This window comes from Pseudomonas sp. RSB 5.4, assembly GCF_037126175.1.
Lineage (GTDB): Bacteria > Pseudomonadota > Gammaproteobacteria > Pseudomonadales > Pseudomonadaceae > Aquipseudomonas > Aquipseudomonas fluorescens_H.
This window is the reverse complement of sequence record NZ_CP146986.1, coordinates 4770172-5231544: the sequence shown is the minus strand read 5'-3', so window position 1 is coordinate 5231544 and position 461373 is coordinate 4770172. Positions and strand designations below refer to the sequence as shown.

Annotated in this window: 398 protein-coding genes, 5 tRNA genes, 5 pseudogenes and 1 riboswitch (2 of these 409 cut by a window edge); of the genes and pseudogenes, 181 read left to right on the top strand and 227 right to left on the bottom strand. The window is 60.7% G+C overall.

The window, feature by feature from the left end; translation table 11 throughout:
- From V9L13_RS23595 to V9L13_RS23550, 10 genes and pseudogenes are all read right to left on the bottom strand, one after another.
- Window positions 1-191, bottom strand: partial view of a cation diffusion facilitator family transporter gene (locus tag V9L13_RS23595; protein ID WP_338800660.1) — the 5' end (the start) only. It extends 715 nt beyond the left edge of the window; 191 of the gene's 906 nt are visible here — the first part of the coding sequence; the start codon lies at window positions 189-191; the stop codon falls past the left edge of the window.
- Between the two features lie 174 nt (window positions 192-365).
- A complete protein-coding gene (locus V9L13_RS23590) occupies window positions 366-1130 on the bottom strand; it encodes an SDR family oxidoreductase (protein WP_003221168.1) in 765 nt (254 codons plus the stop codon).
- Between the two features lie 838 nt (window positions 1131-1968).
- On the bottom strand, window positions 1969-2685 hold the full coding sequence (locus tag V9L13_RS23585) for an ABC transporter ATP-binding protein (RefSeq protein WP_047600666.1): 717 nt from the start codon (window positions 2683-2685) through the stop codon (window positions 1969-1971).
- Window positions 2682-3554 carry an ATP-binding cassette domain-containing protein gene (locus V9L13_RS23580; protein WP_103485078.1) on the bottom strand — a complete coding sequence of 291 codons (873 nt, stop codon included), beginning with the start codon at window positions 3552-3554 and terminating at the stop codon, window positions 2682-2684. Before V9L13_RS23580 ends, V9L13_RS23585 begins: the two co-directional genes overlap by 4 nt.
- On the bottom strand, window positions 3551-4852 hold the full coding sequence (gene livM, locus V9L13_RS23575) for a high-affinity branched-chain amino acid ABC transporter permease LivM (RefSeq protein WP_103522327.1): 1302 nt from the start codon (window positions 4850-4852) through the stop codon (window positions 3551-3553). Before livM ends, V9L13_RS23580 begins: the two co-directional genes overlap by 4 nt.
- A 3-nt stretch (window positions 4853-4855) precedes the next feature.
- Entirely contained in the window at window positions 4856-5770 is a 915-nt protein-coding gene (locus tag V9L13_RS23570) for a branched-chain amino acid ABC transporter permease (RefSeq protein ID WP_003221160.1), read from the bottom strand.
- Window positions 5771-5882: 112 nt separating this feature from the next.
- A pseudogene (locus tag V9L13_RS23565) lies at window positions 5883-5972 on the bottom strand (metal ABC transporter ATP-binding protein); the annotation flags it as partial.
- A 35-nt stretch (window positions 5973-6007) separates the two neighbouring features.
- Window positions 6008-7141 (bottom strand): branched-chain amino acid ABC transporter substrate-binding protein, encoded by a 1134-nt coding sequence (locus V9L13_RS23560; RefSeq protein WP_003221158.1) that lies wholly within the window; start codon window positions 7139-7141, stop codon window positions 6008-6010.
- A 368-nt stretch (window positions 7142-7509) separates the two neighbouring features.
- Complete coding sequence (locus V9L13_RS23555) at window positions 7510-8793, bottom strand: FAD-binding oxidoreductase (RefSeq protein ID WP_338800659.1); 1284 nt, start codon at window positions 8791-8793, stop codon at window positions 7510-7512.
- A gap of 228 nt (window positions 8794-9021) precedes the next feature.
- A complete protein-coding gene (locus V9L13_RS23550) occupies window positions 9022-10512 on the bottom strand; it encodes an aldehyde dehydrogenase family protein (RefSeq protein WP_123589212.1) in 1491 nt (496 codons plus the stop codon).
- A gap of 165 nt (window positions 10513-10677) precedes the next feature.
- Between V9L13_RS23550 and V9L13_RS23545 the strand changes: the two genes are divergently transcribed.
- The 3 genes from V9L13_RS23545 to nadE all read left to right on the top strand — a co-directional run bounded on the left by V9L13_RS23545 (window position 10678) and on the right by nadE (window position 13859).
- Window positions 10678-11589 carry a LysR family transcriptional regulator gene (locus V9L13_RS23545; protein ID WP_103521211.1) on the top strand — a complete coding sequence of 304 codons (912 nt, stop codon included), beginning with the start codon at window positions 10678-10680 and terminating at the stop codon, window positions 11587-11589.
- 214 nt (window positions 11590-11803) lie between these two features.
- The gene (gene pncB, locus V9L13_RS23540; RefSeq protein WP_003221154.1) at window positions 11804-13027 is read left to right on the top strand and encodes a nicotinate phosphoribosyltransferase; all 1224 of its coding nucleotides are present in this window, start codon (window positions 11804-11806) and stop codon (window positions 13025-13027) included.
- A gap of 4 nt (window positions 13028-13031) precedes the next feature.
- Window positions 13032-13859, top strand: coding sequence for an ammonia-dependent NAD(+) synthetase (gene nadE, locus V9L13_RS23535; protein WP_103485073.1), 828 nt, complete (start codon window positions 13032-13034; stop codon window positions 13857-13859).
- Between the two features lie 198 nt (window positions 13860-14057).
- Here the strand turns inward: nadE and azu are convergent, their stop codons facing one another.
- Entirely contained in the window at window positions 14058-14504 is a 447-nt protein-coding gene (gene azu, locus V9L13_RS23530) for an azurin (protein ID WP_098966950.1), read from the bottom strand.
- 340 nt (window positions 14505-14844) lie between these two features.
- On the opposite strand from azu, the gene V9L13_RS23525 reads away from it, so the two are divergent.
- Entirely contained in the window at window positions 14845-15432 is a 588-nt protein-coding gene (locus tag V9L13_RS23525) for a TIGR00730 family Rossman fold protein (protein WP_003221147.1), read from the top strand.
- Window positions 15433-15500: 68 nt separating this feature from the next.
- Entirely contained in the window at window positions 15501-15689 is a 189-nt protein-coding gene (locus V9L13_RS23520) for a hypothetical protein (protein ID WP_226499909.1), read from the top strand.
- A gap of 155 nt (window positions 15690-15844) precedes the next feature.
- On the opposite strand, the gene V9L13_RS23515 is transcribed toward V9L13_RS23520, so the two are convergent.
- The 11 genes from V9L13_RS23515 to rnr form a co-directional block, all read right to left on the bottom strand.
- Window positions 15845-16735 carry a transglutaminase family protein gene (locus V9L13_RS23515; protein WP_338800658.1) on the bottom strand — a complete coding sequence of 297 codons (891 nt, stop codon included), beginning with the start codon at window positions 16733-16735 and terminating at the stop codon, window positions 15845-15847.
- On the bottom strand, window positions 16735-19221 hold the full coding sequence (locus V9L13_RS23510; protein WP_338800657.1) for a circularly permuted type 2 ATP-grasp protein: 2487 nt from the start codon (window positions 19219-19221) through the stop codon (window positions 16735-16737). Before V9L13_RS23510 ends, V9L13_RS23515 begins: the two co-directional genes overlap by 1 nt.
- Before the next feature lie 88 nt (window positions 19222-19309).
- Window positions 19310-22585: a transglutaminase family protein gene (locus tag V9L13_RS23505; RefSeq protein ID WP_338800656.1), complete on the bottom strand. Its 3276-nt coding sequence runs from the start codon at window positions 22583-22585 to the stop codon at window positions 19310-19312.
- Between the two features lie 338 nt (window positions 22586-22923).
- On the bottom strand, window positions 22924-25227 hold the full coding sequence (locus tag V9L13_RS23500; RefSeq protein WP_027611423.1) for a YgiQ family radical SAM protein: 2304 nt from the start codon (window positions 25225-25227) through the stop codon (window positions 22924-22926).
- Between the two features lie 203 nt (window positions 25228-25430).
- Window positions 25431-26828 carry a replicative DNA helicase gene (gene dnaB, locus V9L13_RS23495; protein WP_003221138.1) on the bottom strand — a complete coding sequence of 466 codons (1398 nt, stop codon included), beginning with the start codon at window positions 26826-26828 and terminating at the stop codon, window positions 25431-25433.
- A 120-nt stretch (window positions 26829-26948) separates the two neighbouring features.
- Window positions 26949-27395 carry a 50S ribosomal protein L9 gene (gene rplI, locus V9L13_RS23490; RefSeq protein WP_003221136.1) on the bottom strand — a complete coding sequence of 149 codons (447 nt, stop codon included), beginning with the start codon at window positions 27393-27395 and terminating at the stop codon, window positions 26949-26951.
- A 19-nt stretch (window positions 27396-27414) separates the two neighbouring features.
- Window positions 27415-28308: a hypothetical protein gene (locus V9L13_RS23485; RefSeq protein WP_003221135.1), complete on the bottom strand. Its 894-nt coding sequence runs from the start codon at window positions 28306-28308 to the stop codon at window positions 27415-27417.
- Between the two features lie 36 nt (window positions 28309-28344).
- Window positions 28345-28575, bottom strand: coding sequence for a 30S ribosomal protein S18 (gene rpsR / locus V9L13_RS23480; RefSeq protein WP_002551829.1), 231 nt, complete (start codon window positions 28573-28575; stop codon window positions 28345-28347).
- Window positions 28576-28603: 28 nt separating this feature from the next.
- Window positions 28604-29026 (bottom strand): 30S ribosomal protein S6, encoded by a 423-nt coding sequence (rpsF, locus tag V9L13_RS23475; protein ID WP_003221133.1) that lies wholly within the window; start codon window positions 29024-29026, stop codon window positions 28604-28606.
- Window positions 29027-29335: 309 nt separating this feature from the next.
- On the bottom strand, window positions 29336-30100 hold the full coding sequence (gene rlmB / locus V9L13_RS23470) for a 23S rRNA (guanosine(2251)-2'-O)-methyltransferase RlmB (protein WP_003221131.1): 765 nt from the start codon (window positions 30098-30100) through the stop codon (window positions 29336-29338).
- Entirely contained in the window at window positions 30097-32730 is a 2634-nt protein-coding gene (rnr, locus tag V9L13_RS23465) for a ribonuclease R (protein ID WP_338800655.1), read from the bottom strand. Before rnr ends, rlmB begins: the two co-directional genes overlap by 4 nt.
- 225 nt (window positions 32731-32955) lie before the next feature.
- Here rnr and V9L13_RS23460 point away from each other — a divergent pair.
- The 4 genes from V9L13_RS23460 to V9L13_RS23445 all read left to right on the top strand — a co-directional run bounded on the left by V9L13_RS23460 (window position 32956) and on the right by V9L13_RS23445 (window position 36101).
- Window positions 32956-33042, top strand: a tRNA-Leu gene (locus V9L13_RS23460).
- A gap of 181 nt (window positions 33043-33223) precedes the next feature.
- Window positions 33224-33310, top strand: a tRNA-Leu gene (locus tag V9L13_RS23455).
- 215 nt (window positions 33311-33525) lie between these two features.
- A complete protein-coding gene (locus tag V9L13_RS23450) occupies window positions 33526-34536 on the top strand; it encodes an extracellular solute-binding protein (RefSeq protein WP_338800654.1) in 1011 nt (336 codons plus the stop codon).
- Window positions 34536-36101, top strand: a complete 1566-nt coding sequence (locus V9L13_RS23445) for an iron ABC transporter permease (protein WP_338800653.1) — start codon at window positions 34536-34538, stop codon at window positions 36099-36101. The genes V9L13_RS23450 and V9L13_RS23445 overlap by 1 nt, the downstream gene beginning before the upstream one ends.
- A 109-nt stretch (window positions 36102-36210) precedes the next feature.
- Here the strand turns inward: V9L13_RS23445 and V9L13_RS23440 are convergent, their stop codons facing one another.
- From V9L13_RS23440 to V9L13_RS23385, 12 genes are all read right to left on the bottom strand, one after another.
- Window positions 36211-38145: a methyl-accepting chemotaxis protein gene (locus V9L13_RS23440; protein WP_003221124.1), complete on the bottom strand. Its 1935-nt coding sequence runs from the start codon at window positions 38143-38145 to the stop codon at window positions 36211-36213.
- A 139-nt stretch (window positions 38146-38284) separates the two neighbouring features.
- Window positions 38285-39574 carry an adenylosuccinate synthase gene (locus V9L13_RS23435; protein ID WP_003221122.1) on the bottom strand — a complete coding sequence of 430 codons (1290 nt, stop codon included), beginning with the start codon at window positions 39572-39574 and terminating at the stop codon, window positions 38285-38287.
- Between the two features lie 54 nt (window positions 39575-39628).
- Window positions 39629-40816 (bottom strand): ATP phosphoribosyltransferase regulatory subunit, encoded by a 1188-nt coding sequence (locus tag V9L13_RS23430; protein ID WP_103522565.1) that lies wholly within the window; start codon window positions 40814-40816, stop codon window positions 39629-39631.
- Window positions 40817-41129: 313 nt separating this feature from the next.
- Window positions 41130-41999 (bottom strand): protease modulator HflC, encoded by an 870-nt coding sequence (gene hflC / locus V9L13_RS23425; protein WP_226499901.1) that lies wholly within the window; start codon window positions 41997-41999, stop codon window positions 41130-41132.
- Window positions 41999-43174 carry an FtsH protease activity modulator HflK gene (gene hflK, locus V9L13_RS23420; protein ID WP_003221116.1) on the bottom strand — a complete coding sequence of 392 codons (1176 nt, stop codon included), beginning with the start codon at window positions 43172-43174 and terminating at the stop codon, window positions 41999-42001. The genes hflC and hflK overlap by 1 nt, the downstream gene beginning before the upstream one ends.
- A gap of 96 nt (window positions 43175-43270) precedes the next feature.
- Window positions 43271-44572, bottom strand: coding sequence for a ribosome rescue GTPase HflX (gene hflX / locus V9L13_RS23415; RefSeq protein ID WP_003221114.1), 1302 nt, complete (start codon window positions 44570-44572; stop codon window positions 43271-43273).
- 12 nt (window positions 44573-44584) lie between these two features.
- Window positions 44585-44845 carry an RNA chaperone Hfq gene (hfq, locus tag V9L13_RS23410; RefSeq protein ID WP_003221112.1) on the bottom strand — a complete coding sequence of 87 codons (261 nt, stop codon included), beginning with the start codon at window positions 44843-44845 and terminating at the stop codon, window positions 44585-44587.
- Between the two features lie 94 nt (window positions 44846-44939).
- A complete protein-coding gene (gene miaA, locus V9L13_RS23405) occupies window positions 44940-45911 on the bottom strand; it encodes a tRNA (adenosine(37)-N6)-dimethylallyltransferase MiaA (protein ID WP_003221110.1) in 972 nt (323 codons plus the stop codon).
- A complete protein-coding gene (gene mutL / locus V9L13_RS23400; protein WP_201137053.1) occupies window positions 45911-47812 on the bottom strand; it encodes a DNA mismatch repair endonuclease MutL in 1902 nt (633 codons plus the stop codon). The genes miaA and mutL overlap by 1 nt, the downstream gene beginning before the upstream one ends.
- Window positions 47813-47817: 5 nt before the next feature.
- Entirely contained in the window at window positions 47818-49245 is a 1428-nt protein-coding gene (locus V9L13_RS23395; protein WP_201137054.1) for an N-acetylmuramoyl-L-alanine amidase, read from the bottom strand.
- Between the two features lie 3 nt (window positions 49246-49248).
- On the bottom strand, window positions 49249-49719 hold the full coding sequence (gene tsaE / locus V9L13_RS23390) for a tRNA (adenosine(37)-N6)-threonylcarbamoyltransferase complex ATPase subunit type 1 TsaE (RefSeq protein ID WP_103485508.1): 471 nt from the start codon (window positions 49717-49719) through the stop codon (window positions 49249-49251).
- On the bottom strand, window positions 49707-51206 hold the full coding sequence (locus V9L13_RS23385; RefSeq protein WP_338800652.1) for an NAD(P)H-hydrate dehydratase: 1500 nt from the start codon (window positions 51204-51206) through the stop codon (window positions 49707-49709). The genes tsaE and V9L13_RS23385 overlap by 13 nt, the downstream gene beginning before the upstream one ends.
- A gap of 63 nt (window positions 51207-51269) precedes the next feature.
- Between V9L13_RS23385 and queG the strand changes: the two genes are divergently transcribed.
- A complete protein-coding gene (gene queG, locus V9L13_RS23380) occupies window positions 51270-52340 on the top strand; it encodes a tRNA epoxyqueuosine(34) reductase QueG (protein WP_338800651.1) in 1071 nt (356 codons plus the stop codon).
- Window positions 52341-52457: 117 nt separating this feature from the next.
- On the opposite strand, the gene V9L13_RS23375 is transcribed toward queG, so the two are convergent.
- The gene (locus V9L13_RS23375; RefSeq protein ID WP_003221099.1) at window positions 52458-53069 is read right to left on the bottom strand and encodes a trimeric intracellular cation channel family protein; all 612 of its coding nucleotides are present in this window, start codon (window positions 53067-53069) and stop codon (window positions 52458-52460) included.
- A gap of 204 nt (window positions 53070-53273) precedes the next feature.
- Window positions 53274-53816 (bottom strand): oligoribonuclease, encoded by a 543-nt coding sequence (orn, locus tag V9L13_RS23370; RefSeq protein ID WP_064585698.1) that lies wholly within the window; start codon window positions 53814-53816, stop codon window positions 53274-53276.
- Window positions 53817-53923: 107 nt separating this feature from the next.
- On the opposite strand from orn, the gene rsgA reads away from it, so the two are divergent.
- From rsgA to V9L13_RS23350, 4 genes are all read left to right on the top strand, one after another.
- Window positions 53924-54955, top strand: coding sequence for a small ribosomal subunit biogenesis GTPase RsgA (rsgA, locus tag V9L13_RS23365; protein ID WP_003221096.1), 1032 nt, complete (start codon window positions 53924-53926; stop codon window positions 54953-54955).
- A gap of 211 nt (window positions 54956-55166) precedes the next feature.
- Window positions 55167-55574 carry a TIR domain-containing protein gene (locus V9L13_RS23360; RefSeq protein ID WP_338800650.1) on the top strand — a complete coding sequence of 136 codons (408 nt, stop codon included), beginning with the start codon at window positions 55167-55169 and terminating at the stop codon, window positions 55572-55574.
- Window positions 55575-55576: 2 nt separating this feature from the next.
- Window positions 55577-56536, top strand: coding sequence for a caspase family protein (locus V9L13_RS23355; protein ID WP_338800649.1), 960 nt, complete (start codon window positions 55577-55579; stop codon window positions 56534-56536).
- A complete protein-coding gene (locus V9L13_RS23350; protein ID WP_003221092.1) occupies window positions 56536-57027 on the top strand; it encodes a toll/interleukin-1 receptor domain-containing protein in 492 nt (163 codons plus the stop codon). The genes V9L13_RS23355 and V9L13_RS23350 overlap by 1 nt, the downstream gene beginning before the upstream one ends.
- A gap of 52 nt (window positions 57028-57079) precedes the next feature.
- On the opposite strand, the gene motB is transcribed toward V9L13_RS23350, so the two are convergent.
- Window positions 57080-58156 (bottom strand): flagellar motor protein MotB, encoded by a 1077-nt coding sequence (motB, locus tag V9L13_RS23345; RefSeq protein WP_338800648.1) that lies wholly within the window; start codon window positions 58154-58156, stop codon window positions 57080-57082.
- Window positions 58157-58159: 3 nt separating this feature from the next.
- The gene (gene motA, locus V9L13_RS23340; RefSeq protein ID WP_007952169.1) at window positions 58160-59011 is read right to left on the bottom strand and encodes a flagellar motor stator protein MotA; all 852 of its coding nucleotides are present in this window, start codon (window positions 59009-59011) and stop codon (window positions 58160-58162) included.
- 166 nt (window positions 59012-59177) lie between these two features.
- Here motA and V9L13_RS23335 point away from each other — a divergent pair, with 166 nt between their 5' ends.
- Genes V9L13_RS23335 through asd form a run of 3 tightly spaced genes read left to right on the top strand, consistent with a single transcriptional unit; the run spans window position 59178 to window position 62451 of the window.
- On the top strand, window positions 59178-60716 hold the full coding sequence (locus V9L13_RS23335) for an HDOD domain-containing protein (RefSeq protein ID WP_103522578.1): 1539 nt from the start codon (window positions 59178-59180) through the stop codon (window positions 60714-60716).
- Between the two features lie 41 nt (window positions 60717-60757).
- The gene (gene rhdA / locus V9L13_RS23330) at window positions 60758-61591 is read left to right on the top strand and encodes a thiosulfate sulfurtransferase (protein ID WP_338800647.1); all 834 of its coding nucleotides are present in this window, start codon (window positions 60758-60760) and stop codon (window positions 61589-61591) included.
- Complete coding sequence (gene asd, locus V9L13_RS23325) at window positions 61591-62451, top strand: archaetidylserine decarboxylase (RefSeq protein WP_003221083.1); 861 nt, start codon at window positions 61591-61593, stop codon at window positions 62449-62451. The genes rhdA and asd overlap by 1 nt, the downstream gene beginning before the upstream one ends.
- Before the next feature lie 60 nt (window positions 62452-62511).
- On the opposite strand, the gene V9L13_RS23320 is transcribed toward asd, so the two are convergent.
- Entirely contained in the window at window positions 62512-62913 is a 402-nt protein-coding gene (locus V9L13_RS23320; RefSeq protein WP_003221082.1) for a hypothetical protein, read from the bottom strand.
- A 220-nt stretch (window positions 62914-63133) separates the two neighbouring features.
- Here V9L13_RS23320 and V9L13_RS23315 point away from each other — a divergent pair, with 220 nt between their 5' ends.
- Window positions 63134-64888 carry a molecular chaperone gene (locus V9L13_RS23315; RefSeq protein WP_338800646.1) on the top strand — a complete coding sequence of 585 codons (1755 nt, stop codon included), beginning with the start codon at window positions 63134-63136 and terminating at the stop codon, window positions 64886-64888.
- A gap of 103 nt (window positions 64889-64991) precedes the next feature.
- Here the strand turns inward: V9L13_RS23315 and serB are convergent, their stop codons facing one another.
- The gene (serB, locus tag V9L13_RS23310) at window positions 64992-66206 is read right to left on the bottom strand and encodes a phosphoserine phosphatase SerB (protein ID WP_003221079.1); all 1215 of its coding nucleotides are present in this window, start codon (window positions 66204-66206) and stop codon (window positions 64992-64994) included.
- A 134-nt stretch (window positions 66207-66340) separates the two neighbouring features.
- On the opposite strand from serB, the gene V9L13_RS23305 reads away from it, so the two are divergent.
- A complete protein-coding gene (locus tag V9L13_RS23305; protein ID WP_003221078.1) occupies window positions 66341-67858 on the top strand; it encodes an AhpA/YtjB family protein in 1518 nt (505 codons plus the stop codon).
- A 251-nt stretch (window positions 67859-68109) separates the two neighbouring features.
- Here V9L13_RS23305 and V9L13_RS23300 read toward each other — a convergent pair whose 3' ends face one another.
- The 9 genes from V9L13_RS23300 to V9L13_RS23260 all read right to left on the bottom strand — a co-directional run bounded on the left by V9L13_RS23300 (window position 68110) and on the right by V9L13_RS23260 (window position 77565).
- Entirely contained in the window at window positions 68110-68820 is a 711-nt protein-coding gene (locus V9L13_RS23300; RefSeq protein WP_003221076.1) for an ABC-type transport auxiliary lipoprotein family protein, read from the bottom strand.
- Window positions 68821-69006: 186 nt separating this feature from the next.
- Complete coding sequence (parC, locus tag V9L13_RS23295; RefSeq protein ID WP_338800645.1) at window positions 69007-71271, bottom strand: DNA topoisomerase IV subunit A; 2265 nt, start codon at window positions 71269-71271, stop codon at window positions 69007-69009.
- 7 nt (window positions 71272-71278) lie between these two features.
- A complete protein-coding gene (locus V9L13_RS23290) occupies window positions 71279-71803 on the bottom strand; it encodes a TIGR02281 family clan AA aspartic protease (protein WP_103485526.1) in 525 nt (174 codons plus the stop codon).
- Window positions 71800-72789, bottom strand: a complete 990-nt coding sequence (locus tag V9L13_RS23285; RefSeq protein WP_338800644.1) for an esterase-like activity of phytase family protein — start codon at window positions 72787-72789, stop codon at window positions 71800-71802. The genes V9L13_RS23290 and V9L13_RS23285 overlap by 4 nt, the downstream gene beginning before the upstream one ends.
- Window positions 72789-74696, bottom strand: coding sequence for a DNA topoisomerase IV subunit B (gene parE / locus V9L13_RS23280; protein ID WP_007967400.1), 1908 nt, complete (start codon window positions 74694-74696; stop codon window positions 72789-72791). Before parE ends, V9L13_RS23285 begins: the two co-directional genes overlap by 1 nt.
- A 43-nt stretch (window positions 74697-74739) precedes the next feature.
- A complete protein-coding gene (locus V9L13_RS23275; protein ID WP_003221066.1) occupies window positions 74740-75348 on the bottom strand; it encodes a YqiA/YcfP family alpha/beta fold hydrolase in 609 nt (202 codons plus the stop codon).
- Window positions 75349-75589: 241 nt separating this feature from the next.
- Window positions 75590-76405 carry a 3',5'-cyclic-AMP phosphodiesterase gene (gene cpdA / locus V9L13_RS23270; protein WP_338800643.1) on the bottom strand — a complete coding sequence of 272 codons (816 nt, stop codon included), beginning with the start codon at window positions 76403-76405 and terminating at the stop codon, window positions 75590-75592.
- Window positions 76406-76504: 99 nt separating this feature from the next.
- On the bottom strand, window positions 76505-76957 hold the full coding sequence (locus V9L13_RS23265) for a DUF1249 domain-containing protein (RefSeq protein WP_003221062.1): 453 nt from the start codon (window positions 76955-76957) through the stop codon (window positions 76505-76507).
- A complete protein-coding gene (locus V9L13_RS23260; protein ID WP_103485530.1) occupies window positions 76948-77565 on the bottom strand; it encodes an NUDIX domain-containing protein in 618 nt (205 codons plus the stop codon). The genes V9L13_RS23265 and V9L13_RS23260 overlap by 10 nt, the downstream gene beginning before the upstream one ends.
- A 228-nt stretch (window positions 77566-77793) precedes the next feature.
- On the opposite strand from V9L13_RS23260, the gene V9L13_RS23255 reads away from it, so the two are divergent.
- Entirely contained in the window at window positions 77794-78540 is a 747-nt protein-coding gene (locus V9L13_RS23255) for an RsiV family protein (RefSeq protein WP_103522583.1), read from the top strand.
- Here the strand turns inward: V9L13_RS23255 and cytX are convergent.
- Together cytX and thiC are read right to left on the bottom strand one after the other, a co-directional pair.
- Entirely contained in the window at window positions 78509-79801 is a 1293-nt protein-coding gene (cytX, locus tag V9L13_RS23250; RefSeq protein WP_103485531.1) for a putative hydroxymethylpyrimidine transporter CytX, read from the bottom strand. The genes V9L13_RS23255 and cytX overlap by 32 nt on opposite strands.
- Window positions 79802-79988: 187 nt before the next feature.
- Entirely contained in the window at window positions 79989-81878 is a 1890-nt protein-coding gene (thiC, locus tag V9L13_RS23245) for a phosphomethylpyrimidine synthase ThiC (protein ID WP_003221055.1), read from the bottom strand.
- 145 nt (window positions 81879-82023) lie between these two features.
- Window positions 82024-82129: riboswitch (TPP riboswitch) on the bottom strand.
- A 206-nt stretch (window positions 82130-82335) separates the two neighbouring features.
- On the opposite strand from thiC, the gene V9L13_RS23240 reads away from it, so the two are divergent.
- Window positions 82336-83769: a TolC family outer membrane protein gene (locus tag V9L13_RS23240; protein WP_003221054.1), complete on the top strand. Its 1434-nt coding sequence runs from the start codon at window positions 82336-82338 to the stop codon at window positions 83767-83769.
- Window positions 83770-83936: 167 nt separating this feature from the next.
- Here V9L13_RS23240 and waaA read toward each other — a convergent pair whose 3' ends face one another.
- Complete coding sequence (gene waaA / locus V9L13_RS23235; protein WP_338800642.1) at window positions 83937-85211, bottom strand: lipid IV(A) 3-deoxy-D-manno-octulosonic acid transferase; 1275 nt, start codon at window positions 85209-85211, stop codon at window positions 83937-83939.
- Between the two features lie 11 nt (window positions 85212-85222).
- The gene (locus V9L13_RS23230; RefSeq protein WP_338800641.1) at window positions 85223-86125 is read right to left on the bottom strand and encodes a LysR family transcriptional regulator; all 903 of its coding nucleotides are present in this window, start codon (window positions 86123-86125) and stop codon (window positions 85223-85225) included.
- Window positions 86126-86227: 102 nt separating this feature from the next.
- Here V9L13_RS23230 and V9L13_RS23225 point away from each other — a divergent pair, with 102 nt between their 5' ends.
- The 4 genes from V9L13_RS23225 (at window position 86228) to V9L13_RS23210 (ending at window position 89749) form a co-directional block, all read left to right on the top strand.
- The gene (locus tag V9L13_RS23225; RefSeq protein ID WP_003221050.1) at window positions 86228-86560 is read left to right on the top strand and encodes a multidrug efflux SMR transporter; all 333 of its coding nucleotides are present in this window, start codon (window positions 86228-86230) and stop codon (window positions 86558-86560) included.
- 204 nt (window positions 86561-86764) lie between these two features.
- Window positions 86765-87940, top strand: coding sequence for an FAD-dependent oxidoreductase (locus V9L13_RS23220; RefSeq protein ID WP_338800640.1), 1176 nt, complete (start codon window positions 86765-86767; stop codon window positions 87938-87940).
- Entirely contained in the window at window positions 87937-88749 is an 813-nt protein-coding gene (locus V9L13_RS23215; RefSeq protein WP_338800639.1) for an aldo/keto reductase, read from the top strand. Before V9L13_RS23220 ends, V9L13_RS23215 begins: the two co-directional genes overlap by 4 nt.
- Before the next feature lie 31 nt (window positions 88750-88780).
- Complete coding sequence (locus tag V9L13_RS23210) at window positions 88781-89749, top strand: hypothetical protein (protein WP_003221044.1); 969 nt, start codon at window positions 88781-88783, stop codon at window positions 89747-89749.
- 90 nt (window positions 89750-89839) lie between these two features.
- Here the strand turns inward: V9L13_RS23210 and hldE are convergent, their stop codons facing one another.
- The 4 genes from hldE to msbA form a co-directional block, all read right to left on the bottom strand.
- Window positions 89840-91261 carry a bifunctional D-glycero-beta-D-manno-heptose-7-phosphate kinase/D-glycero-beta-D-manno-heptose 1-phosphate adenylyltransferase HldE gene (hldE, locus tag V9L13_RS23205; RefSeq protein ID WP_103368225.1) on the bottom strand — a complete coding sequence of 474 codons (1422 nt, stop codon included), beginning with the start codon at window positions 91259-91261 and terminating at the stop codon, window positions 89840-89842.
- A gap of 93 nt (window positions 91262-91354) precedes the next feature.
- On the bottom strand, window positions 91355-91975 hold the full coding sequence (gene cysC / locus V9L13_RS23200) for an adenylyl-sulfate kinase (protein ID WP_003221040.1): 621 nt from the start codon (window positions 91973-91975) through the stop codon (window positions 91355-91357).
- A complete protein-coding gene (locus tag V9L13_RS23195; RefSeq protein WP_003221039.1) occupies window positions 91968-92672 on the bottom strand; it encodes a sulfotransferase family 2 domain-containing protein in 705 nt (234 codons plus the stop codon). Before V9L13_RS23195 ends, cysC begins: the two co-directional genes overlap by 8 nt.
- 167 nt (window positions 92673-92839) lie before the next feature.
- The gene (gene msbA / locus V9L13_RS23190; protein WP_003221037.1) at window positions 92840-94642 is read right to left on the bottom strand and encodes a lipid A export permease/ATP-binding protein MsbA; all 1803 of its coding nucleotides are present in this window, start codon (window positions 94640-94642) and stop codon (window positions 92840-92842) included.
- Between the two features lie 154 nt (window positions 94643-94796).
- Between msbA and V9L13_RS23185 the strand changes: the two genes are divergently transcribed.
- Both V9L13_RS23185 and V9L13_RS23180 read left to right on the top strand, forming a co-directional pair.
- A complete protein-coding gene (locus V9L13_RS23185; protein ID WP_338800638.1) occupies window positions 94797-96659 on the top strand; it encodes an O-antigen ligase family protein in 1863 nt (620 codons plus the stop codon).
- Window positions 96659-97876 carry an acyltransferase gene (locus V9L13_RS23180; protein WP_338800637.1) on the top strand — a complete coding sequence of 406 codons (1218 nt, stop codon included), beginning with the start codon at window positions 96659-96661 and terminating at the stop codon, window positions 97874-97876. Before V9L13_RS23185 ends, V9L13_RS23180 begins: the two co-directional genes overlap by 1 nt.
- A gap of 18 nt (window positions 97877-97894) precedes the next feature.
- Here the strand turns inward: V9L13_RS23180 and V9L13_RS23175 are convergent, their stop codons facing one another.
- From V9L13_RS23175 to V9L13_RS23100, 16 genes are all read right to left on the bottom strand, one after another.
- The gene (locus V9L13_RS23175) at window positions 97895-98779 is read right to left on the bottom strand and encodes a glycosyltransferase (protein ID WP_338802897.1); all 885 of its coding nucleotides are present in this window, start codon (window positions 98777-98779) and stop codon (window positions 97895-97897) included.
- Between the two features lie 32 nt (window positions 98780-98811).
- Window positions 98812-99966: a glycosyltransferase family 4 protein gene (locus V9L13_RS23170; RefSeq protein ID WP_139053520.1), complete on the bottom strand. Its 1155-nt coding sequence runs from the start codon at window positions 99964-99966 to the stop codon at window positions 98812-98814.
- Window positions 99963-101399: a PIG-L family deacetylase gene (locus V9L13_RS23165; RefSeq protein ID WP_338800636.1), complete on the bottom strand. Its 1437-nt coding sequence runs from the start codon at window positions 101397-101399 to the stop codon at window positions 99963-99965. The genes V9L13_RS23170 and V9L13_RS23165 overlap by 4 nt, the downstream gene beginning before the upstream one ends.
- An 8-nt stretch (window positions 101400-101407) precedes the next feature.
- Window positions 101408-102304, bottom strand: coding sequence for an antimicrobial resistance protein Mig-14 (locus tag V9L13_RS23160; protein ID WP_338800635.1), 897 nt, complete (start codon window positions 102302-102304; stop codon window positions 101408-101410).
- Window positions 102304-103434 carry a glycosyltransferase gene (locus tag V9L13_RS23155; protein WP_338800634.1) on the bottom strand — a complete coding sequence of 377 codons (1131 nt, stop codon included), beginning with the start codon at window positions 103432-103434 and terminating at the stop codon, window positions 102304-102306. Before V9L13_RS23155 ends, V9L13_RS23160 begins: the two co-directional genes overlap by 1 nt.
- Complete coding sequence (locus tag V9L13_RS23150; protein WP_007967355.1) at window positions 103418-105175, bottom strand: carbamoyltransferase; 1758 nt, start codon at window positions 105173-105175, stop codon at window positions 103418-103420. The genes V9L13_RS23155 and V9L13_RS23150 overlap by 17 nt, the downstream gene beginning before the upstream one ends.
- Window positions 105176-105346: 171 nt before the next feature.
- Entirely contained in the window at window positions 105347-105682 is a 336-nt protein-coding gene (locus V9L13_RS23145) for a YceK/YidQ family lipoprotein (protein WP_338800633.1), read from the bottom strand.
- A gap of 213 nt (window positions 105683-105895) precedes the next feature.
- Window positions 105896-107347, bottom strand: a complete 1452-nt coding sequence (locus tag V9L13_RS23140; protein WP_338800632.1) for a lipopolysaccharide kinase InaA family protein — start codon at window positions 107345-107347, stop codon at window positions 105896-105898.
- On the bottom strand, window positions 107347-108099 hold the full coding sequence (locus V9L13_RS23135) for a lipopolysaccharide kinase InaA family protein (protein ID WP_338800631.1): 753 nt from the start codon (window positions 108097-108099) through the stop codon (window positions 107347-107349). The genes V9L13_RS23140 and V9L13_RS23135 overlap by 1 nt, the downstream gene beginning before the upstream one ends.
- Entirely contained in the window at window positions 108096-108830 is a 735-nt protein-coding gene (locus V9L13_RS23130) for a lipopolysaccharide kinase InaA family protein (RefSeq protein WP_003221011.1), read from the bottom strand. Before V9L13_RS23130 ends, V9L13_RS23135 begins: the two co-directional genes overlap by 4 nt.
- On the bottom strand, window positions 108830-109636 hold the full coding sequence (gene rfaP / locus V9L13_RS23125) for a lipopolysaccharide core heptose(I) kinase RfaP (RefSeq protein ID WP_338800630.1): 807 nt from the start codon (window positions 109634-109636) through the stop codon (window positions 108830-108832). Before rfaP ends, V9L13_RS23130 begins: the two co-directional genes overlap by 1 nt.
- On the bottom strand, window positions 109637-110758 hold the full coding sequence (locus V9L13_RS23120) for a glycosyltransferase family 4 protein (RefSeq protein ID WP_338800629.1): 1122 nt from the start codon (window positions 110756-110758) through the stop codon (window positions 109637-109639). It abuts the gene before it with no gap.
- Window positions 110758-111819 (bottom strand): lipopolysaccharide heptosyltransferase I, encoded by a 1062-nt coding sequence (waaC, locus tag V9L13_RS23115; protein WP_103485549.1) that lies wholly within the window; start codon window positions 111817-111819, stop codon window positions 110758-110760. The genes V9L13_RS23120 and waaC overlap by 1 nt, the downstream gene beginning before the upstream one ends.
- A gap of 1 nt (window position 111820) precedes the next feature.
- Complete coding sequence (waaF, locus tag V9L13_RS23110; RefSeq protein ID WP_103485550.1) at window positions 111821-112855, bottom strand: lipopolysaccharide heptosyltransferase II; 1035 nt, start codon at window positions 112853-112855, stop codon at window positions 111821-111823.
- A 330-nt stretch (window positions 112856-113185) separates the two neighbouring features.
- Window positions 113186-116125, bottom strand: coding sequence for a bifunctional [glutamate--ammonia ligase]-adenylyl-L-tyrosine phosphorylase/[glutamate--ammonia-ligase] adenylyltransferase (glnE, locus tag V9L13_RS23105; protein ID WP_338800628.1), 2940 nt, complete (start codon window positions 116123-116125; stop codon window positions 113186-113188).
- A complete protein-coding gene (locus V9L13_RS23100; RefSeq protein ID WP_256198919.1) occupies window positions 116122-116247 on the bottom strand; it encodes a hypothetical protein in 126 nt (41 codons plus the stop codon). Before V9L13_RS23100 ends, glnE begins: the two co-directional genes overlap by 4 nt.
- Before the next feature lie 262 nt (window positions 116248-116509).
- Between V9L13_RS23100 and aceE the strand changes: the two genes are divergently transcribed.
- The 5 genes from aceE to msrA all read left to right on the top strand — a co-directional run bounded on the left by aceE (window position 116510) and on the right by msrA (window position 126600).
- Window positions 116510-119155, top strand: coding sequence for a pyruvate dehydrogenase (acetyl-transferring), homodimeric type (gene aceE, locus V9L13_RS23095; protein ID WP_003220999.1), 2646 nt, complete (start codon window positions 116510-116512; stop codon window positions 119153-119155).
- Window positions 119156-119166: 11 nt separating this feature from the next.
- Window positions 119167-121122 carry a dihydrolipoyllysine-residue acetyltransferase gene (gene aceF, locus V9L13_RS23090; RefSeq protein ID WP_338800627.1) on the top strand — a complete coding sequence of 652 codons (1956 nt, stop codon included), beginning with the start codon at window positions 119167-119169 and terminating at the stop codon, window positions 121120-121122.
- Window positions 121123-121395: 273 nt separating this feature from the next.
- Window positions 121396-122793, top strand: a complete 1398-nt coding sequence (locus V9L13_RS23085) for an alkaline phosphatase D family protein (protein ID WP_338800626.1) — start codon at window positions 121396-121398, stop codon at window positions 122791-122793.
- A 239-nt stretch (window positions 122794-123032) separates the two neighbouring features.
- On the top strand, window positions 123033-125729 hold the full coding sequence (locus V9L13_RS23080; RefSeq protein ID WP_003220992.1) for a GGDEF and EAL domain-containing protein: 2697 nt from the start codon (window positions 123033-123035) through the stop codon (window positions 125727-125729).
- 205 nt (window positions 125730-125934) lie between these two features.
- Window positions 125935-126600, top strand: coding sequence for a peptide-methionine (S)-S-oxide reductase MsrA (msrA, locus tag V9L13_RS23075; protein ID WP_003220990.1), 666 nt, complete (start codon window positions 125935-125937; stop codon window positions 126598-126600).
- 126 nt (window positions 126601-126726) lie between these two features.
- Here msrA and rlmJ read toward each other — a convergent pair whose 3' ends face one another.
- Entirely contained in the window at window positions 126727-127566 is an 840-nt protein-coding gene (rlmJ, locus tag V9L13_RS23070) for a 23S rRNA (adenine(2030)-N(6))-methyltransferase RlmJ (protein WP_003220988.1), read from the bottom strand.
- Window positions 127567-127890: 324 nt separating this feature from the next.
- Here rlmJ and V9L13_RS23065 point away from each other — a divergent pair, with 324 nt between their 5' ends.
- The gene (locus V9L13_RS23065; protein WP_338800625.1) at window positions 127891-128304 is read left to right on the top strand and encodes a hypothetical protein; all 414 of its coding nucleotides are present in this window, start codon (window positions 127891-127893) and stop codon (window positions 128302-128304) included.
- Window positions 128305-128401: 97 nt separating this feature from the next.
- On the opposite strand, the gene V9L13_RS23060 is transcribed toward V9L13_RS23065, so the two are convergent.
- The 5 genes and pseudogenes from V9L13_RS23060 to putP all read right to left on the bottom strand — a co-directional run bounded on the left by V9L13_RS23060 (window position 128402) and on the right by putP (window position 135181).
- Window positions 128402-128722, bottom strand: coding sequence for a hypothetical protein (locus V9L13_RS23060; RefSeq protein ID WP_338800624.1), 321 nt, complete (start codon window positions 128720-128722; stop codon window positions 128402-128404).
- 331 nt (window positions 128723-129053) lie between these two features.
- A complete protein-coding gene (locus V9L13_RS23055; protein ID WP_338800623.1) occupies window positions 129054-129776 on the bottom strand; it encodes a DUF4123 domain-containing protein in 723 nt (240 codons plus the stop codon).
- Window positions 129777-129903: 127 nt separating this feature from the next.
- On the bottom strand, window positions 129904-130293 hold the full coding sequence (locus tag V9L13_RS23050) for a hypothetical protein (protein ID WP_338800622.1): 390 nt from the start codon (window positions 130291-130293) through the stop codon (window positions 129904-129906).
- 1049 nt (window positions 130294-131342) lie between these two features.
- Window positions 131343-133343 (bottom strand): annotated as a pseudogene (locus V9L13_RS23045) (type VI secretion system tip protein VgrG); the annotation flags it as partial.
- 353 nt (window positions 133344-133696) lie between these two features.
- On the bottom strand, window positions 133697-135181 hold the full coding sequence (putP, locus tag V9L13_RS23040; protein ID WP_003220979.1) for a sodium/proline symporter PutP: 1485 nt from the start codon (window positions 135179-135181) through the stop codon (window positions 133697-133699).
- 458 nt (window positions 135182-135639) lie between these two features.
- Here putP and putA point away from each other — a divergent pair, with 458 nt between their 5' ends.
- Together putA and V9L13_RS23030 are read left to right on the top strand one after the other, a co-directional pair.
- Window positions 135640-139593 (top strand): trifunctional transcriptional regulator/proline dehydrogenase/L-glutamate gamma-semialdehyde dehydrogenase, encoded by a 3954-nt coding sequence (gene putA / locus V9L13_RS23035; protein WP_338800621.1) that lies wholly within the window; start codon window positions 135640-135642, stop codon window positions 139591-139593.
- A 260-nt stretch (window positions 139594-139853) separates the two neighbouring features.
- Window positions 139854-141656, top strand: coding sequence for an acyl-CoA dehydrogenase (locus tag V9L13_RS23030; protein ID WP_338800620.1), 1803 nt, complete (start codon window positions 139854-139856; stop codon window positions 141654-141656).
- Window positions 141657-141856: 200 nt separating this feature from the next.
- On the opposite strand, the gene V9L13_RS23025 is transcribed toward V9L13_RS23030, so the two are convergent.
- The 3 genes from V9L13_RS23025 to V9L13_RS23015 form a co-directional block, all read right to left on the bottom strand.
- Complete coding sequence (locus tag V9L13_RS23025) at window positions 141857-143794, bottom strand: methyl-accepting chemotaxis protein (protein ID WP_338800619.1); 1938 nt, start codon at window positions 143792-143794, stop codon at window positions 141857-141859.
- Window positions 143795-143893: 99 nt separating this feature from the next.
- Window positions 143894-144196: a cell division protein ZapA gene (locus V9L13_RS23020; RefSeq protein ID WP_003220971.1), complete on the bottom strand. Its 303-nt coding sequence runs from the start codon at window positions 144194-144196 to the stop codon at window positions 143894-143896.
- On the bottom strand, window positions 144193-144423 hold the full coding sequence (locus V9L13_RS23015; protein ID WP_003220969.1) for a hypothetical protein: 231 nt from the start codon (window positions 144421-144423) through the stop codon (window positions 144193-144195). The genes V9L13_RS23020 and V9L13_RS23015 overlap by 4 nt, the downstream gene beginning before the upstream one ends.
- Window positions 144424-144701: 278 nt before the next feature.
- On the opposite strand from V9L13_RS23015, the gene V9L13_RS23010 reads away from it, so the two are divergent.
- From V9L13_RS23010 to V9L13_RS22995, 4 genes are all read left to right on the top strand, one after another.
- On the top strand, window positions 144702-146327 hold the full coding sequence (locus V9L13_RS23010; protein ID WP_338800618.1) for a methyl-accepting chemotaxis protein: 1626 nt from the start codon (window positions 144702-144704) through the stop codon (window positions 146325-146327).
- Window positions 146328-146628: 301 nt separating this feature from the next.
- The gene (locus V9L13_RS23005) at window positions 146629-148371 is read left to right on the top strand and encodes a potassium/proton antiporter (RefSeq protein ID WP_003220963.1); all 1743 of its coding nucleotides are present in this window, start codon (window positions 146629-146631) and stop codon (window positions 148369-148371) included.
- Between the two features lie 34 nt (window positions 148372-148405).
- Window positions 148406-151759 (top strand): mechanosensitive channel MscK, encoded by a 3354-nt coding sequence (gene mscK / locus V9L13_RS23000; protein ID WP_338800617.1) that lies wholly within the window; start codon window positions 148406-148408, stop codon window positions 151757-151759.
- A gap of 48 nt (window positions 151760-151807) precedes the next feature.
- Entirely contained in the window at window positions 151808-153271 is a 1464-nt protein-coding gene (locus V9L13_RS22995; protein ID WP_338800616.1) for a YdiU family protein, read from the top strand.
- A gap of 6 nt (window positions 153272-153277) precedes the next feature.
- Here the strand turns inward: V9L13_RS22995 and V9L13_RS22990 are convergent, their stop codons facing one another.
- Entirely contained in the window at window positions 153278-153625 is a 348-nt protein-coding gene (locus tag V9L13_RS22990; protein ID WP_338802896.1) for a transcriptional regulator, read from the bottom strand.
- 372 nt (window positions 153626-153997) lie between these two features.
- Between V9L13_RS22990 and trxC the strand changes: the two genes are divergently transcribed.
- Window positions 153998-154432: a thioredoxin TrxC gene (gene trxC, locus V9L13_RS22985; RefSeq protein ID WP_338800615.1), complete on the top strand. Its 435-nt coding sequence runs from the start codon at window positions 153998-154000 to the stop codon at window positions 154430-154432.
- Between the two features lie 130 nt (window positions 154433-154562).
- On the opposite strand, the gene V9L13_RS22980 is transcribed toward trxC, so the two are convergent.
- Window positions 154563-155333 carry a ParA family protein gene (locus V9L13_RS22980; protein ID WP_003220955.1) on the bottom strand — a complete coding sequence of 257 codons (771 nt, stop codon included), beginning with the start codon at window positions 155331-155333 and terminating at the stop codon, window positions 154563-154565.
- A 351-nt stretch (window positions 155334-155684) separates the two neighbouring features.
- Here V9L13_RS22980 and V9L13_RS22975 point away from each other — a divergent pair, with 351 nt between their 5' ends.
- The 22 genes from V9L13_RS22975 to V9L13_RS22870 all read left to right on the top strand — a co-directional run bounded on the left by V9L13_RS22975 (window position 155685) and on the right by V9L13_RS22870 (window position 174981).
- Entirely contained in the window at window positions 155685-156413 is a 729-nt protein-coding gene (locus V9L13_RS22975; RefSeq protein ID WP_338800614.1) for a beta-ketoacyl synthase chain length factor, read from the top strand.
- Entirely contained in the window at window positions 156389-157198 is an 810-nt protein-coding gene (locus V9L13_RS22970; RefSeq protein WP_338800613.1) for a lysophospholipid acyltransferase family protein, read from the top strand. Before V9L13_RS22975 ends, V9L13_RS22970 begins: the two co-directional genes overlap by 25 nt.
- Entirely contained in the window at window positions 157179-157439 is a 261-nt protein-coding gene (locus tag V9L13_RS22965; protein WP_007967290.1) for a phosphopantetheine-binding protein, read from the top strand. Before V9L13_RS22970 ends, V9L13_RS22965 begins: the two co-directional genes overlap by 20 nt.
- Before the next feature lie 9 nt (window positions 157440-157448).
- On the top strand, window positions 157449-157703 hold the full coding sequence (locus V9L13_RS22960) for an acyl carrier protein (protein ID WP_003220947.1): 255 nt from the start codon (window positions 157449-157451) through the stop codon (window positions 157701-157703).
- The gene (locus tag V9L13_RS22955; RefSeq protein WP_007967286.1) at window positions 157700-158245 is read left to right on the top strand and encodes a membrane protein; all 546 of its coding nucleotides are present in this window, start codon (window positions 157700-157702) and stop codon (window positions 158243-158245) included. Before V9L13_RS22960 ends, V9L13_RS22955 begins: the two co-directional genes overlap by 4 nt.
- Window positions 158242-159921 (top strand): AMP-binding protein, encoded by a 1680-nt coding sequence (locus V9L13_RS22950; protein WP_338800612.1) that lies wholly within the window; start codon window positions 158242-158244, stop codon window positions 159919-159921. The genes V9L13_RS22955 and V9L13_RS22950 overlap by 4 nt, the downstream gene beginning before the upstream one ends.
- A 128-nt stretch (window positions 159922-160049) precedes the next feature.
- A complete protein-coding gene (locus tag V9L13_RS22945; protein WP_226499861.1) occupies window positions 160050-160784 on the top strand; it encodes a glycosyltransferase family 2 protein in 735 nt (244 codons plus the stop codon).
- Window positions 160781-161728, top strand: coding sequence for a glycosyl transferase (locus V9L13_RS22940; protein ID WP_338800611.1), 948 nt, complete (start codon window positions 160781-160783; stop codon window positions 161726-161728). Before V9L13_RS22945 ends, V9L13_RS22940 begins: the two co-directional genes overlap by 4 nt.
- Window positions 161709-163253 (top strand): aromatic amino acid ammonia-lyase, encoded by a 1545-nt coding sequence (locus V9L13_RS22935; RefSeq protein ID WP_338800610.1) that lies wholly within the window; start codon window positions 161709-161711, stop codon window positions 163251-163253. The genes V9L13_RS22940 and V9L13_RS22935 overlap by 20 nt, the downstream gene beginning before the upstream one ends.
- Complete coding sequence (locus tag V9L13_RS22930; RefSeq protein ID WP_003220936.1) at window positions 163246-163671, top strand: acyl-CoA thioesterase; 426 nt, start codon at window positions 163246-163248, stop codon at window positions 163669-163671. The genes V9L13_RS22935 and V9L13_RS22930 overlap by 8 nt, the downstream gene beginning before the upstream one ends.
- Window positions 163668-164270, top strand: a complete 603-nt coding sequence (locus tag V9L13_RS22925) for an outer membrane lipoprotein carrier protein LolA (RefSeq protein ID WP_338800609.1) — start codon at window positions 163668-163670, stop codon at window positions 164268-164270. Before V9L13_RS22930 ends, V9L13_RS22925 begins: the two co-directional genes overlap by 4 nt.
- Complete coding sequence (locus tag V9L13_RS22920; RefSeq protein ID WP_338800608.1) at window positions 164254-166593, top strand: MMPL family transporter; 2340 nt, start codon at window positions 164254-164256, stop codon at window positions 166591-166593. The genes V9L13_RS22925 and V9L13_RS22920 overlap by 17 nt, the downstream gene beginning before the upstream one ends.
- Window positions 166593-167753: a sodium:proton antiporter gene (locus V9L13_RS22915; RefSeq protein ID WP_338802895.1), complete on the top strand. Its 1161-nt coding sequence runs from the start codon at window positions 166593-166595 to the stop codon at window positions 167751-167753. The genes V9L13_RS22920 and V9L13_RS22915 overlap by 1 nt, the downstream gene beginning before the upstream one ends.
- On the top strand, window positions 167740-168987 hold the full coding sequence (locus V9L13_RS22910; RefSeq protein WP_338800607.1) for an NAD(P)/FAD-dependent oxidoreductase: 1248 nt from the start codon (window positions 167740-167742) through the stop codon (window positions 168985-168987). Before V9L13_RS22915 ends, V9L13_RS22910 begins: the two co-directional genes overlap by 14 nt.
- Complete coding sequence (locus V9L13_RS22905) at window positions 168984-169709, top strand: class I SAM-dependent methyltransferase (RefSeq protein WP_338800606.1); 726 nt, start codon at window positions 168984-168986, stop codon at window positions 169707-169709. The genes V9L13_RS22910 and V9L13_RS22905 overlap by 4 nt, the downstream gene beginning before the upstream one ends.
- Window positions 169710-169834: 125 nt before the next feature.
- A complete protein-coding gene (locus V9L13_RS22900) occupies window positions 169835-170320 on the top strand; it encodes a hypothetical protein (RefSeq protein ID WP_338802894.1) in 486 nt (161 codons plus the stop codon).
- Window positions 170317-171513 (top strand): beta-ketoacyl-[acyl-carrier-protein] synthase family protein, encoded by a 1197-nt coding sequence (locus tag V9L13_RS22895; protein WP_338800605.1) that lies wholly within the window; start codon window positions 170317-170319, stop codon window positions 171511-171513. Before V9L13_RS22900 ends, V9L13_RS22895 begins: the two co-directional genes overlap by 4 nt.
- Window positions 171510-171974 (top strand): hotdog family protein, encoded by a 465-nt coding sequence (locus V9L13_RS22890; RefSeq protein ID WP_338800604.1) that lies wholly within the window; start codon window positions 171510-171512, stop codon window positions 171972-171974. The genes V9L13_RS22895 and V9L13_RS22890 overlap by 4 nt, the downstream gene beginning before the upstream one ends.
- A complete protein-coding gene (gene fabG, locus V9L13_RS22885) occupies window positions 171967-172695 on the top strand; it encodes a 3-oxoacyl-ACP reductase FabG (RefSeq protein ID WP_003220919.1) in 729 nt (242 codons plus the stop codon). The genes V9L13_RS22890 and fabG overlap by 8 nt, the downstream gene beginning before the upstream one ends.
- Window positions 172695-173921 carry a beta-ketoacyl-ACP synthase gene (locus V9L13_RS22880; RefSeq protein WP_103485584.1) on the top strand — a complete coding sequence of 409 codons (1227 nt, stop codon included), beginning with the start codon at window positions 172695-172697 and terminating at the stop codon, window positions 173919-173921. The genes fabG and V9L13_RS22880 overlap by 1 nt, the downstream gene beginning before the upstream one ends.
- Window positions 173922-173950: 29 nt before the next feature.
- The gene (locus V9L13_RS22875) at window positions 173951-174394 is read left to right on the top strand and encodes an excinuclease (protein WP_338800603.1); all 444 of its coding nucleotides are present in this window, start codon (window positions 173951-173953) and stop codon (window positions 174392-174394) included.
- 149 nt (window positions 174395-174543) lie between these two features.
- The gene (locus V9L13_RS22870; protein WP_201135997.1) at window positions 174544-174981 is read left to right on the top strand and encodes an excinuclease; all 438 of its coding nucleotides are present in this window, start codon (window positions 174544-174546) and stop codon (window positions 174979-174981) included.
- Between the two features lie 103 nt (window positions 174982-175084).
- Here V9L13_RS22870 and V9L13_RS22865 read toward each other — a convergent pair whose 3' ends face one another.
- The gene (locus V9L13_RS22865; RefSeq protein WP_103485586.1) at window positions 175085-175987 is read right to left on the bottom strand and encodes a LysR family transcriptional regulator; all 903 of its coding nucleotides are present in this window, start codon (window positions 175985-175987) and stop codon (window positions 175085-175087) included.
- A 118-nt stretch (window positions 175988-176105) separates the two neighbouring features.
- Between V9L13_RS22865 and V9L13_RS22860 the strand changes: the two genes are divergently transcribed.
- Complete coding sequence (locus V9L13_RS22860) at window positions 176106-177380, top strand: MFS transporter (RefSeq protein ID WP_338800602.1); 1275 nt, start codon at window positions 176106-176108, stop codon at window positions 177378-177380.
- A gap of 135 nt (window positions 177381-177515) precedes the next feature.
- Here V9L13_RS22860 and hemE read toward each other — a convergent pair whose 3' ends face one another.
- From hemE to V9L13_RS22805, 11 genes are all read right to left on the bottom strand, one after another.
- Window positions 177516-178583: a uroporphyrinogen decarboxylase gene (hemE, locus tag V9L13_RS22855; RefSeq protein ID WP_103485588.1), complete on the bottom strand. Its 1068-nt coding sequence runs from the start codon at window positions 178581-178583 to the stop codon at window positions 177516-177518.
- A gap of 242 nt (window positions 178584-178825) precedes the next feature.
- The gene (locus V9L13_RS22850) at window positions 178826-180244 is read right to left on the bottom strand and encodes an FAD-dependent oxidoreductase (protein WP_003220910.1); all 1419 of its coding nucleotides are present in this window, start codon (window positions 180242-180244) and stop codon (window positions 178826-178828) included.
- Window positions 180245-180277: 33 nt separating this feature from the next.
- Complete coding sequence (gene gltB, locus V9L13_RS22845) at window positions 180278-184723, bottom strand: glutamate synthase large subunit (RefSeq protein WP_003220908.1); 4446 nt, start codon at window positions 184721-184723, stop codon at window positions 180278-180280.
- Between the two features lie 350 nt (window positions 184724-185073).
- On the bottom strand, window positions 185074-186663 hold the full coding sequence (locus V9L13_RS22840; RefSeq protein ID WP_003220906.1) for an AAA family ATPase: 1590 nt from the start codon (window positions 186661-186663) through the stop codon (window positions 185074-185076).
- Between the two features lie 10 nt (window positions 186664-186673).
- Window positions 186674-187774, bottom strand: coding sequence for a 3-dehydroquinate synthase (gene aroB, locus V9L13_RS22835; protein ID WP_210556778.1), 1101 nt, complete (start codon window positions 187772-187774; stop codon window positions 186674-186676).
- Between the two features lie 151 nt (window positions 187775-187925).
- Window positions 187926-188444: a shikimate kinase AroK gene (aroK, locus tag V9L13_RS22830; RefSeq protein WP_045122260.1), complete on the bottom strand. Its 519-nt coding sequence runs from the start codon at window positions 188442-188444 to the stop codon at window positions 187926-187928.
- A gap of 4 nt (window positions 188445-188448) precedes the next feature.
- Complete coding sequence (gene pilQ, locus V9L13_RS22825; RefSeq protein ID WP_338800601.1) at window positions 188449-190521, bottom strand: type IV pilus secretin PilQ; 2073 nt, start codon at window positions 190519-190521, stop codon at window positions 188449-188451.
- 13 nt (window positions 190522-190534) lie between these two features.
- On the bottom strand, window positions 190535-191062 hold the full coding sequence (locus V9L13_RS22820) for a pilus assembly protein PilP (RefSeq protein WP_338800600.1): 528 nt from the start codon (window positions 191060-191062) through the stop codon (window positions 190535-190537).
- Window positions 191059-191682, bottom strand: a complete 624-nt coding sequence (gene pilO, locus V9L13_RS22815) for a type 4a pilus biogenesis protein PilO (protein WP_003220896.1) — start codon at window positions 191680-191682, stop codon at window positions 191059-191061. Before pilO ends, V9L13_RS22820 begins: the two co-directional genes overlap by 4 nt.
- The gene (locus tag V9L13_RS22810; protein WP_003220894.1) at window positions 191679-192245 is read right to left on the bottom strand and encodes a PilN domain-containing protein; all 567 of its coding nucleotides are present in this window, start codon (window positions 192243-192245) and stop codon (window positions 191679-191681) included. The genes pilO and V9L13_RS22810 overlap by 4 nt, the downstream gene beginning before the upstream one ends.
- Window positions 192245-193309, bottom strand: coding sequence for a pilus assembly protein PilM (locus V9L13_RS22805; protein WP_338800599.1), 1065 nt, complete (start codon window positions 193307-193309; stop codon window positions 192245-192247). Before V9L13_RS22805 ends, V9L13_RS22810 begins: the two co-directional genes overlap by 1 nt.
- Window positions 193310-193525: 216 nt before the next feature.
- Between V9L13_RS22805 and V9L13_RS22800 the strand changes: the two genes are divergently transcribed.
- Window positions 193526-195973 carry a penicillin-binding protein 1A gene (locus tag V9L13_RS22800; protein WP_103485591.1) on the top strand — a complete coding sequence of 816 codons (2448 nt, stop codon included), beginning with the start codon at window positions 193526-193528 and terminating at the stop codon, window positions 195971-195973.
- 263 nt (window positions 195974-196236) lie between these two features.
- Here the strand turns inward: V9L13_RS22800 and V9L13_RS22795 are convergent, their stop codons facing one another.
- The 3 genes from V9L13_RS22795 to rpmE form a co-directional block, all read right to left on the bottom strand.
- Entirely contained in the window at window positions 196237-197505 is a 1269-nt protein-coding gene (locus tag V9L13_RS22795) for a malic enzyme-like NAD(P)-binding protein (RefSeq protein ID WP_338800598.1), read from the bottom strand.
- Between the two features lie 183 nt (window positions 197506-197688).
- Window positions 197689-198471, bottom strand: coding sequence for a thermonuclease family protein (locus V9L13_RS22790; RefSeq protein WP_338802893.1), 783 nt, complete (start codon window positions 198469-198471; stop codon window positions 197689-197691).
- 41 nt (window positions 198472-198512) lie between these two features.
- Complete coding sequence (gene rpmE / locus V9L13_RS22785; RefSeq protein ID WP_007968345.1) at window positions 198513-198728, bottom strand: 50S ribosomal protein L31; 216 nt, start codon at window positions 198726-198728, stop codon at window positions 198513-198515.
- A 285-nt stretch (window positions 198729-199013) separates the two neighbouring features.
- Between rpmE and V9L13_RS22780 the strand changes: the two genes are divergently transcribed.
- The 10 genes from V9L13_RS22780 to V9L13_RS22735 all read left to right on the top strand — a co-directional run bounded on the left by V9L13_RS22780 (window position 199014) and on the right by V9L13_RS22735 (window position 212059).
- Window positions 199014-201233, top strand: coding sequence for a primosomal protein N' (locus V9L13_RS22780; protein WP_338800597.1), 2220 nt, complete (start codon window positions 199014-199016; stop codon window positions 201231-201233).
- Between the two features lie 239 nt (window positions 201234-201472).
- Window positions 201473-203209: an arginine--tRNA ligase gene (gene argS / locus V9L13_RS22775; RefSeq protein WP_338800596.1), complete on the top strand. Its 1737-nt coding sequence runs from the start codon at window positions 201473-201475 to the stop codon at window positions 203207-203209.
- A gap of 1 nt (window position 203210) precedes the next feature.
- Window positions 203211-203918, top strand: coding sequence for an SPOR domain-containing protein (locus V9L13_RS22770; protein ID WP_003220877.1), 708 nt, complete (start codon window positions 203211-203213; stop codon window positions 203916-203918).
- 284 nt (window positions 203919-204202) lie between these two features.
- Window positions 204203-204739, top strand: coding sequence for an ATP-dependent protease subunit HslV (gene hslV, locus V9L13_RS22765; RefSeq protein ID WP_003220875.1), 537 nt, complete (start codon window positions 204203-204205; stop codon window positions 204737-204739).
- A 49-nt stretch (window positions 204740-204788) separates the two neighbouring features.
- Window positions 204789-206123 carry an ATP-dependent protease ATPase subunit HslU gene (gene hslU / locus V9L13_RS22760; protein WP_003220872.1) on the top strand — a complete coding sequence of 445 codons (1335 nt, stop codon included), beginning with the start codon at window positions 204789-204791 and terminating at the stop codon, window positions 206121-206123.
- A gap of 153 nt (window positions 206124-206276) precedes the next feature.
- Entirely contained in the window at window positions 206277-206654 is a 378-nt protein-coding gene (locus V9L13_RS22755) for a DUF971 domain-containing protein (protein WP_338800595.1), read from the top strand.
- Window positions 206655-206911: 257 nt separating this feature from the next.
- The gene (gene phaC / locus V9L13_RS22750; protein WP_003220868.1) at window positions 206912-208591 is read left to right on the top strand and encodes a class II poly(R)-hydroxyalkanoic acid synthase; all 1680 of its coding nucleotides are present in this window, start codon (window positions 206912-206914) and stop codon (window positions 208589-208591) included.
- A 140-nt stretch (window positions 208592-208731) separates the two neighbouring features.
- Window positions 208732-209586 carry a poly(3-hydroxyalkanoate) depolymerase gene (phaZ, locus tag V9L13_RS22745; protein WP_003220867.1) on the top strand — a complete coding sequence of 285 codons (855 nt, stop codon included), beginning with the start codon at window positions 208732-208734 and terminating at the stop codon, window positions 209584-209586.
- Between the two features lie 139 nt (window positions 209587-209725).
- Window positions 209726-211408 carry a class II poly(R)-hydroxyalkanoic acid synthase gene (phaC, locus tag V9L13_RS22740; RefSeq protein WP_103520651.1) on the top strand — a complete coding sequence of 561 codons (1683 nt, stop codon included), beginning with the start codon at window positions 209726-209728 and terminating at the stop codon, window positions 211406-211408.
- 30 nt (window positions 211409-211438) lie between these two features.
- Window positions 211439-212059 carry a TetR/AcrR family transcriptional regulator gene (locus V9L13_RS22735; RefSeq protein ID WP_103520650.1) on the top strand — a complete coding sequence of 207 codons (621 nt, stop codon included), beginning with the start codon at window positions 211439-211441 and terminating at the stop codon, window positions 212057-212059.
- 256 nt (window positions 212060-212315) lie between these two features.
- Here the strand turns inward: V9L13_RS22735 and V9L13_RS22730 are convergent, their stop codons facing one another.
- The 3 genes from V9L13_RS22730 to V9L13_RS22720 all read right to left on the bottom strand — a co-directional run bounded on the left by V9L13_RS22730 (window position 212316) and on the right by V9L13_RS22720 (window position 214189).
- Window positions 212316-213236, bottom strand: coding sequence for a phasin family protein (locus tag V9L13_RS22730; protein WP_338800594.1), 921 nt, complete (start codon window positions 213234-213236; stop codon window positions 212316-212318).
- Between the two features lie 10 nt (window positions 213237-213246).
- Window positions 213247-213669 (bottom strand): phasin family protein, encoded by a 423-nt coding sequence (locus tag V9L13_RS22725; protein WP_338800593.1) that lies wholly within the window; start codon window positions 213667-213669, stop codon window positions 213247-213249.
- Between the two features lie 244 nt (window positions 213670-213913).
- Window positions 213914-214189 (bottom strand): polyhydroxyalkanoic acid system family protein, encoded by a 276-nt coding sequence (locus V9L13_RS22720; protein ID WP_003220859.1) that lies wholly within the window; start codon window positions 214187-214189, stop codon window positions 213914-213916.
- 154 nt (window positions 214190-214343) lie between these two features.
- Between V9L13_RS22720 and ubiE the strand changes: the two genes are divergently transcribed.
- From ubiE to V9L13_RS22670, 10 genes are all read left to right on the top strand, one after another.
- Window positions 214344-215114 carry a bifunctional demethylmenaquinone methyltransferase/2-methoxy-6-polyprenyl-1,4-benzoquinol methylase UbiE gene (ubiE, locus tag V9L13_RS22715; protein ID WP_003220857.1) on the top strand — a complete coding sequence of 257 codons (771 nt, stop codon included), beginning with the start codon at window positions 214344-214346 and terminating at the stop codon, window positions 215112-215114.
- Window positions 215114-215737 carry an SCP2 domain-containing protein gene (locus tag V9L13_RS22710; protein ID WP_003220855.1) on the top strand — a complete coding sequence of 208 codons (624 nt, stop codon included), beginning with the start codon at window positions 215114-215116 and terminating at the stop codon, window positions 215735-215737. The genes ubiE and V9L13_RS22710 overlap by 1 nt, the downstream gene beginning before the upstream one ends.
- Window positions 215734-217338, top strand: coding sequence for a ubiquinone biosynthesis regulatory protein kinase UbiB (gene ubiB, locus V9L13_RS22705; protein WP_027611297.1), 1605 nt, complete (start codon window positions 215734-215736; stop codon window positions 217336-217338). Before V9L13_RS22710 ends, ubiB begins: the two co-directional genes overlap by 4 nt.
- Before the next feature lie 80 nt (window positions 217339-217418).
- Window positions 217419-217820: a phosphoribosyl-AMP cyclohydrolase gene (gene hisI / locus V9L13_RS22700; RefSeq protein WP_003220851.1), complete on the top strand. Its 402-nt coding sequence runs from the start codon at window positions 217419-217421 to the stop codon at window positions 217818-217820.
- Window positions 217813-218145: a phosphoribosyl-ATP diphosphatase gene (locus tag V9L13_RS22695; RefSeq protein ID WP_007909355.1), complete on the top strand. Its 333-nt coding sequence runs from the start codon at window positions 217813-217815 to the stop codon at window positions 218143-218145. The genes hisI and V9L13_RS22695 overlap by 8 nt, the downstream gene beginning before the upstream one ends.
- A 25-nt stretch (window positions 218146-218170) precedes the next feature.
- Window positions 218171-218452: a twin-arginine translocase TatA/TatE family subunit gene (locus tag V9L13_RS22690; RefSeq protein WP_003220847.1), complete on the top strand. Its 282-nt coding sequence runs from the start codon at window positions 218171-218173 to the stop codon at window positions 218450-218452.
- A gap of 9 nt (window positions 218453-218461) precedes the next feature.
- Window positions 218462-218911: a Sec-independent protein translocase protein TatB gene (tatB, locus tag V9L13_RS22685; protein WP_338800592.1), complete on the top strand. Its 450-nt coding sequence runs from the start codon at window positions 218462-218464 to the stop codon at window positions 218909-218911.
- Complete coding sequence (gene tatC, locus V9L13_RS22680) at window positions 218908-219699, top strand: twin-arginine translocase subunit TatC (RefSeq protein ID WP_003220842.1); 792 nt, start codon at window positions 218908-218910, stop codon at window positions 219697-219699. The genes tatB and tatC overlap by 4 nt, the downstream gene beginning before the upstream one ends.
- On the top strand, window positions 219696-220403 hold the full coding sequence (locus tag V9L13_RS22675) for a 16S rRNA (uracil(1498)-N(3))-methyltransferase (protein WP_201136009.1): 708 nt from the start codon (window positions 219696-219698) through the stop codon (window positions 220401-220403). Before tatC ends, V9L13_RS22675 begins: the two co-directional genes overlap by 4 nt.
- A 226-nt stretch (window positions 220404-220629) precedes the next feature.
- Window positions 220630-222546, top strand: coding sequence for a methyl-accepting chemotaxis protein (locus V9L13_RS22670; protein WP_338800591.1), 1917 nt, complete (start codon window positions 220630-220632; stop codon window positions 222544-222546).
- A 147-nt stretch (window positions 222547-222693) separates the two neighbouring features.
- Here the strand turns inward: V9L13_RS22670 and V9L13_RS22665 are convergent, their stop codons facing one another.
- From V9L13_RS22665 to hutC, 18 genes are all read right to left on the bottom strand, one after another.
- Window positions 222694-223428 carry an amino acid ABC transporter ATP-binding protein gene (locus V9L13_RS22665; RefSeq protein ID WP_103520646.1) on the bottom strand — a complete coding sequence of 245 codons (735 nt, stop codon included), beginning with the start codon at window positions 223426-223428 and terminating at the stop codon, window positions 222694-222696.
- The gene (locus tag V9L13_RS22660; protein ID WP_103485248.1) at window positions 223421-224380 is read right to left on the bottom strand and encodes an amino acid ABC transporter permease; all 960 of its coding nucleotides are present in this window, start codon (window positions 224378-224380) and stop codon (window positions 223421-223423) included. The genes V9L13_RS22665 and V9L13_RS22660 overlap by 8 nt, the downstream gene beginning before the upstream one ends.
- Before the next feature lie 132 nt (window positions 224381-224512).
- Window positions 224513-225310, bottom strand: a complete 798-nt coding sequence (locus V9L13_RS22655) for a transporter substrate-binding domain-containing protein (RefSeq protein WP_003220833.1) — start codon at window positions 225308-225310, stop codon at window positions 224513-224515.
- A 173-nt stretch (window positions 225311-225483) separates the two neighbouring features.
- The gene (gene mdoH / locus V9L13_RS22650; RefSeq protein WP_003220831.1) at window positions 225484-228054 is read right to left on the bottom strand and encodes a glucans biosynthesis glucosyltransferase MdoH; all 2571 of its coding nucleotides are present in this window, start codon (window positions 228052-228054) and stop codon (window positions 225484-225486) included.
- Window positions 228047-229831 carry a glucan biosynthesis protein G gene (locus V9L13_RS22645; RefSeq protein WP_262143492.1) on the bottom strand — a complete coding sequence of 595 codons (1785 nt, stop codon included), beginning with the start codon at window positions 229829-229831 and terminating at the stop codon, window positions 228047-228049. The genes mdoH and V9L13_RS22645 overlap by 8 nt, the downstream gene beginning before the upstream one ends.
- A 352-nt stretch (window positions 229832-230183) precedes the next feature.
- Window positions 230184-230621, bottom strand: coding sequence for a D-aminoacyl-tRNA deacylase (gene dtd, locus V9L13_RS22640; protein ID WP_003220826.1), 438 nt, complete (start codon window positions 230619-230621; stop codon window positions 230184-230186).
- Window positions 230618-231589, bottom strand: a complete 972-nt coding sequence (gene pip / locus V9L13_RS22635; protein WP_003220824.1) for a prolyl aminopeptidase — start codon at window positions 231587-231589, stop codon at window positions 230618-230620. The genes dtd and pip overlap by 4 nt, the downstream gene beginning before the upstream one ends.
- Before the next feature lie 227 nt (window positions 231590-231816).
- Complete coding sequence (gene hutG, locus V9L13_RS22630) at window positions 231817-232620, bottom strand: N-formylglutamate deformylase (RefSeq protein WP_338800590.1); 804 nt, start codon at window positions 232618-232620, stop codon at window positions 231817-231819.
- Window positions 232621-232630: 10 nt separating this feature from the next.
- Window positions 232631-233836: an imidazolonepropionase gene (gene hutI, locus V9L13_RS22625; protein WP_338800589.1), complete on the bottom strand. Its 1206-nt coding sequence runs from the start codon at window positions 233834-233836 to the stop codon at window positions 232631-232633.
- A 245-nt stretch (window positions 233837-234081) separates the two neighbouring features.
- The gene (gene hutH / locus V9L13_RS22620; RefSeq protein ID WP_338800588.1) at window positions 234082-235614 is read right to left on the bottom strand and encodes a histidine ammonia-lyase; all 1533 of its coding nucleotides are present in this window, start codon (window positions 235612-235614) and stop codon (window positions 234082-234084) included.
- A gap of 117 nt (window positions 235615-235731) precedes the next feature.
- Complete coding sequence (hutH, locus tag V9L13_RS22615; protein WP_338800587.1) at window positions 235732-237255, bottom strand: histidine ammonia-lyase; 1524 nt, start codon at window positions 237253-237255, stop codon at window positions 235732-235734.
- A gap of 206 nt (window positions 237256-237461) precedes the next feature.
- Entirely contained in the window at window positions 237462-238292 is an 831-nt protein-coding gene (locus V9L13_RS22610; RefSeq protein ID WP_003220814.1) for a glycine betaine/L-proline ABC transporter ATP-binding protein, read from the bottom strand.
- Window positions 238289-239140, bottom strand: coding sequence for a proline/glycine betaine ABC transporter permease (locus tag V9L13_RS22605; protein WP_150750164.1), 852 nt, complete (start codon window positions 239138-239140; stop codon window positions 238289-238291). Before V9L13_RS22605 ends, V9L13_RS22610 begins: the two co-directional genes overlap by 4 nt.
- Before the next feature lie 84 nt (window positions 239141-239224).
- Window positions 239225-240193, bottom strand: a complete 969-nt coding sequence (locus V9L13_RS22600) for an ABC transporter substrate-binding protein (protein WP_338800586.1) — start codon at window positions 240191-240193, stop codon at window positions 239225-239227.
- Between the two features lie 70 nt (window positions 240194-240263).
- Window positions 240264-241736 carry a cytosine permease gene (locus V9L13_RS22595; protein ID WP_338800585.1) on the bottom strand — a complete coding sequence of 491 codons (1473 nt, stop codon included), beginning with the start codon at window positions 241734-241736 and terminating at the stop codon, window positions 240264-240266.
- Window positions 241737-241910: 174 nt separating this feature from the next.
- Window positions 241911-243608 carry a urocanate hydratase gene (gene hutU / locus V9L13_RS22590; RefSeq protein ID WP_338800584.1) on the bottom strand — a complete coding sequence of 566 codons (1698 nt, stop codon included), beginning with the start codon at window positions 243606-243608 and terminating at the stop codon, window positions 241911-241913.
- Between the two features lie 483 nt (window positions 243609-244091).
- Entirely contained in the window at window positions 244092-244661 is a 570-nt protein-coding gene (locus V9L13_RS22585; RefSeq protein WP_338800583.1) for a HutD family protein, read from the bottom strand.
- Window positions 244658-245326 (bottom strand): histidine utilization repressor, encoded by a 669-nt coding sequence (hutC, locus tag V9L13_RS22580; RefSeq protein ID WP_232324077.1) that lies wholly within the window; start codon window positions 245324-245326, stop codon window positions 244658-244660. Before hutC ends, V9L13_RS22585 begins: the two co-directional genes overlap by 4 nt.
- Before the next feature lie 188 nt (window positions 245327-245514).
- Here hutC and V9L13_RS22575 point away from each other — a divergent pair, with 188 nt between their 5' ends.
- Window positions 245515-246879: a formimidoylglutamate deiminase gene (locus V9L13_RS22575; protein ID WP_103485257.1), complete on the top strand. Its 1365-nt coding sequence runs from the start codon at window positions 245515-245517 to the stop codon at window positions 246877-246879.
- A 120-nt stretch (window positions 246880-246999) separates the two neighbouring features.
- Here V9L13_RS22575 and V9L13_RS22570 read toward each other — a convergent pair whose 3' ends face one another.
- The gene (locus V9L13_RS22570; protein ID WP_003220803.1) at window positions 247000-247569 is read right to left on the bottom strand and encodes a lipocalin family protein; all 570 of its coding nucleotides are present in this window, start codon (window positions 247567-247569) and stop codon (window positions 247000-247002) included.
- Window positions 247570-247600: 31 nt separating this feature from the next.
- On the bottom strand, window positions 247601-247855 hold the full coding sequence (locus V9L13_RS22565; RefSeq protein WP_003220802.1) for a hypothetical protein: 255 nt from the start codon (window positions 247853-247855) through the stop codon (window positions 247601-247603).
- 282 nt (window positions 247856-248137) lie between these two features.
- Here V9L13_RS22565 and V9L13_RS22560 point away from each other — a divergent pair, with 282 nt between their 5' ends.
- From V9L13_RS22560 to V9L13_RS22550, 3 genes are all read left to right on the top strand, one after another.
- Window positions 248138-250030 carry a methyl-accepting chemotaxis protein gene (locus V9L13_RS22560; RefSeq protein WP_338800582.1) on the top strand — a complete coding sequence of 631 codons (1893 nt, stop codon included), beginning with the start codon at window positions 248138-248140 and terminating at the stop codon, window positions 250028-250030.
- Between the two features lie 204 nt (window positions 250031-250234).
- Window positions 250235-250507, top strand: a complete 273-nt coding sequence (locus V9L13_RS22555) for a type II toxin-antitoxin system Phd/YefM family antitoxin (protein ID WP_047290864.1) — start codon at window positions 250235-250237, stop codon at window positions 250505-250507.
- Window positions 250504-250836 carry a type II toxin-antitoxin system RelE/ParE family toxin gene (locus V9L13_RS22550; RefSeq protein ID WP_338800581.1) on the top strand — a complete coding sequence of 111 codons (333 nt, stop codon included), beginning with the start codon at window positions 250504-250506 and terminating at the stop codon, window positions 250834-250836. The genes V9L13_RS22555 and V9L13_RS22550 overlap by 4 nt, the downstream gene beginning before the upstream one ends.
- A gap of 10 nt (window positions 250837-250846) precedes the next feature.
- Here the strand turns inward: V9L13_RS22550 and V9L13_RS22545 are convergent, their stop codons facing one another.
- From V9L13_RS22545 to V9L13_RS22525, 5 genes are all read right to left on the bottom strand, one after another.
- Window positions 250847-251449 (bottom strand): DUF924 family protein, encoded by a 603-nt coding sequence (locus V9L13_RS22545; protein WP_338800580.1) that lies wholly within the window; start codon window positions 251447-251449, stop codon window positions 250847-250849.
- 3 nt (window positions 251450-251452) lie between these two features.
- Window positions 251453-252463 (bottom strand): class 1 fructose-bisphosphatase, encoded by a 1011-nt coding sequence (locus V9L13_RS22540; protein ID WP_003220797.1) that lies wholly within the window; start codon window positions 252461-252463, stop codon window positions 251453-251455.
- Window positions 252464-252792: 329 nt separating this feature from the next.
- Window positions 252793-254157 carry a DUF3999 domain-containing protein gene (locus tag V9L13_RS22535; protein ID WP_338800579.1) on the bottom strand — a complete coding sequence of 455 codons (1365 nt, stop codon included), beginning with the start codon at window positions 254155-254157 and terminating at the stop codon, window positions 252793-252795.
- Window positions 254154-257741 (bottom strand): DUF2339 domain-containing protein, encoded by a 3588-nt coding sequence (locus tag V9L13_RS22530; RefSeq protein ID WP_338800578.1) that lies wholly within the window; start codon window positions 257739-257741, stop codon window positions 254154-254156. The genes V9L13_RS22535 and V9L13_RS22530 overlap by 4 nt, the downstream gene beginning before the upstream one ends.
- A gap of 256 nt (window positions 257742-257997) precedes the next feature.
- A complete protein-coding gene (locus V9L13_RS22525) occupies window positions 257998-260448 on the bottom strand; it encodes a glycogen/starch/alpha-glucan phosphorylase (RefSeq protein ID WP_003220794.1) in 2451 nt (816 codons plus the stop codon).
- A 260-nt stretch (window positions 260449-260708) separates the two neighbouring features.
- On the opposite strand from V9L13_RS22525, the gene V9L13_RS22520 reads away from it, so the two are divergent.
- Complete coding sequence (locus V9L13_RS22520) at window positions 260709-261146, top strand: YkgJ family cysteine cluster protein (protein WP_045122258.1); 438 nt, start codon at window positions 260709-260711, stop codon at window positions 261144-261146.
- A 226-nt stretch (window positions 261147-261372) separates the two neighbouring features.
- Here the strand turns inward: V9L13_RS22520 and typA are convergent, their stop codons facing one another.
- Together typA and thiI are read right to left on the bottom strand one after the other, a co-directional pair.
- Window positions 261373-263193 carry a translational GTPase TypA gene (gene typA / locus V9L13_RS22515; protein ID WP_003220792.1) on the bottom strand — a complete coding sequence of 607 codons (1821 nt, stop codon included), beginning with the start codon at window positions 263191-263193 and terminating at the stop codon, window positions 261373-261375.
- A gap of 139 nt (window positions 263194-263332) precedes the next feature.
- On the bottom strand, window positions 263333-264787 hold the full coding sequence (gene thiI / locus V9L13_RS22510) for a tRNA uracil 4-sulfurtransferase ThiI (protein WP_338800577.1): 1455 nt from the start codon (window positions 264785-264787) through the stop codon (window positions 263333-263335).
- 329 nt (window positions 264788-265116) lie between these two features.
- On the opposite strand from thiI, the gene glnA reads away from it, so the two are divergent.
- The 5 genes from glnA (at window position 265117) to ntrC (ending at window position 270686) form a co-directional block, all read left to right on the top strand.
- Complete coding sequence (gene glnA / locus V9L13_RS22505; RefSeq protein ID WP_003220788.1) at window positions 265117-266523, top strand: glutamate--ammonia ligase; 1407 nt, start codon at window positions 265117-265119, stop codon at window positions 266521-266523.
- 286 nt (window positions 266524-266809) lie between these two features.
- The gene (locus tag V9L13_RS22500) at window positions 266810-267322 is read left to right on the top strand and encodes a DUF4124 domain-containing protein (RefSeq protein WP_262143480.1); all 513 of its coding nucleotides are present in this window, start codon (window positions 266810-266812) and stop codon (window positions 267320-267322) included.
- On the top strand, window positions 267319-267936 hold the full coding sequence (locus V9L13_RS22495; RefSeq protein WP_338800576.1) for a DUF4124 domain-containing protein: 618 nt from the start codon (window positions 267319-267321) through the stop codon (window positions 267934-267936). The genes V9L13_RS22500 and V9L13_RS22495 overlap by 4 nt, the downstream gene beginning before the upstream one ends.
- A gap of 231 nt (window positions 267937-268167) precedes the next feature.
- A complete protein-coding gene (gene glnL, locus V9L13_RS22490) occupies window positions 268168-269253 on the top strand; it encodes a nitrogen regulation protein NR(II) (RefSeq protein ID WP_003220783.1) in 1086 nt (361 codons plus the stop codon).
- Window positions 269250-270686, top strand: a complete 1437-nt coding sequence (ntrC, locus tag V9L13_RS22485) for a nitrogen regulation protein NR(I) (protein ID WP_103485265.1) — start codon at window positions 269250-269252, stop codon at window positions 270684-270686. Before glnL ends, ntrC begins: the two co-directional genes overlap by 4 nt.
- Window positions 270687-271206: 520 nt before the next feature.
- On the opposite strand, the gene V9L13_RS22480 is transcribed toward ntrC, so the two are convergent.
- A complete protein-coding gene (locus V9L13_RS22480) occupies window positions 271207-271647 on the bottom strand; it encodes a hypothetical protein (RefSeq protein WP_045122257.1) in 441 nt (146 codons plus the stop codon).
- Here V9L13_RS22480 and V9L13_RS22475 point away from each other — a divergent pair.
- Complete coding sequence (locus V9L13_RS22475) at window positions 271646-272101, top strand: tRNA (cytidine(34)-2'-O)-methyltransferase (protein WP_003220777.1); 456 nt, start codon at window positions 271646-271648, stop codon at window positions 272099-272101. The two genes, V9L13_RS22480 and V9L13_RS22475, sit on opposite strands and share 2 nt — an antisense overlap.
- A 181-nt stretch (window positions 272102-272282) precedes the next feature.
- On the opposite strand, the gene secB is transcribed toward V9L13_RS22475, so the two are convergent.
- From secB to V9L13_RS22460, 3 genes are read right to left on the bottom strand one after another with little or no spacing between them, the layout of a single operon-like run.
- The gene (secB, locus tag V9L13_RS22470) at window positions 272283-272768 is read right to left on the bottom strand and encodes a protein-export chaperone SecB (protein ID WP_003220776.1); all 486 of its coding nucleotides are present in this window, start codon (window positions 272766-272768) and stop codon (window positions 272283-272285) included.
- A 57-nt stretch (window positions 272769-272825) separates the two neighbouring features.
- Window positions 272826-273080 carry a glutaredoxin 3 gene (gene grxC, locus V9L13_RS22465; protein WP_003220774.1) on the bottom strand — a complete coding sequence of 85 codons (255 nt, stop codon included), beginning with the start codon at window positions 273078-273080 and terminating at the stop codon, window positions 272826-272828.
- Window position 273081: 1 nt separating this feature from the next.
- On the bottom strand, window positions 273082-273495 hold the full coding sequence (locus tag V9L13_RS22460) for a rhodanese-like domain-containing protein (RefSeq protein ID WP_003220772.1): 414 nt from the start codon (window positions 273493-273495) through the stop codon (window positions 273082-273084).
- A 154-nt stretch (window positions 273496-273649) separates the two neighbouring features.
- Between V9L13_RS22460 and gpmI the strand changes: the two genes are divergently transcribed.
- The 6 genes from gpmI (at window position 273650) to V9L13_RS22430 (ending at window position 281957) form a co-directional block, all read left to right on the top strand.
- Window positions 273650-275179, top strand: coding sequence for a 2,3-bisphosphoglycerate-independent phosphoglycerate mutase (gene gpmI / locus V9L13_RS22455; RefSeq protein WP_262143477.1), 1530 nt, complete (start codon window positions 273650-273652; stop codon window positions 275177-275179).
- A 240-nt stretch (window positions 275180-275419) separates the two neighbouring features.
- Window positions 275420-276706, top strand: coding sequence for a murein hydrolase activator EnvC (locus tag V9L13_RS22450; RefSeq protein WP_003220768.1), 1287 nt, complete (start codon window positions 275420-275422; stop codon window positions 276704-276706).
- 31 nt (window positions 276707-276737) lie between these two features.
- Window positions 276738-278057, top strand: coding sequence for a S41 family peptidase (locus V9L13_RS22445; RefSeq protein WP_103485269.1), 1320 nt, complete (start codon window positions 276738-276740; stop codon window positions 278055-278057).
- A gap of 2 nt (window positions 278058-278059) precedes the next feature.
- Window positions 278060-278836, top strand: a complete 777-nt coding sequence (locus V9L13_RS22440; RefSeq protein WP_338800575.1) for a divergent polysaccharide deacetylase family protein — start codon at window positions 278060-278062, stop codon at window positions 278834-278836.
- Window positions 278837-278967: 131 nt separating this feature from the next.
- On the top strand, window positions 278968-280446 hold the full coding sequence (locus V9L13_RS22435; protein ID WP_338800574.1) for a serine protease: 1479 nt from the start codon (window positions 278968-278970) through the stop codon (window positions 280444-280446).
- A 206-nt stretch (window positions 280447-280652) separates the two neighbouring features.
- The gene (locus V9L13_RS22430; protein WP_338800573.1) at window positions 280653-281957 is read left to right on the top strand and encodes a Vps62-related protein; all 1305 of its coding nucleotides are present in this window, start codon (window positions 280653-280655) and stop codon (window positions 281955-281957) included.
- Here the strand turns inward: V9L13_RS22430 and V9L13_RS22425 are convergent.
- From V9L13_RS22425 to V9L13_RS22395, 7 genes are all read right to left on the bottom strand, one after another.
- The gene (locus V9L13_RS22425; RefSeq protein ID WP_338800572.1) at window positions 281938-282693 is read right to left on the bottom strand and encodes an ABC transporter substrate-binding protein; all 756 of its coding nucleotides are present in this window, start codon (window positions 282691-282693) and stop codon (window positions 281938-281940) included. The genes V9L13_RS22430 and V9L13_RS22425 overlap by 20 nt on opposite strands.
- Window positions 282694-282766: 73 nt before the next feature.
- Complete coding sequence (gene hisF, locus V9L13_RS22420) at window positions 282767-283537, bottom strand: imidazole glycerol phosphate synthase subunit HisF (protein WP_003220755.1); 771 nt, start codon at window positions 283535-283537, stop codon at window positions 282767-282769.
- 9 nt (window positions 283538-283546) lie between these two features.
- Window positions 283547-284284: a 1-(5-phosphoribosyl)-5-[(5-phosphoribosylamino)methylideneamino]imidazole-4-carboxamide isomerase gene (gene hisA / locus V9L13_RS22415; protein WP_003220753.1), complete on the bottom strand. Its 738-nt coding sequence runs from the start codon at window positions 284282-284284 to the stop codon at window positions 283547-283549.
- 42 nt (window positions 284285-284326) lie between these two features.
- The gene (locus V9L13_RS22410; protein WP_007952545.1) at window positions 284327-284587 is read right to left on the bottom strand and encodes a DUF2164 domain-containing protein; all 261 of its coding nucleotides are present in this window, start codon (window positions 284585-284587) and stop codon (window positions 284327-284329) included.
- Complete coding sequence (gene hisH / locus V9L13_RS22405; protein WP_338800571.1) at window positions 284588-285226, bottom strand: imidazole glycerol phosphate synthase subunit HisH; 639 nt, start codon at window positions 285224-285226, stop codon at window positions 284588-284590.
- Complete coding sequence (gene hisB / locus V9L13_RS22400; RefSeq protein ID WP_007909204.1) at window positions 285226-285819, bottom strand: imidazoleglycerol-phosphate dehydratase HisB; 594 nt, start codon at window positions 285817-285819, stop codon at window positions 285226-285228. Before hisB ends, hisH begins: the two co-directional genes overlap by 1 nt.
- A gap of 270 nt (window positions 285820-286089) precedes the next feature.
- Window positions 286090-287754 (bottom strand): OFA family MFS transporter, encoded by a 1665-nt coding sequence (locus V9L13_RS22395; protein WP_103520112.1) that lies wholly within the window; start codon window positions 287752-287754, stop codon window positions 286090-286092.
- A gap of 223 nt (window positions 287755-287977) precedes the next feature.
- On the opposite strand from V9L13_RS22395, the gene V9L13_RS22390 reads away from it, so the two are divergent.
- The 6 genes from V9L13_RS22390 (at window position 287978) to V9L13_RS22365 (ending at window position 292760) form a co-directional block, all read left to right on the top strand.
- A complete protein-coding gene (locus tag V9L13_RS22390) occupies window positions 287978-288382 on the top strand; it encodes an acetyl-CoA sensor PanZ family protein (protein ID WP_338800570.1) in 405 nt (134 codons plus the stop codon).
- 78 nt (window positions 288383-288460) lie between these two features.
- Complete coding sequence (locus V9L13_RS22385; protein WP_338800569.1) at window positions 288461-290686, top strand: AsmA family protein; 2226 nt, start codon at window positions 288461-288463, stop codon at window positions 290684-290686.
- The gene (gene mutY, locus V9L13_RS22380; protein ID WP_338800568.1) at window positions 290683-291750 is read left to right on the top strand and encodes an A/G-specific adenine glycosylase; all 1068 of its coding nucleotides are present in this window, start codon (window positions 290683-290685) and stop codon (window positions 291748-291750) included. Before V9L13_RS22385 ends, mutY begins: the two co-directional genes overlap by 4 nt.
- The gene (locus V9L13_RS22375; protein ID WP_003220737.1) at window positions 291747-292019 is read left to right on the top strand and encodes an oxidative damage protection protein; all 273 of its coding nucleotides are present in this window, start codon (window positions 291747-291749) and stop codon (window positions 292017-292019) included. The genes mutY and V9L13_RS22375 overlap by 4 nt, the downstream gene beginning before the upstream one ends.
- A gap of 103 nt (window positions 292020-292122) precedes the next feature.
- Window positions 292123-292198: transfer RNA gene (locus tag V9L13_RS22370), tRNA-Phe, on the top strand.
- A gap of 211 nt (window positions 292199-292409) precedes the next feature.
- Entirely contained in the window at window positions 292410-292760 is a 351-nt protein-coding gene (locus V9L13_RS22365) for a hypothetical protein (protein ID WP_338800567.1), read from the top strand.
- 14 nt (window positions 292761-292774) lie between these two features.
- On the opposite strand, the gene V9L13_RS22360 is transcribed toward V9L13_RS22365, so the two are convergent.
- Window positions 292775-293056, bottom strand: a complete 282-nt coding sequence (locus tag V9L13_RS22360; protein WP_045122255.1) for a YceK/YidQ family lipoprotein — start codon at window positions 293054-293056, stop codon at window positions 292775-292777.
- Between the two features lie 76 nt (window positions 293057-293132).
- Window positions 293133-293582, bottom strand: coding sequence for a hypothetical protein (locus V9L13_RS22355; RefSeq protein ID WP_003220731.1), 450 nt, complete (start codon window positions 293580-293582; stop codon window positions 293133-293135).
- A gap of 262 nt (window positions 293583-293844) precedes the next feature.
- On the opposite strand from V9L13_RS22355, the gene V9L13_RS22350 reads away from it, so the two are divergent.
- The 4 genes from V9L13_RS22350 to V9L13_RS22335 all read left to right on the top strand — a co-directional run bounded on the left by V9L13_RS22350 (window position 293845) and on the right by V9L13_RS22335 (window position 296847).
- A complete protein-coding gene (locus tag V9L13_RS22350) occupies window positions 293845-294903 on the top strand; it encodes a PDDEXK nuclease domain-containing protein (protein ID WP_338800566.1) in 1059 nt (352 codons plus the stop codon).
- A gap of 68 nt (window positions 294904-294971) precedes the next feature.
- Window positions 294972-295946, top strand: coding sequence for an alpha/beta fold hydrolase (locus V9L13_RS22345; protein ID WP_045122254.1), 975 nt, complete (start codon window positions 294972-294974; stop codon window positions 295944-295946).
- 28 nt (window positions 295947-295974) lie between these two features.
- Window positions 295975-296388: a hypothetical protein gene (locus V9L13_RS22340; RefSeq protein WP_338800565.1), complete on the top strand. Its 414-nt coding sequence runs from the start codon at window positions 295975-295977 to the stop codon at window positions 296386-296388.
- A gap of 6 nt (window positions 296389-296394) precedes the next feature.
- Entirely contained in the window at window positions 296395-296847 is a 453-nt protein-coding gene (locus V9L13_RS22335) for a hypothetical protein (RefSeq protein ID WP_103485282.1), read from the top strand.
- A gap of 70 nt (window positions 296848-296917) precedes the next feature.
- Here V9L13_RS22335 and gabP read toward each other — a convergent pair whose 3' ends face one another.
- Complete coding sequence (gene gabP, locus V9L13_RS22330; protein WP_201136038.1) at window positions 296918-298309, bottom strand: GABA permease; 1392 nt, start codon at window positions 298307-298309, stop codon at window positions 296918-296920.
- Between the two features lie 552 nt (window positions 298310-298861).
- Here gabP and V9L13_RS22325 point away from each other — a divergent pair.
- The 6 genes from V9L13_RS22325 to V9L13_RS22300 all read left to right on the top strand — a co-directional run bounded on the left by V9L13_RS22325 (window position 298862) and on the right by V9L13_RS22300 (window position 303569).
- Window positions 298862-299635, top strand: coding sequence for an ABC transporter ATP-binding protein (locus tag V9L13_RS22325; RefSeq protein WP_003220720.1), 774 nt, complete (start codon window positions 298862-298864; stop codon window positions 299633-299635).
- A gap of 13 nt (window positions 299636-299648) precedes the next feature.
- On the top strand, window positions 299649-300398 hold the full coding sequence (locus V9L13_RS22320) for an ABC transporter substrate-binding protein (protein WP_003220717.1): 750 nt from the start codon (window positions 299649-299651) through the stop codon (window positions 300396-300398).
- A gap of 77 nt (window positions 300399-300475) precedes the next feature.
- A complete protein-coding gene (locus tag V9L13_RS22315; RefSeq protein WP_003220715.1) occupies window positions 300476-301171 on the top strand; it encodes an ABC transporter permease in 696 nt (231 codons plus the stop codon).
- Window positions 301168-301857 (top strand): ABC transporter permease, encoded by a 690-nt coding sequence (locus tag V9L13_RS22310; protein WP_003220713.1) that lies wholly within the window; start codon window positions 301168-301170, stop codon window positions 301855-301857. The genes V9L13_RS22315 and V9L13_RS22310 overlap by 4 nt, the downstream gene beginning before the upstream one ends.
- Window positions 301838-303073 (top strand): methyltransferase, encoded by a 1236-nt coding sequence (locus V9L13_RS22305; RefSeq protein WP_338800563.1) that lies wholly within the window; start codon window positions 301838-301840, stop codon window positions 303071-303073. The genes V9L13_RS22310 and V9L13_RS22305 overlap by 20 nt, the downstream gene beginning before the upstream one ends.
- A 420-nt stretch (window positions 303074-303493) precedes the next feature.
- Window positions 303494-303569: transfer RNA gene (locus V9L13_RS22300), tRNA-Thr, on the top strand.
- A 131-nt stretch (window positions 303570-303700) separates the two neighbouring features.
- Here the strand turns inward: V9L13_RS22300 and V9L13_RS22295 are convergent.
- The 3 genes from V9L13_RS22295 to dgt form a co-directional block, all read right to left on the bottom strand.
- On the bottom strand, window positions 303701-303985 hold the full coding sequence (locus V9L13_RS22295) for a helix-turn-helix domain-containing protein (RefSeq protein WP_338800562.1): 285 nt from the start codon (window positions 303983-303985) through the stop codon (window positions 303701-303703).
- 176 nt (window positions 303986-304161) lie between these two features.
- Window positions 304162-304749: a hypothetical protein gene (locus tag V9L13_RS22290; protein WP_338800561.1), complete on the bottom strand. Its 588-nt coding sequence runs from the start codon at window positions 304747-304749 to the stop codon at window positions 304162-304164.
- Window positions 304746-306221, bottom strand: a complete 1476-nt coding sequence (dgt, locus tag V9L13_RS22285; protein WP_338800560.1) for a dGTPase — start codon at window positions 306219-306221, stop codon at window positions 304746-304748. Before dgt ends, V9L13_RS22290 begins: the two co-directional genes overlap by 4 nt.
- A gap of 425 nt (window positions 306222-306646) precedes the next feature.
- On the opposite strand from dgt, the gene V9L13_RS22280 reads away from it, so the two are divergent.
- Both V9L13_RS22280 and V9L13_RS22275 read left to right on the top strand, forming a co-directional pair.
- The gene (locus V9L13_RS22280; protein ID WP_338800559.1) at window positions 306647-307423 is read left to right on the top strand and encodes a hypothetical protein; all 777 of its coding nucleotides are present in this window, start codon (window positions 306647-306649) and stop codon (window positions 307421-307423) included.
- 11 nt (window positions 307424-307434) lie between these two features.
- Window positions 307435-308286 carry a hypothetical protein gene (locus V9L13_RS22275; RefSeq protein WP_338800558.1) on the top strand — a complete coding sequence of 284 codons (852 nt, stop codon included), beginning with the start codon at window positions 307435-307437 and terminating at the stop codon, window positions 308284-308286.
- Between the two features lie 366 nt (window positions 308287-308652).
- Here V9L13_RS22275 and V9L13_RS22270 read toward each other — a convergent pair.
- From V9L13_RS22270 to V9L13_RS22260, 3 genes and pseudogenes are all read right to left on the bottom strand, one after another.
- Window positions 308653-309294, bottom strand: a pseudogene (locus tag V9L13_RS22270) (SDR family oxidoreductase).
- Window positions 309295-309674: 380 nt separating this feature from the next.
- Entirely contained in the window at window positions 309675-310100 is a 426-nt protein-coding gene (locus V9L13_RS22265) for a type II toxin-antitoxin system HicB family antitoxin (RefSeq protein ID WP_103485324.1), read from the bottom strand.
- 15 nt (window positions 310101-310115) lie between these two features.
- A pseudogene (locus V9L13_RS22260) lies at window positions 310116-310289 on the bottom strand (type II toxin-antitoxin system HicA family toxin); the annotation flags it as partial.
- Window positions 310290-310756: 467 nt separating this feature from the next.
- Between V9L13_RS22260 and V9L13_RS22255 the strand changes: the two are divergent.
- The gene (locus tag V9L13_RS22255) at window positions 310757-311032 is read left to right on the top strand and encodes a DUF3077 domain-containing protein (RefSeq protein ID WP_338800557.1); all 276 of its coding nucleotides are present in this window, start codon (window positions 310757-310759) and stop codon (window positions 311030-311032) included.
- A gap of 51 nt (window positions 311033-311083) precedes the next feature.
- On the opposite strand, the gene V9L13_RS22250 is transcribed toward V9L13_RS22255, so the two are convergent.
- From V9L13_RS22250 to V9L13_RS22240, 3 genes are all read right to left on the bottom strand, one after another.
- Window positions 311084-311764 carry an RES family NAD+ phosphorylase gene (locus V9L13_RS22250; RefSeq protein WP_338800556.1) on the bottom strand — a complete coding sequence of 227 codons (681 nt, stop codon included), beginning with the start codon at window positions 311762-311764 and terminating at the stop codon, window positions 311084-311086.
- Entirely contained in the window at window positions 311761-312171 is a 411-nt protein-coding gene (locus V9L13_RS22245; RefSeq protein ID WP_338800555.1) for an MbcA/ParS/Xre antitoxin family protein, read from the bottom strand. Before V9L13_RS22245 ends, V9L13_RS22250 begins: the two co-directional genes overlap by 4 nt.
- Before the next feature lie 308 nt (window positions 312172-312479).
- Window positions 312480-312989 carry a PBECR2 nuclease fold domain-containing protein gene (locus V9L13_RS22240; RefSeq protein ID WP_201136045.1) on the bottom strand — a complete coding sequence of 170 codons (510 nt, stop codon included), beginning with the start codon at window positions 312987-312989 and terminating at the stop codon, window positions 312480-312482.
- A gap of 442 nt (window positions 312990-313431) precedes the next feature.
- Between V9L13_RS22240 and V9L13_RS22235 the strand changes: the two genes are divergently transcribed.
- Window positions 313432-314358, top strand: a complete 927-nt coding sequence (locus V9L13_RS22235; RefSeq protein ID WP_007961685.1) for a LysR family transcriptional regulator — start codon at window positions 313432-313434, stop codon at window positions 314356-314358.
- Here the strand turns inward: V9L13_RS22235 and V9L13_RS22230 are convergent.
- The 6 genes from V9L13_RS22230 to V9L13_RS22205 form a co-directional block, all read right to left on the bottom strand.
- Window positions 314275-314592: an AzlD domain-containing protein gene (locus tag V9L13_RS22230; RefSeq protein WP_003220702.1), complete on the bottom strand. Its 318-nt coding sequence runs from the start codon at window positions 314590-314592 to the stop codon at window positions 314275-314277. The genes V9L13_RS22235 and V9L13_RS22230 overlap by 84 nt on opposite strands.
- Complete coding sequence (locus V9L13_RS22225; protein ID WP_003220701.1) at window positions 314571-315287, bottom strand: AzlC family ABC transporter permease; 717 nt, start codon at window positions 315285-315287, stop codon at window positions 314571-314573. Before V9L13_RS22225 ends, V9L13_RS22230 begins: the two co-directional genes overlap by 22 nt.
- The gene (locus V9L13_RS22220; RefSeq protein WP_003220700.1) at window positions 315284-315661 is read right to left on the bottom strand and encodes a GNAT family N-acetyltransferase; all 378 of its coding nucleotides are present in this window, start codon (window positions 315659-315661) and stop codon (window positions 315284-315286) included. Before V9L13_RS22220 ends, V9L13_RS22225 begins: the two co-directional genes overlap by 4 nt.
- A gap of 79 nt (window positions 315662-315740) precedes the next feature.
- Window positions 315741-316487 carry a 2OG-Fe dioxygenase family protein gene (locus tag V9L13_RS22215; protein WP_064585516.1) on the bottom strand — a complete coding sequence of 249 codons (747 nt, stop codon included), beginning with the start codon at window positions 316485-316487 and terminating at the stop codon, window positions 315741-315743.
- Window positions 316488-316719: 232 nt separating this feature from the next.
- Window positions 316720-318024: an OprD family porin gene (locus V9L13_RS22210; protein WP_338800554.1), complete on the bottom strand. Its 1305-nt coding sequence runs from the start codon at window positions 318022-318024 to the stop codon at window positions 316720-316722.
- A gap of 295 nt (window positions 318025-318319) precedes the next feature.
- The gene (locus tag V9L13_RS22205) at window positions 318320-318988 is read right to left on the bottom strand and encodes a DsbA family protein (protein WP_338800553.1); all 669 of its coding nucleotides are present in this window, start codon (window positions 318986-318988) and stop codon (window positions 318320-318322) included.
- 249 nt (window positions 318989-319237) lie between these two features.
- Between V9L13_RS22205 and V9L13_RS22200 the strand changes: the two genes are divergently transcribed.
- Window positions 319238-321331, top strand: a complete 2094-nt coding sequence (locus tag V9L13_RS22200) for a TonB-dependent siderophore receptor (protein ID WP_338800552.1) — start codon at window positions 319238-319240, stop codon at window positions 321329-321331.
- Window positions 321332-321520: 189 nt separating this feature from the next.
- Here V9L13_RS22200 and V9L13_RS22195 read toward each other — a convergent pair whose 3' ends face one another.
- The 3 genes from V9L13_RS22195 to V9L13_RS22185 form a co-directional block, all read right to left on the bottom strand.
- On the bottom strand, window positions 321521-321733 hold the full coding sequence (locus V9L13_RS22195; protein WP_003220694.1) for a hypothetical protein: 213 nt from the start codon (window positions 321731-321733) through the stop codon (window positions 321521-321523).
- A 244-nt stretch (window positions 321734-321977) separates the two neighbouring features.
- Window positions 321978-323084: an agmatine deiminase gene (aguA, locus tag V9L13_RS22190; RefSeq protein WP_338800551.1), complete on the bottom strand. Its 1107-nt coding sequence runs from the start codon at window positions 323082-323084 to the stop codon at window positions 321978-321980.
- 249 nt (window positions 323085-323333) lie between these two features.
- Window positions 323334-326246 carry an aminotransferase gene (locus tag V9L13_RS22185; protein ID WP_338800550.1) on the bottom strand — a complete coding sequence of 971 codons (2913 nt, stop codon included), beginning with the start codon at window positions 326244-326246 and terminating at the stop codon, window positions 323334-323336.
- 244 nt (window positions 326247-326490) lie between these two features.
- Here V9L13_RS22185 and rfbB point away from each other — a divergent pair, with 244 nt between their 5' ends.
- Genes rfbB through V9L13_RS22150 form a run of 7 tightly spaced genes read left to right on the top strand, consistent with a single transcriptional unit; the run spans window position 326491 to window position 333541 of the window.
- On the top strand, window positions 326491-327573 hold the full coding sequence (gene rfbB / locus V9L13_RS22180; protein ID WP_338800549.1) for a dTDP-glucose 4,6-dehydratase: 1083 nt from the start codon (window positions 326491-326493) through the stop codon (window positions 327571-327573).
- A complete protein-coding gene (rfbA, locus tag V9L13_RS22175; protein WP_338800548.1) occupies window positions 327570-328442 on the top strand; it encodes a glucose-1-phosphate thymidylyltransferase RfbA in 873 nt (290 codons plus the stop codon). The genes rfbB and rfbA overlap by 4 nt, the downstream gene beginning before the upstream one ends.
- A complete protein-coding gene (gene rfbC, locus V9L13_RS22170) occupies window positions 328439-328984 on the top strand; it encodes a dTDP-4-dehydrorhamnose 3,5-epimerase (RefSeq protein ID WP_338800547.1) in 546 nt (181 codons plus the stop codon). The genes rfbA and rfbC overlap by 4 nt, the downstream gene beginning before the upstream one ends.
- Window positions 328981-329862: a dTDP-4-dehydrorhamnose reductase gene (gene rfbD / locus V9L13_RS22165; protein WP_338800546.1), complete on the top strand. Its 882-nt coding sequence runs from the start codon at window positions 328981-328983 to the stop codon at window positions 329860-329862. Before rfbC ends, rfbD begins: the two co-directional genes overlap by 4 nt.
- A 36-nt stretch (window positions 329863-329898) precedes the next feature.
- Complete coding sequence (locus tag V9L13_RS22160; RefSeq protein WP_103485296.1) at window positions 329899-331707, top strand: ATP-binding protein; 1809 nt, start codon at window positions 329899-329901, stop codon at window positions 331705-331707.
- On the top strand, window positions 331704-333089 hold the full coding sequence (locus V9L13_RS22155) for a sigma-54 dependent transcriptional regulator (protein WP_338800545.1): 1386 nt from the start codon (window positions 331704-331706) through the stop codon (window positions 333087-333089). Before V9L13_RS22160 ends, V9L13_RS22155 begins: the two co-directional genes overlap by 4 nt.
- Complete coding sequence (locus tag V9L13_RS22150) at window positions 333086-333541, top strand: YiiD C-terminal domain-containing protein (protein WP_338800544.1); 456 nt, start codon at window positions 333086-333088, stop codon at window positions 333539-333541. Before V9L13_RS22155 ends, V9L13_RS22150 begins: the two co-directional genes overlap by 4 nt.
- 207 nt (window positions 333542-333748) lie before the next feature.
- On the opposite strand, the gene cysQ is transcribed toward V9L13_RS22150, so the two are convergent.
- Entirely contained in the window at window positions 333749-334582 is an 834-nt protein-coding gene (gene cysQ, locus V9L13_RS22145) for a 3'(2'),5'-bisphosphate nucleotidase CysQ (RefSeq protein WP_201137059.1), read from the bottom strand.
- Between the two features lie 5 nt (window positions 334583-334587).
- Window positions 334588-335154 (bottom strand): ADP compounds hydrolase NudE, encoded by a 567-nt coding sequence (gene nudE / locus V9L13_RS22140; RefSeq protein ID WP_003220680.1) that lies wholly within the window; start codon window positions 335152-335154, stop codon window positions 334588-334590.
- Between the two features lie 88 nt (window positions 335155-335242).
- On the opposite strand from nudE, the gene yrfG reads away from it, so the two are divergent.
- Window positions 335243-335905 (top strand): GMP/IMP nucleotidase, encoded by a 663-nt coding sequence (yrfG, locus tag V9L13_RS22135; RefSeq protein ID WP_201136052.1) that lies wholly within the window; start codon window positions 335243-335245, stop codon window positions 335903-335905.
- 103 nt (window positions 335906-336008) lie between these two features.
- Here the strand turns inward: yrfG and lysM are convergent, their stop codons facing one another.
- Window positions 336009-336449, bottom strand: coding sequence for a peptidoglycan-binding protein LysM (lysM, locus tag V9L13_RS22130; RefSeq protein WP_338800543.1), 441 nt, complete (start codon window positions 336447-336449; stop codon window positions 336009-336011).
- 188 nt (window positions 336450-336637) lie between these two features.
- On the opposite strand from lysM, the gene fdhD reads away from it, so the two are divergent.
- The 3 genes from fdhD to V9L13_RS22115 all read left to right on the top strand — a co-directional run bounded on the left by fdhD (window position 336638) and on the right by V9L13_RS22115 (window position 340633).
- Complete coding sequence (gene fdhD / locus V9L13_RS22125; protein ID WP_201136053.1) at window positions 336638-337477, top strand: formate dehydrogenase accessory sulfurtransferase FdhD; 840 nt, start codon at window positions 336638-336640, stop codon at window positions 337475-337477.
- Window positions 337474-339822, top strand: a complete 2349-nt coding sequence (locus V9L13_RS22120) for an FdhF/YdeP family oxidoreductase (protein WP_338800542.1) — start codon at window positions 337474-337476, stop codon at window positions 339820-339822. Before fdhD ends, V9L13_RS22120 begins: the two co-directional genes overlap by 4 nt.
- A gap of 328 nt (window positions 339823-340150) precedes the next feature.
- Window positions 340151-340633: a glycine zipper domain-containing protein gene (locus V9L13_RS22115; protein ID WP_003220670.1), complete on the top strand. Its 483-nt coding sequence runs from the start codon at window positions 340151-340153 to the stop codon at window positions 340631-340633.
- A gap of 101 nt (window positions 340634-340734) precedes the next feature.
- Here V9L13_RS22115 and V9L13_RS22110 read toward each other — a convergent pair whose 3' ends face one another.
- The 4 genes from V9L13_RS22110 to V9L13_RS22095 all read right to left on the bottom strand — a co-directional run bounded on the left by V9L13_RS22110 (window position 340735) and on the right by V9L13_RS22095 (window position 345272).
- On the bottom strand, window positions 340735-341169 hold the full coding sequence (locus V9L13_RS22110) for a thioesterase family protein (protein ID WP_338800541.1): 435 nt from the start codon (window positions 341167-341169) through the stop codon (window positions 340735-340737).
- Window positions 341170-341199: 30 nt separating this feature from the next.
- Complete coding sequence (locus tag V9L13_RS22105; RefSeq protein WP_338800540.1) at window positions 341200-342423, bottom strand: 3-hydroxyacyl-CoA dehydrogenase NAD-binding domain-containing protein; 1224 nt, start codon at window positions 342421-342423, stop codon at window positions 341200-341202.
- 227 nt (window positions 342424-342650) lie between these two features.
- Complete coding sequence (locus V9L13_RS22100; RefSeq protein ID WP_338800539.1) at window positions 342651-344585, bottom strand: ATP-dependent DNA helicase RecQ; 1935 nt, start codon at window positions 344583-344585, stop codon at window positions 342651-342653.
- A gap of 183 nt (window positions 344586-344768) precedes the next feature.
- Complete coding sequence (locus V9L13_RS22095) at window positions 344769-345272, bottom strand: polysaccharide deacetylase (protein WP_338800538.1); 504 nt, start codon at window positions 345270-345272, stop codon at window positions 344769-344771.
- A gap of 302 nt (window positions 345273-345574) precedes the next feature.
- Here V9L13_RS22095 and V9L13_RS22090 point away from each other — a divergent pair, with 302 nt between their 5' ends.
- The 6 genes from V9L13_RS22090 to V9L13_RS22065 all read left to right on the top strand — a co-directional run bounded on the left by V9L13_RS22090 (window position 345575) and on the right by V9L13_RS22065 (window position 350009).
- Window positions 345575-345850 (top strand): hypothetical protein, encoded by a 276-nt coding sequence (locus V9L13_RS22090; RefSeq protein WP_338800537.1) that lies wholly within the window; start codon window positions 345575-345577, stop codon window positions 345848-345850.
- A 92-nt stretch (window positions 345851-345942) separates the two neighbouring features.
- Window positions 345943-347085: a hypothetical protein gene (locus V9L13_RS22085; RefSeq protein ID WP_338800536.1), complete on the top strand. Its 1143-nt coding sequence runs from the start codon at window positions 345943-345945 to the stop codon at window positions 347083-347085.
- A gap of 342 nt (window positions 347086-347427) precedes the next feature.
- On the top strand, window positions 347428-347727 hold the full coding sequence (locus tag V9L13_RS22080) for a hypothetical protein (RefSeq protein WP_201136058.1): 300 nt from the start codon (window positions 347428-347430) through the stop codon (window positions 347725-347727).
- A 170-nt stretch (window positions 347728-347897) separates the two neighbouring features.
- On the top strand, window positions 347898-348077 hold the full coding sequence (locus tag V9L13_RS22075) for a YhfG family protein (RefSeq protein WP_338802892.1): 180 nt from the start codon (window positions 347898-347900) through the stop codon (window positions 348075-348077).
- Window positions 348078-348255: 178 nt separating this feature from the next.
- Complete coding sequence (locus V9L13_RS22070; protein WP_338802891.1) at window positions 348256-348747, top strand: helix-turn-helix transcriptional regulator; 492 nt, start codon at window positions 348256-348258, stop codon at window positions 348745-348747.
- Window positions 348744-350009: a HipA domain-containing protein gene (locus V9L13_RS22065; RefSeq protein ID WP_338800535.1), complete on the top strand. Its 1266-nt coding sequence runs from the start codon at window positions 348744-348746 to the stop codon at window positions 350007-350009. The genes V9L13_RS22070 and V9L13_RS22065 overlap by 4 nt, the downstream gene beginning before the upstream one ends.
- A 55-nt stretch (window positions 350010-350064) precedes the next feature.
- Here V9L13_RS22065 and V9L13_RS22060 read toward each other — a convergent pair whose 3' ends face one another.
- Both V9L13_RS22060 and hslO read right to left on the bottom strand, forming a co-directional pair.
- Window positions 350065-351606, bottom strand: coding sequence for a phosphoenolpyruvate carboxykinase (locus V9L13_RS22060; protein WP_262143453.1), 1542 nt, complete (start codon window positions 351604-351606; stop codon window positions 350065-350067).
- Window positions 351607-351787: 181 nt separating this feature from the next.
- On the bottom strand, window positions 351788-352690 hold the full coding sequence (gene hslO / locus V9L13_RS22055; RefSeq protein WP_103485310.1) for an Hsp33 family molecular chaperone HslO: 903 nt from the start codon (window positions 352688-352690) through the stop codon (window positions 351788-351790).
- 105 nt (window positions 352691-352795) lie between these two features.
- Here hslO and V9L13_RS22050 point away from each other — a divergent pair, with 105 nt between their 5' ends.
- On the top strand, window positions 352796-353599 hold the full coding sequence (locus tag V9L13_RS22050; RefSeq protein ID WP_338800534.1) for a phosphatase PAP2 family protein: 804 nt from the start codon (window positions 352796-352798) through the stop codon (window positions 353597-353599).
- A 166-nt stretch (window positions 353600-353765) separates the two neighbouring features.
- Here V9L13_RS22050 and V9L13_RS22045 read toward each other — a convergent pair whose 3' ends face one another.
- A complete protein-coding gene (locus tag V9L13_RS22045; RefSeq protein WP_003220645.1) occupies window positions 353766-354170 on the bottom strand; it encodes an RNA-binding S4 domain-containing protein in 405 nt (134 codons plus the stop codon).
- Window positions 354171-354404: 234 nt separating this feature from the next.
- Here V9L13_RS22045 and V9L13_RS22040 point away from each other — a divergent pair, with 234 nt between their 5' ends.
- The gene (locus V9L13_RS22040; protein ID WP_007964698.1) at window positions 354405-354866 is read left to right on the top strand and encodes an ATP-dependent zinc protease; all 462 of its coding nucleotides are present in this window, start codon (window positions 354405-354407) and stop codon (window positions 354864-354866) included.
- Window positions 354863-355768, top strand: a complete 906-nt coding sequence (gene rimK, locus V9L13_RS22035; RefSeq protein WP_003220641.1) for a 30S ribosomal protein S6--L-glutamate ligase — start codon at window positions 354863-354865, stop codon at window positions 355766-355768. Before V9L13_RS22040 ends, rimK begins: the two co-directional genes overlap by 4 nt.
- Window positions 355769-355898: 130 nt before the next feature.
- Here rimK and V9L13_RS22030 read toward each other — a convergent pair whose 3' ends face one another.
- Window positions 355899-357212, bottom strand: coding sequence for an ATP-binding protein (locus V9L13_RS22030; protein WP_003220639.1), 1314 nt, complete (start codon window positions 357210-357212; stop codon window positions 355899-355901).
- A gap of 112 nt (window positions 357213-357324) precedes the next feature.
- Window positions 357325-358065 (bottom strand): two-component system response regulator OmpR, encoded by a 741-nt coding sequence (ompR, locus tag V9L13_RS22025; protein WP_003220637.1) that lies wholly within the window; start codon window positions 358063-358065, stop codon window positions 357325-357327.
- A 358-nt stretch (window positions 358066-358423) separates the two neighbouring features.
- Here ompR and V9L13_RS22020 point away from each other — a divergent pair, with 358 nt between their 5' ends.
- From V9L13_RS22020 to tauD, 7 genes and pseudogenes are all read left to right on the top strand, one after another.
- Complete coding sequence (locus tag V9L13_RS22020) at window positions 358424-360748, top strand: Tex family protein (protein WP_007964702.1); 2325 nt, start codon at window positions 358424-358426, stop codon at window positions 360746-360748.
- Window positions 360748-361131, top strand: a complete 384-nt coding sequence (locus V9L13_RS22015) for a PaaI family thioesterase (RefSeq protein ID WP_003220635.1) — start codon at window positions 360748-360750, stop codon at window positions 361129-361131. The genes V9L13_RS22020 and V9L13_RS22015 overlap by 1 nt, the downstream gene beginning before the upstream one ends.
- Before the next feature lie 318 nt (window positions 361132-361449).
- Window positions 361450-363033: a glutamate--cysteine ligase gene (gshA, locus tag V9L13_RS22010; RefSeq protein WP_338800533.1), complete on the top strand. Its 1584-nt coding sequence runs from the start codon at window positions 361450-361452 to the stop codon at window positions 363031-363033.
- Window positions 363034-363362: 329 nt separating this feature from the next.
- Window positions 363363-364348 (top strand): annotated as a pseudogene (tauA, locus tag V9L13_RS22005) (taurine ABC transporter substrate-binding protein).
- A gap of 16 nt (window positions 364349-364364) precedes the next feature.
- Window positions 364365-365159: a taurine ABC transporter ATP-binding subunit gene (gene tauB, locus V9L13_RS22000; RefSeq protein WP_338800532.1), complete on the top strand. Its 795-nt coding sequence runs from the start codon at window positions 364365-364367 to the stop codon at window positions 365157-365159.
- On the top strand, window positions 365156-365989 hold the full coding sequence (gene tauC, locus V9L13_RS21995) for a taurine ABC transporter permease TauC (protein ID WP_338800531.1): 834 nt from the start codon (window positions 365156-365158) through the stop codon (window positions 365987-365989). Before tauB ends, tauC begins: the two co-directional genes overlap by 4 nt.
- A gap of 141 nt (window positions 365990-366130) precedes the next feature.
- Window positions 366131-366973 carry a taurine dioxygenase gene (gene tauD / locus V9L13_RS21990; protein WP_338800530.1) on the top strand — a complete coding sequence of 281 codons (843 nt, stop codon included), beginning with the start codon at window positions 366131-366133 and terminating at the stop codon, window positions 366971-366973.
- A gap of 208 nt (window positions 366974-367181) precedes the next feature.
- Here the strand turns inward: tauD and mgrA are convergent, their stop codons facing one another.
- The 3 genes from mgrA to V9L13_RS21975 form a co-directional block, all read right to left on the bottom strand.
- The gene (gene mgrA, locus V9L13_RS21985) at window positions 367182-368219 is read right to left on the bottom strand and encodes an L-glyceraldehyde 3-phosphate reductase (RefSeq protein WP_338800529.1); all 1038 of its coding nucleotides are present in this window, start codon (window positions 368217-368219) and stop codon (window positions 367182-367184) included.
- A gap of 109 nt (window positions 368220-368328) precedes the next feature.
- Entirely contained in the window at window positions 368329-369648 is a 1320-nt protein-coding gene (locus V9L13_RS21980; protein ID WP_338800528.1) for an LLM class flavin-dependent oxidoreductase, read from the bottom strand.
- Window position 369649: 1 nt separating this feature from the next.
- A complete protein-coding gene (locus V9L13_RS21975) occupies window positions 369650-371875 on the bottom strand; it encodes a TonB-dependent receptor (protein ID WP_338800527.1) in 2226 nt (741 codons plus the stop codon).
- 205 nt (window positions 371876-372080) lie between these two features.
- On the opposite strand from V9L13_RS21975, the gene V9L13_RS21970 reads away from it, so the two are divergent.
- The gene (locus V9L13_RS21970; RefSeq protein WP_338800526.1) at window positions 372081-373118 is read left to right on the top strand and encodes a LacI family DNA-binding transcriptional regulator; all 1038 of its coding nucleotides are present in this window, start codon (window positions 372081-372083) and stop codon (window positions 373116-373118) included.
- A 100-nt stretch (window positions 373119-373218) separates the two neighbouring features.
- On the opposite strand, the gene V9L13_RS21965 is transcribed toward V9L13_RS21970, so the two are convergent.
- Entirely contained in the window at window positions 373219-373620 is a 402-nt protein-coding gene (locus tag V9L13_RS21965; RefSeq protein WP_003220616.1) for a type II toxin-antitoxin system HicB family antitoxin, read from the bottom strand.
- Window positions 373621-373961: 341 nt separating this feature from the next.
- Between V9L13_RS21965 and V9L13_RS21960 the strand changes: the two genes are divergently transcribed.
- Complete coding sequence (locus tag V9L13_RS21960; RefSeq protein ID WP_003220613.1) at window positions 373962-374222, top strand: hypothetical protein; 261 nt, start codon at window positions 373962-373964, stop codon at window positions 374220-374222.
- Between the two features lie 24 nt (window positions 374223-374246).
- Here V9L13_RS21960 and betT read toward each other — a convergent pair whose 3' ends face one another.
- The gene (betT, locus tag V9L13_RS21955; protein WP_338802890.1) at window positions 374247-376208 is read right to left on the bottom strand and encodes a choline transporter BetT; all 1962 of its coding nucleotides are present in this window, start codon (window positions 376206-376208) and stop codon (window positions 374247-374249) included.
- A gap of 402 nt (window positions 376209-376610) precedes the next feature.
- On the bottom strand, window positions 376611-377537 hold the full coding sequence (gene epsC, locus V9L13_RS21950) for a serine O-acetyltransferase EpsC (RefSeq protein ID WP_003220610.1): 927 nt from the start codon (window positions 377535-377537) through the stop codon (window positions 376611-376613).
- A gap of 190 nt (window positions 377538-377727) precedes the next feature.
- Between epsC and V9L13_RS21945 the strand changes: the two genes are divergently transcribed.
- From V9L13_RS21945 to V9L13_RS21890, 12 genes are all read left to right on the top strand, one after another.
- Window positions 377728-378726, top strand: coding sequence for a D-cysteine desulfhydrase (locus tag V9L13_RS21945; RefSeq protein ID WP_338800525.1), 999 nt, complete (start codon window positions 377728-377730; stop codon window positions 378724-378726).
- 332 nt (window positions 378727-379058) lie between these two features.
- Window positions 379059-379859, top strand: coding sequence for a cystine ABC transporter substrate-binding protein (tcyJ, locus tag V9L13_RS21940; RefSeq protein WP_003220608.1), 801 nt, complete (start codon window positions 379059-379061; stop codon window positions 379857-379859).
- On the top strand, window positions 379859-380524 hold the full coding sequence (gene tcyL, locus V9L13_RS21935; RefSeq protein WP_003220607.1) for a cystine ABC transporter permease: 666 nt from the start codon (window positions 379859-379861) through the stop codon (window positions 380522-380524). The genes tcyJ and tcyL overlap by 1 nt, the downstream gene beginning before the upstream one ends.
- Before the next feature lie 4 nt (window positions 380525-380528).
- A complete protein-coding gene (gene tcyN, locus V9L13_RS21930; RefSeq protein ID WP_003220606.1) occupies window positions 380529-381278 on the top strand; it encodes an L-cystine ABC transporter ATP-binding protein TcyN in 750 nt (249 codons plus the stop codon).
- 472 nt (window positions 381279-381750) lie between these two features.
- On the top strand, window positions 381751-382515 hold the full coding sequence (locus tag V9L13_RS21925) for a hypothetical protein (RefSeq protein ID WP_338800524.1): 765 nt from the start codon (window positions 381751-381753) through the stop codon (window positions 382513-382515).
- Between the two features lie 395 nt (window positions 382516-382910).
- Window positions 382911-384152: an SfnB family sulfur acquisition oxidoreductase gene (locus V9L13_RS21920; protein WP_112997808.1), complete on the top strand. Its 1242-nt coding sequence runs from the start codon at window positions 382911-382913 to the stop codon at window positions 384150-384152.
- Between the two features lie 26 nt (window positions 384153-384178).
- Window positions 384179-385372: an SfnB family sulfur acquisition oxidoreductase gene (locus V9L13_RS21915; RefSeq protein WP_338800523.1), complete on the top strand. Its 1194-nt coding sequence runs from the start codon at window positions 384179-384181 to the stop codon at window positions 385370-385372.
- Entirely contained in the window at window positions 385372-386730 is a 1359-nt protein-coding gene (locus V9L13_RS21910) for an LLM class flavin-dependent oxidoreductase (protein ID WP_338800522.1), read from the top strand. The genes V9L13_RS21915 and V9L13_RS21910 overlap by 1 nt, the downstream gene beginning before the upstream one ends.
- Window positions 386731-386848: 118 nt before the next feature.
- Window positions 386849-387658: a MetQ/NlpA family ABC transporter substrate-binding protein gene (locus V9L13_RS21905; protein ID WP_338800521.1), complete on the top strand. Its 810-nt coding sequence runs from the start codon at window positions 386849-386851 to the stop codon at window positions 387656-387658.
- A gap of 2 nt (window positions 387659-387660) precedes the next feature.
- Entirely contained in the window at window positions 387661-388782 is a 1122-nt protein-coding gene (locus V9L13_RS21900) for an ATP-binding cassette domain-containing protein (RefSeq protein ID WP_338800520.1), read from the top strand.
- Window positions 388772-389416, top strand: coding sequence for a methionine ABC transporter permease (locus V9L13_RS21895; RefSeq protein ID WP_027611182.1), 645 nt, complete (start codon window positions 388772-388774; stop codon window positions 389414-389416). Before V9L13_RS21900 ends, V9L13_RS21895 begins: the two co-directional genes overlap by 11 nt.
- Window positions 389417-389574: 158 nt before the next feature.
- The gene (locus V9L13_RS21890; protein ID WP_103485219.1) at window positions 389575-390204 is read left to right on the top strand and encodes a class I SAM-dependent methyltransferase; all 630 of its coding nucleotides are present in this window, start codon (window positions 389575-389577) and stop codon (window positions 390202-390204) included.
- Between the two features lie 101 nt (window positions 390205-390305).
- Here the strand turns inward: V9L13_RS21890 and V9L13_RS21885 are convergent, their stop codons facing one another.
- Genes V9L13_RS21885 through V9L13_RS21875 form a run of 3 tightly spaced genes read right to left on the bottom strand, consistent with a single transcriptional unit; the run spans window position 390306 to window position 395520 of the window.
- Window positions 390306-393359 (bottom strand): efflux RND transporter permease subunit, encoded by a 3054-nt coding sequence (locus V9L13_RS21885; RefSeq protein ID WP_338800519.1) that lies wholly within the window; start codon window positions 393357-393359, stop codon window positions 390306-390308.
- Window positions 393356-394420: an efflux RND transporter periplasmic adaptor subunit gene (locus V9L13_RS21880; RefSeq protein WP_338800518.1), complete on the bottom strand. Its 1065-nt coding sequence runs from the start codon at window positions 394418-394420 to the stop codon at window positions 393356-393358. The genes V9L13_RS21885 and V9L13_RS21880 overlap by 4 nt, the downstream gene beginning before the upstream one ends.
- Window positions 394417-395520: an efflux RND transporter periplasmic adaptor subunit gene (locus V9L13_RS21875; RefSeq protein WP_003220588.1), complete on the bottom strand. Its 1104-nt coding sequence runs from the start codon at window positions 395518-395520 to the stop codon at window positions 394417-394419. The genes V9L13_RS21880 and V9L13_RS21875 overlap by 4 nt, the downstream gene beginning before the upstream one ends.
- Before the next feature lie 260 nt (window positions 395521-395780).
- On the opposite strand from V9L13_RS21875, the gene V9L13_RS21870 reads away from it, so the two are divergent.
- Window positions 395781-396941 carry an AAA family ATPase gene (locus V9L13_RS21870; protein ID WP_338800517.1) on the top strand — a complete coding sequence of 387 codons (1161 nt, stop codon included), beginning with the start codon at window positions 395781-395783 and terminating at the stop codon, window positions 396939-396941.
- A gap of 120 nt (window positions 396942-397061) precedes the next feature.
- Here the strand turns inward: V9L13_RS21870 and V9L13_RS21865 are convergent, their stop codons facing one another.
- The 15 genes from V9L13_RS21865 to V9L13_RS21795 form a co-directional block, all read right to left on the bottom strand.
- Window positions 397062-397943, bottom strand: coding sequence for a transporter substrate-binding domain-containing protein (locus V9L13_RS21865; protein WP_338800516.1), 882 nt, complete (start codon window positions 397941-397943; stop codon window positions 397062-397064).
- Entirely contained in the window at window positions 397940-398722 is a 783-nt protein-coding gene (locus V9L13_RS21860) for an amino acid ABC transporter ATP-binding protein (RefSeq protein ID WP_338800515.1), read from the bottom strand. Before V9L13_RS21860 ends, V9L13_RS21865 begins: the two co-directional genes overlap by 4 nt.
- Window positions 398719-399378, bottom strand: a complete 660-nt coding sequence (locus V9L13_RS21855) for an amino acid ABC transporter permease (protein WP_003220580.1) — start codon at window positions 399376-399378, stop codon at window positions 398719-398721. The genes V9L13_RS21860 and V9L13_RS21855 overlap by 4 nt, the downstream gene beginning before the upstream one ends.
- Window positions 399359-400024, bottom strand: a complete 666-nt coding sequence (locus V9L13_RS21850) for an amino acid ABC transporter permease (RefSeq protein WP_003220579.1) — start codon at window positions 400022-400024, stop codon at window positions 399359-399361. The genes V9L13_RS21855 and V9L13_RS21850 overlap by 20 nt, the downstream gene beginning before the upstream one ends.
- A 579-nt stretch (window positions 400025-400603) precedes the next feature.
- The gene (locus V9L13_RS21845; RefSeq protein WP_338800514.1) at window positions 400604-401401 is read right to left on the bottom strand and encodes a MetQ/NlpA family ABC transporter substrate-binding protein; all 798 of its coding nucleotides are present in this window, start codon (window positions 401399-401401) and stop codon (window positions 400604-400606) included.
- A gap of 167 nt (window positions 401402-401568) precedes the next feature.
- Window positions 401569-402501 (bottom strand): sigma 54-interacting transcriptional regulator, encoded by a 933-nt coding sequence (locus tag V9L13_RS21840; RefSeq protein WP_338800513.1) that lies wholly within the window; start codon window positions 402499-402501, stop codon window positions 401569-401571.
- A 56-nt stretch (window positions 402502-402557) separates the two neighbouring features.
- Window positions 402558-403139: an alpha/beta hydrolase gene (locus V9L13_RS21835; protein WP_003220572.1), complete on the bottom strand. Its 582-nt coding sequence runs from the start codon at window positions 403137-403139 to the stop codon at window positions 402558-402560.
- A gap of 279 nt (window positions 403140-403418) precedes the next feature.
- Window positions 403419-403820: a biopolymer transporter ExbD gene (locus V9L13_RS21830; protein ID WP_003220570.1), complete on the bottom strand. Its 402-nt coding sequence runs from the start codon at window positions 403818-403820 to the stop codon at window positions 403419-403421.
- Between the two features lies 1 nt (window position 403821).
- The gene (locus V9L13_RS21825) at window positions 403822-404547 is read right to left on the bottom strand and encodes a MotA/TolQ/ExbB proton channel family protein (RefSeq protein ID WP_338800512.1); all 726 of its coding nucleotides are present in this window, start codon (window positions 404545-404547) and stop codon (window positions 403822-403824) included.
- Between the two features lie 86 nt (window positions 404548-404633).
- Window positions 404634-405449, bottom strand: coding sequence for an energy transducer TonB (locus V9L13_RS21820; protein WP_226499765.1), 816 nt, complete (start codon window positions 405447-405449; stop codon window positions 404634-404636).
- Between the two features lie 274 nt (window positions 405450-405723).
- Entirely contained in the window at window positions 405724-406059 is a 336-nt protein-coding gene (locus tag V9L13_RS21815) for a hypothetical protein (protein WP_338800511.1), read from the bottom strand.
- Between the two features lie 52 nt (window positions 406060-406111).
- Window positions 406112-406435, bottom strand: coding sequence for a hypothetical protein (locus V9L13_RS21810; RefSeq protein ID WP_338800510.1), 324 nt, complete (start codon window positions 406433-406435; stop codon window positions 406112-406114).
- Between the two features lie 162 nt (window positions 406436-406597).
- Window positions 406598-406924 (bottom strand): hypothetical protein, encoded by a 327-nt coding sequence (locus V9L13_RS21805; RefSeq protein WP_007952780.1) that lies wholly within the window; start codon window positions 406922-406924, stop codon window positions 406598-406600.
- 189 nt (window positions 406925-407113) lie between these two features.
- A complete protein-coding gene (locus tag V9L13_RS21800; RefSeq protein ID WP_338800509.1) occupies window positions 407114-408457 on the bottom strand; it encodes an aryl-sulfate sulfotransferase in 1344 nt (447 codons plus the stop codon).
- Window positions 408458-408480: 23 nt separating this feature from the next.
- Window positions 408481-410841 carry a TonB-dependent receptor gene (locus tag V9L13_RS21795; protein ID WP_338800508.1) on the bottom strand — a complete coding sequence of 787 codons (2361 nt, stop codon included), beginning with the start codon at window positions 410839-410841 and terminating at the stop codon, window positions 408481-408483.
- A gap of 165 nt (window positions 410842-411006) precedes the next feature.
- On the opposite strand from V9L13_RS21795, the gene V9L13_RS21790 reads away from it, so the two are divergent.
- Window positions 411007-411951 carry a LysR family transcriptional regulator gene (locus V9L13_RS21790; protein WP_338800507.1) on the top strand — a complete coding sequence of 315 codons (945 nt, stop codon included), beginning with the start codon at window positions 411007-411009 and terminating at the stop codon, window positions 411949-411951.
- A 189-nt stretch (window positions 411952-412140) separates the two neighbouring features.
- On the top strand, window positions 412141-413757 hold the full coding sequence (locus V9L13_RS21785) for an alkaline phosphatase family protein (RefSeq protein ID WP_338800506.1): 1617 nt from the start codon (window positions 412141-412143) through the stop codon (window positions 413755-413757).
- Between the two features lie 107 nt (window positions 413758-413864).
- On the opposite strand, the gene V9L13_RS21780 is transcribed toward V9L13_RS21785, so the two are convergent.
- Window positions 413865-414785 (bottom strand): TauD/TfdA family dioxygenase, encoded by a 921-nt coding sequence (locus V9L13_RS21780; RefSeq protein WP_338800505.1) that lies wholly within the window; start codon window positions 414783-414785, stop codon window positions 413865-413867.
- A 181-nt stretch (window positions 414786-414966) separates the two neighbouring features.
- Here V9L13_RS21780 and V9L13_RS21775 point away from each other — a divergent pair, with 181 nt between their 5' ends.
- Complete coding sequence (locus V9L13_RS21775; protein WP_041071095.1) at window positions 414967-415887, top strand: LysR family transcriptional regulator; 921 nt, start codon at window positions 414967-414969, stop codon at window positions 415885-415887.
- A 122-nt stretch (window positions 415888-416009) separates the two neighbouring features.
- Here the strand turns inward: V9L13_RS21775 and V9L13_RS21770 are convergent, their stop codons facing one another.
- Window positions 416010-417023, bottom strand: coding sequence for an ABC transporter substrate-binding protein (locus V9L13_RS21770; RefSeq protein WP_003220542.1), 1014 nt, complete (start codon window positions 417021-417023; stop codon window positions 416010-416012).
- A gap of 407 nt (window positions 417024-417430) precedes the next feature.
- On the opposite strand from V9L13_RS21770, the gene V9L13_RS21765 reads away from it, so the two are divergent.
- From V9L13_RS21765 to V9L13_RS21755, 3 genes are read left to right on the top strand one after another with little or no spacing between them, the layout of a single operon-like run.
- Window positions 417431-419029: an ABC transporter permease gene (locus V9L13_RS21765; protein WP_338800504.1), complete on the top strand. Its 1599-nt coding sequence runs from the start codon at window positions 417431-417433 to the stop codon at window positions 419027-419029.
- Window positions 419026-419841 carry an ABC transporter ATP-binding protein gene (locus V9L13_RS21760; protein WP_134785163.1) on the top strand — a complete coding sequence of 272 codons (816 nt, stop codon included), beginning with the start codon at window positions 419026-419028 and terminating at the stop codon, window positions 419839-419841. The genes V9L13_RS21765 and V9L13_RS21760 overlap by 4 nt, the downstream gene beginning before the upstream one ends.
- 13 nt (window positions 419842-419854) lie before the next feature.
- Entirely contained in the window at window positions 419855-421465 is a 1611-nt protein-coding gene (locus V9L13_RS21755; RefSeq protein WP_338800503.1) for an arylsulfatase, read from the top strand.
- Between the two features lie 103 nt (window positions 421466-421568).
- Here the strand turns inward: V9L13_RS21755 and V9L13_RS21750 are convergent, their stop codons facing one another.
- The gene (locus V9L13_RS21750) at window positions 421569-422642 is read right to left on the bottom strand and encodes a fatty acid desaturase (RefSeq protein ID WP_338800502.1); all 1074 of its coding nucleotides are present in this window, start codon (window positions 422640-422642) and stop codon (window positions 421569-421571) included.
- A 100-nt stretch (window positions 422643-422742) separates the two neighbouring features.
- Here V9L13_RS21750 and V9L13_RS21745 point away from each other — a divergent pair, with 100 nt between their 5' ends.
- Window positions 422743-423747: an AraC family transcriptional regulator gene (locus V9L13_RS21745; RefSeq protein ID WP_047601016.1), complete on the top strand. Its 1005-nt coding sequence runs from the start codon at window positions 422743-422745 to the stop codon at window positions 423745-423747.
- A 132-nt stretch (window positions 423748-423879) separates the two neighbouring features.
- On the opposite strand, the gene V9L13_RS21740 is transcribed toward V9L13_RS21745, so the two are convergent.
- Together V9L13_RS21740 and V9L13_RS21735 are read right to left on the bottom strand one after the other, a co-directional pair.
- The gene (locus V9L13_RS21740) at window positions 423880-425265 is read right to left on the bottom strand and encodes a heavy metal sensor histidine kinase (RefSeq protein WP_338800501.1); all 1386 of its coding nucleotides are present in this window, start codon (window positions 425263-425265) and stop codon (window positions 423880-423882) included.
- Window positions 425255-425935 (bottom strand): heavy metal response regulator transcription factor, encoded by a 681-nt coding sequence (locus tag V9L13_RS21735; protein WP_003220524.1) that lies wholly within the window; start codon window positions 425933-425935, stop codon window positions 425255-425257. The genes V9L13_RS21740 and V9L13_RS21735 overlap by 11 nt, the downstream gene beginning before the upstream one ends.
- A gap of 136 nt (window positions 425936-426071) precedes the next feature.
- Between V9L13_RS21735 and V9L13_RS21730 the strand changes: the two genes are divergently transcribed.
- Both V9L13_RS21730 and uraH read left to right on the top strand, forming a co-directional pair.
- The gene (locus tag V9L13_RS21730; protein ID WP_338800500.1) at window positions 426072-426557 is read left to right on the top strand and encodes a heme-binding protein; all 486 of its coding nucleotides are present in this window, start codon (window positions 426072-426074) and stop codon (window positions 426555-426557) included.
- 11 nt (window positions 426558-426568) lie between these two features.
- Window positions 426569-426979 carry a hydroxyisourate hydrolase gene (gene uraH / locus V9L13_RS21725; protein WP_097086822.1) on the top strand — a complete coding sequence of 137 codons (411 nt, stop codon included), beginning with the start codon at window positions 426569-426571 and terminating at the stop codon, window positions 426977-426979.
- A gap of 124 nt (window positions 426980-427103) precedes the next feature.
- Here the strand turns inward: uraH and V9L13_RS21720 are convergent, their stop codons facing one another.
- Window positions 427104-427781, bottom strand: coding sequence for a Crp/Fnr family transcriptional regulator (locus V9L13_RS21720; RefSeq protein ID WP_003220518.1), 678 nt, complete (start codon window positions 427779-427781; stop codon window positions 427104-427106).
- A gap of 82 nt (window positions 427782-427863) precedes the next feature.
- Between V9L13_RS21720 and V9L13_RS21715 the strand changes: the two genes are divergently transcribed.
- The gene (locus V9L13_RS21715; protein WP_338800499.1) at window positions 427864-428388 is read left to right on the top strand and encodes an Mpo1-like protein; all 525 of its coding nucleotides are present in this window, start codon (window positions 427864-427866) and stop codon (window positions 428386-428388) included.
- Between the two features lie 81 nt (window positions 428389-428469).
- Here the strand turns inward: V9L13_RS21715 and V9L13_RS21710 are convergent, their stop codons facing one another.
- From V9L13_RS21710 to dibA, 6 genes are all read right to left on the bottom strand, one after another.
- Window positions 428470-429459 (bottom strand): sulfate ABC transporter ATP-binding protein, encoded by a 990-nt coding sequence (locus tag V9L13_RS21710; RefSeq protein WP_103520289.1) that lies wholly within the window; start codon window positions 429457-429459, stop codon window positions 428470-428472.
- A gap of 3 nt (window positions 429460-429462) precedes the next feature.
- Entirely contained in the window at window positions 429463-430335 is an 873-nt protein-coding gene (cysW, locus tag V9L13_RS21705; protein ID WP_003220512.1) for a sulfate ABC transporter permease subunit CysW, read from the bottom strand.
- Between the two features lie 12 nt (window positions 430336-430347).
- Window positions 430348-431166: a sulfate ABC transporter permease subunit CysT gene (cysT, locus tag V9L13_RS21700; protein ID WP_003220511.1), complete on the bottom strand. Its 819-nt coding sequence runs from the start codon at window positions 431164-431166 to the stop codon at window positions 430348-430350.
- A gap of 174 nt (window positions 431167-431340) precedes the next feature.
- A complete protein-coding gene (locus V9L13_RS21695) occupies window positions 431341-432354 on the bottom strand; it encodes a sulfate ABC transporter substrate-binding protein (RefSeq protein ID WP_226499753.1) in 1014 nt (337 codons plus the stop codon).
- A gap of 136 nt (window positions 432355-432490) precedes the next feature.
- Window positions 432491-432673: a sulfur starvation response protein OscA gene (gene oscA / locus V9L13_RS21690; protein WP_003220508.1), complete on the bottom strand. Its 183-nt coding sequence runs from the start codon at window positions 432671-432673 to the stop codon at window positions 432491-432493.
- Window positions 432674-432963: 290 nt separating this feature from the next.
- Entirely contained in the window at window positions 432964-434883 is a 1920-nt protein-coding gene (dibA, locus tag V9L13_RS21685; protein WP_338800498.1) for a phosphodiesterase DibA, read from the bottom strand.
- Between the two features lie 146 nt (window positions 434884-435029).
- Between dibA and desA the strand changes: the two genes are divergently transcribed.
- Window positions 435030-436214: a delta-9 fatty acid desaturase DesA gene (gene desA / locus V9L13_RS21680; protein WP_103485241.1), complete on the top strand. Its 1185-nt coding sequence runs from the start codon at window positions 435030-435032 to the stop codon at window positions 436212-436214.
- Window positions 436215-436461: 247 nt separating this feature from the next.
- The gene (locus V9L13_RS21675) at window positions 436462-437451 is read left to right on the top strand and encodes a sensor domain-containing diguanylate cyclase (RefSeq protein ID WP_338800497.1); all 990 of its coding nucleotides are present in this window, start codon (window positions 436462-436464) and stop codon (window positions 437449-437451) included.
- Window positions 437452-437588: 137 nt separating this feature from the next.
- On the opposite strand, the gene V9L13_RS21670 is transcribed toward V9L13_RS21675, so the two are convergent.
- The 3 genes from V9L13_RS21670 to gabD all read right to left on the bottom strand — a co-directional run bounded on the left by V9L13_RS21670 (window position 437589) and on the right by gabD (window position 441846).
- The gene (locus V9L13_RS21670; RefSeq protein WP_003220504.1) at window positions 437589-438800 is read right to left on the bottom strand and encodes a response regulator; all 1212 of its coding nucleotides are present in this window, start codon (window positions 438798-438800) and stop codon (window positions 437589-437591) included.
- Between the two features lie 140 nt (window positions 438801-438940).
- Entirely contained in the window at window positions 438941-440218 is a 1278-nt protein-coding gene (gabT, locus tag V9L13_RS21665) for a 4-aminobutyrate--2-oxoglutarate transaminase (RefSeq protein WP_003220503.1), read from the bottom strand.
- Between the two features lie 185 nt (window positions 440219-440403).
- Window positions 440404-441846, bottom strand: coding sequence for an NADP-dependent succinate-semialdehyde dehydrogenase (gene gabD / locus V9L13_RS21660; RefSeq protein WP_003220501.1), 1443 nt, complete (start codon window positions 441844-441846; stop codon window positions 440404-440406).
- Window positions 441847-442289: 443 nt separating this feature from the next.
- Here gabD and V9L13_RS21655 point away from each other — a divergent pair.
- Window positions 442290-442366: transfer RNA gene (locus V9L13_RS21655), tRNA-Arg, on the top strand.
- A gap of 77 nt (window positions 442367-442443) precedes the next feature.
- Here the strand turns inward: V9L13_RS21655 and V9L13_RS21650 are convergent.
- Both V9L13_RS21650 and V9L13_RS21645 read right to left on the bottom strand, forming a co-directional pair.
- Entirely contained in the window at window positions 442444-442716 is a 273-nt protein-coding gene (locus tag V9L13_RS21650; RefSeq protein WP_226499749.1) for a hypothetical protein, read from the bottom strand.
- 170 nt (window positions 442717-442886) lie between these two features.
- Complete coding sequence (locus V9L13_RS21645; protein ID WP_338800496.1) at window positions 442887-443447, bottom strand: YbhB/YbcL family Raf kinase inhibitor-like protein; 561 nt, start codon at window positions 443445-443447, stop codon at window positions 442887-442889.
- A gap of 139 nt (window positions 443448-443586) precedes the next feature.
- On the opposite strand from V9L13_RS21645, the gene V9L13_RS21640 reads away from it, so the two are divergent.
- The gene (locus V9L13_RS21640) at window positions 443587-445110 is read left to right on the top strand and encodes an FAD-dependent oxidoreductase (RefSeq protein WP_338800495.1); all 1524 of its coding nucleotides are present in this window, start codon (window positions 443587-443589) and stop codon (window positions 445108-445110) included.
- Window positions 445111-445141: 31 nt separating this feature from the next.
- Here V9L13_RS21640 and pgaD read toward each other — a convergent pair whose 3' ends face one another.
- From pgaD to V9L13_RS21585, 11 genes are all read right to left on the bottom strand, one after another.
- Complete coding sequence (pgaD, locus tag V9L13_RS21635) at window positions 445142-445669, bottom strand: poly-beta-1,6-N-acetyl-D-glucosamine biosynthesis protein PgaD (RefSeq protein ID WP_003220491.1); 528 nt, start codon at window positions 445667-445669, stop codon at window positions 445142-445144.
- Window positions 445666-447021, bottom strand: coding sequence for a poly-beta-1,6-N-acetyl-D-glucosamine synthase (gene pgaC / locus V9L13_RS21630; RefSeq protein ID WP_338800494.1), 1356 nt, complete (start codon window positions 447019-447021; stop codon window positions 445666-445668). Before pgaC ends, pgaD begins: the two co-directional genes overlap by 4 nt.
- Before the next feature lies 1 nt (window position 447022).
- Window positions 447023-449020, bottom strand: coding sequence for a poly-beta-1,6-N-acetyl-D-glucosamine N-deacetylase PgaB (gene pgaB / locus V9L13_RS21625; RefSeq protein ID WP_338800493.1), 1998 nt, complete (start codon window positions 449018-449020; stop codon window positions 447023-447025).
- A 12-nt stretch (window positions 449021-449032) separates the two neighbouring features.
- Window positions 449033-451513, bottom strand: coding sequence for a poly-beta-1,6 N-acetyl-D-glucosamine export porin PgaA (gene pgaA, locus V9L13_RS21620; protein WP_338800492.1), 2481 nt, complete (start codon window positions 451511-451513; stop codon window positions 449033-449035).
- A gap of 246 nt (window positions 451514-451759) precedes the next feature.
- Window positions 451760-453265: a YdgA family protein gene (locus V9L13_RS21615; protein WP_338800491.1), complete on the bottom strand. Its 1506-nt coding sequence runs from the start codon at window positions 453263-453265 to the stop codon at window positions 451760-451762.
- Between the two features lie 292 nt (window positions 453266-453557).
- Complete coding sequence (locus V9L13_RS21610) at window positions 453558-454193, bottom strand: hypothetical protein (protein WP_003220482.1); 636 nt, start codon at window positions 454191-454193, stop codon at window positions 453558-453560.
- Window positions 454194-454286: 93 nt separating this feature from the next.
- Window positions 454287-455729 (bottom strand): efflux transporter outer membrane subunit, encoded by a 1443-nt coding sequence (locus V9L13_RS21605; protein ID WP_003220479.1) that lies wholly within the window; start codon window positions 455727-455729, stop codon window positions 454287-454289.
- Window positions 455726-456628 (bottom strand): HlyD family secretion protein, encoded by a 903-nt coding sequence (locus tag V9L13_RS21600; protein WP_003220477.1) that lies wholly within the window; start codon window positions 456626-456628, stop codon window positions 455726-455728. The genes V9L13_RS21605 and V9L13_RS21600 overlap by 4 nt, the downstream gene beginning before the upstream one ends.
- Window positions 456625-456834, bottom strand: a complete 210-nt coding sequence (locus V9L13_RS21595) for a DUF1656 domain-containing protein (RefSeq protein WP_098966584.1) — start codon at window positions 456832-456834, stop codon at window positions 456625-456627. Before V9L13_RS21595 ends, V9L13_RS21600 begins: the two co-directional genes overlap by 4 nt.
- Window positions 456831-458894: an FUSC family protein gene (locus V9L13_RS21590; RefSeq protein WP_338800490.1), complete on the bottom strand. Its 2064-nt coding sequence runs from the start codon at window positions 458892-458894 to the stop codon at window positions 456831-456833. The genes V9L13_RS21595 and V9L13_RS21590 overlap by 4 nt, the downstream gene beginning before the upstream one ends.
- Entirely contained in the window at window positions 458891-459319 is a 429-nt protein-coding gene (locus V9L13_RS21585; protein ID WP_045122246.1) for a MarR family transcriptional regulator, read from the bottom strand. Before V9L13_RS21585 ends, V9L13_RS21590 begins: the two co-directional genes overlap by 4 nt.
- A 201-nt stretch (window positions 459320-459520) precedes the next feature.
- Between V9L13_RS21585 and V9L13_RS21580 the strand changes: the two genes are divergently transcribed.
- Together V9L13_RS21580 and V9L13_RS21575 are read left to right on the top strand one after the other, a co-directional pair.
- Window positions 459521-459799, top strand: a complete 279-nt coding sequence (locus tag V9L13_RS21580; protein ID WP_338800489.1) for an antitoxin of toxin-antitoxin stability system — start codon at window positions 459521-459523, stop codon at window positions 459797-459799.
- Window positions 459796-460077 carry a type II toxin-antitoxin system RelE/ParE family toxin gene (locus tag V9L13_RS21575; RefSeq protein ID WP_338800488.1) on the top strand — a complete coding sequence of 94 codons (282 nt, stop codon included), beginning with the start codon at window positions 459796-459798 and terminating at the stop codon, window positions 460075-460077. The genes V9L13_RS21580 and V9L13_RS21575 overlap by 4 nt, the downstream gene beginning before the upstream one ends.
- A gap of 3 nt (window positions 460078-460080) precedes the next feature.
- On the opposite strand, the gene V9L13_RS21570 is transcribed toward V9L13_RS21575, so the two are convergent.
- Together V9L13_RS21570 and V9L13_RS21565 are read right to left on the bottom strand one after the other, a co-directional pair.
- Window positions 460081-460326, bottom strand: coding sequence for a DUF2789 domain-containing protein (locus tag V9L13_RS21570; protein WP_135294704.1), 246 nt, complete (start codon window positions 460324-460326; stop codon window positions 460081-460083).
- 127 nt (window positions 460327-460453) lie between these two features.
- Window positions 460454-460915 carry a YbaK/EbsC family protein gene (locus V9L13_RS21565; protein ID WP_338800487.1) on the bottom strand — a complete coding sequence of 154 codons (462 nt, stop codon included), beginning with the start codon at window positions 460913-460915 and terminating at the stop codon, window positions 460454-460456.
- 153 nt (window positions 460916-461068) lie between these two features.
- On the opposite strand from V9L13_RS21565, the gene V9L13_RS21560 reads away from it, so the two are divergent.
- A protein-coding gene (locus V9L13_RS21560; protein WP_338800486.1) for an NfeD family protein crosses the window boundary here: on the top strand, window positions 461069-461373 show its 5' portion. 247 nt of this gene lie beyond the right edge of the window; 305 of the gene's 552 nt are visible here — the first part of the coding sequence; it begins with the start codon at window positions 461069-461071; the stop codon falls past the right edge of the window.

Sequence of the window (461373 nt, the reverse complement as noted above, 5' to 3'; positions counted from 1 at the left end):
CTCTCTTTGGCGATCAGCCGGGCGGTGATCAGCATCAGCACTTTGATGAACGTTGCGATCAGCGAGAAAAAACCATCGAAAAGGATGGATTGGGAACCTGAAACAAAACCGGTAGCGATCCCGGCAATCGACACCGCGAACATCAGGATGGTCGATTGTTTGAGCAGTGACTGCTCACCTCGGTTACTCACTTTAACTCCTCGAAAACCTTGAAAACCGCAGGGTGCGGTGGGGTTGTTGAGGAGAGAGTTTACCTTATCGGTATTTATTGCCTGTGACGGCCCCTTCGCGAGCAAGCTCGCTCCCACATGAGACCGCGATCAAATGTGGGAGCGAGCTTGCTCGCGAATGGCCTCAACGCGGTGTCAGGCCTTGTTACGCTCAATCGCAAAACCGGCCCAGGTCTGGCTCACCGGCATCAGCTCCAGGCTGTTGATGTTGATGTGTGCTGGCGCGTTGAGTACCCAGAAGATGGTCTCGGCGATGTCCTGCGGCTGGATCGGCTCGGCCCCGGCGTAGGTCGCGTTGTAGCGCTCCTGATCACCGGCAAAACGCACCAGCGAGAACTCGCTTTCGCACAGGCCGGGCTCGATGTTGCTGACGCGCACGCCAGTGCCCTGCAGGTCGCAGCGCAAGTTCAGCGAGAATTGCTTGACGAACGCCTTGGTCGCGCCATACACGTGGCTGCCCGGGTACGGGTAGTTACCGGCGATCGAGCCGAGGTTGACGATACCGGCGCCACGGCCGTGGGCGATCAAACGTGGCAACAGCAGACGGGTGCTGTACATCAGGCCTTTGACGTTGGTATCGACCATGGTGTCCCAGTCGTCGAGGTCGCATTTGGGCGCCGGATCGACGCCCAGCGCCAGCCCGGCGTTGTTGATCAGGCCACGCAGCTTGGCGAACGACGGCGGCAGATTGGCAATTGCCTCTTCCATCGCCTTGCGGTCACGCACGTCGAGCACCAGACCATGCACTTCGGTCTGCTTCGACAGTTCTGCGCACAGCGCATTGAGGCGTTCCTCACGACGACCGGTCAGCACCAGTTTCCAGCCTGCCTCGGCAAAACGACGGGCACAGGCTTCACCAAAACCGGACGTCGCGCCGGTAATAAACAGGGTGTTGGACATCGTGTTCTCCTTGCATCGACCGCCGTGCGGTCATTGGAATGGACAATCAGCAGGCAGCATGCCCGGCCCCGCTTTAACCGGCAACCACCGAATCCTGCTCATTAATTGATCAATGGCCGCCACGCCATATGCACCGTGGCCTGTAGCCATGTGCACGCATGTTATCCACAGCCCCTTCCACAGTTTCCGGGGGCAAGTGAAAAAGCGTAAAGCCGCGCCACACAAGGCTTTGCGGGCGAAATAGAAAGTTTTTTGCTTGACCCTGATCTGACAGTTGTGCCGGTGATGGCATTCTGCACGACTGCACGGTCACAGCCGTGTTTGCGCGAGGCCAGTAATCACGGTGCTCCGCGCGGTCTTTCCAGAGTTTAATCACAGACTTATCCACAAGCTTGCGCACATGGAATTGCCGATTCTGCAGCGGCCATAAAAAGGTTGACAAAGGCGTCTATCGTTATCGCAAAAGCACCTGATCAAAAAACAATCACCACGCTGCAAGCCACGGTTCCAATGGCCTGCAGACAGCTACACCCACGTTATTCACAGCCAGCTCCACAGCAAACGGGGACAAGTCGAAACTGTGGAAAAACAGCCATTTGCAGCGTCTATATGTCGCGCTTTGGCAGGTGTGGAAATTTGTTTTCCACAATTCTGAAATCTGGCGTAGATCAACTGTGGGAGCGGGCTTGCTCGCGAAGAGGGTGCGTCATCAAACACGGCGTTATCTGAAACATCCTCTTCGCGAGCAAGCCCGCTCCTACAAGGGACTTGTGCTGGACTTGAGATGTAAAAAGCCCCGGGACTTTCGTCGCGGGGCTTGTGGACAACGCATGAAGAATCAGTGCCCGCCCAGATAAGCGTTGCGCACCTCCTCATTCACCAGCAGCTCTTTACCAGTGCCAGTCAGGCGAATCTCGCCGTTGACCATTACATATGCCCGATCCGACAGCTTCAGCGCATGGTTGGCGTTCTGCTCGACGAGGAAAATGGTCATGCCGGTTTTCGCCAGTTCCCGCAGGGTGGCGAAAATCTGCTTCACTACGATCGGCGCCAGGCCCAGGCTCGGTTCATCGAGCAGCAGCAGTTTCGGCCGGCTCATCAGGGCGCGGGCAATGGCGAGCATTTGCTGCTCGCCGCCGGACATGGTCATCGCCCGCTGGGTACGACGCTCTTCGAGCCGTGGGAACAGCTCGAACATGCGCTGCATGTCCTCCTTGGCGTACTTGTCGCCAATCGGGATGGTGCCCATCAGCAGGTTCTCCTCGACGGTCATGTCGGGGAACACCCGCCGCCCTTCCGGCGACTGCGCGATGCCGTTGGAGGCGATGTAGTGCGAGGACTTATGGGTGATGTCGACGCCTTGATAGAGGATCTGCCCGCCCGCCGCGCGCGGCTGGCCGAAGATCGACATCAGCAGCGTCGATTTACCCGCGCCGTTGGAGCCGATCAGGCTGACGGTCTCGCCTTCGTTGATCTGCAGCGACACGCCTTTGAGGGCCTGGATCGGGCCGTAGAACACGTCCAGGTCTTTCAGTTCGAGGATCGGTTTGCTCATACCAGCTCCTCTTCGTCGGCGCCCAGGTAGGCGGCAATCACTTTTGGATCATGGCGGATCGCGTCAGGCCCGCCTTCGGCGATGACCACGCCGTGATCCAGCACCACGATGTGGTCGGAAATGCTCATGACCATGCCCATGTCGTGTTCGATCAGCACCACGGTCAGATCATGCTCGTCGCGCAGCAGCCGGATCATCGCGCTCAGCGCTTCGGTTTCCTGAGGGTTGAGGCCGGCGGCCGGTTCGTCGAGGCAGATGATCTGCGGCCGCGTGCACATGGCCCGGGCGATCTCCAGACGGCGTTGCTGGCCGTAGGACAGTTCACCGGCCAGACGGTTGGCGCAGTCCACCAGATCGACCACTTCCAGCCAGTAGAACGCGCAGTCCAGCGCATCGCTTTCGGCCTTGCGGTAACCCTTGGTGTTGAGGATGCCGGCGAGCATGTTGCGGTTGACCCACATGTGCTGCGCCACCAACAGGTTTTCCAGCACCGACATTTCCTTGAACAGGCGAATGTTCTGGAACGTCCGGGCCAGGCCGGCGCGGTTCACCAGGTGCGTACCGCCGAACATCTTGTAGTACAGGCGACTGAGGAAGCTTTTCGGCGACACGAAATCAGTCGGCTTGAACGATTCGCCCAGCAGCTGGATCACGTTGGTCTGCTTGCCGCGCACGTTGAGTTCGATCTTGCCGCCGGAGGCCTTGTAGAACCCGGTCAGGCAGTTGAACACCGTGGTCTTGCCGGCGCCGTTGGGGCCGATCAGGGCGAAGATCGAGTTGCGTTTGACCTTGAGGCTGACATCGCTCAAGGCCTTGATGCCACCGAAGTGCATCATCAGTTTTTCCACAGAGAGTACGACTTCACTCATGGCGCAGTCCTCTCATAGTGAATGGCACCTTTGCGTGGAGTGACCCCGGTACGGCTGATGCGGATCAGCCCGCGTGGTCGCCAGATCATCATCAACACCATCAGGATGCCGAACAGCAGCACGCGGTATTCGGCGAAGCCGCGCAGCAGTTCCGGGGCAACCGTCAGCACGAACGCTGCAATCACCACGCCGATGGTCGAGCCCATGCCGCCGAGCACGACGATGGCGAGGATCAGTGCCGATTCGAAGAAGGTGAACGAGGTCGGGTTGACGAAGCCCTGGTAGGTGGCGAAAAACACCCCGGCCAGGCCTGCAGTCGATGCACCGATGGTGAACGCCGAGAGCTTGACCAATACGTGGTTCAGGCCCATCGAGCGGCAGGCGATTTCATCTTCGCGCAGGGCTTCCCAGGCGCGACCCACCGGCATTTTCACCAGACGATGCTTGATGTACAGCACGGCCAGCACCACCAGGAACAACACCGCGTAGATGAAGTAATACTTCACGTCCGGGTTGTAGGCGATGCCGAAAAACTCATGGAACGGCACCCCACCATCCTTGGCCCGTTTGCCGAATTCCAGACCAAAGAACGTCGGCAGTGGCGCCGGCATCCCGTTCGGACCGCCGGTCAGCGACAGCCAGTTGTTGAGGATCAGGCGGATGATTTCACCGAAGCCCAGGGTCACGATCGCCAGATAGTCACCGTGCAGACGCAGCACCGGGAAACCGAGGATGCAGCCGGCCAAGCCCGCGGTGATCGCCGCCAGTGGCAGCACGGTCCAGAAGCCCAGCCCGAGGTATTGATAACCCAGCGCCAGACCGTAGGCACCGATGGCGTAGAACGCCACGTAACCGAGGTCGAGCAGGCCGGCCAGACCGACCACGATGTTCAGCCCCAGCCCCAGCAGCACGTAGATCAACCCGAGGATGACCACGCCCAGCAGGTACGAGTTGGAGACAAACGGCACGATGACCGCGAGCACAATCAGCAGCGGGATGATCCAGCGCAGCGAGGATTTATGATCGGCAGGCAGTACGTGTACACCGGAACCGGTGCTCTCGAATCCGTCGAGAATCTTCAGGCCCCTGGGCGTCTGCAGAAACAGACTCAAGACAAAACGGCCAATCATCACGATGCCGATAAGCCACGCGACGCGGGTCGGCTCAAGATTGAAGCTGTAGCCTTCGAGCACGACGCCGACAATCGGGCCGAACACGATCAGGGCAATGAGGCCGGCCAGAATCGCCTCAACCAGACTTTTTTTGATATCGATGGATTTTTGGGTGGTTGAAGACATCGCTTACACCTTCGACACAAGAGGACGGCCCAACAGACCCTGAGGCCGGAAGACCAGAACAAGTACGAGCAGCGAGAAGCTGAACACGTCTTTGTAGTCGGAGTTGACCAGGCCCGAGAACAGCGACTCGGAGATCCCGAGAATGATCCCGCCGAGCATCGCGCCGGGCAGTGAGCCGATCCCGCCAAGCACGGCGGCGGTGAACGCCTTGATGCCGATGACGAAGCCTGCGTAGAAGTCGAACGTGCCGTAGTTCATGGTGATCAGCACGCCGGCCAGGGCCGCCATCGCTGCACCGATGATGAACACGTAGGAAATCACCCGGTCGGTGTTGATCCCGAGAATCGAAGCCATCTTGCGGTCTTGCTGGGTGGCGCGGCACATGCGGCCGAGCTTGGTGTACTTGATCACGTAGGTCAGCAGGCCCATGCCGACGAACGCGGCGACCAGAATGAACACCTTGGTGTAGGTGAGCTGGACGAAACCTGTGCCGACGTCGATGCGCCAGGCACCGGTGAGCAGCGTCGGAACACCCTGTTGGCGGGCGCCCTGGCTGATCTGGGCATAGTTTTGCAGGATCAGGGAGATGCCGATGGCACTGATCAGTGGTGCCAGTCGGGTGGAGTTGCGCAGAGGTTTGTAGGCGACGCGTTCGATTACCCAGCCATAGACGCCGGTGACGACGATGGTGAAGACCAGCGTGCCGAGCATCAACAGCGGGAAGGATTCGATACCGAAGTAAGCCAGCAGAGCCAGACTGATTGCCGCGAGGTAAGCGGAAATCATGTAAACCTCGCCGTGGGCGAAGTTGATCATGCCGATGATGCCGTAGACCATTGTGTAGCCGATGGCGATCAGGCCATAGACCGACCCGAGGGTCAGGCCGTTGACCAGTTGCTGCAGGAAAATACCATCCATAACGCAATCTCACGCAATGAGAACCTGCCCACAGGAGCGGGCGGTTCTTCTAGGAAAAATACAGATTTACGTCGGAGCAATGCAGACACGTTCCCCCCAACACCATCGCCTCCTGTGGGAGCGGGCTTGCTCGCGAATGCGGTGTATCAGCTACCGTTGATGGCGACTGACACCCCGCATTCGCGAGCAAGCCCGCTCCCACAGGGGTTCATGGTGTTCGGATGATCGCGTCAGCCCTTACTTCTGTTTTTCCAGCTGATGGTATTTGCCGCTCGCGTCCCACTGGTAAACCACGTAGTCGGACACTTTCAGGTCGCCTTTCTTGTCCCAGGACTTCTCGCCCATGACGGTTTTCACCGGGTTGGCCTTCAGCCACTCGGCGGCTTTTTCGCCACTGTTGGACTTGGCGCCATTGAAACCGGCCGCCAGGGCCTGAATCGAAGCGTAGGCGTACAGGGTGTAGCCTTCAGGTTCAGTCCCGGCCTTGCGGAACTGCTCGACCACGGCCTTGCTTTCCGGCAGCAGGCGCGGGTCGGCGCCGAAAGTCATCAGCACGCCGTCGACGTATTGCGGGCCACCGGCGGTGGTCACCAGTTCGTCGGTAACGATGCCGTCGTCAGACATGAACTTCACGTCTTTCAGGCCTTCGGTGCGCAGTTGCTTGACCAGTGGGCCGGCTTCCGGATGCAGACCGCCGAAGTACACGACGTCGGCGCCAGCGGCGCGGATCTTGGTGACCAGGGCGCTGAAGTCTTTCTCGCCACGGGTCAGGCCTTCGTAAATCACCGGGGTCACGCCGCGCTTGATCAACTGAGCCTTGGTCGCATCGGCCAGACCTTGACCGTAGGTGTCCTTGTCGTGGATCACCGCGACTTTCTTGCCCTTGAGCACGTCGACGATGTAGTCGCCAGCGACAATGCCTTGCTGGTCGTCACGCCCGCACATACGGAACATCGCGCTCAGACCGCGCTCGGTCACCTGCGGGTTGGTGGAACCCGGGGTGATCGCGATAACGCCAGCTTCGTCGTAGATTTCCGAGGCTGGAATGGTGGAGGAAGAGCAGAAGTGACCGACCACGCCGGCAACTTTCTGGTTGACCAGGTCCTTGGCAACCGTCACCGCCTGCTTCGGTTCGCAGGCGTCATCGCCCTTGACCAGTACGATTTTCTCGCCGTTGACGCCGCCCGCCGCGTTGACCGCGTCCGCCGCTGCCTGTGCACCCTTCATGTACTGCTCGCCAAATGCCGCGTTGGCGCCAGTCATTGGACCCGCTACACCGATTTTCACATCAGCTTGAGCAAACGCAGAAACACCCAACGCAGTAGCCACTGCGAGGGCCAGAAAGCCTTTCTTGTAAAACGTCTGGGACATGAGGTGGTGCTCCAAGGTTTTTTTTAGTTGGCACTGCGACTTCACTTCACTGAATGCCCTGAGCAAGCGCCGTGCCATCGGTTTTTTATTCTTCAAAAAGTCGCTGCTTTCTTGTTATTTCGACTGTTTCGTTCCCATTTTCATTGGGCGTGCAACCGTCTAAACCGCGGAAGGTGAAACCTTTTTAAATCTGAGGCGCAACCCGCTTGCGCCATCATTGCAACCGCGGCACCAAACGACGTGCAACCAGCCTGTAACAGCTCGCGTCACCGAACTGCACACTGCTGGTGCGGGACTGCTACAACCCGCACCATTACAGGCTAGTCGCTGCATCGAAAAGCGCCGCTTCCGGCAACATATTTCAACACTCAGATGACGATGCGCAGGCACTGGCCCGCGTGATACAGCGAGAACCCGGCTTCGTACAGGCAACTGCGCAGGCCGACACCGGCCAGGGGCTGCATCGGTGCGAAGGGGATCGGCAGGGCTTGAGGATTTCCGTTACACAGGTAGTCGGCGAAGGCTTTGCCGACCACGGTGCCGGTGGTCACGCCACGGCCGTTGTAACCGGTGACGGCCACCAGTCCGGGTGCCGGCTCGAACAGCCGCATCAGATGATCGGGGGTGAAGGCGATACGCCCGGTCCAGGTGCATTCCCATTCCACCGGTTTCAGGTTGGGGAAGTAATGTTGCTGCACGCGGTCGGCCCAGGCTTTGAGGAACCATGTCGGTTTCTGATTGCCGTTGCCCAGGCTGCCGAGCAACAACCGGCCGTCCTTGTCGCGGCGAATGCTGCTCAGCACCTGCCGCGTGTCCCACGAGCCCTGCCCGCCGGGGAGGATGTCATGGGCCGCGTCTTCGGTCAGCGGCACCGAAGCGACCTGATAGTAGTAACCGGGGAAGAAATTGCGCTTGAGTTCGGTCCAGTCGCCTTCGGTGTAGGCGTTGGAGGCGATCACCACTTGCTCGGCGAGCACCGAACCGTGCTCGGTCTGCACCGACCATTGCTGGCCCACGCGCTCAAGACGGGTCACTGGCGAGTGATCGAACATCTGCCCGCCCAGGCCCTTCACCGCGTTGGCCAGGCCGGTGACATAGGCCATCGGGTTGAGCGTACCGGCGCGGCGATCAAGCAGTGCGGCGGCGATCTTCTGGGTGCCGGTGGCTTGCTCGCAGGCCTTGCCGGTGAGCAACTCGACCGGCGCCCCGCGGCGCTTCCATTGTTGCTCGCGACTGCGCAGATCCGCCTCGCCCTTGGCGTTGTGCGCCATGTGCAGGGTGCCTTCGCGGCGCAACTGGCAATCGATGTTGTATTTATCCACAAGGCTGAACACCAGCGCTGGCGCCGTCCCGAGCATGCGGTTGAGCTGGCTGCCGACCGCTTCGCCGAATCCGGCTTCGATCTCGTCCGGCGGGATCCACATGCCGGCGTTGACCAGCCCGACGTTGCGTCCGGAGCCGCCATGCCCGGCGCGATGCGCTTCGAGCACGCAGACGCTTTTGCCCTTCTCCAACAGATGCAGCGCCGCCGACAACCCGGTAAACCCGGCGCCGATCACGCAGACATCGACTTTGACCTCGCCCCGTAGCGCGGTGTTATCCGGGCGTTGCGGCGTGAGTTTTTCCCACAGACATTCTTCGCGTAACGGCATTGCCAGACTCCAACAGAAACCTGCCAAACACACTGCTGATCCTGTGGGATAAAGCCCTGTGGCGAGGGGATTTATCCCCGATCGGTTGCATAGCAACCGTAAAACCAGTGCATGCGGTGTATCTGAAACTCCGCGATTGCATGTTTTGGGGCCGCTGCGCAGCCCATCGGGGATAAATCCCCTCACCACAAAAGCCCGCTCCCACAGGGGATCTGCTTCATTCCAAACTCAGTCGAAGGTGATGCCCTGCGCCAGCGGCAGCTCCAGCGAGTAGTTCACGGTATTGGTCTGGCGGCGCATGTACGCGCGCCAGGCGTCGGAGCCCGACTCACGACCGCCACCGGTCTCCTTCTCGCCACCAAACGCGCCGCCGATTTCCGCGCCGCTCGGGCCGATGTTGACGTTGGCGATGCCACAGTCGCTGCCGACCGCCGACATGAATTGCTCGGCCTCGCGCACGTCGGTGGTGAAGATGCACGACGACAGGCCTTGCGGCACCGCATTGTTCAGGCGCAGCGCTTCCTGGAAGTCGCTGTAGCCGACCACGTAGAGGATCGGCGCAAAGGTTTCGCTGCAGACCACGTCGCTCTGCTCCGGCATTTCGACGATGGCCGGCGACACGTAGTAGGCGTTGGGGAACTGCTCTTCCAACTGACGCTTGCCGCCGAACACCCGGCCACCCTCGCTCAGCGCCTGCTCCAGCGCGTCCTGCATGTTTTCGAAGCTGTGTTTGTCGATCAGCGGGCCGACCAGATTGCCTTCCAGCGGATGGCCGATGCGCACTTTGGCGTACGCGGCTTTGAGGCGGGTGACGATTTCTTCCTTCACCGACTCATGAGCGATCAGGCGACGCAATGTGGTGCAACGCTGCCCGGCGGTGCCGACCGCACTGAACAGAATGGCGCGCACGGCCATGTCCAGATCGGCGCTCGGGCCGAGGATCATCGCGTTGTTGCCGCCCAGTTCGAGGATGCTGCGGGCGAAACGCGCGGCGACTTTCGGCGCCACTTCGCGGCCCATGCGGGTGCTGCCGGTGGCGCTGATCAGCGCCACACGCGGGTCATCCACCAGCGCTTCGCCGGCATCACGGCCACCGATGATCACCTGGCACAGGTGCGCCGGCGCATCGCTGAAATTCTTCACCACACGGTCGAACAGCGCCTGACAGGCCAGTGCGGTCAGCGGGGTTTTCTCCGACGGTTTCCACACCACCGGGTTGCCGCAGACCAGCGCCAGCGTGGTGTTCCACGCCCACACCGCGACCGGGAAGTTGAACGCACTGATCACACCGACCACGCCCAGCGGATGCCAGGTTTCACGCATGTGGTGGCCCGGACGTTCGGAAGCGATGGTCAAGCCGTACAACTGACGGGACAGACCGACGGCGAAATCGCAGATGTCGATCATCTCCTGCACTTCACCAAGGCCTTCCTGAGTAATCTTGCCCGCCTCCCACGACACCAGTTCGCCGAGATCAGCCTTGTACTCGCGCAGCACTTCGCCGAACTGACGCACCAGCTCGCCGCGGCGCGGCGCTGGCACCTTGCGCCATTGCTCGAAAGCATGATCTGCGCGACTGATGTGCTGCTCGACTTCGGCCGGGCCTTCCCAGTTCACGGCGGCGATGCGGCTGCCGTCGATGGGCGAATGCACCGGCACTTTGCCGTTCTGGTACAGGGCCGGGTTCACACCAAGACGATCAAGCAATGCGGCAACCATGGGTCACTCCTCAAGCGAAAAACTGAATGTGTGCGGACGCATTGTCGCGACCGGGCAGGCCTTTAGTTGTAGCGTCAGTACGGCGAGGCAACAAACGACCTTTACGCGAGATATCATTCCGTTTATTCATGCTGCGCATAGAAAGACAAGAAAAAGGGATCACCCATGCTGAACAAACGCCACTTGCCGTCGATCACCGCGTTGCAGTGCTTCGAAGCCGTGACCCGGCACCTGAGCTTCACCCGGGCCGCCGAAGAACTGAACCTGACCCAGAGCGCCGTCAGCAAACAGGTCGCGCAGCTTGAGGAATTGTTGCAGCACTTGTTGTTCCGCCGGGTGCGTCGGCGTTTGCAGATGACCCCGGCCGGAGATTTGTACCTGGTGGAAGTCCGAAAAATCCTCACCCAGGTGGAAATGTCCACGCATTACCTGCGTTCCTACGGCGGCGAGACCGAAGTCCTGCGCGTATCTACGCCTTCGACCTTCGGCGCACGCTGGCTGGTACCGCGCCTGAAAGGCTGGCGTCTGCGCCATCCGTCGATCCATCTCGATCTGTGCAACGAGCAGGAGGCCGACGATTTGCTGCAGGGGCGCAGCGATCTGGCGTTCTATTTCGGTCAGGGCTCACGCCCCGGCACCGAGTGCCTGAAGCTGTTCGGCGAAGAGCTGGTGCCGGTCTGCGCACCCGGCAGCCTGCCCGATACGCCCTTCACCGACCCGACGCAACTGACCGATCTGGTGCTGCTGCAAAACGCCTCGCGCCCACAGGCCTGGCACGACTGGTTCGACAGTCAGGGTTACCACACCGAACACAGTTACCACGGGCCGCGCTTCGAAACCTTTTACATGTGCATCCGCGCCGCTCAGGTCGGCTGCGGTGTGGCGCTGCTGCCACGGTTTCTGGTGGAAGAGGAATTGGCCGACGGCAAACTGGTCATTCCCTGGCAGCATGCAATGCCCAGTTCCGACGCCTACTACCTGGCCTACCCGGAACACGCGGCGGAAGTGCCGAAGGTGCGGGATTTTGTGAAGTGGATGCTGGAGCAGATTGATAGTCCGGACCTGACGCCGATATAGAGTTTTCAACAACCCTGTGGGAGCGGGCTTGCTCGCGAATGCGGTGGGCCAGTCAATTCAAATGTGACTGATGCACCGCATTCGCGAGCAAGCCCGCTCCCACAGGTGATCTCGGCGCTCTTAAAAAATGCTGGCAATCCCCACCGCTGATATGCGCCACTAGCGTCATTGATTGATCCCGCGCAACCGCGCGGTGCACCTGGAGACCCCGTTTATGAGCGAGAGTGTGTTTGCCGATCGCATCGTGCAGAACCTGCTCGACACCGACTTCTACAAACTGACGATGATGCAGGCGGTGCTGCACAACTACCCCAACGTCGAAGTCGAATGGGAGTTCCGTTGCCGTAACAGCGAGGATCTGCGGCCGTATCTGGCCGAGATTCGTTACCAGATCGAGCGCCTGGCCGAACTGAGCCTGAGCGCCGACCAGTTGAGTTTTCTCGAGCGCATCACTTTCCTGAAACCGGATTTCCTGCGCTTTCTCGGCCTGTTCCGCTTCAACCTGCGCTACCTGCACACCGGGATCGAGAACGGCGAGTTGTTCATCCGTCTGCGCGGCCCGTGGCTGCACGTGATTCTCTACGAAGTGCCGCTGCTGGCGATCGTCAGCGAAGTGCGCAACCGCTATCGCTACCGGGAAATCGAACTGGTGCAGGCGCGCGAACAGCTGTATCGCAAATTCGACTGGCTCAGCGCCAACGCCTCGGCCGACGAACTGGCGCAATTGCAGGTCGCCGACTTCGGCACCCGCCGGCGCTTCTCGTACCGCGTGCAGGAAGAAGTGGTCAACGTGCTCAAGCACGATTTCCCCGGGCGCTTTGTCGGCACCAGCAACGTGCACCTGTCCCGCGAGCTGGACATGAAACCGCTGGGCACCATGGCCCATGAATGGATCATGGCCCACCAGCAACTCGGCCCACGCCTGATCGACAGCCAGATCGCCGCCCTCGACTGCTGGGTGCGCGAATACCGTGGCCTGCTGGGGATTGCGCTCACCGATTGCATCACCACCGACGCCTTCCTCGGCGACTTTGACCTGTTCTTCGCCAAGCTCTTCGACGGTCTGCGCCACGATTCCGGGGATCCGGTGCAGTGGGGCGAAAAGTGCATCGCCCACTACCACAAGCTCGGCATCGACCCGATGAGCAAGACCCTGGTGTTCTCCGACAGCCTGACCCTGCCCAAGTCGCTGGAGATCTTCCGCGCGCTGCACGGGCGGATCAACGTCAGCTTTGGCATCGGCACCAACCTGACCTGTGACATTCCGGGTGTCGAACCGATGAGCATCGTGCTTAAAATGACCGCCTGCAACGGCCAGCCGGTGGCGAAGATCTCCGACGAGCCCGGCAAAACCCACTGCAAAGACCCGAATTTCGTCGCCTATTTGCGACATGTGTTCCAGGTTCCTGCCGATTCCAGTCTATCTAGCAAGGAGTGAATTCATGCAAGCCGTACAGCGTGAGATTGCTGAACAGCTCAAGGTGCAACCACCATTCGCCGGGCATCAGGCCCTCGAAGCGGAAGTCGCCCGGCGCATCACCTTTATCCAGGATTGCCTGGTCAATTCCGGCCTCAAGACCCTGGTGCTGGGCATCAGCGGCGGCGTTGACTCGCTGACCGCCGGCCTGCTGGCCCAGCGCGCCATGCGTGAGCTGCGCGAGCGCACCGGCGACGACGCCTACAAGTTCATTGCCGTGCGCCTGCCGTACGAAACCCAGTTCGATGAGCACGACGCCCAGGCGTCGGTGGACTTCATCGCCCCGGACGAACGCCACACCGTGAACATCGGCCCGGCGGTCAAATCGCTGGCCAGTGAAGTCGCGGCGTTCGAAGGCAAACATGCGGTGTCGGTGGATTTCGTGCTCGGCAACACCAAGGCGCGGATGCGCATGGTCGCCCAGTACACCATCGCCGGCGCGGCGCACGGTCTGGTGATCGGCACCGACCATGCGGCGGAAGCGGTGATGGGTTTCTTCACCAAGTTCGGTGACGGCGCCTGCGACCTGGCCCCGCTCAGCGGCCTGGTGAAAAACCAGGTCCGGGCGATTGCCCGCAGCTTCGGCGCACCGGAATCGCTGGTGGAAAAAGTGCCGACCGCGGATCTGGAAGACCTGTCGCCGGGCAAACCGGACGAAGCCTCCCACGGCGTGACCTACGCCGAGATCGACGCCTTCCTGCACGGCGAGCCGGTGCGTCAGGAAGCGTTCGACATCATCGTCAGCACCTACAACAAGACCCATCACAAGCGGGTCATGCCGTTCGCGCCTTGATCGGCGACTGAATGAAAAAGCCCGCTGAGGAGCGATCCTCAGCGGGCTTTTCTTTGGCCAGTTCACCTGTCGATGCTGATGGCCTCTTCGCGGGCAAGCCCGCTCCCACAGTGTCCCGGTTGTTCACAAAATGTGTGACCGACACAAACCCTGTGGGAGCGGGCTTGCTCGCGAAGAACGATAACGCGGTAAGCCTGCTTACTTCACAGCAATGGTGCCTTTCATCATCGAGATGTGGCCCGGGAAGGAGCAGAAGAAGCCGTAGTCAGTACCAGCGGTCAGCTTCGATACATCAATGGTCAGCGTGTCTTTCTCGCCGGCACCGATGATCTTGGTGTGAGCGATAACGCGCTCGTCGCCGTCTTTCAGGTAGTTCTTGTCGATGCCAGCGGCCAGGCCGTCGGTGGCAATCGGCTGCATATCAGCGGTTTTGCTGACCACCAGGTTATGGCCCATGACGTTCTTCGGCAGGCTGCCGGAGTGAGTCAGTTCGACGGTGAAGGTCTTGCAGCTCTTGTCGATCACGATCTCCTTGGTGTTGAAGGACATCTGGTCGGTGGAATCAACGGTGGTTTTGCACTCGGCAGCCATCAATTGGCTGCTGGCCAGCGCCAGCAGGGATACCGCAACAACTTTGGAAAACATGGTGAATCTCCAAGGCAGGGTTAACAAAAACACTAATGGTGGAAAGACTGCCTGAAATCTTCGCAAGTTCCTATGACTTGAGTCAAAAATTGTATACAACTTTCAGGCTATGACACTCATCGAAACAATCTACCGGCCAGAATCCACGGCCGGGCCTATGATCGGCGCATCTACTGAAACGGAGTGCCTATCATGTTCTTTAACGGTCTGTTGTGCAGTTTGCTCGCCGCCTACGCCTGTGGCGCCAGCGGTACCTTTGAATCGCCAGAACGCGAAGCTTAGTCCTTGGATCAAGGCGTGCCAGCCATTACCCTGTGACGGATTGACCCAGGAGGAAGGCATGTCTCTCAAATCCGTTTGTGTATTTTGCGGTGCCAACGCCGGCACTGATCCGGCTTACACCGAAGCCGCCCAAGCCCTTGGCCGGGCACTCGCCGAGCGCCAACTGACGCTGGTTTACGGTGGGGGTGCCGTGGGCCTGATGGGCCTGGTGGCGGACGCCGCACTGGCCGCCGGCGGCGAAGTGATCGGGATCATTCCGCAAAGCCTGATGGACAAGGAGATCGGTCACAAAAGCCTGACGCGTCTCGAAGTGGTCGATGGCATGCACGCGCGCAAGGCCCGCATGGCTGAACTGAGCGATGCGTTCATCGCGTTGCCCGGCGGCCTCGGCACGTTGGAAGAGCTGTTCGAAGTCTGGACCTGGGGCCAGCTCGGTTACCACGGCAAGCCGCTGGGGCTGCTTGAGGTGAACGGTTTTTACAGCAAACTCACTGCTTTTCTTGACCATATCGTCGGCGAAGGCTTCGTTCGCGCCCCACACCGTGACATGCTGCAAGTGAGCGAATCAGCACAAACGCTGCTCGACGCCCTGGATAACTGGAAGCCGACCGTCACGCCCAAGTGGGTCGACCAAAAACCCGGCTAACCGCCGGGCACCGATACAGGGCAGAATACGCGCCGCTCAACCTCACCTTCGACCCCAGAGGATCGCCCATGGCCAAACCCAATTACTCCTTCGCCAAACGTCAACGAGACCTGGAAAAGGAAAAGAAGAAAGAGGAAAAGCTTCAACGCAAGAAACAGCTGGCTGAAGAAGCGGCACAGAACCCTGACGGGGAAGTGGCGACTGACAACGATGATGATGTTGTTGATGCACCGAAAGACCAGGCGCCTGACGCCTGAGCTGATTGCTGATTCGCTCCCTGAGGGAGCGATCTGTGGCGAGGGGATTTATCCCCGATGGGTCGCGAAGCGGCCCCAAATTGTTTTGCGACTGCTTCGCAGCCGATCGGGGATAAATCCCCTCGCCACAAAAAGCTCCCCACACTCGATTGTCTTCATTCCAATGGCATCACCGTGACCCGCACTTCCGGATCATGCGAACCGCCCCCCAGAATCACCCCACGCAGCGGCGAGACATCGGAAAAATCCCGGCCCCACGCCAGGGTGATGTGCTCCAGCGCCGGCTGCACATTGTTGGTTGGATCGAAATCCACCCAGCCCAATACCGGACAGAACACCGAGACCCAGGCATGCGACGCGTCGGCGCCGATCAGCCGTGGCTGCCCCGGTGGCGGCTGGGTCAGCAAATAACCACTGATGTAACGCGCTGCCAGCCCCCGTGAACGCACGCAGGCAAGCATCAGGTGGGCGAAGTCCTGACACACGCCGCGTCGGCGCTCCAGCACCTCGACCAGCGGCGTCGCCACTTGCGTCGCCTCGGCGTCGAAGGTGAATTCGCTGAAAATCTTCTGCATCAACGCCTGAACGCCCAGCAACAAGGGCCTGCCCGGTGGAAAACAGCTTTCGGAAAACTCGACGAAACTGCGTTTCAAATGCACGTAGGGTGACTGAAAGCGATAGCGACAAGCCTCCAGCATTTCAGCAGACAACGGCAGGCTGCTGTAGGTCAGCGCGTTGCGCGTCTGCTCCCACGCCGGGGACAGATTGAAATCCGCCAGCGGCCGCGCCAGCACCTCAACCGTGAGCCGGGCGTTGACCTGCAATTCATCATGCGGCCGCTCAAAGGCCAGCCGGGTCAGTGGATTGCCGAACACATCCAATTCATCCCGCCGCGTGGTCGGCTCCGGGCTGATCAGCAATTGCTGCTCGGTGCAGCGCTGCCATGTGCACTCGCGCGGCCACAGGTGCGCCAATTGCTGTGCCAGGGAAACCGGGCTGTCGTAGTGGTAACAGGTGTCGTGAAAGATCTGGTAATGCGCGCTCATCAGACGGACACCGTGCGCTGGCTGACATCATCGACATGGGCAAAGTGGCGCAGCGCCAGCCGATCGGACACCTGACCGCTGGCCTCGGCAATCTCCTGCAGCAAATCCGCCAGACCATCGAGCGCGGCACGCACGCTGTTCTCCCCGAACAGCGGATTCTCCAGACAGCCCAGATCGAACCGCGCCAGACGCTCGACCAATTGCGGCAACCCCGCCTCGCGAGGCACGCCGAAATCATCATTCAGGCGCTTGAGTGTGCGGGTCACCAGTTTCAACTGGAACAGCACCGCGTGCGGGTTCTGCTCATCCAGCAGCAACAGGTCGAGCACCGGAATCAACTGCGCCACCGCCAGATACCGCGAACGGTAGGTGATGCTGCTGTTGCCCAGTTCCAGCAGCCATTCCAGCCCCGCCTGATCGAACGCCCCGGCGCCGCGCAGAAATGCGGCCAGACTGCGGCTGAGAAACTGCAACCGTTCGATCCGCCGGCCGATCATCAGAAAGCGCCAGCCTTCGTCGCGGGTCATGTCGTCGAGCGCGAAACCCGAGAGCGCCGCCAGCGACATCACCAGCCGGTTGAGGAAATCCAGCAACTCGCCGAAGTCCGGCTCCTCGGTGTCCAGTTCCAGCGCCTCGCGTTGCAACTCGACCAAGGCCTGCCAGTTCTCCCGCGAGAGCTTGCCGCGCACCTGCGAGGCCGCCCACTGCAGGCGCTGCAGGTTGGAGCGCAGACTGAACGACCAGTCCTCGCCGAGCAGCGCCGCCAGCAGCCGCTCCGGCAACTCACCCTCCTCCGGCAGCAACATCAGCCGCTCGCCCAGCTCCACGGCGGCCTGCAAGGCTTGCGGATCATCGCCATCGACATACCGCGCGAGCATGATCCGCAGCAGTCGCGCACTGTCGTCACAACGCTCGCAGTAACGACCGAACCAGAACAGGTTCTCCACCACCCGCGAGGGCAGGTAAGGGTCGCGGCGCACCAGATCGTGTACGCCGACGTTGCGCTGGGTTTTCCATTGTTCGCCACTCGGCGCATGCTCGCCCAGCACCCAAGTGTCCTTGCTCGCTCCGCCACGTTGCATCGACACCACCTCGGCATCGGCCTCGGCGGCGACCCGGGTCAGCCCACCGGGCAATACGCGATAGCCGCTACCACTGGCCACCGCGTACACGCGCATGCCGATCGCTCGCGGTTGCAGTTGGCCGTCTTCGGCCTGCCAGATCGGCGCCTGGGACAGCTGCGCCAGTTCCTGCGCAACATAGGCGTATGGCCGCGCCTGCATGCGCTCGGCGAGTGCCTGGCGCTGTTGTTCACTCAGATCGCGGCCGAATACCGGCGCGAAGCTTTGCGAGGGGAATGCCGGTTTGATCAGCAGCTCGGGAAGCTTTTCCAACGCCTGCGCCAGCACCGGCGCCTCGCCGCACCACCAGGTGGCGATGGACGGCAGCAGCAGTTCTTCGCCGAACAGGTACTGATTGATCTTCGGTAAAAATCCGAGCAACCCCGGCGACTCCAGCACGCCGCTGCCCAAGGCGTTGGCCACCAGCACCCGGCCCTGACGCACCGCTTCCAGCAGACCAGGCACACCAAGTGCCGAATCGGTGCGCAGCTCCAGCGGATCGCAGAAGTCATCGTCGAGCCGGCGCATGATCGCGTGCACCCGGCGCAGACCACTGAGGGTTTTCAGGTACACCGTGGCATCGCGCACGGTGAGGTCGCCGCCCTCCACCAACGGATAACCGAGCTGGCGTGCCAGATAAAGGTGTTCGAAGTAACTTTCGTTGAAGCGCCCGGGCGTCAGCAGAACCACCAGCGGCGCGTCGTCGGCACACGGCGCCTGACGCGCGAGGGTTTCCTGCAGGGTGCGGAAGAATCCGGCCAGGTGCTGCACTTTCAGGTCGCGGTACAACTCGGGAAAGGCCCGCGAAACGATGGTGCGGTTTTCCAGCGCATAACCCGCGCCCGACGGCGCCTGAGTACGATCTGCCGTGACCCACCAGCGTCCGTCCGGCGTGCGCGCCAGGTCCACGGCGTACAGATGCAGAAAGGCCCCTTCAGGCGGAGCAATGCCCTGACAGGGCCAGAGAAAATTGTTGTGGCCGAACACCAGCTCCGCCGGTAACAACCCTTCGCTGATCAGCCGCTGCGGCCCGTACAGATCAGCCAGTACCGCGTTGAGCAGGCGTGCTCGCTGGGCAATCCCCGCCGACAGGTGCTGCCACTCATCAGCAGCAATCACGTGCGGCAGCAGGTCCAGCTCCCACGGGCGGTCGGCGCCCTTGGGATCGGCATAGACGTTGTAGGTCACGCCGTTTTCCTGAATCTGCCGGGCCAGCAGCGCCTGCCGCTGCACCAGTTGCGCCGGGGTGCTGCGCTGCAATTGATCGAACAGCCGCCGCCAGTGCGGGCGCACTTCCCCGCTGTCATTCAGCAGTTCGTGATAAGTGCCCGCGGTCAGCGGGTAGCGGTCTAGCAGGTCAGGCATGGAAAGCTCGGCAGACAGCAGGGAACGGTCAGACTAACGCAGGCACATGACGTGCGGATATACGAAAAATCCGCATGTCGTGCAGGACTTAGAAGCGTCGCAAATCGAGTGTCATCGGCAGCTCGTCGGAGATTGTCAGGTTAGGTATCGGAAGTTTCCCCGGCGTGTGTCCGATGCGGAAAAACCGCGCCATGCGCCGGCTCTCGGCTTCGTTGGCATTGACCGGCAACGTCTCGTAATTACGCCCGCCCGGGTGTGCAACGTGATACTGGCAACCGCCCAGCGAACGCTGCATCCAGGTATCGAGCAAATCGAACACCAGCGGCGCGTGCACCGGAATGGTCGGTTGCAGACAATTGGCCGGTTGCCAGGCCCGAAAGCGCACACCCGCGACGAATTCACCGATGCGCCCGGTCGGTTGCAGCGGCACCGGGATGCCGTTGCAGGTCAGCAGATAACGCTGCGGCGGCAGACCGCTGAGTTTGATCTGCAAACGCTCCAGCGACGAATCGACATAACGCACCGTGCCGCCCGCCGTCCCTTCCTCGCCCAGCACATGCCAAGGCTCCAGCGCCTGACGCAGTTCCATCTCGATGCCACTGACCGCGTAATCGCCGACCTTGGGAAAACGGAACTGCAGATGCGCGGCGAACCACTCGGCGCGCAACGGATAACCGGCGTTGTTCAGTTCGACGATGACGTCGGCAAAATCCTGCTCGATAAAGTGCGGCAGCATAAAGCGGTCGTGCAGCTCGGTGCCCCAACGTGCGAGCTTCGGCGGCGCATACGGCTCGCGCCAGAAGCGTGCCACCAGTGCCCGCAACAGCAACTGCTGGGCCAGGCTCATGCGCGCGTGCGGCGGCATTTCGAAAGCGCGCAGCTCCAGCAGGCCGAGACGCCCGGTGGCGCCGTCCGGCGAATACAGTTTGTCGATGCAGAACTCGGCACGATGGGTGTTGCCGGTGACGTCGATCAGCAAATTGCGCAGCAGTCGATCCACCAGCCACGGCGCGCACGCTTCGCCCGGTTCTGGCATCTGCGCAAAGGCGATTTCCAGTTCGTACAAGGCGTCGTTGCGGGCTTCATCGACCCGTGGCGCCTGCGAGGTCGGGCCGATGAACAAGCCGGAAAACAGGTAGGACAGCGACGGATGGTTGTGCCAGTAGCTGATCAGGCTGCGCAGCAGGTCCGGGCGGCGCAGGAACGGTGAGTCCGCCGGGGTCGCGCCACCGAGGACGAAATGGTTGCCGCCGCCAGTACCGGTGTGGCGCCCGTCGATCATGAACTTCTCGGTGGTCAGTCGCGTCTGTCGCGCCTCTTCATAAAGAAACTCGGTGCGCTCGACCAGTTCGTCCCAGGTCGCGGAAGGCTGCACGTTGACCTCGATCACGCCCGGATCCGGGGTGATGCGGAAATTGCTCAGGCGCGGATCGCTCGGCGGCTCGTAACCTTCCAGCAATACCGGGCAATGCAGCTCTTCGGCGGTGGCTTCGATGGCCGCCACCAGCTCCAGATAGTCCTCGACCCGCTCCAGCGGCGGCATGAACAGATACAGACGCCCTTCGCGCGCCTCGGCGCAGATTGCGGTGCGGGTCAGCCAGTCGGCGGACTCGTCGATTTTCGGCGCACGTTCGGCGGCCGCGGCGGGTTCGGCATGGCTGTTGAGCTGCGCGCTGTCCAGCAGCTCGGGGAAGTCCTGATTCGGATCGCTGGGATGAATGAACGGGTACTCCGCCGCCTTAACCCACGGCTGCGAAGCGAGCGGCAAGCGGTAACCCAGCGGCGAATCCCCCGGCACCAGCCGGCAATGCTCGTCGCGCAGATACCAGCGCCCGCTCTGCCATTGATCACCCTTGGCGGTGCGCGCCAGCGGCAGCACCTGGCCGATCACTTTATCCAGGCCCTGAGCGAAAACTTTGCGCAGTCGCGCACGCTCCAGTGGCTCTTCCAGTCGCGAATCTTCAGCACTGACGTTGCTCGGCAATGCGCCCTCACGCCAGAGGTAATAGAAATGGTCTTCGTAGGCTGGAAACACGAAACGTGCGGGCAGTTTCAGGCGTTCGGCAACACTCGCCAGAAAACGCCCGGCCAGTTCGCCATTGGCGCCGTAGTCCTGCTGCTCATCGGCGATCAGCGCGTTGTTGTGCCAGATCGGCACGCCGTCGCGGCGCCAATAGCAGTTGAGCGACCAGCGCGGCAATGGCTCGCCGGGATACCACTTGCCCTGACCGAAATGCACCAGACCTTTCGGCGCATAGTGCTGGCGCATGCGCTGGAACAGTTCGGCGGAGAGTCGGCGCTTGTCCGGCCCCAACGCGGCGGTGTTCCACTCGGCGCCGTCCGGATCGTCGATGGAGACGAAGGTCGGCTCGCCGCCCATGGTCAGGCGCACATCGCCTTCCAGCAGATCGGCATCGATCTGTCGGCCCAGCGCCTGAATCGCCAGCCACTGCTCATCGGTGTAGGGTTTGGTGACCCGTGGCGCTTCCCAGATCCGCTCCACCGACATCTCGTGACTGAACTGGCATTCGCACGGCTCGACCAGGCCACTGATCGGCGCCGCCGAGGACGGATCGGGGCTGCAGGCCAGCGGGATATGCCCTTCACCGGCGAACAGCCCGGACGTGGCATCCAGACCGATCCAGCCAGCGCCGGGCAAGTACACCTCGCACCACGCGTGCAGGTCGGTGAAATCGACGTCAGTGCCGGACGGGCCGTCGAGGCTTTTCACGTCGGCAGTGAGTTGAATCAGGTAACCGGAAACAAACCGCGCGGCCAGCCCGAGGTTGCGCAGCAACTGCACCAGCAGCCACGCCGAGTCACGGCAGGAACCGGATGCATGTTCGAGGGTGTGTTCCGGGGTTTGCACGCCCGGTTCCATGCGGATCAGGTAGCGGATGTCTTCGCTGAGACGCTGGTTGAGCATCACCAGGAAATCCACGGCGGGCTGCGGCGTGCGGTCGATCCCGTCCAGATAGGCTTTGAAGGCAGGCGTCAGCGGCAGGGTTTCGAGGTACGGCGCCAGCTCCTTGCGCTCATCGGCCGCGTAAGTGAAGGGGATTTTCTCGGCGTAGGGTTCGAGGAAGAAGTCGAACGGGTTGAACACCGCCATCTCGGCCAGCAGGTCGACTTCGATGCGCAACTCGTCGGTTTTCTCGGGGAACACCAGACGCGCGAGGTAGTTGCCCTGCGGGTCTTGCTGCCAGTTGATGAAATGCTGCTCGGGCGAGACCTTCAGCGCATACGAGAGGATCCGCGTGCGGCTGTGGGCGGCCGGGCGCAGGCGAACGATCTGCGGGCCGAGTTCGACAGCGCGGTCGTAGCGGTAATGCGTGACGTGATGCAATGCGACATGAATCGACACGGCGTGCCTCCTGCGAGCCTAAGCGTATTCGAAAGCGCGCAAGACTTATGCCATGCAGAGGCTTGGGCGCTTTCCCGGAATGCTCAGGGCAGTACAGCACCAAAATCGGGCGATGCGGGGAAATGGATTGAGGAAGTTGCGCCTAAATGTGGCGGCAGTGGTAGATGCGGCGCCTGAGATGATGCCTTCGCGAGCAAGCCCGCTCCCACAGGAGACCGCATTCCAACTGTGGGAGCGAGCTTGCTCGCGAAGGGGCCAGTCGATTCAGCGCACTTCCTGAGCCCTGAAATGCAAAACGCCAACCCGAAGGTTGGCGTTCTGTTGAAACAAAAAGCGACTTAGCGCGGAACGACTGGCTTGCGCGCCGGCTTCGGCCCCTTGCCCTTGGCCGCTTCCTTGCGTTCCTTGGCCGCCTGCTGGTTGCGGGCGAACGCCGCAGCCTTGGCTTGTTCACGCTTGTCCCAAGGATTGCCACCGTCGCTGGCACGCGGCGGCAGGCCGTTGTGCTGGGTGAGAATCTTGGTGGTCTTCTCTTTCGCGACCTTGTGGCTGCCGGCCGGCGTCGAGTTCTTGCGACGGGCGCTCTGGTAGCTGTCGGTAGCCGGTTGATGCAGCGGAATCAACTGATCCTTGCCCGGACCGATCAGATCACCACGGCCCATGCGGATCAGCGCTTCACGCAGCATCGGCCAGCCTTTCGGGTCGTGATAACGCAAGAACGCCTTGTGCAGACGACGCTGCTCTTCGCTCTTGACGATGGTCACACCGTCGCTCTTGTAGGTGACCTTGCGCAGCGGATTCTTGCCCGAGTGGTACATCGCGGTGGCGGTGGCCATCGGCGACGGGTAGAACGCCTGCACCTGGTCGGCACGGAAGCCGTTGCCCTTGAGCCACAGCGCCAGGTTCATCATGTCTTCGTCGGTAGTGCCCGGGTGCGCGGCGATGAAGTACGGGATCAGGTACTGCTCTTTGCCTGCTTCCTTGGTGTACTTCTCGAACATGCGCTTGAACTTGTCATAGCTGCCAATGCCCGGTTTCATCATCTGGTTGAGCGGACCTTCCTCGGTGTGTTCCGGGGCGATCTTCAGGTAGCCACCGACGTGGTGGGTCACCAGCTCTTTGACGTACTCCGGCGACTCGACCGCGAGGTCGTAACGCAGGCCGGAGGCGATCAGGATCTTCTTCACACCCGGCAAGGCACGGGCACTGCGGTACAGCTGAATCAGCGACGAGTGGTCGGTGTTCAGGTTCGGGCAGATGCCCGGGAACACGCAGGACGGCTTGCGGCACGCGGACTCGATTTCCGGGCTCTTGCAGGCGATGCGGTACATGTTCGCGGTCGGGCCGCCGAGGTCGGAGATGACGCCGGTGAAGCCCGGGACCTTGTCGCGGATCTCTTCGATTTCGCGAATGATCGACTCTTCGGAACGGTTCTGGATGATCCGGCCTTCGTGCTCGGTGATCGAGCAGAAGGTGCAACCGCCGAAGCAGCCGCGCATGATGTTCACCGAGAAACGGATCATGTCGTAGGCCGGGATCTTCTCCTTGCCGTACGCCGGGTGCGGAACCCGGGCGTAAGGCATGCCGAACACGTAGTCCATTTCTTCAGTGGTCATCGGAATCGGTGGCGGGTTAAACCAGACGTCGACCTCGCCATGCTTCTGCACCAGCGCGCGGGCGTTACCCGGGTTGGTTTCCAGGTGCAGCACGCGGTTGGCGTGGGCGTACAGGACCGGGTCGTTACGCACCTTTTCCATCGACGGCAGGCGGATCACGGTCTTGTCGCGGGTCATGCGCGGGCTGGCCAGAATCTGTACGACCTTGGCTTCTTCGGGATCATCCACCGGCCCCTTCTCTTGCTCGATGGCGCAAGCCTGGGTGTCCTGGGTGTTGACGTACGGGTTGATGATCTTGTCGACCTTGCCCGGACGGTCGATGCGCGTGGAATCGACTTCGTACCAGCCCTGCGGCGTGTCACGACGGATGAATGCGGTGCCGCGCACGTCGGTGATGTCTTCGATCTTGTGCCCGTAGGACAGACGCTGGGCCACTTCGACGATGGCGCGCTCGGCGTTGCCGTACAGCAGAATGTCGGCGCTGGCGTCGATCAGGATCGAGTTGCGCACGCGGTCCTGCCAGTAGTCGTAGTGGGCGATGCGGCGCAGCGAAGCTTCGATGCCGCCGAGGACGATCGGCACATGCTTGTAGGCTTCCTTGCAGCGCTGGCTGTAGACCAGACTCGCGCGATCCGGACGTTTGCCCGCCATGCCACCCGGGGTGTAGGCGTCGTCGGAACGGATTTTCTTGTCCGCGGTGTAGCGGTTGATCATCGAGTCCATGTTGCCGGCCGCGACGCCGAAGAACAGGTTCGGCTCGCCGAGCTTCATGAAGTCGTCTTTGGACTGCCAGTTCGGCTGGGCAATGATCCCGACGCGGAAGCCCTGGGACTCCAGCAGCCGGCCGATGATCGCCATGCCGAACGACGGGTGATCGACGTAGGCATCACCGGTGACGATGATGATGTCGCAGGAATCCCAGCCGAGCTGATCCATCTCCTCCCTGCTCATCGGCAGGAATGGCGCTGGCCCGAAACATTCGGCCCAGTACTTTGGATAGTCAAATAACGGCTTGGCTGCTTGCATGTCGATAACCGGTGTTGGCTTTCATTGAATTTCGCGGGCGCGGAATATAGCACAAATTTTGACCAATTCCGACGGCTGTGGTCGGAAATTGTGCTTTACCTGTGGCGAGGGAGCTTGCTCCCGATCGGCTGCGCAGCAGTCGAATTCTGGGGGCTGCTGCGCAACCCGGCGGGAGCAAGCTCCCTCGCCACAAGTGCTCGACGTTACTCGTCATCGTCGAAGTTGTAACTGCCCGGCGCCAGATTTTCGAAGCGGGTGTACTTACCGATAAAGGCCAGGCGGATAAAGCCGATCGGGCCGTTCCGCTGCTTGCCGATGATGATTTCGGCGATGCCCTTGTGCTCGGTTTCCGGGTGATACACCTCGTCCCGGTACACGAACATGATGACGTCGGCGTCCTGCTCGATCGCTCCGGATTCCCGCAAGTCGGAGTTCACCGGACGCTTGTTGGGACGTTGTTCCAGGGAGCGGTTGAGCTGCGACAGCGCCACCACCGGGCAGTTGAATTCCTTGGCCAGGGCTTTGAGGGATCGCGAGATCTCGGAAATCTCGTTGGTCCGGTTGTCACCGCTGGATCCGGGAATCTGCATCAGCTGCAGGTAGTCGATCATGATCAGGCCGATGTCGCCGTGCTCACGCACCAGACGTCGGGTTCGCGCACGCATTTCCGACGGGCTGATGCCGGCGGTGTCATCGATGAACAGCTTGCGGTCGTTGAGCAGATTGACCGCCGAGGTCAGGCGCGGCCAGTCGTCGTCTTCGAGTTGGCCGGAACGCACCTTGGTCTGGTCGATCCGGCCCAGGGACGAGAGCATACGCATGATCAGCGATTCGCCTGGCATCTCGAGGGAGTACACCAGCACCGCCTTGTCGCTGCGCAGTACGGCGTTTTCCACCAGGTTCATGGCGAAGGTGGTTTTACCCATCGACGGACGGCCGGCGACGATGATCAGGTCGGACGGCTGCAGACCGCTGGTCTTCTCGTCGAGGTCGGTATAGCCGGTGGACAGGCCGGTGATCGCGTCGGCGGTGTTGAACAGGGTGTCGATGCGGTCGATGGCTTTGGTCAACAGTTCGTTGACCCCCACCGGGCCGCCGGTCTTCGGCCGCGCCTCGGCGATCTGGAAGATCTGCCGTTCGGCTTCGTCGAGGATCTCTTCGGCAGTACGGCCTTCAGGGTTGAAGGCGGCGTCGGCAATTTCGGTGCTGATACCGATCAGTTGGCGCAACGTCGCGCGCTGGCGAACGATCTGCGCATAGGCCTTGATGTTGGCGACGGACGGCGTGTTTTTCGCCAGCTCGCCGAGGTAACCGAGGCCGCCGACCTGGGACGTCTGACCTTCCTTGTCCAGTTGCTCGGCAAGGGTCACGACGTCGATCGGCATGTTCTGATCGGCCAGTTTGGCGATCGCACGGAAGATCAGACGGTGGTCATGTCGGTAGAAATCGCCGTCGGAGACTTGATCGAGCACGCGTTCCCAGGCGTTGTTGTCCAGCATCAGACCACCGAGTACGGCCTGTTCGGCCTCGATGGAATGCGGCGGCACTTTCAGCGCGGCGGTTTGCAGATCGTATTGCTCGGGAGCGGTGATTTCGTTCATGGCCACTTGGAGTCAGGTTTGAAAACGGGATTACCAGAAAGACAAAGGGCACGACCTGTAAACAGGATCGTGCCCGATGTTACCGGCAAGCACCCGAGGGTGCCAGCCGACAAGTATTGCTTAAGCTGCTACCACGACAACGCGTACGGTGGCTTCAACTTCGGCGTGCAGGTGCACAGCCACGTCGAATTCACCCACGTTGCGGATGGTGCCGTTCGGCAGACGAACTTCGCTCTTCTGCACTTCAACGCCGGAAGCGGTCAGTGCGTCAGCGATGTCGTGAGTACCGATCGAACCGAACAGCTTGCCTTCGTCGCCAGCGGTGGCAGTGATGGTCACTTCCAGCTCGGCCAGTTGGGCAGCACGGCTTTCAGCCGATGCTTTACGGTCTGCGGCAGCTTTTTCCAGCTCAGCACGACGCTCTTCGAACGCAGCCAGGTTGGCAGCGGTCGCAGCGGTAGCTTTGCCGAAAGGCAGCAGGTAGTTACGGCCGTAACCGGCCTTAACGTTTACTTTGTCGCCCAGGTTGCCCAGGTTGGCGATTTTTTCCAGAAGGATCAGTTGCATGTGGAAATCCTCTTAACTTTTAACCTTCACCGTTCGCGTTATCGGTGTCTTTCGACACGTGACGACCGCGAAAATCAATCAGGCTGTCGACAATGGCCAGAACCACGAGCAACGGATAGAGCAGCTGCATGAACAACAGCAGCGTGACGTACAACCCCACCAGCCAGAAACCGGCCAGTCGCTTCTGCCCGACCAGCCCGTGAATCAGGGCGAGTCCGGCGAACACCAGCGGTACACTGCACAACGGCGTCAACATGGCCATCTGTGCACCGAGATTCGGGCCCAGAAGCATCAACGCCAGCAGCAACATCGCCGGCCCCAGCGGGATCCGGATGGCGCGAAACTCGCGACCAAAACCACCCGGGTTGTACAACAACGCCTGCCAATGACGCCCGACAATCAGGCTCAGCACGCTGACGATCTGCAACAGAGCCGCAATCAGTCCGGTCAGGACTGGTGCAATCAGGGACGCGAAGCGCGCTTGCTCATCGACCGACAATTGCTTGTAGGTTTCACCAAGAAGCGCCGGCATGACCTTTATCAAGGCCTGCGCGAGCATCTCGATCTGGGCCGCAAACGCTGCCCCGAGCACCACTGAAAACACCACTCCAATCACTACGCTGACCAGCAGCGTGCGGACCCAGGATTCGCTTGCGCGCAACACCAACGCAAGCCCCGAAGACCCCAGCAGCACCAGAAGTGCCCGTGGATCATCGGCATACAGCCACCAGATCAATGCCGGCAGCAGCCCCAGGGACAGAACGCCAATGGCGTCCGTCAGTCCGCGCCGCAGAAGCACCAGGCTCCCGGCGGCAGCACCCAACCAATACAACAACGGCAATGTTGCACACCCGGCCACTACGAGAGTGGCCTGCATGCGGCCGCGCATGATGAACTCAGCTATGGCACGCATGCATTCAATCCTTTGCTACTTGTCGACTGCCCGGTCTCAGCGGCCGTGGCTGTCGGTGTAGGCCAGCAGGGCCAGGAAGCGGGCGCGCTTGATAGCGGTGGCCAGCTGACGCTGATAACGAGCTTTGGTACCGGTGATGCGGCTTGGAACGATTTTGCCGGTCTCGGATACGTAGGCTTTCAGAGTGTTGAGATCTTTGTAATCGATCTCTTTCACGTCTTCAGCGGTGAAGCGGCAGAATTTACGACGACGGAAGAAACGTGCCATTTGATAGGCTCCTTAAAAGGTCCGTGGATTACTCGTCAGCGTTATCGCTGTTGTCGCTGTCATCACCCTCAACGCCATCAGCGTCGGAGTGCTCAGGACGGTCGCGACGCTCACGGCGCTCACTGCGGTTTTCTTCAGCCTTGAGCATCTCGGACTGGCCGGTAACGGCTTCGTCGCGACGGATGACCAGGTTACGGATCACTGCATCGTTGTAGCGGAAGTTGTCTTCCAGCTCGGCCAGGGCCTTGCCAGTGCACTCAACGTTCAGCATCACGTAGTGAGCCTTGTGAACATTGTTGATTGCGTAGGCCAGTTGACGACGGCCCCAGTCTTCCAGACGGTGGATTTTGCCGCCGTCTTCTTCGATCAGCTTGGTGTAACGCTCAACCATGCCGCCGACTTGCTCGCTCTGGTCAGGGTGGACCAGAAAGATGATTTCGTAATGACGCATGAATGCTCCTTACGGGTTGTAGCCTGCCGCTCAAAAACGGTCAGACAAGGAGTGAATGACACTTATGGACTTGCTGGCGCGGGGCACATGCGTGCCTGCCGTCACAGCAAGGGGCGCAATTGTAGAGAAGGGACTGCAGAGGTGCAAGGCAATTGGTGATTATTTGAACAATCACCATTTCTTTGCCTTCGCACAAAACACTGTGGGAGCGGGCTTGCTCGCGAATGCGTTTCATCAGGCAACATTATTGTTGTCTGAAACACCGCTTTCGCGAGCAAGCCCCCTCCCACAGTTTGTTTGCGTACAGCCTTATTTCTTGGCTGCAGCCTTGGCCTTGGCACCGCGTTGACGCTGCGCTTCGAACAGGCACACGCCGGTTGCCACGGACACGTTGAGGCTGCTGACGCTACCGGCCATCGGCAGGTTCACCAGATAGTCGCAGTGCTCGCGGGTCAGGCGACGCATGCCTTTGCCTTCGGCGCCCATGATCAGGATGGTCGGACCGGTCAGGTCCTGGTCATAAATGCTGACCTCGGCCTCACCCGCCGTGCCGACCACCCACAGACCACGTTGCTGGAGCTTTTCCAGAGTGCGCGCGAGGTTGGTCACCGCCACTAGCGGAATCACTTCCGCCGCGCCGCAGGCCACTTTACGCACCACCGGCGTCAGGGTTGCCGACTTGTCCTTGGGCACGATCACCGCCAGCGCGCCGGCAGCATCCGCCGAACGCAGGCAGGCGCCGAGGTTGTGTGGGTCGGTCACGCCGTCGAGCACCAGCAACAGCGGTGCGCCTTCGGTGCGGTCGAGCAGCTCATCGAGCATCGCCTCGCCCCAGACCTGACTCGGACTGACGTCCGCCACCACGCCCTGGTGCACGCCTTCAACCCAGGCGTCCATTTCGCGGCGCTCGGCCTGACCGATCTGCACACGATTTTCGTTGGCCAGTTCGATCAGGGTCTGCACGCGCGGATCGTTGCGGCTTTCGGCCAGCCAGATCTGCTTGACGCGTTTCGGGTGGTGACGCAGCAACGCTTCTACCGCGTGAACGCCGTAGATTTTTTCCAACTGACTCATGACTTCGCCTTCGGTTTACGCGACCCGCCACTTTTGGCTGGAGCCGAACCCGCTTTCGGCGGGCCTTTACGGTGTTTGCTCGGTTTGGCTGGCTTGCCGCCGGCAGCCTTGTCAGGCGCCGACCGTCCGGTCTTTCCCCCAGACGCCGCTTTACCACCGCTTTTGGCGTCGGCCAGCAAGGCCTTCTTCATTTCACGGCTTTTGCGCAGCTCGGCGTTTTTCGCCACGGCATCGCTCGGGCGATAGGCCTCGGCAGCCTTTTCCTTGGCTGGACGACGGCTGGCGGTTTTCGCCGGCGCCTTCTCTTCCGCAGCCTTGGTCGCTGCCGGAGCAGTTGTTTCGCTACCGCGCTTCTTGCGACCAATCGGCGCGCTGATGGTTTTTTCGGCCATCTCGAAGTCGATCTTGCGCTCGTCGAGGTCGACGCGCATCACGCGCACTTCAACGGTATCGCCAAGACGGAAGCTGCGACCGGTGCGCTCGCCCGCCAGGCGATGATGCACAGGATCGAAGTGGTAGTAATCGCCCGGCAGCGCGGTGACGTGCACCAGGCCTTCGACGTAGATATCGGTCAGCTCGACGAACAGGCCAAAACCGGTCACCGCAGTGATCACGCCCGGGAACGACTCACCGACGCGATCCTTCATGAACTCGCACTTGAGCCAGTTCACCACGTCGCGGGTGGCTTCGTCGGCACGGCGCTCGCTCATCGAGCACTGCTCGCCGAGTTGTTCCAGCGCCGCTTCGTCATACGGATAGATGCGCGCCTTCGGAATGGTCATCGCCCCGGCACGACGAACGTGCGGAGTGTCCTGTTTCGAATGGATCACGCTGCGGATGGCGCGGTGCGTGAGCAGGTCCGGGTAACGACGGATCGGTGAAGTGAAGTGGGTATAGGCTTCGTAATTCAGGCCGAAGTGACCTTCGTTCTGGGCGCTGTACACCGCCTGACTCAGGGAGCGCAGCATCACGGTCTGAATCAGATGGAAATCCGGACGGTCCTTGATGCTGGCCAACAGGGCCTGATAGTCCTTCGGCGACGGGCCATCCTTGCCTTTGTGCAGAGACAGGCCGAGTTCGCCGAGGAACGCGCGCAGTTTTTCCAGACGCTCCGGTGGCGGGCCGTCGTGGACGCGGTACAGCGCAGGGATTTCGTGTTTCTTGAGGAATTCGGCGGTGGCCACGTTGGCCGCCAGCATGCATTCCTCGATCAGCTTGTGCGCATCGTTACGGGTGGTCGGACGGATTTCGGCAATCTTGCGCTCGGAACCGAAGATGATTCGGGTTTCCTGCGTTTCGAAATCGATCGCGCCACGCACGTGACGGGCAGCCAGCAACACTTTGTACAGCGCATAGAGCTGCTTGAGGTGCGGCACCACGTCGGTGTATTCGCCGCGAAGCTTGCGCGCTTCGGTGGCTTTCGGAGTTTCCAGCATCGCGCTGACCTTGTTGTAGGTCAGGCGGGCGTGGGAGTGAATTACCGCTTCATAGAAGCAGTAGTCGGTCATTTCGCCGGACTTGGAGATGGTCATCTCGCAAACCATGGCCAGACGATCGACGTGCGGGTTCAGCGAGCACAGGCCGTTGGACAGCTGCTCAGGCAGCATCGGCACCACGCGCTCGGGGAAATACACCGAGTTGCCGCGCACCTGGGCTTCGTTGTCCAGCGCCGAACCGATCTTCACGTAGCTGGAAACGTCGGCAATCGCCACGTACAACTTCCAGCCGCCGGAGAACAGGCGCAGCTTGCCGGGCTTGGCTTCGCAGTAGACCGCGTCGTCGAAGTCGCGGGCATCTTCGCCGTCGATGGTGACGAACGGCAGATGGCGCAGGTCGACACGCTTCTCTTTGTCTTTTTCTTCGACTTCCGGCTTGAGCTTGGCGGCTTCTTTCAGCACCGCTTCAGGCCAGACATGCGGAATGTCGTAGGTACGCAGCGCGACATCGATTTCCATGCCCGGCGCCATGTAGTTGCCGACCACTTCGACCACATCGCCTTGCGGCTGGAAGCGCGGCGTCGGCCAGTGGGTGATCTTCACCTCGACGAACTGACCGATCTGCGCGTTGGCGTTGCGGCCCGGGGTGACCAGCACTTCCTGCTGGATCTTCGGGTTGTCGGCAACGACGAAACCGATACCGCCCTCTTCGAAGTAGCGACCGACGATCGTTTCGTGGGCACGGGACACCACCTCGACGATCACGCCTTCACGGCGCCCGCGACGATCAAGACCGGAAACACGGGCCAGCGCGCGATCACCATCGAACACCAGACGCATCTGCGCCGGGCTCATGAACAGGTCATCGCTACCGTCGTCCGGCACCAGGAAACCGAAACCGTCACGGTGACCGCTGATGCGGCCGAGGATCAGGTCGAGCTTATCCACTGGCGCATAGGTGCCACGGCGGGTGTAGATCAATTGAGCGTCGCGCTCCATGGCGCGCAGACGGCGGCGCAGGGCTTCGATCTGGTCTTCGGTGGTCAGACCAAACTCTTCGACCAGTTGCTCACGGGCAGCAGGCGAACCTCGATCAGCAAGGTGCTGAAGGATCAGTTCGCGGCTGGGAATAGGGTTTTCATATTTTTCCGCTTCACGAGCGGCCTCGGGATCGAGGGACTGCCAATCGGCCATTAGAGAGTTTTCACCTTGTCTATATGCGGGTTAGTTTGGCATAGGCGCCATCAAACGGGAAATTTCCGACTCTATAAGGCCCTTCTATAGGCTTGTATCGACGCCTGAAAGCCCTTTTGAACACCGCCGGTAAAAAAATTCATTTTTTTTGCTGACAGGGGTTTACAGTTAAAAAGGCTCTCCGTATAGTGCGCGCCATCGACGACGTACACACGTTGACGAGATGCCCAGGTGGTGAAATTGGTAGACACGCCAGCTTCAGGTGCTGGTGACCTTACGGTCGTGGAAGTTCGAGTCTTCTCCTGGGCACCAATTTCGAGTTTGAGACTAGATCAGTTTCAAGGCTCACACAAAAACCCGCGAAAGCGGGTTTTTTGCATTCTAAGCAACCGATTTGTTAAAACCGATTAACTAAAATTAAATCAGGGGTTTACAGATCAAAAAGCGCTCCGTATAGTGCGCCACATCAACAGCGGCAACGCTCGCGATGAATGCCCAGATGGTGAAATTGGTAGACACGCCAGCTTCAGGTGCTGGTGACCTTACGGTCGTGGAAGTTCGAGTCTTCTTCTGGGCACCAATTCAAACTCAAGGTCACGATCTTGAGTTTCCCAAAAACCCGCGAAAGCGGGTTTTTGCCTTTCTGGCGTTTGAAAACCTGCAGCTCCCTCGCCACACATGATCACCAGATCATGCTCTAGCAAACCTCTGCCCTCCCCGCAAGGCGCACTTGAGAAACAATATCGTTTATCATTGTTGCAAGTTTTTGCAATGCGACAGTGAGGAACCCTGCGAATGATGTTTCGAAATACCCTGCGCCGCGGCTTGACCTTCACCCTGCTCGGCCTGGCACTCGCCACTCCCCTCACCCAGGCAGCCGATGCAGTTTCCCTGACGCTCTACAACGGTCAACACAAGGAAGTCGGCGATGCGATCGCCAAGGCCTTCGAGGCCAAGACCGGTATCCACGTCAATGTACGCAAGGGCAGCAGCAACCAGCTCGCCAGCCAGGTCATCGAAGAAGGCGACCGCTCCCCCGCCGACGTGATCTACACCGAAGAATCCCCGCCACTGAACAACCTCGGCGAGCAAGGTCTGCTGGCCAAGACCGACGACGCCACGCTGGCCGTGCTGCCCAAGCAATACGTCGCCGGCAACGGCACCTGGATCGGCGTCACCGCCCGGGTTCGTGTAGTCGCCTACAACCCGAAACTGGTCGATGAAAAAGACCTGCCGAAGTCGGTGATGGAATTCTCCGATCCGAAGTGGCAAGGCAAAGTCGGCTTCGTCCCGACCAGCGGTGCATTTCAGGAACAGGCCGTGGCGATCATCAAGATGCACGGTCGCGACGCCGCCGAAGAATGGCTGACCGGCCTGCGCGCTTTCGGCAAGACTTACAGCAACAACATGGTCGCCCTCAAAGCCGTGGAAAACGGCGAAGTCGCCACCGTGCTGGTGAACAACTATTACTGGTTCGCCCTGCAACGCGAGAAAGGCAAGCTCGACTCGAAACTGCATTACTTCACCGGCGGCGACGTCGGCGGGCTGATCACTGTATCCAGCGCTGCCGTGCTGAAATCCAGCAAGCATCCAAAAGAAGCCCAACAATTCCTCGCCTACATGGCCAGTGAGGAAGGCCAGCGCGTGATCACTCAGACCACCGCCGAATACCCGATGCACAAAGGCATGGAATCGGATCGCGGCCTCAAGCCGTTCAGCGAGCTGCAAGCGCCAAACGTGACCCCGGCCGACCTGGGCAACGCCGAAGAAGCGCTGGAGCTGGAACGTGAAGTTGGCCTGAACTGATGGCCGCATCGTTATCCGCCCCCGCCGCGCGCGGGGGTTACGTGCCACAACGCAAGCGGCCGTCGATCTGGCTGGTGCTGCCGGTGTTATTGCTGGTGGTCATGAGCCTGTTGCCTCTGGCCTATGTCGGCCTGAAAGCCTGGCAGGCCGGTTGGGCCGAAGCGCTGCACCTGTTGTGGCGCCCTTACGTATTCGGTCTGCTGCGCAACACCCTGGCGTTAATGGTCGGCGTAACGCTGACTTGCGGCGTGATCGGCCTGTCACTGGCGTGGCTGCTGGAGCGCAGCAATCTACCGGGACGACGCTTGTGGGGGGTGATTCTGTGCCTGCCGTTTGCGGTGCCGGCGTTTGTCAGCAGCTTCACCTGGGTGTCGTTGAGCGCGCAGTTCGAAGGTCTTGGCGGGGCGATTCTAGTGATGAGCCTGTCGAAGTATCCGCTGATCTTTCTGCCGGTCGCGGCAACCCTGCGCAACCTCGATCCGTCCCTCGAAGAGTCGGCTCGCACTTTGGGGCAGAATCGCTGGGGCGTGTTCTTCCGCGTCACCCTGCCGCTGCTCTGGCCGTCGCTGCTGGCCGGCTCGCTGCTGATTGCCCTGCACATGCTGGTCGAATTCGGCGCGCTGTCGATCATCGGCCTGCAAACCTTCACCACGGCGATCTATCAGCAATTCGAACTGGAATTCAGCAACGCCAACGCCGCGATGCTTTCGGCGGTGTTGCTCGCGCTGTGCCTGATGCTGTTGTGGCTGGAGCTGCGGGTGCGCGGCAAGGGTCGGCATGTGCGTACAGGCCAAGGCGCGGCGCGTCAGGCCGAACAAGTGCGTCTCGGGCCATGGGCCGTTGTCGGTCAGCTGTATTGTCTGCTGCTGGCGATCGTCGGCAGCGGGATTCCGCTGGGCATGCTCGCGTACTGGCTGGCGGTTGGCTCATCGGCGGCCTTCCCGGTCGCAGCGATCACCGAGGCTCTGCTGTCTTCGCTGGCCTTGTCGCTCGGTGGCGCAGCTTTGTGCTTGCTGCTGGCAGTGCCGGTGGGGCTGCTGGTGGTGCGTTACAAGGGTCGACTGGCGATCTGGGCCGAGCGCTTGCCGTATCTGCTCCACGCCTTGCCAGGCCTGGTGATTGCGCTGACGCTGGTGTATTTCGCCCTGCACTACGTGCCGGCGCTGTACCAGACCTCGGCATTGCTGCTGATCGCCTATGCGCTGCTGTTTCTGCCATTGGCACAGGCGCCGATTCGCACGGCACTGAACAAGGCTGCGCCGCAGCTGGAAGAAGCGGCACGCACGCTGGGTGCTTCGTCGTTCACCGCGTTTTGCCGGGTGACCCTGCCGATCATCTTCCCGGCACTGGGCGCGGCGTTTGCGCTGGTGTTTCTGGATGCGATGAAGGAATTGACGGCGACGCTGCTACTGAGTCCGACCGGGCTTAATACGCTGGCGACGGAAGTGTGGGCGCATACCGCGAATGTCGAGTTTGCGGCGGCAGCGCCTTATGCGGCGTTGTTGATAGTGGTGTCCGGGTTGCCGGTGTATCTGCTGACGACGCGGATGTATCTGAGCCGCTGAAATCGTCTTCGCGAGCAAGCCCGCTCCCACAGTTTGACCGAGTCCCTACCTGGGAATGCGATCGAATGTGGGAGCGGGCTTGCTCGCGAAGAGGCCCGCCCGGACACCTTTAAGCCCTGAACTGCCCCAGACTCGCCTTCAACTGCGCCGCCAAGCCATCCAGCACCTTACCACTGGCCGTGGTCTCCACCACCGCCTGCGCGGCTTTCTCGGCCTGGGCATGAATCGTCTCGACCCGCCCGCGCACCGCCTGCGCGCCCTGCGCCTGATGCGCCGCGGCCTGTGTCGCCAGACCGATCGCCGCATGCACCTGCTCGACCGAGGCCTGCACCGACTGCTGCAGCCGCGCACTGTCGCGTAGCACCAGCAAACCTTCGCTGGCCTGACGCCCGGCCTGTCCGATCGCTTCAACCGCCTCACGCGCGCCCTGCTGCAACGCGACGATGTGCGCCTGAATATCGCCAGTCGAGCTTTGCGTCTTGCTCGCCAAGGCGCGCACTTCATCCGCGACCACGGCAAAACCGCGCCCGGTCTCACCGGCCCGCGCCGCCTCGATCGCCGCGTTCAGGGCCAGCAGGTTGGTCTGTTCGGCGATGCCGTGAATCACCGTCAGCACCACTTCGATCTGTTCGCTCTGCTGCGCCAGTCGCTCGATGACTTTCGCCCCGGTGTCGACCTGCCCGGCCAGCGCCTCGATCAGGCTGCCGACTTTCGCCGAGGTACGAGTGTTTTCATCGGTGGCCTGGCGAATATCCACCACCTGTTTCAACGCCGCCTGCATGGCGTGGCTTTCCGATTGCGCCTCGTCAGCCATTTGCGACAGCGCGCGCAGGCTTTCCGCTACTTCATCACGCTGCATCCCCGCCGCCGCATCGGCACCAGCATTGCGCAGAGTCATGGCGCCGATTTCCACGCCGGTACGCTGGGCCACGTCGCCCGCCTCGCGCACGATCGGCTGCAACTTATCCACAAAGCGATTGACCGCCGACGCCATGTCGCCGATCTCGTCTTTGCTGTTGATCTGCACGCGCTTGGTCAGATCGCCCTCGCCCGCCGCCAGATCATCCATCGCCGCGTTGAGCATCTTCAGGCGATTGACTACCCGATGACCGAGCACCACCGCCAGCAACAGCAATACGCCAAATCCAACCAGCGCCAGGCCCATGCCGATCCGCCAGCGTAGCGTCCCCGCGGCATCCTGCACGGTGCTCGCGGTATTAGCCTTCATCTCGGCAGCCGTGGACTGCGCCGACTGCAGGCGTGCGCGCATGGCCGTGGCGCTGTCAGCAGCCGCCCCCTTCAGGCTGTCGCCAACCAGTTGATCACTGCTGGCGATCAGTGCCGAGAAGCGTTTGTCGAGCGCCGCCAGATCAGTTTCCACCGACGCCGTCGAGACACCCATCAGCACCTTGCCGATTTCCACACCATTGGGGTTGATCGAGGCCTCGAGGTAGTAGACCGACGGATCGTTCTTCGCCGCATCCAGCACTTTATCGAGCGCACGCTCGCCTTGGCCTTTTTCCAGCAAGGCCTTGTTGATCGGGTTTTCGCGATTGAGATAACGCGTCAGGTGCTGACCGGTGGCGTCATCGTAGACCACGAACAGCACGTTGGGATTGCGCTGGGCGCGCCGGGCGAACTCGGAGAGGGTCGGTACGTCGTTATCCCACATGGCACGGGGCGCGACCGAGGCGAGCAACTGGGCCATGTCGTTGGCCGAGTCCTTGAGGTCTTTTTCCAGAGTCGTACGCAGCTGCGCCTGCTCCTCTTCCAGACGCGAAGACAGACCCGCAGTAAGACGCTGACGAGTACTGGCGGACAAGGCGTCGAGGCTCGACGTGACTTCACGCCCGGCCTGCTCCAGCTCACCCGAAAGCTTCTGGCTGTCTGCGCCCAGGCGAGTGCCGAGATCGGCTTCCAGCGCCGTGACGGTGCTTCGTGTCAGGGCGACTGCCACCAGCACCTGCACCAAAAGGGCGATACCAAGGGTAACGAACACGGGCCGCAACAAACGGCTTTGTAACAGTGAGAGAACGGCCGACACTGTGAATCCCTCTACTTCTGACGCCATTAATTTGATGGCACTCTTGTAGGAAGATTTACAGCAAAGGTCATGCCGTCCAACAGGCATAAACGACAAAGGCCCCGATTAAGGGGCCTTTGTTTTTTACATCAACGACTTATCAAGCGAACGGATGACGCAGAACGATGGTTTCGTTGCGGTCCGGACCCGTCGAAATAATGTCGATCGGCGCGCCGATCAGCTCTTCAACGCGTTTGATGTAGGCACGAGCGTTAGCTGGCAGCTCTTCCAGGGTTTTGGCACCCACGGTAGATTCGGTCCAGCCCGGCACTTCTTCGTACACAGGCTGCAGGCCCACGTAGCTGTCAGCGTCGGTCGGCGCCACGGCGTTGCCTTGCGCGTCCTTGTAGCCGGTGCAGATGTTGATGGTTTCCAGGCCATCGAGGACGTCCAGCTTGGTCAGGCAGATGCCCGAGATGCTGTTCACATCGATAGCGCGACGCAGGATGACGGCGTCGAACCAGCCGCAACGACGGGCACGGCCGGTGGTCGCGCCAAACTCGTGACCTTGCTTGGCCAGGTGCGCGCCCACGTCGTCGAACAGCTCAGTCGGGAATGGGCCCGAACCAACGCGAGTGGTGTAAGCCTTGGTGATGCCCAGGATGTAGTCCAGGAACATCGGGCCAACGCCCGAACCGGTGGCCACGCCACCTGCGGTGGTGTTGGAGCTGGTCACGTACGGGTAGGTACCGTGGTCGATGTCGAGCAACGAACCCTGGGCGCCTTCGAACATGATGTCTTTGCCGGCGCGACGCAGGTCGTGCAGCTCGGCAGTCACGTCCAGCATCAGCGGCTTGAGCAGCTCAGCGTATTCCTTGCACTCGGCCAGGGTCTTTTCGAACTCGATGGCCGGCTCTTTGTAGTAACCCACCAGCATGAAGTTGTGGTAATCCACCAGTTCACGCAGCTTGTCTTCGAAGCGCGGCATGTTGAGCAGGTCGCCCACGCGCAGGCCACGCCGTGCAACCTTGTCTTCGTAAGCCGGGCCGATGCCGCGACCGGTGGTACCGATCTTCAGCTCGCCACGGGCTTTTTCACGGGCCTGGTCCAGCGCCACGTGGAAGGACAGGATCAGCGGGCAGGACGGGCTGATACGCAGGCGCTCGCGCACCGGTACGCCTTTCTCTTCCAGCTTGGTGATCTCACGCAGCAGGGCGTCAGGTGCAACCACCACGCCGTTGCCGATCAGGCACTGCACGCCTTCGCGCAGCACGCCCGACGGGATCAGGTGCAAGACGGTTTTCTCGCCGTCGATCACCAGGGTGTGGCCAGCGTTGTGGCCACCTTGGTAGCGCACTACGGCGGCAGCATGTTCGGTCAGCAGATCAACGATCTTGCCTTTGCCCTCATCACCCCATTGGGTGCCCAGGACTACGACATTCTTACCCATAACACTTGTCCTCATTCGCGCAAACTTGGTGCCGGCGATGGCCGGCAGGAAAACTCAAGAAGCCAGTGGCGATACTTGCCAAAGCCCGTTCTGCTGAATCAATTGCCGGTCGCAGTCCGCATCACGGGCGGCGGCCAAAGGTTGTCCAGGCAACGCCTGAACGACACGCTGACCCTCACTGCGCAACTGGCAAACCTGCTGCCAGAGTGCCGCATCCGTACTGTCAGGCATCCAGATACCGCCAGACGGTAGCTCGATCTCAGCACGCCCCAGGGTCACCAGGGTTTTCAAATCGGTAGAGAAGCCGGTCGCCGGACGGGCACGACCGAAGTCGGCGCCGATGTCGTCGTAACGACCGCCCTGAGCGATGGACTGGCCCACGCCCGGGACAAATACTGCGAACACCACACCGGTGTGGTAGTGGTAGCCGCGCAGCTCGCCCAGGTCGAAGTACAGCGGCAGCTCCGGGAAGCGCGCCGCCAGACGATCGGCGATCTCCAGCAAATCTTCCAGCGCGGCCAGCACCGGCGCCGGCGCATTGGCCAGACGCTCACGGGCGGCAGTCAGCACTTCACGACCGCCACACAGATCGACCAGCGCCCGCAACATGCCGGACAGATCGGCCGGCAGGCCTTCGGTCAAGGTAATGACCTCGTCGATGGCCTTGCGTTGCAGCGCATCGAACAACTGCTGCTCGACTTCACCGGACAGACCGGCGGCGCGCGCCAGGCCACGATAGATGCCGACATGACCAAGGTCCATGTGCACATCCGGCACATCGGCCAGTTGCAGCATGGCCAGCATCAGGCTGATCACTTCAACGTCGCTGCTCGGGCTGGCATCGCCATACAGCTCGGCACCCAACTGGATCGGGCTGCGCGAGGACGACAGTGCACGCGGCTGGGCATGCAGCACGCTGCCGGCATAGCACAGACGGCTCGGGCCTTCGCGACGCAGGGTGTGCGCATCGATGCGCGCCACCTGCGGCGTGATGTCGGCACGGAAACCCATCTGCCGGCCCGACTGCGGGTCGATGACCTTGAAGGTACGCAGATCCAGATCCTGGCCCGCACCGGTCAGCAGGGATTCCAGGTACTCGATATGGGGAGTCACGACAAACTCGTAACCCCAGCTCTGGAACAGATCCAACACCTGACGACGCGCGACTTCAATGCGCGCCGCTTCCGGTGGCAGTACTTCTTCGATGCCATCTGGCAGCAGCCAGCGGTCTACCGTTGCCATTACGCCATTCCCCTTTGATCCGGGCGGCCAGCCTGCGGGCGAGCCTTGAGTGAAGCAGAAAATGACCGACTCGTTCAAAACGCACGCGCATGAACGACGCGACGAAAGGCCTGTTACCGGCTTCGCCCATCACCTTCCTCGAAATACTCTCGGGCCATTCAACCCGATGCCTGCAACAAAAAACAGCAATCAAACGTGCAGACGCAAAAAAGCCGGGAATTTCCCGGCTGCCGCATCATACACACGTTTTCCCAAAGGATCACCCCGCCCGAGGTTTTAGCCGCCGGGCGGAGTGATTCAGGTCAACGTCGTATCAAGGCTTGGACTTTTCCAGGTAACGGAAGAAGTCGCTGCTTGGGTCGAGAACCATGACGTCGGATTTGTTCGCGAAGCTTTCACGGTAGGCACGCAGGCTACGGTAGAAACCGTAGAACTCCTGATCCTGACCGTAGGCCTTGGAGTAGATCGCAGCGGCCTGGGCATCGCCGTCACCGCGAATCTCTTCGGATTCACGATAGGCTTCAGCCAGCAGCACGCGGCGTTGACGATCGGCGTCGGCACGGATGCCTTCGGCCAGCTCGTTACCCTTGGCGCGGTGCTCGCGAGCTTCACGCTCACGCTCGGTGCTCATACGTTCGAACACGCTGCGGTTCACTTCCTTCGGCAGATCGATGGCCTTGACCCGGACATCGACCACTTCGATACCCAGCTCTTTTTCTGCCATCGAGTTCAGCGACGCGGTGATGTCAGCCATCAACGCATCACGCTCACCCGACACCACTTCGTGCAGGGTGCGCTTGCCGAACTGGTCACGCAGGCCCGATTCCAGGCGACGGGACAGACGCTCATCGGCGATTTGCTTGAGGCCGGAAGTCGCGGTGTAGAAGCGCTCGGCATCTTTCACGCGCCACTTGGCGTAGGCATCGACCATCACGGCTTTCTTTTCCAGAGTCAGGAAGCGCTGTGTCGGTGCATCCAGCGTCATCAGACGTGCGTCGAATTTACGCACCTGGTTAACGTAAGGCACCTTCACATGCAGACCTGGCTGAACATCGGCCTGAACCACACGACCAAATTGCAGCAACACCGCACGCTCGGTCTGAGCCACGATGTAGAAGCAGTTCCAGCCCACCAGTACCACAACAACGCCAACGATCAGGGCGATCAGCGATTTATTGCTCATCAGCGGGTCTCCCTTGTGCGTGTCTGCGGCAGATCAGTGACATGCGGCGCGACATCCGTGTTGTTGCTGGCAGCGGCCGAACCGGTCACCGGTGCATTGCTGCCCGAACTGTTCTGAATCATTTTGTCCAGCGGCAGATAAAGCAAGTTGCTCTGGCCGTTCTTGTTGCCGGTCACGAGTACCTTGCTGGTGTTGCTGAAGACTTCCTGCATGGTGTCCAGGTACAGACGCTGGCGGGTGACTTCAGGTGCCTTGCGATACTCGGCCACCAGTTTGGTGAAGCGGTCAGCCTCACCCTTGGCGCGCGAGACTGTTTCGTCGCGGTAACCGTTGGCATCCTCGAGGATGCGCTGGGCCTGACCACGGGCTTCCGGCACGACGCCGTTGGCGTAGGTTTCAGCCTGGTTGCGCGAACGCTGCTCGTCTTCACGGGCGCGGATCACGTCGTCGAAGGCTTCCTGCACTTCACGCGGGGCTGCCGCGTTCTGTACGTTGACCTGAGTGACGGTGATACCGGTGCGATAGGTATCGAGGAAGCGTTGCAGACGCTCCTTGATTTCGCTGGCCATCAATTCACGACCTTCGGTGAGCACCTGGTCCATGGCGGTCGAACCCACCACGTGACGCAGGGCGCTGTCGGTCGCATGCTGCAGGCTGATTTCCGGCTGATCGACGTTCAGCACGAAGTCCTGCAGGTTGCTGATCTTGTACTGCACGGTCAGCGGCACTTCGACGATGTTCTCGTCTTCGGTCAGCATCTGGCCCTGCTTGGTGTAGGCACGCTCACGCGTGACGTTCTCCATGTACTTCTTGTCGATCGGCGGGAAGTAGATGTTCAGGCCGGGGCCGACCGTCTCGTAGTACTTGCCGAAGCGCAGCACCACGGCTTGCTCCTGCTCGTCGACCACATAGACCGCGCTGTACAGCCAGACAGCCGCCAGCACGACGAGGCCGATGCCGAGCAGACCGCCGAAGCCGCCACCACTCCTGCCCGAACCACCGCCGTCATCACCACCGCGTTTCTTACCACCACCGAACAACCCGTTCAGGCTTTCCTGCAGCTTTCGGAAGGCCTCGTCGAGATCCGGTGGCCCCTTGCGGTCGCCGTTATTGCGGCGCTTGCCACCCCAAGGATCCTGATTATTCGAGTTGCCACCCGGCTCATTCCAAGCCATAGCGCTCTCCATCTGATAAAGCAAAGACGCACCCACGGCGCGCCGACCAATGCTACAGAATGCCTGCCGTCGCGGCACAACCGCTTTGCCAGGCTTTTATTGCAAAGTGTGTTGCTCGATGAATTCCATCGGCTGCAATCCTTCGCGGCTTACCAGTCGATTCAACTCGACCCGGGGCAAACGAACGGCCAGCAGGCAGATGCCTTCTTCGTCATGCTCTTCTTTCTGTACCGCACCGAGCTCGAAGAACTGCGCACGCAGTCGAGCGAACCGTTGTGGCAAGCGCAATGTCCCCACAAACAAATCACTGCCCAGCAACTCGGCAATGGCCTGTTCAAGCAATTCCAGACCCGTGCCATCACGCGCCGACAGCCAGACCCGCTGCGGTTTGCCATCGGCATCGCGCTGGATCTGTGGCTCAACGCCTTCAAGCAAATCGAGTTTGTTGTATACCTCGAGGATCGGCAAGTCCTGGGCTCCGATCTCGCCCAGCACCACCATCACCTGCTCGATCTGCAACATGCGATCCGGTTCGGCCGCATCGATCACGTGCAACAGCAGGTCGGAGTTGCTCGACTCTTCGAGCGTAGACCGAAATGCCTCGACCAGCTTGTGCGGCAAGTGCCGAATGAACCCTACCGTGTCAGCCAGAACGATCGGCCCCAGGTCGTCCAGTTCCAGACGGCGCAAGGTCGGGTCCAGCGTGGCGAACAACTGGTCGGCCGCGTACACCTCGGATTTGGTCACGTTATTGAACAGCGTGGATTTGCCGGCGTTGGTATAGCCCACCAGAGAAACGGTAGGGATATCCGCACGGGAGCGGCCGCGTCGCGATTGCTCGCGCTGGCTGCGTACTTTTTCCAGACGACCCTTGATCTGCCGCAGACGAACCCGCAGCAGACGCCGGTCGGTTTCGAGCTGGGTTTCACCCGGACCACGCATGCCGATACCACCACCCTGACGCTCAAGGTGAGTCCAGCCGCGAACCAGCCGGGTGCTCATGTGGTCAAGCTGGGCCAGTTCTACCTGGAGCTTGCCTTCATGGGTACGGGCGCGCTGGGCGAAGATATCGAGGATCAGGCCGGTACGGTCGATCACGCGACACTCGAAAACACGTTCGAGGTTACGTTCCTGACTGGGCGTGAGAATGTGATTGAAAATCACCAGATCGGCCTTTTCGGCATGGACCAGGTCGCGTAATTCCTCGACCTTGCCGCTGCCAATCAGGAATTTGGCGGTTGGCCGATGACGCGGTACGTTAAAAAACGCAACGGTCTCGGCGCCCGCCGAATTAGCCAATTCCTGAAACTCCTGCGGATCTTCGCGCGCCTCAGGGTCCTGACCTTCCAAGTGAACGAGAATGACTCGCTCACCACCACCGTGGCGCTCAAAGAACAAAGGAGACTCCTATCAGGCGTTACCTGGCTCAGCGTCACCTGCATCGGATTCGGTTGCGCTAGGCAGACGAATTGGACGTACTGGCACGACTGTCGAGATAGCGTGTTTGTAAACCATCTGGCTGACGGTGTTTTTCAGCAGGATAACGAACTGGTCGAACGACTCGATCGTGCCTTGCAGTTTGATACCGTTGACCAGGTAGATGGAAACCCCAACTTTCTCTTTACGTAAAGTATTCAAGTAAGGGTCTTGTAGCGAATGCCCTTTTGACATGTGCCGCACTCCTTTAAGGATTCAATAATAAAAATAGGTAATTCAGATGGCTTTGGCCGCCACACCCCCAAGGATAGACGGCAATTGCAAGGACTCAGCTCAATATGGAGATGGTCCCAAGGTATTTCAAGGCGCGTGGCAGATTGTCGCAATCAAGACTGTCCAGCCAGTGCAGTTCTTCCCAGCTGCGCAGCCAGGTGAACTGGCGCTTGGCCAATTGACGCGTGGCAATGATGCCGCGTTCCTGCATTTCGGCTAACGACAGCTTGCCATCCAGGTAGTCCCAGACTTGGCGGTAGCCTACCGCACGTATAGACGGCAACCCGGAATGCAGGTCACTTCTTTTACGCAGGGCTACGACCTCGTCGATGAACCCCTGTTCCAGCATATTTGTGAATCTTTGTTTAATGCGCTCGTGCAGTACCTGGCGATTTGCCGGAGCAATGGCCAAGTTCGCGACAGTATAGGGCAATTGTTGCTGTCCCGAAGCGGCTGCTTCAGTACTTTGCGCAGATTGTTGCTGACGCAGGGCGGTCATGCTCTGACCGCTGACCCGATAGACCTCCAGCGCCCGACTCAGGCGCTGCGGATCGTTCGGGTGAATGCGTGCCGCCGACACCGGATCGATGAGCGCCAGTTGCTCGTGCAGGGCTTGCCAGCCAAGGCGTGCAGCCTCTTCTTCGATCTGCGCACGCACCTCGGGATCCGCCGCCGGCATGTCCGCCAGACCTTCGACCAAAGCCTTGTAATAGAGCATGGTGCCGCCGACCAGCAGCGGAATTTTCCCGCGCGCGGTGATTTCAGCCATGGCTTGCAGGGCATCGCGGCGGAAATCCGCAGCCGAATAGGCTTCGGCTGGATCGAGAATATCGATCAGCCGGTGCGGAAATTCGGCCAGCAGTTCTTTCGAGGGCTTGGCGGTGCCGATGTCCATGCCGCGATAGACCAACGCCGAATCGACGCTGATCAGTTCGCACGGCAGCACCTTGGTCAGCTCGATGGCCAGGTCGGTCTTGCCCGCAGCGGTCGGGCCCATCAGGAAAATCGCTGGAGGAAGCTGGCTCATCAACGACCGCGCAGGAACAGTTTGTCCAGATCGTCCAGGCCCAGTTGGGTCCAGGTCGGTCGGCCATGGTTGCATTGACCGCTGCGCTCGGTGTTTTCCATGTCGCGCAGCAGACCGTTCATTTCCGGCAGGGCCAGGCGCCGGTTGGCGCGGATCGCGCCGTGGCAGGCCATGGTGCCGAGCAGTTCGTTCAGGTGTGCCTGAATCCGGTCGCTGGTGCCGTACTCCATCAGGTCCGACAGCACGTCACCCACCAGACGATTGGCCTCGGCCTGCTTGAGCAGGGCCGGAATCTGGCGGATCGCCAATGTTTCCGGGCCCAGGCGCTGCAGTTCGAAGCCCAGTTTCTGGAACCATGCGGCATGTTCTTCGGCGCAGTCGGCTTCACGCTGACTGACCGCCAGCGACTCCGGCACCAGCAATGGCTGGCCGCTCAGGCCTTCACTGGCCATGGCGATTTTCAGGCGTTCGTACATGATCCGCTCGTGCGCGGCATGCATGTCCACCAGCACCAGTCCCTGAGCGTTCTCGGACAGGATGTAGATGCCCTTGAGCTGCGCCAGCGCGTAACCCAGCGGCGGAATATCTTCCTGACCGGCCGGCAGCGCGTTGGCGTTGGCCTCGGGCAGCGGCGCGAAGAACTCGCGGTAAGCAGCTTGCGCCTCGGCGGCCGGCGGCATCGCCGACTGCGGACGTGGCGTGTACTGATACTGGTAAGCGCCGCCAGCGCTTGCAGCGGACGAGGTGTTGAACACCGGTTGCGCCTGCGGCTGCTCCAGCAGCGCGTTGGCCGCCAGACGCATTTCGCCCTGCGGGCCGAATTCGCCCGCCTCGATGCCGGTTGGACGGACGACAGCAGTGGTGACCGAACCGGCCAGTTGATCTTCCGGACGCACATCGCCCAGCGCGCGGTGCAACGTGCCGTAAAGGAAGTCATGCACCATGCGCCCGTCACGGAAACGCACTTCGTGCTTGGTCGGGTGCACGTTGACGTCCACCGCCGCCGGATCGACCTCGAAAAACAGCGCGAAGGTCGGATGACGGCCGTTGAACAACACGTCGCGATAAGCCTGACGCACCGCGTGCGCCACCAGTTTGTCGCGCACCGCCCGGCCGTTCACAAAGAAATACTGCAAGTCCGCCTGGCTGCGGTTGAAGGTCGGCAACCCGACCCAGCCCCACAGATGCAGACCGTTGCGCTCGATCTCGATCGGCAGCGCCTGCTCGAGGAAGCCCGAACCACAAATCGCCGCCACCCGCCGGGCGCGGGCCGCATCATCGTGGGCCTCGTGCAGGCTGAGGATGGTCTTGCCGTTGTGGCGCAGATGGAAGGCTACGTCGAAACGCGCCAGCGCCAGACGCTTGATCACTTCCTGCAGATGATCGAATTCGGTTTTTTCGGTCTTGAGAAACTTGCGCCGCGCCGGCGTGTTGAAGAACAGGTCGCGCACTTCCACCGAAGTGCCGACCGGATGCGCTGCCGGCTGAACGCGAGGCGCCATGTCACGGCCTTCGGTCTCGACCTGCCAGGCCTGATCGGCGTCGCGGGTGCGCGAGGTCAGGGTCAGGCGTGCCACGGAGCTGATCGAGGCCAGCGCTTCACCACGGAAGCCCAGGCTCATCACCTGTTCGAGGTCTTCGAGATTGCGGATCTTGCTGGTGGCGTGACGGGCCAGGGCCAGCGGCAGGTCGTCGGCGGAAATGCCACTGCCGTCGTCACGCACCCGCAGCAGCTTGACGCCGCCCTGCTCGACATCGACGTCGATGCGTCTGGCACCGGAGTCGAGGCTGTTTTCCAGCAGTTCCTTGATCACCGAAGCCGGGCGCTCGACCACCTCACCGGCGGCGATCTGGTTCGCCAGCCGCGGGCTGAGCAGTTCGATGCGTGCGGCGTTCAACACCTGGTTCATTCTTTGGACGCCAGTTCGGTGCCAGGAATGGTCAGGTGCTGACCGACCTTCAGCTCATCGCTGCTGAGATTGTTGGCACTGCGCAGCGTGGCGGGCGACACCTGATAACGCACGGCGATCATCGCCAGGGTCTCACCCGGACTCACGCGGTGATCGCGCGGGCCTTGGGCGATCTTGCCGGAGTCACGCAGCCAGGCAATGTAGGTGCCCGGTGGCGGGTTCTGCTGGAAGAACTGGCGCACGCCGCTGCTGATCGAACGCGCCAGCGCCTGCTGGTGGCTTGATGCAGAGAGCTTGTTCGCTTCGTTGGCGTTGGAGATGAAGCCGGTTTCGACCAGAATCGACGGGATGTCCGGCGATTTCAGCACCATGAACCCGGCCTGCTCCACGCGTTGTTTGTGCAACGGGGTCACGCGACCAATGTTGGTCAGGACTTTCTGGCCGACGTTGAGGCTGGAAGTCAGCGACGCGGTCATCGAAAGGTCGAGCAACACGCCGGCGAGCATGCGGTCCTTGTCGTCGAGGCTGACGTTGCCGGCACCACCGATCAGGTCGGAACGGTTTTCGCTGTCGGCCAGCCAACGGGCGGTTTCCGACGTTGCGCCGCGATCGGACAAGGCAAACACCGAGGCACCGAAAGCGGCCGCAGACGGCGCGGCGTCGGCGTGGATCGAAACGAACAGGTCGGCGCCCTTCTTGCGGGCGATTTCGGTACGGCCGCGCAACGGGATGAAGTAGTCGCCGGTCCGGGTCAGCTCGGCACGGAAACCTTTCATGCCGTTGACCTGACGCTGCAGTTCGCGGGCGATCTGCAGTACCACATCTTTCTCACGCTGACCGCGCGAGCCGGACGCACCCGGGTCTTCGCCGCCGTGGCCGGCGTCGATCACCACAATGATGTCACGTTTGCCGGCCGGGGCCGGTGGCAGTTTGATCGCCGGTTCCGAAGGCGTCACCGGCACTGCCGGCACGGTCGCAACCGAAGGCGTCGGAGCTGGCGGCGGGGCGGCATCGGCGGCGTTGTCGAACAGGTCGACCACCAGACGGTTGCCATATTGCGCGTTCGGCGCCAGCGAGAAACTTTTCGGGGTGACGGCTTTTTTCAGGTCGATGACCACCCGCAGGTCGGTCGGCGTACGCTGGGCCGAGCGCATCGCGGTGATCGGCGTGTTGGCGGTCGACACTTTCAACGGCGCACCCAGAGTGGCGCCATTGATGTCGATCACCAGTCGATCCGGTGCGGTCAGGGTGAAGACACTGTGCTGCACCGGGCCGCTCAGGTCGAAGACCAGTCGCGTATTGTCCGGCGCCCGCCACAGGCGCACGCTGTTGACCTTTGTGTCGGCCACAGCGTTGACGGCCACTGCCATCAACATCAGTCCTGCGGCAGCCACCAACGCGCGAAAGCGCATACCTAACCCCATCATTTAATTGGATTCCAATGCCAAAGCGGCACACCAGGACTCACCACGCGCGCCCTGGGACAAAATTTTCAGCGAACGGCCGCTGTCTTGCGGGGTAATGGTAATGGTCAGGTCAGGCTTTGGCAAAAAGCCTGCACCTTTATCGGGCCACTCGATCAGGCACAGGGCATCGTCTTCGAAATAATCGCGGATACCGAGAAACTCCAGCTCCTCCGGATCGACCAGGCGGTACAGGTCGAAGTGAAAGGCACGGACGTCGCCGATCTCGTAGGGCTCAACCAGAGTGAAGGTCGGACTTTTTACTGCGCCGACATGCCCAAGCCCACGAATGATGCCCCGCGACAGGGTGGTTTTACCCATGCCCAGATTGCCTTCGAGAAAAATCAGGCCATGGCCCTGGGTAACGCGGGCGATCCGTGCGCCAAAGTCGCTCATGGCCTGTTCATCGGCCAGGTACAGGGTTACTTCAGACACGGTGCATGCTCCTCCAACAACTGACGAATGGCTGGAATCAGATCACTGGCCGCCAGCCCACGGCCGAATTTACCTAGTTGCGCGCCGGCATTGGCGTGCAGCCAGACTGCGAGGCAGGCGGCATCGAAGCCGTCCATGCCCTGCGCCAGCAGCGCCCCGGTCAACCCGGCAAGCACATCGCCAAGGCCGGCAGTGGCCATGGCCGGATGGCCCTGATGACACAACGCCAGACGCCCATCGGGATGGGCGATCAGGCTGCCGGCGCCTTTCAGCACGACGACGGCTGAGTATTTTTTGCACAACGCCCGCGCGGCGGCCGGGCGATCTGCCTGCACCTCAGCGGTACTGACGCCCAACAGGCGCGCCGCCTCGCCCGGATGCGGAGTGATCACGCAATTCCCGGGCAGGCTGACAAAACCGCTCGCCAGCAGATTCAACGCGTCGGCGTCCCATACCTGCGGCAGCGGCGCATTGGCGGCAGCGGACAACAGCGCCCGGCCCCAACTCGCCTGTCCGAGACCCGGACCAACCACCAGCACCGAGACCTTTTCCAGCAGCCCCATCAACTGATTGGCCGACGATGTGCCGAGCGCCATGACTTCCGGCATCCGCGTCAGCGCGGCCGGGACATGTTCCGGACGGGTCGCCAGCGACACCATGCCGGCGCCGCTGCGCAAGGCCGCTTCGCTACTGAGCAGAATCGCCCCGCCAAAACCCTGATCGCCGCCGATCAACAGCAAATGCCCGAAGCGCCCTTTGTGCGCAGTGGGCGCACGCGGAGCCAGTCGCGGAAGATTAGCCGTCGTGAGACGCAGGACGCTGACAGGAATGTCACGGTAGATGTCGGCAGCGGCTTGCAGATCGTTAAACACCAGCGCTCCGACCTGATCCGCCGCATCACCGGTGAACAGGCCAAGCTTCAAGCCAATAAAGGTCACGGTAAGGTCGGCGTGAACCGCAACGCCAAGGACATGCCCGGTATCGGCGGACAGCCCCGAAGGAATATCCACCGCCACCACCGGCAGGCCACCGGCATTGATCGCCTTGATCGCAGCGGCATACGGCTCGCGCACATCGCCGGCCAGTCCGGTGCCGAGCAAGGCATCGACGATAATGCCGCGCAGCTCGAATTGCGCAGTCCAGCCCTGCACGGCGACGCCATCGCTCAGTGCCTGCGCATAAGCCTGCGCAGCGTCGCCCTGCAAGCGTTGCGGATCACCGACGGCCAGCACCTGCACCGCCCAACCGGCCCGGTGCGCCAGCGCGGCGATCAGAAAACCATCACCAGCATTGTTGCCATGCCCAGCCAGCACGGTCATTTCGTTCGCCGACGGCCATTGCCGCACCAATGCTCGCCAGGTCGCGTGCGCGGCGCGCTGCATCAATTCGAAGCCCGGGGTGCCCGCAGCGATCAGCCGCGCGTCGAGTGCTCGCACCTGTGCAGCGCCATACAGCGCGTCGGGTAATTCATCTTTCGTGTGCGGCATGCGTCTTCGGGCTCCGATGTCTGGCAGAATTATACGCACCTCAGCTCCGGTTTCTCTCGCCTCATGTCCGCCATCACCACAGATCTTCCCGCCCTCGCCCAATCGATCAAGGATTGGGGCCGCGAGCTGGGCTTCCAGCAAGTCGGCATCAGCGGTCTGGACCTGGCCGAGCATGAGCAGCACCTGGAGCGCTGGCTCGCCGCCGGCTACCACGGCGAAATGGATTACATGGGCGCCCACGGCAGCAAACGCTCGCATCCGGAGGAACTGGTTCCGGGTACATTGCGCGTGGTTTCGCTGCGCATGGACTACCTGCCCGGCGACACGCAAATGGCGCAAATGCTCGCGCAACCGGAAAAGGCCTACGTTTCGCGTTATGCCTTGGGCCGCGATTACCACAAATTGATCCGTAAACGTGTGCAGCAATTGGCCGACAAGATTCAGGCCGAGATCGGCCCGTTCGGTTTCCGTGCCTTCGTCGACAGTGCCCCGGTGCTGGAAAAAGCCATCGCCGAGCAGGCCGGACTGGGCTGGATCGGCAAAAACACCCTGGTGCTGAACCGCAAGGCCGGCAGCTATTTCTTCCTGAGCGAACTGTTCGTCGATCTGCCGCTGCCGGTGGACGAACCGCACAGCACCGAACATTGCGGGCGCTGCACCGCGTGCCTGGACATCTGCCCGACCAACGCCTTTGTCGGCCCGTATGTGCTGGACGCGCGACGGTGCATATCGTACCTGACCATCGAACTGAAAAACGCCATTCCCGAAGACCTGCGCCCGTTGATCGGTAACCGCGTGTTCGGCTGCGACGACTGCCAGATCGTCTGCCCATGGAACCGCTTCGCCCGGCCATCCGGGGAAAGCGACTTCAAGCCGCGGCACAACCTGGACAACGCCGAACTGGCGGAGCTGTTCATGTGGGACGAGGACAAGTTTCTCAGCAGCACCGAAGGTTCGCCGCTGCGCCGCGCCGGTTACGAGCGCTGGCTGCGCAATCTGGCGGTCGGGCTGGGCAACGCGCCTTCGAGCATTCCTGTGCTGGAAGCCTTGAAGGCGCGTCGTGATTACCCGTCCGATCTAGTCCGCGAACACGTCGAGTGGGCGCTGAGACAGCACGCTGAACGCACTACTTAAATGGGGTATTTCAGAACAAAATACCCTCTTTAGACTTTATTTTTTACCCCCATTTAGAAGCGCGGCATCTATTCAACATTCCCGAAAGAATATTTCCACGCGATCGCCAGCGTGACGTCAAGGTGCGTCGTTGTAGACGAACTTGGGCATTTCCCAGTGGAACCGAATCGCCAGCAGCCGCAGCAGAAAGCCGCCGAACAAGGTGATCAGGATCGCCTGCTCGCTCGGCACATTCAGATACAGACAGAGCATGTAGCACCACGCGGCGGCGAACGAGACGCTGGCGTACAGTTCGCGGCGGAAGATCAGCGGGATGTCGTTGCAGAAGATGTCGCGCAGGATGCCGCCGAATACCCCGGTGATCACGCCGCTGACCGAGGCCACCAGCATGCCGTGGCCCATTTCCAGAGCGGTCATGCAGCCGATCAGGGTGAACGCCACCAGACCGACCGCATCGAGCACCAGAAACAGTGAGCGCAGGTGACGCATCCAGCGGGCGGTGAACACGGTGAGCATCGCGGCGGCCGAGGTCAGCACCAGGTATTCCGGGTGTTTGACCCATGTCAGCGGATAGTGCCCGAGCAACACGTCACGTACCGAACCGCCACCCAGCGCCGTGACGCAGGCGATCAGCACCACACCGAACCAGTCCATGCCGCGCCGTCCGGCAGACAACGCGCCAGTCATGGCTTCAGCGGTAATGGCGATCAGATAGAGCATCAGCAACATGGCGGCGGTCCTGGCAGGAAGGCGCGCAGTCTAGCCATTTCAGCGCCGCACCAGAAGGGGGCGCGCTCCGGGATGCATTTCTGACTTGAATCTTACGGGACTCTGACGCTCTCTTCGCGAGCAAGCCCGCTCCCACAGGGGGAACGCATTCCAAATTGTGGGAGCGGGCTTGCTCGCGAAGACGTCAGGGCAGACACCCCTCAATCAGAACTTGATGAAATGCTTGCGGTAGTGCTGCAGCTCGGCGATCGACTCGCGGATGTCGTCCAGTGCCAAGTGAGTGCTGCCCTTCTTGAAGCTGTCGCGCACGTCCGGTGCCCAGCGTGCGGCCAGCTCTTTGAGCGTCGACACGTCGAGGTTGCGGTAGTGGAAGTAGCTTTCCAGCGCCTTCATGTGGGTATAAAGGAAGCGCCGGTCCTGGCAGATACTGTTGCCGCAGATCGGCGACTTGCCCTTCGGTACCCACTGTTCCAGGAACGCGATGGTTTCGGCCTCGGCCTCGGCCATGCTGATACGGCTGTCACGCACACGCTGGGTCAGGCCCGAGTTGCCGTGGGTGCGGGTGTTCCACTCGTCCATGCGGGCGAGCACTTCGTCACTGTGGTGAATGGCGATCACCGGGCCTTCGGCCAAGGTGTTCAGGTCACTGTCGGTGACGATGGTGGCCATTTCGATGATGACGTCGTTTTCCGGATCCAGACCGGTCATTTCCAGGTCGATCCAGATCAGGTTCTGCGGGTTTTGCATATTCGGGCTCCTAGGCAATGCTGCGCAGTTTAGCCTAGGCCGATGCCCGGGCGTGCTAAACTCGCGGCCGTTTTACCTAATCGCTGCATTCTTCAGACGGAACACCCATGGCCAAACGCCAACTCAATCGTCGTCAAAACTGGCGCATCGAAAAGATTCAAGGCGAGCGCGCCGCGCGCGCCGCCAAACGCGAGTCCTCGGCGGTCGAAGCCCTCGAGGGCGGCGATCTGGGCCCTGAGCAACACGGCCTGGTGATCGCCCACTTCGGTGTACAGGTCGAAGTCGAGGCCGTGGACGGCGAACAGGCCGGCCAGGTTTTCCGTTGCCACCTGCGCGCCAACCTGCCGGCACTGGTGACCGGTGATCGGGTGGTCTGGCGCGCCGGCAACCAGGGCATCGGGGTGATCGTCGCGCAACTGCCGCGCAGCACCGAACTCTGCCGCCCGGACAGCCGTGGCCAGCTCAAGCCAGTCGCTGCCAACGTCGACATGATCGTCATCGTCTTCGCACCGCTGCCCGAGCCGCACGCCAACCTGATCGACCGCTACCTGGTCGCCGCCGAACACGCCGGCATCCGCCCGTTGCTGCTGCTGAACAAGTTCGACCTGATCGACGAGCAGAACGCCCCGGCGCTCAACGCGCTGCTGGCGGTGTACCGCACGCTGGGTTATCCGGTGCTGGAAGTCTCGGCCCATCACGGCAACGGCATGGAACAGTTGCAGAAGCAGCTCGACGGGCGCATCAGCGTGTTCGTCGGCCAGTCCGGTGTCGGCAAGTCGTCGCTGGTCAACAGCCTGTTGCCGGAAGTCGAAACCCGCGTCGGCCCGCTGTCGGAGTTGTCCGGTCAGGGCACGCACACCACGACCACCGCGCGCCTGTTCCACTTCCCTGGCGGCGGTGAGCTGATCGACTCCCCGGGTATCCGTGAGTTCGGCCTGGGCCACGTCAGCCGCGCCGACGTCGAAGCCGGCTTCATCGAGTTCAACGACCTGCTCGGCACCTGCCGCTTCCGCGACTGCAAGCACGATCGCGAACCGGGTTGCGCCCTGCTCAAGGCCCTCGAAGATGGCCGCGTGCAGCAGCAACGGATGAACAGCTACCGCTCGATCATCGCCAGCCTGCCGGAAAACGGCTACTAAACATCTGCACCGGCAGCCCTCGTCCGAGGGCTGCCGGATGTCGGACCACGCCTGACACATCCCCCGACCGTTTAAACGTCAGACCTTTCTGACAGGCCTGCTCGCGCCTGCCTGCAGGACATTTCTCTTTCCGCGCGCAGACCTTGCGGGCACTTTAGAGATGCCTAAATTGGGTTGTTCCTTCGCACCTTCGCGACCTTCGAGGAACCCCATGCAGACCTACCATTTGTTCATCAGCCATTCGTGGAACTACGCCCACGCCCACGACAATCTGGTGCGCCTGCTCGGCGCCAAACCGGATTTCACTTTCAAGAATTTTTCCGTGCCGCCGCACAACCCGATCATGGGCGCGCAGACCGACAAGCAGCTCGAGGAAGCCATCGAAAACAAGATCCGTCCGTGCTCGGCGGTGCTGATCATGGCCGGGATGTATTCGACCTACAGCAAGTGGATCAACAAGGAAATCGAGATCGCCAAACGCATGGGCAAAGTGATCATCGCGATCAAGCCGTTCGGCGCCGAGCGTATTTCCACGGTGGTACGTGAGGCGGCACACGCCGAGTGCGCGTGGAACACCAACAGCATCATCGGTGCGATCCGTCAGCACACGGCGGTGTAAACATGCGCAAGGGACTGTTTATCGGCATCAACCACTACGCGCACGTTTCGCCCTTGAGCGGTTGCTGCAACGACGCCATGGCCATGGCGTCCGTGCTGAAAACCGACGCCAACGGTGACCCCAACTTCAAGAATGTGGTGCTGACCTCGGCTGAAGACGACCTCGGCCGAGGCAAGCTCGAAGACCAGATTCGCGAGCTGTTCTCCGGCGACTGCAACGTCGCCCTGCTGTACTTCGCCGGGCACGGCGGCTTCGACAGCGACAACGATGAAGGCATGCTCCTGCCGCAGGACTATCGCAGCGCCAAGGACGGCATCCGCATCAGCGACATTCTCAACTGGGCCGCCAAAGCCACGAAAATCAAAAACAAAGTGATCATCCTCGACTGCTGCCAGAGCGGCGCGGCCGGCGAAGTGCGCGCCTTGCGCAGCGAAAGCAGCGTGGTCGGCGAAGGCATGACCATCCTGACCGCCTGCAAAAAGGAAGAGCCGGCCCTGGAAGGTGCGCAACACGGCGTGTTCACCGGTTTACTGTTGCAGGCCCTGCACGGCGGTGCGGCGAACATCCTCGGCAAGATCACACCGGGCAGCCTGTATTCCTTCGTCGACAACGCACTCGACGCCTGGGAGCAGCGCCCGGTGTTCAAGACCAACGTCTCGCAGTTCATCTCCCTGCGCGAAGTCTCGCCGCTGATCCCCAAGGAGATCCTGCGCAAACTGCCGGAATGGTTTGCCGAAGCCGAATCGACGCTCCGCCTCGCCCCCAGCTACGAACCCACCGAGGCCACATTCGACCCGGAGCACGGCGAGGTCTTCGCCCAACTGCAAAAGTGCAACCGCCACAGCCTGATCGAACCGGTCGACGCCGAACACATGTATTACGCGGCCATTCACTCCACTGGCTGCCGTCTCACGGCGCTCGGCGCCTATTACCGCGAACTCGCCATAAAAGGACACTTCTGATGCCCGTATTCATCAGCTACCGCCACATGGATCGCCCGCAGGCCATGGCGATCAATGCCCAATTGATGCAGGCCAACATCAAGACCTACCTCGACGTGCTCGACCCGGAATCGCAGACCACCGACGACATCACCGGGGTCATCACGCGCAACATCACCGAATGCACGCACCTGCTGGCGGTGGTGTCGGAGAAAACCGCGTTGTCGTGGTGGGTGCCGTTCGAAATCGGCGAAGCGACGATCAGCAACCGGCGGATCTGTTCGTTCCGCACCGGGCCGGCGCAACTGCCGGAATACCTGGACAAGTGGCCGAAGCTGAGCACGCCCACGGATGTCGATTTCTTCATCGAGGCCTATCGCAGCGAAGGCACGATCAAACGCTCGATGACGCTCGACTCGGTGACCGGCAATCAATCGACGCGCAGCGCCAACAAGATCAATGCCGAGATGTTCCATGAGGGGCTGAAGAACCGGATTCGCCGCGGGTTCTGAGGTCAATCGACAGCCACAAAAAAGCCGACATCGCTGTCGGCTTTTTTGTGGGTCACTGCTTCGGCGCGGGCGCCGGTGCGGCGGCTGGTGGAGCCGCCGGCGCGGGCGCCGCAGTCCCCGGCACTGCCGGTTTCGGTGCGGCGTCGTCGAACAGGTTCAAGCGTTCGCGCAACTCGTGCGCCGGCACTGGTTGCTGATCTGCCGGCAGCGCGTTCGGATCGACCGGCGTTGCCGGAGCGGCGCCGTTCTGACCTTCGGCGGCGGGCTTGGCCGGTTCGGCACCTTGCGAGCCTTCGATGGCGGCCTGGGCCTTCTTGGTCAGGACCACGATGTCGATGCGGCGGTTGACCGGGTTGAACGGATCTTCCTTGTCGAACAGCGCCGACGAGGCATAACCCACCACCCGCGCCACTTGCTCGTCCGGATAGCTGCCGGCAACCAGTGCACGCCGCGCGGCGTTGGCACGGTTGGCCGAGAGTTCCCAGTTGCCGAAATCGCCGGTGCCGGTATACGGCTTGGCATCGGTATGGCCGCTGATGCTGATCTTGTTCGGCACCGCTTTGATGGTGTCGGCCATGGCCAGCAGGATGTCTTCGAAGTACGGTTTCAGGCGTGCGGAACCTGAGTCGAACATCGGCCGGTTCTCGGCGTCCATGATCTGGATGCGCAGGCCGTTCGGGGTGATCTCGAACAGGATCTGGTCCTTGAACTTCTGCAGTTGCGGGTTCTCGTTGACCTTGTTCTGCAGTTCTTGCAGCAACAGTTCCAGGCGCTCTTTCTCGACTTGCTCGGCCATGCCTTCGACCTGCTCGGTGTCGACCGTGACCTTGTCCGGTTGCGGCTGCGACTTCACCTCAGGGTTGAGGGTGTTTTCCGGCGCCAGGGTCGGCGTGCCGCCCAGATCGATGATGTACGGCGTACCGCTTTCGGAGAAGCCGACCGGATCCTTGAAGTAACCGGCGATGGCGATCTTCTGCTCAGGCGTTGCAGTGGACAGCAGCCACAACACCAGGAAGAACGCCATCATCGCCGTGGCGAAGTCGGCGAAGGCGATTTTCCACGCCCCGCCGTGGTGCCCACCGGCTATGCGCTTGACGCGCTTGATGATTATCGGCTGATTATTTTCCATGGCTTAACGACCGCGAACGGCTTGTTCCAGCTCGGCAAAGCTTGGACGGTGCGCCGGGTACAGAACCTTGCGCCCGAACTCCACGGCCAGCGATGGCGGCATGCCGGAAGCCGAAGCCACCAGCGAGGCCTTGATGGCTTCGTAGACGTTCAGTTCTTCCTTGGCATCGTGCGCCAGGGAGTGCGCCAACGGCCCGAAGAAACCGTAGGCCGCGAGAATACCGAAGAAGGTACCGACCAGTGCCGCACCCACGTGCAGGCCAATGGATTTTTGATCGCCCTCACCCAGCGAAGCCATGGTCACCACGATACCCAGTACTGCCGCGACGATACCGAAACCGGGCATGGCGTCAGCGATACCGTTCACCGCATGGGAAGGGTGCTCGAGGTCTTCCTTGAGGCTGTAGAGTTCCATGTCGAACAGGCCTTCCAGCTCATGCGGAGCCATGTTGCCGGAGGACATGATGCGCAGGTAATCGCAGATGAACGCAGTCATGCGCTCGTCTTTGAGCACGGCCGGGTACTTGGCGAAGATCGGGCTCGCAGCGGCGTCTTCGATATCGCCTTCGATGGCCATCATGCCTTCGCGGCGGCTCTTGTTGAGGATCTCGTAGATCAGGCCGAGCACTTCCAGATAGAACGTGTGGCTGAAGCGCGAACTGAACATGCTCAGGGATTTCTTGAGCACGTGCATCGTCATGTAACCGGGGTTGGCCTGCAGGAATGCACCGAGGGCCGCACCACCGATGATCATCACCTCGAAAGGCTGGATCAGGGCGGCAATTTTGCCGTGGGAGAGCACGTATCCGCCGAGCACGCTCGCGAATACGACGATGATGCCGATAATTTTAGCCATAGGTAGGAAAGTACTTACTGAGTCGGGTTCAAGGTCATATTCGGAAGTTAAAAAATCTCTTCTTCTACTTATCGGCAAAACTGCGCCAGACTATAGCCAGTTCAGGCGAAAAGCCAATTTAGCCCATGCCGGGCGCGTCTACAGTCAGTGAAGATCTCGTCCAGACATGGCTAATGAAACGAACGTCCCACACGTAAAACCGACCACGCTCGAGGGCTGGGTCAAGCTGCTCGATGGCGTGCGCCTGCCCGTGCCGCAAGAGGCTCACGACAAGGTTTGCCGGGCGATCCGCGACAACCGCAGCTCGCTGCGCGATATCGCCGACCTGATGCAGGACAGTCCCGCGCTGGCCTTGAGCATCATCCGTGAGGCCAATCGTCACACCCTCGGCACGATGACTGCACCGGCGGAAAATCTCGAGGTGGCGATCAACCGTCTGGGCCTTGCGCGTACCGAAGAATTGCTCGCGCGCCTGCCCGTCGAACCGCAGATGCAGATCCCCAAGGCGCTGCGCCAACTGCAGATGATCAGCCAGCACGCCACACAACAGGCCAACGGTTTTTTCGCCAGTCGCCTGGCGCGCCTGTGGCAGGACATTCATTGGGGCAGCCTGTTGTTTCTCTCGCCGCTATGGCCGCTGGCGCTGACGTTTCCAGAATTGCTCGAAGAGTGGGAAGTGCGGGTTATCCACAAGGGCGAATCGGCCCCGGTCGTCGAGAAGCAACTGTTTGGCGTGCGCCTGCTGAAGATCGCCGAGGCGCTGGTACAGGTCTGGCACCTGCCGATCTGGGTGCAGCAAGGCTATAAACTGCTGCTCAGCGAACAGCGCGAACTGGTGAAAGTCCTGCGCATCGCCCGTGACAGCGAGCATCCGCTGCGCCAGCAGAATCGCCTCGACGACGATCCGACCCTGCGCCGCTGGCTCAACCAGCCGGCCAACACCGTGTTGCTGGCCAACGGCCTGGCGCTGTCGGCGCAACAGGCCTGGGACAGTCCGCACAGCGAGCGCTGGCAGTACCTGACCAGCCTTTATCTGCAAATCTCGATGGACGAGGTGCAGCAGCAGTTGCACCAGCAAGCGGCCAACAGTGCGCGCCAGCATGCAATGCCCGATCTGTGGCACCCGGCCGTTTCATTATTATGGCCGTGGGGCACCCATCGGTTGCCGGCCGGGATGCTGCCGGCGGCCGCGCCGAGTGCCGAGGATCTGACTCAATGGCGCCGGCAATGCGCCGAACTGCTGGCCGAGCCAAGCCGCTTCACCAATGCCATGAGCCTGACCGTCGCCGCGCGTGATGCGCTGGTCGCCAGTGGCATGCGCCGGGTGATGATTCTGATGGCCGACCGCACGCAGTCCAATCTGCGGGTGCACCAGACCTTCGGTTTGCCGAAGGAAGCCGCCGCGCTGAATTTTGTCGTCAGCCAGAGCAAAGTTCTGCAACGGTTGCTCGCGCAGCAGGCACAGGTGCGGATCAACCCCGAGAACAACGCGCAATTCTCCGCGCTGCTGCCGCAAGGCCTGCGCACGCTGTTCCGCGGCGAACACCTGTTCCTGCGCTCGCTGGTCAATAACGGCCGGGTGATCATGATCGTGGTCGCCGACCAGGGCGGTGGGCCGTTCGCCGACATCAGCGTGCAGGCTTTCGGCAAAACCGCGCAGTGCATCGAAAAAGCCCTGCACAGCTTTAGCAGCCGTGGCCGATGAGGCTGCGCTACAATCCCCCCTTTGTGCTCTGGAGACCTCACATGTCTGACTTCTCTGGCTTGCCGCTCGTCATCGAACCGAGCGACCTGCTCCCTCGGCTGGATGCCAGCGAACTGATTCTGGTGGACCTGACCAGTGCCGCCCGCTATACCGAGGGCCATCTGCCAGGCGCACGCTTTGTCGATCCGAAGCGCACCCAGCTCGGCCAGCCGCCGGCGCCGGGATTGCTGCCAGCCAAGGCCGATCTGGAAGCCCTGTTCGGTGAACTGGGTCATCGCCAGGACGCGGTCTACGTGATCTATGACGACGAAGGCGGTGGCTGGGCCGGACGCTTCATCTGGTTGCTCGACGTGATCGGTCACGACAAGTACCACTACCTCGACGGCGGTCTGCCGGCGTGGCTGGAAGCGGGTATGCCGATGTCGATCCAGGTTCCGCCTGCGGTGGGCGGCCCGGTGGCGCTGACCCTGCACGACGAGCCGACGGCCACCCGCGAATACCTGCAAAGCCGTCTCGGCGCCGCCGATCTGGCGATCTGGGATGCACGCGGACCGCTGGAGTTTTCGGGCGAGAAGGTGCTGGCCGCCAAGGGCGGACACATTCCCGGCGCGGTCAACTTCGAGTGGACCGCCGGCATGGACAAGGCGCGTCAGTTGCGGATTCGCACGGATATGCCGCAGATCCTCGATGACCTCGGGATCACCAAGGACAAAGAAATCATTACCCACTGCCAGACCCATCACCGGTCGGGCTTTACTTATCTGGTGGCCAAATCCCTCGGTTATCCGCGGGTCAAGGGCTACGCCGGTTCCTGGGGCGAATGGGGCAACCACCCTGATACGCCTGTCGAGATTCAAGGTTCTAAGGACAACTAATGAAAGAGCGTCTGTTTATCCTCAGCCAGTACCTGCTGCCTCACCACTTGCTGTCGCGCCTGGCCGGCTGCGTTGCCGAGTGCCGCGTGCGCTGGTTCAAGAATGCTTTCACCCAGTGGTTCGCCAAGCGTTATCAAGTGGACATGTCGCAAGCACTGGTTGAAGACCTGACCGCCTACGAGCACTTCAACGCGTTCTTCACCCGTGCCCTGAAGGACGGCGCGCGGCCACTGGACCAGACCCCGGGCGCAATCCTCAGCCCGGCCGACGGTGCAGTCAGCCAGCTCGGCCCGATCGAGCACGGTCGCGTGTTCCAGGCGAAGGGCCACAGCTTCAGCGTGCTGGAACTGCTCGGCGGTGACGCCGCCAATGCCGCGCCATTCATGGGCGGCGACTTCGCCACCATTTACCTGTCGCCGAAGGACTACCACCGCGTGCACATGCCGCTGGCCGGCACTCTGCGCGAAATGGTCTACATCCCGGGCCGGATCTTCTCGGTCAACCAGACCACTGCCGAAAACGTCCCGGAACTGTTCGCTCGCAACGAGCGCGTGGCGTGCATTTTCGACACCGAGCGCGGGCCGATGGCCGTGGTACTGGTCGGCGCGATGATCGTCGCGTCGATCGAAACCGTGTGGGCCGGTCTGGTCACCCCACCGAAGCGCGAACTGAAAACCTTCCGCTACGACGAAGCTGCCCGTGCGCCGATTCATCTGGAAAAAGGCGCGGAACTGGGGCGTTTCAAACTGGGTTCGACGGCGATCGTGCTGTTCGGCCCGGATCAAGTGAAGTGGGCTGAAGAACTGGTGGCGGGTTCGCCAGTGCAGATGGGCCAGGCCCTGGCCCTGCCGACTGCCTGAGCCGGCTGATCCGCCCTTTCACACGTCTGTGAAGGGGCGGACACGACCTGGGAGGCGCCGTTACTCTATCTGCCCACGGAAGCCGATCGGCCCTTCGTTGGCGTAGGTATTGGTGCCACTGAGGTTTTTCCCTCCATCGCTGGAAGTGACGCTCAACGCGACCACGTCCTGATTGTCCCGACCACCGATCACCCACTTGCCGCCCGGATGCCATGGGGCATCATTGCCACCCCACTGGTTCTCGACGTTGTATTGATTCTGACCGGTGCGCTGCGCCTTGAAGCCAATCGGGCCTTCGCCGGCGTAAGTCATGGTGCCGGTGAAGCTTTTGCCGCCATCGCCCGACTTGATCTCAATGGCGACGACTTTCTGGTTGTCCCGCCCGCCCAACACCCAGGTTCCACCCGGATGCCACGGTGCCGAACTGCCGCCCCATTGATTTGCCACTGCATATTTAGACATGAACCTCATCTCCTTGAAGTTTCGGGAGACCTGCCCGAGGTTGACGGCAGGCCGTGCAACCGTGCGTTTCCGATCGCACGCCTGAGAGCCTAGTAGGGCTTGTCGAATGGCATCCGGCCAGCAGACCAGCGGTCAAAAAGCCTGACGCCATCCGGCGAAACGGATCACAGCTGCTAGAGTTCTCGGAGTTGCCTATTTCGCCGCCGGAGCCCGTCACGGCATGAGTGAGTCACGCCCCCAACCCTCCCTGCGCGCCCCGATCCCGACGCAAACGCGCCTGTCGTTCTGCGAAGCCACCCCGCGCGACCTCAAGCGCTGGATCGCCGGCCTGCCCAAGGCCAACATCGGCGAAACCGCTCGCCAGTTGTACCAGGGCCTGGGCGAACTCAACCAATTGCTTACCCCCAGCGACAATCGCCTGCACCTCCTGGAGCTGCTGCGCCCCGAGGTGTATTTCGTTTGCCAGCATCTGGAGCGGCACTTCCTGCATCAGGCGATCATGCTCGATGACCGTTCGCGCAAGATCAGCAATCTGTGTCAGGCGCTGCAAAGTCAGCTGGCCATCGGCTACAAGCAGATCGTTTTGCGCATTGCGCCCAAGTACACCAAGGATCGTGCGGCGCTGGTCAGTCAGGCCCTGCAACGGGCAGCGCATGCACTCAAGGGGCAACTGCTGCGGGCGACGCAGCTGTATAGCCCGCCGCCGGAGCATCTGTGGTTCGAGCTGCATCAGCTGTATCGCTGCGCCTGCGCATTGCAGTTGCACCAGCGCCGGGTGCCTGACGATCTGGCGAGTCTGAGCAGCGAACTGAGCCTGGAACAGACCTATATCGCCGCGTTGCTGCTGGGCAGCGCCCGTTGCAATCAATTGCGGCAGAACCAGATCGCCCGACTGGCCGAAGTGCTGGAACCGTGGAGCGCCCTGCTCAAGCTGCATCCCGGCAGGCCGGACGACGGACTGTTCGCCATCAGCGCCGAACTGGACGCCGGTCCGCGTTACCGCAGCATGTTTCGCAAAGAACAACAGGGCGCACTGCAGGGCTTTGATCCGCAACCGCTGGTGAACGTGATCGAAGCGCATTTACTGCAGCAAGAGACGTCGACGCCGCTGCCCGTCCCGGCAGGACTAAGCCTCGATACCCTGCAGCATTTGCACGCGAGTTGGGGACATACCGCCGAGCGCAGCTTTCAGCGCACCATCGGTCAGGGCAGCCTGAGCGTGTGCGTCGGCATGAGCGCCCTGCACTTTTATCTGGGCGGCGAACGCACTTTCAGCGAACTGCTGAAACATCCCGGCGCCCGCGCGGCGAACTTCAGCCGCGCCGTGGTTCACGGCGAAAAGGACAGCTGGAGCCAGGCCTTCGACGCCGCCCCGCTGAGCGCGGCTGAGGAATTGCTGCCGTACGAGGAAATCCAGTACGAGCACTTGGGCGACGATGAAAGCAACGCCAGCAGCACTCCACACTACCCGACTTACACGTTAGCGGTGATCAACCACAGTCCCGGCGGCTATTGCCTGATGTGGCCGAGTGACGTGCCCGCCGAGTTGCAGGCCGGGGAAATGGTCGGTATTCAGGACAGTTCGAATCAGGGCTGGAGCATTGCGGTGATCCGCTGGATTCGTCAGGTACGCGGCAGCGGGCCGCAAATGGGCATCGAGCTGGTGGCGCCGCACGCTGAACCCTGTGGCTTGCAACTGGTGCGTTCGCGGGACGATCACAGCCACTATTTGCGCGGCCTGTTGCTGCCCGAGATCAGCGCCATCGACTTGCCCGCGACCTTGCTCGCCCCGCGCCTGCCGTTTCAGGAAGGCAATAAAGTGCTGATCAACACCCACGGCGAAGAACATCGCGCCGGGCTGGATCGACGGGTGGCGAGTACCCACAGTTTCAATCAGTTTGCCTATCGCTCGCTGGAAGCCGCGCAGAATGGCGGGGGCGAGGAGAATTTCGATTCGTTGTGGAAATCGCTTTAGATCGAGTTGAGCCCTTCGCGAGCAAGCCCGCTCCCACAGGAGACTGAGTTCCAATGTGGGAGCGGGCTTGCTCGCGAAGTGGCCAGCTCAGACAACAGAGATTTCAGAGTTGCCCGTCGCGATCGCGGAAGCCCAGCAGATACAGCACGCCATCCAGCCCAAGGGTGGAAATCGCCTGCTTGGCCGATTGCTTGACCAGCGGCTTGGCGCGGAACGCTACACCCAGGCCGGCAATCGCCAGCATTGGCAGGTCATTCGCGCCATCGCCGACAGCGATGGTCTGCTCCAGACACAAGCCTTCCTTGTGCGCCAGTTCCTTCAGCAGATCTGCTTTACGCTGCGCATCGACAATCGGCTCGATGGCCACGCCGGTGCACTTGCCGTCGACCACTTCCAGTTCGTTGGCGAACACGTAATCGATGCCGAGTTTGGCCTGCAACTGCTTGGCGAAGTAAGTGAAGCCGCCGGACAGGATCGCGGTCTTGTAGCCCAGGCGCTTGAGTTCGGCGAACAGGGTTTCCGCGCCTTCGGTCAGGCGCAGCGAAGCACCGATCGAGTCCAGCACGCTGACATCCAGGCCCTTGAGCAGCGCCAGGCGCTCCTTGAAGCTGGCGCGGAAATCCAGTTCGCCGGCCATCGCGCGCTCGGTGATGGCCGAGACTTGCTCACCCACGCCGGCAGCCTTGGCCAGTTCGTCGATGACTTCGGCTTCGATCAGGGTCGAGTCCATGTCGAACACCGCCAGACGCCGGTTGCGACGGAACAGCGAATCTTCCTGGAAGGCGATGTCGACATTCAGTTCCTGAGCAACGCTGAGAAATTCGGCACGCAGGGCCTGCGGATCAGCCGCTTCGCCACGCACGGAGAACTCGATGCAGCCCTTGCCCTTGTCGGCTGGCGTGTCAAGTGGCATGCGACCCGACAAACGGTCGATATGATCGATATTCAGACCATATTTGGCAGTGATCGAACTGACAGCCTGCAACTGACCGGCGGTCACTTTGCGGGTCAACAGGGTGACGATGTGGCGTTTTTTGCCCTGATTGCCCACCCACTGCTGGTAATCCTCTTCGGACACCGGGGTGAAGCGCACCTGCTGCTCAAGCTCGTAGCCCTTGAACAGAATGTCCTTGAGCACGGCTTTGCCTTGCTCGGAGTCGGGAATTTCAACCAGGATGCCGAACGACAGGGTGTCGTGGATCACCGCCTGACCGATGTCGAGAATGTTCACACCACCCTGGGCCAGAACGCCGGTAATGGCCGCAGTCAGACCCGGACGGTCGACTCCCGTGATGTTAATCAGGACGATTTCGCGCAACGCGCACCCCCGCAACTGGAAAAAAACCGCATTCTACCCACTTTCAGTGACCATCGGGCACCGCGAGCGCTTTGCCGGTCTAGGGCCTGTCGCTATACTGCGCGTCAACTTCACGGACAAAAGAGCCGAGCTCAGTGAACCGGCCCACGCCAGTTAAAACCGATAACTTCTTCCTGCTGATCTTCCGTGCACTGCGCCACCGCCGTGTGCCGATTGCATTGCGCATTGCCAGCCATAACGTGATCCTGGTCGCTCTGGCCCTGGTGATCTATGCCGGGGTGATGGGCTTGCAGTTCAAGCAGGCCATGCACGAGCAGGCCGATGCGCTGGGCGAAAGCCTGACCACGCAGACCGCCACCTCTGCCACTGAACTGTTGGTGTCCAACGACATCCTCAGCCTCAACGTGCTGCTCAACAACCTGACCAAGAACAAGCTGGTGGCACACGCCGCTATCTATAGCGTGGACAACCGCATCCTCGCCGAATCCGGTCAGCGCCCCAAGCACAGCCTGCTGGGCGAAGCCGAGGGCATGTACGAGAGCAAGATCACCTTCCAGGACGTGACTGCCGGGCAACTGCGCATCAGCCTGGACATGGATCAGTTCCAGCAGCCGATGACCATCAGCCTGCAAAGCATGGGTATTCTCAGCGCGATTCTGCTGGCCCTGTCGCTGGCCCTGAGCCTGCGCATGGGTCGCTACCTGTCGACGCCGTTGCTGCAACTGCGCGTCTGGCTGCGCAACATCGACGAATACACCCCGGCCACCGACCGTCAGGACGAGATCGGCGACTTGGCGCGTCAACTGCACGCCAACTTCGCTCCGGAGCCTGCACCAAAACCCGAGCCCGAGCCGGAACCCGAGTTCGAAGAAGAGGATGAGCCAGAGTTCGAAGTGCGCAATCTGCGCGACCCGAGCTTTGACGAAACCCGCCCGATGGCCGCGCAAAAGCCTGCGCCGCGCCACGTGGTCAGCACTGTCGAAGACGATGATGACGACGAAGACCCGTTTGCCGATCTGCGCGACGAGTCGCTGACCGAGGCCGCTCCAGCGGCCCCGCGCCAGGCGACCCCGAGCGTGCCGCAACACAGCGCGGTGCTGGCGATCCAGTTGGGTTCGCAAGAACAACTGCGGCGCCTGCCACGTGCTCGTCTGGAAGAGTTGCTGGAGCGCTATCGCGACTGCCTCGACCAGGCCGCTTCGCTGTATCAGGGCGAGATCGAAACCCTGAACGATGGCAGCACACTGATGCTGTTCCACACCGAAGACAGCGGTGATGACTACCTGACCAACGCCATCTGCTGCGGCGAGTTGCTGCGGGCGCTGGGCCATCAATTGCAGATCGAAGTCGCCGACAGCGGCATCACCCTGCAATTGCAGTTGGGCCTGACCCTGGGCGATGACCTGTTCGGTCTGAGCCAGATCGACCTGCTGTTGACCGATTCGGCCCAGGATGCCCTGGCCCTGTCGCAACACAGCCGCAACCTGCTGCTGGTCGAGCGCAAGATCGGTGATGATGCGCTGATTCGCCAGCGTGCGCGGATCCGCCCGATCGCCAGCCCTGAGGGGGCCTGCTGTGTCGAGCGGCTGATGGAGCCTTATCCGTCGATGCTGGAGCGGCAACTGGCGCGGATGCATGAGCGTCGGGCGTAAGCCTTAGGCCAGATGCACAGAAGCCCGCAGACAAGTGATTGTCTGCGGGCTTTTTTGTTGCCTGTACCGGCCCTTTCGCGAGCAAGCTCGCTCCCACAGTGGACGGTTGCTGCCACAGACCTTGTGAACACCTTCAAGACCTGTGGGAGCGAGCTTGCTCGCGAAGAGGCCCGCACTGACGGCAAAGATTTCCAGCCCCCAGACACAACAAAGCCCGCACAAGGCGGGCTTTGTTGTGACTCGAACCAGACTCAGAAGCGGAACACTTCCATATCGGTGCGAATCGGCGAAGCCATCGGAATCTTCGGTTGCTTATCGGCATCCGCCGCCGGCGCTGCCGGTTTTGGCGCCGCTTTACGCGGAGCTTCGGCCACTGGTGGCTGGTTGGCCAATGGCTTGAGCGCCACCGACAACTGCTCGGCCAGACGCTGCAGCAGAATGCCCTGCGCCTGAACCTGCGAAGCCGTAGTCCCGGCGTGCAGCTCTTGCAGATGAACGATGCGGTTATCGCGCACCTGACCACGACGGTCGATCAGACGCCATTGCGCATCGAGGATCGCCGGTTGTTTCTCACCGGAGTCCAGACGCGTGATGGTCAGCAATACCTGCACATCCGGGGTAAAGCCCAACGTGGCCGGTGCCAGCACCACACGCTGGCTGTCGAGATGACCGGCCACCTGACGCATCAGCAATTGATCGATATCCGACGAAAGGCTGCCCGCCCAGCGACCGTCGGTCGAGGCTTGCAGGCTGCCGTCCGGTTGACGTTGCAGCAGGGTTTCACGTTGCAGGTAGTCGGCCACGACTACCGGACCCAACAAAACCGCCATGCCTGCGCTTTGCGCAGGCTGAACCGGACTTCCACTGTCCAGTTGATACAGCGACACCGGCTGGTGAACGCTGCAGCCCGCCAGGCCCAAAACGCCAGCGAGCAGGAAAATAAGGGGGCGCAGAGCAGTCATCATCCCGTCCAGGTGGCCGCCACAAGGCTGACCACAGTGAAAATACTCAATAAATATGAAGAACGCTCGGCCACGCCGGCGTTTGGAAAGGCCATATCATCCGTGAATATGCGTTCCGACTCCAGCGCCAAAGCGTCGATCTACGCGTTAAATCGCAGATCGAGCTCTCTAGGAGGGCGTTCTCGCCTAATTGAGGTTTTCGACGAGCAGCGCATCTACTCGCTGGAAGCCACGTGGCAGCTTATTGCCACGACGTCCGCGTTCACCCTTGTAGTGTTCGAGGTCGTCGGCCTTCAGCGACAGAGTCCGCTTGCCGGCCTGCAGCACCAAGGTGGCGCCTTCCGGAAGCACGGCGATGTCCGTGACATATTCTTCGCGACTGGCCACGCGCTCACCGGAAATCCCGATGATCTTGTTACCTTTGCCCTTGCCCAGCTGTGGCAGATCGCTGATTTTGAAAATCAGCAGGCGCCCTTCGGTCGTGACCGAGGCCAGCCAGTTCTGTTCACGATCAGCGACCGGACGCGGCGCGATAACTTTGGCGTTGTTCGGCAGGCTCAACAAAGCTTTACCAGCCTTGTTCTTGGCTTGCAGGTCTTCGCCTTTGACCACGAAACCGTAACCGGCGTCGGAGGCGATCACATACAGCGCATCGTCTTCCGGCATCAGCACGCATTCGAAGGTCGCGCCCGGTGGCGGGGTCAGGCGGCCGGTCAACGGCTCGCCCTGGCCCCGGGCCGATGGCAAGGTGTGCGCGGCCACCGAATAACTGCGGCCGGTGGAGTCGATAAACACCGCAAACTGGTTGGAGCGCCCCGCCGCCGAGGTCTTGAAGCCATCGCCGGCCTTGTACGACAGGCCGGTGGCATCGATATCGTGCCCCTTGGCCGAGCGAATCCAGCCTTTTTCCGACAGGACAACGGTGACTTTCTCGTTCGGCAGCAGATCGTGCTCGGTCAGCGCCTTGGCTTCAGCGCGCTCGACGATTGGCGAACGACGATCATCGCCATAGGTTTCCGCGTCTTTCAGCAGCTCGGTGCGCACCAGCTTCTTCAGCTTGGCTTCGCTGCCCAGCAGGGCTTGCAGCTTGGCCTGTTCCTTGAGCAGTTCGTCCTGCTCGTCGCGCAGTTTCATCTCTTCCAGTCGCGCCAACTGCCGCAGACGGGTGTCGAGGATGTAGTCGGCCTGATTCTCGCTGAGGGCGAAACGCTCGATCAGCTTGGCTTTCGGGTGTTCCTCGGTGCGGATGATGTGGATCACTTCATCCAGGTTGAGGTAGGCGATCAACAAACCGTCCAACAGGTGCAGACGACGTTCGACCTTGTCGAGGCGGAATTGCAGGCGGCGACGCACAGTCAGCACGCGGAACTCCAGCCATTCGACCAGCAACGCACGCAGGTTTTTCAGCTGCGGTTTGCCGTCCAGACCGATGATGTTGACGTTGACCCGGTAGGTCGACTCCAGCTCGGTGCTGGCGAACAGGTGCTGCATCAGCGCTTCGTGATCGACACGGCTGTTGACCGGAATGATCACGATACGGCACGGGTTTTCGTGGTCGGATTCGTCACGCAGGTCGGCGATCTGCGGCGCTTTCGACGGTTTGGCCTGCATCAGCGCGGCGATCTGCTCCAGCACTTTGGCCCCGGAGACCTGGTGCGGCAGCGCGGTGACGATGATGTCGCCGTCCTCGACGTGGTACACGGCGCGCATGCGCACCGAGCCCTTGCCGGTTTCGTACATTTTCAGCAGGTCGGCGCGCGGGGTGATGATTTCCGCTTCGGTCGGATAGTCCGGGCCTTGAATGTGCTCGCAGAGCTGTTCGACCGTGGCCTTCGGCTCATCGAGCAGACGCACGCAAGCGGTGGCGACTTCACGCAGGTTGTGCGGCGGTACATCGGTGGCCATACCGACAGCGATGCCGGTGGTGCCGTTGAGCAGGATGTTCGGCAAACGTGCCGGCAACACCAGCGGTTCCTGCAGGGTGCCGTCGAAGTTCGGTCCCCAGTCAGCGGTGCCCTGGCCCAGTTCGCTGAGCAGCACTTCGGAATAACGCGACAGACGGGCTTCGGTGTAACGCATGGCCGCGAAGGACTTCGGATCGTCCGGCGCACCCCAGTTGCCCTGGCCGTCGACCAGCGTGTAGCGATAGCTGAACGGCTGGGCCATCAGCACCATCGCTTCGTAGCACGCCGAATCGCCGTGCGGGTGGAACTTGCCGAGCACGTCACCGACGGTACGCGCCGATTTCTTGTGCTTGGAATCGGCGTCCAGCCCCAGTTCGCTCATGGCGTAGACGATACGCCGCTGTACCGGTTTCAGGCCGTCGCCGATATGCGGCAGAGCACGGTCCATGATCACGTACATGGAGTAGTTGAGGTAGGCATTTTCGGTGAAGTCAGCCAGCGAGCGGCGTTCTACACCGTCCAGGCTGAGATCAAGGGAGTCGCTCATGCGGGCCTCATCGGTTCGTTGTCTGGCGCAGCAGCATGGTGCCACCGCGCTGGGTAAATTCAAGTTTGTTCAGGGCGCTCATGCCGAGCAGCACCTGATCGCCATGCAGCCCCGGCGCGACCAGTGCGCGGACATCCCGCAGCACGATGTCGCCCAGTTGCAGGCGGTCAATCTTTGTCCGGTAGCCCTGGCTCAGGCCGTTGGCCGTGCTCAGGGTCACACCGAAACCTTCTTCCAGTTTCAAACGCTTGGCCAGATCCGCCGGGATCGCCACATCGGTCGCGCCGGTGTCGAGCATGAACTCCACCGGTTCCCCGTTGATCTGGCCGCTGGCGACAAAATGCCCTTGGGCGTTGCCGGCCAGCTGCACTTCGATCACCCCGTCATGCTGCTCGGACGTGACCACGACGTTCGGATTCTGCTGCCGTTCTTCCCACTGGCCGAAAAACCGCGTGGCCAGAAACAGCCCCGCGCACCAGGCCAGAATCATCAACACCCGACCGGCGCGCTTGCCCGGCGGTTGCTGACTCACGGCTTGGCGCTCCAGCCACCTTCAGGCGCGGCGAAACGCCAGACGATCGGGCGTTTTTCGCCGTCGGCACGGGCACCGTCGTTGTTGTCGAGGCCGATCCAGGCGCCGTCGGCGTCCACCACCAGCGCCTCTGCCAGACCGAAGGCCTGTGAATAGCGTCGCTGCGGCTGCAAGGCCTCCTCGGCGAAAGACCAGCAACGTTCGACTTTGGCCGTCACCGCATCGCGGCGGCAGATCTGGTACGCGTTACGTTCCAGCGTGAACAGCTTGCCGTTGAACAGCGACAGGTCGGCGAAGTCACGGGTGACCGCGCGGGCCTTGGGAAACTGCGGCGGCTGCATCTCGACTCCGTCTTCGCTGAACAGCACGCAGCCGCCATCGCAATCCCAGACCGTTTGCTGGCGCTTGATCTTCAGCAGGCCACGGCGCTCGCGCTCGGCGGCCAGCCATATTTCATCGCCGGCCGGATTGACCGTCAGGCCTTCGAACAAGGCGTTGAAGTGCAGCAACATGCCACTGGCTCGCGCTTCACGGACCAGCATTGGCGAGATTTTCAGCCATGACGCCGTGCCTTGGGGCGATACCTGCAATACGGCTGCATGGGCTTCACTGACGATGTAGCGATTACCCGCGTTGTCGCAGGTGATGCCTTCGAAATCCAGATCACCGCCACGCACGAACTGCGCTGCCCACGTCCGCACTCGCAAGCCCCAAGGCAATCCGCTGTCTGGCAATGAGGGCACGTCGAGATGCACCGTTTCGGCCTGCCAGACCTGATCACGGATATCGAGACGGTAGATCTGATCATCGTCACGGTCAGAGACCGTCCACAGATCCTTGCCGCACACCGCCAGCCCCGACAGATTGCCGCCGCGCATGCCGTCAACCGGATGTTCGGACAGTAACTTCAACTCGGGTGCGGGCTCCGCCGACACCGTCATCGCACTCAGTAGCAACGCACTCGCCAATACCCAGCCAAACCGCATCAGGCCAGCACCTCGGCGAGGTTGCCCTTGGATTCGAGCCAGGTCTTGCGGTCACCGGCGCGTTTCTTCGCCAGCAGCATGTCCATCATTTCCGAGGTTTCGGCGAAATCGTCGCCCAGCGTCAACTGCACCAGACGCCGGGTGTTCGGGTCCATGGTGGTTTCACGCAGTTGCGGCGGGTTCATTTCACCCAGACCTTTGAATCGGGTGACCTGCGGTTTGCCGCGTTTCTTCTCGGCCACCAGACGGTCGAGAATCCCGTCGCGCTCGGCTTCGTCGAGGGCGTAGTAGATCTCTTTGCCGAGGTCGATGCGGTACAGCGGCGGCATCGCCACGTAGACGTGACCGGCATCCACCAGCGGGCGGAAGTGCTGGACGAACAACGCGCACAGCAGCGTGGCAATGTGCAGACCGTCGGAGTCGGCGTCGGCGAGGATGCAGATCTTGCCGTAGCGCAGCTGGCTCATGTCCGCCGCGCCCGGATCGACCCCGATCGCTACGGCGATGTTGTGCACTTCCTGGCTGGCGAGCACTTCGCTGCCATCGACTTCCCAGGTGTTGAGGATCTTGCCGCGCAGCGGCAGGATCGCCTGGAACTCCTTGTCCCGCGCCTGCTTGGCGGAACCACCGGCGGAGTCACCCTCGACCAGGAACAGCTCGGAACGCATCGGATCCTGACCCGCGCAGTCAGCCAGTTTGCCCGGCAGCGCAGGGCCTTGGGTCACGCGCTTACGCTCGACCTTTTTACTCGCCTTGAGGCGGCGACCGGCGTTGTTGATCGCCAGTTCGGCCAGCGCCAGACCGGTTTCCGGGTTGGCGTTGAGCCACAGACTGAACGCGTCCTTGACCACACCGGAGACAAACGCCGCCGCTTCACGGGACGACAGGCGCTCTTTGGTCTGGCCGGAGAATTGCGGTTCCTGCATCTTCATCGACAGCACGAAAGCGATGCGCTCCCAGACGTCTTCCGGCGCCAGCTTCACGCCGCGCGGCAGCAGGCTGCGGAATTCGCAGAACTCGCGCATCGCATCGAGCAGGCCCTGACGCAGACCGTTGACGTGGGTACCGCCCTGCGCCGTCGGGATCAGGTTGACGTAGCTTTCCTGCACCGCGTCGCCACCTTCCGGCAGCCACAGCAGCGCCCAATCGACCGCTTCCTTGTTACCGGCGAGGCTGCCGCAGAACGGCTCGTCCGGCAGGCGTTCGAATTCGCTGACCGCGTCCACCAGGTAGGAGCGCAGACCGTCTTCGTAATGCCACTCGACTTTCTCGCCGGTGCCTTTGTCTTCGAAGCTGACCAGCAGCCCCGGGCACAGCACAGCCTTGGCCTTGAGCACGTGCTTGAGGCGGCTGATGGAGAATTTCGGTGAATCGAAGTATTTCGGATCCGGCGCGAAGTACACGCTGGTGCCGGTGTTGCGCTTGCCAACGGTGCCGACGATTTCCAGCTCGGTGGCCTTGAAGCCATCCTTGAAGGTCATCTGGTATTCGTTGCCGTCACGCTTCACGCGTACGCGGACTTCGGTCGACAAGGCGTTGACCACGGAAATACCCACCCCATGCAGACCGCCGGAGAACTGGTAGTTCTTGTTGGAAAACTTGCCGCCCGCATGCAGCTTGGTGAGGATCAGCTCGACCCCCGACACACCCTCTTCCGGGTGGATGTCGACCGGCATGCCGCGACCGTCGTCGCTGACTTCCAGCGAGTGATCGGCGTGCAGAATGACCTGCACCGATTTGGCGTGGCCGGCCAGGGCTTCGTCGACACTGTTGTCGATGACTTCCTGGGCGAGGTGGTTCGGCCGACTGGTGTCGGTGTACATGCCGGGGCGTTTACGCACCGGGTCGAGGCCCGAGAGGACTTCGATGGCGTCGGCGTTATAAGAGCTAGCGCTGGGAGTGGCCATAGGGTCTCGTCGTCAGTGATTCAAATGAAAAAGGGGCAAGACTTCACAGTGCGGTGAAATCGATTGCCTGATACAAATCGGCGCCAATGCCGGCAAAACTCAGCAACGCCGGCAATTGCCCGGCAAACCCCTGGAAACCATGGTCGCCGCCGGCCTGAATGCGCAGAGCACAGGCCCGGTAATACTGCTGGGCGAGGCGATAATCCAGTGTTTCATCGCCGGTCTGCAACCATACCTGATAACGCTGTGCATCCACGGGCGCCGGCACTTCCAGCTCGGCCAGGGCCGTCACATGGTCGCGGGTCAATTCCCAGGTCTCATCGGTATACAGGTTTTTCTGCGTGCCCAGGTATCCGTCGAACATCCGGTGCGGGCTGACCGCCGGGTTGACCAGCAGGGCTTTCAAGCCGTGGCGCTCAGCCAGGTGAGTCGCATAGTAGCCGCCGAGCGAGCTTCCCACCAGCAACGGCCGGCCCAGCTCGGCAATCGCCTGCTGCAACTGACCGATGGCTTCACGCGGGTGGTGATGCAGCGCCGGGACACGCAATTGGTCGCTCAAACCCAGCCGCTCCATTACCTCGACCAGCTGACAGGCCTTTTTCGAAGCCGGGGCGCTGTTGAAACCGTGGATATAGAGGATCGAACCGGACATTTGAGCTCCCTGGGTGTCGGCGAAAGATAGCGGAGTTTACAGGGAGAAAGCCCCTCACCCTAGCCCTCTCCCGGAGGGAGAGGGGACTGAATGGGGGATATTCAAGAGCTACACCGACTTGAGCGAGTTTCAGCGAATCCATAATCGACACATTCTTTCAGGTCGATGGATAACGCCAGACACCTCGGTCAGCTCCCTCTCCCTCCGGGAGAGGGCTGGGGTGAGGGGCTCTTGATCGAAATCAGTAGCCTTCGGAGCCGTAATCGACGGTGAATTCGAAGTCGGTAACGCGCTCGACGCCGGTTTCCAGCCGTCCATCCGGCAACAGCCGCAACCAGCGATATCCCGGCGCCTGCTCGCCCACCTTGAAGTCTTCACTCCCCGGTTCGAACTGAATGCAGGTCGAAGGCGAAGCCATCAGCCGAACGCCGTTGCGCTCGCGGTCGAATTCCTGATGCACATGCCCCCACAGCACTGCGCGGGCCTGCGGAAAACGATCCAGCACCGCGAAAAACGCTTCCGGGTTACGCAAGCCGATCGGCTCCGCCCACGCGCAACCGATCGGCACCGGATGATGGTGGAAACACACCAGATGATGGCGCTGCGGGGCTTCGCTCAGCGAGCGTGCGAGCAGCTGCAACTGATCGTCCTGCAGATAACCCGGCACAGAACCCGGCACCGCCGAATCGAGCAAGGTCACCCGCCAGTTACCGATGTCCACCACCGATTCCAGCAATGCGCTTTGCTCCGCGGCCTCGGCCATGATTCGCGGCTCATCGTGATTGCCGGGAATCCAGCGCGCCGGCGCACTGATCTGCCGCGTCAGGTCACGAAACTGTCGATACGACTCCAGAGTGCCGTCCTGGGAAATATCCCCCGTGGCCAGCAGCAGATCAATCCGTGGCTGCTGACCCAGCGCCAGCTCGATGACTTTTTGCAGGCTTTCGCGGGTATTCATGCCCAGCAGCGTGCCGTCCGCCTCGGCGAACAGATGACTGTCGGATAACTGCACCAGCAACGCCGGATCGGCGGTGGTCAATGTGGATACGCTCGGCAAGGCGTTCTCCCAGGGCAAAAGCACGGAATCGGTTGAGTGGCGCAATTATGCTGGGGGATGACACAAAGAGGAAACCGACGAACCGGACGCAGTTCACAACTAGCGTACGACTTCGTACTCGTGCCCCAGGGCCAGACAATGGCTCAGCCATTCCCCCAGGAACAGATTGAGCTGGGCCTTTTCATCCGGCTGATGCATCGCGGCGTTCGGGTAAGGATAGATGCCGCGAAAGCGTCGTGCATGTTCAGCGCTGATGACCTCGGCCATGCGCGCGTCGTGGTAGACCTGCACTTCCAGCTGCGGCACCGGCAGCCACGGCAGACTGTGTTCCTGACGCACCTGCAAGGTGGTGGTGTAAGGACAGGTCTGCAGCACTTCGAGGGCCAGCACGCCGAGCATCTGCTCGCCCTGGGTCACGGCGATGCGCCGCGCCTCGGGTTCGTTGCGCATGTCCGGCACCAGTCGCATCAGGCGCGCGTAGTTGGCCTCGCAGGCGGCTTGCAGCCCCGCGAGGTCGACTCGATAACGATCGCGCAGCTTGTTTACGACCATAACCCCCTCACTTCGGCGCGGTTCAGCGCCAGCCATTGCAAGGCGATGATGCTCGCCGCGTTGGCAATGCGTCCGTCACGGACGGCCTGCAAGGCATCTTCGAACGCCCAGACCGTGACGCGGATATCTTCTGCTTCTTCCTCCAGCCCATGCAGGCCGCCCACGCCGTCGGTGCTGCAGTGCCCCAGGTACAAATGCACGAATTCATTGCTGCCGCCCGGCGACGGAAAATACTTGGTCATCGGCCACAAGGACTTGATGTCCAGTCCAGCTTCCTCCTGCGCCTCGCGGTGAGCAACTTCTTCCGGCACTTCAGCCTTGTCGATCAGACCGGCGACCAGTTCGACCAGCCACGGGTTGTCGGTCTTGCCCATGGCGCCGACGCGAAACTGCTCGAGCAGCACCACTTCATCGCGCTGCGGATCGTAGGGCAGCAGGCACACGGCATCGTGACGCACGAAGACTTCGCGGTTGATCTCGCGGCTCATGCCGCCGGCGAACAGCTCATGGCGCAGGTGCAAACGGTCGAGCTTGTAGAAGCCCTCGTAGCAGCGCTCGCGCTTTACAACATCGACGGTGGCCGGAGTGGCGTTGGCAAAATCAGTCATGAGCATCCTCTCTACTGCAAATCCGATTCGAGGTTGCTTTGGGTGACCGGCAACCTCGACTTCGCGCCATCCTAACGCGCCCGCGATGATTGATGCAGCCCCTTTACCGTCAGCGGGATGGACGGTGGAGGCGAAACCCACTCTAATTAGCTTAGTGGCGAACTGACTGCCTCGACGAGAGTCGAAGCGGATAACTTTTTGCCTTCCTCTGTTTCACAAAGGACGCCCATGTCGCTCTTCAAAATTGCCTCCGTGGCCGCCATCGCCCTGACTCTTGGCGCATGCTCGAGCCTGTTCCAGCCCAGCTACCGCACGCCGCTGGAAACCACCCGCGATGCGTCGGAAACCCTGAAACCCGGCTGTTCCGGCCCGGACTGCCCACTGGTAAACATCGATACCCTGCGCTTCCCGGCTGAGCCGGCACTGGATGGCATCATTGAAAAGCGTCTGCTGCAAATGACCCGCAGCGAGCCAAATGCGCCGGTGGCACCAACGCTGGCCGCCTATCGTGATCAGTTCCTGCGCACCGCCGACCCACACTACGGCAGCTATTTGCAGGCCAAGGTACGTGAGCAGCATGACGGCTTGGTGATCATCGAGTTGTCGAGCTACCTCGACACCGGTGGCGCTCATGACACACCGGGGCGCGGCTTCATCAACTATTCGCGTCAGCAGCACAAAGTGCTGAGCCTGTCGGACATGTTGCTGCCGGGTCAGGAAGAAATGTTCTGGAAAGCCGCACAGGTAGTGCACAACAGCTGGCTGATCAACACCAGGCTCGATCAGGAACCGGAATTCGTAAAGAATTGGCCATTCGTGAAAACCCCGAACGTGGCCCTGACAACCGGCGGCGTGGTGCTCAAGTACAACGTGAGCACCATCGCGCCTTATGCGCTGGGCCTGATCGAAATGACGATCCCTTACTCGCGCCTGAACGGCATTCTCAAACCCGAGCTGTTTCCGGGCCGTAGCTGAAGGCTCGGCCGAGCACCAACTGTAGCAGCCCTGCCAGCACCAGCGCCGGCAGGGTCGCGCCGACATCCGGATACAGATTCGCCAGCAAGTGGTAGGTGCTGATACCGCCCAGCCACGCCAACAGCGCCGGCCAGCGCAACGCGGCCGCAGCGACCTGGCCCCGGCGCTTGCGCAGGATGAAGTGATCGACCAGCACCACGCCGAACAGCGGCGCGAACACCGAACCGATCAGCAGCAGGAAGTTCTGGTACTGCGCCAGTGGCGCCAGCAGCGCGATCAGGGTGCAGAGCACGCCGATGGCCAAGGCCAGATGCTCGACTTTCAAACGCAACAGAATCCCGCTCGACACCGCCGCCGAGTGAATGTCGGCGAAGGCGTTTTCCGACTCGTCCAACAGAATCAGCAACAGCGGAATCCCCAGGCCAGCACCGGCCAAAGCCAACAGCAACGCGTTGACTTCACCGCTCGGCGCGAACGCCAGGGTGTAGGCCACGCCGAGGCTCATCAACCAGAAATTGCCGATGAAGAATCCGATGGCGGTGCCGCCAAATACGTTCTTCGCGCGCTTGCCGAAACGCGAGTAGTCGGCGATCAGCGGCAGCCACGACAGCGGCATCGCGATGGCAATGTCGAAGCCCACGGCGAAGGGCATCGAACCGTCCCCGGTACGCGCCCAAAGCGCAGCCAGATCGGCCTTGGCAAACAGGTTCCAGGTCAGCCAGATGCAGGCCGCGAGGATCAGCCAGATGCCCCATTTGCGCAGGATCTTGCGCACGAACGTCAGCGGCCCGCTGACGGCGAGCAGGGTCGCCAGCGCACCAAAGCACAAGGTCCAGAGCATCGGGCTGGCCCACAGCGAACCTTCGCTGAACGCACGGGTGCCAAGCAGGCTGGCGGCGTCACGCATGACGATGATTTCGAACGAGCCCCAACCGATCAGTTGCAGCAGGTTGAGCAGCGCCGGCAGGCCCGCGCCTTTGCTGCCGAGGCTGAGTTTCAGCGCGGCCATCGACGACAGGCCGGTGTCGCTGCCGATCACCCCGACTGCTGCCAGCAATAGCACGCCGACCAGGGTGCCGAGAAAAATCGCCAGCAACGAACCCGACAGGCCCAGACCGGGCGCCAGCAAGGCACCGGTCTGCAACACCATCAGGCCGATGCCGAGGGAAAACCACAGGGAAAACAGATCGCGACCGCCGAATACCCGCTTGTCGGCGGGGACGGCGAGGTCGGGGGAATAAGTGCTGGGTTGAATGCTCAAGGGTGTTATCTCGGAGGAGTATTTTTGTCATTGAGATCCTTGGCGCCTGTTCTGACGCCTTCGCGAGCAAGCCCGCTCCCACACTGGATCGCCTGTGAACACAAGTTTCGTGAACAGCTGGATTCAAATGTGGGAGCGGGCTTGCTCGCGAAGAGGCCAGCACAGACACCGCAGACTTCAGGTCAGATCAAACTTTCTTGTACAGCTGACTGCCTTCCTTCTTGAACCGCTCGGCCTGCTCCGCAAGACCCTGGGCGACGTCCACGTCGACCGCGTCGATCCGCTGGTTGGCCGCGTATTCACGGACTTCCTGAGTGATCTTCATCGAGCAGAATTTCGGCCCGCACATCGAGCAGAAGTGCGCGACCTTGGCCGAGTCCTTCGGCAGGGTTTCATCGTGATACGAACGGGCAGTGTCCGGGTCCAGACCGAGGTTGAACTGGTCTTCCCAACGGAATTCGAAACGCGCCTTGCTCAAGGCGTTGTCACGAATCTGCGCGCCCGGGTGGCCCTTGGCAAGGTCGGCGGCATGGGCGGCGATCTTGTAGGTGATGATCCCGGTTTTCACGTCATCCTTGTTCGGCAGGCCGAGGTGTTCCTTCGGCGTCACGTAGCAAAGCATCGCGCAACCGAACCAGCCGATCATCGCCGCACCGATACCCGAGGTGATGTGGTCGTAACCCGGAGCAATGTCGGTGGTCAGCGGGCCGAGGGTGTAGAACGGCGCCTCGTCGCAGCACTCCAGCTGCTTGTCCATGTTCTCTTTGATCAACTGCATCGGCACATGGCCCGGGCCTTCGATCATGCACTGCACGTCGTGTTTCCAGGCGATCTTGGTCAGCTCGCCGAGGGTTTCCAGTTCGCCGAATTGCGCTTCGTCGTTGGCGTCGGCAATCGAGCCCGGACGCAGGCCATCGCCCAGCGAGAAGCTGACGTCGTAGGCCTTCATGATTTCGCAGATTTCGTCGAAGTGGGTGTAGAGGAAGTTCTCTTTGTGGTGCGCCAGGCACCACTTGGCCATGATCGAACCACCACGGGAAACGATGCCGGTCACGCGCTTGGCGGTCAGCGGCACGTAGCGCAACAGCACGCCGGCGTGGATGGTGAAGTAGTCGACGCCCTGCTCGGCCTGTTCGATCAGCGTGTCGCGGAACAGCTCCCAGGTCAGGTCTTCAGCGACGCCGTTGACCTTCTCCAGCGCCTGATAGATCGGCACGGTACCGATCGGCACCGGCGAGTTGCGGATGATCCACTCGCGGGTTTCGTGAATGTGTTTGCCGGTGGACAAGTCCATCACGGTGTCCGAACCCCAGCGAATGCCCCAGGTCAGTTTCGCCACTTCTTCTTCGATGGACGAACCCAGGGCGCTGTTGCCGATGTTGCCGTTGATCTTCACCAGGAAGTTACGGCCGATGATCATCGGTTCCAGCTCGACGTGGTTGATGTTGGCCGGAATGATCGCGCGACCACGGGCGATTTCTTCACGGACGAATTCAGCGGTGATTTCTTTCGGGATGCTCGCACCGAAGCTGTGGCCGGCGTGTTGCTGGGTCAACAGGCCGGCGGCGCGGGCCTCTTGCAGCTTCATGTTTTCGCGGATGGCGACGTATTCCATCTCGGCGGTGATGATGCCTTTGCGCGCGTAGTGCATCTGGCTGACGTTGGCTCCGGCCTTGGCCCGGCGCGGGTTGTTGACGTGAGCGAAACGCAGTTTGGTCAGCTCCGGGTCAGCGAGGCGTTCCTGACCGAAGTTCGAGCTCAAGCCTGGCAGGCGCTCGGTGTCGCCACGGTCGTCGATCCACGCCGAACGCACGTCGCCCAGACCTTTGCGCACATCGATCACCACGTTCGGATCGGTGTACGGGCCCGAGGTGTCATACACGGTGACCGGCGCGTTGATTTCGCCGCCGAAGTCAGTCGGGGTCACATCCAGGGTGATTTCGCGCATAGGCACGCGGATGTCCGGGCGCGAGCCCTGAACGTAGACTTTCTGCGAACGAGTGAAGGGTTGAACGGACTGTTCATCGACCTTGGCCGAGTCACTCAGGTTGATCGCGTTTTTTGATTTTGTCGTCATCACGGGCTCTCCAGACAGCATCCAGCAGTGGATTGTCGGAGCAGAACCTGAAAGGCACGGACGCACCAGGACTGGTGCTGTGCATCGTCGTCGAGCGTTCGATTGTCGAACAATATCCCGGACGAAGCACAAGAGGACTCGCCGGGTGACGAGAAATCTTGTTCCCTACGCAGGCGCTAACCTGATCAGGTTCAACGGGATCCGAAATTATTCGATCTCAGCCTCATAGCAAGGCACCCCGACAAGAACCCGGCCAGTCTAGACACAACCGGCAAAGAACGCCAACACCGCAGCAAACACCTTGATGAATGGCGTAATTAGCGGGACTTGCAGGATTGTTGCCGCACGTTTGCACAACTACACTCGCTGTGCCTTGCGCGCCTTGACGCTGCGGGGGCCGCGCCGTAGCCTTGGCGCGCACATTATTTTCATAATATTTTTTGCTAGGGATCGCCTCATGCTGCGCAAACTTTCACTGGCTCTTGCCGTGTCTTGTGCGTCCAACGCAATGGCCTGGGCAGCAGAAGCGCCCTTGTCGACCAAGACCGATCTGGTCAGCGTCTATCAGGAAGCGGTCGACAACAACGCCGATCTGGCCGCCGCCCGCGCCCAGTACGGTGCACAGAAAGAAGTGGTGCCACAGGCCCGCGCCGGCTTGCTGCCCAACTTGTCTGGTGGCGCCGAAGTGGCGGACGTGCGCACCTCGATCGACCAGCCTTCGGCCATTGCCAATCGCAGCGCGCATTCCTATCAGGCGACCCTGGCCCAGCCATTGTTCCGCGCTGATCGCTGGTTCCAGTACCAGGCCGCCAAGGACGTCAACGAACAGGCCGCCCTGCAACTCTCGGCCACCGAGCAGAACCTGATCCTGCAATCGGCCGAAAGCTACTTCAACGTGCTGCGCAGTCAGGACAACCTGGCTTCGACCAAGGCTGAAGAGGCCGCGTTCAAGCGTCAGCTCGATCAGTCCAACGAGCGTTTCGATGTCGGCCTGTCGGACAAGACCGATGTCCTGCAATCGCAGGCCAGTTACGACACCGCGCGCGCCAACCGCATCGTTGCGCAGCGTCAGGTTGACGATGCGTTCGAAGCGCTGATCACCCTGACCAACCGTCAGTACAACTCGATTCAGGGCATCGTCCACACACTGCCGATCCTGCCGCCGACGCCAAACGACGCCAAGGCCTGGGTCGACACCGCAGGCAAACAGAACCTCAATCTGCTGGCGAGCAACTTTGCGGTCAGCTCCGCCGAACAGACCCTCAAACAGCGCAAGGCCGGTCACCTGCCGACCCTCGATGCCGTGGCCAAATACGAAAAGGGTGACAACGACGCCCTCGGCTTCGCCAACCCGAACGCCTTCGGTACTCCGTACGGTGGCAACGTCGAGCAAAGCACCCTGGCCCTGCAACTGAACATTCCGATCTACAGCGGCGGGCTGACCAGCTCGCAAGTGCGCCAGTCCTATGCGCAGCTGGATCAGAGTGAGCAACAGCGTGAATCCCTGCGCCGGCAAGTGGTGGAAAACACCCGCAACCTGCATCGCGCGGTGAACACCGATGTCGAGCAGGTGCAGGCGCGCCGCCAGTCGATCATCTCCAACCAGAGTGCGGTGGAAGCCACGGAAATCGGTTATCAGGTCGGTACGCGCAACATCGTCGACGTGCTCGATGCGCAGCGTCAGCTGTACACCTCGGTGCGCAACTACAACAACACCCGCTACGACTACATCCTCGACAACCTGCGTTTGAAGCAGGCAGCGGGAACGTTGAATCCGGGTGACTTGCAGGACCTGGCGCGCTATCTGAAGCCCGACTACAACCCGGACAAGGACTTCCTCCCGCCGGATCTGGCCAAGGCAGCCGAAGCACAGCTCAAGGCGCGCCCGTAAACAATCTGGAAATCCCCTGTGGCGAGGGGATTTATCCCCGATGGGGTGCGTAGCAGCCCCAAAACCATTCACCGCGGTGACTCAGTCAGATATGGCAAGCAGGGTTAACGACTGCTGCGCAGCCGATCGGGGATGAATCCCCTCGCCACAATAAATGTTCCAAGCGACTATTTGATCAACCTGCCCAGCCCATCCAGCAACCGCTGCAACGCTCCCTGATTACGGCGCATCACCGCCAGCCCGGCCTCGGCCATGCGTTGCGCATCGCGGGGCAACTCGAACAGGCGCTGCACTGCCACCGCCAGCCCTTCGGCATCATCCACTTCGGCCAACGCCCCGGCTTCGCGCAATTGCGCGGCGATGTCGAGGAAGTTGAACAGGTGCGGGCCACTGATCACCGGTTTGGCCAGTGCAGCCGGCTCCAGCAGATTGTGCCCACCGTTCGGCACCAGGCTGCCGCCAACGAAAGCGCTGTCAGCCAACGCGTAGAGAAACAGCAACTCGCCCATGGTGTCGCCGAGCAGCACTGAAGTGTTCGCCTCGACATTGGCACCACTCGAACGGCGCACCGTGGCAAAGCCTTCACGCTGGCACAGCTCGAACACCGAGTTGAAGCGTTCGGGATGGCGCGGCACCAGAATCAGCAGCGCATTCGGGTAGTTCGCCAGCAGCCGACGATGGGCGTCGAGCACGACCTCGTCTTCGCCTTCGTGGGTGCTGGCGGCGATCCATACCGGGCGCTCCAGCGCTTGCCATTGTCCGCGCAGCTCAGCGGCACGTTGCAGCAGTTGCGGGTCGATGGTCAGATCGAACTTGATCGAACCGGTGACTTCAACCGTCTGCGGGCGCGCGCCCAGATCACGGAAGCGCTGGGCTTCAGCCTCGGTCTGCACCGCAAAAAAACTCATCTCCGCAAGCATCGGCGCGGTCAGCTTGCTGAAACGGCCATAACCCCGGGCCGAGCGCTCGGACAGTCGACCATTGGCCAGCGCCACCGGGATCCCGCGTTTGGCGCACTGATGGATGTGGTTGGGCCACAGTTCGGTTTCCATGATCACCGCGAGTTTCGGTTTGGCGTGATCAAGAAAACGCGCCGCTGCGCACGGCAAGTCATAGGGCAGATAGCAATGCTGGATACGCGGCTCGTTGGCGAACAATGCCTGAATCCGTTCCGATCCGGTCGGGGTCATGCAGGTCACGGTGATCGGCAGCTGCGGATAACGTTGCAGCAAAGCGCGAATCATCGGCGCAGCAGCGATGCTTTCGCCCACCGACACTGCGTGCACCCAGATCCCGCCGGGTTGCAGTGGTGGCATCCCGTAGGAGAAGCGCTCGCCAATCCGTTTGGCATACGCCGGGGCCTTGCGCGAGCGCAGCCACAGCCGAATCGCCACCAATGGCAGCCCCAGGTAAAACAGCGCGGTGTAGAGAGTTCTATTCATGGCGGCGGAGTTTATCGACTTTTGTCGCCAATCGCCCGCAAGTGCACGGCAAAACGTTCGGCCAGCCAGCGCGCCGCAGGCCCCAGGGGTTCATCCCGGCGCCAGACCAGTTCCACCACCAAGGCCGGCGGGGTCCATTCGCTGTCCAGTTCAACCATCAAACCCTGATAGGCCGAGTACTGCACCACATGCCGGGGCAGCCACGCCCAACCGAGATCGCGCACCAGCCATTCGGCCATCACATAGAAACTGTCGGCGCGCCACACTTGCGGGCTGGCCGGTTCGTTGCCGGGGTAGACGCTGGTCTGCGTCGACATCAGCAATTGCCGATGCTGCGCCAGTTGCTGGCAGGTGACGTAGGACTGCGTCGCCAGCGGATGATTGATGCCGCAGACGGTGACCATTTCTACCCGGCCCAATACCCGTCGTTCCAGCGCTTCGGGGATTTCATCGTGATAGAACAGCAGGCCCAGATCGGCACGGCGCTCGACCAGTTTGCGGGCGACTTCACCCTGGGCGGCGCTGGTCAGTTGCACTTCGAGACTGGGAAATTGCTCGGCCAGCGCATCGAAGCTTTCTACCAGTGCCTGATAGGGCATCGCTTCATCCTGAGCCACGCGCAACTGCGCTTCCTGGCCGCACATCATCGCCATCGCCCGACCGTTCAGACGCTCGCATTGACGCAACACTTCGCGCGCCTCTTCGAGAAGTGCTTCCCCCGCTTCGGTGAGCCGGGGCTGGCGACCACTGCTACGCTCGAACAGGCTGACACCCAAATCGTCCTCCAACATGGCGATGGCGCTGCTGATCGCCGACTGCGCCTTGCGCTGCTGGCGCGCCACGGCGGAGAACGAGCGTTGCTCGGCGACGCTGACGAAGGCGCGCAGTTGATCGAGATTCCACTGAGTATTCATGCTGCAGCCCATCTTTAAAACAGATAGGTAATGACTTTACCCCATCTGGCGAGCGACTAGAATGCCGCCTCAGCAAGCAACGTTTTACATGAGGATCTACACATGAACGCCTACGCCTTCCTGGCTATCGCCATCTGCGCCGAAGTGATCGCCACCGTTTCGATGAAAGCGGTCAAAGGCTTGAGCACCCCGCTGCCGCTGATCCTGGTCATCGTCGGCTACGGGATCGCTTTCTGGATGCTGACGCTGGTGGTGCGCACTGTGCCAGTGGGTGTTGCCTACGCCGTGTGGGCCGGTATGGGCATCGTGATGGTCAGCGTCGCGGCGCTGTTCATTTATGGGCAGAAGCTGGATGTGCCGGCGATGCTCGGAATGGCGTTGATCGTGCTCGGCGTGGTGGTCATCCAACTGTTCTCGAAAACTGCCGGTCACTGATTTGCAGTAACGCAAATCCCTGTGGGAGCGGGCTTGCTCGCGAATGCGCTGTATCAGACAACATTTCTGCTAACTGACACAGCGCATTCGCGAGCAAGCCCGCTCCCACATTTGGTTTTGCATCTGCCCTGTTGATCATCGACAAATCCCCCGCTTTCCCGAGTCTGTATACTGCGCCCTCGTCTTGAACACTGAGGTCGCTGCATGCCATCCGTTATTTCCACCGACGTTCTGATTGTCGGCGCTGGTGTCGCCGGCCTCTGGCTGAATGCGCGTCTGCGCCGCCAGGGTTTTTCGACCGTGCTGGTGGAAAGCGCCAGCCTCGGCGGCGGGCAGAGTGTGAAGTCCCAGGGCATCATCCACGGCGGCGCCAAGTATGCGTTGCACGGTGCGCTGACCGGTGCCTCGGAAGCCATCGCCGACATGCCGCGCCGCTGGCGTGAAGCGCTGGCCGGCAATGGCGAGCTGGATCTGTCCGGCGTGCGCCTGCTGTCCGAAGCGCATTACCTGTGGTCGCCCGGCACACTCGCCGGCAACCTCACCAGTTTCTTCGCCAGCAAGGCCGTGCGTGGCCGGGTCGATCAGGTCAAGGGCGATCAACTGCCGCCGGCCCTGCAAGACAAGCGCTTCAAGGGCAAGGTCTATCGCCTCGCGGAACTGGTAGTCGACGTGCCAAGCCTGATTCAGCGCCTGGCCGATCTGGCCGGTGACGGTCTGCTCGCCGGACAAACCATCGAGCCGCTGCTGGAAGCGGGTGTACTGGTCGGCCTGAAGGTTGACGGCCGCGAGATTCGCGCCCAGCGCATCGTCCTCAGTGCCGGTGCCGGTACCGCCCGATTGCTGGAAGACCTGGGCCTGACCCAACCGGCGATGCAACGCCGGCCGCTGCATATGATCATCGCCAAGGGCCCGAGCCTGAAGCCGCTGTACGCCCATTGTCTGGGCGGTGGCACCAAGCCGCGCATCACCGTCACCACTCACCCGGCTGCTGATGGCAACTGGGTCTGGTACCTGGGCGGCGACATTGCCGAAAGCGATGGCGTGGCCCGCGAGCCGGCCGAGCAAATCGCCACCGCGCAGAAAGAACTCGGCCAGTTGCTGCCATGGATCGACCTGAGCCAGGTGCAATGGGCGACCTTGCGCGTGGATCGCGCCGAGCCGCTGCAAACTGGCTTGAGCCGTCCGGACAACGCCTTCCTCGCCGAGCAGGGTCGCCTGCTGGTGGGCTGGCCGACCAAACTGGCACTGGCGCCAGACTTCGCCGACCGCGTTATTGCCTCGCTGCAGCGCGACGGCATCCAGCCGCAACCGACCGAGCCGTTGCCGGCATTGCCAAAACCACCGATGGGCGTACCGGCCTGGGAGCAATTGTTGCCATGAGCATCGCGACCCTGCACGAGCTGCATCGTCCACTGGGCAGCACCGGTCTGATGGTTTCACCGCTGGGCCTGGGCACGGTCAAACTCGGCCGCGACCAAGGGGTGAAATACCCCAACGGCTTCCAGATCCCCGACGATGACGCGGCACGCATGCTGCTCAATCAGGCCAAAGGGCTGGGCATCAACCTGATCGACACCGCCCCGGCCTACGGTCGCAGCGAAGAACGCCTCGGCCCGTTGTTGCGCGGCCAGCGGCAGGATTGGGTAATCGTCAGCAAGGTCGGTGAAGAGTTTGCCGACGGCCTGTCGCGCCATGACTTCAGTGCGGCGCATACGCGGATGTCGGTCGAGCGCAGCCTGCAACGTCTTGAAACCGATTTTATCGACCTGGTGCTGGTGCACTCCGACGGCAACGACCTGGCGATCCTTGAGCACGAAGAGGTCTACGCCACCCTCGCCGCACTCAAGGCCGAGGGCAAGATTCGCGGCTTCGGCTTCTCCGGCAAAACGGTCGAGGGCGGACTCAAGGCACTGGAGCAAGGGGACTGCGCGATGGTCACCTACAATCTGAACGAACAGAACGAGAAGGCAGTCATTGACTATGCTGCTGCCCACGGCAAAGCCATTCTGGTGAAAAAAGCCCTGGCCAGCGGCCATGTGTGCCTGAGTCCGGGCGTGGATCCGGTGCGCGCCAGCTTCGAGTTGTTGTTCCAACAGCCCGGCGTGGCCAGTGCTATTGTCGGCACGATCAATCCGCTGCACCTCGCCCACAACGTTGCGACCGTTGCCCAGGTCCTTCGTGGTCACTGACGCCGCCCCGCGGCCTTAAGCAGGAGCCGACATGCCGCGCACGCTCATCAGAAAGAACCCGAGCAACTTCAAGACACTGCCGCTGTTCGTCGAGGCCACGCCCGAAGGCCTGACGTATCAGAGCGTCGGCATGCCGCTGAATTTCGCCCAGACCCTGCAACGGCGCAAACCGGTGAGCGTGGCGGATGCCGAGCGCTTCGCGGTGGAGCTGGCCAATCTCGGGGTCTCGGTGCGCCTGACCCTGCATTGGCAGAATCGCGATTACTGGGTGCTGGTGCGCCAGCGTCGGCAGGATCGTGGCGATGTGGTGCTCAAGCTGATTTCCGGTTACGTGCCTGCTCAAGAACTGAACATCCCGTTGCACACGGCGATTCAGGAAATCGCCGAAGAGTGTCTGCTGGAAACCCCGGAAGGCTGGCTCGGCGGACGCTTCAACGACACCTGGCTACCCGCGCCCTACTCCTCCGCCCTGCATTACCGCGAGGCCCTGCCGTTTCGCCTGACGCCGCAATCCGGTTCGGCGCGGCCGGTGCGCTGCGCCAATCTGCAATTGCTCGAACGGCCACGGGCCTACGTGCATCTGCCGACCGCATCGCTGCAACTGATCTATGACTTGCGCCTGGAGGTGCCCAAGGAAGTCAAATCCTTGAGCCTGTTTCACGTCGATGAGCGACTGGAAGGCGATCAGCTTGTCGCGCGACTGGACCGCAAGCGCCCCGATCTGTACCTGATGCCGTTGCAGGACGGCGAACCGCTGGCCGAGCTGTATACCTTGAAGAAAGGTCAGTTGTCTCCGGCAGGCACACGCGGTCTGTATCTGGCCGAAAGCTTTGCCAGACAGGATGGCTGGCTGGTGCGTGACGAGCGGATTCGCTGGAAGGACTGGTTACGCCAACAAGGCCTGACCCCGCCGGAGAAACCCACGGGACTGGCGCGGTTGCGCGGCAAGGCCAGGCAATTGCTGAAGAAGATCGTACCGCGCAAGAAAGTCAGTTCCTGAAAAGCAAAAGATCGCCGCCTGCGGCAGCTCCTACAGGGAAACGCATTCCAATGTAGCAGCTGTCGCAGGCGGCGATCTTTTTAGCTTGAATCAGTTACCGCGGATTTTTTCCACGATCGCGGTGGTCGAGCTGTTTTCCACTAGACCCAGCACTTTCACCGTACCGCCGTAAGCCTTGACGATATCGGCGCCGACCACCTGGTCGATACCGTAATCACCGCCCTTGACCAGCACATCCGGCTTGACCTCGCGCAACAGGTTTTCCGGGGTGCCTTCCGGGAAGCTGATCACCCAGTCCACCGCACCGAGGCCGGCGAGTACCGCCATGCGCCGGTCGACACTGTTGATCGGGCGTCCCGGCCCTTTCAGGCGGCTGACCGAGGCGTCATCGTTGATCGCCACGATCAGACGGTCGCCCTGAGCGCGCGCCTGTTCGAGGTAGGTCACGTGACCGGCATGCAGAATGTCGAAGCAGCCGTTGGTGAAGACGATGCGCTCGTTATGCGCACGGGCATCGGCCACTGCCAGCACCAGTTGCTCCAGCCCCAGAACACCACGCTCCGAACCTTCTTCACGCTGAATCGCGCGGCGCAGTTCCGGGGCGCTGATCGCTGCAGTACCGAGCTTGCCGACCACGATGCCGGCCGCCAGGTTGGCCAGCGCCACCGCGTGCGGCAGTTCTTCACCGGCAGCAATCGCCGCCGCCAGGGTCGAAATCACTGTGTCGCCAGCACCGGTCACGTCGAACACTTCACGGGCGCGGGCCGGCAAGTGCAGCGCCGGATGCTCCGGGCGCAGCAGGGTCATGCCGTGTTCACCGCGAGTGACCAGCAGCGCGCCGAGTTCGAGATCGTGCATCAGGGCTGCGCCCTTGCTCACCAGCTCGTGCTCATCGGCGCACCCGCCAACGATGGCTTCGAATTCGCTGAGGTTCGGCGTGATCAGACTGGCGCCACGGTAGATCGAAAAATCCTTGCCCTTGGGATCGGCCAGCACCGGAATGCCTTTGGCACGTGCCGCCTGAATCAAGGCTTGATGATTCTTCAGCGCGCCTTTGCCGTAGTCCGACAGCACCAGCACCTTGATGCCTTCGAGCAGATCATCGACCTGCGAGGCCAAGGCCAGCGCATCGGTGGCAAACGGTTCTTCGAAGTCGATACGCAGCAATTGCTGGTGCCGGCTCATGACCCGCAGCTTGACGATGGTCGGCTGATGCGCAATACGCTGGAACAGGGCACGCACGCCCGCGCCCTTGAGACTGTTGCTCAGGCTGTCGGCGGCTTCGTCGTCACCGGTCACACCGACCAGCGACGCCGGCGCGCCCAGCGCGGCAATGTTCAAGGCAACGTTGGCAGCACCGCCCGGGCGGTCTTCGATTTGCTCGACTTTTACAACCGGAACCGGTGCCTCAGGGGAAATCCGTGAGGTTCCACCATGCCAGTAACGGTCGAGCATGACATCGCCGACCACCAAGACTGGGGCTTGATCGAATCGCGGCATGGACAACTTCATGGAGCAACCCACATACAAAATGAACAGGGGCGCGATATTAACACAGGGTTGGCGCAGGCTTGAGTGCAGCCTGCAACAGGATGAAACAGCTATTTAATTTGCTTGTTTTTTGACCACAAGAGCAGCCAATTGCCGGCAGGCGGCGGATAACTCGATATCTTCGGTGTCGATTCGACACTCGGCGGCATCAGGGGCTTCGTAAGGACTGTCGATCCCCGTGAAGTTCGAGATTCGCCCCTCGCGCGCGGCCCGGTACAGGCCCTTCGGGTCGCGACGGGCACAGACGTCGAACGAAGTACTGACATGCACCTCGATAAAGTCCCCCTCGGCGAACAGCGCACGTGCTGCTTCTCGCTCCGCGCGAAACGGCGAGATCGCCGCCACGATCACGACCAACCCGGCGTCGACCATCAAGCGCGCCACTTCTGCCATGCGGCGGATATTTTCCCGACGGCACGCATCCCCCATCCCCAGATCCCGACACAAGCCGTTGCGCACGTTATCGCCGTCAAGCAAAAAGGTATGCAGCCCGAGCGGGTGCAGGGACAACTCCAGCGCATTGGCCAGCGTAGATTTTCCCGCACCGGACAAACCGGTCAGCCACAGGCAAAGGGGCCTTTGGCCCTTGAGCATGGCGCGAGCCTGGTTGGAGAGCGCCAGGCCATAGGGGCTGATGGCCGAAGCCGATAGCGATGCATGCAATGCTTCATTCATAACCGAGCAACTCATAATCACGCTGATAAGCCCGTCGAACCAGTCGCCGGGTCCGTAGAGAACAGAAGTCCCGGGCAGGCGTCGACTGACGCTGCCGGGAACAGTTGACGCGGGACAGTTGCCCGCCAATCCCCAATCGCTCGCAGACCAGTTGAAAGTCCCGCTCCAGGTGCTCCTGATAACCGACGAAATCCAGTGCCAGACGGCCCAGCGAATCAGTCAGGAAGTCCGTCTGTGCGGCGAAGTGCAATTGTCGGGTGATTGTTTCGGGATGTAGCCAGCGTGCAACAAAATCATCGAAATCCCGGTACTGCCTGACCAGTTGCTGTGCCTGCTGATCACGCCTGCCCAACTCGTTCCCGCGCAAAAAAGCGTAGGCCGAATAGGCGCGCTCCAGCGGGTCTCGAACAAACGCGAATTTGAACGCAGCGGCAAACTGCTCGGGGAATTGCTCTTCGTACCAATACAACGGCAGGTGTCCTGGCCGCCAGCCATCGAACATGGCTTCGCACACGCTGCTGCCAGCACATTTGGGGACATGGATAAACAGGCAGGAACGTTGCTCGAAAGCCTTTGGAAAGGTCAGATTGGCCGACATCGACTTGTTTACCGCTTGCCGATCGACCACCGACAGACGCGCGAGCAGAAAGGACCGTTGCGACTTGGGCAGCAGTTTCCACAAAAAGCGTTGGAGCATGAAAGTACCCGCGCGACGGGGATAGCCCCCTCGATGGAAGTCAAAGTTCGTTGAGGAACCTTAACAAGCGCGGTGCCCGGATTTATTCCGGTTTGGTCAAGAAGAGTAAAGTTCTGGATACATATGACTGAGGGAGCGAATCCGCCCCCTCAGGGCAAGGCCTGGAATCAGGCGATGTCTTCGGCCGGGGCATCGAGGCCCATGGCGTTGAGGCGCGCGTAGTAGCCGTTTTGCGCCAACAACTGCTCATGGGTGCCGCGCTCGACGATGCGGCCCTGATCCATGACCAGAATCAGGTCGGCCTTCTCGATGGTCGACAGACGGTGGGCAATCACCAGTGTGGTACGACCCTTCATGACCTGATCCAGCGCAGCCTGAATGTGCCGTTCGGATTCGGTGTCGAGCGCCGAGGTGGCCTCGTCGAGAATCAGCACCGGTGCGTTCTTGAGCAGCGCACGGGCAATCGCCAGACGCTGACGCTGACCGCCGGAGAGCAGCACGCCGTTCTCGCCGACCTGGGTGTCGAGGCCTTCAGGCAACTGCGAGATGAAGTCCATCGCGTAGGCATCACGCGCAGCCTTCTCGATGTCCTCACGCGGCGCACCGGCCAGATCGCCATAGGCAATGTTGTTGGCCACGGTGTCGCTGAACAGGGTCACGTGCTGGGTCACCTGAGCGATATGCCGCCGCAGATTGAGCAACTTGTACTGCTCGATTTCTACACCATCGATCAGGATTTCGCCCTTGTCGTGGTGATAGAAACGTGGAATCAGGTTGGCCAGCGTCGACTTGCCGCTGCCCGAACGACCGACCAGCGCCACCATCTGCCCTGGCTGGACCGAGAAGCTGATGTCGTCGAGCACCTGACGTTCGGTGCCAGGATAGGTGAAGCTCAGATTGCGCACATCCAGGCGACCAGTGACCGAGTCGCGCTCGACGGTACCGGTATCGACTTCCGGCTCGACATCCAGTTGCTCGAAGATGCTCTCGGCACCGGCCACGCCTTTCTGGATGGTCGAGCTGACTTCGGACAATTGACGAATCGGCTTGGGCAACAGGCCTGCGAGGGTGATGTAGGCAACCATGTCACCGGCCGAAGCATCGCCGCGCAGATACAGCACGAGGAACATCAACACGGCCATCGCGGTGTAGATCACCAGTTGCAGCATCGGCGTGTAGATGGCACCGGTGCGGGTCATGCGCAGTTGCTTGTCGGTGTTGCTCTGGCTGGCCTTGAGGAAGCGTTTTTCCTCGTAGACTTCGCCGCCGAAGCTGCGGACCACACGATAACCCTGGATGGTTTCCGAGGCCACGTGCGTGACGTCACCCATCGCCAGCTGGATTTTCTTGCTCTGCTTGCGGAATTTCTTGCTCGCAGTGCGCACCATCACGGCGATCAGCGGCAGGATCGCCACCATCACCAGGGTCAGTTTCCAGTTCATGAACAGCAGCGAGGCAAACAGGAAGATCACCGTCATGCCTTCACGGATTACGACCTTGATCGCATCTGTTGCCGCCCCCGTGACCATGGTCACGTTGAAGGTAATGCGCGAAATCAGGTGGCCGGAGTTATGCTTGTCGAAATAGCGGTTCGGCAGCACCAGCAGATTGTTGAACAACTGCACGCGCAGATCGTGAACCAGGCCAAGAGAAACCTTGGCCAGAAAATAGTTGCCCAGATAAGATCCCAGACCCTGCCACGCCGCGATCAGAATGATCAGCAGCGGCACGGCCTGCAGCAGTTGCAGGTCACGCAGGTAAGGCACGCTTGGAAACAGTACCGCTTCAGGATTGGACAGACCGTCAACGAAATACTTGAGGATGTAGCCGAGCATCGGCTGGGTCGAAGCGAAAATCAGAAAACCGACGATGCTGATCAGAAACAGACTGATGTACGGCCGGACGTAGCCGAGCAGGCGGAAGTAGATTTTCAAGCTCGAGGGGCTTGCGGCGGGACTGGAGTCGGTCATATCACGCGAAAGTCGATAAAAAGGACGCTGACTTTAGCACAGCTTCTTCAGGGTTCTGGCAATCGGCGAAAGGCTGTTATTGTTAGGCATCTTTTTCCGCATCAAATAGCCATCACTCGAATGGTCGATCAACCTCAGGAATGAATCTCACAGCATGCAACTTCGCGGCTTCAGCAGTACATCCAATCGGATTTTCGATTTCATTAGCCTGTGGATGCTTCCCACCGGTTATTTCCTGCTCCTGTGCGCGCTGTTCTTCTTGCCAGGTCGAAGCCTTCATCACAAGTTGTTCTACGGCCTGTTCAGCATTCCGACACTGATCGCGCTATGCCTGCGCCCGCGCGAACTCAAGGAGCTGCTGCGCGAGCCGATCTTCATTGCCGTCCTGCTGTTTGCTGCGTGGGCCTTGCTCAGCCTCGCGTGGGGGCCCGGTGGCGAGCCTTTCGGCGGAATGCTCAAGCCACCGCTGCACACCCTGCTGCTGTTTGCCGGCTGTTACCTGCTGGTGCGCTATCGCAGCGATATCCTGCAACCCCTGCTGTTCGGCGCGGCGCTGGTCGCGCTGATTGCCACGACCATTTTCCTGTTCATGTTCGCCCGGGTTTATGAACCAGGCATGCGCCTGATCGGTGGTGGTGCCTTCGACAATCCGTTGCTCAGCTCGCACCTGTTCGGCTTCTTCAGTGCCTATTGGCTGAGCGTGACCATGACCTGCAAGCGCCGCCAGATGATGTGGCTCAGCGTGCCGGCGATGGCAATCATGTTCATGGCCGTGATCGGTACGGGTTCCCGGACACCGTTGGTGGCACTGACCATGGCGGCGCTGTGGCTGTGCTTCATCTGCTGGAACAGGCGCTCGGTGGGGTTACTGGTCGCGCTGGTCCTGAGCGGCGTAGCAGTCATTACGCAGTTTTCGCAGATGATCACCGAACGTGGCGACTCCTATCGCCTGGAAATCTGGCAGAAGGTACTGCACATGATTGCCGATCATCCATGGATCGGTCATGGCTACAGCGCCAGCCTTGCCGTAGACCCCGGTAACGGTGTCAGTTTTCAGGAGCCGCACAGTTTTGCCCTGGGTGTGCTGTATTACGTCGGCATCATCGGCTTGCTGCCCTGGTTGTTCTTCCTGCTGTGGGGCCTGCTGAGTAGTTGGCGCCAGCGCGTGCAGCCACTGCTGATCATTGCCTCGACCTGGCTGGTATTCGGTATCGGCGCCGGGCTGACCGAAGGCGGCGGAATAATCTCGCGGCCCAAGGAGCACTGGTTCCTGTTGTGGATCCCGCTGGCACTGATCGCAGCGTTGAGCATCAATCAACGCGCGCGGCGCCTGTTGATCCAGCCGGTGCAAAAGCTTGCGACCGCTGATCTGGAGCACATGAGCAGCACGGCCCGGATCATTGAAGAAGATGGCCTCGGCCCGAAAGTCCTGCGCCTGACCGACGGCAGTTTCCTCAAGCTGTTCCGCCGTCGCCGCTGGTACACCTCCGGCAGCTTCAATCCCTACTCCGAACGTTTCGCGGTCAACAGCGAACAACTGCGCCAGGTGGGCATTCCGACCCCGCAAATATTGAATCTGTACCGACTCGACGATGGCAGCAGTGCCGTGCATTACGCGCCGCTACCGGGGCACACGCTGCGTCAGGTGCTGCAAAGCATTACGGCTCCGGCGGTGCGCCAGGCGCTGGTGGAGCGTTTCGGCAAATTCATGGCGCAATTGCACGAAAAAGGCGTGTATTTCCGCTCTCTGCATCTGGGTAACGTACTGGTGCTGGAAGATGGCGAGTTCGGCTTGATCGACCTGGCCGACCTGCGCATCTACCCTACCCCGCTCAGTCTTTCGATGCGTCAACGCAATTTGCGTCATATGCAACGTTACACTGTCGACAAACGCTGGCTGTTCGAGGATCACCTCGATGCGTTGCTCCAGGGGTACGCCATGACGGCGTCTAAATCCGCGGTTGAAAATCTGCACAGGCAAGTGCTGGCCGGCAACACCCCGGCCCGGGTTCAGTGATGGTCGAAACCAATCCTCTATTTGCACTGGCCGCCTATCTGCTGGCCATCATTACTTCCGCCCTGCTGTTGCGCGCGGTGCCGAAAATCGCTCGGCACCTGCAGCATTCCGGTGAAAGTCGATATGCCAGCATCGACGGCCTGCGTGGCTATCTGGCGTTTGGTGTGTTCGTGCACCACTCGATCATCACCTGGATTTTCCTGCGCACCGGGGTCATCGATTTCCCCCCGAGCAACTTCTATTCGATGCTCGGGCAGGGCAGCGTGGCGCTGTTCTTCATGATCACCGGGTTTCTGTTCTGGAGCCGCTTGCTCGCGCAAGGCCGCAACCACGACTGGCTGGCGTTCGGCGTGTCACGGGTTTTCCGCCTGTATCCGCTGTACCTGCCGTTGATGGTGCTGGTGTTCGTCTCGATCTTCCACTTGCAGGACTGGCAACTGAGAGAACCCGGTCTGGAACTGTTCAAACAGATCCTCGCCTGGCTGACGTTCGACCGCCCGGACATCAACCAGTACCGTCACTCCGGCATGCTGATATCCAACGTCACCTGGACGCTGGCCTATGAGGTGTTTTTCTACATGGCGCTGCCATTGGCCGGGCTGGTGTTCATCTACCGCGGCAGCTGGTTGCAGGTGGTGCTGTGCCTGATCGGCATCTACACGCTGTACCAGGTCATCGGCTGGGAACATTCGCTGAAGAAACACTTTCTGGCGAGCTTCCTCGGTGGCATCGCCGCCGCCTACTGGATTCGCCGACCGGCGCTCGTGGCATGGAGCCAGTCACGCCTGGCAAGCATCATCGCCGTGCTCGCGCTGGTCATTGCGTTCACCGCGTTCAGTCGGGCGTTCAAGACTGCCCCGCTGTTTCTGCTGGGACTGTTTTTCGTGATCGTGGCGTCCGGCAATGATCTGTTTGGCGCGCTGAAACCACGCAGCATTCGCTGGCTCGGCGAGATCAGCTACAGCACCTATCTGTTGCACGGGTTCGTCCTGTGGCTGATGGTGCAAAGGCTGCCGCTGTTGCTGAATATCGATGCGCGGGAAACGGCGGTCTACCTGCCCTTGGTGGCCGTCTGCACGTGCTTGCTGATTCTGATCGCCAGCGTGACGTTCCTTTATATCGAGCAGCCGGGCATGGCTGCCGGCAAGAAGGTTGTGCATTGGCTGCGCCAGCGTCAGAAGGGCGAAAAGCGCCTGCCGGAGAAGGTCGCTCGCTGAGCGCGAGCGACTGTCGGCTCAGTCCTTTTCCAGCGGGGAAAAGAGCAAACGCCCCAGTCCGCGCCAAGTCTTCTTGTTCCAGGCCTTGAACGGGATCTGCGCCAGCAGCTCCCTTGCCAGCTTGCGATTGCGGTTGGCGGTCTTGAGGAACATCGAGTTCAGCGACTTGTAGCGCACTTCGTCGTACAGCGGATGATCACTGAACAACGCGTACGTGCGCAGGATATTCTCGATCATGAAGCGGTGGTTCTTGTACGAGTTGGTGGCGTGCTTGCGGTAGCGCGCCATCACTACGTTCAGGCCGTCGATGAAGTAACCGGCGCGGGTCACCTTCAGCTCGATGTAGAGATCTTCAAGACGAATCGTCGGATCGAACCCGCCCACCTTGTCCAGCGCTTCGCGGCGGATCATCAGGGTCGGTGCCGGTGGATACGGCTTGCGCTCAAGAAACATGTCATCGAAATCGAGACGCCGGAACGGCACGTCGCGGCGCTGACGTTTTTCCGGGTAGAGGCTGCCATCGGCATGCATCAGTTCGATGTTGCCGGCGCAGATGCCGACCTCGGGCTTGCCATCCATGTAGGCGACCTGGGTGGCGATACGTTCCGGGTACATGATGTCGTCGGAGCCGAACGGCACGATCAGGCTGCCCTTCGAACGGGCGATGGCGCCGTTGAGGGTGTTGGTCAGGCCCTGATTCTGCTGCACACGGAAATCGAAGCCGTACTGCGCCTGCAACGCGCTGATGCGCTCGACGCTGTCGTCCTTCGAACCGTCATCGACCACCAATAGCTCGATGTTCTTGTAGCTCTGGTTGAGGACACTGAGGATGCTTTCCTCGATGTACGGACCATGGTTGTACGAGGCGATGATGACGGTGACGAGGGCGTTGGCTTCGCTCAGGGCTTGTTCTGCGCTCACGGCTTTCTCTTCGCTCACGGCTGCTCCTTGCGGGCCTGCTCCAGGCCAGAGTCGATCAGATCCAGGTATTCCTGACGGAACACCTCGATGTCGTGTTGTTCCTGCAGATAACGGTAGGCCTGCTCGCCCTTGGCCTTGAGTTCGTCGTCCGACAGCGCCAGATAGTTATCCAGCGCGGCGACCAGACTCGGCACGTCCTTGGGCGTGATCGCCAAACCACCGGCACCTTCGATCAGCGGCAACATCGCCGGCACGTTCGAGGCAATCACCGGCAGGTGCCCGCTCATGCCTTCAAGCAACGCCAGGCCCAGACCTTCAGCCAGCGACGGCATGGTCCAGATGTCGAACGCACGCACGTATTGCAGAGCGTTTTCCTTGAAACCCAGCAGGTGCGCACGGCCGCTCAGGCCCAGTTGCTCGATCTCGGCCGCCAGCGGCGCTTGCAAGCGTCCGGCACCGATGATTGCCAGTTGAGTGTTCGGGTATTTGTCCTTCAGTGCGGCGAAGGCCTGCAACAGATAGGTGTGACCCTTGACCGACACCAGCCGCCCCAGCGCACCGATCAAACGCACATTCGGGTCGAGGCCCAACAACTCGCGAGCTTTTTCACGGCTGTGCTGCAGGCCTTCGGCCTGCTCGATGTCGATGGCATTGGTAATGGCGTAAGTGTTCTGGTCGGTAAAGCCGCAGTCGCAATCGAGCAGGTACTGTTTGACCGCCGGCGACACACCGACGAAGCGCCAGTGCCGATCGATCAGGCGCTGGGTCTGCCGACGCCGGTAGAAGCGATCGTATTCGCCGAAACCGTGGGAGATGCCAATGCACAGCGGCACCTTCAACCAGCGGTTGAGCGCGAGCATCATGTTCACCGGTTTGAAGCGGTTACAGATCACCACGTCGAACTTTTCCCGGCGACAGAATTTGTACAACTGCCACATCGCCCGCAAGCGCATGCCCTTGAGCGACTTGTCGGAAAACTCGAAGTACACCGAATGGTCGGCCCGGCTTACCGGCTCGCCCGGCCCCGGTTTGCCGCGCAGGAAAGCCGCGGTGATCTCATAGCGCTCGCTCGGCAATGCCTTGACGATCTGCTCGGCGAGGTCGGCAAAGTCATGGGCTTTGACGTTGTAGTCGGGTTGCAGCTGCAACACCTTGAACCGTTGACTCATGACTCTCCCCGCTGGACGCCTGTCTCACCGTGCTTCAGTAGCCAGAACAACTCCTGGCGTCTGACCGCTTTTCGAAAAAATTCGTTTTCGCCGTACACCGACGCGGCCCGCGCGGCGAGCATGCGCTGGATAATCCGGCGCAGGCGACGCTTGAACGGTGCCGGCGGCTGCAGGTCATGCATCATGCCCAGCGCCATGGCCTTGTCGCGTTGCAACTCGATGGACAGCGGCAGGCACAACGGCTGCATCGGCACCGCCGCATCGAAGGCCGGTGGCAAGGTAATGCCCTGCCCGGTGTTGCCCATCGGCCAGCGGTCGTTGTCATGCAAATGGTTGGCGTAGCCGAGCAGCGTCGGCTGCCAGTCGAGACCGTGCAGCGCCTGCAACACCGCTTGCTGGGCGCAGAGGTGATCGGGATGCGGATCGAGGGTCGGATGCGGCAGCACGATCACCTCCGGACGTGCGCGCAGCAGCACTTCACGCAGGTCGGCCAACAGGTTGTTCCAGGTCGGCGCGCCATCGGCATCGCCGGGCAAGGTGAACGGATTCAACTGGCGAAACAGTCGCGTGTCGCTCAAGTCCGCTTCGCGCGAAGCTACCATCTGATTCGGCGCAGCCTGCATCGCTGCCAGTTGCAGGCAGAAATAACCGAGCTGCACGCAGTGTTCCTGCGGTACACCGGCCCAACGCGGTACGGCGAGGCTGTCCCAGGCGCGCAACCGGCCCTTGAGCCGTGCCGCCTCGGCCTTGCTCATGCCCATCTGCTGATAATGTTCGGCTTCGATTTCGCCAGCGGTCAGGGTGACGATCCAGGCTTCGTCGGCCTGGCTGTACAAGCCATAAGCCGCCAGTTCGGCATCGTCGGCGTGCGGGGCAATCACCATCACCCGCTGACGGCGGTAATCCGGCTGCTCCAGCGCCCACAGCACCGGCTCGCCAAAGACCCGGCAAAAGCGCCCGCGCAAGCGCAACTGACCTTGCGCCAAGACTTGCGCCTGACCGCTGAGGTTCAGGTAACGCAGGCCATTGACCCCGCGCTCGAAGGTTTGTGCATCCGGATTCGTGCCGCCGAGGAGTTCGACGCGCGGGTCGAAAAAGCGTCCCAGCCAAGTGCTTTTGATCTTTATCGCGAGGATCAACGTCGCGTCGTCGACCAGCATCACGCCTTCGTCCAGACGCAATTGCTCGCCGCTCAAATGCACCTTCGGCTGCGGTGTGAACGGCGGAAAGCTGTATTGGTAATCGTCTTTCGGCGAGTAGAACAGGTGATCGGCAAACCACGCCTCATGGGCGACCCAGCCAACCACTGCAAGCACCAGCGGCAACCACCATGCCACCAGCACCCCGAGCGCGATCAACACGATCAGGGCGATCAGCAAGGTGATGCGTTTATTGCGACGATGACGCTTGAGCAGTTGCTGTTTACGGCTCATGGGCTGACTCATACGGTGAACACCGGCACAGGATTGCACCAGCGATCCTTGTATTCACGGTCGGCACGACCGAAGGAGAAACGCAGCGGCTTGTCCAGTGCCCGCGCGTGTTCCCAGGCACTTTGCGTATTGAGGAAGCTCAACACGCTGCCGGGGCTGAATTCACGGGTCTCGGGGTCAACGCCGCCGTTGATGTACTCGACGCTGATCCACTCCGGCGCTTCGACGCGGTACACCAGTTGAATGGCGATCGGCGCATCATTGAGGAAAATCACCGAGCCGATCAACAGCTCGCGCAGCAACTCGATGACCTCGGCCATGCGCGCCGCGCCGGTGGCCGGGAAGCCCCAGCGGCGCTGGAACAGATCACAGTAGATCGCCGCTAGTTCGGCGCTGGAAAACTCAGCGACCGGACGTACCACGCCACCCGCCTCTTCCAGCAGGCGCAGTTCGCGGCGCTGGTTGTAGCGAAACTTCTTCGACAGTTCTTCGGGCGTGCGGGCCATGGCCAGTTGCTCGGTCTGCAACTTCATGCCGCTGAAGCGGTTTTCGTTGAGCGCCGACAGATAGCGTGCGCGATGGCGCAACGGTGCCTGGGCATCGACGGCGGCCGGCAGGATCAGCTCGGCATTGCCGAGGTCGAACAGGCCTTTCTTGCCGTTACGCTTGAGCACGTCTTTGGACAGCGCCAGATCGCGGCCCCAGGTCGGGATCGCCGCTTTGACGTCACCGCCCTGCTCCCAGGCCAGATAACGCACCGGGATGCCGGCCAGATCAGCCAGACGTTCGACCACCATAGGATGCGTCGCGACGCTGCCGCCAAAACGCTGCCAGGCGGTGGCATAGGTGGAGGCGTCAACGGGCGACCAGCCACGTTCGCGCCAGCCTTGAAATCGGTTGAGCATCAGCCCCTCGGTGCCAGATCGGTAACTTGCGGCAGACGCCAGAAGGTGTCGCGCACCGCACGGTCGGAGAAACGCTCACGCAGGCGATCGAGCATCAGCTCGGCACACTGCCGGCGCTGCTGATCATCCATACCGGCCAAATGTTGCAGGCCTTGTGCAAGGTGCTCGGCATCGCCCAGCGGGAACAGAATGCCCACACCTTCGACCACTTCCTTCGCCCCGCCACACGCAGTGGCGAGCAACGGCACGCCAGCAGCCATGGCCTCCAGCAGCACCATGCCGAACGGTTCGTGATCGGAGCTCAGCGCAAACACATCGAAGGCACGGAAGTAATTGCGTGCGTCCGGCACCTGACCGAGAAACAGCACGCGATCACCAATACCCAGCTCGCGGGCCAGTTCCTTGAGGTCCTGCTCCAGACGGCCCTTGCCGAGAATCACCAATTGACTGTTGCCCGGCAAACCCGGCGACGCCGCGGCGAAACCGTGCAGCAAGGTGGCCTGATCCTTGTCCGGGTGCAGCCGTCCGACGTTGCCGACAATGAACGCATCCGCCGCCAGACCGAGGGTCTCGCGAGCCACGCGAGCTGACACCTGACTGGCCTGCAAGGCCGGCACATCGATGCGGTTGTACAAGGTCTGGATGCGGGTCGACGGCCATTTCGGCAGGCAACGACGCATGTCGTCACGCACCGCATCGGACACGCCGAGCAGGCTCAGGCGCTTGCGGAAAATGTGCGCGAACAGCTTGCGCGTGCCGCGTTTGTAATCGTCAAACGCGTGGTGCACGCCAATCACTGGCAGCGACGTGCCGAGCAAGGCGATGTAGATCGGCTTGAAGCGATGGGCGATGCAGAAACTGAAATTGCGTGAAGCGGCGATCTTGCGCAGATCGCCGATGGCGCCCAGCTTCAGACCACGAATGGCCTTGGAGCTGTATTCCATGAACAACACTTCATCGGAAGCACACGCTGCGGCCACCTCGCTATCGGCGGCCCCGGTCAGAAAGACCGTGGTCACCCGATAACCGGTGCCCGCGAACAGGCTGGCGTACTGCCGTGCGCAGTCGAGGAACGGCCCGTCATAGCCGTGACAGAACTGCAGCACATGGCGTTCAGCCGAGCGAGTCATAAGCGTTTGCGCCCTCTTTGACCACCAGAATGTCTTCCATGATCAGGTACTGCAGATCGGAGCCGAAGAACATGTTCAGGGCGTCGGTCGGCGAGCAGATCATCGGTTCGCCACGGCGGTTCAGCGAGGTATTCAGCGATACGCCGTTGCCGGTGAGGTTTTCCAGCGCCTTCATCATGTCGTAGTAGCGCGGGTTATATTCGCGCTTCAGCACCTGGGCACGGGAAGTACCGTCTTCGTGAACCACTTCAGGTACGCGGGTCTTCCACTCTTCCGCCACTTCGAAGGTGAAGGTCATGAACGGCGCCGGGTGATCGATCTTGATCATCTGTGGCGCAACGGTGTCGAGCATCGATGGGCAGAAAGGCCTCCAGCGCTCGCGGAACTTGATCTGGTGGTTGATGCGGTCAGCCACACCGGCCACGCTCGGGCAACCGATGATCGAACGACCACCGAGCGCACGCGGGCCGAACTCCATGCGGCCCTGGAACCAGGCCACCGGGTTGCCATCGACCATGATTTTGGCGATCTGCTCCGGCATGTTGTCGAGCTTGCGCCAGGTCGGCTTGTTCTCGTGACGGGCGCACGCGGCGATCACGTCTTCGTTGCTGTACGACGGGCCGAGGTAGACGTGTTCCATCTTCTCGACCGGCACGCCACGGGCGTGAGACACATAGGCCGCTGCGCCCACCGCGGTGCCGGCATCGCCGGACGCCGGTTGCACGAACAGTTCCTTGATGTCATCGCGGGCGATGATTTTCTGGTTCAGCTTGACGTTCAGCGCACAGCCACCGGCGAAAGCCAGTTTGCCGGTTTCCTTGAGCACGTCGCCCAGGTAGTAGTCGATCATCTGCAACGCCAGTTTCTCGAACAGCGCTTGCATGCTCGCGGCGTAGTGGATGTACGGCTCGTCGGCGATGTCGCCTTCGCGCTTCGGACCCAGCCACTCGATCAGCTTCGGCGAGAAGTAGAAGCCCTTGCCCTTCTCCTTGTAGCGACGCAGGCCGATCACGTTAGCGTAGTCGGTGTTGATCACCAGCTCGCCGTTCTCGAACGAGGCCAGGCGCGAGAAGTCGTATTTGCTGGCGTCGCCGTACGGCGCCATGCCCATGACCTTGAACTCGCCGTCGAGCATCTCGAAACCGAGGAACTCGGTGATCGCGCCGTACAGGCCGCCGAGGGAGTCCGGATCGAAGAATTCCTTGATCTTGTGGATCTTGCCGTTTTCGCCGTAACCGAAGAAGGTCGTGGCGTACTCGCCCTTGCCGTCGATGCCGAGGATCGCGGTTTTCTCTTTGAAACCCGAGCAGTGGTAGGCGCTGGAAGCGTGAGCCAGGTGATGCTCGACCGGCTCGATCTTGATCTTCTTCGGATCAAAACCCAGCTGCTCCAGGCACCAGACGATCTTGTTGCGATAGCGCTTGTAGCGACGGTTGCCCATCAGGATCGCATCGAGGGCGCGATCCGGCGCGTACCAGTAGCGCTTGGCGTAGTGCCAGCGGGCCTTGCCGAACAGGCTGATCGGGGCGAACGGAATCGCCACCACGTCAACGTCGGACGGCTTGATACCGGCCTGTTCCAGGCAGAACTTCGCCGATTCGTAGGGCATGCGGTTCTTTGCATGCTTATCGCGGACGAAGCGCTCTTCTTCAGCCGCCGCCACCAGCTTGCCGTCGATGTACAAGGCGGCTGAAGGGTCATGGCTAAGGGCGCCGGACAGGCCAAGAATCGTCAATGCCACAGGGTCTAGCCTCTTTAGTCTGCATTCAGGCGCGATGCGCCTTGAAAATTGATGTGCCCTCGCACCGGGCGAGAGACAGCTAAAGGGCGGGATTATAGCGTAAACGTGGCGGGAATGACCCTGTGCGAATTGCCCCAGGTGAATCGGCCAGGTGAAACCTTGCTTTCACACTCAATAACCGCCCGCGCGCCAATAGATACCGAGACTGCCGTCACTGGCTTGACGGTAAATCGTATACGGCAACACCACCGTATCCAGCACCCCGGACAACGGCAGGTCCAGCAGCACGAACGGCACCAGGACGCCGGAGGGGTCAGGGGGCGCGTGGAGTACGCAGAAGTCGAACGCCAGACCGCTGTAGATTCGCGGAATCGATTGGCAGTAGGTTTTCTGTTTGCGCATGTCGCGGGCGACGTCGGCGTCCATTTGCATTACCGAGGCGGCGGTGCCGCAGCCGGATAAAAGCCATGCGCAGGTGCTCAGTGTTACGGCGTTTTTGATGGTCAAGTCTTGCCCTCCGAAGTGGTCAGAGCAAGCTAGCATCGGGGCTGGAGCGGGCACAGTTCATGGCTTCTGGAGAAGCTGTAGGACAAATCAGTGGAATTTGTCCGTCATTGCTCAAGGGCAGATTTTTGAGGTTTTAAAGCCTTATCACGAGCAGGCTCACTCCTACAGGGGAATGCATTTCCATGTGGGAGTGAGCTTGCTGGCGAAGGCGGCTCAGGCCGCGCTGGAGATATCTTTGGGCAACCGCTGATCAATCACCTGATACAGCGCGCTGCTCTCGGGCCAGTTGCGCATGAACCGTGCCCGATCCCGCGCATAGGCCGGTGCGAAACTTCCGACAGAGCCGTGCTGACACATCGAATCCAGATCGATTAGCGCCCAGCGATCTCCCTGCCAGAACAGGTTGTGGCCCTTGAAGTCGCCATGGCTGATGCGCTCGGCGATCAACCGTGCGAACAGTTGTTCCAGGGCCTGCAACTCGGATTCCGGCGCCGCACCGCTTTCAACATACGGCGCAAAGCGCTCGATGATGTCCGGGCCCGGCAGAAACTCGGTCACCAGATAGGCGCGGCTGCGCAGCCACAAAAAGCGCTTTTCCAGCACCGCCAGCGGCTTCGGCGTAGCGATGCCGAGGAACGCCAGGCGATTGCCTTCGCGCCATGAATGCCAGGCGCGGCTCGGGCGCCAGAAACGCTTGAGCCAGTGCGCAAAGCCCTTGATGTTGTAACGTTTGATCACCAGCGTGCGCCCGGCCACCTCGACCTTGCCGACGCTTGCCGCACCACCGGTCTTGTACAGATGGCCCTGATCAAGCAGCGCATCAGCCTGATCCAGTACCGGCAGCATCGCCGCCTCTTCCTCTCGACGGATCGCCCGCAGGCCAAACGCTCCGCGCTGCACACTGAACAGCGTGCACTCGCGGCCGACCTTGATCAGGTAATCCTTCAGGCGCCAGGCGCGCACCCTGGCGATCTGCTTCTGCAATGCTTCCAGCGGCAGCGCATGCTCGCTGTTGCTCAGCAGGTAATACACCAGCAATTCTTCGGTGAACGGCTCCAGTGACTTGGGCAACTGGGCGAAAAACACCCCGAGGTTTTCCAGCACTTTCTGCCGCGACAACGGCTGGCCAGCGGTCTCGGCGCAGATCCCGGCACCATCGATCAGGTACAACTGACTGCCATGGCGCAGCAGGTTGTCCAGGTGCAGGTCTTCCTGCCACAGGCCTTTGCCATGCAGTTGACCGATCGCACCCAGCGCCTCGGCGAGTACCGCCGATTGCTCGTCCGCCAGCACCGGCAGTGATTCGACTTTCTGCCAGGCATCACCGAGGCTTTCAGCACCTTCGAGGAACTCGAACAGCAGCCAGCCGCCCTCGCCATCCTTCAGGCCATCAGCCAACAACAGCGGCGTGGTCAGACCTTGTTCGGCGAGCAACTTGACGCCCGCCAGTTCGCGCTGAAAATGCCGCGCAGCCTTGCTGCCCACCAGTAATTTGGCCAGCACCGGCCGCCCGCGCCAGACCCCGGCACCGACATAGCGCTGCCCCGGCAGCACCCGCAGCAGGCTCAGCAACTGTAAATCCGCGGAACCGGCGGCATCGGCCAGCGTGATCGTCAGCGGCAGACTCGGCGTGCGCCCGGCATTTTTCAGTTCGGACAACTGCATCAACGGGCCTCCTTGCGACTGCGCCGTGCAGTCAGGCGCGTCACCCAGCTGTCGACCAGCGAACTGTCCAGCGGCTGATCGAGATACGCCGCGAGCAACTCGCGCAGTAGCGCCTCGCTCCATTCAGGTGCACGACGCAGCAGCGGCTCCAGATCCTTGACCCGATCACGCATGCCGAACAGCAGTGGTCGGGTCTTTTCCAGGTCGATCAACTGCGCCCGATAGGCGCCGCCATCAGCCTGCAAAAAAATGTGTTTTGGATAAAAGCAGCCGTGCACCTGACGCACGCCGTGCAGGCGGCGCGCCAGTTGTCCGCAAGCCTTGAGAATCGCTGATTGCTGCACGCTGGTCAGTTCCGACCAGCGTTGCAATAGCGAGTCGAGATCGTCCCAGCCATCGAGGGCACGGGTCAGCAGGATCGCCTGAACATCGCCCTTGACCTTGCGCTCACCGAAAAACGCCGCTTGCAGCGCCGGAATCCCCAGCTTGTTGTAGCGGCTGATATTGCGGAACTCGCGGGCGAAACTCGGCTCGCCGAACGGCGCGTGCAAGGTGCGGGTCAGGTAGTTGCTCTGGCGCTTGAGGTAGTAAGCCTGCCCTTCCAGCTCCAGACGAAACACGCTGCTCCAGCCACCGCCATCGGTGTTGGGTTCGTCCACGGCTTCGAGCTGTTTGGCCCAGAGCGCGTCGAAAGTGCCGAGGCCATGACGCTCAAGCAGCGCCCGGTCTTCAGCGGCCAGGAAATCAGTCATTCACGTCCCTCGAAAAATCTCACCACGTGGCGAATCCGTTTCTTGTCGGCAGCATTGAGCCGATCACGTCCGCGGTATTGCAGGTAGAAACGCAGGCGCTGGGTATTCGACAGGTGATACTTGGCCACCTTGTCGAGACAGGCCAGATCCTTGGTGATCCGGTATTTAAGCCAGAAGCCGCGCCAGAAATCGCCGTTCGGGCAGTCGATCAGAAACACCTGTTCCTGATCGTCGATCAGCAGGTTGCGCCACTTCAGGTCGTTGTGGGTAAAACGGTGATCGTGCATGGTCCGGGTGTAACCGGCCAGTTGCCGGCTGATGCCATCCACCCACAGGCGATCCTTGAGTTTCGGATCGTTGCGCTCGGCCAGCGCCGAGAGGTCTTCGGTGTGCGGCAGCTCGCGGGTGATCATCGCGCCACGGGCATAAGCCGCGCCACGTCGTTCCAGGCCCCAGGCCACCACTTCGGCGGTGGGAATGCCCCACTTGGCGAAACGTTTGAGGTTCTGCCACTCCATCTTCACCCGGGGTTTGCCCAGGTAACGACGCAAGCCTTTACCGGCGCCGACGTAGCGTTTGACGTAGTAATTCACGCCGTTGCGCTGCACGCGAATGACTTCGGACAGCGGATCACGGGTCAGACGTTCGCCCTGCAGGGCAAACACCGCTTCGAGGCTGCCGAAATCTTCAGTCAGTTCGCCGTATTGCGGTTCAAGCGTCCAACCCGCCATCAGAGCGCATCCCCGTAACGCTGTTTGCGCGCATAGAGCTTGTTGGCCTTGCCTTCGAGCCAGCTCAGCAACGGCGCTTCTTCCGCCAGGATCTGCCGCAGCGGTTGCTGGAAGTAGCCTTTGAGGAAGCGCAGCTTGTCACGACGGGTCAGGCCGATGTCCAGTGCCGAAAAATACAGCGCGGCCAAATCCTTGTTGCGCCAGCGCTGAGTAATTCTGGGGCGGGTCTGGGCGCGGTGCAGGTCGATCACCGAGAGTTTGAAAGCGTCCGGGGTGACCGGTTTATCGGTGTGCAACAGAAAGTGGCAGATGTAGCAGTCGCGGTGGTTGACCCCGGCGCGATGCATCATGCCGGTCATGCGCGCGACTTCAGCGATCAGCGCGCGCTTGAGTGTCGGCTGCGGCGGGTTCTTGACCCAATCGATGCTGAAATCTTCGAGGCTGATGGTCGGCGCCAGTTCTTCGGTGACAATGAACGAATGCTGATCCGCCGGGTTGCTGCCCTTCTCGCCGTAAGCCACGGCGGTCATGGTCGGCACGCCGACTTCCTGCAGACGCTGGATCGCCTGCCACTCCTGACCCGCGCCGAGCACCGGCAGCTTGGCGGTCAGCAGGTTCTTGAAGATCTCGCCCCAGCCGATGCCACGGTGGATCTTGACGAAAAATCCGTTGCCGTCGACTTCCGTGCGCAGCGTGCGGCGAGCTTCCAGCTCGCGGTAGACCTCGCCCTGCAAGCCTTCGACTTCGACGAACGGGTCGCGCCCGGCCCAAAGGCTCTTGAACGGTTCAGCCAGCATCAACTTCATTTAAGCGTGCTCCGCCAGAATCACATCGGCCGCGTGCTGCGGCATGCTGTAGAGGTCGGCCGTCTCGGCGAAGGTCAGACCATTGCGGCTCCAGGCCGCGCGTGCAGAGGCGTCGCCCAACATCTCAGTCAGGTATTGCGTCAGTTGCGCCTGATCGAACGGCTCGTCCAGCACTCGCCCGGCATCTGCCTCGGCAATGTAATGGGCGTAACCGCAGACCGCGCTGACCAGCACCGGCAAACCGGCGACCAGCGCTTCGAGCAGCACCGTACCGGTGTTTTCGTTGTACGCCGGGTGGATCAACAGGTCGGCGCCGAGCAGGAACCGCGGAATATCGCTGCGGCCCTTGAGGAACGTCACGTTGTCGCCCAGGCCCAAAGTGGCACTCTGCATCTGGAACAATTTGGGGTCATCCTGGCCGATTACAAACAGCCGGGTGCGCTTCTTCAGCTCGGCGGGCAGTGCGGCCAGCGCCTTGAGGCTGCGATCGACGCCCTTGGTCTTGAACCCGGAGCCGATCTGCACCAGCAGCAATTCGTCGTCCGTGAGGTTGAATTCGGCGCGGAAACCGGCGCGAATCTCGTCGGCATCCGCCGGCCGACGACGATCCTGGGCGATGCCCGGCGGCAGCAGGTGGAAGCGTTCAAGCGGCGTGCCGTAGTGCTTGATGAACAGCGGCTGCTGCACTTCGGAAATCATCAACACTTCGGTTTTCGCATCTTTGGCGAACACCGCGCGCTCGTACTCGGCGAAGTGCCGGTAGCGGCCCCAGCGGCGGTACAGCGAATGGCGCAGATTTTGCGCCTTGTCTTCGAAGCAGCCGTCGGCGGCGTAGTAGACGTCCAGCCCCGGCATCTTGTTGAAGCCGATCAGGCGGTCCACCGGACGCTTGGCCAGATCCGCCTCCATCCACGCGCTGAGCTTCTCGTTGCGCCGATGGTTGAAGAACGCCTTGACCGGCGCCACCAGCACTTCGAAACCGGGCGGCACGTCGCCTTCCCAGATCAGCGTGTAGACACGAATCTGGTGGCCGCGCTTCTGGCATTCGAGGGCGATGCGCATGAAGTCGCGCTGCAAGCCACCGAACGGGAAATATTTGTACAGGACAAAAGCCAATTGCATCAGCGCAGCTCCTCAGCCATTAACAACGTGCTCAGTCGGCTGGCGACACGCTCGGGATTCAGACGCGTGAAGCACAGGGGCTGCTCGCGCTTCAGGTCAAACTGACGGGCATCCTGCGCGGTCGGTTGATACGTACATTTCTTTTGCAGGCAAGGGGCACAGGGGAAATCACTGGCCATGTGAATCTGCACCTTGCCGTAGGCGCCGGTCAGGCCCGGATTGGTCGGGCCGAACAGCGAAATCGTTGGCACGTCCAGCGCGGCCGCCAGATGGCCGAGGCCAGTGTCCACCGCCACGCAGGCCTGGGCGCCGGCCAGCACTTTGCCGACCCCGGCCAGATTCAGCTTCGGCAGCACTTCGGCGTGCTTGAAACCGGCGGCAATCCGTTCGGCACGGGCCTTCTCCAGCGGGTTGCCCCACGGCAGTTTGACCCCGACGCCCAGATAGCCAACGCGTTCGGTCAGCTCGCGCCAGTAGGCTTCCGGCCAGTGCTTGGTGTCCCACGTGGTGCCGTGCAGGAACACCACGAAGGCGCTCTTGCGCGGCAATTCCACCAGTCGCTCGACGTTGAGGCCGTAATCGCCCAGACCTTTGGGCAGGTCATAACCGAGGGCGATAGCGAACAACTGGCGCACCCGCTCAACGGCATGCTGCCCACGGGCCACCGCCAGTTTGCGGTCGTAGAAACGTGCGGCGATCGGCTCGCGCGCCGAGCCTTTGTCGAGGCCGGCCACCGGGGCTTTGACATAGCGCGTCAGCCAGGCACTTTTCAGCAGGCCCTGAGCGTCGATCACCAGATCGTATTTATGGGCGCGCACGCTTTGCTTGAAGCGCTTCCACTCGCCGCTCTTGATCGTCTGCCAGAGATTCTTGCGCCAGCGGCGGATCGCCACCGGAATCACTTTGCCGACGGCCGGGTGCCAGGTCGGGATCTCGGCAAAGCCCTCTTCCACCACCCAGTCGAACTTGATTCCGGGAATGGCCCGGGCCGCGTCGGTCAGCGCCGGCAACGCGTGAATCACGTCGCCCAGCGATGAGGTCTTGATCAGCAATACCCGCAACTTAATGAACCTCGACCACAGTGCCCTGCAATTTCTGCAAGGCATCGTTGACCGCGTCCGGCATCAGCTGGCGCAGGCAGTTGTAATGGCCGAATCGGCAGGTACGGTCGAAACACGGACTGCAATCGAGACCCAGCCGAACGATTTCGACGTGCTCGGCCAGCGGCGGGGTGAAGCCCGGCGAAGTCGAGCCGTAGACCGCCACCAGTGGACGGTTCAGTGCTGCCGCTACGTGCATCAGGCCGGAGTCGTTGGACACCACCGAATCGGCGCAGGACAGCAGGTCGATGGCCTCGGCCAGCGAGGTGCCGCCGCTGAGGTTGACCGACTCTTCACGCAGGCCGGGAATCAACCGTGCGCGGATGTCTTCGCCCACCGCGTGGTCGTTTTTCGAGCCGAACAGCCACACCTGCCAGCCTTCGCGAATCCGCGCTTCGGCGACCTTGGCGTAATGCTCGGAGGGCCAGCGCTTGGATTCGCCGAACTCGGCGCCGGGGCACAGCGCCAACACCGGGCGGTCAAGGGTCAGGCCAAATTTCGCCAGTGCCGCTTCGCGGGTCACCGGATCGATTTGCAGGCTCGGACGCGGATAAGGTTTCGGCAGCTCGGCGTTCGGCTCGTAAGCCAGGGCCATGAAGCGTTCGATCATCAGCGGATAACGTTCTTTATCCAACGTGCGCACGTCATTGAGCAGGCCGTAGCGGAACTCGCCGCGCCAGCCAGTGCGCTGCTTGATGCCGGCGAAAAACGGCACCAGCGCCGACTTCAGCGAGTTCGGCAGCAGGATCGCCTGATCGTACTGACCGGCCAGGGACTTGCCGATCCGCCGACGCGTGGCCAATTCCAGCACGCCATGGCCGAGCGGAAAGCTCAAGGCCTTGCGCACTTCGGGCATGCGTTCAAGGATCGGCCGGCTCCACTCGGGGGCCAGCACGTCGATTTCGCATTGCGGGTGGCGCTGCTTGAGACACTGAAACAGTGTCTGCGCCATCACCATGTCACCGACCCAACTGGGCCCAACGATCAGAATATTCATGTGGTTTCCATAAACGAACCGGGGAGGCATTTACGCCTCCCCGCCTCGAGAATTCTACAAACACTGTAGATCTGCTGTGGGAGCGGGCTTGCTCGCGAAAGGGTCTTCACATCCAACATTATTGTCGTCTGATACTCCGCTATCGCGAGCAGGCTCGCTCCCACAGGGTTTCGCATTCGGCCCTGCATCTGCAATTCAACGCAGATCCACTGTGGGAGCGGGCTTGCTCGCGAAGGGGCCGTCACATCCTGCATCGGTGGTGACTGACACTGCGCTTTCGCGAGCAAGCCCGCTCCCACAGGGGCCATCAGGTGTTTCAAATATCCGGTTTCAGCTTAGCCCCAACTCTTTCCAGATCCGCAATACCTGCCGGCGCTCCTCGACAAACTGGTCGCCTGCAATCACCCCGGCATCCTTCTGCAAGGCCTGTCGGTGGGCGGCGGAGCGGTAGGCTTTATAGGCCTCACGCAGCAGACTGGCATCTTCGGCAGGCATCAGCCCTTCGTGTTCCAGCTCTTCCAGAATGCGGATGTTATCGGTCCAGCGCAGCAGTGGCGGGTGGCTGTGCGACCACGCCAGGGCCGCGTATTGCACCATAAATTCAATATCGACGATACCTCCGGCGTCCTGCTTGAGGTCGAACGGCGCTGTAGCCTCAAAGGCATTTGCCGCCGTGCCGGCCGCCGTGCTCTTGCTGCCGAGGTTATCGCGCATCTTGGCGCGCATCTCGCTGACTTCCTGCTGCAGCTTCGCCAGATCCCGCGCCTTGCCCAAAACCTGCGCGCGGACTTTCTCGAAGGCCTGACCGACATCCTGACTGCCGACCAGCACCCGCGCCCGCACCAGCGCCTGATGTTCCCAGGTCCAGGCTTCATTTTCCTGATAGCGCTCGAAAGCACCGAGCGAACTGACCAACAGCCCCGACGCGCCGGACGGGCGCAAACGCATGTCCACTTCATACAGCTGACCGGAGTTGGTCTGCGCCGTCAGCAAGTGAATGATCCGCTGCCCCAGCCGGGTGAAGAACTGCGCGCCATCGATTGGCTTCGGCCCATCGGTTTCCGCCTGCGGATCGCCGTCATGGATGAACACCAGATCCAGATCCGAACCATGCCCCAGTTCCAGCCCGCCGACTTTCCCGTAACCGACAATGATGAAGCCGGGATCGCACAGGGTGCCATCAGTGCGCAGCGGCGTGCCGTACTTGGCCACCGTCTGACGCCAGGCCAACGCCAGCACTTGCTCGAGAATCGCCTCGGCCAGCCAGGTCAGGTAATCGCTGACTTTCATCAACGGCAGGCTGCCGGCGATTTCCGAGGCAGCGACGCGCAAGCGGTGCGCCAGTTTGAAGTGACGCAGGGCTTCCATCTGCTGTTCGAGGTCGTCTTCGGGAATCCGCGTCAGGCGTTCGCGCAACTCGGCAGCCAGTTCCGGCGCCAGGGGCGGCTTGAACAGCCGGCCTTCGTTGAGCAATTCGTCGAGCAGCAGCGGGAAACGGGTGATCTGCTCGGCAATCCACGGACTGGCCGCACACAGCGTGAGCAAACGCCGCAGGGCGCCGGGATTTTCCGTCAGCAACACTAAATAAGCCGAACGTCGGGCGACCGCTTCGACCAGCGGAAGCACCCGCTCCAGCACCAGATCCGGGTTGTCATGCTCCACCGCCTGGGCCAGCAGGCGCGGGATAAACGCATCAAGACGCTCGCGACCCAGCCGCTGCATCGCGCGCAATTGCGGACTGCCACGCAGGCTCGCCAGCGCTTTCAGGGCCTTGGTCGCATCGGCGAAACCGCCCTCTTCGAGCTGCCGGCAAGCGGCCTCTTCATCCTGCGCCTCTTCCCACAGCGGCAACCACTCACCGCCGACCACCACTTCGCAGTCGGCGCCCTCTTCTTCATCGGGATCGGCGATCACCTGCGCAAAGTGCCAGGCCACGCGACCGCGCCAGAACATCAGTTTTTCGTGGAAAGCTGCCCAATCGGCAAAACCGAGCATGAACGCGATACGCGCCTGATCCTGAGCGCCGTCCGGCAACATCTGGGTCTGGCGGTCGGCAATCGCCTGGATCGCGTGCTCGGTGTAACGCAGGAATTCGTAACCTTCGCGCAGCTCATTGATCACCGCCGGCGGCAGATAGCCCTGCCCTTCCAGCGTGCTCAGCACCTTTAATAGAGGACGCTGTTGCAGGCTCAGGTCGCGCCCGCCGTGGATCAACTGGAAGGCCTGGGCGATGAACTCGACTTCGCGGATACCGCCGGAGCCGAGCTTGATGTTGTCGGCCATGCCCTTGCGCCGCACTTCCTGCTGGATCAGCTGCTTCATGGTGCGCAGCGCTTCGATCGCCGAGAAATCCAGATAACGCCGGTAGACGAACGGGCGCAGCATATCGAGCAACTGCGCGCCGGCCGTCTGATCGCCGGCCACCACTCGCGCCTTGATCATCGCGTAGCGTTCCCAGTCGCGGCCCTGGTCCTGGTAATACTGCTCCAGCGCATTGAAGCTCAGCACCAGCGCGCCGGACGAACCGTACGGGCGCAGGCGCATGTCAACGCGGAACACGAAACCGTCGACGGTCATCGGGTCGAGGGCCTTGATCAGGCGCTGACCGAGACGGATGAAGAATTCCTGATTATCCAGCGCGCGTTTCACGCCGACGGTTTCGCCGCCCTCGGGGTAGGCGAAGATCAGGTCGATGTCCGACGACAGGTTCAGCTCGACCGCGCCAAGCTTGCCCATGCCGAGGATGACCATCTGCTGCGGCAGACCGCTGCGCCGACCGGTCGGCGTACCGAACTGCTGGCAATGGCGGCTGTACAGCCATTGGTAGGCTTGATCGATGGTGGCGTCGGCCATGTCCGACAGGTCGCGGCAGGTCTGTACCAGATCAGCCTGGCGGTTCAGGTCACGCCAGATGATCCGCACTTGATGGCGGGCACGCTGGCGACGCAGGACGCGACCGAGTTCGTCTTCGCTTTGCGCGGCAGCCACCGCTGCGGCAATCTGCGCACACAATTCCCCCGGTGCGAACGGCCGATCGAGTTCGCCGGACTGCACCAGCGACAGCAACATCAAAGGGTCACGAACGCTCTGTTCAATGACGAAATCGCTGGCGGCACTGACGCGGGCGAATTGCGCCCAGCGTTCCGGCGTCCAGTTGGAGAAGCCATGATCGTCTTCCAGCGCGGCGACGGCCGTACGGAACGACTGCTCGGATCGAGTGACCAACGGCAGGAGAATGGCGGGGAGTTCGGCAAGCACGGGCAGGGTCATGGTCTATCCTTGATCGGCGTGTAAATGGCCGCTTGTAGTGTTTGATGAAAACCCGCTACGCGAAGGACTGTCGAACAAAAGTTAGAAATAGCTGAAATTTCTTCTTCTTTGGCATCCAGCATCAAACTTTCACCTTTTTCGGATGGTAATCGACCAACCTTAACGATTATTCTCACAACGCAGTCGGAGGCCACAAGCCTTTCCTCTGTAGTTTTACTACTCGTCTATACAGGCGAAAGGCTGAAATGCTCAAAGATTTGTAGTAAAACTACACGCCGCCGGAACAACCTGTCGGCAATCCAAGAATTTTAAATCGTCTGCCCACAAGGCCAGTCGCAAACTCAGGCAACCGATTCTGGAAGCCTTTCCGCCCTGGAGCAAGCCATGCAAGACCTCGATCCCGTCGAAACCCAGGAATGGCTGGACGCCCTGGAATCGGTTCTCGACAAAGAAGGCGAAGACCGTGCTCACTATCTGATGACCCGTATGGGTGAACTGGCGACCCGCAGCGGTTCGCAGCTCCCTTACGCCATCACCACGCCTTACCGCAACACCATCCCGGTAACCCACGAAGCACGCATGCCTGGCGACCTGTTCATGGAACGCCGCATTCGCTCGCTGGTGCGCTGGAACGCGATGGCCATGGTAATGCGTACGAACCTGAAAGATTCTGACCTGGGTGGTCACATCTCCAGCTTCGCTTCCAGCGCGACCCTGTATGACATCGGCTTCAACTACTTCTTCCAGGCCCCGACCGACGAACACGGCGGCGACCTGATCTACTTCCAGGGCCACACCTCGCCAGGCGTTTACGCCCGTGCGTTCATGGAAGGCCGCATCACCGAAGACCAGATGAACAACTTCCGCCAGGAAGTCGACGGTCAGGGCCTGTCGTCCTATCCGCACCCTTGGCTGATGCCTGACTTCTGGCAGTTCCCGACCGTATCCATGGGTCTGGGCCCGATCCAGGCGATCTACCAGGCACGCTTCATGAAGTACCTGGAACACCGCGGTTTCATCCAGCCGGGCAAACAGAAAGTCTGGTGCTTCCTGGGCGACGGCGAGTGCGACGAGCCGGAATCCCTGGGCGCGATCTCCCTGGCCGGCCGCGAGAAGCTGGACAACCTGATCTTCGTCATCAACTGCAACCTGCAGCGCCTCGACGGCCCGGTTCGCGGCAACGGCAAGATCATCCAGGAACTCGAAGGCGTGTTCCGCGGTGCTCAGTGGAACGTGACCAAAGTCATCTGGGGCCGTTTCTGGGACCCACTGCTGGCCAAGGACGTCGACGGCATCCTGCAACGTCGCATGGACGAAGTCATCGACGGCGAGTACCAGAACTACAAAGCCAAAGACGGCGCGTTCGTTCGCGAGCACTTCTTCAACACGCCTGAACTCAAGGCGATGGTTGCCGATCTGTCCGACGACGAGATCTGGAAACTCAACCGTGGCGGCCACGACCCGTACAAGGTCTATGCGGCGTACCACGAAGCGGTCAACCACAAAGAACAACCAACCGTCATCCTGGCCAAGACCATCAAGGGTTATGGCACCGGTGCCGGCGAAGCGAAAAACACTGCGCACAACACCAAGAAAGTCGACGTCGACAGCCTGAAGTTGTTCCGCGACCGCTTCGACATCCCGGTCAAGGACGAAGAGCTGGAGAACCTGCCGTTCTTCAAGCCAGAGCCAAACAGCGCCGAAGCCCGCTACCTGAGCGAGCGCCGTGCTGCACTGGGCGGTTTCGTACCGCAGCGCCGCGCGCAGAGCTTCAGCGTACCGACCCCGGACCTGGACACCCTGAAAGCCATCCTCGATGGTTCGGGCGACCGTGAAATTTCCACCACCATGGCCTTCGTGCGGATCCTCGCGCAACTGGTCAAGGACAAGGAAATCGGCCCGCGCATCGTGCCGATCATCCCGGACGAAGCCCGTACCTTCGGTATGGAAGGCATGTTCCGTCAGCTGGGCATCTACTCCTCCGTCGGCCAGCTCTACGAGCCAGTCGATAAAGACCAGGTGATGTTCTACAAGGAAGACCAGAAAGGTCAGATCCTTGAAGAAGGCATCAACGAAGCGGGCGCCATGAGTTCCTTCATCGCCGCCGGTACTTCGTACTCCAGCCACAACCAGCCGATGCTGCCGTTCTACATCTTCTACTCGATGTTCGGCTTCCAGCGTATCGGTGACCTGGCCTGGGCCGCCGGCGACAGCCGTACCCGTGGCTTCCTGATCGGCGGCACCGCCGGCCGTACCACCCTGAACGGTGAAGGCCTGCAGCACGAAGACGGTCACAGCCACCTGCTGGCCGCGACCATCCCGAACTGCCGCACCTACGATCCAACCTACGGCTACGAGCTGGCGGTGATCATTCAGGACGGCATGAAGAAGATGACCGAAGAGCAACAGGACATCTTCTACTACATCACCGTGATGAACGAGTCGTACCAGCAGCCAGCCATGCCGGCCGGTGCCGAAGAAGGCATCAAGAAAGGCATGTACCTGCTCGAAGAAGACACCCGCGATGCAGCGCATCACGTACAGCTGATGGGCTCCGGCACCATCCTGCGTGAAGTGCGTGAAGCGGCGAAGATTCTGCGTGAAGAGTTCAACATCGGCGCTGACGTATGGAGCGTCACCAGCTTCAACGAACTGCGTCGCGACGGCCTGGCCGTTGAGCGCAGCAACCGTCTGAAGCCTGGCCAGAAGCCTAAGCAGAGCTACGTTGAAGAGTGCCTGAGCGGCCGTAAAGGTCCGGTCATCGCTTCTACCGACTACATGAAGCTGTTCGCCGAGCAGATCCGTCAGTGGGTACCGTCCAAGGAATTCAAAGTCCTGGGCACCGACGGTTTCGGCCGCAGCGACAGCCGCAAGAAACTGCGTCATTTCTTCGAAGTCGACCGTCATTTCGTGGTGTTGGCAGCCCTGGAAGCACTGGCTGACCGTGGTGATATCGAACCTAAAGTCGTGGCTGAGGCCATCGTCAAGTTCGGCATCGACCCGGAAAAACGCAACCCACTGGACTGCTGAGGAGACATTTTGTGAGCGAACTCATTCGCGTACCTGACATCGGCAGCGGTGAAGGTGAAGTAATTGAACTGTTTGTGAAGGTCGGCGACCGTATCGAAGCCGACCAGAGCATCCTGACCCTGGAATCGGACAAGGCCAGCATGGAAGTGCCGGCCCCGAAAGCCGGCGTCATCAAAAGCCTGAAAGTGAAGCTGGGCGACCGTCTGAAAGAAGGCGACGAACTGCTCGAGCTGGAAGTCGAGGGCGCCGCTGCTGCGGCCCCTGCTCCTGCTGCTCCGGCCAAGAAAGCCGAAGAAAAACCGGCTGCGGCCCCTGCCGCCGCCGCGCCAGCCGCTGCGCCTGCTGCCGCTTCGGTGCAGCAAGTGCACGTGCCGGACATCGGTTCGTCGGGCAAGGCCCAGATCATCGAGATCCAGGTCAAGGTCGGCGACAAGGTCGAGGCTGATCAATCGCTGATCACCCTCGAATCCGACAAGGCGAGCATGGAAATCCCGTCGCCTGCCGCAGGCGTGGTCAAGGCCATCAGCGTCAAGCTCAACGACGAAGTCGGCACCGGCGACCTGATCCTCGATCTGGAAGTGGCGGGTGCTGCGGCCCCTGCTGCGGCCGCTCCGGCTCAGGCTGCTGCGCCAGCCGCTGCCGCTGCGCCTGCTCCTGCAGCAGCCCCGGCTGCTCCAGTTGCCGACAGCGTTCAGGACATCCACGTTCCGGACATCGGTTCGGCCGGCAAGGCCAAGATCATCGAAGTGTTGGTCAAGGCTGGCGACAGCGTTGAAGCCGACCAGTCGCTGATCACCCTCGAATCCGACAAGGCAAGCATGGAAATCCCATCGCCTGCCGCTGGCGTGGTGGAAAGCGTTTCGATCAAGCTGGACGACGAAGTCGGTACCGGCGACCTGATCCTCAAGCTGAAAGTCAAAGGCGCAGCGCCTGCTGCTGCCCCGGCTCCAGCTGCCGCTGCTGCAAATGCTCCGGCACCTGCCGCTGCTGCTCCGGCTGCCGCTGCACCTGCGGCTGCCGCTCCGGCCGCTGCTCCGGCCAAGCCTGGTGCCAAAGTTCACGCCGGCCCGGCCGTGCGTCAACTGGCCCGTGAGTTCGGCGTCGAGCTGAGCGCTGTAGGCGCCAGCGGTCCGCACGGTCGCATCCTCAAGGAAGACGTGCAGGTTTACGTCAAGGCGATGATGCAGAAGGCCAAAGAAGCGCCGGCTGCTGGCGGCGCAACCGGTGGCGCGGGCATCCCGCCGATCCCGGTCGTGGACTTCAGCCGCTTCGGTGAAATCGAAGAAGTGCCGATGACCCGCCTGATGCAGGTCGGCGCTGCCAACCTGCACCGCAGCTGGCTGAACGTGCCGCACGTGACGCAATTCGACTCGGCGGATATCACTGAGCTGGAAGCGTTCCGCGTTGCGCAGAAAGCCGTCGCAGAGAAGGCCGGCGTCAAGCTGACCATCCTGCCGCTGCTGCTCAAGACCTGTGCGCACCTGCTCAAGGAACTGCCGGACTTCAACAGTTCGCTGGCGCCAAGCGGCAAGGCGATCATTCGCAAGAAGTACGTCAACATCGGTTTCGCGGTCGACACTCCTGATGGCCTGCTGGTACCGGTCATCAAGAACGTCGACCAGAAGAGCCTGCTGCAATTGGCTGCAGAAGCTGCTTCGCTGGCTGAAAAAGCCCGCACCAAGAAGCTCTCTTCGGACGAGATGCAAGGCGCCTGCTTCACCATTTCCAGCCTCGGCCACATTGGCGGCACCGGCTTCACGCCGATCGTCAACGCGCCGGAAGTGGCGATCCTCGGTGTTTCCAAGGCAACCATCCAGCCAGTCTGGGACGGCAAAGCCTTCCAGCCGAAACTGATGCTGCCACTGTCGCTGTCCTACGATCACCGTGTGATTAACGGCGCTGCTGCTGCACGCTTCACCCAGCGTCTGGGCAGCCTGTTGGGCGACATCCGCACCATCCTGCTGTAAAGCGTTCGGCCCTCCGGCAACGGAGGGCCGATTGCGTCCCACGTTTTCGAGCGCCACACGCTCGTACCTCAACCCCGTCAGTTTGACGGGGCTTTTTTTGCCTAGAGAAAAGTACAGCGCCTCTTCCTACAAGTTCGGTTTACTTGAACTACGAACGCAGTCCACTTCGCCTCGATATTTTTCGTCGACCGCCAACTAATCTTTGCCTCCCGATCAAATAAGCAACTTCCTGCGTTATTTATCAAAACCAGACTTACTCGAATGGATTCGAATATGTTCAAACCAACTATCGGCCCGATTATCGGCCACACCACAACTAATCATGCCCGCATATTCATGCGCGCAGACAATCAAGGCAACGCACCGGTATTTGCCGCCATTCGCCATCGGACTGCAGGAACACAACAGTGGTCAGCAGGCACTTTCGCTGAGCCCAGCGCACTGCGCGACATGACCGAAGTGTTCACCCTCAACAACTTGAGCAGCGACACCGAATATGAATACCAGACCGGCTGGTTCAGCCCGATGAATCCGGTACATACCGTGGACAGTGTCGCCGAACTGCCGCTGCAGTGGCCCCGGGAAATCTATCGATTGCGCACCCGCTCCAGCAAAGCCCTGCAGCCAAGGGCCTATATCGTCGGCTCCTGCCGTTACTTGCGCATGACCGCCGGCATCCCGTCGCTGCCGCAACTGGGAGATCGGATCTTTGCTTCCATCAACCAGTTGATCGAAGGCGCGCAACCACCGATCAGTGCCACGTTAATGACGGGCGATCAGATTTATGTCGACGACCTCAATCTAATCGCACCTGATCGTGAATATAAGGAAATCCTCAGCAAGTACCGTGCGGCATTCTCTCAACCCAACATTCAGCGTTTGATGTCCGGTACATCGACTTACATGATCCTGGATGATCACGAAATCGAAGACAACTGGCCGGCGAACGCCAGCAAGTCTGATCAAGTGTTATATCGCAATGCCATGGCCGCCTATGAAATCTATCAAGCCAGCCACGGCCCTGCGCACGAGCTTACAACTAACAAAGAGGTGAATCGCGCAAAGCTCGAGCACTACTGGTATCAATTCAGTGACGGTGACATCGAATGGTTTGTGACGGACAGCCGCACTCGACGCAACTTGTCAGCCGATGATCGGCGCATACTGGATGAGGCGCAGGAACAGGCGCTGCTCAAGTGGCTGATCAACAGCCCGGCGCGAGTGAAATTCGTGGTGACCAGCGTAATGTTCTACCCGGATCGCAAACTGCATGGTGACGATGCCTGGAAAGCCTTCCCGGAGCAGCGCTTGCGGCTGCTGGAAACCATCCGCACCCGACGCATCAAGAATGTCGTGTTTGTCTCGGGCGATGTGCATGGCTCGCTGACCTCGCGCCTGACCCACAGCGAAGACCCGGACTTCGAAGTCCACACCATCGTTTCCTCGCCGTTTTGCAACAGCAAGCTGTTGCCCTATGCCAAGGCGTCGACGTTCATCCTTGATCAACCGCTGGCGCGCACGGCAGCAGGCGATTATCAACATGAATTGACCAGCACAGTGGTCAGCGAAGACAACTTCGCCCATGTGGTGGTTGAGGCCGGAAAAATTCAGGTCAATTACCATGATCGCGACGGCAAACGCCTGCAATCGATCGAAATCAACCTGCGCTGAAGCCCTGAACAAAATGCCGTTCCCGCGCGCGAAGCGCTCTGGAACGGCACTCGCGGCGCACATCCGTATTACTTTTTGCCACGCGCTGGAGAAATGCCCTGTGCGGCCGACATATTCTTATAGCACTTGGCCTTCATCTCTCTTGTCAGTCGGTGCCGCAATGATGCAACCTTGCCGCAGGCAACAGTAAAGAGGGCGCGAGCCCGGCGCGTTCAGCATATTTCCAAGCGAGTTCCTTCATGAAGAGCCAACCCGATGCCGCCAGCCGTATGGCGGTCGAGGTAGTGACGCAGCTGCCTGTGCCCTCGCGGCTCGGCATGCTGCGTTTCGAGCGCTTGAATGAAGCGAGCTGGGCGATGCTGTTTCTCGACCCCAACTGTGAACGCCAGTTCGGCCAGCCAGCCGTCGAATTGTGTGCGTTGGTCGGCTCGCCTTACGCCAGCCTGATGGAACCCGAAGCGCGCTATCAACTGCACGACACCATTCAGCAACAACTGCGCGACAGCCCGCATTATCTGGTGCGCTACACCCTGCACACCGCCGCTGGTGCGCTGAGCATCCTTGAGCTGGGCGAGGCCTATAAGCAGCACAATCGGCACTTGCTGCGCGGTTATCTGCTGGCGGTCGATGATGTGTTCGACGGCGCGCCAGCGGTGCCCTGCGTCGACCTCGAAACCCAGAATTCGCGCCTGCAGATCGCTTTGGAACTGAACCAGCGCGCCCAGCAGGAGCAACTGCAGCACCTGGAGCGGGTACGCGCCCAGCAGGATCTGATTCTGTTGCTGGCTCGCCAGCGCTACAGCAGCCACAACTCGCTGCAGGAAGCCGCCGAGCTGATCACCCGCAGCGCCTGTGATATCTATGAGATCGACTGTGCCAGCCTGTGGAACCTCGAAGGCAGCCTGCTGGTGCCGATTTCGGCGTATCACCGCGCGACGCAGGAATACATCCTGCCGGAGGTGATCGACATCAGCGGCTTCCCCGACTACATGGAAGCCCTGCACGGCAGCCGCGCCATCGACGCGCACAATGCGATGCGCGACCCGCGCACCCGCGAGATGGCCGAAGCCCTGCGTCCGCGTGACGTCAACGCGATGCTCGACGCCAGCATCCGCGTCGATGGCCAAGTGGTCGGCGTGCTCTGTCTGGAGCAGACCGGCGTCACCCGCGCCTGGCAGTCCGATGAAATCGCCTTTGCCGGTGAACTGGCCGACCAGTTCGCCCAGGTCATCAACAACCATAACCGGCGTACCGCCACCAGCGCGCTGCACCTGTTCCAGCGCGCCGTCGAACAAAGTGCCAACGCCTTTCTGCTGGTCAATTGCGACGGCGTGGTCGAGTACGTCAACCCGAGCTTCACCGCGATCACCCAGTACTCCACCGAAGAAGTCCACGGCCAGCGCCTGTCGGAGCTGCCGGCGCTGGAAAACCTCAGTGAGCTGCTGTTCGACGCGCCGTCGGCGCTGGCCAAGAGCAACAGCTGGCAGGGCGAATTCAAGAGCCGGCGCAAGAACCTCGAACCGTACTGGGGCCAGTTGTCGATCTCGAAGGTGTATGGCGACAACCGCGAACTGACGCACTACATCGGCATCTACGAAGACATCACCCAGACCAAACTGGCGCAGCAGCGCATCGAACGTCTGGCGTACACCGACAACCTGACCAACCTCGGCAACCGCCCGGCGTTTATCCGCAATCTGGATGAACGCTTCGCCCGCGATAGCGATACCCCGATCAGCCTGCTGCTGGTGGACATCGACAACTTCAAGCGGATCAACGACAGCCTCGGTCACCAGACCGGCGACAAGTTGCTGATCAGCCTCGCCCGCCGCTTGCGCAACAGCCTGAGCCCGAGCGGCAGCCTCGCGCGGTTCGCCAGTAACGAATTTGCGGTGCTGCTCGACGACACCGACCTCGCCACCGGCCAGCAGATCGCCAACCAGTTGCTGGCGACCCTCGACAAGCCGATGTTCGTCGACAACCAGTTGATCAGCGTCACCGGCTCGGTGGGTCTGGCCTGCGCGCCGCTGCATGGCCGCGATCCGCAAACCCTGATGCGCAACGCCGGCCTCGCCCTGCACAAGGCCAAGGCCAATGGCAAACACCAGGTTCAGGTGTTCACCGAAGCGCTGAACGCCGAAGCCAGTTACAAACTGTTCGTCGAGAACAACCTGCGCCGCGCCCTGACCCAGAACGAGCTGGACGTGTTCTACCAACCCAAACTGTGCCTGCGCAGCGGTCGCCTGCTCGGCATGGAAGCGCTGCTGCGCTGGAATCACCCGGAACGCGGCATGATCCGCCCGGACCAGTTCATCAGCGTCGCCGAAGAAACCGGCCTGATCATCCCGATCGGCAAGTGGATCGCCCGCCAGGCCTGCCGTATGAGCAAGGCGCTGACCGCCGCTGGCCTGGGCAATCTGCAAGTGGCGATCAACCTGTCACCGAAGCAGTTCTCCGATCCGGATCTGGTCGCCTCGATCGCCAACATCCTCAAGGAAGAAGCGCTGCCGGCCAATCTGCTCGAACTGGAGCTGACCGAAGGCCTGTTGCTGGAAGCCACCGAAGACACTCACTTGCAGCTCGATCAGCTCAAGCGTCTGGGCCTGACCCTGGCCATGGACGACTTCGGCACCGGTTACTCGTCGCTCAGCTACCTGAAGAAATTCCCGATCGACATCATCAAGATCGATCGCAGCTTCATCCACGAAATCCCCGACAACCAGGACGACATGGAAATCACCTCCGCGGTGATCGCCATGGCCCACAACCTGAAGCTCAAAGTCGTGGCCGAAGGCATCGAGACCGCCGAACAACTGGCGTTCCTGCGTCGCCACCGCTGCGATGTCGGCCAAGGCTACCTGTTCGACCGGCCGATCCCCGGCGGTGAGCTGATTCAGGCGCTCAAGCGCTACCCGCGCGGCCCACTCTGCCTCTAGCCCCCACCGATGTCCCTGTCGATGAACTCCCCTTGTGGGAGCGGGCTTGCTCGCGAATGCGGTTTGTCAGGCAATGTTGATGTCGACTGACACACCGCATTCGCGAGCAAGCCCGCTCCCACATTTGAATAGTGCGAAATCCGGCATCATTCGGCACACTGACGGTCTGACTTTTTACATCCCATCCTGACTGAGAGGAACGATCATGGTTCTGCGCTCGGAAATTCTGGTGAACAAAAACGTGCTACCGACCAAAGAACAAGCGCTGCCCGGCCGCGAAACCGCGATGACCCTGCCTGAAAAGCATTTCGTCTTCGAAGAAACTCCCTTGCTCGGTCCATTCTTTCAGGACGTCGACTTTGCGATCTTCGGTCTGGGTTGCTTCTGGGGGGCGGAGCGCCGCTTCTGGCAGCGCGAAGGCGTGGTCAGCACCGTGGTTGGCTACGCCGGCGGCTACACGCCGAACCCGACCTACGAAGAAGTCTGCTCGGGCCTGACCGGCCACGCCGAAGTGGTACTGGTGGTGTATGACAAGGCCAAAGTCAGCTACGAAGAGCTGCTGGCGATGTTCTGGGAACTGCATAACCCGACGCAGGGCATGCGTCAGGGCAACGACATCGGCACCCAGTACCGCTCGGTGATCTACGCCACCTCGCCAGAGCAACTGGACGCTGCGCTGAAGAGCAAAGCGGTGTATCAGGCTGAACTGTCGAAGGCTGGCCTGGGCGAAATCAGCACCGAGATCGAGCAGGCGCCGACCGTGTACTTTGCTGAGGCTTATCACCAGCAGTATCTGGCGAAGAACCCTGAAGGTTATTGCGGGATTGGCGGCACCGGCGTGTGCATGCCACCGAGCCTGGCGGGTAACTAAACCGCCAAAGCATCGCGGGCAAGCCCGCTCCCCACAGGTTTAGCGCCGACTTCAAAATGGCGCAGTACTTTGTGGGAGCGGGCTTGCCCGCGAAGGCGTCCGTTCAGACACCGCTAAAACAGTTGATCAGCTCTCGGCGATCAACCAATCCATCTGCCACCCACCCTGGGTCTGCCCAAGCTTCTTCGACAACCACGGCAGCAGTTCACGCAATTCTTCCTCCAGCCCCCACGGCGGATTGGCAATCGCCATCCCGGAGCCGTTCAGGCTGTTCGGCGTATCCAGCGGATGCACCAGCAGTTCCACACGCAGCAACTTCGGCGCGCCGGTACCGGCCAGATCCTGATAGAAACGGCGCAACGCACGCTGATCCTTCACCGGATACCAGATCGCCGCCACGGTTTGGCGCATCCGGCCAATCGCTTCTTTCAGCGACGCCGCACACTTTTGCATCTCGTCGAGCTGCTCGAACGGCGGATCAATCAACATCACCGCACGCTTCTCCTGCACCGGCAACATCGCCCGCGCCACATGCCAGCCCTCGCCCAGATGCACCTTGACCCGACGGTCGCCGGCCATGTTCTCTTTGAGCTGCACGCCGTCTTCCGGGTGCTTCTCGTTGAGCATCACCCGATCCTGCGGCCGGGTCAGACGCCGCGCCAGCTCCGGCGAACCCGGGTAGTAGCGCAACTGGCCATCCGGGTTCATCTCGTGCAGCACCTTCATGTAGTCGGCGGTCAGCGCCGGCAGATCCGGCTGATCCCACAAACGCGCGATGCCTTCCAGGTACTCGCCGGTACGGTTGGCCTGATCACCCTGCAGGTCATACAGACCGATGCCGGCGTGCGTATCGAGATAGGCAAACGGCTGCTCCTTGCGCGACATCAGCGCGATGAGGCGGGTCAAGGTCAGGTGTTTGAACACATCGGCGTGATTGCCGGCATGGAAGGCGTGACGATAATTCATGGCTGCTCCTGCGAAGGGCGCAAAGTTTACCTTTTACCGGGCGGCAAGTCAGGGGTTGGCGGCCGAGCGGACAAAAGCCGGCCCTCACCCTCTCCCGGAGGGAGAGGGGACTGACGGTGGTGAACTTGCGAGTTACATCGACCTGAATGATCAGCGTGATCTCAGGCTTGGCCAACTGACGTTCACCACCGAAGGCGCAGGTCGGCGTACATCACCCAGACAACTCGGTCAGTCCCCTCTCCCTCTGGGAGAGGGCTAGGGTGAGGGGCTTTGCTTTTATGGCGTTAAACTGGCGAACCATGAACGACAGGAAGTCAAAAACTCATGCAATATCTGATCATCTGCTTATTCAGCCTGCTTAGCCCATACCTCGCCCTTGCCGACGAAACTGACATTGAACAGGCACGCCAGTCACTAAAAAACTACGGACTGAGCCACTGCATTCTGAAGCCATTCAACGAACGCTCCGCGCTGGAAAAAGACATCGCACTGTCCGCCAATGCCTATTCGTTCATGGGCAAAGGCATGCATACCATTTTGCAAAATGAAGACACGCTCCAGGTGCTGCACGATCCCTACAAAGAAACCCGAAACTACGTGTTGGCGGCTTACGAGCAGAAACCTTCAAACAGTAAATACTCGAATGAAAAAGTAGTGTTTTTTGGGTGCATGAAGGTCTACAACTCCGAGGCGCTCGACCGCTTTATCAAAACTCAGGATGCGTATATCGCTGATTGAGCCAAAGTCCAAAGATCGCAGCCTTCGGCAGCTCCTACACAGGATTGGCGTCCCCCCCTGTAGGAGCTGCCGAAGGCTGCGATCTTTTGCTCTTTTTTCAGGCCGGCATCGCGCTCAAGCGTTTGCCGATGACATCCAGCACATCGCAGCCGTCACGCAGCGGAATGGCGCAGAGCATGGCGAAGTCGCTGAGGATGATCGAGTCGCACTCGACCGAGCCGCGCATGCACATGTTTTCCAGCACTTGAATCACGGCGCGGATGCGGTGGTTGGCGGCGTCCATTAGGATGTCGAGGGGGACTTGGGTGTCGATGAACAGCGTGGGCATGTCGCTGCAGTTGCCAGTCAGGGCCATGAAGCGGTTGTCGGGATGAGGGATGATTTTTTCGTAGGGTGGGTCGGGTTTAAGCATCGTCATATTTGAGCATTCTCGAAGTTCTAAATTGAGACTGCCATCGACCTTCCTACGGGTTTGGGTGGCAGCCATGCGCGGGAGTAGGAACTGAGGAACTTCAAATCAGCCACGTCGAAACGTGTCCCGCACACAGCCGCCATGAAAGGCGTTGTGGACACTGGTTAAGTGTCGCAACCAATCGACGGTACTGATGCACATTTGAAGTTCGGGTTCCTACACCCTGCCACCACTCTCGCAGTGACAACGAAAAGACTATCCCCGCAACCCACCGCCCACCAGTTCATGAAATCCGCCGCAACTCGCGGGAAATTTCCGAAGTCTTCGCCCGGAAATTTCATTCTGCTTCGTCCTGCAAATACGCCAATAACGCCGATTGCGTCAAATCTTCCGACGCTGAAACTCGAAAAAACTGGCTGACCTTGCAGCGCAAAACCGACTCGGGAAATGCCTCGAACAACGCCGGACATTCCTCGCTCAGCCACTGCACAGCGTTACTGACCTGAACATCAGCTCCGTCCGCTGCCAACACCGATTCCGGCACTTTCCACCATGGAAACACCAGCCCGGAAACCTGCGCCTTCCCCCCGATATCAATGGCCTGACCATTAATCAGTCCACGCGAGATCACCGGCAACAGCTGCGCCGCGCTGACCGCCTCGCACTGCAAGATCGGCGACAAAAACCGCCCATCCCAAAAACGGAAAAACACCGCTTTGCCGTCCAGCATCAACACCTGGGTCAAACTGCGAAAATGCTCAACCACCACTTCAAGGCTCGCCGAAGAAACCGCCAGCCAGCCCCAATCAAGAGATTCAGTAGTTGCCACCCAATCGAGAAACTCACTGTCCACAGCGACAATTCCCACGAAGGGCATCACGGCATCCCACTCGGCGTAAATAGTGTCCGCCCAAATCGGACTTGGCGCTTGTGCGGTAGTTGACCCGCTCCAGACCTTGAACGGGTCGCCATCGCTGGTTCTGCTGAGAACTGCAAACAGTTGCTCATCGGCCATTAACGGCTGACGCTGTAACCAATGTTGGGGAATTAGTTTATTCATTCAAGGGCCTATGCAGCGCTCGACAATATCGAGAATGCTGTTATCTACAAAAAACAAATGGCTGAATTACAAACCAGCGTAAAGAGACAACCTGAATGACAAAAACAGATTGATCATCGAAAAGTGGTTAACTCAACCAACCATTAACCTTCCCCAACACCACACCGATTATTGCAATGGCGCTTAACACCAACATCATCCAATTGGGAAATAGAATTATCCGCCGCAAGCCTACAGGCAAGGCTTCGTAATCCTTGGCGTCCAGCTCTCCATTTCGTATGGATTTACGCGAGAAGATCATGAGCGTGCCCACACTACTAATAAATAGAAATCGGCCAATCGGCTCCCATCCCAAGGTGTGTTTTCTAGAAATAACAGCTGGTGAATTGCTCAAACACTTAAAGATATCCCGCGCAAAAAAATAAGCGACAAACAGCAAAATCAATGACGACAGAAAAATAAGGGCAATCAATACCAAACCACTTAACAGGAACAGTATTTCAATATCCGATCTCATTTCTGGATCTCGTAGACAACATCTGCCCCTTGCTCGCCCCAATCCCCGAAAGTATTGCCCAACACAGCGGTACTCAAACCAGTCAACACAAGACCGCAGGCGATTCCGCCAGCCCCCAAAGTGCTAAGCCCGATAGCGGCACACACCGGACTCGCGATTGCCGCCCCTGCGGCTCCGCCCATGACAATTCCACTAAATTTCCCACTTTCGGTGAACCGCACTCTCCTGCAAGCCTCTTCAGTACCCTCTCGACAGGTCTCCTTGACCTTAATTCCCGATGCTGTGGCCTGTAGCCCAACTCCGATCCAGCCCCCCACTTTTATTACCTTGCTCGCTTTACTTACCCCCTCAATATGCGTCGCATACCCCGGAATTCCGGCTGAAGTACCCACCTTGCTCCAGTGATGGACAAGGCTGCGACTGGAAATGCCCAGCGCTTTCCTAAGGTTCGGGTGATCTGGCAAACCGACCGTTTTTCGCATTAAGGGACTGAGGCTGTTATCCAGTTGCGTCATCAACTGTTTTCGCTTTTCAAAGAAATCAGCGCCTTTAAGCTTGCCGTGCTTATCGAAGGTTTCCTTATGCAGTGCCTCCAACTCACTCAACGTGCCTGCGAGATTTTTTAAGTGATTACTGAACATCGCTGCCCCAATCCCGACGCTCGTCGAACCCTGCGATAAAAACGACTCAATCTCTCCATGATGCCGCGCCATAAACTCGGCCTCCGAGTCACTCATCGGCGCCAACGCCGCATCAACTTTCTGCGCCGCCTCCATCAGCAACGCCTCTTCCCGCGTGCATTGCGCATTACGCGGATCGCTGAGGACGATCAGTAGCCCAGGTTTGGCGTATTGGGTGAGTTGCGGATTAAGGCTGCGAAATTTCTCCAGCACGGCCGGATCTGGCTGCGGGAACAGTATCGATTCAAGCGCAGAGCGAGACATTCCCTGCTCAACAATATGAAAGCCCGGCTCAACGCTCGAAGGCGCCGGCCGGGCTGAGGGCTTTGGGGATTGGGTCAACGCGCTCGGGGTCGGGGTCGGGCAAAATCCGTCCTTGCAGCGCTCGCACTCCTCACAAAATGGCGCATCACTTTTCAGGCTCATGATTTGTGCCAGCGTGAGGATCGCCGCGGGCGCGGCCGCCAGTTTTTCCGGCAGACCCGGCACACTCGGGGCCGCGCTCATCGCCGCCATCGGCGCGCCACCGACCTGAATCGGTACGCTACTGAAAATCCCGCCGGGGCCGATGCTGATCCACTGTCCGCCGGCCTGAATCGTCGCGCTCGCGCCGCCGTCGATCACCACTTGCTGGCCGGCGCTGAGGTGGACTTGTCCGCTGGCACTGGTGGCCTGATTGCTCACCCGAATATGCCGATCACCGACCACCGTCAGGTGATCATCCTGTTTCACTTCGGTCTGGCGCTGACCGTGGGTAATGCGCTGCTCGTCAGCCTTGAGTTCATGGCTGGCAAGTCCGGTGACGACGATGCTGCGCTGGTTGTCGACCTGAACCTGTTGGTCGTGCAGTACATGCTGAGTCCAGTTGCGCTGGGCGCGCAGGTAGATTTCTTCGGCGCCCTTTTTGTCCTCGATGCGCAGCTCGTTGTAACCGCCGCCACCGGGACTGCTCTGGCTGCGAAAGATGCTGCGGGTCTGGTCGGCGGGCAGGTCCAACGGCAGCGGAGTTGCCGCGTTTGGTAGGCAACCCATCACCAACGGCTTGTCGGCATCGGCGTCGATGAAACCGACCAGCACTTCCATGCCGACCCTTGGGATCAGCACGCTGCCGTAATGGTCATGCGCCCAACCCGTGGCGACGCGCAGCCAGCAACTGGAATGCTCGTTGAGCTCGCCGTCACGATCCCAGGCCAGTTGCACCTTGACCCGGCCGTACTCGTCGCAGTGGATTTCCGTGTCTTGCGGCCCGGTGACCACGGCCGGTTGATAGCCGGGCATGCGCGGTTTTTCCGGCCCCAACGCCGGGCGAAAGAACACCTCCCACGGCGTGGCAAGAAAGGTATTACGGTAACCCTGGAATTCTTCCCCGTCGCTGGTGACCGATTCCTCCAGCACTTGCGGTTGTCGCCCACGGTGCTCGATGGCGGTGAGCAGCCACAGGTCATTCCAGTCCTGGCGTGGATGCTCGCTCAGTTGCAGGAAATGTCCGCAAACCAGTGCGGATACGTCGCTGATGCCCTCAGCCTGACGGTAGTCGGCGACATGCCTTTCCAGCGTACGTTGCGCCAGTTGCCTGCCGGTTTCTCGATCGTTGAATTGGCCGGGAAAGTGATAGTCCTCGAGCACCGGGCGCTGCTCACTGTCGCTGCGGCTTTGCAGTTGCAGTCGCGGCTTTTCGAAGTTGTAGTCGCGCCGGGTGACCACGCTGGTGCGAGTCTCCACCCGGACATTGAAGCGCTTGATGGCCGGCGCCGTCGACGCCATGCCGCTGCCCGGCAAATACAGCGTCGGCTCGGCCAGGCGCGGGAACACCGTTTGATCGTCGCCGAACACCAACACGTGGCCTTCGGGACTGTGCTGAAAGTGGTAATGAATACCGACCTCGGCACACAGCCGCTGAATGAACGCCAGATCGCTCTCGGCGTACTGCACACAATATTCACGCACCGGGTAATCGCTGCCGAGGCGGAACTCGAAGGCATCGCGCAGGATTGCGTGATCCTTGAGGATCTGCGCGACGATCTGCGGAACCGTCTGATGCTGAAAAATCCGCTGGTTGATGCGGTGACCGAGGTAGGTCAGACGCGGCACCAGGCTCAGGTGATAGCGCGTCAGACGTTTCCCGGAATCGCCCTGCCCGACCCGATAAATCTGACCGTGAATACCACTGCCATCGGCATCGAAGCCAAGAAACGCCGGACAGTGCAGCAGGCTTTCGAGATCCAGATCGGGGCGCTCACTGACCAGTTCCAGCTCGAAACGAAAGGGTTGGCTGATGGCTTCCTTGCCCGTGAACTCAAGGACTTTGAGGTCATGCTGGGCGCCTTCGAGGGTCAACGTAAAACGCGGTTGATTGGCAGGCGCGAACATCCGATGTCTCTCTGCAGAATGAGGGCGGGCGATTCTGCATGAGGGGCAAGGGGTGTTGGTTGGGTGACGGGAAAATCAGATTTGCCCTACTTTTTCTGGCGAAAAAGCCTTCGCAAATCGGTGTATCCGACTACAGACAACCCTCTCAAAATCACCACCGAAAAACTGTGGGAGCGGGCTTGCTCGCGAAAGGGCCGTGTCAGTCGACATTGATTTCATTTGACCCACCGCATTCGCGAGCAAGCCCGCTCCCACAGGGGATCTATGCTGAGTCAGGGATATTGCAGACATAAAAAACGGCCCGCCTCCTTGTAGGACGCGGGCCGTTTTCCTGTGAGCCGCAGCTCAGTGCATCACTTGTTCAGGTGGAAATCTTTTTCCGCTGCCTGGAAGCGTTGCACCATGCCAGCGGTCGGCGCGCCGAGCTTGCTGACGATGTAGATCGCCAGGCTGGCGAAGATGAAGCCCGGGATGATTTCGTACAGCCCCATCACCTCGAAATGCTTCCACACCACCACGGTGATGGCGCCGACCAGAATGCCGGCCAGCGCGCCGTTGCGGGTCATGTCTTTCCAGATCACCGAGATCAGCACCACTGGACCGAACGCGGCACCGAAACCGGCCCAGGCGTAGGACACCAGGCCCAGCACGCGGTTTTCCGGGTTGGCGGCCATGGCGATAGCAATCAGCGCCACCAGCAACACCATCGCGCGGCCGACCCAGACCAGTTCAACCTGGGAGGCGGATTTGCGCAGGAAGGTTTTGTAGAAGTCTTCGGTGAGGGCGCTCGAGCACACCAGCAGCTGGCAGCTCAAGGTGCTCATCACAGCCGCGAGAATCGCCGACAGCAAGACACCGGCAACCCAAGGGTTGAAGAGGATTTTCGCCAGTTCGATGAACACCCGCTCGTGGTTCTCGGTCACGGGACCGGCCACTTCCGGGTGCGCCGAGAAGTAGGCGATGCCGAAGAAGCCCACGGCGACGGTGCCGCCCAGGCACAGGATCATCCAGGTCATGGAGATGCGACGGGCGTTGGCAATCGACTTCACCGAGTCAGCGGCCATGAAACGCGCAAGGATGTGCGGCTGACCGAAGTAACCCAGACCCCAGCCCATCAGCGAGATGATGCCGATGAAGGTGGTGCCCTTGAGCATGTCGAAGTTGCTTGGATCCTGCGCTTCGATGGCCAGGAACGTGGTATCGACGCCGCCGGTGGCCAGCAGCACGATGATCGGCGTCAGCAGCAGCGCGAAAATCATCAACGTGGCTTGTACGGTATCGGTCCAGCTCACCGCGAGGAAACCGCCGACGAAGGTGTAGGCAATCGTCGCCGCCGCACCGGCCCACAGCGCCGTCTCGTAGGACATGCCGAAGGTGCTTTCGAACAGACGGGCGCCGGCCACGATGCCGGATGCGCAATAAATGGTGAAGAACACCAGAATCACGATCGCCGAGATGATGCGCAGCAGGCCGCTCTTGTCTTCAAAACGGCTGGAGAAGTAGTCCGGCAGGGTCAGGGCATCGCCGTTGTGCTCGGTCTGCACGCGCAGACGGCCGGCGACAAACAGCCAGTTCAGGTAGGCGCCGACGATGAGGCCGATGGCGATCCAGCTTTCCGACAGACCGGACATGTAGATGGCACCCGGCAGGCCCATCAGCAACCAGCCGCTCATGTCGGAAGCACCGGCGGACAGAGCCGTCACGACGCTGCCCAGGCTGCGGCCGCCAAGAATGTAGTCAGAGAGGTTGTTGGTGGAGCGATAGGCCATGAAGCCGATCAGCACCATTGCTGCGATGTAGATCACGAAGGTGATCAGTGTTGGATTGCTTACGCTCATTAAGTTACGCCCTGGCTTTGTTTTTATGTTGCAGCGGTGATTGATCGTCCACAAACGACGACGTTTGGCAGACGAAACGGGATCCCGCGCATTTAGGACTGATGTTTCCCCAGGAAAGCCACCAGCCGATGCACCGGGCATTCCCGGTTGCACCTTGGGCGCGAATGCTATGCAACAAAGCAAAAAAGGTGCAACCAGTTTCTGGCAATTAAGTTGCACCTAGTCAAATACAACGATAAATACGCGGTTTTTGCTCCCTTTTAGCGCAGTCCAAGCACTTCGCTTAGAAGCAAAAGCACCAAGCCAGAGCGGCACTTCAGTACCAGAAAATAATTCCTGACGAAGCGTTTATTTTTCCGACAAAAAAAGGGTTGCACCCGGTTGCACCTCACTCAGCGCACGGCTAATCTTGCCGCCAGCTGATGCCACGCAACTGTGGCAACCATGAGGATAAAAATATGGCTACCACCACCCTTGGGGTCAAACTTGATGACCCGACCCGCGAGCGCCTGAAGGCTGCCGCGACCTCGATTGATCGCACCCCGCACTGGCTGATCAAGCAGGCAATTTTCAATTACCTGGAAAAACTCGAGGGTGGTGCAACCCTGACCGAGCTGAACGGTTTGACCACCAAGGACGCCGACGACGCCGGTGAAGTCCAGAACGATCACGCCCACCAGTGCTTCCTCGAATTCGCTGAAAGCATCCTGCCGCAATCGGTACTGCGCGCTTCGATCACCGCCGCTTACCGTCGCCCAGAGCCGGAAGTGGTGCCGATGCTGATCGAGCAGGCGCGCCTGCCGGCACCGATGGCCGAAGCCACCAACAAACTCGCCGCGTCCATTGCGGAAAAACTGCGTAACCAGAAAAGTGCCGGCGGTCGTGCAGGCATTGTTCAGGGCCTGCTGCAGGAGTTTTCCCTGTCGTCCCAAGAAGGCGTGGCCCTGATGTGCCTGGCCGAAGCGCTGCTGCGCATCCCGGACAAGGGCACTCGCGATGCACTGATCCGCGACAAGATCAGCACCGGCAACTGGCAGCCGCACCTGGGCAACAGCCCGTCGTTGTTCGTCAACGCCGCGACCTGGGGTCTGCTGCTGACCGGCAAACTGGTGTCGACCCACAATGAAGCCGGCCTGACTTCGTCGCTGAGCCGGATCATCGGCAAGAGCGGCGAGCCGATGATCCGCAAGGGCGTCGACATGGCCATGCGCCTGATGGGCGAGCAGTTCGTCACCGGCGAAACCATCGCCGAAGCACTGGCCAACGCGAGCAAGTTCGAAGCCAAGGGCTTCCGTTATTCCTACGACATGCTCGGTGAAGCGGCGCTGACCGAACATGACGCGCAGAAGTACCTGGCGTCGTACGAACAAGCCATCCACTCGATCGGCAAAGCCTCCCACGGTCGTGGGATTTATGAAGGCCCGGGCATTTCCATCAAGCTCTCGGCCCTGCACCCGCGTTACAGCCGTGCGCAGTACGAGCGCGTGATGGATGAGCTGTACCCGCGCCTGCTGTCGCTGACCCTGCTGGCCAAGCAATACGACATCGGCCTGAACATCGACGCCGAAGAAGCCGACCGCCTGGAGCTGTCGCTGGATCTGCTCGAGCGCCTGTGCTTCGAGCCGCAACTGACCGGCTGGAACGGCATCGGTTTCGTTATCCAGGCTTATCAGAAGCGTTGCCCGTACGTGATCGACTACGTGATCGATCTGGCCCGCCGCAGCCGTCATCGTCTGATGATCCGTCTGGTGAAAGGCGCGTACTGGGACAGCGAAATCAAGCGCGCCCAGGTCGAAGGCCTGGAAGGCTATCCGGTCTACACCCGCAAGGTGTACACCGACGTTTCCTACATTGCCTGCGCCCGCAAACTGCTGGCGGTGCCGGAAGTCATCTACCCGCAGTTCGCCACGCACAACGCCCACACCCTGTCGGCGATTTATCACATTGCCGGTCAGAACTATTACCCGGGCCAGTACGAATTCCAGTGCCTGCACGGTATGGGCGAACCGCTTTACGAGCAAGTTGTCGGCAAAGTGTCCGAAGGCAAGCTGAACCGTCCGTGCCGCGTGTACGCACCGGTCGGTACTCACGAAACCCTGCTGGCGTACCTGGTACGACGTCTGCTGGAAAACGGCGCTAACACTTCGTTCGTCAACCGCATCGCCGACCAGTCGATTTCGATTCAGGAACTGGTGGCCGATCCGGTGGCCCAGATCGAGCAGATGGCGACCGTGGAGGGTGGTTTCGGCCTGCCGCACCCACGCATTCCGCTGCCGCGTGACCTGTATGGCTCCGAGCGCGCCAACTCCAGCGGCATCGACATGGCCAACGAACATCGTCTGGCCTCGCTGTCCTGCGCCCTGCTCGCCACCGCGCACAACGACTGGAAAGCCGCGCCGATGCTCGGTTGCGCTTCCAGCAACGAAGCGCCGGCACCGGTGCTGAACCCGGCAGATCACCGCGATGTGGTCGGTCACGTGCAGGAAGCCACCGTCGAAGATGTCAACAACGCGATCCAGTGCGCCCTTAACGCCGCACCGATCTGGCAGGCCACCCCGCCGGCCGAGCGCGCGGCGATTCTGGAGCGTGCCGCTGATCTGATGGAAGGCGAGATCCAGCCACTGATGGGCCTGCTGGCCCGTGAAGCCGGCAAGACCTTCGCCAACGCCATCGCCGAAGTCCGCGAAGCGGTCGACTTCCTGCGTTACTACGCAGTGCAGGCGCGCAACGATTTCAGCAATGACGCCCACCGCCCACTGGGCCCGGTGGTGTGCATCAGCCCGTGGAACTTCCCGCTGGCCATCTTCAGTGGTCAGGTCGCTGCCGCACTGGCCGCCGGTAACCCGGTCCTGGCCAAACCGGCAGAGCAGACTCCGCTGGTCGCCGCGCAAGCCGTGCGCCTGCTGCTGGAAGCCGGGATTCCCGAAGGCGTGCTGCAACTGCTGCCGGGTCGCGGTGAAACCGTCGGTGCCGGTCTGGTCGGTGATGAGCGCGTCAAAGGCGTGATGTTCACCGGCTCCACCGAAGTCGCGCGCCTGCTGCAACGCAATATCGCGGGTCGCCTCGACAGCCAGGGCCGTCCGATTCCGCTGATCGCCGAAACCGGCGGGCAGAACGCGATGATCGTCGACTCCTCGGCACTGACCGAACAAGTGGTGATCGACGTGGTGTCCTCGGCTTTCGACAGCGCCGGTCAGCGTTGCTCGGCACTGCGCGTACTGTGCCTGCAGGAAGATTCCGCCGACCGCGTCATCGAAATGCTCAAGGGCGCGATGGCGGAAAGCCGTCTCGGCAACCCTGAGCGTCTGTCCGTGGACATCGGCCCGGTGATCGACGCCGAAGCCAAGGCCGGCATCGACAAGCACATCCAGGCCATGCGCGACAAAGGTCGCAGCGTGTACCAGGTGGCTATCGCCGACAGCGAAGAAGTCAAACGCGGCACCTTCGTCATGCCGACCCTGATCGAGCTGGAAAGCTTCGACGAGTTGCAACGCGAGATCTTCGGCCCGGTGCTGCACGTGGTGCGCTACAAGCGCAAGGACATCGACCAGTTGATCGGCCAGATCAATGCCTCCGGTTATGGCCTGACCCTCGGCGTGCACACCCGCATCGACGAGACCATCGCCAAGGTGATCGACAACGTCAACGCCGGTAACATCTACGTCAACCGCAACATCGTCGGTGCCGTGGTCGGCGTGCAGCCATTCGGCGGCGAAGGCCTGTCGGGGACTGGCCCGAAGGCCGGTGGTCCGCTGTACCTGTACCGCTTGCTGTCGACCCGTCCTACTGACGCGATCGAACAATCCTTCGCGCGCGGTGATGCAGCCGTCGCCCCGGACGTGCGTCTGCGTGATGCCATGAGCAAACCGCTGAACGCCTTCAAGGCCTGGGCCGAGAGCAACCAGTACGCCGACCTGAGCACCCTGTGCGTGCAGTACGCCGCGCAATCGCAAAGCGGCATCACCCGCGTGCTGGCCGGCCCGACCGGCGAGAAGAACAGCTACGCGATCCTGCCGCGTGAACACGTGCTGTGCCTGGCGGACGTCGAAGGCGATCTGCTGACCCAACTGGCGGCGGTATTGGCTGTCGGCGGTTCGGCGGTATGGCCGGAGTCCGACATCAGCAAGGCCTTGTTCGCACGCCTGCCGAAGGAAGTTCAGGCGCGGATCAAACGGGTTGCCGACTGGCACAAGGATGAAGTGGTGTTTGATGCCGTGCTGCATCACGGTCATTCCGACCAGTTGCGTGGTGTCTGCCAGCAGATTGCCAAGCGCGCCGGTGCGATCGTTGGCGTTCAGGGCTTGTCCCAGGGCGAGACCAACATTGCGCTGGAGCGTCTGGTGATCGAACGGGCGTTGAGCGTCAACACCGCAGCGGCGGGGGGTAATGCGAGCTTGATGACCATCGGTTAAACCCGAGTAGTCAGGCAACCGCGATGGTTGCCTGACAATCAAATCCCAATGTGGGAGCGGGCTTGCTCGCGAAGGCATTGCGTCAGTCGACATCTCCAGTGACTGATCCACCGCATTCGCGAGCAAGCCCGCTCCCACAGTTGTTTTGGGGTATTTGTTAAGTCGGTGCTCGGCCCTGACATCACCGTTATCAATCATCGTATTCAGCTTTTATCAGCAAGCCTAGACTCGGCCCAACCCCCATTTTCAGGTAGGCCGCCATGTCCGAGACGCTGCTCAGTTCCCGCAATCTGGCTTTCGAGCTGTACGAAGTCCTCGATGCCGAGGGCCTGACCCGGCGTGAGCGCTTTGCCGAGCACAACCGCGAGACCTTCGACGCGGCCATCGGCACCGCGCGCAGCATCGCCGAGAAATACTTCGCGCCGCACAACCGCAAGGGCGACGAGAACGAGCCGCGCTACGAGAACGGCCAGGCGATTCTGATTCCCGAAGTCAAGCCGGCGGTGGACGCGTTCCTCGAGGCGGGTTTCCTCAATGCCGCACGAAGCTTCGAAGCCGGCGGCATGCAACTGCCGACGCTGCTGTCGCAAGCTTGCTTTGCGCACTTTCAATCAGCGAACGCGGCGACCACTTCCTACCCGTTCCTGACCATGGGCGCGGCCAACCTGATCGAAAGCTTCGGCAGCGACGAGCAGAAACAGCGTTTCCTGCAACCGATGATCGACGGCCGTTTCTTCGGCACCATGGCCCTGACCGAACCGCACGCCGGCTCGTCGCTGTCGGATATTCGTACCCGCGCCGAGCCGGCGCCTGACGGCACGTATCGACTCAAGGGCAACAAGATCTTCATTTCCGGCGGCGATCACCCGCTGTCGGAAAACATCGTGCACATGGTCCTGGCCAAGCTGCCGGACGCACCGCCGGGGGTGAAGGGGATTTCGCTGTTCATCGTGCCGAAGTTTCTGGTCAACGATGACGGCAGCCTCGGCCAGCGCAACGATGTGCTGCTGGCTGGGTTGTTCCACAAGATGGGCTGGCGCGGCACCACCTCAACGGCACTGAATTTCGGCGATAACGGCGAGTGTGTCGGCTATCTGGTAGGCAAGCCGCACCATGGCTTGAGCTACATGTTCCAGATGATGAACGAGGCGCGGATTGGCGTCGGCATGGGTGCGGTGATGCTCGGCTACGCCGGTTACCTGTACTCGCTGGAATACGCCCGCGAACGCCCGCAGGGTCGGGTGCCGGACAGCAAGGATCCGACCACCGCGCCAGTGGCGATCATTCAGCACGCGGACGTCAGACGCATGCTGCTGACGCAAAAATCCTACGTCGAAGGGGCCTTTGACCTCGGTCTGTACGCCGCACGGCTGTTCGATGACACCACCACGCTGGAGAACGAAGCCGAGCGCAAACAGGCGCATGAGCTGCTGGACTTGCTGACGCCGATCGTCAAATCCTGGCCGTCGGAGTTCTGCCTGAAGGCCAACGAACTGGCGATCCAGATTCTCGGCGGCCATGGCTACACCCGCGAATACCCGGTGGAGCAGTATTACCGCGACAACCGTCTGAACCCGATCCACGAAGGCACTCACGGCATTCAGTCGCTGGACTTGCTCGGGCGCAAACTGGCGCAGAATGGCGGCGCCGGATTGAAGCAACTGATCCGTCTGATCGCCAACACCGCCGAGCGCGCGACCGCGTATGAATCTCTGACCGTACTGCGTGAGCCACTGGAGCAACTGGTGGCTCGCTTGCAAACAGTCACCATCGGCCTGCTGACCGATCTGGCGCAGGGCAAGGTCAATAGCAGCCTGGCGAATTCGGCGCTGTACCTGAAAGTGTTCGGGCACACGGTGATTGGCTGGCGCTGGCTGGAACAGGCGATCCGCGCCGAGGAAGGTTTGGTCAAGGGCAATGCGGCGGATGCCGACTTCTATAAGGGTAAGTTGCAGGCGGCGCGGTACTTCCTGACGTGGGAAGTGCCGGGCTGTCACCATGAGCTGGCGTTGCTCGAGGCGCGGGATGATACGTGCCTGGCGATGCAGGATGGGTGGTTCTGAGAGCCAACCCTCACCCCAGCCCTCTCCCGGAGGGAGAGGGGGCCGAACAGGGTATGCTTGAATACTCCATCGACCTGAAAGAGGTCTACCGAATCCATAATCGACTGGCGTTTTCAGGTCGATGTATAGCGAGAGACGGCTCGGTCAGTCCCCTCTCCCTCCGGGAGAGGGCTAGGGTGAGGGGCTTTCAGACTCAGCACTCAGCTCAACTTGAACCCACCCATCTGCCTTGCCAGATCATCCGCCAACCGCTGCAACATCTGACAATCCTCACGACACGCCCGCACCTCGCCCGCCGTGGCCCGGGCCAGATCGGAAATCCCCTGTACGTTGCGGTTAATCTCTTCAGTCACCGCCGACTGTTCTTCCGTCGCGGTCGCAACCTGATGGTTCATGTCGCTGATACGCTCGACCTGCCCGGTAATCGCGGTCAACGACGCCCCGGTACGCTGGCTCGACTCAACCCCGGTGCCGGTCGCCGCCTGCCCGGTGCGCATCGATGACACCGCGTTTTCTGCGCCTTGCTTGAGGCTGCCGATCATCTGCTGAATCTCGTCGGTGGACGCCTGCGTCCTGCGCGCCAAGGTGCGCACTTCATCCGCCACCACGGCAAATCCGCGGCCCATGTCCCCCGCGCGCGCCGCTTCAATCGCCGCGTTGAGTGCCAGCAAGTTGGTCTGCTCGGACACCCCGCGAATCACCGCCAGCACCGAATCGATCGACGCCACCTGATGCGCCAGCTCACCGACCGCGCCCGCCGCCAGGCCGATCTCGTCGGACATGCTTTCGATGTGGCGGATCGAGCCGCCAACCACTTCCCGCGCCTGCAGCGCTTCATCCCGCGCGGTTTGCGAGGCCAGCGCGGCGTTGCCGGCGTTCTGCGCGATTTCCTGCACGGTCAGGCCCATCTCATGCACCGCCGTGGCGACCATGTCGGTCATTTCCTGCTGGCGCCCTGAGCGTTCGGCGGTGTTCTCCACCACTATCGCCACTTGGCCGACCGCGGTGCGCAGGCGCTCGCTGGTGGTCAGCACTTCGCCGATCATCCCGCGCTGGCTGTCGAGAAAGCGGTTGAAGCCGCGCGAGAGATCGCCCAGTTCATCGGCGCGGCTGGAATCTAACCGATGGGTCAAATCTCCACCGCCGCTACCGATTGCTACCAGCGCGGCTGTTACCTGACGAATCGGTCGCACCAACCCTTGGGCCAGCCACACCACCAGCGCCAGGCACACCAGTGCCACCGCCAGACCGATGCCGCCGCTCATCCACATCGCCTTGCGGGCTTCGGCGTAGATCTGCGATTGCGGCACTTCGGCCACCAGCGTCCAGCCCAGATCGCGCAGCGGCAGGCTGAAGGCGAGGAAGTCTTCGCCATCGCGCCGGAAGGAACTGTTAGCGGCGACTTTTTGACCCATGACCGCTTGCGCCGCCGACGCACCGATCTGCTCCGTGAGGGTGCGCTTGCCACTGAACTGCGCCTCGGGATGGACCTGGATCAAACCGTCGGAACGCACGAGATAGACCTTGCCGCGCTCGCCAAAGCTGAAGTTGTGGATCAGCTCCGACAGCTCTTTCATGCTCAGACCCAGCCCCGCGACGCCGACCACTTTGCCGGCCTGCTCGACCTTCAAGTCGATGAACAGCGCCAATTCTCCGGTGGCGCCATCGTTGTCGATGTTCAGGGTGCGCGGCTGGTTGCTGTCGAGAAAGGCATAGAACCAGGCATCGGCCGGTTTGGCCCGGCTGAGGGTGCGATCCAGGCCTTTTTCGGTGATGTAGTGATTGGATTCGGTGCCGATGATCAACGCGGTGAAGGCTTTATGTTCGGCGCGGATGCCTTCCAGATACTGCGCGAAGGCCGCCGTTTTGCTGCTGTCTTCACCCGAGGCCAGCCAGTCGCGCACCATGCTGTTGCTGGCGATGTCTTTGGCGGCGGTCAGGGGCTGGACGAGGATGCGTTCGATGTCGTTGCGCGTCGCTTCGATGCTCGACGGCAGCGCTTGTTCGACCAGATAGCTCTGGGCGAGGCGGTTGACCACCAGGGTATAAATGCCAACCACGATCAGGATGCTGACCAGCAGGGCGGTGCCCATGCTGAGAATCAGCTGCCATTGAATACTGCGTCGCCACAACTGCATGGAGCACCCCCAAAGAATAAGTGGCCGAAACAATGCAACAGCCGTGCCGATTGTATACAACCCAATCGACAATCTATTCTTTGGTTGTGCGCAACCCCATCAGCCCTGATTGATGGTCTTGGCGATGGTTTCGACCGTGGCGCTGACTTGCTCTTGGTAACGGTCGAGTTCTTCCTGGTGCTGCTTCTTCATTTCGATCTGCTGCGAGCACAGGTTCATCGCGGCCAGCACCAGCAAGCGGTCACCGATCAGCGTCGGGTATTTGCGTTTGGTGTCGGCCAGTGCAGCCTTGAGCATCAGTGCGGCATCCAGCAGGGTCTGTTCTTCCCCGGCCGGTGCCTTGATCGAATAGTCCTCCCCGAGAATGGAGATGACTTTTACCCCTGCGGTGCCGTGGTTCATGCGCTGACAGGACCTGCGTTGACGCGATCAACCAAGGCCTGGATACGCGCTGCGGTGGCGCCGTGCTTCTCTTCCTGTTCCATCAGGCTCAGTTGCAGGCTTTCGTTTTCATCCTTGGCCTGGGCCAGTTCCGTGGACAGGGTCTGGTTGGTTTGCGTGAGGGTCTGGTTCTGTTGCACCAGGTCGCTGACGAGCTGTTCCAATTGGCTGAGGGATGCTTCCAACATTTTGATCTTCCAAGCGTTTTTCAAAGGGCGCGTACGATAAAGAAAAGTCACTGCGGATGCCAGGGTTATACCGGCGCAAGGCCTTGATTTTCCTGGTGGCCGACCGTTCTCGCGAGTTTAAAAGACTGTGATCTGCCGATCTGGTTCCTGCACTTCGTCGCTCAGCCCCATATGCGACAAATACGCACAGTGCCTCAAGACTTTAGTCGTATGACCGATAAGTCATCCATACAGCAGTCTCAGCCCGCATGGATGCGGCCCTTTTTGGTATCCGCGCCATGTCCCTTCGCAACATGAATATCGCCCCCCGGGCGTTCACCGGTTTCGCCCTGATCGGCGGCCTGATGCTGATTCTTGGTGTATTCGCCTTGAACCAGATGAGCAAAATCCGCGGCGCCGCCGAGGACATCACCAACAGCAGTGTGCCGAGCATCAAGAACCTCGACGAGTTCACCCAACTGACCTTGCGCCTGAGGGTGCTGTCCTACCGCTTGCTGGTCAACCGTGAGCCGGACGTGCAGCAGAAGACCATGGAACTGCTGGACACCCGCAACCAGCAGATCCGCGCCGCCCAATCGGCCTATGAACCGTTGATCAGCGGCCCGCAGGAACGCGCGGCCTACGATCAATATGTGCAGTTGCTGGGCCAGTACCGCCAGATCGAAGACCGGATGAAAACGCTGTCGCGCAACAATCAGGTGGACGAGTTGCGCAACCTGCTCAACACCGAGTTGCTGAACAACTCCGAAGCGATGAACACCGTGCTCAACCGCCTGATGCAGATCAACGGCGAGCAGATCAGCCAGACCAATCAAGAGGCGGTCGACCAGTATTCCTCGGCGTTCAATCTGGTGGTCACCCTGTTGGTCATCGCCACCGGTCTGACTTTCCTGTTCGCCTGGCTGCTGACCATCAGCATCACCAAGCCGATCTCCAAAGCGCTGGACGCGGCGGAAACCATCGCCGAAGGCAACCTGACCCAGCCGATCCACGTCGACGGCACCGACGAAGCCGGACGTCTGTTGGCCGCCATGGCCAAGATGCAATCGAAGTTGCGCGACACCTTGCAGCGCATCTCCGGCTCGGCCACGCAACTGGCTTCCGCCGCTGAAGAACTGAACAGTGTCACCGACGAAAGCGCCCGTGGCCTGACGCAGCAGAACAACGAAATCGAGCAGGCCGCCACCGCCGTCAACGAGATGACCAGCGCCGTGGAAGAAGTCGCGCGCAATGCGGTGAGCACTTCGGAAGCCTCGAAGAACGCCACCACCTCGGCCGGCGATGGCCGTGACCTGGTACAGGAAACCGTCAGCGCCATCGAACGCATGAGCGCCGATGTGCAGAGCACCGCGACCCTGATCGGCGATCTGGCGAATGAATCCCGCGACATCGGCAAGGTGCTGGATGTGATTCGTGGTCTGGCGGATCAGACCAACCTGCTGGCCCTGAACGCGGCGATTGAAGCGGCGCGTGCCGGTGAAGCCGGGCGTGGTTTTGCCGTGGTGGCGGACGAGGTTCGTGCCCTGGCACATCGCACCCAGCAGTCGACCAGCGAAATCGAACGCATGATCGGCAGCATCCAGAGTGGCACCGAACACGCCGTGGATTCGATGCGCAACAGCACCGAGCGCGCTGAATCGACGCTGAACATTGCCCGTGGTGCCGGGATGTCGCTGGACACCATCAACACCGCGATCGTCGAAATCAACGAGCGCAACCTGGTGATCGCCAGCGCCGCCGAAGAGCAGGCGCAAGTGGCCCGCGAAGTCGATCGCAACCTGGTGAACATCCGCGACCTCTCGGTGCAATCGGCCACCGGCGCGAATCAGACCAGTGCGGCGAGCAACGAGCTGTCGCGCCTGGCGCTGGATCTGAACAATATGGTTGGGCGCTTCAGCCTTTAATCCCCCATGCAGTGGCTGGAGAAACTCCTTTGTGGCGAGGGGATTCATCCCCGATGGGTGGCGAAGCCGCCCCAAACCCGGCTAACAAGGTGGATCAGGTTTGCCCCATCAACCGGTTTACGACTGCTTCGCAGCCGATCGGGGATAAATCCCCTCGCCACAGTTTTCATTCGGTGCACATTCAATGTGATGCCAGCGTAAAAAGCTTTTTGACAGCATCACATTTCAACAGGTTAGAATCGCTGGCACGCAGACTGCATGGTCAGTTTGTGCCCGTCTTTACGCTTCTGGAGTACTGCCTTTGAATGCGACGACCATCAACAGCCTGTTCTTGATCGGCGCGTTGCTGGTAGGTGCAAGCATTCTTGTCAGCTCACTTTCCTCCCGTCTCGGCATCCCCATTCTGGTGATCATCCTCGCGGTCGGCATGACCGCCGGGGTCGATGGCGGCGGGATCATTTTCGATAACTACCCGACGGCTTATCTGGTCGGCAACCTCGCGCTCGCGGTGATCCTCCTCGACGGTGGCTTGCGCACCCGGGTTTCGAGTTTCCGTGTGGCCTTGTGGCCGGCGCTGTCGCTGGCGACGGTCGGGGTGTTGATCACCACCGGGTTGACCGGCATGGCCGCCGCGTGGCTGTTCGACCTGAACCTGATTCAGGGCCTGCTGATCGGCGCCATCGTCGGCTCCACGGACGCCGCCGCGGTGTTCTCGCTGCTCGGCGGCAAGGGCCTCAACGAACGGGTGACCGCCAGCCTGGAAATCGAATCCGGCAGCAACGACCCGATGGCGGTGTTCCTCACCGTGACCCTGATCGACATGCTCGCCAGCGGCCAGACCGGCCTGCACTGGAGCCTGCTCGGGCATCTGGTGCGCGAGTTCGGCATCGGTGGCGTGATCGGTCTGGGTGGTGGCTGGCTGATGCTGCAACTGGTCAACCGGATCAACCTCGCCACCGGCCTGTACCCGATTCTGGTGATCGCCGGTGGTCTGGTGGTGTTCGCCCTGACCAACGCCCTGCACGGCAGCGGCTTCCTCGCGGTGTACCTGTGCGGTCTGGTGATCGGCAACCGCCCGGTGCGCAGCCGTCACGGCATCCTGCACATGCTCGACGGCATGGCATGGCTGGCGCAGATCGGCATGTTCCTCGTGCTGGGCCTGCTGGTCACCCCGCATGACCTGCTGCCGATCGCCCTGCCCGCGCTGGGGCTGGCGCTGTGGATGATTCTGTTCGCCCGCCCGCTGTCGGTGCTGGTCGGCCTGCTGCCGTTCAAGGCGTTCCATGGCCGCGAGAAAGCGTTTATTTCCTGGGTCGGTCTGCGCGGCGCGGTCCCGATCATTCTCGCGGTGTTCCCGTTGATGGCTGGGCTGCCGAATGCGCAGCTGTACTTCAACCTCGCGTTCTTCATCGTTTTGGTGTCGCTGCTGGTGCAGGGCACGAGCCTGCCATGGGTGGCCAAACTGCTCAAGGTGACGGTACCGCCGGAGCCTGCACCGATCTCCCGTTCAGCGCTGGAAGTGCACATCACCAGCGAGTGGGAGCTGTTCGTTTACAAGCTCGGCGCCGAAAAATGGTGCATCGGTTCACCCCTGCGCGAGCTGAAAATGCCCGAAGGTACCCGCATCGCGGCCCTGTTTCGTGGCCAGCAACTGCTCCATCCGTCGGGTAGTACGGTGCTGGAAGTCGATGATTTGCTGTGTGTGATCGGCCATGAACACAACCTTCCGGCCCTCGGCAAACTGTTCAGCCAGGCACCGCAACGTGGTCTGGATCTGCGCTTCTTCGGTGACTTCGTACTCGAAGGAGACGCCCAGCTTAAAGCGGTTGCAGCGCTTTACGGGTTGCCGGCCGAGGGCATCGATCCGGACATGACCCTGGGTGCTTTCATTGCCCAGAAGGTCGGTGGTGCACCGATCGTTGGCGACCAGGTGGAGTGGAACAACACCCACTGGACGGTTGCGGTCATGGACGGGAACAAGATCGGCAAAGTGGGCGTCAGATTCCCCGAAGGAAGTCGCCCGGGTCCCGGTCTCTTCCTCTAAACTGCGTCCACTCTCACTTGCTTGACCGGTCTCTATGCCTACCCTGCGCTCTTTCTTTTTCGCGGCCCTGCTGGGCCTGAGTCTTTCCGTCGGCCCGCTGTATGCCGCCGAACCACCGTCCAGCGAAGCCGTGCAGGCCAGCCTGGACAAACTGGCCGACAGCAAACTGCCGGATGCCGATAAAAAGAGCCTGCAGACGGTCCTGCAAAATACCCTCAATCAGCTCAACAACCGGCGTGACTACGACCAGAAGCTGATCGACCTCAAGCAACAACTGGCCTCCGCCCCTCGGCAGACCATCGAGAACACCCGCGAACTGGCACGCCTCAAGGCCACGGCGGTGGTGCCGATGGCGCAGCGTTTCCCCAGGGAGTCGATCCCGCAGCTGGAGCAGATCCTCACGGATCGCTCGACCCAGCAAAGCGATCTGCAAAAAGCGCTGGCCGATGCCAACAGCCTGATCATCACCGCCCAGACTCGTCCCGAGCGCGCCCAGGCGGAAATCTCCGCCAGCCAGACGCGCATCCAGCAGATCAACACCATCCTCAAGTCCGGCAAGGACAGCGGCAAGACCGTCAGCGCCGAACAACGCGACCAGTTGAACGCCGAACTGGCCGCGCTGAACGCGCTGATCCCGCTGCGCCGTCAGGAACTGGCGGGCAACAGCCAGTTGCAGGATCTGGGCAACAGCCAGCACGATCTGCTCTCGGAGAAATCCGACCGTCTCGACCGCGAGATCCAGGAACTGCAGACCCTGATCAACCAGAAACGTCTGGCGCAGTCGCAGGAAACCGTGACCCAGCAATCGATCGAGGCGCAGAAGGCCGGCGGCAGCAGCCTGCTCGCCAGCGAAAGCGCGGCCAACCTCAAGCTTTCCGACTACTTGCTCAAAAGCACTGACCGCCTCAACGAAGTCACCCAGCAGAACCTGCAAACCAAACAGCAACTCGACAGCCTGACCCAGAGCGACTCGGCCCTCGACGAGCAGATCAACGTGCTCAAGGGCAGCCTGTTGCTGTCGAAGATTCTCTACAAGCAGAAACAGGCGTTGCCACGACTCAAGGTCGACCGCGATCTGGCGGACCAGATCGCCGACATTCGCCTGTATCAGTTCGAAGTCAGCCAGCAGCGCGAACTGCTGAGCAACCCGGCGACCTACGTCGACAATCTGCTCTCCACCCAGCCGCCGGAGCAAGTCACCCCGCAGTTGCGCAGGAGCCTGCTGGATCTGGCCAATACCCGCGCCGATCTGCTGGAACGCCTGAACCGCGAACTGAGCGCGGTACTCAACGAATCGATCACCCTGCAGCTCAATCAGAAACAACTGCTGAGCACCGCGCAAAGCCTGCGCGCGACCCTTGATGAGCAGATGTTCTGGATTCCCAGCAACAAACCGCTGGACGCTGAATGGATACGCGGCGTTCCGGAGCGGCTCAAGCGTCAGGTCGACACCCTGCCGCTGGCGTCGAGCCTGAGCGAACTGACCGACGGCCTGACCCAGCGTCCACTGCTGTTCCTGCCGCTGGCCCTTTTGATTGGCGCGCTGCTGTGGCGGCGCAAACATCTGTATGCGCGGCTGAACAAGGTTCACCAGGACATCGGTCACTTCAAGCGCGACAGCCAGTGGCACACGCCGCAGGCGATCCTGATCAACATTCTGCTGGCGATGCCGGTAGCCCTGGGTCTGGGCCTGTGCGGTCTGGCCCTGCAAATCGACGCCCGCGGGCAAAACGCCAACATGGGCGCGGCGCTGCTGCAAATGGGCCAGGCGTGGCTGGTGTTCTACACCGCCTACCGGATTCTCGCGCCGGGCGGCGTGGCCGAGTTGCACTTTCGCTGGGAAAAACCACAGGTCGAATTCCTTCAAGGCTGGGTACGTCGCCTGGGCCTGGTGGTCATGGCACTGGTGGCGGTCGTGGCTGTCGCCGAGCTGCAACCGGCGGCGCTGGCAGACGATGTACTGGGCATGCCGGTGGTGCTGACCTGCTATGCGCTGATGGCATGGCTGCTCAGCCGCCTGTTGATCAGCAGTCCGGCCCATGAAAACGCTTCGCTGTTCCGCAAGGCCGTCGGCATCATGTTCACCCTGCTGCCGATCGCCCTGTTCGTCGCGGTATGCTTCGGCTACTACTACACCGCGCTGAAACTCAGCGACCGGTTGATCAACACCCTGTACCTGCTGATGTTCTGGCTGGTGATCGAAGCCACCTTCGTCCGTGGTCTGGCGGTTGCCGCACGCCGTCTGGCTTACCAGCGCGCCCTGGCCAAACGCCAGGCCGCGAAAGAGGCCGGCGACGGCGAAGCGGTGATCGAAGAGCCGACCCTGGACATCGAAAAGGTCAACGAACAGTCGCTGCGTCTGATCCGTCTGGCGCTGCTCGGTGGCTTCATCGCCGCGCTGTACTGGGTCTGGGCCGACCTGATCTCGGTGTTCTCGTACCTCGACAACATCACCCTCTACGAATACACCAGCGGCACCGGGGCGAACATGAGCATGGTGCCGATCAGCATCGGCGACATGCTCGGTGCGCTGATCATCATCGGCATCACCTTCGCGCTGGCGCGCAACTTGCCGGGTCTGCTCGAAGTATTAGTGCTGTCGAAACTCAATCTGGCGCAGGGCAGCGCCTATGCGACCACGACGCTGCTGTCTTACGTGATCGCCGGCGTCGGTTTTGTCTCCACGCTGTCGACTCTCGGCGTCAGTTGGGACAAGTTGCAGTGGCTGGTGGCGGCGCTGTCAGTCGGCCTCGGTTTCGGTATGCAGGAGATCTTCGCGAACTTCATCTCCGGCATCATGATCCTGTTCGAACGCCCGGTGCGGATCGGCGACACCATCACCATCGGCAACCTGTCCGGCACGGTGAGCAAGATCCGCATCCGCGCCACGACCATCACCGACTTCGACCGCAAGGACATCATTGTCCCGAACAAGACGTTCATCACAGGGCAACTGATCAACTGGTCGCTGACCGACACCATCACCCGCGTCACCCTGAAACTCGGCGTGGACTACGGCTCCGATCTGGATCTGGTCAAGGAACTGCTGCTCAAGGCCGCCCGGGAAAACCCGCGCGTCCTCAAGGAACCCGAGCCGCACGTGTACTTCCTCAACTTCGGCGAAAGCACCCTCGACCACGAATTGCGCATGCACGTGCGCGACCTCGGTGACCGCAACCCGGTGATCGACGAAGTGAACCGCTTCATTAACCGCGAGTTCAAGAAGCAGCACATCAACATCTCGTTCCGCCAGATGGAGGTGTACCTGAAGAACCTTCACGGCCAGGAATACAAGTTGGTGCCGGTCGAGGACGACAGCAAAACCATCGTGCCGATCAGCGGCGAGCAAAAGCCGCTGCAAGAGCCGCCGCCGGCCAAACTCGACTAACCGGTCTAATCCCAGCAGAATGCTCGGACATTCTGCTGGAGCCGGCCCTTGAAAGCCCTCGACGAACTGACCTTCGACAATCGCTTCGCTCGCCTGGGCGACGCGTTCTCCGCCCACGTGCTGCCCGAACCGATCGACAACCCGCGTCTGGTCGTCGCCAGCCCGGCGGCCCTGGCCTTGCTCGATCTCGAGCCGACGACGGCTGACACTCAGGAATTCGCCGAACTGTTCGGCGGCCACAAGTTATGGGCGGATGCCGAGCCACGGGCGATGGTCTATTCCGGGCACCAGTTCGGTGGCTACACGCCGCAACTGGGCGATGGTCGCGGCTTACTGCTGGGCGAGGTTTACAACAACGCCGGCGAGCACTGGGACCTGCATTTGAAGGGCGCCGGGCAGACGCCGTTTTCGCGCATGGGCGATGGCCGCGCGGTATTGCGTTCGTCGATCCGTGAATTCCTCGCCTCCGAAGCGCTGCACGCGCTGAACATCCCGTCTTCGCGTGCCGCCTGCGTGATCGGCTCCGACACTCCGGTGTGGCGCGAAAAGCAGGAACGCGCCGCGATGGCGCTGCGTCTGGCGCCGAGCCATGTGCGCTTCGGCCACTTCGAATACTTCTACTACACCAAGCGTCCCGAGCAGCAGAAACAGCTCGGTGAGCACGTACTGGCGATGCACTATCCCGAATGCCTGGAGCAGCCGGAGCCGTATCTGGCGATGTTCCGCGAGATCGTCGAGCGCAATGCCGAACTGATCGCCAAGTGGCAGGCCTACGGCTTCTGTCACGGCGTGATGAACACCGACAACATGTCGATCCTCGGCATCACCTTCGACTTCGGCCCGTTCGCCTTCCTCGACGATTTCGACGCCAACTTCATCTGCAACCACTCCGATGATCAGGGCCGCTACTCGTTCAGCAACCAAGTGCCGATCGGCCAGTGGAACCTCAGCGCCCTGGCCCAGGCCCTGACGCCGTTCATCAGCGTCGAAGCCCTGCGCGAAACCCTCGGTTTGTACCTGCCGTTGTTCCAGGCGCACTACCTCGACCTGATGCGTCGTCGCCTCGGTTTCACCAGCGCCGAAGACGACGACCAGAAACTGCTCGAAGACCTGCTGCAACTGATGCAAAACAGCGGCGTCGACTACACGTTGTTTTTCCGCCGCCTCGGCGACCAGTCCGCAGAGCAAGCCGTCGCCCGCCTGCGCGATGACTTCGTCGACATCAAAGGCTTCGATGCCTGGGGCGAGCGCTACGTGGCACGGGTTGCCCGCGATGGCGACAGCGACCAGGAGCAACGCCGTACACGGATGCACGCGGTCAATCCGCTGTACATCCTGCGCAACTATCTGGCACAAAAAGCCATCGACGCCGCCGAACAAGGCGACTACTCCGAGGTTCGCCGGCTGCATGCGGTGCTGAGCAAACCGTTCGACGAACAGCCGGGGATGGAGGGTTATGCCGAGCGGCCGCCGGAGTGGGGCAAGCATCTGGAGATCAGTTGTTCTTCCTGAGACGTCTTAGACAAATACGTCTACAGGAAGCTTGAAAAACTCGGCCAGCCAGCGAACCTGCCGCAAGTTTAACTGCCGCTTGCCGCTAAGGACTTCCGAGACAACTGACTGAGTACCGACCCCGGGCAAATCGCTCTGGGTCAAACCATGTTCACGCATCAAATATCCCAACACTTCATGACCTGGTGGTTTCGGCGTCGGATGATGCGTGCTATCCCACTCCTCAATCCAGTCACTGATGATGTCCAGCAGGCTCGCGAGTGGATGCGAACCATCATCACCGGTTATCTCAAGGATCTCGTCGACGGCCTGAACCAAGGCGTCGTAATCCTCTTCATTTTCTGGCCGACGCAGCGGACGAGGAAAGAAATCCGGATTTTGGTCAGCACCGGAATCTAGCCAAACATTCTCGAAACCAACAAAGTCCCCGGCAAGCGAGTAAATCGCGCGGACATTTAAGTCTTTAACAGACTCAGATCCTTCTAAAAGCTGTGAGAGCGAAAGACGTTTACCCGTTGTGAAGGCCATAGGGATGGAGTCCAAGAGTTATTCCATTCAGGTCGGCACAAGATATCAATTAGATCAAATACGGATAATCAGACTCGGCCCCGACGCGCGTAGGTTCTTTCCTTAAGTGAAGATGGTAATGACCTACAGACCAATTCCTTGATAATCGCGACTTTGCCTCCAGATCAGACTTATAGACTTCCTGCCCGAGAGCCCATCATGTCTGAACCACTCCTAATCCCCTGCCCCGTCTGCAACGGCCTCAACCGCATCCCCGCCGAACGCCTGGGCGATCAGCCGAAGTGCGGGCGCTGCAAATCCGCGGTGCTGTTGAGCAAGCCGTTCGAACTCAAGCAAGGCGACTACGCCAGCCAGATCAAAGGTGATCTGCCGTTGTTGGTGGATGTGTGGGCGGACTGGTGTGGGCCGTGCAAGTCGTTTGCGCCGGTGTTCGAGCAGGCGGCGGCGCAGTTGGCGGGCAAGTGCCGGTTGGCCAAGCTCGACAGCGAGGCCAATCAACAGTTGTCGGCGCAGTTGGGGATTCGTTCGATTCCGAGCCTGATTCTGTTCAAGAACGGTCGGGAAGTGGCGCGTCAGAGCGGGGCATTTCCGTTGCCGCAGTTGATGGCGTGGCTGCGTAGCCAGGGCATCTGACCCTCCAGAGAACCAATGTGGGAGCGAGCCTGCTCGCGAAGGCGTCCGTTCAGTCAACAGAGATGTTGAATGTGCTGGCCTCTTCGCGAGCAGGCTCGCTCTCACAGGACGGTGGGGTGCAATCCGGAAATCAGTGGTCTTCGAGCAGGTTGTGCAGTTCGACGAACTGCTGCGTCAGTTTGTGCCTAGGGTCGAGGTGGATCAGCGGGGTGCTGGCCTGGTGCGACTCGCGCATGCGCACCGAGCTGTTCAGGTACACCGGCAGCACCGGCAAGCCCTCGGCAATCAACTCATCGAGTATCTGCTGCGGCAGGCTGGCCCGGGCCTGGAACTGGTTGACCACGATGCCTTCGACTTCCAGCCCTTCATTGTGGTCTTCCTTCAACTCTTCGATCTCCGCCAGCAGGCCGTACAGCGCCTGACGCGAGAAGCTGTCGCAATCGAAGGGAATCAGCACACGATCAGCGGCAATCAGTGCCGATACCGCGTAAAAGTTCAGCGCGGGAGGGGTGTCGAGATAAATCCGGTCGTATTCGCCATCCAGTTCATCCAGCAACTTACGCAGCTTGTTGATCTTGTGCTTGGCCTCAAGCTTGGGCTGCAGATCGGCCAGTTCAGCGGTGGCGGTGATGATGTGCAGGTTGTCGAACGGGGTTTCGTAGATGTCGGCCTGGTTTTTCTTCGAGAACGGACCGGAAGACAGGGTCTGCTTGAAGAAGTCGGCAATGCCCATCGGTATGTCATTCCCGGTGAGCCCCGTCAGATACTGAGTGGAGTTGGCCTGGGCATCGAGGTCGACCAATAGCGTGCGATAGCCCTCGCTGGCACTCACCGCCGCCAGATTGCAGGCAATGCTGGATTTGCCCACGCCACCTTTCTGATTGAACACCACGCGCCGCATGACAAAACCTCCGTGTATCAAAGAATGACCGAGTGTAGTTGCCTGTGCGTGCGCTTCGCTACCTTCAACGACGCGGACTACAGAGTCAGGCGCAAAAATCAGCGGGAACAGAGGGCAAAAACCTCCCCTGTGCGCTGATTTGCCCGACAGACAAATCGCTCACGATCTGGATAATGGCCAAGTGACAGTTTTTCCGCGAACCACTCAGTACATTTCGTTGAGCAAAACGTAACCAACATTTGCTACACACTCGTCGCACCGGGATAATGCGCGCCACCCGGCGCCAAGCGCCACGTCAGGTCAGCCGCGGCTTTGGCGACTCAAAGCGTCATAAAAGCCCGCAGGGGCGGGATGAACTCCGTGATCAACTTCAACATCGCCCAATGGCGCGCGTGGGCCCCGGGGCTCGACAGCGTGGACGCGTGGCAGGCCTGGAGCCGACAACCGGTCGTGCTCCCGGGCAGCGATGTCGCGCCCGATGTGTCGTTTCTACCGGCCATGCAGCGCCGTCGGCTCAGCCGCCTGGCGCGCATGGCGTTCAGTGTCGGCTGGCCGCTGGCCGACGGACGGGAGAACCTGCCGCTGGTGTTTGTTTCGCGCCACGGCGAAACCCCGCGTACCTTCGAGATCCTCAGTGATCTGGCCAAGGACGAGCCGTTGTCGCCGACCCAGTTCAGCCTGTCGGTGCACAACGCAATCATCGGTCTGTGGTCGATCATGCGCGGCGAAACCAGCGAAATGACTGCACTGGCGGCCGCAGGCGATGGCCTGGAGCACGGCATCGTCGAAGCCGCCGCCCTGCTCGCTGAAGGCGCTCCGGCGGTGCTGCTGATCATCACCGAAGAACAGCCGCCCGAGGCCTATTCGCATTGGGTCGACGATGTGCCGTTCCCTTATGCGCTGGGTCTGCTGCTCACTCCCGGTACCGACTGGCAGCTGACCCTGAACAGCGGCCCGGAGGCACTGTCCAAAGCGCAATGGCCACACGCGCTCAATCTGTTGCGCACCCTGCTCGGCCAGCAATCCCATTGCCAACATGCCTGGAAAAATCGTGTATGGACCTGGCAACGCAACCCGTGACCGAGAAAAACCGCGACGCCTATTACTGGCGCTTGCTGGCCACCGCCGCCAGTTTCGCTCTGTTCGGGCTGGGCGGGCTGTGCCTGCGCCTGCTGGTGTTCCCGTTGCTCGGCTATTTGCCGGGAGACGCGCTCAAGCATCGCCAACGCGCGCGGCAGACCGTCAGTCGGTTGTTCTGGTTTTTCGTGCGGTTCATGGCCCGCACCGGCGTCCTGACCTATGAAATTCAAGGGGCGGAACGCCTCGGCCGGCCGGGGCAGATGATCATCGCCAACCATCCGTCGCTGATCGACGTGGTGTTCCTGATCGGCCTGGTGCGTCAGGCCAATTGCGTGGTGAAGAAAAGCCTGTGGGAAAACCCCTTCACCCGCGGCCCGCTGCGCAGCACCGAATACATTAGCAATGACGGCAGCATGGACATGCTCGATGCCGCGGCCGAATCCCTGCAAAACGGCCAGACCCTGATCATTTTCCCCGAGGGCACGCGCACTCAACCCGGTCAGGCGCCAGCCTTTCATCGGGGGGCGGCGGCGATTGCCCTGCGCGGTGCGAAAATCCTTACGCCAGTGGTCATCAAGGTCAATCCGACCACCCTGACCAAGGCCGAACCCTGGTATCGCATCCCCCACCGCCGCGTGCACTTCAGTTTTCGTATCGGGGCCGATATAGATCCACAGACTTTCGCCACGCAAGGCCCTGCACCGCAGGCCTCGCGCAAGCTCAATGATTATTTGCACTCTTACTACATCAAGGAGCTCGCCGAAGATGAGCGATCTGCACCGTGAAATAAAACTGCTGATCATCGACGCCCTGGGCCTCGAAGACATCAGCGTCGACGACATCGGCGACGAGCAGACGCTGTTCGGCGAAGGCCTGGGCCTGGATTCCGTCGACGCACTGGAACTGGGTCTGGCGATCCAGAAAAAGTACGGCATCAAGATCGACGCCGACGCCAAAGACACCCGTAACCATTTCACCAACGTGGCGAGCCTTGCGGCGTTCGTCACGGCAAAACAGGCAGCTTGAGACCGGACCATGCAAACTCGTGACGACATTTTCAACACCCTGCGCGATGCCTTGGTCGAGCTGTTCGAACTGGATCCGGCGCGGATCAGCCTGGAGTCCAACCTGTATCAGGATCTGGAAATCGACAGCATCGACGCGGTCGACCTGATCGATCACATCAAACGCCAGACCGGCAAGAAAATCGCCGCCGAAGAATTCAAATCGGTGCGCACTGTCGGTGACGTGGTCGAGGCGGTCTACCGTCTGGTTCAACCGGCCGCATGAGCCGATTGATCGGCCTCGGCCTGCTGTTGGCGGGGCTGCTGTACCCCTTTGCGGTGTATTTCGGCATGGAGCACTTCGCCCCGTGGCAGTTCGGACTGCTGCTGGGCGGCCTGTGGCTGGCGCGCGCGCTGACCGGCGAACGCAAGCCCGGCAGCCGCTGGATGGCCTGTGTGGCGATCGTGTTCTGCCTGCTGCTGGCGCTGTTCGACAGTCCGCTGTTGCTGCGCTGGTATCCGGTGTTGATCAGCGGCTTCATGCTGGTGCTGTTCAGCCTGAGCCTGAAATACGGGCCGCCGATGGTCGAGCGCCTGGCGCGACTGCGCGAGCCGCACCTGCCGCCCGAGGCGATCCGCTACACCCGCCAGGTCACCGTGGCCTGGAGCGTGTTTTTCTTCTGCAACGGTTTGTGCGCCGCGCTCCTGACCCTGTGGGCGCCGCTGCATTGGTGGATGTTGTACACCGGCCTGATCTCCTACGGATTGATCGGCCTGATGTTTGCCATTGAATGGCTGATACGACAACGGGTAAGAGGCCGTAAATGAACTGGATAAAACTTGAGCAACTGTTGCTCAAGGCCCTGCCGGAGCGCGCGATCAGCGCCGCCCCGGCGCTCGACCACACGCAACTGCGCGAGCAGGCGCTGAGCGTTGCCGCCGGCCTGCAGGCACGCGGCGTGCAGCGCATGGCGGTACATCTGGAAGATGCCGCCGACCTCGCCATCGCCCTGCTCGGAGCCTGGCGCGCCGGCGTCGCCGTCCTGCTGCCCTCCGACCTGCAAGCGCAGACCCGCCAGCGCTGGTCGAGTGAGGTCGATCTGTGGTTGAGCGATCACCCCGATGATGCTCACTTGAGCGATCTGCTGCAGCCGGCCCTGCCCGGCGCCGAACTCGATCTCGTGCAGTGCCGCCTGAGCCTGTGCACCTCCGGCTCCAGCGGTGAACCCAAGCGCATCGACAAGACCTTGCGCCAACTGGCCAACGAGGTCGAGGCACTGGAGCAACTGTGGGGCGCGGATCTCGGTGAAGCCTGGATCATCGGCAGCGTCGCCACCCAGCACATCTACGGTTTGTTGTTCCGGGTGCTGTGGCCGCTGTGCGCCGGACGTCCGTTCGGGCGCAAGCAACTGGCATTCTCGGAAGACCTGCAGCGCGCCAGCCGCGAACACCCGGCCTTCGCCTGGGTCGCCAGCCCGGCGCTGCTCAAGCGCATGGGCGACAACCTCGACTGGCCGGCTCTGAGTGCCGTGCGCCGGGTGTTTTCCTCCGGCGGTGCGTTACCGGCAGACGCAGCACAGAGTCTGCAGCAACGCCTGCACCAGTGGCCGACGGAAATCCTCGGCAGCTCGGAAACCGGTGGCATCGGCTGGCGTCAGGGCGCCAGCCTGTGGCAGCCCTTCGCCGGGGTTGAACTGAGTCAGGACAGCGACGGCGCCCTGCTGATCGCTTCACCGTACTTGCCCGCCGGGCATGTCGAACACACCGCCGACGCCGCGCGCATCGCTGCCGACGGGCGTTTCGAACTGCTCGGGCGGCTGGACCGCATCGTCAAACTCGAAGAGAAGCGTATCTCCCTGCCGATGCTGGAACAGGCGCTGATCGCCCACGACTGGGTCGCCGAAGCACGCCTGGGCGTGGTTCAGGAAAACCGTGCGGTGCTGGGGGCCTTGCTGGTGCTCAGCGACGCAGGCCTGTTTGCCTTGCGTGAACAGGGCCGTCGCAACCTGACCGAAGCCCTGCGCAAACACCTGAGCCAGCATTGCGAAGCCTTGGCCTTGCCCCGGCGCTGGCGTCTGGTGCGGCAACTGCCGCTGAACAGCCAGGGCAAGCTGCCGCAGGCCGACATCGAAGCGCTGCTGCTGGCGCCACGGCCGAAAGCCCCGGAAGTGCTGGAACAGCTCGAAACCGACGGCGAGTGGAGCCTGCAATTGAGTGTTCCGCCGGACCTGGCCTACTTCAGCGGTCACTTCCCCAAGGCCCCGGTGCTGCCCGGCGTAGTCCAGGTCGAATGGGCACTGAACCTCGGTCAGCAACTGCTGAACCTGCCCGGCAAATTTGCCGGCATGGAAGTGCTGAAATTCCAGCAACTGGTGCGCCCGGGCGATGAAATCCAGCTGCACCTGCGTTTCGATCCCGAACGCGGCAAGCTGTATTTCGCCTACCGCAATGACACCGCGACCTGCTCCAGCGGGCGAATCCTGCTAGGAGCCGCCGATGCATAACCTGTGGCGAGGGAGCTTGCTCCCGCTGGGCTGCGAAGCGGCCCCAAACTCGGATCACGAAAAACTGCGAGCGAGTGCTGCGCACTCGAGCGGGAGCAAGCTCCCTCGCCACAGTGGGGATGTCGTCAATGCATAACCCTTGCGCCGTGATTCCGGTCTACAACCATGAAACCGCGATTGGCACCGTGGTCGACGCGCTGCTCGCCCAAGGCCTGCCGTGCATTCTGGTGGATGACGCCAGCACCCCGTCCTGCGCGCGAGTGCTGGATGCGCTGGCCGAACGCGACCACGTGCATCTGGTGCGCCTGACCCTCAATCAGGGCAAGGGCGGCGCGGTGATGACCGGCCTGCGCGAAGCGGCGCGGCTGGGCTTCACTCATGCCCTGCAAGTGGACGCCGATGGCCAGCACGACCTGCACGACGTCGCCCGTTTCGTCGAGGAATCCCGCGCCCACCCGGACGCGATGATCTGCGGTTATCCGCTGTTTGACGAGAGCGTGCCCAAGGGCCGTTTGTACGCGCGTTATCTGACCCACGTGATGGTCTGGATCAACACGCTGTCGCTGCAGATTCGCGATTCAATGTGCGGCTTTCGCGTCTATCCGCTGGCCCCGACGCTGGCGCTGATCGACTCGGCGCGAGTCGGCAAGCGCATGGATTTCGACTCCGACATCCTCGTGCGCCTGTCGTGGCGCAACCAGCCGATGCGCTGGTTGCAGACCAGCGTGCATTACCCGCTGGACGGCGTCTCGCACTTCCGCCTGTTCCACGACAACGCGCTGATTTCCAGTATGCACACCCGGTTGTTCTTCGGCATGCTGCTGCGCCTGCCCGTCATCCTCTGGCGCCGGTGGCGAGCATGAGCGTCGAGACCGACAAGAAGCACTGGGCCGACCGCGAAGAGCGCGGCAGCTTCCTGCTGATGAAATTCACCGCGTTCGCCGCCAAAGTGCTTGGCCGGCGCCTGCTCAGTCCGCTGCTGTACGGCATCGTCCTGTACTTCTTCCTGTTCGGCCGCACCGCGCGCAACAGTGCCTGGCAATACCAGCAACGGCTGGCTGACTGGAGCAACCGCGCCGAATTGCGCCCGAGTTATTGGCGGGTGTTCCGCCAGTTCATGGCGTTCGCCGATTCGCTGCTCGACAAGCTCGACGTGTGGAACGGCAAGATCCGTATCGAGCAGATCGAAATCATCGACCCGGCACTGCTGCGCAATCAGTTGCGCGGCAGTCGCGGGCAACTGCTGGTCGGCGCGCATCTGGGTAACCTCGAAGTGTGCCGGGCGCTGGCGGAGATCGGCGAAAAGGTCACCATGAACGTGCTGGTGCACACCAAGCACGCCGAGCAGTTCAACCGCTTGCTGGGCGAAGCCGGGGCGACCAATCTGCGCCTGATTCAGGTCAGCGAACTGGACCCGGTGATCATGCTGCAACTGCACGAACGCCTGGAGCGCGGCGAATGGCTGGCGATTGCCGGCGACCGCGTGCCGTTGCACGGCGGGCGCAGCGTCAGCGTGGACTTTCTCGGCCACCCCGCAGCGTTTCCGCAAGGCCCGTGGCTGCTGGCCGGCTTGCTCAAATGCCCGGTCAATCTGCTGATGTGCCTGAAACAAGCGGACGGCCACTATCGCCTGACCCTCGAACCGTTCGCCGACAGCGTGACGTGGACGCGCCGCGAGCGCGAGCAGGTCATTCATCAGTGGGCCACCCGCTACGCGCAGCGCCTGAGTCACTATTGCCTCGAAGCCCCGCACCAATGGTTCAACTTTTACCCTTTCTGGAAGACCGATGACGACGCCAACCCATGAGCCGGTAACCTTCGGCGAACGCCCTTTGCGCATCGAAGACGTGCTGGCCCTGGCCAACCGTCAGGCGCCCGTGCAGTTGCAGAGCGACGCCGCCTACCGCGAGCGCATCGCCAAAGGCGCGCGGTTTCTCGATTCGCTGCTGGACAAGGAAGGCGTGATCTACGGCGTGACCACCGGTTACGGCGACTCCTGCGTGGTCGCGGTGCCGCTGCATCACGTCGAGGCACTGCCGCGTCATCTCTACACCTTCCACGGCTGCGGCCTCGGCAAACTGCTCGACCCGCAAGCCACCCGCGCGGTGCTGGCGGCGCGCTTGCAGTCGCTGTGTCACGGCGTGTCCGGGGTGCGCATCGAACTGCTGGAGCGCCTGCACGCCTTCCTTGAACACGACATCCTGCCGCTGATCCCCGAAGAAGGTTCGGTCGGGGCCAGCGGCGATCTGACGCCGCTGTCCTACGTCGCCGCCACCCTGTCCGGCGAGCGCGAAGTGTTGTTCCGTGGCGAACGCCGGCAAGCGGCCGACGTGCATCGCGAACTGGGCTGGACGCCATTGGTGCTGCGTCCGAAAGAAGCGCTGGCCTTGATGAACGGCACGGCGGTGATGACCGGTCTCGCCTGCCTCGCCTTCGCCCGCGCCGACTATCTGCTGCAACTGGCCACGCGCATCACCGCGCTCAACGTGGTCGCGCTGCAAGGCAATCCGGAACACTTCGACGAGCGTCTGTTCGCCGCCAAACCGCATCCGGGGCAGATGCAAGTCGCCGCATGGCTGCGCAAGGATCTGGCGATCGACGCGCCGACCGCGCCGCTGCATCGCCTGCAGGATCGCTACTCGCTGCGCTGCGCCCCGCACGTGCTCGGGGTGCTGGCCGACAGCCTGAACTGGCTGCGTGCGTTCATCGAGACCGAACTCAACAGCGCCAACGACAACCCGATCATCGACGCCGACGCCGAGCGCGTGCTGCACGGCGGGCACTTCTACGGCGGGCACATCGCGTTCGCCATGGACAGCCTGAAAAATCTGGTGGCCAACGTCGCCGACCTGCTCGACCGGCAACTCGCACTGCTGGTGGACGAGCGCTACAACCACGGTTTGCCGAGCAATCTGTCCGGCGCCCCGGCGGATCGCGCCATGATCAATCACGGTTTCAAGGCCGTGCAGATCGGCACCAGCGCCTGGACCGCCGAAGCGCTGAAAAACACCATGCCGGCCAGCGTGTTCTCACGCTCCACCGAGTGCCATAACCAGGACAAGGTGAGCATGGGCACCATCGCCGCCCGCGACGCGATCCGCGTACTGGAACTGACCGAACAGGTCGCCGCCGCCACGTTGCTCGCGGCCAATCAGGGCGTCTGGTTGCGCGGGCGCGATGAAGGCGCACGCGCGCTGCCACCTTCGCTGGCCGCCATGCACGAAGAGTTGGCCAAGGACTTCCCGCCGGTCATCGAAGACCGCGCGCTGGAAGGCGAACTGCGCCTGTGCCTGCAACGCATCGCCGAACAACACTGGAGGCTGCATGCGTAGCGCCGGAGTGCTGCACGCCGACACGGAAATCCTCGTGCCGTTCTTTGACATCGACACCATGCACGTGGTCTGGCACGGGCATTACGTGAAGTACCTGGAAGTGGCGCGCTGCGCGCTGCTCGACCAGATCGGCCACAACTACACGCAGATGTCCGAGTCCGGCTACGCGTGGCCGATCATCGACCTGCAACTGCGTTATGTACGTGGCGCGGTGTTCGGCCAGCGCTTGAACGTACGCGCCAGTCTGGTGGAGTGGGAGAACCGTTTGAAGATCAATTATCTGATCACCGACCTGCAGACCGGCGAGCGCCTGACCCGTGCCAGCTCGGTGCAGGTGGCGGTCGAGATCAGCAGCCGCGAGATGCAACTGGCCTCACCCAAAGTGTTCACCGATGCGGTGGAAAGGATGCTGCGATGAACCTGTTCTGCAAATGCCTTGGCGCGATGGCGCTGCTCGCCGTGTCGACGCTGGCCAACGCCTTCGACCTGCAACAGCTCAGCGAACAACTGGCGAAACCGGAAGTGATCCACGGCCAGTTCATTCAGGAAAAACATCTGCGCGCCCTGCCTCAACCGTTGATCAGCAAGGGCAACTTCGTCCTGGCGAAAAATCACGGCCTGCTCTGGCTGCTCAAGACCCCGCTGCAACAGGATTACCGCATCACCGCCAACGGCATCGCGCGACGCGATGGCAACGCTTGGCAACTGCTGCCGAACAAGAGCGCCGGGGCCGAGCAGAACCGCTTGTTCCTCGCCGTGCTGCAAGGTGACAGCAGCGGCCTGCAACGGGATTTCGAGCTGGCCCTGAGCGGCGACGCACAGCAGTGGAAACTCACTCTGACCCCGCGTTCGCTGCTGCTCAAGCAAGTGTTCAAGCAGATCAATATCGACGGCGGTGAACTGGTGCAGACCATCGAACTGTTGGAAACCCAGGGCGACAGCACCGTGCTGCGCATGAAAGACAGCAGCGCCGGTCAACCGTTGAGCGACACGGAGCAACATGACTTTGCCGAGTGAACGCAGGCTGCCGTGGCTGTTCCTGATCCTGCTGCTGGCGGTCGTCGCGCTGGCCGGGTGGCAGTGGCGCGGCGATGCGCCGCTGTCGGCCAACCTCATGGAACTGGTGCCCGGCACCAACCCTGATGCCCTCGAACTGCGCGCCGAACAACGTATGCAGGAACCGCTCAATCGGGAAATGCTGGTGCTGGTCGGCCACGCCGATCGCCAGCAAGCGGTGGCCATGGCGCAGACCCTCGGCGAGCAATGGCAGGCCAGCGGTCTGTTCGAAAAGGTCCAGTGGAACCTGCAGGCGGATCTGCCAGCGCTGCGCACACAATTGCTGCAAGGGCGACTGGCGATGCTTTCGGCGGATGATCGGCAACTGCTGACCGAGCATCCCGATGCGTTCATTCAGCAACGGGTGCAGGCACTGTTCGATCCGTTCAACGGTTTTACCCTGGTGCCGAGCCAGGACGACTGGCTGGGTCTCACCGGGCGTATCCAGAACAGCCAGCCGAAGCACGGCGCGGTGCAACTGGACATCGGCAGCGGCGCACTGGTCGCCGATGCCGACGGCAAGAGCTGGGTGCTGCTGCGCGCGCGCACCACCGGCAATGCCTTCGACATGAACCTGCCGCTGAAAGTCGCCGATCTGCTGCAGCACAGTCGCGAGCAGGCGGCGAAATCCGACGTGCAACTGTTGGCCGCCAGTGGTCTGCTGTACGCCGCCAACGGTCAGCAACAAGCCACCCGCGAAATGACCTGGGTCGGCGGCGGCGCCACTCTCGGCATTCTGCTGTTGCTGCTGTTGGTGTTTCGCCGCTGGCGGGTGTTGCTGGCGTTCGTGCCGGTGCTGGTGGGCATGCTGTTCGGCGCGGTGGCTTGCGTGGCGCTGTTCGGCCACATGCACGTGATGACGCTGGTGCTTGGTTCCAGCCTGATCGGCGTGGCGGTGGATTATCCGCTGCACTATCTGTCGAAAAGCTGGAGCCTGAAGCCGTGGCGCAGCTGGCCAGCCCTGCGCCTGACACTCTCCGGGCTGACGCTGAGCCTGATCACCAGCGCCATCGGTTATCTGGCGCTGGCCTGGACGCCCTTCCCGGCGCTGACGCAAATCGCGGTGTTCTCCGCCGCCGGTTTGCTCGGGGCGTATCTGTCGGCGGTGTGCCTGCTGCCGGCCCTACTGAAAAATGTTGAACTGGTCCCGGCGCAATGGCCGCTGCGTCTGGCCGAGCGTCTGGTGCAACTGCGCGAAACTCTGCTCGAACACGTGCGCACCCCGGTGCTGCTGGCGCTGTTGGTCGCGTTCTGCGTTGGCGGTCTGGTGCAGCTGCAAAGCAAGAACGACATCCGCCAGTGGGTCGGTGCGCCACAACGCCTGACCGATGAAGCGCAGACCATCGCACGCATCACCGGCTATCAGCCGACCAGCCAGTTCTTCCTCGTGCGCGCCGCCAATCAGCAGCAACTGCTGGAGCGTCAGGCCGCACTGAGCGAGCGCCTGCAGCAACTGGTCAACCTCGACAAACTGCAAGGCTATCTGGCCCTCGATCAACTGCTCAGTCCGCCGAGCCAGCAACAGCAGGTTCGCGAAGCGCTGAGCAAACTGCCGCAATACTGGCAGCCATTACTGGATCTCGGCGTACCGCTCGCGGCGTTGCAAACCGAACTGCAGCAGTTGCAGAGTCTGCCCGCCGAGGACATCGACGCGGCACTCGCCGGGCCGCTGGGCGAGCCTTACCGCACGCTGTGGCTCGGCCCGACCGCTGACGGCGTGGCGGCGATGACCAGCCTGCAAGGTCTGAACAATCCGTCACTGCTGCGGGTGCAAGCCCTGGACTTGCCGGGCGTGATGCTGGTGGATCGTCTCGGCGAATTGAACAACGTGTTCGCCGCGACTCAGATCAGCGCCGCCGAACTGAAACTCGCCTCCTGTGTGTTGATCGTGCTGGTGCTGATCGTGCCGTTCGGCTTCGGCGGCGCCTTGCGCATCGTCGCCCTGCCGCTGCTGGCAGCGCTGTGCAGCCTTGCCAGCCTCGGTTGGCTCGGTCAGCCGCTGACCCTGTTCAGCCTGTTCGGCCTGCTGCTGGTGACGGCGATCAGCGTCGATTACGCGATCCTCATGCGTGAGCAGGTTGGCGGTGCGGCTGTCAGCTTGCTGGGCACCTTGCTGGCGGCGCTGACGACCTGGTTGTCGTTCGGTCTGCTGGCGGTGTCGAGCACGCCGGCGGTGAGCAACTTCGGCCTGGCGGTGAGCCTGGGGCTGGCGTTCAGTTTCATTCTGGCGCCGTGGGCCGGACGTCACGTCCACAGCGCCAGCGTCGCGGAGCCGACAGCGTGATGGTCGTCGGTTTCTGGCTGCTGGCCCTGGCGCTGTTCGCTGTGGTGACCCGTATCGGCCGGCATTTCGGCCTGATCCCGATCGTCAGCCAGTTGCTGCTGGCCAGCTTCGGGTTGCCGCTGCTGATGTACTTCTGCATCGAACCGGGCTGGCAACTCAGCGGTGCCGAACTGATTGCGCCGGGTTGGCTGAAAGACCTCTACAGCCTGAGTTTCGCGCTGTTGCTCGGGCACATTCTCAGTGATGTGATCGACCTGCGACTGGACCGCCAGAGCGTGAAAATCGCCGTGCCGAGTTTTACCGTGCCGTTCGCCTGCGGTCTGGCCGCCGCCTGCTGGCTGCTGCCGGCGCAACCGTGGCTGAACTCGCTGGCGATCGGTCTGGTATTCGCGATTACCGCGATCCCGGTGCTGTACCTGTACCTGCGCCACATCAATTACCCGCCCGCCGCCACCCGGCGTCTGGTGCAGACCGCAATCCTCATCGATCTGACCTGCTGGACGCTGTTCGGCCTGGCTCAGGGCAGTCTGCATCTGAGCAGCCTGTTGCTGCCGCTGGGTCTGGCCTGCGTGCCGGCGCTGTTGCATCTGTTGCGCGTGCGTCGCCCGCTGACCTACAGCCTCGGCTTCTTTGCGCTGCTGGTGCTGGCCGAGCACTACAAACTCAACGCGCTGATTTTCGGCATCGGTTATCTGCTGTGCATGGCCTTGCTGAAGGTGCCGTTGGTGCTGCCATTGCCGGCGCGGTGGATGAGCCGTTTGCAGACATGGATCGCGATCCCGCTGATCCTCACCTTCGGCATCGTGCAGATCGACGTGCACAGCGCCCTCGCCAGCCTCGGCGCGGTGCAATGGGCGGCGCTGCTGCTGTTGCCGATTGCCAGTAAACTGCTCGGCAACTGGCTCGGCCTGGGCTGGGCCGGTGCGTCGTTCGAAGGCGCCAGCCGCTGGCGCGAAAGCGTGCTGCTGAATATTCGCGGGCTGAGTGAAATCGTCTTTCTCAACCTGCTGCTGCAACAACAGCTCATCAGCCCGGCGCTGTACTTCGCGCTGATGCTGATGGGCCTGATCGCGACGCTGTTGCCGGCCCTGATCGGCCTGCACCGCGCGCCCCTGAAAACCACCGCCACTGCGCTCGGGAGCTCACGTGCCAATCGTTGAAATGGAATCCCGTCAGGTCGTGATCATTGGCGCGGGCCCTTCCGGGGCCATCGCCGCCGCGTTGCTCAAGCGCAAAGGCCACGATGTGCTGGTGATCGAGCGCCAGCATTTCCCGAGGTTTTCCATCGGTGAAAGTCTGCTCAGCCATTGCCTGGATTTCGTCGAAGAGGCCGGCATGCTCGACGCCGTCAACGCCGCCGGGTTCCAGTGTAAGACCGGTGCCGCCTTCGCCTGGGGCGAGCGCTACAGTGCCTTCGATTTCAGCGACACCTTCACCGCAGGCAAGCCAACCACATTCCAGGTGCAGCGCGCCGACTTCGACAAGCTGTTGGCCGATCAGGCTGAATTGCAGGGTGCCGAAATCCGCTACGGCGATGCCATCGTCCGCGTGGATTTCGACCGGGCCAGACCGCAGCTCGATGTGCTGCGCGAGGACGGCAGCGAATACCGCGTCGAAGCGGATTTCGTGCTCGATGCCAGCGGTTACGGGCGGGTGCTGTCGCGTTTGCTCGATCTGGAAGCACCCTCGAATTTCCCGGTGCGCCAAGCGGTGTTCACCCACGTTGAAGATCACATCGACAACCCGGCCTTCGACCGCGAGAAGATCCTCGTCACCACCCACCCCGAGCACCGCGACATCTGGTTCTGGACGATCCCGTTCAGCAACGGGCGCTGCTCGGTGGGCGTGGTCGCTGCCGCCGATCACTTCCAGGGGCGCGACAGCGATCTGGATGCCTGCCTGCGCGGTTTCATCGCCGAAACCCCGAGCCTCGCCGGTGTATTGAACAACGCGGTGTGGGATACCCCGGCGCGCACCCTCGGCGGTTATGCGGCGAATGTGAAAACCCTGCACGGCCCGGGCTTCGCCCTGCTTGGCAATGCCGCAGAATTTCTCGACCCGGTGTTCTCTTCCGGCGTAACCATCGCCATGCGTTCGGCGAGCATGGCCGCGGCGGTCTTGCACCGGCAGTTGCAGGGCGAAACCGTCGACTGGCAGCGCGAGTTCGCCGAACCGCTCAAGCGCGGGGTCGATACCTTCCGCTGCTACGTCGAGGGCTGGTACGCCGGCACCTTTCAGGACGTGATCTTTTACCAAGACAGTCAGGCGGAGATTCGCCGGATGATCTGCTCGATCCTCGCCGGTTACGCCTGGGATGAACGCAACCCGTTCGTCAGCGAAGCGCGCCGCCGGTTGAAGATGATTTCCGAACTCTGTGCAAAGGACGCCCCATGAATTACTTGAGCGACAGCTACGTCGAGGAAACCCGCTTCGGTTTCTGGTTCCTGCGCAGCCACACCTGGCAGCACCACGTGCTGCGCGTGGCGATCAACAATTTGCGCGGATTGTTCAGCGAGTCGCTGCCGGCCCATCCGGTGGTGCTGGATGCCGGCTGCGGTCAGGGCAAATCGTTCCGCCACCTGCGCCAGACCTTCGCCCCACAGCGTCTGATCGGCGTCGATGCCGATCCGCACAGCCTGCAACTGAGCGCCGAAGAAGCGGCGCGGCAGGGCTTCGATGTGGAGCTGATCGGCAGCGATTGCGCGACGCTCAATGTGGCGGACGCCAGTGTCGACCTGCTGTTCTGCCACCAGACCTTTCATCATCTGGTCGAACAGGAAAAAGCCCTCGCCGAGTTCTACCGCGTACTGAAGCCGGGCGGTTATCTGCTGTTCGCCGAGTCCACCGAGGCTTACATTGATACCTGGGTGATTCGCTGGCTGTTCCGCCATCCGATGCATGTGCAGAAGAGCGCGGCGCAATACCTGGAGATGATTCGCCAGCAGGGTTTCGAGTTCGACGAACGCAATGTCTCGTACCCGTATCTGTGGTGGAGCCGATCGCAGGATTTTGGACTGCTGGAGCGGTTTGGGGTGCGCAAGCCGAAGCCGTTTGGCGAGCGTGAGGAAACGTTGGTGAATGTCGTCGCGCGCAAGCCATTGCAAGGTGATATCTGATGCACCGCTATCGACCTGCACACCTGTCCCCCTGTGGGAGCTGGCTTGCCAGCGATAGCGGTGGGTCAGTCGGACTCAATTTTGGATGTGCCAAAGCCATCGCTGGCAAGCCAGCTCCCACAGGGATTCTGGGGTGGCTGATATTGGCGCTCTGCTCTCTGCTGCTGAGTGGTTGCGCCAGCCAGGCGCCGTTGCCCGCGAGCAGCCCGACGCTGCCATTGCCGCTGCAACTGCACATCGAACGCCAACAGGCCGATCAGCGTCAGGACTGGCTGTTGGTGATCCAGCGCGAAGGCCCTGGCATCCGCTGGTCGATGATGGATCCGCTGGGCATTCCCCAGGCCCGTCAGCAACTGATCGATGGGCACTGGCAGGCCGACGGGCTGCTGCCGCCCAACCCGGAAGCCCGGGAGCTGTTTGCCGCGTTGCTGTTCGCCCTGACCCCGTCCGGCGAGCTGGTGCGCAATTACCCCGCCGCGCAGCAGCAGGGCAAGCAACGCACGCTGCCGCCGCGCTGGACGATCCGATATGCACAACCGTTGAGCTTTGAATTGAACCTGCCCCAAGGCCCGCACTATCGGGTTTCTCCCCTCGGTGAACCGACGCCATGACTGCCTACCTCAATGCCCTCGGCGTGATCTGCGCGCTGGGCCGCGACAAGCAACAGGTCGCGCACAACCTGTTTGCCGGTGACTGCTCGGGCATGCGCCGCGAGTCTGGCTGGGTGGCCGGGCGTGAGTTGCCGGTAGCGGCGGTGCACGGTGAGCTGGCGGCGATTCCGGCCGAACTGGCCGAGCAGAGCAGCCGCAACAATCAACTGCTGCTGGAAGCCGCGCTGCAGATTCGCGAGGACATCGACCGGGCGATTCAGACCTACGGTCGTGAGCGTATTGGCGTGGTGCTCGGCACCAGCACCTCGGGCATCGACGAAGCCAGCCGCGGGCTGGCGCACTACCTTCGCGAGCAGCAGTTCCCTGGCGAGTACGACTATCGGCAACAGGAACTCGGCGCCCCGGCGAACTTTCTCGCCGACTGGCTGCAACTCAGCGGCCCGGCCTATGTGATTTCCACCGCCTGCACGTCCAGTGCGCGGGCGTTGATGAGCGCGCAGCGTCTGCTCGATCTGGGCCTGTGCGACGCGGTGCTGTGCGGCGGGGTCGACAGCCTGTGCAAACTGACGCTCAACGGTTTCAGCGCGCTGGAAGCGGTGTCCGACGAGCGCTGCAATCCGTTCTCGGCCAACCGCAACGGTATCAACATCGGCGAAGCGGCGGTGCTGTTCCTGATGAGCAAGCAGCGCAGCGATGGCCCGGCCATTGCCCTGCTCGGCAGCGGCGCCAGCTCCGACGCGCATCATATTTCCGCGCCGGAACCGAGCGGTCGCGGCGCCCTGCAAGCGATGCAGAAAGCCTTGAGCCGCGCACAGCTGCAAGCGACGCAAATCAGCTACCTGAACCTGCATGGCACGGCGACCCAGCACAACGATGCGATGGAAAGTCTGGCCGTCGCCACGCTGTTCCCCGACGGCGTGGCTTGCTCGTCGACCAAGCCGATGACCGGCCACACCCTTGGCGCGGCCGGCGCCCTCGAAGCGGCGTTTTGCTGGCTGAGCCTGAGCGCCGACAACCCGCAGCAAGCCTTGCCGCCACACGTCTGGGATGCCCAGCCCGACCCCGACTTGCCGGTGCTGAAGTGGGTGACCGCGAGCGAGCGCCTGTCGTCCACTGCACCCCGCTACCTGATGAGCAACTCGTTTGCCTTCGGCGGCAACAACGTCAGCCTGATTATCGGAGACGCCCCATGAACGACTGGCCGCTCGCCGAACTGCTGCCCCACGCTGGCGACATGATTCTGATCGACCGCATCCTCAGCTTCGACGAGGAGCAGATCCACACCCGCCTCACGGTCAAGCCCGACGGCTTGTTCAACCTGCCCGACGGCAGCCTGCCGGCGTGGGTCGGCATCGAGTTGATGGCGCAGAGCGTCGCCGCGTTCGCCGGTTGTCATGCTCGCTTGAAGGGCAAACCGGTCGAGCTCGGCTTCCTCCTCGGCAGCCGCAAGTTCGAGTGCAACGTCGAGGCGTTTCCGGCCGGCAGCGAACTGACCATCCACGGCATCCGTTCGCTGGAAGACGACAACGGCATGGGTGTTTTCGAATGCCACATCAACGCCCCCGGCATCGAGGCTAGCGCCCGCCTGAACGTGTTCCGCCCGCCGCAGCCCAGCCAATACCTTGAACAAAACAGAGAGTCGAACGATGACTGAATCCGTACTGGTCACCGGCTCCAGCCGTGGCATCGGCCGCGCCATTGCCTTGCGTCTGGCGCAGGCCGGGCACGACATCGTCCTGCATTGCCGCAGCGGCGTGGCTGAAGCCCAAGCGGTGAAAGCCGAAGTCGAAGCGTTGGGCCGCAACGCGCGCATCCTGCAATTCGACGTCGCCGACCGCGAAACCTGCAAGACCATTCTCGAAGCCGACGTCGAAACCCACGGCGCCTATTACGGCGTGGTGCTCAACGCCGGCCTGACCCGTGATGGCGCCTTTCCGGCGCTGAGCGACGACGATTGGGACGTGGTGCTGCGTACCAACCTCGACGGTTTCTACAACGTCCTGCACCCGGTGATGATGCCGATGATCCGTCGTCGCGCCGCCGGTCGGATCGTCTGCATCACCTCGGTGTCGGGATTAATCGGCAACCGTGGCCAGGTCAACTACAGCGCCTCCAAGGCCGGGGTGATCGGTGCGGCGAAAGCGTTGGCGATCGAACTGGGCAAGCGCAAAATCACCGTTAACTGCGTCGCGCCGGGCCTGATCGACACGGCGATGCTCGACGAAAACGTGCCGGTGGAAGAGCTGATGAAAATGATCCCCGCACAACGCATGGGCACCCCGCAAGAGGTGGCCGCTGCGGTTAATTTCCTGATGTCGGCGGAAGCCTCGTACATCACCCGCCAGGTCCTGGCGGTCAACGGAGGCTTGTGCTGATGAAGCGCGTCGTCGTCACCGGCATGGCCGGCATCACCTCGCTGGGCAGCGACTGGCAGACCATCGCCGGCAACTTCGCGGCCAACCGCAGCGGCATCCGCCGCATGGACGAGTGGGACCGCTTCAGCGAACTCAACACCCGTCTGGCCGGGCCGATCGATGATTTTGTCGTACCGCCGCACTGGACCCGCAAGCAACTGCGCAGCATGGGCCGGGTGTCACGGCTGGCGGTGGGCGCGGCGGAACAGGCGCTGGCCGACGCCGGCCTGCTCGGCGACGAATCGATCAAGGACGGGCGCATGGGCGTGGCCTGCGGTTCGTCCACCGGCAGCACCGACGAGATCAAGGCCTTCGGCAACATGCTGCTGAACTCCGTGGCCGAAGGCCTCAACGCCAACTCCTACGTGCGGATGATGCCGCACACCACCGCGGCCAACATCAGCATCTTCTTCGGCCTCACCGGGCGGCTGATCCCGACGTCCAGCGCCTGCACCAGCGGCAGCCAGGGGATCGGCTACGCCTACGAGGCGATCAAGTTCGGTCGCTTGCCACTGATGCTCGCCGGCGGTGCCGAAGAGCTGTGCCCGACCGAAGCCATGGTCTTCGACGCGCTCTACGCCACCAGCCTGAAAAACGATGCGCCACAGACCAGCCCACGCCCGTATGACAAGGGCCGCGACGGTCTGGTGATCGGCGAAGGTGGCGGCATGCTGGTGCTCGAAGAGCTGGAGCATGCCCTCGCCCGGGGTGCGCGGATCCACGCGGAAATCGTCGGTTTCGGCAGCAACGCCGACGGCCAGCACACCACCCGCCCCGAGCAGATCACCATGCGCCGCGCCATGGAACTGGCGCTGGAAGACGCCGGACTGACGCCGGATGCCATCGGTTACGTCAACGGTCACGGCACTGCTACAGAACAGGGCGACATTGCCGAAACACTGGCGACCAGCAGTCTGTTCGGCGAACACATGCCGATCAGCTCGCAGAAGAGTTTCCTCGGCCACACGCTGGGGGCCTGCGGCGCGCTGGAGTCGTGGTTCAGCATCGAAATGCTCAATCGCGACCTGTACGTGCACACGCTCAACCTCGATGAGGTCGACCCGCACTGCGGCAAGCTCGATTACCTGCGCGGCGAATTCCGCTCGATGCACCACGAATACGTGATGAACAACAACTTCGCTTTTGGTGGCGTCAACACCTCGTTGATTTTCCGTCGCTGGCCTTAACCGAATCAATCCAGGTCAAGGAGACCTCCATGCGTTTCAACAAACTCGCCATCACCACCCTGCTGCTTTGCGCCCTGCCGGCAGTCAGCCAGGCCCGGGATACACAGGTCATGCTGCCGTTCGACAAAGCGGTTGCCGAAGCCACCCGCAGCGGCAAGATCGACGGCAGCGTAAAGTTCTACCTGGCCGGCACCACCCCGCCCGGTAAAGTCACCGTTCTGAGCAGCGGCGCCGTGACCAACAAAAAGACCAACGCCTTCAACAAGACCGATCAGGAAGCCTGCGAATGGGTCGTGCAATCGGCCATCATCAGCCTGCACCAGGCCGCCAAAAGCGCCGGCGCCAACGCCGTGACCAACATCGTCAGCTTCTACAAGAGCAACGAGCACAAAGACGCGAAGAACTACGAATGCCACGCCGGCGCGATCATGGCCGGTGTTGCGTTGAAGGGTGATCTGGCGACGGTTCAGTAATTGCCAGAAACGACAAAGGGCGCCTTTCGGCGCCCTCTTCGTTTTCAGCATCTACACTCGCTCTGGCAGGTTGCCGCGTCATGCCTGCCGGAACGGCGAGCCCATCGTTCGAACACTCGCGGTTCTCTTTCACCGTCAAGGAGATGACCATGCAAGTGAAAGCCCTGATCGCCGTCGCACTCCTCGGGCTATTGCCCAGCGCCAGCCACGCCACCAACCTGATGTACATGCCGTTCGAAACCGTGCTCTCGGATGCGATTCGCGCCGGGCGGCTGGATGGCAGTGTGAAGTTCTATCTGATTGGCAATGGGCCGCAGGGCACGCAGCAGTTGTTGCGCCGGGATGTGGTCAGCGATTTACGCACCAACGGCTTCAACAAGAGCGATCACGATTCCTGCGAGTGGGTGCTGCAGTCAAACCTGATCAAGTTGCAGGCCGATGCCAAGCGGGTCGGGGCGAATGCGGTGGTCAATATCGTCAGTTATTACGACCAGCATGTGCGCAAGGATTTGAATACCTATGAGTGCCGGGCCGGGGTGTTTGTGACGCGGGTGGCGTTGAAGGGGGATTTGGTGCGGTTGCCCTGAGAAATGTGTTGTTTGGGCGGGCGTCTTCGCGAGCAAGCCCGCTCCCACAGGGGAACGTATTCCAGGGTGGGAGCGGGCTTGCTCGCGAAGAGGCCGGCAGGCATCACACTGATGAAGGCTCAACCTTGCGCGTCAGCAGTTCGACAAACGCCTTGGCCATCGGCGATTTCTGATCCTTGCGCTGCACCAGCCACACCGCCGACACCGCCTCCGGATCGAGCAATGGCCGGTAGACCACGCCGTCGATGCGCATCCGCTGATACGACGCCGGCAACACCGAAACCCCCAGCCCCGCTGCAACCAGACCAATGATGGTCATCGCCTCCCCGGCCTCCTGGGCGAAGTGCGGGCTGAACCCGGCATCACGGGCCAGACTGAGCAGTTGCGCATACAGCCCGCTGCCGTAGCTGCGTGGAAAGAACACGAACGGCTCCAGCGCCAGCGCCGAGAGGAACAGCCCTTCCTCGCTGCCCTGCGCCAGCGGATGTTTGGAACCAAGCACCGCCACCAGCGGCTCACGCATCAGCTCCACCACATTCAGCGAATCCGGCAGACCCAGTGGACGCATGATGCCGACCTCGATCGACTCATCCACCAGCCCTTCGGCGACTTGCGTGCTGCTCATCTCCCGCAGGTTCAGGTGCACCGCCGGGAAACGCTGGCGAAAGGCAAAAATTGCCTGGGGAATGGTCGAGTTGAACGGCGCCGACGAGGTGAAGCCAATCTTCAATTCGCCGAGTTCGCCGAGTTGCGCACGCCGAGCCACATCCGCCGCTTTGTCGACCTGCGCCAGCACCAGCCGCGCCTCCTCCAGAAACAATCGGCCGGCCTCGCTCAGCTCGACCCGACGATTGGTGCGTTCGAACAACCGCGCGCCGACCTCTTGCTCCAGCGCCTGAATCTGCTGACTCAGCGGCGGCTGGGAGATCCCCAGCACCTGTGCTGCGCGGCCGAAATGCAGTTCTTCGGCGACAGCGATGAAGTAGCGCAGATGACGCAATTCCATGGAAACCCCATTAGGTCGTTAAAGCTATCAAACAGGTCGAACAATATATTGGATAGAAACATTAGCCAGCTATATGATTTTTTCATTGCCTGCCCGGCCGTGCCCTCCGAGGTCTGAAGTGAAAACAGTTGTCGCCCCCCTGGCCCATGAAGTCCCGCCTGCCGCAGCCGACGATGTGATCGCCGAGTTGCAGGAGATCTACATCGAAAAAGGCACGCCGATGTTCATGCGCACGGTGCTGGCGCTGTTCAGCGGCGGCTTCGCGACCTTCGCCCTGTTGTACTGCGTGCAGCCGATGATGCCGCTGCTGTCCCACGAATATTCGATCAATGCCGCGCAGAGCAGCCTGATTCTGTCGGTGGCGACCGGCATGCTGGCCTTCGGTCTGCTGATCACCGGACCGATTTCCGACCGGATCGGGCGTAAACCGGTGATGGTCGCAGCGCTGTTCGCTGCCGCGCTGTGCACCATCGCCAGCTCGATGATGCCGAGCTGGCACGGCGTGCTGATCATGCGCGCGTTGATCGGGCTGTCACTGAGCGGTCTGGCGGCCGTGGCGATGACTTACCTGAGCGAGGAAATCCACCCGCAGCACATCGGCCTGGCGATGGGCCTGTACATCGGCGGCAACGCGATTGGCGGGATGAGCGGCCGCTTGATCACCGGGGTGCTGATCGACTTCGTCAGCTGGCACACCGCAATGCTGGTGATCGGCGGTCTGGCGCTGATTGCGGCGGCAGTGTTCTGGAAAATCCTTCCCGAGTCGCGCAACTTCCGCTCACGCTCACTGCACCCGCGCAGCCTGCTCGACGGCTTCACCATGCACTTTCGCGATGCCGGTCTGCCGCTGCTGTTTCTTGAAGCCTTCGTGCTGATGGGGGCGTTCGTCACCCTGTTCAACTACATCGGCTATCGCCTGCTCGCCGCGCCGTACAACCTCGATCAGGTGTTCGTCGGCTTGCTGTCGGTGGTGTATCTGTCGGGCATCTACAGTTCGGCGAAGATCGGTTCGTTGGCGGACAAACTGGGGCGGCGCAAAGTGCTGTGGGCGACGATTGCCCTGATGTTCGCCGGCCTCGCGCTGACAATGTTCACCCCGCTGCTGCTGGTGATCGTCGGCATGCTGATCTTCACCTTCGGCTTCTTCGGCGCGCACTCGGTGGCGAGCAGCTGGATCGGGCGCCGGGCGCTGAAGGCCAAGGGGCAGGCGTCGTCGTTGTACCTGTTCAGTTATTACGCAGGCTCCAGCATTGCCGGCACGGCGGGCGGGGTGTTCTGGCATTTGGGCGGCTGGAACGGGATTGGGTTGTTTATTGGTGCGCTGTTGCTGGTGGCACTGCTGGTGGCGTTGAAACTGGCGAAGTTGCCGCCACTTGGTGGTGTGAAAGCTTAAAAGCAAAAGATCGCAGCCTGCGGCAGCTCCTACAGGGAAACGCGAATCCCAATGTAGGAACTGCCGCAGGCTGCGATCTTTTGATCTTGTACAAAAACGCCCGGCATAAGCCGGGCGTTTTCTATTGCGCGTCGATCACTCGTGATACTGCGCCGACAACTCATGCACCGCGCGCAGGAACGCGCCCGCATGCTCCGGATCGACCTCAGGGGTGATGCCGTGGCCAAGGTTGAACACGTGGCCGCTGCCCTTGCCGTAGCTGGCCAGAATGCGCCCGACTTCGGTGCGGATCGCCTCCGGTTTGGCGTAGAGCACGGTCGGGTCCATGTTGCCTTGCAGCGCGACCTTGTCGCCGACGCGGGCGCGGGCGTTGCCGATGTCGCAGGTCCAGTCCAGACCCAATGCGTCGGCGCCGGCCTCGGCGATGCTTTCCAGCCACAGGCCGCCGTTCTTGGTGAAGAGGATCACCGGCACCTTGCGACCGTCGTGCTCGCGGATCAGGCCGCTGACGATTTTCTTCATGTAGGCCAGGGAGAATTCCTGGTACGCCGCCGCCGACAGGTTGCCGCCCCAGGTATCGAAGATCTGCACCGCTTGCGCGCCAGCCATGATCTGGCCGTTGAGATACGACGTCACCGACTGCGCCAGCTTGTCCAGCAGCAGGTGCATGGCTTGCGGGTTGTCGTAGAGCATCGCCTTGGTTTTGCGGAAGTCTTTCGACGAGCCGCCTTCAACCATGTAAGTGGCGAGGGTCCACGGGCTGCCAGAGAAGCCGATCAGCGGCACACGGCCATTCAGCTCGCGGCGGATGGTGCTGACCGCGTCCATCACATAGCCAAGGTCTTTGTGTGGATCAGGGATCGGCAACGCTTCGATGTCCGCCAGGGTGCTGACGACTTTCTTGAAGCGCGGGCCTTCACCGGTCTCGAAGTACAGGCCTTGGCCCATGGCATCGGGGATGGTGAGGATGTCGGAAAACAGGATCGCCGCGTCCAGTTGCGGGTAGCGGTCGAGCGGTTGCAACGTGACTTCGCAAGCGAATTCCGGATTCATGCACAGGCTCATGAAATCACCGGCCTGGGCACGGCTGGCGCGGTATTCAGGCAGGTAGCGGCCGGCCTGGCGCATCATCCACACCGGGGTGACGTCTACAGGTTGCTTGAGCAGGGCGCGGAGGAAACGGTCGTTCTTCAGGGCAGTCATGTCGGCATCCGGAAAAAAAGTGCGGGCATTTTCTCAGAGCGCGACGCAAAAGGCACGGATGCAGGTCAGCCTTTTGTCTATCGGGTCAATTTATTGCGCTGTATTGAGCGCACAGAAACCAATGTGGGAGCGGGCTTGCTCGCGAAAGCGGTGGGTCAGGCAACAAATCTGTCGACTGACACTCCCTCTTCGCGAGCAAGCCCGCTCCCACATTTTTGAGCGCATTTCAGGCTGAAATATAATCAGACGCCCAGGTAATCAAGGATCCCTTCGGCGGCATTGCGGCCTTCGAAGATCGCCGTCACCACCAGGTCGGAACCGCGCACCATGTCGCCACCGGCGAAGATTTTCGGGTTGCTGGTCTGGTGCTTGTACTGACCCTGCTCAGGCGCGACGACGCGGCCCTGGCTGTCGGTCTGGATCTCGAACTGTTCGAACCACGGCGCCGGGCTCGGGCGGAAACCGAAGGCGATGACCACGGCGTCGGCCGGGATGATCTCTTCGGAGCCCGGGATCGGCTCGGGGCTGCGGCGGCCACGGGCGTCCGGTTCGCCGAGACGGGTCTCGACCACCTTCACGCCTTCGACCTTGTCTTCACCGACGATCGCGATTGGCTGGCGGTTGTAGAGGAATTTCACGCCTTCTTCCTTGGCGTTCTTCACCTCTTTGCGCGAGCCGGGCATGTTCGCTTCGTCACGACGATAGGCGCAGGTCACCGACTTGGCGCCCTGACGGATCGAGGTGCGGTTGCAGTCCATCGCCGTGTCGCCACCACCGAGTACCACGACCTTCTTGCCTTTCATGTCGACGAAATCTTCCGGCGACTTTTCAAAGCCCAGGTTGCGGTTGACGTTGGCAATCAGGAAGTCCAGCGCGTCGTAGACGCCCGGCAGGTCCTCACCGGCAAAACCGCCCTTCATGTAGGTGTAGGTGCCCATGCCCATGAACACCGCATCGTATTCGGCGAGCAGTTGCTCCATGGTCACGTCCTTGCCGACCTCGGTGTTGAGGCGGAACTCGATGCCCATGCCGGTGAAGACTTCGCGACGATTGCTCAGCACGCTCTTCTCAAGCTTGAACTCAGGGATACCGAAGGTCAGCAGACCGCCGATTTCCGGGTTCTTGTCGAACACCACCGGGGTCACGCCGCCACGCACCAGCACGTCGGCACAGCCCAGGCCCGCCGGGCCGGCACCGATGATCGCGACACGCTTGCCGGTCGGTTTGACCTTGGACATGTCCGGGCGCCAGCCCATGGCGAACGCGGTGTCGGTGATGTACTTCTCGACCGAACCAATGGTCACCGCGCCAAAACCGTCGTTGAGGGTGCAGGCACCCTCGCACAGCCGATCCTGTGGGCACACGCGGCCGCAGACTTCCGGCAGGGTATTGGTCTGGTGCGACAGCTCGGCGGCCTGGAGGATGTTGCCCTCGGCCACCAGCTTCAGCCAGTTGGGAATGAAGTTGTGCACCGGGCACTTCCATTCGCAATACGGGTTGCCGCAACCCAGGCAGCGGTGGGCCTGGTCGGCCGACTGCTGGGGTTTGAACGGTTCGTAGATCTCGACGAACTCTTTCTTGCGTTGACGCAACAGTTTCTTCTTCGGATCCTTGCGCCCGACATCGATGAACTGGAAGTCGTTATTCAGACGTTCAGCCATTGTTAAAACCTCATCAAACTCTTCAGGCGCATATCACTGCGGGTTGGCACGAGTGCTGGAAAGCAACGATTTCAGGTTGGCAGCCTTAGGCTTCACCAGCCAGAAACGGCGCAGGTAGTCATCAAGGTTTTCGGCGAGTTCACGACCCCACTCGCTCTCGGTTTCCTTGACGTACTCGTTCAGCACGTTCTGCAAGTGGCTGCGGTAGGCTTCCATCGCCTCGCCGCTGATCCGCTGGATTTCCACCAGTTCGTGGTTGACCCGGTCAACGAAGGTGTTGTCCTGGTCGAGCACGTAGGCGAAACCACCGGTCATGCCAGAGCCGAAGTTGTAACCGGTCTTGCCCAGGACGCAGACGAAACCACCGGTCATGTACTCGCAGCAGTGATCGCCAGTGCCTTCCACGACCGTGTGGGCACCGGAGTTACGCACAGCGAAACGCTCGCCCGCGGTGCCGGCGGCGAACAACTTGCCGCCGGTGGCGCCGTACAGGCAGGTGTTGCCGATGATGGCGCTGTTCTGAGTCTGATAGACGCTGCCCTTCGGCGGCACGATGACCAGTTTGCCGCCAGTCATGCCTTTGCCGACGTAGTCGTTGGCGTCGCCTTCCAGGTACATGTGCAGACCGCCAGCGTTCCACACGCCGAAGCTCTGACCGGCCGTGCCTTTGAAGCGGAAGGTGATCGGCGCGTTGGCCATGCCCTGATTGCCGTGCTTGCGCGCGATTTCGCCGGAGATCCGCGCGCCGATCGAACGGTCGCAGTTGCAGATGTCCAGTTCGAACTCGGCACCGCTGAGGTCGTTGATCGCCGAGGTCGCCATGTCGACCATTTTCTCGGCCAGCAGGCCCTGGTCGAACGGCGGGTTGCGCTCAACGCCGCAGAATTGCGGTTTGTCCGCCGGGATGTGATCGCTGCCCAGCAGCGGGGTCAGATCCAGATGATGTTGCTTGGCGGTCTGGCCTTCGAGGATTTCCAGCAGATCGGTACGGCCGATCAGCTCTTCGAGGGAACGCACGCCGAGCTTGGCCAGCCACTCACGGGTTTCTTCGGCGACGTAGGTGAAGAAGTTCACCACCATGTCGACGGTACCGATGTAGTGATCCTTGCGCAGCTTCTCGTTCTGCGTCGCAACGCCGGTGGCGCAGTTGTTCAGGTGGCAGATGCGCAGGTATTTGCAGCCCAGCGCGATCATCGGTGCAGTACCGAAGCCGAAGCTTTCGGCGCCGAGGATCGCTGCCTTGATCACGTCGAGGCCGGTTTTCAGGCCACCGTCGGTCTGCACCCGGACTTTGCCGCGCAGGTCGTTGCCGCGCAGGGTCTGGTGGGTTTCAGCCAGGCCGAGTTCCCACGGCGCGCCCGCGTATTTGATCGAGGTCAGCGGCGAAGCACCCGTGCCACCGTCGTAGCCGGAGATGGTGATCAAGTCCGCATAGGCCTTGGCCACACCGGCAGCGATGGTGCCAACGCCGGCTTCAGCGACCAGTTTCACCGAAACCAGTGCCTTCGGGTTGACCTGTTTCAGGTCGAAGATCAATTGCGACAAGTCTTCGATCGAGTAGATGTCGTGGTGCGGCGGCGGCGAGATCAGGGTCACGCCCGGCACTGCATAACGCAGCTTGGCGATCAGCCCGTTGACCTTACCGCCCGGCAGTTGCCCGCCCTCGCCCGGCTTGGCGCCCTGAGCGACCTTGATCTGCAGCACTTCGGCGTTGACCAGGTATTCCGGGGTTACACCGAAACGGCCGGTCGCGACCTGCTTGATTTTCGAGCTCTTGATCGTGCCGTAACGTGCCGGGTCTTCGCCGCCTTCGCCGGAGTTGGAACGCGCACCGAGGCGGTTCATGGCTTCGGCCAGGGCTTCGTGAGCTTCCGGCGACAGTGCGCCCAGCGAGATACCGGCGGAGTCGAAGCGCTTGAGCACCGATTCCAGCGGCTCGATTTCACTGATGTCCAGCGGCTTGTCGAGGGTCTTGACCTTGAACAGGTCGCGAATCATCGACACCGGACGGTTGTCCACCAGCGAGGTGTATTCCTTGAACTTGGCGTAGTCGCCCTGCTGCACGGCGGCTTGCAAGGTGTTGACCACGTCCGGGTTGTACGCGTGATATTCGCCGCCGTGAACGAACTTCAGCAGACCGCCCTGCTGGATCGGCTTGCGCGGACTCCAGGCTTCGGTGGCCAGAGCTTTCTGCTCGGCTTCGATGTCGACGAAACGCGCACCCTTGATGCGGCTCGGCACGCCACGGAAGCTCAGCTCGCACACTTCTTCGGACAGGCCGATGGCTTCGAACAGCTGCGCACCGCGGTACGATGCGATGGTCGAGATGCCCATCTTCGACAGGATCTTCAGCAGACCTTTGGTGATGCCCTTACGGTAGTTCTTGAACACCTCATAGAGGTCGCCCAGCACTTCACCGGTACGGATCAGGTCACCCAGCACTTCGTAGGCCAGGAACGGATAGACCGCCGAGGCGCCGAAACCGATCAGCACCGCAAAGTGATGCGGATCGCGTGCGGTCGCGGTTTCCACAAGGATGTTGGAATCGCAGCGCAGACCTTTTTCGGTCAGGCGGTGGTGCACCGCGCCGGTCGCCAGCGAAGCGTGGATCGGCAGTTTGCCCGGCGCGATATGACGGTCGCTCAGAACGATCTGGGTACGCCCGGCACGCACGGCTTCTTCAGCCTGATCGGCGACGTTGCGGATCGCCGCTTCGAGGCCGACGCTTTCGTCGTAGTTGAGGTCGATGATCTGCCGCTCGAAACCCGGGCGGTCGAGGTTCATCAACGAGCGCCACTTGGCCGGCGAGATCACTGGCGAGCTGAGGATCACGCGCGAGGCGTGTTCCGGCGATTCCTGGAAGATGTTGCGCTCGGCACCGAGGCAGATTTCCAGCGACATCACGATCGCTTCACGCAGCGGGTCGATCGGCGGGTTGGTGACCTGCGCGAACTGCTGGCGGAAATAGTCGTACGGCGTGCGCACACGCTGCGACAGCACGGCCATCGGCGTGTCATCGCCCATCGAACCGACGGCTTCGTAGCCCTGTTCGCCGAGCGGACGCAGCACCTGATCACGCTCTTCGAACGTGACCTGATACATCTTCATGTATTGCTTGAGCTGATCGACATCGTAGAACGCCGAACCGTGGTCGTTGTCTTCCATGGTCGCCTGGATGCGCAGGGCGTTCTTGCGCAGCCATTGCTTGTACGGATGACGGGATTTCAGACGGTTGTCGATCGCGTCGGTGTCGAGGATCTGCCCGGTTTCGGTGTCCACGGCGAGGATCTGGCCCGGGCCGACACGGCCCTTGGCGATCACGTCTTCTGGCTGGTAGTTCCAGACGCCGATTTCCGAAGCAACGGTGATGAAACCGTTGGTGGTGGTGACCCAGCGCGCCGGACGCAGACCGTTACGGTCGAGCAGGCACACCGCGTAACGACCATCGGTCATCACCACGCCGGCCGGGCCGTCCCACGGTTCCATGTGCATCGAGTTGTACTCGTAGAACGCACGCAGATCCGGGTCCATGGTTTCAACGTTCTGCCACGCAGGCGGAATGATCATCCGCACGCCACGGAACAGGTCGATGCCACCGGTGACCATCAGTTCAAGCATGTTGTCCATGCTCGAGGAGTCGGAACCGACACGGTTGACCAGCGGGCCGAGTTCTTCCAGATCCATCAGATCGTTGGTGAACTTGGTCCGACGGGCCTGCGCCCAGTTACGGTTACCGGTAATGGTGTTGATCTCGCCGTTGTGGGCGAGGAAGCGGAATGGCTGGGCCAGCGGCCATTTCGGCAGGGTGTTGGTGGAAAAGCGCTGGTGGAACACGCAGATCGCGGTTTGCAGGCGCTGGTCACCGAGGTCCGGATAGAACGCGGCCAGGTCGGCCGGCATCATCAGGCCTTTATAGATGATGGTCTTGTGCGAAAAGCTGCAGATGTAGTGGTCGGTGTCGGCGGCGTTGGCCACCGACGAGCGACGACGGGCGCTGAACAGCTTGACCGCCATGTCCTGATCGCTCAGGCCTTCACCGCCAATGTACACCTGCTCAATCTGCGGCAGGCGCTCAAGGGCCAGGCGGCCGAGGACGCTGGTGTCGATCGGCACTTTGCGCCAGCCGATCAGTTGCAGGCCTTCAGCGAGGATCTCGCGGTTCATGTTCTCGCGAGCGGCTTCAGCCTTGGCCGGATCCTGGTTGAAGAAGACCATGCCCACGGCATATTGCTTGGGCAGCTCGACGCTGAAGTTTTCCTGGGCAATCGCCCGCAGGAACGCGTCAGGCTTTTGAATCAGCAGACCGCAACCGTCACCGGTCTTGCCGTCGGCATTAATCCCACCGCGGTGGGTCATGCAGGTCAGGGCCTCGATGGCCGTTTGCAAAAGGGTATGACTGGGCTCGCCCTGCATATGGGCTATCAGGCCGAAACCGCAGTTATCCTTGAATTCATCTGGTTGGTACAGACCTGCTTTCATAGACACTTTCTCACCAGGCTGCCTCTTTTCGAGGCAAATTTCTTTTCAATTCAACCACTTGCTGACCGCGCCGAACGTACGCCGGCTTTGCGGGGGCAAAAGGGTGGTCATTGTACACAGCGACACAGACGCTCACAAATTTGACGACGAAATGTCGCAAATCTATGTCGCATTTGTGAAAGGTTTAAAGCGATCTGCTGTGCTAGTCAAAACTTTTTTAATTCTGACTGCAACGACTCAAAGACTACTGTGACGCAGACACCACAAGGCACGCGGTCTGTAGAGACGGCGCGCACTCGTAGAAATTTTGAGGTGCTTGGAGAGGCGGCCTGGGTAAGGCCGCCGAATCTTCAGCGAGTTGTTGCCAGTTCCTGTTGGACGCTGGCGACAGTGCGAGGCCAAGGTTTACCAGCCTGAACCTTCGCTGGCAAGGCCTTGATGGCAGAAACGGCTGCATCACGATTGGCGAAGTTGCCGTAGGTGATCACGTAGAGAGGCTTGCCGTTGAGGACTTTCTTGAAATAACGGTACTCGCCGCCCTGCTCCTTGACGAAGTTTTGCGCGGTCGCTTCGGAGCTGGTGCCGAGGATCTGCACCACGTAATTGCTGGTCGGCTGACCGGCGTACCAGCTGCCACCGGCAGCCTTGGCCACGGTAACCGGCTTCTCCGCCGGTTTGGCGGCAGCAACAGGCTTGGCCGGAGCCGGAGTCGGTTTGGCCGCTGGCGCTGCCGGAGCAGGCTTGGCGCTGGCGACCTGAGTCGGTGCCGGGGTCGGCTTGGCGGCTGGCACCGGAACCGGGGTTGGCGCCGGGCCGGCCGGAACACCTGCTGGTGGTGCGGAAGTCGTTACGGTCGGCGGCGTCGCGCTGGAACCTTCGACCGGCACGCCGTCGTCGCCTTCGGTGATGCCGCCAGCAGCCTCAGCCAGCGGGCCGCGCATCACCGGTTGCGAGTTGCCGACCAGCGGCAGCGGCATCGGCTGGGTATTGCCGGCGAACTCGACGTTCGGCGCGCCACCCTTGGCGCCTTGGCCCAACGGCAGTTGTGCCTGTTCGTTGGCGGGTGCGCCAGTGGTTGGCGCCTTGTTGCGACCCGGCATCAGCCAGGCGGCGGCGACCGCGACCACAACGACGGCGGAAATCGCCAATACGTGTTTCTTCGGCATGTTGAACCCCATACTTGGACGCTTGACCGCAGAGCGGCTGGCAATCATGACTTCGATCAGTGCATCGCGAGCGACCTGGTTGATGTTGCCAGGCCAACCCTCGGCGCTTTCGTGAATCTCAGAGATCTGATCCGCGGTGAAAAGTTCGACACCCCGGCCCGCACCTTCGAGCCGTTGGTCGAGATATTCGCGGGTCTCTTCTTCGGTGTACGGCTGCAGTTCGATGACGTGGAAGCGCTCTTCCTCGAGGTGCAAGGCCTCCAGTTGCGCGATCAGCGACGATTCACCGAACAGGAACACGTGTGGACGACCTTCCGGCGCACCGGCACCCAGCGCCATCAGCGCCTCGAGCGCAGATTCGTCAAGCTGCTCGGCATCATCCACCAGCAGATAGACTTCCTGCCCGGTCAGTGCCAGCTGCACCACTTGCGCCAGAATCGCGCCGACCTCGGCCTGCGCCACGTCCAGCGCCTGAGCAACCTGACGCAGCACGCCGGCGGCATCGCCGGCCCCACGGGCCGACACCACGACACTTTGCACCGATTGCTTGTTGGTGCTGGCCACCAGCGCCTGGCGCAGCAGGGTCTTGCCGCTGCCTTGCGGGCCGGTGACCACCAGCAGCAACTGGCTGTAACGCGCCAGGTGGTGCAGTTGCCCCAGCACCGGCTTGCGCTGGGCCGGGAAGAATTTGAAGCCCGGCACCCGCGGCGCGAAAGGGTCGTGACTTAACTGGAAATGGCCGAGGAACGCCTCGTCGGCATGCAAACTAGTCATCGGAATCTTATTAACCTTTAAGCTGAGCCAGAGCGCGGTAATCCGCTCCCAGCGTGGCCTGTAGAACCTCTTTCGGATAATCGGCGGTCACCACCGCTTCGCCCATCCGGCGCAGCAGCACCAGGCGCAGACGACCGTCGATCACTTTTTTATCAATTGCCATATGTTCGAGAAAATCGGCTTCGGTCATTTCTTCCGGCGGGATCACCGGCAGACCGGCACGCTGAAACAGCCGAATGCCGCGATCACGTTCCTGCTCGCTGATCCAGCCCAGCCGCGCGGACATTTCCAGCGCCATCACCGTACCTGCGGCGACCGCCTCACCATGCAACCAGACACCATAGCCCATGTGGGTCTCGATGGCGTGGCCGAAGGTGTGGCCGAGATTGAGCGTGGCGCGCACGCCGGTTTCCTTCTCATCGGCACCGACCACTGCCGCCTTGGCCGCGCAGGAACGCTCGATGGCGTAGGTCAGGGCCTTCTGGTCCAGCGCGCGCAGAGCGTCGACGTTGTCTTCGAGCCAGGCCAGGAACGGCTCGTCGCAGATCAGACCGTACTTGATGACTTCGGCCAGACCGGCGGACAGCTCACGCTCTGGCAGGGTTTTCAGGGACGCGGTATCGATCAGCACCACGTTCGGCTGATAGAACGCGCCGACCATGTTCTTGCCCAACGGGTGGTTGATGCCGGTCTTGCCGCCCACCGACGAATCGACCTGGGACAGCAGCGTGGTAGGAATCTGGATGAAGTCGACGCCGCGCTGGTAGCAAGCGGCGGCGAAACCGGCCATGTCACCGATGACACCGCCGCCGAGGGCGATGATCGTGGTGCGGCGGTCATGACGGGCGGTCAGCAGGCCGTCGAAGATCAGTTGCAGGGTTTCCCAGTTCTTGAAGGCTTCGCCGTCCGGCAGCACCACCGAGATCACCGAGAACTGCGCCAGGCTGCGGGTCAGACGTTCGAGATAGAGCGGCGCAACGGTCTCGTTAGAGATGATTGCCACCTGCCGCCCGTGGATATGCGGCGCCAGCAACTCAGGCTGATCCAACAAACCTTCGCCAATATGAATCGGGTAGCTGCGCTCGCCTAGATCGACCTTGAGTGTCTGCATGTGTCCCCACAGTGAAGATGGAAGCAGGCGTCCTGCCCTGAATTATTGGTTGTCTGCAGCCTATAGCGGGTATGACGCCGCTCGCACGCCATCCGCCACAACCTCGGCGGCTCTGACAGGACGCCGAGGATAGCGCATTTCGGGCGATGCTTTAACGGGGTGGAAGCTGCGCCAGACGGTCGAGAATGTCGAGCACCACCATACGCGGTGGCCGCTCGTCGGTTTCCACCACCAGATCGGCGATTTCCCGATAGAGCGGATCACGGATCGCCAGCAGGTCACGCAGGGTTTTCGCCGGATCGGCGGTGCGCAGCAAAGGACGATTGCGGTCGCGCGACGTGCGGCCGACCTGCTGCTCGACGGAGGCGTGCAGATACACCACCCGCCCGCCCTCGTGCAGGGCCTTGCGGTTGGCATCGCGCATCACCGCGCCGCCGCCAGTCGCCAGCACCACGCCGTCGAAAGCGCACAGCTCGGCGATCATCGCCTGCTCACGGTCGCGAAAGCCGGGCTCGCCTTCCTTGTCGAAGATCCACGGGATATTGGCGCCCGTGCGCAGTTCAATTTCCTTGTCGGAATCTTTGAACGGCAGGCGCAGCTCTTTGGCCAGCAACCGGCCGATGGTGCTTTTTCCAGCGCCCATCGGTCCTACAAGAATCAAATTTCGCACAGAATCAACGACTCACAGCAATCGCCTGGTTATTCATAATACGCGGAGTGAGAAATACCAGCAGCTCGGATTTTTTCTCCGAAACCACATCACGCCGGAAAAGGCGGCCAAGATACGGCACATCGCCAAGAAATGGCACCTTATCTACGACCTTGCTTTGAGTATTTGAGAAAACACCGCCAATCACGATGGTCTCGCCGTCGTTCACCAGCACCTTGGCGTTGACCTCGTTCTTCTTGATCGGCGGTACATCCTGCACTTTGTTCAGGTAGTCCGGTTCGTCCTTGGTGACTTTGACCTCCATGATGATGCGGTTGTCAGGGGTGATCTGAGGCGTTACTTCCAGGGACAGCGAAGCTTCCTTGAACGACACCGACGTCGCGCCGCTGGAGCTGGCTTCCTGATACGGAATCTCGGTGCCCTTGAGGATCTTTGCGGTCTCTTTGTCGGAGGTAACCACTTTCGGCTGCGAGACGATTTCACCGTTGCCGGTCTTCTCCATGGCGGTCAGCTCAAGATCGAGCAGCACATTGTCGGTGATGAAGGCGATGCCGATCCCCGAGGTATTACCGATCGTGCCCATGTCGACGAACGGCGAATTGGTGCTGGTGCTGCCCGGTGTGCCAATGGTGGTAGAGGTGCCATTGCTGACCCCGGAGGTGTTCCAGTTGCCCTTGTTCTGGATCGAACCGCCCCAGCGCACACCCAGACTCTTGTCGTAATCGACGTTGGCCTCGACAATCCGCGCCTCGATCATCACCTGACGCACCGGAATATCCAGTTGCGCCACGATCCGCCGCAGTTCATCGAGGCGATCCTGGGTCTGGTAGGCAATGATGTTGTTGGTGCGCTCATCGACGGTGATCGAGCCGCGCTCGTCGATTTTCGCCTCGGCGCTGGTCACCGATTGGAACAGCTTGGCGATGTCCGCCGCCTTGGCGTAGTTCACTTGCAGCAGCTCGCGGCGCAGCGGTGCCAGTTCGGCGATCTGTTTCTGCGACTCCAGCTCCTGGCGCTCGCGGGCAGCGATTTCGTCGGCCGGCGCCACCAGCAACACGTTGCCGATCTTGCGTTTATCCAGCCCTTTGGTTTTCAGCACCAGGTCCAGCGCCTGATCCCATGGCACGTTTTGCAGACGCAGGGTAATACCGCCTTGCACCGTATCGCTGGCCACCAGGTTGAGGTTGGTGAAATCGGCGATCAGTTGCAGCACCGAGCGCACATCGATGTCCTGAAAATTCAGCGAGAGTTTTTCGCCACTGTAGGCCTGGCGCTCGGCATTGCGTTTTTGCAGGTCATCGACCGTCATCGGGCGAATGCTGACGGTCAGTTTGTTATCGGTCTGGTAGGTGGAATAGTCGAACGTGCCGCTGGGTTCGACGGTGATGACCGCACGATCACCGGTGGCGGCGGCGTTGACGAACTGCACAGGCGTGGCGAAGTCCTTGACGTCGAGGCGCACCCGCAGCCTGTCGGGCAACTGGGTGCGGGCAAAACTGAGGATGATCTTGCCGTCATGCTCCTGGATATCCGGGGCGATGGTCGGGTCCGACAGATCAATGACCACGTTGCCCTCGCCCGCGGTGCCACGTTGGAAGTCCACGCCACGAATGGCCTTAGCAACGGGGGCGTAAGCCTTCGCCGGAGCCGCGACCGGTCGTGGCGCAGCAGCGGCTGGGCGCGGCGCAGCAGGCTTGGCGCCCTGCCCGACCACCACGAACAGATTGTTACCCTCAACCCGCGAGGTGTAGGGCGTCAGTTGCGTCAGGTTGATGATCAGGCGCGTGCGGTCGTTGGCCTCGACCACTGTCGCCGTTCGCGCATTGCCGCTGCCCAGATCGCGGGTCTTGCTCGTCAGCTGGCTGGCGACACCCGGCAGATCCAGCGCGATTCGCGCCGGAGATTCGGTGGTGTAGCCCTTGGGCTGCGGTGGTGGGCCGTCGAACGACAGCTTCAACTCGATGCGGTCACCCGGTAACGCCGCGACATCCAGCGCCTTGAGACTGGCCGCCTGAACCATCGGTGACAGCAGCGCTATCCATAGCGAAAAACCGAGGGTGGAAAAAATCCTGTTCATTGTTCGACTTCCACTATGAGTGCTCTTTCAAAGGAATGGTGCGCGGACGTTCCAGCCAGGCGCCTTCGCCGTCGGGCACGATCTCGACCACATCGACCTGCGTGGCGCTGATCGCCACGATGCGCCCGTCGTTGCGCCCCAGATAGTCGCCGACCTTCAGCCGATGCACACCGCCGGCCCCACGCAGCAGGGCAAAGGAGCCGGAGGCATTGGAGATGGTGCCGACCATTTCAAACTGCTCGATGTTGAAACCTTCGAGGTATTGCTTGACCCGGTTGGGGTCGGGTTTGACATTGCGCGAGCCGCGCTGCTGCCCGGCCAGATCGACGCGCACCTGACGCGAGAACGGGCTGCGCAGGTTGGCCGCGCTGTAGGTAAACGTGGGGTAGGAATGGAACGTCGGCGTCGGCTCGATCTTGCCCGCCGGGCGCAGACGCACTTCGTTCATGTAAGCGTCGAGGTCGCTGAATTCGTCACTGCTGCCGCAACCACTGAGGCCAAGCACCAGCATCGACAGGGCGAAATAACGGATCGGGGTCATTTTTCCAGCCCCTTGTCGTTATAGCGGTAGGTCTTGGCGAGGATGCTCATGCGCAGCTTCGTCCCGCCTTCGGGGTTGGCCGGCGCCAGTTCGAAATCGTGCAACGTGACGATCCGTGGCAACCCGGCGACGCCACTGACGAAAGTGGCGAGGTCGTGGTAAGCCCCGGTGACGGTGATCTGGATCGGCAACTCGATGTAGAACGGCTGGGTCACTTCCGGCAGCAGCTTGATCTCTTCGAATTCGAGGCCACTGCCCAACCCGGTGCGGGTGATGTCTTCCAGCAACCCCGGGACTTCAGTGTCGCTGGGCAACTGCCGCAGGAGCACGCCGAAGGAGTTTTCCATCTCCTTCATCTGCTGGGTGTACAGCTCCAGGTTGGCGGCCATGTGCGCCTTGCTGGCGAACTGCTCCTTCAAGGTGTCTTCTTCCTGATGCTTGGCTTCCAGCTGGTTTTCCATGTCGCTGATGAAAAAGTTATAGCCAAGCGCCAACACCAGCACCGCCAGCAACGCTCCCGCGATGGTTTTCACCGCGGCCGGCCAGGAACCGATGTTGCTGGTATCCAGATCGTTGAAGTCGATATTGCGCAGACTCTGCAGCCATTCGGACGGTTTCATTTGTCGCCCTCCGTCACGGCTGGCTGGGTCTGACGAACGGTCAGCTGAAAGACGTTGGCCTGATCCACCTGACCGGCGGTCGTCGCCTTCACCTCGTTGAGGCTGGGCGCGTCAAACCAGTCGGAGGCATCCAGATTGCGCATCAGCTCCGAAACCCGATTATTGGACTCGGCCGCGCCATTGATGGTCAGCGTCTTGCCCACCAGTTTCACGCTGGTGAAATACACGCCATCCGGCAGCGTGCGTGCCAGTTGATCGAAGATCCGTCCACTGATCTGCCGGTTGCCCTGCAAGTCCTGGATGATGCGCATGCGCTCGACCAGTTGCTGGCGCCGGGCCTTGAGTTCGCTGATCTGCTTGATCCGTTCGTCGACCACCGCTATCTGCTTGCCGATGTAGGCATTGCGCGCGGCCTGCCGCTCGATGGCGGCATCGAAGATCTGATCGGCAATGAACACTGCACCCACCGAACCGACGAAGACCCCGATCAGGATCAGCAGGAAGCGCTTGCGCCGCTCTTCGCGGCGCTCCTCGCGCCAGGGGAGAAGGTTGATCCGCGCCATCAGTCGAAACTCCTGAGCGCGAGCCCGCAGGCAATCATCAGGGCCGGCGCGTCACTGGCCAGGGCCCCGGCGTTGACCTTGCTGCTCAAGGCCATGTCGGCAAACGGGTTGGCGACCTGGGTCGGGGTGCCCAGGCGCTGCTCGATCAGGCGATCCAGCCCTGGCACCGACGCCGTGCCACCGGCCAGCAGAATGTGATCGACTGCGTTGTACTGCCCGGAGGCGAAGAAAAACTGCAACGAGCGCGACACCTGCTGTACCAGCGCATCCCGAAACGGCTGCAAAACCTCGCTGATATAGTCATCCGGCAGACCGCCCTGCTTTTTCGCCAGCCCGGCCTGCTCGACGGTCAGGCCGTAGCGGCGCTGAATCTCCTCGGTCAGTTGGCGGCCACCGAACAGTTGCTCGCGGGTATAGATGATGCGGCCATTGTGCAGGACGCTGAGAGTGGTCATGGTCGCGCCGATGTCCACCACGGCCACCGTCAGGCGTTCCTGCGAGGCGGCCAGTTGATTGGCGAGCAGGCCGAACGAGCGCTCCAGCGCATAGGCCTCGACATCGACCACTCGCGCCGTCAGCCCGGCCAGCGCCAGCGCCGCCTCGCGCACTTCGACGTTTTCCTTGCGACAGGCGGCAAGCAGCACGTTGACCCGCTCCGGGTTGCGCGGCGAAACGCCCTGGACTTCGAAGTCGATAGCGACTTCGTCCAGTGGATAGGGAATGTATTGGTCGGCTTCGATCTTGAGCTGGTTTTCCAGCTCGTCATCGGTCAGCCCGGCGTCCATCTCGATGATTTTGGTGATCACCGCAGAGCCGGCCACCGCCACCGCCACGCTCTTGAGCCCGGTGCGCGCCTTGACCAGTACCCGAGACAAGGCATTGCCCACGCCTTCGAGCTCGGCGATGTTCTTTTCGACCACGGCGTTGGGCGGCAGAGGTTCCACCGCGTAGGCCTCGACCCGGTAGCGGTCGCCCTGGCGGCTAAGCTCCAGCAGCTTCACCGAAGTGGAGCTGATGTCGATCCCCAGTAACGTATTGGTCTTTTTATTGAAGAGTCCCAGCACTACCAATTCCCTATGACTTTCCGTGAGTTACGGACTCTGTAATACACATTGCGTTCCTTCTCCGCGCCTTGACAGAAGCGCAAATGACGCCCCCAGCAGAAAAGTGCTTATAATGCCCAGCGTTTTTTTCCGCTTTTTACTGCCGGCGCGGGTTGTTCTGTGTGTTCCCGGAACCCTGTCGCCAAATTCATTCTTTGCCCTGGATGTCCAAAAGCCTTGATTCGTCTGCTGAAATTTTTCGGTTGGTCCATCGTCGCCGTTTTCTGCGGACTGCTTTTAGGTCTCAGCGGCGCGTTTCTTTACCTTAGTCCGGGTTTGCCCTCTGTGGAGGCGCTGCGAAGCATTCAGTTGCAGATTCCATTGCGGGTCTACAGCAGCGATAACAAATTGATCGCAGAATTTGGCGAAATGCGCCGGACTCCGATCCGTTTCGCCGACATTCCCCCCAATTTCATTAATGCGTTACTAAGTGCTGAAGACGACAATTTCGCCAACCACTATGGCGTCGATCCGAGCAGCCTGATGCGTGCCGCGACCCAATTGGTCAAAAGCGGACACATTCAGTCCGGCGGCAGCACCATCACCATGCAGGTGGCGAAGAACTTCTTCCTGACCAGCGAGCGTAGCTTCTCGCGCAAAACCACCGAGATCCTTCTGGCCCTGCAGATCGAGCGGCAGCTGACCAAGGACGAGATCCTTGAGCTGTACGTGAACAAGATTTATCTGGGTAACCGCGCCTATGGCATCGAGGCGGCGGCGCAGGTGTATTACGGCAAGTCGATCCGCGACGTCAGCCTGGCGCAGATGGCGATGATCGCCGGCCTGCCAAAAGCCCCGTCGCGCTTCAACCCGCTGGCCAACCCGGCGCGCAGCAAGGAACGTCGCGACTGGATCCTCGGGCGCATGTACAAGCTCGGGAAGATCTCCGAGGCTGATTACACCGCCGCGATCAACGAGCCACTGAACGCCAGCTATCACGTGCCGACCCCGGAAGTGAACGCACCGTACATCGCTGAAATGGCCCGTGCCGAAATGGTCGGCCGCTATGGCAGCGACGCCTATACCGAAGGCTTCCGCGTCACCACCACGGTGCCGAGCAACCTGCAGGAAATGGCCAACACCGCGCTGCACGAAGGTTTGATGACCTACGACCAGCGTCACGGCTACCGCGGCCCTGAGTCGCGCCTGCCGGGCAAGACCCACGAAGCCTGGGCCACCGAGCTGACCAAGCAGCGCACCATCAGCAGCCTGGAGCCGGCCATCGTCACCCAGGTCGACAAGAATGGCTTGCAGGTGCTGACCCGTAGCGGCGAAGAACATGTCGCCTGGGACACCATGAAATGGGCGCGGCCGTTCCTCAACACCAACAGCATGGGCGCCGCACCGCGTCAGCCGTCGGATGTGGCGCAGGTCGGCGATCTGATTCGCGTGCAGCGTCAGCCGAACAATTCGCTGAAATTCAGCCAGATTCCACAGGCGCAAGGCGCGCTGGTGTCGCTGGATCCGCAGAACGGCGCGATCCGCTCGCTGGTCGGCGGCTTCGCTTTCGAGCAGAGCAACTACAACCGCGCCCTGCAGGCCAAGCGTCAGCCGGGTTCGAGCTTCAAGCCGTTCGTCTACAGCGCTGCGCTGGACAGCGGTTACACCGCCGCGACCCTGGTCAACGACGCGCCGATCGTGTTCGTCGACGAGTACCTGGATAAAGTCTGGCGACCGAAGAACGACACCAACACCTTCCTCGGCCCGATCCGTCTGCGCGAGGCGCTGTACAAGTCGCGTAACCTGGTGTCGATCCGCCTGCTGCAGGCGATGGGCGTCGGCAAGACCATCGACTACATCACCCGCTTCGGCTTCAACAAGCAGGACCTGCCGCCGAACCTGTCGCTGGCGCTGGGTACCGCGACCCTGACGCCGATGGAGATCGCTACCGGCTGGAGCACCTTCGCCAACGGCGGCTACAAGATCACCCCGTACATCATCGACAAGATCGAAAGCCGCAACGGCGACACGCTGTTCGTCGCCAACCCGCCGACCGTGCCACAGGGTGGCTCGGCGACCGATGGCTTTGCCGCCCCGGCGTCTCAGCCGATCACCGTCAACGCAGCACCGGTTCCGGGTGAAGCCCCGGGCGCCGCAGCAGCGCCACAAGCACCGGCAGTAGCCGAGCGGATCGTCGATGGTCGCACCACGTACATCCTCAACAGCATGCTGCAGGACGTGATCAAGCTCGGCACCGGGCGCCGTGCACTGGCCATGGGCCGCAGCGACATCGCGGGCAAGACCGGTACCACCAACGACTCCAAGGATGCATGGTTCTCCGGTTACAACGGCGATTACGTGACCACCGTGTGGACCGGTTTCGACCAGCCAGAAAGCCTCGGGCGCCGTGAGTTCGGCGGCACCGTGGCGCTGCCGATCTGGATGAACTACATGTCGGCTGCGCTGAAGGACAAGCCGCCGCACGTGCAGCCTGAGCCGGAAGGCATCCTCAGCCTGCGGGTAGACCCGGTCAGCGGTCGCGCGGCTACGCCGAGCACGCCGGGTGCCTACTTCGAGCTGTTCAAGTCGGAAGACACGCCGCCATCCGTGAATGAGCTGGGCAATGGCGCGGCGCCAGGCAGTCCGCTACCGGCGGATGAGCAGGCGCCGATCGACCTGTTCTGATCCAGTGTCATTGAAAAGCCCCGCCTTCGAGAGAAGAGCGGGGCTTTTTTATGGCTGCGATTTTATGTTGTCTGGGCCGGCCTCTTCGCGAGCAAGCCCGCTCCCACAGTGCCCGGGTTGTAGCCAGCATTTGCGCACACCACAAAACCTGTGGGAGCGGGCTTGCTCGCGAAGAGGCACTGAAGAACACCACAAATCACACAGGCACAAAAAAAGCCCCGACTCTCACGAGCCGGGGCTTCTGATTGAAGCGCTACAACGACTTAGCCGTTGAACACGTCATCCACGCTTTTCAGCGGGTAGTTCTTCGGATACGGCAGGGTGGCCACACCGGTCTCGATCGCGGCTTTGGCCACAGCGTCGGAGATCAGGGTGATCAGGCGCTTGTCCATTGGCTTCGGAATGATGTACTCACGGCCGAATTCCAGCGGCGCACCACCGTAGGCGTCGCACACGTCCTGAGGAACAGGCAGCTTGGCCAGTTCACGCAGGGCGTTGGCCGCAGCCACTTTCATTTCTTCGTTGATGCGCTTGGCGCGAACGTCCAGGGCACCGCGGAAGATGAACGGGAAGCCCAGTACGTTGTTGACCTGGTTCGGGTAGTCGGAACGACCGGTGGCCATGATCACGTCGCTGCGGGTGGCGTGCGCCAGTTCCGGGGAGATTTCCGGATCCGGGTTCGAGCAGGCGAAGACGATCGGGTTGGCCGCCATCGACAGCAGGCCTTCAGGGCTCAGCAAGTTCGGGCCGGACAGACCGACGAACACATCAGCGCCTTTCAGGGCATCAGCCAGGCTGCGCTTGTCGGTGGCGTGAGCGAATACCGCTTTGTACTGGTTCAGGTCGTCACGGCCGGAGTGGATCACGCCGGTACGGTCAACCATGAAGATGTTTTCGATTTTTGCGCCCATGCTCACCAGCAACTTCATGCAGGAGATGGCCGCAGCGCCGGCGCCGAGGCAGACGATCTTGGCTTCCGGCAGGGTTTTGCCGGCGATTTCCAGGGCGTTGATCATACCCGCAGCGGTCACGATCGCGGTGCCGTGCTGGTCATCGTGGAATACCGGAATGTCGCACTGCTCGATCAGAGCACGTTCGATCTCGAAGCACTCAGGTGCCTTGATGTCTTCCAGGTTGATGCCACCAAAGGTGATGGAAATGCGTTTGACGGTGTCGATGAAGGCTTGCGGGCTTTCGGAGTCGACTTCGATGTCGAACACGTCGATACCGGCGAAGCGCTTGAACAGTACGCCTTTACCTTCCATGACCGGCTTGGAAGCCAGTGGGCCGAGGTTACCCAGACCCAGAATCGCGGTGCCATCGGAAATGACTGCAACCAGGTTGCCCTTGCCGGTGTATTTGTAGGCCAGTTCAGGATCGCGGGCGATCTCACGCACTGGTTCAGCTACGCCGGGGCTGTAGGCCAGCGACAGGTCGCGGGCGGTAGCAGTGGCCTTGGTGAGCTCGACACTCAGCTTCCCTGGACGAGGATTGGCATGATATTCGAGAGCGGCAGTTTTCAGATCAGACATTTTGGCATTCCGCTTTTTACTGTTGGACAGACTGGTCAGCGAGGATACGCGCCTCGCAAAGTCCCCACAAGACTGAGCAGTCACCCCTGTCAAGCGCCCTGTCCTACGACTTTGGGCCAAGAGCCACGGCGCACAAGGGCTGGACTGTTCACAATCGACAGAAAAAATGTCTACAATTTTTCTTCAGCGGGCGCCTTGCAGCATCGATGGATCGGTCAGCGGCAGCAGCCAACGCGGTTGACCCGGTTGTAAGCCGCCACGGCGCGAGCGATCGACGACCCAGCCACGAGCCTCGACCTGCCTGCCTTTCAGCGCCTGCAATCGGGGACTGTCGAATTGGCCAACCAGATTGGGCGCAACGCGCAATACAACCGAGTCCTGCAACTCGATCCAGATTCCGCCGCGATTGCGCTGAACCTTGCTCACACGTCCACTGACCACGGCGAAACCCGAGTGCTGAATCTGCTCCGCTTTCAGTACAGGCGACTGGCGCCAGACGCCGCGCCCAGCGGTGCGCGCGCTCTGCTCAGCGGCTTGCTGACAGGCAACAAGATCGACGTTCGGTGCAACGGCCACCTGAAAACCCAGGCCGTCGGCAAGCATCTGCGCTTCAAGATTGGTACCGCTGGCACTGTAAACATGCGCGAGGATACGGCCGTAATGGTCTTTGGCCTGCTTGCCGGTGAGCAGACCGACCCGACCGCCGCTGTCCGCCACCAGTGTTTCGAGGCGTTTACGCGCCGCCACAGCGAGGGGCTGGTCAGTGCGGCCCTGCTTGCCCAGCTCCGGCGTGTTGAGGCCGATCATGCGCACACTGCGCCCGTCGCTCAGACGCAGAGTGTCGCCATCGACCACACGCTGGACGCTGACGCTGCTCAGTCCGGCAGGCGTGGGGCAAAACGCCTGGGCAGCAGACAGCCAAATCGCAGGCACAAAAAAGGCGCCCACAAGGGACGCCCTTTTCATCAGCCTGGAGAAACCGTCGAAGTTTTCCAGAATGACCAATCTTACTTCTTGGCGCCGAAGGCACCGAAACGGTCGGCGAACTTCTGAACGCGGCCACCGGTGTCCAGAGTCTTCTGCTTACCGGTGTAGAACGGGTGGCACTCGTTGCAAACGTCGATCGCCAGGGCTTTGCCGAAGGTCGAACGGGTTTCGAACTTGTTGCCGCAGCTGCAGGTTACTGCAACTTCTGGGTAATTCGGGTGGATATCAGCTTTCATGATGTCTTCCTCAGCTAGCGTGCCGCCACCCAACACTATTGTTGAATACCGCACGTAATTAGGCCGCGGATTCTACCAGACAATGTCAATCGCGCAAGCTGTCCCTGAGACCGACCGTCTGCTAGGCTCCCGGCCTCGAACACATTCTCCTGTGGGAGCGGGCTTGCTCGCGAAGGCGGCGTGTCAGCCAACATCAAAGTGCCTGACACAGCGCATTCGCGAGCAAGCCCGCTCCCACAATTGATCTGCGCTCGCCCTTCTTTCGTGTTGATAGAGACCCCCCGCGTGCCCGACGCCATTCTGCGCCTCGCCCTGCCTTCGCCCCTGCGCCGCCTGTTCGATTATCGGGCGCCGGCCGGGGTGTCGCGCGCCCAGTTGCAGCCGGGCATGCGCCTGCGGGTGCCGTTCGGGCGCAGAGAGATGATCGGGATTCTGGTCGAGATCACCGACACCAGCGAAGTGCCGGCAGAAAAGCTCAAACCGGCGCTGGCCCTGCTCGATGCCACCCCGCCACTGCCTCCCGCATTGTTCAAGCTGTGCCTGTGGACCTCCCAGTATTACCAGCACAGCCTCGGCGATACCTTGAGCTGGGCGCTGCCGGTCCTGCTGCGTCAGGGCGAACTGGCCGAGGCCCGTCAGGAACGCTTCTGGTCGGTCGCCCCCGGCGCCAGCCTCGATGATCCACGCATCGCCCGCGCCCCGCGCCAGCGTGAAGCCCTGGCAACACTGGCCCAGCACCCGCACGGCGTCGCCCATCAGTTGTTGAGCAAACTGATGCTGAGCAAGGACAGCCTCGACCTGCTGCTGGCCAAGGGCCTGGTGCAAGTGGAGATCCGGCGCCACGCCCCCGGCGTGCGCCATGAACACTGGCTGGCCCAGCCGGAGTTGCCGCTGAACACCGAACAACGCGCCGCTTACGAAGCGATCCGCGCCGGGTTCGACAGTTATCACGCCTTTTTGCTGGCCGGGGTCACCGGCAGCGGCAAGACCGAAGTCTATTTACAACTGATCCGCGAAACCCTCGAAGCGGGCAAGCAGGCACTGGTGCTGATCCCCGAGATCAACCTCGGGCCGCAGACTCTGGCGCGTTTCGAGCAGCGCTTCAACGCACGCATCGCCCTGCTGCACTCGGCGGTCAGCGACCGCGAGCGCCTCGACGCCTGGCTCGCCGCCCGCGACGGCGAGGCCGACATTATTATCGGCACTCGCTCGGCGCTGTTCACCCCGATGAAAAATCCGGGGTTGATCATCATCGACGAAGAGCACGACGGCTCCTATAAACAGCAGGAAGGCCTGCGCTACCACGCCCGGGATCTGGCGCTGGTGCGCGCGCGCCAGGAAAACATCCCGATCGTCCTCGGTTCGGCCACGCCTTCGCTGGAAAGCCTGCACAACGCTTACACCGGTCGCTATGGCCTGCTACGCCTCAACGAGCGGGCCGGCGGCGCCAAACAACCACGTTTCCTGCGGCTGGACGTGAAAAGCCGTCCGCTGGACAGCGGCATTTCCGGGCCGATGCAGCAAGCCATCGGCCAGACCCTTGCCGCCGGCCAACAGGTGCTGGTGTTCCTCAACCGGCGCGGCTTTGCCCCGACGCTGCTGTGCCACGATTGCGGCTGGATGTCCGAGTGTTCGCGCTGCGATGCGCGGATGACCGTGCACCAGCGCTATGGCGAGCTGCGCTGCCACCACTGCGGCTATGTCGAACGCACGCCGCGCCAGTGCCCCAAGTGCAACAAGGTCGATCTGCGGCCGGTGGGCGCCGGCACCGAGCGTGCGGAGGAGCGGTTGGCGATTCTGTTCCCGGACTACCCGGTGCTGCGGGTCGACCGCGACAGCACTTCGCGCAAGGACGCGATGAATAAACTGTTCGCGACGATTCAAAAGGGTCAGCCATGCATTCTGGTCGGCACGCAGATGTTGGCCAAGGGGCACCACTTCCCGCGGGTCACGCTGGTGTCGATTCTGGATGCCGACGGCGGACTGTTCTCCGGCGACTTCCGCGCCAGCGAGCGCATGGCGCAATTGATCGTGCAGGTCGCCGGACGCGCCGGGCGGGCGGAAGAGCCGGGCAAGGTGATCATCCAGACGCACCTGGCCGACCATCCTTTATTGGTGCAACTGACCGAGCAGGGCTACTTCGCCTTTGCCGAGCAAGCCTTGAGCGAGCGCCGCGCCGCCGGACTGCCGCCGTTTGCGCATCTGGCGCTGTTACGCGCCGAAGCGCACAAGCCGGGGCAGGCCGAGGGTTTTCTCGACGAGGCGTGCAGCGCGGCCGAGCGCTTGCTGGTCGAGCAGAATCTGACCGGCATCGAACTGCTGGGCCCGGTGCCGGCGCCGATGGAGCGGCGTGCCGGTCGGTATCGGGCGCAGCTATTGTTGCAGGCTACAGCGCGGGCGCCGCTGCATCGGTTGCTCAGCAGCTGGTTGCTGGAATTAGAGCAGATGCCGAGCGGGCGGGCGGTGCGCTGGTCGCTGGATGTCGATCCCGTGGATCTGTATTGATCTGAAAATCGCCTTCGCGAGCAAGCCCGCTCCCACATTGGATCTGCGGCGTTCACAGATTATGTGTCTGACACCGATCCCCTGTGGGAGCGGGCTTGCTCGCGAATAGGCCCGAATTGTCACCACATATCCATAAGCTGCCTGCTAAGGTTGGCAAGCCCGTCTTCGCAACGGATAATGCCCAGTTTTTCCACCCGCGCATCGATGCGCCGCCGCGCTTGCGGTCGAAAGAGAAGACCATGAAAGACACCATTCGCCAGCTGATCCAACAAGCCCTCACCCAACTCGTCAACGAAGGTGTGTTGCCTGAAGGCCTGTCGCCGGCGATTCAGGTGGAGAACGCCCGTGACAAGACCCACGGCGACTTCGCCAGCAACATCGCCATGATGCTGGCCAAACCTGCGGGCATGAAGCCGCGCGATCTGGCGGAGAAAATCATCGCCGCGCTGCCGGCCGACGAGAACGTCACCAAGGCCGAAATCGCCGGCCCAGGCTTCATCAATTTCTTCCAGAACACCCAGGCCCTCGCCTCGCGCCTCGACGCCGCCCTGGCCGACGCTCACGTTGGCGTGCGCAAGGCCGGCCCGGCGCAACGCACCGTGGTCGACCTGTCGGCACCGAACCTGGCCAAGGAGATGCACGTCGGCCACTTGCGCTCGACCATCATCGGCGACGGCGTGGCCCGTGTTCTCGAGTTCCTTGGCGACGAAGTGATCCGCCAGAACCATGTGGGCGACTGGGGCACCCAGTTCGGCATGCTGATGGCGTATCTGCAGGAAAACCCGATCACCAGCGATGAGCTGTCGGATCTGGAAAACTTCTACCGCGCCGCCAAGCAGCGTTTCGACGAGTCCGAAGAATTCGCCGACCGCGCCCGTGGCCTGGTGGTCAAGCTGCAGGCCGGCGATGCCGAATGCCTGGCGCTGTGGACCAAGTTCAAGGACATCTCGCTGTCGCACTGCCAGAAGATCTACGAACTGCTCAACGTCAAACTGACCATGGCCGACGTGATGGGCGAAAGCGCCTACAACGACGACCTGATCAATGTGGTCAACGATCTGAAAGCCGCTGGCATGCTGGTCGAGAGCAACGGCGCCCAGTGCGTGTTCCTCGACGAGTTCAAAAACGCCGACGGCGACCCGCTGCCGGTGATCATCGTCAAGGCTGACGGCGGTTACCTGTACGCCACCACTGACCTGGCGGCCGTGCGCTATCGCTCTGGCAAACTGAAAGCTGACCGCGCACTGTACTTCGTCGACCAGCGTCAGGCCCTGCACTTCCAGCAAGTGTTTGCCGTGGCGCGCAAGGCCGGTTTCGTGACCCATCCGATGGAAATGGAGCACATGGGCTTCGGCACCATGAACGGCGCCGATGGCCGTCCGTTCAAGACCCGTGACGGCGGCACCGTGAAGCTGATCGACCTGCTGACCGAAGCGCAGGAACGCGCCTACAACCTGGTCAAAGAGAAGAACCCGGAGCTTGCCGAGGACGAACTGCGCAACATCGCCAAGGTTGTCGGCATCGGCGCGGTGAAATACGCCGACCTGTCCAAGCACCGCACCAGCGACTACAGCTTCAACTTCGACCTGATGCTCAACTTCGAAGGCAACACCGCGCCGTACCTGCTGTACGCCTACACCCGTGTGGCCGGTGTGTTCCGCAAACTGGGCAAGGACTTCAGCGAAGTCGAGGGCCAGATCGTCCTCGAAGCGGCGCACGAGCAAGAGCTGGCGGCGAAACTGGCGCAGTTCGGCGAAGTGCTGAACAACGTCGCGGAAAAAGGCACCCCGCACATCCTCTGCACCTACCTGTATGACGTCGCCGGTCTGTTCTCCAGCTTCTACGAGAACTGCCCGATCCTCGCCGCCGAAACGCCGGCCCGGATGCAGAGTCGTCTGCGTCTGGCCGCGCTGACCGGTCGTACTCTCAAGCAAGGCCTGGAACTGTTGGGCCTGGAAACTCTGGAGCGCATGTAAGTTGGCTGCCAAGAAAAAACCTGCACCCAAGCGTGGCGCCAGCCGTTACCAAGCTCCTGCAAAGCAACCGATCCCGGGCTGGCTGTGGATGGCCATCGGCCTGACGGTCGGTGCGTTCATCGTGTTCCTGATGAAACTGGAGCCGGGCAAGGGCAGCGACACGGTCAAGCGCGAGAAGATCGAGCAAGCGCAACAGCAGAAAGCCACGAAAATCGCCGAGGCCAACAAGACCCCGCCGAGCCCGACACAACCGGTGAAGCCGAAGTACGACTTCTACACCCTGCTGCCGGAATCGGAAGTGATCGTGCCGCCGGATGCCGTGCCGGAGAAAACCCTGCCGACGCCACAAGTGCCGACCACGCCGGTCACCCCGGCGGAAGCGGCGAAGATCGATACCGCGCGGGCGCAGGCTGCGCTGTCGGGCATTACCCCGCCGCCAGCGCCACCGGTGGCGAAAGCGGCGCCGGTGACCAAGTTCTTCCTCCAGGCCGGTTCGTTCCGCAAAGAGGCGGACGCGGACAAGGTACGGGCGCAGATCATTCTGCTCGGCCAGGCCGTTTCGGTTGAGTCGGGCACAGTGAAGGATGAAACCTGGTACCGCGTATTGGTTGGCCCGTTCAGCAACCGCGAACAGCTGACGACTGCGCAGAAACAACTGGCGGGCAGCGGCTTCAGCAACCTGTTGTTACAACAACGCCAGAGCCGCTGATTGGCCAGTGGGCACCTCACTCTGAGGTTGCCCACAACCTTGTGGTGAGGGGATTTATCCCCGACCGGCTGCGCAGCAGTCGTAAATCCAGCATTCGCGGTGTGTCAGACCGACTGCAATCGCAGGTTTCAGGGCCGCTTCGCGCCCCATCGGGGATAAATCCCCTCGCCACAGTCATCAAAGACCATTCGTCTCCCATTACCCTCCCCGGTTGAAATCCTCTCCAACACCCCCATATGAATGGGCATAAGGCATTTTCGCCCCGCTGCGTGGAGACTCTTCCCTTGACCACCATCGTTTCAGTCCGCCGCCACGGCAAAGTCGTCATGGGCGGCGACGGCCAGGTTTCTCTCGGCAACACCGTGATGAAAGGCAACGCGAAGAAAGTTCGCCGCCTGTACCACGGCCAGGTCATCGCCGGTTTCGCCGGCGCCACCGCCGACGCCTTCACCCTGTTCGAACGTTTCGAAGGCCAGCTCGAGAAACATCAGGGCCACCTGATCCGCGCCGCTGTCGAACTCGCCAAAGAATGGCGCACCGACCGCTCCCTGAGCCGCCTCGAAGCCATGCTCGCGGTCGCCAACAAGGACGCGTCCCTGATCATCACCGGCAACGGTGACGTGGTCGAACCCGAGAATGGCCTGATCGCCATGGGTTCCGGCGGTGGTTATGCACAGGCTGCAGCCAGCGCACTGTTGAAAAAGACCGACCTGTCGGCCCGTGAAATCGTCGAAACCGCACTGGGCATCGCTGCCGACATCTGCGTATTCACCAACCACACTCAGACCATTGAGGAGCAGGATCTCGCTGAAGAAGCCTGATACGGCCCCTGTGCCACGGCTTTTTTCTGCTTGAGGACCGCCAATTACTATGTCCATGACTCCCCGCGAAATCGTCCACGAACTCAACCGCCATATCATCGGCCAGGACGATGCCAAGCGCGCCGTCGCGATTGCCCTGCGCAACCGCTGGCGCCGCATGCAGCTGCCTGAAGAGCTGCGTGTTGAAGTGACCCCGAAAAACATCCTGATGATCGGCCCTACCGGTGTCGGTAAAACCGAAATCGCCCGTCGTCTGGCGAAACTGGCCAACGCGCCGTTCATCAAGGTCGAAGCGACCAAATTCACCGAGGTCGGCTACGTCGGCCGTGACGTTGAATCGATCATCCGTGATCTGGCCGACGCTGCGATCAAGATGCTCCGCGAGCAGGAAATGACTCGCGTACGCCACCGCGCCGAAGACGCTGCCGAGGACCGCATCCTCGACGCGCTGCTGCCACCGGCACGCATGGGCTTCAGCAACGAAGAGCCGGCTCAGGATTCCAACACCCGCCAACTGTTCCGTAAGCGCCTGCGCGAAGGTCAACTGGACGACAAGGAAATCGAAATCGAAGTCGCCGAAATGGCCGGCATCGAGATCGCCACGCCGCCTGGCATGGAAGAAATGACCAACCAGTTGCAGTCCCTGTTCGCCAACATGGGCAAGGGCAAGAAGAAAGCTCGCAAGCTCAAGGTCAAGGAAGCGCTGAAACTGGTGCGCGACGAAGAGGCCGGGCGTCTGGTCAACGAAGAAGAGTTGAAGGCCAAGGCGCTGGAAGCGGTCGAACAGCACGGCATCGTGTTCATCGACGAAATCGACAAGGTCGCCAAGCGCGGCAATGTCGGCGGCGCCGACGTGTCCCGTGAAGGCGTACAGCGCGACTTGCTGCCGCTGATCGAGGGCTGCACCGTCAACACCAAGCTGGGCATGGTCAAGACCGACCACATCCTGTTCATCGCTTCCGGTGCATTCCACCTGAGCAAGCCGAGCGACCTGGTGCCCGAGCTGCAAGGCCGTCTGCCGATCCGCGTCGAACTCAAGGCCCTGAGCCCGGAAGACTTCGAACGCATCCTCAGCGAGCCGCACGCTTCGCTCACCGAGCAATACTGCGCGCTGCTGAAAACCGAAGGCCTGAACATCCAGTTCCAGCCGGAAGGCATCAAGCGTCTGGCGGAGATCGCCTGGCAGGTCAACGAGAAGACCGAGAACATCGGTGCTCGTCGTCTGCACACGCTGCTCGAGCGTTTGCTGGAGGAGGTGTCGTTCAGCGCCGGCGATCTGGCCAGCGCGCATGACGACAAGCCGATCCTGATCGACGCTGCGTACGTCAACAGCCATCTGGGCGAATTGGCGCAGAACGAAGACCTGTCCCGTTATATCCTGTAAGCCATACTTACAGCGGTAGCGGACCCTGTGGGAGCGGGCTTGCTCGCGAAGAGGCCGTGCCAGTCGACACCCATGTTGGCTGACACACCGCATTCGCGAGCAAGCCCGCTCCCACATTTGAATCAGGGTCGCCCACACAACGGACGCCAGACCATGACCTCAATCCCCACCGACATCAAACTGCACAAAGCCTCGAAAACCCTGACGCTCAAATACGCGTCCGGCGAGGAGTACACCCTGCCCGCCGAATTCCTGCGCGTGCATTCCCCTTCCGCCGAGGTCCAGGGCCACGGCAAACCGATCCTGCAATTCGGCAAGCTCAATGTCGGCCTCAGCGGCCTGGAACCGGCCGGTCAGTACGCACTGAAACTGACCTTCGACGACGGTCACGACAGCGGCTTGTTCACCTGGGAATACCTCTACGAGCTGGGGCGACGTCATGACGTACTCTGGGCCGATTATCTGGCCGAGCTCAAAGCCGCCGGGAAAACCCGCGATCCGGACCAGTCGATCGTCAAGCTGATGCTCTAGTCCGAGGCTCTTGCTGTTTAGAGGGCATTTTCTAAATTCATCTGTTTGAATGCGCTGCTGTGTGGCCGAGGATCGGCCTGCTTGCGAAAAAAATTAAACTCGGGTAACCAATGGAGCTGGCAAGTTCCCTGCAGTGCTCTACGACTGTAAAGCAGCTATGCAGAATTAACGGTCACCCGAGCAGTAGTACCTGGCATTCGCTGTGGAACTGCACAGCAGAAACCGGGTACTCGTCTCAGGACAATGGAGCGTCGTAGATGAGTAACAAGAATAACGATGACCTGAAGTACCAAGCCTCGGAAAACACCCTGGGGCTTAATCCCGTCGTTGGGCTGCGCGGAAAGGATCTGCTGGCCTCTGCTCGAATGGTGCTGACCCAGGCCATCAAACAACCGATCCATAGCGTCAAGCACGTGACCCATTTCGGTCTTGAACTGAAGAACGTGCTGTTCGGCAAATCCGAACTGCAACCGGCCAGCGATGACCGTCGCTTCGCTGATCCGGCGTGGAGTCAGAACCCGCTCTACAAACGTTATCTGCAAACTTACCTGGCGTGGCGCAAGGAGCTCCATTCCTGGATCGACGACAGCAGCCTGTCACCCAAAGACATCGCGCGCGGCCACTTCGTGATCAACCTGATGACCGAAGCCATGGCCCCGACCAACACCGCAGCCAACCCGGCGGCAGTCAAACGCTTCTTCGAGACCGGCGGCAAAAGCCTGCTCGACGGCCTCTCGCATCTGGCCAAGGATCTGGTGCACAACGGCGGCATGCCGAGCCAGGTCAACATGGGCGCGTTCGAGGTCGGCAAGAGCCTCGGCGTGACCGAAGGCGCGGTGGTGTTTCGCAACGACGTGCTGGAGCTGATCCAGTACAAGCCGATCACCGAGCAGGTCCACGAGCGGCCGTTGCTCGTGGTGCCGCCACAGATCAACAAGTTCTACGTTTTCGACCTGAGCCCGGACAAGAGTCTGGCGCGCTTCTGCCTGCGCAATAACGTGCAGACCTTCATCGTCAGCTGGCGCAACCCGACCAAGGCTCAGCGCGAATGGGGCCTGTCGACCTACATCGATGCGCTGAAGGAAGCGGTCGACGTGGTTACGGCGATCACCGGCAGCAAAGACATCAACATGCTCGGCGCCTGCTCCGGCGGCATCACCTGCACTGCCCTGCTCGGCCACTATGCCGCGCTCGGCGAGAAGAAGGTCAACGCCCTGACCCTGCTGGTCAGCGTGCTCGATACCACGCTGGACAGCGACGTCGCCCTGTTCGTCGACGAGCAGACCCTCGAGACCGCCAAGCGTCACTCGTATCAGGCCGGTGTGCTTGAAGGCAAGGACATGGCCAAGGTCTTCGCGTGGATGCGCCCGAACGATCTGATCTGGAACTACTGGGTCAACAATTACCTGCTCGGCAACGAGCCGCCGGTGTTCGACATCCTGTTCTGGAACAACGACACCACCCGGTTGCCGGCGGCGTTCCACGGCGACCTGATCGAGATGTTCAAAAACAACCCACTGATTCGCCCCAATGCACTGGAAGTGTGCGGCACGCCGATCGACCTCAAGCAGGTCACGGCTGACATCTTCTCGCTGGCCGGCACCAACGACCACATCACCCCGTGGAAGTCCTGCTACAAGTCGGCGCAGCTGTTTGGCGGCAAGGTCGAGTTCGTGCTGTCGAGCAGCGGGCACATCCAGAGCATCCTGAATCCGCCGGGCAACCCGAAATCGCGCTACATGACCAGCGAAGGCATGGCCGCCAATGCCGACGAGTGGCAAGAGAACTCGACCAAGCACACCGATTCCTGGTGGCTGTACTGGCAGGCGTGGCAGGCCGAGCGCTCGGGCAATCTGAAAAAGGCGCCACTGAAACTGGGCAACAAGGCGTATCCGGCAGGCGAGGCCTCGCCGGGCACTTATGTACATGAGCGGTAACTGACACCTCGCCCTCCCTGTAGGAGCTGCCGCAGGCTGCGATCTTTTGATCTTGATTCAAAAAAACAAGATCAAAAGATCGCAGCCTGCGGCAGCTCCTACAGGGGAGCGGGGATGAATTAATCCACAGGGCCTGAAGCATGCCGCAACCGTTCATTTTCCGTACCGTCGATCTGGATGGGCAGACCCTCCGCACCGCGGTACGCCCCGGCAAGCCTCATTTGACGCCCTTGCTGATTTTCAACGGCATCGGCGCCAACCTGGAGTTGGTGTTTCCGTTTGTCGCGGCGCTGGATCCGGATCTCGAAGTGATCGCCTTCGACGTGCCCGGTGTCGGCGGCTCGTCGACGCCGAACCGGCCTTATCGCTTTCCCGGGTTGGCGAAGCTGACCTCGCGGATGCTCGACTACCTCGACTACGGCCAGGTCAATGTGATCGGCGTGTCCTGGGGTGGTGCACTGGCGCAGCAATTCGCCCACGACTACCCGGAACGCTGCAAGAAACTGGTGCTGGCGGCGACCGCGGCCGGTGCCTTCATGGTGCCGGGCAAACCGAAAGTGCTGTGGATGATGGCCAGCCCGCGACGCTACATCCAGCCGTCCCACGTGATCCGCATTGCGCCGTTGATCTACGGCGGCTCATTCCGCCGCGACCCGACGCTGGCTGCCAGCCATGCAGCGAAAGTACGTTCGGCGGGCAAGCTCGGTTACTACTGGCAACTGTTCGCCGGCCTCGGCTGGACCAGCATTCATTGGCTGCACAAGATCCATCAGCCGACCCTGGTGCTGGCCGGTGACGACGACCCGCTGATCCCGTTGATCAATATGCGCATGCTCGCCTGGCGGATTCCCAACGCCCAATTGCACATCATCGACGACGGTCATCTGTTCCTGATCACCCGCGCCGAAGCGGTGGCGCCGATCATCATGAAGTTCCTCCAGGAGGAGCGTCAGCGAGCGGTCATGCATCCGCAACCCTCGCCGCTGGGCGGATAAATCACGGCGGCAGGCTTTATGCAGGGTTTTGAACAACGTGCGCGGCAGGACGCCGCGCAGGCAGCAACCCGTAACAGCGACTATGGTGTTCTGGTTCGGTGAGTTTGTTTTTGACCTGAAGACGAAGGAGTGTTGAGTCATGCGCGACAAACCTGCGACGGGCGTAGTGCCCAGTCCCGCCGTGTTCATCAATGCACAGAGTGCAATGACCGGGCTGCGTGGCCGGGACCTGCTCTCGACGCTGCGCAGCGTCGCAGCCCACGGTCTGCGTAACCCGATCCACAGTGCCAGACACGCGCTGAAACTCGGCGGCCAACTCGGTCGCGTGCTGCTCGGTGAAACCCTGCATCCGACCAACCCGCAGGACGCGCGGTTCGCCGACCCGGCGTGGAGCCTCAATCCGTTCTACCGGCGCAGCCTGCAGGCGTATCTGGCCTGGCAGAAACAGGTCAAGAGCTGGATCGATGAAAGCAGCATGAGCGAGGACGACCGCGCCCGCGCGCACTTCGCGTTCACCCTGCTCAACGATGCCGTGGCGCCCTCCAATACCTTGCTCAATCCGCTGGCGGTCAAGGAGCTATTCAATTCCGGCGGCCAGAGTCTGGTGCGCGGTCTGAGTCATCTGTTCGATGATCTGCTGCACAACGATGGCCTGCCGCGCCAGGTCACCAAACAGGCTTTCGAAGTTGGCAAGACCGTCGCGACCACCCCCGGTGCCGTGGTGTTTCGCAACGAGCTGCTGGAGCTGATCCAGTACAAGCCGATGAGCGAAAAACAGTACGCCAAGCCGTTGCTGGTGGTGCCGCCGCAAATCAACAAGTACTACATTTTCGACCTCAGCCCGCAGAACAGCTTTGTCCAGTACGCGCTGAAAAACGGCCTGCAGACCTTCATGATCAGTTGGCGCAACCCGGACGTACGCCACCGGGAATGGGGCCTCTCGACCTACGTCGAAGCGGTGGAAGAAGCGATGAACATCTGCCGGGCGATCACCGGCGCGCGCGAGGTCAACCTGATGGGCGCCTGCGCCGGTGGCCTGACCATTGCCGCGCTGCAGGGGCATCTGCAGGCCAAACGGCAGCTGCGGCGAATCTCCAGTGCGACCTATCTGGTCAGCCTGCTCGACAGCGAGATCGAAACCCCGACCACCCTGTTCGCCGACGAACAGACCATCGAAGCCGCCAAGCGCCGTTCCTATCAGAGAGGCGTGCTCGACGGTCGCGACATGGCCAAGGTGTTCGCCTGGATGCGGCCCAACGATTTGATCTGGAGTTACTTCGTCAATAACTACCTGCTCGGCAAGGAGCCGCCAGCCTTCGACATCCTCTACTGGAACAACGACAACACGCGCCTGCCCGCCGCATTCCACGGCGACCTGCTGGACTTCTTCAAGCACAACCCGCTGACCCACCCGGGCGGCCTGGAAGTCTGCGGCACGCCTATCGACCTGCAGAAAGTCACCGTCGACAGCTTCAGTGTGGCCGGCATGAACGACCACATCACGCCGTGGGACGCGGTGTATCGCTCGACGTTGCTGCTCGGCGGCGAGCGGCGCTTCGTGCTGTCCAACAGCGGCCACGTGCAAAGCATCCTCAACCCGCCCAGCAACCCGAAAGCCAATTACGTCGAGAACGGCAAGCTCAGTAGCGATCCGCGCGCCTGGTATTACGACGCCAAACGCGTTGACGGCAGTTGGTGGCCGCAGTGGCTGGAATGGATTCAGCAGCGCTCCGGCACGCAGCACGAAACCACGTTTACCCTCGGCAACCCGAACTATCCACCGATGGAGGCAGCACCCGGCACCTACGTGCATGTGCGCTGACGCTTAACCGAACTTTTCTAAGAAGACTGGATGAAAACCCGCGACCGGATTCTCGAATGTGCTCTGCAGTTGTTCAATGAGAAAGGCGAACCGAACGTCTCCACCATGGAAGTTGCCAATGAGATGGGGATCAGCCCCGGCAACCTCTACTACCACTTCCACGGCAAGGAGCCGCTGATTCTCGGCCTGTTCGAACGCTTCCAAAATGAACTGGCGCCGCTGCTCGATCCTCCATCGGATGCCGAGTTGGCGCCGGAGGATTACTGGCTGTTCCTGCACTTGATCGTCGAGCGCCTGGCGCAATACCGGTTTCTGTTCCAGGACCTGTCGAACCTCGCCGGGCGCCTGCCAAAACTGGCCAAGGGCATCCGCAATCTGCTCAACGCACTCAAGCGCACGCTGGCGTCATTGCTGGCGCGCCTGAAGGCGTCGGGGCAATTGGTCAGTGATACCCAGGCGTTGGGGCAACTGGTGGAGCAGATCACCATGACCCTGCTGTTCTCGCTGGACTATCAGCGGATTCTCGATCGCGAGGGTGAGGTCAAACTGGTGGTGTACCAGATCATGATGCTGGTGGCACCGCATCTGCTGCCGCCGGTGAAAGTGGCTACTGAACGGATGGCCCTGCAATACCTCGAAGATCACGAATGAAATCAAGAGCCCCTCACCCTAACCCTCTCCCAGAGGGAGAGGGGACTGACCTTATTGTCTTACGCGATACGGCGACCTGAAAAATCCAGTCGATTATGGATTCAATACAACACTTTCAGGTCGGTGTAAGGCTGAAGCATCCCCGAATCGGCCCCCTCTCCCTCGGGGAGAGGGCTGGGGTGAGGGTAAGCTTTTAAAAAGACAAACAAAAACGCCCGGCCTTCACAGGCCGGGCGTTTTGTTTTGCCCTGAAAAATCAGGACTGACTGGTTGGCGTCGACGGGGTCGATGCAGCAGTCGGGGTGGCTACCGGGGTCGGTGCAGCGGCGGAGTTCGACGCGCTGGCCGGGGTTGCCGGGGTAGCAGGCTTGGCTGCCGCAGGTGCTGCCGGTTTCGGCGCAGCGGCTTTCGGCGCGGCCGGTTTTTTCACTGCCGGCTTTTTCGCCGCAGCCGGTTTGGCCGCTGGCTTGGCAGCAGGTTTGGCGGCAGCGGTTTTCGCTGCTGGCTTGGCTGCTGGCTTCGCCGCGGTTTTAGCGGCAGGCTTCGCAGCTGCCTTGGCGGCTGCAACCGGCTTGGCCGCTGTTTTCGCAGCAGGTTTGGCGGCAGCCGTTTTCGCTACGGATTTAACGGCTGCTTTAGCCTTCGCAACTGGTTTGGCAGCCGCTTTGACCAATGGCTTGGCAGCTGTTTTGGCTGCCGGTTTTGCCGCTGCAGTTTTAGCTGCCGGTTTGGCCGCAGCGGTTTTCGCCGCTACCGGACGTGCCTTCTCGCCGGTAAGTTTCTCGATCTGCTTGGTCAGGGTTTCGACCTTGCTGTGCAGCGCCTTGACTTCATTGCGGCTTGGCACACCGAGGCGCGAAATCGCGCTGTTCAGGCGCTTGTCGAAAGCCCCTTCCAGCTCGTCCCACTTGCCCAGTGCGCGATCTTTCACGCCGCTGATGCGCGACTTGGCCGAAGAAGCGGAATCCTTGGCGGCATCGACTTTCTTGCCGACTGCGGACTTGGTGAGCTTCTCGGCTTTCTCGCCGTCTTTGACCAGTGACTCGAAGAGTTTGCTGCCGTCAGTGTCGATCTTCGAGTACACGCCTAAACCAGCCAGCCAGATTTTGCGGGAGTAGTCTTCGACTTTCCCAATCCACGAGCTGCCTTCTTTATCGGTGTTCTTTTTACCAGCCATCCCGTTCTCCTTAAGATTTACGCGCGACGCGTTCGAGCAATGCCGTCAGCTCATCGAGCTTAGCAGAGAGTGTCTCAACGTCATGTTTAGACGGAATGCCGATACGATTCAAGGCACTTGCCACGCGGGAGTCGAACGCCTTCTCGACCTTGTCGAGCTGAACTTCGACGCGACCTTTGAACGAGCTGACCTCATCCTTGGCTTCGTCGATCTCGGCGTTGGCGGCTTCGAGCTTTTCGGTGACGACTTTTTTGCCTTTCTTTTCAACAGTTTGACCAGCCTTGATCAACTCCTGAAAGTAGTCACTGCCCTCTTGGCCGACCTTGGCGTAGGCACCCAGGCCTGCCAGCCAGATCTTGCGGGCATAGGATTTGACGTCGCTCAGAGCAGAAGTCGAAACGTCGATTTTTTTCTTCAGAATTACTTTGGCCATGGTCCACCTCACGCGCAGAAGGTTTGAGGAACTGCCCGCAAAGGTGTCGGGCTCAGGCACAAAGTAGGGAGAAAAATTAGAAACGGCACCCTAACAACTGACATAAACAACAGGGGCACCACAAAACAAATGTGGGAGCGGGCTTGCTCGCGAATGCGGTGTACCAGTCACGAGAAATGTCGACTGTTGCACCGCATTCGCGAGCAAGCCCGCTCCCCACAGGGAATTTCATTTCCGGCAGAAATCAGACCAGCGCTTTGTCCAGCGCCTTCTCGATCTCGGCTTTGATCATGCCGCTCATGGCCGACATCATGATGCCCAGCTCCACGTCGACGCGGATCGAATCGTCAGCCACATGCACCGCGCCTTTCACGCCCGAGCGCTTGAGGTTCAGGGTGTCGCCCGACCACTGCGGCTCCAGGCCATATTGATCGGAGAGTTTCTGCGCCAGCTTGTCGGCCTTCTCGCGGGCGGCTTCCTTGCCCAGGCTGTGGGCACGCTCAACACTGATTTTGGCCATTGAATGACTCCTGCTTGATGAATAGGTGACGGTAAATCTTGACCGCGTCTGCGGCAAATCGTCCCGAAGGTTGCCCATCTTACCTTTAGCCATTCCAAGACAAAGCATTGCTTGGGGATTAGAATGTCGCGCATTCTCTTTTGGTGACAGCGATATGACTGATCAGCGCAAAGGCAGCGATGCCGAACCCACCACTCACTTCGGCTTCAAAAACGTTCCGGAAAGCCAGAAAGCGGAAAAAGTCGCTGAGGTGTTCCACTCCGTAGCCGCGAAATACGACCTGATGAACGACCTTCTGTCGGGCGGCATGCACCGTCTGTGGAAGCGTTTCGCGATCGAACTTTCCGGTGTGCGCAGCGGTAACCGCGTGCTCGACATCGCCGGCGGCACCGGTGACCTGACCAAGAAATTCTCGCACCTGGTTGGCCCTACCGGTCAGGTGGTATTGGCCGACATCAACGAATCCATGCTCAAGGTCGGCCGTGACCGCCTGCTGGATCTGGGTGTGTCGGGCAACGTCGAATTCGTTCAGGCGGACGCGGAAAAGCTGCCGTTCCCGGACAACCATTTCGACTGCGTGACCATCGCCTTCGGCCTGCGCAACGTGACGCACAAGGAAGACGCCCTGCGCTCGATGCTGCGCGTGCTCAAGCCCGGCGGCCGCCTGCTGGTGCTGGAGTTCTCCAAGCCGACCAACGCGCTGATGTCGAAAGCCTACGACGCTTACTCGTTCGCCTTCATGCCGCTGATGGGCAAGCTGATCACCAACGATTCGGAAAGCTATCGCTACCTGGCCGAATCGATCCGCATGCACCCGAATCAGGAAACCCTGAAGTCGATGATGGTCGACGCCGGTTTCGATCGCGTGACCTATCACAACATGACCGCAGGCATCGTCGCCCTGCACCGCGGCATCAAGCCCTGATGTTGCTCACCGGGCTGCTCGCCAGCGTCGAACTCGGCCTCAACCGGGTGCTGCGTCTCGACAGCACGGCGCTGCCGCGGCTGGCGCATCTGACTGGCAAAGTGATTGCCGTCGATTGCCGCAGCCCGGCACTGCAACTGTTCATCCTGCCCAGCGATGAGGGCCTGATGCTCGCCTCGCACTGGGAAACCGGCGTCGACTGTACCCTGCGCGCCCCCGCTTCAAGCCTGGTGAAACTGGCCGTGAGCAAAGACAAGACCGCGGTGCTGCACGCCCCGGAAGTCGAGCTCGATGGTGACAGCGGCGTGCTGCTGGAGCTGGCCGGGGTGCTGCAGGACCTCGAGCTGGACTGGGAGTACGAACTCTCACGCTGGCTCGGCCCGGTCGCCACGCAACTGATTGGCGGTCACCTGCGCAGCCGCGCACGCTGGTATCAACAAGGATTTGCCAGCCTCAACCAGAACCTCGCCGAATACCTCGCCGAAGAATCGCGCACCCTGGTCGGGCAGCGCGAAGCCGAAGCGCGGTTCAGCGAACTGGACCGGATCAAACTTGATCTGGAACGTCTCGAGGCGCGTTTCGAGCGCCTTTCCCGATCCCTCGACCCAAGCGATAACGCATGAAGCTGCTTGCCGTCCGCCGTCTGTTGCGCATTCAGCGCGTCGTGATCCGCTACCGCCTCGATGACCTGCTGTTCGAGCTGCCGCTGCCCTGGTTTCTCCTGGCACTGCGTTACGTGCTGCCGTGGCGCTGGTTGCCGCGCAAGCCGCTGGAGCTGAGCCGTGGCGCGCGTCTGCGTCTGGCGTTGCAGGATCTGGGGCCGATCTTCATCAAGTTCGGGCAGATTCTCTCGACCCGCCGCGACCTGCTGCCGGAAGACATCGCCGATGAGCTGATGCTGCTGCAGGACCGCGTACCGCCGTTCGATTCGCAGCTGTCGATCAAGCTGATCGAAGAACAGCTGGGCAAGAAAATCAGCGAAGTGTTCAGCCGTTTCGACGTCGAACCGCTGGCCTCGGCCTCGGTGGCGCAAGTGCATGCCGCGCAGCTGAAAACCGGTGAAGAAGTGGTGGTCAAGGTGATCCGCCCGGGCCTGAAACCGGTGATCGCCCAAGATCTGGCGTGGCTGTTCATCCTCGCCCGCGCCGCCGAAAAGGTCTCGGCCGACGCCCGCCTGCTGCACCCGGTGGACGTGGTGCAGGACTACGAAAAAACCATCTACGACGAACTCGACCTGCTGCGCGAGGCGGCCAACGCCAGCCAGTTGAAGCGCAACTTCGAAGGCTCGCCGCTGCTCTACGTGCCACAGGTCTATTGGGACTGGTGCCGGCCGAAAGTGCTGGTGATGGAACGCATCTACGGGATTCAGGTGACGGATCTGGCGACCCTCGCCGACCAGCGCACCGACATGAAAATGCTCGCCGAGCGCGGCGTGGAGATCTTCTTCACCCAGGTGTTCCGCGACAGTTTCTTCCACGCCGACATGCACCCGGGCAACATCTTCGTCAGCACCGTCAACCCGTGGAGCCCGCAGTACATCGCGATCGACTGCGGCATCGTCGGCAGCCTGACCCCGGAAGACCAGGACTACCTGGCGCGCAACCTGTTCGCCTTCTTCAAGCGCGACTACCGCCGCGTGGCGCAGTTGCACATCGATTCGGGCTGGGTGCCGGCGGAAACCAAACTCAACGAATTCGAAGCGGCGATCCGCACCGTGTGCGAGCCGATCTTCGAAAAACCGTTAAAAGATATTTCATTTGGCCAAGTGCTGATGCGCCTGTTCCAGACCGCGCGGCGCTTCAACATGGAAGTGCAGCCGCAACTGGTGTTGCTGCAAAAGACCCTGCTGAACATCGAGGGCCTCGGTCGTCAGCTGTACCCGGATCTGGATCTGTGGAACACCGCGCAGCCGTTCCTCGAGCGCTGGATGCGCGAGCGCGTCAGCCCGAAAGCCTTGCTCGGCAACGTGCAGAGCCAGTTCGAACAGCTGCCGCACCTGGCCAACATGGCCCGCGACCTGCTCGAACGCATGTCGCAACCGCACGCCTACGACCCGCCGCCACCGTGGCACAAACGCAAGGACGACTGGTTCCTGCGCCTGCTCGGTTGCGCGCATCTGGCGGGCGGGACGATCCTTGCCGCCGGCGGCCCGTTGCACGAACTGGGGCATTGGCCGGCGGGCATCATGGTGGCAGTCGGCTTGTATCTGGTCGTTCGCCGATAGCCAGTTTGCTGATCGGCTGGCACACTGTTTCAACGCCTGAACCCGACTATCGAAGTGGGGGTTCGCTGTCGGAGTCGAAGATGAAAAACTGGCTGGACGAGATCAAGTGGGACGCGGATGGCCTGGTGCCGGCGATTGCCCAGGATCACAAGACCGGACGCGTGCTGATGATGGCCTGGATGAACCGCGAAGCGCTGGAACTGACCGCTGCGGAAAACCGTGCAATCTACTGGTCACGTTCCCGTGGCAAGCTGTGGCGCAAGGGCGAAGAGTCCGGCCACGTACAGACCCTGCATGAAATGCGCCTGGACTGTGATGCCGACGTGATCATCCTGATGGTCGAACAGATCGGCGACATCGCTTGCCATACCGGCCGTCAAAGCTGCTTTTACCGCGTCTACGAAAACGGTGACTGGAAGACAGTCGACCCGGTTCTGAAAGACCCGCACGCTATCTATTCCGCAGGACATAAACATGAGTGACACCCTGACTCGCCTGGCCGAAGTGCTCGAAGAGCGCAAAGGCGCAGCGGCCGACAGCTCATATGTAGCTAGTCTGTATCACAAGGGCCTGAACAAGATTCTGGAGAAAGTCGGCGAAGAGTCGGTCGAAACCATTATTGCCGCCAAGGACGCCGCCATCAGCGGTGACTGCAGCGATGTGATCTACGAGACTGCCGACCTGTGGTTCCACAGCATGGTCATGCTCGCCCAACTGGGGCAGCATCCGCAGGCCGTGCTGGATGAACTGGATCGTCGCTTCGGTCTGTCCGGACACGTCGAGAAAGCCTCGCGTCCGTCCGCCTGAACAATTTTTAGAGAGGAACAGCAACATGGGCATTTTTGACTGGAAACACTGGATCGTCATTCTGGTAGTCGTGGTGCTGGTGTTCGGCACCAAGAAACTGAAAAACCTCGGCACCGACGTCGGCGAGTCAATCAAGGGCTTCCGTAAAGCCATGAACGATGACGAAAAACCGGCCGCCGATCCGACCGTAACGCCTGCGCAGCCCGTTCCACCGGTGCAGCCGCAGGCCACCGCTCAGGCCAACCCGCCGCACACCATCGACGTGCAGGCGCAGAAAGTCGAAGAGCCGATCCGCAAAGACGTGTGAGACTGACAAATGTTTGGTATCAGCTTCTCTGAACTGCTGCTCGTCGGCCTCGTCGCCCTGCTGGTGCTGGGCCCCGAGCGTCTGCCGGGCGCTGCGCGCACCGCCGGCCTGTGGGTCGGCAGGCTGAAGCGCAGCTTCAACGCGATCAAACAGGAAGTTGAACGTGAGATCGGTGCCGACGAGATCCGTCGGCAACTGCACAACGAGCACATCCTGTCGCTGGAGCAGGAGGCGCGGAAGATTTTCACGCCGGTTCAGCAGGAGCCGACGCCCGTGCAGCCAGTGGCAGAGCAGACGCCTGCGGCTCCCGTTGCGGAGCAGCCGGCGAGCGTCGAACACGTTTCTGCCGCAGCCGCTGAAGCTGCGCCGATCATGAAGCCTGTCGAACCCGTTGCACCTGCGGCTGCGCCTATTGCGTCAGCTCCTCACGACTCCACACTGCCGCCGCGAGCCCCATGAGCGATCTTCCCGAAAACGACCAGCACATGCCGCTGGTATCGCACCTCACCGAGTTGCGCACCCGCCTGCTGCGTTGTGTGGCGGCGGTGTTCATCATCTTCGCCGGGTTGTTCGCGTTCACCCAGCAGATCTACACCTTCGTCTCGACGCCGCTGCGCCAGTACCTGCCGGTCGGCGCGACGATGATCGCCACGGATGTGTCGTCGCCGTTCCTGACGCCGCTGAAGCTGACGATGATGGTCTCGCTGTTCCTCGCGATTCCGGTGATCCTGCATCAGATCTGGGGCTTCATCGCGCCGGGCCTGTACAAGCATGAGAAACGCATCGCGGTGCCGCTGCTGGTGTCCAGCATCCTGCTGTTCTACACCGGCATGGCGTTCGCCTATTACTTCGTGTTCCCGCTGATCTTCAAATTCTTCGCCGCCGCCACCCCGGCCGGCGTGGAAATGATGACCGACATCACCAGTTACCTCGACTTCGTGATGACGCTGTTCTTCGCCTTCGGCGTCGCGTTCGAAATCCCGGTGGCCGTGGTGCTGCTGGTGTGGATCGGCGTGGTCGACGTCAAATACCTGAAGAAGATTCGCCCGTACGTGATCATCGGCTGCTTCGTGGTCGGCATGATCCTTACGCCGCCGGACATCTTCTCGCAGACCCTGCTGGCAGTACCGATGTGGATGCTGTTTGAAATCGGCATTCTGTTCGGCAGCCTGGTCAGCAAGCGCGAACGCCCGGACGAAAATCCGGCCGACGATCACAACGACCAGCCGCCAGCGACCCAGGCATGAACCTGCTGTTGCTCGAAGAGGCCGACTTCATCGCGGCCGACCGCGTCGTGCTGCGTGACCGGCGCCTGACCCACATGCAGGAAGTGCATCGCTCGGAAGTCGGCGACAGCCTGCGGGTCGGGCGCATCAATGGCTTGATGGGCTCGGCCGAACTGCTGCGCCTTGAGGCCGGCGAAGCGGAATTGCGCGTCAGCCTCGATCAGTCACCGCCGGCCAAGTTGCCGCTGACCCTGGTACTGGCCCTGCCGCGTCCGAAGATGCTGCGGCGGGTGTTTCAGACCGTGGCGACCATGGGTGTGTCGAAGGTGATTCTGGTCAACAGCTACCGCGTCGAGAAGAGCTTCTGGCAGACGCCGTTTCTCGAGCCGGAAGCGATTCGCGAGAATCTGATCCTCGGTCTCGAACAGGCCCGCGATACCGTGCTGCCGGAAATCATCATCGAGAAACGCTTCAAGCCGTTCGTCGAAGATCGCCTGCCGGCGATCAGCGAAGGCACCCTCGGTCTGGTCGGCCATCCCGGTAACTTCCCGCCCTGCCCGCGCGCATTGAGCGAACCGGTGACGCTGGCGATCGGCCCCGAGGGTGGCTGGATCCCCTACGAAATCGACCTGCTGGGCAAGTCCGGCCTGCAACCGGTGCAACTGGGCGAGCGCATCCTGCGCGTCGAAACCGCCGTCACCGCCCTGCTCGCCCGCCTGTTCTAAAAGGACTGTGGCGAGGGAGCTTGCTCCCGCTTGGGCGCGAAGCGGCCATTGCTCTTCCTTCAGATGAAAATGTGTTTGCCGGTTTTGCGACGGCTGCGCCGCCGGGCGGGAGCAAGCTCCCTCGCCACAATGCCGCTACGTTCCAGACAAATCGGGTTACAGATTGCCACCCCCCAGCCGATACAGTCCCCATAAGTCCAATTAGTGGTCCGAGGGGAGTCGTCGCATGTACCGTTGGTTAGCCGAGAATCTTGGAAACGTCAGCGTCAAACGCAAGCTGGGGATCAGTTTCGGCCTGGTGCTGTTGCTGACGCTATTGATCACCTTCACCGGCTGGACCGGCATGAACGGCATCATCAGTCGCGGCGACAAGCTCGGGTTTATCTCCAGTCTCAACGAGCTGACCAAGGATCTGCGTCTGGCGCGTCTGGACTACGAAATGCGCCGGGGCGAACAAGGTCCAGGAGCGGTCAACGACTTGCTCGGTAAACTCGAAAGTGGTCTGCAAACTGCGCGTGGCGAGATTGAACAACCGGCTGACGCAGCGAAGGTCGACCAGCAACTGGCCGCCGTCGCCGAATACAAGCGCGCCTTCAACGACTTGATCCAGGCCGGCGCCAACCGCGAAGACGCCCGCAGCAAACTCGGCGCCACCGCCGACAACGCCGTGGCCAAGGTCGCCGAGGTGGAGAAGTCCATGTTGCAGGGCGACAGCGTCGCCCAGTTCAACGCGGTCATCGACCTGAGCAAATTGATCCAGCAGGCGCGCTTCCAGGTGCGCGGCTACACCTACAGCGGCAAGACCGAAGCCGAGCAGCCTGCGCTCGACGCCATCGACAATGCCCTGAAAAACCTCGAAACCCTGCCGGCCAAATTGCCTGAGCAGCACATCGCCAACCTGCAACAGGCCACCGACTCGCTCAAGGCTTACCGCGCAGCCGTCAGCCAGTTCCGCGACTCGCAGGTCGCCAGTGCCAAGGCGCTGGCCCGCATGTCGACGCAGGGTGACCTGCTGTCCGACGTCAGCAAACAACTCACCGACTCTCAGACTATCGTGCGCGACACGGATGCCGCAGCAGCCAAAAACCAGTTGATCATCGCCACCATGCTGGCCGTGGCCTTCGGCCTGCTGGCGGCGTGGGCGATCACTCGGCAGATCATCATTCCGCTGAACCAGACCCTGAAAGTCGCTGAACGCGTGGCTGCCGGCGACCTGACCCATAACCTGGTGTCGCAACGCCGCGACGAACTCGGCCAGTTGCAGCGTTCGATGCAGAGCATGACCCAAGGCCTGCGCGACCTGATCGGCGGCATCAGCGACGGCGTTACGCAGATCGCCAGTGCGGCTGAAGAGCTGTCGGCGGTGACCGAGCAGACCAGCGCCGGGGTCAACAATCAGAAGATCGAGACTGATCAGGTCGCCACCGCCATGAACGAAATGGCTGCCACCGTGCAGGAAGTCGCGCGCAACGCCGAGGAAGCTTCCGAAGCCGCCGTGGCCGCCGATCAACAGGCCCGCGAAGGCGACAAAGTGGTGGGTGAAGCGATCGCGCAGATCGAGCGTTTGGCCGCTGAAGTCGGTCATTCGACCGAAGCCATGGGTGAGCTCAAACGCGAGAGCGACAAGATCGGCAGCGTGCTCGACGTGATCAAATCGGTAGCCCAGCAAACCAACCTGCTGGCGCTCAACGCCGCGATCGAAGCGGCGCGTGCCGGTGAGGCCGGGCGTGGTTTTGCGGTGGTTGCCGATGAAGTGCGCAGCCTCGCCCAGCGCACGCAGAAGTCCACCGAAGAGATCGAAGAACTGATCGTCGGCCTGCAGAACGGCACCCAGCAAGTGGCAACGATCATGGACAACAGCCGCAGCCTGACCGACAGCAGCGTCGAACTGACCCGCCGTGCCGGCGGTTCGCTGGAAAGCATCACCCGCACCGTCTCGGCGATTCAGGCGATGAACCAGCAGATTGCAGCGGCAGCCGAGCAGCAGAGTGCCGTGGCCGAGGAGATCAACCGTAGCGTGCTGAATGTGCGGGATGTGTCGGATCAGACGTCGGCGGCGAGTGAAGAGACCGCGGCGTCGAGTGTTGAGCTGGCGCGGCTGGGGACGCATCTGCAGATGCTGGTGGGGCGGTTCAAGGTTTGAGGTGATGCGAATACCTCGGTTGATTGAAATCCGAGGTGATGCCTTCGCGAGCAAGCCCGCTCCCACATTGGACCGCGTCCGCCTGGACAACTCGGTCAACTGTGGGAGCGGGCTTGCTCGCGAAGGCGCCAGATCAGGCGCTGAAAATTACAGGACCTGGCGCAGAAACGCCTGCGCCCGCGGATCCTTCGGTGCATCGAAGAACTCGGCTGGGGAAGCATCTTCCAGCAGTTTGCCGTGATCGAAGAACAGCACCCGATCCGCCACTTCCCGGGCGAAACCCATTTCGTGGGTCACGCAAACCATGGTCATGCCTTCAACGGCCAGGTTCTTCATCACGTCCAGCACTTCACCGACCATTTCCGGGTCGAGGGCCGAAGTCGGTTCGTCGAACAACATCACTTTCGGGTCCATCGCCAGCGCCCGGGCAATCGCCACGCGCTGTTGCTGACCGCCGGACAGGCGTGACGGGTATTCCCGCGCCTTCTGCGCAATACCGACCTTTTCCAGCAACGCGAGGGCCTTGGCCTCGCTTTCCTTTTGCCCGCGCTTGCGCACGACTTTCTGCGCCAGGCAGAGGTTTTCCAGCACGGTCATGTGCGGGAACAGGTTGAAGTGCTGAAAGACCATGCCGACTTCGCGGCGGTAAGCGTTGACGTCGGTTTTCGGGTCGGCCAGTTGCAGGCCATCGATGCTCACCGAGCCCGAGTCGAATTCTTCCAGGCCGTTGAGACAGCGCAGGAAGGTCGACTTGCCGGAACCGGACGGGCCGATCACCACCAGAACTTCGCCCTTGGCCACCGTGGTGCTGACGTTATCCACAGCCCGTACTACCTGGCCACGGGTATCGAAGACTTTTACCAGATCGCGGACTTCAATCACTTTGCGCGAGCCTCCGCTCAAGCCGGCTGGCGATTTTCGACAGCGGCAGGTTGATCAACAGGTACAGGCCGGCGACGCAGAACAGGATCTCGAACGGCGAAAACGAGGTGGTGATGACTTCGCGACCGCTTTTCAGCAGCTCGGTAATCGCGATCACCGACACCAGCGAGGTGTCTTTCACCAGACTGATGAACTGTCCGGCCAGCGGTGGGAGCACGCGTTTGAACGCTTGCGGCAGTACCACGTGGCGCATCGACTGGCCGGCGCTCAGACCCAGCGAACGCGCCGCTTCGTTCTGGCCACGGGCAATCGACTGCACGCCGGAACGGATGATCTCGGCCACATACGCGCCAGTGAACAGCGACAGCGCGGCGATCCCGGCGAACTCGCGGGACAGGTTCATCACCGTGCCGATGAAGAAGTAGAAAATGAAGATCTGCACCAGCAGTGGCGTGCCGCGCACCAGCTCGACGTAGATGCTCGACAGGTCGCGCAGGGTCGGGTTATTCGACAGGCGGCACAGCCCGGTGACCAGACCGATCAGCAGACCGAGTACTCCAGACACCACCGACAACCACAACGTTGTCCAAAGGCCCCACAGCAGCGGCCCTGCCGCCCAATGTCGGGTCACGCCCACGACGTCACCTTCCGCCACATCGTCGCCCTGAGCGAATTGCAGGCTGTTCTCGTCGACGGTCAGATGCTGCTCGTCACCGGCGTCGTTGCGCAGGGTGACCTGCGCGCTGCCGCCCTTGCGCACCAGTTCGGTGACGGTGGAAATATCGGTGGCACGCTGGGATTCTTCGGCCTGATAGGCGAAGTACTGCGGCACGCGATTCCAGCGCCATTCGTAGGACATCAGCGACGTGGCGTAATACAACGCGCCCGCCAGGCCGACCAGCACCAGCACGGTCAGGACGTGCCAGGGCCATTGGGCTTTTTTCTGTTTCATTGCAGGTTCCGGATTTTGTGTTGCCTGGCAGGCCCTCTTCGCGAGCAAGCCCGCTCCCACATTTGGACTGCATTTCAAATGTGGGAGCGGGCTTGCTCGCGAATGGGGCGACTCGGTCTGACTGACCCAGTGTTATTCCATGTCCTTGAGCCACTCGGTGCTCTTGAACCACTTGTCATGGATGCGATCGTAGGTGCCGTCTTCGTGGATCTGGTGCAGGAAGTTGTTGATGAAGTTGATGCTGTCGTAATCACCCTTCTTCAGGCCGAAGGCCAGCGGCTCGTAGGTGAACGGCTTGTCGAGGAACACCAGTTTGCCGGCGCCGACCTTGTTCACCGCGACCACGTTGTACGGCGCGTCATAGATGAACGCGTCGGCCTTGCCGTTGACCACGTCGAGCACGGCTTCCTGCTCGTTGTCGTAGCCGTGGTACTTGGCCTTGGCGATCAGCTTCTTGGCAACCATCTCACCGGTGGTACCGAGCTTGGAGGTGATGCGGTAGTCGGCGGTGTTCAGGTCTTTATAGGACTTGATGGTGCCTTCCAGCTCCTTGCGGATCAGCAGGGTCTGGCCGACAACGATGAACGGTTCGCTGAAATTCAGGCGCAGGTTGCGTTCCTGGGTCAGGGTCATGCCGCTGCCGATCATGTCGAACTTGTCGGTCATCAGGGCCGGGATGATCCCGTCGTAACCGGTGGACACCAGCTCGAGCTTGACGCCCATGGCCTTGGACATGGCTTTGAGGATGTCGACTTCGAAGCCGATGATCTCGCCGCGCTTGTTGGTCATTTCGAACGGCATGTAAGTCGGATCCATACCGACTTTCAACGTGCCGCGCTTGACCGCGTCATCGATTGCGCCGGCGTGCGCCGCATTGACTGCAACCAGTGCCGTGACGCCGACCAGCAGCATCGACAGATACTTCTTCATCTTCAAGTCCCCAAAACCATTGCATGTGCGGCGCGAAAACCAGCAGTGACGGGCAAAAATGCCCAGGTGCGCCAATTCGGGGACGGATGCTAACGCACTCGTTCTTTTGCACAAGAGTTAATGGACGATTTGTTTAACAATAAAAAAGCCCCGCCGGATGGCGGGGCTTCTTATCAGGCCGGCTGAGCCTGCATGCTCAGCGGTCGCAACGGCAACAGCGGTGCATGCGGATCGGCTTTCACCGAGGCCCGCCAGGCATCCAGCCACTCGTTGTGGCCTTCGGCCCAGACCAGCTCGTGCAGACGCGCCAGCGCCACCGGATCGCTCAGCAATTGCAGGCGATCATGGTTGCTCAGTGCCGCCGGACCCGCCTTCAGGGCATGACGCACACGCTCCTGACGCAGCAACTCGATCGGCTCGGCCTGACCGTGACGGGCCGTCGCCAGCGAGCACGCCAGGGCGTTCTGCTGCGGATCGACCACGGCGCGGACGAAGCCGTCGTTCAGTGCATGCCAACGGTTCTCGTGGGTGTACTGGTCGGTCGCCAGCAGTGCCTGCGGCGGATTGTATTCCTCGGGGATCAGGAACAGGCTCTCGTCACGGGACTTGAGGCCCAGACCGACACGGCTGGAAATCACCGACACCGGGATCGACAGCATCAGCGAACCGACGATCGGCACCAGCCACCACAGGAAGCTCGGGTTCAGCCAGATCACCAGCAGTGCCCAGCAGAAACCCAGCAGGGTCTGCGGGCCGTGGCGCTTGACCGCCTCGCTCCACGGCGTGGAGTCGTCGTCACGTTGCGGCGAGTTCCAGGTCGCGGCCCAGCCGAGGAACGCGGCGAGCACGAAACGGGTGTGGAAAATCATCCGCACTGGCGCCAGCAGCATGGAGAACAGCATCTCCAGCAGCATCGACAGGGTCACCTTGAACTTGCCGCCGAACTCTTTCGCGCCTTTGGCCCAGATCAGGATGATGCTCAGCAGTTTCGGCAGGAACAGCAGCACGATGGTGGTGGAGAACAGCGCGATCGCCTTGTCCGGGTGCCATTGTGGCCACAGCGGATAGAGCTGACGCGGTTCGAGGAAATACTGCGGCTCCATCAGCGTGTTCACCGCCAGCAGCGCAGTCGACAACACCAGGAAGAAGAACCACAACGGCGCCGACAGGTACGACATCACGCCGGTCAGGAACACCGCACGGTGCACCGGGTGCATGCCCTTGACCAGGAACAGGCGGAAGTTCATCAGGTTACCGTGGCACCAGCGACGGTCACGCTTGAGTTCATCGAGCAGGTTTGGCGGCAACTCTTCGTAACTGCCCGGCAGGTCGTAGGCAATCCACACGCCCCAACCGGCACGACGCATCAGCGCGGCTTCGACGAAGTCGTGAGACAGGATCGCCCCGGAGAACGCACCTTTACCCGGCAACGGCGCCAGGGCGCAGTGGTCGATGAACGGCTTCATGCGGATGATCGCGTTGTGACCCCAGTAGTGGGATTCACCCAACTGCCAGAAGTGCAGACCGGCGGTGAACAGCGGACCGTAAACACGGGTGGCGAACTGCTGCATACGCGCATACAGCGTGTCCATGCCCGACGCACGCGGCGCGGTCTGGATGATCCCGGCGTCCGGCGTGGCTTCCATCAGGCGCACCAGACTGGTCAGGCACTCGCCGCTCATCACCGAGTCGGCGTCGAGCACGACCATGTACTTGTAGTCACCGCCCCAGCGACGGCAGAAGTCGTCGAGGTTGCCGCTCTTGCGTTTCACACGACGGCGACGGCGGCGATAGAAGATCTTGCCGAAGCCTTTGGCTTCGCGGCAGACATCCAGCCAGGCCTGTTGCTCGGCAACGCAGATATCGGTGTCGTTACTGTCGCTGAGGACGAAGAAGTCGAAACGATCCAGATCACCGGTGGCCGCGACCGATTCGAACGTGGCGCGCAGACCGGCGAATACCCGCGGCACGTCTTCATTGCAGATCGGCATCACCAGCGCAGTACGGGCGTCTTTCGGAATCGGCTCGTTGCCCGCGCTTTTGCCGGAGATACGGTATTTATCGTGACCGGTGAGCAACTCGAGGAAGCCCATCAGCGCGGTCCAGAAACCGGCCGAGACCCAGCAGAACAGAATTCCGAACAGAATCAGGATGCTGGTTTGCAGTGCGTACGGCAGCACTTGCGTCGCGGTTTGCAGCAGCGGCTGGTGCAGGACTTCGTCCAGATCGACGAACGACCAGCCCTGGTACGGCATGATGCCTTTCATGTACCAGCCGGCAACGATGGTCTGACCGAGCATCAGCAGCAACAGAATGTAGCGACGGATCGAACCGACGGTGCGCCAGCGCGCAGCCGGCAGAACACGCTCGTCTTTCGGCGGCTTCGGCGGATTGGTGCGCCCGGTCAGGCGGCGCCAGCCACGCACCAGAATATTGGTGCGCCACGGCTCCGGCACGACCTTCGTGCGGCGAATCGGCGGCGTGGCTTTCAGGCTGACCCGGCCACTGGCGTCCAGCACCAGCATTTCCGCCTCTTCGAGTTCTTCGGCGGTGCTCAGGGTCAGACGCTTGCCCACCGAAGCCTGGGCGGCTTCGGCAGGGGCGTCGAACGTCGACGACGACAGGCGCTGGTGCAGTTCGCTGAAGGACTGGCAGCCCGCGAGTTCCGCGCGCTGCTCGTCGGTCATCGGCAGATGCGCCAGATACTCGGACAGAGTCTCCGGCTGTACTTGAGAGTTACTCATCGGCAGGCAACTGATAGCTCCAGGTCTCGGTCAGGACTTCTTCAGTCGGTGCCGATTCCGGTGTGGCTGGGGCCGCGTCTGCAGCGGTTGGCTGCTTGGCGTCTTTGTTGGCCTTGTCCTTGGCATCTGCGGTTGGCTTGGCGTCGGCCTGTTTGGCTTCCGCGGCCTTGGCTTCCTTGTCTTCCTTCTCTTGTTGCTTGGCCGCGACCTTGTCAGCCTTGGCCACCGACGAGTTCGACGCCGGTACCGAAGACTTGGCCAGATCAGCGGTCACGACTGGCTGTACCAGTGCGGCGCGCATCTCGGTGGCCTTGCTCGCGTCCTTGATCTTCATCCGCAGAGTCAGGCGCCAGCCCTTGGTTTCCGGGTTGTAGCGCACGCTGTTCTCGACCAGTTCGGCGTTATCGCCAACGCTGACCTGACTGCGCACGTCGGCATCCGGGGCCAGAGCCGCCAGCGATGGACCTTCGAAGTCGACCAGGTAAGCGACGCTGCCGTCCGGCTGACGGATCAGGTTCGACTGTTTGACGTCGCCGGTCGAACGCAAGGTCTGCTTGACCCAGGCGCTGTCGGGGGCGTGAATCGCCGCTTCGTCCATTGTCCAGTGCATGCGGTAGGCGAAATCCAGCGGCTTGCCTGGCTCCGGCATGGTTTCCGGACTCCAGAAGGCAACGATGTTGTCGTTGGTTTCGTCGGCAGTCGGGATTTCTACCAGATCAACGGTGCCCTTGCCCCACTCGCCCTTCGGCTCGATCCAGGCGCTTGGGCGCTTGTCGTAGCGATCGTCGAGGTCTTCGTAGTGGCTGAAGTCACGGCCGCGCTGCAGCAGGCCGAACCCACGCGGGTTCTCGACACTGAAGTTGCTCACGGACAGGTGTTTCGGGTTGTTCAGCGGACGCCAGATCCACTCGCCGTTGCCGGCATGAATCGACAGACCGCTGGAGTCGTGCAGTTCACGACGGTAGTTGAGGACTTTCGACGGCTGGTTGGCGCCGAACAGGAACATGCTGGTCAACGGCGCGATGCCCAGTTTGCCGACCTTGTCACGCAGGAACATCTGCGCTTTGACGTCGACAATGGTGTCGCTGCCCGGGCGCACGATCAGGCGGTAGGCACCGGTGGCACGCGGCGAATCAAGCAGGGCAAAGATCACCAGGTGCTTGTCGCCCGGCTTCGGCTGTTGAATCCAGAACTCGCGGAAACGCGGGAATTCTTCGCCCGACGGCAGCGCGGTATCGATCGCCAGGCCACGGGCCGACAGACCGTAGGTGTGACCTTTGCCGACGACGCGGAAGTAGCTCGCGCCGAGCATGGTCATGATTTCGTCTTGCTTGTCGGCCTTGTTGATCGGGTACAGCACACGGAAACCGGCGTAGCCCAGTTGCTCAGTGGCCTTCGGATCGAACTTGAGGTCGCCGAAATCGAAGCGGGTCGGATCGTATTTGATCTCTTCGACGGTGTTCGCCGTGATTTCGTTGATTTTCACCGGTGTATCGAAGTGCATGCCCTGGTGGTAGAAGGACAGCTTGAATGGAGTCTTCTGATCGGCCCACTCCGCCTTTTCGGTGAGGAAGCGGATTTTCTGGTAATCCGCGAACTTCATGTCACGGAATTCGTTCGGCAGGTTGCTGCGCGGGGCTTCGAACTTCTGCCCGGCCAGCTCTTTAGCCTTGGCCGATACATCGTCAAGATTGAACGCCCAAAGCTGGCCGGCGCTGAGCAGGCACAGGAGCGCCGAACCCGCTACCAGGGCACTTCGCATGCGTTTGGCAGACATTTTTGCTGCATTACAGGGACTAACAATCACGAGCAACCCTCGCCGAAAACAGATCAAAAAACCAACGGCCAGATTAAGTGCCTGTGGGATTCTCGACTTTGAAAAGCCGACCTCCCAGCGCACCCTTGCCAAGTTGGCGAGCATTGTTCCGACTCCGCTAGGGCAAAATGATTCCCCAATCGGATCCAGACAAGTCTCTACCTAAGTCAAAAATGGAACAGCGAACGCTGATCCCCATAGCGCGCGATTATCTAGTAGCCCGCGTGACAACGCATCAGGGGTAACAAAGTATTTATCGCGAAAAACGCCTGTTTTCAGTCGAAAAGCCCTTGAAAAGATGTTTCAAGCGCTTTCATGTCTGTAACAGGAAGGTTACCGGGCCATCGTTGACCAGGTGCACCTGCATATCCGCGCCGAATCTACCTGATGCCACAGTGCCATGCATCTGTTTCGCTTTGCTTAATAGATAGTCGAACAATTCCTCGCCCAATGCCGGAGGGGCCGCGGTCGAGAAACTCGGGCGCAACCCGCTCTTGGTGTCGGCAGCCAGGGTGAACTGAGAGACCAGCAGCAACCCGCCACCTACATCCGCCAGGGACAGATTCATCTTGCCCTCGGCGTCACTGAATACCCGATAGTTAAGCAGCTTATGCAGAAGTTTGTCGGCGCTGGTACGGGTATCGTCGGGTTCGACCGCCACCAATACCAGCAAACCCTGATCCACCGCACCGACTATCTCTCCCGCGACTTCGACTCGCGCACCGCGCACGCGCTGTAAAAGCCCCTTCATGCTTCTTCGGGCGGCAGGTCGAGCAAGCGACGGGCCATGTTGCTCGCGGCACGCACCAGCGCATCGGTGATGCCCGGTTCGGACGCGGCGTGACCGGCGTCGCGAATCACCTGCAGCTCGCTGTTCGGCCACGCCTGATGCAGCTCCCAGGCGTTGTCCAGCGGACAGATCACGTCGTAACGACCGTGAATGATCACCCCCGGCAGATGGGCGATCTTGCCCATGTCGCGGATCAGTTGATTCGGCTCGAGGAACGCATTGTTGGTGAAGTAGTGACACTCGATCCGCGCGATCGACAGGGCGCGCTGCGGTTCGGAGAAGCGGTCGACCACCAGCGGGTTCGGCCGCAGGGTCGCGGTGCGCCCTTCCCACGTCGACCAGGCCTTGGCCGCGTGCATCTGGGCGATCTGATCGTTACCGACCAGACGCTTGTGGAAGGCGCTGAGCAGATCGTCGCGCTCGTCCAGCGGGATCGGCGCGATGTAGTCCTGCCAGTAATCGGGAAACAGACGGCTGGCACCGGCCTGATAGAACCACTCGATTTCCTGCGGGCGGCAGAGGAAGATCCCTCGCAGGATCAGGCCGTGTACGCGCTCCGGATGGGTTTGCGCGTAGGCCAACGCCAGGGTCGAACCCCACGAACCGCCGAACAACACCCATTTGTCGATGCCCAGGTGCTTGCGGATACGCTCGAGGTCGGCGACCAGATCCCAGGTGGTGTTGTTTTCCAGGCTGGCGTGCGGGGTGGAGCGTCCGCAGCCGCGCTGGTCGAAGGTAACAATGCGATACAGGTTCGGATCGAAATAGCGACGGCTCTGCGCGTCGCAACCGGCACCCGGGCCGCCGTGGATGAACACCACCGGCAAGCCTTCCGGCGAGCCGCTTTCGTCGACGTACAGCGTGTGGGTGTCATCGACAGCCAGATCGTGCCGGGCATGGGGTTTGATCTGCGGAAACAATGTCTGCATTGCGCGCTCCGTAAGGGGTCGAGGTCATCCCTGGGGGGACTTCTATTATTCTGCCGTTGGGCATCATAAACCCGATTTACGTCAATGAGCATGCCCGTACGCAGTCACAATTTTTCTGCTGCATACAAAACCTGTGGGAGCGGGCTTGCTCGCCAAAGCGCTGTGTCATTCAACGCATATGTTGCCTGATGCGCCGCCTTCGCGAGCAAGCCCGCTCCCACAGTGGGTTATGCGGTGTAGTGCGACTTTGCCCAGGCCAGATAGCCCTGCAGCAACTCCTTCAGCACCACCCGCGTCGGCTCCGCCAGATCGGCGCGGTAGCGGAACGGTTCGAACTCTTCCATGTAGGTGCTCTGGCACAGCTCCAGTTGCACGGCGTGGATGTTCTCGGCCGGGTTGCCGTAATGGCGGGTGATGTGGCCGCCCTTGAAGCGCCCGTTGAGCACGTGGCTGTAATTGCCATGCCGGGCGCAGATCGCCTGCAGTTGCTCCGCCAATTGCGGATCACAGCTGGCGCCGTTGAAGGTGCCGAGGTTGAAGTCCGGCAGTTTGCCGTCGAACAGGTGCGGGATGATCGAGCGGATCGAATGCGCGTCGAATAGCAGCGCATAGCCGAACTCGGCTTTCAGCCGCGCCAGTTCCTGTTGCAGAGTGCGGTGGTACGGCGTCCAGACCTGTTCCAGATAAGTTGCGCGTTCTGCTTTGGAGGGTTCCTGACCTTCGCGGAACAACGGGATACCGTCAAACAGCGTCGCGGGGTACAGGCCTGTGGTGGCGCCGGCATACAACGGCTTGTCATCGGACGGACGGTTGAGGTCGATGACGAACCGCGAGTACTCGGCCGCCAGGGTGCTGGCGCCCAGCTCTTCGGCAAAATCGTAGAGCTGCGGAATGTGCCAGTCGGTGTCCGGCAGGCTTTTCGCGTCCGGTATCAGCCCGGCCTCGACCGCAGACGTCAGGCGCACACCGGCATGCGGCATGCTGATCAGCAGGGGCACGCGACCTTGTTTGAAACTCAGAACCTTATCCACAACCGCTCTCCTACAGACTTGATTCGACGCCGTGACGCACGACGCGTTTGTCCAGATCACCCCCGAGCCAATAGGCCAGGTCCGCCGGACGATCGATGTGCCAGGCGACGAAATCCGCGACCTTGCCGACTTCCAGCGAACCGTGGGTGTCAGCCATGCCCAGCGCCTGCGCGGCATGAATGGTCGCGCCGGCCAGGGCTTCTTCCGGGGTCATGCGGAAACAGGTGCAGGCCATGTTCAGCATCAGGCGCAGCGACAGCGCGGGCGAGGTACCCGGGTTGAGGTCGCTGGCGATGGCGATTTTCACCTTGTGCTTGCGCAGGGCGTCCATCGGTGGCAGCTGGGTTTCGCGCAGGAAGTAGAACGCTCCCGGCAACAGCACGGCGACGGTGTCGGCTTTGGCCATGGCGATGGCGTCGTCTTCGTCCATGAACTCCAGGTGATCGGCGGACAACGCCTTATAGCGGGCGGCCAGACTGGAGCCGTGCAGGGATGACAATTGCTCGGCGTGCAACTTCACCGGTAGGCCGAGCTTCTGTGCGGTGATGAACACCCGCTCGACCTGCTCCGGCGAGAACGCCAGGTATTCACAGAACGCGTCCACAGCATCGACCAGCCCTTCGGCAGCCAGTGCGGGAAGCATTTCGCTGCAGATCAGGTCGATGTAGTCGTCGGCGCGATCCTTGTACTCCGGCGGCAGCGCGTGGGCGGCCAGACAGGTGCTGCGCACGCTGATCGGCAGCTCTTTTTCCAGGCGACGGATGACCCGCAGGATCTTGCGCTCGTTGGCCAGATCCAGACCGTAGCCGGACTTCATCTCGACCGTGGTCACGCCGTCGCGCATCAGGCTTTTCAGGCGTTTGGCGGCGCTGGCGAACAGCTCGTCTTCGCTCGCTTCACGAGTAGCGCGCACGGTGCTGGCGATGCCGCCGCCCTGCGCCGCGATCTCGGCGTAGCTGACGCCTTGCAGGCGCTTCTCGAATTCGCCGCTGCGGTTGCCGCCGAACACCGTGTGGGTGTGGCAGTCGATCAGCCCCGGGGTCACCCACGCGCCTTGCAGATCGTTGACCGCCGGGTATTCGCCGGACGGCAGCAGATTGCGCGGACCGATCCACTCGATGTGCGCACCGGACGTCACAATGGCTGCGTCCTCGATGATCGAGTAGACGCCCTGCGCCATGGTTGCGACGTGGCAGTGTTGCCAGAGGGTTTTCACTGTTGGCCTCCGTTGGAATTGGTTTGGTGGGGAGCCTTTAAAAGCCCCTCACCCTAGCCCTCTCCCGGAGGGAGAGGGGACTGACCGGGTTGTTCTGTCGAGATACATCGACCTGAGAATCTTGAGCCGAACTCCGGCTCTGAAAACAATGAAGATTGGCTCCCTTCCCCCTCTCCCCCTTGGGGGAGAGGGCTGGGGTGAGGGGGATCGATTTCAGCAACAACAAAACTCCCCCTGAAAAACACTTACAAACTAGGCAGCAATTTCGCCGGAACCAATTCGCTCAAGCAGCGCGAAGCCAGCAGCTCAGTCGCCGCATTGATGTCCGGCGCAAAGAAGCGGTCCTTCTCATAGAACGGCACTTCCTTGCGCAGAGTCGCCCGCGCCTGCTCCAGCTTGGCCGAGGTCTTCAGACCGTTACGCAAATCCAGCCCCTGCACCGCCGCCAGCCATTCCACCGCGAGAATGCCGCGAGTGTTCTCGGCCATTTCCCACAGGCGCTTGCCGGCGGCCGGAGCCATCGACACGTGGTCTTCCTGGTTGGCCGAGGTCGGCAGGCTGTCGACCGAATGCGGATGGGACAGTGCCTTGTTCTCGCTGGCCAGTGCCGCGGCGGTCACCTGGGCGATCATGAAACCGGAGTTGACGCCGCCATTGGCCACCAGGAACGGCGGCAGCTGCGACATGTGCTTGTCCATCATCAGCGAGATGCGGCGTTCGCTCAGCGAGCCGATTTCGGCGATGGCCAGGGCCATGTTGTCGGCGGCCATGGCCACCGGTTCGGCGTGGAAGTTACCACCGGAAATCACGTCGCCTTCAGCCGCGAATACCAACGGGTTGTCAGAGACGGCGTTGGCTTCGACCACCAGCACTTCAGCGGCCTGACGGAACTGGGTCAGGCAGGCGCCCATGACTTGCGGCTGGCAACGCAGCGAGTACGGGTCCTGGACCTTCTCGCAGTTCTGGTGCGAATCAGAGACTTCGCTGCGCTCACCGAGCAGATCGCGGTAAGCCATGGCGGCGTCGATCTGACCTTTCTGCCCACGGGCCGCGTGGATGCGCGCGTCAAACGGCGAGCGCGAACCGAGCACCGCTTCAACCGTCAGACCGCCGATTGCCAGCGCACCGGCAAACAGGTCTTCACCTTCAAACAGACCGCGCAGGGCAAATGCGCTAGACACTTGAGTGCCGTTGAGCAGTGCCAGACCTTCTTTCGCCGCCAGCGTCAGCGGGGTCAGACCAGCGACTTTCAGCGCTTCGGTGGCTTCCATCCACTCGCCTTTGTAACGCGCCTTGCCCTCGCCCAGCAGCACCAGCGACATGTGCGCCAGCGGCGCGAGGTCACCCGATGCACCGACCGATCCCTTGAGCGGAATGTGCGGATAAACCTCGGCGTTGATCAGCGCGATCAGCGCGTCGATCACCACGCGGCGGATGCCGGAGAAACCACGGCTGAGGCTGTTGACCTTGAGCACCATGATCAAGCGCACCAACTCATCGCTGATCGGCTGGCCGACACCGGCAGCGTGAGACAACACCAGCGAACGCTGCAGGTTTTCCAGGTCTTCGCTGGCGATGCGGGTCGACGCCAGCAGGCCGAAACCGGTGTTGATGCCGTAGGCGGTGCGGTTCTCGGCGAGGATCTGCTCGACGCAGGCCACGCTGGCCTCGATCTGCGCGGAGGCGCTGTGGTCGAGGGTCAGTTTGACCGGGTGCTGATAGACGTCACGCAGTTGGGTCAGGCTCAGTTGGCCGGGAATCAGGTTCAGCGCAGTCATTAAAATGCTCCTTTTGAGAGTTTGTTATTGGCTCGCCAGTCGCTCCGGATAATTCCGTTGTCCGTCGCATTTCGCCTTTTGGACGATCCGCGCCTTGGCACGCTGGCGTTGTAAAAATCAGTGCAGATTCGGTAATACTTTGTGCAGCGAATTCGGGTCTTTCAAAACGTTCGCGGCGGCGGCGATATCCGGCGCCAGCCAGCGATCCTGATCGTAGGCCGGGACTGTTTCACGCAGCAGGCGCCAGGCCTGGTCAGTGCCCGCGCCAAAGCGCTGCTCCTTGAGGAATTCAAAGGCCTGCGCCGCCAGCAGGTACTCGATGGCGAGGATCTGCGTGCAGTTTTCCAAGGCGCGGTGCAGCTTCAGCGCAGCGCTGGTGCCCATGCTCAGATGGTCTTCCTGCAGGCCCGAGGTGACATAGTTGTCGAGCACTGCCGGTTGCGCCAGTTGGCGGTTCTCGGCACACAGCGAAGCGGCGACGTATTGCACGATCATCATCCCGGAGTTCACCCCCGGGTTGGCCACCAGAAACGCCGGCAGACCACTGACGTGCGGGTTGACCAGACGATCGAGGCGGCGCTCGGCAATCGAGCCGATTTCAGCCATGGCAATCGCCAGCAGATCCGCCGCCATCGCCACTGACTGACCGTGCGGGTTGGCCTGCGACATCACCCGGAAATTCTCCGGCGTGCCCAGCAGCAACGGGTTATCGGTGCAACCGTTGAGCTCGGCCTCGACCTGTTTGATCGCGTGCTCCAGTTGGTCGCGCGCCGCACCGTGCACCTGCGGGATCGAACGAATGCTCAGCGCATCCTGAGTACGAATGCCTTGGCTGGCCGCGATCACTTCACTGCCGTCGAGCAAGGCCCGCAGGTTGATCCCGACCTGCTGCATGCCCGGGTGCGGTTTGAGCGCGATGATCTCGGCATCGAACGCGGCAATCTGCCCGCGCTGCGCTTCGAAGCTCATGGCGCCGATCACATCGGCCCACTGCACCAGCCGCGTCGCATCGGCGATCGCCAGGCAACTAAGGCCGGTCATGCACGGGGTGCCGTTGACCAGGCACAAACCGTCCTTCGCACCGAGCTGCACCGGTTGCAGGCCTTCTTCGGCCAGCGCCTGTTGCGCCGAGGTGATCTGTCCGCGATAGCTGACATTGCCCACGCCCAGCAGGGCGATGCCGATGTGCGCCATGTGCGTCAGGTAACCCACCGAGCCTTGCGCCGGCACTTGCGGGGTGATGCCGCGATTGAGCAGTGCCAGCAGTGCTTCGACCACACGGCGATGAATGCCGGATTTGCCGTGGCTGTAGTTGTGGATCGCCGCGCAGAGGATCGCGCGAGTTTGTTCATCAGGCAGTACCGGGCCGACACCACAGGCGTGGCTGAGCAAGGTATTGCGCGACAGCTGGCTGAGCTGTTCATCCTTCAGCGAGACGTTGGACAAACCGCCCAGACCGGTGTTGACGCCGTAAGCGCGTTCGCCGCTTTCGACGATGCGCTGGACGATGCCCTGAGCGTTTTCGATGCGCGCCCAGGTCTCGCTCGACAGCTCAAGTTTTGCGCCGTGACGGGCAACGGCGACCACGTCCTGCCAACGCAGGGGGTTACCGGTGATGATGATTTTTTCAGCCTGGGACATCTGAAACCTCATGCCAATTCTGTTGATACAAAAACCTGTGGTGAGGGGATTTATCCCCGATGGGCTGCGCAGCAGCCCTCAGGATTGCATGCGGTGTACCTGAAGCAGCCAGGCTGGAGATTTTTGGGGCGGCTTCGCCACCCATCGGGGATAAATCCCCTCACCACAAGCTGTCTCCCCACAAAGCTGTCTCACCACAAAATCTGTCAAACCACCGCCGCCCGCCGCTGCACGAACCGGTCGACATACTCATCCGCCGGCGAATGCAGGATCTCTCTCGGGGTGCCGACTTGAATCAGGCGGCCGTCCTTGAGGATCGCGATGCGGTTGCCGATGCGCACGGCCTCGTCGAGGTCGTGGGTGATGAAGACGATGGTCTTGTGCAGGGTCTTTTGCAGCTCGAGCAACTGGTCCTGCATCTCGGCGCGGATCAGCGGGTCCAGCGCACTGAAGGCTTCGTCCATCAGGATGATGTCGGTGTCCGCCGCCAAGGCGCGGGCCAGGCCGACACGCTGACGCATGCCGCCGGAGAGCTGGTGCGGGTATTTGTTTTCGTAGCCTTTGAGGCCCACGGTGTTGATCCAGTGCAAGGCGCGCTCGTTGCACAGCTGTTTGCTTTCGCCGCGCACTTTCAGACCGTAGGCGACGTTCTCGATCACGGTCTTGTGCGGCAGCAGGCCGAAGCTCTGGAACACCATGCTGATCTTGTGCCGGCGAAATTCGCGCAGCGCTTCCATGTCGTATTGCAGGATGTCCACGCCATCGACCAGGATCGCGCCGCTGGTGGGGTCGATCAGGCGGTTGAAGTGGCGCACCAAGGTGGATTTGCCCGAGCCGGACAGGCCCATGATCACGAAGATCTCACCGGTGCCGATGCTCAGCGACAGGTCGTTGACCCCGACCACGCAACCGGTTTCGTTCAGCACCTGATCCTTGGTCTTGCCCTGGCCGACCATCGCCAGTGCGTCCTTGGCGCGGTTGCCGAAAATCTTGAAGACGTTTTTGACTTCGATCTTGCTCACGGTTGCGTTGCTCATTTGCTCACCTCATGCCGTGGCCGACCGTACGCTTGAGTAATGCGGTCGATGACCACTGCGAGAATCACGATCGCCAGACCGGCTTCGAGGCCGCGTCCGACGTTGAGGGTCTGAATCCCCACCAGCACGTCTTCACCCAAACCACGGGCGCCGATCATCGAGGCGATCACCACCATCGACAGGGCCATCATGGTGGTCTGGTTGATCCCGGCCATGATGCTCGGCAGGGCCAGCGGCAGTTGCACGCCGAACAGTTGCTGCCAGCGGTTGGCACCGAAAGCGTTGATCGCTTCCATCACTTCGCCGTCGACCTGGCGGATGCCCAGATCGGTCAGACGGATCAGCGGCGGCGCGGCGTAGATCACCGTGGCGAAAATCGCCGGAACCTTGCCCAGACCGAACAGCATCAGCACCGGAATCAGGTACACGAAGCTGGGCATGGTCTGCATGATGTCGAGCAGCGGCATCAGCACCGAACGCAGGCGATTGCTGCGCGCCGAAAGGATCCCCAGCGGAATGCCGATCAGCACCGAAATGATCGTCGCGACCATCATCAGCGCCAGGGTCTGCATGAGTTTGTCCCACAGGCCGACAGCTCCCACCAGGAACAACAGACCGACGATGACCGCAGTGGTGACGACTTTGCGCGTGGCGTGCCAGGCGACGACGCCGACGATCGCCAGCATCAACCACCACGGCGCCGCACGCAGCAGGCCTTCGAGGTTGACGATGGCCCACAGCAGCGTGTCCGAGATGTGGCGGAATACATCACCGTAGTTGGTGACCAGCGCATCGACCCAACCGTTGACCCAGTCGGCGATGGAAAAGGTAAAGCTTTCGGGAAACATAAGCGGCTCTCAATCAGAAATCTCAATCAAGCGATTTACGGCATATCTCCCGGCCAGCCTCACGGTTGACCGGGAGGTATCGACCTACAGCGCCGCGTCGATTTTTTTGGCTGCGTCGTCACTGACCCACGCATGCCAGACTTCAGGATGTTCCTTGAGGAAGATTTTCGCCAGCTTCGGCGACTCGATACGTTCCTTCGCCATGCGGCCCAGGTTCTGGTTCAGCAGGTCGATCGGCAGATTGACCTTTTCCAGCACGGCCACCAGTTCCGGCGCCTGCTCGTGGAAGGTTTTCGACAGGCCGACCTTGATGCTCACGCTCTTGTCGACGCCCGGTTTTTCTTCCAGCTTGACCGCGTCGATCTGGCCCATCAGCGGGGTTGGCGACCAGTAGTAGAACAGGATCGGCTCGCCACGCTTGTAGCTCGACAGCACCGCCGCATCCAGCGCCGGGCCGGTGCCCGGACGGAAGTTGGTGTAGCTGTTTTCCAGGCCGTAGCTCTTGAGCATTTCGCTGTTGTCCAGCTCGCAGGTCCAGCCGGCCGGGCAGTTGTAGAAACGGCCCTTGGACGGCTCTTCGGCGTCTTTGAAAATGGCTGCGTATTTGCCCAGATCGGCGATGTTTTTCAGGTCCGGCGCTTTCGGCTCAAGCTTGCGCTTGGCGTCGCCTTCGATCACGTAGCGCGGCACGTACCAGCCTTCGACCGCACCAACGATCGGCGCGCCGACACCGACAACCTTGCCGGCCTTCTCGGCTTTGTTCCAGACCTCGCTGCGGCCGACCCACTCTTCGGCGAACACTTGAATGTCGTTGCTGCTCAGGGCGTTCTCCATGGTGATCGAGTTGCCCGGCAAGCTATCGGTCTTGCAGTCGTAGCCTTTCTCCAGAACCACTTGCAGGACGTCGGTCAGCAGCATGCCGCTTTCCCAGTTCAGGCCGGCAAACTTCACCGGTTTGCCCGATTCGCACCAGCCAGTTGCCTGAGTCGCACCGGCACTGGCCAACAGGCCCATGGACAGCAATGTGGTCAGCAGGGTCTTGTTCGATTTCATTGTCGCGACGCTCCTAATCATGAATTGGCTTACGGCAGTTCAAGAGGCATCCAGCCCTGTCCACGTCCAGTCAGGCCTGCGCCGCAGCGCGACTGGCCCCACTTGTTTCAGGTTGTACATCGCTGTTCTGCTCGACCGGCAGAATCAGGTGATCGGGCACCGAGCCGTGCCATTTTTTTGCGCACACGTAATAGAGAGCAGCAGGCAGCACCAGACCGATGATCCAGGAGATATCCACGTCACCGAGGGCAGCCACCAGCGGGCCGGTGTAGAACTTGGTGGAGATGAACGGTAGTTGCACCAGCACGCCGAACACATAGACGCTGATCCCGAGCAGGTTCCAGCGCCCGTAGCGACCGTTCGGATCGGCCAGCGCCGGCACGTCATAGCGCTCGCGGGTGATGCAGTAGTAGTCGACCAGGTTGATCGCGCTCCATGGCGTGAAGAACGCCAGCAGGAACAGGATGAACGACTTGAACGCACCGAGGAACGAGTGCTGACCGAGCAAGGCGATCAGGGTGGCCGCACTGACGATCACCAGCACGAACACCAGACGCTGCAGACGCGAGACCGTCAGGTGGCCACGGAAGCCGCTGATGATGGTCGCGATGCACATGAAGCTGCCATAGGAGTTCAGCGTCGAGATGGTCACCTTGCCGAACGCGATGCTGAAGTACAGCAGCGCGGCGGTGGCCCCGGTGCCGCCCAGCCCGACGATGTAGGCCACTTCGTGACCGGCGAACTGGCCGTTGGCCGAAGCTGCCGCGAACACGCCGAGGACCATCGCCACCTGCGCGCCGATGACCGAACCTGCGCCAGCGGCAAAGAAGGTTTTCACCGAGGAAATCTTGCTCGGCAGGTAACGCGAGTAGTCCGCCACATAAGGGCCGAAAGCGATCTGCCAGGAGGCCGCGAGCGACACTGCCAGCAGGAAGCTGCTCCAGCTGAAGTGGCGAATTTGCAGGAGTGCGCCAACGTCCACCTGGCTCAGCAGGCGGCTGAACAGATACACAAAGGCAATCACGCCAATCACACTGGCGACCCGGCCGATCCAGTGGATCACCCGATAACCGAGCACCGTGACCAGCACGATGACACTGGCGAACAGCAGAATGCCGACGGTGTCGCTGACGCCAAACAACTGGCCCAGCGCCTGACCGGAAAGCACCGTACCGGTGGCGGTGAAACCCAGGTACATCAGGCACACCAGCACGATCGGAATCGCCGCACCGTACACGCCAAATTGCACGCGGCTGGAAATCATCTGCGGCAGGCCCAGCTTCGGCCCTTGCGCCGCATGCAGCGCCATCACGCCGCCGCCCAGCAGTTGACCGATCAACAGACCGATCAACGACCAGAACACATCACCGCCCAGCACCACGGCCAGGGCCCCGGTGACAATCGCAGTGATTTGCAGATTCGCACCCATCCACAGGGTGAACTGGCTAAACAGACGACCGTGTCTTTCCGCTTCCGGGATGTAGTCGATCGAACGCCTTTCGATCAACGGTTTGTTGCTTGCACGATCAGGGGTTACAGCCATGATTCAACCTCTGTGGATTGTTATTCGAGTTCACTGAGCGTCTTGCGCGGGGTGCTTTTGGTGGGAGCGGGCTTGCTCGCGAAGGGGCCGGCACATTCGAAACATGTGCTGATTGATCCAGCGCATTCGTGAGCAAGCCCACTCCCACCAAAAGCATTTCCCACAGAATTGCGTTTATTTACCGGTAATCATCGGCAGGTTCAGCCCCTGCTCCTTGGCGCAGTCGATGGCGATCTGGTAACCGGCATCGGCGTGACGCATGACACCGGTGGCCGGGTCGTTGTGCAGGACGCGAGCAATGCGCTCGGCCGCTTCGTCGGTACCGTCGCAGACGATCACCATGCCCGAGTGCTGGGAGAAGCCCATGCCGACACCGCCACCGTGGTGCAGGGACACCCAGGTCGCGCCGCTCGCGGTGTTGAGCAGAGCGTTAAGCAGCGGCCAGTCGGAGACCGCGTCGGAACCGTCCTGCATCGATTCGGTTTCGCGGTTCGGGCTGGCTACCGAGCCGGAGTCGAGGTGGTCGCGACCGATGACGATCGGCGCCGACAGCTCGCCGCTGCGCACCATTTCGTTGAACGCCAGACCGAGCTTGGCGCGCAGGCCCAGACCGACCCAGCAGATACGTGCCGGCAGACCCTGGAAGCTGATGCGCTCGCGGGCCATGTCCAGCCAGTTGTGCAGGTGCGCGTCGTCCGGGATCAGCTCTTTGACTTTGGCGTCGGTCTTGAAGATGTCCTGCGGATCACCCGACAGCGCCGCCCAACGGAACGGGCCGATGCCACGGCAGAACAGCGGACGGATGTAGGCCGGGACGAAGCCCGGGAAGTCGAACGCGTTTTCCACGCCTTCTTCCTGCGCCATCTGACGGATGTTGTTGCCGTAGTCGAAGGTCGGAATGCCTTGCTTCTGGAAGTCCAGCATGGCTTTGACGTGGACCGCCATCGATTGCTTGGCGGCTTTGATCACGGCGGCCGGCTCGGTCTTGGCACGAGCGCGGTACTCTTCCCAGGTCCAGCCCGCCGGCAGGTAGCCGTTCAGTGGGTCGTGGGCGCTGGTCTGGTCGGTGACCATGTCCGGGCGCACGCCACGCTTGACCAGTTCCGGCAGGATTTCTGCCGCGTTGCCCAGCAGCGCGATGGAAATCGCTTTGCCTTCAGCGGTGTATTTGGCGATGCGCGCCAGGGCGTCGTCGAGGTCTTTGGCCTGCTCATCGACATAGCGGCTTTTCAGGCGGAAATCGATGCTCACCTGTTGGCACTCAATGTTCAGCGAACAGGCACCGGCCAGGGTGGCGGCCAGTGGCTGGGCACCGCCCATGCCGCCGAGACCCGCGGTCAGCACCCACTTGCCCTTGAGGTTGTCGTTGTAGTGCTGGCGCCCGGCTTCGACGAAGGTTTCGTAGGTGCCCTGAACGATGCCCTGGCTGCCGATGTAGATCCAGCTGCCGGCGGTCATCTGGCCGTACATGGCCAGGCCTTTGGCGTCGAGTTCGTTGAAGTGTTCCCAGCTCGCCCAGTGCGGCACCAGGTTGGAGTTGGCGATCAGTACGCGCGGTGCGTTGCTGTGAGTCTTGAACACGCCGACCGGTTTGCCCGACTGCACCAGCAGGGTTTCGTCGTCATTGAGATTGGTCAGGCTCTCGACGATCTTGTCGTAGCACTCCCAGTTGCGCGCAGCGCGACCGATACCACCGTAAACCACCAGCTCTTTCGGGTTCTCGGCCACTTCCGGATCGAGGTTGTTCATCAGCATGCGCAGCGGCGCTTCGGTCAGCCAGCTCTTGGCGGTCAGCTTGTTGCCGCGGGCAGCGCGGATCTCGACGTCACGTCTCTTTGTATAAACGGCAGTTGTAGGCTTATTGTCAGTCACGAAAAAGACTCCTCAGCGATCAATTCAAACCAACCCTGGCAGTGGGCAAGCAGCCTGTGCGCCTCAATGCGCGACAAGCGAATCAGTGGACGCTGCGGACTTATACGCATACGTCTTTACTTGTACATACAAGCATATGCAATCAAGCGGCCAACTTGCCGGCGGGCTGTTCAGGAAAAATTGCGGACAGCGCTGGAGAGCGCCTGACACAAGGGTTGTGGCGTGGATGAATTTTTTTGCAGGGAGGAAATGAGGTGGCGGCGGATCGTTACGAACCCGTGGTTTTGCGCCACGCTGGGGCGTTCGGTAACAAGTTGGTGCGTGAAGGGAAACAGTCTGCGTGAACGCAAATGTGGCGAGGGAGCTTGCTCCCGCTGGAGGCCGAAGGACTCCCAATTCCGGCATCTACCGGTTTTGGGGCCGCTTCGCAGCCCAGCGGGAGCAAGCTCCCTCGCCACAATGTGTTTTATATGAGCAGAAGGATCAGCGCGCTGTCAGCTCGATCACGCAGCACGGAGCATTGACGGCCACTTCAACCAGACCACTGTTACCGTCCAGTTGCAGGCAATCGTGCCGGCCCAGTTGCGCGACGCTGTCAGCGACTTTCGCCTCAAGCAACTCACTGACACTGAACACCAACACCGTCCCCGCCGAGCTGAAAAACCGCTGCTCACCGTCCAGCCACTGCAAGCGCGCACTGTAACGCTGCGGCGCGTAGATCAGGTTGAAGTCGCGGATCGCGCCGCCGAGCAAGGTGCACGAGACCTGGCTTTCGCCACTGAACGCAAACGGGTCCAGCGGTAACAGTGGACGCGTGTCATCACCGTCGACACACAGGGTCATGCCATCGCCCTGCAGCACCGTAATCACTCGCTGGTAACCGGCAAATGTCGAGAAACCACCGGACTCGGCGATATCGGCAATCGACAGGCGCCAGCCGAAACCATCGAGGCCGGCACCCGCATCACGGGTAATCTCTTCGGTGCTGCCGCCGCCGTTTTTCCACGGCATGCGCGGGTAGCCTTCAGCGCGTAAAACCTTTACCTGACTCATTTATGAAAGCGTCCTTCCAGACGATGACGGGAACCTGGGTGGATCAGGCGCGCCGCCGTCACCGGCTGCCGCCCTGACCAGGTGCGGCGACGGATCAGCAGGCACGGCTCGCCTTTTTCGATCTGCAGCAACTTGCACTCGGACGGCTCGGCGAGGATCGCTTCAACCACGTGCTCGCCTTCGGTCAACGGCGCGACCTGATTGAGATAGGCGTAAGGGGTCTGCAGGGTGAAGTCCTGCTTGAGGTAGTCCGGGGCGACCAGTGCGTTGACGAAACGGTCTTCGATTTGCACCGGAATATCGTTTTCGTAATGCACGATCAGCGAGTGGAAGACCTTCTGCCCTTCGCGCATGTCCAGTGCCAGCGCGCGCTCGGAACCGGCGGCCTCTTCTTCGAGGGTGATCACCTGGCAGGTGTGGCGATGGCCACGGGAGGCGATTTCGTCGGCGATGTTGTGCACTTCGAACAGCGCGGACTGGCTCTTCGGTTCGGCGACAAACGTACCGACACCTTGCATGCGCACCAGCAGACCGTCGGCGGTCATCTCGCGCAGGGCGCGGTTGATGGTCATGCGGCTGAAACCGAGCTGGCTGACCAGTTCGCTTTCCGATGGCACGCGGTAGTGCGGTGGCCAGTTACCGCTGTCGATCTGCTGGGTGATCATCTGTTTGACGCGGGCGTACAAGGGCGCCGGACTGTCGCCCAGGTTCGCGGCCAACGGAGAGACTGGAGGCGGAGTCGGCACGGTTGATCCCTGTTTATTGGCTGAAAGTTGCTAGCTTGCCGGAGTTTACCGGGCAGGCAAACGTCTGTATATGTATATACAAATAACACACGATGGGGTGCTGAACCATGTCCGCCTTCTTTGCCGAACGCGCGCTGCTGCCTAACGGATGGGCCAACAATGTACGTCTTGAGGTCAGCGCCGATGGCCTGCTGACCCGAATCCTGGCCGATTCCACCGCAGACGGCGCCGAGCGGCTAAGCGGTCCGCTGCTGCCGGGGATGCCCAATCTGCACTCCCACGCCTTCCAGCGCGCGATGGCCGGGCTGGCCGAAGTGGCCGGTAATCCGAACGACAGTTTCTGGACCTGGCGCGACCTGATGTATCGGCTGGTCGGAAAAATCAGCCCGGAGCAACTCGGCGTCATCGCCCGTCAGCTGTACATCGAAATGCTCAAGGCCGGTTACACCTCGGTCGCCGAATTCCACTACGTGCACCACGACAACAACGGTCAGCCATATGCCGATCCGGCCGAGCTGGCGCTGCGCATCAGTCAGGCCGCAAGCGACAGCGGCATCGGCCTGACCCTGCTGCCGGTGCTCTATAGCCACTCGGGTTTCGGCGGTCAGATGCCGAACGATGGCCAGCGCCGCTTCATCAACAGCAGCGAAAACTATCTGAAGCTGCAAGCACGCCTGCAACCCCTGCTGGCGCAGCAAAAAGCCCAATCGCTGGGTCTGTGCTTCCACTCGTTGCGCGCGGTCACCCCGCAGCAGATCAGCGAAGTATTGGCCGCCAGCGACAAGCAATGCCCGGTGCATATCCACATCGCCGAACAGCAGAAGGAAGTCGATGATTGCCTGAGCTGGAGCGGCCGCCGTCCATTGCAGTGGCTGTACGAAAACACCGAAGTCGATCAGCGCTGGTGTCTGGTCCACGCGACTCACGCCAACCCGGAAGAAGTCACGCTGATGGCCAAGAGTCGCGCCATCGCCGGCCTGTGCCTGACCACCGAAGCCAACCTCGGCGACGGGATTTTCCCGGCGGTGGATTTCCTCGCTCAGGGCGGCCGCATGGGCATCGGCTCCGATAGCCATGTGTCGCTCAGCGTGGTCGAAGAGTTGCGCTGGCTGGAATACGGCCAGCGGCTGCGCGACCAGCGGCGTAACCGTTTGTATGGCGCGGATCAGCCGATGGTCGGGCGCACGCTATATGACGCGGCACTGGATGGCGGCGCCCAGGCATTGGGACAGCCGATCGGTGCGCTGGAAGTCGGCAAGCGTGCGGACTGGATCGTGCTCGACGGCAATGACCCGTATCTGGCCACGGCCAGTGGTGACGGGATCTTGAATCGCTGGTTGTTTGCCGGTGGCGATCGTCAGGTGCGCGACGTGCTGGTCAACGGCCAATGGGTGGTGCGCGACGGACGGCATGCCGGCGAAGAGGAAAGTGCCAGAGCCTTCACCCAGGTTCTGCGCGAACTTTTGGGCTGACACAAAACAAAAATGTGGGACCGGGCTTGCTCGCGAAAGCGGTGTATCAGCAACATTTTCGTTAACTGACACACCCTCTTCGCGAGCAAGCCCGCTCCCACATTTGATCTTCGGTGATGCTTAATTCGAGGTTTTGGCCATCTGTCGATCCGACGCCCGCCAGATCAGGCGCGTGGTGTCGTAACCCTGCTGCCGCGCCTTGCTCAGCAACTCTTCACGCACTTCAGCGTTGACGGTTGGCGTGCGCGACAGCAGCCACATGTACTTGCGACTCGGATCGCCAACGATGGCGGTCTTGTAGTCATCGCTGACGTACAACACCCAGTATTGCCCCTTCGCCACACCCGGAATCAGCCGCGAGAACCAGGTATCGAACTCGACCCACAACTTGTCGGTCTTGCCCGGCACCTGTGGGTAAGCCGTGCCCTTGACCTCTTCCCACTGCCAGTCGGCCGTCAGGCAACGGTTGAGCACATCGACGTTGCCGTTGGTCTCGAGCGTGTAATGGGCCTCGGATTGCGCACAGTTGCGCTGAAAGTACATCGGCATCCGCGCCAGTTCGTACCAGGTACCCTGGTAACGCTTGAGGTTGACCTCGTGGGCCGTCTTGGGCGCCAGCGGATCTTCACCGTGCGTGGCGCAGCCGGCCAGTACCAGGCCGGCAAAAAGGACAAGCAATAACCGCTTCATTGTTTTTCTCCCGTGGGCGCACAGCCCCGGTTTACTTCAGGCCTTGGCCGGAAAACATCAGCACTTTGTCACCGGCGTACTGCACGCTGATAAAGCTGTTCTTGTCGCCCCAGGTGCAACTGGACATGCCGAGCGCGCCCGAGCAGTCGGTAGGTTTGCCGAGCAACGTCTCGACTTCGGCCTTGGCCATGCCGGCCGACAGTTTCGAGTAGTTTTCCTGATTGACCTTGCTGCATGCGGCGAGCAGCACGCAAAAGGTCAGAAGGGCGATAGATCGCAGCGACATGAAGTAACTCCTGGAGCGGAAGGGGGATGGCATGGGGCCAACCAGAAGCTTAGAAGAGAAAACCCTCATCTGGTTCCCTTCAGAAATGGCTATTTATTGCTCCGCTCGTCTGGCTTTTGCCGATAAATCAGACACTTTGCAGGGCTTCTGAGCATTTCGTCGCTTTTCACAAAAGCCCCCTAATCTTTGGCGCGCCGAGGCCGAAATAAGAGCAGCGCAAAGCCCCCGAGTGTGGCAAATTGCCGCCCTTTCTCGACCAGCCCCTTCGCGGTAGTTCATTCGATGACCAGAAACATGAAATTCAGCCACAAGATCTTGCTGGCTGCCGCCCTCGTGGTGGCCGTTGCATTCGCCTGTTTCATTTTGTTCAACGACTATCGACAACGCGAAGCCCTGAGCAGCAGCACCGAAGCCTCGATGCAGGAACTGGGCAGCCTGACCACCAGCAACATCCAGACCTGGCTGGAAAGCCGTATCCAGTTGCTGCAATCGCTGTCGCAACAGGTCGCCGCCGACGGCAGCGCCCCGGCCAGCCTCAAACGCATCATCGACCTGCCCGCCTACACCGGCAATTTCCAGCTCAGCTACTTCGGCGGCGCTGACGGCGTGATGTTCTCGGTACCCGCCGGCAACCGCGCGCCGGACTATGACCCGCGCGCCCGTGGCTGGTACAAGGCGGCCAACAGCGCGCAGCAGACCATCGTCACCGAACCCTACATCGCCGCGTCGTCGGGCAAACTGGTGATCACCGTCGCCACCCCGGTGCAGCGCCAGGGCCAGATAATCGGTGTGGCCGGCGCCGACATCGACCTGACCAGCGTCAGCGCGATCATCAACTCGCTCAACTTTGGTGGCCACGGCCATGCGTTCATCGTCAGCGCCGATGGCAAGATCCTGATTCACCCGGACAGCAAACTGGTTCTGAAAACCCTCGCCGAGGCTTATCCAAACGGCGCACCGAAAGTCAGCCCGGGCCTGAAAGAAGTCGAATTCGACGGCAAGACCCAACTGATCTCGTTCACCCGCGTCAACGGCGTGCCATCGGCTGACTGGTACGTGGCGCTGGTGCTGGACAAAGACACCGCGTTCTCGATGCTCAGCGAATTCCGCACCTCGGCGCTGATCGCCATGGCGATCGCGGTGGTGATCATCATCGCCCTGCTCGGCATGCTGATTCGCGTGCTGATGCAGCCGCTGCTGACCATGGGTCGCGCCATGCATGACATCGCCGAAGGCGAAGGCGACCTGACCAAGCGCCTGGTGATCCACGGCCACGACGAGTTCGGCGCGCTGGGCCTGTCGTTCAACCGCTTCGTCGAGCGTATTCACACCTCGATCCGCGAAGTGTCCTCGGCCACCGGCCAAGTCAACGAAGTCGCCCTGCGCGTGGTCGCCGCGTCGAACTCGTCGATGTACAACTCCGATCAGCAAGCGACCCGCACCAACAGCGTGGCCGCGGCGATCAACCAGCTCGGCGCCGCCGCTCAGGAAATCGCCCAGAACGCCGCCCTCGCCTCGCAGCATTCGAGCGACGCGCGCAGCCTGGCGGTCGACGGCCAGCAGGTTGTGGATAAAACCATTCAGGCCATGCAGCAGCTGTCGGCAAAAATCAGCGACTCCTGCGGCAACATCGAAACCCTCAACAGCAACACGGTGAACATCGGGCAGATTCTGGAAGTGATCACCAGCATCTCGCAACAGACCAACCTGCTGGCGCTCAACGCCGCGATCGAGGCGGCCCGCGCCGGTGAGGCTGGCCGAGGTTTCGCCGTGGTCGCTGACGAGGTGCGCAACCTCGCACACCGCACTCAGGATTCGGCGCAGCAAGTGCAGAAGATGATCGAAGAACTGCAGGTCGGCGCACGCCAGGCAGTCAGCATCATGACCGAGAGCCAGCGCGAGAGCGAAAGCAGCGTCGGCATCGCCAACCAGGCCGGCGAACGTCTGGGCAGCGTGACCCAACGCATCGGCGAGATCGACGGGATGAACCAGTCGGTGGCTACCGCGACCGAAGAGCAGACCGCGGTGGTCGAGTCGATCAACGTCGACATCAACGAGATCAACACGCTGAACCAGGAAGGTGTCGAGAACCTGCAGGCGACCTTGCGGGCTTGCTGGGATCTGGAGCAGCAGGCGGCGCGGTTGAAGCAGCTGGTAGGCAGCTTCAGGATCTAAGGCGCGGCCACTGGCGTCTTCGCGAGCAAGCCCGCTCCCACAGGTTTTTGTGAACGACACAGATCCCCTTTGGGAGGCAGCCTGCTGGCGATGACGGTGTTAGCGACGATTGAATTTTGAGTTGAAATACGCTGGTCAGCTCGCAATGACGCAGGACTGAATTAAGACTAAACTCAGTCCTGTTCAATTTGGCGAGACTCAACCATGAAGCTTTCATCGCAAATCAAACCGATCAGCTACCTCAAAAGTCATACAGCGGAGATCGTCAAGTCGATCACTGAAAGCCGTGAGCCATTGGTCATCACCCAAAATGGTGAAGCCAAGCTTGTAGTTATGGACGTGAAAAGCTTTGAGGAGCAGGAAGACACAATGGCTTTGCTGAAGCTATTGGCAATGGGCAATCGGGAGATTGAGGAAGGCAAGTATCGAGACGCTGAGGATGTTTTCGCGGACTTGGACAGGGCCGACCATCAATGAGTTTAAAGGTCGTTATTCTTCAGTCCGCACAGACAGATCTCAAAGAACTCCGTACCTACCTTATCAAACAGTTCTCGAGTCAGACGTGGCAGAGTATCTACGCTGATCTCAAGACCGCCATTCTTGGTCTCGCAGACCTTCCTTATTCCGGTTCAATCCCCGAGGAAATCGAGAAGCTCAATCTTGGTCAATACCGACAAATCATTTCCGGGATGAACCGAGTCATTTATGAAGTCAGAGAAAAAACCGTCTTCGTTCATATCATTGTCGACTCAAGAAAAAGCCTGCCGTCACTTTTGATGAAGAGGCTGTTGAACGGCAATCCTTGAACTCAACAAATCAGAACCGTGACCCAGGCTGACTGAGAAACGCCAACTCCTCAGCCGTAGACTCCCGCCCCAACACCGCATTGCGATGCGGAAACCTTCCAAACCGCGCAATCACTTTCCGATGCCGCTCGGCATAATCCAGATTGTCGGCAAACACCGCCCGCTCGGCTTCCGGCTGTTCGGCCAGCAGATCGATAAAGCGCGAAACGGCTTCGTTCTGCACCGCGAGGTTTTCGCAGTGTTCGAACACCAGATAAATGAATACCCGCTGGATCGGCTTCAGTTGCCGGTCGAAATCCGCAGCAATGCCCTGCGCGACGAGCTTCTGCGCGCGCAGATCACCGGAAAAGGCTTTAGGAGAGTCGCGAAAAATCATGCGCGGCAGTTGATCGAGCAACAACACCAGCGCCAGCCAACCTTCAGGACGTTGCGTCCACTCGGTCAATTCGCCAGCGAGAGCCTGATCGACAAAGACCCCGAAACGCTCACGCGCTTCGAGGTCTTGGCTGTCTTTCTTGCCGAACCACAACTTGCCCTTGTCAGCCGCAATCTCGTCCGGTGATTCGGCGTGTCCGAACCACCAATCGAGCAACGGCTGCCAGGGCGCGCTCATGGCTTATTCCTTGTGGTAGGCCGTAGCGCGGGCGACTTCTTCTTTCGAACCGAGGAATACCGCTACACGCTGGTGCAGGCCTTCCGGCTGAATGTCGAGGATGCGCTGGTGACCGTCGGTGGACGCGCCGCCGGCCTGTTCCACCAGGAACGACATCGGGTTGGCTTCGTACATCAGACGCAGTTTGCCGGGCTTGGATGGCTCACGGCTGTCGCGTGGGTACATGAACAGACCGCCACGGGTCAGGATGCGGTGTACGTCGGCCACCATCGCGGCGACCCAGCGCATGTTGTAGTTCTTTTTCAGCGGGCCTTCTTCGCCGGCCAGCAGTTCGCTGACGTAGCGTTGCACCGGGGCTTCCCAGTGGCGCTGGTTGGACATGTTGATCGCGAATTCCTGGGTGGTTTCAGGAATGGTGATGTCTTCGTGGGTCAGCACGAAGCTGCCCATTTCGCGGTCCAGGGTGAAGCCTTTGACGCCGTCGCCCAGGGTCAGTACCAGCATGGTCTGCGGGCCGTAGATCGCGTAACCGGCAGCAACCTGCTGGGTGCCTGGCTGCAGGAAGGCTTTTTCGTTCAGCGCTTCGTTCTGGCTCAGGTATTCGTTCGGGCAACGCAGTACCGAGAAGATGGTGCCGACCGGGGCGTTGATGTCGATGTTCGACGAGCCGTCCAGTGGGTCGAATACCAGCAGGTAGGCGCCTTTCGGGTATTTGCCCGGGATCTGGTAGGCATTGTCCATTTCTTCGGACGCCATGCCGGCCAGGTGACCGCCCCATTCGTTGGCTTCGAGCAGGATTTCGTTCGACAGCACGTCGAGTTTCTTCTGCACTTCGCCTTGGACGTTTTCAGTGCCCATGCTGCCCAGAACACCACCCAGGGCGCCTTTGGACACGGCGTGGCTGATCTCTTTGCAGGCACGCGCCACCACTTCGATCAGGAAGCGCAGATCGGCAGGAGTGTTATTGCTGCGGGTCTGCTCAATCAAATAGCGACTCAGGGTAACGCGGGACATGGACGGCTCCGGTGGAATGGGGGGCTAAAAACCCGCGCAGTTTACAGGGAGTCTGAAAACGTAGCGAGCGATGACGCCCGGTAACGTGCATTGGGGCGCAATTGCTTCCATCAGACGTGAACGGGTCGAGAGAGTTCAGGCACCGCATTCAGCGTAGTTCGAAACGGGACGGGTGGTGCATGCGGATCCGCGACCGATCTGAAATTCTTGTTGGCCGATCGGCCGCCTTCGCGAGCAAGCCCGCTCCCACAGTTGACCGAGTAGCCCTGCTGGACGCGATCAATGTGGGGGCGGGCTTGCTCGCGAATGGCGCGCAGCGCCAGCCATGCTCAGGAATTGGTCGGTGGCTTGCGCAACAGACTCGCCGCCATCGCCCCAAGGAACACCACGCTCACCAGCAACACCGCCCACAGGCCGATCTTCTTCCAGTTGGTCTCGGCCACCGCCGTTGTGGTTGCCGGCGCAGCCGGCGTGACAACCACTGCGCCCTGCACCGTTGCCTTGCCCAGCGTCGCGAGTTTTTCCGCTTTGAAATCCGGAATCAGCGTGCTCAGCGGCAGGTTCGCGGTTTTCACCGACGGATTGCCCAGCGCCAGACTGTACGGCCCCTCACCGCGCGCAAGGAAAATCACCTGCGTCGCCCGCACCGCGTATTTCAGGCTCGGTGCCTGCTCGCCCAGACCACCGCCGCGCTCGTCCACGCTCAGTTTCAATTGCTGCACAGTCTGCCCGTACAACTGCAATTCGTTCTGCACCACGTCCTGACCGTTCTGGGTCAGGCGATACAGCAAACCGTTGCTCAACGTCTGCCACGGCAGGCTGCTTTCGCGCCGGCCCGCAAGCGTGACCGGAGCCAGACTGTTCGGTTGCTTCAGCTCGACCTGCACCCGCTCGACATTCAGCCCCATCGGCAGCTGCCAGGTGTACTCGCCGGACTGGGTGCTGCTGCCCGCCAGCGCTTGCGACCAGACCAACGGCAGCGGCACGTTGCGGGGATCGCTGCTTTTCAATTGTGCCGAAGTCAGGATCGGTGCCGACGTCGGCGCCTCCCACAGCAGGCGCAGATAGCGCGCCGATTGCCCCGGCAGCGCGACCTCATGCTGTTCGATGCGCTCGTCGGAAAAGGTCAGCCGTGCCACCTGCCCCTCACCCCACGCCTGCCAATGCTGCAAGTCATCACTGGCCTCGATGCTGAAGCGCTGGAAGCCGTCACGCTCGCTGGTCCAGTCGAGAATCAGCTGCTGCAGCGGCGCCTTGATCGCACTGGCATCGAGCAGCCAGCCACGCAGCACTTCTTCGCCGGCCTCCAGTTGAGTCGACGGCTGCACTTCTACCAATGTGCCAGTGGTGGTCGATTGCACACGCACGTTCGGCGCACGCTCACTGGCATCGGCGGCGTTGTACAGCGGGAACCACTTCACCTCATGCAACTGCCCGTCGTCGCGGGTCTGCGCCGATTCGCGGGCCAGGGCGTAGGCTTGCGGTTCACCGGCAGCGTTGAATATGCGCAGGTCGCTGAGATCGGTCTGGCGTGCCTGCAATTGCGCGCTCAACGGCAGGTCGAGGCGATACCACGGACCGTTGCCACTCACCGCCAGCGGCACCTGCGTGGCGAAGTCCGCCGGTTTTTCCAGGGCGCCGGCAGTCATCACCACACCCAGCGCCAACCACCCCAGATTCAGCATGCGACTCAAGATGAAACTCCTTCGGTGTCCGGGACGGGTTTGTCCGCCGCCGGTTCGGCTTCGGCGCGTTTCGGTGGCAGCGGTGCAAAGTAGCCCACCACCAGCAGCAACACACCGACACCGATAAACGAGACGATCCGGGCGAGGCCGCCACGGTTGCTCAATTCGACAAAAATCAGTTTGGCCACCACCAGCGCAATCAGCGCCGCGCCGATCAGCCACACTTCGCGACGATGGCGCAGATGGCCGCCGATCATCAGACCCAGCGCCATCAGGGTCCAGACGATGGACAACCCGGCCTGCACCAGCATCGATTCGAGCAGCAGATCCAGCTCGAACGGAATCCCCGCCCAATGGTGTGCGGCGCGGGTCACCAGCGCGGTACAGAAGGCGAACAGCGAAACCCCGGCGACCAGTTGCGTGGCGTACTCGGCGTAATCCTTGCGCAGGGCAAACTGCGTCACCGCATGACGCGACCACACGTAAACCCCGAACAAAGCGAACAGCAGGCCCAATTCCAGCGGGTTGAGCAGCGGCACATACGGCAGCGGCTCGGCGTTGCCGTCGCTGACACCGTTGGCCAGCCAGAACCACGCCAGCATCAGCACTGCCAGCGGCGCAGCAGCGTACAAACGATATTCACGAGGGAACGCTGCCACCGGCCACGGCCAGTTGCGCGGAGCCGCCGCCAACAGCAGATACAGGCTCGGCAGGATCGCCCAGCCCAGCCAGCGCCAGGCGTTGTATTGCTCGGACAACAGCAGTAAGCCGTAGCGCAGCTCCAGCGCCAGTACGCCGATCAGCAGCCAGCAACCCAGTACATGCGCAGTGCTCAAGGCTCGTGCCGGCAGCATCGGTGCCAGACGCCGCAGGCTGAAGAAATGCACGGCGAACACCAATACCCACGCCAGCCAACCGAAATTCGCCGCTGGGTGATAACGCGCATGCCACGCCGCCAGCAACACCAGCCCCGCCGCCGGAATCAGCAAGGTGCAAAGCAGGCCCAGCGCCGGCCATTTCAGACGCAGCGACAACAGCGTCCACAGCGCCACACTCAGCGCAGCGACCAGCAGTAACAGCGTCGCCTGCAGATTCAGCGGCGCAAAACGCAGCACCTCACTGACCCACGCCAACACCCACCAACCGGCGCCCCACACCAGCAGCACTTCGGACAGGCGTTGCAAACTCAGCGCATCGAAGGCCGAGGCGTGATTGCCCAATTGCAGGCGCCAGGCACCGACCAGCGCGGCCAACCCCAGCACCAGCGGCGTCCAGAAGCCGCCATGGGCCAACGGCCGCAGACCTTCGCTGGACAGCGGCCCGAGCAACGCGGGGCCGGCCAACAAGAATGCCGCGCCGCCGATCAACTGCAACAACAGCCCAAAGACAAAACTCACGCGCTGTTTGAGGTACAGGCTGAGCCAGATGATCAACAGACCGCTCGCCGCCCACACCGCGCTTGCAGTCTGCCACGGCAGCACGAACAGCACTGCCAGATTGATCAGCACCAACCCCGCCAGCAACACCACCGACAACCCGCGCAGCAGCCGCACATCGCCGCGCACCATCTCGTCGCGCGCCGCCAGCAACATGCCGCCGATCAACGCCAGACCGATCAGCGATGCGCTGAGCAAACCGCTCCAACCGGCACTGAACACGGCCGCCGAATCCTCGCCCGCGCCTTGCAGGCGCAACAGGAACAGCGCGCCGCCGAGCAACTGCACGGCGAACGCGGTGAACAGGAACGTGCGCGATTGCAGGCGCAGGCCGACAAACAAGGTCACCAATCCGGCCAAGGCCCAACTGATCGCTGTCGCCTGAACAAAGAAAAACAGCGGCGCCAGCAGGTACAGGAAGGTCAGGCCCAGCGCCGCCAGCACCGGCAAACCCTGGCGCTCCCATGGAGAAGCCTGTTCCGGCGTGGCTTTGCGCAATTGATAGAAACTGAACAGCAGCGCGATGCCGAGCATCAATGCCCCCAGCGGTGCGCCGTCGAGCAGGCTGCTTTCGCCAACCCGCAACTGACTGAGAAAGGCCAGCGCCGAACCCAGTTGCAGCAGCAGGGCAAACGCCCGGGCGAACGGCCGCTGCTGACGCAGGCCGAGCCAGAATATCCCCGCGCCCTCCACTGCCCACGCCGCCGAAGTCCAGCGCGCATCGAGGCCCAGCGGGATCGCCAGACTGGCGAAAATCACCCCCAGCGCCAGACAGGTTTCACCCAGCAACAAGGCGCGACCACTCATCAGTAACCGGGCCAGACCCATGTAGATCACGCCCAGTGCGAGTGCGCTGAACGCGGCGGCGAACTCCAGGTGCTGCACCAGCGCAAACTGCAAGCCGAAGCCAACGATCGGCGGGCCGAACAGCATCGTGCCGTCGACGTAGTCGCCTTTGCGCGCCGACCAGTGCAGCAGCGCCTCGCGATCACCGTCCGCCGGCGCATCGGGCATGTCGAGCAACTTGCGCCGGGCGAACAGCAGGCCGATGGCCAGATACATCAGGAAGAACAGAATCAGGAACGGCTCGGTGCTCCACAGCAACTCGGGCGCATAGGAACGCAGGCCCCAAGCGAAGCCGATACCGAAGGTGCCGACGAACCCGATCAGGTTGAGCAGGCGCCAGGCCTTGAACCACGCAATGGCGAGAATGCCGGCATTGAGCAGCGCGAAATAGCTGAACAGCGCGACATGGTTGCCCTCCCCGGTCGAGGTCAGGATCGGTGCGGCGAAACCGCCAAGCGCAGCGGCGGCGGCCAGTCCAAGAGCATCCTGAGTGATGGCGAGGATCGCCGAGAACACCGTGACCGCCACCAGCAGACCCAGCGCGGCGGACGGATCGAGCAGCGGATGCAGACGCATCGCCGCAAACACCGTCAGGTACAGCACCGCAATCCCGGTGCCTTGCAGGATCAGCGCATAGCTGTTGTTGCGTGTGCGCAGCCACCAGCCCAGCGCCAGCAGGGCCAACGCCGCCGCCGCGACGCTGGCGTAACGCAATTCGATCGGCACCACCATGCCTTCGGTGGCGTAGCGCAGCAGGAAGGCCAGACCGAAAAACAGCAGCACCACACCGACCCGCAGCACGGTGTTGCCGCCGAACAGCCAGTTGCGCGCAGCGCGGATGCCACGCTCGATCAGGTTCGGGCCACGGGGTTCGGCAGGTTGTGCGAGGGGCGATGGCTCGGCAGTGACGGCGTCCAGATGCCAGACATCGGCCGGCAGCGGCTGACTGGTTTCGCTGGCAACGGCAGAGATCGGTTCGAGCTCGGGTGGCAGTTCCCAGACCAGATCCGGCGCGTCGGCGGGTGCTTGTTCGGCGACGATGGCAGGCTCGCTGACCGGTTCCGCGCTTGCCGCTGGCACCGCGTGAGAGAGAGAGCCTTCCAGCAGATACAGGCGCTGCGCGACGCCTTGCAAGGCCACCTTCGTCTGTTCAAGTTGGCGCTGTTGCTCCGCAGTCTGCCTGCCGAGCTGGGCGATGCGCAGCGTTTGCCCGATCGCCAGTCCGAGCAGCGCACCCAGCAGTGCATCACTGAACGACTCGTCGAGCAGCCAGCCGAGCAATAGCCCGATCAACATGAACATCCATTGCATGGTCGATATCCCTAAGCAGCCCCAAGGCGGGGCAATCCCGACAGTCGCTTCAGTCTAGGCAAAATCCAATGTGGGAGCGGGCTTGCTCGCGAAGGCGTTGTGTCAGTCGATATCCAATTGACTGATACAACGCCTTCGCGAGCAAGCCCGCTCCCACAAGGGGGTCTTGTGCTAACTGACACATTCGGTAACCGGCGCTCAGTATATCGATCCGGCCCAACAAACGCTGGGCCTTGCGCACATTTGTTGCGAAAGATTACTCCAGCGCTTTCCAGATATCGGTGGCGTATTCACGAATCGTCCGGTCTGAGGAGAACCAGCCCATGCGCGCCGTGTTGAGCACTGCCGAACGCCACCAGTTGTTGGAATCGTGCCAGTGCGCATCGACGCGCATCTGCGCTTCCCAGTACGAGTCGAAGTCGGCGCAGACCAGGAAGCGGTCGTAGTCCACCAGCGAATCGATCAGCCCGGTATAGCGCGACGTGTCGTCCGGTGAGAACACACCACTGCGGATCGCCTGCAGCACATCGTTCAGACGATGGGACGCAGCGATGTCCGGTGCGGCGCTGAACTCGTGGTTCTGTTTACGCGCTTCGACCTGCTGCGCGCTGAGGCCGAAGATGAACATGTGCTCGGCGCCGATGCGCTCGCACATTTCCACGTTGGCGCCGTCGAGGGTGCCGATGGTCAGTGCACCGTTGAGGCCGAACTTCATGTTACTGGTGCCCGAAGCCTCGAAACCAGCCGTGGAAATCTGCTCGGACAAGTCCGCCGCCGGAATGATGCTCTCCGCCAGGCTGACGTTGTAGTTGGGCAGGAACACCACTTTCAGCAAGCCGCGTACGGTCGGGTCGTTGTTCACCACCCGGGCGATATCGTTGGTCAGTTTGATGATCAGTTTGGCCTGGTGATAACTGGCCGCCGCTTTACCGGCGAAGATTTTCACCCGTGGCACCCAGTCGGTTTCCGGCTCGGCACGGATCGCCTGATACAGCGCCACGGTGTGCATCAGGTTGAGCAACTGACGCTTGTATTCGTGGATCCGTTTGACCTGCACGTCGAACATCGCCGCCGGATTGACCGCAATCCCCAGCCGCTCGTGAATCAGGTAGGCCAGGGCCTTTTTGCTGTGCAGGCGCTGCTCGGCGAAGGCTTTGCGGAAGGCGGGTTTCTCGGCGAACGGTTCGAGGTCGAGCAAGCGTTCTTCCGGGTTATCCAGCACCTCCGGGCCGAGGGAGTCGACCAGCATCGAGGTCAGCTCGGAGTTGGCCTGGAACAGCCAGCGGCGGAAGGTGATGCCGTTGGTTTTGTTGTTGATCCGCTCCGGGTAGAGCTTGTGCAGTTCAGCGAACACGGTCTTGCGCATCAACTGCGTGTGCAGCCCGGACACGCCGTTGACGCTATGCGAACCGAGGAACGCGAGGTTGCCCATGCGCACACGGCGACCGTTGTCTTCCTCGATCAGGGAAACCGCGCGCAGCACGTCGAAATCGTGAATGCCTTTGGCCCGCAGCGAGTCGATGTGCTGGGCGTTGATCAGATAAATGATCTGCATGTGCCGCGGCAGCATGCGCTCCATCAGGCCCACCGGCCAGGTTTCCAGCGCCTCCGGCAGCAGCGTGTGGTTGGTGTACGACAGGGTGTCGACGGTGACTTGCCACGCCGCATCCCAGGCCACGTCGTAGACGTCGACCAGTTGGCGCATCAATTCGGCGACGGCAATCGAAGGGTGGGTGTCGTTGAGCTGGATCGCCGCGTGATCGCCCAGGGTCAGCACCGAGGTGTGCATGTTGCGATGGCGGCGCAGCAAATCCTGCAGCGAAGCGGCGACGAAGAAATACTCCTGACGCAGACGCAGCTCTTGCCCGGCTTCGGTGCTGTCGGCCGGATAGAGAACCCGGGAAATGCTTTCAGCCCGCGCGACTTCGGCGACGGCGCCCAAGTGGTCACCGGCGTTGAAGCGCTCCAGGTGCAGATCTTCCATGGCCCGGGCACGCCACAGGCGCAGGGTGTTGACGCTCGCCCCGCGCCAGCCGACCACTGGCGTGTCATAGGCAATCGCCCGCACGGTTTCCGCAGGCGACCAGACCTGTTTGGTCTTGCCGCTGGCATCGGTCACGGTTTCGACGCTGCCGCCGAAGCCGATCGAGTACACCACTTCCGGACGTTCGAACTCCCACGGGTTGCCGAAATCCAGCCAGTGCTCGGTCTGTTCCTGCTGCCAGCCATCGACGATGGCCTGACGGAACAGACCGTGTTCGTAGCGAATGCCGTAGCCGTGCCCGGCGATACCGAGGGTCGACATGCTTTCCATGAAGCACGCCGCCAGACGTCCGAGGCCACCGTTGCCGAGTGCCGCGTCGGGTTCCAGCAGGCGAATCCGTTCCAGATCGACACCCAGTTCAGTCAGTGCTTCACGGGCGACGTCGAGCAGGCCGAGGTTGCTCAGGCTGTCGTAGAGCAAACGACCGATGAGAAATTCCAGCGAGAGGTAATACACCCGCTTCTGGCCTTTGCGGTAGATCTGCCGGGTGTGGTCCATCCAGTGCTCGACCATGTGGTCGCGCGCCGCCAGGGCAATGGCTTCGAACCAGTCATGGTCGAAGGCGTGATCCGGGTCTTTGCCCACTGCATAGGTGAGCTTGGTCAGGACGGCATCGCGGAATGCGGCCACCTCTGCTTCGCGAACTAGTGGTTCTTGAGTCATCGATAGGACCTCGAGCGAGCGGGGAATTGTCTGAGCCTAGACGGTCTGACCGACGCTGACGGCTCTGGTTCGGCAGTTTTTCTTGAGAGTGTGAGATCGCCCGGCATAACCTTGGCGAGCACGCGGATCGATGCATGGCCCGTGCCGGGTTAAGCGCCAACTTTGGCGGGCGATGAAAAAATCTGGCGAAAGGTTGTTCAAAAATCCACCAGTCCCGGTATGATCGCGCGCCCTGATGCACACACGCCTGGTAACCCCCGATGATGAAGCCCAACCTGATTGCCGCCGCCGAGATCGATCGTCTCGATACGTGGGCCAAATATTCGGCCCCGATGTGTGGCTCTTGTATCTCCAGCTGCTGCACGCTGCCGGTCGAGGTCAAGATCAAGGATCTGGTGCGCATCGGCGTGGTCGACGAGTTCGAGCTGGGCGATCCGCCGAAGAACATCGCCAAGCGCCTGCAAAAGGAAGGGCTGGTCGAGCGCTTCAACCAGAAGTCGGGGATCTTCACCCTGCAGCGCATGAGCAACAACGATTGCTACTACCTGGATCGTAAATCGCGCTTGTGCACCATTTATGACAAGCGCCCGGACACCTGCCGCAACCACCCGAAAATCGGCCCGCGGCCGGGGTATTGCGCGTACAAGCCCAAAGAAGTGGAGCGAGTGCAGAACTCGCGGTCGATCGAGAAGTTCTGATCGTTCCTGAAATTTTCGGCGCCTGTCAGGCCGCCTTCGCGAGCAAGCCCGCTCCCACAGGGAACTATGGCGTACACAAGATTTGTGTTCACCGAGATCTGCTGTGGGAGCGGGCTTGCTCGCGAAGAAGCCAGCACAAACACCGCACCCGTCTCGGTTAAATCCCGGACAAACAAAAACGCCCCCGGTCTCGCGACCGGGGGCGTTTTTTCAAGCTCGGGCTAAATTACGCCTTGGCTTTCTTGGCAGCGCGGGTACGCTCGCTTTCGTCCAGGATCTTCTTGCGAAGACGGATGGACTTAGGCGTGACTTCGCACAGCTCGTCTTCCTGGATGTATTCCAGAGCCTGTTCCAGAGTGAAGCGAACAGGTGGTACCAGAGCGATGGTTTCGTCTTTACCCGAAGCACGCATGTTGTCGAGCTTCTTGCCTTTGGTTGGGTTCACACCCAGGTCGTTGTCGCGGCTGTTCTGACCAACGATCTGACCGTTGTAGATCTCCTGGCCGTGTTCTACGAACAGCTTGCCACGAGCCTGCAGGGTTTCCAGCGAGTAGGTCAGTGCCTTGCCGGTTTCAACCGAAACCAGAACGCCGTTCTGACGGCCGGACATGTGGCCCGACTTCACTGGCGCGTAACGGTCGAAGATCGAGGTCAGGATGCCAGCACCGTTGGTCAGGGTCAGGAACTGGTTACGGAAACCGATCAGACCGCGAGCAGGGATGTTGTATTCCAGACGAACACGGCCCTTGCCATCCGGCACCATGTTGCTCAGGTCGCCCTTACGCAGACCCATCTCTTCCATGACCTTGCCCTGCGATTCTTCAGGGATGTCGATGGTGACGTTTTCGAACGGTTCCTGCTTCACGCCGTCAACTTCACGGATGATCACTTCAGGACGGCCCAGAGCCAGCTCGAAGCCTTCGCGACGCATGGTTTCGATCAGTACCGAGAGGTGCAGCTCACCACGGCCGGAAACCTTGAACTTGTCAGCCGAGTCGCCTTCTTCAACGCGCAGTGCAACGTTGTACAGCAGCTCTTTGTCCAGACGATCCTTGATGTTACGGGAGGTCACGAACTTGCCTTCTTTACCGCAGAATGGCGAGTCGTTTACCTGGAAGGTCATGGAAACGGTTGGCTCGTCAACGGTCAGCGGCTTCATCGCCTCGACGGTGTTGATATCGCACAGGGTGTCGGAGATGAACAGCTCGTCGAAGCCGCTGATGCAGACGATGTCGCCGGCCGCCGCTTCTTCAACGTCAATGCGGTGCAGACCGTGGTGACCCATCAGCTTCAGGATACGACCGTTGCGGCGCTTGCCGTCGGCGCTGATAGCGACAACCGGGGTGTTCGGCTTGACGCGACCACGAGCGATACGGCCAACACCGATAACACCCAGGAAGCTGTTGTAGTCCAGAGCGGAGATCTGCATCTGGAACGGACCGTCACGGTCAACGGCCGGAGGCGGAACGTGATCGACTACCGCTTGGTACAGCGGGGTCATGTCTTCCGCCATGGCGGTGTGATCCAGACCGGCGATGCCGTTCAGGGCCGAAGCGTAAACAACCTGGAAGTCCAGTTGTTCTTCGGTAGCACCGAGGTTGTCGAACAGGTCGAAGATCTGGTCCAGAACCCAGTCCGGACGCGCGCCTGGACGGTCAACCTTGTTGATGACCACGATTGGACGCAGGCCGGCTTCGAAGGCCTTCTTGGTCACGAAACGGGTTTGCGGCATAGGGCCGTCTTGAGCGTCAACCAGCAGCAGAACGGAGTCGACCATCGACATTACGCGTTCTACTTCGCCGCCGAAGTCGGCGTGGCCCGGGGTGTCCACGATGTTGATGTGGTAGCCGTTCCAGTTGATGGCGGTGTTTTTCGCCAGAATGGTAATACCGCGCTCTTTTTCCTGGTCGTTGGAGTCCATCACGCGCTCGTCGTTGAGCTCGTTGCGCTCCAGGGTGCCGGATTGACGCAGGAGTTTGTCTACCAGGGTGGTCTTACCATGGTCAACGTGGGCAATGATGGCGATGTTACGTAGATTTTCGATCACTTGTGTATCTCGATCAGAGGATTCGGTTTGCTGACAAGTCTTGGCAGCGATTAACAGTAGTGTCCGGCATGGCCGTTACAGCTTGACGGCGGTGTCGGGGGGCCGGTGACGCAGGCCACAGGCAAACAGCCCCGGGCACTTAGCTCGGTCGATAAACGCGCACATTGGCATGCCCCTCACTGAGCAAATGGTGAGCATGCAGGCGACTCATCACGCCTTTGTCGCAATACAGCAGGTACTGGCGAGTCGGATCCAGCTCCTTGAAACGAGCGTTCACTGCGTAGAACGGCATCGTCTGTACTTCTATGCCGGCAAGTTCCAGCGGGTCATCCTCGGCCGCATCCGGGTGACGGATGTCGATGACGATCTGACCGGCCAGCGCCTCGCCGACTTCTTCGATTTGCAAATCCTGGCCCAATTCGTCGATCACCCGATCGATCGACACCAGTTTGGCGTTTTCGAGCGCACGCTCGAGAACCGCCATGTCGAATTCTTTCTCTTCGTGCTCAACACGGTGGCGCTTGGCGGCGGTCTTCGGATTGACCGAGATGACCCCGCAGTACTCCGGCATGTGCCGGGCGAAATCGGCGGTGCCGATCTCGTTGGCCGTGTCGATGATGTCCTGCTTGTGCGCGACGATCAGTGGGCGCAGGACCAGCTTGTCGGTCACACAGTCGATCACCGACAGGTTCGGCAGCGTCTGGCTCGATACCTGGGAAATCGCTTCGCCGGTGACCAGCGCATCGATGTGCAGCCGATCGGCGATGGCCGACGATGCGCGCAACATCATACGCTTCAATACGACGCCCATATGACTGTTATCGACTTTGCCGAGAATTTCGCCCAACACTTCTTCGAACGGAACACTGACAAATAGCACGCGTTGCGAGCTGCCGTACTTCTTCCAGATGAAATGCGCGACTTCCATCACGCCCAATTCGTGGGCACGCCCGCCCAGATTGAAGAAGCAGAAATGCGCCATCAGGCCGCGGCGCATGATCTGGTACGCGGCAACCGTCGAGTCAAAGCCGCCGGACATCAATACCAGCGTCTGCTCCAGGGCGCCGAGCGGATATCCGCCGATGCCGTTGTGCTGGCTGTGAATGACAAACAACCGTTGGTCGCGAACTTCGATGCGAACTTCGATTTGCGGGTCTTTGAGGTCGATTCCGGCCGCACCGCACTCACGACGCAGCTTGCTGCCGACGTATTTTTCAACGTCCATCGAGCTGAACGGATGCTTGCCTGCACGCTTGCAGCGCACCGAGAAAATCTTCCCGGCCAGCACATCGCCGTAGTGCTGTTTGCACTTCTCGGTGATGTCGTCGAAGTCGCCCAGCGGGTACTCGTCGATCTGCAGAAAGTGCGCGACACCCGGAGTGCAAGTCAGGCGCTCGCCCATCTCTTTCAAGGCTTTGGGGTCGGTAACGCGGGTTTCCAGCTCGAGATTGTCCCACACACCGTTCACCACCACGGCCGGGTCCAGATCGCGGAGCACGGCGCGGATGTTCTTGGCCAGCTGGCGGATGAAACGCATCCGGACAGGGCGGCTTTTGATGGTGATCTCGGGGAAGACTTTTACGATTAGTTTCATGAAAACAGCGCGCGCAGGGCCAGCCGAAAAAGGGGGGCGCGGATTATAGCGGAAATTGCTCAAGGTTTAACCAGTTAATATGCAGAAGGTTTCACTTGCACCAAAACGGGTCATTTTTGATTTAGGACGCTACATTAAAGGGCGAGATTTTCGCCTTTATGGCGCTTTCGTCCTGTGAAAGCGTGAATTTGGGGCAAAAAACCCATGCTGGGGCACTGGCATGCAATTTGCTCCCTTGTGAGGCAGGTTGCCTTGGCAGAGTATCTGCGCCGGCATCACCCATATTAAGGGCATCCACTACCAAGCCCTAAGCCACCCCGGAGGACACTATGTCGAAGTCGGTTCAACTCATCAAAGATCATGACGTCAAGTGGATTGATCTGCGCTTCACGGACACCAAAGGCACTCAGCACCACGTGACCATGCCGGCTCGCGATGCGCTGGAAGACGACTTCTTCGAAGTCGGCAAGATGTTCGACGGTTCCTCCATCGCTGGCTGGAAAGGCATCGAAGCCTCCGACATGATCCTGCTGCCGGACGACGACACTGCCGTTCTGGACCCGTTCACCGAAGACGCAACCCTTATCCTGGTTTGCGACATCATCGAACCTTCGACCATGCAAGGTTACGATCGCGACCCGCGCGCCATCGCTCACCGCGCCGAGGAATACCTGAAGACCACCGGTATCGGTGACACCGTCTTCGCCGGTCCAGAGCCAGAATTCTTCATCTTCGACGAAGTGAAGTTCAAGTCGGACATCTCCGGTTCGATGTTCAAGATCTACTCCGAACAAGGCTCGTGGATGTCCGACCAGGACATCGAAGGCGGCAACAAAGGCCACCGTCCTGGTATCAAAGGCGGCTACTTCCCGGTTCCGCCGTTCGACCACGACCACGAAATCCGTACTGCCATGTGCAACGCACTGGAAGAGATGGGCCAGACCGTTGAAGTTCACCACCACGAAGTGGCGACTGCCGGTCAGAACGAAATCGGTGTCAAGTTCAACACCCTGGTGAAGAAAGCTGACGAAGTTCAGACGCTGAAATACGTTGTGCACAACGTTGCCGACGCCTACGGCCGCACCGCGACCTTCATGCCGAAGCCACTGTACGGCGACAACGGCTCGGGCATGCACGTGCACATGTCCATCGCCAAAGACGGCAAGAACACCTTCGCAGGTGAAGGCTATGCCGGCCTGTCCGAAACCGCCCTGTACTTCATCGGCGGTATCATCAAACACGGTAAGGCCCTGAACGGCTTCACCAACCCGGCCACCAACTCCTACAAGCGTCTGGTGCCAGGTTTCGAAGCGCCGGTGATGCTGGCCTACTCGGCTCGCAACCGTTCCGCCTCGATCCGTATTCCTTACGTCAACAGCCCACGCGGCCGTCGTATCGAAGCCCGTTTCCCGGATCCGGCTGCCAACCCGTACCTGGCTTTCGCAGCACTGCTGATGGCCGGCCTGGACGGCATCCAGAACAAGATCCACCCAGGCGACGCCGCTGACAAAAACCTGTACGACCTGCCGCCTGAAGAGGCGAAAGAGATCCCACAAGTTTGCGGCAGCCTGAAAGAAGCCCTGGAAGAGCTGGACAAGGGCCGTGCGTTCCTGACCAAGGGCGGCGTGTTCTCCGACGACTTCATCGACGCTTACATCGCGCTGAAATCCGAAGAAGAAATCAAGGTCCGCACCTTCGTACACCCACTGGAATATGAGCTGTACTACAGCTGCTGATCCGGTAGCGCCGTGCTACGCGGCGTGACAAAAAGAGGCCTCCTTCGGGAGGCCTTTTTTATTGCGCGGATTTCGTTGGCGCCCGCACGACCCTGTGGGAGCGGGCTTGCTCGCGAAGGCGTCGTGTCAGCCACCATCATCTTCAATGACCGACCGCATTCGCGAGCAAGCCCGCTCCCACGGGGGCATTGCAGCGTCTGAATGATTTGCGGATATGTCCAGGGTTGGGCCAACCGCCACACCTGGCCTATGCTCCACCCCATCGTTTTCATTGCCGGTCGATTTCATGGGTCGCACCTTTCTCTACCTCCTGCTACTGATCGCCCTGCCCGCCGCCGCGCAGATCTACAAGTACACCGATGCCAATGGCAACACGGTCTACAGCGATCATGCGCCGGACGGTGTAAAGGCGCTGCCGGTAGCGCTGCCACCACTCAACAGCGTCGAACCGCAGGCACCGAGCCCCCTGGCGCCCGCCAGCACGGACACGCGCCCAGCGGCGCGCAGTGCTTATGAGGTGCTGGAACTGACCGGCCTGCCCAGCGAAGAAGCCCTGCGCGCCAACAACGGCACCTTCACCGTCAACGTGCTGATCAAGCCGCGCCTGCAGCCGCCACACCAGCTAAGGCTGGTATTGGACGACGCGCCCTACGGCCAGCCGAGCAACGTGCCGATCCTGCAACTGGTGAATGTCGATCGCGGCGAGCATCGTCTCGCGGTGCAGGTGATCGACGGTGAAGCGATCATCCAGCAGAGCCCGGCGGTGGTGTTCACCGTGCAGCGGGTGCATAAGCCGTGAGGATTTTCTGGCTGATCCTGTGCCTGTGCGCCCTGCCCGTGCACGCCGAGGTCTTCACCTATGTCGACGCGCACGGCAATCGCGTCTACACAGACCAGCCGCGCGGCAACGCCAAGCGCGTACCTATCGCGACCAGTAATCGCATGTCGGCCAACCCCACGGCTGCAGCACCGATCAGCGCTGCAAAAAAGGTCGCGGAACAACCCTTGTTCCACTACGACATGCTGCGCATCCTGATTCCCGAGCCGGACGCGACCATTCGCAGTAGCGCGGGCGAAGTGATCGTCAGCGTCACCAGCGAACCCGGTTTGCAACAGGGCCATCGCTATCGCCTGCTGCTCGACGGCCAGGCCACTGGCGAGGCGGGCCTGAGTCCGGTATTCCCATTGAGTAACGTCGACCGTGGCAGCCACAACCTGTCGGTGGAAATCCTCGATGTCGAGGGTCGCATCGTCGAGCGCACCGCCAACCAGCCGTTCCACATGCTGCGCATCTCGCTGGCGCAGAAACGCCAGGTCAAACCCTGCGTCAGCGAGGACTACGGCGTGCGCCCGGAATGTCCGCTGAAAGACAAACCCGCCGAAGAAAAAAATCCCTTCCTGCGTTTCTTCTAACGCCGTTCAGCTTTGCGCACTATATTGGTGCATAAGGTTGCACCGTACCCACATCCCAACCCATTTTGGTTCGAAACTTCCCGTTCCGGCGGCAATGGCGCCACGCAAACGAGCGTCAAACGCCTGTTTCACGGGTTGAACGCTTCTTTTCGGAGCCTTGGTTTGGTTTTTGCATTTTCCGTTTAACGACGCCTGCTTCTTGCGCACGCTCCGCCCCCAAAAGAGGCTCCGATGACTATTAGCGACGCAATCCACCGTTTGCTGCTCGACAACCTGACCACCGCCACCATCCTGCTCGACGCCGAATTGCGCCTTGAGTACATGAACCCGGCGGCCGAGATGCTGCTGGCCATCAGCGGCCAGCGCAGTCATGGCCAGTTCATCAGCGAGCTGTTCACCGAGTCCACCGAGGCGCTCAACTCGCTGCGGCAGGCGGTCGAACAGGCACACCCGTTCACCAAACGCGAAGCGATGCTCACCGCCCTCACCGGCCAGACCCTGACCGTGGACTACGCGGTGACGCCAATCCTCAGCAACGGCGCGACCATGCTCCTGCTGGAAGTGCACCCGCGTGATCGCCTGCTGCGGATCACCAAGGAAGAGGCGCAGCTGTCCAAACAGGAAACCAGCAAGATGCTGGTGCGCGGCCTGGCCCACGAGATCAAGAATCCGCTCGGCGGCATCCGTGGTGCGGCGCAGTTGCTGGCCCGTGAGCTGCCGGAAGACAGTCTGCGCGACTACACCAATGTGATCATCGAAGAGGCCGACCGCCTGCGCAATCTGGTCGACCGCATGCTCGGCTCCAACAAGCTGCCGTCACTGGCGCTGTGCAACGTTCACGAAGTGCTGGAGCGCGTCAGCCAACTGGTCGAAGCGGAAAGCCAGGGCTGCATCACCTTGGTGCGCGACTACGACCCGAGTATTCCCGACGTCCTGATCGACCGCGAACAAATGATTCAGGCCGTACTGAACATCGTGCGCAACGCGATGCAGGCGATCAGCAGCCAGAACGAGCTGCGTCTGGGCCGCATCAGCCTGCGCACCCGGACCATGCGCCAGTTCACCATCGGCCACGTCCGTCATCGCCTGGTGACCAAGATCGAGATCATCGACAACGGCCCCGGGATACCGGCCGAACTCCAGGAAACCATTTTCTTTCCCATGGTCAGCGGCCGTCCGGACGGTACCGGGCTGGGCCTGGCCATTACCCAGAACATCATCAGCCAGCACCAGGGCCTGATCGAGTGTGACAGCCACCCCGGCCACACCACGTTCTCGATCTTTCTGCCACTGGAACAAGGAGCCACATCGACATGAGCCGTAGTGAAACCGTGTGGATCGTCGATGACGACCGTTCTATCCGTTGGGTTCTGGAAAAGGCCTTGCAGCAGGAAGGCATGACCACGCAGAGCTTCGACAGCGCCGATGGCGTGATGAGTCGTCTGGCCCGTCAGCAGCCTGATGTGATCATTTCCGACATCCGCATGCCGGGCGCCAGTGGCCTCGACCTGCTGGCGCGCATCCGCGAACAGCATCCACGGTTGCCGGTCATCATCATGACCGCTCACTCCGACCTGGACAGCGCCGTCGCCTCCTATCAGGGCGGCGCGTTCGAATACCTGCCCAAGCCTTTCGACGTGGACGAGGCGGTATCGCTGGTCAAACGTGCGAACCAGCACGCGCAGGAACAGCAAGGCCTGGAAGTGGTGCCGGCGCTGACCCGCACCCCGGAAATCATCGGCGAAGCACCGGCGATGCAGGAAGTGTTTCGCGCCATCGGCCGCTTGAGCCATTCCAACATCACCGTACTGATCAACGGCGAATCCGGCACCGGTAAAGAACTGGTGGCGCACGCCCTGCACCGCCACAGCCCGCGCGCGGCCTCGCCGTTCATCGCGCTGAACATGGCGGCGATCCCGAAAGACCTGATGGAATCCGAGCTGTTCGGCCACGAGAAAGGCGCGTTCACCGGCGCGGCCAACCTGCGGCGCGGGCGCTTCGAACAGGCTGACGGCGGCACGCTGTTCCTCGACGAAATCGGCGACATGCCGGCCGATACCCAGACCCGCTTGCTGCGGGTGCTGGCGGACGGTGAGTTCTATCGCGTCGGCGGCCATGTGCCGGTCAAGGTCGACGTGCGGATCATCGCCGCGACTCACCAGAATCTGGAAACCCTGGTCCACGCCGGGAAATTCCGTGAGGACTTGTTCCACCGCCTCAACGTGATCCGCATCCACATTCCACGCCTGTCGGACCGTCGCGAAGACATCCCGACCCTCGCCAAGCATTTCCTCAGCCGCGCTGCGCAAGAACTGGCGGTGGAGCCGAAGCTGCTGAAGAGCGAGACCGAGGAATACCTGAAAAACCTGCCGTGGGGCGGCAACGTGCGCCAGCTGGAGAACACCTGCCGCTGGATCACCGTGATGGCGTCCGGGCGCGAAGTGCACATCAGTGACCTGCCACCGGAACTGCTGAGCCTGCCGCAGGATTCGGCGCCGGTGACCAACTGGGAACAAGCGCTGCGCCAGTGGGCCGATCAGGCGTTGGCCCGCGGCCAGTCGAGCCTGCTCGACAGCGCAGTGCCGGCGTTCGAGCGGATCATGATCGAGACTGCACTGAAGCACACCGCCGGGCGTCGGCGCGATGCGGCGGTATTGCTTGGCTGGGGGCGCAACACCCTGACGCGCAAGATCAAGGAATTGGGGATGAAAGTGGATGGCGGGGACGAGGATGAGGGGGATGAGGGCTGATCAACCACGCCCTCTGTGAGAGTGGGCTTGCTCACGAAAGCGCTGTTCATGAAACGTATCAGTGACTGACGCGACGCCTTCGCGAGCAAGCCCGCTCCCACAGTGGCCCCGCCGTGCACCAACCTAATGCACTTTGACCCGTGATCGGGCATCGCAGCCGTTGCTAAAAACATCCAGGCAAGACTGAAAAAACCAGCCAGTAAAAACACGAAAGCCCCGATTTACGGGGCTTTCGCGCATCTGAAGCTTTTTTCTGTTTCGAAATACTAAAACTGGCACGCGCCCTGCAATAACCCTTACAGGTGATTCGATTCACCACCCGTTTCGGGGACCTTGGTACAGGCAGGCCGGGGAATCCCCTCTTTACACCGGGCTCACAGCGCCAACGCGATGCGCCCACCCTTTTGGGATCCTTGGTACAGGCAGGCCGGGGGTTCCCTCTTTACACCGGACCGACGCTCGCAGCGAAGTCCACCCCGTTTTGGGAACCCTGGTACAGGCAGGCCGGGGATTCCCGCTTTTATTGCTCCCGGAGATGGATCTCCAGCCGCCAGCGGTCATCGACCTTGCTCCCGGCCCACTCCCCTTGCAGCGGCCGCGCCGCCAGCACCGTCAGCAACAACCCACCGTCACTCAAGCGCGTTCGCCAGTTCACGTCCTTGCCGTTGAGCTTGAGCTGACCCTTCTGCGCCTTGCCTTCTGCCTGAAACAACAGGGCCACGGTGCCGTCGATGATTTCGCCGTGCAGCTTCGGCTCGTTGTTGAACCACACCACCAGGCCGTCAGCGGTCACCTCGACCTGCTGCAGCACAGTCGGATCCGGCGTGGTCAGGCGACCGATCATCAAGCCGACCATCAAGCCGAAAATCGCCAGCGAACCGATCACCCGCGGGAATAGTTTCGAACGCGGGTCGGCTTGCGGCGTAGAATGCGCGTCATCTTTACCTTCGGAGCCGTGCATGTTTCACGTCATCCTTTTTCAACCAGAAATTCCGCCGAACACCGGCAACGTTATCAGGCTGTGCGCCAACAGCGGCTGCCACCTGCATTTGATCGAACCGCTGGGTTTCGAGATGGACGACAAGCGCTTGCGCCGGGCCGGTCTCGACTACCACGAATATGCCACGTTGCAGCGCCACGCCGACCTCGCCAGTTGCCTGGAAAGCCTCGGCAACCCGAGGCTGTTCGCCTTTACCACCAAAGGTTCGCGGCCGTTTCACGATGCCGCGTTCGTCCCGGGCGATGCGTTCATCTTCGGCCCGGAAAGCCGTGGCCTGCCGCCGGAAGTGCTGGACGCCCTGCCCGCCGAACAGCGCCTGCGCCTGCCGATGCGTGAAGGCTGCCGCAGCCTGAACCTGTCCAACACCGTGGCGGTGGCCGTGTACGAAGCGTGGCGGCAGAACGACTTCAAATAACCCGCCGCCCGCAAAAACATCACCCCTGTAGGAGCTGCCGCAGGCTGCGATCTTTTGATCTTGATCTTCAAAAACAAGATCAAAAGATCGCAGCCTGCGGCAGCTCCTACACGAAGGTTTCGTTTGCCCCATGAAAAAAGCGCCTTTAAACGGCGCTTTTTTCATGGGGCAAACGAAGCTTTTATTGTACGGTCGGCGTCTCGCCCGCTGCCTGCATGCGCTGCAGCTCTTGCGCGTACAGGGCGTCGAAGTTCACCGGAGCCAGCATCAGGGCCGGGAACGAGCCACGGGTCACCAGGCTGTCCAGGGTTTCGCGAGCGTACGGGAACAGGATGTTCGGGCAGAACGCACCCAGGGTGTGGCTCATCGAACCCGCGTCCAGGTTCTTGATCAGGAAGATACCGGCCTGTTGCACTTCAGCGATGAAGGCCACTTCGTCACCGTTTTTCACGGTAACCGACAAGGTCAGCACGACTTCGTAGAAATCGCCTTCCAGCTCTTTCTGGCGAGTGTTCAGATCCAGACCGACGGTCGGGTCCCACTGCTGGCGGAAGATCGCCGGGCTTTTCGGGGCTTCGAAGGACAGGTCGCGTACGTAGATGCGCTGCAAGGAGAATTGCGGTGCGGTTTCTTCTTCGCTGGCTGCAGTGTTCTGTTGGTCAGTCATCTCAGATCCTTTCTGATCTTGGGTCTTTTAGGGATTGCTGTACGTGGGTGCAGCCGTTCAGGCCTTGAGCAGCGCGTCGAGCTTGCCGGCGCGCTCCAGGGCATACAAATCATCACAACCGCCGATGTGCTTTTCGCCGATCCAGATCTGCGGCACGGACGTGCGTCCGGCCTTCTGGCTCATGGCAGCACGAATCTGCGGCTTGCCATCGACCTTGATCTCTTCGAAGGCCACACCTTTGTTCGCGAGCAATTGCTTGGCTCGCATGCAGTAAGGGCAGTAATCGCTGGAGTAGACGATGACTTCGCTCATATCACTTCACCAGCGGCAGGTTGTCGCCTTTCCAGCTGGAGATCCCGCCGGACAGCTTGGCGGCGGTGAAGCCGGATTTCATCAGCTCGCGAGCGTGGGTGCCAGCGGTCTGGCCCAGAGCGTCGACCAGAATGATGGTCTTGGCCTTGTGCTTTTCCAGCTCGCCGATGCGCGCAGCCAGTTTGTCTTGAGGAATGTTGATCGCGCCAACGATATGGCCGGCGGCGTAATCTTTCGCCGGACGGATGTCCACCACCACGCCTGCGTCCTTGTTGACCAGTGCGGTCAGTTCGCCGGTGCTCAGGCTTTTACCGCCGCCCTGCATCGTGTGCGCCAGCAGCAAAGCCAGCAATACGACGAAGATACCGACAAGAATGTAGTGGTTAGTGGCAAATTCAATCAGGTGAGCAACCATCGAAGGAGGTTCCAGGGCGTTAAAATGTCGGCCAGTATACACAGCCCCTATGGTGGGCCAAACCCCGTCCGGCGGTGACGTGGTCGGAACTAAGCATTAAACTCGCCACTCCCTTTTTCAACGCCCTCTTCTTTATTAGCCACGAGTGGATTCCATGACTACCACGCCTAAACCTTTGGTCCTGATGATTCTCGACGGCTTCGGTCACAGTGACAGCCACGAATCCAATGCCGTTTATGCGGCGAAGAAGCCTGTGCTCGATCGCCTCTGGGCCACGGTGCCGAACGGCCTGATCTCCGGCAGCGGCATGGACGTCGGCCTGCCGGACGGCCAGATGGGCAACTCCGAAGTCGGTCACATGAATCTCGGCGCCGGGCGCGTGGTGTATCAGGACTTCACTCGCGTGACCAAAGCGATCCGCGACGGCGAGTTCTTCGAGAACCCGACCATCTGCGCCGCTGTGGATAAAGCCGTGGCCGCCGGCAAAGCCGTGCATTTCATGGGCCTGCTGTCCGATGGCGGCGTGCACAGCCATCAGGATCACCTGGTCGCGATGGCCGAGCTGGCCTTCAAGCGCGGCGCCGAAAAAATCTACCTGCACGCCTTCCTCGATGGTCGCGACACGCCGCCGAAAAGCGCCACGTCGTCGATCGAACTGCTCGACGCGACCTTCCAGGCGCTTGGCAAGGGCCGTATCGCCAGCATCGTCGGTCGCTACTTCGCGATGGACCGTGACAACCGCTGGGACCGCGTGTCCCAGGCCTACAACCTGATCGTCGACGGCAACGCCGAGTTCAACGCCGCCACGGCCCAGGAAGGCCTCGAAGCCGCCTACGCCCGTGGCGAGAGCGACGAATTCGTCAAAGCCACCACCATCGGTGAGCCGGTCAAGGTCGAAGACGGCGACGCCGTGGTGTTCATGAACTTCCGCGCCGACCGCGCCCGCGAGCTGACCCGCGTATTCGTCGAGGACGATTTCAAGGAGTTCGAGCGCGCGCGCCAGCCGAAACTGGCCGGTTTCGTCATGCTGACCCAGTACGCCGCCAGCATCCCTGCGCCATCGGCCTTCGCCGCCGGCAGCCTGGAAAACGTGCTTGGCGACTATCTGGCGAAGAACGGCAAGACCCAGCTGCGCATCGCCGAAACCGAAAAATATGCACACGTGACCTTCTTCTTCTCCGGTGGCCGTGAAGAGCCGTTCCCGGGTGAAGAGCGCATCCTGATCCCGTCGCCGAAAGTCGCCACCTACGACCTGCAGCCGGAAATGAGCGCGCCGGAAGTCACCGACCGCATCGTCGATGCCATCGAGCATCAGCGTTACGACGTGATTGTGGTCAACTACGCCAACGGCGACATGGTCGGCCACAGCGGCGTGTTCGATGCCGCGGTGAAAGCCGTGGAATGCCTCGACACTTGCGTCGGGCGCATCGTCGAGGCGCTGGAAAAGGTTGGCGGCGAAGCGCTGATCACCGCCGACCACGGCAACGTCGAAAAAATGGCCGATGAAGAAACCCACCAGGCTCACACCGCGCACACCACCGAGCCAGTGCCGTTCATTTATGTCGGCAAGCGTGACCTCAAGGTCCGTGCAGGTGGCGTACTGGCGGACGTGGCGCCGACCATGCTGATGCTGCTGGGTCTGGAAAAACCGGCGGAAATGACTGGCACGTCGATTCTGGTGTAATTCGCCAGATCAAACACCGCCAAACCCTGTGGGAGCGGGCTTGCTCGCGAATGCGGAGTATCAGCAACGTTGATGTTGACTGACGCCCCGCATTCGCGAGCAAGCCCGCTCCCACATTGGTTTTGCGCTATTTTTATTACCGAATCTGCTCCAGTTATCACACAAGCCCAATTGGGCGTTTTTTTTGCAGCCTCGGGCGGGCATACTAGGCCGTCCATTACCCTGGTGCCGCCCGCCTCTATGCTCCGCGTCCTGATCGCCCTCGCTCTGACATGCCTGCTCCAACCGGCCTTCGCTGACGAGCGCGCGCAAACCCAACAGCAGCTGGATGCCACGCGTCAGGACATTGCCGAGCTGAAAAAGCTGCTGGGCAAGCTGCAGGAAGAAAAATCCGGCGTGCAGAAAGAGCTCAAGGGCACTGAAACCGAGATGGGCAAGCTCGAGAAGCAGGTCGATGCCCTGCAGAAAGAGCTGAAGAAAAGCGAATCCGAGCTGCAGCGGCTCGATGCGGAGAAAAAAAAACTCCAGAGCGCGCGCACTGAACAGCAGCGACTGATCGCCATCCAGGCCCGCGCGGCCTACCAGAACGGCCGTCAGGAATACCTCAAGCTGCTGCTCAACCAGCAGAATCCCGAGAAATTCGCCCGCACCCTCACCTATTACGATTACCTGAGCCAGGCCCGCCTGGAGCAGTTGAAGAACTTCAACGAAACCCTGCGCCAACTGGCCAATGTCGAAAAAGACATCGCCACGCAACAGGCGCAATTGCTGGTACAGAAAAGCAGCCTCGACACCCAGCGCGACGAGCTGGAAAAGGTCCGCAAGGAACGCCAGCAAGTCCTCGCCAAGCTCAACGATGACGTGAAGGCCCGCGACCAGAAACTCGCCGCCCGCGAGCAGGATCAGGCAGACCTGTCTAAAGTCCTTAAAACCATTGAAGAAACCCTGGCCCGCCAGGCTCGTGAGGCAGAAGAAGCGCGGCAGAAAGCGCTGATCGCCCAGCAGGAAGCGGAAAAAAAGCGTTTGCGTGAGGCGCAGGCTGAAAACAGCGACGCCCCACGAAAACCCGCCAGATCAACCCCCGGCGCACTGGTGTCCAGCAGCGGCGAGACCTTTGGCGGCCCTTTTGCCGCAACCCGGGGAAAACTTCCATGGCCGGTTGATGGTCGATTGCTGGCACGCTTCGGCGAAAGCCGTGGCGACGATGCCCGGACCAAGTGGGATGGCGTGATGATCAGCGCCGCTGCCGGCAGCCAGGTGCATGCCGTGCACGGCGGGCGCGTGGTGTTCGCCGACTGGTTGCGTGGCGCCGGGCTGCTGGTGATCCTTGATCACGGCAATGGTTATCTGAGCCTTTACGGTCACAACCAGACACTGCTCAAGTCGGCCGGTGACGTAGTAAAAGCCGGTGAGTCGATTTCCACTGTCGGTAACAGTGGCGGTCAGGACACACCAGCGCTGTATTTCGCAATTCGTCAGCAGGGTCACCCGAGTGATCCGGCGCAATGGTGTCACGCGCAAGGATAAGCGCGTCGCCTAATTCAGGAGTTCGTTCGACATGCTGCATTTGTCCCGCCTTACCTCGCTGGCCCTGACGATCGCTGTGGTGATCGGCGCGCCTCTGGCGTTCGCTGCTCAACCGGCCCCGGCCGTCGCTCCGGCAGGTACTGCCGCGACCGCCAAGGCACCGCTGCCGCTGGAAGAGTTGCGTACCTTTGCCGAGGTCATGGATCGAATCAAAGCCGCCTATGTCGAGCCGGTGGACGACAAGACCCTGCTGGAAAACGCGATCAAGGGCATGCTCAGCAACCTCGATCCGCACTCCGCCTATCTGGGCCCTGAAGACTTCACCGAGCTGCAGGAAAGCACCAGCGGCGAATTCGGCGGCCTCGGTATCGAAGTCGGCTCGGAAGACGGCTTCATAAAAGTCGTGTCGCCAATCGACGACACGCCTGCGTCCAAGGCTGGCATTCAGGCTGGCGACTTCATCGTCAAGATCAACGGCCAGCCAACTCGCGGCCAGACCATGACCGAAGCCGTGGACAAGATGCGCGGCAAGATCGGCCAGAAGATCACCCTGACCCTGGTCCGCGACGGCGGCACGCCGTTCGACGTGACCCTGGCGCGCGCGGTGATTCAAGTGAAGAGCGTCAAGGCGCAGCTGCTGGATTCGGGTTACGGCTACATCCGCATCACCCAGTTCCAGGTCAAGACCGGCGAAGAGGTCTCCAAGGCCCTGGCCAAGCTGCGCAAAGACAACGGCAAAAAGCTCAACGGCATCATCCTCGACCTGCGCAACAACCCGGGCGGTGTGTTGCAGGCGGCAGTGGAAGTGGTCGACCACTTCATCAAGAAAGGTCTGATCGTCTACACCAAAGGCCGAATCGCCAACTCCGAACTGCGCTTCTCCGCCACCGGCAAGGACGAAAGCGAAGCGGTGCCGATGGTGGTGCTGATCAACGGTGGCAGCGCCTCGGCGTCGGAAATCGTTGCCGGTGCCCTGCAGGACCAGAAACGCGCGGTGGTCATGGGCACCACCAGTTTCGGCAAAGGCTCGGTGCAAACCGTGCTGCCGCTGAACAACGACCGCGCGCTGAAGATCACCACGGCGCTGTACTTCACGCCGAACGGCCGCTCGATCCAGGCCCAGGGCATTGTCCCGGACATCGAAGTGCGCAAGGCCAAGATCACCAACGAAGCGGACGGCGACTACTTCAAGGAAGCCGACCTGCAAGGCCACCTGGGCAACGGCAACGGCGGCGCGGACAAGCCGACCGGTTCCGGCGCGAAGGCCAAGGCCATGCCGCAGGATGACGATTACCAACTGGCCCAGGCCCTGAGCCTGCTCAAAGGGCTGAGCATCACGTCCGGCCGTTGAGGATGTCTTTGCGTTTCCTCTTCGTCCTGTTGTGCTGTCTGGCGGGTGCTGCGCACGCAGAACCCGCCAGCACTACCCCGCCAAAAGCCTACCTGACGCTGATCATCGACGACCTGGGACAGAACCTGCCCCGGGATCGCCGCGTGCTGGCCCTGCCCGGCCCGGTGACCACGGCGATCATGCCCGACACGCCGCACGCCACCGAATTTGCCCGCGAAGCCCATCGCGCCGGCAAGATCGTGATCCTGCACATGCCGATGGATCCGGCCACCGGCCCGTACGCCTGGCACCCCGAACTGCCGCTCGAAGAGCTGCAAAAGCGCCTCGACGCCGCGTTCAAAATGGTCCCTTACACCGCGGGCATCAACAACCACATGGGCAGTCGCATGACCGCGCAGCCGGTGGCGATGGCGTGGCTGATGGGCGAGTTGCAGCGTCGGCACAAGTTCTTCGTCGACAGCCGCACCAGCGCCCAGACCGTGGCGGCGCAGCAGGCCCAGAAGATCGACTTGGCGAGTGTTTCGCGGGATGTGTTTCTCGATGACGAGCGCACCGAAGCCGCCATCTTCGCCCAATTGCAGACGGCGATCAGCCTGGCGCGCAAGCAGGGCTCGGCGGTGATGATCGGCCACCCTTACCCGCAGACACTGGCGGTGCTGGAACGTGAATTGCCGAAGCTCAAGGCGCAAGGCATCGAGTGGATCGATATCAAGCAGATGATCAGCGTGCGGAGTAACAAGGCGACAACTGCACACGGGAAAAATGGAATATATCGTTAATTTATCAACTTATTAAATTCTCATAACATTCCCACAACTAAAACAAGTAGCAATAACTTATACAACCAACTTAAAAAAAATTAATTTATTCTGCGCCAGTCTTGTACCCACACATTAGCCAAGGACTGGCCATGAACTTGAAAAATATCCACCCAGGTTTTTTATTACTGACTGCCTTCTCACTTCCTGCTTGTTCCAGCCCCGTCGATTACGGCAAGGGCGCTGAAAACTTCTCACCGGCGCAACACCTGACCAACAAAGATGGCGAGAATAACCACTGGATGGGAATCGGCGAGTACAAAAGCCGCGAGCACGGCTCCTGCACCGCCTTCCTGATTGACACAAACAGCTCTCGCCCCTCCGATTCCGCCTATGCACTGACCAGTGCCCACTGCGTGGGCAAGGAAAACGGGGTCATGCGAACAGATGACCCTATCGAGGCTACCATTACCTTCAACCGCTTCATTGATACAGTTGCTGCCTCCAGGACTGTTCCTCTGAAGAAAGTTGCCTGGAGCAGTATTCAGGGGGTCGACCTGGCTCTGTTGGAGCTTGGAGTGTCACAGGGCGAACTTCTGGCACAGGGCATCACGCCCATGAAACTGGCCCAGCAGGCACCGGCAAAAGATAGCGACATTCTGATAGTGCACAAACCCGTTGGTTCTCCTTTACAAATGTCAGCCTGCACCCACGTGCCATCCCCGGCGATTTTCGAGAAGCCCTGGGTTTGGCGACATACGGTCAGCAACCAGTGCAAAGATGTTGCTGCCGGCAGCTCGGGAAGTCCGGTCATCGTCCGAGCGACCAACGAGGTCTATGGCGTCCTTGGGACCTTGGCTCACCATCTGACGCCACTGCCCGGATATGGCCAGATGCCGAGCGGCAGTTACGGTAGCCCGACCTCGGTTTTCAACAACTGCTTTATCGATGGCAAACTCAATACGGATCCGCAGGTGTGCGAGTTATTTCCGGCAGCCTCTATCAGACTGCCTGCCCAGCTGCCAACGCATGCAAAGATCAGCGTAAATGCTCAGGGCAACTACGTTTATCCAGAGTGGAACTTTGAAATAACCGCCAGCACCCGATTTATCCGGACCAAACGTACATCGGACCCGGTAGACTGCGAAGTTCCGCAAGACTACAGCCAGCCAATAAACACTGGCACTGCGTCCACTCAGTTAAATGTTCCCATGGGACCTGAAACCGGACTTAACAACCTTTGCATCATCGCCACAAATAGCGCCGATGAAATATTACCGGCAGGCACTTATCGAAATGCCGTCACTGTTCCCACTTTTCTGATTGATGCGGGCCCGACGCCTGTTCCGAGCATAGAGACTTCGTTTAACAAAGAAATAAACAGAGCGCAGATTTTCTGGCCGAAACGCAGGAACGAGGGCCTGGATGGATACGAAGTAAAGAACGGCCTTGCTGAAAAAGTCAGCTGCGAAGACCCGCAGGGTTATAGCCGTGTGACCTCCAATTGGCTACGCCCGCAAAGCAACTTCCCCCTCAAGCTCTGCGTTTACGCTGTCGACCCCAATAATCAGCGCTCAGAGTTGAAGGAATACATCCTGGAATGGGAGGAGGTCAAAAACAGCGCCCCCTGAGCTGATCAGTGACGCCGGCCTTGTGCTTCTGCCTCAATAGTCAAAACAGGAGCGCAAGGCTGCCAATGGCATGGAACGGTTTTTTGGCAATAACTGGTCACGACGTCATACATAGTTACCGCCAGAGACCGGGTGCGAATACCGATAGTGAGACCTGCAACGGGTCGCGACTCCCTCGAGTCGCCGTTCAACTATCAGGAGTGACCATGACCATTCATGACCAGACCGCAGCGCCATCCAGACAAATCGAACCGATCAGACACGACAATCTGCTGATCCATTTCACCACGGAATTTCACCGCATCTGGGACAGCACCGGCTCACGGGCTAAACCCGCGGCCTTCTGGCGCCCGACTCCGGCGCCGGATGTATTGCCGGGCTATTTCCCGCTCGGCGACGTGTTCGTCGCCGGGCACGACAACATTAACGGCAGCACCGTGGTAGCCGTTGTTTGCGAGGCGGATGCACGCAGTGCAGATCCGGCCAGGGGCCCGGCATTAAGGCGCCCGGACGATTTCGAACTGATCTGGAAAGATTCTGGCTCAGGCTCGAAGAAAGACGGCGCCGTATGGCGACCGATCGCCCCGCAAGGTTATGTGGCCATGGGCGCGGTCTGCTCCAATGATCACGAAAAACCCTCACTCAACGCGGTTCGCTGTGTACGCGCCGATCTGGTGATCGCCTCGGACGTTGGCGAACTGATCTGGAATGACAGGGGCAGCGGTGCCAGACAGAGTTTCAGCGCCTGGAGTGTCACGCCGACGAATGCGCCGCCGGGAGAGATTCATTTCGCACCAGGGACCTTTGTTGCGGCAAGCAGTTTCAACCGGCCAGAGGGCAATGTCGGCGCCTATTCACTACGGATGCACATCGCGCCACTGATCCTGTCATCGCCACAGCTGCCGACACTCTCCGCAGCGCAAGCCTCAGAAACCAAAAGCGCGGCTACGCTCTCCCAAGTCATCAAGTTGCCATGGTTCGTGGTCAAGGATGACTTGTCGCCAAGTGATCAGTTACGCACCACGCCGTTTTACCGCCTGGAAAGAACCGACCAGTACTATCTAGTTGGAAGCGGACACAACACGGGCGAGGAGGCACGGGCTTTCAAGTGGACTGCGCAACGGCTGCAGAATCCAAAGACGCTGCGTCTGTTCACCCAACTTACCGCGATCAGTTTTGTGAGCCCGTGGGCAACGAAGGCAGACGCCACTGCGTCACTCCCATTCTCGGCGAGACTGGACAGCCAGTTCACTCACAGCGAGACGTCAACCAGTGGTTGGCAGACTCCATTTGTTACCCATGTGATCGCTATGGCCGGCAAAGGCAAATTCGTCGCGGTTTATCAGCTGGAGAGTTTCTATGAGCTGCGTCGTGCTGACGGCTCGCAAGCGGGGATCAATCTGGCTTATACCCAGAACGATAACCTGAGTCTGCTGCAATATCCGCCGCAAGAATGCACCCACGGCGCAACAGACAAGTCGTTGCCGAAAGCTACAGATAGCGCCCCATGATTTCGTCGACGACCCCGTCCTTGCGCATCTGATCCAACGCCGCCTGCAGCCTGGCGACCGTTGCATCCGACACGTCCTTGTTCAGCGCCAGGTACAACTCGGCGCTGTTGAAGCGCAGCACGGTCTTGAGTCCGGTGACCCCATCCTGCCGCGCCAGGTAACGCCCGGCAGGATCCCCCGTAGCCCACAGGTCGATCTGGCCATTGACCAGTTTTTTCGCGTTGTCCTGATCACGCAGCACCACGATCGGCTTCAGGCCCTGCTTGGCCAGCGTCTCGGCAATCGCATCGCCTTTGTAGGCGCCGATCTTGTATTTGCGTGCATCGTTGAGGGTGTCGAGAGTGATCTTGCTGTCGGCCTTGGCCAACATGATCCAGTCGTCCGGACCGATCGGGCCGACCCATTTGAACAGGTTCTCGCGATCCGGCAGGCGGGCCATCACGAAGGCGCCATAACCGGGGTTTTCCAGCGCCAGTTTGTAGACCCGCTCCCACGGGAAGCGCAGCGTCAGGCTGTAGGTGAGCCCGGCGCGCTTGAACATTTCGCGCACGATGTCGGCGGCAATGCCGTTGATATTCTCGCCCTTGGCGAAATTCTTGCCGTCTTTCGCCATGTTGTAGGGCGGGAAGTTTTCGGTGAGGAGCACCAGATCGGTGTCGGGACTGTTTTCGGCCCGCGCCGTGTTGAGCAGCAACACAGAGGCACTGGCGAGAACAAGAAGCAGGCGTTTGATCATGTCGGGCTACCGGAATCCATGGCGTGCCCAAGAGTGCCTTGGGTACGCCATGCTGTCCACTGGCCTGTACGGTTTAGCGCATGACAATTCCGCGTTGCGCCATGTAGGCCTTGGCCTCCTGCACGGTGTATTCACCGAAGTGAAAAATACTCGCCGCCAGTACCGCGCTGGCGTGGCCTTCGAGGATGCCGTCGGCCAGATGCTGCAGGTTGCCGACGCCACCGGAAGCGATCACCGGGATGCCCAGTGCATCGCTGATCGCCCGAGTCACGCCGAGGTCGAAGCCGTTTTTCATGCCGTCCTGATCCATGCTGGTCAACAGGATCTCGCCGGCACCGAGGCCTTCCATTTTTTTCGCCCACTCGACTGCATCGAGACCGGTCGGCTTGCGCCCGCCGTGGGTGAAGATTTCCCAGCGCGGGGTTTCACCCGGGCCGGAGACCTTTTTCGCGTCGATGGCGACGACGATACACTGCGAGCCGAAATGCTGCGCGGCTTCGCCGACGAACTCCGGATTGAACACCGCTGCGGTGTTGATCGAAACCTTGTCCGCACCGGCATTGAGCAGGTTGCGAATGTCCTGCACGGTGCGCACGCCGCCGCCGACGGTCAGCGGGATGAACACCTGGCTGGCCATGCGCTCGACGGTATGCAGTGTGGTGTCGCGACCATCGACGCTGGCGGTGATGTCGAGAAAAGTAATCTCGTCGGCACCCTGCTCGTCATAACGACGGGCGATTTCCACCGGGTCGCCGGCATCGCGGATGTTCTCGAACTTCACACCTTTGACGACCCGGCCGTTGTCCACGTCCAGGCAAGGGATGATGCGTTTGGCCAGCGCCATGGTCAGTCCTCAGCCTTGGTACGAATCGCAGAAAGCTTGCGCTTCAGCGACGTCGAGGGTGCCTTCGTAGATCGCCCGGCCAGTGATTGCACCGATGATGCCCGGCGCCTTGGCGTCGAGCAGCGACTTGATGTCACCCAGATTGTGGATACCGCCGGAAGCAATCACCGGGATCTTCGTCGCTGCCGCCAGCGCAGCGGTGAACGGTACGTTGCAGCCCTGCATCATGCCGTCTTTGGCGATGTCGGTATAAACGATCGAGGACACACCGTCGGCTTCAAACTGCTTGGCCAGATCGATGACTTGCACGGTGCTGATTTCAGCCCAGCCATCGGTGGCGACGAACCCGTCTTTGGCATCCAGACCGACGATGATTTTGCCCGGGAACGCGCGGCAGGCCTCAGCGACGAACGCCGGATCCTTCACCGCTTTGGTACCGATGATCACGTAGCTCACGCCTGCCTTGACGTAGTGCTCGATGGTTTCCAGCGAGCGGATACCGCCGCCGATCTGGATCGGCAGGGTCGGGTAGCGCTTGGCAATCGCAGTAACCACTTCGCCATTGACTGGCTGGCCTTCGAACGCGCCGTTCAGATCGACCAGATGCAGACGGCGGCAACCGCCCTCCACCCACTTGGCAGCCATGCTCACCGGGTCATCGGAGAACACTGTGGAATCCTCCATGCGGCCCTGGCGCAGACGTACGCAGGCACCGTCTTTAAGATCGATAGCGGGAATAATCAGCATCTGGCAAACCTTCAAATTTGAATGTTCAGCTTGGCTCGGAAATCAGTTTTTCTCGAGCGCCCACAGGTCGCTTTCGATGCTTTCAAACCGCTCTTTGAGGTGGGTCTGCACATCGAAAATCGCCCTGTTGTAATAGTGCGGAGCAATTTCGCGGGTAAACAGCTCAAGAATTTCCGCCGCTTCGAACGAACCCAGGTCGAGTTCGAACCGATCCTCCATGAACCGCTGGATCTTGCGGTTGGCCTCACTCTCCTGCTCGGGAGTGAGGGTCAGGATCGGCGGTTTGGACTTCTTGGCGGCCATTTACCAGCGACCGTCCCACGCGGCGAAGTTCTGCAGCAATTGCAGGCCATGGGTATGGCTCTTCTCCGGGTGGAACTGCACGGCGAAACGCGAGCCTTCGGCCAGCGCTGCTGCGAAATCGACCCCGTAATGACCGCTGCCGACTACCTGCCGAGAATTGGCCGCAGCGATGTAGTAGCTGTGCACGAAGTAGAAACGCGCCTTGTCCGGAATGTCGTGCCACAGCGGGTGACTGACCTTCTGCTGCACTTCGTTCCAGCCCATGTGCGGGACTTTCAGGTGCTCGCCGTCTTCATGCAGGTCTTTGCCGAAGAACTTCACCGCGCCCGGGAACAGGCCGATGCAGTCGACGCCGTCGTTCTCTTCGCTGCTGTCGAGCAGGGCTTGCATGCCGACGCAGATGCCGAGGAACGGACGATCCTGGCTGACTTCACGCACCAGCGCGTCGAAACCGAGGCGACGGATCTCCGCCATGCAATCGCGAATCGCACCAACGCCGGGGAACACCACGCGGTCGGCTTCGCGGATCACGTCCGCATCGCTGGTGATCAGCACCTTGCCGGCGCCGACGTGCTCGAGGGCCTTGGCCACCGAGTGCAGGTTGCCCATGCCGTAGTCGATAACTGCAACCGTCTGCATTACAGAACGCCTTTGGTCGATGGCATTTGCCCGGCCATGCGCTCGTCCAGCTCGACGGCCATGCGCAGCGCGCGGCCGAAAGCCTTGAACACGGTTTCGATCTGGTGGTGGGTGTTGGTGCCACGCAGGTTGTCGATGTGCAGGCTGACCAGTGCGTGGTTGACGAAGCCCTGGAAGAATTCCTGGAACAGGTCGACGTCGAAGCCGCCCACGGTGGCGCGGGTGTAGGGCACGTGCATCTGCAGGCCTGGACGGCCGGAGAAGTCGATCACCACGCGCGACAGCGCTTCATCGAGCGGCACGTAGGCGTGGCCGTAGCGACGGATGCCTTTCTTGTCGCCGATGGCTTTGGCGAAGGCCTGGCCGAGGGTGATACCGACGTCTTCCACGGTATGGTGGTCGTCGATATGCAGATCGCCCTTGCATTCAATATCCAGGTCGATCAACCCGTGACGGGCGATCTGATCCAGCATGTGCTCAAGAAAAGGAACACCGATATCGAATCGGGCCTTTCCGGTGCCATCAAGGTTGATCGAGGCTTTGATCTGGGTTTCCAGAGTGTCGCGCTCGACAGACGCCTTACGTTCGGCCATCACCAGCTCCGCAAAATCATTGGGCGAAAAAGGCAGCCATTATAGGCACGCGGGGCCGAAACAGAAACACGAGACGTGATATGGCTGACGGACAGACTCCCGTGTTGTCGGGGATAGACATGTCCATACAAGCCATTTGAAGCAGCACAAAACAAATGTGGGAGCGGGCTTGCTCGCGAAGAGGGAGTGTCAGTCAACATCAATGCTGAATGACATACCGCCTTCGCGAGCAAGCCCGCTCCCACAGGGGTAGTGCGTTTTACCCATTACTTAGTGAAACAGTACCGCCGTCTTCTGCAGGGTCACCCACACACCCCACGCCAACGGAATACCCACCACCAGCCATGCAGCTACAGCCAGCGGCTTGCTGCCCGGTGCGGCTTTCCACTCCAGCACGGTGCTCGCATCAGCCCCCTTGTCGTGGCCCAGCGCCTGTTCGGCAGCCAGTTCGGCGTCGGTCATGAAGTACTTGTCGGCCACCGGACGCACCAGCAGGTTGCACAGGAAACCCAGCACCAGCAGGCCCGCGAGGATGTACAGGGTGATGTCGTAAGCGGCAGCGCGTTCAACGCCGATGCTCAGCTGATACTCGCGCAGGTAGTTCACCAGCACCGGACCGAGCACACCGGCCGCAGCCCAGGCGGTCAGCAGGCGACCGTGGATCGCGCCAACCATTTGCGTGCCGAACAGGTCGGCCAGATAAGCCGGAACGGTCGCAAAACCACCGCCGTACATCGACAGAATGATGCAGAACGCCGCGACGAACAGCGCAACGTTGCCCAGATGGCCCATGTTCGGGATCAGCGCGTACAGGGCAAAACCGAGGGCGAAGAACACGAAGTAAGTGTTTTTGCGACCCAGGTAGTCCGAGAACGAAGCCCAGAAGAAGCGGCCACCGATGTTGAACAGGCTCAGCAGGCCGGTGAAGCCGGCAGCGATCGCGGCAATCGAAGCCAGTTGCCCGGCATCCAGTTGACCGAACGGCACGTCAACGCCCAGCAGCTTGCCGCCGAACACTTCCTGCAGCAGTGGCGAAGCCATGCCGAGAATGCCGATACCGGCCGATACGTTCAGGCACAGCACCAGCCACACCAGACGGAACTGCGGGGTTTTCCACGCCACATTCACGTGCACGTGACGGTGGGTGATCATCGCGTTCGAGGCTTTTTTCGCCGGCGCGGTCCAGCCTTCAGGCTTCCAGCCGGTTGGCGGCACGCGGTAGGCCAGGGCGCCACCGATCATGAACACGAAGTAGATCGCCGCCATGGCCACGAAGCTCTGCCAGACACCGACCCCGGCAGGCGAAGCGAAGTGGCTCATCAGTGCCGTCGCCAACGGTGCACCGACCATCGCGCCACCACCAAAGCCCATGATCGCCATGCCGGTCGCCATGCCGCGCTTGTCCGGGAACCACTTGATCAGGGTCGATACCGGCGAGATATAGCCCAGGCCCAGACCGATACCGCCGATCACGCCGGAGCCGATCCACATCAGCCAGATCTGGTGGGTATAAATCCCCAGTGCCGAGATCAGCAGACCGCCGCACCAGCACAGTGCCGAAACCACACCAGCCTTGCGTGGCCCGGCGTGTTCCAGCCAGCCACCCCAGATCGCTGCCGAGCAGCCGAGGAAGATGAAGAACAGGGTGTAGATCCAGCCGAGCATCGAGATCGGCCAGTCGCATTGCGAAGAGAAGACCTGAGCGATGAAGCTCATGTCCGGCGCGCAAGCCACTGGCGCGGTGACGCCCAGTGCCTTGGACAGCGGCAACCAGAACACCGAGAAACCGTAGGCCATGCCGATGCACAGGTGGATGGCCAGCGCGGCCGGTGGAACCAGCCAGCGGTTGAAACCGGGCTTGGCGATGATGCGCTCCTTGGACAGGAACGCAGGCTGGTCGGCGCGAAGGCCGTCCGCCGTGATACTCGTGCTCATTGTGTATCCCCCAATTATTAGTATGGTTCGCCAGCCACTGTTCACCCTCGGCCTTTATGCACGCAGGCATGACCGTTTTTTCAGGTGAAGCTCCTTGAAGGCGCGACGTTAAGTCGCAGAAGGACGGACGAACCGGCGAAGGTTACCATTTGCACGTGACAGAAAAACCAAACTGATATCACCTTTTTCGTGTCATCTGATCTCGCCCCCTCAGGAAAAAGCCATGCCGATCGTTGTCCAAGCGCTGAACGATGCCAGTTACCAGGATCAACAGGATTTGCAGAAGATCTATCGTGACGCTCCACAGTGGCTGTTCGCGCCGTATTCCGGGGACGCCCAGTTGATCGAAAGCAGCCTGGCGGACGGGTCTTTGATTACAGGACGTTTCAACGACCGACTGCTCGGTGCGGCGCGCCTGACAAGGCACGACAGGATTTGGTACTTGTCGCATTTGTGTGTACGAAAAGTCACCCGGCGCCGTGGGGTGGCTGAGCGATTGGTGAACCAAGCGCAGAAAATGGCGTCGCAAGCGGGAGCCCAACTGCGCCTGCTGGCACCGGCCGGACACCTTGAAACGCAGGCGCTGGCCGCCAAACTGCAAGTGCCGCTGGAAGTCATCGCGACATGACAGCGCCCCGAACCGGGCGGATGCAGCGCTATACTCCCCGGCTAAATTACGAATTCGACTAACTACAAGGACTCGCCCATGAAAGCGTTCGGCAAAATCCTGGGTCTGGTACTTCTCGGGCTGTTGCTGATCATTGTGGCGGCGGGCTTCGCCCTGACCCACCTGTTTGATCCCAACGACTACAAAGACGAGATCCGCCAGATAGCCCGCGACAAGGCCCACATCGAGCTGACGCTCAATGGCGATATCGGCTGGAGCCTGTTCCCGTGGCTCGGCCTGGAACTGCATGAAGCCAGCATCGCCACCCTGATCAACCCGACCGAACCGTATGCCGACCTGCAGATGCTCGGCCTGTCCGTGCGCGTTCTGCCACTGTTGCGCCGTGAAGTGCAGATGAGCGATGTGCGTGTCGAAGGCCTGAACCTGCGCCTCAAACGCGACAAGAACGGCCACGGCAACTGGGAAGATATCGGCAAATTGCCGACAGCCGCCGCGCCCGCCGGCAGCCCGGCGCCTGCCAGCGCACCTGCTGCCGAAGCCCCTGCCCAGCCGGAAAAACCGCCGCAGCCGATCCGCCTCGACATCGACAGCCTGACGGTCAATAACGCCCGCGTTGAATACAACGACGAGCAGACCGGCAAGCAGTACAGCGCCGAAAGCATTCAGTTGAGCACCGGTGCGGTACACGACTCGACCAACATTCCGCTGAAAGCCACGGCGTTCCTCAGCACCAATCAGCCTGTGCTGCGGGTACGCACCGAGCTCAATGGCGAGCTGCGCATCGAACGCGCCCTGCAACGTTACAAGTTCGAAGACATGAAACTGTCCGGCGAACTGACCGGCGACCCACTGCAGGGCAAGGCCATGACCTTCTCCGCCCAAGGCCAGATCTCCCTGGACAAGGCAGCGAATGTCGCCGAATGGACCGGGATCAAGATCTCCGCCAACCAGCTGCGTGCCCTCGGCGAGCTGAAGGCCAACGACCTCGACGAGACCCCGCAGATCACTGGCGGGATCTCGATCGCCCAGTTCGATCTGGCGAAATTCGTCGACAGCATCGGTCAGACGTTGCCCGCCATGGCGCCCGGCAGCCTGAGCAAAGTCGAACTGGTCAGCCGCGTGGCCGCCACGCCAACCAGCGTGGCTTTCGACAACGTCAACCTGAAACTCGACGACAGCAGCTTCAGCGGGCGCATTGCCGTGGAAGACTTCGCCAAGCAGTCGCTGCGCGCGATCCTCAAGGCCGACACCTTTGATGTAGACCGTTACCTGCCGCCGAAATCGGACAAGGCCAAAAACGCCACGCAAGTGCGTCAGGCCGAAGTCGCCAGCACCGAAGCCGATGCCATGGCCGGCGCCGGCAGCACACCGCTGCCGGACAAACCGAGCAAAAGCGCCTGGAGCACCGAGCGTCTGCTGCCGGTCGAGCGTCTGGCCAAACTCGACGTCGATGCCGACCTGACCTTCGGCCAACTGACCCTCGACAAACTGCCGATCCAGAACGCTGCACTCAAGGCCACAGGCCAGAGCGGCCTGCTGACCCTGCAAAACCTGCGCGGCGAGCTATACGGCGGCGACTTCGAAGCCAAAGGCACCCTCGACGTACGCCCGAGCGCCCCCGTGCTCAATCTGCAGACCAAAATCAACCGCGTGCCGGCCGAGAAAATTCTCGAAAGCCAGGGCAAGAATCCGCCGGTCAAAGGCCTGGTCACGCTGACCAGCAACCTCACCGGCAGCGGCAACAGCCAGCAGGCGCTGATCGAAACCCTCAACGGCAACGCCAGTTTCGTGATCAACAACGGCGTGCTGCTCAACGCCAATCTTGAACAGCAACTGTGCAAAGGCATCGCCACCCTCAATCGCAAAACCCTCAGCGGCGAGCCACGAGGCAAGGACACACCGTTCCAGGAACTCAAGGGCAACCTGACCTTGCGCAACGGCGTGGCGAGCAACCCGGATCTGAAAGTGCGCATCCCGGGCATGACCGTCAACGGCAACGGCGACATCGACCTGAAAGTGCTGGGCATGGATTACCGCGTCGGCATCATCGTCGAGGGCGACACCAGCGCCATGCCGGATCCGGCCTGTCAGGTCGGCGAGAAATTCGTCGGCATCGAGTGGCCGCTGCGCTGCCGTGGCCCGCTGGAGCTGGGCGCCAAGGCCTGCCGTGTGGATAACGAACGTCTCGGCCAGGTCGCGACCAAAATCGCCGGTGACAAACTCAGCGAAAAGATCGATGAAAAACTCGGCGACAAGGTCAGCCCGGAATTGAAAAACGCATTGAAGGGGCTGTTCAAGCGATGAGAGCGGAGCAGTTTTCCATGGCGGTGCTGGAATGGTTCGACCGCCACGGCCGCCACGATTTGCCCTGGCAGCAAGACATCAATCCGTATCGGGTATGGGTGTCGGAGATCATGTTGCAGCAGACCCAGGTCAGCACCGTGCTCAATTACTTCGACCGCTTCATGGCCGCGCTGCCAACGGTGCAAGCGCTGGCCGAAGCGCCGGAGGACGAAGTGCTGCACTTGTGGACCGGGCTGGGTTACTACACCCGCGCGCGCAATCTGCAGAAGACCGCGAAGATCGTCGTCAGCCAGTATGGCGGCGAATTTCCGCGGGACGTCGAAAAGCTGACGGATCTGCCGGGGATCGGCCTGTCCACCGCTGGGGCTATCGCCAGCATCAGCATGGGCCTGCGCGCGCCGATCCTCGATGGCAACGTCAAACGCGTTCTGGCGCGTTTTACCGCGCAAGAGGGTTACCCTGGTGAGCCGAAGGTCGCCAAACAGCTGTGGGCCAACGCAGAGCGTTTCACGCCGCACGATCGGGTCAACGCCTACACCCAGGCGATGATGGATCTTGGCGCCACGCTGTGTACGCGCAGCAAACCGAGCTGCCTGCTGTGCCCGCTGGAAAAGGGCTGCGAGGCGCACATGCTCGGGCTGGAGACGCGCTACCCGATTCCCAAACCGCGCAAGGCCATCCCGCAGAAACGCACGCTGATGCCGCTGCTGGCCAACGGCGAAGGCGCGATTCTGCTTTATCGTCGCCCGTCGACAGGCCTGTGGGGCGGTTTATGGAGCCTGCCGGAACTCGATGACCTCGACGACCTGCAGCATCTGGCCGACCAGCACTCGCTGACCATGGGCGAGCAGCAGGCGCTGCCAAGCCTCGTCCACACCTTCAGCCATTTCCAGCTGTCCATCGAACCCTGGCTGGTTCAGGTGCAGGAGGCCGGTCAGCACGTGGCCGAGGCCGACTGGCTCTGGTATAACCTCGCCACCCCGCCGCGCCTGGGCCTTGCCGCCCCGGTCAAAACCTTGCTCGAACGCGCGGCCGCCGTATTGAACGCAGGAGAGTCGTCATGACCCGCACCATCATGTGCCGCAAGTACAAAGAAGAACTGCCCGCGCTGGAACGCGCTCCTTTCCCGGGCGCCAAAGGTCAGGATATTTTTGACCACGTCTCGGCCAAGGCCTGGGCTGACTGGCAGAAACACCAGACCCTGCTGATCAACGAAAAGCGTCTGAACATGATGAACGCCGAAGATCGCAAATATCTTCAGGGCGAAATGGACAAGTACTTCTCCGGCGAGGATTACGCCAAGGCCGAAGGCTACGTTCCGCCTGCAGAGTAAACCCGCAAAATCGGGGGTCGGATCGTAAGCGACGGAATTAATTTAAGAAATTTTAAAAAAGTCGTTGACGTAAATCCGAAAAACCCTTTTAATGCGCCCCGTTGCCCAGATAGCTCAGTCGGTAGAGCAGGGGATTGAAAATCCCCGTGTCGGCGGTTCGATTCCGTCTCTGGGCACCAAATACCGAAAACCCTGAATCGCAAGATTCAGGGTTTTTTTATGCCTGCGATTTGATGGCGGCTCAATCCAGCCCCTTTGCGCAGCCCAGAAAAAACCCGCGAGCCTTTCCCAGGCATCGCGGGTTTTGATTGCGCAAATGCGCGACGGGTTTCGAACAAAGGCGATCCGCGCTACTTTGGCTGCACCTTATGGAAGAGGGTCATCCGTTCGATGAACCAGAAAAGAACCCGCGTACCCCTGCCCCATCCGCCACCCTATCGCCAGAGTCGGGCTGCATTCTGGGTGACGGTGCTGGTCGGCGTACTGATCGCCTTCCTCATCGGCGCGTCGATTTATCTGATCGTCCACAGCTTGATCAGCGGCTCCATCACCACATGGAACCGCTCCGGTCCACGCCACACCTACACCCTTGCACTGCAACCGCGAATGTTCTGGTTCGAGATCGTGTCGCAATGCATCGGCACCGTATTCCTGATAGCCGTCGGCTGGATCGGATTATGGATTTACCGGATGGCGCACGAGCCCAGCGACAAGCAGAAGGGCAAGCGTACGCGGGGGTAAATGACGGTTGGCCCTCAGAGGGTGTTGACGTAGTCGACCGGCAACAAAACCGTGTCGAGCGCAGCGTCTACCGGCAGCGATACCACGGTAATCACCGGGCAAACGATCATCATGTAGCAGATGACCGCGGCGGGCATGCCGTCTCCCCCTCTCACGCCAAGCAAGTGCAGGTTGCCGTCGACGCCTTTGTAGTACGGTTCTGCAGAATCACCGTTCAGGCGCCCCATCATCGTTCCACAACCAGCCAACAGCAAAACCAGGCTCACCGCTGAGCCAATACGCAAAATCCCTTTCAAACCAGCACTTCCTTGCATCACAGAAACATAAGGCGCGGGATTGTACCCGCGCCTCGACTTTCAATTGAACCCAACACTATCCAGCGTCATTCCAGTGGAACACCAGATTGCGGGCGGCGCCGCTGCCAACGTCTGTCTCATCGCGCCGTGTTTCGCCATTGCGCGTGGCGACCACCGTGTACTTACCGGGTGGTAGTTGCACGTAAACCAGCGGACCCGTTTGGGTGAGAGTCAGTACGGTTTGCCCCGGTGACTTTTGAATCATCACATCGACATCAGCGGTGTACTGGTCTTGCGCCCCCACCGCGAACGTCATGTGCAGGTTGTAACCGGTGGATTGTTGAATGGCTTTTGCCTCATCAACGCCAATCCCGCCGGACAAGTAGTTGATGCCGTTTTGCTGCTGTTGTTGAGCCTGTACGCCTGCGCTGTCGACGGGCTCAAGGCTGGCCGCCTGCAGCATCGCCGGAAAAGCCAATACAGCGACCGCAGCGACTGGCAGCATGAATGAAAGAATGCGCTTCATAATCCCTACTCCCGGACTCTTTTAGAGCCCAACCGTGACTCCTTATTTGATCCGGCCAGGGAAGCACGCGTTTTAGATTGATTGGAACTTGGCCTGTGTACGAAATGGACTACAGACCATCACTCACTGAAACACCTTTTGCCGGCAACGTCCTGCAATACCCATCCCCTCTTCCTGCCGCCTATACAGGGCTCGCCCGACATCGCCGAGCGGCGAATCCCGGCATGCTTTTGCGTCTGTTTCCACTGATGCGGAAGACTCGATGAGCCAGGTAAAACCTACTGATGCGCAAGACCCGAAAATCGATTCATTGCTGGGGGAGTTGGGCGAACTGATTCGCCAGTCGCGGCAAAAAGTGCTGCGTGCGGTTGATACGATTCAAGTCCAGACCTGTTGGCAGATCGGCCGGCATATTGTCGAGTTTGAACAGCAAGGGGCGCAGCGGGCAGGGTATGGCAAGCAGTTGCTGGCTTTGTTGGCGAAGGATCTGACGGCGCAGTTCGGGAAGGGGTTTGATGAAACCAATCTTCGCAAGATGCGCCTGTTTTATCAGCTGTTCCCAATTCGAGACGCACTGCGTCTCGAATTGAGCTGGACTCACTATCGCAGGCTGCTGCGGGTCGAAAGCGCAAAAGCGCGTCAATGGTACGTGGAAGAAACCGCGAACCTGAACTGGTCCAGCCGCGCCCTTGATCGCCAGATCAATACGCTCTACTACGAACGACTCCTCATGAGTCGAGACAAGGCCGATGTGATTGAGGAAGCCTCCACCAACATTGAGGCGATGAAAGACAATCCGCGCGAGTTCATTCGCGACCCAGTCTTGCTAGAGTTTCTCGGGCTGCCTGCGCCCTGCAAGATCAGAGAGGATGCTCTTGAACAGGCTCTCATCGAACACCTGCAGAGCTTTCTTCTTGAGCTGGGCAAGGGCTTTTCCTTCGTCGCTCGCCAACAACGCCTCAGTACTCCTGATGTAGATCTGTACATCGATCTGGTGTTCTACAACTATTTGCTCAAATGCTTTGTGATCATTGAGCTCAAAAGCGGAAGGCTCAGTGCCGGCGATGTCGGACAGATGGACATGTATGTACGCATGTACGACGAACTCAAGCGCAACGAGGGCGACAAGCCGACAGTCGGGATCATTCTGTGTGCAGAGAGCAATGATTCGGTCGCGCGTTACTCGATGCTCAAGGGCAATGAGCAACTGTTCGCCAGCAGTTACAAGACGATACTGCCGAGTGAGGAAGAATTACGCGCAGAACTCAATCGGGAACAGGCCTTGATCGAAGAACGCCTGCTCATTCAATCGACTGAATAAACCTTCTGGATTGTTGCCGGGCGGCGCCGAGACTATCGTTGGCAACTTACCCGCAAAGGTGGAAAGCCATGACCTGTCAGGACACGCCCGCGATGCAGGATATGCAGTCAAGGTTGCCAATTTTGACCGCGGCGCAAGGTGAACCCTTCACGGAAGCCGCCGAGGATGACTTTGCCCTTGGCGGCTTCACCTGGCGCCATGCCCTGCCCGACATCCAGCGACCGGTAGTCATCATCAACGCCGCCACCTCGGTACGCTGCCGACACTATTCACGCTTCGCCGATTACCTGTTCGCCAACGGCTTCGACGTGATCACCTACGACTATCGAGGCATCGGCGAATCACGCCCGGCAACCCTGAAAGGCCTTGAGGCTTCATGGACCGACTGGGGCGCGCTGGATTTCGAGGCGATGCTCAAACGCGCGCAACGGGAATTCTCCGGCCAGCCAATCGATGTGGTCGGCCACAGTTTCGGCGGTTGCGCGGCCGGACTCGGCGAGTCCGGGCAGGTCATTCGTCGGCTGGTGACGGTCGGCGCGCAGTTCGCTTACTGGCGCGACTATGCCCCCGAACAGCGCCGGCGCATGTTCGGTAAATGGCACCTGCTGATGCCGCTGTTGACGCGGTTCTGTGGCTATTTCCCGGGCAAGCGCCTCGGCTGGCTGGAGGACACGCCCGCCGGCGTCGTACGCGACTGGAGCACGCCTGCCGCGCGCTACGAGCAGCGTCCGAGCGGTCGCCGACTGCTGAAGGCAAGCGGTCGCCTGCCCTTCGCCAACGTCCGCGCACACACCCTGGCGATTAGCATCAGCGACGACCCCTACGGCACCATTCCAGCCATCGAACGCCTGCTCGACTACTTCAGCCATGCGCACAAAACCCACCTGCGCATCGAGCCGCAGGACATCGGCGAACAACAAGTCGGACATTTCGCCTTTTTTCGCAGCGCATACCAAGCCACACTATGGCCCATCGCTCTGACCTGGCTGCAAACCGGCGAGCTGGCCCCCGACACACCCGGGCGGCCAGTGCCACGCAGCTGAGCCCTTTCAACGCACGACGGAACACACCATGGCCTCCGCCAACAAGCAGCAAAAACGCGCCGCCCGGGCCAAGACCAAGGCCAAGCAAAACCGCACCAAACGCACCGAGACGCCGGTCGAACTGGACCCGAACGATGACCGTATCGACTTCGAGTCGGTGGACCTGACCGAGCTGTTCAAGAAAATGATCGATGCCGAGAAGATCAGCCAGCAAGCCATGTGCACCGCGTTCCTCGAAGACCCGCTGCTAGGACTGGTCTACGAGCAGGAAGGCGAAGAAGGCGCGATGGATTTCATCCTCGCCGCGCTGATCGAGTATCGCCAGTGGTCCCAGGAAACCGACGAAGCCGGCGCCCTGGCGTGGATCGAATCCCCGGCCTTCCAGGCCGACTATGTGGCGGCGTCCGACGCAATCGCCGCACAAACCCAACAGAAGAACTGAGTACCCATGGCATCCCTGAACAAGCAACAGAAACGCGCCAAACGCGCCAAGGCCAAAGCCAAGCACATCCGCATGGTCGGCCGTAAGCCGCTGGACCAGGACGACAATCTCGGGCATCTGGACGAGCCGATCCCGGAATACACCCTCGCAATGTTCAGCAAAATGCGCGACGCCGAAGCCGTCAGCCGCAACGAAATGCTGCTGACCCTGCTGCGCGAACTGGCGTTCATCATCGTTGACCATCCAGAGCTGCTGGACATGGAAAATGCCGAGAACGAAGGCATGGCCGCCACTCACCTGGCCGCCGACATGCTGATCGACTACCGCATGTGGGCCGATGGCATGGACATCGAAACCGCCCAGGCCTGGCTGACCGAGCCACAGTTCATCACCGATTTCGGGATTGCGCTGGATACTTACGGCAAGTCGTTGGATGCCCAGGAAGAAAAGAGCGAATAAACCCCGCGCACAAACAAAAACGGCCGCTCGTCATCACTGACAGCGGCCGTTTTGCATTACGCGTTGCGGATCAGTTCAACACCACCGCACCACGGTTTTCCTGCTTGCGACGACGCGCCACCAGCAGGCCGGCGACGACTACCATGAGGCTCAGCAGGCCGGTCGCGAGGATTTCCACGCGGTGGGCTTCCTGGAACAGCATGATGGTCAGGGCCGCGACGATGAAGATGATCACCGCGTAGGTCAGGCCCGGGAACAGCCACATGCTGAAGACGATTTTCTCGCCGCGGGCCATGCGTTGTTTACGCATGCGCAGTTGCGAGAACGCGATCACCAGGTACACCAGCAGCGCGATGGCGCCGGAACTGGCCAGCAGGAATTCGAACACCGCGGCCGGGGCCACGTAGTTGGCGAAGGTGCAGAGGAACGCCGCACCGGTCGACAACATCACTGCCCAGTAAGGCGTGCCGCTTTTATTGACCCGAGTTGACATGGCCGGTGCGTCACCGCGCTTGCCGAGGGAGAACAGCATGCGCGACGAGGTGTACAGCGCCGAGTTCAGGCAGCTGGTTACCGCGACCAGCACCACGATGTCGACGATCATTTTCGCGTTCGGGATGCCCATGCGCTCAAGCACGGTCTGGTAGGAACCGAGGTTGGCCAGGGTCGGATCGTTCCACGGCACCAGGGCCACAACGATGAAGATCGACACGAGGTAGAACAGGCCGATCCGCCAGATCACCGAGTTGGTGGCCTTGGAGATCTGTTTGCCCGGGTTCTTCGATTCCGCGGCCGCGATGGTCACGATTTCGGTCCCCATGAACGAGAACATGGTGGTCAGGATTGCACCCAGCACCGCGCCCATGCCGTTTGGCAGGAAGCCGCCGGAGTCGAACAGGTGGGAAACACCGCTGACCTGGCTGTTCGGCAGGAAGCCGAAGATCGCCGCAAGGCCAAGGATGATGAAGCCGATGATCGCCAGCACTTTGATCAGGGCGAACCAGAATTCGAACTCACCGTAGTTCTTCACACTGAACAGGTTGGTGACCGTCAGCAGCAGGGTGATGATCAGTGCGAACGCCCAGATGCCGACACTCGGGAACCAGGCATGGAGGATGGTCGCGGCGGCGTTGGCCTCCAGCGGAATCACCAACACCCAGAACCACCAGTACAACCAGCCGATGGTGAAGCCGGCCCAGTGCCCGATGGCACGGTCGGCGTATGTCGAGAACGAACCGGTGTCAGGCGAGGCGACAGCCATCTCACCGAGCATGCGCATCACCAGCACCACCAGGGTACCGGCGGCGGCGTAAGCCAGCAGTACGGCAGGGCCAGCGGCAGCGATCGCGTGGCCGGAGCCAACGAACAGACCGGCGCCGATAACACCGGCGATCGACAACATGGTCACATGACGCGGTTTGAGCCCCTGTTCGAGGCCATTGGAGCTTGGGGTACTGCTCATCGGAACTACCTTTGCGAGGAAAGCGATTGCGTCCGTCCCGTCTGGTTTTCCTTCTCGTAAAAAGAAACCAACGGGGCGTTCCAGATTCTGCACGCAATAAGTGCGCCAAAATGTTTCAAACTCTTCTGGCCCGCGGCTTTTAACGCGACCGGACAGTCATCGCAAGTCCTTAAAATTAATGGCAATTCGCCAGAACGTTACCCTGCGACTCACTTTGCAAACGAACGAGCGCACCAGAAACACACTGAAAAAGTGTGGGATGCACAATAAAAGGGCGATTCAGGAACGTTCGGCCGGATAGCGCTTCCAACACCCCGCCAAAGCTGGCAACATCGCGCCTTTTTTTACGCAACACCCACGGGGCTGCACGTTTAAACACCCGTTCGGTTGTTGATGGGGCGACAGTCTGCTGTGCCGATGCGACAACCTGCCACACGCCATCCGCTTACCGCCCGTAGCGCTGTTGGCTGCCATTGAAACGCTATGCTAGCTTGGCCGCCTCGCCAGGAAGGCCCGCCAACAGCAGGAGCGCAACATATATGAGGAACGCACATGGCTGAGGCCACGCCCGCGCTTGAAATCCGCAACTTGCACAAACGCTACGGACAGCTTGAGGTGCTCAAAGGCATCTCGCTGACCGCCCGCGACGGCGATGTGATCTCGATCCTCGGTTCCTCCGGTTCCGGCAAGTCCACGTTCCTGCGTTGCATCAACCTGCTGGAAAACCCGCACCAGGGCCAGATTCTGGTGGCCGGTGAAGAACTCAAGCTCAAGCCCGCCAAGAATGGCGAACTGGTTGCCGCTGATGGCAAACAGATCAACCGCCTGCGTTCCGAGATTGGTTTTGTATTTCAAAACTTTAATCTGTGGCCGCACATGAGCGTGCTCGACAACATCATCGAAGCCCCGCGCCGCGTGCTCGGCCAGAGCAAGGCCGAGGCGATCGAAGTCGCCGAAGCGCTGCTGGCCAAGGTCGGCATCGCCGACAAGCGCCACGCCTACCCGGCGCAATTGTCCGGTGGTCAGCAACAACGGGCCGCGATCGCCCGCACGCTGGCGATGCAGCCGAAGGTGATTCTGTTCGACGAACCCACCTCCGCCCTTGACCCGGAAATGGTTCAGGAAGTACTTAGTGTCATCCGCGCACTGGCCGAAGAAGGCCGCACCATGCTGTTGGTGACCCACGAGATGGGCTTTGCCCGTCAGGTCTCCAGCGAAGTGGTGTTCCTCCACCAGGGGCTGGTGGAAGAGCAAGGATCGCCTCAGCAGGTGTTCGACAACCCGCTTTCGGCGCGCTGCAAACAATTCATGTCCAGCAACCGCTAACGGAGCAACATGCATGCAGAATTTTAAAAAGGTCTTCCTGGCCGCCGCCGTCACCCTCGCGTTCAGCGCCGGTGCCATGGCCGAGACCCTGAAGATGGGCATCGAAGCGGCTTACCCGCCGTTCAACAACAAAGACGCCAGCGGCAACGTGGTCGGCTTCGACAAAGACATCGGTGACGCCCTGTGCGCCAAGATGAAAGTCGAGTGCACCGTGGTCACCTCCGACTGGGACGGCATCATCCCTGCGTTGAACGCGAAGAAGTTCGACTTCCTGATCTCCTCGCTGTCGATCACCGAAGAGCGCAAGGGCGCGGTGGACTTCACTGACCCGTACTACTCGAACAAGCTGCAGTTCATCGCGCAGAAAGATAAAGAGTTCAAAACCGACAAGGATTCACTCAAAGGCAAGATCATCGGCACGCAGCGCGCCACCCTCGCCGGCACCTGGCTCGAGGACACTTACGGTAGCGATATCGAAGTAAAACTCTACGATACCCAGGAAAACGCCTACCTGGACCTGACCTCCGGTCGTGTCGACGCGATCCTCGCCGACAAGTACGCCAACTACGACTGGCTGAAAACCGACGCCGGCAAGAACTACGAGTTCAAGGGCGACCCTGTCGTGGAAAGCGACAAGATCGGCATCGCCGTGCGTAAAGGCGATCCGCTGCGTGAGAAGCTGAACGCCGCGCTGAAGGAAATCGTCGCTGACGGTACCTACAAGAAGATCAACGACAAGTACTTCCCGTTCAGCATCTATTGATCTGACCTGCGGGACCGGCGCCGTGATCCGACGGCGCCGGCTCCCGGCCTTGCCTGCCGCGATTTGAAAAGAAATCCATGATTATCGACCTCTACGGATTCGGCCCGGCCCTCGCTGCCGGTGCGCTGATGACCGTCAAACTGGCGCTGACGGCCCTGTGCCTGGGACTGGTGCTCGGTTTGCTCGGCGCCTTGGCCAAGACTTCCCCGTACAAGCCGTTGCAATGGCTTGGCGGTACTTATTCGACTTTGGTGCGCGGTGTCCCGGAATTGCTCTGGGTGCTGTTGATCTACTTCGGTACGGTCAACCTGATGCGCAGCCTCGGTGAGTTCTTCGGCAACCCCGACCTGCAACTCAGCGCATTCGCCGCTGGCGTGATTGCGCTGGGCCTGTGCTTCGGCGCCTACGCCACAGAAGTGTTCCGCGGCGCGATCCTCGCCATTCCCAAGGGCCACCGTGAAGCCGGTGTGGCGCTGGGCCTGTCGAAATGGCGGATCTTCACCAAGCTGATCATGCCGCAGATGTGGCGCATCGCCCTGCCCGGCCTGGGCAATCTGTTTATGATTCTGATGAAAGACACCGCGCTGGTGTCGGTGATCGGCCTGGAAGAAATCATGCGTCACGCGCAGATCGGCGTGACCGTGTCGAAACAGCCGTTCACCTTCTATCTGGTGGCCGCGGTGATGTATCTGGGCCTGACAGTGCTGGCGATGAGCGGCATGCACTTCCTGGAAAAACGCGCCGCTCGCGGCTTTGCGAGGAGCGCTTCATGAACTGGGAAGTGATCATCAAGTGGCTGCCGAAACTGGCGCAGGGCGCGACCCTGACCCTGGAACTGGTGGCGATTGCCGTGATTGCCGGCCTGTTGCTGGCCATTCCGCTGGGCATCGCCCGCTCCTCGAAGCTGTGGTACGTGCGCGCTTTGCCCTACGCCTACATCTTCTTTTTCCGTGGCACGCCGCTGCTGGTGCAACTGTTCCTCGTCTACTACGGCCTGGCGCAGTTCGATGCGGTGCGTAGCAGCGCACTGTGGCCGTACCTGCGCGATCCGTTCTGGTGTACCACCGCGACCATGACCCTGCACACCGCGGCGTACATTGCCGAGATCCTGCGCGGCGCGATCCAGGCCATTCCGCCGGGCGAAATCGAAGCGGCGCGGGCACTGGGCATGTCCAAGCCCAAGGCGATGTTCTACATCATGTTGCCGCGTGCGGCGCGCATCGGCCTGCCGGCCTACAGCAACGAAGTGATCCTGATGCTCAAGGCCAGTGCGCTGGCGAGCACCGTGACTCTGCTGGAGCTGACCGGCATGGCCCGCACGATCATTGCCCGCACCTACCTGCCGGTGGAAATCTTCTTCGCCGCTGGCGTGTTCTATCTGCTGATGTCCTACGTGCTGGTGCGCGGCTTCAAGCTGCTGGAGCGCTGGCTGCGCGTCGATGCCTGCCAGGGGCGTTGAAACTTCCCACGTGCTGACGGGCGAGGACCTACTCGCCCGTTTCACTGCGCTGGATGCTTTTTTAATTGAGCATCAGGCGCTGTGGAAACCTCGTCCGTTCACTCATCTTTCGCTTCCATGGGAAACCGCCTACCCCGAATTGGCTTCGTGGCTACGCGGACGATCGCTGGAAGATGCAGAGCTTGTGCATAACCACCCTGCCGATCTCATCGATGCGCCGGAGCCGTTCGCTGCATTGGCGGCGTTGTCGGCTGCGCTGAGCGCAGTCGGAGAGTTGCCGGCACATGCGCTGGAAGCGGCAGGCCATCGATTGAATGTCGATGTGCCGGGGCGCAAGTGGCAGCAAATTGAAGCGTTCGCCAGCCGCTTGTCTTTCGCCTCTGCGCCAACACATTGGCTGGACTGGTGTTCCGGCAAGGGGCATTTGGGCAGGCGCCTGCTGGGCGCCGGGCAACAGCTGACCTGTGTTGAATACGATCCGGCGCTGGTCGCCAGCGGTCAGGCATTAAGTCAGCGCCATCATTTGCACACCCTGCATGTCGAGCAGGATGTGCTGGCAGCAGACGCCACGACTGTTTTGAGCGCTCAACACACCCCGGTCGCCCTGCACGCCTGCGGCGACCTGCATGTGCGCCTGATGCAACTGGCGAGCGCTGCCGGATGTCAGCAGATGGCCATCGCCCCGTGCTGCTACAACCGGATCAATCGCAACGAGTACCAGGCCTTGTCCTGCGCCGGCATGCGATCTGCCCTACAACTCTCACTCGAAGATCTGGCACTGCCCATGAGCGAAACCGTCACCGCTGGCGCACGCGTCCGACGTCAGCGCGACACCTCGATGGCCCGGCGCCTGGCCTTCGACCTGCTGCAACGGCAACTGCGCGGCGTCGACGAATACCTGCCAACCCCGTCCCTGCCCAGCGTCTGGCTGGACAAACCCTTCGCCGATTACTGCCGCGACCTGGCAGCGCTGAAAGAGTTATCCACAATCGGCACGCCAGACTGGCAGGCACTGGAAGCCGCCGGTTGGCAGCGGTTGGCCGAAGTTCGCAACCTGGAACTACTGCGCGGACTGTTCCGACGACCGTTGGAGCTTTGGCTGAACCTTGATCGAGCGATTTTCCTCGGTGAACAGGGGTATGTCGTACGCCTCGGCACCTTTTGCGACACCCCACTGACACCGCGTAATTTCCTGCTGCTGGCTGAACGCGCTTAAAATCTTTACAGCCTGTGGATAACTCTGTTGATGGTTTTCCAGTGGATCCAATATTCACGGCCGTTAGACCGCTTAAACAGCATTGGTCATTTTTTGTTCATATAGATAAAAAACCTGTAAAACAGGGATTTGCACACAAAATGAGAACGTGTCCACAAAATCCCCTGCAACGCAGCCGTAGCGCCCATCCGTTGTGCATAAGCTTCCAATCAAAACGACATAAACGGGTGAAATGGGTGCTTGAACGGTGCGGAAATTCTGCCCTCACGCTCAGTCTGGCTTGATCGCGTAGCACCTCGGTTTTGCGGCTAAAAACCCGGCGTCACCGCTCACGCCAAGCCTGATCCAGCGCCTGCGTAAAAATAGTCTGAATTCAGGGGTTTACAGAACCAACCCAATCGCTATAATCGTCGCCCACACGCCGGTATAGCTCAGTTGGTAGAGCAACTGACTTGTAATCAGTAGGTCCCGGGTTCGACTCCTGGTGCCGGCACCATACAAAACGAAGCCCCTGCAGAAATGCAGGGGCTTTGTTGTTTCTGGAGTGTCCACATTTCGTCCACATCTCCGATCATCAGCAACCGCATTTCCGGTTTCTAATCGGAACAATCTGTAGATGTTTTCACCTCAGGCTGGCTGCAAATCCCGCAATGCTTCCGGATGATGGCTAGCAACACGTAACAGTGTCTGTGCCGCACCTGTCGGCTGCCTGCGACCCTGCTCCCAATCCTGCAACGTCCGCAAACTCACGCCGATCAACTTGGCAAATGCACTCTGCGAAACGCCCACCTTGGCCCGCGCTTCAGCAGCCGCGAAAAGTGGCACCTCTGTCACACGAGCTGCGTTTCCCGCCTTCATTTGGTGAACAGAGTCCAACAAGTCCTGCTGGAATTGCTCCAGTTCATTGACCATCGCTGATTTCATCTTGCAGTTGCTTAAGTAAGGCTACTTTGACGTAAACCTCACGGCGCGATAAATAATTGAAATGTAATTTGGAAATATAAAAATGGCAAAAACAGCCGAAAAATCAGACTTGCCTATAGGTATAAAAAAAGATAAGCACTATCCTCATCAGACTCATATAAAAATTAGAGCTTGTTTTTTCCACCTACTTTATGTGGAAGTCCGACATAATGAGAAGTATTTCTGGTCCATCGCAATGCAGAGTAACCCGCAATTAACCGATGCCCAACCCATCGAGGGTCTACTGTCGGCGGCACACCTATCTTATTCACGAGCAGAAGCTTACCCATTTGCACAGTCCACTCTTCTTGATTCATTAAAAACTTCCCGTATCCGTGATACGAGCGTCCACTTTTATACCAGTCAAAATCAAAAAAAAGCTCATCACCCAGAATAGGTCTGACCTTCTCAAGGTGAGCTGTAGATCCGGTAGACATATCTATCATGGGAAAATGTAAAACATCACCATTTTCCATAGTGACCGTTGAGTGTAGAGCTAACTCTTGCCCATCTGGAGTATCAACAATAACCTTGAACATGAATCTCTCATCAAGAAGTTGACTTCTTGATATTGAGAAAATCTCCCGCTCATCCGTTAAAGACTGAGGAACATATGTGTAATAACTAAAACATAAAGCGACTACACTGCTATTTTTTTCGACGATATCCCTTACGCTCCAATACGGATGGCTATCAAAAAACATCAGAGTCATAGTCTAATCCCATTTAAAATCTGATAAGTTTTAATGGCAAAATCATCAGTCATGCCCGAAATAAAGTCGGTAATCAAATGCGCCCTCAAATTCCACTCCAGATATCTATATCGATCATCTAAAACATCAAGTTTTGACTTATGCTCCTCGTACACCGCCTTATAATTCCGAGGCAAAATACTTAACAGCTTATTTTCGACAATTATTGGGTTTTCTCCACCATCCTTTTTTTCATATCTTAACGCACGAGAAAACCTATCCTCACTTGCGTCCAGTAAACAGCCAAATTGGTCAAGCAATCCATAGATAGCCCGATACCCAGCAAGCTCGACCATCTGAACACTTTCATGGCGGTAAACCTTCTCTTTGCAATAGTCTTTTAGCGTATCTAAAATTTTTCCCGCCGATGACTCTGCCGGAATTAAAGATAAACATTGCCCTTTCAGAATCTCATCATGACATCGTATGTATTGATCAGCAGAAAATACGGCAAGCAACCTATTTAAGCTAGTTCGAAAATCCGTATATGTAAATTCGGAACCGTCTTCTCGCTTCCCTTCGATAGCACGAACAAGCACAGCTTTTATAGCAGACTCTAGTTCATCAGAGGATGCTCCCCTGCTCATCCAAGAGTCATATATATCCTCAAGCGCTTTCTGTTTTGATAGAAGCCCTTTCTCTATAGAGTCCTCAAGATCGCTAATACAATACGCAATATCATCTGCGGCCTCCATGATATAAGCCAAGGGAAAGCGTTGCGGCACATCATAATTCAACGCAGACCATACGCCTTTAACTAAATCGGCCTCAGTCGAAAAATAACCACATTTTTTGGAAAATGGCGCTCCCGGGATATACTTCTCCCCACTCTGCCTCACATATTTTAAATAAGAGGCTATTGTAGTAACAGTCAGATTCAATCCGTATTCATCAGAATTCCTCTGCAGCTTAGTCACTACCCTTATGCCTTGAGGATTCCCATCAAATTCCAAAAAATCAATTAAAGCATTCGAAATTTCGGTTTCTTCAAAAGCCGTCATTCGTTCGTCATCTAGACCAATAGATGTTGATATTGATTCTTTTCCATTCTCCCTAAACCATTGCGATATTGCAGACTCCCCAAAATGCCCAAAGGGGGGATTTCCAATATCATGCATCAGGCATGCAGTCTCTACAAAGGTTGTAAGGGCAGCGCAATCAATACCTGATGCCAAATTTTTTTCAATTAATTGAAGCGAGATTTGGTCAGCGATATATCGCCCCATCTGTGAGACTTCTAAAGAATGGGTTAGTCGACTTCGAACCGCCGCGTTAGACTCAAGAGAGAAAACTTGGGCTTTTTGTTGAAGTCGACGAAAAGCTGGACAAAAAAGTAATCGACCACGATCACTTTCAGCCTGCAATAGGCTACTCCTATCCCCAACAGCCGAAGCGCGAAACCTTTTTATAGAAAGCAGTTCCTTGTAAATCATTACATTTCCTTATGATTGTTTGACTTTATCAGCTTTGGCATTCAGCTGTTTTTATCAAAAAAAATAATTCGATGCCAGCAATTTCTATATTACTGCAGAGATTTTTCAAATAAAAAAGCCCCGCCGCGCGAGGACCCGCCGTTGATTCAGGCGCTAACAGAATTGACTACTTTAGGAAAATCAGTGTAGATTCATCATCCTAAGATAGAAATATAGCCTTAATATTGTGCACTAAATTTTATCGTGAGTTTGTAACTCCTCACGACTAGAGAGTTTGAATGGCACACGTTAGAAGCAATCCTAATATCGATGCTGAATGCAGATCCCTTTTGCAGAAGGCTGTCCGTAGATCAGACGCCAAAGTGGTTAGGTCTGCGACAATCCGACTACTCGAAAACAATGAAACCATATGGCTTAGGAATAGATTGGGTGTTATCGCATTCGAAGAGTGCTGGCATAACACTGAGCGCTTATCATTTAATTTAATCCCCAGCAGCCTTATTCTTCAATACGAATATCTAGCCGAGTCGAAAAAAAATAAAAATGCTGCCGGATTGGGAAGCCTCGCATATGAGCTCTCACTAGGAGCTACCACAACCTTATTGAAAAATGATAAAAACAATCGCCATTTAAAAATCATTTGCGAAGCTATCAGGCGACCAAATGACTTTTGGTCTTGGATAAACGCTCTTGAGAAAACAGAACAACAAAAGAAAATAACCCATCTTGCCGAACATGGATTCAAACTTGCCGGATGGCCCTGGGATAAAGCTTTTGCGGTGTCTACTGCATACCTCTCCGTTACTGAAAGCATTCCAAACTATACTTCAATAAAAGATAAAAACCCTCAGCCATTTCCTTATTGGGTAGCCATTGACAAGCACACCCCCGAAGGAAAGAAGGCGTTGGCACGCTGTGGAAAACAATTAAAAATAGACAAAGAAACATTAGGCTGGATACAGTTTTACTTTGAAAGTGCAAATTGTTATCAGTTGGATGATTGCTACTGGTGGGACAGAGAAAAAACATGGCGATTGGGAAAACTGGGGTTAACCATAGAGGCTGCTGATCAGATTTGGAAAGAAGCTTCAATATTAATCAAGGAACTTTTAGAACCCCAGCAAACACAATTAATGGAGCGCTTAGTTATGTCAGAGCAGCGCTACAGCATGACAATTAACACTCAAGAAAAGCTAATCTAGGGAAGACTCAGATGACAATTTCAAAAAAAGAAGAAATACTCGAGGTAAAAGCTGAACTAATCAAAAGAAAAGCAAAGCTCTACCATGCGTGTCAACTCCAAGATTTTCTATCTTACGTAAAGCTTGGCGGGATACCATCAAGAAATAAACTTTCAAAAAGCGGGTATAATTTCACTTTTTTTGACACGGACCAGATTGATAAAGAACATCAGCTTTGGGACAAAGTCTTCGGAAATTTTTCTGATTTTGGCACAAACTATGCTAGATCTTCTTCAAAATCTTTCCCAAATCCTTACGGCCCAATACAAATCGTGCTTAATCCGTCAGCAACGGACAATATGCTTGATTTGGCAATTAGCTTGCGCTCGGCTGGATCTAAAACGTTTAATCGCGCAACAGAATGTCTCAAGAAAAGTGATGAGTTTAAGCGCATATTTTCCAACACTGAGATAAAAAACGACGCAACCGACAAGTTTATTGCATTCTCTAACGTGCTTAACGAAAGATTTGAGCGGACAGATTGTACTTCACCAGAGTTTAATACATCAATAAAAAATGAGTTAATACCTGTAGCTGACTGGGCTTACATAATAGTCGACAACTGCGCGTACAAAGACGGCTTACTTATTGATGAGTTGAAAAAAACCGCACCGAAGAGCGTCCATAGCAGAGATTATCAAGACGATCGAGCAGAGCTAATTTTTGAACTTTCAAGCTTAACAAAAACTTATGACTGCAACAAACAAAGCCTATTATCAAACAGCAGAGCAAGTGATAACCTCAAAGCACTAGTTGCTGAAATGAATGAATTTCACTATAACCGATTCATCAAATACTTAACCATCGGAACTACACGGATATAAGTAAACAGCCTAAACCATGTGCTTTCAGCGCATGGTTTACCTAACACTAGATTTAAAATCTAAAAACACTAAACCACACCCTATCTGTAACAGTGGTTAATTTATTTAGAATTCCTACTAAAAATAAAAACAACCATATAAAATATTATTCAAACAAAAATTCGCAGTATCCAAAAGTACAATTTCACCTGTCTCTGCTAATCCAGCAGTCGACCTGATAACCATCGTAAGATACAAGCGCACCAGCGCTCCAACGCACGTTTGCCGGCGCTTTTCCATTGTAACTCTATGTGGTGGCGACTGATTTCTGTATCTCCTATTTATCAGCCCTCGCATCGCTGTCATGGCTTTTTGTTGCCGCGTCAATCAGTACCCAGCGCTCTGCTCGCCATCCACATGCAGAATCTCGCCGGTCACAAACTTCGCGTTATCGAGATACACCACAGCCTGCGCAATATCGTCGATTTCACCCACGTGCCCAACCGGGTGCAGCTCCCCCAGCGCCGCGTGGGTTTCCTCGCCATGAATCGGCGTCTTGATGATGCCCGGCGATACCGCGTTCACCCGGATTCCGCGTTTGGCGTACTCGATGGCCAGTGATTTGGTGGCCGCGTTGAGGCCGCCCTTGGTCAGGGAAGCGAGGACCGAGGGCACGCCGTCGAGCGCGTGGTCGGTCAGGCTGGTATTGATGTTGACCACGTGGCCCTTGCCCTGTTTTTCCATCTCGGCGATGGACAGTTGGGTGATGTAGAAGAAGCCGTTGAGGTTGACCGACAGCACCGCGGCGTAGTCTTCCGGGGTGTAGGCGGTGAACGGTTTGGCGACGAAGATGCCGGCGTTGTTGACCAAGGTGTCGATGCGGCCGAAGCGTGCCACGCTTTCGCTGGTCAGGCGTTAAGCGGTGGCCGGGGCGACGATGTTGTAGCCCAGTTCACGGAAGGCCTTGATGCCTTCGCCCAGACCTCGGGAGACGCCAGTGATGACGACGGTTTTTTTCGAATGGCTCATGATGAAATCCTCAATAGATAAGTAAGTGTTGAATCAGGCCGCAGCCAGTTGTTTCAGCATTTGTTCGTAGTATTCGACCGATTGCGAGGAAATAAGGGACAGACCACTTTTTGAGCTGAGACTGTGGTCTGACTCTATTTTTCCCCACCTTATTTTGCTCGTGTCACTACGGAGCTTAGGTTGGCGAAAACGCTTTGAGAAACCCCGGCCTTCCTTTGCTCTTCAGTGGCCGCCGAGAGCGGCAGCAGCGTTACGCGCGAGGCCTTTCCAGCCATCATCTGACGTACAGATTCCATCAAGTCCATCTGAAATCGCTCTAGCTCATTTGCCATGCCTTTTCTTCGCCTTCAGCTATTTTCTCCAACGCTCGCTTGCTGAACTTATGCAGCTTGAACCGAAAGCGAAATCCGCCTTCCAAGTTGCTGCAACGCACGCTCAACATTCTCGATTTTGGAGTGATGCAGGAAATCTACCAGGCGATCGACCTGGGGCCGTTGTACGCCGAGACGACGTGCCAACTCGGCCTTGCTTAAACCTGACTCCAAAAGCGTATTCCACAGAGCAACCTTTGCTGCAGTCAGCGCAGGCAGACGCAATACAACGTCACTTGCCTGTTCTCCTGCCTGCCCGGTCGGAATCAACCGGCGATCATCAACGTATATCGAGAATGCCGTCTCGATTGCATCAATGGCGGTGTCCAACGCTTGCTCGAGGGTGTCGCCAACGGCGTGCATCTCAGGAATTTCTGCGCAGGACAACCAGACACTGTCCGGCTCTTCGTGAACTTCCAACGCATATTCGAACATCACGATTCCTCTCATGAGGCCCAGCTGTTTGATTATCGATTTTCTCAACCCTTCGCCCATTTCCTTGGCTCCATGGTCGGGAAACACAGTTGATTTGCCATTCAAGGAAACCTTGAAGTGACTGCCCTTGCCGGTTTGAAACTCAACGCCTTGGGCTTTCAACCATCGCCGAAACTCGCTGTACTTCATGTGCATCACTCGCCGTTTCGGTAAAGCGAATGTGCAACATATTTGCTGCATTCGCAACATAAGTGTTGCACTACACAGAGATGGCAACGGCCACCACCTGGCCACGATTGCGCGTCCGTCCTCCGCAAGCTACCGTCAAACCCGTCGCTGCCAATTCAGCGACCGGGCCTGAGAACCCGGGTAAGATACAGGCGCACCAGCGCCCCAAACCCATGATTGCCGGCGCTTTTTTGCACCCGTATTCACGTGTAATGGCGGCTGTGCGTGGGAGACCTTCGGGTCTGCCGGATTCCTGTATCTCCGGTTTCTCAGCCTGCGCATAGCTGCCACCCTTTCGCCTGAGAACGAAAATGGCAGCTCTCATTTGATACAGGGAGTTTACAAATGAATGCCATCGATCCATCCGTAATCCGCCGCGCTGCCACATCGGTCAACTCACTCCACGCCTTAGATACAGGTGAAGCGAAATGACCAACTACCTCGATTTGAAAACAGCAGGCCTTACGCACTTTTCCTTCCAGGCCAATCAAGCGCTGTTCCGAACCAATCGTGGTGTTCCGGTAATAACCGCCCTTTCCCACGCCTCCCACTTGCTTCACATCTCACGATTGCTCACTGCGGACACTTCAGTCGCGCGCGATCCGGATCTTCACGCTTATGCCTCCCAGTATCTGCAGGAGTTAAGCAAGGCGCTAATCGACGACGTGGTGAAAGTGCTGGATGCGCCAACGGCAAGCCATTGACGTAAACCGCCAAAAGAAAGCCCTCGCGGTATCGCGAGGGCTTTTTGCGTTTCAAACCTGACTGATCTCAAACACAAACGAAATCCTGCGTTGACTCGCACTCCACACATAACGCAGATGTTTGCCCTGCTTCGGAATCGACACCGCTGGCGGGCGGAACGCGGCGACACATTCGTGGCCCGGCAGGCGAACGCTGTTGTAGAGCATCCCCCACGATTCAGACTCACGCAGTTGTCGGGCAAACACCTGGGATGGGCCATAGGCGTCTGGATCGGGTTGATGCAAATCCGGAAAGTCGTGACGAACATCATGCAGCGGCTTAACCACGCGATTAACGTAAGTACGCATGGTCAACTCAAGGTCCGCTTCGTTGGTGGCCGCAAGAAAACGTTCCTGGTGATAGCAGGTTTCGGCGATGGCCGCGGCCTGGCTGCTGGCGGCGTAGTAGACGCCGAAGGTGCCATCGGTGAAGCGGCTGCTTTTGCCGATGTGGGTAAACGCCGCCATCACCGGGGTTGAACCGGGGCCGGAGAGCCGGTCTTCGGGGCGTACGCGGGCGAGGACGCCGGCCTGTTCGATCAGGCGATCGTTGGTCAGCGCTTCCAGCGCGTAGGCGATTTCCAGGTCTTCGGGGTCGAGCACGTCTTCGAACAGCGCAATCGGCGGGAAGCTGCTGTTGACGATCCGGTAGGCCTTTGGCCATTGCGGCTCAGCCAGCGGCGGGGCCTTCAACCGCGCACCCCGTCGAGGTAGCGGCGCACATCAGCGATGTCGACCACCCTCCCCGCCAGCATGTAATCCAGCGCCGTTCGGCCATTGAATGGCGCCGCCGTGTTCGGGCTGCTGACCCAAGTGTAGGCGCGCTCGCGGCTGTTGCTGAAGATGATGCTCAACGCCTTATGAATGCCCATCAAGTACGAGATGCGCTCCAGCGTGTCATGCGGCAGGCGAATGTTCGGCGGCAAATGTTTGTACTTGTAGAACGTGGTGTTGCCAACGCCGCCCAACAGCGTGCGCTGCTGCTCCGCGTTGCAACCCCAGCGCTCCATGAGGTTGAAGAAAAACTTCAGCGCGACGCGCCCGGCTTCGGGGACGTCGAGTTGTTCACGCGGGGTGAGGGCTGGGGATGAGGTAGCCATGGTCGTCCTTCTTCGCTGTTCCGCAAGCTCAGCGTAGTACACATATGAATTTTTTCAATAACCCTATCCGCATACGAATAAAATCCTCAAAACCTCAGGTTGACACCTCAATGTTCCGTGGCAGAGAATCTGGCTCAAGAGCGCGAAACCGACTGCCTTCAGGTGGCAATAGTCGGCGTTAGGAACCCCGTTGATGACCTGAAAATCAGCGCTCGGGTGAGACCTCTTCTCCCCTGCTTGAGGGAGCACAATATCAAGCGACATTCATGTGAAGGGCAGCCTGAGAAGGCTGCCCTTTCTTGTTTGAGCTACCGGTAACGTCGATACAACAGTTCACCATGCCGATGCTTGTTCAGGCCCTTCTTGTCACAGTTCATGAAATTCCAGAGTAGGTTGCCACGCTCAACATGGATGACCACCAGCATCTGGTATCTCGCGTTGTAGGCGCCGATGAAGGAGAGTCGAAACGAGGCGTCATCGTAGGGGACCCGCCATATTTCTAACGGTTTCGTCAGGGTATCTCGCGCAAATTCGGTGAATCGCTCACGGGCATTCGGGCGCTTTTCCACCGTATGAAGCAAATGCTCATGCTTCACCAAAACCGGTCCATATGGCGTTTCGATCAGAACAGCATCAAGACCGTGAACAAGTCCAAAGCCTCTGGCGACTTGCTCCCACGCTGCATTAAGACTCGAGGCACCCGGAAGCTCTCTGACTGCAGAAATCAGGAGGCCGGGGTCGATATCGCGAATATCCGGTAAGCCCAGATCTTTCCAGGTTTTTTGATCGGGTAACGCCCTGCTCCCCTGCAAACTCATGGCATCGACTCGCTAGCTTCGCGGATGCCGGCATTGCCTGGAAATCCATGGCCTCGGACTAAAAGTCCCGAAAATAACTACCTGATATTTCAGCCACTTGTGCATTGGCGGTAAATCAGCCCGTTCGCTCTTTTCTATAGGAGGCTTCCGACAACGGTGCAAAACAGTGACGTTTCGGTGTGGGAAATACTCAAAAATGCAGTAGTCCCGGGGCATAAAAAAGTGCCCGACTCGTCCGAGCCGGGCACTTTTCTTGACCCCAATCACCCCCACGTCATCAAAAATCCCGATCCTGTGTCAGCTTCCAGCCATCGGCGGGGACATCAATTCGCTACTAAACCCGCGACAACTATGCTCAGGTGCTGGAATATAGCCAGCATATGACGCCGGATCGGCAGTCTCGTAAACAACAATACCCAGCCCACTTCAGAGGGCATTACCCATGGATAGCAGAACCTTACGCAACCTCATGCGCATCGTGCAGACCGGCTCGTTGTCGGCCGCAGCCGAGCATTCGTGCCTGACTGTGCAGGCCTTGGCCGCACAGTTGAACAAGGTCGAAGAGCAGTTCGGTTTCCGCTTGTTTCGACGTTCCAACAAAGGGCTGACGCTGACGCCGCAAGGCACGGAGCTGACGCCCTACATGGACAAAGTGCTGATTGCCACGCGACAGATGGAAGAAAAGGTCGAGGCGCTCAAGGTGCCCGGCCAGCGCACCTTGAAGGTTGCGTTGAACAACACGTTGTCGTCTGACTTCAACCGGCGAATGATCGGACGCCTGATCGAGGTGTTTCCCGATTACCAGATGGAATTCAGCTACGCCGAGTCGATGGAGAACCTGAGCAAGCTGAAGAATGAGGACTTTGACCTCGCGGTGCTGATCGGCCCGCAACGTCCGGGTCTGCCGAGCATTGTTTTGCCGGATGTGCAGGTGCAGGTGGTCGGTGCCCATTGCGGGCAGGAAAACGATCCACTGACGTTGCTGGGCAACAAGTTTCAGGTGCGTCCTGCGGAAGATTGTCCGTATTCCCACAGCTTCCTGCGTTTTCTCGACGCTGGTCTGGGCAATCACGAGAACGGTCAGCGCATGGTCTATTCCTGCAGCGAGACCCTGACGCTGTCGTTGATCACGCAGATGGACGCGGTCGGCATGGTGTCTCGTGAGGCCGCGCAAAAGAACGGCCTGACGATTTTCCCCGGTTTCGAGGATTTCCTCGAAGTGCGTCTGGCGGTGAACAATCCGAACCTGTCGGGCCAGGCCCTGAATGACGTGGTCGATCTGCCGCTACATGAACGAGCCGAGCGCAATGTACGCAGCCGTCCCAACCGCCACACTGAGAAAGAGGTTTTTGCTGAAATACGCACATAACAACGTCGGAATGGCTGCATAAAATTCCGGGCGGTCGAGCTGTAGGTGCTGATCCTTGATCAACAAGGGAGTCAGGCTGATCGCAGCGACGATCGCCACCGGGAGGTATTCCAGCGCCCGCGCAACGAATGGCGGCCAGTGCTCGGTGTTGACTTGCAGTGGCAACGCGCGTGGCAGGAAGGTCACGGCCATCATCAGCGCCACCACCAGGATCAGGAACGTTTGGTCAGGCATACACCCACTCCGCAGCCCACAAACGTGGCGATGAATACGTTGAATGGCGATGTGCCAACCAGGCTCAGCGCACCCATGCAGGCGACGGCAGCCGCTGCGGCGATGAGTTTGTTGCGGGTGTTGCACAGCGACACCAGCACGTAGAGCATCATCGCGGTCAGTGCGTAGTCGAGCTGATATTTGATCAGGTGCGACGCATATTGCGCGCAAACGGCGCCCAGCAATCCGCCCAGCACCCAGGAGGTGTGGCAGAACAGGTTGAAGCCGATCAGGTAACGGATATTGACCGGCGCGCCGGTGCCCAGCTTGACGCTGTGAAACGCAAAAGACTCATCGGTCAGCCCACCCGCGTAAGCCCAGCGCTCCATGCGGCTGAGCCCCAGTGCGCGCAGGGCCTTGGCCATGTACACCGACATCAGCATGTGCCGCGCATTGATCAGGAACGTGGTCAGCACGATGGTGGTCAGCGACGCACCACTGGAGATCAGCGCCAGCGCGGCGAATTGCGAAGCGCCGGCGTAGACGAACAGACACATCGCTACCGGCAGCCACATCGGCAGCCCGGCATTGACCGCCATCAGCCCGAACACGAACGACACCGTGAAGTAACCGGCCACCACCGGGCTGGCTTCGGCAAACGTGCGCGATGGCTGATGAGCAGCCATCAGCGGCGCACTGCCGGACGTTTCATTCATAGATCCCTCTCAAATGTCCGCTCGCCGTGGGGTTCGCAAAAACCCTGGGCAGTCCAGAATCGCTTGCCCGCGAGGTTAGCATCGTCGACGAACAGAAACATCCGTAATACACCGACCCGTTTCATGTCGGATGACGCTGCTTCCACCAACCGCTGGCCGACGCCCTGGCTGCGATAGCGTGGGCTGACCGCCAGGTGGTTGATGGTGCCGCGGCTGCCGAGCATGCCGCCGAGCACCGCACCGACGATTTCACCCTCGACGTCGAAGGCCAGATAGGCCGTGGTGGTCTTCTGGATCAATACACCGCGCAGGCATTTGGCGTCCTGCCACTCACAGAACGACACCTCGTCGAACTGGCGGAAGAAACGCTCCATGCGCTGCGCGTCCTTGGCGGTAGCGCGTCGCAGCACCACCGGCGTCGAGCACTCGACGCCATCGATTGGGGTGATCTGATTAGCGAACAATGTCGAAAGCGGTCCCGGGCCGCGAGAAGGAAATCGCCAGAATCTGCCGGTAAGCCATGGCATGCGTGTGGGTATTGCGCGCCGGGGTTACGTAGTGGCGCATGTCGCGATCGAGGAAGTACGTGGTGTCGAGAATTTCCTGGTAGGTGGTCGACGCCAGTTGATGCTCGTGCACATCGTACAAACGGCTTTCCGCGCCCTCGACATTGTTGCGCCCCCAGAAGTGCACACCGCTGAACGGATAGCCGTCGCAGTGAATCCCTTCCGGAGTGATTTCCAGTTGCTTGCCGGGTTTGATCTCGATACGGATCTGATGGATCTGGCATTGCCAGATTTCATCGTGCAGCTCTTCCGGCAGCACGCTTTTGTACACTTCAAAATCGGTGTCGATCAGGCTGCGCATCACCGGCGAAGTAATCACTTCATCGGAGAAGTCCTGAAAGTGCCGCACAACACCGCCCACATAGGCGTTGTTCTCTTTCGACTGCACGTAAGCGCGATGTTCGAGTTGCTTCAATTCACGTGTTTTCGGGTTGTACTCAAAGTCGCTGTAACGACGGTAACGCATGCCGGCTTCGGCCTGACCGTAGTAACTGTCCGGCTCCATGTTTTCCCAACTTTTGGTCAGTCTGACGAAGTCGGCAAAATGACCGTAGAGATTGAAGTCACCACCCTGGACGTTGACATATTTGTCGCGCCGTAGCGATTCGCCCACTTCTCTGTTCAAAACGATCATTACCAAATTCTCCGCTGCGTTGAGCGGCCTAATCTATTAGGTGGAGAATTTGCGTCCATGAGAAAGAATTTCAGGCATTTAAAGCCCTGTTTGAAACGGTACTTGAAGACGCTTTAAAACAACTTTTACATGACAAAAACACGGGTTTTTTAAGGTTTTTGCAGAAAAGACCCCGAAAAAAAACCCCGAGGTCAGTCGGGGTTTTCTCATGTTTCTTACACCGGATCGCGCATCAGAAGATGTTGATCGGGTAATCCACGAATACACGCAGCTCGTTGCCGCCCACATTGTATTCGCTGGATTTCTGCGATACGCGCAGGATCGAGCTACGCAGTTTCACACTTAGGTCTTTGGCCGGGCCGGATTGCACGACGTATTTGAACTGGTTGAAGATTTCGCGCTCGGTGCCACCAGTGCTGGTGGAAGTGGTGATGTTGTCGCCACGCACGTACGCGAAGTTGTAGCTCAGACCCGGTACGCCGAACGCGCCGAAGTCCAGGCCGTAGCCCAACTGCCAGCTGCGCTCGTCTTCGGCGTTGAAGTCCGACCAGTAGGAGTTGGCCAGATAGATGGTGTTGCCACCGTCGCCAATGCGCTGCTGGTCTTTCTGATAGCCGCCGTAGGCGTAGCCCAGGTTGCTGTCGCCGGTGGAGCGCTGGTGCGCCACGGTGAACGAGTGCGGGCCAGTGGCGAACGTCGCTGCCAGGCTCCAGATCTTGTTGTCCTGACCGGTCACAATGCTCTTGCCCGGAACAGTGTTCTCACGCACGTAAGAGCTGTCCAGCTTGGTGCGATAGCCGTTGAAGTCCAGGGTCAGGGACTGATCCTTGTTGAACGGCAACACGTAGTTGGCGTTCACGTATTGCTTCTTCAGCACGTCTTCAACGTCGGAAGCGTACAGCGCTGCCTTGAACTGTTCGGTGAACTGGTAGCTGCCGCCCAATACGTTGATCGACTTCAGACCACCGCTGTCACGGCCTTCAGCGCTTTTGCGCGATTCGGCAGTGAAGCGACCGGCGTCCAGTTGCAGGCCTTTGATCTCTTTGGAAGTGATCATCGTACCGGTGTAGCTTTCCGGCAGCAGACGCGAGTTGTCGTAGTTCAGCACCGGCAGAGCCGGCATCTGGTCACCGTAAGTCAGCACGGTGTTGGACACGCGGAATTTGACCGCAGCGCCACCCTTGGACAGGTCGTCAGCCGCGTTGCCGCTGTCACCCTGTTTGAAGAAGTCGATACCACCGGCGCCGCTACGGCCTTTGCCGCCATCCAGACGCAGTGCGTACAGACCGAAAGCATCGACACCCACACCAACGGTGCCTTGGGTGAAACCGGAAGAGAACGTACCGATGGCCGCCTGGCCCCACTCGGCTTTATCCGGGTTGCCATCTTTGTAATCACGATTGATGTAGGCATTGCGCAGCAACACTTTGAGGCTGCTGTCTTCTACAAAACCCTTGGACTCGGCCTGGCCGTCAGCCATGGCCTGTGTGGCACTCAACATCCCCAGTGCGATCAGGCTGATACGCTTGTTCAACATTTTGTTTTCCTTATTACGGGTTGAAACGCGCTGTGTCGAACGGCTGAAACGGCGCTAATGCACTCTTTTTTCACCCCGAAACAAAAAGACCCGCCCACGGCAAAACCGTGTCGGGCCCTTTTATTATTTTGAGTCATGGCGGTTGGCCACAGGCGTTGGGCCGAATCGTAGCCGCGCCCTCAATAATGTGTCAATTTCAAGAATCGTCTTTAAATAGGTAAAAATCGTCTAAGAATCGTAAATTTTGCGATAGCGCATTGCTCGGAAATGCGCTTAACCAGTGAATCCAGCGCGATTACACGCAGCCGTCGAGACCGCATTGCGCGGGGGATTGCCCTGGCTCAACAGCGACCACCGCTTGCCCCAACCACTCGGCGAAAGCCTGCGGTTTGCCAAGCCATGGGCTGATGTCGAGCAAGGTGAATTGTCCGTCCTGCTCCAGTGCCAACGTTGGAAATCCCTGGCCGCCCAGTTGCGCCAACAGCGCGCGGCTGGCTTTTACATGCGCTGTCGTATCAACGGATTTAAACGCAGCCGCAAAGGTGTCCTCGGCGTAGCCCAACTCACTGGCGATTTCGAAAAGTATGGATTCATCGGCAATCCGCCGTCCCTCAACGTAATGCGCCGTTTGCAAACGTCCGAGCAGTTGCAGACCACGGCCGTCGATGGACTCTGCCGCCATCACCGCTGCGATCGGCGGCGTCGAATCGAAAACCGCCGATTGATCACGCAGCAGACCTTCGAAATACGCCTCACCAAAAGGTTGCCCGGTGTATTCGGCAATGCGCCGGTCATGGGGCATGACGTAATCGCGCAGTTGCGGCGAAACGCGCTGACGGCTCGCGCCGCTCATCATTCCGCCCGCATGGGCAATGACCGGCAGCACTTGCTGCGCCGCTTGCACCAGCGGTTTGGCGCCGTAGCACCAGCCGCACAATGGATCGCATATGTAGTGAAGGATCATGAGAGTCAACCAATCAGGAAAATTCGATGCCGGCAGACTATTCCCTCGTGTGTTGGCGAAAAACGTCGGAATGCCTTTCAGACTGTTTCGGTAATCGGTCAAATTGTTCAAAGGGTGGGCGTGTATCGAGATCGACACAAATTGAAACAATCCATCAGGGGAACCTCTCAGGAATAAATTACGGGAGCAAATGCAAAGCATTATCATTTGCGCGTTTGAATTTCCCTACCCTTTCGGATGCGCTTTTCCATGCCTGCCCCGTTCCGCCTCACGCCTGTCACCCTTGGATTGTCTGCCTTTCTAACCAGCGGTTTTGCTTACTCCGCCACCGAACTGCCCGCCACCGCGATCAGCGCCGAAGAACAGGCCGAGGACCCGCGCGTCAAAATCAGCAGCACTGCGACCCGCACCTCGACCCCGGTGCGTTATGTGCCGCAAGCCATCGACTCGATCAAGACCGCGAACGTCGCCGACTACGGCACCAACGACATCGGCGACGCCCTGAGCGGCATCCCCAACGTCAGCAGCAGCGCCGACACCCGCTTCGACAGCCTGCGCATCCGCGGCTTCGACGCCAGCAACGACTTCTATCTGGACGGCATCCGCGACGACAGCCAGTACAAGCGCGACCTGCACAACATCGAACGGGTCGAAGTGCTCAAAGGCCCGGCGGCGGTACTTTACGGCCGTGGCAGCCAGGGCGGGATCGTCAACCGCGTGAGCAAGCTGCCCGAATTCGGCCGTCGCTCGACCATCGAAGCGCAGGGCGGCAGCGAAGACCTGCGCAGCCTGTACGCCGACCTCAGCACCGACCCCAGCGAAAACCTCAGCCTGCGCCTGAACATGGGCAACATGGATGAAAACAGCTTCCGCGACGGCGTCAGCGGCAACCGCCAGCTGTTCGCGCCATCGATGAGCTGGCAGTTGACCCCGGACCTCAACTGGCTGGTGCAATACGAATACAGCCGCTACAACCGCACCCCGGATCGCGGCATTCCGGGGGTAAATGGCCGCCCGGCAGACGTTGGTCGCGACACCACCTACGGCAACGATCACGATTTTATCGACGACAAGGCGCAGTCCCTGCGCTCGAAATTCACCTACGAGATCAACGACGCCTGGCAACTGCGCCAGACCCTCGGCGTGTTCAAGCTCGACAGCGATTTCGACAACACCTACCTGACCGGCTTCGACCCGAAAACCAACAAGGTCGCGCGCCAGCACTGGCAGCAGGATCTGACCACCCGCAACGTCTACAACAACCTCGAACTGGAAGGTGGTTTCGATACCTTTGGCCTCGAGCATCGCCTGTTGACCGGCGTCGAGATCGGCAGCCAGCGCCGCGACCCGAAGTTGTACAACGCCGCGACCGGCAAGACCCCGGGCGCACAACCGGTGCCGTCGCTCGACCTGTTCAACCCCAACCGCGAGCTGCGCCACACCGGCAGCATGCAAACGTTCAGCGACAGCCACACCGAAGTCGAAAGCCGCGCGGTCTACGTACAGGACCAATTGCGCCTGAACGATCAATGGCAACTGCTGGCCGGCTTGCGCTACGACACGTTCGATATCGAGTCGACCAACAAACTCAAGAACATCACCGAAGACCGCGACAGCCACAGCACCAGTCCGCGTTTCGGGATTGTCTGGACGCCGCTGCAGAATCATTCGTTCTACGCCTCGTGGTCGAAGACCTTCTCGCCCGTCGGCGGCGGCCTGATCGGCATCACCCCGGGCGCAGCCGGCAATAGCAACGACTTGAGTCCGGAGCTGACCAAACAGAAAGAAATCGGGGTGAAAAGCGACTGGCTGGATGATCGCCTGAGCACCACCCTGGCGGTCTACGACCTGGAACTCTACAACCGCCGCACCAGCGATCCGAACGATCCGACCCTGACCGTCATGACCGGTCTTCAGCGCTCCCGCGGTGTCGAGCTGACCGCCACCGGCAAACTGGTCGGCAACTGGTACATGCGCGGCGGCGTCGGCGTGCAGGACACCACCATCGAGAAGGACAACAACGGCCTGGAAGGCAAGCGCGTCAACAACGTGGCCAAACACAACGGCAGCCTGTTCCTGACCTGGAAACCGGAAATGGGCTGGTACGGCGAAACCGGCCTGACCCTGGTCGGCCAGCGTTATGCCGACAACGCCAACACCACCGTGCTGCCGGGGTATGGCCGCTGGGATGCACTGGTCGGTTACCGCTTCAAGGACTGGGATTTGCGCGCAGCGCTGAACAACATCACTGACCGCGAGTATTACGCCTCGGCCACCAGCCAATATCAGATCCAGCCTGGCGCACCGCGCAGCGTGGTGATGACCGGTACCTACAGCTTCTGATTTCACACAAATCCTGTGGGAGGGGGCTTGCTCCCGAAGGCGTCGGGCCAGGCAACATCATCGTCACTGACTTACCGCATTCGGGAGCAAGCCCCCTCCCACAGGTCCAATGTTCGCAGTGGCTTTTGTGTCGTGCATAAAAAAGCGCCGCCATCCCGGCAGCGCTTTTACCAATCCTTGTTGTTTTTCTTATCCTTGCATCACAGCCCATAACGCTTCCAGTTCGGCCTCGCTGAACAGGCCAGCGGGATAGCGCTCGATCATCATCCGGCGCGGATCAGGTTCCCTGATCTGACGCGTTCCATTGGATTTCAAAAAGTGCGCGACAATCTGGAGCGATTCGCCGTTTACGACCATGGGATGCAAATTCCGCTCGCTGACTACGTTCACTTCGGCGTTCATTTCAGCGCTCTCTCCCCGTTCGTGAGCGGCCAAGTTATCCAAGGTTTATGACAGAACTATTGAAGTCCCCCCTCTCCCTAGTGCGCTTTGTCCGATACAAGAGCTATGCCAAGGTTTCCGATTTGTCGACAAGCGGATACAAAGAAGCCCGCGGTCCAGTAAGGCCGCGGGCTTCTTTGCATGCACAGCGAGCTAATTGTTGCCTGGCTGATTTATTAATCAACTCAAGCTGTTACGTCTCAACTCACTCTTTGTGCGGCGCTGGCTGCTGTTGGGTAAGGCAGTGAATATTGCCACCGCCCAGTAACAGTTCACGACCCGGCACCATCACCACTTCGTGCTGCGGGAACAGCTTCTGCAGGATTTCTCGTGCAGGGGCATCCATCGGATCGTCGAAGCTCGGCGCGATGATGCCGCCGTTGACGATCAGGAAGTTCACGTAGGAACCGGCCAGACGCACAGAAGGATTGCGCTCCTGGGTACCGTCGACCGGATCGACGCCCGCGCACTCTTCTTCGGTGGCATACAGCGGCCCCGGGATCGGCATCTTGTGCACCGTGAACGGGCGGCCCTTGGCGTCGGTGCTGCTTTGCAGCACGTACATTGCGGCCTGGCAGCGCGGGTAGTTCGGATCCTGCGGATCGTCGGTCCACGCCAGCAGCACTTCGCCCGGGCGCACATAGCAGCAGAAGTTATCCACATGGCCGTCGGTTTCGTCGTTGAACAGGCCATCCGGCAGCCAGATGATCTTATCCACAGACAGATTGTCGCGAAGCACCGCTTCGATCTCTTCGCGGCTCAGGTGCGGGTTGCGATTGTGGTTGAGCAGGCACTCTTCGGTGGTGATCAGCGTGCCTTCGCCGTCGACGTGAATCGAGCCGCCTTCCAGCACAAAACCTTCGGTGCGATAACGCGGGCTGCGCTCGATTTCGAGGATCTTGCCGCCGACCTGAGAATCACGATTCCACGGCGAATACAGACCGCCTTCAAAGCCGCCCCAGGCGTTGAAGTCCCAGTTCACACCGCGCACTTCGCCGCTGTTGTTGATGACGAACGTCGGGCCGGTATCACGTACCCAGGCATCATCGCTGGACATCTCGACCACACGGATATTCGGCACGTCGAGGCGCGCACGGGCGTTTTCATACTGACCGGCCGACACGGCAACGGTCACCGGTTCGAATCGGGCGATGGCCTTGGCCACTGCAACATGCGCGGCCTGCGCCGGTTTGCCACCCAGGCGCCAGTTGTCCGGGCGCTCGGGCCAGATCATCCAGGTCTGGGTCTGCGCCGCCCACTCGGCCGGCATGTAGAAGCCATCGTCACGCGGGGTACTTTTCAAAGTGGTCATCGGATCAGGACTCCTGGGAACCGTCGAAGGGTTGCAAAGCAATGGCGACTTTATAACCGATAAATATCGTATTTAAAATGCTTAAAAATGCAGCACGTCTAAAAAACTCAGATAAATACCGATACAAATCGAATTAACGCCAATCCCTGTAGGAGTGAGCCTGCTCGCGATGGCGGCAAGTCAAACGACAAGGGCGACTGCCACACCGCCATCGCGAGCAGGCTCACTCCTACAAAAGCTCGGTGCCAGTTACAGGCCTTCCTCAAGCACCCGATCCAGCATGTCGACAAAGAAGTCCACGCTGCGCCGCGAGGTGACCATCGGCGGTTTGATCTTGAGAATATTCAGGTCATCCCCGGTCGGTTGCATGAAGATCCCCAGCTCGCGCAGGCGATCGCACAACAACGTGGTCTCCTCGGTGGCCGGCTCCAGCGTCTCGCGGTTGCGGATCAGTTCCACCCCCAGATAGAAGCCGGAGCCATGCACCGCCCCCACCAGCGGGTGTTTATCGATCAGCGCTTCCAGCCGCGCCTTGAAGTGACCGCCGACCACCTGGGCATTTTCCCAGAGCTTTTCTTCTTCCATGACATCCAGGACTGTCATGCCGATCTGACAGCTCACCGGGCTGCCACCGGCCGACGAGAAGAAATAGCCTTCGGCTTCCAACGCTTCGGCAATTTCCCGGCGAGTGATCACCGCGCCGAGCGGCTGGCCGTTGCCCATGCCCTTGGCCATGGTGATGATGTCCGGCACCACGCCCTGCTCTTCAAAGCCCCAGAAAAAGTGGCCCATGCGCCCGTAACCGACCTGCACTTCGTCGGCGATGCACACCCCGCCCTGGGCCCGTACCAGCGCATAGACCTGCTTCAGATAACCGGGCGGCAGGGAAATCCCGCCGGCATTGCCGTACACCGGTTCGCAGATGAAACCGGCCAGTTGGCGCTTCTGCGCGGCGATATGCGCCAGTTGCACCTCGACGCTGCGCACATAGTCCGGCGCAGAATCCAGGCCACGGAATTGGCCACGATAAATATTCGGCGCGGTCACCGGGTGCACCCAGTCCGGACGGCTTTCCAGCGCACGCGGGTTGTCGGCGATGGATGTCGATACCGCATCGGCGCCGACCGTCCAGCCGTGATAGGCCTCGAGCACGCTGAGCATGTCGCGCCCGCCGCTGTAGGCCCACGCCAGACGGATCGCCAGGTCGTTGGCCTCGCTGCCACTGTTGACCAGAAACACCCGGTCCATGCCTTCCGGCGCCAGCTTCAGCAAGCGTTCGGAGAACTCCGCCACCGCCGCATAGTTGAAGCGCGAGTTGGTGTTGAGCAGCGACCACTGCCGAGCTGCCACCTGCGCCATGCGCGGATGACCATGGCCGAGCACCGCGACGTTGTTGAGCATGTCGAGGTAGGAGCGGCCCTGCATGTCGATCAGGTGATTGCGCCAGCCGCGCTCGATGCGCGGCGGGTCGACGTAATAGTGTTTTTGCGTGCGGGCGAAACTGGCGTCGCGCCGTTCGAGCAAGGTTTTGCCGTCCAGCTCCGGTTCGGCATCGCAGGCCAGCCCGAGCAGAGTGGCTGGCGAAGGACACAAGGCCTGCCACGCGGCAGCGCGCGAAGGGCTGCAGAACAGCGGCGCATCCAGCGAGGCGATGCGACTCAACTGCACAAGCAGCGGACCATTGACCGCACCCAGCACCTGACCTTTGACCAGCGCCGCGCCGCTGTGCAACGAAGCGTTCACACCCCACAGGCGCACGCTGAGCTGTGGGCCGTCGAGTTGCAGCACACCGTCCGCCGCGTGATGCAGCACGCCGGCAAACGGCGCTTCCACCGTCGAACCCTGCGGCACGCGCAATTCAACGTGCAGTGGAAACGTCTCCGGTTCGACTGCACTGTCGGGCCGCGTCTGCGACAAGCGATATTGCCCGTAACGACTCGCTGCCAGTCCATGCGCGGCCGCGGCTTCAGTGAGCAGTCGTTGATCGATACCCTGCTGCTCCCAGTTGCCCGCCTCGAAATGCGGACTGAGGACGCCAAGATCGATCAGCGCAAATTCGCGCCCGACCAGCTCTGGCAACAGTGGCGCAAAACCCTCGCTGCCGACCGTCGGCAGAGGCTGGCCGACTGACGTGAGGATCGCCGCTTCCATCAGCGCCAGGGGTACAGAAGTGGCCACATGGAAAATTTCCCATTCGTGACCAAGGTTGTCACGGCTGTAAGTGTTGCCCGGATCGATGCTGACCTGCTGCTCGCCACTGAGCACCAGCACCGCCGCCCGCGCCACGATCAACGGCCACAACGCCAATAGCTCTTCATGTTGCAGCGGATTGACCGCGTGATAGGCCTGCACCGCCGGCAGAATCACAAACGGATCACCGCCGGCATGGTGCAGCAGCGCCGCGCATGTCACCGACAGATCGGTGATACGCCAGGTGCGCACCAGATCACCGAAGTCGATCACGCCCTGCAATTGCCAATGACGCTTGGCATCGCGTTGCCAGACAGCGTTATCGTCGGTGATGTCCATGTGGATCGCCTGCACCGGCAGCTTGTCCTGCAACGGCTGCAAGCGCAGCTCAGCCTGTTCGGCGGCTTGCGCGATCAAGCCACGCTGGCGCTCATCCCGAATCACCGGCAGCAGGTGGCTGATCAGCGCACTGGCGTGGCGCGCGTCCCATTGCAGCGTGCGCTGAAGGCCCGGGTGATCGAAGCCGGCCAGTGCCAGATCCATCTCGCCACACAACTGACCGAATCCAGCCACCACGTCATGGCCCAAATGCTCAAGATGAGTCAGCGACTGACCCTCGATGTAGTCCAGCAACCGCACGTGTACCGGCTCGCCGTCGGTTTCCAGCGACAGCAGATCCTCACCATTACTGGCCGGGATCACTCTGGGCACGTGCACCGACGAGTGCTCGGCAAGGTACTTGAGGCCTGCATGCTGAGCCTGCAACTCCACAAGTGCATAGTCGCCGCGGCAGATTTTCAGGACAAAGCGCCCACGCTCACTGTCGACCCGATAATTCAGGTCCTGCTGACTGCCCAGCGCCTGTAGCGTGCCGCTGAGACCGTAATGCTCGGCCAACCACTGCCGGGCCTGCGCCTCGGAGACCTGCGGGCTGGGCAGACTGGCGCGATGGATCAACGTGGCAAGCGGCATGGGACGACCCCTGAAATTTTATTAGGCGCCTATATCGCCATTGCCCCGAGGGATAATCAACCCCCGCCGCGCAGTACTGCCGAGGAAATAAAAGCCGATTCGCCAGAGCGGTCCAGCGTCCAATGCCTCCAATAAATAAGCCCTGAAACCGAAATACCGACGATAACCCTCTTGCACTGCCTACCACCTGCCGACAAGCTATGCTTCATTCGTTTTATCGTCTTACGGAAAAAGGCAAACCTACATGCGTATTCTCATCACCGGCGGCGCCGGTTTCATTGGCTCCGCCCTGGTTCGCCACCTGATCCGAAGCACTGAACATGAAGTGCTGAACCTCGACAAATTGACCTATGCGGGCAATCTTGAGTCGCTCGCCAGTATTGCCGATAACAGTCGTTACGAATTCGTTCGTGCGGACATCGTCGACCAGGCTGCCGTCAGTGCGGTACTGGAGCGCTTCCGGCCCCAAGCGATCATGCACCTCGCAGCCGAGTCCCATGTCGATCGCTCCATTGACGGTCCGTCGGATTTCATTCAGACCAATATCGTCGGCACCTATAGCTTGCTGGAAGCCGCACGCGCCTACTGGCATAAACTGCCGGAGCCGCAGAAGAGCGCTTTTCGCTTCCATCACATTTCCACCGACGAAGTTTACGGCGACCTGCATGGCGTAAACGACCTGTTCACCGAAACCACCCCGTATGCCCCGAGCTCGCCTTATTCCGCGAGCAAAGCCGCTTCCGATCATTTGGTTCGTGCATGGCAACGCACTTATGGGATGCCGGTATTGCTGACCAACTGCTCGAATAATTACGGACCGTTTCACTTTCCGGAAAAGCTGATTCCCCTGGTGATCCTCAATGCACTGGCCGGCAAGCCGTTGCCCGTTTATGGCGATGGTCTGCAAGTGCGTGACTGGCTGTTCGTCGACGACCACGCCCGCGCGCTTCTTAAAGTCGTGACCGAAGGCGTAGTCGGAGAGACTTACAACATCGGCGGGCATAACGAGCAGAAGAATATCGATGTAGTAAGCAGCATCTGTGCGTTGCTTGAAGAGCTGGCTCCGCAAAAACCTGAAGGTGTCGCGAAATTTGCCGATCTGATCACGTTCGTCCAGGATCGCCCAGGCCACGATCTGCGTTATGCGATCGATGCCGGAAAAATCGAGCGTGAACTTGGCTGGGTTCCAGAAGAGACTTTCGAAACAGGCCTGCGCAAGACCGTCCAGTGGTATCTTGAAAATCTTGAATGGTGTCGCCGCGTACAGGATGGCAGCTATCAGGGCGAACGGTTGGGTTCAACAGAAATCAAGGAGCTGGGCGTATGAAAGGAATAGTTTTGGCAGGTGGTTCAGGTACGCGCCTGCACCCAATTACGCTGGGTGTATCCAAACAACTGCTGCCGGTTTACGACAAACCGATGATCTACTACCCGATCTCGGTGCTCATGTTGGCCGGTATCAAGGACATTCTGCTGATCTCGACCCCGCAAGATCTACCTCAGTACCGCAATCTGCTGGGCGACGGAAGTCAGTTCGGGGTGAACTTCAGCTACGCCGAGCAGCCCTCGCCGGACGGCTTGGCACAGGCTTTTCTGATAGGCGAGGAGTTCATCGGGGACAATCCTGTCTGCCTGATCCTGGGAGACAACATTTTCCATGGCCAGTACTTTGGCGAACAGTTGAAGAAAGCGGCAGAACAGCAAACCGGTGCAACCGTGTTCGGCTACTGGGTCAAGGACCCGGAGCGTTTTGGCGTCATCGACTTCGACAGCGATGGCCGAGCATTGTCCATTGAAGAAAAGCCGACCAAACCCAAATCCAGCTACGCCGTTACCGGCCTTTATTTCTATGACAACGACGTGGTGGAAATCGCCAAGGCGGTCAAGCCCTCTCCTCGCGGCGAGCTGGAGATCACCGACGTCAACAATGCCTATCTGCAACGCGGCGACTTGCAGGTCGAGCGTTTTGGTCGCGGATTTGCCTGGCTCGACACGGGGACTCATGACAGCTTGCTCGAAGCCTCGCAGTACGTACAAACCATCGAACACCGCCAAGGTCTGAAAGTCGCCTGTCTGGAAGAAATCGCTTACCAGAATGGCTGGATCAGCCGCGATTACCTGCTTGAGCGAGCCAAATACTTCGGCAAGACAGGCTATGGACAATACCTGTACAAAATCGCCGGGGAAAATCAATGAACGTATACCCCACCAGCCTGCCTGATGTTTTGATAATCGAACCGAAAGTCTATGGTGACGAACGCGGATTTTTCTACGAGAGCTACAACGCCAGGGAATTCGAGCAGGCCACGGGGCTGGTAACGACATTCGTGCAGGATAACCACTCTCGCTCGCTCAAAGGCGTATTGCGTGGTTTGCACTATCAGCTGGAGCATACTCAAGGCAAACTCGTACGCGTTACCGCTGGAGAGGTGCTTGATGTCGCGGTGGATATCCGTCGCAGCTCGCCCTACTTCGGACACTGGACCAGCGTTCGTTTGTCGGCGCATAACAATCGTCAATTGTGGATTCCGGAAGGCTTCGCTCACGGGTTTGTGGTTCTGAGCGACTACGCCGAGTTCTTGTACAAGACCACTGATTACTATGTTCCAAGCGCCGAACGCTGTATTCGTTGGGATGATGACCAGTTGGCGATCAATTGGCAGCTCAAAGAGCCACCTCAACTTTCAAAGAAGGATCAATGCGGCAAGAGCTTGCGTGAGGCGGACCTGTTTCCATGAGCAGAGGGCTGAAAATACTGCTCTGCGGTGAACAGGGTCAGCTTGCGCGTGAACTACAGGAGCGCTTTACCGCCCCGGGCGAACTGATCGTCATGGGACGAGCCAAGCTGGATCTGACGCAGCCGAATCAAATTCGCCAGCAAGTCAGGCACGTCGCGCCCGACCTGATCATCAATGCAGCGGCATACACGGCGGTTGATCAGGCACAAAGCGAGCCTGCGCTGGCGTTCGCCATCAACGCGACCGGCCCCGGCATCCTGGCCGAAGAGGCCGCCCTGCTGGGCGTTCCGCTGATTCATTACTCCACTGACTACGTATTCGACGGCAGCAAGCACGAGCCTTATGTCGAATCCGACGCGACCAATCCGCTCGGGGTCTACGGCATGAGCAAGCTGGCCGGCGAGCAAGCGGTCGCTGACGCTCGTGCGCAGCATTTGATCCTGCGCACCAGTTGGGTTTATTCGACCCATGGCCGCAATTTTCTGTTGACCATGCAGCGTCTGCTTCAGGAAAAACCCGAGTTGCGGGTTGTCGCTGACCAGATCGGTGCGCCGACCTGGGCCGGCAGCATCGCCCGCAGTACCCTCGCGCTGATCAAGCGCTGGCAAGACGGGCAAGCGGGTGCCTGGGGTACCTACCACTTGACCGCGCAAGGTGAAACGTCCTGGTTCGGCTTTGCCCAGGCCATCGCCAACGCGCTGCGTGAACAAGGGAAGCCTTGCGCAACGCTGCTGCCGATTCCCTCGAGCGACTATCCGACGCCTGCCGCCCGGCCATTGAATTCGCGTCTGGATTGCAGCCGCTTGCAGCGGGAATGGGGTGTCAGTCAGCCTGACTGGCAAACTGCGCTGCATGAGTGTCTTGCCCGGCAAGCCTAGGCATAATGCGCCTGTCACCACAGGCGCATCCGGCTCATGAAACCTACCCTTCCCCGCAGACCTCGCTGGCGCAGCCTCGCCCTGCTGGCGCTGTGTCTGGCGCCGCTTCTATGGCCGCTGGAACATCTGGCCGAGCGCTATTACCGCAGTGAACTGGCCGGGCAAAACCGCCAGACCCTCGACCTCTACGTTGCCAACCTGCTCGGTACCCTGCACCGCTATGAAGTGCTGCCGCAGATCCTCGGCGACCTGCCGGCCCTGCGCGCCGTACTCGGCGCACCGGACGACGGCGTCACCCAGGGCAATGCCAACCGCCTGCTGAAAAACATCGCGGCGCAGACCGGCGCCGAAGTCATGTACCTGATGGACACCAGCGGCCAGACCCTGGCAGCGTCGAACTGGGACAAGCACGACAGTTTCGTCGGGCGCAATTTCGCTTTCCGTCCGTATTTCAGCGAGGCCATGGCCGGACGCCTCGGACGTTTCTTCGGCCTCGGTACCACCTCGGCCAAGCGCGGTTATTTCTTCGCGGCGGCAGTGCGCAACGGAGAGAAAATCATCGGGGTGCTGGTGATCAAGGTTGACCTCGACCACACCGAAAGCCTGTGGGGCAAAACCCCGGAACAACTGCTGGTGACCGACCATAACGGCGTGGTGATTCTCACCTCGCGTCCGGAATGGCGCTTCCGCTCGACCCGCCCCCTGAGCGAGCCCGAGCGTTTGGCGATCACCGCCATCCAGCCCTATCCGACGCGTGAGCCGCGCCCGCTGAACCTCAGCCCCAATGCCTGGCTGACGCAAACCGTGAACATCGCTGAAACCGGCTGGAGCGTCAGTATCCTCGCCCCGCGTACGCTGATCGACCGTCCGGTACGCACCGTGGTGGCGATCGGTGGCGCCACACTGTTGGTGGTGATGCTGTTGCTGGGGCTGATGATGCAACGCCGTCGGCATTACCTGGAGCGCATCGCTTTCGAAGCCAAGGCCCGTCGTGAACTGGAAGGCCGGGTGGCTGAACGGACCAGCGATCTCGAAGGCCTCAACCGCCGTCTCAAGCAGGAAGTGCTGGAGCGCGAACAGGCCCAGCAGGAACTGGTGCGCGCCCAGGACGATCTGGTCCAGGCCGGAAAACTATCGGCGCTCGGAACCATGTCGGCGAGCATCAGCCATGAACTCAATCAGCCGCTGGCGGCGATTCGCAGCTACGCCGAAAACGCCGAAGTGCTGCTCGATCATCAGCGCACCGACGATGCTCGCGGCAACCTCAAACTGATCAGCGAACTCACCGGGCGCATGGCCTCGATCATCGCCCACCTGCGGGCCTTTGCCCGCCGCGATCGCCATGCCCCGGAAAGCGTGGCCCTGCAACCGGCGCTGGACGATGCGCTGGCGTTGCTGGCCAAACGGCGCCGCAGCATGGAAGTCGAGCTGATCCGCGACCTGCCGGCCGCCACCCTGTGGGTCGAGGCCGGGGAAACCCGGCTGCGTCAGGTGCTCGGCAACTTGTTGGCCAACGCGCTCGATGCGCTGACCGAAAAAGGCCCGCCGCGCAAACTGTGGCTGAGTGCCGAATCCACCGCCGAGGGCGTCAACCTGTACATTCGCGACAACGGCCCGGGGTTCTGCATGGAAGCCCTCGGTCGCGCCAGCGAGCCCTTCTACACCACCAAGACCCGCACCCAGGGCCTTGGCCTGGGGCTGGCCATCTGTGAAACCCTGATGCGCGCCTTCGGTGGCGAACTGTCGTTCGCCAACCACAAGCAAGGTGGCGCCTTGATCACCCTGCGGCTGCGCGCCGGCGCGCCCGGGGTCAGCCTGCAACCGTCCGAGGATCGAAGTGCATGACCATCGACAATCGCATTCAGGTGGTGTTGATCGACGACGATCCGCACCTGCGTCAGGCCCTCGGCCAGACCCTGGACCTGGCCGGGCTGAAAATCCTCCCGCTGTCCGAAGCCAAAGGTCTGGCCGGGCAACTGGAGCGTGACTGGCCCGGCGTGGTGGTCAGCGACATCCGCATGCCGGGCATGGACGGCCTGGAGCTGTTGAGCGAACTGCACGCGCAGGACCCGGAGCTGCCGGTGCTGCTGATCACCGGCCACGGCGATGTGCCGCTGGCGGTGCAGGCGATGCGTGCCGGCGCCTATGACTTTCTGGAGAAACCGTTCGCCAGTGATGCGCTGCTCGACAGCGTGCGCCGTGCCCTGGCCCTGCGCCGGCTGGTACTGGACAACCGCAGCCTGCGCCTGGCCCTGAGCGATCGCAACGAACTGAGCGCGCGACTGGTCGGCCACTCGGCGCCGATGCTGCGTTTGCGCGAGCAGATTGGCGCGCTGGCCGCGACCAAGGCTGACGTGCTGATTCTCGGTGAAACCGGCGCTGGTAAAGAAGTCGTGGCCCGTGCGCTGCACGACTTGTCGAGCCGGCGCAATGGCCCATTCGTGGCGATCAACGCCGGGGCACTGGCCGAATCGGTGGTCGAAAGCGAACTGTTCGGGCATGAGCCGGGCGCGTTCACCGGCGCGCAGAAACGCCGCATCGGTAAATTCGAATTCGCCAACGGCGGCACGCTGTTCCTCGATGAAATCGAAAGCATGAGCATGGACGTGCAGGTGAAATTGCTGCGCATGCTGCAAGAGCGCGTGGTCGAACGTCTGGGTGGCAATCAGTTGATCCCGCTGGACATCCGGGTCATCGCCGCGACCAAGGAAGACCTGCGTCAGGCCGCCGATCAAGGGCGTTTTCGCGCCGACTTGTACTACCGACTGAACGTCGCCCCCCTACGCATTCCGCCGCTGCGCGAACGCGGCGAGGACGCGCTGGTGCTGTTCCAGCATTACGCCGATGAAGCCAGCGCCCGCCATGGCTTGCCGCCTCATGCACTGCAACCGGCGCAACGCGCCTTGCTGCTGCGCCACACCTGGCCGGGCAACGTGCGCGAACTGCAGAACGCAGCCGAGCGTTTCGCCCTCGGTCTGGAACTGGCGCTGGATAACATTGGAAGCGAAGGCGGCGGCAGCACGGTGGAAGTCATCAGTGGCGGGCTCAGCGAGCAAGTGGAAAACTTCGAAAAATCGTTGATTGCCGCCGAGCTGGCGCGCTCGCACAGTTCGGTACGCAGCCTCGCCGAAGCCCTGGGCATTCCGCGCAAGACCCTGCACGACAAACTGCGCAAGCACGGCTTGAATTTTGCCGACAGTAGCGCCCATGGAGACGAAGCCGAATGAGTCGCGACAGTCGCTATCTGGAATCGGTGCTGCATCACGACATTCCCCTGACCCGGGAAATGGGCCTCAAGGTTCTCGCCTGGCACGAGCAGCAGTTAAGCCTGCACTTGCCGCTGGAGCCGAACGTCAATCACAAGAGCACCATGTTCGGCGGCAGTCTCTACTGCGGCGCGGTGCTGGCGGGTTGGGGCTGGCTGCATCTGCGCCTGAAGGAACAAGGCATCGAAGACGGGCACATCGTGATTCAGGAAGGGCAGATCAACTATCCGCTGCCCGTGACCGGTGATGCCACGGCGATTTGTCCGCCACCGGAAGCGGCGGTCTGGAAGAAATTTCTGGCGATGTATCAGCGTTATGGACGCGCGCGATTGACGCTCAATACGCGGATCGTCAACGCCGGGAGTGAAGAGGATGCGGTGACGTTCAGCGGGCAGTACGTTTTGCACCGCTGAACGTCAACAGCCCCTCACCCTAACCCTCTCCCGAAGGGAGAAGGGACTGACCGAGGCGTCTTGCGTCAGGCATCGACCTGAAAGATCGGCAGCGATTATGGATTCAGTAGAACTGGCTCAAGTCGGTGAACCTCACCAGCATCCCCCAATCGGCCCCCTCTCCCTCCGGGAGAGGGCTGGGGTGAGGGGAATCGAGAATCCACCCACTTACCCCCGAGCCAGTTCCAGCAATCTGGACCGCCAAGCCGCCTTTGCCGGCAGCGCCAGAAAGAATTCATTGAGCAGCGATTCCCGCGCCGGATAACAGAACGCTTCGCCCTGCAGATCCACCACCTCACCGCCCGCACCTTCGAGCACGCCCTGTGCTGCCGCGGTATCCCACTGCGAAGTCGGCGCCAGTCGCGGATAGCAATCCGCTGCCCCTTCGGCCAACAGACAGAATTTCAACGAACTGCCGATATTCGTCAGTTGCAGCTCGCCAAGGCTGGCGCTCAAACCAGCGAGCAGGCGCTCCTGCTCCGGACTGGAATGCCGGCGGCTCGCCACCACGGTGAACGTTTCACCAGCGGCGAGTACGTCACGCACCTGAATCGCCACCGGCGAGCCACCTTTATCCCCACGCCACGCGCCGAGACCCGCACCGCCGACATAGAAACGCCCATTGGTTGGCATCGACACCACGCCAAACACCACCCGACCGTTTTCGATCAGCGCGATGTTGACGGTGAATTCTTCACTGCCACTGATGAACTCTTTCGTGCCATCCAGTGGATCCACCAACCACCAGCGCTGCCACCCGGCACGCACGCTCTGCGGGATGTCGGCATCTTCTTCGGACAGAATCGGAATACTGGAGTCCAGCGCGGTCAGCCCAGCAACGATCACATGGTGCGCAGCGATGTCCGCCGCCGTCACCGGTGAGTCATCGGACTTGGCGGTGACCGCCACATCAGCGCGCCAGAACGGCAGGATCGCCTCGCCGGCCTGCAATGCCAGCTCAACCACTGGCGCCATCAATGGATGGGGAAAACTCATCGACATCTCACTCATGACTGAAAAAACCCGCGCTGCGTCAGCAGATCACGCGCCAGATACAACGCCGCCAAGGCACGGCCTTCGGTAAATTGCGGGTTCTGCGCCAGCGCCGCCAGTTCACTCAGGTTGACCTTGTCGACACGCATCGGCTCGGGTTCGTCGCCCTCCAGACGCTCCTCGTAAAGGTCGGTGGCCAGCACCACCTGAATCTTCTGGCTCATGTAACCGGGCGACAGTGACAACTCGGTCAGATGTTCCAGCTGGCGCGCGCCGTAACCGGCCTCTTCCTTGAGCTCGCGCTCAGCGGCTGCCAGCACATCCTCGCCCGGCTCGATCAGGCCTTTGGGCAGGGACAGTTCGTACTCGTCAGTGCCGCCGCAGTATTCCTCGACCAGCACCGCGTGTTCGCTATCGAGCATTGCCACAATCATCACCGCGCCATAGCCCGCGCCTTTGCCGACCAGACGCTCGTAAGTGCGTTCCACGCCATTGGAAAAACGCAGCTTCAGTTCTTCGACGCAGAACAGGCGACTGGTGGCGACGATCTCGCGGGCGAGTACAGTGGGTTTCTGGCGCATGCAAAGCTCCTTGGCGTGAACGCGCTACTATAACGCGGCTTTCCCGATTGTTTGTGTCGGATATCTTTCTACCGCTCGAGACGTTGCCATGCCTTCTTTACCGTGGTCTGACATCGATACCGTCCTGCTGGACATGGACGGTACGCTGCTGGATCTGCACTTCGACAACCATTTCTGGCTGGAACACCTGCCGCAACGCTACGCCGAATTGCACGGTGTGAGCCGGGCCATGGCCGACATGGAACTGCAGCCGCTGTTCGAGCGCCATGCCGGGCAACTGCAGTGGTACTGCCTGGATTTCTGGAGTGCCGAACTCAAGCTCTCGGTGCGTGAACTGAAACTGGAAACCGCACACCTGATCGCGCTGCGCCCGGATGCCGATACCTTTCTGCACGCGCTAAAACAGGCCGGCAAGCGGGTGATCATGATCACCAACGCCCACCGGGACTCGCTGTCGCTGAAACTGGAACGGATCGAACTGGCGCCGTATTTCGAACGGCTGATCAGCTCCCACGATTACGGTTTCCCCAAGGAGAACCCGCAGTTCTGGGATGCGTTGCAGGCGGATATCGCTTTTGATCCGGCGCGCAGTCTGTTCATCGACGATACGTTGCCGATTCTGCGTAGTGCACGGGAATTTGGTGTGACGCATTTGTTGGCGGTGAAACAGCCGGACAGCCGCAAGGGGCCGAAGGACACCGCCGAGTTTGCGGCGGTTGAAGACTACCGCGACTTGATCCGGGGACTCTGATTTCCTGTAGGAGCTGCCGAAGGCTGCGATCTTTTGACTTTGATTGTTTAAAAAACAAGATCAAAAGATCGCAGCCTTCGGCAGCTCCTACAGGGGTTGTGAGTTACTCAGGGATACGCAGGGTCTGGCCTGGATAGATTTTATTCACATCCTTGAGCATCGGTTTGTTGGCTTCGAAAATCTTGTTGTACTGGTTGGCGTTGCCATACACCGCCAGGGAAATCGCGCTGAGGGTGTCGCCCTTTTTCACCACTACAAAACGCGCGGCGGCCACCACCGGCCCGGTCACGGTGATCTGGTCATCGACACTCCCGACGCCTTCGATATTACCCACCGCCAGCAAGATCTTTTCCTTCTCCTCCTGACTGGCGACTTCACCGGTGACCGTCACCTTGTCGCCGTCCACGGTTGCCTGAACTTTCGGATTGCCCAACCCGACCTTGCTGATATGTTCCTTCAACTGCTCACTCGCATTGGCATTGCCCGGGGTCAGCAGGTCGATCAGCTTTTCACCGGCCTCTTTCACAAAGCTCAACAGACTCATAGCGCACACTCCTTGATTTGGGTTCCAGACGTCAAAGCCTAGACCACACCAGACCAGCCCGGTTCCGGGCCGACCAATGACCCGACAGCCGCTTGATCGACGCCATCTATCAATAGATCGACAGTACCGATTAGACGCGACAAGTTGCCGCGCCTAGTCTTAGCGTTGATCAATCCGTCGGTGATGCCATGAACGCCAAGCGCCCAACTTGCGCGGCGCCTGCACTCGAAACGCCCGCGCCCGCCGCCAGCCAGACCTACAGCTACAGCGATCTGCCCCTTGTGGAATCGGCCAGCACCGCGCTCGCCGAGGAAGTTGCGTTGGCGATCGCCTACAACGGCATCAGTCAGGCGGTGATGCTGGTGACGCCGACGGATCTGGAAGATTTCATCGTCGGATTCAGCCTCGGCAGCGGCATCATCGAAGACGCCAGCGACATTTATGACCTGCAACTGACCGGCGCGGGCTCGGCGCAATACGCGCAGGTGACCATCGCCAACCGCGCGTTCTGGAACCTCAAGCAACAGCGCCGACAACTGGCCGGCACCAGCGGTTGCGGCCTGTGTGGCGTTGAAGCTGTCGAGCAAGCGTTGCCCGATCTGCAAGTTTTGCCCGGCGCACCGCTGCCGCCAGCCGTGTGGCTCGACGGTCTGCGCCAGCGCATCGGGGCGTTCCAGCCCCTCGGCCAGCATTGTGGCGCGGTACACGCGGCGGTGTTCATGAACGCCAGTGGTGAACTGTTGCTGGGCCGTGAAGACATCGGCCGGCACAACGCCCTCGACAAACTGATCGGCGGGCTGATCCGCCAGAAGATTTCCACAGAAGGCGGTCTGGCGATTGTCACCAGCCGTTGCAGTCTCGAATTGATCCAGAAAGTTTTACGCGCCGGCATCCAGACTCTGGTCAGCCTGTCCGCGCCCACGGGCCTTGCCGTGCAATGGGCCCGTCGCCACAACCTCAATCTCATCCACCTGCCGCAGAAGAATGCGCCGCGGGTCTACAGCCCAGCGATGGAGAATCAAGCGTGAGCCAACATCATCAAGCCGACCAGAAACCTGTCCCGCGCTACAAACCTTACAAAGGTGCAGCCGGCGGCTGGGGTGCGCTGATCAGCGTGGCCCAAGCCTGGTTGACCAGCGACAACGCGTTGAAAAACCTGCGCATGATGCTCAAGACCAACCAGAACGGCGGCTTCGACTGCCCGGGTTGCGCCTGGGGCGACTCGCCGGAAAGCGGCATGGTCAAGTTCTGCGAGAACGGCGCCAAAGCGGTGAACTGGGAAGCGACCAAGCGTCGGGTGGACAGCAAGTTCTTCGCCAAACACAGCGTGACCTCGTTGCTGGAGCAAAGCGACTACTGGCTCGAATATCAGGGTCGCCTGACCGAGCCGATGGTCTACGACGCCGAGACCGACCGCTACAAGCCCATCGCCTGGGACGATGCCTTCGCCTTGATCGGCAAACACCTGCAAGCACTGTCGAGCCCCGACCAGGCCGAGTTCTACACCTCGGGCCGTGCCAGCAACGAAGCGGCGTATCTCTATCAGCTGTTCGTGCGCGCCTACGGCACCAACAACTTCCCGGACTGCTCGAACATGTGCCACGAGGCCAGCGGTGTGGCATTGGCCCAGAGTGTTGGCGTCGGCAAAGGCACCGTGACCTTCGACGACTTCGAACATGCCGACGCGATTTTCGTCTGGGGCCAGAACCCCGGCACCAACCACCCACGGATGCTCGAACCGCTGCGTGAAGCGGTGAAGCGCGGCGCGCAAGTGGTGTGCATCAACCCGCTCAAGGAGCGTGGTCTGGAACGCTTCCAGCACCCGCAGCACCCGATCGAAATGCTCACCAACGGCGACAAGCCGACCAACACCGCGTATTTCCGTCCGGCATTGGGCGGCGACATGGCGGTGCTGCGCGGCATGGCCAAGTTCCTCCTGCAATGGGAGCGCGATGCGCAGAAGGCCGGCACGCCGGCAGTGTTCGATCATGACTTCCTCAATGCGCACAGCGCCAACGTGCTGGAGTATCTGGGCGTGGTCGATGACACGCCGTGGGAGCAGATCGTCGCGCAGTCCGGCCTGACTCTGGTGGAGATCGAGCAAGCGGCGCGCATGTACGCCAAAGGCAAGAACGTGATCATGTGCTGGGCGATGGGTATCACTCAGCATCGCCATTCGGTGCCGACCATCCAGGAAATCGCCAACCTGATGTTGCTGCGCGGCAACGTCGGCAAGCCGGGCGCCGGCCTGTGTCCGGTGCGCGGTCACAGTAACGTGCAGGGCGACCGCACCATGGGCATCAACGAGCGTCCGCCGGTGGCGTTCCTCGATTCCCTTGAGCGGCGTTTCCAGTTCAAGGTGCCGCGTGAAAACGGGCACAACGTGGTCGAGGCGATCCATGCGATGGCCGAAGGCCGCGCCAAGGTCTTCATCGGTCTGGGCGGCAACTTTGCCCAGGCCACGCCGGACAGCCCGCGCACCTTCGCGGCGCTGAGCAATTGCGACCTGACCGTGCAGATCAGCACCAAGCTCAACCGCAGCCACCTGGCCCACGGTAAAGATGCGCTGATCCTGCCGTGCCTCGGCCGCACCGACATCGATATCCAGACCGAAGGCCCGCAAGCGGTCACCGTGGAAGACTCGTTCAGCATGGTTCACGCGTCCAACGGCCAGTTGCAGCCGCTGTCGAACCAGATGCGCTCGGAACCGGCGATCATCGCCGGCATCGCCGCCGCCACGCTGGGCAGCAAACCGGTGGACTGGAACTGGCTGGTGGCCGATTACCGGCGCATCCGCGACCTGATCGCCGATACCATTCCGGGCTTCAAGGACTTCAACGAGAAGGTCAAGAACCCGGGCGGCTTCTACCTCGGCAACAGCGCTGGCGCGCGCAAGTGGAACACTCCATCGGGCCGGGCCAATTTCCGCGCGAACATGCTGCCCAAGGATCTGGTGCATGAACGCACCCGCGCCACCGGGCAACTGCCGGACCTGATTCTGCAATCGATGCGCTCCCACGATCAGTACAACACCACGATCTATGGCCTCGACGACCGTTATCGTGGGGTCAAGGGCCAGCGCGATGTGTTGTTCGCCAACGAGGCCGACATCATTCGTCTGGGCTTCCGCCCGGGACAGAAGGCCGACATCGTGTCGATCTGGGACGATGGCCGTGAGCGTCGGGTCAAGGGTTTTACCTTGCTGGCGTTTGATATTCCGGCGGGTCAGGCAGCGGCTTACTACCCGGAAGTGAATCCGCTGGTGCCGCTGGAAAGCACCGGGGATGGCAGCCATACGCCGACATCGAAGTTCATTGCGATTCGCCTTGAAGCGGCGAGTGAGACGGGTTTGATCATGGCCAAATCTGCGTAATGCGGCGCCTGGACTGACCCCTTCGCGAGCAAGCCCGCTCCCACATTGGAATGCCTTTCAAATGTGGGAGCGGGCTTGCTCGCGAAAGCGGTGGCTCATTCAACAAAATCCTTTGTACCCTGCACCTTGCAAACGCCCACAAAAAAGGCCGCTTTTTCACAAAAGCGGCCTGTCCGAAGTAGCTAAAGACCGGCAAAAATCGCTTAAGTTCCGCATAAAAAACAGTAACTTGCAGAATTGTATACAAGTCGTGTTATTCGTCGGAATTCGATTGTCAGCCTTGTTACACCACTTCAGGATCGCGCCGTCATCCCTTTGAGGCTCCTCTATGAAGTTCTCCTCGATTCTCTTGTTGTCCCTTGGCCTGGTCAGTGGTTTTGCATCTGCTGGAGGCACCACCGAAGCAGGTGTGGGCGGCGCATTGGGCGGGGTTCTTGGCTCGGTCGTCGGTCAGTCTTTAGGCGGCAGCACAGGTTCAACCATTGGCGCAGCCCTGGGCGGCGCGGGTGGTAGCGCGGTCGGCGCCAACAAACACAGCCGTGGCGAAGCGGCCATTGGCGGTGCGTTGGGCGCAGCCGGCGGTAACGTGGTTGGCCGCAGCATGGGCGGCACCACCGGCAGCCTGATCGGCGCCGCAGCAGGTGGCGGTGCCGGTGGCGCGCTGGGCAATTACATGGGCAACAAGAGCAATGAAGACGATCGTCGTTACGATCGTGGTCGCGACGACCGTCGCTACTACCGCGACGACCACCGTGGTCGTGGCCATGCCTACGGCCATCGCAAGCATCATCGGTATTACAACCACCGCTGATTGCCAAGCCTTGCGGGCAACGGATCAAAAGATCGCAGCCTGCGGCAGTTCCTACAGTCGAACCCTGTAGGAGCTGCCGCAGGCTGCGATCTTTTTTGCGTTTAGCAAACCAGCAAACGCTCCAGGGCCTGGCGCAACTGGCCGGGAATCGGCACCGGTTGATTGCTCGCCCGATCCACAAACACATGGACGAAACGTCCCGCCGCACACGCCTCGCTTTCGCCAGTCTTGAACACCGCCAGTTCATATTGCACCGAACTGTTGCCCAGCTTGCCGACCCGCAGACCGACCTCGATCTGATCCGGGAACGCGATCGAGGCGAAATAATCGCAAGATGAACTCACGACGAACCCCACTACCTCGCCATCGTGGATATCCAGGCCACCGACCTGAATCAAGTAAGTGTTCACCGCGGTATCGAAAAAGCTGTAGTAGGTAACGTTGTTGATGTGTCCATAAGCATCGTTGTCGTGCCAGCGGGTGGTGATCGGCTGGAAATGCGGGTAATCGGTGCGTTGCGGAATGGTGCTGGACATCGGTGTCGATTCCTTGAGTTTCTGCCCAGTCTAAAGGTAAAAACCTTTCCCTCGCGCCGCCAACTCGCCAATCAGTGGCGCCGGCCGCCATTGATCGCCCTGTCGCGTCTCCAGCGCCAGCAAGCGCTTGTGAATGTCTGCCAGCCCCTGATCGTCCGCCCAGGCCATCGGGCCGCCTCTGTCCGCCGGGAAGCCGTAGCCATTGAGGTACACCAGATCGATGTCATGGGCCGATTCGGCAATGCCTTCCTGCAGAATTTTCGCGCCCTCGTTGACCAGCGCCAGAAGACACCGCTCGAGGATTTCCTCGGACCCAATCTCCCGGCGCTGAAAGCCGAGGCCTTCGCTGACGCTCAATATCAGCGCATCGACCTCGGGATCATGTTCGGCCTGACGACTGCCCGGCTCATAATGGTAATAACCGTTGCCGGATTTCTGCCCGAAGCGGCCCAACTCGCACAAGCGGTTGTCGACCTGAACCTCCGGCGCATCCTGGCCCTTGCCGGCCAATTCGCGCGCACGCCATTCCAGATCAATGCCGACCACGTCGTACATGCGGAACGGCCCCATCGCGAAACCGAAGCCCTGCAACGCCGCATCGACCTGCTGTGGAAAAGCGCCCTCGAGCAGCATCTTGCGCGCCTCCAACACGTACGGATGCAACATGCGATTGCCGATAAAACCGTGGCAATTACCCGATATCACACTGACCTTGCCCATGCGTTTGCCGAGCGCCAGTGCCGCTTCCAGCACGGCCGGAGAAGTCTGCGCCCCACGAACGATTTCCAGCAGCTTCATGATGTGCGCCGGGCTGAAGAAATGCAGGCCGAGTACTTGCGACGGACGCTTTGTTACAGCGGCAATCGCGTCGATATCCAGCGCCGACGTATTGCTCGCCAACAACGCCGCAGGCTTGAGCACGCTGTCCAGTTCACGAAAGATCTTCTGCTTGAGCTCAAGATTTTCGTACACCGCTTCAATCACCAGATCGACATTACGGATCGCCGCATAATCCGCCGCTGCGCGAACTCGGCCGATCCGCGCATCCGCTTCGGCCTGATCAATCCGGCCCTGGCGCACGTTGTGAGCATAAGTGTCGGCCACCGTGCCCAACGCCTGTTCAAGCATCTGTGGATTGTTATCGACCCACTGCACGGCAATGCCGGCATTCGCCAGGCACATGACGATGCCACGGCCCATGGTGCCCGCGCCGATCACGGCAGCTTGCTGAATATCGAACGATGTCTGGCTCATGTTGTTCTCTTGTTGGCGATCCGAAGACAGCCTTCACCATAGTCAGGCACCGGGCATTTTTGAAGTTTATTACCGTGATGAGCGACATTCAGCGCATGGATGAGGCCGTCAGGGAACCGCACTTCCCCTGTGGGAGCGGGCTTGCTCGCGAAAACGGAGTGTCATGCATGGATATTTCAACTGACATGACGCCTTCGCGAGCAAGCCCGCTCCCACAGGGTTTGTACTTACTCGGGCAGATGATTGTCAGCCCAACTGCGGACTTGCGCATACGGATACTCCTCCAGCGCCGCATACCCCGAGATCGTTCGCGCCTTCAACCTGGTAAACAACGGCACACTGATCCCGCACAGAAACCGCGTCAGGCGCTCCGCCGTCGGCACACTGCCGGTGTGCTGTTCGTGCCTGTGGATAAAATCACCGCACAGCGCCGCGAAGTTTTTATCCACAAGCGCTGGCAACTCGGGAGGGGCCGGAAGCCGTGCGACATCACCGTGGCACACCGAACAGTGCCCGCAGCGCTCGGGCGCGTTGTGGTCGCCGAAGTATTCGGCCAGGCGATAACCCAGGCAGCGCTCAGTGCCGAACAGTTCGAGCATGGCGTGAATCCGCGCGATTTCAGTCTGCTCATGCCGGGTGAAACAGGCATGCAACTCAGCGCTCAGTACAGCACTGTCGAAATCACTGTGCAGCACGTTGTAGACCTCGGTCATCTGCTTGCTTTCAAGCTCGACCCAGCCCTTCTCCTGAAAATAATCCAGCGCCTTCACCACCCGATTGCGCTCAGCTGAATACTGCGTGTACATCGCCTCGAAATTCACCGTCGCCCAGGTGCGTGCACGGCTGGAGGTCTGGATGATGGCCGCGACAAAATCCCTGCGCTCTCCTTCGAAACGCTCAAGCAACGCTTCCGGCTCCAGCAGGTATTTGAAACGGTACTCGGCGTAATAGGCATAACGCGGAGCAATCAGGCCGCGCAGCTCCATTTGCACCAACAACGTCTTCAGCGGCAGCGTGCGAATGTTGCTCTGATCCGCCAACGGCCCGAGCAGAAATTCCCACTGCCCTTCAGGTGCAGCAGCCTGCATTTCCTCCAGCACACAACGAATCCCCTCGCGCTCCGGGGTATCGCCGTAGACGAAGTTTTCCAGCACGTTGAGGCTGTCGCGGTTGGCCAGCACCAGACAATCCGATGGCTGCCCGTCCCGCCCGGCGCGACCGATTTCCTGACTGTAGTTCTCGATGGATTTCGGCAGGTCGAAATGCACTACGTTGCGGATGTCGCTCTTGTCGATCCCCATGCCGAACGCAATGGTCGCGACAATGCAATTGGACTGCCCGGCCATGAAGCGCTTCTGAATCGCCTCGCGCTGATCGTTGGGCAACCCGGCGTGATAAGCCTCGGCCTGAATGCCGTTGCGCCCCAGATGTTCAGCGATGTGCTCGGCGGTTTTCTGCAACGTGACGTAGACGATGCTCGGCTGGCCCGGACGCTCGCTCATCCACTCCACCAGACGTCGGCGTTTGTCCTGGCCGCGCACCGGCTCCACCAGCAGATTGAGATTGGGTCGGTAGAAACCGGTGGTCACAACATCCGCTTCGGCGATGGCGAATTTGGTCTGCATGTCGGCGATGACCTTCGGCGTCGCCGTGGCAGTCAGCAGCAGCGTTTGCGGGATGTTGAACTGGCGTTGATAGTCCGGCAGTTTCAGGTAGTCGGGGCGGAAGTTGTGGCCCCATTCCGAGATGCAGTGCGCCTCGTCAATCACCAGCAGCGAGATCGGCACCTGCTGCAAAAAATTGCGAAAACGCTCGTTCTTCAGGCGCTCCACCGAGATCATCAGGATCTTCAATTCACCCGAACGGGCGCGGGCCATCACATCATTGGCGTCATCGCGGCTTTGTGCCGAATCGATGCTGCCGGCACTGATGCCGTGACGCTTGAGGAATGCCAGTTGATCCTGCATCAACGCCAACAGTGGCGAGACCACCAGGGTCAGATGTGGCAGCAACAGAGCCGGCACTTGATAGCACAGCGACTTGCCAGACCCGGTGGGGAAAATCGCTGCCGCCGAGCGCCCGGCCAGTACCGCGCTGATCGCGGCTTCCTGCCCGGGTCGAAACTGTGGATAACCGAAAACCTGTTCCAGGGTGTTGTGCATGCGCTGTCACTCCGTTGACCGCTGTGATGCCAACAGCCTAGCGGGCGATCGCAGCGCGTCGAGAAAAGGCCGGGGGTCAATTCAATACGGGATGATACAGCCAATGGCGCAAACACCTCGGTCCCCTGTGGGAGCGAACCCATTCGCGAAGAGGCCCTGCCGAACAACACCAAAACAAACCATTCAGGGCCGCAAAACCGCCACTCGCAGTTGCTCGTTCAACACCTGCTCATGCACGCCCTGGCTCCTGCTTGCCCACAACGCATGAGCCGGGCTGATGTCACCCGTGAAGGCCGCCGCCAACTGCCGCAGCTCCGCGACACTGCGCACGCGCGGGCAGAACGGCTGTCCGTCACAGTCCTGACTGGCGTTGCGATAGGTACTCAGCAAACGCTCCCACCACCCATCACGCACCTGTCTGATCGACTTGAGCTGCACATGCGGCACACCCAGCCGCTGCTCAAGACCTGCCTCGTCCAGCGCTTCGCTGGCGAGCAGGGCTTTACCGAACATCAACACCTCGGCACGCGAGGCGGTATCGATACTGGTCTGGCTAGAGAGCGCATCGGGCCAACCGGTGCGTTCAAGGTCGGCAAACATCCAGCCGTTACCGACGTCCGACGCCAGGACCGAACGACAACCACTGGCCCACAGCAATAAAATCGAGGCCAAACGTAGCCACTGCATACCTAATTCCCTTTAAGTGCGTATCGGACGCTTGGAAACGCCCTACAGATTCTGGCGCGCACCATACAGACGTTTGCCAAGAAACGCCTGTGAATCCTGTGGGAAATTTCAGCGCTAGGGGTTTCACCTCGAAAAAGCCGCAAAACCTTGTAGGGCATATGCCCGATCCTCGGAAAAACCCCTACGAACTCTGTCCATCGCGGCGCTCTTGTGAGTGCTCGCCACGCACTTCTATAGTGGCCGGCGCGACTGACCACTGAATCAGCCCCGCCCAAGTGCCTTTGTAAAGGACAAGCCTGACCATGATTACCCGCTATCGCCCGTTGAAGACTTGCTACAACGAAAATCCCGTATTGGTCATCGATACTCACTCCAGCCATCGCGATCTGCTTGATGCCGCTGACCAGCGACTGCGTGCCGCCAGCGATCTGCTGGAAACCCTTTACTGTTTATGTTTCAAACAGGCCGACATGAAAGATATACCTAACATCGTCAATGCTCTTTATTTATTAGTGCAGGATGGCTGTGACTTGCTCGAAGTAGCAAAACATAAACCCCAACAACCAGACCCACACTGAAAACAACTAAAATCCAGAAACAACAGAATGCTTTAATAAACAACCAAAATAGAACTAAGTTGTTGACTCTTACTTTCACCGAGAGCAACACAATGACTGTTTTAACTATCTTTTTTTGCGGCACTGGCTCCAATAAATTCGACGTCGCCCACGAAAACTTCTGGAACGGCGAACTGATTTCCACCTTGGCTGCCAATCATACGGGTTACGAGTTTGCCGAGTGGATCGTGGTCGATGGCCCCGGCAGCGGCAACATGCAGGCCGACGATCTATTCACCAAGACCAAGGAATACGGCATGAGCGGCACCTTGTTCGGCAAGGGCTGGGAAGAAAACGTGTTGCACGCGCTCAATATCATCAAGGGCAAGTGCGACTGGCAACGCGAGCAACTGACTGAAGCCGAATACAATCGCCTGAAGGCTGCCGGCATTCCGATTGAAGATGTAAAAGCCGAGGGTTCGTGGTTTTGGCGCAAATATAATTACGGTAATCGCAGCATTACCCAGCAGCAATTACAGGAAGGAATCATCAAAACCCACCGTAAGGATGGTGTTATTCCTACTGAAGTCAATCTCGTCGGTTGGAGCCGGGGCGGTATCAGTTGCCATATGTTGGCCAATGCAATGTTCAAGGACAGTCTGCTGAAAAACATCCCGGTCAATATCTTTGCGCTTGATCCCGTGCCAGGCATTGGTAACTTTCAGGAAGAGCGCGTCAAACTCGCGGGCAATGTCAAAGATTATGTAGCGTTCTATGCTCGTGACGAACGCTCCAAAGGTTTCAGCTGCGTCATCCCACAGACCGCTACCGGCACTAAAACCTACATCTATCCTATGGCTGGCCGCCACGCCACCATGGCCGGCAATGCCACCAGCAGCGGCGGCGTCCCGACCGGCGCCAGTGATCTGAAAGCGCTGTCCGAGCCCGGACGCATCGTGCGCCACCTCGCTGAAACCTGCCTCAAACGCTGGGGCGTACGACTGCAAAAAACGTTGAATCTGACCCAGGCCGATCTGGAAAACCTCACCAACGGCATCGCACGCGATGAAGCCAAATACAAATTGATGCACAAACTTTCCTACACCTACTTCACCGAGCTGGATCAAGGCGAGCGCTACGTTTCGCTGGGCAGCAAAGGTGTACCGTTCACCAGCGTGAAAGGCGAGATCTACAAGCCGGCGACCGGCTTGGCAACCAGCTTGCTGGATATTTCGGCGTATCAGCATTTACGTTGAAAAACGAAGAAAGACCGGTAGGAACGTCCGATGCAATCTTCATCCCGTTCCTACACGCCAAGACTCTTTGTCGCCTATCGCGGCTTGAGGGCACCTATCTATAGTCGTGACTGTCGCTGGCAAATCAGCGGCTCGGGCTTGGTCACCCGGAGGGACACATAAATGCGTCCGTTGTATGCTGCCGGCAGTTCAAATGTCTGCACGCTTAATGGTGGCTGTGTTTGGGACGCCTTTGAGCGTGCCGGACTTGTGTGTTCCTTCGGTTGACCAACCCGAACACAGTTCGCCTCCCATCGCTTGGTCACGGTGGGATGAATCCTCACGACATTTGGAATACACACTATGAAAGCATGGACCCCGCTTCCCCTTGATCGCTACCGCTCACTCGAATCCAGCCTCACCGACACCAAGCCCCTGATCATCGACACAGAGGCCAACCCGCAAGACATCCTCGAATGCGCCGTCCAACGCTTGCGCGCCTCCAGCGACCTGCTGAAAACCCTCTACTGCCTCAGCTTCAAACAAGCCGACGTCGAAGACATTCCCCACATCACCCACGCCCTGTATCTGCTTACGCAGGATGGCTGTGACCTGCTGCAGGTCGCGCAGCAGCAGATGCTCGGCTGGAAAGCACCGGCCTGAGATTGACAATGTTCGGATCGCTCTGCCGCCTCACCTGAGAGCGATCAATAAAAACGTGATCAAACATTGGAGCAACCATGAGCGAGTTTTTTGATGCACTGATGGAAAGCGTTCAGGAAATGGACGAGATCTTGCACGCGCAGCGCTGCAACTCGCCCCTTGCTCCGAAAATATCTGAAAAGAACACGCTGACTTTCCAGCAGAAACAAGCCTATTACGAGAAGGTATGCCGCTCGAATTATCTCGCCAGTTTACGCATTGAAGGCTTTGAAACGGTGCCTGCCGATGCGGCTGAATCATTGCCTGTTCGGCAGCAAATCCTTGATCGATACCGTCACAACACTAGCTGACCCCAGAGACTGATCTGCGGCGCTTAAGTGGCATTATTCTGGCTGTTTACATGAAAAAAATCTTGAATAATGGCAGTTAACAGGAGCCGTTATTGCCGACTCCACGCCAAGAGGCAACCTTCTACTTAAGTGCTATTATTCTGGCAGTTAAGGAAAAAAAATGAAGGAATACTGCCACATGGCCAAAAAAACAGCGCCACTTCTGCCCGCCTCCGCTCGACTGCTGTCGGAATTTGGCGAACGGCTGAAGCTGGCTCGTCTACGCCGCAAGCTGACGGCAAAGCAGGTCGCTGAACGGTCAGGCATGTCGCTGACCACCTTGCGCAATCTGGAGTCAGGCGAATCAGGAGTAACCATCGGCGCTTATCTGTCGGTCATGCAGGTGCTGGGCCTGGAAAAGGATCTGAATCAGCTTGCCGCGACCGATGAAATGGGCCGACAGCTACAGGATGCTCAGTTAATGCCTGCATCAAGATCCCCAATCAAAAAGCCACAGCGAGTACGCGGAGTCAGCGCGTTAAAAAAAGCTGCATCCGATCACAGCGAGACTCCAAGCGTCATCGATGCCGCTACTACAACAAAACTTCCGGACGATTTTCCAATCAACACGCACACTCTCTCCAATCTGTTGAAGAAGAAAAAGCCAGGCTCCACGACAGGTGAAAAATGACGCTGATCGCTGTTTATGCAGATTGGGAATCGTTGAACGGCGCCAGGCGTCTCGGCTTCCTGCATGCCCGTAAGACACGCAACACCAACGTATTCGAGTTTGAATACGATCCCGTAGCGCTGGCCGACCCCGAGTTAAGCTTCACACAGCTGGACCCACGAATCGGACTTTTTCAAGGACGTCAGTTTCCTGGTCAACATCAGACTCGTTTTGGCGTCTTCGCTGACTCAAGCCCTGATCGTTGGGGCCAACTGCTAATGAAGCGGCGCCTGGAGAGGGATATCCGCGACGGTTTGATTCCCAAGGGCAGCAAGCTATTCGAGTCTGACTATCTCCTTGGCGTGCATGACCAGTTCCGCGTCGGCGCCATCCGCTACAAGCTCAACGACGAGGGTAATTTTCTCGACGATCGCGATGGCGTTGCTGCCCCACCCTTTGTTGAATTGCGTGCGCTGGAACAGGCGAGTCTGGCCTTGGAAAACGACACGGACAACACCGCACTCAATGGCCGCGAATGGCTAAGAATGCTCATCGCGCCGGGCGGCTCACTGGGCGGCGCCAGACCAAAAGCCAGTGTGGTCGACGAGCATGGCCAACTGTGGATCGCCAAGTTTCCGAGTACGCGAGACGACTACGATGTAGGTGGCTGGGAAATGCTGGTGAACGCCTTGGCGGTCAACTGCGGGCTACGTGTCGCAACCGGCATGGCACGACGTTACGCGAGCGACCACCACTGTTTTCTGATCAAACGCTTCGACCGAACCGAACGCGGTGGGCGCCACCACTTCGCCTCAGCCATGACCCTGACCAACCGCACCGACGGCGACGACGCTTCAACAGGCGCCAGCTACCTTGAGTTGGCGGAAGTACTCATGGAACACGGTTCGGAGCCCAATGCAGACCTTCGCGAGTTATGGTCGAGAATCGTCTTCAACATCCTGGTATCCAACACCGACGACCACCTGCGTAATCACGGATTTATTCTGGATCCCGGTCGGGGATGGCGCTTGTCGGCAGCGTATGACATGAACCCCGTAGCGCATGCAGATGGGTTGAAGCTGAACATCACTGATGCTGACAACGCGTTGGATCTGGAGCTGGCGAGGGAAGTGGCGGGGTATTTTCGAGTGAGCTCGATACATGCAGAAGAAAAAATTGAGCACTTTAAATCCGAGATCAGCAACTGGCCGGAAGTAGCACGTGTATTGGGACTATCCAAGCGTGAACAGGACCTTATGGCAACAGCGTTTAGTGCCCTTTAATGCCCACAAAAAAGCCGCCCCTGGAGGCGGCTTTTTAGTTCACAACGAACCAATCTTACAACTTAGGACCCGCAGCCTTGATCGCGTCGCTCACTTCGAACTTCTTGAAGTTCTCGATGAACAGACCGGCCAGCGCCTTGGCCGCTTCGTCGTACGCAGCCTTGTCAGCCCAGGTGTTGCGTGGGTTGAGCAGGTTGGTTTCAACGCCCGGTACGGCCAATGGCACGTCGAGGTTGATGGTGTCCAGGTGCTCGGTGGCGGCACCGATCAGCGCGCCGCTCTGGATCGCAGCGATCACCGCACGGGTGGTCGGGATGTTGAAGCGTTTGCCGACGCCGTAGCCGCCGCCGGTCCAGCCGGTGTTGACCAGGTAGACCTTGGAGCCGAAGCCGCGGATGCGCTTGATCAGCAGTTCGGCGTATTCGCCAGCCGGACGCGGGAAGAACGGCGCGCCGAAGCAGGTGGAGAAGGTCGACTTGATGCCGCTGCCCGAACCCATTTCAGTCGAGCCCACCAAAGCGGTGTAGCCGGACAGGAAGTGGTAGGCCGCTTGTTCTTCGTTGAGGATCGACACTGGCGGCAGCACGCCGGTCAGGTCGCAGGTCAGGAAGATCACAGCGTTTGGCTCGCCGCCCAGGTTCTGCTCGGAACGCTTGGCAACGTGCTCCAGCGGGTAGGCCGCGCGGCTGTTCTGGGTCAGGCTGACATCGGTATAGTCGGCGTGTTTGGCGTCGTCGATGACCACGTTTTCCAGCACCGCGCCGTGTTTGATGGCTTTCCAGATGACCGGCTCGTTCTTCTCGGACAAGTCGATGCACTTGGCGTAGCAGCCACCTTCGATATTGAAGACAACGCCTTCGCCCCAGCCGTGTTCGTCGTCACCGATCAGGTAACGGCTTTCGTCAGCCGACAGGGTGGTTTTACCGGTGCCCGACAGACCGAAGAACAGGGTCACGTCGCCTTCTTCGCCGATGTTGGCAGCGCAGTGCATTGGCAGCACGTCAGCGGCCGGCAGCAGGAAGTTCTGCACGGAGAACATGGCTTTCTTCATCTCACCGGCGTAACGCATGCCGGCGATCAGCACTTTTTTCTGCGCGAAGTTGATGATCACGCAACCATCGGAGTTGGTGCCGTCACGCTCTGGTACGCACTCGAAGTTGGCCACGTTGAGCACTTGCCACTCGTCACGACCGGCCGGGTTGTACTGGGCCGGGTTGATGAACAGGCAACGACCGAACAGGTTCTGCCAGGCAGTCTGGGTGGTCATTTTCACGGCCAGGTAGTGATCTTCAGCCGCACCTACATGCACATGGGAAACAAAGTGCTCTTGCGCGTTGTTGAACGCCTCGACACGAGCCCACAGCGCGTCGAACTTGTCGGCCGGGAACTTGCGGTTGATCGGGCCCCAGGCGATAGCGGCCTGGGTGGAAGGCTCTTCAACGATGAAACGATCGACTGGCGAACGACCGGTACGGTGACCGGTGCGAACGACCAGAGCGCCGGTATCGGCAAGCTCGCCCTCACCGCGTTGCAGGGCTTCTTTTACCAGATCATCAACACTCAGATCGGTGTACACGGCGTTATTGGCTTGCGTCATGAGGTTCCCCGTCGGCCAGTGGCCGAGTGTGCTCCAAACGTTTTGTAGTAGAAAGTCGTGCACTACTACCGCGAAAAAAGTGGGCCGGATTATGCCAGAAAAGCCCAAAAAGAGTAGGGTCCTCCCGTCGTAACGGCGAAATTCCGTCGTTAAGCAGTGAATTTACCTGCGCTGAACCGTTTTAGTGCCGGGTATCTGACGGCGTGTCGACGCCTGCGCCAGCGAACAATTGAGCAATATCGGCCGCATCGAACAGGTAACGCTGGTTGCAGAACTGGCAATCGATCTCGATTTCGCCACCGCGTTCGGCCACCAGCGCCTGCGCGTCTTCCAGACCCAGACTGACCAACGCATTGCCCGAGCGTTCCCGCGAGCAGCTGCAACGGAAGCGCAGGTTCTGCACATCGAACAGGCGCACCTGCTCTTCGTGGTAGAGGCGATGCAGCACGGTTTCGTTGTCCAGGCTGAGCAACTCATCGGCGGTCAGGGTGCTGGCCAGCGCGGTGATGTGCTGCCAACTGGCGGCGCGGTCTTCTTCGTCTTTCAGACGGTCGGCCGGCAGTTGCTGCAGCAGCATGCCACGGGCACGACGGCCGTCGGCGAACAGCTTGAAGCGCGTGCCGACCTGTTGCGACATGACGAAATAATTGGTGAAGCATTCCGACAGGGTTTCACCATCGAGGTCGACGATACCCTGGTAACGCTGGCCGATCGTCGGGTCGACGGTCAGGGTCAGGTCACCGCCCGGCATCAGGTCGGCAAGCGTGGCATCCGCCGCGATCTGCTCGGCGTTGTATCGCGCCAGACCACGGATCTCGCGCTCGCTGGAGCATTCGATCATCAGCAGCGGAATCGGGCCTTCGGAACGCGCCTGAAGAATCAGCAAGCCGTCGAACTTCAGGGTGCCCACCAGCAACGAAGCGGCCGCCATCAGTTCGCCCAGCAACTGCGCGACCGGCTCCGGGTACGGGTGCTTGGCGAGGACTTCGGCGTAGCTGCGTTCCAGCGCCACCAGTTCGCCGCGAGTGTCGCTGTCATCGAAGATGAAGCGTTGGGTGTAGTCGGTATCCGGTAGGTCGGTCATAGGTCTGGGTATCTGAATTGATGACAAAAAGGTTACAAAAGATGAAAATCCCGCGCTTTCTTCGCACCTGTTTGGTGCAAAACGTTCAGCCACGGGAGGCATTTTATGAACAATCCGGGTTTGTTCCAATCAAGGTGGAACCTCGGCCGGCTGGTTCTGTGTAACGTAATGCCATTAGCGCTACTGGCTTTCTGGTTATGGCCTACGGGCCAGATGCTGTGTGTGATTTTCGACGAGTGGCTGTTTCGCTCACTCAATGCACCACTGGCCAGCAACCCCATATGGCTCCACATCTGGGCAATTGCAAGTCTGCGCCCGTTCGACATCGTTGTCGGACTGATTCTGCTGACGCTGCTGATCAAGGGCGACTGGGTGTTCAAGGCGATTGATGTGCGTCGCGCCTTCTTCGGTTTTTTCTCCATTCTGCTGTTGATGGTGGTGATCCGCGCGCTGTTTTCCAAATTCGCCGACTACATGGACTGGCAACACAACAGTCCGTCGATGGTGCTGGAAGGCGCGGTGCACCTCAGTGACTACTTCCCGCAACTGGAAAAAGCCTGGGAGCTGAAGGATCGCTCAAGCCAGAGCTTCCCCGGTGACCACGCTTCGGTGTTGCTGATCTGGGCGCTGTTCATGGGCGTGTTCAGCCGTACGGTCGGGCAGTTCCTGACGGTCTGGGGCCTGGCGCTGCTGTTCATGCTGCCGCGTCTGGTGGCCGGCGCACATTGGGGGCAGGACGATTACATCGGCGGCCTGCTGCTGGCGGTGTGGGCGTTGGGCTGGGGTTACTACACGCCGTTTGCCTGTCACGCGGCGAATTTCTGGCTGAAGGTAACAGCGCCGATTTTCGCTTTGCTGGGCAAGCTGCCGGTGGTTTCGCGGATGAGTGTGGTGTCTGCCGCAAACTGACAGTTTGCACAAACCTGTGGCGAGGGAGCTTGCTCCCGCTCGGCTGCGTAGCAGTCGCTTTACTTGTCGATGCAGTTGTATTTTGAAATACGTGCTCGCCTGTACAGGGCGTCCTTCGGCCGCCAGCGGGAGCAAGCTCCCTCGCCACAAGTGTGTTCGTCGCACACTACTCGTTGCTGCTGCCACGAAATTTAAACAGATCCCGCCGCTGTTTCTTGCTCGGCTTGCCATCGGTGCTCACGCCCAACGCCCCGGCCTTGCGCATCGCCGCTGCCGCTTCACGTTTGGCAATACTCGCCTCGGTCTCGGTATACAGTGTCTGCGCCTCGGGTGCGCCGCGACGCACGATCGACAAGGCTTCGACCCTCACCGTGCGCTCTTCAAAGCCGGTACGAATCTCGAATTCATCACCAATGCGTGGCTCTTTGCCAGGCTTGCAGCGGTCACCTCGGCAATGCACCTTGCCACTCTCGATGGCCGCTTTGGCCAGGGCCCGGGTTTTGTAAAAGCGCGCCGCCCACAACCATTTGTCGAGACGGACCTTGTCGTCCTCTTCGCTTTTTTGTGCCATGGAATTTCCTCATTCTGAAATATTGATGAACTGTACTACCGTTTCTGTCGTGCCATGAATTACGCCGTCCCGGATTACAATGCGCACCACCCGACACCCGCTTGAGGGGTCGGCAATCCGGGCCGTAGATATCTGTCGCCTTTTAACCATTATTCTGCGTGAATACCGCGAATTCGGCCGTACGCGGCCCGAGCGGTTTCTGCCGGTTGAGTACCTTTGAAGACATTTGACCATTTGACCGTTGTCGGTCTGCGCGAGTGGGTGGCGCTCCCTGATCTGGGAGTCGCGGGCCTGCGGGCGAAAATCGACACCGGCGCCAGCACCTCCAGCCTGCATGCCACCGACATCGAGCCGTTCGAACGCGACGGCGAGAAGTGGGTGCGCTTCACCGCGCACCTGGGCACGGTGGTGCAGTTGCGTCACCGGCGCTGCGAAGCACCGCTGGTGACGCGCAAAACCATCAAAAGCTCCAACGGCCAGGCCCAGGTGCGCTATGTGATCAGCACCACCCTGGCCCTCGGTGATCGGGTCTGGGCAGTCGAGTTCACCCTCGCCTGCCGTAAGTCCATGCGCTATCGCCTGTTGCTCGGTTCCAAAGCCCTGATCGACGGCCAGCTGGTGGTCAATCCGGGCATCAAGTATGTACAAGACAAGCCGGTGTTCCCGGTATCTACCTCCTCCACAGGTGTTGCATGAAGATCGCTGTGCTGTCGCGGAATCCGCGTCTGTATTCCACCCGTCGTCTGGTCGAAGCCGGCACCGAACGCGGGCATGAAATGGTAGTGGTCGACACCCTGCGCGCCTACATGAACATCGCCAGCCACAAGCCGCAGATCCACTATCGCGGCAAGCCGCTGGAAGGCTTCGACGCGGTGATCCCGCGGATCGGTGCGTCGGTGACGTTCTACGGTTGCGCGGTGTTGCGCCAGTTCGAAATGATGGGCGTGTTTCCGCTCAACGAGTCCGTAGCCATCGCCCGTTCGCGGGACAAACTGCGTTCGCTGCAACTGCTGTCGCGTCGCGGCATCGGCCTGCCGGTAACCGGCTTCGCCCACTCGCCGGATGACATTCCCGACCTGATCGACATGGTCAACGGCGCGCCGCTGGTGATCAAAGTGCTGGAAGGCACCCAGGGTATCGGCGTGGTGCTGTGCGAAACCGCGACCGCGGCCGAATCGGTGATCGAGGCGTTCATGGGCCTGAAGCAGAACATCATGGTCCAGGAATACATCAAGGAGGCCGGCGGTGCCGACATTCGCTGCTTCGTGGTCGGCGACAAGGTGATCGCGGCCATGAAACGTCAGGCCAAGCCGGGCGAGTTCCGCTCCAACCTGCACCGTGGCGGCAGCGCCAGCCTGATCAAGATCACCCCGGAGGAACGCATGACCGCGTTGCGTGCGGCCAAGGTCATGGGCCTGGCGGTGGCGGGCGTGGATATTCTGCGTTCAAATCACGGGCCGCTGGTGATGGAAGTGAACTCGTCGCCGGGCCTGGAAGGGATCGAGACCACCACCGGCAAGAACGTGGCGGGGATCATCATCGAGCACCTTGAGAAGAATGGCGGGCCGAATATGACTCGGACCAAGGGCAAGGGTTAACCCGTCAGAAATGTGGTGGCTGGGCGGCCGCGTTCGCGAGCAAGCCCGCTCCCACATTTTGGAATGCGTTCCGCTGTGGGAGCGGGCTTGCTCGCGAAGGGGCCATCAGCCCCGCTGAATATCTCGGCTGTCAGACGGCATCTCGCGGCAACATCAACCCCAACGGCAATCGCACTCGCGCCTCCAGTCCGCCCCCGGAGCGGTTGCGCAACTCGACATTGCCGCCATGCATCGAAGCAATCCGCTTCACGATCGCCAGGCCCAACCCCGTACCTTTGCCGCCCCGGGCACGATCGCCACGGGTGAACGGGTTGAAGATCGCTTCCAGCTCCGACGGATCGATCCCAGCGCCACGGTCCATCACGCTCAGCACCACGTACGGCGCGCTGGTATCGCCGGACACATAAGCCGCAACCTCGACGCCGCTGCCGGCGTGATTCAAGGCGTTGCCGATCAGATTGTTCAGCAGGCGTTTCATCGACACCCGGCGCAGTGGAAACGGCTGGATCGGCTCCAGACGCAAGCGCACCTTCTCTTCGTTCTGGTTGTACGGTGCGGCCACCTCACGCACCAGATCGCTCAGGTCCACCTCTTCCACCGACTCGTCGCGACCATCGCGAATGAACGCGAGGAACTGGTCGAGAATCGCGTCCATGTCTTCGATGTCGCGCACCATGTCATCGGTCAAATCGTTGCGGTCGCCCATCAGCTCCAGCGACAGCCGCAAGCGGGTCAGCGGCGTGCGCAAGTCATGCGACACCCCCGCCAGCATCAGCTCGCGCTCGCGACCGGCCTGCTCGACGTCTTCGGCCATCTGATTGAAGGCGCGATACACCTCGGTCATCTCGCTGGGTGTGTCGCTGATCGGCAGGCGCACGCTGCGACCCTGACCGAGTTGCCGCGCGGCATATACCAGACGTTTCAACGGCTGGTTGAGTTGGCTGACGAAAATCCATGCCGAGGCGGTGGACAGCAAACCGATGGCGAGGAACCAGCCGAGCACGTTCCAGATTTTCTGCCCGCGCAGCGGATGCGGGTACAGCGGCACTTTCAGCCAACCGTCGCCGAGGCTTGGCGCACGCACCCACAGCGCCGGCGGCGAGTGCATGCGCAAACGCACTTCGGTGTCGGCGCCCAGCTCCGCCTGCATCTGCCGCTGATAGATTTCACTGTACGGCCAGTGCTGCTCGCCCTCCGGCACTCCGGCGCCGACCACCCGGATCAGGGTCGCGGCATCGGCGATCTTCGCGCGGTTTTCTTCATCGGCCGCCCAATAGGCGCGCAGCGTCAGGGCGACGCCGTGGCTGTACTGACGATCCACCAGCACGTCCTCGTTCATCAACAGATAAACCAGGGTCAGTGCCTTGGAAAACAGCACGACGATGAGCACCAGCCAAAGGGTGCGGGAGAAAAAACTTTGGGGGAACCAGACGGGGGTTTTCATCGATAACCGTTAAACACTTGCAGGAGCGAGCAATGCTCGCATATTGCGGATTGCGAGTCTGCGTAGAGGGTCGATCAACCCGATGCGCAGACCCGCTCCTACAAATCGCCGATCACTTGGTGGCGGCGCCGTCCGGTACGAACACGTAGCCCACACCCCAGACAGTCTGGATATAGCGTGGTTTCGACGGATCCGGCTCGATCATCCGGCGCAGACGGGAAATCTGCACGTCGATGGAACGCTCAAGGGCATCCCACTCGCGGCCACGGGCCAGGTTCATCAGTTTGTCGCGGGTCAGCGGCTGACGTGCGTTCATCACCAGTGCCTTGAGTACCGCAAACTCACCGGTGGTGAGCATGTGCACTTCTTCGCCACGTTTCAGTTCGCGGGTCGCCAGCGACAGCACGTAATCACCGAAGGTGACATTTTCGTCTTCGCTGCCCGGCGCGCCCGGCACCGGTGCGGCCTGACGACGCAGAACCGCTTTGACCCGAGCCATCAGCTCGTCCGGGTTGAACGGCTTGGCCAGATAGTCATCGGCGCCCAGTTCCAGGCCCTTGATGCGGCTCATCTCATCGCCTTTGGCGGTGAGCATGATGATCGGAATCTGATTGTTCGCCGCCCGCAGGCGACGGCAGGCGGTCAGGCCGTCTTCGCCCGGCAGCATCAGGTCGAGGACGACCAGATTGAACACTTCACGCGACAGCAGACGATCCATTTGCTCGGTGTTCGGTACGGCACGGGCACGGTAGCCCTTGCTGACGAAGAAACGTTCCAGCAGGCTGCTCAGCCCCGGATCGTCGTCAACAATAAGAATTTTTTCGCCTTCAGCATTGTTTGCAGTGCTGCTCATTGGATGCTCCTTTTAGCTCGGCGCGCATTATGGCGTAGCTGCCGTTATACGCACCGTGTGCATTGTTAGCAGATTTTTCCTTCACTGCCAGAAAACCGGGGTTTATGCCTACAGACTGCTACACCCCCGAATGACAGAACGCTGGTTATAATGCGCGGCGTTTTGTGCCAGGCAACGTCTGAATCGTTACCGCAGGTGGCCGGGCTTTTTTCCCGGTGGCCGCAGTAATTGTTCGATTTCACGGGTCAATGGGCTGCCTCTTGACCCAGGCAGCGGCAATTTTCTAGCCGCTCAACCAGACTCCGGGCCTTTATTTCCGTGCCTGCGAGCCTGCTTTCACAATATGTCAGGTGGTTTTATGGACAGCATCAACAGCCGCATCGCCGAGGAACTCGGCGTACGCCCGCAACAGGTCGAAGCGGCCGTCGCGCTACTCGATGAAGGCTCTACCGTTCCCTTCATCGCCCGTTACCGGAAAGAAGTCACCGGCAGCCTCGATGATACCCAGTTGCGTCATCTGGAAGAGCGTCTGCGCTACCTGCGAGAACTCGACGAACGGCGCATCAGCATCCTCGCCAGCATCCAGGAGCAGGGCAAACTCACCCCGGCCCTTGAGCGCGACATCAAGCTCGCCGACACCAAGACCCGCCTCGAAGACTTGTACCTGCCGTACAAGCAGAAGCGCCGCACCAAGGGCCAGATTGCCCTGGAAGCCGGCCTCGGCGAGCTGGCCGACGGCCTGTTCAACGACCCGAACCTGACGCCGGAAACCGAAGCTGCACGCTTCGTCGACGCCGAAAAAGGCGTGGCCGACGTCAAGGCTGCGCTGGAAGGCGCCAAATACATCCTCATGGAGCGCTTCGCCGAAGACGCCAGCCTGCTGGAAAAGCTGCGTAACTTCCTCAAGCAGGAAGCGACCATCAGCGCCCGCGTGATCGCCGGCAAGGAAGAAGAAGGCGCGAAGTTCCGTGACTACTTCGAACACGACGAGCCGCTGAAAAGCATGCCGTCGCACCGCGCACTCGCCATTTTCCGTGGCCGCAACGAAGGCATCCTCAGCTCCGCGCTGAAAGTCGGCGACGAACTGCCGGGCACCATGCACCCGTGCGAGGGCATGATCGGCCAGCAATTCGGCATCCAGAACCAGAACCGTCCGGCCGACAAATGGCTCGGTGAAGTGGTGCGCTGGACCTGGAAGGTCAAACTCTACACCCACCTCGAAACCGACCTGCTCGGCGAGTTGCGCGACGGTGCCGAAACCGAGGCGATCAACGTCTTCGCCCACAACCTGCACGACCTGCTGCTGGCCGCGCCGGCCGGCCCGCGCGCCACCCTGGGCCTCGACCCGGGCCTGCGTACCGGCTGCAAGGTCGCGGTGGTCGACTCCACCGGCAAACTGCTCGATCACGCCACGGTTTACCCGCACGTGCCGCACAACAAGTGGGATCAGACCATCGCCATTCTGGCCGCCCTGTGCGCCAAGCACTCGGTTGACCTGATCGCCATCGGCAACGGCACCGCCAGCCGTGAAACCGACAAACTGGCGATCGAGCTGATCAAAAAATACCCAGCGATGAAGATGACCAAGGTCATGGTCTCCGAGGCCGGCGCATCGGTGTACTCGGCTTCGGAACTGGCGGCCAAGGAATTCCCGGACCTGGACGTGTCGATCCGTGGTGCGGTGTCGATTGCTCGCCGCTTGCAGGATCCGCTCGCTGAACTGGTGAAGATCGATCCGAAATCCATCGGTGTCGGCCAGTACCAGCACGACGTGTCGCAGCTGAAACTGGCGCGTGGTCTGGATGCGGTGGTCGAGGACTGTGTGAACGCCGTCGGCGTCGATGTGAACACCGCTTCGGTGGCGCTGCTGGCGCGGATCTCCGGCCTCAACGCGACTCTGGCGCAGAACATCGTCGCTCACCGCGACGAACACGGTGCGTTCAAGACCCGCGCAGCGCTGAAGAAAGTCGCGCGTCTGGGCGAGAAAACCTTCGAACAGGCCGCAGGCTTCCTGCGCGTGATGAACGGCGACAACCCGCTGGATTCATCGGCCGTTCACCCGGAAGCCTATCCACTGGTACAGCGGATTGCCGCTGAAACCGATCGCGACATTCGCTCGCTGATCGGCGACGCCGCGTTCCTCAAGCGTCTGGATCCGAAGAAATTCACCGACGAAACCTTCGGTCTGCCAACCGTCACCGACATTCTGCAGGAACTGGAAAAACCGGGTCGCGACCCGCGTCCGGAGTTCAAGACTGCCGAGTTCCAGGAAGGCGTCGAAGACCTGAAAGACCTGCAACTGGGAATGATCCTCGAAGGCGTCGTCACCAACGTGACCGCGTTCGGCGCGTTCGTCGACATCGGTGTGCATCAGGACGGTCTGGTGCACATCTCGGCGCTGTCGGAGAAGTTCATCAAGGACCCACGCGAAGCGGTGAAGGCCGGTGACGTGGTGAAAGTGAAGGTCATGGAAGTCGACATCCCGCGCAAACGCGTCGGCCTGTCGATGCGCATGAGCGACACCCCGGGCGAGAAAATCGACGGTGCCCGTGGTTCGCGTCCGGGCTCGGCACCGCGCCAGTCGTCGAACAACGCGCCACGCAAGGAAACGGCCACAGCCGCTCCGGTGAACAACGCCATGGCCTCGCTGTTCGCCAACGCCAAGCAGTTGAAGAAACGCTGATGGAAGTTCCGGCCGGGCTCGTCGAGAGCGCGTTTTTCAAGCTGTTGGGCTGCCGCCTGCACAGCCTGGAAACCGGGGTGGCGCAAGTCGCCCTGGTGCTGGAACCGCAACTGCGCAATCGCGGCGGCAAGTTGCACGGTGGCGCGCTGTTCAGTCTGGTCGATATCGCCATGGGGCTGGCCTGTTCCAGCACCCACGGCTTCGATCAGCAGAGCGCGACCATCGAGTGCAAGATCAACTACATCCGCGCCGTATCCGACGGTGAGGTGCTGTGCACGGCGCGGGTCATCCACCCGGGCCGCCGCACGCTGGTGGTCGAAGCCGACGTGATGCAGGGCGACAAACTGGTCGCAAAAGCGCAAGGCACGTTCGCTGTCCTGTAGATGTTGTTCATCATTTTGAGTTAATTTCGGCGCTGTGATCGCAGCGTCGAGCTTTTCCGTGGGAGTGGGCTTGCTCGCGAAGGGGGCGTGTCAGTGTGCATGGCAGTGACTGATACACCGCATTCGCGAGCAAGCCCGCTCCCACAGGGACCGCATAATCTTCGCGTGCATCTGCCAGATTCAGGGATTGAAGTCGGCGGTTCGAAAGGGGCTTCGTGAGCCCAAAAAACCAGGCGAAAACGCCAGTTTCAACTTCACCCTTGTAGACCGTCCTGCCCACCCCCATATTGGGGCGACTGACGCGTGAAGGAATCCAAATTGAGCGAACTTCTCAACCGCCGCCTGGCTCTGCTCGGCGAGCGCGCCAACCTCTCTCTGCTCGAACAGTGCCTCCACGGTATCGAACGTGAATGCCTGCGCGTGACCAGTGAAGGTCGTCTGGCGCAAACGCCGCACCCGGAAGCCTTGGGTTCCGCGCTGACCAATGAACAGATCACCACCGACTACTCCGAGTCGCTGCTGGAATTCATCACCCCCGCCCTGCCCGATCCCGCCGATACGCTGGCGAGCCTGGACAAGATTCATCGCTTTGCCTACAGCAAGCTCGGCAACGAGTACCTGTGGAGTCCATCGATGCCGTGCCCGTTGCCGGCCGAGGAAGACATCCCGATCGCCTATTACGGCACGTCCAACATCGGTCAGCTCAAGTACGTCTACCGCAAGGGCCTGGCCCTGCGTTATGGCAAAACCATGCAGTGCATCGCCGGGATTCACTACAACTTTTCCCTGCCGGAAAAGCTCTGGCCGCTGCTGCGCGAGGCCGAGGGTTTTGTCGGCACCGACCGCGACTTCCAGTCATCGTCGTACATCGCGCTGATCCGCAACTTCCGCCGCTACAGCTGGCTGCTGATGTACCTGTTCGGGGCTTCGCCAGCGCTGGATGCCGGTTTCCTGCGCGGCCGTTCGCACCAGTTGGAACAACTGGATCCGGACACCCTGTACCTGCCGTACGCCACCAGCCTGCGCATGAGCGACCTTGGTTACCAAAGCAACGCCCAGGCCGGCCTGACGCCTTGCTACAACGATCTGGCGAGCTACACCGACAGCCTGCGCAAGGCCGTCGCCACGCCGTACGCGCCGTACGTTGAGGTCGGCACGCACAAGGATGGCGAGTGGGTACAGCTCAACACCAACATCCTGCAGATCGAAAACGAGTACTACTCCAACATCCGCCCGAAACGCGTGACCTACACCGGCGAACGGCCGATCCAGGCCCTGATGGCCCGCGGCATTCAGTATGTCGAAGTGCGTTGCCTGGACATCAACCCGTTCCTGCCGATGGGCATCGACCTTACCGAGTCGCGCTTCCTTGACGCGTTCCTGCTGTACTGCGCGCTGAACGACAGTCCGCTGCTGACCAGCAATTCCTGCAGCAACGCCACCTCGAACTTCCTCAGCGTGGTCAAGGAAGGCCGCCGTCCGGGTCTGCAATTGCAGCGTGACGGGGAAGCGGTCGAATTGAAAGAGTGGGCGAGCGAACTGCTGGAAAAAATCGCCCCGCTGGCGGCCCTGCTCGATCAGAGCCATGGCGGCGACGCACACAGCAAGGCGCTGGACGCGCAACTGGCCAAGGTCAAGGATTCGTCCCTGACCCCTTCGGCCCAGGTGCTGGCGGCGATGGCCGAACACAAGGAGAGCTTCGCGCAATTCTCCCTGCGTCAGAGCCAGGCGCATGCCGAGTTCTTCCGCAGCGAGCCATTGGCGGCGGATGAACAGGCGAAGTTTGAGGAGTTGGCGCGTTCGTCGCTGGCGGCGCAGGCTGAGCTGGAGCAGAACGAGGTTGGCGATTTCGATGTGTTTGTCGGGTCGTATCAGGCGAGCATTCTGGCGATCAGTAATTAAAAGCCCCTCACCCTAACCCTCTCCCGGAGGGAGAGGGGACTGATTCAGGTGCTCTTGAGATTGACGCCGACCTGAAATATCCAGCCGAACTCAGGCCTTGAAAAGCATAAAGATCGGCTCCCTTTCCCCCTCGCCCCCTTGGGGGAGAGGGTTGGGGTGAGGGGGCAAAGACCTAACGTCTGACACAAGATCCGAAGTATCCACAATCCCTCACGCCTTAGATTTTTCCGCTCATAAGCTAAGTCTAAAAAGTTATTTATTTTTAGATTCTTAGATCATTTAGTCTCCTTTCACGCCGATCATCGGTCGCCTGACTTGGAGCACTCCCCATGAAACTGAATTTCCCGCTTCGCCTGCTGGCCGTGGCCTCGTTGGCTGCTGCGAGCTTTCTGGCGCAGGCCGCCGACCTCACCGTCGCCTACCAGACCACCGTTGACCCGGCGAAAGTCGCCCAGGCCGATGGTGCCTACGAGAAAGCCACCAAGGCCGACATCAGCTGGCGCAAGTTCGATAACGGTGCCGACATCATCGCCGCCATCGCTTCCGGTGACGTGCAGATCGGCTATCTCGGTTCCAGCCCGCTGACCGCTGCGATCACTCGCAAGGTGCCGGTGGAAACCTTCCTCATTGCCACCCAGATCGGTGCCGCCGAAGCGCTGGTCGCGCGCGACGGTTCCGGGATCAAGAGCCCACAGGATCTGGTCGGCAAGAAAATCGCCGTGCCGTTCGTGTCCACCGGTCACTACAGCCTGCTCGCCGCGCTGAAGCACTGGAACATCGATCCGTCGAAAGTCACCGTGCTCAACCTCGCGCCGCCAGCGATCATCGCCGCGTGGAAACGCGCTGACATCGACGCCACTTACGTCTGGGATCCGGCCCTCGGTGTCGCCAAGGAAAACGGCAAGGTGCTGATCACTTCCGGCGAACTGGCCAAGTTCGGCGCGCCGACGTTCGATGCGTGGATCGTGCGTAAAGACTACGCCGAGAAGCACCCGGAAATCGTCACCGCGTTCGCCAAGGTCACCCTCGACGCTTACGCCGATTACCGCAAGGACCCGAAAGCCTGGCTCGCCGACCAGTCCCACGTCGACAAGCTGGTAAAGCTCTCCGGCGCCAAGGCCAGCGACATTCCTTTGCTGCTGCAAGGCAACGTCTACCCGCTGGCGGCTGATCAGGTGATCAGGTGATCAGCCTCGGCGCGCCGACCACCAAAGCCATCACCGACACCGCCGCGTTCCTCAAGGAGCAAGGCAAGGTCGAAGCCGTACTGCCGGACTACGCGCCGTACGTCAGCGCCAAATACATCACCAACTGATCGGGAGTTAACTGCGATGGCCTTGCTACAGCTGGAGCGCATCAGCGCACAGTACCCGGGCAGCCCGGAACCGGTGCTGGCGGACATTTCCCTGACCCTCGGGCCTCAGCAATTGCTGGTCGCCCTCGGCCCGTCCGGCAGTGGCAAGACTTCGCTGTTGAACCTGATTGCCGGCTTCGTCGAACCCAGCGCCGGGCGCATCACCCTCGACGGCGTGCTGGTCAAAGGCCCGAGCGCCGAACGTGGCGTGGTGTTCCAGGATGACGCCCTGCTGCCGTGGCAGGACGTGCTGGCCAACGTCGCTTTCGGTCTGGAACTGGCCGGCGTTGCCAAAGACAAACGCGAACAGCGCGCCCGCGAGATGCTTGCGCTGGTCGACCTCACAGGTTTTGAACACCGCCGTATCTGGCAGCTTTCTGGCGGCCAGAAACAGCGTGTCGGCCTGGCCCGCGCCCTCGCCGCCGACCCGCGCGTGCTGCTGATGGACGAACCCTTCGGCGCCCTCGACGCGTTCACTCGCGAGCAGATGCAGGAGCTGTTGCTGCAAGTCTGGCAGCGCACCGCCAAACCGGTGTTCCTGATTACCCACGACATCGAAGAAGCAGTGTTTCTCGCCACTGACCTGATTCTGCTGGCGCCGAATCCGGGGCAGATCGTCGAGCGTCTGCATCTGGATTTCGGTCAGCGCTACGCCGCCGGTGAGTCGGCACGGGCGATCAAATCCGATCCGCGTTTTATCGAAACCCGCGAGCACGTGCTGAGCAAAGTGTTCTCGCAACGCAGCGCCGTGCAACGGCAGGAGCGCGCATGAGCAGTTACGACGTTTCCGCCCCCGCAGTGAAAAGCCCTTCAGTGGCAATTCCGGTGCGACGCAGCCTCAGCACCCGCTGGATCAGCCTGCTGACCCTGTTCGCCTTGCTGGTGATCTGGTGGGCGGTGACTGCCAGCGGTTTGATCGAACCGCTGTTCCTGCCGCCACCGTCCGCCGTGCTGCAAAAAGGCTGGTTGCTGGCGACCACCGGTTACATGGATTCCACCTTGTGGCAGCACCTGGGCGCGAGCCTGAGCCGCATCGGTCTGGGCCTCGGCTTCGCGATTCTGACCGCAGTACCGGTGGGCATTGCCATCGGCGCCAACCGTATTGCCCGTGGTGTGCTTGATCCGCTGATCGAGTTCTACAGGCCGATTCCGCCGCTGGCGTATCTGCCGCTGATCGTGATCTGGTGCGGCATCGGCGAGTTGTCGAAAGTGCTGCTGATCTACCTGGCGATTTTTGCGCCGATCGCCATCGCTACCGCGACCGGCGTGCGCACCGTTGACCCGGCTAAATTGCGTGCCGCGCAGTCGCTCGGTGCCACTCGCGCGCAACTGATTCGTCATGTGATTTTGCCCAGCGCGTTGCCGGATATTCTCACTGGTGTGCGCATTGGTCTCGGCGTCGGCTGGTCGACCCTGGTCGCCGCCGAACTGATCGCCGCCACCAGCGGTTTGGGCTTCATGGCGCAGTCTGCTGCGCAGTTCCTGGTCACCGATGTGGTGGTGCTGGGGATCCTGGTGATCGCCCTGATCGCCTTCGCCATGGAAATGGGCCTGCGTGCCCTGCAGCGCAAACTGGTGCCGTGGCACGGCCAGGCGCATTGAATACTTGCCATCCAAAACCTGTGGGAGCGGGCTTGCTCGCGAATGCGGTGTATCAGTCACAGAAATGTCTTCTGACACACCGCATTCGCGAGCAAGCCCGCTCCCACCAAAAGCTCAAAACCCGAATTCCAGAGATCCACCATGAGCAGCCTCACCATCACCCCATTAAGCTCGGCCCTCGGCGCGCAGATCAGCGGCGTCGACGTCAGCCAGCCGTTGAACCTGGAACAGCGCGACGCCATCGAGCAGGCGCTGCTCAAGTATCAAGTGCTGTTTTTTCGCGACCAGCCGATCGAACCGTCGCAACAGGCGCGTTTCGCCGCGTACTTCGGCGACCTGCACATTCACCCGATCTACCCGAACGTGCCGGAGCAGCCCGAAGTGCTGATCCTCGACACCGCCGTCACCGACGTGCGCGACAACGCGATCTGGCACACCGACGTGACCTTCCTGCCGACCCCGGCGATGGGCGCGGTGCTCAGCGCCAAGCTGCTGCCCGAGTTTGGCGGCGACACCCTGTGGGCCAGCGGGATTGCCGCGTATGAAGCACTGTCGGCACCGATGAAAAACCTGCTCGAAGGGCTGACCGCGACTCACGATTTCACCCGCTCTTTCCCGTTGGAACGCTACGGCAATACGCCGCAAGCACTGGCCCAGTGGGAAGAGGCGCGACGCAAGAACCCACCGTTGTCACACCCGGTAATCCGCACCCATCCGGTCAGTGGACGGCGCTCGTTGTTCGTCAACGAAGGCTTCACCTCGAAGATCAACGAGCTGTCGGACACCGAGAGCGAGGCGATTCTGAAGTTCCTGTTCGCACACGCAACGCGGCCGGAGTTCACCATTCGCTGGCGCTGGCAGCAGGACGACATTGCGTTCTGGGATAACCGCGTGACCCAGCATTACGCGGTGGATGATTACCGCCCGGCACGACGGGTGATGCAACGGGCTACGGTGTTGGGGGATGTGCCGTTTTTTCGCTGAGCGTTGAAGGCCAGAGCAGAATCAAAAGCCCCTCACCCTAACCCTCTCCCGGAGGGAGAGGGGACTGATTGGGGGATGCATCAGAAGTATGCCAACCTGATCAATCTGTGCTGAATCCATAATCGACCCGGTTTCTCAGGTCGATTTATGACGCAAGACACCTCGGTCGGCTCCCTCTCCCTCCGGGAGAGGGCTGGGTGAGGGTGACTCACTCCGCCGTCGAAGGCTTCTCCCAAAGATTGATCCCGCCCTCTTGGGCAAACCGGTCGATCTCCGCCAGTTCCTCGGCACTGAAACTCAGGTTTTTCAACGCCCCGACGTTCTCGATGATCTGCTCCGGCCGGCTCGCGCCGATCAGCGCTGAGGTCACGCGTGGATCACGCAGGGTCCAGGCCAGTGCCAGTTGCGCCAGGCTCTGGCCGCGACGCTTGGCGATCTCGTTCAATGCGCGAACATGCGCAATGTTGGCCTCGGACAGGTGCGAAGCCTGCAACGAACCACCGCCCGGACGATTGACCCGCGCATCCGCCGGCACGCCGTTGAGGTATTTGTCGGTCAGCAGACCTTGCGCCAGCGGCGTGAACGCGATCACGCCAGTGCCGAGTTCGTCGGTGGTGTCGAGCAGGTCTTTTTCCACCCAGCGATTGAGCAGGTTGTACGCCGGCTGATGAATCAGCAGCGGCACTTTCCATTCCTTGAGCAGCGCGGCGATCTCGCGGGTTTTCACCCCGGAGTACGACGAGATACCGATGTACAACGCCTTGCCCTGCTGCACGGCGGTGGCGAGGGCGCTGGCGGTTTCTTCCAGCGGGGTGTCCGGGTCGAAGCGGTGCGAATAGAAAATATCCACATAGTCCAGACCGAGGCGCTGCAGGCTCTGGTCGAGACTGGCCAGCACGTATTTGCGCGAACCGCCGCCCTGACCGTAGGGGCCGGGCCACATGTCCCAACCGGCCTTGCTGGAGATGATCAGCTCGTCGCGGTAGTGCTTGAAGTCTTCGCGCAGCAGGCGACCGAAGTTGATCTCGGCGCTGCCGTACGGCGGGCCATAGTTGTTGGCCAGGTCGAAGTGGTTGATCCCCAGGTCGAACGCGGTGCGCAGCAGGGCACGCTGCGTGTCGATCGGCGTGCTGTCGCCGAAGTTGTGCCACAGGCCCAGCGACAGCGCCGGCAGTACCAGACCACTGCGGCCGACACGGCGGTAAGGGATGGAGTCGTAGCGGTTTTCGGCAGCGGTGTAAGTCATCGAATCCTCTCTTGTCTGTCTTGAATGGGTGTCGACTTCTTCGCGAGCAGGCTCGCTCCCACATTTGGAATGCACTCCCCTGTGGGAGCGAGCCTGCTCGCGAAGGGTGTTACACAAATCTGTTGCCGGGTCGGGCAAGGCCCAGGTTTTCGCGCAAGGTCCGGCCCTCATACTCGGTTCTGAACAGCCCACGGCGCTGCAGTTCCGGGACCACGCCATTAGCGAAGTCTTCGAGTCCGCCCGGCAGGTGCGGCACCAACACGTTGAAGCCATCCGCCGCGCCCTGCTCGAACCATTCCTGCAAGCGGTCGGAGATCTGCGCCGGCGTGCCCACCAGGCTGTAATGCCCGCGCCCACCGGCAATCCTGCGGCCCAATTCGGCGAGGGTCAGATGCTCCCGCCCTGCCAGTTCAGTCAGCAATTTCTGCCGGCTCTGCTGGCCGCTGTCGGTCAGCGGCAACGCCGGCAGCGGTCCGTCCAGCGGGTACTTCGACAAGTCGAAGTTGCCCAGCATACGCCCAAGCAACGCCACGCCAACCTCCGGTTCGACCAATTGCTGAAACGTTTCACATTTTTCCTGCGCTTCGGCTTCTGTCTGGCCGACGACGACAAACACCCCCGGCATGATTTTCAGCGAATCGGCACTGCGCCCGTACTTGGCCAAGCGGCCCTTGAGGTCGGCGTAGAACGCCTGCGCGCCGGCCAGCGAAGTCTGCGCGGTGAACACCACCTCAGCGGTCTGTGCCGCCAGTTCACGCCCGGTTTCGGACGAGCCAGCCTGCACGATCACCGGTTGTCCCTGCGGCGAGCGCGCCACGTTCAGCGGGCCTTTCACCCGAAAGTGTTCACCGACGTGATCCAGCACATGCAGCTTCGCTGGGTCGTAATACGCACCGCTGGCCTTGTCGCGGACAAAGGCATCGTCCTCCCAACTGTCCCAAAGCCCGGTGACCACCTGATGAAACTCGCGCGCACGGCTGTAGCGTTCGGCGTGGCCGAGGTGCTCGTCACGACCAAAATTCAGTGCCTCGGCAGCGTTGTCCGAGGTCACCAGATTCCACCCCGCACGCCCGCCCGACAGATGATCAAGTGAGGCGAATTTGCGCGCCACGTGATACGGCTCGTTGTAGCTGGTGGTCGCCGTGGCGATCAGGCCGATGTGCTCGGTGACCGCGCTCAGGGCCGAGAGCAAGGTCAGCGGTTCGAAGTGATCCGAACGCGCCATGCGGCTGGCGATATCCTGGGTCGGCGCGGCCACACTGTCGGCGACGAACAGCGTGTCGAACTTCGCCGCCTCGGCAATCTGCGCCAGACGCTTGTAGTGGGCGAAATCCAGCCCCGCATTCGCCGGCACCTGCGGGTGCCGCCACGCGGCGACGTGGTGCCCGGTGGCCATGAGAAAGGCGCCGAGTTTCAGCTGTCTGCTCATCTCAGAAATCCTTGCGCAGTTGCACGCCGAAGTAGCGCTCGTCATCCCGTGGCACGGCGCGGTAGATGTAGTTGCCGCCGCTGGCCAGCAGCGGCGAGTAGGACTTGTCGGCGAGGTTTTTGCCCAGCAGCGCCACGCGCCAGCCGTTGCTGTAATCGGCCAGCGCCACACTGGCATTCCAGATGCCGTAGGCGCCCTGCTTGGTATCGGCGTTCTGGCTGATGTCGTACTGCACTTCGCTCTGCCAGCTGTAGTCGGTGCCGAGCTCGATATCCAGACCGTTTTCCAGCGGGATGGTGTAGTCGGCACGCACGTAGCTTTTCCAGTCCGGACTGAACGGCAACGGTTTGCCATTGACGTTGCACGAGGCCGCCGCGCCCGCCGGGCAGCTGAATTGGTCGATGCGTGCGCGGGTGTAGGCCAGCGCCCCGGAGAACTTCAGTTGCTGGGTCGCCTGCAAGGCGTAATCGAGTTCGACGCCTTCGGTACTGACGCTGCCGGCGTTGATCAGGCGCGTCACCACTTGCCCGGCGACGGTGTCGAAAAAGTTCGCCTGATAGTTGTCGTAATCGCTATGGAACACGGCGAGGTTAGTGGTCAGCCGGTTGTTCCAACTGGTGGCCTTGATCCCCGCTTCCCAAGTGTTGGAGGTCTCCGGCTTCAGCGCTTCGGTGTCACGCGGCTGCATGTTGAAGAACACGTTGTACGCCGGGCCTTTGTAGCCGCGCGAGTAGGTCAGGTACGTAGTGACCGCAGCGCTCAGGTCGTACTGCACGCCGAGGCGCCCGGACCAGCCGTCCTCGTCCACCGAACCGGAACTGCTGGTGGCCGGCTGGATGCCGCTGACCGTGGTCGCCGAGGTCGAGACACGACGGTGATCGTATTCCAGATCATCGTGGGTGTAGCGCAGGCCGGCGATGCCGCGGAAAGCCGACGTGAAGTTCAGCGTGGTCTCACCGAACGCGGCGTAGCTGTCGCTGGTGGTGCTGTAGTCAGCCACGCCACGGTTGACGCTGGTCGGCGTCGTCAGGGTGCGCTGGTAGGTCTCGTCATCCTTGCCGTGCATGTAGAACAGGCCGCCGACGTATTCAAGGAATTCACCTTTTGGCGAGGCCAGGCGCAGCTCCTGCGAGTACTGATCGAAGGCCAGATCGCCCTTGTCGGCGGTGCCGGGGAACGCTGCAGTGATCGTGCTCAGCCGATCGCCGTCCTGATATTGCGTGTTGTCCCAGCCGCGCCACGCGGTGATCGACGTCAGGGTGTAATCGCCCAGTTGCCAGTCGAGCTGACCGGACAGGCCTTTGTTGGTGTCCTCGACATGAGTGCGGGTATCGGTGTTGATGTCGCGGTTGTGGTTGCTCGCATAGACCGGGCTCAGCGCGTTGGCGAAGGCCGGGGTCAGCGACTTGCTGACGACGCCGTTGGGGCCGTCGTCGTGGGACTGCATGTAGTCGGCGATCAGGGTGAAGGTGACGTCGTCATTCGGGGTGAATTCGAGCTTGCCGCGCACGCCGCGATGGTTGTAGCCGTTGACCTCCTGGCCGTTGTATTTGTTGTCGACGTTGCCGTCGTAGCTGCTGACCAGGGTGCTGATCGAGCCCTTCAACGTATCCGGAATCAGGCTGCCGCCAATGCCGAAGCGGGTGCGGCTTTCGTTGCCGCTGTAGTACGACTGATCGATGTAGCCGTGGGTCTCGTTGGTCGGCGCCTTGCTGGTGATGTTGAGCACACCGGCCGAGGCATTCTTGCCGAACAAGGTGCCCTGCGGGCCACGCAGTACTTCGACGCGCTCCAGATCCAGCAGGTCGAGCGTCGATTGACCGGGGCGGGCATAGACCACGCCGTCGATCACCGTGGCTACCGTTGGCTCGACGCCGGGCGAGGTGGAAATCGTACCGACGCCACGCACGAACAACGAGGTGTCCTTGTTTGACGCACCGGTACGGAAATTCAGCGACGGCACCTGCTGGACGATGCTCGCCACGCCGTTACGGTTATCGCGCTCCAGTTGTTCGCCGTCGATCACCGAAACCGCCACCGGCACCTTCTGCAGCGACTCTTCGCGGCGGGTGGCGGTGACCGTGACGGACTTGAGGGTCGGCTCTTGATCGCTGCTGTCAGCGGCAAAAGCATTGGCCAGCGGCAACGCCGCCAGCCCGGTAAGGATCCAGCCAGCGGCGCGAATCGATTGCGCCAGTGTGTGTGTCGCCCCAGGAATGTTGTGCATGTTTGCCCGCTCGAAATTGGCCCTGAACCGCTGCCGTTCTGCGACGACAGCGCCTGAATCGGTGTCTTGGGCATTCGCTCGAGCGAGTAGCAGACAATGCGCTTTGTTAGCGCTAACATCGCCAGTATCGGCAAGCTCGGCATAGAGCGTCCAATACTGAAAAATTACTTTTATATGCGCTTTGGTTTTTAAGAAGGATCAAGCCTTGAGCCAGGAAAAGCCCCGCAAACGCCGTGGCGCCGGACGCGTGACCCTCAATGCCGTAGCGCGCGAGGCCGGGGTGTCGGCGATTACCGTGTCGCGCTATTTCAATCAGCCGGAAACCGTCTCGCCTGAGCGCCGCGAGCGGATTGCGGCGGTGGTCGCCGAGTTGGGTTACGTGCCGAACCTGGTGGCCGGCGGGCTGGCCTCGGCGCGAGGGAAAATCGTCGGCATGGTGATTCCGAACATCTCCGGGCCGATCTTTGCCAACACCATCCAGGGCTTCAGCGACACCCTCAGCCGCCACGGTTATCAACTGCTGCTGGCGTCGAGTTACTTCAGCACCGAGCAGGAAGAAAACGCCGTGCGCGCATTTCTCGGCTGGTCGCCGGCGGCGCTGGTGTTAACCAGCCACTTCCACAGTTCGGGCACGGAAAAAATGATCGCCGAGGCAGAGATTCCGGTGATCGAGACCTGGGATTACCAGCCGGATCGCGAGCCGATGCAGATCGGCTTCTCGCACTACGAAGTCGGCGTCACGGCTGCACAATATCTCCACGGCAAAGGCTATCGCCGCATCGCCTTCGTGCAAAACAGTGCCCCCGGCGACCTCAGCGCACTGGAACGCCGCGATGGTTACGCCGCCACCGTGCGCGAGTTCGGACTGCAGCCGTGGGTGTTCGCCCCGGACGCCGACCGCGCGCCGTTCGAGGCCGGCAAGCAAGCGATGGAAGCACTGATGAACGCTTCACCCCGCCCCGACGCCATCATCTTCGCCAACGACAACCTCGCCGCCGGCGGCCTGCTCGCCGGGCAACGCGCCGGCCTGAAGATCCCCGAAGACTGCGCCGTGCTCGGCTTCGGCGATTACCCGTTCGCCGAAATGCTCCTGCCGAGCCTGAGCACGATCAAACCACCGGCACTGGAGATCGGCGTGCTGGCGGCAACGCGGGTATTGGAAAGCCTTGGGGTGATGCCGAGCGATGAGGTGCAGCGGCTGAATCTGTTGCAGTGCAATGTGATCGAGCGCGAGAGCACCTGAGACACATGCCTCGGTAGGAGCTGCCGCAGGCTGCGATCCTTTGATTCTGGCTTTTATAAGCCAAAGATCGCAGCCTGCGGCAGCCCCTACAGGTTGTTCGTCATGCCGACAATTCGCGTAAAGCAGCTGCGGCCAGAAATCCGGAGCGGGAACTGTAGCGTTGATCACGCCGGACTGTTTGATCAATACGCTCCAGCAGTTGCTCGGGCAGCGTGGCGTTGAAGCGTACCGACTTGCCGAAATAGGGCGTGATATCAAAGTCGACAACACCCCAGATTCCACCCGCATAATCCGGGTTGTCGAGATGTGCATCAATGTCCTGAACTCGAGGCAACGGTGCACCATCAGCCACCAGTCCCTCATAGTGCAGGGCCAGAGCCTCCTGAGTGTTTTCAAAAGCTTCGGCTACCGTGCTACCTGCGGAGAAGCACCCCGGTACATCCGGGACAATCACTCCGTAGTCCGAGTCGGCATCCTTGTGCAAAACGACCGGGAATTTCATCTGCAATCCTTTCCATACATCAGTTGATGCTGGCCACTATAGGTTCAACCCCCCAGACAAGAAGTCAAAATACACATCTTGAAATTGATCATTACCTGAGGGTGGACTCAGTTTTCGCATCAATGCCACTGCGCGAACCTAAAGCTAATCAACGGAATAAGGCAAATGGAAGGCAGAGTTGTCTATGCTCGAAGTAACACCGAGGTGGCCCCTTCGCGAGCAAGCCCGCTCCCACAGGATTTTGGTTGTACACAGAATCTGTGAATGACCGAGATCACTGTGGGAGCGGGCTTGCCCGCGAAGGCGTCCGATCAAGCACCGCATGACCCGCAGGCACGCCTATGCACACCGCAATCATCATCTTCTTCGGTCTGGTCCTGCTCGCCCTGATGCTCTACATCGGCGAGCGCGTTGGCTTCAGCCGACAAACGCTGGCCTACAGTTTCGCCGCGCTGTGGCTGGCGTTGACGGTGATCAATGGTGCGGTGGGGGTGGTGCATGCCGGGCAGCCGCTGGGGTCGGAAATCGCGGTGGGCAGTGCGGTGTTCGGGGTGCCGATGGCGGCGATGGTGTTGTTCATGGTGCTGAGCGCCGAGTCGTGAAACGTCCCGGCGCTCAGCTGCCGATCAACGCACCAGATGCAGGAACTGCATGTGGCGTTCGTACTGGTCGAGGATGTCGTTGATGATCTGTTCCTTGGTGTAGCCGACCAGATCGTAGTCCTGACTGCCCTCGCTCAAGTGCACTTCAGCGCGGTAATAGCGGCGGTTGTTGAGCTGCTTGGAACCCATGCCACCCCGGGCGAACGACGGCGTGAAGTAGCCGCGCATCTGCACCTGATAGATGAACGGATGCTGCTCACCGTGGCCGATTTCCAGGCTGATGTTGTCGTGCGCCGGATCCGGCTGGGTGACCACGTTCAAGCCCTTCTCGACGAATACCGCCGTCACTTCTTCAATCGCCGGACGCACCGTGGTGTCCATGAAGCGGTACACCTCGTCGCGCGACGGGAAGTGCACCGCCTGACTCAGACGCTGGCGCCAGCCACCCTTGCCACGCCGCGAACCGGAGACCGGTGCCAGCGAATGCAATTGCGCGATCTGCTTCTGCGATTCCAGATAGAACGCCTTGTGCAGCCCCCACATCATCAGCAACAGAATCAGCGAGAACGGCAGCGAGGTCAGCACCACCGCTGACTTCAGCGCATCGATACTGCCGGAGAACAGCAGCGCACTGGTCACCAGCGCAGTCATCGCGCCCCAGAACACCCGCAGCCACTTAGGCCCGTCTTCATCCGGGTTGCCGCCCTTGGCCGACAGCGTCGAGAGCACCACGGTGCCGGAATCGGCAGAAGTGACGAAAAACACGAAGCTGATGAACACCGTCACCGCGATGACGGTCTTGCTCCACGGGTAGGTTTCCAGCAGCAGGTAGAGGGTCATCGACGGGTTGTCGATGGCCGACATACCCAGCGCCGACATGCCGTGATTGAGCACCTGATCGATCGCGCTGTTGCCGAAGATCGACATCCACGCCAGGGTGAAGCCGAGCGGAATCAACAGCACCCCGAAGACGAATTCACGGATGGTCCGACCACGGGAAATCCGCGCGATGAACAGGCCCACGAACGGCGACCATGCGATCCACCAGGCCCAGTAGAACACCGTCCAGCCACCGAGCCAGTCGCTTGGCTTGTCGTAGGCGTAGAGGTCGAAACTCTTCATCGGCAGCGCGCCGAGGTAATCGCCGAGGTTCTGGATCAGGGTGTTGAGCAGGTGCTGGGTAGGGCCGGCGAACAACACGAACAGCAGCAGCGCACAGGCCAGCAGCATGTTGATGTCGGACATCACCCGCACACCTTTATCCACACCCGACACGGCGACGATGATCGCCGCGCCCATCATCAGCGTGATCAGGCCGACCTGAATCCACTGGGTGTGAGCGATGCCGAACAGGTAGTCCAGACCGGAGTTGAGGTGCAGCACACCGAAGCCCATGTCGGCGCCGAGACCGAACACCGTGGCGATGATGCCGAAGCCGTCCACCGCATAACCGATGGGGCCGTTGATGCGTTTGCCGATCAGCGGGTACAGCGCCGAGCGCAACGCCAACGGCAGGTTATGCCGGTAGGCGAAGTACGCCAGCGCCATGCCGACGAAAGCGAACACGCCCCAGCCGTGCAGGCCCCAGTGCAGAAACAGAATCTGCATCGCCTGCCGCGCCGCGTCCGCCGTGCCGGCCTCGCCTTGTGGCGGCTGGAGCATGTGCGTCAGCGGTTCAGAGACACAAAAGAAAAACAGCGTGATGCTGATCCCGGCGGCAAACAGCATGCCGGCCCAGGACAGGTAACTGAACTCGGGTTCGTCGTGGTCGGCACCGAGTTTGATCTTGCCGTAGCCCGATAACGCGGTGACCACCACGAAGACCAGATACAGCGTCATCGCGAGCATGTAGTACCAGCCGACCGTGTTGGCCGCCCAGTTTTGCGCTTGCAGCAGCCAGGCACCGGCCTGCTCCGGCATGGCGATGACAACCAGACCAAACAGCAGAATGACCGTCGCGGCGAAGTAGAACACCGGCGGATTCATGCGTACCAGACCGCTGGCGGGGGTAGACGATGCACTCATGAAACGTGCACCTCGAGGGGTTGAAACGTGGCTGAAATGATCGGACTCAGCAAAGGCAAGCCTCCTGTTGTGAGCGGGCAGCGAACCACCGGTTTAACTTGAATGAACGTTCAAGTTAAACATGGATAGGGCGCTAAGGACTAATCGCAGGGCCAGGCGGTAGTTTTCCTACAGTAGCCCAAGGAGGGGTATGACGCGGGTTTGAGGGGATTCGTTCAATGGAGAATTGGCTGAATGCCATTATCTCGATCTGACCAAAAAAACCATTCGCGAGCAGGCTCGCTCCCACATTTGAAACGCATTCCAGTGTGGGAGCGAGCCTGCTCGCGAAGAGGCCTGACGCGGCAACGCAGATTCAGGAACTTACTTCTGCGTGCCGTCATCATGCTGCAGATTGGCCTGCGTCAGGTTGCTCCCCGCCGGCACGCTGCGCGTCAGCCAGACGTTGCCGCCAATGGTCGAACCCTGGCCGATGGTGATCCGCCCGAGAATCGTCGCCCCGGCATAAATCACCACGTCGTCCTCGACAATCGGGTGCCGTGGATGGCCCTTCTGCAACTGCCCGTCTTCATCCGCCGGGAAGCGCTTGGCCCCGAGGGTCACAGCCTGATAGATCCGCACCCGCTCGCCGATGATCGCGGTCTCGCCGATCACCACACCCGTGCCGTGGTCGATGAAGAAACTGCGGCCGATCTGCGCGCCCGGGTGGATATCGATACCGGTGGCCGAGTGCGCAATCTCCGCGCTGATCCGCGCCAGCAACGGCAGCCCGGCGCGATACAAATGGTGCGCCAGACGATGGTGAATCACCGCCAGAATCCCCGGATAGCAGAGCAACACTTCATCGACACTGCGCGCCGCCGGATCACCGTGATAGGCGGCCAGCACGTCGGTGTCGAGCAGGCTGCGCAGGCCCGGCAAGGCCAAGGCAAAGTCCTGGATGATGCGGATCGCCTGAGCTTCGACGTCAGCGTCACCTTGAGCGCTGTGCCGGGCGACATAACGCAACTCCAGCCGCGCTTGCCCCAGCAACGCATTCAGGGCTGCATCGAGGGTATGCCCGACATAGAAGTCCTCACTCTCCTCACGCAGGTCCACCGGCCCCAGACGCATCGGGAACAACGCGCCACACAGCGCCTCGAGAATCTCTGCCATCGCGGCGCGAGACGGTAACTCACGGCCACCCTGCTCGCCGCTGGCCCGGCCATTCTGGGTACGCCACTGATCCCGCGCGGTACGCAGTTGGCTGACGATGGTCTGCAATTGCCAATGGCTGGAACGCTCGCTCACGGTAAAGACTCCTCACGGGCGGCCGGACGGTCGGGCCGCGTCAACGGCGACTACTTTACGGCATGCCAACGAAGGCGAATTAAGAACCGATAGTGCTGGGCTAAGCACATTTGGCTATAAGCGATTCACGGTTGCCCCGGTAAAACGGCGTGCCTATAGTCCTGTCATCTTTCTCCGCCAGTACGGGCTCATGATCAAACAACAGCTGGATCGCTTTAACCGTCTCGACCTGCTCGGCCAACCCACGCCGCTGGAAAAACTTGAACGCCTGTCCGCCTGGCTGGGCCGCGAGGTGTACATCAAACGCGATGACCTGACGCCGCTGGCCATGGGCGGCAACAAGCTGCGCAAACTCGAATACCTCGCCGCCGATGCCCTCGCCCAGGGCGCCGACACGCTGATCACCGCCGGCGCCCTGCAATCGAATCACGTGCGCCAGACCGCCGCGCTGGCGGCCAAACTCGGCCTGGGTTGCGTGGCGCTGCTGGAAAATCCGCTGGGCACCGACGACAGCAACTACACCGGCAACGGCAACCGCCTGCTGCTGGATCTGTTCGACACCAAGGTCGAGCTGGTGGACAACCTCGATAACGCCGATGAACAACTCGCCGCCCTCGCCGTGCGCCTGCGCAGCAATGGCAAGAAGCCGTATCTGGTGCCGATCGGTGGCTCGAATGCCCTCGGTGCATTGGGTTACGTGCGTGCCGGTCTGGAACTGGCCGAGCAGATCAAGGACACCGGCCTCGATTTCGCCGCCGTGGTGCTGGCCTCGGGCAGCGCCGGGACCCACAGCGGTCTGGCGTTGGCCTTGAGCGAAGCACTGCCGAAATTGCCAGTGATCGGCGTGACCGTTTCGCGCACTGAGGAAGATCAGCGACCAAAAGTGCAGGGCCTGGCCGAACGCACGGCAGACCTGCTGGGCGTGAAATTGCCGGAGAGCTTCAAGGTCGAGTTGTGGGACGAATACTTCGGCCCGCGTTACGGCGAGCCGAATGCCGGGACCCTGGCGGCGGTGAAACTGTTGGCCAGTCAGGACGCGGTGCTGCTCGACCCGGTGTACACCGGCAAGGCCATGGCCGGGTTGCTCGACGGGATCGGCCGCCAGCGTTTCGACGATGGCCCGATCATCTTCCTGCACACCGGTGGGGCGCCGGCGTTGTTTGCCTACAAGGATTCGCTGACAAGCTGATCCTTCCTGCTGCGAGAATTTCTGTGGTGAGGGGATTTATCCCCGTTGGACTGCGCAGCAGTCCCCTGCTCTTCAAGTCATAAGAGAGGGCCGCTTCGCGCCCCATCGGGGATAAATCCCCTCGCCACAATTGATCATATATATTCGAAATTGGAATAACAGAAAGATCATTAAGTATTTTCAAGTCTAAAGCAGACATCTTATAGTCTCGCCGCAGGCGAATTTCGGGCAAGACGCATAAGCTGCTTTAGGGCACGATAACGCAGTCGTTCAAATCCCGAATTCGCCAACTTTCCTTAAGCGTCTTCCATAAGAAAACACAGGGGCTTGTCATGAATTTTTCCGCACTACGTCGCAATCTGCTGGTAGGTTCGCTGGGCCTTGCACTGAGCGCCGGCCTGATCGGCCAGGCAACCGCCGGTGAGCAACTGCAACAGATCAAGGACAAAGGCGTTATCAACGTCGGCCTGGAAGGCACTTACCCACCGTTCAGCTTCGTTGACGCCGACGGCAAGCTGTCCGGTTTCGAAGTCGAGCTTTCCGAAGCCCTGGCGAAAAAGCTGGGCGTCAAAGCCAAGATTCAGCCGACCAAGTGGGACGGCATTCTCGCAGCGCTGGAATCCAAGCGTCTGGACATCGTGGTCAACCAGGTGACTATCTCCGACGAGCGCAAGAAGAAGTATGACTTCTCCGAGCCGTACACCATTTCCGGGATTCAGGCGCTGGTGCTGAAGAGCAAGGAAGCCGCGCTGAACATCAAGACTGCTGCCGACCTGTCCGGCAAGAAAGTAGGTGTCGGCCTGGGCACCAACTACGAACAATGGGTCCGCGCCAATGTGCCGGGCGCTGACGTGCGTACCTACGATGATGATCCGACCAAGTTCGCCGACCTGAACAACGGCCGCACCGACGCCATCCTGATCGACCGTCTGGCTGCGCTTGAATACGCCAAGAAAGCCCCGAAAACCGTGGCTGCCGGTCAAGCGTTCTCCCGTCAGGAATCCGGTATCGCCCTGCGCAAAGGCGAGCCTGAGCTGCTGGCTGCGGTGAACAAGGCTCTCGATGAGCTGCGTGCCGACGGTACCCTGGCGAAGATCTCGGAAAAATACTTCCAAGCTGACGTCACCAAATAATGGAAGAAGCTTTCCAACTCGCACTGGACTCCGCGCCCTTTCTGCTCAAGGGCGCGTACTACACGGTCATCCTCAGTCTGGGCGGCATGTTCTTCGGCTTGCTGCTGGGCTTCGGCCTGGCCTTGATGCGCCTGTCGCGCTTCAAACTGGTGAGCTGGATTGCCCGCATCTACGTGTCGTTCTTTCGCGGCACGCCGTTGCTGGTGCAACTGTTCGTGATCTATTACGGCTTGCCGCAATTGGGTCTGGAACTGGATCCGCTCCCGGCAGCGCTGATCGGCTTCTCGCTGAACATGGCCGCCTACGCCTGTGAAATCCTGCGGGCCGCGATCGGTTCGATCGAGCGTGGTCAGTGGGAAGCCGCTGCGAGCATCGGCATGACCCGTGCGCAGACCTTGCGCCGGGCCATCCTGCCGCAGGCCATGCGCACGGCGCTGCCGCCGCTGGGCAACAGCTTCATTTCGCTGGTCAAGGACACGGCACTGGCCGCCACCATTCAGGTGCCGGAACTGTTCCGCCAGGCGCAACTGATTACCGCCCGGACTTTCGAAGTCTTCACCATGTATCTTGCCGCCGCACTGATCTACTGGATTCTGGCCACGGTGCTGTCGCACCTGCAGAACAAGTTGGAAGAGCGGGCCAATCGGCACGACCAGGAGTCCTGACCCCATGATTGTCGTGGAAAAACTGACAAAGCAGTTCAAGGGTCAAGAGGTGCTCAAAGGCATTGATCTTGAGGTGAAGGAAGGCGAGGTCGTGGCCATCATCGGCCCCAGCGGTTCGGGTAAAACCACGTTCCTGCGCTGCCTGAACTTCCTTGAACAACCCACCAGCGGCCGGATCAAGGTCGGCGATATCGAAATCGATACCAGCCGCCCGCTGAGCCAGCAGCAGAGTCTGGTGCGCAACCTGCGCCAGCACGTGGGTTTCGTGTTCCAGAACTTCAACCTGTTCCCCCACCGCACCGCACTGGAAAACGTCATCGAAGGACCGATCGTGGTCAAGAAGATGCCGCGCGAGCAAGCCGTTGCCCTGGGCATGAAGCTGCTGGCCAAGGTTGGTCTGGCCGGCAAGGAAGATGCGTATCCGCGTCGTCTGTCCGGCGGTCAGCAACAGCGCGTGGCGATTGCCCGGGCGCTGGCGATGGAGCCGGAAGTGATCCTGTTCGACGAGCCGACCTCGGCCCTCGACCCGGAACTGGTGGGCGAAGTGCTGGCGACCATTCGCGGTCTCGCTGAAGAAAAACGCACCATGGTCATCGTCACCCACGAAATGGGTTTCGCCCGCGACGTGGCCAACCGTGTGGTGTTTTTCGACAAGGGCGTGATCGTCGAGCAAGGCGAAGCCAAGGCGTTGTTTGCCAACCCGAAAGAAGAGCGCACCCAACAGTTTCTCAGCAAGTTTCTGAATCACGCCTGAGAACATCATTGTTTTGCATCATTAACTTCCATGGATGGAAGTTATACTTCCCCCGATTTGAAAAAAACATCTAAACCGCTCCAACCTTAAACCTGTCAAAACAATTCATATATGTTCTGCAACAGATACAACTAATCTGAGGCGCGCTTGCGTGCCTGTGAAATTAACTGGATGAGCCCGCACAAAAATCGCAAAAACTCGCGAAAAACCGTAGTTCCATTCGCAATCAACGCTAGGCAGCATGCCTCATCAGCGTAGGAAGCTTCTGATTAATCCGTAATTCATGGATTAACTAAGGCGCTCTATTGACACTCTTTCCCGCACGCTCTTATCTAGTCGCCAACCGGCACCCATTAGTTGAATCAATCCGTACTCAGCCCGAACAAAAGTTCATGGCTGCATTACCGATTCATCACGCCTTTTGTTTTTTCAAGAAACGGACTTCGCCGCAAGACTTCAAGGAGAGAACCCGATGACCCGCACTTCGCCTACCCCCGAACTGGCAGCGCCGAACCTCGCATCCGCGCAGAAAAACGCCATCAACCTGGCCGCTGCCGCGCACTTGCTGATTGATGTCATGCCCTACCCCGGCATGGACGTCGGCGATCTGATCGAACTGTTCTGGAACAACTGTTACGTCGCCTCGCGGGTCCTGACCAGTGAAGACCTTGGCGCAACGGTCAGCCTGCGGGTGCCGGAGAGTTTCATCGCCAGTGGCACCGCGCGGATTCATTATCGGGTGATGCAGATCGGCCAGGGACCGGCGCTGTCGGCGGCAACCCGGGTGCAGGTCAAGCTCGACTGCCCCGGCGGCCAGCCTTCGCCGTTGTGCGGTGATGAAAATCAACAACTCGCGCCAGTCACGTTTCCCGACACCATCCGCCGTCAGGGCGTGAACCCCAATCAGATCAAACGCGGTGTGCCCCTGGCCATCGAACCCTACCTGAACATGGCCGAGGATGACGCAATCACCTTGCGCTGGGGCGACGTGCGAATGGACCTGGCACCGATCACCGCCGCCGATATCGGCCTGCCGATCCAGGTCTGGGTGCCACCGGCGGTGATCGTCGAGGGAGGTGAGGATCTGCGCCTGGACGTGACCTATTGCGTCCTCGACTGGGTGGGCAACAACTCGCGCTGGGCACCGCCTCGAACGCTGAAGATCGGCTGTGTGAACCCTTATCTGAAGGTGCCGCTGCGCCAGGAGCTGAAGGCCGCTGAATCGACCAAGGATTGATGTCGCACTCCTGTCCTCATGGGGCTTTGTAGTGAGGTGATTTAGCAAAACGTCGCACTGCCCCGATGGACTGCGCAGCAGTCCCGTTTTTTATGACTCAGAAAAGGCCGCTGCGCGGCCTGTCGGGGATGAATCCCCTCACCACAGGTTGTATTGCCACGGCTGAGAGTCTGTTAACCAACCCGACCACCACCCCTTCTATACATATTCCTAAAAGTTAGTTTATTTAATATTTATACACGCTTAGGGTATATGAACCGGACCACCGGACATTCTTTCGTTCGCCGCACTTTTGCGGCGTTTTTCATGAGATGTGAGGTAGGTAGTATGGTCCGGAACACAATCACCCCAGTGCAGATCGCCAGGGCATTGCGTGCAGCCAAGGAGCGGCATTGATGTCCAGTCTGGCCGATGCAAACGTCCAGTCTGATCTGGACATCGCCCCACTGTTGTTGCCCGCGCAGGTCTTGCGCAACGACGCCCAAGCCATCAAGGCTGCCCACGAACTGGCGCAGGTTGCCCGTGTGCAGGCCGCCAAGCGCGACCGCCAGCGCAAGCTGCCGTGGTCGGAAATCGAACAGTTCACCCGCAGCGGTCTGGGCAGCATTGCGATCCCGCGCGAATACGGTGGCCCACAAGTTTCATTCGTCACCCTGGCCGAGGTATTCGCGATCATTTCCGCAGCCGACCCGGCGCTGGGACAGATCCCGCAGAACCAGTTCGGCATCATCAACCTGGTACTCGGCAGCGCCACCGAGGCGCAGAAAAAGCAGCTGTTCCAGAGTGTTCTGGAAGGCTGGCGCATCGGCAATGCCGGCCCTGAGCGCGGCACCAAAAATACCCTCGAGTTGAAAGCGCGCATCACCGCCGACGGCGACGATTACGTGATCAACGGCCAGAAGTTCTATTCCACCGGCGCGCTATTCGCGCACTGGGTGGCGGTCAAGGCGCTCAATGACGACGGCAAGCAAGTGCTGGCCTTCGTCCGCCGTGGCACCCCGGGTCTGCGCATCGTTGATGACTGGTCGGGCTTCGGTCAGCGCACCACCGCCAGCGGCACGATTCTGTTGAACAATGTGCGGGTCGAGTCGAGCCTGGTGGTCGACAACTGGAAGATCAACGAGAAGCCGAATACCCAAGGCGCCGTGTCGCAGCTGATTCAGGCGGCCATCGACGCCGGCATCGCCCGTGGCGCCATCGACGACGCCATCGAATTCGTCAAAACCCGCGCGCGGCCATGGATCGACGCCAAGGTCGAACGCGCCAGCGATGACCTCTACGTGATCGCCGACATCGGCAAACTGAAAATCGAACTGCACGCCGCCGAAGCGCTGCTGCGCAAGGCCGGCAAAGTGCTCGACCAAGTCCATGCCGCGCCGCTGACCGCCGAATCCGCCGCCCGCGCCTCGATTGCGGTGGCCGAGGCCAAAGTACTGACCACCGAGATCTCGCTGCAAGCCAGCGAAAAACTCTTCGAGCTGGCCGGCAGCCGCGCCACCCTCGCCGAATTCAACCTCGACCGTCACTGGCGCAACGCCCGGGTGCACACCCTGCACGACCCGGTGCGCTGGAAGTATCACGCGGTCGGCGCCTATCGCCTGAACGGTACTTTGCCGGCCCGTCATTCCTGGATCTGACGACCAGACATCTGGAGAGAAAACCTATGACTTTTTTCCACCCCGTCGCGGTCATCACCAGCGATGAGCAAGCCCTGATCGTCGCCAGCGACCTGGCCGAAGATTTCAAACGCGACAGTGCCGTGCGCGACCGTGAACGCCGCCTGCCACTGCCTGAACTCGACGTGTTTTCCCGCTCCGGCCTCTGGGGCATCAGCGTGCCCAAGGAATACGGCGGCGCCGGTGTGTCCAACGTGACCCTGGCCAAAGTCATCGCCCTGATCGCTCAGGCCGACGGCTCCCTCGGACAGATTCCGCAGAACCATTTCTACGCCCTCGAAGTGCTGCGGGTTAACGGCAGCCACGAGCAGAAACAACGCCTGTACGCCGAGGTGCTGGCCGGCCAGCGCTTCGGCAACGCCCTGGCAGAACTCGGTACCAAAACCGCCCACGACCGCGTCACCAGCCTCAAGCGTGACGGCGACGGCTACCGCATCAACGGGCGCAAGTTTTATGCGACCGGGGCGATCTACGCGCAGCGCATCCCGACTTCCGTCGTCGATGAAAACGGCGTGCAGCAACTGGCCTTCGTCCCGCGTGACAGCCAAGGCCTGACGGTGATCGACGACTGGAGCGGCTTCGGTCAGCGCACCACCGGCAGCGGTTCGGTGGTGTTCGAAGACGTCTATGTCGCTGCCGAAGACGTGATCCCGTTCCAGAGCGCCTTCGAGCGCCCGACCACGGTCGGCCCGCTGGCACAGATCCTTCACGCCGCCATCGACACCGGCATCGCCCGCGCTGCTTATGAAGATGCCCTGCACTTCGTGCGCAGCAAGACTCGGCCGTGGATCGACTCCGGCAACGACAAGGCCACCGAAGACCCGCTGACCCTGAAGAGTTTCGGCCACTTGAGCATTCGTCTGCACGCCACCGAAGCACTGCTTGAGCGCTCTGGCGAGTTCCTCGACAAAGCCCAGGCCGAGACCAACGCCGAAACCGTCGCCGCCGCGTCGATTGCCGTCGCCGAAGCACGGGCGATCAGCACTGAAATCTCGCTCGCCGCCGGCAGCACCCTGTTCGAACTGGCCGGCAGTCAGGCGACCCTGATCGAACACGGCCTCGACCGCCACTGGCGCAACGCCCGGGTGCACACCCTGCACGACCCGGTGCGCTGGAAGTATCACGCGGTGGGCAATTACTACCTCAACGATGAAAACCCTCCGCTGCGAGGGACGATCTGATGAGCACCGCGAAAAAGAAGATCCTGCTCAACGCGTTCAACATGAACTGCATCGGCCACATCAACCACGGGTTGTGGACGCATCCACGCGATACCTCGACGCGCTACAACACGCTCGAATACTGGACCGAACTGGCGCAGTTGCTGGAGCGCGGCTTGTTCGACGGGCTGTTCATCGCCGACATCGTCGGCGTGTACGACGTCTACCAGAACTCGGTGGACGTCACGCTCAAAGAGTCGATCCAGTTGCCGGTCAACGACCCGCTGCTGCTGGTCTCGGCGATGGCCGCCGTGACGAAAAACCTCGGCTTCGGCCTGACCGCCAACCTCACGTATGAACCGCCCTATCTGTTCGCTCGTCGCATGTCGTCGCTCGATCATCTGAGTCGTGGGAGGGTCGGCTGGAACATCGTCACCGGTTACCTCGACAGCGCCGCCAAGGCCATGGGCCTGCGCGAACAGGTCGAGCATGACCGGCGTTACGATCAGGCCGACGAATACCTCGAAGTGCTCTACAAACTCTGGGAAGGCAGTTGGGAAAACGGCGCGGTGCTTAATGACCGTGAGCAGCGCATCTATGCGCAGCCGGAGAAGGTGCACAAGGTCGAGCACCACGGCGAGTTCTATCAGGTCGAGGGTTATCACCTCTGCGAGCCGTCGCCGCAGCGCACACCCGTGCTGTTCCAGGCTGGCAGTTCCGATCGTGGATTGCTGTTCGCCGGGCGTCACGCCGAGTGCGTGTTCATCAGCGGCCAGAACAAGCCATCGACCAAAGTGCAGGTAGACAAGGTCCGCGCCAGCGCCGTCGAAGCCGGACGCAATCCCGAGGACATCAAGGTGTTCATGGGCCTCAACGTGATCGTCGGCGCGACCGAAGAAGCCGCGTGGGCCAAGCACGCCGAGTACCTGAGTTATGCCAGCGCCGAGGCCGGCGTCGCGCATTTCTCAGCCTCCACCGGCATCGACTTTTCCCAATACGAAATCGACGAACCGATCCAGTACGTCAAGAGCAATGCCATCCAGTCCGCGACCAAGAACCTGCAGAACAACGACTGGACCCGGCGCAAATTGCTCGAGCAACACGCCCTCGGTGGCCGCTACATCACCGTGGTCGGCTCGCCTGAGCAAGTGGCGGATGAACTGGAATCGTGGATCGCTGAAACGGGACTCGACGGCTTCAACCTGACGCGCATCGTGACCCCGGAAAGCTATGTCGATTTCATTGAGCTGGTGATTCCGGAGCTGCAACGGCGCGGGTCGTACAAGACCGCGTATGACAACGGCAGCTTGCGCGAGAAGTTGTTCCACGGTGAGGCGCATTTACCTGATCAACACACCGGCTCTTCGTACCGGCATTAACAGCTTCGCGAGCAGGCTCGCTCCCACATTTGAAATGCATTTCCCTGTGGGAGCGAGCCTGCTCGCGAAGGGGCCCAAATAGACACCAAAAACTTATGCACTGACTGGAAACCACACCATGACCCAGAAATTCCTGTCCCACCCAGTCAAAGCACTGGCCCTGGCCTTCGGCCTGTTCAGCTCGGCGGTGTTCGCTGCCGACGCTCCACTGAAAATCGGCACCACCGCCGCCTTCGCCATTCCGCTGGAAGCCGCCGTCGAAGAGGCCTCCAAGCAAGGCCTGAAAGTCGAGCTGGTGGAGTTCACCGACTGGATCGCACCGAACGTCAGCCTCGCCGCCGGCGACATCGACGTGAACTACTTCCAGCACATCCCGTTCCTCGAAAATGCCAAGGCTGCCGCCGGTTTTGACCTGGTGCCGTTCGCCCCGGGGATCATCAACAACGTCGGCCTCTATTCGAAAAAATACAAAAGCTTCGACGAGTTGCCTGAAGGCGCCAGCGTCGCTATCGCCAACGACCCGATCAACAGCGGTCGCGGTCTGCAACTGCTGGCCAAGGCCGGCCTGATTACCCTGAAACCGGGGGTCGGCTATAAGGCCACCGAGGACGACATCGTCGCCAACCCGAAGAAGATCAAGATCCTGCAAGTCGAAGCCGTGCAACTGGTGCGCGCCTACGATGACGCCGATCTGGTCCAGGGCTACCCGGCCTACATCCGTCTGGCGAAGACTTTTGACGCCGGCTCCGCGTTGCTGTTCGACGGTCTCGACCACAAGGAATACGTGATTCAGTTCGTGATCCAGCCCAAGAGCAAGAACGACCCGCGCCTGATCAAATTCGTCGACATCTATCAGCACTCGCCTGCCGTTCGCGCCGCACTGGATAAGGCCCACGGCAAGCTGTATCAGGCCGGTTGGGAAAGCTGAGCATGACCGCCGCGATCCAACGGCGACTGGATATTCCAGAGCCAAAAAATGCTGAAAAAACCGAACTGCATCCCGAGCTGAATCGCGCCCACGTGCGCTTCATCGGCCTGGGTAAAACCTACGAGGGGCGGCAAGGTCCGGTCGCGGCCCTGCAAGGCATCGATCTGGCGATCCAGCGCGGCGAGGTGTTCGGCATCATCGGTCGCAGTGGCGCCGGCAAGTCGTCGCTGATCCGCACGATCAATCGTCTGGAGCAACCGACTTCGGGGCGGGTGCTGATCGATCAGGTCGACATCGGCGAGTTCGACGAAGACCGTCTGGTCGCCCTGCGCCGGCGCATCGGCATGATCTTCCAGCACTTCAACCTGATGTCGGCCAAGACCGTGTGGCAGAACGTCGAGCTGCCGCTGAAAGTCGCGGGCGTGCCGAAGGCGCAACGCGAGCAGAAGGTGCGTGAACTGCTCGAACTGGTCGGCCTGCAAGCCAAGCACAAGGCCTACCCGGCGCAGCTGTCCGGCGGGCAGAAGCAGCGCGTCGGCATCGCCCGCGCATTGGTGCATGACCCGGACATTCTGCTCTGCGACGAAGCCACTTCGGCGCTCGATCCGGAGACCACCCAATCGATCCTCGGCCTGCTGCGCGAGATCAATCAGCGCCTGGGCCTGACGATTGTTTTGATCACGCACGAGATGGCGGTGATCCGCGAAATCTGCGACCGCGTGGTGGTGCTGGAACACGGGCGGATCGTTGAGCAGGGCCCCGTCTGGGAGGTGTTCGGCAATCCGCAGCACGAGGTCAGCCAGACCTTGCTCGCGCCGTTGCAACACGCCTTGCCGGAAGAACTGCAAAGCCGTCTGCATGCCCAACCGCCCTCCCCGGGCGCAGCGGTGGTGCTGCGTTTGCAGTTCACTGGCAGTGCCGGCGACGAGCCGGATCTGGCAGCCCTGTTCACCGCCCTCGGTGGTCGGGTGAAGTTGCTGCAGGGCGGCGTCGAACGGATTCAGGGGCACGCGCTGGGACAACTGTTGTTGGCGGTCAGCGGCTCACCCTTGAGCGCCGAACAATTGCGCGAGCGCGCCGCGCAGTGGGCACAACGGGTGGAGGTATCGGGTTATGTGGTTTGATCGCTTGCTCCAAGGTTTCATCGACACCTTCCTGATGGTCGGCGTGTCGTCGCTGATCGCCTTGCTGGTGGGGATCCCGATGGCGGTGATTCTGGTCACCAGCGACAAGGGCGGGATCTACCAGGCGCCGCTGCTCAACCGGGCGTTGGGCGCGTTCGTCAACCTGTTCCGCTCGATCCCGTTTCTGATTCTGATGGTCGCGCTGATTCCGTTCACCCGGCTGATTGTCGGCACCACGTACGGTGTGTGGGCGGCGGTGGTGCCGCTGACGATTGCCGCGACGCCGTTCTTTGCGCGGATTGCCGAAGTGAGTTTGCGTGAGGTCGATCACGGTTTGATCGAGGCGGCGCAGGCCATGGGCTGCCGACGCTGGCACATCGTCTGGCATGTGCTGTTGCCTGAAGCGCTGCCGGGGATTGTTGGCGGGTTCACGATTACGCTGGTGACGATGATCAACTCGTCGGCCATGGCCGGGGCGATTGGTGCCGGGGGGCTGGGCGACATCGCTTATCGCTACGGCTATCAGCGCTTTGACAGCCAGATCATGTTGACGGTGATTGTGTTGCTGGTGGCGTTGGTGGCGGTGATTCAGTTGGGTGGGGATCGTCTGGCGCGGGGCCTGAACAAGCGTTAAGTCATGCCGCACCTCTGAAACCGCTATCGCGAGCAGGCTCACTCCTACAGGGGAACGCATTTCAAATGTAGGAGTGAGCCTGCTCGCGATGGGCTGCGCAGCGGCCCCGCTGGTTGGCGTATATTCGGCAAATCCCAACTGCCGCGCAGCCCTCGACCATGAAGCAAACCCCCACCGATCTGGAACAGATCACCGCCACCACCCTCGGCCACTACAACTCGGTGGCCGAAGACTTTCGCGAAGGCACCCGCGATCACGATGTCAGCCAGAACATTGACGCCTTGCTTCGCCATATCCAGGGCACGGCGCCGTTCTCCATTCTCGATTTCGGCTGTGGGCCGGGGCGTGACTTGCGCACGTTCACCCGCATGGGCCACGTTGCGGTCGGCCTCGACGGTGCAGAGCAATTCGCGCAAATGGCACGGGCAGACAGTGGCTGTGAAGTGTGGTGTCAGGACTTTCTGAAGCTCGATCTGCCGGCCGAGCGCTTCGACGGAATCTTCGCCAATGCGGTGCTGTTTCATGTGCCGTTGCAGGAGTTGCCGCGAGTGCTCAAGCAGCTGCATGGCACGTTGAAACCGGGCGGGGTGTTGTTCAGTTCCAATCCGCGCGGGGATAACCGCGAGGGCTGGAACGGGCCGCGCTATGGTTCGTACCACGATCTGGAAGCGTGGCGCGGGTTGCTCACGGCAGCGGGGTTTGTCGAGCTTGAGCATTACTACCGGCCCGCGGGGTTGCCGCGCGAGCAGCAGCCTTGGCTGGCCAGTGTCTGGCGTAAATCTGCGTAGGCAGTTCTGACGCCTTCGCGAGCAAGCCCGCTCCCACAGTTGGAATGCGTACCCCCTGTGGGAGCGGGCTTGCTCGCGAATAGAGTGCGCAGCACTCGCTTTTAAGCGGTCTCTTTTTTCGGCTCGCGAATCCGGTACCAGGCCACATACAGCGCCGGCAAAAACAGCAGCGTCAGCAACGTCGCGACCACGATCCCGCCAATCATCGCGTAAGCCATCGGCCCCCAGAACACTTCGCGGGCAATCGGGATCATGCCCATGCTCGCCGCCGCGGCGGTCAGCAGGATCGGCCGGCGGCGGTGCTCGGTCGCTTCCACCACCGCATCCCACGGCGCATAGCCCTTTTTCTCGTACTCATCGATCTGCGTCACCAGAATCACCGAGTTGCGAATGATGATGCCGATCAGCGCCAGAATCCCGAGGATCGCCACGAAGCCCATCGGCGTGCCGGTCGGCACCAGCGCCAGCACCACGCCGATCAGACCCAGCGGCGCGACACTCGCCACCAGGAACATCTTCTGCACGCTGTGCAGCTGGATCATCAGGAAGGTCGCCATCAAAAACAGCATCAACGGCAGCACCTTGGCGATCGGCCCCTGGGCCTTGCCGCTTTCCTCGACCGTACCGCCGGTGGCGACTTTGTAGCCGACCGGCAGCTTTTCAGCGAAGGCATCGATTGACGGCTTGAGCAGTTTCACCAGGTCGGTCGGCTGGATCTCGTCGCGCACCGAGGCCTTGATGGTGATGGTCGGCAGACGGTCGCGACGCCACACCAGCGGCTGCTCCAGCTCATACCGCACGGTAGCGAAGGCCAGCAGCGGAATCGAGGTGCCGTTGGGCGTGACGATCTGCAGGTTCTGCAGGGTTTCCGGGGTGCCGCGCTCGGAATCCACCGCGCGCCCGACGACGTTGATCAGGTAGATATCGTCATCGACCTGGGTCAGTGGCGAACCGCTGACGATGCTGTTCATCAACTTCGCCACGTCTTCCGACGACAGCCCGAGCTGACGCGCCTTGTCCTGGGCGATGTCGATACGCAGGACTTTGCCCGGTTCGTTCCAGTCGTAAATGATCTCGCCGATGTGTTCGTTCTTGTCCAGCTCGGTCGCCAGGTCGATGGCGTGCTTGCGCACCTGATCGATGTCCTTGCCGCTGACCCGGTACTGGATCGGCCGTCCCACCGGCGGGCCCATTTCCAGCGCCTGCACGTAACTGCCGATGCCGACGAAGTCCTTGTGCAGACGCTCACGCAGGCGTTGGCTCAGGGCCTCGCGGGCTTTGAAGTCTTTGCTGACGATCACCAGTTGCGCGTAATACGGGTTCTGCAGTTGCTGGTCGAGCGGCAGGTAGAAACGGATCGCGCCCTGACCGATGTAAGTGCTCCAGCGCACGATGTCCGGGTCGCCCTTGAGCGTGGCTTCGAGCTTGTCCACGGCCTTGCGGGTTTCGTCGATCGAGGCGTTTTGCGGCAGGTTCAGATCGACGAGGATTTCCGGGCGGTCGGAGGACGGGAAGAACTGGTTCTGCACGAAGCGCATGCAGAACACCGCCAGCACGAAGCACAACACGGTGATGCCGATCGCCCACCAGCGGTTGCGCATCGACCACAGCAAACCGTGGTTGAACGCCCGGCCAATGCGCCCCGGCTCACCTTCGTGGGGTTTCACATTGGTGCTGAGGATGTGCACGCCAATCACCGGTGCGAACAGCACCGCGACGATCCACGACACCAGCATCGCCACCGCGATCACCGCAAACAGAGTGAAGGTGTACTCACCGGCGGAGCTGGCGTTGAGGCCGATCGGCACGAAACCGGCGACCGTCACCAGCGTACCGGTGAGCATCGGGAATGCGGTCGAGGTGTAGGCGAATGTGGCCGCCTGCTCCTTGGTCTCGCCCATTTCCAGACGCGTGACCATCATCTCCACGGTGATCATCGCATCGTCCACCAGCAGACCGAGGGCGATGATCAGCGCACCGAGGGAGATCCGCTGCATGGTGATGCCGCTGTATTCCATGAACACGAAGACCATCGCCAGCACCAGCGGAATCGAGCACGCCACCACCAGTCCGGCGCGCACGCCGAGGCTGATGAAGCTGACCACCAGGACGATGATCACCGCTTCGAACAGCGCGCTGGTGAAGCCGCCGACGGCCTCTTCCACCACCACCGCCTGATCGGACACGGTGTGCACGCCGACGCCCACCGGCAGGTCGGCCGTCAGTTGGTCGATGCGCGCGTGCAGCGCTTTACCGAACTCCTGCACGTTGCCGCCCTTCTGCATGGCGATCGCCAGGCCGATGGCCGGTTTGCCGTCGAAGCGGAATTCCGGGGTGGCCGGGTCGACGTAACCACGGCTGATGTCGGCGACATCGGCCAGCCGGTAGAAACGGTCGTTGAGCTTGAGATTGACCTCGGCCAGATCCTTCTCCGAAGCGAACTGCCCCGAAGTGCGCACGGAAATCCGCTCCGGCCCGGCCTCGATCACACCCGCCGGGGTCACCGCGTTCTGCGATTGCAGGCTCTGCACCACCTGGCGCTGATCGATGCCCAGCGCGGCGAGTTTGCGCGTGGAGAAATTCAGGTAGATCACTTCGTCCTGCTGGCCGACCATCTCGATCTTGCCCAGCCCCGGCACGTTGCGGATCTCGGCGCGGGCCTGTTCCACGTAGTCGCGTAACTGGCGCATGGTCAGGCCATCGGCAGTAAAGGCGTAGACCGAGCCGTAGACGTCACCGAACTCATCGTTGAATCCGGGTCCCTGAATCCCTTGGGGAAACTGCCCGCGAATGTCATCGATCTTCTTGCGCACCTGGTACCAGATTTCCGGAATGTCCTTTGCGCTGGTGGTATCGCGCAGGTACACGTAGACCGTCGATTCACCGGGCCGCGTGTAGCTTTTCACGTAATCGAGGGAGTCGAGTTCCTCAAGTTTTTTCTCGATGCGGTCGGTGACCTGCTTGAGGGTTTCTTCCTGGGTCGCGCCCGGCCACTTGGTCTGGATCACCATGGTCTTGATGGTGAACGACGGGTCTTCTTCGCGCCCCAGATTGAAGTAGGAAAACACCCCCATCAGCAGCGCGACGAACATCAGGTACCAGACGAACGACTGATGCTTGAGGGCCCATTCGGAGAGATTGAAAGAGCCTTTCATTGACTGTCCTCGTCGAGTTTCACGGCTTGTCCGGGTTTGAGGCTGTTGACGCCTGCGCTGACCACCTGCTCACCACTCTTGACCCCGCCGGCCAGCACCACGGTGCTGTCAGTGCGGCTGGTCACGCTGACGTCACGGGGGGAGACGGTTTTGCTCTGGGGGTCGATGACCCAGATGCGGGTCTTGCCGTCGACTTCCTGCAACGCCGTCGCGGGCAATTCGATCCGCGACTTGATGGCCGAGCTGAGGGTCACGCTGATCGCCGTGCCGAGACGAAACCCGGGCGGGGTTTCGCTCAGGGTCAGGCGTGCACGACGGGTACGCGTGGCGCTCTGTGCCTGGGGTTCGATTTCGCGAATGATCGCCGTGGTGCTGATGCTCGGGTCGAGCTGCGCGGCCACCAGAAACACCACGTCGGCGGGGATCTGATCGACCAGCGTATCCGGCAGGTCAATCACCGCTTCCTTGATGTCCGGTTGCGCCAGGGTCACCACTTGCTGGCCGGCGGTTACCACTTGGCCGGCCTCGGCATTCCATGCCGTGACCACGGCTTTGTGGTCGGCGCGCAGTTCGGTGTAGCCGAGCTGATCCTTGCTCTGGTTGACCGCCGCCCGCGCCTGATCGAGCGAAGCCTGGGTGGTTTTCAGGTCGGTGGTGGCGATGTCCAGTTGTGCCTGGGCGCCCACGCCGCGATCGAACAGCGCTTGCTGACGCCGGGCATTGGCCTGAGCGTTGATCAGTTGCGCCTGCACCTTGGCCAGATCGCCCCGGGCCGAGCGCAACTGGTTCTGCTGATCAGTCGGGTCGAGGGTGGCAAGCAGCGTGCCCTTATCCACTTCGGCACCGACATCGACGTTGCGACTGGCGATGCGCCCGCCAACGCGAAACCCGGTATTGCTCTCGTAACGCGCCTGAATGCTCCCGGCGAAACGCCCGAGGGTTTCTTCGTTCAGCGCCTGCACCTTGATCGACAGCACCGGCCGCACCGGCTCCGGCGGTGGTTCGCTTTTCGAGCAGGCAGCCAGCAGCACGCCAATGGACAACAGCCCCAAACGCTTCATGGCTGTGCTCCCGGTTGCAGATCCTTGTAGGTGTTTTCGGCGATTTCGACTTTCATGCCCGGGTGCAGCAGTTGTCCACCGGCAACGATGACTTTTTCGCCGCCGTTGAGGCCGCCGCTGATGATGACCTTACCGGTCAGGTAGCGGCCGACGGTGACGTTATGCAATTGCGCTTGCCCCTTGTCGTCAACCATCCACACCGCCGGGTCGCTGATGTTTTTGGTCAGCGCCGACCACGGCAATTCCACCGCCGTTTTGCCAGTGCCCTTGGCGGTGGCACTGACCACCGAGCCGAGCTGCATGCCTTGCGGGAGGCTGTCGAGGGTGACCTTGACCTGCACCGTGCCCGATTGCGCCGACACCGCCGGGGTAATTTCACGTACGGTGCCGGTGGTCTTGATGTTGGGGTTGTCGAGCAGACTGACGACGATCGAGCGATCGGCAGGCCGTTCCGAGAGCAGCGATTCGTAGACGTTGAACACCGCATCGCGGTCGCCATCGCGGGCCAGTTTGAAAATCGGCGCGGTCGCCTGAACCACCTGGCCGACTTCAGCCTGGCGCTCGGTGATGATGCCGGGGGCATCGGCGATCAGCGAGGTGTAGCTCAACTGATCCTTGGCATTGGCCAGTTGCGCCTGGGCCGCGCTCAGAGCGCTCTGGCTGCTGCGCAACGCGGCTTGGGCGGAGTCGAATTCGCTCTGGCTGGTGTAGCCCTTGGGCAACAGTTTTTGCTGCCGCACGAACGCCGCAGCGCTTTGTTTGACCCGCGCCTGCTCGGCGACAACCTGCGCTTGGGCGGAGTCGACGTTGGTCTGCAAATCCTTGGGATCGAGTTTGGCCAGCACCTGTTTGGCGCTCACCCGGTCGCCGACATCGACCATGCGCTGGATGATCTTGCCGCCGACCCGGAACGACAGTTCGGTCTGCACCCGCGCCTGCACGTCACCGGTGAGGGTCACGGCAGCGGCATAGTCAGCCGGTTTCACCACTTGCACAAAGACCCGGGGGAAGTACTCCGCCGGGGCCTCTTTTTTGCCGCAAGCGGTCAGCGCCGTGAGCAGGCTCAGCACGACCACTGTTTTCAATCCGGGACTCGCCATGCAGACTCCTTCCTGTGTACGAACGTGCAAGTGACGATACGACTGTGAGCTTAGAACAGGGTTCAACCTTCGCTCGCGGGAATAACGCATTTTCCACATTGATTTCTGTGGCGAGGGAGCTTGCTCCCGCTCGACTGCGAAGCAGGCGCAAACCTCTCGAATCGGGGGTTGGGACCGCTTCGCAGCCCGGCGGGAGCAAGCTCCCTCGCCACAGGGGCACAGCCACGGCACACTATCGGTTCCGGCAGAAGGAAACGCCCATGCTCAAGACCCTCGCGGTAGCCAATTACCGCTCGATCAATAAATTGGTGATTCCGCTGGGCCGGCTGAACCTGATCACCGGCCCCAACGGCAGTGGCAAGTCCAACCTGTACCGCGCGCTGCGCCTGCTGGCGGAGACCGCGCAGGGTGGCGTGGTCAATGCGCTGGCCCGCGAGGGTGGGCTGGATTCGACGTTCTGGGCCGGGCCGGAAACCATCAGCCGGCGCATGCGCAACGGCGAAGTGGCGATCGAGCCGACCGTGCGTCAGGGCGTCAAACGCCTGCGTCTGGGGTTTGCCGGGGAAGACTTCAGCTACGCGATCGCTCTCGGCTTGCCGGAGCCGAGCCTCTCGTTCTTCTCCCTCGATCCAGAGATCAAGAAGGAATGCATCTGGGCCGGGCCGCTCTATCGTCCGGCGAGCCTGCTGGTGGATCGCCACGGCCCGATGATTCGCGCCCGCGAAGGGCGCGGCTGGGACGTGCTGGCCCAGCACACGCCGAACTTCGACAGCCTGTTCGATCAGGTCGGCAGCCTGCGCAGTTCACCGGAAGTGTTCCAGATGCGCGAGTTCATCCGCCGCTGGCGCTTCTACGATCACTTCCGCAGCGATGCCGACGCCCCGGTGCGCCAGCCGCAACTGGGCACGCGCACGCCAGTGCTGCATCACGACGGCCGGGATCTGGCCGCAGCGTTGCAGACCATTCGCGAAATCGGCGACCCCGAGGCGTTGCAGGCAGCGATCAGCGATGCCTTCCCCGGCGCACGACTGAACATCGCGCCGCTGGCCGGCGGCCGCTTTGCCATCGAGTTCTATCAGGAAGGATTGCTGCGACCGCTGTCGGCGGCGGAGCTGTCGGACGGCACGTTGCGTTATCTGCTACTGATCGCCGCGCTGCTGACGCCACGCCCACCGTCATTGATGGTGCTCAACGAACCGGAAACCAGTCTGCATCCGGATCTGTTGCCGGCGCTGGCACGCTTGATCATTCGCGCTTCGCAGGAGTGTCAGGTGTGGGTGGTGTCCCACGCACGGCGGTTGATTTCGGCGCTGCAGGAAGATCCCGAGTGCAACTGCATCGTGCTGGAGAAGACGCTGGGGCAGACCGGGATTGTCGGCCAGCGGGTGCTGGATGAGCCGGCGTGGAACTGGCCGGATTGAGCGGCGCCTGAACCACCGCTTTCGCGAGCAAGCCCGCTCCCACAGTTGGAATGCGTACCCCTGTGGGAGCGAGCCTGCTCGCGAAGAGGACCTTCAGGTCAGCGCAGATTTAACGGCCAATCAACCCTGCCACTTGCCACCTTCAACAATCACGCTCTCAGGCTTGGTGTCATCGCTCAGCTCTTTACGCACGTATTGGTCATACAGCTTGAGCAGGTATTTCTCTTCACCCAACTTGGCCAGCTCGGTATTCACCCAGTCACGCAGCTCGATATTGCCCTTCTTCACCGCCGGCGCAATCGGCGCTTCAGCCCCGAGCTTTTCGTCCAGCACCCGGTAGCCCGGATTTTGCTTGGCCCAGCTGAACAGCACCAGATTGTCCTGCGCGTAGGCGTCGCCGCGACCATTGGCCAGCGCTTGCAGCGATTCGGAGTTTTTCTCGAACTTCAGCAGTTTCCAGGCCGGGTGATTCTTGGTCAGCCAGATGTCGGCGGTGGTGCCGGTGGTGACGATAGTGGTGCGGGTCGCCAGGTCATCGAGGTTCTTCACGGAACTGCCCTGCGGTACCAGCGCCTGGACTGCGACCTTGAGGTTCGGGTTGGTGAATTCCACCGCTTCCTTGCGCTCCGGGGTCACGGTCATGTTGGCGAGGATCAGGTCGACCTTGTCGCTCTGCAGGAACGGAATGCGGCTCGCCGGCTCCACGGCCACGAACTCGACCTTGTTCTCGTCGCCCAGCAGATCCTTGGCGAAACGCCGACCGATATCGGTGTCGAAGCCGACGTAGCGCCCGGCTTCATCGACGAAACCGAACGGTGGCTTGTCGGTGAATACGCCGACGATCAGTTTGTCGCGGGCCTTGATCTTGTCCAGATAGCTGACCGGCGCGGTGCTTTCGCTGGCGACTTTCGGCTTGGCCGGTTCTTCGGATTTGTTGCAGCCGGCGAGCAGCGCGAGCCCCAGCAGCGGCAGTAAAAACAGGGATGACTTGGCAGTTTTCATAGCGGTTCCAGTTCCTTTGTCGGATTCGTTTCAGGCAGTGTTGCAACGAAGGAGAACTTCTCCAGAAACTGCTGCGCGCGTGCGGTTTGCGGGTTCGTAAAGAAAATCTCGGGCGGGTTCTGTTCAAGGATGCGTCCGGCATCCATGAACACGATACGGTCGGCCACCGCGCGGGCGAAGGCCATTTCATGGGTGACGATCAGCAGGGTCATGCCCTCGCGAGCCAGGCCCTGAATCACTTGCAGCACTTCCTTGACCATCTCCGGGTCGAGGGCGGCGGTGACTTCATCGAAGAGCATGACCCGCGGGTTCATGCACAACGAGCGGACGATGGCGATGCGTTGCTGCTGGCCGCCGGAGAGCTGGCGCGGGAACGCATCGCGCTTGTCCGCCAGGCCCACCCGTTCGAGCAAGGCTTCGGCTTGCTGCTGCGCTTCACGGCGCTGGCGCTTTTGCACCTTGAGCGGGCCGAGCAGCAAATTGTCGAGCACGCTCATGTGCGGGAACAGGTGATAACTCTGGAACACCATGCCGATCTGCTGGCGGATCTCGCGCCAGTCGGTGGCCTTGTCCAGCAGCTCGCGGCCGACAAATTTCAGGCTGCCGCTGTGGGCCTCCTCCAGACCATTGAGGCAACGCAGCAAGGTGCTTTTGCCACAACCGCTGGGGCCGAGGATAACGATCACGTCGCCGCTGCGCACTTGCAGGTCGATGCCCTTGAGCACCTGCTGTTCGCCGTAGAATTTGTTGAAACCGTGAAACTCGATCAATGCGCTCATGCTTGCGTCCAGCGCCGCTCCAGCACGCGCGAGGCGGCCGACAGCGGGTAGCAGATGAAAAAGAAAAACAGAAACAGCGCGCCGTAGATCAGCACCGACTCGTAGGTGCGCTCGATGATCTGCTGGCCGACCTTGATCACGTCGACCACGCCGATCAGCACCGCCAGCGAGCTGGTCTTGATGATCCGCGTGTAGACGTTGATGGTCGGCGGCGTCATGCGTTTCAGTGCCTGCGGCAGCAGCACGTAGCCGTAAAGTTGCGCCGCATTGAGGCCGATCGACAATCCCGCCTCACGCTGCCCGCGGGGCAACGAATGCAGCGCGCCACGGGCCACTTCGCCGACCTCGCTGGCGCCCCACAGCGACAGCACCAGCACCGCGCACCAGAAGCTCGGCAGGCTCAAACCGAAGAAAATCGGCAGGCCGAAAAACAGCAGGTACAGCCAGACCAGCACCGGGATCGCCCGGAACAGTTCCAGATAGACCCGCAGGATCGCGTTCAGCCACGTCACGTTGAGCGTGCGCAATACGCCGTAGAGCACGCCGCCAATGGTGCTGATCGCAATGCTCAGGAACGAGATCGACAAGGTTTGCCCGGCGCCTTTTGCCAGTTGCGGCAACGACACCCAGAGCAGTTCAAGACCCGAACTGGCCATGCTGGAGCCTCCTTTCCAGACGGCTGAGCAGCAGCGACAGCGGCAAGAACAACAGCACGCAAATCAGCGTCAGCACCGCGAGCATTTCGTAGGTTTTGTAGTAGAGCGCGATGTAGCTCTTGGTGGTGTAGAGGATTTCCGGCACGGCCACCGCCGAGACCACGGTGGTTTCCTTGAGCAGGAAAATGAAATTGGCGAACAGCGACGGCAGGCTGAGAATCCCCGCTTGCGGCAGGATCACGTAACGCAGCAACTGGCCGTGGGACAGGCCGATGGAACGCCCCGATTCCAGTTGCGCCTGCGGCACCGCGTCGACACCGGCACGCAGCACCTCAGTGAGGTAAGCACCGCCGAGGAAGGTCATGGTGATGATTGCAGCGGTGAACCCGGAAACCTTGATCCCCAGCGCCGGCAGGGCGAAGTAGACGAAGAACAGTTGAATCAGCAGCGGCGTATTGCGCGCCAGTTCTACATACAGGCCGACGGCGCGCTGCAGGTAAGGCGTGCGAAACACCAGAATCGTCGCGTTGAGCAGCGCCACCAGCAGCGACGTGCCGATGGCGATGAACCCGACCTGCAGCGTCACGCCCACGGCTTTGAGAAAGGCCGGCAGGGTGCTGAGAATGAATGCGTAATCGAAAGTCATGAAACGTCCTGACGCCACTCGGTAAGTGGCGGTGATGCAGTCCATGGACAGCGGGTGACTGTCCGGCAGGCACTGACTTTATAGGTATAAAAACAAGAATTTAAATACCGTTAAAGCATATTGATATCACCCAAAAAACTATCCTGTGGGTTTGCCGGGAAGGAATAAGAAGGCTATTTTCCCTTGCGCTGTAGGAAGGATCTTTTTTGCATGAAAGCCCTCCAAGGACGAACAGCTTTTGGCCAGACTCCTCCGGCCAAACCATTACAAGGAAGACAACATGGACGTAAAAGTGCCGCAGCGACTGGATCCGCAGGACATCGTGAAATTGCTCGTGGCGTTGCGCCGGGCGTTGAAAGCTCAAGTGGCCTGATTCAGCGAAAAAAGCAAAAGATCGCAGCCTTCGGCAGCTCCTACAGGAGATCGCATTCCTCTGTAGGAGCTGCCGAAGGCTGCGATCTTTTGCTTCTGGGTATAGATTTTGTGTCGACCGCACCAATCGAGCACACACAAAAACGCCGATGACCATCACTGGCCATCGGCGTTTTCATACCTTGAAGGGGTGGTTCAAGCGTCGGATCAGAACGCCGGCAGTACCGCGCCGTTGTACTTCTTCTCGATGAACGCTTTGACTTCCGGGCTGGTCAGGGCTTTGGCCAGTTTCTGGATGGCGTCGCTGTTCTTGTTGTCCTCACGGGCCACCAGGAAGTTCACGTACGGCGAGTCAGCGCCTTCGATCACCAGCGCATCCTTGGTCGGGTTCAGCTTGGCTTCCAGCGCGTAGTTGGTGTTGATCATGTCCAGATCAACTTCCTTCAGGACGCGTGGCAGCAGGGCCGATTCCAGTTCCTTGAACTTGAAGTTATGCGGGTTCTTGGCGATGTCTTTCGGGGTCGCCAAGGCGTTTTTCGGATCTTTCAGTTCGATCAGGCCAGCCTTCTGCAGCAGGATCAGCGCACGTCCGCTGTTGCTGCCTTCGTTCGGAATAGCGATGGTCGCGCCGTCCGGCAGTTCAGCCAGAGTCTTGTACTTGCTCGAGTAGCCACCGAACGGTTCAATGTGCACGCCCTTCACGGTCACCAGGTACTTGGCTTTGTCGTCCTTGTACTTACCGGCGTTGAAGCTGTTCAGGTACGGTTCGGTCTGGAAGTAGTTGGCATCCAGACGCTTCTCGCCAACCTGCACGTTCGGCTGTACGTAGTCGGTGAAGACCTTGATTTCCAGATCCACGCCTTCTTTGGCCAGGGTCGGTTTGATCAGCTCGAGAATTTCCGCGTGCGGCACCGGAGTCGCCGCCACCACCAGTTTCTCGCCGGCCTGGGCCAGGGAAGCAGTCAGAGCAGCCGCCAATGCGGTAAACAACAGAACCTTTTTCATGCAGTGTCCTTATCGAGAATCACGGTCGCGAATGGCGACGGCTATTAATACGAGTGCCAGTGAAGTGCTATCTCTGGCGTGAAGCGGACAATACCGGGATTTTTTATTCCCGGACAATAACGTTTATTCACTTTGATATTCCATTTCGTTCATACAGAACCAAACGGCTACAACTGCTGGCTCAAACCAATCAGCAGATCTTTCAAAGCCTTACGTTCGTCAACGCTACCGCCGATATTGATTTGTGCTACCAGTCGTTCGATCTGAAGCTGCGGCCCAGACACCTCGGGCAGGTTCAGGTGCTCCGGGAGGATTTCGTCGCCAGTGCTGACCAGCAGCGCAAAGTGAATGACGTTTTCCAGCTCGCGGGTGTTGCCCGGCCAGCTGTGTCGCTCCAGCAGGTGCTGCGCCGCTTCGCTGATCAATGGCACAGGCAGATCCAGGCGCTGGCTGTAGATGCCGAGGAAATATTCCGCCAGCGACAGGATGTCGCCGATCCGCTCGCGCAGGGCCGGCAATTCCAGCTGTCCTTCGCTGAGGTAGTGGTAGAGCCGTTCGTGGAATTTTCCGGCGTCCACCGCTTGCGCCAGATCGATGCTGGTGGCTGCGACCAACCGCACATCCACCGGGCTCGGCTGATGCGCGCCAATGCGGGTGACTTCATGATTTTCCAGGGCGGCGAGCAGTTTGATCTGGATCGGCAACGGCAGATCGCCGATCTCATCGAGGTACAAGGTGCCGCCGTTGGCCGAACCGAACCAGCCGGCCCGACTGCTCGCCGAACCTGTATAGCTGCCGGCGGCATAGCCGAACAGCTCGGCATCGGCGTAGGTCGGGCTGATCGCGCCGCAATTGACCGAGACGAACAGACCGCTGCGATCACTGGCACGGTGGATATGGCGCGCGAGCAATTCTTTGCCGGTGCCGGTCTCGCCACGGATCAATACCGAGATGGCACGCGGCGCCAGATGCTCAAGTTCTTCGCGCAACTGGCGGGAGCGGGGATCGACGAACACCAGCGCCTTGGCGCGAATGCTCAGGGGACTTTTTTCCGCATCGGGAAAGGTCAGCAACGGCTGACCGAACGTTTCGAAACTCATGGCAGACTCCCGCCCAGAACCGCCGGCAGACGGGGGCGTTCAGAAAAGAAAAAGGTTCAAGCGCGACGCCGGGCGTGGTGTTCCATGCGGTTTTGCAGGCGATACAGATAAGCGAAACCCTGCTCCCAGCGCTGATGCCCGGACTTGACGTTGATGTGCCCCGCCCCGGCAAGAATTCCCGCCTCGGCGCCCCAGTTGCGCGCCAGCTCAAGAGCGCGCGGGGCGCTGACCGCGGCGTCGTTGTCGGAACTGACCACCTGGCTCGGGAACGGCAACAGATCGGTCGGGATCGGCGCAAAATTGCGCAACGCAGGCGCGCAGGCCGGACGCTCGACATCGGCAGGTGCGACCAGCAACGCACCGCGCACCTGACGCAGGTATTGCACAGGCGCGGTAGCCGCCCAATGTGCAACGGTGATGCAACCCAGGCTGTGAGCAATCAGGATCACTGGCGTGCTGTCGGCAGCAATCGCTTCGGCCAGCGCCGCGACCCAGTCTTCACGGCGCGGCGTCAGCCAGTCGGCCTGCTCCACGCGTGCGCTGTTGGGCAGGCTGTTCTGCCAGTGGGTTTGCCAATGATCTTCTGGCGATCCTTGCCAGCCCGGCACAATCAGATAGCGGATTGATTCGTTGCGCATGGGGAGCTCTCCTGCGTCGTGTCTGTTCCTGATCGAGTATAGGGACGGGATTTATATTCGTTAAGGAATAAGAAGCTATTTATTAAGACCTAAAAGAAATATCAGTTGCCTTGTGTAGGAGCTGCCGAAGGCTGCGATCTTTTGATCTTGTTCTTAAAAGCAAAATCAAAAGATCGCAGCCTTCGGCAGCTCCTACAGGGATCGCGAGTGGGTTAAAACCGGGATAAAAAAAGGGCCGCACCCTGCCAAGGAGACGGCCCCGGAAAAACGTAAATCCTGTTACCGCGCAGTGATCACCGACAACTTGGTAATCCCTGCCCGCTCGATCGAGGCCATGGCCCGCGCCACTTCGCCGTAGTTCACCCCGTCGTCAGCCTGCAATTGCACGCGTACTTCCGGGTCCTTGGCCTTGGCCGACTTGAGGTTGAATTCCAGCAAGTCCGGCTGGATTTCATCCTTGTTGATAAACAGTTTGCCGGCGCCGTCGATGCTCACCACCAGCGGATCTTTCTGCTCGACCGGTGCTACTGCTTCGGTCTTCGGTAGGTTGATCGGGATCGCGTTGGTCAGCAGCGGCGCGGTGACGATAAACACCACCAGCAGCACCAGCATCACGTCCACCAGCGGCGTCACGTTGATCTCGCTCAGCACCTCGTCGCTGTCTTGCGTGGAGAAGGCCATATCAGGACGCCTCCTTCACTTTTGTTGCGTTGCCCGGTGCCGCTACCTTGTTTGCAGCCGGGTGGATCAGCACACGGAACGCACTCTTCTGCGCCAGGCTGTAGAAGTCGTGGGCGAAGTCATCCAGATCCGCCGCCGTCAGTTTCAGACGCCGCAAAAAGTAGTTGTAAACCAGCACCGCCGGCACTGCGACCGCGATCCCCACTCCGGTGGCAACCAGTGCCGCACCGATCGGACCGGCAACTGTTTCCAGGCTCGCCGAGCCTGCCGCGCTGATGCCTTTGAGCGCTTCCATGATTCCCCACACCGTGCCGAACAGACCGATGAACGGCGAGGTGCTGCCAATACTCGCGACGACCGCCAGACCGGTTTCCAGCGAACGCCGTTCGCGGACGATCTGCTGACGCAAGGCACGCTCAAGGCGATCCTGATGGTTGATCGCCTGACTCAGGTCATTGGCCTGTGGCGCTTCGCCGACCTGGATCGCCGCATAACCGGCCTGTGCCACCCGAGCGGCAGCGCCGGGTTGGGTTTCGCTCAACTCAGCGGCGGAATCCAGACTCGACGCTGCCCAGAAGCGTTTATGAAACTTGCGATCCTGCGCCTTCAGACGACCGAACTGCACAGCCTTGAGCAGCGCCAGTCCCCAGGTGGCAACGGAAAAAACCACCAGCAGCCAGATCACCGCGCTTTCGATGGATTCCAGTGGAGAGGCCAGTAACGTCATGATGTATTCCCTCGTGTGTGGGAGCCGAGCTTGCTCGCGATGGCGGTTCCAGACACACCGCGAGAATAAAGTCAGCTGATTACCAATTAATGAATCTTGAAATCGATGGGCACGCTGACCCAGCCGTCCTGGGCGACATCACCCTGCTTGGCCGGCACAAAGCTCCACTGCTTGACCGCGCTTAGCGCCGCATCGTCGAGTTGCTGCCGACCGCTGCTTTTCTGAATCTGGATCTCACCGGGCTTGCCGTTGGCCAATACGTGCACCCTCAGCATCACCGTGCCTTCCCAGCCGCGACGCTGGGCCAGCGATGGATATTCCGGCGCCGGGTTCTTCAGGTACGCCGCGTTGGCCGAGGCCGGTGTCACTGGCGCGGGAGCCGGTGGCGCGGGCGGTGCCGGCGCCGCGACCGGAGCGGCCGGTTGTGGCGGCGCCGGAGGTTGCTCGAGCGCTTTGGGTGCCGGTTTCGGCACCGGTTTGGCCACCGGTTTCGGCTTGGGCTTGGGAATCGGTTTGGGTGGCGGCGGCTTCACCGCCAACTCGTCTTCAACCGGCGGCGGTGGCTCAACCACCGGTGCCGGTGGCGGCGGTTCGACCACCGGCGGCGCGGGTGGCGCCGGCCGCGAAAACTCGATGGTCATCGGCGGAATTTCCGGCGGCACGATCGGCAACGCCGGCGTCGGATGCTGGTTGATCCAGTAGATCACCGCGCCGTGCACCAGCAGCGCCAGCACGCCGAGCAGAATGGTTTCACGGCGGCTCAGAATGCCCTTGGGCGCACGCTGCAAACGCAGTTGCCCCAGCGGCACACGATGAGGCCGGCCGAGATCGACCAATTCGCCACTCGGTGCCTGGCGCCACAGCACCTCCTGTGCACTGGCGGCGGTCTGGACATTGCCCATTGATTCACTCCCTGCGGTCTCTTTGCGAAGTACCCGACGGGTCGCCGCAAACATCCCCCGGGCGACCGGTCGTTGGGTGAATCATTGGAGCAATCGCTTATCTCCGAAAGTAACTTTTATCGATGTGTTTAGATTTTTTACGAATATGTATTTCCGTAGATTGTCGCGAAGCCACGGCCCGTAAGGCCTGGCGCCAAAGGCTAAATTTACAATGCTTTTCAAGCATGAAAAATATTCGGCGAAGGCATGCAAAACCCGTTCATTTCGCGCTTTTTCAGCGGTTTTGCCGGATGAATTCCAGGCCATTCAACCCGATGTTGCCCATCATGTCCGCCGCGCTGCCCAGTGCCCGCAAGCGTGTATAGGCCTGATCGGGCGAGAACATCACCCAGGCGTGCGCCGTGCCATCGGCCGTCAGCGTATTGAAAGAGATAGCGACCGGGCCTGTTGAAAAACCATGCCTGAAATGGAAATTGCCAAAGGCGATCGGGTATTCGATGCCGGACAGTGACAGGGTTCCGGTGAAACTGCCGGTGCGGTCATCGCCCTCGGTCAGGGTCAAGGTTGTATCTGAGGGTTCATGACGATAAACGCCGTTGATCGCGGACATGTGCTGCATCCTTGCTTGGTGTTTGAGAGAGAAAACTGGCGCTGGCTGCGCCTCATGCATGGCGAACGAAGTCGCCGGGCAGGCTGCTGACCACGCCGTCATAGGTGACGCGCACGCAGTGCCCCTGCAGTTCATGAGTGCCGCGACTTGGCGAGAACAGGGTCAGGGCGAAATAACCGTGATCCTGGTTATTGGCAATCAGCGTGACCACGGTTGGCGGCTGGTAGCCATTGAGGCTGGCATAACGGCCATTGACGATGCCGTAGTTGATGCCTTGGTGATGCAACGTGCCGGCGAAGACCCCGGTGCGGTCATCGGAATCGACAATGGTCAGATAGGGCCCATCGAGGGTGTTGGAATAAAGCGCGTTTTGCATGTAAGCGTCCTGCTCGAATGATTAAGTTCAACGCAAGCTTAGAATCAGACGCCCGCAAACGCTGTCATCCACAGGAAGCACAACCAACATGAAAATGACTTATTTCATGTAAGAAAAAAGCCGTCAGACTCAATAGCATGACGGCTTTTTTGTGACACACAATTACTGTTTAACAAATTCTCCAGCCAGGCCAACAACATCACCGTCAAAGTTAGTGCGCGAACCCACCGCACGAACTTTCGAATAGTTGTGATCCGGCGAGAACAGCGTCCAGGACTGATAACCCGTGCCGTCATTCAGAGCCGCGAAGGTGATGATCGTAGGCTGCCCGGTGCTGTTCTGGAAATGGTAATGCCCGTAAGCGATGTCGTAGTTCACGCCGTTCTGGCTGAACTTGCCGCTGAAGGTGCCGTTGGAGTCGTTGCCATCGGTAATCGTCAGTTTGGCGCCAGCGTTAGCGTTTACATAATTGCCATTAATGCTCGACATAACGAGATTTCCTTTATCGTTGGATAAGTGTCTTCCGATGAGAGCAAGTTTCCTCCTGGAAACTCACGACACTCAGGATGGTTGGCCATTCACTTATTGTCCACGCGACTTTTCAACGAAATTGCAATAAGCACTATTCATCTCCCACATAACTTATCGCCATTCATTCGAGCATTAATTCCTTTTCAACTAACGACTGGCGCTGACTTGTAGCGCGGACGGTGTCGGGGCGACAACCGCAGTCTCGGAACGCGGAGTTCCGGCCGGCACCCAGTCATAACTCACCGGCAACGCCCGATAGACCCAGTTGCTGATCGCGTCACTACCCGGCGCTTTGCCCAGATACGGGCTGACGTATTCCCAGACGTTTTCGCCGCTGGCCGTGATCTGGAAAAACCGTCCGTTCATACCCTCGTCGATCAGCGTATTACCGTTGGGCAAGCGTCGCGCGCTGCTGATGAACGAACTGTAGAAGGCCCACCCCGGCTGCTTCGAATTCGCCGCGCTGTACTGCCAGACAATTTCATTTTTCAGCGGATCGATTTCCAGTACCCGCGAACCGGAAATCAGCCCGAGGGTGACGTTCGGATACCCCGCCGAGCCCTGATTGTCGAACACCAGCAAGTTGCCCGCGCCGGGCAGCCCGGCCGGGATAATGTGCGCGTCGTGCTGGCCAACGAATTGATCGACCGGACGCGGCAGTTTCTGCGCGGTTTTCGGATTGATCAGCGGCAGGTTCGGACCGAGGCGCCAGACCACTTTGCCGCTGTGCTTGTCGATGATCGCGATGAAGTTGGCGTTGCGCGAATCAAGCAACAGGTTGTCCGGGTCAAAGCGTTTGTCACCGGCATCGAACCACTTGTTCGGCCCGACCACGCTGAGGTTGTTGATATGCAGGTAGTCCGGATTGTCGCTGGCGCGTACCAGCTTCAATTGCTCCGGGGTGAAGCCGAATTCGTTCAGGTGTTCCGAGGCCAGCCACTGCCATTTCACCTGCCCGTCGGGGCTGACTTCGTAGATCGCATCGTCGATCACCTCGGGCACTTTGAAGCCTTTGACCTGGTGCACCTTGTTCGCCAGCACCACGGTGTTGCCGTTGCTCAGGCGCCGCTGGTCATGGTGTTGCTGCGCCGCGCCACCGGGCGCCTTGTCGCCCCATTGCCAGACGACTTTACCGTTCCAGTCCAGCTCGCCGACGCTCTGATTGCCCAAGCCATTACCGGCGGAGCCAAGCTTGCCCGGATCCTTCTCGCTCAGTTGCAGCAGCACATGCCCGCGCTCGCCGCCGACCAGTTGCGGGTCGATGATCGCCGAGGGAAAACCCGCCTGCGGCCAGGTTTTCACCTCGTTGCCGTTCATGTCGATCAGGTGCGTCTGCTTGTCGGCGCCACTGAAGATCACGTACTGGTTGAACGCCTTGTTCGGGTCGTAGCGGGTGACGCCGGTCGGGTACACGCTGGGTGCGGCGAACACCGTGGTACTCAACGCTGCGCCGGATAACAACAGCGCTAAAGCGGTTTTGCCTGGCAACATGATGCAGCTCCTTGAATGACAGATCAGAAGTCGTAGCGACCGGTAACGCCGAGGGTGCGCGGCGTACCGAGCAGGCCTTCATAACCGCCGTTGCCGCCGGTCCACAGGGTCGTGTAGTAGGTCTTGTCGAAGGCGTTTTTCAGCCACAGCGAAACGTCCCACTGACCCTGATTGAAATCGCCGCGCAGACCGGTGGACAGGTTGACCACCGCATAACTCGGGATCTGCCCGTAGTCGGAATCTTCGACCGTGCCCACCGCTTTCGAGCGGAACGCATAGCTGGCGGTGACGTAGGGTTCGAAGCCGTTGGCCAGATTCCATTTGTATTCGCCGTTGGCGTTGCCGATCCATTTGGAAGCGCCGACCACCTGGTGGCCGCTGAGATCGCAGGACGCCGGTGCGCCCGGGGCCTGGCTGATTTCCGGCGGGCATGGCGCATCTTTGTACGAGAGGTAACTGACGTCGTTGTACGAGCCGTTGAAGTTCAGCGTCAGGCCGCGCAACGGGATCACCGTGCTTTCGAATTCGACGCCGCGCGAGCGCACGGAACCGGCGTTGGTCAGGTATTGCACGCGGTTGACGTCGTCGTAGGCGTTGGTCTGGTAAGCGTTGACCTGAGTCCAGAAAACGTTGGCGTTGAGCTGCAGACGCCGATCCCACAGAGTGCTCTTGAAGCCGAGTTCGGCGTTGTTCGCGCGTTCGGTGCCGATCAGTAGCGAGTCGGCGCCAGCGGTTGGCGCCGAACCCACCGCCAGGTTCACCCCACCGGATTTTTCGCCGTGGGACAGCGTGGCGTAACCGAGCAGATCATCGGTGATGCGGTAGCTGAGGTTGAGCAACCCGGACGGACTGGAGCTGTACTGGTTGAGATCGCCGGAATCGTAGGCGCCAGTGCGTCCGCGGCGTGCCGTGGCCGCTGCGCCGGTGACAATGGCGCCACCGACCGGAGCATTGCGAGTGACCCAGGCGTTCTTCTCTTCATAGGTGCCGCGCACCCCAGCGGTGAAATCCAGGCGCTCGGTCAGGTGCCAGGTGCCTTGAGCGAACAGGGCGAAACTGTCGGTCTTGATGTGGCCGTTACCGACACTGCCGACGTTGGCCAGCGCGCCACGTGGTGTGCCATTCCAGATGTCGGCCTGCGGGCCGTAATAGGCGAAGGATTTGTTGTCCAGATCCGAGCCGAAGTAGTACGCGCCCACCACGTAATCGAAGAACTCGCCCTTGGGCGAGGCCAGGCGAAATTCCTGCGAGTACTGTTTGTCTTCGACCGAAACGCCAGCGTTGTAGGTCGCCGCGACGTTGAGGCCATCGTCGTTGGCTGGGGTGAAATTCCAGAAGCGATAGGAGCTGATCGAGGTCAGGGTGAAATCGCTCGGCAGCGTCCAGTTGGCCTCCACCGACGTGCCGCCCTGATGCACGGTGACGTGCTGATCGTTGTCCAGATTGACCTTGCGGTGCGAGCCGTTGACCAACGTCGCACCGGCGGCATCGGCCCGCGACTGGTACAGGTTGACGCCATTGATGGTCGGCCCGGTGCTGTACAGCACGCGGGTGCCGGCGCTGGAGTCCTCTTCGTTGTAGTCGCCGATCCAGCGCAGGTTGAAGTCTTCGTTGGGCTTGAACAGCAACTGCGCGCGGAAGCCATCGCGCGAGCCACCGTTCAAATCATGGCCGTTGTATTCGTTCTTGATGTCGCCGTCGCTGCGGGTGCGATAGGCCGAAAAACGTCCGGCCAGCTCATCGTTGATCGGCCCGGAAATCGTGCCCTTGGTCTGGAAATAACCGTCCTCGCCGAACGAGGTTTCGATGCTGCGCTCAGGGGTGAATGTCGGCGCGCGGGTGCTGATGTTGATCACCCCGGCGGTGGTGTTCTTGCCGAACAGCGTGCCCTGCGGCCCACGCAGAACTTCGAGCTGTTCGATGTCCATCAGGTCGAACACCGCCATCCCCGGACGGCCCAGATACACGTTGTCGATGTACAGACCGACACTGCCCTCCAGACCGTCGCTGGCCGGGTTGTTGCCGAGGCCACGAATCGACACGCTGGACTGGCGCGCATGCATGTAGGCGACGTTGACGCTCGGCACCAGTTGCTGCAAATCCTGAATCCGGTAAACGCGCTGCGTCTCCAGAGTCTGGCCGCTGACCACGCTCATCGGCGTGGGCACATCCTGCGAACTTTCTTCGCGGCGGCGGGTGGTGACGGTCACGGTCTCCAGTTGCGAACTGTTGGCCGCAGGCTTGCCGGCGGGAGCCGGTGGCGGGGTGTCGGCGTCGGCGGCGTAGCTGTGAGTCCAGCTGGCACTCCCCGCCAGCAACAGGGCCAGAGGCAGGCGTTTGAGCCGTCGTGGCGTTAAGGGTGACGCAAGGTTCAACGGACTCATGGCGCGGCTCCTGGTCAAAAAACACACAGTCAACTTTTGCGCTGTATATTCTTTAAAGTTATTTATTTATGTTTTTACAAAGATTTACTGCATAAGAGATTGCCTTTATAAGGAGTCGACCTAATGCATATCCAATGCATTTCCCGGATATTTTTTATGTGAAAAATGCATATCGACTTGCGCCAACTTCGACACTTCATCGCCCTCGCCGAACAACGCAGCTTCGTCGCCGGCGCGCAGGCGGTGAACCTGTCGCAGTCGGCCTTCAGCCGCAGCATTCAGGCGCTGGAACACAGCGTTGGCTGCCAGTTGGTCGACCGTGGACGCAAGGATCTGCCGCCGACCAAGCAGGGTCAGGTGCTGCTCGAACATGCGCGGCGACTGGTCAGCGGCGCGCAGCAGATGGCCAACGAGATCAGTCAGTTCAATGGTCTGGAAGCGGGCGAACTGCGCTTCGGTTGCGGCCCGGCGCCAGCAGCCGGATTGATCCCGCGCGCGATCGGCGCATTTATCGGACGCTACCCGAAAGCGCGGGTGCAATTTCAGGTCGATGACTGGCAGAGCTTGAGCAAACGCCTGCTCAGCGAAGAGTTCGAATTCTTCGTCGCCGACACCCGGCACTTCGAGGCCGATCCGGATTACCTGACCCATCGATTGCGCCCGCGCAAATGGCATTTCTGCTGCCGGGCCGGGCATCCGCTGGCGGCATTCGAGCGGGTCACGGCCGAGCAACTGATGAGTTATCCACTGGCGGTGAGCATTCGCCCGCCGAACCTGCGCAAGGTCATCGTCGACCTCAGCGGCCGCCCGGACTTCACCCCCAATGTCGAATGCGAAAACAGCTCAAGCCTGCTCAGCGTGGTGCTGCGTTCGGATGCGATCGGGATAGTTGGGGCGTATTCCGATGCGCTGCATCAGGCCAAGGGTGAGCTGGTGTGTTTGCGGATCGAGGGTCTGGCGGATGATCTGGAAGAGCTGTACACCCGCTACGGGATTGTCAGTCGGGCGGGGTATCGGTTGTCGCCGCTGGCCGAGGCGATGATTGAGCAGATCAAGGCGATTGATGCGGTGGATGATGAGGTGTGTTCGCTGGAGAATTTTGCCGTCTGAGCCACCCTCTTCGCGAGCAAGCCCGCTCCCACATTTGGAATGCGTACTCCTGTGGGAGCGGGCTTGCTCGCGAAGGCGTCGCCACCACACCGATGCATCCACTGCATAAAACCCATTCCCCAAATGCACTTGCCGAACACCCCTGCCGAAAGCGACAACCCTCGCCTGTCTTTCTGACCGGTGAACCCCATGCCCAACCCGCAAAACCCTGTGCGCAACGTGCTGTACATCATGTGCGATCAACTGCGCCGCGATTACCTGTCCTGCTATGGCCATCCGCATCTGCACACGCCGAACATCGATCGCCTGGCCGCCGCCGGCGTACGCTTCAGCCGTGCCTACACCCAAGGCACGATCTGCGGCCCGTCGCGGATGTCAGCCTATACCGGACGCTACGTCAGCAGCCATCAGGTCGCATGGAACGCCGTGCCGTTGCCGCTGGAAGAGCTGACGATCGGCGACTACCTGCGCCCCCACGGCATTCGCACCGCGCTGGTCGGCAAGACCCACGCCACGGCCAATGTCGATGCCCTGCAGCGACTGGCGATCAACCCGGACAGCGCACAGGCCGAGGTGCTCAACGAGGTCGGTTTCGAACCGTACTTTCGCCACGACGGAATCTTCCCCGACGACCCATTGTTCGACGACAAACGCGAGTCCGCGCCCTACACCCACTACCTGCGCGAGCAGGGTTTCGACGGGCGCAATCCCTGGCACGACTGGGCCAACGCCGCCGAAGGCGAGAACGGCGAAATCCTCAGCGGCTGGCACATGCGTCATGCGCATTTGCCAGCGCGAATTCCCGAGCAGTTCTCAGAGACTGTCTACACTACTAATCGAGCCATCGACTTCATCACCGAGCAAGGTGATAAATCCTGGTGTTTACACCTCTCCTACATCAAACCGCACTGGCCCTATATCGTACCGGCGCCATACCACGCCTTGTACAGTACGAAATCGATTCTCGAAGCGGTCCGCGCGACGCCCTCCGAAGCCAGCAAACACCCCGTATACACGGCGTTTCGTCAACATGAGGAAAGCCTCAACTTCTCCCGTGATTCAGTACGATTGAATGTAATCCCTACCTACATGGGCCTGATCAAGCAGGTGGATGACCAACTCGGGCGGCTGTTCGATTTTCTGCAGAGCAACGGCAGGTGGGATGACACGTTGATCGTGTTCACCAGCGATCACGGCGACTTTCTCGGCGACCACTGGTTGGGCGAGAAGGAGTTTTTGCTCGAGCAAGCGGTGGGCGTGCCATTGATCGTGCGCGACCCGCGCGCGGCGGCGGATATCACCCGGGGTACGGTGGATGAGCGGCTGGCGGAAACCATTGATGCGTTGCCGACGTTTCTCCAGGCCCTGGGCCTGCCGGGGGCCGAGCATCGCCTGGAAGGACGCTCGCTGATCCCGCTGTTGCACGGCGAAAACCCCGACTGGCGTCGCTACGCGATCAGCGAATACGACTACGCCTTCCAGGCCCCGGCGCGCGAGCGACTTGGCCAGCCGATCGACCGTTGCCGCATGACCATGGTGCGCAGCGAGCGCTGGAAATACCTGGCGTACGACGGCTTCCGGCCGCAGTTGTTTGATCTGCTGAATGATCCGCAGGAGTTGCGCGATCTGGGTGAGGACCCGGCACACGCGGCGGTGCGCGAAGAGCATGCGGGGTATCTGTTCGAATGGGTGCGCGGCTTGAAGCGGAGGACTACGATCAGTCATCAGGAGATCGATTTGCGTGGGCAGCGGTTTCGCTATGGCGAGCCTGAGACCGAGAAAGTCGTGCAGATTGGCGTTTGGTGAAAGAGCTTCGCGAGCAAGCCCGCTCCCACAGGGTTCTGTGTCGTTCACATCCACTGTGTTCAACACATTTCCACTGTGGGAGCGGGCTTGCTCGCGAAGAGGCCCGATCAGACGCCGACGAGCTCGGCACCTTTGATGGTTTGACTACGCTGCCCCGAAACCCCAACCGGGACTTCCCCCTTGAGCGTCACCCGCCGCACGATGCGATCCTGGGTGCCGTAATCATCAATCGCATAATGCTGGGTCGAACGGTTATCCCAGATCGCCACGTCACCGGCCTTCCAGCGCCAGCGCACGGTGTTTTCCTGACGAATCACATGGCTCTGCAACAGGCCAAACAAGTGCGCCGAATCGGCCTGCGAATACCCCTTGATGCGTTTGACGAAGTGCCCCAGCAGCAAGCTTTTCTCCCCGCTGATCGGGTGTACGCGCACCACCGGGTGTTCGGTCTCGTAGACGGTCGAGGTGAAGATCTTGCGATAGCGCTCAAGCTTCTCCGGCGACACGTCCGGCTTGGCCCCGGCGTAGTCGTATTCGTTGCTGTGTACGGCGACCAGTTTGTCCGCCAGCTCGCGCAGTTCGCTCGGCAGTTCGTTGTACGCAGTCGCGGTGTTGGCCCACAGGGTGTCGCCACCGAAGGCCGGGGCCACCACCGAGCGCAGGATCGAGGCTTTCGGGTAGGCGTCGACGAAGGTCACGTCGGTGTGCCAGGAGTTGGCGCGCTGGCCTTCGGCCCCGTCCAGCTCCAGCAGATAACGCGTGCCCTCACGCACCGGTACGGTCGGATGCGCCACGGGCTCGCCGAGCAGATGGGCGAAGGCTTCCTGGCGCTGATCGTCGAGCTGGGTCTGCTCGCGGAAGAACACCACCTTGTACTGGATCAGCGCCTGCTGAATGGCTTCGACCGTGGCGGCGTCCAGTTCACCGGACAGGTGCACGCCACGAATCTCGGCGCCGATACGGCCGGCCACCGGATGGATTTCCAGCGCGTGGACAGCGGGTTTTACAGCGAGTGCGGCATTGCTCATGGGTAGACCCTCATCGACTGCTTGCGGTTGGGCGGCAGCGAAACATCGCTCTATCTATATTCCATTTACATCTAATAGATATTCACATGCTTCGTTGACGGAATAAGAGCTTGCATTTAAAACCTCAAGCAACCCTCGTCGCAAATGCCTTCGAGCTATTTTTAGGATGCCGGAAAAGCATATGGATCTTCGCCAGTTGCGCTACTTCATCGCCCTCAACGAACACCGCAGTTTTGTCCGCGCGGCAGACGCGATGGGCATCACTCAACCGGCGTTCAGCCGCAGCATTCAAGGGCTGGAGCAAGAGTTCGGCTGCGTGCTGGTGGATCGCGGCAACAAGGATCTGCGCCCGACGCCCGAAGGTCAGGTAGTGCTGCAACACGCCCTGACCCTGGTGCAAGGCGCGGCGCTGCTCAGCGCGGAAGTGACGCAGATGACCAAGCTCGATGCGGGTGAACTGCACTTCGGCTGCGGCCCGGCCCCGGCGGTGAAACTGGTGCCGGATGCGGTGGCGCAATTCATCAATGCGCACCCGAAAGTGCGCACCTGTTTTCAGGTGGATAACTGGGAAAAACTCAGCCGTGCGCTGAGCCGTGAAGAGATCGAATTCTTCATCGCCGACATCCGCCACTTCGAAGCCGATCCGAACTTCCAGACCCAAGCCCTGACGCCCAAGCGCGGCGTGTTCTTCTGCCGGCCCGGGCACCCGCTGCTGGCCAAGGAAAGCCTGTCGACCAACGACATGTTCGACTACCCGCTGGCGACCACGCTGATTCCGCCGGGGATTCGCAAACTGCTGGCGAACCTCAGCGGCCGGATCGATTTTTCGCCGACCATCGAGACCGAGCATTTCCCGGCGCTGGTGAAGGTTGTGCTGCAATCCAATGCGATTGGCGTGGGCACGGAGGAGGCATTCGTCGAGGACATTGCTCAGGGTTCGCTGGCGCTGCTGCACTGGCGCAACCTGCCGCAGAATCTGGAGAGCATGAATGCGCGCTGCGGGATTGTCAGCCGTACCGGGTTTCGTTTGTCGCCGGCAGCGCGGGCGATGATCGAGACGCTGGTGGCGGTGGACAAGCAGGAAGTCAGCGTCGCGGTTTGAGGACGCCTTCGCGAGCAAGCCCGCTCCCACAGTGGATTGTGGTGAACACAGATTTTGTATTCACGCCGATCCACTGTGGGAGCGGGCTTGCTCGCGAAGAGGCCCGTCCAGACACTGAAGATTCAGAGCTTGGCCGCCGCCAGTTCAGGCGCCACCCAATCGCTGACCTTGAACGGCTTGCGAATCAGCTTCTGCTGCGCCGCCAGATCCACCGAGTCCTGCAATTTGCCGAGGAATACCGGGTCCAGCGTCGACGGGAACACTTCGCTGAGTTTCTGATCCTGCAGGTCCTGGGTCAGGATCACCGGTGGATAACTTGCCAGCCCCGACACCAGTTGCACGTAGGCATCCTTGTTGCTGTCCTGGGTCAGCCAATCCACTGCCTGCTGCTGCGCCTTGAGCAGTTTCGCCACGACCTCCGGGTGCCCGTCGACAAACTTGCCGGCCCCCACCAGCACCGATTGCACGCTACCGGCGCCCCCCAGGTCCTTGGTGTTGAGCGGCAATTCGGCCAGCCCCTTGCTCTGCAAAGCGGCCAGACCTGAGCTGCCCCATGACGCATCAATCTGCTTGGCCGCCAGCGCGGCGGTGGCCCCGCTGAAGTCGAGATTGATCACCTTCAGATCCTTCTCGCTCAAGCCCTGACTGGCCAGCGCCGCATCAAACGACAACTGGGTGGCGGTGCCACGGAAGATCGCCACGCGCTTGCCTTTCAGATCCTGCAGGGTCTTGATCCCCGACCCCGGCACGACGCCCAGATACTGCTTCACCCCGCGCGCACTGGCGCTGAGCAAACGTGTGTCGAGACCGTTGGACTTGCCAATGATCGCCGCCAGGTCGCCCAGATACGCCAGATCGACCTGACCGTTGGCAAACGCCTCGTTGATCACCGGCCCGGCGCCCTTGAAGAAGCTCCATTGAATCTTGATGCCCTGATCGGCGAAGGCTTTTTCGAAGATCTGCCGATCACGCAGCACATCCACCACACCGCCGCCGCTGTGCTGGGTGCCAGCGCTCAGGTCGGGCACGGCGATCCTGATTTCCTTGAGCTCGTCGGCCTGCGCGGTAAACGCCAGCAGGCCCGCCAGTGCCGGGATGGCAAACAGACTGAAGACTCGTTTGAAGGGAAGGTTCATGGGTACGGCTCCTTGATCACGACGGGCGTTGAGGAGCCGAAAGTAGGCCGAAGCATTACCTTCGCTTAAATACTATAAATGCACATTTTTATAGCTTTTGACGCTAAGCAAGCAGGGACGCGGGTTGCAGCGGTGTATGCATTAACAGCATCGAAAATATTCTTCGAATGCATTGGATGCGCGTCGGGCTGCAGGCCTTAAATGGTCTGGCTTATCTCTCAATAGAATTGATTTGAATTTTTATAGATCGAATTTGCATACACCGCTAGCCAAATGTGGGAGCGGGCTTGCTCGCGAAGGGGTCGCGTCATTCGCCATCACCGGCGCCTGACACTGCGCCTTCGTGAGCAAGCCCACTCACACCAAGCCAAGCGGTTCGCCATGCAACCCGACAACGGAGGTCACCCATGGCCCGTGATTCCCTGCTCAGTCTGCCACTGCCGGCGCCGCCACTGAAAAGTCGGCGCGCGTGGCCGAGCCTCAACCAACGTCTGTTGCCATGGCTGCTGCCGATCAGCCTGTTCGCGCTGTGGTGGCTGGCCGCGCGCAATCAATGGATGAGCGAGCAGATCCTGCCGGCGCCATCGCTGGTGTGGAACAGCGCCATCGAGCTGTCCCAGGGCGAGCTGTGGAGTCATTTGTGGATCAGCCTGCAACGCCTGCTCTGGGGCTTGCTGGCAGGGATCTCTGCGGGCGCAGTGCTGGGTGCTGCTCTGGGCTTCAGCCGGCGTCTCCAACGCCTGGTTTTCCCCACGTTCGCCGGTCTGGCACAAGTGCCGACGCTGGCTTGGATTCCGCTGTTCATGGTGTTTTTCGGCATCGGCGAAGTGCTGAAACTGGTGGTGCTGATCAAGGCCATCGTGGTTCCGGTGACCCTGCACACCTTGGTCGGCGTTCGTGATGCGCAACCGAAACTACGCGAAGCCGCGGCCGTATTACGCCTGCCGTCTTACCTGCTGATCCGGCGCCTGGTGCTGCCCGCTGCACTGCCGGCGTTCATGGCCGGCGTGCGTCTGGCCCTGGCTGCTGGCTGGACTTCATTGCTGGCGGTGGAGCTATTGGCATCCAGCGAAGGTATCGGCTACCTGATGGTCTGGGCACGGCAACTGTTCATGCTCGACATCGTGTTCGTGTGCATCGTGGTCATCGGTGTGCTCGGTGTAGCGATGGATCGCGGCATCGGTTTTCTCGACCGCAAACTGGTGCACTGGCCGCACCCGGCGACTGCGGAAATCCGCCGTGGCCCGCGCTATGAAGGCTGGCAGCGGCTGCAACCGTGGCTGTTGCCACTGGGCCTGATTGGCGTCTGGCAAGTGGCGAGCGATCAGCAGTGGGTCGATGCGAACATCCTGGTCAGCCCGCTGGCGGTGCTGGACACGACCAGGAACGGTCTGCTCGACGGCACGCTGATCAGCGGCATGGCCTTGAGCCTCGGTCGTACCCTTGGCGGGTTGCTGCTCGGCGGCGGACTTGGTTTCGCCCTCGGCTTGCTGTTGGGGCTTTCACGTACCAGCGAACGGCTGCTCGGCCCGACCCTCGCCGCCATCCGCCAGATCGCGATTTTTGCCTGGGTGCCGCTGCTCACCGCGTGGTTCGGCTTGGGTGAATTGTCGAAGTGGGTGTTCGTCGCCCTCGCCGCGTTTTTCCCGCTGTTCATCGCCACCCAGCGCAGCGTCGCCAACCTCTCGCCACAACTCAACGAGGCCGCGCAGGTGTTGCGTTTGAGCCTCGGTCAGCGCCTGCGCCGACTGGTGCTGCCGGGTGCGGCGCCGGGGATTTTCGCAGGGCTGCGCCTGAGCCTGATCTACGCCTGGCTCGGCACCATCGGCGCCGAATATTTCATGCCATCCAACGGCGGCATCGGCAGCCAGATGATCGGCGCTCAACAACTGCTGCGCATGGATCTGATCATGGCCGGGATGCTGCTGGTCGGCCTGACCGGCGCCCTGCTCAACCTCATCGGCCAACGCCTGGAAATTCGCGCCACTCGCTGGAGACACGCATGAACGCACCGATTGTCAGCTTCACCCACGTAGGCAAATCCTTCGACGTCGACGGTTTCGAACTGGAGGCGATTCGCGAATTCAACCTCGACATTGCCGAGGGCGAATTCGTCGCCATCGTCGGCTCCAGCGGCTGTGGCAAATCCACCTTGCTGCGCTTGCTGGTGGGTCTGGATACGCAGTTTCGCGGGCAGATCAGCGTCGATGGCAAAGCCGTCAGCGGCATCGGCGGTGAGCGCGGCATCGTGTTTCAGGAGCACCGTTTGTTCCCGTGGCTGACGGTGGCCGACAACATCGGCCTCGGCCTGGTCAACGAACCATTGAGCGCCGCTGAAAAGCAGCAGCGCATCAACGATTTCATCGATCTGGTCGGCCTGCGCGATTTCACCCGCGCCTATCCGCACCAGCTCTCCGGCGGCATGGCCCAGCGCGTGGCGATTGCTCGCGGGCTGGTCGCCAGTCCACGCATTCTGCTGCTCGACGAACCGTTCGGCGCGCTAGATGCACTGACCCGCCAGCAGATGCAGGACGAACTGCTGGCGATCCGCGACCGGGCAAAAATCACCACGATCCTCGTCACCCACGACGTCGAAGAAGCGATTTTTCTCGCCGACCGCGTGGTGGTGATGGAGCCGCGTCCGGGACGGATCAAGCAGGTGGTCGATATTGCCCTGCCGCATCCGCGCCAGCGCAGCAGTTTCGACTTCCATCAGTTGCGTGAGGAGTTGCTGCACGAACTGACCAGTGACGACCATTACCAACCGAGCCTGCCAGTGCAGATCCGCGATCTGCCGCTGTCGTTCATTGCCTGCTGAGAGGAGTTTTTCGATGCCGCAACGCCCCAACTTTCTGGTGATTCTGGCCGACGATCTCGGCTTCTCCGACATCGGCGCGTTCGGCGGCGAAATCGCCACGCCGAACCTCGATGCGCTGGCCGATAACGGCCTGCGCCTGACCGATTTCCACACCGCACCGACCTGCTCGCCAACCCGTTCGATGCTGCTGACCGGCACCGACCACCACATCGCCGGCATCGGCACCATGGCCGAAGCGCTGACCCCGGAGCTGATCGGCAAACCGGGTTACGAGGGCTATCTCAACGACCGCGTCGTCGCCCTGCCCGAACTGCTGCGCGAGGCCGGTTACCAGACGTTGATGAGCGGCAAATGGCACCTCGGCCTGACCGCTGAACTGGCGCCGCAGGCTCGCGGTTTCGAGCGTTCGTTCTCGCTGCTGCCGGGCGCGGCCAACCACTATGGTTTCGAGCCGACCTACGACGAACACACCCCGGGCCTGCTGAAATCGACCCCGGCGCTGTACATCGAAGACGACACCTTTGTCGACGAATTGCCCAAGGATTTCTATTCCTCGGATGCCTTCGGCGACAAGCTGTTGCAGTACCTGAAGGAGCGCGATCAGAGCCGGCCATTCTTCGCTTATCTGCCTTTCTCCGCACCGCATTGGCCGTTGCAGGCACCGGCCGAGGTGGTCGAAAAATACCGTGGCCGCTACGACGCCGGCCCCGAAGTCTTGCGTCTGGAGCGCCTGGAAAAACTCAAGGCGCTGGGGCTGATCGAGCCGGATGTCGAGCCACATCCGCTGATTCAACTGAATGCGCAATGGGACGCGCTGAGTGATGAGCAACGACAGATTTCCGCGCGGGCCATGGAGGTCTACGCGGCCATGGTCGAGCGCATGGACTGGAACATCGGCCGGGTGGTTGATTACCTGCGCCAGCAGGGCCAACTCGATAACACTTTCATCCTGTTCATGTCCGACAACGGTGCCGAGGGCGCACTGCTGGAGGCGTTTCCCAAGTTCGGCCCGGAACTGCTGACCTACCTCAATCAGCATTACGACAACAGCCTCGACAACATTGGCCGCGCCAATTCCTACGTCTGGTACGGGCCGAGCTGGGCGCAAGTGGCGACCGCGCCGTCACGGCTGTTCAAGGCGTTCACCACCGAGGGCGGGATTCGCGTACCGGCGCTGCTGCACTATCCGCAATTGCCGATCAAAGGGCAGATCAGCCATGGCTTCGGCACGGTGATGGACATCACCCCGACCATTCTCGATCTGGCCGGCGTGCGCCATCCGGGCAAGCAATGGCAAGGCAAACCGGTGGCGCCGCTGCGCGGTAAATCGTGGCTGGGCTTTTTGTCCGGCGAGACGGCGCAAGTGCACGACGAGCACACCGTCACCGGTTGGGAATTGTTTGGCCGCCGGGCGATTCGCCAAGGGTCGTGGAAAGCGGTGTGGATCCCCGGGCCGGTGGGGCCGGCGACCTGGCAGCTTTATGATCTGAGCAGCGATTCGGGGGAGATTCATGATCTGGCGGCGAGTCAGCCGGACAAGCTCAACAGCTTGATCGGGCACTGGCAGCAGTATGTGGAGGAGACCGGGGTGATTCTCAGTGCTTCGCCGTTTCAGCCGGATTGAGGTTGCCTGATCCGGTGCCTTCGCGAGCAAGCCCGCTCCCACAGTTGGAATGCGTTCCCCTGTGGGAGCGGGCTTGCTCGCGAAGAGGCCCGCAAATTCACCATCAAGCCTGAGCCGTACGCGCCTCCTCCGCTACCACTTCATCCCGACGAACAAACCGGTTCGCCCGCCCAAACGTGCCGAAATCATTGAACCGAACGCCCATCTCACGCATCACCTTGTGCGCCACCGGCACGGTCATCTGCCGGATGTAAAACGGTTCTTTCACCACAAAATGGTGAATCCCGTGGCTGCTGCCAAAGTTGAAGCAGAACGCCTGCAACGGCCACAACCACCACGGGTTCAACACCTGGCATTGCTGCAGCACATTGCCCGCCTCGATGTCGCCGTAGTAATGCATGTTCGAGCTGATGAAGTGCAGGCAAAAGGTGCGCAGCACGTTGGGGCCGATGATCACCACTGCCGCGATGTCGATCACCTGCATCACCGACAGCGTGGTTGCCGACCATTCAATCGGTGAACCCATCAGGTAGGCGATGCCATTCGCCGCATGAAAACCGAGGAACACGTACCACGCGCCCCAATGCACCAGCGCCAGCGGCGCGTAGACCTTCAGGCTGCGCTTGATGATGCTGAATTTGTGCGCCCAGGTCTTGGCCCGCAGCATGCGGATGAACGCCGACATCACGTTATCGCCGACCATCAGCAAGCGCGCAAAACCCCATGGCTCGCCGTTGGTGATCGCCCGCTCCTCCATGTCGGTTTCGGTGCCGGAGACCTTGTGGTGATTGAGGTGCAGGTGGCGGCGGATCCACGGGTTGATCGTGCTCGGCCGCGCCAGCCACACCAGGCCCATCATCAGGTTGTGCGGCACCCGTTGTTTGCGGAAATACATGCTGTGGATCAGGTCGTGTTCCAGCTCATGGGTCAAGGAGGCGAAAAACGCATTCAGCAGCAGGCACACCCACCACGCCATATGACCGGTGATGTACAGCGCTGCCGAACCGACCATCCCGGCCAGGGCGAAGGCCAGAATGCCGGCGCCGAGGGCGTCCTGATGCTGCAGAATCGGGTAGCGCTCACGCAGTTCGACGCCCTTGGCCAGCACCACTTCGCGAATATGTGCTGATCGCTGGGCGGCATTGTGTCGCTGGGGACTTGCAGAAGTACGGTCCATGCTTCCATCCTCTGTTTATTGATGTTCGCATCCTGCCTTGCGAAAGCTCCATTGATGATAGCCGTGAACGCCAACCTGTTGACCGGAAGCGCCAATCAGCATGAAGGAACCGACTTCTCTCGCCAGCTGGACCCGTGCCTTGCGCAAGCAACTCGATGCGCTGGGGCTGGACAGTCTCGGCCTGTGCCAGCAGGCCGGGCTCGACCCGCAGTTGATGGACGACCCGAACGCGCGTTATCCGTTGTCCGGCACCACGCGCCTGTGGCAACTGGCGGTGCAGTTCAGCGGGGATCCGGCGATCGGCCTGCGAGTGTCGCGCTTCGTCAGCCCGACCACGTTCCACGCGCTCGGTTACGCGCTGGTGGCCAGCGGCAGCCTGCGTGAGGTATTCGAGCGCATCGTGCGTTATCACCCGGTGGTCAGCGATGCGCTGGAACTGGAACTGAGCCGCAGCGATGACCGTTACCTGTTCCGTCTGAAAATTCCGTCAGGCAATCCGGCGCCGGCCTTCGAAGCCATCGACGCGTTTGCCGCGATCTACGTGCGCACCTGCCGCAATCGCCTGGGTCGCGATTACGCGCCGCTGGCGGTGTACCTGCGCCGCCCGGAACCGTCCGATGCACATCAGTGGCACAAGGTGTTCCGCGCCCCGGTGCATTTCTCCTGCGCCGAAGATCGCCTGGAGTTCGCCCTCGCCGACTTCGACAGCCACCTCGACGACGCCAACCCGGAATTGGCCGAACACAACGAAGCGGTGCTCAAGCGCACCCTGGCCCAGCTCAAACCGCTGACCTGGGAGCGTAAGGTGCGCGATGCCATCGAGGAACAACTGCCCGAAGGCGAACCCAGCGCCGAACGCATTGCTCAAGCCTTGCACCTGAGCCTGCGCAGCCTGCAACGGCACTTGGCGGATGAAGGCTGTCGCTTCGACACGCTGCTCAACGAGAGCCGCGAAAACCTCGCGCTGCTGCACCTGCGCGATCCACAGTGTTCGTTGAGTGAAGTCAGCTACCTGCTGGGGTTTGCCGACACCAGCAGCTTCAGCCGCGCGTTCAAGCGCTGGACCGGGATGACGCCGGGGCAGTTTCGCGATCAGCTGCGCTGACTAATCCGGAATTTGCGCTGAACCTAATGGCCTCTTCGCGGGCAAGCCCGCTCCCACAGTGTCCGTGTCGTACCCAAAACTCATGTACACCCGATAAACCGGTGGGAGCGGGCTTGCCCGCGAAGGCGCCAGTCAGATCACCTCAAAACCCAGCTCAAACACAGTCCCAGTGACATCACTGCTCACCCGCACCCGCCCGCCATGCAATTGCATGATCGATTGCACAATCGCCAGCCCCAGCCCACCCGAGTCCCCAGGCTGCGCCCGTGAAGGGTCGACGCGATAGAAGCGGTCGAACAGTTTGCCCAGATGTTCTGGCGCGATCACCGGACCGTGGTTGTGTACCTGCAACCAGCACACGCCCGGCTCATCGCGGCGGCGCAGGCTGATCAGCGTGCCTTCATCGGCGTGACGCACCGCGTTGGCCAGCAGATTACCGAGGGCGCGCTGCAGCAGTTGCTGGTCGGCCAACAGTTCGCCGTGCAGCTGGTTTTCCAGGTGCAACTGGCGATCATCGGCCAGGGCTTCGAAGTAATCGCACAGCTCGCTGCCGACGCTGTGCAGATCCAGCGTTTGCAAGTCGAGCGCGCGCTCTGCCTGTTCGGCGCGAGCAAGGAACATCAGGTTCTCGGCCATGCGCTTGAGGCGTTCGAACTCTTCCATGTTCGAGGCCAGCAGCTCCTGATACTCCGCCGTGCTGCGCGGGTGGTTCAGCGCCTGGCCGTTGCTGGCGAGCAAGGTGTGCAACGGGGTGCGGATCTCGTGGGCCAGATCGGCGGAAAACTGCGACAGCCGCTGCACGCTGTCGTCCAGTCGCGCGAGCATGCCGTTGAGCGCCTGCACCGGTTCGAGCAGTTCGGCGGGGGTGCCGCTGGCGGGCAGACGCTGGTCGAGGCTGCGCAGATCAATGCCGCGCACCGCCGCGCTCAACTGGCGCAACGGTTGCAGACCACGGCGCAGCAGCACCAGGCCCAGCGCGAACGCCAGCAACGCGCCCAGCCCGACGGCCAGATACAAGCGCAAGCGATAACTGGCGAGCATCTGTTCACGTTCAGTGAGCACCTTGCCGGCGATCACCGTCAGCGGTTCGCCGTTCGGCCCTTGGGCGTCACCGGACAACAGCGCCAGCTCGGCGCCGTCCGGCGCTTGCCAGGTCAGCACATCGCGACGCTGCGGCGTTTGCTCGCGCGCGATTGCGCTCAATGGCGGCAGCTCGCGCTGGCGCGGGTTGATCGCGATCACGTTCGAGCCATCGGCCCGCCGCACCAGCAACAGGCTGTCGAGGTTACCGAGCATGTTTTGGTACAGCCGTGGCCGCGCCTGCAAGGCACCGAGGCTGTCGCTGTCGGCGAGCAAGGCGCGCACCTGCTCCAGTCGACCGAGCAACGCGAGGTCGTCGCGGTAGGCGATTTCCGAGGCCAGCGAGCGGTAGAGAAACACGCCAATCACGCTCAACACCAACGCGCAAACAATCGCGAACGCCAGCGCCAGGCGCCAGGCGATCGACTTAGAGCGCATCGTCCGGCGCTTCCAGTTGATAGCCAACGCCGCGCACGGTATGGATCAGTTTCGGCATGTACGGGTCATCGACCTTGGCTCGCAAACGCCGCACCGCCACTTCGACCATGTTGGTGTCGCTGTCGAAATTCAGGTTCCACACCTGCGAGGCGATCAGCGTGCGCGACAGCACTTCGCCCTGACGGCTCGCGAGCAATTGCAGCAAGGCAAATTCCTTGTTGGTCAGGGCAATGCGCTGACCGCCGCGACTGACCCGACGCCGTAGCACGTCGATTTCCAGGTCGGCGATGCTGTAGGACTCGGCCTCGCGCAGCGGCCCGCGCCGCAGCAACGTGCGCACCCGCGCGAGCAGTTCGGCGAAGGCGAAGGGTTTGAGCAGGTAATCATCGGCGCCCAATTCGAGGCCGCGCACGCGGTCTTCGATGGCGTCCTTGGCGGTCAGGAACAACACCGGGGTGGCGCCGCGCTGGCGGATCAGTTGCAGCAGCTGCCAGCCATTGAGGCCCGGCAGCATCACGTCGAGGATGATCAGGTCATATTCCTGCTGCTCGATGAAATAGCGCCCATCGAGACCATTGAGCGCCACGTCCACGGCAAAACCCGACTCGCCCAGGCCCTTGGCCAGGAAATTCGCGGTTTTGGCTTCATCTTCTACGACCAGCAAACGCATGGCACACCTCGATTGATCAGGCGCACAGGCTAGGCGCCTTCGGCTCGATTGCCCATTACAAACTTGTAATCCGACTGACGGAGTCCTGACGAAGAGCGGCGGCTAAGGTGATGTCCTTCGTTTTTGGAGCCTGTCCATGACCGTCAAATACCTTGCAGCGAGCCTCGCCCTCGGCCTCAGCGTCAGTGTTTTCGCCGCCCCTGGACTGCCACGCCACGCTGACCTCGATCTGAAAACCGCACGCCTGCTGGCCGACACCGCGTTGAGCAATTGCACAGCCACGGTATCGGTGCTCGACCGTGGCGGCAACTTGCTGGTGACCCTGCGCGGCGACGGCATCGGCCCGCACAACACCGCTGCCAGCCAGCGCAAGGCCTACACCGCGCTGTCGACGAAAACCCCGACCCGGCTGTTCGCCGAGCGCGCCCGCAGCAATCCGGAGACCGCCAACCTCAACACCCTCGATGAGCTGCTGTTGCTCGGCGGCGGGATCCCGTTATTCGCCGCTGATGAACTGGTCGGCGCCATGGGCGTGGCCGGCTCCGGCGGCGGCGAGCAAGACGAAAGCTGTGCCATCAAGGCCGCCGAAAAGGCCGGCCTTACCCTGACCCGTTCCCAATAAGGAGACTGACCATGACCACCCTGCGCATGACCTTCGCCGCACTCGGCCTGAGTGCCTTCTCCAGCCTGGCGCTGGCCGCCGGCAACCCGCTGAGCGTGCACGTGCTCAACCTGGAAAACGGCCTGCCCTCGCCGGGCGTCAACGTGACCCTGGAAAAACACGTCGGCCAGAACTGGCAGCCACTGGCCCAGGGCACCACCAATGAACAGGGGCGCATCGCCGAACTGTTCCCGGCCAAACAGCCTTTCGAGGCAGGCGAATACCGGGTGGTGTTCAAGACCGGCGAGTATTTCGAGAAGAACAAGCGCGAGACGTTTTTCCCGGAGATTCCGGTGATTTTCCAAGTGAAGCAGACTGACCAGCACTACCACATCCCGCTGCTGCTCAGCCCTTACGGGTTCTCGACCTATCGCGGCTCGTAAGCCACGCACGTTTCCCCTGTAGGAGTGAGCCTGCTCGCGATAACGGTGTATCCGTTCATGATGTGTTGGCTGACACACCGCTATCGCGAGCAGGCTCACTCCTACAAGGGATCGGTACGAGATTTTAGAGTGTGGCCAGCGCCCGCAATCGCTCGGCATCGAGAATCTCGATCTCGCCATACCCCAGCCCGATAATCCCCTGCCCCTGCAGATCCTTGAGGATCTGGTTGGTGGTCTGGCGCGACAGCGACAACATCGACGCCAGCTGTTCCTGCGGCAGTTGCAGGACCCGGCGTGGCGCATCGATTTCACCGTAGCCCTCGGCGATCATCAGCAAGCGATGGGCCAGGCGAGCCGGGGCCGGCAGCAGGCTCAACTGTTCGAGATTGATAAAGGTCAGGCGCAGTTTGTGGCTCATCAGCAACGCCAAGTGCCGCCAATACACCGGCTGTTCATCGAGAATTTTCAGCAGCGTGGCCTGCGGAATATTCAGCAGGGTGCACGGCCCGACCGCGTAAGCATCGTGAGTGCGTGGCTGGCCATCGAACAGGCAGATTTCGCCGAACCAGTGCGGTGCCTCGACCAGGCTCAGCAACGCCTCCTTGCCCTGCTCACTCACCGCCCCGATCCGGATCGCGCCGTCGAGCACCGCGTACAACCCGCAAGGCGGATCACCGCGCTGGAACAAGCGCTGCCCCGCCGTCAGCCGCCGCTCCCGAGCCGCCGCCAGCAGACTATCCTGAAAGGATGCCGGCAGATGACTGAACCATTGCCCGGTCAGCAGCCGTGAACGCTTATCCATGAACACTCCCAATTGTCGCCTGCCTGACAGAGCGAACGCCGAACCCGAGGCATGCTGCACGCACCCTACAGGAGGAACAACAATGAAAAGCCTCGTCGACCATCTCAGTCAATACGCCGCCTACCACCGCGACCCGCGCAACATCGCCAGCCACTTTATCGGCATTCCGCTGATCGTGGTGGCGGTGGCGGTGTTGTTGTCGCGACCAGAGTGGTCGCTGGGCGGCTTGTGGCTATCGCCGGCGGTGCTGCTGGCACTGGCGTCGGCGTGGTTCTACCTGCGCCTGGAAGTGAAACTCGGCGTGTTGATGACGGTGCTGATGGGCCTGTCGGTCTGGGCCGGGCACACGCTGGCGCAGCAGAGCACCATGGTCTGGCTGAGCAGTGGGCTGGCGATGTTTGTGATTGGCTGGGTGATCCAGTTTGTCGGGCACCACTACGAGGGGCGCAAACCGGCGTTTGTCGATGACGTGAGCGGGTTGATCGTCGGGCCGTTGTTTGTAGTGGCGGAAGTGGCTTTCCTGCTCGGCATGCGCCATGAGTTGAAAGAGCAGATCGAGGCGCGGGCGGGGGTGGTGCGGGTCAATCCGAATCGCGCGGCTGTATAGGCCGCTTTCGCGAGCAAGCCCGCTCCCACAATGGAATGCATTCCAAAGGTGGGAGCGAGCCTGCTCGCGAAGCTTTTGATCTTAAAGACTGGCGACTTTCTGCCAGACCTTCGGCTTGAAGAACAGCGTTTCACCCTTGGCCAGACCAATCAGGCTGTCGTGGTCTTTCACCACTTCGGCCTCGATCAGATCGGTCTGCCCTTCCACCTTCAACGTCACTCGCGTGGTCGCACCCAACGGGCGAATATCACGCACTTCAGCGGCGTGGTGATCTTCCAGCTCATGCTTGGACAACGACACTTCGTGCGGACGGAACAGCACATGGTTGTCGTCGCTGAGCAGCAAGCGGTTCGAATCACCGAGGAAGTGATAAACGAAATCGCTGGCCGGGTTTTCGTAGACGTCGCCCGGCGAGCCGATCTGCTCGATCACGCCCTTGTTCATCACCACGATACGGTCGGCGACTTCCATCGCTTCTTCCTGGTCGTGGGTCACGAATACCGAGGTCAGGTTGATGTCTTCGTGCAGGCGTGCGAGCCAGCGGCGCAGCTCTTTACGCACCTTGGCGTCGAGCGCGCCGAACGGTTCGTCGAGCAGCAGCACTTTCGGTTCCACCGCCAAGGCACGGGCCAGGGCGATACGCTGACGCTGACCGCCGGACAGTTGCTCCGGGTAGCGATCCGCCAGCCAGTCCAGTTGCACCATGTTCAGCAGTTCGTGAACCTTGGTCGCGATCTGGCTTTCGCTCGGGCGCTGGTTTTTCGGTTTCATGCGCAGGCCGAACGCGACGTTGTCGAACACCGTCATATGCCGGAACAAGGCGTAGTGCTGGAACACGAAACCGACGTTGCGATCACGTACGTCGTGGCCGGAGACGTCTTCGCCGTGAAACACGATGTTGCCCTGATCCGGGGTTTCCAGGCCGGCGATGATCCGTAACAGCGTGGTCTTGCCGCAGCCGGACGGGCCGAGCAGCGCCACCAGTTCACCGCTGTGGATGTCCAGGCTGATGTTGTCCAGCGCCTTGAACGCATTGAAATTCTTGCTGACGTTACGCACTTCGATCGACATGAATTATTCCTCCGCGGCGCTGGCGCGCAGGCGGTTGATACGGTTTTCGCTCCACTGCTTGAGCAGCAGGATGAAGAGCGCCAGGATCAGCAACAGGCTCGCCACGGCGAACGCGGCCACGTGGTTGTATTCGTTGTAGAGGATCTCGACGTGCAGCGGCAAGGTGTTGGTCACCCCGCGAATGTGCCCGGAGACCACCGACACCGCACCGAATTCACCCATGGCCCGCGCGGTACACAGCACCACGCCATAGATCAGGCCCCACTTGATGTTGGGGACGGTGACATGCCAGAACATCTGCCAGCCATTGGCGCCGAGCAGCCGCGCGGCTTCTTCTTCCTGCGTGCCTTGTTCCTGCATCAGCGGAATCAGCTCACGGGCCACGAACGGCACGGTAACGAAGATCGTCGCCAGCACAATGCCCGGCAGGGCGAAGACGATCTGGATATCGTGATCCTGCAGCCACGGCCCGAACAGGCCCTGAGCGCCGAACATCAACACGTAGACCAGACCGGCGATCACCGGCGACACCGAGAACGGCAGGTCGATCAGCGTCACCAGCATGCTCTTGCCACGGAACGAATACTTGCTCACGCACCACGCGGCGCTGACCCCGAACACCAGGTTCAGCGGCACCGAGATCAGCACGGCGATCACTGTGAGTTTCAGCGCCGACAAGGCGTCCGGTTCAAAGATCGCGGTGAAGAACGCGCCGAGGCCGTTCTTCAAACCCTGCGACACCACGATGAACAGCGGCAACACCAGAAACAGGAAAAAGATCAGCCAGCCGAGACCGATCAGCACGCGCCGTGACGTAGCACTGCCACGGCGTGCAGCGTTGGCCGAGGACGCGGCCGCAATAGACGATTGGGACATTTTCGCGCCTCCTTATGGGGTTTCGATGCGCCGCTGCAGCAGGTTGATCAGCAGCAACAGGACGAAGGAAACCACCAGCATCAGCACGCCGATGGAAGTGGCGCCGGTGTAATCGTACTGGTCGAGTTTGACCATGATCAGCAGCGGCAGGATCTCGGTTTTCATCGGCATGTTGCCGGCAATGAAAATCACCGAACCGTACTCGCCGACACCCCGAGCGAATGCCAGGGCAAAACCGGTCAGCCACGCGGGCAACAGCGCCGGCACCAGAATATGACGGAACACCTGCAACGGTTTGGCACCGAGGCAGGCAGCGGCTTCTTCGACTTCACGGGGAATGTCAGCCAGTACCGGCTGCACCGTGCGCACCACGAACGGCAGGGTGACGAAAGTCAGCGCGAGGGTGATGCCCAGTGGGGTGTAGGCAATTTTGAAACCGAGGTCGGCGGCGAACTGGCCGACCAGACCGGTCGGGGTGTACAGCGCGGTCAGGGCGATACCGGCCACCGCCGTCGGCAAGGCGAACGGCAGGTCGATCATCGCGTCGATCACCTTGCGTCCCGGGAACGTGTAGCGCACCAGCACCCAGGCCAGCAGCGTACCGATGATGCCGTTGATGATCGCGGCACACAGCGCCGTGCCAAAGCTCAGCTTCAAGGCGGCGAGCACGCGCGGCGCGGTGATGATCGTCCAGAACTGATCCCAGGTGAGTTGCGCGGCGTGGACGAACATCGCCGCCAGCGGGATAAGCACAATCAGGCTGAGGTACACCAAGGTGTAGCCCAGCGTCAGCCCGAAGCCGGGTATGACGGGGGAGATACGACGCGACATAAAAGTCCTTGGTTAAAAAGCATTCCGCTGAACGCATCAATGTGGGAGCGGGCTTGCTCGCGAAGAGGGAGTATCAGTCAACTTCAGGTCGTCTGACACTCCGCCTTCGCGAGCAAGCCCGCTCCCACATTTTCCGCGCCTGAGCATCAGGCTCGTAGTGTGGCTAAAGTCAGATTACTGCGCCTGATAGATCTGGTCGAACACGCCACCGTCGTTGAAGAATTTCGGCTGCGCGGATTTCCAGCCGCCGAAGTCCTTGTCGATGGTCACCAGTTCCAGTTTAGGGAACTGTTGGGCGTACTTCGCCGCCACGTCCTTGTCACGCGGACGGTAGAAGTTCTTCGCCGCGATCTCCTGACCGGCCGGGCTGTACAGGTGCTTGAGATAGGCTTCGGCGATCTGCTCGTTGCCCTTCTTCTCGGCGTTCTTGTCGACCACGGCCACCGGTGGCTCGGCAAGGATCGACAGCGACGGCACGACGATGTCGAACTTGTCGGCGCCGCCGTCTTCCTTCAGCGCCAGGAACGCTTCGTTTTCCCAGGCCAGCAACACGTCACCCTGACCGTTGTTGACGAAGGTGATGGTCGAGCCGCGAGCACCGGTGTCCAATACCGGCACATGCTTGAACAGGGTCTGTACATATTCTTTGGCTTTTTCTTCGTTGCCGCCGTTGGCTTTCAGGCCATAGGCCCACGCGGCGAGGAAGTTCCAGCGTGCACCACCGGAGGTTTTCGGGTTCGGGGTAATCACCGAGACGTCGTTCTTGACCAGGTCGCCCCAGTCCTTGATGCCTTTCGGGTTGCCCTTGCGCACCAGGAACACGATGGTCGAGGTGTACGGGGTGCTGGCATCCGGCAGACGCTTCTGCCAGTCGGCCGGCAGGGTCTTGCCGAGCTTGGCGATTTCGTCGATGTCGCCGGCCAGGGCCAGGGTCACGACGTCGGCACGCAGACCGTCAATCACCGCCCGGCCCTGCTTGCCCGAACCACCGTGGGATTGCTGTATTTTCACGGTGTCGCCGGCATGATCCTTCTGCCAGAACTTGATGAATTCGGCGTTGTAGTCCTGATACAGCTCGCGCGTCGGGTCGTACGACACATTGAGCAGTTCGTAATCCTTGGCAACCGCGGAACCGGCAAACACAGCACTGGCCAGCGCGGCCAAAGCGTAACGGCGAATCGACGACATGGTGAAAGCTCCTGGAATTCTTGGTGGTGGCTTTTTCTTATGTGTTGCTGGAATCGGGTGCTCATTCAAAGATCGCCGCCTGCGCCAGCGCTTGCGCACAGCCCCCTGCAAAAGCTGGCGCAGGCTGCGATCTTTTTCAGCTCGGCTTGTTACCCGGCTGCTGCAAACGGAATTTCTCTTTGCGTTCGATCTGCACGACTTGAGCGTTGTGCACAGTGATCTCCACCGCGCCAAATCGCAGATCGCGCAGTGCGCTCTGGATCTCACGCAAAATGGTGGTTTCGTCCTGACCGTCAACGCTGCGAAGGGATGCGCTCATGGTGCTGCTCCTTTGAATGGGAAATGCCTGGCAGTGGGCGGCACTGCGTTCGGCGTGGGAGCAATATAAGAGAGGCGCAGATATTCTTAAAAAGACTATTTAAGAATGTTTATATAACTGGAAAACATTATCTGACGGAGCAAGGGTTTGCGCGGTGTTCCCGCTACGAAAGAACACCGCCCCCCCTGTGGCGAGGGAGCTTGCTCCCGCTCGAGTGCGCAGCGCTCGCCGTTTTTTTGGGCCTGCTACGCAGTCCAGCGGGAGCAAGCTCCCTCGCCACAGAATCGGACTCAACCAATAATCGGTGCCCGCGCCCAATCAATCTCCCCCGCCGGCACCGGCCGCCCAAACCAGTAACCCTGCCCCAGATCACATTCCTGCTCCAGCAGAAACGCCGCCTGCTCGGCCTGCTCGATGCCTTCGGCATGCACCTGCATGCCCATGCTGCGAGCCAGGGCGATGATCACCCGGACGATCGCCGCATCATCCTCGTCCCACGGCAGACCGGCGACGAAACCCTGATCGATCTTCAACTTCTGCACCGGCAGGCGCTTGAGCCGCAGCAGCGACGAGTACCCGGTGCCAAAGTCATCAATCGCCAGGCGAATACCCAACTCACGCAGACGATGCATCTGCTCCAGCGCCACTTCCGGGTCATCCATCACCGCGCTTTCGGTGACTTCCAGTTCCAGATACGCCGGATCCAGCCCGGTCTCGTGCAGCACCTGCGCCACCTGCTGGTACAGCTCACGCCGGGCAAACAGGCGCGACGACACATTCACCGCCACAAACGACAACACCACCCCGGCCTGCTGCCATTGGCACATCTGCGAACACGCCTGGCGCATCACCCAGGCGTCGATTTCGGCAATCAGCCCGGTGCGTTCGGCAATCGGGATGAATTCCGCCGGCGACACCAGACCGCGCTGCGGATGCTCCCAGCGCACCAGCGCTTCGACGCCGATCAGCCGACTGCTGTGCAAATCGTGAACCGGTTGGTAATAGACGCGCAGCTCCTGCTGCTCCAGCGCGCGACGCAGCTCGAAGGCAATCTCGACCCGTTGCTGCGCATGCGCGGTCAACTCTTCGGTATACAGCGCGTAGCCGTTACGCCCGCTGCTCTTGGCCTTGAACAGCGCGGCGTCGGCATTGCGCAGCAACTGATCGGCACTCAATGCATCGCTGGGGAACAGGCTGATACCGATACTGGCGTTGATGAACAGCTCATGCCGATCGATGCAGAACCGCTCCTTGAGCGCATCGAGAATGCGTTGGGCCAGCGCCGCCGCCTGAACCAACTGTGGACAACTCTCCGCCAGCACCGCGAACTCGTCACCGCCAAGCCGCGCCAGGGTAATCCCCGGGCCAAACAGTTCCTGCAGGCGCGCCGACACCGCTTTTAGCAGGCGATCCCCAACGTTGTGCCCGAGGCTGTCATTGATCATCTTGAAGTGATCCAGATCGATCAGCAGCAGGGCGCAGCCACGTTTGTGGATCTGCGCCGACGCCAGCGCCTGCTCGGCGCGGTCGCTGAACAACAGACGATTGGGCAGATCGGTCAGCGGGTCGTGGTGGGCAAGGTGCTTGAGTTCGTGTTCGGAGTCCTTGATCGCACTGATGTCGGAAAACACTGCCACGTAGTGACTGAGGCGGCCCTGATCATCGTGAATCACGCGGATGGTCTGCCACTGTGGATAAATCTCGCCGCTCTTGCGCCGGTTCCAGATCTCACCGCTCCATTCGCCCTCGCTCTCCAGCGTGGCGAACATCGCCTGGTAAAAGCCCGGCGGATGGTGGCCGGACTTGAACAGGCTTGGCTGATGGCCGAGAACTTCGTCGTACTGGTAGCCGGTGATTTCCATGAACGCACGGTTGACGTGCACGATCAGGCCCTGACGGTTGGTGACCAGCACCCCTTCGCGGGTGCAATCGAACACGGCTGCCGCCTGACGCAAGCGTTCACGGTCAGACTGACGCTCGCGTAGCCGCGCACCAATGCCGAGAAATTCGCACAATCTGGCCCGTGCCAGGAAAATCAAGCCAGCGCTGACGGCAGCCCAGACGTAACCGTTGATCAGTTGCCATCGCTGCAGATCGACAGACTCATCAAAGAAACTGTTCAATAAGTAACCAGTTCCCTGCAGCCAGACCACAGCAAGCAACAGGTAGAGCAGCGCTGCACGCAAGGCATCGCGATAAGTGGCAGACATTCGGCTGTCCATGTCCCTACAAAAAGGTTGGAATTATAGGTCAAGAAACATCCAGCGACTCTTATCTGAAAGGGCGACTGGTTTTATCTGTGTGCTTGGTGATAATGCAACGGCTGTTTTTATCTTTATCGAGGGCCCTATAGCCTATGTGGTACGAAGGTTTTCTTGGCTTGTCGGCCTGGTCACTGGTCGCGGTCACCCTGCTGATGACCCATGTGACAATTGTCGCCGTCACGGTCTATCTGCACCGTTACTCGGCCCACCGTTCGCTTGAGCTGAACGCCGGTCTGAAACACTTTTTCCGCTTCTGGCTGTGGCTGACCACGGCGCAGAACACCCGCGAGTGGACCGCCATCCACCGCAAACACCACGCCAAATGCGAAACCGAAGATGACCCGCACAGTCCGGTCATCAAGGGCCTGTCCACCGTGCTGCGCAAAGGCGCCGAGCTGTATCGCGCCGAAGCCGAGAACCCGGAGACCCTGCGCATCTACGGCAAGAACTGCCCCGAAGACTGGATCGAACGCAACGTCTACAGCCGCTATCCGCTGCTCGGCGTCGCCATCATGGGCGTCATCGACCTGCTGCTGTTCGGCACCATCGGCATCACCATCTGGGCGATCCAGATGATGTGGATCCCGGTCTGGGCGGCCGGCGTGGTCAACGGTCTCGGCCATGCCATTGGCTATCGCAACTTCGAATGCCGCGATGCGGCAACCAATCTGGTGCCATGGGGCATCCTGATCGGTGGCGAAGAACTGCACAACAACCATCACACCTACCCCAACTCGGCCAAGCTGTCGGTGAAGAAGTGGGAGTTCGACCTCGGCTGGGCATGGATCAAGGTCTTCAGCTTCTTCGGTCTGGCCAAGGTGCAGCGCGTGGCACCGATTGCCCACCGTGTCGAAGGCAAGGGCAGTCTGGACATGGACACCGCCATGGCGATCCTCAACAACCGGTTTCAGATCATGGCCCAGTACCGCAAATTGGTGATCGGCCCACTGGTCAAGCAGGAGCTGGACAAGGTCGATCATTCGGTACGCCATCAATTCCATCGGGCCAAACGCCTGCTGTCACGGGAAACCAGCCTGCTGGAAGATCGTCATCACTTGCGCATCCAGAACATGCTCGAGCACAGCCAGGCGCTGAAGGTCATTTATGAAAAACGCCTGGCCCTGCAGCAGATCTGGGTCAAGACCAGCGCCAATGGCCACGACATGCTCGCCGCCATCAAGGAATGGGTGCACGAGGCCGAGGCCAGCGGCATCCAGTCCCTGCGTGAATTCGCCGACCAGTTGAAAACCTACTCGTTACGCCCCGCCGCAGTCTGACTGCGGTGAATGAGTCCCCTGTGGTGAGGGTATTCATTCCCGATCGACTGCGCAGCAGTCGTAGATCAGGCGACGCGTTTTGACAGACAAAACGCGTCGTTCCTACCGCCCGGCGGGAGCAAGCTCCCTCGCCACAAAAGCGCGGAACTAAGCCAACAATCCCCTATCTCAAAGACACTTCGCCACCCCGGCGGGCAGTACTGTGGCCGTTGTCGATATTGCGGCACGCCCTTTGAGATAAGTGCCGATGGTCAACAACAATCAAAAAGACTCATCCCTCCCGCAGTGGCCCGAAGCCGCGCAAACCCTGATGGCATTGATGCACGCCCAAGGTGAAGTGGCGCGCCTGAGCGAACGCGAACAGCTGTTCAGCTCGCTGCTGGTGAGCGTCAACGCGGTACTCTGGGCCTTCAATTGGGAAACCCGTCAGGTGCTGTATGTCAGCCCGGCCTACGAGCGGATTTTCGGCCGCTCCGCAGGCCTGTTGCTGGCCGACTACAACCAGTGGCGCGACAGCATCTACCCCGACGATCTGGATTACGCCGAACGCAGCCTTGCCGAAGTGCTGCACAAAGGCGCAGTGGAAGACCGCGAATACCGGATCATCGCCGCCGACGGCCAAGTCCGTTGGCTCAGCGACAAGTGCTTCATCAACCGTCAGGATGAGCCTGGGCAACCGGTGATCATCGTCGGTATCGCCGAGGACATCACTGACAAAAAGCACATGGAAACCGAGCTGCAACGGCTGGCCACCACTGACGTGCTGACCCAGAGCAGCAACCGCCGCCATTTCTTCGAATGCGCCAACCGCGAGTTCGAAGAGGCGCGCCTGCAAGGTGCGCCTCTAGCCTTTCTGCTGCTGGATATCGATGACTTCAAGCTGATCAACGACAGCTACGGCCATCCGGAAGGTGACAATGTGCTGCAGCGCATCGCCGAGTGCGGGCGCGGGTCGTTACGCCGCGGCGATCTGTTCGGACGTATCGGCGGCGAGGAGTTCGCCGCCGTGTTCCCCGCTTGCGCACCGGACATGGCGATGCAGGTGGCCGAGCGGCTGCAGCAGGAGATTCAGCGGTTGGGCTTCAATATCGACGGCCAGACCTTCAGCATCACCGTCAGCCAGGGATTGACCAGCCTGAAGGACGAAGACCAAAGCCTCGACAGCCTGTTCGCCCGGGCGGATGCGGCAATGTATGAGGCCAAGCGTCAGGGCAAGAACCGAATCATCTCTGCCTGATCCAGAATTTCAGCCACCCAGAGATCCAATGTGGGAGCGGGCTTGCTCGCGAAGGCGTTGGGTCATTCAGCATTTGTGGTGCTGATAGACCGCCTTCGCGAGCAAGCCCGCTCCCACAGGCGTTTATGCAAATCCGGTCATTTACGCATCCGCATCAATTCCGGCAGCCCGATCTTCAGCAGCCGCGCCGTACGACTTTTCGCCAGTTCCTCAACCCCCTCATGCTCGGTCAGACGGGCCATTTGCGCTGCCATGTTCATCACCAGCGCCTCACGTGAGTAAACCCCGCCACCGAGCTGGTAGACCGACGCAATCAACTCGCGCAACTCCAGCGGCAAGCGCCAGCGTGTGCGCAACGCCGAACCGTAGGCCGCGCCGAATTCCGCCAGCGCCTCGCCGACTTCCTCCAGTTCATCCAGTGCGCCACCGGCCTGCTGCCACTCCTGCAAACAGCGCAGCAACGCCAGGTCACCGAGACGATGCAACATACCGGCGCAGTAGCAGCGCTCCTGATCCAGATCGAGCAGGCGCGCCAGCGTGCGTGCGTATTCCGCGGTGTGCAGCGACAGCCCCCAGTAGCGCTCGGCGTAGTCCGCCAGGCACGGGTCACTGAGCTTGGCGCTGCGTTTGAGCGCCAGGCCGAGGATCAGGTTCATGCTCTGCCCGGTGCCGAGCCGATGCAGCGCCTGTCCGAGGGTCTGCACCGCTGCGCCATGATGCTGCGCCGCGCTGTTGGCGGCGGCGATCAACACGGCGGTGATCTGCGGATCAGTGCGGATCTCTTCTTCCAGCAGCTTCAGGTCGAGGCCATTGGGATTGAGGCTGCGTTTGACCGCCACCTGCACATCGGTCATCAACGGCGCGCCGTCGGCCTGCTCGCGGCGTCGCTCGAGGAACACCGACAAGGTCATGCCCGGCGCCAGCGTCGGCACTTCGCAGAACACCTCTTCACCCGCGTTCAGCAGCAAACCCTGCAGTCGCTCGGTCAGGCTTTCCATGTTCAACGGTTTGGTCAGGTAGGCCGTCGGGGCCAAGGGTATGGCTTCGCGCACGCTGGCGCTGTCGTTGCGACTGCTCATCAGAATGAACGGCAGCGGCGGATTGCGTTTGCGTTGGCGCACGCTGCGCAGCACGCTCAGACCGTCGATGCCCGGCAACTCCCAATCGACGATGGCCAGGTCATACGGCACTTCGCTAAGCAACGACAGCGCTTGCTGGCCGTCGGCACACAGATCCAGTCGCGCATCGCAGCGCACATTGAGCAGCACTTGTTTGAGCAGGTCACGAGACCATGGGTCAGCCTCGGCAATCAGCACCCGAGGTACGGCGGGTAAATCAACGGCAGTCATGCGCGCTCTCCCTTGCAATGCCTGAACCTTAGCCAATGCTGGCCTTTCGATACAGCGCAAAAGCGCCTGATGTGTTTCAAGGGGCGTAAAAAAACCCGCCGAAGCGGGTTTTTTGTCGAGCCGATCACACAGTGCCGGGCTTAGAGCTCCGAGAAGCACTCTTCGATGATCGCCAGACCTTTGTCCAGTTGCTCGTCCGGCGAGGTCAGCGGTACGAGTACGCGCAGCACGTTGCCGTAGGTGCCGCAGGACAGCAGGATCAGGCCCTTGTCACGCGCCTTGGCCACGACTGCCGCAACGGCGGTCGGGTTTGGCTTGTGGCTGTCGCCGTTTTCGAACAGCTCGACCGCAATCATCGCGCCCAGGGCACGCACTTCGCCGATCACCGGGTACTTGGCCTGAATGGCCTTCAGGCCAGTCACCAGACGCTCGCCGACAGCCTTGCAGCGGTCCAGCAGTTGTTCTTCTTCGAACACTTCCATCACGGCCAGGGCCGCAGCGCAAGCGATCGGGCTACCGGCGTAGGTGCCGCCCAGGCCGCCTGGAGCGATGGCGTCCATGTATTCGGCCTTGCCGCAGACACCGGCCAGCGGGAAGCCGCCAGCGATGGATTTGGCGAAGGTGGTCAGATCGGCAGCAACGCCCATCTGTTCCATGGCGAAGAAGGTGCCGGTACGGCCAGCGCCCGTCTGCACTTCGTCAGCGATCAACAGGATGCCGTGCTGGTCGCACAGGGCACGCAGACGCTTCATGAACTCTTTCGGCGCGACGTAGAAACCACCTTCACCCTGCACAGGCTCGATGATGATCGCGGCGATGTCTTTCGGCTCGGCGTCGTTCTTGAAGATGCGTTCGATGGACGCGATCGAATCGTCGATGCTCACACCGTGCAGTTCGTTCGGGTACAGCGCGCGGAAAATGCCGCCTGGCATCAGGCCCATGCCGGCCGAGTAAGGCACGACTTTACCGGTCAGGCCCAGGGTCATCATGGTGCGACCGTGGTAAGCGCCGGTGAAGGCGATCACACCGGCACGGCCAGTGGCGGCACGGGCGATCTTCACGGCGTTTTCCACGGCTTCGGAACCGGTGGTCACCAACAGGGTTTTCTTGGCGAAATCACCTGGCACCTTGGCGTTGATCTTTTCGCACAGCTCAACGTACGGCTCGTAGGCCAGTACCTGGAAGCAGGTGTGGGTCAGCTTGTTCAGCTGTTCGGTCACGGCCGCGATGATTTTCGGGTGCACGTGGCCGGTGTTCAGCACAGCGATGCCGCCGGCGAAGTCGATGAATTCACGACCTTCAACGTCAGTCACGGTAGCGTTCTTCGCGGACTCGGCGAAAATCGGGTGAATCTGGCCAACACCACGTGGAACAGCTGCGGTACGGCGGGCCATCAGTTCAGCGTTAGTCTTGCTCATTACAGTCCTCATTCACCGCTCATCGGGCGGCGTGGTTCAAGGATTAAGCGGGAGGAATCGGCGGTGGCAGCATGCGATGATCGACTGCCACGGCGTTCCCGGCCGCAGAGAAAATTCCGGTTTGAAACGACGCAAAGGGACAGCGCTCTCGTGCCCTTTGCGTTTGCAGCGATCCCTTTCCCGGCTTAGATGCCCAGGCAGAGGTATTTGATTTCCAGGTAATCCTCGATGCCGTACTTGGAGCCTTCACGGCCCAGGCCCGAAGCCTTGATGCCGCCGAACGGCGCGACTTCGTTGGAGATCAACCCGGTGTTGACGCCGACCATGCCGTATTCCAGGGCTTCAGCCACACGGAACACCCGGCCCAGGTCGCGAGCGTAGAAGTAGGAAGCCAGACCGAACTCGGTGTCGTTGGACATCGCGATCACTTCGGCTTCGTCTTTGAAGCGGAACAGCGGTGCCAGCGGGCCGAAGGTTTCTTCCTTGGCGACAGCGGCATCTTTCGGCACGTTGGTCAGGATGGTCGGCTCGAAGAAGTTGCCTTCCATCGGCTTGCCACCGGCCAGCACGGTGGCGCCTTTGGCCACGGCGTCAGCGATGTGCTCCTGCACCTTGGCCACGGCTTTCTCGTCGATCAGCGGGCCAGTGGTGGTGCCTTCTTCCAGACCGTTGCCGATCTTCAGCTTGGCCACCGCCACTTTGAGTTTCTCGGCGAACGCGTCGTAGACCGAATCCTGAATGTACAGACGGTTGGCGCAGACGCAGGTCTGGCCGTTGTTGCGGTACTTGGAGATGATCGCGCCTTCGACGGCCTTATCCAGGTCTGCGTCGTCGAACACGATGAACGGCGCGTTGCCGCCCAGTTCCAGCGAGACTTTCTTGATGTCCTTGGCGCATTCCGCCATCAGCTGACGACCGATTTCGGTCGAGCCGGTGAAGGACAGCTTGCGCACGATCGGGTTGCTGGTCAGCTCGCTGCCGATGTCGCCGGCGCTGCCGGAGACCACGCTGAACACGCCTTTAGGGATGCCGGCGCGTTGCGCCAGTTCGGCCAGGGCGAAGGCGGAGAATGGGGTTTGCGACGCCGGCTTGAGCACCATGGTGCAACCGGCGGCCAGCGCCGGGCCGGCTTTACGGGTGATCATCGCCGCCGGGAAGTTCCACGGGGTGATCGCGGCGGTCACGCCGATCGGCTGCTTGATCACGATCAGGCGCTTGTCTGGCTGGTGGCCCGGGATCACGTCGCCGTAGATGCGCTTGGCTTCTTCGGCGAACCACTCGATGAACGAAGCGGCGTAAACGATTTCGCCCTTGGCTTCGGCCAGCGGCTTGCCCTGCTCGAGGGTCATCAGGCGCGCGAGGTCGTCCTGGTTCTCGATCATCAGTTCGAACCAGCGACGCAGCTTGCCTGCACGCTCCTTGGCGGTCAGTGCACGCCAGGCCGGCAGCGCTTTGTCAGCGGCTTCGATGGCACGGCGGGTTTCGGCGGCGCCCATTTTCGGCACGGTGCCGAGGATTTCGCCGGTGGCCGGGTTGTTGACCTTGATCGTCTGACCGTTGTCCGCATCGACCCAAGCGCCATCAATGAAGGCTTGCTGGCGGAACAACTGGGTATCTTTAAGCTGCATGTCGGCTTTCCTTAACAGCACCGCGGCCTGCGCGGAGCAAAATTATGATTGTAGAAAGGCGCCTCGCAAGGCTGCCGTCAGGGAAATCATGGACCGGGTGAGGCGCAGTGATCGTGCGTTATTCACAGCACCTGCGCATCAACACCCCGTCAAAGAGCGTTTGAAATCTCAAACGGATCGTAGGATCAAAGGGGGTAAAGGACAATAGGTCGTTCGAAAAAAAGAACAAAAACCCAGCGTTTGCTGGTTTTTTCAGATCAACGAGCAAATAGCCCCGGCCGCAGCCAAACCATAGAACAGCCAGGAAAAAGCGCCAAGCGAGGGTTTTGCAGGACGTTACAGCTTTAAGGAATGCAGCGTTTCACACCGACACGCGCACTGACAAAACCCGCCCAAACCCGGCATGGACGCCCCGAGCCGACCTAGGTATGATGTCGCCCGCTGCACCAGTAGCTCAGCTGGATAGAGTACTGCCCTCCGAAGGCAGGGGTCGTGGGTTCGAATCCCGCCTGGTGCGCCATGAATTGAAACGAGAAAGCCCCGGACTGTGATGGTCCGGGGCTTTTTTGTGGGCGCAACGCAGTCCTCTGGCGGCGGTCACTCCGTCGTCCAGTCAAACTCGTCGTAATCGTCGTCTTCGTCTTCCTGATCTTCCCCAACCTCCTCAAAAACCTCGTCCTCTTCCACGACGTCTTCTTCCGACTGGTTCAGCAGAAACTCCTTGCGGGCCTCGGTAATCGCTCGCCGCATCTCCTCGCCCTTCTGCGGGCAGTTGAGGAGTTGGGCGATGCGGTCGATTTTTGGTGCCACTTTGTTCTCCAGCGCTTCAGCCATGGCCCGATAGTGCGCGTTTTTGCCGGGCAATGCCAAATGGCTGGAGATTCATCCGCTCGCTGGCAGCGGATTTGTTCGCGGCACAGGCGTCGCGGTAAAGGCAGGCAACGAAACATGGGCTGCCCGCCTCAGTGAATGAACGTGATCATTCATCCATTTAGGCAGGCAGCCCCTTCAGATCGGGTTAAACGCCGCTGAAATTAGTTTCAGCGGTGATAACGCCGCACCACGCTGCTGTTACGCAGTACGTGGCCTTTGATTTTATCCATCAGCTCGGCGCGGGTCAGGCCGGCGGGCAAGGCGTCCGGGGCCAGATCGAGGGCATAGATCTGAATGATGTAGTGGTGGGCGCTGTCGCCGACCGGAGGGCAAGGCCCGATGTAGTGGGTGGTGCCTTTGGTGTTGGTACCGCCCACGCCTTCCAGGTTGGATTTTGCGCCGACACCGGCCGGGATCTGCCGGGTGGTGGCCTTGATGCCGTAGTGAATCCAGTGATCGACGCCCAGGCCTTTCTGGCCGTCCGGATCGTGCATGACGATCGCGTAGCTCAGGGTACCGGCAGGGCCCGAGTTCCAGGCCAGCGCCGGCGACTGGTTCTTGCCGCCACAGCCTGCCGCATCGCTCGCTGCGGCCGAGGTGAACAGGCGGTTGTCCGAGACACCGGGGATGTCGAGGGTAAAGCGCTCGGCCGCCTGCGCCGGAAACTGCACGCAAAGGGCGACGGCGACGGCCGCCAGCCAAGGGTTGAGAGAGGTCAATCGGGTCATTCCGGGAGCACCTTGTGCAGTTGGGCCTTCGTCGGCCTGCAAACTATAGCCGTACCGTTCGTGCCGTGGCAGTAGCAATTGGCTGAACCTCGCACTGCGCCGCAAACTCGTAAGAGAAATACCTGCCAGGAGCACGAACATGAGCCTGCACCGTGTCGCCCGTTTCGCCGATGTCCCTGAAGACCGTGGCCTGCCGGTGCAGATCGGCGACTGCAAGCTGGTTTTGTTGCGTGTCGCCGGCCAATTACGTGCATTTCAGGGCGAATGCCCACACGCCGGCGCGCCATTGGCTGACGGAGCGCTGTGCCATGGTCGTCTGATCTGCCCGTGGCACAAAGCCGCGTTCCGCGCCGAGGACGGTGCACTGTGCGAACCGCCGGCGCTGGACAGCCTCAAGCGTTATCCGCTGGAAATGCGTGGTGATGAAGTCTGGGTGGATGATCAGCCGATATTCGATCCGCATGTTCCACCGGCCGATGATGCGCGCACCTTTGTGATCGTCGGTGCCGGAGCAGCAGGCACGGCGTGTGCGGCGGCGCTGCGGGAAAAGGGCTTTGGTGGCCGCGTCGTGATGATCGACCATGAACCCGAGGCCGGCTATGACCGCACGGTGCTGAGCAAATTCGTCCTCGCCGCAGAGATGCAAGTCAGCGAAACCCCGCCGCTGCGTGATGACGATTTTTACCGCGAACAACGCATCGAACGCCTTCAGGACGAAGTCCGTTCAATCGATGTCGACGGCAAAATCCTGCACCTGCGCGAGGGCCAATCCCTGCGTTACGACGCGGCCGTGCTGGCCACCGGTGCTGTGCCCAATTCACTGGAGCTGCCCGGCGCCGATCTGCCGCAAGTCTTTGTCCTGCGCTCGAAGGTGCAAGCCGGGCAGATCATGAGCGCAGCCAAGGCGGAGCAACGCGCGGTAATCATCGGTGACAGCTTTATCGCCCTCGAATGCGCTTCGGCGTTGCGCCAGCACGGCCTCGAAGTGACCGTGCTGGCGCGGCACCAGGTACCGTTCGCCGCGCAGTTCGGCGAAGCCGTGGGCAAAGCGATCCGTGCACTTCACGAAAAAAACGGGGTGAAGTTCATCGCTGAGCATCAAGCGCGGGAAATCGTTGGCGAAGGCAAGGTGGAGGCAGTGCTGCTGGATAACGGCCTGCGGGTGAAGGCGGATCTGGTGCTGGCAGGGATCGGCGTGCATCCGGCCACCGAGGCCTTCGCCTCGCTGCCCAGGGAAAAGGATCAGTCATTGCGGGTCGATGCCGGCATGCGCGTCGCTGAAGGCCTGTGGGCGATTGGCGACATCGCGACCTTTCCCTTGAACGGCCAGCCACAACGCATCGAACACTGGCGCCTGGCCCAGCAACACGCGCGCATCGCCGCCGCCAACATGCTCGGCGCTGACGAACATTATCTGGACGTACCGTTTTTCTGGACCTGGCACTTTGGCAAGAACTACGACCACCTGGGCCACGCCGAACATTGGGATGAAGTGGAGTTCATCGGCGAGCCGGAACAGCCACCGTTCCTTGGCCTTTTCGGCAGAAACGGCGTCGTCGTGGCCGCCGTGGCGTGCGAGAAAGAGCGGGAGATGGCCATGCTCGCCGAACGCATGAAGCAACCGCTGGAGATGGAAGAAGCGTGGGAGCTGATTCGCGGGTGAATACAGCTCCTGCCGAGGTTGCGTGAGCCGTTCAGTGAGCCGTCGGCCCGCGATTGTCATCGTCTTCCGAGTGCAGAAAGATCACCCGTGGATGCTCCAGCGGAGCCAGCGGCGGTGGCAGTTCCGTGGCCTCGACTGGCCTGAAGTTCAGCACGACACGGCTGACATCGCCCTCCTGGTCGTTATGAATGGTGATCACCCCGGGGGTGCGCAGCTGCTGCAAGCGGTCATCGCAGATCTTGAAGCTCTTGCTCAGGCCTTCGTCATCGACAACCGGTGCCGGTAATCGACGCTGCGCGAAGCTTCGGCTTTTGCGCTGCTGATAACGCGCCCAGCCAATCAGAATGACCGCATTGACCAGCGCCACCCACAGGTAAATCTCCAACGTACCCAGGGCCTCGAACGCCGAACTGTCGATGCGCGGCCCGCCGGCGTGCGTCTCGATCAATGGCCACAACCCGCGTATCAGCAGGTACAGCAGGCCAACCCAGGCCAGCACGGTGAGGATCACATCGACCACCACCAGAAATGGCCGCTGGCGGGTCCGGATGATTTTCATTTGATGACCTCCTCTTCGTCGTCTCCGGCCGGTTTGATACCCCGGTCAGGACTGACCCAACGCGCACGCTTCTGATGTTGGCCGAACAGCACTTTGGGAAAACTGACGAGCGTGGTCAGCAGGCTGATGAACCAGAACACCAGCGGATACCACACCACCCAGAACATGGTTCGGCCCAGCCCCGGTTCGTAGCGCCGGTCGATAATGATACTGACCGCGAACTGCACCAGACAGACGAACGCCAGCAACAGTCCGGTGAACGCCGGCGGCATCAGGTGGTGTACGGCGATGGCGTCGGGCATGACCACGAACTTGCCGATCGCCCAGAAAATCACCGACAGCAGGAAGGTGAAGGCCCACCCGGTCGACAGGCAGTATTCGAACAGCAGTGGCCACAGATAACGATGGCGGTACTGCCAGATGCCGCGGATGTTCTTGAACAGCACTTCGGCACCACCCTGCGCCCAGCGCAGGCGCTGCTTCCACAGGCCGCCGAGGGTCTCCGGCATGAGGATCCAGCACAGCGCACGCGGTTCGTAGAAGATGCTCCAGTGATCGAGTTGCAGCTTCCAGCTGATGTCGATGTCTTCGGTGATCATGTCCGGGCTCCAGTAGCCGACCCGGTTCAGCGCCGTACGGCGGAACGCGACGATGACCCCGGACACGGTGAAGATCCGCCCGAACACCCGTTGCGTGCGTTTGATCAGCCCGATGATCGATGAGAACTCGCCAACCTGCACGCGCCCGACCAGCGTCGAACGCGTGCGGATTCGCGGGTTGCCGGTCACCGCGCCGAGGCGCGCGTTGTCGAGCATCGGCGCCACCAGATAGGCCGCGGTGTTCGGCGCCAGCAGTGCGTCACCGTCGATGCACACCAGATATTCGCTGCGCGCGGCGATGGCGCCCATGCGCAGGGCCACGGCCTTGCCCTGGTTTTCCGCCAGATGCAGCACACGCAGGCGTGGGTCTTCCTTGGCCAGCCGGTCGAGCACTTCGGCGGTGTTGTCCTTGGAGCCGTCGTTTATCGCGATGACTTCAATGTTCGGGTAATGCTGGGCCAGCGCCGCGTGAATGGTGTCGGCGGCGTTTTCACCTTCGTTGTAGCAAGGAATCAGGATCGAGATCAGCGGCTCGCCTTCCAGTGGCGGCGGCAGGGTGTCGTCCTGCCACGGCCAGTGGCGTTCCCAGTGCAGCCAGAAATACAGGCCGCCGGCAATCCACAGGCCGGACATGAACAACGGGTAGAAGAACACGAAGTCCATCAGGAACTGCCCGGTGACCAGGAAGATCAACCCCAGCGGCACGCCGAGGACGAGCGCCAGAACAAGCAGGGCTAACAGTCTATCCAGCATGTCATGGGTTCCATTTGTTGGAGAGCGCAGGCCTTACGGTTTTCAGGTCCGGCAGGTTGTCGAGGAAGTTGTCCGGGTAGTAACCGAAACTGGTCGCACCCTGACGCTTGAGCCGGCCCATCCAGTCGGCAAGTTGCGCACCGTCGATGTCGGCCTGATCCTTTTTCGTCCAGTCGCGGGCCTGCAGTTCGAACACCGTGCGATCCAGTGCACCGGGGCGCTGCTTGATCTTTGCCACCAGTTCTTCGAGCCACGGGCCGGATTGCGCCTGGGTCTGTTTTTCCATCAACGGCATGGCCATCGGCGCCGTCCAGTCGTAGGTCACGAGGAAGTCGTCGAGGTTCTGCGCAAACCAGGCTTCGCTCTCAGGATTGAGCACTGGCTCGGCGAAGATGTTGCGTGCGGTCAGCACTTGCGGGCCACGGATCGCACGTACCTTGGCGGTCAGCTCATTGGTGAAGTCGATCAGGTATTTGCTCTTGAACCGCGTCCAGCGCTGCATGGCTGCCGGATCATCGCGAAGCGCAGCAATGGACCCCGGCAAGCCATGCGCGGCATAAGCCTTCAGGGCCTCGGGGCTGGCGTCTTCGAAGTCCGAGAGCACCGCGTCGTCGTGGTAAAGGATGCCGTCGACCGAAGTCAGGCGCGCCACGTCTTCGTAGATTTCACCGATGATCCGCCGTACTTGCGGATCGAATGGCGACAGGCGTTGATACTGGCCCGGATCGACCGAAGTGGTGCCGGTCTTCGGATCCCAGCGCGTGACACGCGGCAGCTTCGCATCGAGGCCGAAACTCAGGACCGGCATCCACGCGAACACTTTCACGTGCGCCCGAGTGCGCAGTTGCCAGGCAACGCGGTCGAAGATGTCGGCACGTACCGGCAGGTGACGGTTGGGGAAGTACAGCGAGTGCACCAGCCCGTCGCCCTTCGGATCGGCGAAGGCCTGCAGGAACACGGTGTTGGCGCCCATGTCGGCCATGCGCTGGATCAGCTTGCCGAGGTTGATTTCCTGCTGCGCCGGATCCGGATCGTAGACGTTATCCAGATCGACATGCACCACGCGCATGGCGAAGTCCGATTGCACGCCGACGATGCTGTTGGCGAAATGCTCGCCGTCAGGATCGGAGGCCACCAGGAAGCGCGGGCTGCTCATCAGGTTGTCGAGGGCATCGAGACCGTCGTCCAGGGTCAGCGCCATCTCGTAACCCTGCTCGCCGACCACGGTCAGCGAAGTGCCGTCCGCCGTGCCGTACGGCCAGACCCAGATGCGCGGCTTCTTGCCGGTGACCTTGCGGATCTTTTCCGAAATGGTCGCAACGTCATTGCGGATTCGGGCGCGGAAATCCTCTTCGGACTCATAGCGTTTGGTGACTGGATCGTAGCGGCGGGTTGCCGCCGCCGGCTGCATGTTGCCTTGCGGGTTGGCGAGGATGCCTTTGTGGCTGGCGTCGGTGTGCGCGGCGATTTCCACCAGACCCGATTGCGAGATTTCCCGCACCTGATCCCAGGTCAGGAAGTCGGAGCGTGCGCGGGGTGCACCGGCAAAATCCACTGGTTGATTGAGTGGGGTGTCGATCCACACGCCGACCGGAGCCAGCAAGGCGTGCCAGTTGTAGGCGCGCAGCACCGGCAGCACGCGAGTATAGAAGCTTGAATAACCATCGTCGAAACTGAGCAGAATCGCCTTCGGCGGCAGCTCCGGCCCACCCTTGCGGGCGGCCATGATCTGGTCGACCGTCACCGGCTTGTAGCCGTTCTCCCGCAGCCAGGCCAACTGTTCGATCATGCGTTCGGTACGTACTGCCACCACCGCCTGATCGGGATCGCGGTCTTCGATGTCGTGATAAGCAATGCCCAGCACGTGATTTTTCGGCCACGGTTTTTCGCTGGCCGCCAGCGGTCGTTCCGACGGCGGCGCGAAGGCCGGGGCTTGCTGGGCACAGGCGCTGACTAGCAGCACTCCCAGCAGAAGGATGAAACGCGAAATCAAAGGCATCTTCAAACTCTTCTAGAAGCGGAAAGTGAGGTCGACGAGCAGACGCAGATCGGTTTCCCGATCGCCGTCGTAGGGCCGGTTGATCACACTGAACAAGCCGCCCACCTCGAACACGTCGTTCCAGGCATAACGTTGGCCATAACCGAGCATCGCCATGCCGCCAGTACCGTAATCACGCTGGCTGTAGGTGCCCGCACCGGCCTGGAATTGCTGGCTCCAGGAGGTTTCGTAGCGGTGGTACAGCACGTGATTGACGTTGACCGTGGGCATCACACTGAAGTCCGCCTTCGGGTTGAAGTACGGCACGTCTTCGGAGTTGGAGTTGTGGCTGGTGCCAACTTCCAGACCGGCGTCGACCTGCACGTGCGGCGTGCTGTAGACGCCCTCGCGCCCGGTGAGCAAGGCTTCGACGCGGTTGTTGCCGTCGCTGAAGTGCGATGGACTGACGGAGAGTTTCCACTCGCGGCTTTCGTTGGCGCGCCAGCGGATGAACGCGTTGCCGCCGTTGGCCTTGATGTCGCTGTTCAACGCACGCAACGGCGTCTCGGCCGACAGATAGGAGAAGCTGCCGCCGTACTGCCAGTTGTCGTTGATGTCGCGGGCAATCGCCACGCGCGCGCCTTGCTTGTCGCCATAGCCGTAGTCGTGGTTGGAGACTTCGGCTTCCAGGGTCATGTCGCGGGTACGCCGCTCCAGACCCACGCGCTGGAAGCGGTCGGTGCCGGTGCCTTCGGCAAAATCACCAGTGGCATAACCGGCACCCACGAACACCCGCCAGTCTTCATCGATCGGCGGGCTGTACAGCGTGCTCTGGATACCGAAATCACGGCTGCCGCTGACCGCACCGGCACCGCTGTTGCCGCCGCCATTGGCCTTGCCGCCGTAGGCTTCGACGCGCAGTTCGGACATGTCATGCACTTCACGCTCACGCTCGGCGCGCTGCACCTGGCGATTGTCAGGGAAACGCTCGACGAGGTCGTCGGTCAGCGCATCCATTTGCCGCCATTCCTGCAGAGTCATGGCGGTGCGCGCCTGAGCGAGTTCCAGGCTCATGTCGCGCGGCACCATGCTCTCGACTTCCTTGAGCTGACTCTCGGCGCGGCGCGGCCAGTCACGGGCCAGATACAGATCCGCCTGGGCCACGCGCAAGCCGACGTTGCCCGGCGCTTGGTCGACCAGGGTTTGCAGACCTTCCTCGCCGTGAGGCAGGTCGGCGCCGTACGTCCCGGCCTGCGCGGCCAGTTGCTGAGCATCCATCCACTCGTCGTTGGGATTGCCGATCGGCAGGCCCTTGAGTTCGACCCGTGGCTTCTCTGACTTGGCCAGGTCATCCGCAACCTTGCGGGCCTCTTCGGGGTGATCACTTTCCAGCAGCGAGTAATACAGGGCGGTGGTGTCTTCCAGACGATCCCCCGGATCGGCGTCAGGTGCCGCCAGCACCTGACGGTACAGATCGGTGGAGATTTCCGGCTGGCGCTGATCCAGATACGACGCCGCGACCCAACGCAAGGCGTAGGTCGGGACCTTCACGCCTTCGGCTTGCAGCTTCTGATATTCAGTGATGACTTCAGCGGTTCGCGTCCGCGCCTTGAGGGCGCCCATGCGGTCGATGCGCCAGCGAACCACGTCGTCGTGGGCACTGGCGTCCGGGGTCCAGGTGGCGAGCAGCTTGTCGTAGTCGGCCAGCGCGCGGTCGGCGATGACATAGCGCTCTTTTTCGCTGCGGGTAGCGAACTCGGCGAGGCGCACACGCTCGGCGGCCAGGTCGCCTTCGAGGCGGCGCAGGGTTACCGGGTCAATCAGGCCCGGACGCTGGTTGGCCAGACGCAGTGCCGGCTCCGGCAGACGCGCCTTTTGCAGGGCCACCACGTACTCACGGGCAACGTCCGGTTTGCTGCCGGCGCGGATGAACGCCTGATCATATTCAAACAGGGCATCGTATTGCTTGCCGGCGCGGGTCAGGGCATAGCCCAGTGCGAGGCGACGAGTCGGATCATCGGGTTTGGCGGCGACCAGCGCTTTGGCGCGGATCACGGCTTCGTCGGGTTTGCCCGAGTCGGCCTGGGTCAGCGCCAGCCCCAGTTGCAGATCAGCGTTGCTCGGCTCCAGCGCCAGGGCTTTGTTGTAGACCTGGATTGCCTGATCCCAACGCTTGAGGTTGCGATAGGCACGGGCCGTGGCGGTCAGTGCCTGCACCGGCAGCGCACAGTCGCGACCCTGGGTCTCATAGACCTGTACCACTTCGGCATCGAGACCGGCCCAACTGGCGATCTGCAGGTGATCGCTGATCTGACCGGTGGTCGATTGCCCGGGCGGCACCTGACGCAGCACATTCAGCGCGGGCGTAGTCTGCCCGGCACGGGCATCACGCACCATCTGATCATAGGGCGTATCGGCATACGCCAGTGCCGGCCAGAGCAACTGGCTGCACAGCGCGACACGAAACAACGGGCGTAAACCACGATGTAGAACAGGCACATCAATACGCGGCATTCGTCAGCATCCTTACATGGCCAGCCGGGTCGCAATGCCCCCCTTGCCCATTAGTAACGGCGGCCGAGTCGAGAGCACTCGGCCAAGCTTAGTCAGGCAGTCTTGCATGCAAGCGTAGACCAATATTCAGAACACAATAATTGTTCAGAATCGTGGCGGCGGATCAGCCGAAAAGCCCAACGCCAGACAGCAAAACGCCCGGCGTCTGGAGATCAGAGGCCGGGCGTTGCTATTTAGCGCGCAGGATTACTGCACTTGCGTGACGCCGGCGAACTTGCTCATCAGGAAGCCGACGAACTGCTCGACGGTCATTTTCTGGCCGTTGAATTCCACCTGATTGGCGGCGTAATGCAGCTTAGTCACCACATTGGTGCCGTCGATGGTTGCCAGTTGCGAACCGACCGCCATGCCGGAGAACATGTCGGCAGCGCCGCTCGCCTCATCGACGATGGCCTTGGCGTCAGTCTGACCGTCGACTTGCGCCTGCACACTGAGCAGATCGACCAGCATCGGCTTGGACACCTGCACATTGAGGTCGAGCAGTGCGATCAACTGTTTGACCAGTTGGTCCGGCGGCATGTCCATCGAGGCCGGTTTGGTCAGGTCGATCACCAGATTGGCGCGGCTTTCACCGTTGGCGGTTTTCAGCGACAGGTTTTCCAGCGCCAGTTGCGGGCCGGCGGCCAGCAGTTTTTGCAGATCGGCTTTGACTTGCGCGTTTTCCGCCTCGGTCAGATTCAGCTCCGGAGCTGGCAGGCCGGCGGCAGCGGCTTCAGCAGCAGCCTTCTCGTAAGGCTGCAGTTTGGTCTGATAGATCTGCATCAACGACAGGGTCGACGGGATGTCGAGGTTCTTCAGGCTCATGGCCAGTTGCGCCGAACCGATCTTTTTGTCGTTCAGCGACACTTCACCGATCTGGTAATCCGCACGGCCGGAGGCGTTGCTGCCGTTCTCTTCGGTGAGGTTCTTCATTTCGAAGTTCTTCACGCCGAGCACCGACTGTTTGGCACCGAAGGTGGTTTTGCTGCTGGTCAGCTCCAGGGTGTTTTCCCCGGTGTAGTAGCCGTAGCTGCTCTTGGTCAGGTTGCTGGCCAGGGTCAGGCCGTTGAGTTCGATCTGCACCGGCGCCTGGTCTTGCGAGACAGTGACCAGTTTCAGGTTGTCCATGTAACCGTCAGCCTTGACCTTCTGCGCCTTGGCACTGGCGGAGATGTTCATGGTCAGGCCAGAGAATTTAAGGCTCGATTGCTCGTCCAGCGCGGTTTCCAGTGGCAGCAACTCAAGGCTGCTGGTAGTGGATTCGTCGTAGCCGATGTTGGTCACGCCCTTGAGCGGCGCGGCGCCTTTGGTAGCGGCAAACCATTTTTCGGTGGCCGGGCTCTTTTCCAGCTCGTAATTGCTGGTGGCCATGACCGGCAGCCACTTCAGCGATACCAGACGCGAGAACGGCAGCGGGCCGTGTTCGATATGGTCGACGAACAGCAGCTCGACCGGCTTGTCACCGAACATCTCGCCCTCGCCCTTGAGGCGGTAGTGCGCGGTGCTGGTGAAGGTGTGACGCTCCAGCGACACCAGCTCCAGCGATGCAGTGCCATTGGAGCCGGCCATCGCGGTCTGCAGCTCTTTATTGGCGTTGGTGACGGCGTTGTTCAGCACGCCTTCGATCTTGGTTCCGGTGTACCAGGCCCCGCCGGCGCTGATGGCACCGATGGCTACAACAATCCCGAGAAGCACGCCTGCTGATTTATTCATGAATGACCTGATCAATGTCCGTGGCTGAAAATGTGGTCGTCTTCCCTGAACCCGTGACCGGGTCGCGGCTCGACTCCGCTGAAATTAGCGGTGGAGATTAGCACTGGCAGCGCGAGGCGGCCCAATGTTTAAAGGTTAAAGAGTGTCTATGGGGAGTGTGGACAGCTGACAGGCAGGGAGAGTTGCAGTGTTTTTGAGGACGCTATCGCGAGCAGGCTCACTCCTACAATTGAAATGCGTTCCCCTGTAGGAGTGAGCCTGCTCGCGATAGGGCCACTGGATTCCCAGAAGATCAGGAATACTGGACCTCGATCTCATCGAGTTGATGATCAAAGCTCTTCAATCGCGCCGTCCACGTATACACCAGCACTTCGAAATCCCGATCGATCACCGCTGCGCCCGGTCCCTCGGCGCGCGGGTCGCAGAAATCCAGCTGATAACGCTCCCGGGCCATGGCCGTGGCGACATCCGACAGTTCGCGGGCATTGTTGAGCCAGTGCCAGCCTTCATCGGCAATCTGCTTGTCGAGTTCCAGACACTGCTTTTTCAGGGCTTCGAGGCTTTTTTCCAGCGGGGTGCCGGTGAGCTCGCCCATGACTTCGGCGAAAGTACGTCCCGGTTGCCAGTAACTGCCCCAGAAGTAGCGATCGAATACGGTTTCGACCCGACGCAGGGCGACTTTGGTATCCCAGATCAGCACCAGGGTCTTGCCTTGTTCAAGCTGTCTTTTCTTGACCCGCTGCACCTGGACCGAGGCCCACGCCACGACGACGATTGCCATCACCGCGATCAACGCCGTGGCGCTGTCGAGGAAGACCATGGCCTTGTCGATCTGATGGGCCAGCATGATGCCGTAGAAATAGGTGGCCGACAGCAGCACCAGCGCTACCAGGGCGCACCAGAAGCCGAGAGCGTAAGGGTTTTTCATTATTGGTTTCCCCTAGACCAGCGCTAGCAATGTGCGCTGAAAGGGCGCCGTGCTCAGGGCACCCTTCCAACACTTCAAAGCATAGCAACGGCTTCAGGGTTTGCTGGCGCTTGAGGCTTGCGTTCGTCCGCTTTCCCAACCGCCGCCCAGCGCGAGGAACAAATCGATCTGGCTCATGGCAACTTGGGTGTTGGCGGCGGCCAGTTGCGCGGTGACGTCGGTGTAGGTGCGGGTCGCTTGCAGGTCGGCGAGGAACGACTCGCGCCCGGCCTGGAAGAAGCGGTGCGTCTGGTCGGCGGCGAGTTTCGCCGACTGTTCCGCATCGGCCAGCGCATCGCGGCGTTGTAGCAGCGCGGTGTACTGCGCCAGGCCGGTCTGGGTTTCGCGGATGGCGTTGAGCACCACGCCATCGAAGTGCGCCAGCGCACCCTGGGTATTGGCTTCCGCCTCGCGAATACGGGCGCGGGCGCCGTTGGTCGGGACCTTCCAGCTCAACGACGGGCCGAAGCCCCAGCGGTTGGTCGACGGATCGCCAAGATCGGAAATAATACCGACAGTGCCGATGGTCGCGCCGATGCTGATGTCCGGGTACAGCTCGCCAGTGGCGATGCCGATCCCGGCGGTCGCGGCGGCGAGGCGACGTTCGGCCTGACGCACATCAGGCCGACGCTTGAGCAGCGCCGCACCGTCGCCGACCGGCACCAGTTGGGCGATTTTCGGCAGTTCGGCGCAGGTGGCGGTGCCGGCCGGCAACTGATCGACCGGTTTGGCCAGCAACATCGACAGGCGGAACAGCCCGGCCTGACGCGCCGCTTCATAGCGCGGCATGTCGGCGCGCAACGACTTGAATTGGGTTTGCGAACGGGTGACCTGGGTTTCATCGCCACGCCCGGCATCGCGCAGGCGCTGGATCAGGGTCGTGCCTTGCGATTGCAGGTCGAGGGAATGCTGGGCGATTTCCCGCTCTTCATTGGCGGCACACACCTGGGTGTAGGCGCGAACCACGTCCGCTACCAGAGTGATGCGCGCGGTGTCGGCGGCGGCCTGGGTCGCATCGGCGTTGGCCTTGGCGGCTTCGATCCCGCGTTGCAGCGTGCCCCACAGATCGAACTGGTAAGAGGCACTGATACCGATATCGCCGACGTTGGCCACCGGCACCTTTTCCGTCAGCAGGTAGGCCTGACCGGACTCCTGCAAGCGCTGCGCGCCCATCTTCACCCCGGCACTCCAGCCGCCCGCCGCTTCAGCCTCATCGACCTGGGCCCGCGCCCGCGACAGGTTCGCCGCCGCCACGCGCAAGTCGGTATTCGACGCCATGGCCTGCTGCACCAGTTGGTCCAGACGCGGGTCCTGATACAGCCGCCACCAGTCGGCGGGCACCGGCGCTGACACCACCGGCTTACCCTCCACCGCCAGTTCGCCCTGAAAATCCTTGCGCTGCACCGCCGCGTCAGCGGGCAGATGATAGTCCGGCCCGACCATCTGACAGGCCGAGAGCATCACGCCCAACCCGGCGATCATCAGGGCCTTGTTCATTGCGCGGGCTCCTGTTTGTGGTCGTCGCGTGGCTGATCGTCGATGATCGACACGGTAGCGGTCCGCCCGGCGATCATGCGGAAATCTTCCGGCACTTCGTCAAAAGCGATGCGCACCGGAATCCGCTGCGCCAGCCGTACCCAGCTGAACGCCGGGTTGACGTTGGGCAGCAGGTTGTTGCCGCTGGTGCGGTCGCGGTCTTCGATACCGGCGACGATGCTTTCGACATGCCCGCGCAGCTTGGCCTTGTCACCGATCACACGGATGTCCACCGACTGCCCGACATGAATGCCGTCGAGTTTGGTTTCCTCGAAATAGCCGTCGATGTGGAACGAGTTACTGTCGACCACCGACAACACCGGACGCCCGGCGGTGACGAACTCCTGCACACGCGGCGCGCGGTCGTTGACGTAGCCGTCCACCGGACTGCGGATCACCGAGCGATCCAGGTTGAGCTGGGCGCTGTCCACCGTCACCAGCGCTTCGGCCAGCGCCGATTGCGCCCGGGCCACTTTCGACAGGCTTTCTTCCAGCTGTTCGGCCGGCACCAGATTGCCCAGCCCGCGGTTACGCTTGGCTTCACGCTGCGCCTGGGCCAGGGTTTCTTCGCGATCGGCAACCGCCGCCTTGGCCTGACGCAGGGCCAGTTTGAAACGGTCCTGATCGATGCTGAACAGCACCTGGCCGCGTTTGATCAACTGGTTGTCCTTGACCTCGACCTGCTGGATCAGCCCGGATACATCCGGGGCGATCTGGATGATGTCGGCGCGGATGTGGCCGTCGCGGGTCCACGGCGCAAACATGTAATACATCACCATGCGCCAGACGAGGACGACGGCAAAAGTCACGATCAGCAGGGTCAGGACCACGCGACCGATAGTCAGAAACGGTTTTTTCATGTCATCAGGTATCGACTGAGTGAGTCCACGCCGTACAGCATCACGGCGTAGAGGGCCACGTTGAACAATGCCCGGTGCCAGACCAGACGGTAAAAGTGCAGGCGCGTGAGCACGCCATGCACCAGCAGAAACAACACATAGGTGATGCCCATCAACACCAGCAGGGTCGGCAGGAAAATCCCGCTGATATCCAGATCACCGATCATAGGGGCGCTCCATCGGGCAGCGGTTCTTCGGCATCGCTCGTGCTGACGAATTCCACGCCGGGCAGCAGCGCCAGGCGCAAACCGCTCAGGGCATGCAACAGGTTTAGTCGGGTTTCTTCCTCGCCGTGGCCTTTGAGGGCGCGGCGCGCACGGTCCATGGTCATCAGTAGCGGGCTCGGCGCCGGCAAGCGTTCACCGGCCTTGAGGCAGGCGCGGAAATATTCGCCGACCTCAGCCACCACTTGTTGCAGCAGGGCATTCGGCGCGCCTTCCACCCGTGGGGTGTAGGCCAGCAGATCGAGCAGGTTGAGGCCGACGCGCACTTCACGCATGGCGATGCCGGTGTCCTGACCGGTCATGGCCAGACGCGGCAGGTGCTGCATCAAACGGTCGAGCAACTGCACGCCCAGTTGCCGGTGCTCGGCGAGGTTCGCCGGCTCGGTCATGCGCACGATGTCCTTCCAGCTGAAACGGGTCAGACGTTTGGCCGCCAGTTCGACACCGAACGGACGGGTGACCAACGTCCAGATGAAAGCGAACAGCAGACCCATCGGGCCGGCCAGGTTGGAGTTCACAAAGGCGAAGAAGTCCGCGTCGTAGGCGCCCTGAATGCTGATGAACGACGAGGTGTTGACCAGCGTCAGGAGCATGCCGAGGTAGAACCGCGGCTGTACCGTCAGGGTGCCGACGCAGATGAACGGAATCGCGAAAGCCAGCACCAGCATTGGAAAATCGTGCAGGTTCGGCAGAATCAGAAACAGATAGAGACTGGCAAACAGCACCGACATCCCGGTCCAGAAAAAGAACCGGTAGATCTGCGGCGCCGGGTCGTCCATCGAGGCGAAGAAACTGCACGCTACCGCCGCCAGAATCACCGCGCTGCCACCGTCCGGCCAGCCGAGCAGAATCCACAGCACCGAAGCGACGATAATCGCCAGAATGGTCGAGGCCACCGAATACAGCATCATCCCGCGGTCGAGAAACGGCGTCAGCCGCCCAAGGCGCCAGTGCCGGTACACCGCACGCCAGCTGTCCTGGCGCTCGCAGAGAATCGCGTCCTGCAGACTGCGGCAGTCCTGCCACAGATCGATGAATTCGCCGAGGCGATAAATCGCGTTGGAGAACAGCAATTGCTTGCGATCTTCCAGCGCCTCGCAGCTCGGCTGCAACGCCTGAAGCTGATCCTTGAGCGCCTGCCAGCGGTCAAGATCGGCATCTTTATGACCGAGCCATTCCTGGGTCGCGGTCAGCAGCGGGGCAAACTTTTCCACCAGCTCCGGCGTACGTCGCTCAAGGGCATACAGCGAGTCTTCCAGAGCGTCGATCACCGGCAACAGGTGGATCATCCGCCCGCGCAGCTCCTTGGTGTTGCGCACGGTTTGCGGCCGGGCGCCTTCGTGGGGTAACTGGCCGATCATTAATTCGAGGCTGTTGAAATTGGCGACCATGGCCATGCGCAGCGCGGTGATCTGTTCAGGCTGCACGTCGCGGCTGAGAAACTTCAGGCTGTAGGTGGTGGCGTCAGCGAACCACTTGCCCACCGCGTCGTTGAATACCGGCGCCAGACGGCGCGGCCAGAACATTGCACCGATCACCGCCGCCACGGCGATGCCGAGAAAGATCTCTTCGGTCCGCGCCTCGGCCACATCCCACACCGCCAACGGGTTATCCACGGTCGGCAAGGCAATCAGCGGCAGGGTGTAACCGGCTAGCATCAATGCGTAGTTATTGGCCGTGCGCAGGTGCAGCGACAGGAACAACAGGATCCCCGTCCACAGCGCGATGACCACCACCAACACGTACGGACTCTGCACGAACATCGGCACGAACAGCACCGCCGCCGCCGCTCCGAGAAAGGTGCCGATGGCGCGGTACAGCGCCTTGGAACTGGTCGGGCCGAGAAACGGACTGGAGACGATATACACCGTGGCCATCGCCCAATACGGACGCGGCATTTGCATGAGCAAGGCGATGTACAGCGCAATCATCGACGCTGCAAAGGTGCGGACCCCGTAGAACCAGTCCCGGGCCGGAGGAATGCCGGAGAAAAAACCGTTCAAGAGTTGATCACCACAGGCGGATGGGCCGCCTCAAAAGCTCGCAGTACCCGAAGCGTAGCCTCCAGATCACTCTGGTCGATGCCTTCGAGCACTTCATGACGCAGACGTACCAGTTCACTTTCCACCGCTTGCACCAGCTCACGGCCGGTGTCGGTCAGGCTCAGGCACTTGGCCCGACGATCCTGCGCATCTTCGGTGCGGCAGACATAGCCGGCGTGGCACAACTGATCGAGCAGGCGCACCAGCGACGGACTCTCCATCCCGGCCGCCTGCGCCACCTGCACCTGACGCACGCCCTCGCCCAACCGCCCGATCATCAGCAACGGCACGGCGCAGGCTTCGGAGATGCCATAGTTGACCAGCGTGGTCTGGCAGATCTTCCGCCAATGCCTGGCGGCCACCACCATGGCACTGCTGATGTTCATCTGAAGAGCGTCGAGGGAATTCGGCACGGGAAAATGCACACTGTTAGTTTGCTAACTATCAATATGGCATTGGCGGGGAATTCCAGTCAAGTTTTGAAACAAATCTGCCCGCTGGTCACCCGGAGCATCACTTGTTTCCTAATCAAAGTAGTACGATGTATATACCTCGTAAGTACATCACCTTTTAAAGGGAACATTGCAATGTCAAAACAGGCGGTTTTCACGATGAAACTCGAGCCCGAGCTGCGAGAGCAGTTCATGGCCGAAGCCGAGGCCTCGCATCGCCCTGCATCACAGATCGTGCGCGAAATGATGCGTCAGTTTGTTCAGACACAAAGGGAAGCCCGTGAGTACGAGATGTTTTTGCAGCGAAAGGTCGAGCTTGCGCGAGCCTCGATAGAAGCCGGCGAAGTTTTTTCCAACGAGGAAGTTGAAGCACAATTAGCCGCCAGGCGCAGGCGGGCAGACAATCAAGGATGAAGATTATCTGGACTAAAAATGCTGTACAGGATCGTGAAAAAATCTGGGATTACCTGCACACCGTAAACCCAAAAGCAGCCCTCGAAATGGATCGCCGCTTCACTGAAGCGGTATCCCGAATCTCCCAACACCCCGAAGTTGGCCCTGTCGGCGTTATCGCTGGCACTCGAGAGATTATTCCGCACCCCAGCTATCGTCTCGTTTACCAACTGGATCGTGATGTGGTGTGGATCATGGCGATTGTTCATACCGCACAGATGTGGCCGTTCCCAAAATAGCGGTCATCCCTCCCGCCCCTTGCGCAACAACACATTCAACTGATCCACCACCTCCGCCCAATCCGCATCATCAAGAATCTCGCCGCGCAAAAAATCCGCCTGGCTCTTGCTCCAGAAAAACGCGTCTGCGAGGTGCAACTCGGGTTTGAGTGGTGAATGGGTGGCGATGAATTGCTCGATGCCGGTCGGGTCGCTGTCCAGTCCAAGTTGCTTGAACAGGGACGGGAGGCTGTGGGTGGGCTGTTCCATGGAGGACTCCTTCAAGAATGCGGTGGATGGGCGATTATTCGCCAGCAAGCCCGCTCCCACAGGGGATTGCGGTCAACCTGTGGGAGCGGGCTTGCTCGCGAAGGCGTCAGTGGCCGCACCAAAAAACCTAATGACTCAACTCCTGCACCTGCGCATGCGGCACCATTTTCAGGAACTCGGGCATGCTCATGTGCAGCAGGTAGTTGTGGTTGCCGGCTTCCAGGTAGATGTCTTTCTGTCGAGTCAGCAGCGGGTCGATGACCATGTCCAGGCCATAGGAATCACCCAGTGGCGGCACCGCGCCGCGTTCGCAGTCATCGAAGATATGCGCCAGATTGCTCTCGCGGGTGATCTGCCATTCACCGCTGCTGCGCACTTTGCTCAAATCCAGATGCCGGCTGGCGGGCAGCACGGCCATCAGGTAATGCCCGTGGTGGTCGTCGAGGATCACCGATTTGGCCACACGTTCGGCGGGCACCCCGGAGACCCGCGCGGTTTCCAGGCTGCTGGCCGAGTGTCGATGGGCCACGACGTCATATTCGCAGTGCGCCCGACTCAGGCTGCTCTGCACTTTTTTTGCCATACGCATGATGCACCTCGGTGTCACGCTGAACGTTGTACCTGTTCTGCTGAGTCTAGTTCGGCAAGCCACTGGCGAAGGGAAATCCGCTCACTGGACACATCTGTTCATTGATCAGAATTCATCCAGCGCCAGGCTCAACTAGACTCAAGGAACCAACCCATGACTCTCCCGGAGGGTCACGTGACCAGTCGATGTTGTACGTTTTTCCTGATGCTGCTGCTCAGCGGCTCAGCCCTCGCGGCTGACGTCCCGCTGACGGCGGTCAATCCGGTCGGCCTGTGGCTGATCACCCTCGGGATTGCCTTTCTGATTGCCGAAGCCGCGCTGCCCAACTACGGGGTAATCGGCCTGGGCGGGATCATCATGTTCGTCATCGGCGCGCTGATTCTGAGCAATGCCGATTTGCCGGTACCCATGATGATCGGGCTGGGCCTGATCAGCGCCCTGCTGTTGATCACGCTGAT

What these genes read in the sequence shown, in the direction of transcription:
- uraH (WP_097086822.1), top strand. Translation starts at nt 426,569, where the DNA reads ATGACCACCCTGCGCATGACCTTCGCCGCACTCGGCCTGAGTGCCTTC.
- V9L13_RS22890 (WP_338800604.1), top strand. Translation starts at nt 171,510, where the DNA reads ATGAACGACTGGCCGCTCGCCGAACTGCTGCCCCACGCTGGCGACATG.
- rfbC (WP_338800547.1), top strand. Translation starts at nt 328,439, where the DNA reads ATGAACGTATACCCCACCAGCCTGCCTGATGTTTTGATAATCGAACCG.
- V9L13_RS23155 (WP_338800634.1), bottom strand. Translation starts at nt 103,434, where the DNA reads ATGACTCGCTCGGCTGAACGCCATGTGCTGCAGTTCTGTCACGGCTAT.
- V9L13_RS22735 (WP_103520650.1), top strand. Translation starts at nt 211,439, where the DNA reads ATGAAAACCCGCGACCGGATTCTCGAATGTGCTCTGCAGTTGTTCAAT.
- V9L13_RS21780 (WP_338800505.1), bottom strand. Translation starts at nt 414,785, where the DNA reads ATGAGCAATGCCGCACTCGCTGTAAAACCCGCTGTCCACGCGCTGGAA.
- V9L13_RS23545 (WP_103521211.1), top strand. Translation starts at nt 10,678, where the DNA reads ATGCTGAACAAACGCCACTTGCCGTCGATCACCGCGTTGCAGTGCTTC.
- parE (WP_007967400.1), bottom strand. Translation starts at nt 74,696, where the DNA reads ATGGCCACTCCCAGCGCTAGCTCTTATAACGCCGACGCCATCGAAGTC.
- grxC (WP_003220774.1), bottom strand. Translation starts at nt 273,080, where the DNA reads ATGAGCGAAGTCATCGTCTACTCCAGCGATTACTGCCCTTACTGCATG.
- V9L13_RS23525 (WP_003221147.1), top strand. Translation starts at nt 14,845, where the DNA reads ATGTCTCTCAAATCCGTTTGTGTATTTTGCGGTGCCAACGCCGGCACT.
- V9L13_RS21925 (WP_338800524.1), top strand. Translation starts at nt 381,751, where the DNA reads ATGACCCGCACTTCGCCTACCCCCGAACTGGCAGCGCCGAACCTCGCA.
- hemE (WP_103485588.1), bottom strand. Translation starts at nt 178,583, where the DNA reads ATGACTGCCCTGAAGAACGACCGTTTCCTCCGCGCCCTGCTCAAGCAA.
- tauC (WP_338800531.1), top strand. Translation starts at nt 365,156, where the DNA reads ATGAGCAGTTACGACGTTTCCGCCCCCGCAGTGAAAAGCCCTTCAGTG.
- V9L13_RS22530 (WP_338800578.1), bottom strand. Translation starts at nt 257,741, where the DNA reads ATGCAATGGATGTTCATGTTGATCGGGCTATTGCTCGGCTGGCTGCTC.
- tauD (WP_338800530.1), top strand. Translation starts at nt 366,131, where the DNA reads ATGAGCAGCCTCACCATCACCCCATTAAGCTCGGCCCTCGGCGCGCAG.
- V9L13_RS22710 (WP_003220855.1), top strand. Translation starts at nt 215,114, where the DNA reads ATGTTGCTCACCGGGCTGCTCGCCAGCGTCGAACTCGGCCTCAACCGG.
- V9L13_RS23590 (WP_003221168.1), bottom strand. Translation starts at nt 1,130, where the DNA reads ATGTCCAACACCCTGTTTATTACCGGCGCGACGTCCGGTTTTGGTGAA.
- V9L13_RS23165 (WP_338800636.1), bottom strand. Translation starts at nt 101,399, where the DNA reads ATGAGCCGTAAACAGCAACTGCTCAAGCGTCATCGTCGCAATAAACGC.
- tatB (WP_338800592.1), top strand. Translation starts at nt 218,462, where the DNA reads ATGTTTGGTATCAGCTTCTCTGAACTGCTGCTCGTCGGCCTCGTCGCC.
- V9L13_RS22310 (WP_003220713.1), top strand. Translation starts at nt 301,168, where the DNA reads ATGAACTGGGAAGTGATCATCAAGTGGCTGCCGAAACTGGCGCAGGGC.
- V9L13_RS22585 (WP_338800583.1), bottom strand. Translation starts at nt 244,661, where the DNA reads ATGAGTCAGGTAAAGGTTTTACGCGCTGAAGGCTACCCGCGCATGCCG.
- V9L13_RS22840 (WP_003220906.1), bottom strand. Translation starts at nt 186,663, where the DNA reads ATGACTAGTTTGCATGCCGACGAGGCGTTCCTCGGCCATTTCCAGTTA.
- V9L13_RS22565 (WP_003220802.1), bottom strand. Translation starts at nt 247,855, where the DNA reads ATGTCGCTGCGATCTATCGCCCTTCTGACCTTTTGCGTGCTGCTCGCC.
- V9L13_RS22675 (WP_201136009.1), top strand. Translation starts at nt 219,696, where the DNA reads ATGAACCTGCTGTTGCTCGAAGAGGCCGACTTCATCGCGGCCGACCGC.
- V9L13_RS23300 (WP_003221076.1), bottom strand. Translation starts at nt 68,820, where the DNA reads ATGACTGCTCTGCGCCCCCTTATTTTCCTGCTCGCTGGCGTTTTGGGC.
- V9L13_RS21720 (WP_003220518.1), bottom strand. Translation starts at nt 427,781, where the DNA reads ATGGATAAGCGTTCACGGCTGCTGACCGGGCAATGGTTCAGTCATCTG.
- tatC (WP_003220842.1), top strand. Translation starts at nt 218,908, where the DNA reads ATGAGCGATCTTCCCGAAAACGACCAGCACATGCCGCTGGTATCGCAC.
- V9L13_RS22975 (WP_338800614.1), top strand. Translation starts at nt 155,685, where the DNA reads ATGAACTCCGTGATCAACTTCAACATCGCCCAATGGCGCGCGTGGGCC.
- V9L13_RS23385 (WP_338800652.1), bottom strand. Translation starts at nt 51,206, where the DNA reads ATGCCGCACACGAAAGATGAATTACCCGACGCGCTGTATGGCGCTGCA.
- secB (WP_003220776.1), bottom strand. Translation starts at nt 272,768, where the DNA reads ATGACTGACCAACAGAACACTGCAGCCAGCGAAGAAGAAACCGCACCG.
- V9L13_RS23285 (WP_338800644.1), bottom strand. Translation starts at nt 72,789, where the DNA reads ATGCGGTTTGGCTGGGTATTGGCGAGTGCGTTGCTACTGAGTGCGATG.
- hslO (WP_103485310.1), bottom strand. Translation starts at nt 352,690, where the DNA reads ATGACCGACCTACCGGATACCGACTACACCCAACGCTTCATCTTCGAT.
- V9L13_RS22790 (WP_338802893.1), bottom strand. Translation starts at nt 198,471, where the DNA reads ATGAAAAGGGCGTCCCTTGTGGGCGCCTTTTTTGTGCCTGCGATTTGG.
- V9L13_RS22925 (WP_338800609.1), top strand. Translation starts at nt 163,668, where the DNA reads ATGAACCTGTTCTGCAAATGCCTTGGCGCGATGGCGCTGCTCGCCGTG.
- V9L13_RS22160 (WP_103485296.1), top strand. Translation starts at nt 329,899, where the DNA reads ATGAAACCTACCCTTCCCCGCAGACCTCGCTGGCGCAGCCTCGCCCTG.
- V9L13_RS23085 (WP_338800626.1), top strand. Translation starts at nt 121,396, where the DNA reads ATGTTCAAACCAACTATCGGCCCGATTATCGGCCACACCACAACTAAT.
- rpsF (WP_003221133.1), bottom strand. Translation starts at nt 29,026, where the DNA reads ATGCGTCATTACGAAATCATCTTTCTGGTCCACCCTGACCAGAGCGAG.
- V9L13_RS23485 (WP_003221135.1), bottom strand. Translation starts at nt 28,308, where the DNA reads ATGCGTGCCATAGCTGAGTTCATCATGCGCGGCCGCATGCAGGCCACT.
- V9L13_RS22730 (WP_338800594.1), bottom strand. Translation starts at nt 213,236, where the DNA reads ATGGCTGGTAAAAAGAACACCGATAAAGAAGGCAGCTCGTGGATTGGG.
- V9L13_RS23220 (WP_338800640.1), top strand. Translation starts at nt 86,765, where the DNA reads ATGCCATCCGTTATTTCCACCGACGTTCTGATTGTCGGCGCTGGTGTC.
- V9L13_RS22385 (WP_338800569.1), top strand. Translation starts at nt 288,461, where the DNA reads ATGAAAGCGTTCGGCAAAATCCTGGGTCTGGTACTTCTCGGGCTGTTG.
- dtd (WP_003220826.1), bottom strand. Translation starts at nt 230,621, where the DNA reads ATGAAGGGGCTTTTACAGCGCGTGCGCGGTGCGCGAGTCGAAGTCGCG.
- putA (WP_338800621.1), top strand. Translation starts at nt 135,640, where the DNA reads ATGGCTACCACCACCCTTGGGGTCAAACTTGATGACCCGACCCGCGAG.
- V9L13_RS22235 (WP_007961685.1), top strand. Translation starts at nt 313,432, where the DNA reads ATGGATAGCAGAACCTTACGCAACCTCATGCGCATCGTGCAGACCGGC.
- V9L13_RS23240 (WP_003221054.1), top strand. Translation starts at nt 82,336, where the DNA reads ATGCTGCGCAAACTTTCACTGGCTCTTGCCGTGTCTTGTGCGTCCAAC.
- V9L13_RS22095 (WP_338800538.1), bottom strand. Translation starts at nt 345,272, where the DNA reads ATGCAGTGGCTACGTTTGGCCTCGATTTTATTGCTGTGGGCCAGTGGT.
- V9L13_RS22980 (WP_003220955.1), bottom strand. Translation starts at nt 155,333, where the DNA reads ATGCGGCGCGTGGTGTTCAATCAGAAAGGTGGCGTGGGCAAATCCAGC.
- V9L13_RS22870 (WP_201135997.1), top strand. Translation starts at nt 174,544, where the DNA reads ATGCAAGTGAAAGCCCTGATCGCCGTCGCACTCCTCGGGCTATTGCCC.
- tcyN (WP_003220606.1), top strand. Translation starts at nt 380,529, where the DNA reads ATGATTGTCGTGGAAAAACTGACAAAGCAGTTCAAGGGTCAAGAGGTG.
- V9L13_RS22275 (WP_338800558.1), top strand. Translation starts at nt 307,435, where the DNA reads ATGACAATTTCAAAAAAAGAAGAAATACTCGAGGTAAAAGCTGAACTA.
- V9L13_RS22820 (WP_338800600.1), bottom strand. Translation starts at nt 191,062, where the DNA reads ATGACCCCGATCCGTTATTTCGCCCTGTCGATGCTGGTGCTTGGCCTC.
- V9L13_RS22440 (WP_338800575.1), top strand. Translation starts at nt 278,060, where the DNA reads ATGTCTTTGCGTTTCCTCTTCGTCCTGTTGTGCTGTCTGGCGGGTGCT.
- tauB (WP_338800532.1), top strand. Translation starts at nt 364,365, where the DNA reads ATGGCCTTGCTACAGCTGGAGCGCATCAGCGCACAGTACCCGGGCAGC.
- pilO (WP_003220896.1), bottom strand. Translation starts at nt 191,682, where the DNA reads ATGAAACCGTCCGAATGGCTGCAGAGTCTGCGCAATATCGACTTCAAC.
- V9L13_RS22065 (WP_338800535.1), top strand. Translation starts at nt 348,744, where the DNA reads ATGACGCTGATCGCTGTTTATGCAGATTGGGAATCGTTGAACGGCGCC.
- mutY (WP_338800568.1), top strand. Translation starts at nt 290,683, where the DNA reads ATGAGAGCGGAGCAGTTTTCCATGGCGGTGCTGGAATGGTTCGACCGC.
- V9L13_RS22245 (WP_338800555.1), bottom strand. Translation starts at nt 312,171, where the DNA reads ATGGCTACCTCATCCCCAGCCCTCACCCCGCGTGAACAACTCGACGTC.
- V9L13_RS22195 (WP_003220694.1), bottom strand. Translation starts at nt 321,733, where the DNA reads ATGAACGCCGAAGTGAACGTAGTCAGCGAGCGGAATTTGCATCCCATG.
- V9L13_RS22810 (WP_003220894.1), bottom strand. Translation starts at nt 192,245, where the DNA reads ATGGCGCGGATCAACCTTCTCCCCTGGCGCGAGGAGCGCCGCGAAGAG.
- msrA (WP_003220990.1), top strand. Translation starts at nt 125,935, where the DNA reads ATGGTTCTGCGCTCGGAAATTCTGGTGAACAAAAACGTGCTACCGACC.
- V9L13_RS22595 (WP_338800585.1), bottom strand. Translation starts at nt 241,736, where the DNA reads ATGGCTGTAACCCCTGATCGTGCAAGCAACAAACCGTTGATCGAAAGG.
- V9L13_RS23585 (WP_047600666.1), bottom strand. Translation starts at nt 2,685, where the DNA reads ATGAGCAAACCGATCCTCGAACTGAAAGACCTGGACGTGTTCTACGGC.
- V9L13_RS21565 (WP_338800487.1), bottom strand. Translation starts at nt 460,915, where the DNA reads ATGCGTATGGCAAAAAAAGTGCAGAGCAGCCTGAGTCGGGCGCACTGC.
- thiI (WP_338800577.1), bottom strand. Translation starts at nt 264,787, where the DNA reads ATGAAACTAATCGTAAAAGTCTTCCCCGAGATCACCATCAAAAGCCGC.
- rlmB (WP_003221131.1), bottom strand. Translation starts at nt 30,100, where the DNA reads ATGAGTCAGTTGGAAAAAATCTACGGCGTTCACGCGGTAGAAGCGTTG.
- V9L13_RS22545 (WP_338800580.1), bottom strand. Translation starts at nt 251,449, where the DNA reads ATGAGCGCGCCCTGGCAGCCGTTGCTCGATTGGTGGTTCGGACACGCC.
- V9L13_RS21865 (WP_338800516.1), bottom strand. Translation starts at nt 397,943, where the DNA reads ATGAAAACTGCCAAGTCATCCCTGTTTTTACTGCCGCTGCTGGGGCTC.
- V9L13_RS22450 (WP_003220768.1), top strand. Translation starts at nt 275,420, where the DNA reads ATGCTCCGCGTCCTGATCGCCCTCGCTCTGACATGCCTGCTCCAACCG.
- betT (WP_338802890.1), bottom strand. Translation starts at nt 376,208, where the DNA reads ATGAATCCGCCGGTGTTCTACTTCGCCGCGACGGTCATTCTGCTGTTT.
- V9L13_RS22930 (WP_003220936.1), top strand. Translation starts at nt 163,246, where the DNA reads ATGCGTAGCGCCGGAGTGCTGCACGCCGACACGGAAATCCTCGTGCCG.
- V9L13_RS22320 (WP_003220717.1), top strand. Translation starts at nt 299,649, where the DNA reads ATGCAGAATTTTAAAAAGGTCTTCCTGGCCGCCGCCGTCACCCTCGCG.
- V9L13_RS23320 (WP_003221082.1), bottom strand. Translation starts at nt 62,913, where the DNA reads ATGTCTAAATATGCAGTGGCAAATCAATGGGGCGGCAGTTCGGCACCG.
- V9L13_RS21695 (WP_226499753.1), bottom strand. Translation starts at nt 432,354, where the DNA reads ATGTCGTCGATTCGCCGTTACGCTTTGGCCGCGCTGGCCAGTGCTGTG.
- V9L13_RS21915 (WP_338800523.1), top strand. Translation starts at nt 384,179, where the DNA reads ATGACTTTTTTCCACCCCGTCGCGGTCATCACCAGCGATGAGCAAGCC.
- V9L13_RS22880 (WP_103485584.1), top strand. Translation starts at nt 172,695, where the DNA reads ATGAAGCGCGTCGTCGTCACCGGCATGGCCGGCATCACCTCGCTGGGC.
- trxC (WP_338800615.1), top strand. Translation starts at nt 153,998, where the DNA reads ATGTCTGAACCACTCCTAATCCCCTGCCCCGTCTGCAACGGCCTCAAC.
- orn (WP_064585698.1), bottom strand. Translation starts at nt 53,816, where the DNA reads ATGCAAAACCCGCAGAACCTGATCTGGATCGACCTGGAAATGACCGGT.
- rfaP (WP_338800630.1), bottom strand. Translation starts at nt 109,636, where the DNA reads ATGAAGTTGATGCTGGCTGAACCGTTCAAGAGCCTTTGGGCCGGGCGC.
- V9L13_RS22850 (WP_003220910.1), bottom strand. Translation starts at nt 180,244, where the DNA reads ATGGCTGAACGTCTGAATAACGACTTCCAGTTCATCGATGTCGGGCGC.
- phaC (WP_003220868.1), top strand. Translation starts at nt 206,912, where the DNA reads ATGAGTAACAAGAATAACGATGACCTGAAGTACCAAGCCTCGGAAAAC.
- V9L13_RS23120 (WP_338800629.1), bottom strand. Translation starts at nt 110,758, where the DNA reads ATGCAATTGGCTTTTGTCCTGTACAAATATTTCCCGTTCGGTGGCTTG.
- aroB (WP_210556778.1), bottom strand. Translation starts at nt 187,774, where the DNA reads ATGCAGACACTCAAGGTCGATCTAGGCGAGCGCAGCTACCCGATTCAT.
- V9L13_RS22875 (WP_338800603.1), top strand. Translation starts at nt 173,951, where the DNA reads ATGCGTTTCAACAAACTCGCCATCACCACCCTGCTGCTTTGCGCCCTG.
- V9L13_RS22015 (WP_003220635.1), top strand. Translation starts at nt 360,748, where the DNA reads ATGGAAGTTCCGGCCGGGCTCGTCGAGAGCGCGTTTTTCAAGCTGTTG.
- V9L13_RS21850 (WP_003220579.1), bottom strand. Translation starts at nt 400,024, where the DNA reads ATGACTTTCGATTACGCATTCATTCTCAGCACCCTGCCGGCCTTTCTC.
- V9L13_RS23265 (WP_003221062.1), bottom strand. Translation starts at nt 76,957, where the DNA reads ATGGTCGTAAACAAGCTGCGCGATCGTTATCGAGTCGACCTCGCGGGG.
- rfbA (WP_338800548.1), top strand. Translation starts at nt 327,570, where the DNA reads ATGAAAGGAATAGTTTTGGCAGGTGGTTCAGGTACGCGCCTGCACCCA.
- V9L13_RS23065 (WP_338800625.1), top strand. Translation starts at nt 127,891, where the DNA reads ATGCAATATCTGATCATCTGCTTATTCAGCCTGCTTAGCCCATACCTC.
- aceE (WP_003220999.1), top strand. Translation starts at nt 116,510, where the DNA reads ATGCAAGACCTCGATCCCGTCGAAACCCAGGAATGGCTGGACGCCCTG.
- oscA (WP_003220508.1), bottom strand. Translation starts at nt 432,673, where the DNA reads ATGAGCGCATCCCTTCGCAGCGTTGACGGTCAGGACGAAACCACCATT.
- waaA (WP_338800642.1), bottom strand. Translation starts at nt 85,211, where the DNA reads ATGAATAGAACTCTCTACACCGCGCTGTTTTACCTGGGGCTGCCATTG.
- V9L13_RS22410 (WP_007952545.1), bottom strand. Translation starts at nt 284,587, where the DNA reads ATGGCCGCCAAGAAGTCCAAACCGCCGATCCTGACCCTCACTCCCGAG.
- V9L13_RS21615 (WP_338800491.1), bottom strand. Translation starts at nt 453,265, where the DNA reads ATGAATAAATCAGCAGGCGTGCTTCTCGGGATTGTTGTAGCCATCGGT.
- V9L13_RS22435 (WP_338800574.1), top strand. Translation starts at nt 278,968, where the DNA reads ATGAACTTGAAAAATATCCACCCAGGTTTTTTATTACTGACTGCCTTC.
- nadE (WP_103485073.1), top strand. Translation starts at nt 13,032, where the DNA reads ATGCAAGCCGTACAGCGTGAGATTGCTGAACAGCTCAAGGTGCAACCA.
- rlmJ (WP_003220988.1), bottom strand. Translation starts at nt 127,566, where the DNA reads ATGAATTATCGTCACGCCTTCCATGCCGGCAATCACGCCGATGTGTTC.
- V9L13_RS22555 (WP_047290864.1), top strand. Translation starts at nt 250,235, where the DNA reads ATGAAGCTTTCATCGCAAATCAAACCGATCAGCTACCTCAAAAGTCAT.
- V9L13_RS21570 (WP_135294704.1), bottom strand. Translation starts at nt 460,326, where the DNA reads ATGGAACAGCCCACCCACAGCCTCCCGTCCCTGTTCAAGCAACTTGGA.
- pncB (WP_003221154.1), top strand. Translation starts at nt 11,804, where the DNA reads ATGAGCGAGAGTGTGTTTGCCGATCGCATCGTGCAGAACCTGCTCGAC.
- V9L13_RS23550 (WP_123589212.1), bottom strand. Translation starts at nt 10,512, where the DNA reads ATGGTTGCCGCATTGCTTGATCGTCTTGGTGTGAACCCGGCCCTGTAC.
- V9L13_RS21815 (WP_338800511.1), bottom strand. Translation starts at nt 406,059, where the DNA reads ATGTCCGCGATCAACGGCGTTTATCGTCATGAACCCTCAGATACAACC.
- tcyL (WP_003220607.1), top strand. Translation starts at nt 379,859, where the DNA reads ATGGAAGAAGCTTTCCAACTCGCACTGGACTCCGCGCCCTTTCTGCTC.
- V9L13_RS22905 (WP_338800606.1), top strand. Translation starts at nt 168,984, where the DNA reads ATGAATTACTTGAGCGACAGCTACGTCGAGGAAACCCGCTTCGGTTTC.
- rfbD (WP_338800546.1), top strand. Translation starts at nt 328,981, where the DNA reads ATGAGCAGAGGGCTGAAAATACTGCTCTGCGGTGAACAGGGTCAGCTT.
- V9L13_RS22350 (WP_338800566.1), top strand. Translation starts at nt 293,845, where the DNA reads ATGAGCCAGGTAAAACCTACTGATGCGCAAGACCCGAAAATCGATTCA.
- rplI (WP_003221136.1), bottom strand. Translation starts at nt 27,395, where the DNA reads ATGCAACTGATCCTTCTGGAAAAAATCGCCAACCTGGGCAACCTGGGC.
- V9L13_RS22105 (WP_338800540.1), bottom strand. Translation starts at nt 342,423, where the DNA reads ATGAGCCAGACATCGTTCGATATTCAGCAAGCTGCCGTGATCGGCGCG.
- glnA (WP_003220788.1), top strand. Translation starts at nt 265,117, where the DNA reads ATGTCGAAGTCGGTTCAACTCATCAAAGATCATGACGTCAAGTGGATT.
- V9L13_RS22550 (WP_338800581.1), top strand. Translation starts at nt 250,504, where the DNA reads ATGAGTTTAAAGGTCGTTATTCTTCAGTCCGCACAGACAGATCTCAAA.
- V9L13_RS22520 (WP_045122258.1), top strand. Translation starts at nt 260,709, where the DNA reads ATGATGAAGCCCAACCTGATTGCCGCCGCCGAGATCGATCGTCTCGAT.
- V9L13_RS21800 (WP_338800509.1), bottom strand. Translation starts at nt 408,457, where the DNA reads ATGTTGCCAGGCAAAACCGCTTTAGCGCTGTTGTTATCCGGCGCAGCG.
- V9L13_RS22670 (WP_338800591.1), top strand. Translation starts at nt 220,630, where the DNA reads ATGTACCGTTGGTTAGCCGAGAATCTTGGAAACGTCAGCGTCAAACGC.
- thiC (WP_003221055.1), bottom strand. Translation starts at nt 81,878, where the DNA reads ATGACGACAAAATCAAAAAACGCGATCAACCTGAGTGACTCGGCCAAG.
- gabD (WP_003220501.1), bottom strand. Translation starts at nt 441,846, where the DNA reads ATGCAGCTTAAAGATACCCAGTTGTTCCGCCAGCAAGCCTTCATTGAT.
- parC (WP_338800645.1), bottom strand. Translation starts at nt 71,271, where the DNA reads ATGAGCGACTCCCTTGATCTCAGCCTGGACGGTGTAGAACGCCGCTCG.
- V9L13_RS22570 (WP_003220803.1), bottom strand. Translation starts at nt 247,569, where the DNA reads ATGAAGCGGTTATTGCTTGTCCTTTTTGCCGGCCTGGTACTGGCCGGC.
- V9L13_RS23445 (WP_338800653.1), top strand. Translation starts at nt 34,536, where the DNA reads ATGGCCGCATCGTTATCCGCCCCCGCCGCGCGCGGGGGTTACGTGCCA.
- rnr (WP_338800655.1), bottom strand. Translation starts at nt 32,730, where the DNA reads ATGGCCGATTGGCAGTCCCTCGATCCCGAGGCCGCTCGTGAAGCGGAA.
- yrfG (WP_201136052.1), top strand. Translation starts at nt 335,243, where the DNA reads ATGCCTTCTTTACCGTGGTCTGACATCGATACCGTCCTGCTGGACATG.
- V9L13_RS23315 (WP_338800646.1), top strand. Translation starts at nt 63,134, where the DNA reads ATGAGTGAGTCACGCCCCCAACCCTCCCTGCGCGCCCCGATCCCGACG.
- phaZ (WP_003220867.1), top strand. Translation starts at nt 208,732, where the DNA reads ATGCCGCAACCGTTCATTTTCCGTACCGTCGATCTGGATGGGCAGACC.
- V9L13_RS23135 (WP_338800631.1), bottom strand. Translation starts at nt 108,099, where the DNA reads ATGACTGATTTCCTGGCCGCTGAAGACCGGGCGCTGCTTGAGCGTCAT.
- ubiB (WP_027611297.1), top strand. Translation starts at nt 215,734, where the DNA reads ATGAAGCTGCTTGCCGTCCGCCGTCTGTTGCGCATTCAGCGCGTCGTG.
- V9L13_RS21905 (WP_338800521.1), top strand. Translation starts at nt 386,849, where the DNA reads ATGACCCAGAAATTCCTGTCCCACCCAGTCAAAGCACTGGCCCTGGCC.
- V9L13_RS21775 (WP_041071095.1), top strand. Translation starts at nt 414,967, where the DNA reads ATGGATCTTCGCCAGTTGCGCTACTTCATCGCCCTCAACGAACACCGC.
- cysC (WP_003221040.1), bottom strand. Translation starts at nt 91,975, where the DNA reads ATGAATGAAGCATTGCATGCATCGCTATCGGCTTCGGCCATCAGCCCC.
- putP (WP_003220979.1), bottom strand. Translation starts at nt 135,181, where the DNA reads ATGAGCGTAAGCAATCCAACACTGATCACCTTCGTGATCTACATCGCA.
- V9L13_RS23050 (WP_338800622.1), bottom strand. Translation starts at nt 130,293, where the DNA reads ATGAGATCGGATATTGAAATACTGTTCCTGTTAAGTGGTTTGGTATTG.
- tcyJ (WP_003220608.1), top strand. Translation starts at nt 379,059, where the DNA reads ATGAATTTTTCCGCACTACGTCGCAATCTGCTGGTAGGTTCGCTGGGC.
- aguA (WP_338800551.1), bottom strand. Translation starts at nt 323,084, where the DNA reads ATGACCACTTTGAAAAGTACCCCGCGTGACGATGGCTTCTACATGCCG.
- V9L13_RS21640 (WP_338800495.1), top strand. Translation starts at nt 443,587, where the DNA reads ATGAGCCTGCACCGTGTCGCCCGTTTCGCCGATGTCCCTGAAGACCGT.
- V9L13_RS22955 (WP_007967286.1), top strand. Translation starts at nt 157,700, where the DNA reads ATGAGCCGATTGATCGGCCTCGGCCTGCTGTTGGCGGGGCTGCTGTAC.
- dgt (WP_338800560.1), bottom strand. Translation starts at nt 306,221, where the DNA reads ATGATTTACAAGGAACTGCTTTCTATAAAAAGGTTTCGCGCTTCGGCT.
- V9L13_RS22155 (WP_338800545.1), top strand. Translation starts at nt 331,704, where the DNA reads ATGACCATCGACAATCGCATTCAGGTGGTGTTGATCGACGACGATCCG.
- asd (WP_003221083.1), top strand. Translation starts at nt 61,591, where the DNA reads ATGAAAGAGCGTCTGTTTATCCTCAGCCAGTACCTGCTGCCTCACCAC.
- V9L13_RS22475 (WP_003220777.1), top strand. Translation starts at nt 271,646, where the DNA reads ATGTTTCACGTCATCCTTTTTCAACCAGAAATTCCGCCGAACACCGGC.
- msbA (WP_003221037.1), bottom strand. Translation starts at nt 94,642, where the DNA reads ATGACCGACTCCAGTCCCGCCGCAAGCCCCTCGAGCTTGAAAATCTAC.
- V9L13_RS21600 (WP_003220477.1), bottom strand. Translation starts at nt 456,628, where the DNA reads ATGAAAAAACCGTTTCTGACTATCGGTCGCGTGGTCCTGACCCTGCTG.
- V9L13_RS21580 (WP_338800489.1), top strand. Translation starts at nt 459,521, where the DNA reads ATGTCAAAACAGGCGGTTTTCACGATGAAACTCGAGCCCGAGCTGCGA.
- V9L13_RS21675 (WP_338800497.1), top strand. Translation starts at nt 436,462, where the DNA reads ATGGTCAACAACAATCAAAAAGACTCATCCCTCCCGCAGTGGCCCGAA.
- pgaA (WP_338800492.1), bottom strand. Translation starts at nt 451,513, where the DNA reads ATGCCGCGTATTGATGTGCCTGTTCTACATCGTGGTTTACGCCCGTTG.
- hisB (WP_007909204.1), bottom strand. Translation starts at nt 285,819, where the DNA reads ATGGCCGAACGTAAGGCGTCTGTCGAGCGCGACACTCTGGAAACCCAG.
- fabG (WP_003220919.1), top strand. Translation starts at nt 171,967, where the DNA reads ATGACTGAATCCGTACTGGTCACCGGCTCCAGCCGTGGCATCGGCCGC.
- cysQ (WP_201137059.1), bottom strand. Translation starts at nt 334,582, where the DNA reads ATGTCGATGAGTTTTCCCCATCCATTGATGGCGCCAGTGGTTGAGCTG.
- V9L13_RS22355 (WP_003220731.1), bottom strand. Translation starts at nt 293,582, where the DNA reads ATGAAGCGCATTCTTTCATTCATGCTGCCAGTCGCTGCGGTCGCTGTA.
- V9L13_RS22070 (WP_338802891.1), top strand. Translation starts at nt 348,256, where the DNA reads ATGGCCAAAAAAACAGCGCCACTTCTGCCCGCCTCCGCTCGACTGCTG.
- V9L13_RS21820 (WP_226499765.1), bottom strand. Translation starts at nt 405,449, where the DNA reads ATGGGCAATGTCCAGACCGCCGCCAGTGCACAGGAGGTGCTGTGGCGC.
- V9L13_RS22085 (WP_338800536.1), top strand. Translation starts at nt 345,943, where the DNA reads ATGACTGTTTTAACTATCTTTTTTTGCGGCACTGGCTCCAATAAATTC.
- pgaB (WP_338800493.1), bottom strand. Translation starts at nt 449,020, where the DNA reads ATGCCTTTGATTTCGCGTTTCATCCTTCTGCTGGGAGTGCTGCTAGTC.
- V9L13_RS22540 (WP_003220797.1), bottom strand. Translation starts at nt 252,463, where the DNA reads ATGTCCCGCGTTACCCTGAGTCGCTATTTGATTGAGCAGACCCGCAGC.
- V9L13_RS21830 (WP_003220570.1), bottom strand. Translation starts at nt 403,820, where the DNA reads ATGGCCTTCTCCACGCAAGACAGCGACGAGGTGCTGAGCGAGATCAAC.
- V9L13_RS23580 (WP_103485078.1), bottom strand. Translation starts at nt 3,554, where the DNA reads ATGAGTGAAGTCGTACTCTCTGTGGAAAAACTGATGATGCACTTCGGT.
- gabP (WP_201136038.1), bottom strand. Translation starts at nt 298,309, where the DNA reads ATGAGCAGTACCCCAAGCTCCAATGGCCTCGAACAGGGGCTCAAACCG.
- V9L13_RS21670 (WP_003220504.1), bottom strand. Translation starts at nt 438,800, where the DNA reads ATGACTGCCGTTGATTTACCCGCCGTACCTCGGGTGCTGATTGCCGAG.
- V9L13_RS23015 (WP_003220969.1), bottom strand. Translation starts at nt 144,423, where the DNA reads ATGTTGGAAGCATCCCTCAGCCAATTGGAACAGCTCGTCAGCGACCTG.
- hisF (WP_003220755.1), bottom strand. Translation starts at nt 283,537, where the DNA reads ATGGCGCTGGCCAAACGCATCATCCCTTGCCTGGACGTGGACAACGGC.
- V9L13_RS22335 (WP_103485282.1), top strand. Translation starts at nt 296,395, where the DNA reads ATGGCATCCCTGAACAAGCAACAGAAACGCGCCAAACGCGCCAAGGCC.
- V9L13_RS21945 (WP_338800525.1), top strand. Translation starts at nt 377,728, where the DNA reads ATGATCAAACAACAGCTGGATCGCTTTAACCGTCTCGACCTGCTCGGC.
- V9L13_RS22480 (WP_045122257.1), bottom strand. Translation starts at nt 271,647, where the DNA reads ATGCACGGCTCCGAAGGTAAAGATGACGCGCATTCTACGCCGCAAGCC.
- hflC (WP_226499901.1), bottom strand. Translation starts at nt 41,999, where the DNA reads ATGAGCAATAAATCGCTGATCGCCCTGATCGTTGGCGTTGTTGTGGTA.
- V9L13_RS23520 (WP_226499909.1), top strand. Translation starts at nt 15,501, where the DNA reads ATGGCCAAACCCAATTACTCCTTCGCCAAACGTCAACGAGACCTGGAA.
- V9L13_RS23140 (WP_338800632.1), bottom strand. Translation starts at nt 107,347, where the DNA reads ATGCAGTTGTCCGAACTGAAAAATGCCGGGCGCACGCCGAGTCTGCCG.
- V9L13_RS22375 (WP_003220737.1), top strand. Translation starts at nt 291,747, where the DNA reads ATGACCCGCACCATCATGTGCCGCAAGTACAAAGAAGAACTGCCCGCG.
- cysW (WP_003220512.1), bottom strand. Translation starts at nt 430,335, where the DNA reads ATGTCCCAATCGTCTATTGCGGCCGCGTCCTCGGCCAACGCTGCACGC.
- V9L13_RS21840 (WP_338800513.1), bottom strand. Translation starts at nt 402,501, where the DNA reads ATGAGTTTCGAAACGTTCGGTCAGCCGTTGCTGACCTTTCCCGATGCG.
- V9L13_RS22970 (WP_338800613.1), top strand. Translation starts at nt 156,389, where the DNA reads ATGGACCTGGCAACGCAACCCGTGACCGAGAAAAACCGCGACGCCTAT.
- V9L13_RS23510 (WP_338800657.1), bottom strand. Translation starts at nt 19,221, where the DNA reads ATGCCTGACCTGCTAGACCGCTACCCGCTGACCGCGGGCACTTATCAC.
- V9L13_RS23275 (WP_003221066.1), bottom strand. Translation starts at nt 75,348, where the DNA reads ATGTCCGGTTCGATCCTCTATATCCACGGTTTCAACAGCGCCCCGGCT.
- pgaC (WP_338800494.1), bottom strand. Translation starts at nt 447,021, where the DNA reads ATGCTGGATAGACTGTTAGCCCTGCTTGTTCTGGCGCTCGTCCTCGGC.
- V9L13_RS21790 (WP_338800507.1), top strand. Translation starts at nt 411,007, where the DNA reads ATGCATATCGACTTGCGCCAACTTCGACACTTCATCGCCCTCGCCGAA.
- V9L13_RS23260 (WP_103485530.1), bottom strand. Translation starts at nt 77,565, where the DNA reads ATGACTGATTTTGCCAACGCCACTCCGGCCACCGTCGATGTTGTAAAG.
- V9L13_RS23435 (WP_003221122.1), bottom strand. Translation starts at nt 39,574, where the DNA reads ATGGGTAAGAATGTCGTAGTCCTGGGCACCCAATGGGGTGATGAGGGC.
- V9L13_RS22605 (WP_150750164.1), bottom strand. Translation starts at nt 239,140, where the DNA reads ATGTTTCCCGAAAGCTTTACCTTTTCCATCGCCGACTGGGTCAACGGT.
- V9L13_RS22865 (WP_103485586.1), bottom strand. Translation starts at nt 175,987, where the DNA reads ATGGAATTGCGTCATCTGCGCTACTTCATCGCTGTCGCCGAAGAACTG.
- V9L13_RS23335 (WP_103522578.1), top strand. Translation starts at nt 59,178, where the DNA reads ATGGCTAATGAAACGAACGTCCCACACGTAAAACCGACCACGCTCGAG.
- V9L13_RS21750 (WP_338800502.1), bottom strand. Translation starts at nt 422,642, where the DNA reads ATGGACCGTACTTCTGCAAGTCCCCAGCGACACAATGCCGCCCAGCGA.
- lysM (WP_338800543.1), bottom strand. Translation starts at nt 336,449, where the DNA reads ATGAGTCTGTTGAGCTTTGTGAAAGAGGCCGGTGAAAAGCTGATCGAC.
- V9L13_RS23255 (WP_103522583.1), top strand. Translation starts at nt 77,794, where the DNA reads ATGTCGCTCTTCAAAATTGCCTCCGTGGCCGCCATCGCCCTGACTCTT.
- hutH (WP_338800587.1), bottom strand. Translation starts at nt 237,255, where the DNA reads ATGTCCCAGGCTGAAAAAATCATCATCACCGGTAACCCCCTGCGTTGG.
- V9L13_RS22290 (WP_338800561.1), bottom strand. Translation starts at nt 304,749, where the DNA reads ATGACTCTGATGTTTTTTGATAGCCATCCGTATTGGAGCGTAAGGGAT.
- V9L13_RS21810 (WP_338800510.1), bottom strand. Translation starts at nt 406,435, where the DNA reads ATGCAAAACGCGCTTTATTCCAACACCCTCGATGGGCCCTATCTGACC.
- V9L13_RS22600 (WP_338800586.1), bottom strand. Translation starts at nt 240,193, where the DNA reads ATGAAATCGAACAAGACCCTGCTGACCACATTGCTGTCCATGGGCCTG.
- V9L13_RS22115 (WP_003220670.1), top strand. Translation starts at nt 340,151, where the DNA reads ATGAAGTTCTCCTCGATTCTCTTGTTGTCCCTTGGCCTGGTCAGTGGT.
- V9L13_RS23570 (WP_003221160.1), bottom strand. Translation starts at nt 5,770, where the DNA reads ATGGATGGTATTTTCCTGCAGCAACTGGTCAACGGCCTGACCCTCGGG.
- V9L13_RS23060 (WP_338800624.1), bottom strand. Translation starts at nt 128,722, where the DNA reads ATGACGATGCTTAAACCCGACCCACCCTACGAAAAAATCATCCCTCAT.
- V9L13_RS22610 (WP_003220814.1), bottom strand. Translation starts at nt 238,292, where the DNA reads ATGAGCAACGCAACCGTGAGCAAGATCGAAGTCAAAAACGTCTTCAAG.
- mscK (WP_338800617.1), top strand. Translation starts at nt 148,406, where the DNA reads ATGCCTACCCTGCGCTCTTTCTTTTTCGCGGCCCTGCTGGGCCTGAGT.
- V9L13_RS21610 (WP_003220482.1), bottom strand. Translation starts at nt 454,193, where the DNA reads ATGAAAAACCCTTACGCTCTCGGCTTCTGGTGCGCCCTGGTAGCGCTG.
- V9L13_RS22965 (WP_007967290.1), top strand. Translation starts at nt 157,179, where the DNA reads ATGAGCGATCTGCACCGTGAAATAAAACTGCTGATCATCGACGCCCTG.
- V9L13_RS22690 (WP_003220847.1), top strand. Translation starts at nt 218,171, where the DNA reads ATGGGCATTTTTGACTGGAAACACTGGATCGTCATTCTGGTAGTCGTG.
- V9L13_RS22960 (WP_003220947.1), top strand. Translation starts at nt 157,449, where the DNA reads ATGCAAACTCGTGACGACATTTTCAACACCCTGCGCGATGCCTTGGTC.
- V9L13_RS21890 (WP_103485219.1), top strand. Translation starts at nt 389,575, where the DNA reads ATGAAGCAAACCCCCACCGATCTGGAACAGATCACCGCCACCACCCTC.
- V9L13_RS22345 (WP_045122254.1), top strand. Translation starts at nt 294,972, where the DNA reads ATGACCTGTCAGGACACGCCCGCGATGCAGGATATGCAGTCAAGGTTG.
- V9L13_RS21860 (WP_338800515.1), bottom strand. Translation starts at nt 398,722, where the DNA reads ATGAGCGCATTGATCGAGTTTCACGGTTTCAACAAATTCTACGGCGAA.
- V9L13_RS22295 (WP_338800562.1), bottom strand. Translation starts at nt 303,985, where the DNA reads ATGGTCAATGAACTGGAGCAATTCCAGCAGGACTTGTTGGACTCTGTT.
- V9L13_RS22340 (WP_338800565.1), top strand. Translation starts at nt 295,975, where the DNA reads ATGGCCTCCGCCAACAAGCAGCAAAAACGCGCCGCCCGGGCCAAGACC.
- V9L13_RS22205 (WP_338800553.1), bottom strand. Translation starts at nt 318,988, where the DNA reads ATGATCCTTCACTACATATGCGATCCATTGTGCGGCTGGTGCTACGGC.
- V9L13_RS22225 (WP_003220701.1), bottom strand. Translation starts at nt 315,287, where the DNA reads ATGAATGAAACGTCCGGCAGTGCGCCGCTGATGGCTGCTCATCAGCCA.
- mdoH (WP_003220831.1), bottom strand. Translation starts at nt 228,054, where the DNA reads ATGAGTAACTCTCAAGTACAGCCGGAGACTCTGTCCGAGTATCTGGCG.
- V9L13_RS22500 (WP_262143480.1), top strand. Translation starts at nt 266,810, where the DNA reads ATGGGTCGCACCTTTCTCTACCTCCTGCTACTGATCGCCCTGCCCGCC.
- dnaB (WP_003221138.1), bottom strand. Translation starts at nt 26,828, where the DNA reads ATGAACGAAATCACCGCTCCCGAGCAATACGATCTGCAAACCGCCGCG.
- hisI (WP_003220851.1), top strand. Translation starts at nt 217,419, where the DNA reads ATGAAAAACTGGCTGGACGAGATCAAGTGGGACGCGGATGGCCTGGTG.
- mgrA (WP_338800529.1), bottom strand. Translation starts at nt 368,219, where the DNA reads ATGACTTACACCGCTGCCGAAAACCGCTACGACTCCATCCCTTACCGC.
- V9L13_RS21855 (WP_003220580.1), bottom strand. Translation starts at nt 399,378, where the DNA reads ATGGCCAGTTCGGGTCTTGAACTGCTCTGGGTGTCGTTGCCGCAACTG.
- V9L13_RS23210 (WP_003221044.1), top strand. Translation starts at nt 88,781, where the DNA reads ATGCCGCGCACGCTCATCAGAAAGAACCCGAGCAACTTCAAGACACTG.
- V9L13_RS22200 (WP_338800552.1), top strand. Translation starts at nt 319,238, where the DNA reads ATGCCTGCCCCGTTCCGCCTCACGCCTGTCACCCTTGGATTGTCTGCC.
- V9L13_RS22915 (WP_338802895.1), top strand. Translation starts at nt 166,593, where the DNA reads ATGGTCGTCGGTTTCTGGCTGCTGGCCCTGGCGCTGTTCGCTGTGGTG.
- V9L13_RS23055 (WP_338800623.1), bottom strand. Translation starts at nt 129,776, where the DNA reads ATGAATAAACTAATTCCCCAACATTGGTTACAGCGTCAGCCGTTAATG.
- V9L13_RS21585 (WP_045122246.1), bottom strand. Translation starts at nt 459,319, where the DNA reads ATGAACATCAGCAGTGCCATGGTGGTGGCCGCCAGGCATTGGCGGAAG.
- hutH (WP_338800588.1), bottom strand. Translation starts at nt 235,614, where the DNA reads ATGACTGCGCTGAACCTGATTCCCGGCCAACTGAGCCTGACCCAACTG.
- ubiE (WP_003220857.1), top strand. Translation starts at nt 214,344, where the DNA reads ATGACTGATCAGCGCAAAGGCAGCGATGCCGAACCCACCACTCACTTC.
- V9L13_RS23010 (WP_338800618.1), top strand. Translation starts at nt 144,702, where the DNA reads ATGTCCCTTCGCAACATGAATATCGCCCCCCGGGCGTTCACCGGTTTC.
- V9L13_RS22050 (WP_338800534.1), top strand. Translation starts at nt 352,796, where the DNA reads ATGAACAATCCGGGTTTGTTCCAATCAAGGTGGAACCTCGGCCGGCTG.
- hisH (WP_338800571.1), bottom strand. Translation starts at nt 285,226, where the DNA reads ATGCAGACGGTTGCAGTTATCGACTACGGCATGGGCAACCTGCACTCG.
- V9L13_RS21960 (WP_003220613.1), top strand. Translation starts at nt 373,962, where the DNA reads ATGCACACCGCAATCATCATCTTCTTCGGTCTGGTCCTGCTCGCCCTG.
- V9L13_RS23195 (WP_003221039.1), bottom strand. Translation starts at nt 92,672, where the DNA reads ATGCTCCAACGCTTTTTGTGGAAACTGCTGCCCAAGTCGCAACGGTCC.
- V9L13_RS22150 (WP_338800544.1), top strand. Translation starts at nt 333,086, where the DNA reads ATGAGTCGCGACAGTCGCTATCTGGAATCGGTGCTGCATCACGACATT.
- V9L13_RS22945 (WP_226499861.1), top strand. Translation starts at nt 160,050, where the DNA reads ATGCATAACCCTTGCGCCGTGATTCCGGTCTACAACCATGAAACCGCG.
- V9L13_RS23500 (WP_027611423.1), bottom strand. Translation starts at nt 25,227, where the DNA reads ATGCAAGCAGCCAAGCCGTTATTTGACTATCCAAAGTACTGGGCCGAA.
- V9L13_RS23160 (WP_338800635.1), bottom strand. Translation starts at nt 102,304, where the DNA reads ATGCTCAACCGATTTCAAGGCTGGCGCGAACGTGGCTGGTCGCCCGTT.
- V9L13_RS22445 (WP_103485269.1), top strand. Translation starts at nt 276,738, where the DNA reads ATGCTGCATTTGTCCCGCCTTACCTCGCTGGCCCTGACGATCGCTGTG.
- hslU (WP_003220872.1), top strand. Translation starts at nt 204,789, where the DNA reads ATGTCCATGACTCCCCGCGAAATCGTCCACGAACTCAACCGCCATATC.
- cysT (WP_003220511.1), bottom strand. Translation starts at nt 431,166, where the DNA reads ATGTCGCGTCGTATCTCCCCCGTCATACCCGGCTTCGGGCTGACGCTG.
- pip (WP_003220824.1), bottom strand. Translation starts at nt 231,589, where the DNA reads ATGCAGACATTGTTTCCGCAGATCAAACCCCATGCCCGGCACGATCTG.
- V9L13_RS23025 (WP_338800619.1), bottom strand. Translation starts at nt 143,794, where the DNA reads ATGCAGTTGTGGCGACGCAGTATTCAATGGCAGCTGATTCTCAGCATG.
- V9L13_RS21785 (WP_338800506.1), top strand. Translation starts at nt 412,141, where the DNA reads ATGCCCAACCCGCAAAACCCTGTGCGCAACGTGCTGTACATCATGTGC.
- V9L13_RS23130 (WP_003221011.1), bottom strand. Translation starts at nt 108,830, where the DNA reads ATGGCGGGTTGGACGCTTGAACCGCAATACGGCGAACTGACTGAAGAT.
- V9L13_RS22430 (WP_338800573.1), top strand. Translation starts at nt 280,653, where the DNA reads ATGACCATTCATGACCAGACCGCAGCGCCATCCAGACAAATCGAACCG.
- V9L13_RS23395 (WP_201137054.1), bottom strand. Translation starts at nt 49,245, where the DNA reads ATGGGGTTAGGTATGCGCTTTCGCGCGTTGGTGGCTGCCGCAGGACTG.
- V9L13_RS22935 (WP_338800610.1), top strand. Translation starts at nt 161,709, where the DNA reads ATGACGACGCCAACCCATGAGCCGGTAACCTTCGGCGAACGCCCTTTG.
- V9L13_RS21975 (WP_338800527.1), bottom strand. Translation starts at nt 371,875, where the DNA reads ATGCACAACATTCCTGGGGCGACACACACACTGGCGCAATCGATTCGC.
- fdhD (WP_201136053.1), top strand. Translation starts at nt 336,638, where the DNA reads ATGAACGCCAAGCGCCCAACTTGCGCGGCGCCTGCACTCGAAACGCCC.
- V9L13_RS22110 (WP_338800541.1), bottom strand. Translation starts at nt 341,169, where the DNA reads ATGTCCAGCACCATTCCGCAACGCACCGATTACCCGCATTTCCAGCCG.
- V9L13_RS21965 (WP_003220616.1), bottom strand. Translation starts at nt 373,620, where the DNA reads ATGAAATTCCCGGTCGTTTTGCACAAGGATGCCGACTCGGACTACGGA.
- V9L13_RS21875 (WP_003220588.1), bottom strand. Translation starts at nt 395,520, where the DNA reads ATGGCGAGTCCCGGATTGAAAACAGTGGTCGTGCTGAGCCTGCTCACG.
- V9L13_RS21645 (WP_338800496.1), bottom strand. Translation starts at nt 443,447, where the DNA reads ATGACCCGATTGACCTCTCTCAACCCTTGGCTGGCGGCCGTCGCCGTC.
- V9L13_RS23375 (WP_003221099.1), bottom strand. Translation starts at nt 53,069, where the DNA reads ATGTTGCTGATGCTCTATCTGATCGCCATTACCGCTGAAGCCATGACT.
- V9L13_RS22090 (WP_338800537.1), top strand. Translation starts at nt 345,575, where the DNA reads ATGATTACCCGCTATCGCCCGTTGAAGACTTGCTACAACGAAAATCCC.
- V9L13_RS21730 (WP_338800500.1), top strand. Translation starts at nt 426,072, where the DNA reads ATGACCGTCAAATACCTTGCAGCGAGCCTCGCCCTCGGCCTCAGCGTC.
- V9L13_RS21920 (WP_112997808.1), top strand. Translation starts at nt 382,911, where the DNA reads ATGTCCAGTCTGGCCGATGCAAACGTCCAGTCTGATCTGGACATCGCC.
- V9L13_RS22060 (WP_262143453.1), bottom strand. Translation starts at nt 351,606, where the DNA reads ATGACGCAAGCCAATAACGCCGTGTACACCGATCTGAGTGTTGATGAT.
- V9L13_RS23515 (WP_338800658.1), bottom strand. Translation starts at nt 16,735, where the DNA reads ATGAGCGCGCATTACCAGATCTTTCACGACACCTGTTACCACTACGAC.
- V9L13_RS21880 (WP_338800518.1), bottom strand. Translation starts at nt 394,420, where the DNA reads ATGAAGCGTTTGGGGCTGTTGTCCATTGGCGTGCTGCTGGCTGCCTGC.
- V9L13_RS23450 (WP_338800654.1), top strand. Translation starts at nt 33,526, where the DNA reads ATGATGTTTCGAAATACCCTGCGCCGCGGCTTGACCTTCACCCTGCTC.
- V9L13_RS21910 (WP_338800522.1), top strand. Translation starts at nt 385,372, where the DNA reads ATGAGCACCGCGAAAAAGAAGATCCTGCTCAACGCGTTCAACATGAAC.
- V9L13_RS23560 (WP_003221158.1), bottom strand. Translation starts at nt 7,141, where the DNA reads ATGTCCCAGACGTTTTACAAGAAAGGCTTTCTGGCCCTCGCAGTGGCT.
- V9L13_RS21595 (WP_098966584.1), bottom strand. Translation starts at nt 456,834, where the DNA reads ATGATCGGTGATCTGGATATCAGCGGGATTTTCCTGCCGACCCTGCTG.
- hisA (WP_003220753.1), bottom strand. Translation starts at nt 284,284, where the DNA reads ATGCTGATTATTCCCGCTATCGATCTTAAAGACGGTGCCTGCGTACGT.
- V9L13_RS22215 (WP_064585516.1), bottom strand. Translation starts at nt 316,487, where the DNA reads ATGATCGTTTTGAACAGAGAAGTGGGCGAATCGCTACGGCGCGACAAA.
- V9L13_RS21740 (WP_338800501.1), bottom strand. Translation starts at nt 425,265, where the DNA reads ATGCGCTCTAAGTCGATCGCCTGGCGCCTGGCGCTGGCGTTCGCGATT.
- nudE (WP_003220680.1), bottom strand. Translation starts at nt 335,154, where the DNA reads ATGCGCCAGAAACCCACTGTACTCGCCCGCGAGATCGTCGCCACCAGT.
- V9L13_RS23555 (WP_338800659.1), bottom strand. Translation starts at nt 8,793, where the DNA reads ATGCCGTTACGCGAAGAATGTCTGTGGGAAAAACTCACGCCGCAACGC.
- V9L13_RS21870 (WP_338800517.1), top strand. Translation starts at nt 395,781, where the DNA reads ATGCTCAAGACCCTCGCGGTAGCCAATTACCGCTCGATCAATAAATTG.
- V9L13_RS22230 (WP_003220702.1), bottom strand. Translation starts at nt 314,592, where the DNA reads ATGCCTGACCAAACGTTCCTGATCCTGGTGGTGGCGCTGATGATGGCC.
- dibA (WP_338800498.1), bottom strand. Translation starts at nt 434,883, where the DNA reads ATGTCTGCCACTTATCGCGATGCCTTGCGTGCAGCGCTGCTCTACCTG.
- V9L13_RS22895 (WP_338800605.1), top strand. Translation starts at nt 170,317, where the DNA reads ATGACTGCCTACCTCAATGCCCTCGGCGTGATCTGCGCGCTGGGCCGC.
- V9L13_RS21575 (WP_338800488.1), top strand. Translation starts at nt 459,796, where the DNA reads ATGAAGATTATCTGGACTAAAAATGCTGTACAGGATCGTGAAAAAATC.
- V9L13_RS22725 (WP_338800593.1), bottom strand. Translation starts at nt 213,669, where the DNA reads ATGGCCAAAGTAATTCTGAAGAAAAAAATCGACGTTTCGACTTCTGCT.
- glnE (WP_338800628.1), bottom strand. Translation starts at nt 116,125, where the DNA reads ATGACCCTGCCCGTGCTTGCCGAACTCCCCGCCATTCTCCTGCCGTTG.
- V9L13_RS21765 (WP_338800504.1), top strand. Translation starts at nt 417,431, where the DNA reads ATGGCCCGTGATTCCCTGCTCAGTCTGCCACTGCCGGCGCCGCCACTG.
- ompR (WP_003220637.1), bottom strand. Translation starts at nt 358,065, where the DNA reads ATGAGCAGCACTGCAAACAATGCTGAAGGCGAAAAAATTCTTATTGTT.
- motA (WP_007952169.1), bottom strand. Translation starts at nt 59,011, where the DNA reads ATGGCTAAAATTATCGGCATCATCGTCGTATTCGCGAGCGTGCTCGGC.
- V9L13_RS23080 (WP_003220992.1), top strand. Translation starts at nt 123,033, where the DNA reads ATGAAGAGCCAACCCGATGCCGCCAGCCGTATGGCGGTCGAGGTAGTG.
- V9L13_RS23360 (WP_338800650.1), top strand. Translation starts at nt 55,167, where the DNA reads ATGCAGACCTACCATTTGTTCATCAGCCATTCGTGGAACTACGCCCAC.
- V9L13_RS23030 (WP_338800620.1), top strand. Translation starts at nt 139,854, where the DNA reads ATGTCCGAGACGCTGCTCAGTTCCCGCAATCTGGCTTTCGAGCTGTAC.
- V9L13_RS21835 (WP_003220572.1), bottom strand. Translation starts at nt 403,139, where the DNA reads ATGCGCAACGAATCAATCCGCTATCTGATTGTGCCGGGCTGGCAAGGA.
- V9L13_RS22560 (WP_338800582.1), top strand. Translation starts at nt 248,138, where the DNA reads ATGACCAGAAACATGAAATTCAGCCACAAGATCTTGCTGGCTGCCGCC.
- V9L13_RS22080 (WP_201136058.1), top strand. Translation starts at nt 347,428, where the DNA reads ATGAAAGCATGGACCCCGCTTCCCCTTGATCGCTACCGCTCACTCGAA.
- V9L13_RS21805 (WP_007952780.1), bottom strand. Translation starts at nt 406,924, where the DNA reads ATGTCGAGCATTAATGGCAATTATGTAAACGCTAACGCTGGCGCCAAA.
- V9L13_RS22255 (WP_338800557.1), top strand. Translation starts at nt 310,757, where the DNA reads ATGACCAACTACCTCGATTTGAAAACAGCAGGCCTTACGCACTTTTCC.
- livM (WP_103522327.1), bottom strand. Translation starts at nt 4,852, where the DNA reads ATGTCTTCAACCACCCAAAAATCCATCGATATCAAAAAAAGTCTGGTT.
- rimK (WP_003220641.1), top strand. Translation starts at nt 354,863, where the DNA reads ATGAAGATCGCTGTGCTGTCGCGGAATCCGCGTCTGTATTCCACCCGT.
- V9L13_RS21980 (WP_338800528.1), bottom strand. Translation starts at nt 369,648, where the DNA reads ATGAGCAGACAGCTGAAACTCGGCGCCTTTCTCATGGCCACCGGGCAC.
- V9L13_RS22325 (WP_003220720.1), top strand. Translation starts at nt 298,862, where the DNA reads ATGGCTGAGGCCACGCCCGCGCTTGAAATCCGCAACTTGCACAAACGC.
- V9L13_RS22315 (WP_003220715.1), top strand. Translation starts at nt 300,476, where the DNA reads ATGATTATCGACCTCTACGGATTCGGCCCGGCCCTCGCTGCCGGTGCG.
- V9L13_RS23350 (WP_003221092.1), top strand. Translation starts at nt 56,536, where the DNA reads ATGCCCGTATTCATCAGCTACCGCCACATGGATCGCCCGCAGGCCATG.
- V9L13_RS21715 (WP_338800499.1), top strand. Translation starts at nt 427,864, where the DNA reads ATGAAAAGCCTCGTCGACCATCTCAGTCAATACGCCGCCTACCACCGC.
- V9L13_RS21745 (WP_047601016.1), top strand. Translation starts at nt 422,743, where the DNA reads ATGAAGGAACCGACTTCTCTCGCCAGCTGGACCCGTGCCTTGCGCAAG.
- V9L13_RS21825 (WP_338800512.1), bottom strand. Translation starts at nt 404,547, where the DNA reads ATGACGTTACTGGCCTCTCCACTGGAATCCATCGAAAGCGCGGTGATC.
- V9L13_RS23225 (WP_003221050.1), top strand. Translation starts at nt 86,228, where the DNA reads ATGAACGCCTACGCCTTCCTGGCTATCGCCATCTGCGCCGAAGTGATC.
- V9L13_RS22220 (WP_003220700.1), bottom strand. Translation starts at nt 315,661, where the DNA reads ATGGAGCGTTTCTTCCGCCAGTTCGACGAGGTGTCGTTCTGTGAGTGG.
- ntrC (WP_103485265.1), top strand. Translation starts at nt 269,250, where the DNA reads ATGAGCCGTAGTGAAACCGTGTGGATCGTCGATGACGACCGTTCTATC.
- argS (WP_338800596.1), top strand. Translation starts at nt 201,473, where the DNA reads ATGAAAGACACCATTCGCCAGCTGATCCAACAAGCCCTCACCCAACTC.
- V9L13_RS22720 (WP_003220859.1), bottom strand. Translation starts at nt 214,189, where the DNA reads ATGGCCAAAATCAGTGTTGAGCGTGCCCACAGCCTGGGCAAGGAAGCC.
- V9L13_RS21605 (WP_003220479.1), bottom strand. Translation starts at nt 455,729, where the DNA reads ATGAACAAGGCCCTGATGATCGCCGGGTTGGGCGTGATGCTCTCGGCC.
- V9L13_RS22240 (WP_201136045.1), bottom strand. Translation starts at nt 312,989, where the DNA reads ATGAGTTTGCAGGGGAGCAGGGCGTTACCCGATCAAAAAACCTGGAAA.
- V9L13_RS22695 (WP_007909355.1), top strand. Translation starts at nt 217,813, where the DNA reads ATGAGTGACACCCTGACTCGCCTGGCCGAAGTGCTCGAAGAGCGCAAA.
- pgaD (WP_003220491.1), bottom strand. Translation starts at nt 445,669, where the DNA reads ATGAAAATCATCCGGACCCGCCAGCGGCCATTTCTGGTGGTGGTCGAT.
- V9L13_RS21710 (WP_103520289.1), bottom strand. Translation starts at nt 429,459, where the DNA reads ATGTCGATCGAAGTGCGTAACGTCAGCAAGAATTTCAATGCGTTCAAG.
- azu (WP_098966950.1), bottom strand. Translation starts at nt 14,504, where the DNA reads ATGTTTTCCAAAGTTGTTGCGGTATCCCTGCTGGCGCTGGCCAGCAGC.
- V9L13_RS22950 (WP_338800612.1), top strand. Translation starts at nt 158,242, where the DNA reads ATGAACTGGATAAAACTTGAGCAACTGTTGCTCAAGGCCCTGCCGGAG.
- V9L13_RS22655 (WP_003220833.1), bottom strand. Translation starts at nt 225,310, where the DNA reads ATGAAGAAGTATCTGTCGATGCTGCTGGTCGGCGTCACGGCACTGGTT.
- gabT (WP_003220503.1), bottom strand. Translation starts at nt 440,218, where the DNA reads ATGAGCAAGACTAACGCTGAACTGATGGCCCGCCGTACCGCAGCTGTT.
- rpsR (WP_002551829.1), bottom strand. Translation starts at nt 28,575, where the DNA reads ATGGCACGTTTCTTCCGTCGTCGTAAATTCTGCCGCTTCACCGCTGAA.
- V9L13_RS22395 (WP_103520112.1), bottom strand. Translation starts at nt 287,754, where the DNA reads ATGAGCACGAGTATCACGGCGGACGGCCTTCGCGCCGACCAGCCTGCG.
- V9L13_RS23430 (WP_103522565.1), bottom strand. Translation starts at nt 40,816, where the DNA reads ATGGCAACGGTAGACCGCTGGCTGCTGCCAGATGGCATCGAAGAAGTA.
- glnL (WP_003220783.1), top strand. Translation starts at nt 268,168, where the DNA reads ATGACTATTAGCGACGCAATCCACCGTTTGCTGCTCGACAACCTGACC.
- V9L13_RS23020 (WP_003220971.1), bottom strand. Translation starts at nt 144,196, where the DNA reads ATGAACCACGGCACCGCAGGGGTAAAAGTCATCTCCATTCTCGGGGAG.
- V9L13_RS23180 (WP_338800637.1), top strand. Translation starts at nt 96,659, where the DNA reads ATGGTCGAAACCAATCCTCTATTTGCACTGGCCGCCTATCTGCTGGCC.
- hflK (WP_003221116.1), bottom strand. Translation starts at nt 43,174, where the DNA reads ATGGCTTGGAATGAGCCGGGTGGCAACTCGAATAATCAGGATCCTTGG.
- V9L13_RS23100 (WP_256198919.1), bottom strand. Translation starts at nt 116,247, where the DNA reads ATGCTGGATGCCAAAGAAGAAGAAATTTCAGCTATTTCTAACTTTTGT.
- V9L13_RS22030 (WP_003220639.1), bottom strand. Translation starts at nt 357,212, where the DNA reads ATGAAAACCCCCGTCTGGTTCCCCCAAAGTTTTTTCTCCCGCACCCTT.
- V9L13_RS22660 (WP_103485248.1), bottom strand. Translation starts at nt 224,380, where the DNA reads ATGAAACAGAAAAAAGCCCAATGGCCCTGGCACGTCCTGACCGTGCTG.
- V9L13_RS22525 (WP_003220794.1), bottom strand. Translation starts at nt 260,448, where the DNA reads ATGACTCAAGAACCACTAGTTCGCGAAGCAGAGGTGGCCGCATTCCGC.
- V9L13_RS22185 (WP_338800550.1), bottom strand. Translation starts at nt 326,246, where the DNA reads ATGCCGCTTGCCACGTTGATCCATCGCGCCAGTCTGCCCAGCCCGCAG.
- V9L13_RS22920 (WP_338800608.1), top strand. Translation starts at nt 164,254, where the DNA reads ATGACTTTGCCGAGTGAACGCAGGCTGCCGTGGCTGTTCCTGATCCTG.
- V9L13_RS21770 (WP_003220542.1), bottom strand. Translation starts at nt 417,023, where the DNA reads ATGAACCTTCCCTTCAAACGAGTCTTCAGTCTGTTTGCCATCCCGGCA.
- V9L13_RS22020 (WP_007964702.1), top strand. Translation starts at nt 358,424, where the DNA reads ATGGACAGCATCAACAGCCGCATCGCCGAGGAACTCGGCGTACGCCCG.
- V9L13_RS22755 (WP_338800595.1), top strand. Translation starts at nt 206,277, where the DNA reads ATGACCTCAATCCCCACCGACATCAAACTGCACAAAGCCTCGAAAACC.
- hutC (WP_232324077.1), bottom strand. Translation starts at nt 245,326, where the DNA reads ATGATCACCCAGCAGATCGACAGCGGTAACTGGCCACCGCACTACCGC.
- V9L13_RS21760 (WP_134785163.1), top strand. Translation starts at nt 419,026, where the DNA reads ATGAACGCACCGATTGTCAGCTTCACCCACGTAGGCAAATCCTTCGAC.
- gltB (WP_003220908.1), bottom strand. Translation starts at nt 184,723, where the DNA reads ATGAAAGCAGGTCTGTACCAACCAGATGAATTCAAGGATAACTGCGGT.
- rfbB (WP_338800549.1), top strand. Translation starts at nt 326,491, where the DNA reads ATGCGTATTCTCATCACCGGCGGCGCCGGTTTCATTGGCTCCGCCCTG.
- motB (WP_338800648.1), bottom strand. Translation starts at nt 58,156, where the DNA reads ATGGAAAATAATCAGCCGATAATCATCAAGCGCGTCAAGCGCATAGCC.
- V9L13_RS23230 (WP_338800641.1), bottom strand. Translation starts at nt 86,125, where the DNA reads ATGAATACTCAGTGGAATCTCGATCAACTGCGCGCCTTCGTCAGCGTC.
- V9L13_RS22100 (WP_338800539.1), bottom strand. Translation starts at nt 344,585, where the DNA reads ATGCACAACACCCTGGAACAGGTTTTCGGTTATCCACAGTTTCGACCC.
- hldE (WP_103368225.1), bottom strand. Translation starts at nt 91,261, where the DNA reads ATGAAGTTGTCCATGCCGCGATTCGATCAAGCCCCAGTCTTGGTGGTC.
- V9L13_RS22575 (WP_103485257.1), top strand. Translation starts at nt 245,515, where the DNA reads ATGTCCGCCTTCTTTGCCGAACGCGCGCTGCTGCCTAACGGATGGGCC.
- V9L13_RS23215 (WP_338800639.1), top strand. Translation starts at nt 87,937, where the DNA reads ATGAGCATCGCGACCCTGCACGAGCTGCATCGTCCACTGGGCAGCACC.
- V9L13_RS21845 (WP_338800514.1), bottom strand. Translation starts at nt 401,401, where the DNA reads ATGAAAAAGGTTCTGTTGTTTACCGCATTGGCGGCTGCTCTGACTGCT.
- V9L13_RS22210 (WP_338800554.1), bottom strand. Translation starts at nt 318,024, where the DNA reads ATGTTGAACAAGCGTATCAGCCTGATCGCACTGGGGATGTTGAGTGCC.
- waaF (WP_103485550.1), bottom strand. Translation starts at nt 112,855, where the DNA reads ATGAATATTCTGATCGTTGGGCCCAGTTGGGTCGGTGACATGGTGATG.
- V9L13_RS23355 (WP_338800649.1), top strand. Translation starts at nt 55,577, where the DNA reads ATGCGCAAGGGACTGTTTATCGGCATCAACCACTACGCGCACGTTTCG.
- V9L13_RS22305 (WP_338800563.1), top strand. Translation starts at nt 301,838, where the DNA reads ATGCCTGCCAGGGGCGTTGAAACTTCCCACGTGCTGACGGGCGAGGAC.
- V9L13_RS23185 (WP_338800638.1), top strand. Translation starts at nt 94,797, where the DNA reads ATGCAACTTCGCGGCTTCAGCAGTACATCCAATCGGATTTTCGATTTC.
- V9L13_RS22365 (WP_338800567.1), top strand. Translation starts at nt 292,410, where the DNA reads ATGAACCAGAAAAGAACCCGCGTACCCCTGCCCCATCCGCCACCCTAT.
- V9L13_RS22390 (WP_338800570.1), top strand. Translation starts at nt 287,978, where the DNA reads ATGCCGATCGTTGTCCAAGCGCTGAACGATGCCAGTTACCAGGATCAA.
- rsgA (WP_003221096.1), top strand. Translation starts at nt 53,924, where the DNA reads ATGGCCAAACGCCAACTCAATCGTCGTCAAAACTGGCGCATCGAAAAG.
- rhdA (WP_338800647.1), top strand. Translation starts at nt 60,758, where the DNA reads ATGTCTGACTTCTCTGGCTTGCCGCTCGTCATCGAACCGAGCGACCTG.
- gpmI (WP_262143477.1), top strand. Translation starts at nt 273,650, where the DNA reads ATGACTACCACGCCTAAACCTTTGGTCCTGATGATTCTCGACGGCTTC.
- V9L13_RS23170 (WP_139053520.1), bottom strand. Translation starts at nt 99,966, where the DNA reads ATGAGTCAACGGTTCAAGGTGTTGCAGCTGCAACCCGACTACAACGTC.
- V9L13_RS22940 (WP_338800611.1), top strand. Translation starts at nt 160,781, where the DNA reads ATGAGCGTCGAGACCGACAAGAAGCACTGGGCCGACCGCGAAGAGCGC.
- V9L13_RS22795 (WP_338800598.1), bottom strand. Translation starts at nt 197,505, where the DNA reads ATGTCTGATCTGAAAACTGCCGCTCTCGAATATCATGCCAATCCTCGT.
- V9L13_RS21735 (WP_003220524.1), bottom strand. Translation starts at nt 425,935, where the DNA reads ATGCGTTTGCTGGTCGTAGAAGATGAAGCCAAAACCGCGAATTTCCTG.
- hfq (WP_003221112.1), bottom strand. Translation starts at nt 44,845, where the DNA reads ATGTCAAAAGGGCATTCGCTACAAGACCCTTACTTGAATACTTTACGT.
- V9L13_RS22645 (WP_262143492.1), bottom strand. Translation starts at nt 229,831, where the DNA reads ATGTCTGCCAAACGCATGCGAAGTGCCCTGGTAGCGGGTTCGGCGCTC.
- queG (WP_338800651.1), top strand. Translation starts at nt 51,270, where the DNA reads ATGTCCGCCATCACCACAGATCTTCCCGCCCTCGCCCAATCGATCAAG.
- V9L13_RS22045 (WP_003220645.1), bottom strand. Translation starts at nt 354,170, where the DNA reads ATGGCACAAAAAAGCGAAGAGGACGACAAGGTCCGTCTCGACAAATGG.
- V9L13_RS22460 (WP_003220772.1), bottom strand. Translation starts at nt 273,495, where the DNA reads ATGGTTGCTCACCTGATTGAATTTGCCACTAACCACTACATTCTTGTC.
- V9L13_RS21795 (WP_338800508.1), bottom strand. Translation starts at nt 410,841, where the DNA reads ATGAGTCCGTTGAACCTTGCGTCACCCTTAACGCCACGACGGCTCAAA.
- pilQ (WP_338800601.1), bottom strand. Translation starts at nt 190,521, where the DNA reads ATGAACAGGATTTTTTCCACCCTCGGTTTTTCGCTATGGATAGCGCTG.
- V9L13_RS22425 (WP_338800572.1), bottom strand. Translation starts at nt 282,693, where the DNA reads ATGATCAAACGCCTGCTTCTTGTTCTCGCCAGTGCCTCTGTGTTGCTG.
- rpmE (WP_007968345.1), bottom strand. Translation starts at nt 198,728, where the DNA reads ATGAAAGCTGATATCCACCCGAATTACCCAGAAGTTGCAGTAACCTGC.
- V9L13_RS21895 (WP_027611182.1), top strand. Translation starts at nt 388,772, where the DNA reads ATGTGGTTTGATCGCTTGCTCCAAGGTTTCATCGACACCTTCCTGATG.
- phaC (WP_103520651.1), top strand. Translation starts at nt 209,726, where the DNA reads ATGCGCGACAAACCTGCGACGGGCGTAGTGCCCAGTCCCGCCGTGTTC.
- desA (WP_103485241.1), top strand. Translation starts at nt 435,030, where the DNA reads ATGTGGTACGAAGGTTTTCTTGGCTTGTCGGCCTGGTCACTGGTCGCG.
- V9L13_RS21755 (WP_338800503.1), top strand. Translation starts at nt 419,855, where the DNA reads ATGCCGCAACGCCCCAACTTTCTGGTGATTCTGGCCGACGATCTCGGC.
- V9L13_RS21885 (WP_338800519.1), bottom strand. Translation starts at nt 393,359, where the DNA reads ATGAAAGGCTCTTTCAATCTCTCCGAATGGGCCCTCAAGCATCAGTCG.
- miaA (WP_003221110.1), bottom strand. Translation starts at nt 45,911, where the DNA reads ATGAGCCAGCTTCCTCCAGCGATTTTCCTGATGGGCCCGACCGCTGCG.
- V9L13_RS22265 (WP_103485324.1), bottom strand. Translation starts at nt 310,100, where the DNA reads ATGTTCGAATATGCGTTGGAAGTTCACGAAGAGCCGGACAGTGTCTGG.
- V9L13_RS21900 (WP_338800520.1), top strand. Translation starts at nt 387,661, where the DNA reads ATGACCGCCGCGATCCAACGGCGACTGGATATTCCAGAGCCAAAAAAT.